The 461,373-nt window shown below is 36.1% G+C and carries 399 protein-coding genes, 34 tRNA genes and 3 rRNA genes (2 of these 436 running past the window's edge); 257 read left to right on the top strand and 179 right to left on the bottom strand.

Features of this window, described 5'->3' with window-relative positions; genetic code table 11:
• Positions 1-116 carry the 3' end of a zinc metallopeptidase gene (locus SFA27_RS19415; protein ID WP_185097845.1) on the top strand. 595 nt of this gene lie to the left of the window's left edge, so only the last 116 of its 711 coding nucleotides appear in the window; its start codon lies beyond the left edge, outside the window; its stop codon occupies positions 114-116.
• Here SFA27_RS19415 and SFA27_RS19410 read toward each other — a convergent pair.
• The 9 genes from SFA27_RS19410 to rbfA all read right to left on the bottom strand — a co-directional run bounded on the left by SFA27_RS19410 (position 113) and on the right by rbfA (position 8,481).
• Positions 113-718: an IMPACT family protein gene (locus tag SFA27_RS19410; RefSeq protein WP_407298182.1), complete on the bottom strand. Its 606-nt coding sequence runs from the start codon at positions 716-718 to the stop codon at positions 113-115. The genes SFA27_RS19415 and SFA27_RS19410 overlap by 4 nt on opposite strands.
• A 121-nt stretch (positions 719-839) precedes the next feature.
• Positions 840-1,022 carry a bacteriocin-like protein gene (locus tag SFA27_RS19405; protein WP_156118444.1) on the bottom strand — a complete coding sequence of 61 codons (183 nt, stop codon included), beginning with the start codon at positions 1,020-1,022 and terminating at the stop codon, positions 840-842.
• 28 nt (positions 1,023-1,050) lie between these two features.
• A complete protein-coding gene (locus SFA27_RS19400; RefSeq protein ID WP_185097846.1) occupies positions 1,051-1,215 on the bottom strand; it encodes a bacteriocin-like protein in 165 nt (54 codons plus the stop codon).
• 61 nt (positions 1,216-1,276) lie between these two features.
• The gene (gene ribD / locus SFA27_RS19395) at positions 1,277-2,302 is read right to left on the bottom strand and encodes a bifunctional diaminohydroxyphosphoribosylaminopyrimidine deaminase/5-amino-6-(5-phosphoribosylamino)uracil reductase RibD (protein WP_407294348.1); all 1,026 of its coding nucleotides are present in this window, start codon (positions 2,300-2,302) and stop codon (positions 1,277-1,279) included.
• 63 nt (positions 2,303-2,365) lie between these two features.
• Positions 2,366-4,168, bottom strand: a complete 1,803-nt coding sequence (locus SFA27_RS19390) for a DUF349 domain-containing protein (protein WP_047377765.1) — start codon at positions 4,166-4,168, stop codon at positions 2,366-2,368.
• Positions 4,169-4,242: 74 nt separating this feature from the next.
• Positions 4,243-4,980 (bottom strand): shikimate dehydrogenase, encoded by a 738-nt coding sequence (locus SFA27_RS19385; RefSeq protein WP_047377766.1) that lies wholly within the window; start codon positions 4,978-4,980, stop codon positions 4,243-4,245.
• Positions 4,981-5,041: 61 nt separating this feature from the next.
• Positions 5,042-6,832, bottom strand: coding sequence for an endonuclease (locus SFA27_RS19380; protein WP_407294345.1), 1,791 nt, complete (start codon positions 6,830-6,832; stop codon positions 5,042-5,044).
• Positions 6,833-6,912: 80 nt separating this feature from the next.
• The gene (locus SFA27_RS19375; RefSeq protein ID WP_407294343.1) at positions 6,913-8,118 is read right to left on the bottom strand and encodes an ABC transporter permease; all 1,206 of its coding nucleotides are present in this window, start codon (positions 8,116-8,118) and stop codon (positions 6,913-6,915) included.
• Positions 8,119-8,121: 3 nt separating this feature from the next.
• A complete protein-coding gene (gene rbfA, locus SFA27_RS19370; protein ID WP_047377769.1) occupies positions 8,122-8,481 on the bottom strand; it encodes a 30S ribosome-binding factor RbfA in 360 nt (119 codons plus the stop codon).
• A gap of 93 nt (positions 8,482-8,574) precedes the next feature.
• Here rbfA and mce point away from each other — a divergent pair, with 93 nt between their 5' ends.
• The 3 genes from mce (at position 8,575) to SFA27_RS19355 (ending at position 10,910) form a co-directional block, all read left to right on the top strand.
• A complete protein-coding gene (gene mce / locus SFA27_RS19365) occupies positions 8,575-8,973 on the top strand; it encodes a methylmalonyl-CoA epimerase (protein WP_047377770.1) in 399 nt (132 codons plus the stop codon).
• Between the two features lie 62 nt (positions 8,974-9,035).
• Positions 9,036-9,109, top strand: a tRNA-Ile gene (locus SFA27_RS19360).
• An 88-nt stretch (positions 9,110-9,197) separates the two neighbouring features.
• Positions 9,198-10,910, top strand: coding sequence for a helix-turn-helix domain-containing protein (locus tag SFA27_RS19355; RefSeq protein WP_407294340.1), 1,713 nt, complete (start codon positions 9,198-9,200; stop codon positions 10,908-10,910).
• Positions 10,911-10,982: 72 nt separating this feature from the next.
• On the opposite strand, the gene SFA27_RS19350 is transcribed toward SFA27_RS19355, so the two are convergent.
• A complete protein-coding gene (locus SFA27_RS19350) occupies positions 10,983-11,159 on the bottom strand; it encodes a hypothetical protein (protein WP_407294338.1) in 177 nt (58 codons plus the stop codon).
• Between the two features lie 100 nt (positions 11,160-11,259).
• The gene (locus SFA27_RS19345; RefSeq protein ID WP_407294336.1) at positions 11,260-11,427 is read right to left on the bottom strand and encodes a hypothetical protein; all 168 of its coding nucleotides are present in this window, start codon (positions 11,425-11,427) and stop codon (positions 11,260-11,262) included.
• A gap of 285 nt (positions 11,428-11,712) precedes the next feature.
• Between SFA27_RS19345 and SFA27_RS19340 the strand changes: the two genes are divergently transcribed.
• The 4 genes from SFA27_RS19340 to SFA27_RS19325 all read left to right on the top strand — a co-directional run bounded on the left by SFA27_RS19340 (position 11,713) and on the right by SFA27_RS19325 (position 17,057).
• Positions 11,713-13,464, top strand: coding sequence for an alkaline phosphatase D family protein (locus SFA27_RS19340; protein ID WP_407294334.1), 1,752 nt, complete (start codon positions 11,713-11,715; stop codon positions 13,462-13,464).
• Positions 13,465-13,563: 99 nt separating this feature from the next.
• Positions 13,564-14,280 (top strand): hypothetical protein, encoded by a 717-nt coding sequence (locus SFA27_RS19335; RefSeq protein ID WP_407294332.1) that lies wholly within the window; start codon positions 13,564-13,566, stop codon positions 14,278-14,280.
• A gap of 134 nt (positions 14,281-14,414) precedes the next feature.
• The gene (locus tag SFA27_RS19330) at positions 14,415-15,995 is read left to right on the top strand and encodes a Na+/H+ antiporter (protein ID WP_264519158.1); all 1,581 of its coding nucleotides are present in this window, start codon (positions 14,415-14,417) and stop codon (positions 15,993-15,995) included.
• A 12-nt stretch (positions 15,996-16,007) separates the two neighbouring features.
• Positions 16,008-17,057 carry an MBL fold metallo-hydrolase gene (locus tag SFA27_RS19325; RefSeq protein ID WP_407294330.1) on the top strand — a complete coding sequence of 350 codons (1,050 nt, stop codon included), beginning with the start codon at positions 16,008-16,010 and terminating at the stop codon, positions 17,055-17,057.
• A gap of 90 nt (positions 17,058-17,147) precedes the next feature.
• On the opposite strand, the gene SFA27_RS19320 is transcribed toward SFA27_RS19325, so the two are convergent.
• Positions 17,148-17,987, bottom strand: coding sequence for a DUF4822 domain-containing protein (locus tag SFA27_RS19320; RefSeq protein WP_407294328.1), 840 nt, complete (start codon positions 17,985-17,987; stop codon positions 17,148-17,150).
• Between the two features lie 266 nt (positions 17,988-18,253).
• Here SFA27_RS19320 and SFA27_RS19315 point away from each other — a divergent pair, with 266 nt between their 5' ends.
• The 3 genes from SFA27_RS19315 to SFA27_RS19305 all read left to right on the top strand — a co-directional run bounded on the left by SFA27_RS19315 (position 18,254) and on the right by SFA27_RS19305 (position 20,637).
• Positions 18,254-18,967 (top strand): DUF434 domain-containing protein, encoded by a 714-nt coding sequence (locus SFA27_RS19315; protein ID WP_407294326.1) that lies wholly within the window; start codon positions 18,254-18,256, stop codon positions 18,965-18,967.
• 3 nt (positions 18,968-18,970) lie between these two features.
• Entirely contained in the window at positions 18,971-19,621 is a 651-nt protein-coding gene (locus SFA27_RS19310) for a hypothetical protein (protein WP_407294324.1), read from the top strand.
• Positions 19,622-19,851: 230 nt separating this feature from the next.
• Complete coding sequence (locus SFA27_RS19305; RefSeq protein ID WP_407294322.1) at positions 19,852-20,637, top strand: TatD family hydrolase; 786 nt, start codon at positions 19,852-19,854, stop codon at positions 20,635-20,637.
• A gap of 59 nt (positions 20,638-20,696) precedes the next feature.
• Here the strand turns inward: SFA27_RS19305 and deoD are convergent, their stop codons facing one another.
• A complete protein-coding gene (gene deoD / locus SFA27_RS19300) occupies positions 20,697-21,407 on the bottom strand; it encodes a purine-nucleoside phosphorylase (protein ID WP_047377779.1) in 711 nt (236 codons plus the stop codon).
• A gap of 262 nt (positions 21,408-21,669) precedes the next feature.
• Between deoD and SFA27_RS19295 the strand changes: the two genes are divergently transcribed.
• The 31 genes from SFA27_RS19295 to SFA27_RS19145 all read left to right on the top strand — a co-directional run bounded on the left by SFA27_RS19295 (position 21,670) and on the right by SFA27_RS19145 (position 37,946).
• Positions 21,670-22,059 carry a VOC family protein gene (locus SFA27_RS19295; protein ID WP_407294319.1) on the top strand — a complete coding sequence of 130 codons (390 nt, stop codon included), beginning with the start codon at positions 21,670-21,672 and terminating at the stop codon, positions 22,057-22,059.
• 292 nt (positions 22,060-22,351) lie between these two features.
• Positions 22,352-23,008: a hypothetical protein gene (locus SFA27_RS19290; RefSeq protein WP_052184751.1), complete on the top strand. Its 657-nt coding sequence runs from the start codon at positions 22,352-22,354 to the stop codon at positions 23,006-23,008.
• Positions 22,995-23,576: a DUF4919 domain-containing protein gene (locus tag SFA27_RS19285; RefSeq protein WP_407294317.1), complete on the top strand. Its 582-nt coding sequence runs from the start codon at positions 22,995-22,997 to the stop codon at positions 23,574-23,576. Before SFA27_RS19290 ends, SFA27_RS19285 begins: the two co-directional genes overlap by 14 nt.
• A gap of 12 nt (positions 23,577-23,588) precedes the next feature.
• Positions 23,589-24,722: an AAA family ATPase gene (locus SFA27_RS19280; RefSeq protein WP_047377782.1), complete on the top strand. Its 1,134-nt coding sequence runs from the start codon at positions 23,589-23,591 to the stop codon at positions 24,720-24,722.
• On the top strand, positions 24,695-25,438 hold the full coding sequence (locus SFA27_RS19275; RefSeq protein ID WP_264519148.1) for a hypothetical protein: 744 nt from the start codon (positions 24,695-24,697) through the stop codon (positions 25,436-25,438). The genes SFA27_RS19280 and SFA27_RS19275 overlap by 28 nt, the downstream gene beginning before the upstream one ends.
• Positions 25,429-27,807 carry a hypothetical protein gene (locus SFA27_RS19270; protein ID WP_407294314.1) on the top strand — a complete coding sequence of 793 codons (2,379 nt, stop codon included), beginning with the start codon at positions 25,429-25,431 and terminating at the stop codon, positions 27,805-27,807. Before SFA27_RS19275 ends, SFA27_RS19270 begins: the two co-directional genes overlap by 10 nt.
• Positions 27,797-29,494 carry an APC family permease gene (locus SFA27_RS19265; protein WP_407294312.1) on the top strand — a complete coding sequence of 566 codons (1,698 nt, stop codon included), beginning with the start codon at positions 27,797-27,799 and terminating at the stop codon, positions 29,492-29,494. The genes SFA27_RS19270 and SFA27_RS19265 overlap by 11 nt, the downstream gene beginning before the upstream one ends.
• Positions 29,487-30,509 carry a hypothetical protein gene (locus SFA27_RS19260; RefSeq protein ID WP_407294310.1) on the top strand — a complete coding sequence of 341 codons (1,023 nt, stop codon included), beginning with the start codon at positions 29,487-29,489 and terminating at the stop codon, positions 30,507-30,509. The genes SFA27_RS19265 and SFA27_RS19260 overlap by 8 nt, the downstream gene beginning before the upstream one ends.
• 225 nt (positions 30,510-30,734) lie before the next feature.
• Entirely contained in the window at positions 30,735-30,863 is a 129-nt protein-coding gene (locus SFA27_RS19255; RefSeq protein WP_047377786.1) for a hypothetical protein, read from the top strand.
• 569 nt (positions 30,864-31,432) lie between these two features.
• A tRNA-His gene (locus SFA27_RS19250) sits at positions 31,433-31,505 on the top strand.
• A gap of 9 nt (positions 31,506-31,514) precedes the next feature.
• Positions 31,515-31,588: transfer RNA gene (locus SFA27_RS19245), tRNA-Lys, on the top strand.
• A 7-nt stretch (positions 31,589-31,595) separates the two neighbouring features.
• Positions 31,596-31,669, top strand: a tRNA-Arg gene (locus tag SFA27_RS19240).
• Between the two features lie 69 nt (positions 31,670-31,738).
• Positions 31,739-31,810: transfer RNA gene (locus SFA27_RS19235), tRNA-Pro, on the top strand.
• A 6-nt stretch (positions 31,811-31,816) separates the two neighbouring features.
• Positions 31,817-31,888: transfer RNA gene (locus tag SFA27_RS19230), tRNA-Glu, on the top strand.
• A 5-nt stretch (positions 31,889-31,893) separates the two neighbouring features.
• Positions 31,894-31,967 (top strand) — tRNA-Ile (locus SFA27_RS19225).
• Positions 31,968-31,971: 4 nt separating this feature from the next.
• A tRNA-Asn gene (locus tag SFA27_RS19220) sits at positions 31,972-32,043 on the top strand.
• A gap of 221 nt (positions 32,044-32,264) precedes the next feature.
• Positions 32,265-32,346: transfer RNA gene (locus SFA27_RS19215), tRNA-Cys, on the top strand.
• A 203-nt stretch (positions 32,347-32,549) separates the two neighbouring features.
• Positions 32,550-32,633 (top strand) — tRNA-Tyr (locus SFA27_RS19210).
• Between the two features lie 80 nt (positions 32,634-32,713).
• Positions 32,714-32,785: transfer RNA gene (locus SFA27_RS19205), tRNA-Glu, on the top strand.
• Positions 32,786-33,148: 363 nt separating this feature from the next.
• A tRNA-Leu gene (locus SFA27_RS19200) sits at positions 33,149-33,222 on the top strand.
• A gap of 77 nt (positions 33,223-33,299) precedes the next feature.
• Positions 33,300-33,375, top strand: a tRNA-Leu gene (locus SFA27_RS19195).
• Positions 33,376-33,463: 88 nt separating this feature from the next.
• Positions 33,464-33,536: transfer RNA gene (locus tag SFA27_RS19190), tRNA-Phe, on the top strand.
• 97 nt (positions 33,537-33,633) lie between these two features.
• Positions 33,634-33,705: transfer RNA gene (locus SFA27_RS19185), tRNA-Gln, on the top strand.
• An 8-nt stretch (positions 33,706-33,713) separates the two neighbouring features.
• A tRNA-Trp gene (locus SFA27_RS19180) sits at positions 33,714-33,784 on the top strand.
• Positions 33,785-33,892: 108 nt separating this feature from the next.
• Positions 33,893-34,378: a ribonuclease H-like YkuK family protein gene (locus SFA27_RS19175; protein ID WP_047377788.1), complete on the top strand. Its 486-nt coding sequence runs from the start codon at positions 33,893-33,895 to the stop codon at positions 34,376-34,378.
• 33 nt (positions 34,379-34,411) lie between these two features.
• Positions 34,412-34,975, top strand: coding sequence for a DinB family protein (locus tag SFA27_RS19170; protein ID WP_407294308.1), 564 nt, complete (start codon positions 34,412-34,414; stop codon positions 34,973-34,975).
• 6 nt (positions 34,976-34,981) lie between these two features.
• Positions 34,982-35,998 carry an RNA ligase, Rnl2 family gene (locus tag SFA27_RS19165; RefSeq protein WP_407294306.1) on the top strand — a complete coding sequence of 339 codons (1,017 nt, stop codon included), beginning with the start codon at positions 34,982-34,984 and terminating at the stop codon, positions 35,996-35,998.
• Positions 35,999-36,089: 91 nt separating this feature from the next.
• Positions 36,090-36,653, top strand: coding sequence for a metallophosphoesterase family protein (locus tag SFA27_RS19160; protein WP_407294304.1), 564 nt, complete (start codon positions 36,090-36,092; stop codon positions 36,651-36,653).
• An 88-nt stretch (positions 36,654-36,741) separates the two neighbouring features.
• Positions 36,742-36,960, top strand: a complete 219-nt coding sequence (locus SFA27_RS19155) for an exonuclease domain-containing protein (RefSeq protein ID WP_407294302.1) — start codon at positions 36,742-36,744, stop codon at positions 36,958-36,960.
• Between the two features lie 174 nt (positions 36,961-37,134).
• Positions 37,135-37,284: a hypothetical protein gene (locus SFA27_RS19150; RefSeq protein WP_407294300.1), complete on the top strand. Its 150-nt coding sequence runs from the start codon at positions 37,135-37,137 to the stop codon at positions 37,282-37,284.
• A 110-nt stretch (positions 37,285-37,394) separates the two neighbouring features.
• A complete protein-coding gene (locus SFA27_RS19145; protein WP_407294298.1) occupies positions 37,395-37,946 on the top strand; it encodes an exonuclease domain-containing protein in 552 nt (183 codons plus the stop codon).
• Positions 37,947-38,013: 67 nt separating this feature from the next.
• Here the strand turns inward: SFA27_RS19145 and SFA27_RS19140 are convergent, their stop codons facing one another.
• Genes SFA27_RS19140 through SFA27_RS19130 form a run of 3 tightly spaced genes read right to left on the bottom strand, consistent with a single transcriptional unit; the run spans position 38,014 to position 39,675 of the window.
• Entirely contained in the window at positions 38,014-38,898 is an 885-nt protein-coding gene (locus SFA27_RS19140) for an alpha/beta fold hydrolase (protein WP_407294296.1), read from the bottom strand.
• 5 nt (positions 38,899-38,903) lie between these two features.
• Entirely contained in the window at positions 38,904-39,242 is a 339-nt protein-coding gene (locus SFA27_RS19135) for a GIY-YIG nuclease family protein (RefSeq protein WP_047377885.1), read from the bottom strand.
• Between the two features lie 7 nt (positions 39,243-39,249).
• The gene (locus SFA27_RS19130; protein ID WP_407294294.1) at positions 39,250-39,675 is read right to left on the bottom strand and encodes a MarR family winged helix-turn-helix transcriptional regulator; all 426 of its coding nucleotides are present in this window, start codon (positions 39,673-39,675) and stop codon (positions 39,250-39,252) included.
• A 411-nt stretch (positions 39,676-40,086) separates the two neighbouring features.
• Between SFA27_RS19130 and SFA27_RS19125 the strand changes: the two genes are divergently transcribed.
• The 3 genes from SFA27_RS19125 (at position 40,087) to SFA27_RS19115 (ending at position 44,962) form a co-directional block, all read left to right on the top strand.
• The gene (locus SFA27_RS19125; RefSeq protein WP_407294292.1) at positions 40,087-40,824 is read left to right on the top strand and encodes a DUF6493 family protein; all 738 of its coding nucleotides are present in this window, start codon (positions 40,087-40,089) and stop codon (positions 40,822-40,824) included.
• A gap of 94 nt (positions 40,825-40,918) precedes the next feature.
• Positions 40,919-43,615 carry a DUF6493 family protein gene (locus tag SFA27_RS19120; RefSeq protein ID WP_264519136.1) on the top strand — a complete coding sequence of 899 codons (2,697 nt, stop codon included), beginning with the start codon at positions 40,919-40,921 and terminating at the stop codon, positions 43,613-43,615.
• Positions 43,616-43,618: 3 nt separating this feature from the next.
• Entirely contained in the window at positions 43,619-44,962 is a 1,344-nt protein-coding gene (locus tag SFA27_RS19115) for an SWIM zinc finger family protein (protein WP_407294290.1), read from the top strand.
• A 116-nt stretch (positions 44,963-45,078) separates the two neighbouring features.
• Here the strand turns inward: SFA27_RS19115 and SFA27_RS19110 are convergent, their stop codons facing one another.
• On the bottom strand, positions 45,079-45,453 hold the full coding sequence (locus SFA27_RS19110) for a helix-turn-helix transcriptional regulator (protein WP_185097847.1): 375 nt from the start codon (positions 45,451-45,453) through the stop codon (positions 45,079-45,081).
• 146 nt (positions 45,454-45,599) lie between these two features.
• Here SFA27_RS19110 and SFA27_RS19105 point away from each other — a divergent pair, with 146 nt between their 5' ends.
• Entirely contained in the window at positions 45,600-46,346 is a 747-nt protein-coding gene (locus tag SFA27_RS19105; RefSeq protein ID WP_047377797.1) for a hypothetical protein, read from the top strand.
• A 361-nt stretch (positions 46,347-46,707) separates the two neighbouring features.
• On the opposite strand, the gene SFA27_RS19100 is transcribed toward SFA27_RS19105, so the two are convergent.
• Positions 46,708-47,154: a VOC family protein gene (locus SFA27_RS19100; RefSeq protein WP_407294287.1), complete on the bottom strand. Its 447-nt coding sequence runs from the start codon at positions 47,152-47,154 to the stop codon at positions 46,708-46,710.
• 433 nt (positions 47,155-47,587) lie between these two features.
• On the opposite strand from SFA27_RS19100, the gene SFA27_RS19095 reads away from it, so the two are divergent.
• Positions 47,588-49,108: a TROVE domain-containing protein gene (locus SFA27_RS19095; protein WP_407294285.1), complete on the top strand. Its 1,521-nt coding sequence runs from the start codon at positions 47,588-47,590 to the stop codon at positions 49,106-49,108.
• Positions 49,109-49,155: 47 nt separating this feature from the next.
• The gene (locus SFA27_RS19090) at positions 49,156-49,734 is read left to right on the top strand and encodes a hypothetical protein (protein ID WP_047377799.1); all 579 of its coding nucleotides are present in this window, start codon (positions 49,156-49,158) and stop codon (positions 49,732-49,734) included.
• Between the two features lie 1,091 nt (positions 49,735-50,825).
• On the opposite strand, the gene SFA27_RS19085 is transcribed toward SFA27_RS19090, so the two are convergent.
• Positions 50,826-51,131, bottom strand: coding sequence for a helix-turn-helix domain-containing protein (locus tag SFA27_RS19085; RefSeq protein WP_407294283.1), 306 nt, complete (start codon positions 51,129-51,131; stop codon positions 50,826-50,828).
• A 44-nt stretch (positions 51,132-51,175) separates the two neighbouring features.
• Positions 51,176-51,604, bottom strand: a complete 429-nt coding sequence (locus SFA27_RS19080) for a transposase (RefSeq protein WP_047377801.1) — start codon at positions 51,602-51,604, stop codon at positions 51,176-51,178.
• A gap of 623 nt (positions 51,605-52,227) precedes the next feature.
• On the opposite strand from SFA27_RS19080, the gene SFA27_RS19075 reads away from it, so the two are divergent.
• On the top strand, positions 52,228-53,766 hold the full coding sequence (locus tag SFA27_RS19075) for a SulP family inorganic anion transporter (protein ID WP_407294281.1): 1,539 nt from the start codon (positions 52,228-52,230) through the stop codon (positions 53,764-53,766).
• Between the two features lie 161 nt (positions 53,767-53,927).
• On the opposite strand, the gene fusA is transcribed toward SFA27_RS19075, so the two are convergent.
• Positions 53,928-55,994: an elongation factor G gene (gene fusA, locus SFA27_RS19070; protein WP_407294279.1), complete on the bottom strand. Its 2,067-nt coding sequence runs from the start codon at positions 55,992-55,994 to the stop codon at positions 53,928-53,930.
• A 627-nt stretch (positions 55,995-56,621) separates the two neighbouring features.
• On the opposite strand from fusA, the gene SFA27_RS19065 reads away from it, so the two are divergent.
• The 9 genes from SFA27_RS19065 (at position 56,622) to SFA27_RS19025 (ending at position 63,972) form a co-directional block, all read left to right on the top strand.
• Positions 56,622-57,290, top strand: a complete 669-nt coding sequence (locus tag SFA27_RS19065; RefSeq protein WP_407294276.1) for an HAD family hydrolase — start codon at positions 56,622-56,624, stop codon at positions 57,288-57,290.
• Positions 57,291-57,298: 8 nt separating this feature from the next.
• Positions 57,299-58,123, top strand: a complete 825-nt coding sequence (locus SFA27_RS19060; protein ID WP_407294274.1) for a phosphoribosyltransferase family protein — start codon at positions 57,299-57,301, stop codon at positions 58,121-58,123.
• Positions 58,113-58,670 (top strand): TerD family protein, encoded by a 558-nt coding sequence (locus tag SFA27_RS19055; RefSeq protein WP_047377805.1) that lies wholly within the window; start codon positions 58,113-58,115, stop codon positions 58,668-58,670. Before SFA27_RS19060 ends, SFA27_RS19055 begins: the two co-directional genes overlap by 11 nt.
• 2 nt (positions 58,671-58,672) lie before the next feature.
• A complete protein-coding gene (locus SFA27_RS19050) occupies positions 58,673-59,848 on the top strand; it encodes a toxic anion resistance protein (protein WP_407294272.1) in 1,176 nt (391 codons plus the stop codon).
• 16 nt (positions 59,849-59,864) lie between these two features.
• On the top strand, positions 59,865-60,812 hold the full coding sequence (locus tag SFA27_RS19045; protein ID WP_052184754.1) for a hypothetical protein: 948 nt from the start codon (positions 59,865-59,867) through the stop codon (positions 60,810-60,812).
• 69 nt (positions 60,813-60,881) lie between these two features.
• A complete protein-coding gene (locus tag SFA27_RS19040; RefSeq protein ID WP_047377806.1) occupies positions 60,882-61,490 on the top strand; it encodes a TerD family protein in 609 nt (202 codons plus the stop codon).
• Positions 61,491-61,575: 85 nt separating this feature from the next.
• Complete coding sequence (locus SFA27_RS19035; RefSeq protein ID WP_047377807.1) at positions 61,576-62,619, top strand: TerC/Alx family metal homeostasis membrane protein; 1,044 nt, start codon at positions 61,576-61,578, stop codon at positions 62,617-62,619.
• A gap of 408 nt (positions 62,620-63,027) precedes the next feature.
• Positions 63,028-63,555: a TetR/AcrR family transcriptional regulator gene (locus tag SFA27_RS19030; protein WP_407294269.1), complete on the top strand. Its 528-nt coding sequence runs from the start codon at positions 63,028-63,030 to the stop codon at positions 63,553-63,555.
• Positions 63,556-63,558: 3 nt separating this feature from the next.
• Positions 63,559-63,972 carry a DUF1348 family protein gene (locus SFA27_RS19025; RefSeq protein ID WP_407294267.1) on the top strand — a complete coding sequence of 138 codons (414 nt, stop codon included), beginning with the start codon at positions 63,559-63,561 and terminating at the stop codon, positions 63,970-63,972.
• 110 nt (positions 63,973-64,082) lie between these two features.
• Here SFA27_RS19025 and SFA27_RS19020 read toward each other — a convergent pair whose 3' ends face one another.
• Entirely contained in the window at positions 64,083-65,090 is a 1,008-nt protein-coding gene (locus tag SFA27_RS19020) for a catalase (protein WP_407294265.1), read from the bottom strand.
• A gap of 298 nt (positions 65,091-65,388) precedes the next feature.
• Here SFA27_RS19020 and SFA27_RS19015 point away from each other — a divergent pair, with 298 nt between their 5' ends.
• From SFA27_RS19015 to SFA27_RS18990, 6 genes are all read left to right on the top strand, one after another.
• Positions 65,389-65,823, top strand: a complete 435-nt coding sequence (locus tag SFA27_RS19015) for an FKBP-type peptidyl-prolyl cis-trans isomerase (protein WP_052184755.1) — start codon at positions 65,389-65,391, stop codon at positions 65,821-65,823.
• A gap of 145 nt (positions 65,824-65,968) precedes the next feature.
• Complete coding sequence (locus SFA27_RS19010) at positions 65,969-66,919, top strand: hypothetical protein (protein ID WP_407294262.1); 951 nt, start codon at positions 65,969-65,971, stop codon at positions 66,917-66,919.
• A gap of 66 nt (positions 66,920-66,985) precedes the next feature.
• On the top strand, positions 66,986-67,396 hold the full coding sequence (locus SFA27_RS19005; protein ID WP_047377812.1) for an Rrf2 family transcriptional regulator: 411 nt from the start codon (positions 66,986-66,988) through the stop codon (positions 67,394-67,396).
• Positions 67,397-67,456: 60 nt separating this feature from the next.
• Positions 67,457-68,110: an NAD(P)-dependent oxidoreductase gene (locus SFA27_RS19000; RefSeq protein ID WP_407294260.1), complete on the top strand. Its 654-nt coding sequence runs from the start codon at positions 67,457-67,459 to the stop codon at positions 68,108-68,110.
• Positions 68,111-68,126: 16 nt separating this feature from the next.
• Positions 68,127-69,299 carry a MoaF-related domain-containing protein gene (locus SFA27_RS18995; RefSeq protein WP_407294258.1) on the top strand — a complete coding sequence of 391 codons (1,173 nt, stop codon included), beginning with the start codon at positions 68,127-68,129 and terminating at the stop codon, positions 69,297-69,299.
• Between the two features lie 124 nt (positions 69,300-69,423).
• A complete protein-coding gene (locus SFA27_RS18990; protein ID WP_407294256.1) occupies positions 69,424-70,104 on the top strand; it encodes a hypothetical protein in 681 nt (226 codons plus the stop codon).
• A gap of 59 nt (positions 70,105-70,163) precedes the next feature.
• On the opposite strand, the gene SFA27_RS18985 is transcribed toward SFA27_RS18990, so the two are convergent.
• A complete protein-coding gene (locus SFA27_RS18985) occupies positions 70,164-71,192 on the bottom strand; it encodes a peptidoglycan DD-metalloendopeptidase family protein (protein WP_047377816.1) in 1,029 nt (342 codons plus the stop codon).
• 226 nt (positions 71,193-71,418) lie between these two features.
• Here SFA27_RS18985 and SFA27_RS18980 point away from each other — a divergent pair, with 226 nt between their 5' ends.
• From SFA27_RS18980 to SFA27_RS18965, 4 genes are all read left to right on the top strand, one after another.
• A complete protein-coding gene (locus tag SFA27_RS18980; RefSeq protein ID WP_052184756.1) occupies positions 71,419-72,459 on the top strand; it encodes an NAD(P)H-dependent glycerol-3-phosphate dehydrogenase in 1,041 nt (346 codons plus the stop codon).
• 264 nt (positions 72,460-72,723) lie between these two features.
• Positions 72,724-74,229, top strand: coding sequence for a malate dehydrogenase (quinone) (gene mqo / locus SFA27_RS18975; protein WP_047377817.1), 1,506 nt, complete (start codon positions 72,724-72,726; stop codon positions 74,227-74,229).
• Between the two features lie 66 nt (positions 74,230-74,295).
• Entirely contained in the window at positions 74,296-74,694 is a 399-nt protein-coding gene (locus SFA27_RS18970; protein WP_264519120.1) for a hypothetical protein, read from the top strand.
• A gap of 5 nt (positions 74,695-74,699) precedes the next feature.
• Positions 74,700-75,566 carry an AadS family aminoglycoside 6-adenylyltransferase gene (locus tag SFA27_RS18965; RefSeq protein WP_407294253.1) on the top strand — a complete coding sequence of 289 codons (867 nt, stop codon included), beginning with the start codon at positions 74,700-74,702 and terminating at the stop codon, positions 75,564-75,566.
• Positions 75,567-75,568: 2 nt separating this feature from the next.
• Here the strand turns inward: SFA27_RS18965 and SFA27_RS18960 are convergent, their stop codons facing one another.
• Complete coding sequence (locus SFA27_RS18960; protein ID WP_407294250.1) at positions 75,569-77,149, bottom strand: GMC family oxidoreductase N-terminal domain-containing protein; 1,581 nt, start codon at positions 77,147-77,149, stop codon at positions 75,569-75,571.
• A gap of 130 nt (positions 77,150-77,279) precedes the next feature.
• Here SFA27_RS18960 and SFA27_RS18955 point away from each other — a divergent pair, with 130 nt between their 5' ends.
• The 4 genes from SFA27_RS18955 (at position 77,280) to SFA27_RS18940 (ending at position 82,033) form a co-directional block, all read left to right on the top strand.
• On the top strand, positions 77,280-77,897 hold the full coding sequence (locus SFA27_RS18955) for a DUF1684 domain-containing protein (protein WP_407294248.1): 618 nt from the start codon (positions 77,280-77,282) through the stop codon (positions 77,895-77,897).
• Between the two features lie 3 nt (positions 77,898-77,900).
• Entirely contained in the window at positions 77,901-78,374 is a 474-nt protein-coding gene (locus tag SFA27_RS18950) for a GNAT family N-acetyltransferase (protein WP_047377822.1), read from the top strand.
• A 73-nt stretch (positions 78,375-78,447) separates the two neighbouring features.
• Positions 78,448-79,257, top strand: coding sequence for a glucose 1-dehydrogenase (locus SFA27_RS18945; protein WP_407294246.1), 810 nt, complete (start codon positions 78,448-78,450; stop codon positions 79,255-79,257).
• A gap of 106 nt (positions 79,258-79,363) precedes the next feature.
• Entirely contained in the window at positions 79,364-82,033 is a 2,670-nt protein-coding gene (locus SFA27_RS18940; protein WP_407294243.1) for an MGH1-like glycoside hydrolase domain-containing protein, read from the top strand.
• 27 nt (positions 82,034-82,060) lie between these two features.
• Here SFA27_RS18940 and recO read toward each other — a convergent pair whose 3' ends face one another.
• From recO to SFA27_RS18920, 4 genes are read right to left on the bottom strand one after another with little or no spacing between them, the layout of a single operon-like run.
• Positions 82,061-82,747: a DNA repair protein RecO gene (gene recO, locus SFA27_RS18935; RefSeq protein ID WP_264519113.1), complete on the bottom strand. Its 687-nt coding sequence runs from the start codon at positions 82,745-82,747 to the stop codon at positions 82,061-82,063.
• A 3-nt stretch (positions 82,748-82,750) separates the two neighbouring features.
• The gene (locus tag SFA27_RS18930; protein ID WP_047377826.1) at positions 82,751-85,015 is read right to left on the bottom strand and encodes an isoleucyl-tRNA synthetase; all 2,265 of its coding nucleotides are present in this window, start codon (positions 85,013-85,015) and stop codon (positions 82,751-82,753) included.
• A gap of 9 nt (positions 85,016-85,024) precedes the next feature.
• Positions 85,025-85,972, bottom strand: coding sequence for a metallophosphatase (locus tag SFA27_RS18925; RefSeq protein ID WP_047377827.1), 948 nt, complete (start codon positions 85,970-85,972; stop codon positions 85,025-85,027).
• Positions 85,972-86,730 (bottom strand): 5'-nucleotidase C-terminal domain-containing protein, encoded by a 759-nt coding sequence (locus SFA27_RS18920; RefSeq protein WP_047377828.1) that lies wholly within the window; start codon positions 86,728-86,730, stop codon positions 85,972-85,974. The genes SFA27_RS18925 and SFA27_RS18920 overlap by 1 nt, the downstream gene beginning before the upstream one ends.
• A 107-nt stretch (positions 86,731-86,837) precedes the next feature.
• Here SFA27_RS18920 and dapA point away from each other — a divergent pair, with 107 nt between their 5' ends.
• The 4 genes from dapA to SFA27_RS18900 all read left to right on the top strand — a co-directional run bounded on the left by dapA (position 86,838) and on the right by SFA27_RS18900 (position 89,640).
• Positions 86,838-87,710 (top strand): 4-hydroxy-tetrahydrodipicolinate synthase, encoded by an 873-nt coding sequence (gene dapA, locus SFA27_RS18915; protein ID WP_264519111.1) that lies wholly within the window; start codon positions 86,838-86,840, stop codon positions 87,708-87,710.
• Between the two features lie 110 nt (positions 87,711-87,820).
• Positions 87,821-88,324 carry a GNAT family N-acetyltransferase gene (locus SFA27_RS18910; protein WP_047377831.1) on the top strand — a complete coding sequence of 168 codons (504 nt, stop codon included), beginning with the start codon at positions 87,821-87,823 and terminating at the stop codon, positions 88,322-88,324.
• A 295-nt stretch (positions 88,325-88,619) separates the two neighbouring features.
• Entirely contained in the window at positions 88,620-89,201 is a 582-nt protein-coding gene (locus SFA27_RS18905; RefSeq protein WP_047377832.1) for an AraC family transcriptional regulator, read from the top strand.
• Positions 89,194-89,640: a response regulator gene (locus tag SFA27_RS18900; protein WP_264519110.1), complete on the top strand. Its 447-nt coding sequence runs from the start codon at positions 89,194-89,196 to the stop codon at positions 89,638-89,640. Before SFA27_RS18905 ends, SFA27_RS18900 begins: the two co-directional genes overlap by 8 nt.
• 612 nt (positions 89,641-90,252) lie before the next feature.
• On the opposite strand, the gene recG is transcribed toward SFA27_RS18900, so the two are convergent.
• The 8 genes from recG to SFA27_RS18860 all read right to left on the bottom strand — a co-directional run bounded on the left by recG (position 90,253) and on the right by SFA27_RS18860 (position 99,291).
• The gene (recG, locus tag SFA27_RS18895; RefSeq protein ID WP_407294237.1) at positions 90,253-92,340 is read right to left on the bottom strand and encodes an ATP-dependent DNA helicase RecG; all 2,088 of its coding nucleotides are present in this window, start codon (positions 92,338-92,340) and stop codon (positions 90,253-90,255) included.
• 159 nt (positions 92,341-92,499) lie between these two features.
• Positions 92,500-93,033, bottom strand: a complete 534-nt coding sequence (locus SFA27_RS18890; RefSeq protein ID WP_047377835.1) for a thioredoxin fold domain-containing protein — start codon at positions 93,031-93,033, stop codon at positions 92,500-92,502.
• A 42-nt stretch (positions 93,034-93,075) separates the two neighbouring features.
• On the bottom strand, positions 93,076-94,587 hold the full coding sequence (locus tag SFA27_RS18885) for a peptide MFS transporter (RefSeq protein ID WP_047377836.1): 1,512 nt from the start codon (positions 94,585-94,587) through the stop codon (positions 93,076-93,078).
• 19 nt (positions 94,588-94,606) lie between these two features.
• A complete protein-coding gene (locus SFA27_RS18880) occupies positions 94,607-94,738 on the bottom strand; it encodes a hypothetical protein (protein WP_407294234.1) in 132 nt (43 codons plus the stop codon).
• Positions 94,731-95,162 carry a DUF1016 N-terminal domain-containing protein gene (locus tag SFA27_RS18875; RefSeq protein ID WP_407294232.1) on the bottom strand — a complete coding sequence of 144 codons (432 nt, stop codon included), beginning with the start codon at positions 95,160-95,162 and terminating at the stop codon, positions 94,731-94,733. Before SFA27_RS18875 ends, SFA27_RS18880 begins: the two co-directional genes overlap by 8 nt.
• Before the next feature lie 61 nt (positions 95,163-95,223).
• Positions 95,224-96,978 (bottom strand): peptide MFS transporter, encoded by a 1,755-nt coding sequence (locus tag SFA27_RS18870; protein WP_047377837.1) that lies wholly within the window; start codon positions 96,976-96,978, stop codon positions 95,224-95,226.
• 132 nt (positions 96,979-97,110) lie between these two features.
• Positions 97,111-98,766: a peptide MFS transporter gene (locus SFA27_RS18865; RefSeq protein ID WP_047377894.1), complete on the bottom strand. Its 1,656-nt coding sequence runs from the start codon at positions 98,764-98,766 to the stop codon at positions 97,111-97,113.
• 156 nt (positions 98,767-98,922) lie between these two features.
• Entirely contained in the window at positions 98,923-99,291 is a 369-nt protein-coding gene (locus SFA27_RS18860) for a helix-turn-helix domain-containing protein (RefSeq protein ID WP_047377838.1), read from the bottom strand.
• 31 nt (positions 99,292-99,322) lie between these two features.
• Between SFA27_RS18860 and SFA27_RS18855 the strand changes: the two genes are divergently transcribed.
• Genes SFA27_RS18855 through SFA27_RS18845 form a run of 3 tightly spaced genes read left to right on the top strand, consistent with a single transcriptional unit; the run spans position 99,323 to position 102,007 of the window.
• On the top strand, positions 99,323-99,616 hold the full coding sequence (locus tag SFA27_RS18855) for a hypothetical protein (RefSeq protein ID WP_407294229.1): 294 nt from the start codon (positions 99,323-99,325) through the stop codon (positions 99,614-99,616).
• A gap of 49 nt (positions 99,617-99,665) precedes the next feature.
• The gene (locus SFA27_RS18850) at positions 99,666-101,174 is read left to right on the top strand and encodes a thioredoxin domain-containing protein (RefSeq protein ID WP_407294227.1); all 1,509 of its coding nucleotides are present in this window, start codon (positions 99,666-99,668) and stop codon (positions 101,172-101,174) included.
• Between the two features lie 8 nt (positions 101,175-101,182).
• On the top strand, positions 101,183-102,007 hold the full coding sequence (locus SFA27_RS18845) for a GLPGLI family protein (protein WP_407294225.1): 825 nt from the start codon (positions 101,183-101,185) through the stop codon (positions 102,005-102,007).
• A gap of 67 nt (positions 102,008-102,074) precedes the next feature.
• Here SFA27_RS18845 and SFA27_RS18840 read toward each other — a convergent pair whose 3' ends face one another.
• Positions 102,075-104,204: a S9 family peptidase gene (locus SFA27_RS18840; protein WP_264519104.1), complete on the bottom strand. Its 2,130-nt coding sequence runs from the start codon at positions 104,202-104,204 to the stop codon at positions 102,075-102,077.
• A 259-nt stretch (positions 104,205-104,463) separates the two neighbouring features.
• Here SFA27_RS18840 and SFA27_RS18835 point away from each other — a divergent pair, with 259 nt between their 5' ends.
• Positions 104,464-104,937 carry a hypothetical protein gene (locus tag SFA27_RS18835; RefSeq protein WP_047377895.1) on the top strand — a complete coding sequence of 158 codons (474 nt, stop codon included), beginning with the start codon at positions 104,464-104,466 and terminating at the stop codon, positions 104,935-104,937.
• 12 nt (positions 104,938-104,949) lie between these two features.
• Positions 104,950-105,132 carry a DUF6496 domain-containing protein gene (locus SFA27_RS18830; RefSeq protein WP_407294222.1) on the top strand — a complete coding sequence of 61 codons (183 nt, stop codon included), beginning with the start codon at positions 104,950-104,952 and terminating at the stop codon, positions 105,130-105,132.
• A gap of 66 nt (positions 105,133-105,198) precedes the next feature.
• Here SFA27_RS18830 and glgP read toward each other — a convergent pair whose 3' ends face one another.
• Entirely contained in the window at positions 105,199-106,863 is a 1,665-nt protein-coding gene (gene glgP / locus SFA27_RS18825; protein ID WP_407294221.1) for an alpha-glucan family phosphorylase, read from the bottom strand.
• Positions 106,864-107,067: 204 nt separating this feature from the next.
• Here glgP and SFA27_RS18820 point away from each other — a divergent pair, with 204 nt between their 5' ends.
• The 5 genes from SFA27_RS18820 to SFA27_RS18800 all read left to right on the top strand — a co-directional run bounded on the left by SFA27_RS18820 (position 107,068) and on the right by SFA27_RS18800 (position 113,821).
• On the top strand, positions 107,068-107,865 hold the full coding sequence (locus SFA27_RS18820) for a hypothetical protein (protein WP_047377845.1): 798 nt from the start codon (positions 107,068-107,070) through the stop codon (positions 107,863-107,865).
• A 190-nt stretch (positions 107,866-108,055) separates the two neighbouring features.
• Complete coding sequence (locus SFA27_RS18815; protein WP_047377846.1) at positions 108,056-110,158, top strand: T9SS type B sorting domain-containing protein; 2,103 nt, start codon at positions 108,056-108,058, stop codon at positions 110,156-110,158.
• 88 nt (positions 110,159-110,246) lie between these two features.
• A complete protein-coding gene (locus SFA27_RS18810; RefSeq protein WP_407294218.1) occupies positions 110,247-110,837 on the top strand; it encodes a DUF1572 family protein in 591 nt (196 codons plus the stop codon).
• A gap of 66 nt (positions 110,838-110,903) precedes the next feature.
• Positions 110,904-112,250, top strand: coding sequence for a tRNA (N(6)-L-threonylcarbamoyladenosine(37)-C(2))-methylthiotransferase MtaB (gene mtaB, locus SFA27_RS18805; protein WP_407294216.1), 1,347 nt, complete (start codon positions 110,904-110,906; stop codon positions 112,248-112,250).
• Between the two features lie 53 nt (positions 112,251-112,303).
• Entirely contained in the window at positions 112,304-113,821 is a 1,518-nt protein-coding gene (locus tag SFA27_RS18800) for an FMN-binding glutamate synthase family protein (protein ID WP_047377849.1), read from the top strand.
• A gap of 85 nt (positions 113,822-113,906) precedes the next feature.
• Here SFA27_RS18800 and SFA27_RS18795 read toward each other — a convergent pair whose 3' ends face one another.
• Positions 113,907-114,680, bottom strand: coding sequence for a hypothetical protein (locus SFA27_RS18795; protein WP_407294213.1), 774 nt, complete (start codon positions 114,678-114,680; stop codon positions 113,907-113,909).
• 55 nt (positions 114,681-114,735) lie between these two features.
• Here SFA27_RS18795 and SFA27_RS18790 point away from each other — a divergent pair, with 55 nt between their 5' ends.
• The gene (locus tag SFA27_RS18790) at positions 114,736-115,173 is read left to right on the top strand and encodes an RNA-binding S4 domain-containing protein (protein ID WP_047377851.1); all 438 of its coding nucleotides are present in this window, start codon (positions 114,736-114,738) and stop codon (positions 115,171-115,173) included.
• An 18-nt stretch (positions 115,174-115,191) separates the two neighbouring features.
• Here the strand turns inward: SFA27_RS18790 and SFA27_RS18785 are convergent, their stop codons facing one another.
• Positions 115,192-115,707, bottom strand: coding sequence for a shikimate kinase (locus SFA27_RS18785; protein WP_047377852.1), 516 nt, complete (start codon positions 115,705-115,707; stop codon positions 115,192-115,194).
• A 115-nt stretch (positions 115,708-115,822) separates the two neighbouring features.
• Between SFA27_RS18785 and SFA27_RS18780 the strand changes: the two genes are divergently transcribed.
• The 3 genes from SFA27_RS18780 to SFA27_RS18770 all read left to right on the top strand — a co-directional run bounded on the left by SFA27_RS18780 (position 115,823) and on the right by SFA27_RS18770 (position 116,142).
• Positions 115,823-115,895: transfer RNA gene (locus tag SFA27_RS18780), tRNA-Lys, on the top strand.
• Positions 115,896-115,931: 36 nt separating this feature from the next.
• Positions 115,932-116,014 (top strand) — tRNA-Leu (locus tag SFA27_RS18775).
• Positions 116,015-116,069: 55 nt separating this feature from the next.
• Positions 116,070-116,142, top strand: a tRNA-Lys gene (locus SFA27_RS18770).
• A gap of 318 nt (positions 116,143-116,460) precedes the next feature.
• Here the strand turns inward: SFA27_RS18770 and panC are convergent.
• On the bottom strand, positions 116,461-117,309 hold the full coding sequence (panC, locus tag SFA27_RS18765) for a pantoate--beta-alanine ligase (protein ID WP_407294211.1): 849 nt from the start codon (positions 117,307-117,309) through the stop codon (positions 116,461-116,463).
• Between the two features lie 171 nt (positions 117,310-117,480).
• On the opposite strand from panC, the gene SFA27_RS18760 reads away from it, so the two are divergent.
• From SFA27_RS18760 to SFA27_RS18720, 9 genes are all read left to right on the top strand, one after another.
• Positions 117,481-118,251: a glycogen/starch synthase gene (locus tag SFA27_RS18760; protein WP_047377854.1), complete on the top strand. Its 771-nt coding sequence runs from the start codon at positions 117,481-117,483 to the stop codon at positions 118,249-118,251.
• 13 nt (positions 118,252-118,264) lie between these two features.
• Complete coding sequence (locus tag SFA27_RS18755; RefSeq protein WP_407294209.1) at positions 118,265-119,917, top strand: DUF4270 family protein; 1,653 nt, start codon at positions 118,265-118,267, stop codon at positions 119,915-119,917.
• 38 nt (positions 119,918-119,955) lie between these two features.
• The gene (glmS, locus tag SFA27_RS18750; protein WP_047377856.1) at positions 119,956-121,809 is read left to right on the top strand and encodes a glutamine--fructose-6-phosphate transaminase (isomerizing); all 1,854 of its coding nucleotides are present in this window, start codon (positions 119,956-119,958) and stop codon (positions 121,807-121,809) included.
• A gap of 108 nt (positions 121,810-121,917) precedes the next feature.
• Complete coding sequence (gene gldK, locus SFA27_RS18745; protein ID WP_047377857.1) at positions 121,918-123,342, top strand: gliding motility lipoprotein GldK; 1,425 nt, start codon at positions 121,918-121,920, stop codon at positions 123,340-123,342.
• 53 nt (positions 123,343-123,395) lie between these two features.
• Entirely contained in the window at positions 123,396-124,094 is a 699-nt protein-coding gene (gene gldL / locus SFA27_RS18740; protein ID WP_047377858.1) for a gliding motility protein GldL, read from the top strand.
• A 52-nt stretch (positions 124,095-124,146) separates the two neighbouring features.
• A complete protein-coding gene (locus SFA27_RS18735; RefSeq protein ID WP_264519095.1) occupies positions 124,147-125,739 on the top strand; it encodes a GldM family protein in 1,593 nt (530 codons plus the stop codon).
• Between the two features lie 22 nt (positions 125,740-125,761).
• Positions 125,762-126,700 carry a gliding motility protein GldN gene (gene gldN / locus SFA27_RS18730; protein WP_047377860.1) on the top strand — a complete coding sequence of 313 codons (939 nt, stop codon included), beginning with the start codon at positions 125,762-125,764 and terminating at the stop codon, positions 126,698-126,700.
• 137 nt (positions 126,701-126,837) lie between these two features.
• Positions 126,838-127,872, top strand: coding sequence for an FAD-binding oxidoreductase (locus tag SFA27_RS18725; RefSeq protein WP_047377861.1), 1,035 nt, complete (start codon positions 126,838-126,840; stop codon positions 127,870-127,872).
• Positions 127,873-127,908: 36 nt separating this feature from the next.
• On the top strand, positions 127,909-128,169 hold the full coding sequence (locus SFA27_RS18720) for a SemiSWEET transporter (RefSeq protein ID WP_047377862.1): 261 nt from the start codon (positions 127,909-127,911) through the stop codon (positions 128,167-128,169).
• A 67-nt stretch (positions 128,170-128,236) separates the two neighbouring features.
• Here SFA27_RS18720 and SFA27_RS18715 read toward each other — a convergent pair whose 3' ends face one another.
• A complete protein-coding gene (locus SFA27_RS18715) occupies positions 128,237-128,671 on the bottom strand; it encodes an META domain-containing protein (protein WP_047377863.1) in 435 nt (144 codons plus the stop codon).
• A 36-nt stretch (positions 128,672-128,707) separates the two neighbouring features.
• On the bottom strand, positions 128,708-129,100 hold the full coding sequence (locus tag SFA27_RS18710; RefSeq protein WP_047377864.1) for a multicopper oxidase domain-containing protein: 393 nt from the start codon (positions 129,098-129,100) through the stop codon (positions 128,708-128,710).
• A gap of 636 nt (positions 129,101-129,736) precedes the next feature.
• On the opposite strand from SFA27_RS18710, the gene SFA27_RS18705 reads away from it, so the two are divergent.
• From SFA27_RS18705 to map, 8 genes are all read left to right on the top strand, one after another.
• Positions 129,737-130,123 carry a hypothetical protein gene (locus SFA27_RS18705; RefSeq protein WP_047377865.1) on the top strand — a complete coding sequence of 129 codons (387 nt, stop codon included), beginning with the start codon at positions 129,737-129,739 and terminating at the stop codon, positions 130,121-130,123.
• A gap of 147 nt (positions 130,124-130,270) precedes the next feature.
• On the top strand, positions 130,271-131,353 hold the full coding sequence (locus SFA27_RS18700) for an efflux RND transporter periplasmic adaptor subunit (RefSeq protein WP_407298181.1): 1,083 nt from the start codon (positions 130,271-130,273) through the stop codon (positions 131,351-131,353).
• A gap of 21 nt (positions 131,354-131,374) precedes the next feature.
• Positions 131,375-134,566, top strand: a complete 3,192-nt coding sequence (locus tag SFA27_RS18695; protein WP_047377866.1) for an efflux RND transporter permease subunit — start codon at positions 131,375-131,377, stop codon at positions 134,564-134,566.
• A complete protein-coding gene (locus SFA27_RS18690) occupies positions 134,538-135,995 on the top strand; it encodes a TolC family protein (protein ID WP_407294203.1) in 1,458 nt (485 codons plus the stop codon). The genes SFA27_RS18695 and SFA27_RS18690 overlap by 29 nt, the downstream gene beginning before the upstream one ends.
• Before the next feature lie 276 nt (positions 135,996-136,271).
• Positions 136,272-137,900: a T9SS type A sorting domain-containing protein gene (locus SFA27_RS18685; protein ID WP_407294201.1), complete on the top strand. Its 1,629-nt coding sequence runs from the start codon at positions 136,272-136,274 to the stop codon at positions 137,898-137,900.
• Positions 137,901-137,905: 5 nt separating this feature from the next.
• On the top strand, positions 137,906-140,710 hold the full coding sequence (locus SFA27_RS18680) for a hypothetical protein (protein WP_407294199.1): 2,805 nt from the start codon (positions 137,906-137,908) through the stop codon (positions 140,708-140,710).
• Between the two features lie 5 nt (positions 140,711-140,715).
• Positions 140,716-144,012 (top strand): DUF6443 domain-containing protein, encoded by a 3,297-nt coding sequence (locus SFA27_RS18675; protein WP_407294197.1) that lies wholly within the window; start codon positions 140,716-140,718, stop codon positions 144,010-144,012.
• A 960-nt stretch (positions 144,013-144,972) separates the two neighbouring features.
• Positions 144,973-145,737, top strand: a complete 765-nt coding sequence (map, locus tag SFA27_RS18670; protein WP_407294195.1) for a type I methionyl aminopeptidase — start codon at positions 144,973-144,975, stop codon at positions 145,735-145,737.
• Between the two features lie 276 nt (positions 145,738-146,013).
• Here map and SFA27_RS18665 read toward each other — a convergent pair whose 3' ends face one another.
• Positions 146,014-146,601, bottom strand: coding sequence for an FMN-dependent NADH-azoreductase (locus SFA27_RS18665; RefSeq protein ID WP_407294193.1), 588 nt, complete (start codon positions 146,599-146,601; stop codon positions 146,014-146,016).
• 133 nt (positions 146,602-146,734) lie between these two features.
• Between SFA27_RS18665 and SFA27_RS18660 the strand changes: the two genes are divergently transcribed.
• From SFA27_RS18660 to SFA27_RS18645, 4 genes are all read left to right on the top strand, one after another.
• The gene (locus tag SFA27_RS18660) at positions 146,735-147,280 is read left to right on the top strand and encodes a Crp/Fnr family transcriptional regulator (protein WP_052184535.1); all 546 of its coding nucleotides are present in this window, start codon (positions 146,735-146,737) and stop codon (positions 147,278-147,280) included.
• Positions 147,281-147,410: 130 nt separating this feature from the next.
• Positions 147,411-148,550 carry an alpha/beta hydrolase gene (locus SFA27_RS18655; protein WP_407294191.1) on the top strand — a complete coding sequence of 380 codons (1,140 nt, stop codon included), beginning with the start codon at positions 147,411-147,413 and terminating at the stop codon, positions 148,548-148,550.
• A gap of 147 nt (positions 148,551-148,697) precedes the next feature.
• Entirely contained in the window at positions 148,698-150,230 is a 1,533-nt protein-coding gene (locus SFA27_RS18650; RefSeq protein WP_407294189.1) for a M20/M25/M40 family metallo-hydrolase, read from the top strand.
• Positions 150,231-150,599: 369 nt separating this feature from the next.
• Positions 150,600-151,295, top strand: a complete 696-nt coding sequence (locus SFA27_RS18645) for a hypothetical protein (RefSeq protein ID WP_047373639.1) — start codon at positions 150,600-150,602, stop codon at positions 151,293-151,295.
• A 117-nt stretch (positions 151,296-151,412) separates the two neighbouring features.
• Here the strand turns inward: SFA27_RS18645 and SFA27_RS18640 are convergent, their stop codons facing one another.
• Positions 151,413-152,213 carry a DUF2490 domain-containing protein gene (locus SFA27_RS18640; protein ID WP_407294187.1) on the bottom strand — a complete coding sequence of 267 codons (801 nt, stop codon included), beginning with the start codon at positions 152,211-152,213 and terminating at the stop codon, positions 151,413-151,415.
• A gap of 436 nt (positions 152,214-152,649) precedes the next feature.
• Here SFA27_RS18640 and SFA27_RS18635 point away from each other — a divergent pair, with 436 nt between their 5' ends.
• A complete protein-coding gene (locus SFA27_RS18635) occupies positions 152,650-155,121 on the top strand; it encodes a TonB-dependent receptor domain-containing protein (protein WP_407294185.1) in 2,472 nt (823 codons plus the stop codon).
• A 68-nt stretch (positions 155,122-155,189) separates the two neighbouring features.
• On the opposite strand, the gene SFA27_RS18630 is transcribed toward SFA27_RS18635, so the two are convergent.
• The 4 genes from SFA27_RS18630 to SFA27_RS18615 all read right to left on the bottom strand — a co-directional run bounded on the left by SFA27_RS18630 (position 155,190) and on the right by SFA27_RS18615 (position 157,860).
• On the bottom strand, positions 155,190-155,924 hold the full coding sequence (locus SFA27_RS18630) for a hypothetical protein (protein WP_407294183.1): 735 nt from the start codon (positions 155,922-155,924) through the stop codon (positions 155,190-155,192).
• Positions 155,925-156,109: 185 nt separating this feature from the next.
• Positions 156,110-156,526 carry a hypothetical protein gene (locus SFA27_RS18625; protein ID WP_047373642.1) on the bottom strand — a complete coding sequence of 139 codons (417 nt, stop codon included), beginning with the start codon at positions 156,524-156,526 and terminating at the stop codon, positions 156,110-156,112.
• A 175-nt stretch (positions 156,527-156,701) separates the two neighbouring features.
• Positions 156,702-156,788, bottom strand: a tRNA-Ser gene (locus SFA27_RS18620).
• Positions 156,789-156,843: 55 nt separating this feature from the next.
• Complete coding sequence (locus SFA27_RS18615) at positions 156,844-157,860, bottom strand: asparaginase (protein WP_407294181.1); 1,017 nt, start codon at positions 157,858-157,860, stop codon at positions 156,844-156,846.
• A 162-nt stretch (positions 157,861-158,022) separates the two neighbouring features.
• Between SFA27_RS18615 and SFA27_RS18610 the strand changes: the two genes are divergently transcribed.
• Positions 158,023-158,703, top strand: a complete 681-nt coding sequence (locus SFA27_RS18610) for a TrmH family RNA methyltransferase (protein ID WP_407294179.1) — start codon at positions 158,023-158,025, stop codon at positions 158,701-158,703.
• Between the two features lie 48 nt (positions 158,704-158,751).
• Here the strand turns inward: SFA27_RS18610 and SFA27_RS18605 are convergent, their stop codons facing one another.
• From SFA27_RS18605 to tsaD, 3 genes are read right to left on the bottom strand one after another with little or no spacing between them, the layout of a single operon-like run.
• Complete coding sequence (locus SFA27_RS18605; protein ID WP_047373645.1) at positions 158,752-159,447, bottom strand: 16S rRNA (uracil(1498)-N(3))-methyltransferase; 696 nt, start codon at positions 159,445-159,447, stop codon at positions 158,752-158,754.
• On the bottom strand, positions 159,444-159,839 hold the full coding sequence (locus tag SFA27_RS18600; RefSeq protein WP_047373646.1) for a hypothetical protein: 396 nt from the start codon (positions 159,837-159,839) through the stop codon (positions 159,444-159,446). Before SFA27_RS18600 ends, SFA27_RS18605 begins: the two co-directional genes overlap by 4 nt.
• Positions 159,836-160,852, bottom strand: a complete 1,017-nt coding sequence (gene tsaD, locus SFA27_RS18595; protein WP_264519079.1) for a tRNA (adenosine(37)-N6)-threonylcarbamoyltransferase complex transferase subunit TsaD — start codon at positions 160,850-160,852, stop codon at positions 159,836-159,838. The genes SFA27_RS18600 and tsaD overlap by 4 nt, the downstream gene beginning before the upstream one ends.
• Positions 160,853-160,856: 4 nt before the next feature.
• Here tsaD and SFA27_RS18590 point away from each other — a divergent pair, with 4 nt between their 5' ends.
• The 3 genes from SFA27_RS18590 (at position 160,857) to SFA27_RS18580 (ending at position 166,705) form a co-directional block, all read left to right on the top strand.
• Positions 160,857-165,653 carry a translocation/assembly module TamB gene (locus SFA27_RS18590; RefSeq protein WP_407294176.1) on the top strand — a complete coding sequence of 1,599 codons (4,797 nt, stop codon included), beginning with the start codon at positions 160,857-160,859 and terminating at the stop codon, positions 165,651-165,653.
• Between the two features lie 134 nt (positions 165,654-165,787).
• Entirely contained in the window at positions 165,788-166,258 is a 471-nt protein-coding gene (locus tag SFA27_RS18585) for an Lrp/AsnC family transcriptional regulator (protein ID WP_034696982.1), read from the top strand.
• Positions 166,259-166,327: 69 nt separating this feature from the next.
• Positions 166,328-166,705 carry a hypothetical protein gene (locus SFA27_RS18580; protein ID WP_047373649.1) on the top strand — a complete coding sequence of 126 codons (378 nt, stop codon included), beginning with the start codon at positions 166,328-166,330 and terminating at the stop codon, positions 166,703-166,705.
• 86 nt (positions 166,706-166,791) lie between these two features.
• Here SFA27_RS18580 and gwsS read toward each other — a convergent pair whose 3' ends face one another.
• From gwsS to SFA27_RS18560, 4 genes are all read right to left on the bottom strand, one after another.
• Positions 166,792-167,862, bottom strand: coding sequence for a grasp-with-spasm system SPASM domain peptide maturase (gene gwsS, locus SFA27_RS18575; RefSeq protein ID WP_407294173.1), 1,071 nt, complete (start codon positions 167,860-167,862; stop codon positions 166,792-166,794).
• Between the two features lie 175 nt (positions 167,863-168,037).
• A complete protein-coding gene (gene gwsG, locus SFA27_RS18570; protein WP_407294171.1) occupies positions 168,038-168,940 on the bottom strand; it encodes a grasp-with-spasm system ATP-grasp peptide maturase in 903 nt (300 codons plus the stop codon).
• A complete protein-coding gene (locus tag SFA27_RS18565) occupies positions 168,937-169,842 on the bottom strand; it encodes a hypothetical protein (protein ID WP_047373653.1) in 906 nt (301 codons plus the stop codon). Before SFA27_RS18565 ends, gwsG begins: the two co-directional genes overlap by 4 nt.
• Positions 169,843-169,906: 64 nt before the next feature.
• On the bottom strand, positions 169,907-170,107 hold the full coding sequence (locus SFA27_RS18560; RefSeq protein ID WP_185097802.1) for a TIGR04139 family peptide modification target: 201 nt from the start codon (positions 170,105-170,107) through the stop codon (positions 169,907-169,909).
• An 898-nt stretch (positions 170,108-171,005) separates the two neighbouring features.
• Here SFA27_RS18560 and SFA27_RS18555 point away from each other — a divergent pair.
• The 3 genes from SFA27_RS18555 to SFA27_RS18545 all read left to right on the top strand — a co-directional run bounded on the left by SFA27_RS18555 (position 171,006) and on the right by SFA27_RS18545 (position 172,669).
• Positions 171,006-171,539: a DUF4303 domain-containing protein gene (locus tag SFA27_RS18555; protein WP_407294167.1), complete on the top strand. Its 534-nt coding sequence runs from the start codon at positions 171,006-171,008 to the stop codon at positions 171,537-171,539.
• Between the two features lie 151 nt (positions 171,540-171,690).
• On the top strand, positions 171,691-172,170 hold the full coding sequence (locus SFA27_RS18550; RefSeq protein WP_052184537.1) for a hypothetical protein: 480 nt from the start codon (positions 171,691-171,693) through the stop codon (positions 172,168-172,170).
• Complete coding sequence (locus SFA27_RS18545) at positions 172,148-172,669, top strand: hypothetical protein (protein WP_407294164.1); 522 nt, start codon at positions 172,148-172,150, stop codon at positions 172,667-172,669. The genes SFA27_RS18550 and SFA27_RS18545 overlap by 23 nt, the downstream gene beginning before the upstream one ends.
• 197 nt (positions 172,670-172,866) lie before the next feature.
• Here the strand turns inward: SFA27_RS18545 and SFA27_RS18540 are convergent, their stop codons facing one another.
• The 3 genes from SFA27_RS18540 to SFA27_RS18530 form a co-directional block, all read right to left on the bottom strand.
• Positions 172,867-173,814, bottom strand: coding sequence for a transketolase family protein (locus SFA27_RS18540; RefSeq protein WP_047373656.1), 948 nt, complete (start codon positions 173,812-173,814; stop codon positions 172,867-172,869).
• Between the two features lie 30 nt (positions 173,815-173,844).
• Positions 173,845-174,699, bottom strand: coding sequence for a transketolase (locus tag SFA27_RS18535; protein ID WP_264519204.1), 855 nt, complete (start codon positions 174,697-174,699; stop codon positions 173,845-173,847).
• 107 nt (positions 174,700-174,806) lie between these two features.
• Entirely contained in the window at positions 174,807-175,325 is a 519-nt protein-coding gene (locus SFA27_RS18530) for a hypothetical protein (RefSeq protein ID WP_264519070.1), read from the bottom strand.
• A gap of 327 nt (positions 175,326-175,652) precedes the next feature.
• On the opposite strand from SFA27_RS18530, the gene SFA27_RS18525 reads away from it, so the two are divergent.
• Positions 175,653-177,890 carry a reprolysin-like metallopeptidase gene (locus tag SFA27_RS18525; RefSeq protein WP_407294161.1) on the top strand — a complete coding sequence of 746 codons (2,238 nt, stop codon included), beginning with the start codon at positions 175,653-175,655 and terminating at the stop codon, positions 177,888-177,890.
• 67 nt (positions 177,891-177,957) lie between these two features.
• On the opposite strand, the gene SFA27_RS18520 is transcribed toward SFA27_RS18525, so the two are convergent.
• From SFA27_RS18520 to SFA27_RS18455, 14 genes are all read right to left on the bottom strand, one after another.
• Positions 177,958-179,517 (bottom strand): sodium:solute symporter, encoded by a 1,560-nt coding sequence (locus tag SFA27_RS18520; RefSeq protein WP_407294159.1) that lies wholly within the window; start codon positions 179,515-179,517, stop codon positions 177,958-177,960.
• Positions 179,518-179,703: 186 nt separating this feature from the next.
• The gene (locus tag SFA27_RS18515; protein WP_174525205.1) at positions 179,704-179,991 is read right to left on the bottom strand and encodes a GNAT family N-acetyltransferase; all 288 of its coding nucleotides are present in this window, start codon (positions 179,989-179,991) and stop codon (positions 179,704-179,706) included.
• Between the two features lies 1 nt (position 179,992).
• Positions 179,993-180,388 carry an OsmC family protein gene (locus SFA27_RS18510; RefSeq protein WP_407294155.1) on the bottom strand — a complete coding sequence of 132 codons (396 nt, stop codon included), beginning with the start codon at positions 180,386-180,388 and terminating at the stop codon, positions 179,993-179,995.
• Positions 180,388-180,606, bottom strand: coding sequence for a (4Fe-4S)-binding protein (locus tag SFA27_RS18505; RefSeq protein ID WP_047373661.1), 219 nt, complete (start codon positions 180,604-180,606; stop codon positions 180,388-180,390). Before SFA27_RS18505 ends, SFA27_RS18510 begins: the two co-directional genes overlap by 1 nt.
• 1 nt (position 180,607) lies before the next feature.
• Positions 180,608-181,186, bottom strand: a complete 579-nt coding sequence (locus tag SFA27_RS18500; RefSeq protein ID WP_047373662.1) for a TMEM175 family protein — start codon at positions 181,184-181,186, stop codon at positions 180,608-180,610.
• Entirely contained in the window at positions 181,179-181,718 is a 540-nt protein-coding gene (locus tag SFA27_RS18495; protein ID WP_264519068.1) for an NADPH-dependent FMN reductase, read from the bottom strand. Before SFA27_RS18495 ends, SFA27_RS18500 begins: the two co-directional genes overlap by 8 nt.
• 21 nt (positions 181,719-181,739) lie before the next feature.
• A complete protein-coding gene (locus tag SFA27_RS18490; protein ID WP_047373664.1) occupies positions 181,740-182,639 on the bottom strand; it encodes a pirin family protein in 900 nt (299 codons plus the stop codon).
• A 58-nt stretch (positions 182,640-182,697) separates the two neighbouring features.
• Positions 182,698-183,009, bottom strand: a complete 312-nt coding sequence (locus tag SFA27_RS18485) for a GNAT family N-acetyltransferase (protein WP_407294151.1) — start codon at positions 183,007-183,009, stop codon at positions 182,698-182,700.
• 163 nt (positions 183,010-183,172) lie between these two features.
• The gene (locus SFA27_RS18480; RefSeq protein ID WP_047373815.1) at positions 183,173-184,048 is read right to left on the bottom strand and encodes a pirin family protein; all 876 of its coding nucleotides are present in this window, start codon (positions 184,046-184,048) and stop codon (positions 183,173-183,175) included.
• Between the two features lie 135 nt (positions 184,049-184,183).
• A complete protein-coding gene (locus tag SFA27_RS18475; protein WP_407294148.1) occupies positions 184,184-185,587 on the bottom strand; it encodes an MFS transporter in 1,404 nt (467 codons plus the stop codon).
• Between the two features lie 140 nt (positions 185,588-185,727).
• Positions 185,728-186,570, bottom strand: coding sequence for a hypothetical protein (locus SFA27_RS18470; protein WP_047373667.1), 843 nt, complete (start codon positions 186,568-186,570; stop codon positions 185,728-185,730).
• A 311-nt stretch (positions 186,571-186,881) separates the two neighbouring features.
• Positions 186,882-188,549 (bottom strand): asparagine synthase B, encoded by a 1,668-nt coding sequence (asnB, locus tag SFA27_RS18465; protein WP_407294146.1) that lies wholly within the window; start codon positions 188,547-188,549, stop codon positions 186,882-186,884.
• Between the two features lie 320 nt (positions 188,550-188,869).
• Positions 188,870-190,537 (bottom strand): GLPGLI family protein, encoded by a 1,668-nt coding sequence (locus SFA27_RS18460; protein ID WP_407294144.1) that lies wholly within the window; start codon positions 190,535-190,537, stop codon positions 188,870-188,872.
• 187 nt (positions 190,538-190,724) lie between these two features.
• A complete protein-coding gene (locus SFA27_RS18455; RefSeq protein ID WP_264519063.1) occupies positions 190,725-191,930 on the bottom strand; it encodes an RsmB/NOP family class I SAM-dependent RNA methyltransferase in 1,206 nt (401 codons plus the stop codon).
• Between the two features lie 613 nt (positions 191,931-192,543).
• Here SFA27_RS18455 and SFA27_RS18450 point away from each other — a divergent pair.
• Positions 192,544-192,888, top strand: coding sequence for a zinc ribbon domain-containing protein YjdM (locus tag SFA27_RS18450; RefSeq protein WP_047373671.1), 345 nt, complete (start codon positions 192,544-192,546; stop codon positions 192,886-192,888).
• Between the two features lie 288 nt (positions 192,889-193,176).
• On the opposite strand, the gene SFA27_RS18445 is transcribed toward SFA27_RS18450, so the two are convergent.
• Entirely contained in the window at positions 193,177-194,112 is a 936-nt protein-coding gene (locus SFA27_RS18445) for a sulfate/molybdate ABC transporter ATP-binding protein (protein ID WP_264519062.1), read from the bottom strand.
• Between the two features lie 75 nt (positions 194,113-194,187).
• On the opposite strand from SFA27_RS18445, the gene SFA27_RS18440 reads away from it, so the two are divergent.
• On the top strand, positions 194,188-194,847 hold the full coding sequence (locus SFA27_RS18440; RefSeq protein WP_407294141.1) for a YceI family protein: 660 nt from the start codon (positions 194,188-194,190) through the stop codon (positions 194,845-194,847).
• A gap of 126 nt (positions 194,848-194,973) precedes the next feature.
• On the top strand, positions 194,974-195,984 hold the full coding sequence (gene pheS, locus SFA27_RS18435) for a phenylalanine--tRNA ligase subunit alpha (RefSeq protein WP_047373674.1): 1,011 nt from the start codon (positions 194,974-194,976) through the stop codon (positions 195,982-195,984).
• 440 nt (positions 195,985-196,424) lie between these two features.
• Here the strand turns inward: pheS and SFA27_RS18430 are convergent, their stop codons facing one another.
• Together SFA27_RS18430 and SFA27_RS18425 are read right to left on the bottom strand one after the other, a co-directional pair.
• Positions 196,425-197,945 carry a serine hydrolase gene (locus SFA27_RS18430; RefSeq protein WP_407294139.1) on the bottom strand — a complete coding sequence of 507 codons (1,521 nt, stop codon included), beginning with the start codon at positions 197,943-197,945 and terminating at the stop codon, positions 196,425-196,427.
• Between the two features lie 198 nt (positions 197,946-198,143).
• Positions 198,144-198,914 carry a DUF3108 domain-containing protein gene (locus SFA27_RS18425; protein ID WP_047373676.1) on the bottom strand — a complete coding sequence of 257 codons (771 nt, stop codon included), beginning with the start codon at positions 198,912-198,914 and terminating at the stop codon, positions 198,144-198,146.
• Positions 198,915-199,067: 153 nt separating this feature from the next.
• Between SFA27_RS18425 and SFA27_RS18420 the strand changes: the two genes are divergently transcribed.
• Both SFA27_RS18420 and SFA27_RS18415 read left to right on the top strand, forming a co-directional pair.
• Positions 199,068-200,123, top strand: coding sequence for an NAD(P)/FAD-dependent oxidoreductase (locus SFA27_RS18420; protein ID WP_407294137.1), 1,056 nt, complete (start codon positions 199,068-199,070; stop codon positions 200,121-200,123).
• A 12-nt stretch (positions 200,124-200,135) separates the two neighbouring features.
• A complete protein-coding gene (locus SFA27_RS18415) occupies positions 200,136-200,465 on the top strand; it encodes a ferredoxin (RefSeq protein WP_047373678.1) in 330 nt (109 codons plus the stop codon).
• 860 nt (positions 200,466-201,325) lie between these two features.
• Here the strand turns inward: SFA27_RS18415 and SFA27_RS18410 are convergent.
• The 6 genes from SFA27_RS18410 to SFA27_RS18385 form a co-directional block, all read right to left on the bottom strand.
• A complete protein-coding gene (locus tag SFA27_RS18410; protein ID WP_407294135.1) occupies positions 201,326-201,907 on the bottom strand; it encodes a TIGR00730 family Rossman fold protein in 582 nt (193 codons plus the stop codon).
• Position 201,908: 1 nt separating this feature from the next.
• On the bottom strand, positions 201,909-202,874 hold the full coding sequence (locus tag SFA27_RS18405) for a hypothetical protein (protein WP_047373680.1): 966 nt from the start codon (positions 202,872-202,874) through the stop codon (positions 201,909-201,911).
• Between the two features lie 69 nt (positions 202,875-202,943).
• Positions 202,944-203,363 carry a hypothetical protein gene (locus tag SFA27_RS18400; protein WP_264519058.1) on the bottom strand — a complete coding sequence of 140 codons (420 nt, stop codon included), beginning with the start codon at positions 203,361-203,363 and terminating at the stop codon, positions 202,944-202,946.
• 14 nt (positions 203,364-203,377) lie between these two features.
• On the bottom strand, positions 203,378-204,820 hold the full coding sequence (locus SFA27_RS18395; RefSeq protein WP_264519057.1) for an aminoacyl-histidine dipeptidase: 1,443 nt from the start codon (positions 204,818-204,820) through the stop codon (positions 203,378-203,380).
• Positions 204,821-204,901: 81 nt separating this feature from the next.
• On the bottom strand, positions 204,902-205,393 hold the full coding sequence (locus SFA27_RS18390) for a hypothetical protein (RefSeq protein ID WP_047373683.1): 492 nt from the start codon (positions 205,391-205,393) through the stop codon (positions 204,902-204,904).
• Between the two features lie 24 nt (positions 205,394-205,417).
• Positions 205,418-206,023 carry a hypothetical protein gene (locus tag SFA27_RS18385; RefSeq protein WP_047373684.1) on the bottom strand — a complete coding sequence of 202 codons (606 nt, stop codon included), beginning with the start codon at positions 206,021-206,023 and terminating at the stop codon, positions 205,418-205,420.
• Between the two features lie 237 nt (positions 206,024-206,260).
• Here SFA27_RS18385 and recR point away from each other — a divergent pair, with 237 nt between their 5' ends.
• Together recR and SFA27_RS18375 are read left to right on the top strand one after the other, a co-directional pair.
• Positions 206,261-206,872 carry a recombination mediator RecR gene (recR, locus tag SFA27_RS18380; protein ID WP_047373685.1) on the top strand — a complete coding sequence of 204 codons (612 nt, stop codon included), beginning with the start codon at positions 206,261-206,263 and terminating at the stop codon, positions 206,870-206,872.
• A complete protein-coding gene (locus SFA27_RS18375; protein WP_407298180.1) occupies positions 206,868-207,707 on the top strand; it encodes a glycosyltransferase family 2 protein in 840 nt (279 codons plus the stop codon). The genes recR and SFA27_RS18375 overlap by 5 nt, the downstream gene beginning before the upstream one ends.
• 51 nt (positions 207,708-207,758) lie before the next feature.
• Here SFA27_RS18375 and secG read toward each other — a convergent pair whose 3' ends face one another.
• The 3 genes from secG to SFA27_RS18360 all read right to left on the bottom strand — a co-directional run bounded on the left by secG (position 207,759) and on the right by SFA27_RS18360 (position 211,655).
• A complete protein-coding gene (secG, locus tag SFA27_RS18370; RefSeq protein ID WP_047373687.1) occupies positions 207,759-208,112 on the bottom strand; it encodes a preprotein translocase subunit SecG in 354 nt (117 codons plus the stop codon).
• 130 nt (positions 208,113-208,242) lie between these two features.
• Positions 208,243-210,288: a M16 family metallopeptidase gene (locus SFA27_RS18365; protein ID WP_407294131.1), complete on the bottom strand. Its 2,046-nt coding sequence runs from the start codon at positions 210,286-210,288 to the stop codon at positions 208,243-208,245.
• A 53-nt stretch (positions 210,289-210,341) separates the two neighbouring features.
• Positions 210,342-211,655, bottom strand: coding sequence for a M16 family metallopeptidase (locus SFA27_RS18360; protein ID WP_407294129.1), 1,314 nt, complete (start codon positions 211,653-211,655; stop codon positions 210,342-210,344).
• 516 nt (positions 211,656-212,171) lie between these two features.
• On the opposite strand from SFA27_RS18360, the gene SFA27_RS18355 reads away from it, so the two are divergent.
• Both SFA27_RS18355 and SFA27_RS18350 read left to right on the top strand, forming a co-directional pair.
• Positions 212,172-214,502, top strand: a complete 2,331-nt coding sequence (locus tag SFA27_RS18355) for an ATP-dependent helicase (protein ID WP_047373690.1) — start codon at positions 212,172-212,174, stop codon at positions 214,500-214,502.
• 400 nt (positions 214,503-214,902) lie between these two features.
• On the top strand, positions 214,903-217,671 hold the full coding sequence (locus tag SFA27_RS18350; RefSeq protein WP_407294127.1) for a TonB-dependent receptor plug domain-containing protein: 2,769 nt from the start codon (positions 214,903-214,905) through the stop codon (positions 217,669-217,671).
• Positions 217,672-217,884: 213 nt separating this feature from the next.
• On the opposite strand, the gene SFA27_RS18345 is transcribed toward SFA27_RS18350, so the two are convergent.
• From SFA27_RS18345 to SFA27_RS18325, 5 genes are all read right to left on the bottom strand, one after another.
• Positions 217,885-219,726 carry a carbon starvation protein A gene (locus SFA27_RS18345; protein ID WP_407294125.1) on the bottom strand — a complete coding sequence of 614 codons (1,842 nt, stop codon included), beginning with the start codon at positions 219,724-219,726 and terminating at the stop codon, positions 217,885-217,887.
• Between the two features lie 194 nt (positions 219,727-219,920).
• Positions 219,921-220,958 carry an alpha/beta hydrolase fold domain-containing protein gene (locus SFA27_RS18340; protein ID WP_407294123.1) on the bottom strand — a complete coding sequence of 346 codons (1,038 nt, stop codon included), beginning with the start codon at positions 220,956-220,958 and terminating at the stop codon, positions 219,921-219,923.
• Positions 220,959-220,981: 23 nt separating this feature from the next.
• Positions 220,982-221,365 carry a DUF3037 domain-containing protein gene (locus SFA27_RS18335; RefSeq protein WP_077414077.1) on the bottom strand — a complete coding sequence of 128 codons (384 nt, stop codon included), beginning with the start codon at positions 221,363-221,365 and terminating at the stop codon, positions 220,982-220,984.
• Complete coding sequence (locus SFA27_RS18330; protein ID WP_047373694.1) at positions 221,352-222,125, bottom strand: HipA family kinase; 774 nt, start codon at positions 222,123-222,125, stop codon at positions 221,352-221,354. Before SFA27_RS18330 ends, SFA27_RS18335 begins: the two co-directional genes overlap by 14 nt.
• A gap of 15 nt (positions 222,126-222,140) precedes the next feature.
• Positions 222,141-223,397: a PKD domain-containing protein gene (locus tag SFA27_RS18325; protein ID WP_407294121.1), complete on the bottom strand. Its 1,257-nt coding sequence runs from the start codon at positions 223,395-223,397 to the stop codon at positions 222,141-222,143.
• A 61-nt stretch (positions 223,398-223,458) separates the two neighbouring features.
• Here SFA27_RS18325 and SFA27_RS18320 point away from each other — a divergent pair, with 61 nt between their 5' ends.
• Together SFA27_RS18320 and SFA27_RS18315 are read left to right on the top strand one after the other, a co-directional pair.
• Entirely contained in the window at positions 223,459-224,301 is an 843-nt protein-coding gene (locus SFA27_RS18320; protein WP_407294119.1) for an alpha/beta hydrolase family protein, read from the top strand.
• A gap of 49 nt (positions 224,302-224,350) precedes the next feature.
• A complete protein-coding gene (locus SFA27_RS18315) occupies positions 224,351-224,857 on the top strand; it encodes a hypothetical protein (protein WP_407294117.1) in 507 nt (168 codons plus the stop codon).
• 188 nt (positions 224,858-225,045) lie between these two features.
• Here SFA27_RS18315 and SFA27_RS18310 read toward each other — a convergent pair whose 3' ends face one another.
• From SFA27_RS18310 to SFA27_RS18275, 8 genes are all read right to left on the bottom strand, one after another.
• The gene (locus SFA27_RS18310; protein WP_407294115.1) at positions 225,046-225,870 is read right to left on the bottom strand and encodes a flavin reductase family protein; all 825 of its coding nucleotides are present in this window, start codon (positions 225,868-225,870) and stop codon (positions 225,046-225,048) included.
• Between the two features lie 203 nt (positions 225,871-226,073).
• Positions 226,074-227,321, bottom strand: coding sequence for a fumarylacetoacetase (gene fahA / locus SFA27_RS18305; RefSeq protein ID WP_407294113.1), 1,248 nt, complete (start codon positions 227,319-227,321; stop codon positions 226,074-226,076).
• A gap of 52 nt (positions 227,322-227,373) precedes the next feature.
• Positions 227,374-227,835 carry a hypothetical protein gene (locus tag SFA27_RS18300; RefSeq protein WP_047373821.1) on the bottom strand — a complete coding sequence of 154 codons (462 nt, stop codon included), beginning with the start codon at positions 227,833-227,835 and terminating at the stop codon, positions 227,374-227,376.
• Between the two features lie 70 nt (positions 227,836-227,905).
• Entirely contained in the window at positions 227,906-229,036 is a 1,131-nt protein-coding gene (gene hppD, locus SFA27_RS18295) for a 4-hydroxyphenylpyruvate dioxygenase (RefSeq protein ID WP_047373700.1), read from the bottom strand.
• A 234-nt stretch (positions 229,037-229,270) separates the two neighbouring features.
• Positions 229,271-230,062: a hypothetical protein gene (locus tag SFA27_RS18290; RefSeq protein WP_264519043.1), complete on the bottom strand. Its 792-nt coding sequence runs from the start codon at positions 230,060-230,062 to the stop codon at positions 229,271-229,273.
• A 139-nt stretch (positions 230,063-230,201) separates the two neighbouring features.
• On the bottom strand, positions 230,202-231,476 hold the full coding sequence (locus SFA27_RS18285) for an acetyl-CoA hydrolase/transferase family protein (protein WP_407294111.1): 1,275 nt from the start codon (positions 231,474-231,476) through the stop codon (positions 230,202-230,204).
• Between the two features lie 217 nt (positions 231,477-231,693).
• Positions 231,694-233,205 carry a succinate CoA transferase gene (locus SFA27_RS18280; protein WP_047373703.1) on the bottom strand — a complete coding sequence of 504 codons (1,512 nt, stop codon included), beginning with the start codon at positions 233,203-233,205 and terminating at the stop codon, positions 231,694-231,696.
• Between the two features lie 172 nt (positions 233,206-233,377).
• Positions 233,378-234,529 (bottom strand): homogentisate 1,2-dioxygenase, encoded by a 1,152-nt coding sequence (locus tag SFA27_RS18275; protein WP_047373704.1) that lies wholly within the window; start codon positions 234,527-234,529, stop codon positions 233,378-233,380.
• Between the two features lie 123 nt (positions 234,530-234,652).
• Here SFA27_RS18275 and SFA27_RS18270 point away from each other — a divergent pair, with 123 nt between their 5' ends.
• Together SFA27_RS18270 and SFA27_RS18265 are read left to right on the top strand one after the other, a co-directional pair.
• A complete protein-coding gene (locus SFA27_RS18270) occupies positions 234,653-236,722 on the top strand; it encodes a TonB-dependent siderophore receptor (RefSeq protein WP_264519041.1) in 2,070 nt (689 codons plus the stop codon).
• On the top strand, positions 236,719-237,180 hold the full coding sequence (locus tag SFA27_RS18265) for a thioredoxin fold domain-containing protein (RefSeq protein WP_264519040.1): 462 nt from the start codon (positions 236,719-236,721) through the stop codon (positions 237,178-237,180). The genes SFA27_RS18270 and SFA27_RS18265 overlap by 4 nt, the downstream gene beginning before the upstream one ends.
• 190 nt (positions 237,181-237,370) lie before the next feature.
• Here the strand turns inward: SFA27_RS18265 and SFA27_RS18260 are convergent, their stop codons facing one another.
• Both SFA27_RS18260 and SFA27_RS18255 read right to left on the bottom strand, forming a co-directional pair.
• Positions 237,371-237,841, bottom strand: a complete 471-nt coding sequence (locus SFA27_RS18260; RefSeq protein ID WP_407294107.1) for a cupin domain-containing protein — start codon at positions 237,839-237,841, stop codon at positions 237,371-237,373.
• Between the two features lie 3 nt (positions 237,842-237,844).
• The gene (locus tag SFA27_RS18255; RefSeq protein WP_407294104.1) at positions 237,845-238,834 is read right to left on the bottom strand and encodes an NADP-dependent oxidoreductase; all 990 of its coding nucleotides are present in this window, start codon (positions 238,832-238,834) and stop codon (positions 237,845-237,847) included.
• A 92-nt stretch (positions 238,835-238,926) separates the two neighbouring features.
• Here SFA27_RS18255 and SFA27_RS18250 point away from each other — a divergent pair, with 92 nt between their 5' ends.
• Positions 238,927-239,304, top strand: a complete 378-nt coding sequence (locus SFA27_RS18250) for a helix-turn-helix domain-containing protein (RefSeq protein WP_264519037.1) — start codon at positions 238,927-238,929, stop codon at positions 239,302-239,304.
• A 292-nt stretch (positions 239,305-239,596) separates the two neighbouring features.
• Here SFA27_RS18250 and SFA27_RS18245 read toward each other — a convergent pair whose 3' ends face one another.
• The 4 genes from SFA27_RS18245 to SFA27_RS18230 all read right to left on the bottom strand — a co-directional run bounded on the left by SFA27_RS18245 (position 239,597) and on the right by SFA27_RS18230 (position 243,441).
• Positions 239,597-240,451, bottom strand: coding sequence for a glycine betaine ABC transporter substrate-binding protein (locus SFA27_RS18245; protein WP_407294102.1), 855 nt, complete (start codon positions 240,449-240,451; stop codon positions 239,597-239,599).
• A 1-nt stretch (position 240,452) separates the two neighbouring features.
• Complete coding sequence (locus tag SFA27_RS18240; protein ID WP_407294100.1) at positions 240,453-241,280, bottom strand: ABC transporter permease; 828 nt, start codon at positions 241,278-241,280, stop codon at positions 240,453-240,455.
• 1 nt (position 241,281) lies between these two features.
• Positions 241,282-242,532: a glycine betaine/L-proline ABC transporter ATP-binding protein gene (locus tag SFA27_RS18235; protein ID WP_047373712.1), complete on the bottom strand. Its 1,251-nt coding sequence runs from the start codon at positions 242,530-242,532 to the stop codon at positions 241,282-241,284.
• 543 nt (positions 242,533-243,075) lie between these two features.
• Positions 243,076-243,441 (bottom strand): DUF1304 domain-containing protein, encoded by a 366-nt coding sequence (locus tag SFA27_RS18230; RefSeq protein WP_264519034.1) that lies wholly within the window; start codon positions 243,439-243,441, stop codon positions 243,076-243,078.
• 65 nt (positions 243,442-243,506) lie between these two features.
• Between SFA27_RS18230 and SFA27_RS18225 the strand changes: the two genes are divergently transcribed.
• The 3 genes from SFA27_RS18225 (at position 243,507) to SFA27_RS18215 (ending at position 245,025) form a co-directional block, all read left to right on the top strand.
• A complete protein-coding gene (locus SFA27_RS18225; RefSeq protein ID WP_407294097.1) occupies positions 243,507-244,079 on the top strand; it encodes a Crp/Fnr family transcriptional regulator in 573 nt (190 codons plus the stop codon).
• A 63-nt stretch (positions 244,080-244,142) separates the two neighbouring features.
• Positions 244,143-244,574, top strand: coding sequence for a DoxX family protein (locus SFA27_RS18220; RefSeq protein ID WP_407294095.1), 432 nt, complete (start codon positions 244,143-244,145; stop codon positions 244,572-244,574).
• A 7-nt stretch (positions 244,575-244,581) separates the two neighbouring features.
• Complete coding sequence (locus SFA27_RS18215; RefSeq protein WP_047373720.1) at positions 244,582-245,025, top strand: carboxymuconolactone decarboxylase family protein; 444 nt, start codon at positions 244,582-244,584, stop codon at positions 245,023-245,025.
• A 1,499-nt stretch (positions 245,026-246,524) separates the two neighbouring features.
• On the opposite strand, the gene SFA27_RS18210 is transcribed toward SFA27_RS18215, so the two are convergent.
• The 6 genes from SFA27_RS18210 to SFA27_RS18185 form a co-directional block, all read right to left on the bottom strand.
• Positions 246,525-247,493 carry a cyclase family protein gene (locus SFA27_RS18210; protein ID WP_407294093.1) on the bottom strand — a complete coding sequence of 323 codons (969 nt, stop codon included), beginning with the start codon at positions 247,491-247,493 and terminating at the stop codon, positions 246,525-246,527.
• Between the two features lie 236 nt (positions 247,494-247,729).
• Positions 247,730-248,713 carry an aldo/keto reductase gene (locus SFA27_RS18205; protein ID WP_407294091.1) on the bottom strand — a complete coding sequence of 328 codons (984 nt, stop codon included), beginning with the start codon at positions 248,711-248,713 and terminating at the stop codon, positions 247,730-247,732.
• Positions 248,714-248,906: 193 nt separating this feature from the next.
• Positions 248,907-249,659, bottom strand: a complete 753-nt coding sequence (locus SFA27_RS18200) for a type 1 glutamine amidotransferase domain-containing protein (RefSeq protein ID WP_264519028.1) — start codon at positions 249,657-249,659, stop codon at positions 248,907-248,909.
• 1 nt (position 249,660) lies between these two features.
• Positions 249,661-249,948 carry a putative quinol monooxygenase gene (locus SFA27_RS18195; RefSeq protein WP_407294089.1) on the bottom strand — a complete coding sequence of 96 codons (288 nt, stop codon included), beginning with the start codon at positions 249,946-249,948 and terminating at the stop codon, positions 249,661-249,663.
• Position 249,949: 1 nt separating this feature from the next.
• Complete coding sequence (locus SFA27_RS18190) at positions 249,950-250,834, bottom strand: NAD-dependent epimerase/dehydratase family protein (RefSeq protein WP_407294087.1); 885 nt, start codon at positions 250,832-250,834, stop codon at positions 249,950-249,952.
• On the bottom strand, positions 250,831-251,448 hold the full coding sequence (locus SFA27_RS18185; protein WP_407294084.1) for an NAD(P)H-dependent oxidoreductase: 618 nt from the start codon (positions 251,446-251,448) through the stop codon (positions 250,831-250,833). The genes SFA27_RS18190 and SFA27_RS18185 overlap by 4 nt, the downstream gene beginning before the upstream one ends.
• Positions 251,449-251,910: 462 nt before the next feature.
• Between SFA27_RS18185 and SFA27_RS18180 the strand changes: the two genes are divergently transcribed.
• Together SFA27_RS18180 and SFA27_RS18175 are read left to right on the top strand one after the other, a co-directional pair.
• The gene (locus SFA27_RS18180) at positions 251,911-252,657 is read left to right on the top strand and encodes a metallophosphoesterase family protein (RefSeq protein WP_407294082.1); all 747 of its coding nucleotides are present in this window, start codon (positions 251,911-251,913) and stop codon (positions 252,655-252,657) included.
• 40 nt (positions 252,658-252,697) lie between these two features.
• The gene (locus SFA27_RS18175) at positions 252,698-253,594 is read left to right on the top strand and encodes a LysR family transcriptional regulator (RefSeq protein WP_047373731.1); all 897 of its coding nucleotides are present in this window, start codon (positions 252,698-252,700) and stop codon (positions 253,592-253,594) included.
• Here SFA27_RS18175 and SFA27_RS18170 read toward each other — a convergent pair.
• Both SFA27_RS18170 and SFA27_RS18165 read right to left on the bottom strand, forming a co-directional pair.
• Positions 253,571-254,038, bottom strand: coding sequence for a GNAT family N-acetyltransferase (locus SFA27_RS18170; protein WP_407294080.1), 468 nt, complete (start codon positions 254,036-254,038; stop codon positions 253,571-253,573). The genes SFA27_RS18175 and SFA27_RS18170 overlap by 24 nt on opposite strands.
• The gene (locus SFA27_RS18165) at positions 254,039-254,473 is read right to left on the bottom strand and encodes a GNAT family N-acetyltransferase (protein ID WP_407294077.1); all 435 of its coding nucleotides are present in this window, start codon (positions 254,471-254,473) and stop codon (positions 254,039-254,041) included.
• Between the two features lie 252 nt (positions 254,474-254,725).
• On the opposite strand from SFA27_RS18165, the gene SFA27_RS18160 reads away from it, so the two are divergent.
• The 4 genes from SFA27_RS18160 (at position 254,726) to SFA27_RS18145 (ending at position 258,288) form a co-directional block, all read left to right on the top strand.
• Positions 254,726-255,601, top strand: a complete 876-nt coding sequence (locus tag SFA27_RS18160; protein ID WP_407294075.1) for an aldo/keto reductase — start codon at positions 254,726-254,728, stop codon at positions 255,599-255,601.
• Between the two features lie 98 nt (positions 255,602-255,699).
• On the top strand, positions 255,700-256,404 hold the full coding sequence (locus SFA27_RS18155; RefSeq protein WP_407294072.1) for a DNA alkylation repair protein: 705 nt from the start codon (positions 255,700-255,702) through the stop codon (positions 256,402-256,404).
• A gap of 139 nt (positions 256,405-256,543) precedes the next feature.
• Positions 256,544-257,602 (top strand): NAD(P)H-dependent flavin oxidoreductase, encoded by a 1,059-nt coding sequence (locus tag SFA27_RS18150; RefSeq protein WP_407294070.1) that lies wholly within the window; start codon positions 256,544-256,546, stop codon positions 257,600-257,602.
• Between the two features lie 74 nt (positions 257,603-257,676).
• Positions 257,677-258,288, top strand: coding sequence for a hypothetical protein (locus SFA27_RS18145; protein ID WP_407294068.1), 612 nt, complete (start codon positions 257,677-257,679; stop codon positions 258,286-258,288).
• A 49-nt stretch (positions 258,289-258,337) separates the two neighbouring features.
• On the opposite strand, the gene murC is transcribed toward SFA27_RS18145, so the two are convergent.
• The 4 genes from murC to SFA27_RS18125 are packed head-to-tail and all read right to left on the bottom strand — an operon-like array spanning position 258,338 to position 261,599.
• On the bottom strand, positions 258,338-259,675 hold the full coding sequence (murC, locus tag SFA27_RS18140; protein WP_047373744.1) for a UDP-N-acetylmuramate--L-alanine ligase: 1,338 nt from the start codon (positions 259,673-259,675) through the stop codon (positions 258,338-258,340).
• 6 nt (positions 259,676-259,681) lie between these two features.
• Positions 259,682-260,119: a hypothetical protein gene (locus tag SFA27_RS18135; RefSeq protein ID WP_407294065.1), complete on the bottom strand. Its 438-nt coding sequence runs from the start codon at positions 260,117-260,119 to the stop codon at positions 259,682-259,684.
• A gap of 16 nt (positions 260,120-260,135) precedes the next feature.
• Positions 260,136-260,942: a 1-acyl-sn-glycerol-3-phosphate acyltransferase gene (locus SFA27_RS18130; protein WP_047373745.1), complete on the bottom strand. Its 807-nt coding sequence runs from the start codon at positions 260,940-260,942 to the stop codon at positions 260,136-260,138.
• 27 nt (positions 260,943-260,969) lie between these two features.
• On the bottom strand, positions 260,970-261,599 hold the full coding sequence (locus SFA27_RS18125) for a CoA pyrophosphatase (protein ID WP_047373747.1): 630 nt from the start codon (positions 261,597-261,599) through the stop codon (positions 260,970-260,972).
• Positions 261,600-262,023: 424 nt separating this feature from the next.
• Between SFA27_RS18125 and SFA27_RS18120 the strand changes: the two genes are divergently transcribed.
• The 6 genes from SFA27_RS18120 (at position 262,024) to SFA27_RS18095 (ending at position 267,431) form a co-directional block, all read left to right on the top strand.
• A complete protein-coding gene (locus SFA27_RS18120) occupies positions 262,024-262,842 on the top strand; it encodes an RIP homotypic interaction motif-containing protein (RefSeq protein WP_047373749.1) in 819 nt (272 codons plus the stop codon).
• Between the two features lie 115 nt (positions 262,843-262,957).
• Positions 262,958-263,356, top strand: a complete 399-nt coding sequence (locus tag SFA27_RS18115; protein WP_047373751.1) for a hypothetical protein — start codon at positions 262,958-262,960, stop codon at positions 263,354-263,356.
• A 7-nt stretch (positions 263,357-263,363) separates the two neighbouring features.
• On the top strand, positions 263,364-264,098 hold the full coding sequence (locus SFA27_RS18110) for a CsgE family curli-type amyloid fiber assembly protein (RefSeq protein ID WP_407294061.1): 735 nt from the start codon (positions 263,364-263,366) through the stop codon (positions 264,096-264,098).
• A gap of 11 nt (positions 264,099-264,109) precedes the next feature.
• Positions 264,110-264,520, top strand: a complete 411-nt coding sequence (locus tag SFA27_RS18105) for a curli production assembly/transport component CsgF (RefSeq protein WP_077414270.1) — start codon at positions 264,110-264,112, stop codon at positions 264,518-264,520.
• 23 nt (positions 264,521-264,543) lie between these two features.
• On the top strand, positions 264,544-265,908 hold the full coding sequence (locus SFA27_RS18100) for a CsgG/HfaB family protein (RefSeq protein ID WP_407294059.1): 1,365 nt from the start codon (positions 264,544-264,546) through the stop codon (positions 265,906-265,908).
• 11 nt (positions 265,909-265,919) lie between these two features.
• Positions 265,920-267,431 carry a carboxypeptidase-like regulatory domain-containing protein gene (locus SFA27_RS18095; protein ID WP_264519016.1) on the top strand — a complete coding sequence of 504 codons (1,512 nt, stop codon included), beginning with the start codon at positions 265,920-265,922 and terminating at the stop codon, positions 267,429-267,431.
• A 266-nt stretch (positions 267,432-267,697) separates the two neighbouring features.
• On the opposite strand, the gene SFA27_RS18090 is transcribed toward SFA27_RS18095, so the two are convergent.
• The 5 genes from SFA27_RS18090 to SFA27_RS18070 form a co-directional block, all read right to left on the bottom strand.
• On the bottom strand, positions 267,698-268,348 hold the full coding sequence (locus SFA27_RS18090; RefSeq protein WP_264519015.1) for a response regulator transcription factor: 651 nt from the start codon (positions 268,346-268,348) through the stop codon (positions 267,698-267,700).
• A 213-nt stretch (positions 268,349-268,561) separates the two neighbouring features.
• Complete coding sequence (locus tag SFA27_RS18085) at positions 268,562-269,029, bottom strand: OsmC family protein (protein WP_407294056.1); 468 nt, start codon at positions 269,027-269,029, stop codon at positions 268,562-268,564.
• Between the two features lie 207 nt (positions 269,030-269,236).
• Complete coding sequence (locus SFA27_RS18080) at positions 269,237-270,796, bottom strand: ribonuclease E/G (protein WP_047373759.1); 1,560 nt, start codon at positions 270,794-270,796, stop codon at positions 269,237-269,239.
• A gap of 365 nt (positions 270,797-271,161) precedes the next feature.
• Complete coding sequence (locus SFA27_RS18075) at positions 271,162-271,452, bottom strand: HU family DNA-binding protein (RefSeq protein ID WP_002984212.1); 291 nt, start codon at positions 271,450-271,452, stop codon at positions 271,162-271,164.
• Between the two features lie 317 nt (positions 271,453-271,769).
• Complete coding sequence (locus SFA27_RS18070) at positions 271,770-272,441, bottom strand: response regulator transcription factor (RefSeq protein ID WP_047373763.1); 672 nt, start codon at positions 272,439-272,441, stop codon at positions 271,770-271,772.
• Positions 272,442-272,620: 179 nt separating this feature from the next.
• Here SFA27_RS18070 and tssO point away from each other — a divergent pair, with 179 nt between their 5' ends.
• From tssO to polA, 15 genes are all read left to right on the top strand, one after another.
• Positions 272,621-273,157, top strand: coding sequence for a type VI secretion system TssO (gene tssO, locus SFA27_RS18065; RefSeq protein ID WP_047373765.1), 537 nt, complete (start codon positions 272,621-272,623; stop codon positions 273,155-273,157).
• A gap of 11 nt (positions 273,158-273,168) precedes the next feature.
• Positions 273,169-273,693, top strand: coding sequence for a type VI secretion system transmembrane protein TssO (locus tag SFA27_RS18060; RefSeq protein ID WP_047373766.1), 525 nt, complete (start codon positions 273,169-273,171; stop codon positions 273,691-273,693).
• A gap of 48 nt (positions 273,694-273,741) precedes the next feature.
• The gene (locus SFA27_RS18055; RefSeq protein ID WP_047373768.1) at positions 273,742-274,653 is read left to right on the top strand and encodes a PKD domain-containing protein; all 912 of its coding nucleotides are present in this window, start codon (positions 273,742-273,744) and stop codon (positions 274,651-274,653) included.
• A gap of 47 nt (positions 274,654-274,700) precedes the next feature.
• Complete coding sequence (gene tssR, locus SFA27_RS18050; protein ID WP_407294053.1) at positions 274,701-277,106, top strand: type VI secretion system protein TssR domain-containing protein; 2,406 nt, start codon at positions 274,701-274,703, stop codon at positions 277,104-277,106.
• A gap of 409 nt (positions 277,107-277,515) precedes the next feature.
• On the top strand, positions 277,516-277,923 hold the full coding sequence (gene tssD, locus SFA27_RS18045) for a type VI secretion system tube protein TssD (protein ID WP_034697144.1): 408 nt from the start codon (positions 277,516-277,518) through the stop codon (positions 277,921-277,923).
• 166 nt (positions 277,924-278,089) lie between these two features.
• A complete protein-coding gene (locus SFA27_RS18040) occupies positions 278,090-280,018 on the top strand; it encodes a phage baseplate assembly protein V (protein WP_047373772.1) in 1,929 nt (642 codons plus the stop codon).
• Between the two features lie 9 nt (positions 280,019-280,027).
• Entirely contained in the window at positions 280,028-281,875 is a 1,848-nt protein-coding gene (locus tag SFA27_RS18035) for a hypothetical protein (protein ID WP_407294050.1), read from the top strand.
• Positions 281,876-281,945: 70 nt separating this feature from the next.
• Entirely contained in the window at positions 281,946-283,124 is a 1,179-nt protein-coding gene (locus tag SFA27_RS18030) for a hypothetical protein (RefSeq protein ID WP_407294047.1), read from the top strand.
• Between the two features lie 104 nt (positions 283,125-283,228).
• Entirely contained in the window at positions 283,229-283,900 is a 672-nt protein-coding gene (locus SFA27_RS18025; RefSeq protein WP_407294045.1) for a hypothetical protein, read from the top strand.
• 266 nt (positions 283,901-284,166) lie between these two features.
• Positions 284,167-286,665, top strand: a complete 2,499-nt coding sequence (locus tag SFA27_RS18020) for an ATP-dependent Clp protease ATP-binding subunit (protein WP_047373780.1) — start codon at positions 284,167-284,169, stop codon at positions 286,663-286,665.
• Positions 286,666-286,723: 58 nt separating this feature from the next.
• The gene (locus tag SFA27_RS18015; protein ID WP_047373782.1) at positions 286,724-287,590 is read left to right on the top strand and encodes a lytic transglycosylase domain-containing protein; all 867 of its coding nucleotides are present in this window, start codon (positions 286,724-286,726) and stop codon (positions 287,588-287,590) included.
• A 348-nt stretch (positions 287,591-287,938) separates the two neighbouring features.
• Positions 287,939-288,355, top strand: coding sequence for a type VI secretion system tube protein TssD (gene tssD, locus SFA27_RS18010; RefSeq protein WP_047373784.1), 417 nt, complete (start codon positions 287,939-287,941; stop codon positions 288,353-288,355).
• Between the two features lie 468 nt (positions 288,356-288,823).
• The gene (gene tssD / locus SFA27_RS18005) at positions 288,824-289,237 is read left to right on the top strand and encodes a type VI secretion system tube protein TssD (protein ID WP_047373786.1); all 414 of its coding nucleotides are present in this window, start codon (positions 288,824-288,826) and stop codon (positions 289,235-289,237) included.
• Between the two features lie 92 nt (positions 289,238-289,329).
• Complete coding sequence (locus tag SFA27_RS18000; protein ID WP_264519009.1) at positions 289,330-289,761, top strand: hypothetical protein; 432 nt, start codon at positions 289,330-289,332, stop codon at positions 289,759-289,761.
• Between the two features lie 146 nt (positions 289,762-289,907).
• The gene (polA, locus tag SFA27_RS17995) at positions 289,908-292,742 is read left to right on the top strand and encodes a DNA polymerase I (protein WP_264519008.1); all 2,835 of its coding nucleotides are present in this window, start codon (positions 289,908-289,910) and stop codon (positions 292,740-292,742) included.
• Positions 292,743-292,823: 81 nt separating this feature from the next.
• On the opposite strand, the gene SFA27_RS17990 is transcribed toward polA, so the two are convergent.
• From SFA27_RS17990 to SFA27_RS17975, 4 genes are all read right to left on the bottom strand, one after another.
• Positions 292,824-293,546 carry a hypothetical protein gene (locus tag SFA27_RS17990; protein ID WP_047373792.1) on the bottom strand — a complete coding sequence of 241 codons (723 nt, stop codon included), beginning with the start codon at positions 293,544-293,546 and terminating at the stop codon, positions 292,824-292,826.
• Positions 293,547-294,035: 489 nt separating this feature from the next.
• Positions 294,036-294,770 carry a protein phosphatase 2C domain-containing protein gene (locus tag SFA27_RS17985; protein WP_407294039.1) on the bottom strand — a complete coding sequence of 245 codons (735 nt, stop codon included), beginning with the start codon at positions 294,768-294,770 and terminating at the stop codon, positions 294,036-294,038.
• Positions 294,771-294,910: 140 nt separating this feature from the next.
• Positions 294,911-295,309, bottom strand: coding sequence for an immunity 22 family protein (locus SFA27_RS17980; RefSeq protein WP_264519005.1), 399 nt, complete (start codon positions 295,307-295,309; stop codon positions 294,911-294,913).
• Positions 295,310-295,320: 11 nt separating this feature from the next.
• Positions 295,321-295,878: a YdeI family protein gene (locus SFA27_RS17975; RefSeq protein WP_047373838.1), complete on the bottom strand. Its 558-nt coding sequence runs from the start codon at positions 295,876-295,878 to the stop codon at positions 295,321-295,323.
• A 150-nt stretch (positions 295,879-296,028) separates the two neighbouring features.
• Here SFA27_RS17975 and SFA27_RS17970 point away from each other — a divergent pair, with 150 nt between their 5' ends.
• The gene (locus SFA27_RS17970) at positions 296,029-296,676 is read left to right on the top strand and encodes an MgtC/SapB family protein (protein WP_407294036.1); all 648 of its coding nucleotides are present in this window, start codon (positions 296,029-296,031) and stop codon (positions 296,674-296,676) included.
• 45 nt (positions 296,677-296,721) lie between these two features.
• On the opposite strand, the gene SFA27_RS17965 is transcribed toward SFA27_RS17970, so the two are convergent.
• Positions 296,722-297,219 carry a copper resistance protein NlpE gene (locus SFA27_RS17965; protein ID WP_407294034.1) on the bottom strand — a complete coding sequence of 166 codons (498 nt, stop codon included), beginning with the start codon at positions 297,217-297,219 and terminating at the stop codon, positions 296,722-296,724.
• A 312-nt stretch (positions 297,220-297,531) separates the two neighbouring features.
• Here SFA27_RS17965 and SFA27_RS17960 point away from each other — a divergent pair, with 312 nt between their 5' ends.
• From SFA27_RS17960 to SFA27_RS17950, 3 genes are all read left to right on the top strand, one after another.
• Positions 297,532-299,670, top strand: coding sequence for a S46 family peptidase (locus SFA27_RS17960; protein ID WP_407294032.1), 2,139 nt, complete (start codon positions 297,532-297,534; stop codon positions 299,668-299,670).
• A 71-nt stretch (positions 299,671-299,741) separates the two neighbouring features.
• Positions 299,742-300,740: a polysaccharide deacetylase family protein gene (locus SFA27_RS17955; protein WP_407294029.1), complete on the top strand. Its 999-nt coding sequence runs from the start codon at positions 299,742-299,744 to the stop codon at positions 300,738-300,740.
• A complete protein-coding gene (locus tag SFA27_RS17950) occupies positions 300,737-301,813 on the top strand; it encodes a GNAT family N-acetyltransferase (RefSeq protein WP_407294027.1) in 1,077 nt (358 codons plus the stop codon). The genes SFA27_RS17955 and SFA27_RS17950 overlap by 4 nt, the downstream gene beginning before the upstream one ends.
• Positions 301,814-301,919: 106 nt before the next feature.
• On the opposite strand, the gene SFA27_RS17945 is transcribed toward SFA27_RS17950, so the two are convergent.
• On the bottom strand, positions 301,920-304,787 hold the full coding sequence (locus SFA27_RS17945; protein WP_407294025.1) for a M16 family metallopeptidase: 2,868 nt from the start codon (positions 304,785-304,787) through the stop codon (positions 301,920-301,922).
• Positions 304,788-305,871: 1,084 nt separating this feature from the next.
• On the opposite strand from SFA27_RS17945, the gene SFA27_RS17940 reads away from it, so the two are divergent.
• The 14 genes from SFA27_RS17940 (at position 305,872) to SFA27_RS17875 (ending at position 322,549) form a co-directional block, all read left to right on the top strand.
• Positions 305,872-307,388 (top strand): 16S ribosomal RNA (locus SFA27_RS17940).
• Between the two features lie 197 nt (positions 307,389-307,585).
• Positions 307,586-307,659: transfer RNA gene (locus SFA27_RS17935), tRNA-Ile, on the top strand.
• A gap of 92 nt (positions 307,660-307,751) precedes the next feature.
• Positions 307,752-307,825 (top strand) — tRNA-Ala (locus tag SFA27_RS17930).
• A 153-nt stretch (positions 307,826-307,978) separates the two neighbouring features.
• A 23S ribosomal RNA gene (locus SFA27_RS17925) occupies positions 307,979-310,736 on the top strand.
• 156 nt (positions 310,737-310,892) lie between these two features.
• Positions 310,893-311,000 (top strand): 5S ribosomal RNA (gene rrf, locus SFA27_RS17920).
• Together the 16S, 23S and 5S rRNA genes with 2 tRNA genes alongside form the textbook arrangement of a ribosomal RNA operon.
• A 780-nt stretch (positions 311,001-311,780) precedes the next feature.
• Positions 311,781-313,103 carry a sigma-54-dependent transcriptional regulator gene (locus SFA27_RS17915; protein WP_407294023.1) on the top strand — a complete coding sequence of 441 codons (1,323 nt, stop codon included), beginning with the start codon at positions 311,781-311,783 and terminating at the stop codon, positions 313,101-313,103.
• A gap of 353 nt (positions 313,104-313,456) precedes the next feature.
• Complete coding sequence (locus SFA27_RS17910) at positions 313,457-313,534, top strand: potassium-transporting ATPase subunit F (protein WP_077415921.1); 78 nt, start codon at positions 313,457-313,459, stop codon at positions 313,532-313,534.
• 6 nt (positions 313,535-313,540) lie between these two features.
• Positions 313,541-315,235: a potassium-transporting ATPase subunit KdpA gene (gene kdpA, locus SFA27_RS17905; protein ID WP_407294020.1), complete on the top strand. Its 1,695-nt coding sequence runs from the start codon at positions 313,541-313,543 to the stop codon at positions 315,233-315,235.
• Positions 315,236-315,410: 175 nt separating this feature from the next.
• The gene (kdpB, locus tag SFA27_RS17900; RefSeq protein WP_047374051.1) at positions 315,411-317,450 is read left to right on the top strand and encodes a potassium-transporting ATPase subunit KdpB; all 2,040 of its coding nucleotides are present in this window, start codon (positions 315,411-315,413) and stop codon (positions 317,448-317,450) included.
• A gap of 10 nt (positions 317,451-317,460) precedes the next feature.
• The gene (kdpC, locus tag SFA27_RS17895; RefSeq protein WP_407294017.1) at positions 317,461-318,018 is read left to right on the top strand and encodes a potassium-transporting ATPase subunit KdpC; all 558 of its coding nucleotides are present in this window, start codon (positions 317,461-317,463) and stop codon (positions 318,016-318,018) included.
• A 67-nt stretch (positions 318,019-318,085) separates the two neighbouring features.
• Positions 318,086-319,171, top strand: coding sequence for a porin (locus tag SFA27_RS17890; RefSeq protein ID WP_264518672.1), 1,086 nt, complete (start codon positions 318,086-318,088; stop codon positions 319,169-319,171).
• Between the two features lie 57 nt (positions 319,172-319,228).
• Positions 319,229-320,338 carry a sensor protein KdpD gene (locus SFA27_RS17885; RefSeq protein WP_407294015.1) on the top strand — a complete coding sequence of 370 codons (1,110 nt, stop codon included), beginning with the start codon at positions 319,229-319,231 and terminating at the stop codon, positions 320,336-320,338.
• A 5-nt stretch (positions 320,339-320,343) separates the two neighbouring features.
• Positions 320,344-322,059: an ATP-binding protein gene (locus tag SFA27_RS17880; RefSeq protein ID WP_407294013.1), complete on the top strand. Its 1,716-nt coding sequence runs from the start codon at positions 320,344-320,346 to the stop codon at positions 322,057-322,059.
• Between the two features lie 31 nt (positions 322,060-322,090).
• Entirely contained in the window at positions 322,091-322,549 is a 459-nt protein-coding gene (locus SFA27_RS17875; RefSeq protein WP_407294011.1) for a hypothetical protein, read from the top strand.
• Between the two features lie 78 nt (positions 322,550-322,627).
• On the opposite strand, the gene ligA is transcribed toward SFA27_RS17875, so the two are convergent.
• The gene (gene ligA, locus SFA27_RS17870) at positions 322,628-324,634 is read right to left on the bottom strand and encodes an NAD-dependent DNA ligase LigA (RefSeq protein ID WP_407294009.1); all 2,007 of its coding nucleotides are present in this window, start codon (positions 324,632-324,634) and stop codon (positions 322,628-322,630) included.
• A gap of 324 nt (positions 324,635-324,958) precedes the next feature.
• Here ligA and SFA27_RS17865 point away from each other — a divergent pair, with 324 nt between their 5' ends.
• The 8 genes from SFA27_RS17865 to SFA27_RS17830 all read left to right on the top strand — a co-directional run bounded on the left by SFA27_RS17865 (position 324,959) and on the right by SFA27_RS17830 (position 338,347).
• The gene (locus SFA27_RS17865) at positions 324,959-328,042 is read left to right on the top strand and encodes a carboxypeptidase regulatory-like domain-containing protein (protein ID WP_407294006.1); all 3,084 of its coding nucleotides are present in this window, start codon (positions 324,959-324,961) and stop codon (positions 328,040-328,042) included.
• 172 nt (positions 328,043-328,214) lie between these two features.
• A complete protein-coding gene (locus SFA27_RS17860; protein ID WP_047374066.1) occupies positions 328,215-328,961 on the top strand; it encodes a glycerophosphodiester phosphodiesterase family protein in 747 nt (248 codons plus the stop codon).
• 475 nt (positions 328,962-329,436) lie between these two features.
• Positions 329,437-332,400, top strand: coding sequence for a SusC/RagA family TonB-linked outer membrane protein (locus SFA27_RS17855; RefSeq protein ID WP_407294003.1), 2,964 nt, complete (start codon positions 329,437-329,439; stop codon positions 332,398-332,400).
• A gap of 11 nt (positions 332,401-332,411) precedes the next feature.
• On the top strand, positions 332,412-333,860 hold the full coding sequence (locus SFA27_RS17850) for a SusD/RagB family nutrient-binding outer membrane lipoprotein (RefSeq protein ID WP_264518665.1): 1,449 nt from the start codon (positions 332,412-332,414) through the stop codon (positions 333,858-333,860).
• A 45-nt stretch (positions 333,861-333,905) separates the two neighbouring features.
• Positions 333,906-335,492 carry a calcineurin-like phosphoesterase C-terminal domain-containing protein gene (locus SFA27_RS17845; protein WP_407294000.1) on the top strand — a complete coding sequence of 529 codons (1,587 nt, stop codon included), beginning with the start codon at positions 333,906-333,908 and terminating at the stop codon, positions 335,490-335,492.
• Positions 335,493-335,657: 165 nt separating this feature from the next.
• Positions 335,658-336,371: a 3-ketoacyl-ACP reductase gene (locus tag SFA27_RS17840; RefSeq protein WP_407293997.1), complete on the top strand. Its 714-nt coding sequence runs from the start codon at positions 335,658-335,660 to the stop codon at positions 336,369-336,371.
• A 286-nt stretch (positions 336,372-336,657) separates the two neighbouring features.
• Positions 336,658-337,485 carry a 50S ribosomal protein L11 methyltransferase gene (gene prmA / locus SFA27_RS17835; protein ID WP_264518663.1) on the top strand — a complete coding sequence of 276 codons (828 nt, stop codon included), beginning with the start codon at positions 336,658-336,660 and terminating at the stop codon, positions 337,483-337,485.
• A 22-nt stretch (positions 337,486-337,507) separates the two neighbouring features.
• Positions 337,508-338,347: an SH3 domain-containing protein gene (locus SFA27_RS17830; protein WP_407293995.1), complete on the top strand. Its 840-nt coding sequence runs from the start codon at positions 337,508-337,510 to the stop codon at positions 338,345-338,347.
• A 356-nt stretch (positions 338,348-338,703) separates the two neighbouring features.
• Here SFA27_RS17830 and SFA27_RS17825 read toward each other — a convergent pair whose 3' ends face one another.
• The 8 genes from SFA27_RS17825 to SFA27_RS17790 form a co-directional block, all read right to left on the bottom strand.
• Positions 338,704-339,120: an EamA family transporter gene (locus SFA27_RS17825; protein ID WP_407293993.1), complete on the bottom strand. Its 417-nt coding sequence runs from the start codon at positions 339,118-339,120 to the stop codon at positions 338,704-338,706.
• Between the two features lie 127 nt (positions 339,121-339,247).
• Positions 339,248-339,802 carry a cysteine hydrolase family protein gene (locus SFA27_RS17820; RefSeq protein ID WP_407293991.1) on the bottom strand — a complete coding sequence of 185 codons (555 nt, stop codon included), beginning with the start codon at positions 339,800-339,802 and terminating at the stop codon, positions 339,248-339,250.
• Positions 339,803-339,807: 5 nt separating this feature from the next.
• The gene (locus SFA27_RS17815) at positions 339,808-341,088 is read right to left on the bottom strand and encodes an MFS transporter (protein WP_407293989.1); all 1,281 of its coding nucleotides are present in this window, start codon (positions 341,086-341,088) and stop codon (positions 339,808-339,810) included.
• 61 nt (positions 341,089-341,149) lie between these two features.
• Complete coding sequence (locus SFA27_RS17810) at positions 341,150-341,749, bottom strand: TetR/AcrR family transcriptional regulator (protein WP_047374079.1); 600 nt, start codon at positions 341,747-341,749, stop codon at positions 341,150-341,152.
• A gap of 290 nt (positions 341,750-342,039) precedes the next feature.
• Positions 342,040-342,113, bottom strand: a tRNA-Arg gene (locus tag SFA27_RS17805).
• 32 nt (positions 342,114-342,145) lie between these two features.
• A tRNA-Pro gene (locus tag SFA27_RS17800) sits at positions 342,146-342,220 on the bottom strand.
• A 244-nt stretch (positions 342,221-342,464) separates the two neighbouring features.
• Positions 342,465-342,538: transfer RNA gene (locus SFA27_RS17795), tRNA-Arg, on the bottom strand.
• 32 nt (positions 342,539-342,570) lie between these two features.
• Positions 342,571-342,645: transfer RNA gene (locus SFA27_RS17790), tRNA-Pro, on the bottom strand.
• Positions 342,646-342,799: 154 nt separating this feature from the next.
• Between SFA27_RS17790 and SFA27_RS17785 the strand changes: the two genes are divergently transcribed.
• From SFA27_RS17785 to SFA27_RS17770, 4 genes are all read left to right on the top strand, one after another.
• Positions 342,800-343,417 (top strand): hypothetical protein, encoded by a 618-nt coding sequence (locus SFA27_RS17785; protein WP_407293987.1) that lies wholly within the window; start codon positions 342,800-342,802, stop codon positions 343,415-343,417.
• Between the two features lie 30 nt (positions 343,418-343,447).
• A complete protein-coding gene (locus SFA27_RS17780) occupies positions 343,448-343,849 on the top strand; it encodes a hypothetical protein (protein ID WP_407293985.1) in 402 nt (133 codons plus the stop codon).
• A 139-nt stretch (positions 343,850-343,988) separates the two neighbouring features.
• Positions 343,989-344,333, top strand: coding sequence for a hypothetical protein (locus tag SFA27_RS17775; RefSeq protein WP_407293982.1), 345 nt, complete (start codon positions 343,989-343,991; stop codon positions 344,331-344,333).
• A gap of 147 nt (positions 344,334-344,480) precedes the next feature.
• Positions 344,481-345,005, top strand: coding sequence for a thermonuclease family protein (locus tag SFA27_RS17770; protein ID WP_407293980.1), 525 nt, complete (start codon positions 344,481-344,483; stop codon positions 345,003-345,005).
• Between the two features lie 92 nt (positions 345,006-345,097).
• On the opposite strand, the gene SFA27_RS17765 is transcribed toward SFA27_RS17770, so the two are convergent.
• The 6 genes from SFA27_RS17765 to SFA27_RS17740 all read right to left on the bottom strand — a co-directional run bounded on the left by SFA27_RS17765 (position 345,098) and on the right by SFA27_RS17740 (position 357,030).
• Entirely contained in the window at positions 345,098-345,880 is a 783-nt protein-coding gene (locus SFA27_RS17765; protein WP_407293978.1) for an ABC transporter permease, read from the bottom strand.
• Entirely contained in the window at positions 345,873-346,775 is a 903-nt protein-coding gene (locus SFA27_RS17760) for an ABC transporter ATP-binding protein (RefSeq protein WP_264518651.1), read from the bottom strand. Before SFA27_RS17760 ends, SFA27_RS17765 begins: the two co-directional genes overlap by 8 nt.
• A complete protein-coding gene (locus tag SFA27_RS17755; protein WP_407293975.1) occupies positions 346,775-348,049 on the bottom strand; it encodes an erythromycin esterase family protein in 1,275 nt (424 codons plus the stop codon). The genes SFA27_RS17760 and SFA27_RS17755 overlap by 1 nt, the downstream gene beginning before the upstream one ends.
• Before the next feature lie 271 nt (positions 348,050-348,320).
• The gene (locus SFA27_RS17750) at positions 348,321-351,407 is read right to left on the bottom strand and encodes a T9SS type B sorting domain-containing protein (protein ID WP_407293972.1); all 3,087 of its coding nucleotides are present in this window, start codon (positions 351,405-351,407) and stop codon (positions 348,321-348,323) included.
• Between the two features lie 91 nt (positions 351,408-351,498).
• Positions 351,499-354,648 (bottom strand): T9SS type B sorting domain-containing protein, encoded by a 3,150-nt coding sequence (locus tag SFA27_RS17745; RefSeq protein WP_407293970.1) that lies wholly within the window; start codon positions 354,646-354,648, stop codon positions 351,499-351,501.
• Positions 354,649-354,726: 78 nt separating this feature from the next.
• Positions 354,727-357,030 carry a fibronectin type III domain-containing protein gene (locus tag SFA27_RS17740; RefSeq protein WP_407293967.1) on the bottom strand — a complete coding sequence of 768 codons (2,304 nt, stop codon included), beginning with the start codon at positions 357,028-357,030 and terminating at the stop codon, positions 354,727-354,729.
• A 386-nt stretch (positions 357,031-357,416) separates the two neighbouring features.
• Here SFA27_RS17740 and SFA27_RS17735 point away from each other — a divergent pair, with 386 nt between their 5' ends.
• Together SFA27_RS17735 and SFA27_RS17730 are read left to right on the top strand one after the other, a co-directional pair.
• Positions 357,417-359,060, top strand: coding sequence for a helix-turn-helix domain-containing protein (locus tag SFA27_RS17735; protein WP_407293965.1), 1,644 nt, complete (start codon positions 357,417-357,419; stop codon positions 359,058-359,060).
• Entirely contained in the window at positions 359,060-360,190 is a 1,131-nt protein-coding gene (locus SFA27_RS17730) for a tetratricopeptide repeat protein (protein WP_407293963.1), read from the top strand. The genes SFA27_RS17735 and SFA27_RS17730 overlap by 1 nt, the downstream gene beginning before the upstream one ends.
• 109 nt (positions 360,191-360,299) lie before the next feature.
• Here the strand turns inward: SFA27_RS17730 and SFA27_RS17725 are convergent.
• The 3 genes from SFA27_RS17725 to SFA27_RS17715 form a co-directional block, all read right to left on the bottom strand.
• A tRNA-Arg gene (locus SFA27_RS17725) sits at positions 360,300-360,373 on the bottom strand.
• Between the two features lie 32 nt (positions 360,374-360,405).
• Positions 360,406-360,480 (bottom strand) — tRNA-Pro (locus tag SFA27_RS17720).
• Positions 360,481-360,495: 15 nt separating this feature from the next.
• Positions 360,496-360,580: transfer RNA gene (locus SFA27_RS17715), tRNA-Ser, on the bottom strand.
• Positions 360,581-360,715: 135 nt separating this feature from the next.
• On the opposite strand from SFA27_RS17715, the gene SFA27_RS17710 reads away from it, so the two are divergent.
• The 4 genes from SFA27_RS17710 (at position 360,716) to SFA27_RS17695 (ending at position 365,306) form a co-directional block, all read left to right on the top strand.
• Positions 360,716-361,741, top strand: coding sequence for an N-acetylmuramoyl-L-alanine amidase (locus tag SFA27_RS17710; protein WP_407293960.1), 1,026 nt, complete (start codon positions 360,716-360,718; stop codon positions 361,739-361,741).
• Positions 361,742-361,813: 72 nt separating this feature from the next.
• The gene (gene aspA, locus SFA27_RS17705) at positions 361,814-363,214 is read left to right on the top strand and encodes an aspartate ammonia-lyase (RefSeq protein ID WP_047374103.1); all 1,401 of its coding nucleotides are present in this window, start codon (positions 361,814-361,816) and stop codon (positions 363,212-363,214) included.
• Positions 363,215-363,290: 76 nt separating this feature from the next.
• Entirely contained in the window at positions 363,291-364,145 is an 855-nt protein-coding gene (locus tag SFA27_RS17700) for a glycosyltransferase (RefSeq protein WP_407293958.1), read from the top strand.
• A 117-nt stretch (positions 364,146-364,262) separates the two neighbouring features.
• Positions 364,263-365,306, top strand: coding sequence for a hypothetical protein (locus tag SFA27_RS17695; RefSeq protein ID WP_407293956.1), 1,044 nt, complete (start codon positions 364,263-364,265; stop codon positions 365,304-365,306).
• On the opposite strand, the gene SFA27_RS17690 is transcribed toward SFA27_RS17695, so the two are convergent.
• The 8 genes from SFA27_RS17690 to SFA27_RS17655 all read right to left on the bottom strand — a co-directional run bounded on the left by SFA27_RS17690 (position 365,307) and on the right by SFA27_RS17655 (position 374,102).
• Positions 365,307-365,987, bottom strand: coding sequence for a TMEM175 family protein (locus SFA27_RS17690; RefSeq protein ID WP_407293953.1), 681 nt, complete (start codon positions 365,985-365,987; stop codon positions 365,307-365,309).
• A 67-nt stretch (positions 365,988-366,054) separates the two neighbouring features.
• A complete protein-coding gene (locus SFA27_RS17685) occupies positions 366,055-367,554 on the bottom strand; it encodes a lipopolysaccharide biosynthesis protein (protein WP_047374108.1) in 1,500 nt (499 codons plus the stop codon).
• 8 nt (positions 367,555-367,562) lie between these two features.
• Complete coding sequence (locus SFA27_RS17680; RefSeq protein WP_407293950.1) at positions 367,563-368,357, bottom strand: FkbM family methyltransferase; 795 nt, start codon at positions 368,355-368,357, stop codon at positions 367,563-367,565.
• 288 nt (positions 368,358-368,645) lie between these two features.
• The gene (locus SFA27_RS17675; RefSeq protein WP_047374111.1) at positions 368,646-369,311 is read right to left on the bottom strand and encodes a DUF2461 domain-containing protein; all 666 of its coding nucleotides are present in this window, start codon (positions 369,309-369,311) and stop codon (positions 368,646-368,648) included.
• A gap of 114 nt (positions 369,312-369,425) precedes the next feature.
• Positions 369,426-370,655, bottom strand: coding sequence for an ABC transporter permease (locus SFA27_RS17670; protein WP_407293947.1), 1,230 nt, complete (start codon positions 370,653-370,655; stop codon positions 369,426-369,428).
• 24 nt (positions 370,656-370,679) lie between these two features.
• The gene (locus tag SFA27_RS17665; protein ID WP_047374115.1) at positions 370,680-371,429 is read right to left on the bottom strand and encodes an ABC transporter ATP-binding protein; all 750 of its coding nucleotides are present in this window, start codon (positions 371,427-371,429) and stop codon (positions 370,680-370,682) included.
• A gap of 93 nt (positions 371,430-371,522) precedes the next feature.
• Positions 371,523-372,788: an efflux RND transporter periplasmic adaptor subunit gene (locus tag SFA27_RS17660; RefSeq protein WP_407293945.1), complete on the bottom strand. Its 1,266-nt coding sequence runs from the start codon at positions 372,786-372,788 to the stop codon at positions 371,523-371,525.
• 3 nt (positions 372,789-372,791) lie between these two features.
• Positions 372,792-374,102, bottom strand: a complete 1,311-nt coding sequence (locus SFA27_RS17655) for a TolC family protein (RefSeq protein ID WP_407293943.1) — start codon at positions 374,100-374,102, stop codon at positions 372,792-372,794.
• A 227-nt stretch (positions 374,103-374,329) separates the two neighbouring features.
• Between SFA27_RS17655 and SFA27_RS17650 the strand changes: the two genes are divergently transcribed.
• From SFA27_RS17650 to SFA27_RS17620, 7 genes are all read left to right on the top strand, one after another.
• Positions 374,330-376,045, top strand: a complete 1,716-nt coding sequence (locus SFA27_RS17650; RefSeq protein WP_407293941.1) for a DEAD/DEAH box helicase — start codon at positions 374,330-374,332, stop codon at positions 376,043-376,045.
• 152 nt (positions 376,046-376,197) lie between these two features.
• Positions 376,198-376,836: a DUF47 domain-containing protein gene (locus SFA27_RS17645; protein ID WP_047374124.1), complete on the top strand. Its 639-nt coding sequence runs from the start codon at positions 376,198-376,200 to the stop codon at positions 376,834-376,836.
• A 13-nt stretch (positions 376,837-376,849) separates the two neighbouring features.
• A complete protein-coding gene (locus SFA27_RS17640; protein WP_047374126.1) occupies positions 376,850-377,992 on the top strand; it encodes an inorganic phosphate transporter in 1,143 nt (380 codons plus the stop codon).
• A 101-nt stretch (positions 377,993-378,093) separates the two neighbouring features.
• Entirely contained in the window at positions 378,094-379,065 is a 972-nt protein-coding gene (locus tag SFA27_RS17635; protein ID WP_047374128.1) for a polyprenyl synthetase family protein, read from the top strand.
• Positions 379,066-379,138: 73 nt separating this feature from the next.
• Entirely contained in the window at positions 379,139-380,089 is a 951-nt protein-coding gene (locus tag SFA27_RS17630; RefSeq protein WP_407293936.1) for a GSCFA domain-containing protein, read from the top strand.
• Positions 380,090-380,611, top strand: a complete 522-nt coding sequence (locus SFA27_RS17625; RefSeq protein ID WP_264518635.1) for a DUF4269 domain-containing protein — start codon at positions 380,090-380,092, stop codon at positions 380,609-380,611.
• A gap of 5 nt (positions 380,612-380,616) precedes the next feature.
• Positions 380,617-381,378 (top strand): TatD family hydrolase, encoded by a 762-nt coding sequence (locus SFA27_RS17620; RefSeq protein ID WP_407293934.1) that lies wholly within the window; start codon positions 380,617-380,619, stop codon positions 381,376-381,378.
• A 58-nt stretch (positions 381,379-381,436) separates the two neighbouring features.
• On the opposite strand, the gene SFA27_RS17615 is transcribed toward SFA27_RS17620, so the two are convergent.
• The 6 genes from SFA27_RS17615 to SFA27_RS17590 all read right to left on the bottom strand — a co-directional run bounded on the left by SFA27_RS17615 (position 381,437) and on the right by SFA27_RS17590 (position 386,673).
• Positions 381,437-382,738 (bottom strand): DEAD/DEAH box helicase, encoded by a 1,302-nt coding sequence (locus SFA27_RS17615; RefSeq protein ID WP_047374136.1) that lies wholly within the window; start codon positions 382,736-382,738, stop codon positions 381,437-381,439.
• A 188-nt stretch (positions 382,739-382,926) separates the two neighbouring features.
• Positions 382,927-383,565, bottom strand: a complete 639-nt coding sequence (locus tag SFA27_RS17610; protein ID WP_047374137.1) for a porin family protein — start codon at positions 383,563-383,565, stop codon at positions 382,927-382,929.
• A gap of 96 nt (positions 383,566-383,661) precedes the next feature.
• A complete protein-coding gene (locus SFA27_RS17605) occupies positions 383,662-384,150 on the bottom strand; it encodes a DUF6438 domain-containing protein (protein ID WP_047374139.1) in 489 nt (162 codons plus the stop codon).
• Between the two features lie 215 nt (positions 384,151-384,365).
• On the bottom strand, positions 384,366-385,349 hold the full coding sequence (gene obgE / locus SFA27_RS17600; protein WP_047374141.1) for a GTPase ObgE: 984 nt from the start codon (positions 385,347-385,349) through the stop codon (positions 384,366-384,368).
• A 63-nt stretch (positions 385,350-385,412) separates the two neighbouring features.
• Complete coding sequence (locus SFA27_RS17595; RefSeq protein WP_047374143.1) at positions 385,413-385,991, bottom strand: adenylate kinase; 579 nt, start codon at positions 385,989-385,991, stop codon at positions 385,413-385,415.
• A 127-nt stretch (positions 385,992-386,118) separates the two neighbouring features.
• Positions 386,119-386,673: a phosphoribosyltransferase gene (locus SFA27_RS17590; protein ID WP_047374145.1), complete on the bottom strand. Its 555-nt coding sequence runs from the start codon at positions 386,671-386,673 to the stop codon at positions 386,119-386,121.
• A 398-nt stretch (positions 386,674-387,071) separates the two neighbouring features.
• On the opposite strand from SFA27_RS17590, the gene SFA27_RS17585 reads away from it, so the two are divergent.
• Positions 387,072-388,661, top strand: coding sequence for an ABC-F family ATP-binding cassette domain-containing protein (locus SFA27_RS17585; protein ID WP_407293929.1), 1,590 nt, complete (start codon positions 387,072-387,074; stop codon positions 388,659-388,661).
• 234 nt (positions 388,662-388,895) lie between these two features.
• Here the strand turns inward: SFA27_RS17585 and SFA27_RS17580 are convergent, their stop codons facing one another.
• From SFA27_RS17580 to SFA27_RS17565, 4 genes are all read right to left on the bottom strand, one after another.
• The gene (locus SFA27_RS17580; RefSeq protein WP_407293927.1) at positions 388,896-389,414 is read right to left on the bottom strand and encodes a hypothetical protein; all 519 of its coding nucleotides are present in this window, start codon (positions 389,412-389,414) and stop codon (positions 388,896-388,898) included.
• A gap of 84 nt (positions 389,415-389,498) precedes the next feature.
• Positions 389,499-390,056, bottom strand: a complete 558-nt coding sequence (locus SFA27_RS17575; RefSeq protein WP_407293925.1) for an AAA family ATPase — start codon at positions 390,054-390,056, stop codon at positions 389,499-389,501.
• Between the two features lie 51 nt (positions 390,057-390,107).
• Complete coding sequence (locus SFA27_RS17570; protein WP_407293923.1) at positions 390,108-391,034, bottom strand: alpha/beta fold hydrolase; 927 nt, start codon at positions 391,032-391,034, stop codon at positions 390,108-390,110.
• A gap of 18 nt (positions 391,035-391,052) precedes the next feature.
• Positions 391,053-391,637 (bottom strand): hypothetical protein, encoded by a 585-nt coding sequence (locus SFA27_RS17565; RefSeq protein WP_047374153.1) that lies wholly within the window; start codon positions 391,635-391,637, stop codon positions 391,053-391,055.
• A 180-nt stretch (positions 391,638-391,817) separates the two neighbouring features.
• Here SFA27_RS17565 and SFA27_RS17560 point away from each other — a divergent pair, with 180 nt between their 5' ends.
• The 37 genes from SFA27_RS17560 (at position 391,818) to SFA27_RS17380 (ending at position 427,462) form a co-directional block, all read left to right on the top strand.
• Positions 391,818-393,104 (top strand): adenylosuccinate synthase, encoded by a 1,287-nt coding sequence (locus SFA27_RS17560; protein WP_047374155.1) that lies wholly within the window; start codon positions 391,818-391,820, stop codon positions 393,102-393,104.
• A 182-nt stretch (positions 393,105-393,286) separates the two neighbouring features.
• The gene (locus SFA27_RS17555) at positions 393,287-393,580 is read left to right on the top strand and encodes a hypothetical protein (protein WP_264518626.1); all 294 of its coding nucleotides are present in this window, start codon (positions 393,287-393,289) and stop codon (positions 393,578-393,580) included.
• 233 nt (positions 393,581-393,813) lie between these two features.
• Complete coding sequence (locus SFA27_RS17550) at positions 393,814-394,662, top strand: energy transducer TonB (protein ID WP_407293920.1); 849 nt, start codon at positions 393,814-393,816, stop codon at positions 394,660-394,662.
• A 164-nt stretch (positions 394,663-394,826) separates the two neighbouring features.
• Positions 394,827-395,600, top strand: coding sequence for a ParA family protein (locus SFA27_RS17545; protein ID WP_047374161.1), 774 nt, complete (start codon positions 394,827-394,829; stop codon positions 395,598-395,600).
• Between the two features lie 69 nt (positions 395,601-395,669).
• Positions 395,670-396,560, top strand: a complete 891-nt coding sequence (locus SFA27_RS17540; RefSeq protein WP_047374163.1) for a ParB/RepB/Spo0J family partition protein — start codon at positions 395,670-395,672, stop codon at positions 396,558-396,560.
• Complete coding sequence (locus SFA27_RS17535) at positions 396,560-397,198, top strand: DUF5683 domain-containing protein (RefSeq protein WP_213278357.1); 639 nt, start codon at positions 396,560-396,562, stop codon at positions 397,196-397,198. Before SFA27_RS17540 ends, SFA27_RS17535 begins: the two co-directional genes overlap by 1 nt.
• A 61-nt stretch (positions 397,199-397,259) precedes the next feature.
• Positions 397,260-397,961, top strand: a complete 702-nt coding sequence (gene dapB, locus SFA27_RS17530; RefSeq protein WP_047374207.1) for a 4-hydroxy-tetrahydrodipicolinate reductase — start codon at positions 397,260-397,262, stop codon at positions 397,959-397,961.
• 127 nt (positions 397,962-398,088) lie between these two features.
• Positions 398,089-399,732, top strand: a complete 1,644-nt coding sequence (gene lepB, locus SFA27_RS17525) for a signal peptidase I (protein ID WP_047374167.1) — start codon at positions 398,089-398,091, stop codon at positions 399,730-399,732.
• Complete coding sequence (gene lepB / locus SFA27_RS17520) at positions 399,732-400,406, top strand: signal peptidase I (RefSeq protein ID WP_185097805.1); 675 nt, start codon at positions 399,732-399,734, stop codon at positions 400,404-400,406. Before lepB (SFA27_RS17525) ends, lepB (SFA27_RS17520) begins: the two co-directional genes overlap by 1 nt.
• 11 nt (positions 400,407-400,417) lie before the next feature.
• Positions 400,418-401,035 (top strand): WbqC family protein, encoded by a 618-nt coding sequence (locus SFA27_RS17515; protein WP_407293917.1) that lies wholly within the window; start codon positions 400,418-400,420, stop codon positions 401,033-401,035.
• Positions 401,036-401,121: 86 nt separating this feature from the next.
• The gene (locus tag SFA27_RS17510; protein WP_407293915.1) at positions 401,122-402,804 is read left to right on the top strand and encodes a S8 family serine peptidase; all 1,683 of its coding nucleotides are present in this window, start codon (positions 401,122-401,124) and stop codon (positions 402,802-402,804) included.
• A gap of 125 nt (positions 402,805-402,929) precedes the next feature.
• On the top strand, positions 402,930-403,421 hold the full coding sequence (locus tag SFA27_RS17505) for a lipocalin family protein (RefSeq protein WP_047374174.1): 492 nt from the start codon (positions 402,930-402,932) through the stop codon (positions 403,419-403,421).
• A gap of 25 nt (positions 403,422-403,446) precedes the next feature.
• A complete protein-coding gene (locus tag SFA27_RS17500; RefSeq protein WP_047374176.1) occupies positions 403,447-404,136 on the top strand; it encodes an OmpA family protein in 690 nt (229 codons plus the stop codon).
• Between the two features lie 107 nt (positions 404,137-404,243).
• Positions 404,244-405,131: a decaprenyl-phosphate phosphoribosyltransferase gene (locus SFA27_RS17495; protein WP_264518622.1), complete on the top strand. Its 888-nt coding sequence runs from the start codon at positions 404,244-404,246 to the stop codon at positions 405,129-405,131.
• On the top strand, positions 405,128-406,447 hold the full coding sequence (locus tag SFA27_RS17490; protein WP_407293912.1) for an FAD-binding protein: 1,320 nt from the start codon (positions 405,128-405,130) through the stop codon (positions 406,445-406,447). Before SFA27_RS17495 ends, SFA27_RS17490 begins: the two co-directional genes overlap by 4 nt.
• The gene (locus SFA27_RS17485; RefSeq protein WP_047374182.1) at positions 406,447-407,172 is read left to right on the top strand and encodes an SDR family NAD(P)-dependent oxidoreductase; all 726 of its coding nucleotides are present in this window, start codon (positions 406,447-406,449) and stop codon (positions 407,170-407,172) included. The genes SFA27_RS17490 and SFA27_RS17485 overlap by 1 nt, the downstream gene beginning before the upstream one ends.
• Positions 407,173-407,178: 6 nt before the next feature.
• The gene (locus tag SFA27_RS17480) at positions 407,179-407,766 is read left to right on the top strand and encodes an HAD family hydrolase (RefSeq protein WP_047374185.1); all 588 of its coding nucleotides are present in this window, start codon (positions 407,179-407,181) and stop codon (positions 407,764-407,766) included.
• Between the two features lie 24 nt (positions 407,767-407,790).
• Positions 407,791-408,258 carry a hypothetical protein gene (locus tag SFA27_RS17475; protein ID WP_264518619.1) on the top strand — a complete coding sequence of 156 codons (468 nt, stop codon included), beginning with the start codon at positions 407,791-407,793 and terminating at the stop codon, positions 408,256-408,258.
• Between the two features lie 2 nt (positions 408,259-408,260).
• Positions 408,261-409,436, top strand: a complete 1,176-nt coding sequence (locus SFA27_RS17470) for a cysteine desulfurase family protein (RefSeq protein ID WP_407293909.1) — start codon at positions 408,261-408,263, stop codon at positions 409,434-409,436.
• Between the two features lie 84 nt (positions 409,437-409,520).
• Positions 409,521-409,838 (top strand): thioredoxin, encoded by a 318-nt coding sequence (gene trxA, locus SFA27_RS17465; RefSeq protein WP_027374941.1) that lies wholly within the window; start codon positions 409,521-409,523, stop codon positions 409,836-409,838.
• Positions 409,839-409,962: 124 nt separating this feature from the next.
• Positions 409,963-410,036, top strand: a tRNA-Asp gene (locus tag SFA27_RS17460).
• 32 nt (positions 410,037-410,068) lie between these two features.
• Positions 410,069-410,142 (top strand) — tRNA-Asp (locus tag SFA27_RS17455).
• Between the two features lie 32 nt (positions 410,143-410,174).
• Positions 410,175-410,248, top strand: a tRNA-Asp gene (locus SFA27_RS17450).
• 33 nt (positions 410,249-410,281) lie between these two features.
• A tRNA-Asp gene (locus SFA27_RS17445) sits at positions 410,282-410,355 on the top strand.
• Between the two features lie 313 nt (positions 410,356-410,668).
• A complete protein-coding gene (locus tag SFA27_RS17440; RefSeq protein ID WP_407293907.1) occupies positions 410,669-412,591 on the top strand; it encodes a polysaccharide biosynthesis protein in 1,923 nt (640 codons plus the stop codon).
• A 254-nt stretch (positions 412,592-412,845) separates the two neighbouring features.
• Positions 412,846-413,637 (top strand): polysaccharide biosynthesis/export family protein, encoded by a 792-nt coding sequence (locus tag SFA27_RS17435; protein ID WP_047377190.1) that lies wholly within the window; start codon positions 412,846-412,848, stop codon positions 413,635-413,637.
• A gap of 3 nt (positions 413,638-413,640) precedes the next feature.
• Positions 413,641-415,980: a polysaccharide biosynthesis tyrosine autokinase gene (locus SFA27_RS17430; RefSeq protein ID WP_047377189.1), complete on the top strand. Its 2,340-nt coding sequence runs from the start codon at positions 413,641-413,643 to the stop codon at positions 415,978-415,980.
• A 2-nt stretch (positions 415,981-415,982) separates the two neighbouring features.
• Complete coding sequence (locus SFA27_RS17425; protein WP_047377187.1) at positions 415,983-416,951, top strand: SDR family oxidoreductase; 969 nt, start codon at positions 415,983-415,985, stop codon at positions 416,949-416,951.
• Positions 416,952-416,972: 21 nt separating this feature from the next.
• The gene (locus SFA27_RS17420) at positions 416,973-418,265 is read left to right on the top strand and encodes a nucleotide sugar dehydrogenase (protein ID WP_047377186.1); all 1,293 of its coding nucleotides are present in this window, start codon (positions 416,973-416,975) and stop codon (positions 418,263-418,265) included.
• 36 nt (positions 418,266-418,301) lie between these two features.
• A complete protein-coding gene (locus SFA27_RS17415; RefSeq protein ID WP_407293904.1) occupies positions 418,302-419,711 on the top strand; it encodes a lipopolysaccharide biosynthesis protein in 1,410 nt (469 codons plus the stop codon).
• A 2-nt stretch (positions 419,712-419,713) separates the two neighbouring features.
• Positions 419,714-420,709 (top strand): polysaccharide pyruvyl transferase family protein, encoded by a 996-nt coding sequence (locus SFA27_RS17410; RefSeq protein WP_047377183.1) that lies wholly within the window; start codon positions 419,714-419,716, stop codon positions 420,707-420,709.
• Positions 420,699-421,718: a glycosyltransferase gene (locus SFA27_RS17405; RefSeq protein ID WP_052184697.1), complete on the top strand. Its 1,020-nt coding sequence runs from the start codon at positions 420,699-420,701 to the stop codon at positions 421,716-421,718. Before SFA27_RS17410 ends, SFA27_RS17405 begins: the two co-directional genes overlap by 11 nt.
• 487 nt (positions 421,719-422,205) lie before the next feature.
• Positions 422,206-423,009: an O-antigen ligase family protein gene (locus SFA27_RS17400; protein ID WP_156118418.1), complete on the top strand. Its 804-nt coding sequence runs from the start codon at positions 422,206-422,208 to the stop codon at positions 423,007-423,009.
• Entirely contained in the window at positions 422,984-424,069 is a 1,086-nt protein-coding gene (locus SFA27_RS17395; RefSeq protein ID WP_047377181.1) for a glycosyltransferase, read from the top strand. Before SFA27_RS17400 ends, SFA27_RS17395 begins: the two co-directional genes overlap by 26 nt.
• Positions 424,066-425,172, top strand: a complete 1,107-nt coding sequence (locus SFA27_RS17390) for a right-handed parallel beta-helix repeat-containing protein (protein ID WP_052184696.1) — start codon at positions 424,066-424,068, stop codon at positions 425,170-425,172. Before SFA27_RS17395 ends, SFA27_RS17390 begins: the two co-directional genes overlap by 4 nt.
• A 736-nt stretch (positions 425,173-425,908) precedes the next feature.
• Positions 425,909-427,009 (top strand): glycosyltransferase family 4 protein, encoded by a 1,101-nt coding sequence (locus tag SFA27_RS17385; protein WP_047377180.1) that lies wholly within the window; start codon positions 425,909-425,911, stop codon positions 427,007-427,009.
• A 379-nt stretch (positions 427,010-427,388) separates the two neighbouring features.
• Positions 427,389-427,462: transfer RNA gene (locus SFA27_RS17380), tRNA-Asp, on the top strand.
• Positions 427,463-427,618: 156 nt separating this feature from the next.
• Here SFA27_RS17380 and SFA27_RS17375 read toward each other — a convergent pair.
• A complete protein-coding gene (locus tag SFA27_RS17375; RefSeq protein WP_407293900.1) occupies positions 427,619-432,319 on the bottom strand; it encodes a T9SS type A sorting domain-containing protein in 4,701 nt (1,566 codons plus the stop codon).
• 616 nt (positions 432,320-432,935) lie between these two features.
• Between SFA27_RS17375 and SFA27_RS17370 the strand changes: the two genes are divergently transcribed.
• Positions 432,936-433,262, top strand: a complete 327-nt coding sequence (locus SFA27_RS17370) for a winged helix-turn-helix transcriptional regulator (RefSeq protein ID WP_407293898.1) — start codon at positions 432,936-432,938, stop codon at positions 433,260-433,262.
• 57 nt (positions 433,263-433,319) lie between these two features.
• Here the strand turns inward: SFA27_RS17370 and SFA27_RS17365 are convergent, their stop codons facing one another.
• From SFA27_RS17365 to SFA27_RS17355, 3 genes are all read right to left on the bottom strand, one after another.
• Positions 433,320-434,501 (bottom strand): phosphatidylinositol-specific phospholipase C domain-containing protein, encoded by a 1,182-nt coding sequence (locus SFA27_RS17365; protein ID WP_407293896.1) that lies wholly within the window; start codon positions 434,499-434,501, stop codon positions 433,320-433,322.
• A 21-nt stretch (positions 434,502-434,522) separates the two neighbouring features.
• Positions 434,523-437,369 (bottom strand): TonB-dependent receptor, encoded by a 2,847-nt coding sequence (locus SFA27_RS17360; RefSeq protein ID WP_407293894.1) that lies wholly within the window; start codon positions 437,367-437,369, stop codon positions 434,523-434,525.
• A gap of 135 nt (positions 437,370-437,504) precedes the next feature.
• Positions 437,505-438,554 (bottom strand): helix-turn-helix domain-containing protein, encoded by a 1,050-nt coding sequence (locus SFA27_RS17355; protein ID WP_052184695.1) that lies wholly within the window; start codon positions 438,552-438,554, stop codon positions 437,505-437,507.
• A 174-nt stretch (positions 438,555-438,728) separates the two neighbouring features.
• Here SFA27_RS17355 and SFA27_RS17350 point away from each other — a divergent pair, with 174 nt between their 5' ends.
• The 4 genes from SFA27_RS17350 (at position 438,729) to SFA27_RS17335 (ending at position 441,333) form a co-directional block, all read left to right on the top strand.
• The gene (locus SFA27_RS17350; protein WP_156118416.1) at positions 438,729-438,956 is read left to right on the top strand and encodes a hypothetical protein; all 228 of its coding nucleotides are present in this window, start codon (positions 438,729-438,731) and stop codon (positions 438,954-438,956) included.
• 12 nt (positions 438,957-438,968) lie between these two features.
• Complete coding sequence (locus tag SFA27_RS17345) at positions 438,969-439,256, top strand: hypothetical protein (RefSeq protein WP_407293892.1); 288 nt, start codon at positions 438,969-438,971, stop codon at positions 439,254-439,256.
• Between the two features lie 9 nt (positions 439,257-439,265).
• Entirely contained in the window at positions 439,266-440,105 is an 840-nt protein-coding gene (locus SFA27_RS17340) for an XAC2610-related protein (protein ID WP_407293889.1), read from the top strand.
• Between the two features lie 184 nt (positions 440,106-440,289).
• Complete coding sequence (locus SFA27_RS17335) at positions 440,290-441,333, top strand: L,D-transpeptidase (RefSeq protein ID WP_052184702.1); 1,044 nt, start codon at positions 440,290-440,292, stop codon at positions 441,331-441,333.
• On the opposite strand, the gene SFA27_RS17330 is transcribed toward SFA27_RS17335, so the two are convergent.
• The 3 genes from SFA27_RS17330 to SFA27_RS17320 form a co-directional block, all read right to left on the bottom strand.
• Positions 441,326-441,853: a hypothetical protein gene (locus SFA27_RS17330; RefSeq protein ID WP_264518606.1), complete on the bottom strand. Its 528-nt coding sequence runs from the start codon at positions 441,851-441,853 to the stop codon at positions 441,326-441,328. The genes SFA27_RS17335 and SFA27_RS17330 overlap by 8 nt on opposite strands.
• Positions 441,854-441,857: 4 nt before the next feature.
• Positions 441,858-443,177, bottom strand: coding sequence for a PDZ domain-containing protein (locus SFA27_RS17325; protein ID WP_264518605.1), 1,320 nt, complete (start codon positions 443,175-443,177; stop codon positions 441,858-441,860).
• Between the two features lie 119 nt (positions 443,178-443,296).
• Positions 443,297-443,935 (bottom strand): alpha/beta hydrolase, encoded by a 639-nt coding sequence (locus tag SFA27_RS17320; protein WP_047377171.1) that lies wholly within the window; start codon positions 443,933-443,935, stop codon positions 443,297-443,299.
• 246 nt (positions 443,936-444,181) lie between these two features.
• On the opposite strand from SFA27_RS17320, the gene SFA27_RS17315 reads away from it, so the two are divergent.
• Positions 444,182-444,613 (top strand): hypothetical protein, encoded by a 432-nt coding sequence (locus SFA27_RS17315; protein ID WP_407293886.1) that lies wholly within the window; start codon positions 444,182-444,184, stop codon positions 444,611-444,613.
• A gap of 47 nt (positions 444,614-444,660) precedes the next feature.
• Here the strand turns inward: SFA27_RS17315 and SFA27_RS17310 are convergent, their stop codons facing one another.
• Both SFA27_RS17310 and SFA27_RS17305 read right to left on the bottom strand, forming a co-directional pair.
• A complete protein-coding gene (locus SFA27_RS17310; protein WP_407293883.1) occupies positions 444,661-445,299 on the bottom strand; it encodes a response regulator in 639 nt (212 codons plus the stop codon).
• On the bottom strand, positions 445,289-447,262 hold the full coding sequence (locus SFA27_RS17305; protein WP_407293880.1) for an ATP-binding protein: 1,974 nt from the start codon (positions 447,260-447,262) through the stop codon (positions 445,289-445,291). The genes SFA27_RS17310 and SFA27_RS17305 overlap by 11 nt, the downstream gene beginning before the upstream one ends.
• Before the next feature lie 216 nt (positions 447,263-447,478).
• Between SFA27_RS17305 and SFA27_RS17300 the strand changes: the two genes are divergently transcribed.
• Positions 447,479-447,880 carry a hypothetical protein gene (locus SFA27_RS17300; RefSeq protein WP_407293877.1) on the top strand — a complete coding sequence of 134 codons (402 nt, stop codon included), beginning with the start codon at positions 447,479-447,481 and terminating at the stop codon, positions 447,878-447,880.
• A 77-nt stretch (positions 447,881-447,957) separates the two neighbouring features.
• Here the strand turns inward: SFA27_RS17300 and tyrS are convergent, their stop codons facing one another.
• Entirely contained in the window at positions 447,958-449,253 is a 1,296-nt protein-coding gene (gene tyrS, locus SFA27_RS17295) for a tyrosine--tRNA ligase (protein WP_407293876.1), read from the bottom strand.
• Positions 449,254-449,439: 186 nt separating this feature from the next.
• On the opposite strand from tyrS, the gene SFA27_RS17290 reads away from it, so the two are divergent.
• A complete protein-coding gene (locus tag SFA27_RS17290) occupies positions 449,440-450,000 on the top strand; it encodes an RNA polymerase sigma factor (protein WP_047377164.1) in 561 nt (186 codons plus the stop codon).
• Positions 450,001-450,107: 107 nt separating this feature from the next.
• Here the strand turns inward: SFA27_RS17290 and SFA27_RS17285 are convergent, their stop codons facing one another.
• Positions 450,108-450,740 carry a hypothetical protein gene (locus SFA27_RS17285; protein WP_047377163.1) on the bottom strand — a complete coding sequence of 211 codons (633 nt, stop codon included), beginning with the start codon at positions 450,738-450,740 and terminating at the stop codon, positions 450,108-450,110.
• 116 nt (positions 450,741-450,856) lie between these two features.
• Here SFA27_RS17285 and lipA point away from each other — a divergent pair, with 116 nt between their 5' ends.
• Positions 450,857-451,723, top strand: a complete 867-nt coding sequence (gene lipA / locus SFA27_RS17280; RefSeq protein WP_002981042.1) for a lipoyl synthase — start codon at positions 450,857-450,859, stop codon at positions 451,721-451,723.
• 236 nt (positions 451,724-451,959) lie between these two features.
• Here lipA and SFA27_RS17275 read toward each other — a convergent pair whose 3' ends face one another.
• Positions 451,960-452,859, bottom strand: a complete 900-nt coding sequence (locus SFA27_RS17275; RefSeq protein WP_047377161.1) for an AraC family transcriptional regulator — start codon at positions 452,857-452,859, stop codon at positions 451,960-451,962.
• A 182-nt stretch (positions 452,860-453,041) separates the two neighbouring features.
• Here SFA27_RS17275 and SFA27_RS17270 point away from each other — a divergent pair, with 182 nt between their 5' ends.
• On the top strand, positions 453,042-454,244 hold the full coding sequence (locus SFA27_RS17270) for an MFS transporter (RefSeq protein WP_156118415.1): 1,203 nt from the start codon (positions 453,042-453,044) through the stop codon (positions 454,242-454,244).
• A gap of 66 nt (positions 454,245-454,310) precedes the next feature.
• Here SFA27_RS17270 and SFA27_RS17265 read toward each other — a convergent pair whose 3' ends face one another.
• The gene (locus SFA27_RS17265; RefSeq protein ID WP_047377160.1) at positions 454,311-454,691 is read right to left on the bottom strand and encodes an STAS/SEC14 domain-containing protein; all 381 of its coding nucleotides are present in this window, start codon (positions 454,689-454,691) and stop codon (positions 454,311-454,313) included.
• 115 nt (positions 454,692-454,806) lie between these two features.
• Between SFA27_RS17265 and SFA27_RS17260 the strand changes: the two genes are divergently transcribed.
• Positions 454,807-456,012 (top strand): NAD(P)/FAD-dependent oxidoreductase, encoded by a 1,206-nt coding sequence (locus tag SFA27_RS17260; RefSeq protein WP_407293872.1) that lies wholly within the window; start codon positions 454,807-454,809, stop codon positions 456,010-456,012.
• Positions 456,013-456,299: 287 nt separating this feature from the next.
• Here the strand turns inward: SFA27_RS17260 and SFA27_RS17255 are convergent, their stop codons facing one another.
• The 3 genes from SFA27_RS17255 to SFA27_RS17245 form a co-directional block, all read right to left on the bottom strand.
• Entirely contained in the window at positions 456,300-457,490 is a 1,191-nt protein-coding gene (locus SFA27_RS17255) for a vWA domain-containing protein (protein ID WP_407293869.1), read from the bottom strand.
• Between the two features lie 200 nt (positions 457,491-457,690).
• Positions 457,691-458,365 carry an SIMPL domain-containing protein gene (locus SFA27_RS17250; protein ID WP_407293866.1) on the bottom strand — a complete coding sequence of 225 codons (675 nt, stop codon included), beginning with the start codon at positions 458,363-458,365 and terminating at the stop codon, positions 457,691-457,693.
• 188 nt (positions 458,366-458,553) lie between these two features.
• Positions 458,554-459,471 carry an SIMPL domain-containing protein gene (locus SFA27_RS17245; RefSeq protein WP_407293864.1) on the bottom strand — a complete coding sequence of 306 codons (918 nt, stop codon included), beginning with the start codon at positions 459,469-459,471 and terminating at the stop codon, positions 458,554-458,556.
• Between the two features lie 134 nt (positions 459,472-459,605).
• Between SFA27_RS17245 and SFA27_RS17240 the strand changes: the two genes are divergently transcribed.
• Positions 459,606-461,373: the 5' portion of a histidine kinase gene (locus SFA27_RS17240; protein ID WP_407293862.1), read on the top strand. 26 nt of this gene lie beyond the right edge of the window; 1,768 of the gene's 1,794 nt are visible here — the first part of the coding sequence; its start codon is at positions 459,606-459,608; its stop codon lies beyond the right edge, outside the window.

Here is a 461,373-nt window from a genome sequence, read left to right as displayed (position 1 = left end):
TAGGAGTACAGGACAGCCTGAAATGGGCAGCAAGAACTTACGTGGTAGCAGCCTTAGGGTCCCTGGCACAGCTTCTTTACTGGGGATCATTGCTTCTTGGTGGAAGAAGAGATTAATCATTAAATTCAAATGAAACATATTGCATCTCGGAGAGTTTTTCCGAGATGTTTTCTTTTTGTGCAAGCTTCAGGGAGGCGGTAAGGATACAGTTTTCGTTAGCATCGAAATTCAAAACTTTAGCATCAAATTTTGAAAGCAGGGTGAATATAGTATTCTGCTGGTTAAAATTAAACTGAATCTCTATCTCTGTTTCCAGTTCACGGGTAATGATCTGGGCTTCTTCCAATGTGATCTTTGCAGATTCCTTATAAGTTTTTACCAATCCCGAAACTCCAAGTTTGGTTCCTCCATAATAACGGACTACAATCACAAGAATATTGGTGATCTCGTTTGCTAACAGCTGATTATAAATAGGTAATCCGGCACTTCCGGAAGGTTCACCATCATCATTGGCACGATAGTTTTCACCATTTAATCCCATTCTGAAGGCATAACAGTGATGGGTAGCTTTCGGATGTTCTTCCCTTATTTTTTCCAGTGCGCCTTTTAGTTCTTTTTCATTGTTTACCGGGAATGCAAATCCTATAAACTTGCTTCCTTTTTCCTTTAAAAGGGTGTTTTCTATGGGTTTTTCTATGGTTTTGTATTCAAACGTCATTGTATATTCCGGCTTTAATGATGCAAAAATATTAAATGCTTTAGTAATCTGCATCATGATCATAAATTAAGCCGTCAGAATTTGACGGCTTATCTATTTTTTGGGATGTAAAATAATGTTCTTACATCACATCTCCGCACAGATCCATTGGGATCAGGCACATATAACTTGTTGGGCCGCAAAAATCCTGAGGGCATTTATCTCTGCATCTTGTAGGTTGTCCATTAGGTAGTATGCATGTTACAAAAACACCTCCTTTAATGGTTTTCATGCTGGCTCTGGAAACTTTTTTCAAATTTTTCATGATATTAGCTTTTGTTTTACATTAAAATCTAACAAGAGAATGTTCCATCTGCCCAAGGCGGTGGACAGCTCATGCTGGATGGTGTTGCACAGCAGTGCTGTAATGATGGTGGATAGAATGAACAGCATTCAGGAGCATTTCCTCCATTTACTTTCTTTAAGTTCTGTCTTGAAACTTTCTTTAAATTTTTCATAGTAATTTTTTTGTGTACCTAATGTAAAGAAATTATTTCATTTGCTGGTGATAAAATGCTTTTATTTTAGTCTGAAGAAAGAAACTGTATTGTCTCTGAAGTTTTCAATGGTATCTGCTGTATGATTAAATTCCGGCGCTTTTGTTCCGTTTTCCAGCTTTAGATTTTCATTTCTGATGACAATGGCTTCATCCCAAAGATCAGCATTGATAAACTGCTGTAGTGTAAAACGCCCCCCTTCAATAATGACAGACTGTATCTGCTCTTTATACAGTGCTTCCATAAGCTCAGGCAGGAAATTATTTTTGTTGGTTTTAATAAATTGAACAGATCCTTCGGTGCCTTCTTTTACAGCATTTAAAACCAATGTCCTTGCTTCATTATTGTAAATGTTGAAATTGGACGGGACTTTTAAATCAAAATCGATCAGGATTCTGACGGGGTTTGTTCCTTCTGCATTTCTTACAGTAAGACTTGGATTGTCATTTAAAGCAGTTTGGGTTCCTACTAAAATGGCATGTTCGTCAGCTCTTAACTGATGGACAAACTGATTCACCAATGTGTTGGAGACAGCAGTCGGTTTAAAATCCTTATCCAGGAAGCCATCACCAGATTCTGCCCATTTTAGAATAATATAAGGTCTTTTCTTTTCATGATAGGTGAAAAACCTTTTGTTAAGTTCAATACATTCTTGTTCAAGAATTCCTGAAACAGCTTCAATTCCTGCATCCTGAATGATTTTCTTTCCTTTACCATTCACTTTGTCATGAGAATCCATAGCGCCAATAACCACTTTTTTAAATCCTAATTCTTTAATCTTTAAAGCACAAGGAGGTGTTTTTCCAAAGTGAGCACAAGGTTCCAGGGATACATAGATGGCGGATTCCGGAATAAGATCTTTATTTTTAACGGAATTGATGGCATTGATTTCAGCATGGTTTTCCCCGGCTTTATGATGATATCCTTCACCAATGATTTTTCCGTTGTGTACAATCACACTTCCTACAAGAGGGTTGGGATAGGTTTTGCCAAGGGCTTTCTTAGCCAGTTCAATACATCTTTTGATATACAGTTCGTCGTTGTTCATATTGATAAAAAGAAAAAGCGAAGACAAATTGCTTTGCTCCGCCTTTATTTAATTTGTTATCTGTTAATCTCCGCTGATAATGCTGTGAAGATTTTGCTTTAATGTTTCCAGATGAGCTTTTTTCTCATCAATGGTGTTGTAAGTATCTCTTAAAAGAGGATTCTCCCTTGATGGTTTGTTGAAGAAAGAAAGGTTGTTTTCCAGTTTTACAATTTCAGCTTCAAGATCAGAGATTTGGTTTTTGATCTTTCTTGCTTTGTCAGTAAGCTGGTTTTCAGACAGACCTTCTTCTTTCAGTTCAAGTTCGTTGATTTTGTTTATTTTCAATTTTTCTCTTAATGTCTTGTTGAACTCAGAGTTGATTGAAATTTTATCTCTCGGAACTTTTCCAATGTTGTTCCATGAAGTTTTGATCTGTTCAATTCTTTCGATGCTTCCTTCTTCATTGGAAACCAGTTTCAATTCATCAAGAAGGGCTTTTTTGTTTTTATAATTTTCTTTCCAGTTATCGGTAGAAGTATTGCTTTTCTCTCTGTAGTTGTTGAAGAATGCGTTACATGCATCACGGAATTCATCCCAGATTTTATTGGTCATGCTTTTTGGAACGTGGCCTATTTTCTTCCAGTCTTCCTGCAGCTTTTTGAATAACGGAACTGCGATATCCCATTCTTCATTGTTCATATTGTCCTGTGCTGTCTGGATCAGTTTTAATTTCTCTTCAAGATTTGCTTGCTGTGAACCTTTCAACGATTTGTAATAGTTGTTTTTCGTCGTATTAAAACCTCTCAGTGTTGTTTTGAAATCATTCCAGTTTTGGTTGGATAATTTTCTTGGAACGCTTCCGGTTTTTAAGAAATCAGAACGCAGATCTTCAACTCTTTTGATGGCATTTTGCCAATAGTTGTGATTAGGAGTCTCTGATGGCTCGGAAAGTTTCTTGATTTCAGCAATGATCTCGTTTTTCTTTTCAAGATTTACAGTCTGTTCTTTTTCAATAGATGCGGAAAGCTCAGATTTTCTCTCGTGAATTTTGTTGGAAATTTCTTTGAATTCTTCCCATGTTTTTTCACGGAATTCCTCTGCAACAGGCTCAGCTTCTTCCTTCCAAAGTTTATGAAGATACTGAAGCTCGTTTAAAGCCTTTTGAATTACAGGTTCATTTTCCAGTTCTTTAGCACGGGCAATAATATGCTCTCTCTTTTCCAGATTGTGGCTGTATTCCTGCTCCAGAAATTCTTTATTCAGATCCAGCATCTGATAAAACTGGTTCAGGTGGTGGAAGTAGTTGTTGTTAAGAATTTTGAATTCAGATTTTGCAACCTGTCCGGCTTTTGACCACTCTTCTTTAATTTCACGGATGGATTTGAAAAGATTGATTCCCGGTTCAGAACTTGTATATAGATTTTTAAGTCTTTCAATAATACTTTGACGGTGTTCAAGGTTTTTCTTCTGCTCTTCTTCCTGTCCTTTCTGGAAGCTGTCATGTTTCTCCTTGAAAATATTAATCAATGCTGAATATTTAGTCTGGGAAGGATGTTCATAACTAAAGTTTTCAGCAGGATTTCCGGCTTCTACATATTCATGTTTTTTATCCTCCACTTCATCATGGATATAGTGACTTGCTTTTTCCTTCAACAGGTTGAATCTTTTGAAATTCTCACCGGCGTTGGGAGTGTTGATGATTTTTTCCATTTCCTTTAAAGCATCGGCAAGGGAAATTTCTACCTCTTCATGTTCTTCCAGGTGCTCTGCATCATCTTCATGTGGGTTTGCATCATGAGAAACTGTGTTTTCTGATGTGTCCTGAGATACTTCGTTAGGATTGTTCTTTTCTTCGTTTTCAGAAAGATTGTTTTCTGTAGTCATAGCAAATCTTTTATGTGAGTGGCGTTTATATCCTTTAAATATAGCTTTAAGGCCAATTAAAGCACTAATTTATGTTATTTTTTTTGAAAATTCCAAATTTCCCAAGCTTTTTCTGCTTGCTGTTCAAGCATATAATATCCGTTCACTGTTTTTGCTCCTTTTTCTGAAGCATTGATGATGAATTGGGTATAGTTGGGGTTGTAAATCAGGTCGATGACCAGGTGTCCGGAAGAAAGCCCGTCAAAAGGAAAATTCAGACAGTCTGTAACATTCGGGAAAGTCCCTACCGGTGTACACTGAATGATTATTTTGTGCTCAGCAACGGTTTCTTTATCAAGGTTTTCAAAATTGATTTCTGTACTTCGGGCAATAGTTATAGAAGGAATGTTATGTTTATCTAAAGCATATTTTACGGCTTTTGCCGCGCCGCCGTTTCCTAAGATCAATGCTTTGTCCTGTGAAGGGATTTTGTGTAAAAGAAGGGTCTTTTCAAATCCGTAAGCATCCGTATTGTAGCCTGTTTTTTTGCCATCCTGAATAAGAACACAGTTTACGGCACCTATTTTCTCTGCCTCATCACTTAATTCATCAAGATAATTAATGATTTTTTCTTTGTAGGGAATGGTAACATTGAATCCTAAAAGGTCCGGAGAAGCAAAAAGGTTTTCCACTTCATTGATTTCGTTCAGATCAAAAATATCATAGGAGAAGTTCTTCAGCATGAGCTTTTGGAACTTATTTTCGAAGAATTTTTTAGAAAAAGAATAGGAAATGTTTTTTCCTATCAATCCTAATTTTTTATTGGAATCCATATATCAAAAGTAAAAAAAAGACCGGATAAATCCGGCCTTGGTTTGAAATATTTTTTAATAATTAATCTACAATAAATTTAGTAGAGAAATTATCTGCTTTCAGGATGTAAGTCCCCTTTACCACACCATTAAGGTTGATCTTGTTTGAATGTTTGAAAGGATTAACAATAGTCTCGATCAATTTTCCGGAAAGATCATAGATGTCAGCTTTTGAAATTTTGCTCAGACTTTCTCCTTTTACAAATAATTCATTGTTTTTTACCGGGTTAGGGTAGATAGTGAATTCTGATTTACCTTTTTGGGTTTCTGCAGTTCCTAATGTGCCGAAACATGCCCAGCTAAGGTCATCCAGAGCAACTCTGTTGGTAGTAGAAGAGTTTGTCAGTTTAATAACAACATTTCCACTTACATTGATATTATTAATGGTAGTTGTAGTAGCAACAGTACTGTAAGGAATAGTTCCTACATTCACATCGTTTACAAGAACATTGAAGTATCCTGCGCTTCCAGAGAATTTTAGCTGTGTTGTTAACGTTAAATTCTGGATTCCGCTTGATAGTGTTGAACTTGTTAAAGAACCATTTCTGATGGTAATGGCTTTATTGTTGATGGTCTGATCAACTCTTGCGTCTGTAGCAGTCCATGAAATTCCGTTGTTCGTCCAGGTCGCTGTCAGATAAGTATTTGCTGCACCGGTGATCATTTCAAAATCTTCTGTTCCACAGCTTCCGCCTCCGGCAGGTACGTCAAGAGTAGTTTCTGTAGCCGTTGTGCTTTGTGGAGAAGAGTTTCCGAACGCATCTTTAGCAATTACATAGAATGTGTATTGAGTAAGTGGAGCTAATCCGGATACAATAGTAGATGTTGTGGTACCGGAAACATTAGCTTTTAAAGCTCCGTTAGCATAAACCTGATAAGAAGTTACTCCTACATTATCTGTAGCGGCAGTCCAGCTTACAGCAATAGAATTTGAAGTAGGGTTGTTGGCAACAACGTTGGTTGCTGCTGTAGGTGCCTGGTTATCAATTACCGGAGATCCCCAGATTTGAGTAACATATTCAGGGTGGTCAATGAAAGGGTTTCTGTTCCCCTGGTACGTATAAGAAGCATTGTTTCTTGCAATTTCTTCCGCAGATACAGGGTCAATTGCATTCCATGCTAAATATTGATTCAATGCCCAAGGCTGTAGTCCAGGGAAAGCTGTGTTTCCAAGCATATCACCGGAAGAGAAATTAGGAAGCTGGCCTTCATATCTTGTTACAAAATAAAAGAACATTCTGGCAATATCTCCTTTAAAAGCATCAATGGGTTCAAATACAGTACCTGAATATCCTGCAGATACAGATGTACCTAGTTTTGATCCGTTTTTAGAGATGAAAGAAGTAGCACCCACAACTCCGAAAGGATAGTTGGATCTCATTCCGTTTACTTTTCCATCGGTAGCACGAATAAAGTGAATATCAGCTACCATAGGAGAAGCACTGTTGAATAAACTCTGAGGAATCACGTGCTCTCTGTTGTAGCAGTCACCTTCATTAGAATAGCCGTTAGATCCACATTGATTGGTTCCCAGGATGAAATTATACTGATCCGGTCCATTTGGATTTTCAGAATAAATATCCAGAATAGTTCCGTCATTTTCATAAAAATAATCACGGTCAGTAGTAGCATAACCTGTCCATAAACCACCATAGCCATGATCTACATGTCCATTGCTGATAATGTTCTTAAGAGCTGTTTTAAGAGCTGCACCTGTAAGCCCTGCTGCCGGAGTATAATAACCTGCGGGAGCCTGTGCAAAACCGCCGATAAATGCCATACTTAACAGCAAAAAAGATAAAATTTGTTTCATTTATTTAAAATTGGGGCGTAAAGGTACGAAAAAATGAAACTGAAGTATATTAACTTAATGTAATATATAAACTTAGAATATTAGTTCTTAGTAATATATTCCTTGCTGATTTTTGAAAAGAACCATGAAATAGTAATTCCAAACAAAGAAGCTGTAAGGGCTACAATAAGATAATTTTTTCCTACAATTTTTACCGGGAATGGTAGTGCTTCATTGGCTCTGAAGAATCCTGTGTAGAACTGGAAGTAACACAGTGCTGTTCCAAGAATCAATCCGGTAATCACTCCGGAAACAACAATCAGGAGGCCGGTGTAGAAATAGGTCATTCTCAAATGACTTAAAGGAAAGCCGAGTGATATCAATGATTTTGCCTGTTCCTTTTTATCAAGCTGAAGGATAATGATTGCTCCGGCAAGGTTAAAGGTAGTAATAAAGATAACCAGGGCAAAAATCAGGTAAATAAAAAGTTTTTCAGTGTTGATCATTTTCCAGAAAGCAGCATTTTCTTCTTCCTTGGTTTTGATCTCAATATTTTTTCCGAGAGAAGAAAGCAGGCTTTGTTTTACAGCATCTGCATTTTCCGGATTTTTTAGTTTAATAACAATCTGATAAGCTGACTTTTTGGGAAGATTAAGTAATTCTTCCGCAAGCTCTATAGGAGAGATAATATAATTGTCCAGTTGATCTTTTCCAGGGAAAACACCAGTTACCGAAATATCTCTTTTATTATAAATGTCTTCTTCTTTATTGATAATCCCTGTTCCCGGTTTGGGCATAAAGACTGTCGCATAATGGTTGGAAGAATCTACAGGAATTGAAAGCCTGTTGTCCAGACTATTTTCCATCAATACTTCATTGGAATATTTGAAGCTTGGATAAGTTCCGTAGAAAACATCTTTATTGATAGGGTTTACTTTGGTGTAAGCAGAATCAACACCTCTTAAATAGGCAATATCTCCTTTTCCGTTGAAACTAATGTATACTTTTTCTTCAATAACACGGGAGAAACTGGTAACTTCTTTATGGGTACCCAATACTTTATTGACGATATCCAGATTTTTAATGGTTTTTCCGGAAGTGCTTTTTAAAGTAAGGTCTGCATGAAGATTAGAAATAAGGTCTTTATTCAGGTCCTCAAGGCCTGAAAAAACAGAAATAATGACGAACATTGCAGTCACAGCAACCGTCATGGCACCCACAGACAGCCACGTAATGAACGTAACCGCGGTGCTGCCTTTTTTAGCCAAAAGGTATCTGGATGCTATGTAAAATGCAATATTCTTCAAGATTTATAAAACAGGATTGTCGCCTTCGCCTCTTAATTCTCTTTCCAGTTTTTCAACATCATCCAGAGCAGTGTCAAGGTAAAAGTTAAGCTGTGGAATGATACGTACCTGTTTTGACATTTTCTGTCCAATGAAGTTTCTGTATTGAGGTTTGTTTTCTTCTATCTCCTTCATCACAGCGGTACGGAATTCCTGTGGGAAAATGCTTAAATAGATCTTGGCAATTCCTAAGTCAGCAGTTACTTTCACATCTGAAACAGATACTAAAATACTCTGTTTGCTTTCTGCAGCCTGTTTGCGGAAAAGCTCTGCGAAGTCTTCCTGAATAATCTGTGCTACTTTTCTTTGTCTGTTACTTTCCATAATTTCTGCAAATTTAGTACTTTTGTTTGAATTGATACTTTGAAATTCAACTGGAGTATCAAATTTACGATTTAATTATATTTATTAGTATTTATGAAGCTAGAACATATTGGTATTGCCGTAAAGTCTTTAGGTGTTTCTGATGAGCTTTTTGCCAAACTATTAGGAAAAGAATCCTATAAAAAAGAATCTGTGGAAAGGGAAGGGGTGGTAACTTCTTTTTATGAAACAGGAGAAAGTAAAATTGAGCTGCTGGAAGCCAGTAATCCTGAAAGTCCGATCTCAAAATTCATCGATAAAAAGGGCGAAGGCATCCATCATCTGGCATTTGGCGTTGAAAATATCGTGGAAGAAGTGAAAAGACTGAAAAAAGAAGGATTTCAGTTTATCTCCGAAGAACCGAAAGAAGGTGCTGATAATAAATTAGTTGTCTTCCTGCATCCAAAGTCTACAAACGGCGTGCTGGTAGAACTTTGCCAAGAAAAGCAATAAAAAATTTTGTAGTGAAAGAAATTTTACTATTTTTGCAAACACAAAATTTAACCAAGTTTTGAGGTCCTATAGCTCAGTTGGTTAGAGCACCTGACTCATAATCAGGTGGTCCCTGGTTCGAGCCCAGGTGGGACCACAATAAATCAAGCACTTACAGAAATGTAGGTGCTTTTTTATTTTCTTTTAAAGGTAAATGAATATTTTTGTAGAGTATAGAAAAATTAATGAAACAGATATTTTTACTTTTATTTACCTTCCTTTACAGTCTATTTTTTACTCAAAACAAAATTGATAGTTTAAGACTATGGAATTATGAGAAGTTAAAAAATAAATTTACCATTTATGATGAAGATAATAAGAGATTAGAAGCTAGAGCTGTTTCTCAATATTATCTAACAAAAGCAAAAAAGGAAAAAAATATCCTTGAAATTGCAGAAGGTTATAATCTTATGCATTTAACTGAAGATTTCCCATTGGCGTTAAAGTATATCGATAGTCTGGCCATGATTACAAAAAATGTAAAAGGAGATATATACCCTGCCAGAACATTTATCATAAAAGGAAACCTATATTATAAGTATGGTAACTTAAAAGCTGCCCTTGATAATTATATTTTAGGTTTAGAGTATTCAAAAAAGCAAAAAAATGTAAAGCAGATAGCCTATGCAAATATGAATATTGCCTATTTGAATAGTTATATGGGAAGAAATAAAGAAGCTGCAAAAACTTTTAGATATCATTTATTGAACTCCCAAAATATAACAGATGAATATCAGCATGATCAAATGCGGGTAAGTCTTGTCTACTGCTATATTAAAATAAATAAAATTGATTCTGCCGGTTTTTTCATTCAGGAAGGGCTCAATTCTCCTTTTGTGCGAAAGAATAAATATAATACGAATCAATATTTATATTTATCTGGTCAGCTCAATCTTGCAACTAAAAATTATCAGACCGCTATTGCTGAGCTAAAAAAGGCATATGCTTATTTTTCAGGTATTAATGATAACAATCAAAATTATGTATTATATAGCCTTGGAAAATGTTATGATGAATTAAATAATAAACAGGAGGCGATAAAATATTTCACTGAAATAGATTCCAATATCAAAAAAACGGAGATTACCTTTCCGGAATTAGCAGATGTATATACTTTTCTAATAGATTATTATAGGGAAAGTGGTGATAAAGAAAAACAGCTCTATTATATTGACCGTTTTCTAAAAGTTGACAAAAAACTCGATGAACAATTTCGGTACTTATCAACAGAGTTGCACCAAAAATATGATACCCCAAATCTTCTGCAGGAAAAAGAAGATATAATAAAGGAATTGAAAAATAAAAAAACATTTTTGTATGTTTCTGTCAGTATCTTAACACTAATATTATTCTTTCTTACCTATTTTTATTATAAATCTAAAAAAGGTGAGAGAAAACATCAAAAAATTGCTCAGGATTTAATTCATTTAATTGAAAAAAGAAGTCCAGAAACCATTCAACATCAAAACGGAAAACAAATAGAAATATATCAGCCGGTAAAAGTTGAAAGCAGCAAAACAAATAAAACTCTTCCCGAAGAGGTTGTTCAATCTATTTTAAAGGATTTGGATACTTTTGAAAACAAGCTTCATTTTTTAAAAAATGGTATTACATTAACAAGTCTGGCAAAAAATATAAAAACCAATACTGGCTATCTGTCAGAAATCATTAACAATCATAAAGGTAAAAATTTCACAACCTATCTTAATGATTTACGCATTGATTATGTATTAGATCAACTTGTAAAAGATAAAAAATTCCGTTCATATAAATTACCTGTTATTGCTGAAGAAATAGGTTATAATAACGTACAGGCATTTTCGATTGCGTTTAAGAAAAAGACAGGAACTACTCCGTCTATCTATATTAAAGAGATTGAGAAATCAATTTCACATTAAAATAAAATACATATAGTTTTAGTATAGAACGTATTTTTTACAGAATTCAAATAATTTTTATTTATCAAAGATTTACTTAAGAATCAAAACCGGGAGATTATATCTGTCAAACTGACTTATAATAGTAAGCAAATGATTATTATCCACAGGTGTTGTCCAGCCTGTAGTTCTGTTTTGAAGTCCTAAACTATTGGTATCAAGAGAAATTTCACTTTCAAAAACTAATACATTGTCGGAATATACATACATTTTACTTTGTATTGTTGAGGTATCTGAGTTGTTATATCTGAAATTACAATTAAGCAGATCGTGTATCAAAGCTGTATTGTCAGACTTTAAAATTTTCCATTTAGGAATTATGGGGCTGAGATTTTTTTGGTCGCCCCTGAGTTAAAGTAATATATACAGCCATATTTTGAGAACTTTTCAGTTCAGGAATATCTTTTAATTTAAATACCTGATCAGGTTTAAAGTGAATAGATTTAGGATCTTTCACAGCTGTTAAGGCTATGATCATGGGATTATAGAAAAAATATCCGGTTATTAAGAGAAATAGCGAAAGAATGATTTTTTTAGTCATATCATTAATCATAATTATTAGCCTGGTGAATGTAATAAAAAGCAGAACAACTTTTAAAAATATTTACATAGATTCCTATTCTTATTTTCTTAAAAAGAGACATTTTAATTCTTCAAATTTCCTATGCATAACATTAAACATTTGTTTAAAAAACCATAAAATACATTTAAAATTCAGTTAACAGCCTTCTTCCACAGATACCGTTGCTTTGCAAAAAAAGTAATGATGGAAAACAACAACCAATTCAACAGAAGAAGATTTCTTAAAAATTCATTATTGGCAGCCGGAGGGATTTTCATTGCTCCCTTAATCGAAAGCTGCAGCGATGATTTCACTGAAAACGGAAATGCTCCTGACGATCTTAAAAACGGAGGATTTGAATCCGGCGTGGCGAGTTTTGATCCAAGTGCAGCAGGAATCATTATCTGGACAAGATATTCCAAAGGAACTGATGCAGAAATTACATGGGAGATCAGTAAAAACAGCAACTTTTCAGAAGTCGTAAGAAGAGGACAGGTTAATGCAACGGCAGTGAATGATTTCACGGTAGCGGTAGATGTACAGAATATCTCTTCCAACACAAAGTATTACTACAGATTCTATAACAGCAAAACCAAGGAAGTGAGTGTGACAGGAGAAACCCTTACTTTACCTTCAAAATCAGATGCTGTAAACGAAGTAAAGATGGCGGTGGTATCCTGTTCTAACTTTCCAGCAGGACTTTTTAATGTTTATGGAGCGATTGCAAAATCTGAAGCTGACGTAGTGGTACATCTTGGAGATTATATTTATGAATATGCTCCCGGGCAATATGGAACAAATCCTTACACCAATCAATTGGGAAGAGCTCATCAGCCGGCTAAGGAAATTCTTAATCTCAGCGATTACAGAGAACGTTACAGACAGTACAGAGGTGATAAAAACCTTCAGCTTCTTCATCAGAAAAAACCATTCATCTGTGTTTGGGATGATCATGAGTTTGCCAATGATACCTATAAAACCGGAGCCGAAAATCATCAGCCCAATGAAGGTGATTTCCAGGTAAGAAAAATGGCCGCCTTCCAGGCATACAGCGAGTATATTCCTCTTAAAACAGGGAAGGATATGAGAATTTACAGAAGCTTCAGCTTCGGAAATATACTTTCCCTTTATATGATGGATACAAGGGTAATTGCAAGGGATAAACAAATGGAATATTCCGATTATCTTGATAGTACAGGAAACTTCAATCAGGTACAGTTTAAAACAGACTTCCTGAGTACCAGCAGAAAACTGATCGGAAGCGAGCAGATGTCATGGCTGGGTTCTCAGATCAACGGGGATACTGCAAAATGGAAAGTACTTGGACAGCAGATTTTAATGACCAAAATGATGGTTCCTGCAGAACTTCTGATGCTGTTGAACCAGATTTTAGCAGAAATAAAACAGCACGGAAGTGCACAGCCGGCCACCATGCAGGCTCTTCAGAATACCATCACACAATTGATTATTCTTAAGACAAGATACCAACAGCAGGATCCGACATTAACGCCACAGGAAATTGCCAGAATTACAACCACTTTACCTTATAATTTAGATGCTTGGGATGGATATTTCATGGAAAGAGAACAGCTGTATTCTGTTCTTGCAGGGAAAAACGTAGTCGTATTGGCAGGAGATACCCACAATGCATGGTTAGGAAAACTGACAGATGCCCAAGGAAAATTTATCGGAACTGAACTGGCGTGCAGTTCAGTTTCTTCTCCAGGATTGGAAGGTTACCTGGGAATCACGTCTGATCCTGCAAAAGCCATAGAGCTGGCTCAGGCATTTTCATTACTGATTGATGATCTTGATTACGCCAATCTCTATAAAAGAGGTTATCTGCATGTGAAATTTACTACCGGAAGTTCTGTAGCAGAATGGAGATTTGTAGACAATGTTATCTCCGATACATATAATACAACAACAGAAAAAACCTATACGATTTCATAGTTTCAATTTAATTATATCTTATTTTCAATTTGGTAAAAAGAGTCATGGTGTGCCACTATGGCTCTTTTATAGTATTAGCTTTTTTCGTATCTTGAACAGATGCAAGAGGATGTAAGAAAAGATTTTTTGCCATTAGTTTCTAAGTCATGGGGGTTCATGACCTGGCTGACCAGAACATTGGCAGTACTTTTATTATTGGTGATGTTTTTGGTGCTGTTGGCACTACCTGTTATCATTTGTAAAAATATTGTGGTGCTTGTTGTAGTCGCCATATTGTATTATCCGGCTCTCGTTTTTGGTTTATACCGTTTTATCCTTTACCAGAAGACAGCCAGAAAAAGAGAAGTTAAAAGGATTGTTGTGGATGATAAGGGGGTTCACTATGAAAGAAAAAATGGAACAATAGACAGTATTCTTTACGATGATCTGGAAAAATATCACCTTGAAAATGAATATGATGTAAGCCTTAGCCCCAGAAATAAAATCTATGTATTGAAGGTAAAATACAATAACTCTGTAACAGACGTAGATTTTGATGGAGTTGATGCCGGTTACAACAGTTACATTGTAAATCTCAAAGCTTTACAGAGAAGATATATTCAGGGAATTGTGTATTTCAGGCCGGATTTGCGTATAAGCCCTTCCGTTTATACTACATATAATATCAATCCAGTAGATTTTACTTTCGATAAAAAGAAGTATTGGACAGAGTTGGCAAAGACTTTAGCTGTATTTATTCTATTATGTTCAATATTGGGACTTATTATGTTGGGACTGGTAACATGGCTTTCTAAGGACCAGATTTACTTGCATTAACAATCATTGGTTAAAAATTTTACAGCTGATCAAATTTATTTTCACATCTCAAAATCTTATGCTTATATTTAATTTTCTTTTAAATTTTGTGATCCAATAAACAGAGACTTAATTTAAAATTAATTGAAAAAGCAATGGTGGAAAATTTTATTTATTATCTGGGACTGGTCCTTGTCATTATCGGGGCCATTATGCTGGCTAACCGCTTGAAAGTAGCCTATCCTATCATACTGGTTGTTGCAGGACTTCTTATCAGTTTTATTCCCGGATTGCCGGTGTTAAAAATTGACCCTGAACTGATCTTTATTATTTTCCTGCCTCCGCTTTTATATGAAGCTGCTTTTGCCGTTTCATGGAAGGAAATATGGAAAATGAGAAGGATCATTACCAGCTTCGCTTTCATTGTGGTTTTTCTTACCGCAATATCTGTAGCGGTGGTAGCTAATTCATATATTCCCGGATTTTCACTGGCGTTAGGCTTTGTACTGGGGGGAATTGTGTCGCCACCTGATGCGGTAAGTGCAGGGGCTATTTTAAAATTTGTAAAAGTTCCTAAAAATCTGTCTACCGTTCTGGAAGGGGAAAGCTTATTCAATGATGCCTCCTCGCTGATCATTTTCAGATTTGCCATGGTGGCAGTGGCTACAGGACAGTTTATATGGCAGGATGCAGCCTCTAGTTTTGGATGGATGGTTTTTGGAGGCTTGGGAATTGGAGTTGTACTGGCTTTTGTATTCCTTAAAATTGAAAAAATATTTCCTACTGATGTCAATATGGATGCCATCCTTAGCCTGGTTGCTCCTTATGTGATGTATATTGCAGCAGAAGAAGTTCATGCTTCGGGAGTATTGGCTGTGGTGAGTGGAGGGTTGTTCCTTTCCGTAAGAAGACATGAGATTTTCAGAACTTCACAATCAAGATTAAGAGGTTCCAATGTCTGGGAAAGTTTTGTATTTCTGATCAATGGAATTGTGTTCTTACTCATCGGATTGGATCTGCCGGAAATTATGGTAGGTTTAAACAAAGAAGGAATAAGTCTATCCGATGCTGTCGGTTATGGAGTATTGATTACCGCAGTACTGATTCTCGTGCGTTTTCTGTCATCCTTTGGTGCAGTTTTTGTGACTCTGATTATGCGGAATTTTATTAATGTGGCAGACAGAAATCCGGGAATGAAAGCTCCAATACTGATGGGCTGGACGGGAATGCGCGGGGTAGTTTCTCTTGCAGCAGCGTTATCTATTCCTGTAGTGATGGAAAACGGGCAGCCTTTCCCGCATCGTGATCTCATACTTTTCATTACCTTCATTGTGATTCTTGCTACTTTAATTATTCAGGGGCTTACATTACCTGCTCTGATCAAAAAACTCAATGTATCTGACGTAGGAGGTGGATATATGTCCGAAGAAGAATCTGAACATTTTCTGAGAAGAGAAATGCGGCGGGTAGCTTTCAGACATCTGGATGAAAATTATAAAGAAAGAAGAAGCGAAAATGAATATTTTAGCAAACTGATGGACCGCTGGGAACAGGAAGATAAAGAAGACTCTATTCATAAGCTGTCTGATGAAGCGAAAGCAATCTATTTTGAAACCATCGAGCAGCAAAGAATCTGGCTTCGGGAAGAAAACAGACGCAACCCGAATATTGACGAAGAATATATAAGACATTATTTAACAAGGCTGGATCTGGAAGAAGAAAGGCTCAGAATGTAAAAAATTAAGGGAATGAAAAATTTAAAAAAACAGCTCGGGCAGTTTCCCGACGAAAAAAGAAAAGAATATTTCAATACACTTCCCAATTATCTCAATGGGAGATTTCAGAATATATTGACAACACCTGCTTTACTGGAAGGGGAAAGTATGACCAAGGTTCTTTTCCACACCTTATGCAAAGTAGAAAATACTTCACCAAAAACAGCACTTCCATTTATCGTAACAGATCTGAAGAACCTTCAGCCCGAAGAAAATGTTTTGGTATGGTTCGGGCACAGTTCCTATTTTATACAGGTAGATGGTAAAAAATTTCTGATAGATCCCGTTTTCAGCGGAAATGCTTCTCCGATGCCGGGTTCCATCAAAGCCTTTCAGGGAGCCGATTATTACAAGCCAGAACATATGCCGGAGATAGACTTTCTGCTGATCTCCCACGACCATTGGGATCATCTCGATTATAAAACCGTTCAGGAATTAAAAGATAAAGTAGGAAAAGTCATTTGTGGTTTGGGTACAGGCCAGCATTTTGAATACTGGGGCTGGAGCTTTGATAAAATCATCGAAAAAAACTGGTGGGAAAGCATAGACATTGCAGAAGGTTTCAGAATCACACTTACTCCTGCAAGACACTTTTCAGGAAGACTGCTGAACCGTAATATCTCACTATGGACTTCATTTGTTTTAAAAACACCCACGAAAAAACTTTTTCTGGGCGGCGACAGCGGTTATGGAAATCATTTCACAGAAATTGGAGATCAATACGGACCGTTTGATCTGGCCATCATGGAAAACGGACAGTATAACGAAAAGTGGCCATATATTCACACTTTGCCGGATCAGCTTATCACAGAAATTAAAGAATTGAAAGCCAAAAATTTTATCCCCGTACATAATTCTAAATTCAAGCTGGCACAGCATGCATGGTATGAACCTTTAACCCTTGCCTCAAAACATGCAGAAGAAAACAATGTACCGATTACTCTTCCAATGATAGGAGAAAAAGTAGATCTCGATCAGTTGGGAACCATAACCTGGAAAAAATGGTGGGAAGAATATATGTAATGAATTACCAACAATCCATTTTTTTAATTTTAAAAATAAAAACCTGCCCATCACTGAGCAGGTTTTTTCCTTATTATAAAAAAATAATCACTACAAAGGCTCTTTATGGTTTACCTTCGTATGAATAATGTCGTAGAATACAGCTGGGTTTGCCGCATCAGGAGTAATTCTGTAGGTGAATGTTGTTTCGTTCAGAAGCAGAATATCCACAACACGGGTAAAAGTAGGCGTGGTAAGTGTTCTCTTCTTTCCATCCGGAGAAATCGACCATGTACCTTCAGATCTCAATACATCATTTAATCCGAAAATTTTAAAAGTTCCGTTAGCTTTGAAGTAAGAATATCCTACATATCCGGCCACACTGGCATCTGTAAGTGCCACATTATTTCCACTTTTATCCTTAGCACCGGTAGTTTCCCATGGCGTAGAAGCTAGTGTAAGCTGTCCATTAGTTGGTTCTGCATGAGAAGTTCTCGTATGGATGATGTCATAATAAACTGACGGATCGCTGGAATTAGGATGGATTCTGTATGTAAACTCATTTCTGTTTAAAACAAGAATTTCAACATCACGGGTGAAAATAGTTGTTCCATCCGGGTTCAATGCGGCTATAGTTCTTGTTTTTCCCTGTGCATCTACAGACCATGTTCCCATAGATCTCAGTACATCTGTAAGACTGTAAATAGCAAATTTCCCATCTGCTTTGAAATATGCAAAACCTACATATCCAGCCACACTGGCATCTGTAAGTGCTACATTATTTCCACTTTTATCCTTGGCTCCGGTTGTTTCCCATGGAGTGGAAGATAGTACCTGTGAGGGAGTCTGCTGTTCAATAATAATTTCATTGTCATCACTTGAACATGCAACGAAAGATGCTGATAACAGCATGGATGCAGACAGATAACATAATTTTTTCAGTGTATTCATAAGGGTATTTTTTAAGTCTTTGCAAACTTATCCGTAATAAATATCAAAACGTTGTACAAAATATCTCTTTTGTTGTAGAAAACATAACAGATCAGGAATTGGAATGAAAGAAACAATGTTAATCTTGAATTCTGTTTAAGATGCTGACTTGATAAGCATTACTATTGAATGAGCACAATTCCTGTCTTTTGACGGGGAAGTCTCTTACATTGCCAATAAAATCTATTTCTTACCCTAAAAATTCACCAAAAATTCTATTTTTGAATATGAATAACAGAAACCGCGGAAAAAATACAGGAGATGACACTCTGTTTGGTTCAGAGAAGCAGATCGGCAAGCTGAAACTAGCTGTTGAGGACATGCGGTATCTTTTAACTAGAGAATATCCGGAAAAAGCAGCTTCTGAACTTGTTGGAAACAGATATAGATTGAAAACCCGTCAGATACAAGCTTTGCGAGGGGCGTCTGCATCAGATTTACAACTTTACAATAGACGGTTGAAACACGTGGAAACCTTAGATTTAAAAGGAAAAACAGTTTATCTCGATGGCTTTAATGTCCTGATCCTGTTGGAAAGTCTGCTTTCTGAAGCTTATATATTTGAAGGATTGGATGGCTGTATCCGGGACCTTTCCGGAGTTCATGGAACGTATAAAAGAGTAAATCAGACTTTAAGAGCGGTAGAACTGGTTGCTGCCTTTTATCAGAAAAATCAGATTCAGAAGCTTGTCTGGATCTTTGACAAACCGGTTTCCAACAGTGGACGAATTAAACAGATTATTCTTGAATTTGCGGAGCAGCAACAGCTCAATTGGGAAGGCGGTCTGCAATACAATCCCGATAAATTTCTGGCGGAAAGCTCAGAACTTATCATTTCCTCAGATGCCTGGATTCTGGATCACTGTAAAGAATGGTTTAATCTGATCGGCTATTTGATCAGAGAAGAAAAACTTCCTGTTAATCTGATTAAAATGCTGTAAAATATGAACCTGTTTGATCCCTATATTTCCCTGTTTTCTAAAGAATGGAAAGACAAATACCAAAGTATTTTAGTGAAAGAACATCTGGAAACTCTGGAAAAAAATCTTCAGAGAGGTAAGGAAAATACTTTGGAACTACAGCTGCCATACTTTAATGAAGAAATAATCATTGACAGGAAAGAAAGCTTTGAAAAGTTTATTGATATTCTGGAAAGTAAGGAGTCAGATGAGGTGAAAACAGAATCTCTGGAAACGATGCCGTTTGAACATTGGCTGAATATTTTAGGACAAAGGTTAACCTCAGCAAGTATCCGTGATGAAAATGCAATTCCACCTTTAAAAACAACTCTGATCAAAGCTTGTGAGGAACCTTTCAATAGCGAAATTACCATTGCACAGAGAGCCTGGGAAAAACATATCGGAAGAATGGATGACGATTTCTGGGGAGAAATCAAAGGAAACAACCAGCAGAAACAAGAAAAAGTAATGACAAAAATTCATGAGATTCTTGACAATAGAACCTGGTGGAATGTTTTCTTCCATTATAAACATGAACTGGTTTTTGAAGTTCGCGAAAAAGAAGGCCATGGAATCCGATGGAGCCACGGAGGAACAAAACTGATCGGTTTTCTGGAAAAATTCATCAATGAATAAAACATAAACATCTGCGTCATCTGCGAGAAATAAACTAGCAAATAAGGCAGATTGAACAGATTTTTTTATTTTAAGTTTTCTGTTTTTTTCTGATACGTAAAAACATTGCGTATTAAGCTTGTAGTTTTGCAAACATGAAATAGAAGCTGTAGGTTTTTTCAGAACAGAATGCTGCCAGCTTCCATTTTTTATATTTGAAAACAACATTTAATAAAAAAGTAAAAAAACAAATGAACACTTACATTGATATTGGCATTAATCTGACCAATAAACAGTTCTATAATGAACACGACGAAATTATCAACCGCGCTTTGGAACAGGGTGTAGAACATATGATCCTCACGGGAACCAGCGTAAGAGGAAGCAAAGAATCCGCTGAGATTGCAGAAGAATATCCGGAAATTTTATTTTCAACAGCCGGAATTCATCCCCATGATGCCAAATCTTTTAATGAACAAAGCATCAGCGAACTCAGAAAATTGTTAAAGCAGGATCACGTAATTTCAGTAGGAGAGTGCGGACTTGACTTTGACCGTGATTTCTCTCCGAGACCCATACAGGAAAAATGTTATCAGGCCCACCTGGAACTCGCAATACAAGTCAATAAACCGCTTTTTCTTCATGAAAGATCAGCATTTAAAAGGTTTAATGAGATCACAGATGAATATCTTTCTCAATTGCCCGAAGCCGTTGTACATTGCTTTACCGGGACATTGGATGAAGCGAAGATTTATCTCGATAAAGGATTTTATTTAGGATTTACCGGAGCCATCGGTGATGAAAAAAGATTTAAACACCTTGAAGACGTTATAAAATATGCACCTCTTGACAGAATGATGATTGAAACGGATGCCCCTTTTATGCTTCCGAAGAATATGCCCAGAATGCAGAACAGACGGAATGAACCATCCTTTTTACCTTATGTAGCACAAACAATTGCCTACCTGAAGAAGATCAGCATTTCCGAAGTCGCAGACGAGACTACAGAAACGGCCAGAAATTTTTTCAGACTATAAAAAAGAGCTCTACTGATAAAGTAAAGCTCTTTTTTTATAAGCAGAATTGTCTTCGTCTTTTACAAACTCTTTATTGCTGATTCCAAAGCCAGTTCCATCATTGGATTTAAGGCTTTTTCTCTTTCGTCAGCAGAGATTTTCTCATGGGTAGGAATGATATCCGTTACCGTAAGAATAGTCGCTGCATTCTTTCCTAAATGCTGAGCATTGGCAAATAAACCGAATGCTTCCATTTCTACTGCAGGACAGTTGTATTTTGTTGCAATTTCAGGAGTAGCAGGATCTTTTCTGTAGAAAATATCACTACTGTGAATGTTGATTGCTTTAGCATTTAATGATAATTCTTTAGCTGTTTCATTGATAGTACTAAAGATATTCCCCTGGTGAGGAAGGATTTCATCTTCAATTCCCCATGCATATTTGGCATAAGTACTTTCGCTGGCAGCATTTTCAATATTTAAAATATCAAAAAGTTTAAGATCCGTATTGTAAGCACCACAAGTCCCGATTCTGATGATCGTATCTACTTCATATTCTGTAAACAGTTCAAAAGAATAGATCCCGATGCTTGGGAATCCCATTCCACTGGCTCCTACAGTGATTTCTTTCCCTTTATAAAGACCCGTATAATAAAAAATTCCTCTGGTTTTGCTTACCAGTTTAGCATTTTCTAAATAATTTTCAGCAATATACTGTGCACGAAGCGGATCCCCCGGCTGCAATACTACTTTAGCAATTTCTCCTTTTTTTGCACTGATGTGAATACTCATAATGTTATTTTGAATGGAGCAAAGATAATAACTTTTAGATTGTCTCCGTGATTACGATAATGGAAACAATGAAGCCATCTCATATCAACAGAATATATAAGATGTTATCAATAAATGCCTTAAATAATCTTATATATGCAGTCTTTTGTAGAATTCAAAACGTAATATGGTAAATACAGAACAATAAAAGAATAATGTGGAGCAGGTATGGTGAAATCGGTCAGACTAGTTTTGCAGAAGTAAAACAACAAAATTTTTAAAAATGAAAATAGAGCATATTGCTATTTGGGTCAAAGACCTTGAAAAATCCAGAGCATTTTACCAGAAATATTTCGGAGCTGTTTCCAATGAAAAATACCATAATCCTGTCAAAAATTTTCAGTCTTACTTTTTAAGTTTTGAGAATGGCTGTCGTCTTGAAATAATGACTAAACCGGATCTCAAAGAAAATGGAAATTCTTATGAATCTCAGCAGTATGGAATCATTCATCTTGCATTTTCGGTAGGGAGTAAAGAAAAAGTAGATGAACTTACAGAGATTTTGAGAAAAGATGGATACACGGTTGCAGGAGAACCTCGTACAACCGGAGACGGCTATTATGAAAGCGTAATTCTTGACCCGGAAAACAATATTGTTGAAATCGTGGCCTAAGTCGTTCTTGCGAAAAGTTTCAGCAACGAAGTAATCTTTATAAGAATAATTGAATGATTTAGAAAATGCAAAGACACAAACCTTAATGGGTACTGTGTATTTATTTTAAACTTACGCTGATTTTGAAGATTAAGCAGATACTTATAAAAATTGAAGTAAGTAATAGATTTGCTGAAAATATTTAATTTATTGTGTTTTAAACCCTATAGTTACCATAAATAATCCATATTTAACATGAATCTTCTCCATAAAAATTTTATTCTCAACGAAATAATTTTATTTTTGTTAGATCATGGAAACCAAGTCACCGTTTTTAGACACGATCTTTTTGCTTCGTAAAGAAGAATGTATTACTCTTTTTTCAAGCTTACAGAAAATTTCCCCTCAGGAAGAGGCGGAAGCCGGAGACTATTTTGAAATAGAATTCGAAAAAGAGCGACTTGAGTTTTTGTCAGACCAATTCACCTGCAGCAAAGAAGCTGCTGTTTGGGCGGCAAAAGTTCTCTACCATAGCACACAGCTTTACCTGATCCGAGAAAATACAGAGAAAGATATTCAAAATCTTATTCCCGGATTCAAAGGAACACGGGACATTTCTTCTATCTTATCCGCAGATTTATCACTGAGGTTTTTACCGCAGATAATAGTTGCCTTAAATACGGTTGATCCTGAAGATCCGCTGATTGCAAGACTGGAGGATATTCTGGCACAGTTTCACTATTCAGGAATAGGGTATGATCTCGATCTGAAAAATGTAAACTGGAAGGAAGAATTGAAAGACAAAACCTACAGAAAACTATATCTGGAAAGAATTGTTGAAAAAAAAGATTATAAACTGGCGGAAATTCCGTTAATCAATAAACTAATAACTGCTGAATTCGGAATATACAAAGACGCATTCTGGCGAGAACTAAAAACGATAACCGAAGACCACAATGAAAACGTATGAGAAAGTATTTGAATTTTTAACTGACCCCACAAAAGAAACCTTCCTGAAGTGCCGTGAGCTGGTAATCAATGATCCTGAATATGATCCTTATTCCGAAGATATTGAAAATATCCAGAATTTACTCAATGAAGGAAAATTTGAAGAGGTTATACAATATGTAAATGTCAATATTCTGTTAAGTCCGAGAGCACATATCTATAAATATTTTGCGTACAAGGAACTGGGCGATGAAAAAGGGAGGAGTATTGAAATGACAATCACTCAGATTATTTTTGAATGCCTTGAGAAGACAGGAAACGGAACTAAAGATTCTCCCTATATTATTACAAGAATTTCCGATGAAAGAGATCTGATCAGACATCATCTCAATAAACAGGATGTATCGCAAAATCTGGTCAAAGATGGAGCTAAAATCATGGATGCGCTTACCCTGGATGATGGAACGCAATTGTACTTTGACATCAAAGATCCCTATCATAGACTTGCTTTTTCGTTCAGCAAAAGAAATGAGCAGGCGGAAAGTAAAGATGTAGAGAAAGCTCAAAAGAAAAAATGGTGGAAATTTTAATTTTTTAAATCAATGAATCAAAATATAAATCAACTCAATACAGTTCTTAACTACGTAAAAGAAACTTTTGTAGGCAAAAATGATGTTGTAGATCTATTGGGAATATGCCTTTTGGCGAGAGAAAATGCCTTTTTGTACGGGCCTCCGGGTACAGCAAAATCAGCTATTGTCAGGACTCTGGCAAAAACAGTGAAAGACGGGAAAAACTTTGAATATTTATTAACCCGCTTTACAGAACCGAACGAAATCTTCGGACCTTTTGATATCAGAAAACTGAAAGAAGGAGAACTTCTAACCAATACAGAAGGAATGATGCCTGAAGCTTCCATGGTTTTCCTGGATGAGATATTCAATGCCAATTCTGCTATTCTGAACTCACTTTTAATGGCACTCAATGAGAAGATTTTTAAAAGAGGAAAAGAAACCAAGCATTTACCCACATTGATGTTCGTAGGAGCAAGTAACGTTCTTCCGGAAGATGAAGCGTTGAACGCATTGTTTGATCGTTTTCTTGTGAGAATCAATGTAGATTACGTAAAACCTGAACTATTACAGCAGGTGCTTTTAGCCGGAAGAAAACTTGAAAATGATGAAGAAGTGGAAATTCCGGAAATTCACGCTGATGAGATCAGGCAGCTTCAGAACCTGTGCAGAGCAATAGACCTTAAACCCATATATGAAGTCTATCTGAATACCATTATGAGCCTTAGGAATACTGGAATTGCCATTTCAGACCGTAGAGCAGTAAAACTTCAGAACCTGATCGCAGCAAGTGCCCTGATCTGTGGAAGAAAAGAAGCGGTACTTTCCGATCTTTGGGTATTGAAACATATCTGGGATACAGAAGAACAGATTGAAATTCTGGAAGGTATTATCAACAGAACGATCGAGAAAGATGATCACCCGGATTCTCATCCACAAGCGATGCAGAACAAAACACCTAATCCAGAGGAAGTCATGAAAGATGTGACAATTCTTGTGGAAAAATGGAATGGCGGAATGCTGAGCTTTGAAGAACAGAATGTGATTAAAGATAAACTGAGATACTTACAGACCCGCTGTGACTGGATCAGAAATCCGGAGCAGAAACAGTATATCCAGCAAGAAATTGAAAGCTTATGGCAGAAGATTCTTCAAAGCGTTTAAAAGAATTCTGGGCGGAGCTTCCCCGTGCTGATGAAGATTTTCTAGGCTCAATTAGAGACTGGAAAAATGTTCAGATTGCTGTAGATGATGACACAATCTGGCTGAAAGACTTTACCGATGAACAGGCCGCAGCCCCGGAAATACAACAGTTACCTGACTTCATCCTGTATGAACTTAGGGATGGTCTTTTATTCAGGAAAGAAGCTTTGGTTCCGAGTAAAAAAATGAGGACAGCATTGCTTTGGATACCTATAGACAAGGCATTGCAGCTTAGTTTTTCACCTTTCAATCAAAATTATTTTGGAATTCAGGAACAGGTTCTGGTAAGATTAAAAGAAAGCAATGAAGAGCAGCCCGTAATTGCTTTATTAAGCAATATTGCTGATATTAAAGAAAGCATCGCAGCATTACCCAAGTTTAAACTGGAAAAAATAAAATGGACTTTGCTGGGAGATAAAGCTCTGTTTATAGGAGCTCCTCTGCTAAGCTTTCCCGGAAAAACATACTGGACCAAAGACAGACATTTACTGCCGGCAGGTCTGGATTTTGAATTTAAAAATGTAAGTACGCTGTTGCAGCAGAAATATAATAAAAAACCGGAAGGATGGTTGCTTTGGGATGAAAATGGAGATTACCTTTTAATAAAAGAAACAGATTTCCGCCCATTGTCCGTAAGCTCATTCCGTCTTACAGAAAAATCAAGAGAATGGAATTAAAGTTCTATTTCCAGTCCTATGAAAATTACTTCTGGGAATGGAAAACTGATGAAGATGTTCCCGGAGATTCCGGATACCATGACAATAATCTCCTCTCAGTTCCAGGTGTGGGAGCGATAGCTTACAGGCCTTATGTGATGGAGATTCTTAAAGAGCTTCAGCCACAGGGATGGCCTCCTTTTGGAGCTTTGCTTATGGTTTTGTATGCCATGCAGGACGGCTATATTGATTTTGCCGGCCCATTGAGACGTACAGCTGAGTTTTATAGCGGAGAAGATTTTGAATTCAATGTGGAAAAACAAATTGAATTTCTTGAAAAAATAGAAGCGCTTCCCAAAATTTACAAGCAAAAACAGAACAGAATTGTACTGTTGCAGACCTTATTCAACAATAGCCACAACAGAATATCTTCATTGAACTCTGAAGCTAATATAAGAATCTATTATAAGCGGCCACATGAGCTGGCTTTCAGCGCAGAAAAAAAGGATGCTGCTCCATTTGTTTTAAACAAAGATTTTAGCGCTTTAGATCTGAATGAAAAGTTTCCTACTGTACAATCTATCATGGATGCTGTGAAGGGGCTGGTTGACGAACCCGAGCTGGATGATGAGGTGGTAGAAGAAGAAACAACGGCGGATACTGATAAAGATTTCATCAAAGAATTAATTGAAGAACCAAAGACATTTCAGGTTGGAAGTCTCATCAAAAGAATATGGAGCGGTCTGAAAATTCCGATGCGCCACCTTTCTCCCGGAGAACAACCCATTGGAGGAATTTCTGATATGACCAACAAAGGTGATTTTCACAGGATGCTTCTCTCCGAATTTGCGAATGAAGATGATGTCTTCATGAATCGTGTTGCCAATAATGAAGCGCTTTATATTCAAAGGGAGATTCCACCTGAAGAAAATATTTTTGAAAGAATTATCCTTATTGATACCTCCCTCAGAAACTGGGGAACACCAAAAGTATTGGCTTTTGCCTCAGCAATAGCCATTATCAAACATCCGAAAGCCCATTCTGAATGTAAAGTCTTTGCTTTAGGACAGGCAGGTGTTCCGATTGCACTTAGCAAAGTGGAAGAAGTAGTGGAAAACCTGAATCAGGTAAGTCCGGTTTTGGAAGTGTCAGAAGCCCTGGAAAAGTTTTTTAATGAAAACCATTCAGAAAAGGATATTGAAGTATTCTTCATGACGCATCAGGATAATATGAATGATGAAAAAATTCAGAGGGTTGTACATCAGAACAGAGATCAACTGAAGTTTTTGGTGACTACCACTTCAGATGGTGAGATTAATTTTTACAAGCATCACAAAGGAGCGAGAAAACATATTCAGAAAATAAAGCTTCCACTGCAGGAGCTGTGGGCCAATCCGCCGCAGCAAAAACAATCTGTTCAAAACTTTAACGGAAAGAAAACAGATCTTCCGCAAAACTATCCGATTTTATTTCCAACACCTGTTAATAAGATCGCCAAGTTTTTATATGAAGGAGAGTTTTTCATTCTGAGTTCGAAAAAGCAGCTATTGAAGACGTATCTTTCTGATAACTATTACGACAAACATTCATACGATTACTATAAAACACATCATGGCTGTGAAGTTTTATTTGACAATATTTCCATAAAACCCAAGGGACAGTTTGCGCTTGCAAAAAACAAACAGCAGCACTTTATTCTTTGCCAGTATCAGTCTGACCAAAAATTAATATCAAAGCTTAATCTTAATACAAGAGAATATTCTGAGCAGAATCTTACAGGGATGAATATTCCGGAGTACTACAAACTGCTTTATTTTGGACGAAGTTTTTACCTGCATCACCCGGATAATTCTACTCACTATAAAATAAACAGAGATGGAAATATCTCTGTGGAACCTATTACCGGAAAAGATAAAGAATTTGAAAAAAATAATATAAAGGCCGAAGCGGAAGTTGCCAAACTGAAGGGAAGCGGACTGAAGATTATTAATAATTTCAACAAAATAGGAATCAATCAATATGAAAATCTGGTTATTTCCGGACATGAATTGTACAGTTCTGCAGAAAATACACTGGATTTTTCCAAAAATAAGTATGATATTAAAATTTTTGCTGAGCAAAATAAAAATAAATTTACATTTCCCGATGGAAGCGAAATCATTACAGATTCACGGGGAATGCTGGCTTTCCGGAGCAGCAACAAGAGCATTGAAGAATTTTTCATTCCTTCCACAGCTCATGGATTCCTCTCTTTGGCAACTTATGCTGAATTTGGAGGATCAGAATATTATCTTCCGGAACACGCCCTGTTGAAAGTAAGAACAATGGATGATATGTGCGACAGGTTTTTAAAACCGTTTATAGAACAGATTTTGGATTATGGAGCTTAGAATAAAACCTTTCCCGAAAAATAACTATCCCAAAACGGGGCTTTTGATCAGAGGCTCTTCACCTGTGGTATGGCTTCAGGAAATGGAAATGTTTGGAATTAATTTAAGTCAGGTAAGATCTTATGCAATTCCGGGCAACAGTCCCAATGTGCTGTACGGTTGTTTCCTTGTTTTTACTAATGATGCCCCGCAGGAAATAGGTAGGAATTCTTACTTCCAGTGTGTAGATAACAAACTTTTTATCCCTGAAAATACTACTTTTTATCCCAAAATAAACCCGGAAGACTGGGCACAGCTTGATTCCCGTTTTCTGATTATGCATCCTGAATTCGGACTGGTAAAATTATCTGAAGAAATCGACTGGATTTCATTACTTCAGCAGCCCGGTATTATAAATGAAAGCATCAGAAAACCACTGAATGGAGTTTCAATCCCTCAAAAAATTGAAAGCTATACAGTTGAAATAGATGATGAAAAAGTGATGGAAGCATTACAGCCAAAGCAAACGGAAGAAGAATGGATGAATAACCTGCCGTTTGATCTTAAAAAAGTAATGGCCGGGAATAAAAAAGAAATAGAAAAGTATTTACAATATATTGAAAAATATCCTGAACGGGCAGTAGAATTAGGTGTTTCACTTGACGTTATGGGAACTTCCAGAGGAGATGGCTTAGGAAAATTTACATGGCTGGAAGGATTATTTGGCGGAGGTGCAGGAGGTAAAACCGAAAGTGCAGGAACAAGGAATTTTCGAAGAATATTCTGGGCAGTTATTATTGTGGCTATAGTCCTAAAGATTGCATTACCTTCAGATAAAAATGATTCCGAACAGGAAGAAAATGTTGCCTCTTCGGGAAAAATTGCAGACAATGCTGTAAAAGCACCTTCTGATATGGTTGCTTTCCAGTCCGGAACTTCGGAAATTGATCTGAAGATAGACTCTATGTATCATCAGGAGAGAAAAGTATTGTCCAAAGAACTTATTCACGCCGGGATTATAGAATCTAAAACAGAAAAAGACAAAGAAAATTATAAAAAAGCCGGTGGAAGAGATGTAAGTGAAATAGGAAGTGACATCGAAAAACTTGTTAATAAAGAAAAACAAAGCAGAGACTCTCTTAAAACTATTTATACCCAAAAGATCACAAAACATCTGGAACAAAATACAGAAAAACTGAAACGTAAAATTTCAGATTCCCTCAAGCAGTATACCAAAGGAAAACCTGTGAACGGAGAAGTCGTAAAATTTCTGCTTAAAAAGAGAAAGGCCCTGATGGCTGATTCTCTGGGAAAACTTTACGGGACATTGGATATTGTAGACCCTTCTTCTGCTTTAACTGACAAATCCAAGGTGAAAGGAATAGGACCGGAAGGATCTCCATTGGAGAAAAAAGCCCCGGTTTCAGATGTTATGTACATGGTTATCCTCATGATTGCAGGAGTAGGATTGTATTTGTTCTTATTTAAAAATAAATCATTAAACCTTGGCGGTGATAATGTACCTGTATGGGTGAAATTTATTTTAATAGCAATCCTTGTGGTGATGCTGGTGTACTTATTTTATCCTTTGGTAAAAACGTTTGGGTACAACTGGTTTGTATGGGTTCTGGTGATTTGTGTAATGCTACTCCTTTATCGTCTTTTCCGGGAAGATAAAACCATTTTAAACTCCGATGATGATGAATAAACAGAAATTTATAGATAAGTTTATGGCCGCATTTGTACTGCTGGCCATGTTTAAGGTTATCGGAATCGTTGCCCAGTTATTTCATGAAAGCTTTTGGAGCGTAGTGGGAACATTGGCTATTTTTTTAATCGTAGCCTTTATTATCCTTCTTGTGATCACTTCCTTAAAAGATAAAGAGCAAAACAACAGAAATTCAGCAGGAAGAAAAGGCAGTGGAAGCAGCAGTTTCTATCTGGAAAATTCACTTTTTGACAGAATCCGAAGCAAATATGAAGAACTAGCCGAAAAATATATTGCTGAAAACGATTACAAAAAAGCAGCCAGAGTCTATATGAATCTGCTGCAGGATAATTACAGAGGCGCAAAAACGCTGGAAAATGGTGGGTTCTACAATGAAGCAGCCGTAGTCTATCTTAAAAAGCTGAACAATAAATCCGATGCAGCAACCTGCTATGAAAAAGCCAAACAATACAAAAAAGCCATTGACCTCTATAAAGAAATGGAGCAGAAAGAAAAAGTAGGTGATCTCTATAAAGAAATCAACGATCTTAAAAACGCCCACAATTATTATCAGATGGTTGCAGATGACTACACCGTCAATAATCAGATGGTGAAAGCTTCCTTGGTATACCGTAAAAAAATGGAGAAAACGGAAGAAGCACAAAAAGTACTGTTGAAAGGCTGGGAAGAAGATAAAGATGCATTCAATTGTTTGAATAACTACTTTGCCAATATCTTTGACATTAAAAAACTGGAATCTGAGATCCAGCATTTATATCAAAAAACTCCGGCTCACAAAAAGATTACTTTTCTGGAGGCTCTGAAATATGAATTCAAAAAAGATCCTAAATTGCATATGGCAACCAGAAATATCGCCTATGAGATCATTGCTGAAAAAGTAGCTACCCGTTCCGAAATTGTAAACGAACTGAAATTTTTTAATCCCGATGATGAGGTAATTCTCAAAGATATTTCGAGATTTAAAACAGGAAGAAATAAAATGTTCAGGAATTAAATATTTAAAGATTGAAGAATTTAAAAATTAAAGAAAAACTTCTGCTTCATCAAATCAATGTTAATTGATTCCCCTTAGCTCCCTAAAAATAAGAAACTCTTGAACTTAAAACTTTGCGTTTAAAAAAGCATTATACATAAGTATCAGAAACACCCTTTTTATTACCCTTCCTTGTGAAAATGATAAAATAATATCAAAAAAGATTTATCTTTGCCCCAGAAAATTATGACAATACAAAGAGCACATATCAATGCAGAACTATGCGAAAGTCCTTCTACGAAAGGGTTATTCGGGTATGATGAGATGATATGGAATGAGGCGAAATGTGCTGACTTTGGAAATTATTTACTGTAAACTTGTAAAAATTTAATCAAAATACAACAGAAACGTCTCGAAAAATCGAGGCGTTTTTTGTTTTTTAGGTCAGAAATTATTTAGAATGAAAAAAAATAACTATAAACATGAAAATTTTTTAACAAAGAATGAAACTTTAATACGATAAAATAGAGTGATAAGCAACCCGGTGAGAGACAGTCATTTAGGTAATTAAGATATCTGCAAAATATTGCGGACAGAAATTCTCTATTCTAAAAACTAATTGTAATAGATTGATTATCAATGATTTGATTTGAAAATTTATTTGCAGATTCCAAAAATTCATATTTACTTTGCAACCGAAAATTGAAAGCAACAGGTTTTCAGGATTCAATTAAAAATAATTTAGAAACAAACAAAAATAAAATGAAACAGTTACACAACATATTCAATCATTATTCAAGACTATTCGGGCAAGAGCCGACAGGTGTTGCGTGTATTCTTGAAAGTGGAATTGTGGATAAAAGGTGCTTATATACGTGGGTCAGCTAATGATCTCTTACGTTAAAATATATGAAGCGCCTCCCGAAAAGAGGCGCTTTTTTTATGGTTTCTTTAGCTTATTTGGTAAAGCGCCGGTCTGTGGAACCGGAGAACAGGGTTCGATCCCCGGAGATACCCCAGATATAAAATCTCATAGCTCAATTGGTTAGAGCACCGGTCTTTTAAACCGGGGGTTGAAAGTTCAAATCTTTCTGGGGTTACAAAAACGGTTCCGTAGCTCAACCGGATAGAGCATGGGTTTTCTAAACCCAGGGTTAGAGGTTCAAATCCTCTCGGAATCACAAAAAAGGTTCATGGAAAATTTCCAATCCGGCTGTCTCCCGGAAAAGAAACAGAAATGGACCCCAAAGCTGGAAAGATAACGGTGGTTGTTTACCCGTCTTGGACGCGGGAGGTCGCAAGTTCGAATCTTGCTTTCCAGACAATTTGTTCCATTAGCATAGTGGTAAGTGCATTCGGCTTTCTACCGAACGACAAGGGTTCGATCCCCTTATGGAATACAAATGATTTCGTAGCTCAAGTGGTTAGAGTGTCGGTCTGATACGCCGAAGGTTGAAGGTTCGAGTCCTTCCGGAATTACAATGATTTTGTAGCTCAATGGCAGAGCACCGGTCTGTTAAACCGGAAGTTGAAAGTTCGAGTCTTTCCAGAATCGCAGGTAACTAATTGTTAATTGTTTCAGGAGAAAAAGTAAAAGTTTGTCGAGAGCAGAAGATCTTTACGCCAAACACGAAAAATACAGACAGACTTTTCTTCTCTCCGGATTAATTAGAAATTAAAGAATATCATTTATAAATTTTTAGGTAAAAATAAAGTTTGTCAAGCGTAGAAGTTCTTATATCAAATAAATTAAGACAGACTTTATTTTTTTAATCTGATGGTTCGCCGAAGTGGAAGAGTCGGGGCGGTCTGCAAAACCGTTGTGTAAACTGAGTGGGTTTGAATCCCATAACCATCTCAAAGAAAGAGGAGATATTAGAAAAGATAGTACAGATGAAATATCATCACTCTTAAGAAATATCCTTTATTAATAAAAGAAAAAGGCTGTCGAGCGCAGAAGATCTTTAGTTAAACATTCAATATAAAGACAGACCTTTTCCTTTTTTGAAAGGAAAAATGAGGAATTACTTATTATTCATTGCTAATTGCTCATAAAAATCCGGAAGTACGCCGAAGTTGGAGAGTCGGGGCAGACTGTAAATCTGTTGCTTCATAGCTGAGTAGGTTCGAATCCTACTACTTCCACCCAACCACTGGTAATGTAATGGCAGCATGCAGGAAATGTACTCTTGTTGTTTAGGTTCGATTCCTGGTCAGTGGGTAATGCTCTATTCGTCTAATGGTGAGGACGTCTGCCTTTCGAGCAGAAAATAAGGGTTCGATTCCCTTATAGAGTACTGGATGTGAATAGCTGGTCAATATTGAATTGATATAATACCATGAAAGTTCAGATTTTAAAAAAAATTGGCCAGTTACCATTCACACAAAAAATGAAGAAAAGAGAAAAGGTCTGTCAAGAGCAGAAGATCTTTAGTCAATAAAAACAGACAGCCTTTCACTTTTTTTTAACAAAATACATTAGGAAATGAGAAAGGTTTGTCAAGCGCAGAAGATCTTTACAAATACTAGCAGGCATAATTTATTAACAGACAGAGCTTTCTCAAACCTAGATATAATATGAGTAATAAGCAATGAATAATAAGTAATAATAAAAAGAGAAAATATTACTCATTACCGATTACTCATTACTAATAAGTTACGCCTCTCTATTCCAATTGGCAGAGAAAACGGCTTTAAACCCCGTAAAGTCCCAGTTCGAATCTGGGGAGAGGTACAAGATATGAGCAATAAGTAATGAGCAATAAGTAATAACCATAGATTTTTATATTACTTATTACTAATGAAAAATCTGCGGGAATGGTGGAATGGCAGACACTCTTGATTTAGGATCAAGCTTTTGAGGGTTCGAGTCCCTTTTCCCGTACCAAAACATAAATGATAAGCAATGAGCAATAAGTAATAATAAAAAGAGAAAATATTACTCATTACCAATTACTCATTACTTATAAATAGCCGGAAGAGTGGTGTAGAAGGTCTGCACGTTAGTCTGAAAAACTAAAGGTACAGGTTCAATTCCTGTCTGTTCCACAAAAAGCATGAATGATAAGTAATACGCAATGAGCAATCATTGATATCTGACTAGTTTCTGTATTACTCATTACCAATTACTTATTGCTCATGAAATTGATTCATAGTGTAATTGGCAGCACACAAGATTTTGATTCTTGTAGTTTAGGTTCGAGTCCTAATGAATTAACAGTATTTACTCTGATAGTGTAATGGCGGCATCTCAGTCTCCAAAACTGATGGTATCGGTTCGAGTCCGGTTCGGAGTGCAAAAGATGAATAGTCAATATTGAATTTTGCTTTGCAAATGAATTTAAAAAAATTGATGATTCACAATTCAAACTAATTTAAAACAAAATTTAAAACATGTAGAAAAAATGGAAACGCAACAACAAACATGGCAGAATATGAATGGAAAATTTTTTCAAAACTCTATCACACAGCTGGTAGAAGAAGCCATCATCCGCGAACAGGCCAACGGACACCGTCTGAAAGTATGTGTGGGATCAGACTCTCATGTATACGGAGATGCCATCAGTTATGCTACGGCAGTAGTATTTATTCGTGAGGGAAAAGGAGCGTTTACCTTTATCAGAAAAGAAAGAGAAATACAGAGTATCAGTATCAAGGAGCGAATGCTGAATGAGGTCAACAAATCCGTTGAGATTGCATACGCTATCTGCTCTGTGTTGGATACTTATGGTGTGGAAATGGAGGTACACGCAGACATTAATACCGATCCCGATTTTAAATCCAATGTAGCATTAAAAGATGCAATGGGATATATTCTGGGAATGGGATATGTGTTTAAAGCAAAACCTTACGCCTTCGCAAGTTCCAACTGTGCTGATATGATGGTGTAATCTTTTTTTAATAAAATATTTTAAAAAACTGTAATGGATATTTTTAGATATATTCAGGATATTAAAACACATCTGAAGTTCACATTTGATGAAGTGGATGGATGGTTTGAAAAAGATAATAAAATATTGAACCATCAACCTTCAAACAGAGGTTGGACCGTTCAGCAGATTTTAGAACACATTTATCTTACGAATTTTTACTTGTTGATCCTTATTGAAAAAGGTTCCAAAAAAGCAATGAAAAATTCTTTACATCTTGATCTGGAATCTGAAATGAAAAATTACAGCTTCAATAAAGAAAACTTTGACAAGGTAGGTGAACATGGCGCTTTTGAATGGATAAGGCCGGAACATATGGAGCCGAAAGGACAATTAGGTCTGGATGAAATCAGAAGCTTAATTACTCAGCAATATCTTCAGTGTTTACAATATCTGGAACTCATGAAGAACGGCGAAGGTCTCTTGTATAAAACAACAATGACGGTGAATGCACTGGGGAAAATTAATGTATACGAATATATTTATTTTCTTTCACTTCATGCTCAAAGACATATTACCCAGATGAAGAAAAACGAATCAGAAACGATTAAAAACTAAAACAAAATGATTTTCAAAACATATAATTCTATAGAAAATGCTTACCAAGCCCGCGTGATCGAGCAGATCAGAATACAGGGTTTTGGGGATGAGGTTTTCATAGTACAGGAAAAAGTTCACGGAGCTAATTTCTCTTTCTTTACCGACGGAAAGGAAATTAAAATCGCGAAGAGAACTGCTTTCATCGAAAAAGATGAGAAATTTTTCAATGCACATCAGATGTTGGAACGCTACAGAGAAAATGTAATAGAAGTGTTTCAAAAAGTGAAAGCCATTTACCCGGATGTAGAAACTGTAGTAATCTACGGTGAATTGTTCGGTGGTGGTTACAAACATAAAGAAGTGGAACCCGTAAAAGATGCTGTGAAGGTACAGAAAGGTATTGAATATGCACCTTATAATGAATTTTACGCTTTCGATATTAAACTGAATGGGATTACCTATTTGGATACAGAAGTTGTCAATCAGATTTTTGAAGAGACAGGATTTTTCTATGCTAAAATTTTGTTTCAGGGAACTCTGGAAGAAGCTTTGAAATTCCCCAATGTTTTCAATTCAAAAATTCCGGCTTGGCTGGGATTACCTGAATTGGAGAGCAATATGTGTGAAGGTACCATCGTGAAAACTTTGAAAACCAAATATTTTGGAAACGGAGCCAGAGTCATTCTGAAAAATAAGAATGAAAAATGGGTAGAAAAGTCCAAAATGGTTAAAAAAGAAGGTAAAACTGTTCAAAAACAGATTCATTTCAGTGAAAAAGCTCAGGAAATCTGGGAAGAAATCCAACAATATGTTACAGTCAACAGATTACATAATGTGGTCAGCAAAATCGGCGAATTCGAACCTAAAATGATAGGTAAGGTCATTGGTCTTTTTTCACAGGATATTTTAGAGGATTTCCAGAAAGATTTTCCGGCAGCTTTCCCAGCTATTGAAAAAGATGAGCAGAAAAGGATCAATAAAAAATTGAATTCTTTAGTAATTGATTTTATAAAAGAAGAGTTGATGACTCTTAAAGTGTAGTTTCGGTAATTTTTTTACCGAAACTTTTTTATGTATAACCTTAACCGTAAAGTAATATGATTTTTACGGTAACATTCAAACAATTAAAAAAATGAAACCCAATATATTTTTTACAGCAGACCATCATTTTGGTCATGAGAATATTATAAAATTTTCAGAAAGACCTTTTGAATCTCTGGACCATATGAATGAAGAGCTCATTAAAAGATGGAACGAGAAAATTCAACCCGGTGATACAGTCTACCATTTAGGAGATATGAGTTTAGGAAAACCGGATTTTACAAAGGAAATTTTAGACAGGTTAAATGGTAATATCCATCTGATCAAAGGTAATCACGAAGGAGCTGCTTTAACCTATCCCAAGCGGTTTGCTTCCATCAGAGATTACCATGAACTGAAAATTGATGAACCGGATCAAAACAACGGAAAACAGAAAATCATTCTTTTCCACTACGCGATGCGTACCTGGAATGGCTCACACCGTGGTGTCTGGCAATTATACGGTCATTCACACGGAACCTTGCCGGATGATGAGATGGCACTTAGTTTTGACGTTGGGGTAGACTGCCACAACTTTTATCCGGTTTCCTACGAGGAAGTCAAAGAATTGATGAAAAGGAAAAAATGGACACCTCCATTTGCTCCAAGAAATTAACAATTAACAATAGAAAGGAAGTTGAAGGGTAGGAGGAGTAGAAACCTAACTAAATTCTAACCTCTAGCTTCTAATTTCTAAAAAAATAATGAAAACAACCAACGAGATCATAATTATCGATCTGGAAGCTACGTGTTGGGAAAACGACAGAATTCCCATCGGACAGAAAGTCGATATTATAGAAATAGGGATTTGCAAATTAAACTTAACATCAAAAGCAATTTCCCAAAAACAAAGCATTTATGTAATTCCTGAAAGATCGGAAATCAACAGGTTCTGCACAAAACTGACCGGAATTACCCCGTAGCTGATAGCAGAAAAAGGAATCTATTTTGAGGAAGCCTGTGAAATAATCAGAGATCAATACCATTCTGAACAGCTTACCTGGGCAGGATATGGAAACTTTGATGGAGAACAGATCACAGAACAATGTGATTGGCTCGGCATAAAAAATCCTTTTTCAGAAAATTATCTGAATGTGATGTTTGAATTTAAAAGACATTTCGGACTGTACAAATCAATAGGCCTTAAAAGAGCTCTTGGTCATCTGAACATGGATTTTGAAGGTACTCATCACAGCGGAGCAGACGATGCTTATAACACAGCCAGAATTTTAAGTAAGATTCTGTAATTAGTAATTAGGCTGGAAGCCTGAAGCAGGAGGCTGGAAGTAAATTAGATACTGTAAAACTTCCCTCTTCCCACATTCATCTTCCTCCATAACAATCAAATTTTAAACAAGTGAAAACAACAGAAAATATATTAATCGTAGACCTTGAAGCAACATGTTGGGAAAACCGACCGCCAAGAGGCCAGGAAAGTGAGATCATCGAAATTGGTGTTTGTATCATGAATGCAAAGACCGGTAAGATCTCTAAAAATGAAGGGATTTTAATAAAACCCCAGTATTCAAAAGTAAGCCCGTTCTGTACGGAGCTTACTACCATTACCCAAAATATGCTGGATAATGAAGGAATCATGCTGGATGATGCTTTCGATATTCTGAGAGCAGAATATGATTCAGAAGAACTGACATGGGCCAGCTACGGAAACTATGATCTGAATATGCTTCAGAATCAGGCAAGAAGATTCTATACAGATTATCCTATGAGTGATGACCATATCAATGTGAAAACATTATTTGGTGAAATTCATCCTACCATCAGGAAAAGTGTAGGAATGAACAGAGCTTTGGGTGAATTGGGCCTTACGCTTGAAGGTACACATCACAGAGGAGTGGATGATGCCAAAAACATTGCAAAGATTCTGCATTGGTGCATGAAAAATTGTTAAGTCATCTTAAATAACAATAGATCCATTTAAAAATGAAGGCTGTCTCAAATGATGAGGCAGCCTTTTTTTATTTTGCTAAATCAGAGATCCTGCCATTGATAAAACCATAGAGCTCCTCAGGAATAGAATGTCCCATCCCTTCAATGAGAAGCCATTCAGCATTGGGAATAGAATCCGCAATATCTTTTCCACAATCAGGATGGAAGATCAGATCATCTGTTCCATGAATAATCAAAGCCGGAGCAGTTATTTTTTTCAGCATGTCAGGATTATACTGAAAAGAACCCATAGCCAGAAGCTGCCGGATGATGCCGTTTTTCGTTCTGGAACGGGTAAGTTCTTCTTCAAGCAAAACCTTTTCCTGATTCGGATCAAACAGATATCCGGAACCTGATATTTTTTCTGCAAAATGGAGTTTCTCCCTGAAATACTCTTCTCTATAAAGAAAAGGATCTGCAGATACCTGTGTCATCATAGCCATTACTTCAGGATCTGGTTTAGGGAGGGCAGGTTTTAAGGAAGTTGACATGATGATCGTCAATGATAAAACTCTTTCAGGATAGTATGAACCTAAAATCTGTGCGATGATTCCCCCCATAGAGCGTCCTGCAATATGAGCCTTTTCAATCTTTAAATGATCAAGCATGCCAATAACATCGTTTGCCATATCCATCAAAGTATAAGGAATACCTTCTTTGTTTATCACAGCAAAAACTTCTTCAATACTTTTATCTGAAGGGATTTCTTTTTTTGCATTAAAAACAGAATTTCCAGAATCTCTGTTGTCAAAACGGATTACCCTGAATCCTTTTTCAGCCAAAAGTTTACAGAATTTACTATCCCAACGGATCATCTGGCTTCCTAATCCAGAGATCAGGACTAAATTTTTGGAATTTCCTTCACCAAAAATTTCGTAGCATAAATCTATATCTTGTATGCGAATCGTTTCCATAGAAATTAATACAATTCAGTGGTACTTTCTGAAATTACTTTCTGCTCAGCTTTCTGTATCTCCAGACGGTAGTTGATATATTCATTATTTTGATCAGGTACAATCATGGCAAATTCAAAAGTAAAAAGATCACTTCCCGATTCTGTCCATTCTTTCTGTAATTGAGAATTGGTAAATAACCCGCCATTTAAAAGAAATTTCATCTTATTCACCAACGCTTCCAGATTTAAAGAAGCCTGGATAAACTGTTTTCCATTTAAAGTATTTGTAACAGCAAGAACTCCCATTGTTGTTTTATGATCTTTAGCTTTTTCTCTAAGCTGTTTTTTTAATGCATTTTTCATGTTTTCATTATTGTATATTTCCTCCCAGGTCAAATAAAAATTGATTCACCATCTTTAAAGATTTATTCTTTTTTGAAGAAAGAATTTCTTTTGTAATATGCTCTGCACTTCGCTTTGCCTCTTCAAAGATCTTTTTACCATTAGAAGTGATGACCACATAGCTTACACGGGCATCTCTTTCATTGGTTTCTCTGGCTATCAACCCAATTTTTTCCAAAGGGTTCAATAATCGGGTTACTCCAGATGCTGTAAGACCTGTTTTTTCAGCAAGATCTATTCTTCTCATTTTGCTCTCAGATGAAGAATTAAGGATATAAAGAATAACAAAGTCATTGAATCCCAGACCATGAACGCTCAAAGAATCAAATTTTCTGGCGATTACAGACTGCAGCTTATTAATGTTTATTAAAAATAATAATTCGGTACTTATCATTGAAAAGTGTTTGAGTTATCAAGTATTTTTATTTGGCAAATATATAAAATTTAATGAATTACAATCCTGATTTTAATATTTTAAATAAAATTAACGTATCTGTATAATATATTGACTTAATCATGAAGAGTACAAATTCCGAAATTAAGACACTAAATAATGTGTAAATGTCAAAGTACAGAGTCTTTAACCACTTTTTTGTTAATATATCCTTAAACAGGGAATTGTTTTTAGAGTGTCAAAGTGATACTGGTAGTTGTTTTATTAACTTAATATTTTGTTAAAAAATTCACTTTAATGGGATAATTTACTGTCTGTCAGCCATTTTTTTTTATTTTAGCTGATAAGAATGAATTTATGTTTATTGATGAAGGTTTTAAGACAATGTATTTAAACTGTAAAATAAAGGAGATGGCTCCTTTTCTTAAAAAGCTTACACCAAAAGATAAAAAAGAAGTTGTTGCTCTTTTAAAAAAACATAATAATAAAAAACTGAGCCTTAATACAATTTCTGTATTAGCTTCTTTGATTGGCTGCAAAGCGGGAAATGAGTACAAAGACAAATCCGGATATGATGTGATACCGGTTTATTTTGTCGACGAATTCTTTGAAAATTATTTTCTTGAAAATGCTTCTTTTTTGAACAATGTATTCCATCTTTACCATAGTGTTTATCATAATAGCCTGATCGGAATTTTATATAAGAAACTTTGTTTTTCAGATTCTTTTTTTTCAATGAAAAGCAATAAAATTTCATCAAGTGCTGTTTATCAATATAATACCGAAGAAGAAACGGTGTTTCCGGATGTTTGGATGAAGCTGGATTTATCTTCGCAGCAGATACATTATTTATTCCTCTCTTTGGGACTGTTTAATAAATACGAAACATTCTCTGGTACGGCTTTTGAAGCCTTATTAAACAAGGCAGTTTCGGATGATTTTAAGAAACAGACACTGGGAATATTAATTGGTAAAAAGATCAGTTTTGAATGGCCATCTGTAAAGCAGTTTACAGACAAAGTTTTAAAATTTATCAACCTGATTACTAGTTGTAATATCGCTTTCAGAAAACTGCTGATCCCCATTCTTTCAGCTGTTGAGAAATCAGTTTTTAATGTTAAAAGCTCCCCAAGTTTTGTTATGACCTGATAAAGCAGAACCGAACCAAGCCCATTATCGGACTGTTAGAAGAATGGAAAAAATGAATAACCTGAAACAAATTTATACATCAAATTAGAAGCACATGAAAGAAAGACTTTATGAGATCCTTAATGAGGAAAAAATACATGAGATTATCCCTTTTCTAAAAGAACTTAGCATTGAAGAAAGGAAAACACTGGTGCCCTCTATAAAGAAAATGGACAGGGAGATCAGTAAAATTGTAATGACTAAAAACTCCTACCATACGGCAGGATCTGTAAGCCAGCATTCCATTATTGATATTGCTTCATTTGTCTGTATGGACAAAAAGAACTTCGGTAAAAACTACTGGAGTCTTTTCCGTAATGCAGAACAAACCGAACAGATCCTGGAGTGGGGCTGCCCGGAATGGTTTTCAGACTTTATCAATGAATCTGTAGAAGCTGAATTTACAGCGTTTAACTATAAAGATATTTTAGGATGGACAGAAAAAGGCTATGTAAAGCCCAAACCGGAATTGTTGGGACATCATCTGAGCAATTACCCGGCTGAACTGGACCGCCATCCCGAAACCCTTAATACCCATTTTTGGTATCTATGTGAATATCCTTCTAAATCTTTACCCTTCCGTAAAGAATGGTTTCCTATTGTTCAGAAGCTCATCACGGAAAAAAAGATTGAAAGAAAAAGGTTTTTGAAAGAATGTCTTCTGGCTTCCAACAGAAATTTTAATAAAAATGTAACAGGCTGGTTTATGGATGCGTTTACATCATTAAAACCAACAGAAGAAGAATTGTCTGAGTTGCAGGATGAATTGCTTGCAGGGCTGGCTTCCTCACAGTCAAAAGCTGTGAATACCATATTATCACATTTGAAAAAAATTGTGGGAGTTCCTAATTTTAAAAATGATGAATTTTCCCATTACCTTCCGAATTTACTGAGTTCGGAAGTAAAAACGGTGGTTGTTTCCAGTCTGGTACTTACCGAAAAAATATTCCAGAGAAAGAAAATAGATCCTGAAATGCTGGGAATGGCTTTAAGTACTGCATTTGTCAGCAAAGATGATGGTGTACAGTCAAAAGCTGCGAAGATCATCCTTAAATATATTCCAGCTTCAGAAAATATCATAGAGGCTCTTTCCCATTATTCAGATAATATACTGACTAATGTACGTCCTCTTCTGATAAAATATATTGAAGAAACACAACCAGAGCTGGAGGCAATAGCGTCGAAAAAATTATCCCTGACTACAGAGGAAAATGCGGTGAGAGTACTTCAGAACTTTGAAGATCTGATGTTTTATCTTCCTTTGGCTATGGATGATCCATACAGCCAGCATTGTGATATTGCTTTGACTGGATTTATCCATTTTGCCGGTGATGTAAACGCTGAGTCTGTGAAATTAATAGAACCGGTATTTTTGAAAGCCTGTAAAACAATTGCGAAGTGGGAAGTTCCCTATCTGAATGTTTTATTGTGCAATGCTATTATCAATTATGGCTTGGGTTTACTGGAAAAATATCCTATTCAGCTTAAAAATCTGGAAAAAATTTACCATAAGACCAAAGAAGAGGAAACAGCAAGAGAATCTTACTCCAATTATCAGAAAAAATTGGGGCCAATTGAAAATGTGGGAGCAGACTGCCCTGCCAGAATAGCTTTTAAGGAGCTTGCTATCCATGCATATGAAAAAATAAAATCAGGAGATAAAATCCCGTTATTGTTCCCTGTTACCCATGCTCCATGCTGGATTTCCCCTATTACACTGGTGGAAAGACTGGAGAGCTATCAGAATAATAATATTGAACCCCATCATCTGGATATTCAGCTGGCATTGCAGCGTTGTGCTTTAGACAATACTTCAGAAGCTGTTGTAGAAGTTGAAAGAAGATTAAAAGGAGAATATAAAGAACTGTTACTTTTCTTCTTTGGCAAAAATGTTAAGCCGGAAGGAAAATTTGAACACCCTTCATGGTGGATGACTGCGGGAATTACCCGTTCACCGGAAATAGTGTTTGAAGAATTCAGCAGTTTCGGGTATGATGATATTCCTGTAGAATTCTTTTCAGGGGCTTACAAATGGAAAACCATTGATAATAAGAAAAACTCATACTACCCTGTAGAGCTGAAGATTGTTATCCCTAAATATCATCTTGTAAAAAGAAAAGAACCTTTATTCGTGGAGTATTTCGTTGCCGAACAGAAAGAACTTACCGAAATTCCCGCTTTGATGCTGTGCTTTCCGAACACTCCGGCAAATGCTTTGGCAAAAGTAATCAAGCACTGTCTTTTCTTTTCAGGAATTGCCGAAGTTTATGAAAGAAGTCTGGTTTTGAATACAGCAAATGCGCTTTATCAGGTTAAAAAACCTTTGGATGAAATCGGATATCTGTTCTTAGGAACTATTTTCCTGGACAGCGATAAGACGATCCGCGGTACAGCAGCTGAAATTTGGCTGGAACACGTTTCTTCCCAAACCATGGATAATGCATGGTTAGGTAGAGTGATTGGTCTGCATGAAAAGTTGGAATGGGCACCTGTTAAAAGACTAACAGATCTCATGCAGCATCATATGCTGAATGTCAGTAAGAATCATAATATTGCCCTGGAAGAATTAATTTCCAATATATTGCTTCAAATGGAAACACCGGTAACCAATCTGAAAAAGATTCTGGAAATATACCATGAAGTATTGGCTTTGAATCACTCAGAAGCACATAAAGAGATAATCATAAAACTAGATAGCTGGAAAGAAAACTCGAGTCTGAAAAAAATATGTAGTCTTCTTCTGAAAAAATAGATTATGGAGGATACACTTATTTACAACTATTCAGAAGCATCCTCTTTAGTAAGGAAAGATGCGCTTGAAGAGCTTTTTCTTGCTAAATACAGTGAGGTCCATAAAAATACCGATGTCCCGTGTTTTTTCTGGGGAAATGTCAGGCAGCCTTTTATTTTAGCACGTTGCCTGATTACACTTTCCAATATTGTGAAATCCAGCTTTAATCTGTCTCCGTTTCAGATGGCATTTCTCAAAGATCCGATAGTAACAGCCGGAAATCAAAGATTACGCTTTGAAGGTTTTTCTCACTGTGCCGGAGTCTATGCAAGAGTTGACATACTGCCTGATGGTCTGGAAGGTGAGTTCCTGGAAAACGGAACTACCAATGTTGATTTTAATCAGCCTATGATAAACGCCCTGGGAAGCATCCGCCCAAATGAAAAAATTATACTTTCCGTGGGTGAAAAAGAAGTGGGCCTGTACAAAAAAGAGGAAAAGGTAATAGAAAAAAAGGTTCCTTTACCGGTAAAATGGATCAAAGGACTGGGAACTGTTCAGGTTTATTTATCAGAATCTGAAAAACGGCATACTTTTAATAAAATTCAGACACAGCAGCTGTTCCAGGGAATGCCGAAAGGAACCATAAAGTTGGATTATTATCTGATTGTGAGAGGAAATAAACCCATTTTTTCTCCGGTAAAATCTGTGGATGCTGTTTGTATAGGCGGTCTTCACAGGCTTCGTCTTTTAGAACCATTGCTTCCTTATATTGATTGTATGCAGGTTTTTCCACATTCTAATATGCAGTCTACAACGTGGCAGCTCTATATGGGACATATCAGATTCAGCTTTTCTTTGTCAAGAGAGTGCTGGAGAGGTTTCTCAGGAGAAGGTGCTGTATTGGAAAACCTTATTTCTGAGGTTTCTGATGAGTGGATTGATGCTTTGGATAAGTATGCCTATGCCAATCAATCTTTTGATCCAGCTATACTTGCTCTGAAGGAAGATCTGAGTTTCAGCAAAGCTGATAATATTACAGGAAGACTCGCTGCAATGGGATTACTTGGGTATGATCTTGATGATCATGAATTTTTCTACCGCAGACTTCCTTTTAAATTAAGCCGTATTATTGGCCTCAATCCTCGTATAAAAAATGCCGAAAAGTTGATAGAAGGCGGAAAAGTAGAAATTTTAAATAACAACAAAGAAAGAACAGAAGCCAGAGTAGAAGGAACTGATGTACATCATACGGTAATCATTGAAGAAGAAAAAGAACGCTGTACCTGCGCATGGTTCAGTAAATATCAGGGAGAAAGAGGTCCTTGTAAGCACGTGCTGGCAGTGAAGAAACTTGTAAGCGGTTAAAAATAAAAAAGGACTGATAATGTAATATCCGCCCATTTCTATTTTTTTGTAACTTAATGTTTTTTTTCAGATAATAATTAATGAATTTTATTTTGCCCTTACTAACAATAGCGTAATCATATTTTCAGTTTTTCTAATGTTTTTTTTAGTAATAGATTTTCATGTTTTAAAAACTCTTTATCGTCTTTCAATTCTTGTATATAAGCAAGGTAAGTTTCTCTTTCTGTTGTAAGATATTCATTACCGCCGCCTATAATTTTTTGTTGTAAAGAACTATCAAGTATAAAACTATATGGATGGTCAATAATATCAGCTGGTTTTACTTCTAGAAACTTAGCAATAGTATTTATCTTTTCCAAATCTACTTTGCATCTGCCACTTTCAATCCTAGAATATTGTGACTGTGAAATACCTAGAATTTCTGCCATATAGTCTTGTGAAAAGTCCTTATCTCTCCTTTGTTTTCTGATTTTATCAATGTTGATTTTCATGTTCATAGTTTTGGCAAAAGTAAAAAAAAAAACAAAATATTACATGCATTCTTTATGTATCAAATACATATTTTCATTCACAATATTTTATCATATTTGCTGCGCAATAAAAAATTAATAACATTTTTAAAAATTCATTAAACTTTATGAAAAAACTATTTTTAGCGTTAATCGCTTTAACATTTTCTACTTCAGCATTACTTCATTCTTGTGGTGAAGATACTACAGAGAATCCAACAACTCAATTAGAACAAAAGCAAAAATCAGAAAAATCAGCAGCAAGACAGGCAGGTCAAGATGACTTTGTAACGATAAAAGAAACGACAGGTTTATTATCAGAAACAATAATGAACTTTGGAGCGAAGGAATTAATTAAAAATGATAATACTTATACATTTAGTACTTCTAAGGATTTGTATTTATTAGGAATGCGTGATAATTTAAAGAATTACAGTTTTGATTATATTGATAACACATTAAGTTTTTCAAAAGATGAATCATATCAGATTTATTCTATAGACAATACGTTTTATGTAGAAACTCCATATTATAAAGGTCTTCTTGAAGATGTTGATCAAAAAAACCTAAATGAAGATAGAAAGTTAAACGTGCTTATGATTTTCTTAGGTGAAGTAACATCGGATCCGACATTAAACAAAACTACATTTGATGATTATTCATCTAGAATTGCAGGTGGAGGATGTTCTTTCTTCAATACAGTATACAATGTTGGAGTAGGGATGAATGCTGCTGCTGCACAAGCAAATTTATTACATAATATTATTTCCGATGTTAATGACGGTGATTTGAAAGGTTGTAGAAGTCTGGGCTTATCAGAAAGCACAAGTTTAGGAGTAGTGCATTACGCAACTCAAGCTTGGTGTTGTCCATAATAATCAATTATGTTAGTTACTCCTTATACCATAATATTTGCAACTGTAGTATCTCTTTATATCTACATTCATTCAATTATAATTTTGCAAAAAAAAGAATCAGGAATATTAGACTATTTTATCATCTTTTTTATTCCTTATCTTGGACCAATTGCAATTATAATCTCGTATTATATTAAAAAGGGAAAATAATCTAATTTATAAAAAGAACCATCCAACTACTGGATGGTTCTTTTTAATTTTTTATCAATTTCGGAAAACTAAAAAGCTTTACCGTTTGTATACAATAAATAATTATCTAAAACATGCCAAGAATTATTATGTATCCAAATTTAGTTTCGTGGATAATATTTTTGTAATGCTATTTATATTTCATCCATTCCTCATAACTAAGCACACCTAATTCCGGTTTGCTTTCTCCCTCAAGAATAGAGATAAATTCAAGCTGGTTTCCATCAGGATCATTAAAATAAATGGCCAGTGCGGGCATCCACGCAAATACCATAGGTTCAGTACTTCCGTTTTTTAGAAAATTGTAAGGTTTCAAATTCTTATTTTTCAAAAATTCTACTGAATAATTTAAAATATCTTCTTTACTGCTTGAAAAAGCAAAATGCCTAGTCTGGAGATTTTCCGCCTGTTCCCAGAGTCCTAACATAAATTCTTTTCCCTCTCCAACCCATAGAAAAGCGATAGGTCTGGTTTCATCTCTGTGAGCCAGTTTCAATCCTAACACTTCTGTATAAAACTGTATTGCGTTTTCCAGATTGCTTACCTGTACATGAGTCTCATATATTCCCTTAATCATAGCTTAATTTTAATAATAGCAAAGCTAGAAAACCCTTTCTTAAAAACAGATCAGAGATGATTTCTTTAATGAAAACGAATGATAGAAGGATTTTATAATTAGGAATTAGGAATTAGGAATTAGGAATTAGGAATTAGGAATTAGATTGTCATTAAAGATCTATGTTTATTTTCAATGGGTGGTTTTTAACCTACCTTATAAGTTACCATTTAGCCGAAACTTAAATCTGTGTAATCCGCAAATCCTGAATGTTTATCCAATTGAGATATCCTCTATAAAATCTCCTTTCAACCCATTAAAAAAATAAAATTTTAAAAAAAATTAAAGAAAAATTTTCTACGCAAAAAGATTGCGCAATACTGTTTTTACTTTGCATCAGAAATCAGAGAGGAAATATCAATTCTTCTCCATGTTTAACAAAAAAACAGTAACCATGAAATTTAATTTTTTAAAAAAAGAAAATAAAAAAGTAGTCCTGAACTACGAAGGTGCAAAAGCATATGCCATGACACCTGCAGAAGAATTGTATAGTGCTGTTGTTACAACAGGACTGTCCGATGCCAACTATGAAAAAGGAAACGACAGATTGGAAAGAATCCAGTCTCTGATCAAAAAAAATGATCCTGAATTTGTAGCTAAACTGGCAGTGTATGCAAGAAAAGATATGTATTTGCGCTCCATCCCATTGGTATTGACTACCGAATTGGCAAAGCAGGTTTCCGGTACGGATCTGGTAAGTAAAACGGTAGAAGGTGTGGTCCAGAGAGCAGATGAAATCACAGAATTGCTGGCATACTACCAACTTGCGAATAATAGAACAGATACCAAAAAATTGAACAAACTGTCAAAGCAGATTCAAAAAGGTCTGGTAAGATCATTCAATACATTCGATGAATACCAGTTTGCAAAATACAACAGAAAAGCAGAAGTAACCCTGAGAGATGCATTATTCCTGGTTCACCCAAAAGCTAAGGATGAAAACCAACAAGCTGTTTTCAACAAAATTGCCAATAACACATTGGAAACTCCTTATACATGGGAAGTAGAACTTTCCGTTTTAGGTCAGACGAAATTTGCAAATGATGCAGAAAGAAATTTAGCCTTCAAAAACAAATGGGAAGAACTGATCTTCAGCAATAAATTGGGTTATATGGCAACCATGAGAAACCTGAGGAATATTCTGGAAACGAGAGTATCATCTGATGCAATGAACAAAGTGTGCAGATACCTTTCTGATGAAAGAGCTGTTTCCAATTCAAAACAGCTCCCGTTCCGATTCCTTGCAGCTTATAGAGAGTTAAAAAATATCGATTCTCCTTATCTGTCCTCAGTATTGGAAGCATTGGAAGATGCGGTGGTAGTAAGTGCTAAAAATATCAAAGGCTTTGGTTTTGATACTTCGGTAGTAATCGCTGCGGATGTATCCGGTTCTATGCAGAAAGCGGTTTCCAACAAAAGTAAAATTTTGCTGTATGATATCGGTTTACTGATGTCGATGATTCTTCAGTCACAGTGTAAAAATGTGGTGACAGGTATCTTCGGTGACCGTTGGCTGAGAGTTCCAATGCCTAAAAACGGAATTTTAAGGAATGTAGATGCATTCTACAAACGCGAAGGTGAAGCAGGATATTCTACAAATGGCTATCTGGTGATTGAAGATCTTATCAAAAGAAGAGAATTGGTAGATAAAGTAATGCTTTTCACCGATACCCAGATGTGGGATAGCACAGGGAACAGAAACTCCTTTGAAGATGTATGGGAAAAGTACAAAGCTATCGCTCCTCATGCAAAACTGTATATTTTTGACCTGGCAGGTTATGGAAGACAGCCGCTTGATGTCAGAAAAAATGATGTACATCTTATTGCAGGTTGGTCAGACAAAATTTTCGATGTACTGAATGCGTTGGAAGACAAAAAATCAGCTGTAAAAATGATTCAAAAAGTAGTGCTGTAACAGGCACTGCTTTTAAAATTCAAATGTAATTTAGTAAATCAAAACCCATGAAAATTATCAATAAATATCCTGTATTTTCAGATATTATACAGCTTGGAGATACATCTTTCCAATTTAAGTTTAAGAAATCAAAATGTTTTGATCATGCGGCGGATCTTTTTGTTGTAAATATTCAAGGAGTCATAATTCAAAATGTTGAAGAATGGATAAGCGCTATAAAAGCAGATCATATTAATATGAATTCTGTCATTACAGTTGATGGAAATGCTATGGAAATATTTACAGGAAATTTTGATGAGGATCAATGGGGTGATTGGTGTACAAGTTTCTCTCCCTTTGTGTTTGAAAGCTATGATACGAAATATATCCAAAAAGAGCAAAAAGATTGGGATGATGAATTATTGTTAACTGTTAGAATGCAGGTCATGGAAAAAATGTGTCGTTCTGTAACTGCCTCTGATTTTAGAAAATTTATACAGGAATATTGTGAAGCTGATTTATCCAAAGCAGAATTGAAAACAATACAACGGGAAAGACTGAAAGAAATTCTGGAAAAGATTAATAAACTTAATGCTTCCAGCTTTTATGACATCTTTGTTTGGAAATCCACATTTCAAATCGATTAATGATGAATCAGATTGCATCATAAAATAAGGAAAGAAAGATTATGGGAAATTTATTTTATAGAATTGAATAGGAACTTGAAATGATCTTATTATCATTTTCTCAATAAAAATCAAACTACGTAAAAAGATTGCGTACATACAGCATAATTTTGCAGTGTTAATAATACTGGTGCCGTTAGAAAGACCTACTTCGATTCCAAACTGACAGAGTCTTTCATCAGCTTGCCCGGTAGCTAACCAATGCCGTAGATAAGAGTTTCATCATCAACTTCCAATTGAATATCATTTACTCTTATTATTTATTTGCTTGGTTTTTAATAAAAAAATAACTGCGTAAAAAGAATGCGCAGCAATAATATAGATTTGTAAAAAGAAAACTAATAATTATGAATAAACATAAAAATCAAGTGTCGTCTTAGAATCATACTTCGAGATTGAGTAAACATTGGGTCGCAGGTTCGAATCCTGCCTTTTCCCTCGAAAAGGAGAGGTAGCTCAGCAGGTAGAGCAAATGCACGGAAGATTCTGAAAAATATTACCTTGATTTGTAAAAGAGTGCCGTAGAAAAGGCCTACTTCGGTTTAATTTGGTTCGACTCCATAAGGTCATGGAAATGATCTTGTACAAGTCTTTTCGAATCTTGCCTCTTTTTATTTTAAAACAAACAAGTGCCGTAGAAAAATGTTACTTCGCTCATCACGACGGGGTCACGGGTTCGAATCCCGTCTCTTCCACAACAAAAAACACGATCTATATAGGAAGAGTAGCTCAGCTGGTTAGAGCACGACTGCATTATTCGATCTTAGCCTTGTTTTTCTCATATTAGAAGCCGGAAGTGGGGTGTTGAAAGATATCTTTGTATATAATTTTCTATAAAGTCAGAGAGATTTTCAGACTTTAACCCCTTTCTTCATCCCACTTCCAGCTTCTTAATATTACCATTCTAAAGTGTCGTTAGGAAAAAATTCATCGTAACACAATTATGGGAGGAATAGCGAAGTCGGTCACCCCGGCAAGGCTATCCGGTTCGACTCCGGCAAACGTTTAGCCCTGTTTTTTCCTTACTTTTACCTTTAAAAAGTGCCGGTAGATTATTTACCGGCACTCTTCATTGTATCTTCAAGCTCTTCTTCAAACATGACTTTCCATTTTGAAAGAGTAGTTCTGCTTATTTTATATTTTCTGGACATATAGCTTGTGGAATGACCGTGCTTTTTCTGATACTGCAGCAATTTTAGCATTGTCTGTCTGTCATAGGTTTTGAGTTTTTGATTTTCTCTGGACTGCTTGAACAGTTTCTCGTTGAACTTCAGTACATCTTCGCTGGTATGAAGTTTTTCAAGAAGTTCCTTGATTTTCGGATCCTTTAGCTTTTCCGGATATTCCATCCTGAGCATATCCTGATAAATTTTTTTGTAATTGGGGCGCATGTCTTATCTGTTTATCCGTTTACATTATCGCTCTTCTGAAGCCATCTGTGAAGGGTGCTTTTAGGAATAGAATATTCTTTGATGACTTCACTTTGGGTCATTTCACCGGAAAGAATTCTTTTCATAATAAAATCTTTGATTTCCTGAGTGTAAATATTTTTCCTGAAATAAGGCGTTTTTTCGGACTTCTGCTGGTTTTTGTTAATGGCAGAAGGAGGTGCATATAAAATCAAATGTGAGCTGTAAAGTCTGAAAAAATCATATTCCAATAATTTGCTCCATCTTAGAAGAAGATCCGTATCCATCGATTTACTTTCGTACATACCTTCGATAGCTCCTTCATCTTTGCCTAAAAATTTGCATATCCTTTCTATTGTTATTTCATTTTCATCTACTCTTTCCTTAATAAACTTTCCAATATGGATTTCTTTATATAACATTTTTATTGAATATTATTCTTTTGTTTAAACTTATATATCAAAAAAACGAAAATAGGATCTATATATTATTTCATATGATGGGGAATAATTCGCTTCAATTTGAAATTGATAAAAAATGGAAATTATGATGTAAGAATGTTAAATCGCGTTTAATAAGATGATGAATCTTAAAAAACGGATCTGTAACTTACCAAATATCTTAAAAACAGGTGGGTAGGAGTCACCTTAATGTACTTGAGATATATTCTTTATTTTCAATGGGTTTCCTCTTCTTCTCTTTCAAACTCTCTTCCTGCCATTTGTGTAAATAATATATGACCTATTAAGGTTTTTATACAATTCTATGAGTTGAAGCTGTAGATGAATTGATATACAGCTTTTTACACGTTGAATTTTTTAATTAGTACCAAATAATTGCTTATTCGTTTTCAAATGTAAACAAAAATAAGAAGTAAAAAGAGATAGAAATGTAAAAATCGTACTTTATCTGCTTATTTTAATTAAAATTAACATATTATAAGAATTGATTTGTAAATTACTTACAGGTAATAGACTTCATCATAGAAAAATGATAAAAAGAAAAAATTGTATACCATTGAGACAGTCCATACCTTTGCAAATCAATGAAAAATACTATAAGCTTATTCGATTTTTCGAAGAAAATCAATTACAAAAATGAACTGCTGGCTGGCTTTACTGTAGCGATGACAATGATTCCTGAATCTCTTTCATTTGCTATCCTTGCCGGTTTGTCTCCGCTTACAGGACTCTATGCAGCCTTTATGATGGGGCTTGTAACAGCTGTTTTGGGAGGCCGTCCGGGAATGGTTTCCGGTGGAGCAGGAGCAACTATCGTTGTATTGATTGCTCTGATACAATCTCACGGAATAGAATATCTTTTTGCCACGGTTGTACTTGCCGGAATACTTCAAATGCTGGTGGGAATCTTTAAATTAGGAAAATTTGTAAGATTGATTCCACAGCCAGTTATGTACGGGTTCCTGAACGGGCTGGCCATTATTATTTTTATGGCACAGGTAGAACAGTTCAAAATTACAGATAGTAATGGAGCTGTACAGTGGCTTCAGGGAGTGCCTTTATACATCATGGCCGGCTTAACTGTACTTACAATTGCCGTAGTCTATTTTTTTCCAAAAATCACAAAAGTTGTCCCTGCCTCTCTGGTTGCCATTATAATCGTATTTGCTTTAGTTCTCGGATTTAATATTCCAACCAAAACAGTCGCAGATATTGCTCATATCAGTGGAAATCTTCCCAGTTTCCATATCCCCAAAATTCCTTTTTCCCTGGAAACTTTGCAGATTATTTTCCCTTATGCCTTAATTATGGCCGGAGTAGGTCTTATTGAATCTCTTCTGACATTATCCATGGTAGATGAAATTACTAACACCAAAGGAAGTGCAAATAAAGAATCCGTAGCTCAGGGATTGGCCAATATTACCAATGGTTTCTTTGGTGGAATGGGTGGCTGTGCAATGGTAGCACAGACATTAGTGAATCTGAATGCTGGTTCCAGAGCAAGATTATCCGGAATTATAGCCTCTCTGCTTATTTTGATCATTATACTGTGTGGAGCCCCTGTGATAGAGAAAATTCCTATGGCAGCTTTAGTAGGAGTGATGATGATGGTGGCCATCAGTACTTTTCAATGGGTGTCTATCAGAATTGTTAATAAAATGCCGAAATCGGATATTTTTGTAGGGGTTACTGTAGCGTTGGTTACTGTGGTTTTACATAATCTGGCTTTAGCAGTGTTGATTGGAGTGATCATTTCAGCGTTGGTTTTTGCCTGGGATAATGCGAAAAGAATCAGAGCGAGAAAATATGTGGATGAAAACGGAGTAAAGTACTATGAAATATACGGACCTTTGTTTTTTGGTTCAGTAACAGCATTTACGGATAAATTTGATCCCATGAATGATCCGGATCAGGTGGTTATCGATTTTAAAGAAAGCCGTATTGTAGATATGAGTGCAATAGATGCTCTGGACAAATTATCAAAACGTTATAAGCAATATAATAAAACCTTACATCTGCGTCATCTCAGCGAAGACTGCCGAAAAATACTTAAAAATGCAGAGGCTGTAGTGGAAGTTAATATCCAGGAAGATCCGACGTATAAGGTGATGCCGGAAAAATAGGGAAGGAGGCAATAAGTGAATTTTGGCTCGCAAGTGAATAGTGAATTTTTATTGTCTGTAAAAAATTGACAAGCGCAGCGGATTGACGATTGACCATTCACAATAAACCTCCTCATAAACCAGACAAGGACTGTAAGAAAAAATCTACAGTCCTTGCTAGTTTAGGTCATTAATGTATTCGCAATAAAATCTGGCACTAAAGCATAGTGTGATAATTTCATGCTGATAGAAGCTCTTCCACTCGTTAGTGTTCTCAGATCAGAAATGTACCCGAAAGTTGAAGCTAACGGAACTTCCGCTGCAAAAATCTTTCTTCCTGATTTTTCATCAATAGAAGTAATGATTCCTCTTCTTCTGTTGATATCCGCGGTGACAGCACCAGTATATTCCTCAATACTCTGGATTTCCACCTGCATGATAGGTTCCATCAGTTTAGGACTACATCCTTTTGCTGCCGTTTTGAATCCTTCTCTTGCCGCAATTTCAAAATCAAATGCTGCGGAATCCTGAGCGTGGAAAGAACCATCCAGAAGAGTGATCTTCATGTTTTCCAGAGGATATTCTTTCAATGGTCCATGTTCCATAGCTTCTCTGAATCCTTTTTCAACAGAAGGAATAAATTCAGTGGGAATAGCTCCTCCCTTGATCATATTGATGAATTCCAATCCATGTTCATGATCATTTCCTGGCCCGATTTCAAAAGTAATATCAGCGAACTGACCACTTCCTCCATTTTGCTTGGAAAGCTTTTCTCTGTGAACTTTAGTTTCCGTTAAGATCTCACGATAAGAAACTTTAGGTTTTCCCTGATTGATTTCAATACCATGATTAAGACGGATTTTTTCCAATGTAACCTCAAGATGAAGTTCTCCTAATCCACTCAATAAAGTTTCCCCGGTCTGCGGGTCTTTTTCAACCACCAAAGAAGGGTCTTCTTCCTGGATTTTTGCCAGCACCAAACCGAACGATTTCTCATCACCATTGGTTCTAGGCTCAATTGCAACTCTGATCACAGGAGTCGGAATGGTAATGGCTTCCAGTAATATTGCCTTGTCTGGAGAACATAAAGAATCTCCGGTTTTGGCATCCTTTATTCCCGTTAAAGCAACAATATCTCCGGCTTTAGCTTCTTCCATGGATAAAGTTTTGTCCGACCGCATCTGTAAAATTCTCGAAATCCTGTAGCTTTCACCCGTCCTTACATTCAGTATTGTATTACCGGATTTTATTCTTCCGGAATATACACGAAGCATGGCCAGCCTTCCCATATGTTTGTCAATAACGACTTTGAAAACAAGCCCTGCAAAAGCAGCTGCCTCATTTCTTCCCAATGTTACTGTTTCTTCTGTATAAGGATTTCTTCCTTGAAGGTCAGTTAGCTGATCCGGAGCCGGAAGATAAGTTACCACAGCATCAAGAAGAGGCTGGATTCCCTTATTTTTAAAAGCAGAACCACAAAGAACAGGAACAGCTGATCCGGATCTGCAGACCCTTTGTATAGCTTCTGATATCATTTCGATGGTGACCATTTGTTCTGTATCCATAAAGATTTCAAAGAACGTGTCGTCATTTTCTGCCAGGGTTTCCATTAATTTTATCCTGTATTCATCAGATTCAGCCATATAATGATCGGGAATTTTTTTTTCCACGATAGTCTCTCCGTTTTCATCAGTCCAGTATAATGCTTTCATTTTAACAAGATCGATCACTCCTTCAAAATGTACTTCAGCGCCAATTGGAATCTGAAGAGCAAGAGGAACAGCATTCAGCTTAGTTTTTATCTCATTGAGAACCGCAAAGAAATCTGCGCCAATTCTGTCCATTTTATTGATGAAACAGATTTTGGATGTTCCGTGTTTTTCTGCCTGGAACCAAACATTTTCAGTCTGCGGCTGAACTCCTGAAGAAGCACAGAAAACTGCGACAACACTGTCCAGAACTCTTAGAGAGCGTTCTACTTCTACCGCAAAATCAATGTGTCCCGGCGTATCAATAATGTTGATATTATAAACGGTATTGTCTTTCTTCCATTGTGTAGAAACTGCAGCTGATGAAATGGTGATACCCCTGTTTCTTTCCTGGATGTCTTTATCCATGGTGGTATTTCCATCATCTACATTACCAATTTTATGAATAAGTCCTGTGTAATACAAAAGCCTTTCTGATAAAGTTGTTTTTCCTGCATCTACGTGTGCTATAATCCCTATGTTTCGTGTGTTGTATTTCATTTTGTTTGATTTAAATTGTTGATTTTTAGATCTGTGCTTAGAAAAGTTTCTGAAAAAATTGAGCACAAAATACACTCCGGTCTCGTAAAGCCGGCAAAACATTTTTTGTATTTTGTATCAAAGGAAAATTTTCAGAAATCTTAACAAATAACACAAATTCGTTGAATTGTTAAAGTCTGAAATTAGGGCAGCAAAAAAGACCTATCCGAATAGACAGGTCTTCAATATATTTTTAGTATAAAAGATCTATAGAACTATTCAGATAAATATTCAGTGCTGCCAAAGAACACAGCTCTGACAGGATTGCTTAAAGTTATAATATTTATCATTTTTGTTGACATTGTTGATTTTTAATCGGTTGCGAAATTATAATTTTTTTTTGATTTTCAAAGAATTTTTGAAAATATTTTTTTGTGAACGAATATTCAACACTTCTGAAATCATCTTCTGTGAGTCTTTCAAATTTATAGAATTTCATAAAAATATCTTAAAACAGATAACTAACGTAATGCTTTTATGATAAATATTTTATCTTTGGGAAGAATAGTATTATAAACACTTTTTGATGATTAGAAAATTTTAAATCTTTTTCAAGAAGCTAAATAAAAACTTTTAACTTAAAACCTATTGAAAACAGATATCGACATTCATAACCACTGTCATTTTTCCTTTGATTTGTGGCTCACTTTAATCAAATCTCATCCTGAATTTAAAACAAAAAGAGTTGAGCTGTTCTCCTCATTTTTCAATGTAGATAAACCTATAGATGAAGTTGCGAAAACTGTGAAATATTATGATGATCTTTGTAATACCATCAATGAAGTAACGGGAGGAAATATAGACACTTTTGAGATTTATCTGATGATTCTTGGTTCCCTGGGGGTGGATGTAAAGCAATTGAATAAAGAAAAACTCAATGAGTTTTATAACAAAAGTGAAGAATTGTTTCTGGAATACAGACCAGTTGTGATTTTTGAAAATATTCATGGATTTTTTGATGATATCAAAAATCAAGGAAAGACTATTAATATTCTGAGCAACACAGGATTTATCAAAGGGAAAACAATGAGAAAATTTCTGATTCATGAAAATCTGGATCAGTATATAGATTTTCATATCTATTCTGATGAAATCAACTGTTCCAAACCAAACCCGCTTATTTTTCAGGAAGTGAAGAATAAGATCAAAGATCAGGACTTGCCTCTAAATCGGATTCTGCACATCGGAGATAATCCTGTAGCGGATTATCAAGGAGCAAAAGACTTCGGTTTCAGTGCCTATTTACTTAAACACTAAAAATAAACATGAATATAAGATACAGCTTACACCACATTCATTCCGCAGATGAGTTTACATTCTCACCTGCAGAATACAGCTATTTCAAGTATGGCGATAGATCGTATGCTGAAAAATTTGCAAGAGAATTATTCGATGGATTTATTTCCGAAAATGAAGAACTTTTAAATACGAATAAAGAAATTGTTGTGCTGCCAAGCCCGTATATGGCGATTCCTACAGCATCTAATTTTTTATGTTTTTATTTTAAGAAACATTTGGATTTTTATCTGTTTCAAAAAGGAAAGAAATCCAGTGTTTTATCTAAAATCAATCGTAATCATACTTACATCACAGATTACGGGAATCTTAATTTTGAAGACCGTAAAAATCTGATCGCGAATGACACATATTATATCGATAAAGATTTTTTGAGAGGAAAACTTTGTATTTTTATAGACGATATAAAGATCACGGGAAGTCATGAATATACAGTCAACAGAATCCTGAATGAATATAATGTGGAGGCTGACTTTATGTTCATGTATTATGCAGAACTGATGAATTTTGACCTTGACCCGAAAATTGAAAACTTTTTCAACTACTATGCAGTGAAAAATGTAAAACATGTTGCAGAAGTGATGAATAAAGAAAGTTTTCAGTTTAATACAAGGATTGTAAAATATATTTTAGGCTTGGATTCAAGTAATTTTGATTATCTTACGTCTAAAGTAAAAAAAGAACAGATGGATCTGCTTTTAGAGCTGGCCATCAGCAACAATTATCATTTAATAAAAGAATACGAAAATAACATCAATACTTTAACACAAACGGAATTATATTATGGCTATTAACTTACAAAAAGGACAAAGAGAAAATATTAACGCACCTAAATTTACTGTAGGTTTAGGATGGGATATCAATAATACTTCTACAGGAACAGGTTTTGACCTTGATGCATCTTTGTTTTTGCTTGGGGACGACAAAAAATTAGTTTCAGATAATCACTTTATTTTCTATAACAATCTTGAGTCTCCGGACAAATCTGTAATTCATACAGGTGATAACCTTACAGGAGAAGGAGCAGGAGATGATGAGCAGATCAAAATTGATCTTACAAAGATTGATGATGCTATCAAAGAAATTACTGTAGTAGTAACTATTCACGAAGCAGATTCGAGAAAACAAAACTTTGGGCAGGTAAGAAATTCTTTCATCAGAATTTTCAATACAGATACGAATGAAGAGATCTTAAAATATGAATTGGATGAAGATTTCTCAATCGAAACGGCTGTAGAATTCGGAAGAATCTATAACAGAAACGGAGAATGGAAATTTGAGGCTGTAGGAGCAGGGCAGAGAGACGGCCTTGAGAAATTTGTATCAATTTATCAGAAGTAATCATGGACAATCAGGAAAATCAACCCATAGATCCGCTAGGGTCAATAGAACCTCTTAAAACCTTTGAACCTACTCCAATGGTTCCTCCAACTCCGGCTCAGCCTGTTCAGAATGCAGCGCCGGCAGTTCTTGTGGATAGAGAAGGAAATGTGAATCTGACTCAGTTGCAGTCGGAAGAACGCCAGAAATATGAAGTTCTTGCGAACTCTATTGATGAAGCCAATCCTGGTTCCATCGTTAATTTCGGGGCAGAACTTCAGAAAACATTAACCAATCAGAGTGACAGCTTCTTAGGAAACGTAAGAAGATCAAACTCAGGAGAAGTAGGAGGTCTTATCAATGATCTTTTGATAGAGCTTAACTATGTAGATGTAGATGAGCTTAACGGAAATAAAGTAAAAAGCTTTCTAAGTAAATTACCATTCATGAAGAAGGTAATTACTCAGGTGGAAAACTTATTTGCAAAATATGACAAGATCATCAATAATATTGAGCAGATTTCTTACAAAGTAAATGCAGGTATTATTACTTCTACAAAGGATAATGCGGTACTTCAGACTATTTTTGAAAGCAATGTGAATTCTATTAAACAAATTGAAGACCTTGTAATTGCAGGAAATATCAGAATGGAAAGAGCTGCAGTAGAGCTAGCTCAAATGGAAACTGCTCCTCAGAATTTTCAGGATTACCAGATTGCGGATAAGAGAGATTTCATTGCAAGGTTAGACCGAAGAATGGCAGATCTTAAAGTAGTACGTGTGATCATGATGCAGTCGCTTCCACAGATCAGACTGGTACAGAATAACAACGTTTCTATTGCTGAAAAAGCACAGACGATTCTTACTACTACACTTCCTGTCTGGAAAAACCAACTTTCACTTGCTGTAGCGATGTACAGACAACAGCAGAATATTGAAATTCAGCAGAAAGTATCTTCTACTACTGAAGAAATCTTAAGAAAGAATGCAGAACGACTTGGTCAGAACTCAATAAATGTTGCCAGAGCTAATGAGCAGACTATTGTATCTGTAGAAACATTGAAAGAAACAACATCAATGCTTATCAATACATTGAATGAAGTGAAACAAATCCAGAAACAGGGAGCAGATAACAGAAGAAAACTGGATCAGGATCTTCAGACATTGGAGCATGAACTTAAAGCTAATGTCAGAGGTTAATTTATAGGATACTAAGGTGGGGGATGATGCAGCAACCATATTGTCGCAAAGCAAAAGAAGATTAACAAAGCTTAAGCTTCTCGCGAATTTTTTTGAACATATTGACATAATATCAATTTATATCAAAACAGATATTATCCACAATCTGTTCCAGGAAAATACGGCTTTAGATTACAATAAACTGGAGCTTTTTCACCTGCAGTATACGGATAGCCTCATAGAGCTTCTGACTAAAATTAAAAAGCAGAAAGAAAATGATATGCTGGCGGTCATCAATGAAATTAACATCAACAGTAAATATATTTCAGGTTTTGAAGAAAGACAGGTAGACAGCTTTCAGACCGACAGGAAAATGTACAGCGGTGTATTTTCCCAACATCTGAAAAGACTGTATAAAGATCTTACTGAAGACAGCTTTACAGCCAATTGGGATAATGTACTGTACTTTCATAAAAAATATGCCCAGGAATTTTACAGGACAGATGCAGATGAAATGCTGCTGAAATCCGGTTCTTTTCCGGCTTATCAGTATAAAGATTATTCAATTGAAAGAAAACTGTTGGGAAGACTCAATATACAAGGGTTTAAAGTCCGTTTTGTTTGTGGATACCTTATAGGAACCCATGATTATGAGCTTTTCAAAATCTTTCAGTCTGATGATCATTTTATTTTCAGTGTAGACGAAAAGAAATTGTATCTTTTTGACAAAGAATTGGATAAGCTTGATATTTCTGAAAATCAATCTAATCAGAGTTCTATTATCGATCAGCTGAGAAGTAAAAATGAACAACTGGAATACAGTATGAACGAAAGAAAACGTACATTACCACCAGAAGTAGAAGGTGTTTTGAAAGACTATATCAAAAACCTGGAAAATATGGATATTATGAGCAAAATATTTGACTTCGATGAAGAAACAAATATTCTGCGGGCAATGCTTAATTTGAATTTGAATAATAACTAAGACGAAATTTGAAAAGCAAAGAAGATACACTTTTTTGCAAAATAGTAAATAACAACTAAACATACAAAGATGGCTATTAACTTACAAAAAGGTCAGAGAATCAACCTTAAAAAAGAAAATGGAGCTGAGCTTTCCCAAGCTTGTGTTGGAATCAACTGGGGAGCAATTGAGAAAAAAGGATTTTTTGGAACTAAAAAAGAAGCAGTAGACTTAGATGGAAGCTGTATTTTATATGATTCAAACAAAAATGTTACAGAAGTAATCTATTTTGGAAACCTTAAATCCAGAAACGGATCTGTAAGACACAGTGGAGATGACCTTACCGGTGACGTAGATGGAGATGACGGATTGGATAACGAGGTGATCACTGTAGATTTCAGCCAGCTGGAACCAAATGTAGAGCATGTGGCAATGGTACTGAACAGCTACAGAGGCCAGGATTTCGGAACAATTCCTTTTGCTTCTATCCGTATTTATGAAGGATCCCCTACCAACGTAAGAGAAGTTTTTGCAAAATATGATATTGCCAATGATGCTTCTTTCAGCGGACATGTTGCCATGGTAATGGGTGTTTTCTATAAGAGAAACGGAGAGTGGAAATTCAATGCGATCGGAGATCCTACTGCAGACAAAAAGCTGGAGCAGACGGTTCAGACAGTTCAGATGAATTACCTATAATCAATTGTAAATCAAAAGATAAATAAAATAGCAATATTTGTACCCAGTACATCTATTGCTTTTATCATATAATAACATAACTCAAGTGGAACATCAAAGTATTTTAGAACTGCACCCAGGTCTGGTGTGGGGATTTGCAGTAACGGTCGTTATCATGCTGCTCCTGGACTTAGGGGTATTTAATAAAAAAAGTCATGAAGTCTCTTCCAAAGAAGCTACCATATGGTCTATCGTGTGGATTTCGCTTTCAATGGTTTTTTCAGGAGTGGTGTATTGGGTATTCAATACAGATGGCAGTCCTGAAAGCCATGCTTTGGCAATAGAGAAATTTACACAATATCAGGCAGCCTATTGGATTGAAAAGGCACTGTCGGTGGATAACTTATTTGTATTTATCCTGGTTTTCGGGTTTTTTAAAGTTCCGAAATACCTTCATCACAAGGTTCTTTTCTGGGGAATCATTGGAGCACTGATCTTCAGAGCTATTTTCATCTTTGCAGGAGTAGGATTGATCAATCTGACGTATCTTCCTGAAATGAATATCTTCGGAGAAGCAGTGAAAATCAACATTGTGATGGCACTGTTTGGATTATTTCTTGTGTATGCGGGAATCAAATCCTGGGGTGATGGTGACGATGATGACGATGAAGATTACAGCAATACAGCAGGAGCAAGACTGATCAAAAGTTTCTGGAAAGTTTCTGACAACTATGATGGAGATAAGTTCTTCACCATCCAGAACGGAATCAAAATGGCAACTCCTCTTTTGGTAGTAGTGGGTGTTATTGAATTTACAGACGTCCTTTTTGCAGTAGATTCCATTCCGGCGATCTTCGCAATTTCTAATGATCCATTTATCCTTTATACATCAAATATTTTTGCGATTTTAGGATTAAGATCACTGTATTTCTTATTGGCGAACTTTATTCATATGTTCAGCAAACTTCCTTACGGATTGGCTATTATCCTATCCTTCATTGGAGTTAAAATGCTTATTGCACCATGGATTCATATTTCATCTCCGGTTTCATTAGGAATTGTAGGTGGAGTATTGGTAATCTCTGTTCTTTTATCCATTATCTTCCCTGAAAAAGAAGAAGAGAAGAAAGAAGAATTAGAAGAAAAATAATCATACTTAAAATATACTATAAAGCCTCTGGAATCTTTTTCTGGAGGCTTTTTTGTTTTTTTAGAAAAGCGCAAAGGCGCTAAAGATTAATATTAATGATGTTTTTAAGGCGCAAGAAAATCAAAGATTTTCAACAATGTTGAATTTTAAAACGAAGAGAGGATTAAAACTTCAAAGATCCATGGCAAGGAGGTTTATAAATTATTTATATTATTCAGAGTTATATTATTAGCAGTATTAAATTTTATCGGAGATAAAATCCTTGCGTCCTTACTATGCTTTACCAATTAAAAATTTAGCGCCTTTGCGCTTTCCAAAATTCTCAAAAAAATATTTTCAAAAATAAAAAAGACAGACTGGTCTGTTCTTTGTTTTTTTTCATACCTTTGTTTCATAAAAGAAAGCAAAATGAAGTCTCCAAAAGAAAGAATCATAGAAACTACATTTCAATTGTTTGCCAATCAGGGCTATAATTCTACTGGAATCAACCAGATTATTTCTGAAGCAGAAGTAGCCAAAGCCAGCTTCTATCAGCATTTTAAATCCAAAGAAGATTTGTGTGTAGAATTTCTGAAGGTGAGACATGAATATTGGTTCAATGAACTCAATAACTTCTTAGCAAAAGAAAAAAAATCAAATTCTAAAATTATCAAGGCTTTCGATTTTCTGGTTTATATGAACGATAAGGAAAACTTCAGGGGATGCAGCTTCCTGAATATTTTATCAGAAATCCCAATGGATAATATTAAAATCCTGACTGTTATTCAGTCTCATAAATCAGATCTCAGAAACTTTTTTTTAGAATTGCTGAATGATGATACTCTTTCCGATCATGTCTATATGCTTTTTGAAAGCAGTATTATAGAAAGTCAGCTTTTCAGATCTAATGAATTAATTGAAAAATCAAAAAAAATAGCAACCAATTTAATACAATAAGTTATGGAACAAAAACATCCGCTTCCGCCTTTCACCCTTGAAACGGCACTGGAGAAAATTCAACTGGCAGAAGACGCCTGGAACACTCAGAATCCTGAAAAAGTTTCCAAAGCATATACCATCGACAGCGAATGGAGAAACAGAGATACATTTGTGAATGGAAGAGAAGAAATTGTAGCTTTTCTTCAGAAAAAATGGGAAAAGGAGCTTAATTATAAGCTTAAAAAAGAGTATTGGGCACACACTGATAATCGCATTGCTGTTCGCTTTGAATATGAATATCAGACAAAAGATGGCAGCTGGTTCCGGGCATATGGAAACGAAAACTGGGAGTTTGATGAAAACGGGCTGATGGCGAAAAGATATGCAAGCATTAATGATTTGGCCATTAAAGAAGAAGATCGAAAGTTCAGATAAAATTTAAAGACTGTTGTTACAACAGTCTTTAAATTTTTAGTTGAATAAAATCTTTTAACCTTACATTCAAAAAATCATAATTTATCATTTATAATTCATCATTATTCATTCTACCCGTTTTTCCCATGCAGCAGCTTATTAATCTTTCTCCTGGTCTGTACAGAAACTTTATAAGCTTCATCACGCAGTTTTTGTATTTTTCCTACGGGCTGGAAGAAGATTTTACTTTCAAAAGGATTGAATGAAAGAAGTTCGTTCGTACAATTGCGTGAATCTAATAAGGAGTCTTTGTTGATTCTTACCTCACCAATTTTAATAAATGGAGAATCTTTCCATTCAACATTCAGTCGGTTGATCGGTTGATCTTTTAGATCATAGCAAATCTGTATCAGAACATCTGCTGCAAAATCATGCATCTGAAGGTAATTTTTTAACGAATCCTTGATCTTTTGCTTTCTCCCAATATTTTTATCCACAGATTGAGGACATAGCTTTATTTTAATAACCTGATCTCCCAGACGGTAAGCTCCTGCAGAATAATAATCAAATGACAGGATAAAATCATTTCTTTTCCCAATAAGTCTGATCATATTGCGAACCATATCACTTGTTAATAATGAAGGAATTATTTTAGCTATCTGAAAAAGCATTGGAAACAAACTGCTCCATTTTTTGATGTAAAACTTATTGACAGCAGTAAACAACTTCAGAAAAGTAGAAACAGAATGGATAGGAAACAAAGGGAAATTCACCAATGGATAATTGGCAAGCAATCCGCCGTTCTCATCTCTTATCTGTACAGCAAACCCATAAGCAGGAATATCTTTTTTTGAATTTTGAATTTTCAGCTGAGCATTGGAAAACCTGATGGTCAGATCAAATTTTTCTTTGTCAAAGAAAGGTTTCAGAGACTCCGGGATGTCAGGTTCAATCCAGAACGTTCCCTTTGCTACAGCATATGTTTTAGCATGGGCATTCCGGGTTGCATAATTGACGTCACTGATGGAAGAGGACTGCTCAACAAAATCAGCAATTGTTTTTTTATTGATTTCCAGAAGTTTTTTTTCCTCCTCATTCAGTTCATCAAACTTCTTATTATATTTTAATGGATTTGGCATTTAGTTTTTAAAATTCAATTATAACGCCAAGTTTCGAAATCTGTGTTACGTAAGTATTACAATTATTTGAATTTTGTGGAAAAGATGTTTGAAAATAAGGGAATGTAAGACAATATGATTAATGAATATTAAAAAATAAGCTATTTAACTTATTGATTATTAGTGTTTAGCTTTTTTTAATAAGAATGAATTAAAAACATATCGTTTGGTAGGAAAATGCTTCGGATTTTTAACCTTCTCTCATCGTGCTTCCATCTTCCAACCCTAAAAAGCCTTATCTTTGTAAAAAAATTATAATATGGGAGTAGCAGATATGTTATTTAAACGTAAAAAAGAATTGGCAGAAAAGAACCTGAAAGATGGTAAAGAATATATGGAAGAGTATGGTAAGAGAGAAAGCGTTGTGCAGTTACCAAGCGGATTACAGTATGAGATCATTACAGAAGGAGATGGCCAGAAACCAGGGCCTAAGTCTACGGTAAAATGCCACTATCACGGAACCACTATTTCCGGTAAAGTATTCGATAGCTCAGTAAAGAGAGGCACGCCTGCATCTTTTCCTTTAAACAGAGTAATTTCAGGTTGGACAGAAGCACTTCAGCTAATGCCGGTTGGAAGTAAATGGAGATTGATTATTCCACCGCATTTAGCCTATGGAGATCAGGAAATCAGCAAAGAAATCGGACCAAACAGTACACTTGTCTTTGAAGTAGAATTGCTGGACATTAAATAGTCCTTCTTAAAAATAAATTAAAAAATTATCTGATTTCAGGTAATTTTTTTTATTTGTACTATATTCGTATTGGTAAATTGTAAAGCAAAGGTGGCAGAAAAAGATTTGTTTTATAATTGTTTCGGCTACACAAAAATATGACTGAATGAAAAAACTCTTCTACTTTCTCGCTGTGGTTAGCTTACTGGTGTCCTGTGTTTCCAAAAAAAACCAGGCGATCCAGCAGAATATTCTTACCCTTAAGGACAGTTACTGTAAAGCTCCCTTTAAATACAATTACAATAATAAACTTCCTTCTTATAATTCTGATTCTATTTTAACAGCGAATAAAGAACTCAGTGGAATGTTTACTGATCAAAGTATTTTAATTTTAAATGCATTGGGTAATCTTGATGATGTACACAAAATTATCGAACTTAAAAAGGATTCTTCTCTCACTTCACAGGTGAAAATATTGCAGCTTAAAACCAAAATTAACAGCAGAATTACTATTGCTTTAACAGAGCTTGATGCCGTAGCGGCGGAATTCGACTGTGAAGGAGAGCGGGTGGCTCAGATCGGAAGTTATGTGGATAATCTGAATGCATCCAGAAACAATAAACTGATTTTATATTCCATCATTGCCGGAGCAGCCTCATCCATTGCGGGAGGAATTGTGAAAAGTGACGGCTGGGATAATGCCATAGGTATTGGGGGAGGTGTTTTAGGAGCAGGGTTTGGTTTGGCAACCCTTAATCCCAAAGGAAAAAAAGTAGAATTTATCCACCAGAGAAATCTTTTGAGGGATATCTGGAGAGAAAAACTGGAGTCTCCCAACTTTCCTCCTTTTATCTGGTATATGTATACTGAGAAAAAATTTTCCAACAAAGAAGAATACTCTATTATCGGAAATATGAAACAAAGATGGCTTCACTATCAGTTTGATGATGTAAAAGAAGCTGCAGATAAGTCTGTGATTTTTAGTGATGGAGGATTTTATAGAGCAGATGATCTTAATAACCGTGCTGCCATGCTAAATCAGATGCAGTCTGCAACCCGTACTATCAATCAGAATATCAATTATCTGCTGCTTGATCTGGATAAATTAATCCTTTAAGAAAAAATTAACTGTAATAAAATTTGTTACATTTAAAAAAATGCTTACCTTTGCAATGTAATTATAATGAACAATACAAGATTTGCTACGGCAATACATATCATGACATTATTGGCGAAGAGCCCTCAGGAGTGGCTTACTTCCGAGTGGATAGCCGGTAGTATCAATGTGAATCCGGTGATTATCCGAAAGGAGATCAGCGTATTGAGAGAAGTAGGTCTGATTAACAGCAGACAAGGGAAAGAAGGAGGAAGTCAGCTTGGAAAAAATGCTGAATTGATTACGATTTCGGAAATCTATAAAGCAGTAAAAAATACAGAAGTATTAGGTAAAAAAAATCAGAATCCTAATCCGGCATGCAGTGTTGGTAAGGAAATTAACATTCATTTAAATACATTATTTGAAGAAACAGATCATTTGGTAGTAAAGTTTTTAGGAGACAAGTCATTACAGGAATTCGCTGACCAGTTCGAATAAAAATTTTTTAACTTCAAATGTAACAAATTTTATTACAATTTAATTTAAAAATAAAACATTATGAAAAAAGTAGCAGTAATTGGTGCAACAGGATTTGTAGGAGCACACGTAGTAGCGGAATTAGCAGACAGAGGATATGCTGTAGAAGCATTGGTAAGAGATGCCTCTAAAGTAAAATCACAGGAGAATGTAACGGCAAAAAGTATTGATGTAAACAATGTAGATGAATTGGCTGAAGTATTAAAAGGAAGCGATGCTGTAATCAGTACCTTCAACGCAGGATGGACGAATCCCAATCTTTACAATGATTTTTTGACTGGCTCTGAGAGTATTCAAAAAGCAGTAGAACAGTCTGGGGTAAAAAGACTTATTGTAGTAGGGGGAGCAGGAAGCCTTTATACTCCGGACAATGTGCAGATCGTAGATACTCCTGATTTTCCGGATGCTTACAAACCAGGTGCTACAGCAGCAAGAGATTATCTGAACAAAATCAAAGAAAACAAAACGCTGGACTGGACATTCTTCAGCCCTGCAGTAGAAATGAACCAGGCTAATGTAGGAGAAAGAACGGGGAAATACAGAACTTCATTAGAAACTCCGGTATTTGATGAAAACGGAAGAAGCCGTCTGTCTGTGGAAGATGTAGCTGTAGTCTTGGTAGATGAACTGGAACAGAACAATCATATCAGAGAACGTTTTACAGCAGCTTATTAATGATAAAAAGACAGAAATGATACAAAAGAAATTATTGTCATTATTGACGCTGCTGGGATTTATCAGCATATTTGCTGGAAACCTTAAAGTGAAAGTATATAATCCGGGAACCAAAGCTATTTTCCCGATTACTTCCACCATTATTTATGGAGATAAAGATGCCATACTTGTTGATGCCCAATTTCAGAAACAATATGCAGAGCAACTTGTGAAAGAAATAAAAGCAACAGGCAAAAACCTTAAAACAGTTTTTATTTCTCACAGCGATCCTGATTTTTATTTTGGACTGGATGTAATCAGAAAAGCGTTTCCTAATGCAAAGATTATTTCAACAGCGCAGACAGCCTATCTGATATCAGCTTCAAAAGATGATAAACTTGCAGTATGGAAACCGCAGTTGAAAGCAGATGCACCATCGGAAGTTATAGTTCCGGAAGCAGCTGTTTCAATTCCTGATCTTGAAGGAAACAAAATAGAAATCAGGCAAAATCCTGAAGATCCGGCACACAGTTTTCTTTGGATTCCTTCCATTAAAACCATTGCCGGTGGGATTTCAGTTTCTGTAGATTCACATCTTTGGATGGCAGACACCCAGAATGCAAAAGCAATTGATCAATGGATAGGGCAGATTGATGCAATGAAAGCTTTGAAACCGGAACAGGTAATTCCTTCTCATTTTGTAAAATTATCAATGTCTCCACAATCTCTTGATTTTGTGAAAAGCTATCTGGAAAACTATAAACAGGCAGTGACAGGAAATAAAACTTCGGATGCCATTGTAGATTTTATGGTTAAAAAATATCCTGACCTTCCGGGAAAAGACGAACTGGGAATGGGAGCTAAAGTGTATCTTAAAGAAATGGATTGGGATCTTAAATCTCCATACCCGGCCATCGGTCGTAAGGTTGAAGTAGACTTTGGAGCCGTAAAATTCCTCCTTGATTTTAAAGATAATAAAACAATGACCTTCGCCGGGATAGCAGGAAGTTCAAAAAACAGTACAGATACTGTAGAATATACAGCTGTAGAAGTAGCAAAGAATGTTTTTATGGTATATTGGCACGAGCCGCATCTGGGCTTCAATGTAACCCATATTCAGGATTATAATAAAAATATTATCTATTCAAATATTGCAGGCCCTGACGGTACGTTTACCCATCCGAAAGGAACTCTTAAAATTTTGAAATAATGGTAAGAATTGAAAGTACATGTAAATTTTGCATGTACTTTTTGTTATATTTGATTTGCAGAAAATCATTCTTTTAAAAAGAGAAGAAGATCTGTAGCTTATTTTTAAAATCAAATAATAACTCATGAAATCAATTAAAATTCTGCCTTTTCTGTTGCTGTTGTTTTTATTTAGCTGTGGTAAACTAGCGACTACATCCGAAGATAAAAAATCTGTCGACGAAATTCTTAAATTTTATGGGGGCCATGCTGAAATGTTAAAAGGAGTGCAAACGTTGAATGGAAAATCCAGCGATTTTTTTGAAGTGGAGGTTAAAGACAGTAAACTCATCAATAGCCAGCCTCAAAGAGCGATATCCAATGCCGCCAATATTGCATTTATAGTTTTTCAGAATCAGAAACCTGGAGAATATGATGTTATCAAAACAAAATTACTTTTATCTGATGGCGCCAGTTTTACAAAATCATTCACCCAAAAAGAACTGCAGGAAGTAAAAGATATATATCCGGAAGTAGAAAAGGTGAATTCATTTCTGCTCAAAAAAGATTACAGCGGAATTCTTGAAATGTTTGATCCTAAATTTAAACCTAAAGAGAAAATGGCAAAAGAGGTCCTTTCCAGAATGGATTCTATAGCCGGACCGATTAAAAAAACACAGTTCCAGGGATTTGAATTCATTGAAGATTCCAATTTGGGACACATTGTTGTCATTAGAGAAGTAGGAGTAAGAGATAAAGTTTTTCCTTTTATCAATATGGCATTCGACAGAAAGACAAAAAAACTCTTGAATATTGAGTTTCCATAAAATCAGACAGATCAACATTAAAAATAAAAAGGCCGTTCTATGTGAACAGCCTTTATTTTTTATAGATTCATAAACAATTTCGGATTAATCGGAGTATTGTTTTTGTGTACTTCATAATGAAGATGAGGACCTGTAGAGCGTCCTGAATTTCCGGATTTAGCAATTACCTGGCCTACTTTTACTTTATCATTCACTTTAGATATAAGTTGAGATAAGTGTCCATACAGCGTAGCCAGTCCGTTTCCGTGAGAAACAATTACGCAGTTTCCATAGCCACCTTTCTGTCCGGAAAAAATAATTGTTCCGGCAGCCGCAGCTCTTACATCAGAACCATAGGCAACGGCAATATCCAGCCCTTTGTGAAACTGCATCTGATCAGCTTCGGCAGGGGGATTGTTTTTTTCAGCAGCGACAGTTTTGGTTGTTGTAGTTCCGGCAACAGATTTTGTAGTCGCAGGAGCAGAGGAGGCAGCCACAGGTGTAGCTTTTGGGGTAACCATCACTTTTACTTCTCTTTTATTTCCATAACTGTCTGTAAGCTCTACAATTTTTTCAACAGGTTCAGCTTTTACCTCAGGTTTTGCGGCTGCAACCGCTACAGGTTTTGTTTCTGTGGCTGCACTTGTTTTTACCGATGCGAAAACAGTTTTGAACGGAATCGGGTTTTTTCTCACTCCGAAATTAGAGGAAATATATCCGTCTGTAGGCATACCCAAAGGAACCTGCATCAGTTTTTTCTGAAGATCCATCAGATACTGGCTGTATCGGTTGGCCTGTTTGGAAAGATAAATAGAATTTGAAATACTGTCCTGATTGAGCATCATCAGCTTTTCATTGGTAATGTCTTTGGACTTCAGGAAGGAGTTGAGCTGAGCAACTGTCTGATCTACGAGAGTAAGATCAGTTTTCATTTTTAGATAATCTACACTGTCTTTTTCAGTGTTTATTTTTACAAGATTAACTTCGTAGGTTTTGTCGTCTCTTTCAGAAAAGAGCTTTGCAATGAAGACACCTTGTGCAAAAACTACTAGCAAAAGTCCTCCCAGGAGAATGTTTACGTTCTTCTTGCTGTTTAGAAATTTTTTCATATTTCTTCTCTTAGTAAAATTTAAAACGGTTTTGAAGCTGCAAATTTAATTAAAAATAAGCTTTGAGGGTTATTTTTAATTAAAATTCAGTTTTTTCTGTATTTAACGGTTAATTAGCTGTTTAATTGTGTTGGAATGTTAATTTTTTCAGAAAATGGTGTTTATCATAGTTTCAAAGCCTTCGTTACGTCTTTGTTTTAATATCTTTGCAGTTCACATTCCAATTATGGCTAAAAAGAAAATTATTTCAGAATCTTCGAATCCAAAAAAGAATAAAAAGGATATTTCTGTAGGAGTTGTAGGGAGCGGAAGTTTTGCAACCGCTATTGTAAAAATGCTTGTTGAAAACTGTAAAGTTGTACACTGGTGCGTAAGAAGTGAATTTGTAAAAGGAGCCATCGAGCTTCGTGGACACAACCCGACTTATCTTACAGCTGCTCACTTTAATCTGAAAAGCTTAAAATTAACAACGGATATTAACGAACTGGTTTCTGCCTGTGACGTTATTGTTCTGGCAACCCCGTCTATTTACCTGTCTGATACACTGGATAAGATGACCTGTGATTACTCAGATAAGATCTTTATCTCTGCAATTAAAGGAATTATTCCTAAAGTAAATGATGTGGTAGCCCATTATCTGCGTGATGAATTTAAAATCGGGTTCAGAAATCAGGCAGTTATTGCTGGGCCTTGTCATGCAGAAGAAGTAGCAATGGAAAGACTTTCTTACCTTACCATTGCGGCAGTAGAAGATGAAACGGCTGAAAAACTTGAAGGAATTTTCAGTTCAGACTTTATTAAAGTACATACAAGTAAAGATATCTTAGGAAATGAATACAGTGCTATTCTTAAAAATATTTTTGCGATAGGAGCGGGAATCGCAAGTGGATTAGGGTATGGCGATAACTTTACCGCTGTTTTTGTTTCCAATGCAATCCGTGAAATGGAAGCTTTCCTGGAAGCCATCTATGAAGCACCAAGAGATGTGAATGAAAGTGCTTATCTGGGTGACCTGCTGGTAACTGCTTATTCACTTTTCTCAAGAAACAGGAACCTTGGAAACCTTATTGGAAAAGGATATACCGTAAAATCTGCTATTCAGTCTATGAATATGGTAGCTGAAGGATATTATGCTGCCGATTCTATTTATAAAACAGCAAAGCAGAAAAATCTTAAACTACCAATTATAGATACCGTATATGCTATTCTTTATGAAGGTAAAAATGCTGAAAAACAGTTTAAAAAACTGACCGCAAAATTGAACTAAAAACAAGGCTTTATTGCTGAAAAATAAAATTAATCGAAACTTAAGCATCCAATGCTTAAGTTTTTTTGTGCTTCATTTTGATGATCCAGGGATAATAACGGTGTGATATTATCAATCATTTCAATGGTGTTTTATTGAAATTTTCCATAGCTTTTTGTTGTGTACTCAAGAAGTATTTTTGCTGCAAAAAATAACGTGTTAAAATCGTTAAACGCGTTCCTGTTTTTAAAACTTTTCCCGAAATTTGAAGTAAAATTTAAAATTATGTCACAATCGCTTACAAGCAGAACACCGAAACCTAAATATGACGTTGTACTGATAGGCGGCGGAATCATGAGCGCCACTTTAGCAACGCTGCTTCATGAATTTGATCCAAATCTTGAAATTGCAATCTTTGAAAGACTGGGAAGGTTTGCCAAAGAAAGTACAGCAGCATGGAACAACGCCGGAACAGGGCACTCCGCTTTTTGTGAGCTAAATTATACCCCGGAAAAACCAGATGGGTCTATTGATATCACTAAGGCAGAAAGTATCGCAGAACAGTTTGAAATTTCAAAACAATTCTGGGCTTATCTTCTCACCAAAGGTTATATTCATGAGCCAAAAGAATTTATCAATTCCTGCCCTCATATGAGCCTGGTATTCGGGGAAAAAGATGCTGAATATCTTAAAAAACGCCATGATAAAATGGCAGAATCTGTTCTTTTCTCAGGAATGGAATTTTCTACAGATCATGAGAAACTGAGAGAATGGATTCCTTTGGTAATGAGCAAAAGAAATCAGTCTGAAGTAATGGCAGCAACGAAAATGGATATGGGGACGGATGTGAACTTCGGAACACTGACAAGAAAAATGGGAAGACATCTTCTGGAAGATTCCAATGTTGAAGTTTTCTTATACCACGAAGTGAAAGACATAGATCCAAGAGAAGATGGGAAATGGGGAATGAAGGTAAAAGACAGAATTCATAGTCACAAACAGGAAGTTGTTGCAGACTTTGTTTTCATTGGAGCAGGAGGATATGCGCTTCCGTTATTGGACAGTTCAGATATTAAAGAAAGTGAGGGCTACGGAGGTTTTCCGGTTTCCGGACAGTGGCTGGTAAGCCATAATCAGGAATTGGTAGAAAAACATCAGGCTAAAGTATATACACAGGCTACAGTAGATGCTCCGCCGATGTCTGTTCCGCACCTTGACCTTAGAATTATTGATGGGAAAAAAGCACTTCTTTTCGGACCTTTTGCAGGGTTCTCCACCAAATTTCTGAGAGAGGGAAGCTATCTTGATCTTCCTGAAAGTGTAAACACCAAAAACCTGAAATCACTTTTCGGAGCTTGGTGGCACAATATTCCTCTGACGAAATACCTTATCCAGCAGGTTGCTATGACAAAATCCCAGAGGATGCAGCATTTAAGAGAATTCATCAAAGATGCTAAAGAAGATGACTGGGAGCTGAAAGTAGCAGGCCAGAGGGTTCAGGTCATCAAAAAAGATGAAAAAGAAGGGGGGAAACTGGAGTTCGGAACTGAAGTGGTAGTGAACAAGAGCGGAACCATTGCTTCTCTGCTGGGAGCTTCACCAGGTGCGTCCACAGCAGTATATGCCATGCTGAACGTACTGGAAAAATGCTTCCCGGAAAAACTTCATGGTGAATGGAAAGGAAAACTGCTGGAAATGGTTCCTTCCTATGGACAAAAGCTGGCCGAAAATCCTGAACTGACCAATGAGGTGAGGAATTATACAAAAGAAAAATTAGAATTAGAATATTAATACCAATAATGAGCAATGAGTAGAAGATCTATTACTCATTGCTCATTATTTATTACTTATTAAAAGGTGGAAGAAGTAATTGTAAAACCTGTTATTGCAAAGGAAATCCTGGAATCTCTTAAGGCAAAAACGGAAGAAGAAAAACAGGTGATCGTACACTGTTGTTTTCCAGCATCGCCGTTTTTGGGAAATCTCATCAGGATCTGGCATTCGACCTATCTTTTTGACAATCAGTCTGAGCATAGAAGCAAATTGATTCATGCAGAAAATATTTCAATTTCTCCTTATTGGACGCCGGTTCCTTTTATGAAAGATTTTTGGTTTACCCTGATATTTTCAGGGCTTCCGAAAGATTGCAAAAGTTTTGATCTGAAAGAAGTTATCCCTGAAGAAGGCGGCTTTTTTGTAGAATCAATTAAAAGAAACTCTTCCGATGTGTATCGGGTAAAAATATCAGAATTCTGATAAATATGAAAATAAGGGAAGAAAAACTGAAACATATTATTCATTGGGCTGAAAACAATCCGGACATCCGTGCTGTTCTTCTTACCAGTTCATTGGTAAACCCTTATGCTCCTGTAGATGATTTTAGTGATCTTGATGTAGAACTTGTTTTTGAGAATAGAGCATCTTATGAATCCGGAAATGAATGGACCAGGCTTTTTGGTGATCCTATTTCCATGATTGAAGAAGATGACCATGTTTTTGAGGGAAAACATGCTATGAAAATGGTTTTGTATAAAGACCATGTGAAAGTTGACTTTAAGCTGTATCAGGTGTCTGAATTTATTGAAGAAGTCAATGAAGAAACTCTTCCCGAAGATTGGGATGTAGGATATCAGGTTTTAATAGATAAAGATCATCTGACAAAAAATATGAAACCACCTACCTATCAGTCGATCATGATCCATCAGCCTGCGGAAAAAGAATTTCAACAGCTGATCAATGACTTCTGGTGGGATACAACCTATGTAGCAAAATGCCTTAAACGCGGTGATATTTTTTATGCCAAATTTATGTCTGAAAATGTCCTGCGTACAGATTATCTCGTTCCTTTGATCGAATGGTATATTGCCGGAAATCATGACTGGGATACTATTACAACCAATAAACACGGAAGGCTCTTCAAACAATATTTATCCCCGGAATTATGGAATAAAGTGGAAGGCACTTTCTCCGGAAATGATATTGAAGAAAACTGGAAAGCTCTGCTTACATGTGCGGATCTGGTTCATGAACTGGGAACTTCTTTGGCTGAAAAGCTTCATTTTATCTATCCGGTAAAGCTGGAAGATGATATCCGGAACTATCTTACAGAAGTACATTCAATGCCCTGATTTCAGACAAATTCATTCTGTTTAATCAGGTTTTCAATACAATATTCTGCAATAGCGGTAATGGTGACAAACGGATTGACACCAATGGTTCCGGGAATTAATGATCCGTCCAGAACATACAGGTTTTCATGATCTTTTAGCTTTCCAAATTCGTTGGTAGCTTCACCCAAAACACATCCTCCAAGCGGATGATAACAGATATCAGCTCCGAAACCATTATTGAAAAGCAGATGGCTTCTGGTTCCGCCATTGGCTTTATTCATTTTGCGGATAAAATATTGGGCATTTTCTTTCATTTTGGCGGTATTGCTTTCGTCCCAGTTCAAAGTCAGGGATTGGCTGGCTTTATTGTAGGTAACTTCCCCTTTTTTATCGACTCTGTTGATCAGCAGATATAAAGCGGTAGCAACATCCATTCCCATCGGTAAAGGGGCAATTTCTGTGAAAAACGGATGTTCCGGATCATCCCAGTTGTCAATTCCTCCTACCGGAATAGTAGATTGCTTGGCTCCTGTACCGCCTGACAAAGGTTTTACCCAGTTTCTTCCGGTCATAAAATTTCCATTGTTTCCCCATTTTTTTCCGATCTTTTCATGAACAGGAAAATTGTTTTCTGCATGAGATTGTAAAAGAAGCTGTAAAGTTCCCATTGTTCCCGCAGAAAGAATCAGCTTTTTACAGTTGAAAACTTTGTCAGCAACCGGAATTCCGGAAGTATCAATCTGATGGACGTTTAATGTATAGCTTTTATCATCATTGAGTTTTATTGTTTGAACACGGTGAAGGTCAAGAATTTCTAAGTTTCCGGTTTCTAGTGCTTTTCTGAGATAAGTTTTATCCAAACTGTTTTTTCCGTGATTGTTGCCATAGATGACCTCGGTATTAAGGGCAGAGCGGGGAACTTCATTCCGGAATTCTTTTTCCATATACTTAAAATCATATACATTCGGAACTCTCATGGTTTTAAAACCAGCTTTATGAGCCTCTTCTTCACCTACCTGTGTGAATTTATAATAAGGACAGTCTTTCAGAAACTGCTCGTCAATCACATTTACTTTGAGTTCTTCCCGTACCAGAGGAAAGTAATGATTGTAGAATTTTTCAGCATCAAGATCCGGAAAAACTTCTTTGAAATAACTTTCTTTGGGAGTAACAGCCATTCCGCCATTCACAAGAGAACCTCCGCCAACGCCTCTTCCTACCCAGATATTGATATGATCAAAATCCAGACGGTCTAATACTCCGGTAAAAGGAGTCAAAGAAAAAATATTCATGAAAGGTGCAATGCTTTTCTTTTTCAGCCAGGCCGAGCTTTTCCCAGGTTTCAGCAGATTGGAAAACGGAATTCCTGCTTTTTCCCAGTTAAGACCCATTTCAAGCATCACTACTTTTTTTCCTGCTTCACAAAGACGTAATGCAGATACAGCACCTCCATACCCGCTGCCGATGATTATAATGGGAACATCAGTATTTTCTTTGATCTGGCTGTTTTTTCTTTCCTCAGCCCGGAATAATTCAGATTGAAGAAAATAGAAACCTGATATCGCCAACACACTGGTTCTGATGAAATTTTTTCTGTCCATGAGCTTTGCTTTTCAAAAAGTATGCTAGATCAGCAGGGGCTTATTTTATTTAAAACAGATTATATTTTTTATTAGAATTTTAACTTTTGTTGTTCCGAAAATTCATAGTTTTATTTATAATTTTATATTCATGAAAAAATATATAGTACTCTTTTTACTCCTGCCATTATGGGCTTTTTCTCAGAAAACGGTTTCAAAGGAAGAGAAAGATGTTCAGAAATTTCAGAAAGAACTTAATGCTGAATACTTCAATTCAAAAGAGACTCCATTAAGGGGAGATAATTTTAAAAACTTTAAAGGACACCCTTTCTTTCCTTTTGATGCCAAATACAGAGTAATGGCGGAATTTGTTAAATCAAAAGATACAAAGCCCTTTGAACTTCCCACTTCTTCAGGGAAAACAAAGTCATATCAGGAATATGGAAAAGCAACTTTTACATTGGATGGTAAGCCATATACTGTAACATTGTACCAAAGTCTGGCTTTAATTAAACAGGAAAAATACAAAGATTACCTTTTTCTTCCGTTCCGTGACGCTACCAATGAAAAGGAAACCTATGGAGGAGGAAAATATATGGATTTGAAAATTCCGAAAGGGAACACTATTGTACTTGATTTTAATCAATCTTATCATCCTTTTTGTGCATATAATGCTTACGATTACAATTGCCCTATTGTTCCTGAGGAGAATAAACTTCCCGTGGAAATCCGTGCAGGAGTAATGTATGAAGATATATACCATCACTAAGACATGATACATTTAGAATTCTATAAACCAGAAGATCTTTCCGGAGTAAGTTATGCTTTGGATGAAAACCAGATGCAATTTACTGCGACAGCTCAACAGGCTTTGCAACGTATCAGTGAACGGGATGATGACGATGCATTTCCGGTGACTATATTTGAAAATGATCAGGTTGCAGGTTTTTTTGTACTTGATTTTGGGAAAGATAAATTTGAACTTACCGATGATGAAACATCAGTTTTACTACGTTCCTTATCTGTAAATCCTCAGATGCAGGGACGAGGAATAGGGAAAATAGCTATGCTGGAGGTAGGGAATTTTGTAAAGAACCACTTTGGGGAGTGCAACGAAATTGTACTGGCGGTAAACCAGAAAAATAATTCTGCTTACCATATTTATCTTCAGGCAGGATACATTTATGATGGTAAAACCAGAATCGGAAGGAGCGGACCTCAATATCTGATGCACAAAAAACTTTAATAAAATTTTAAAATCATAATTTTTTATCTGCTGATATCTTTCCATAACTTTGAGTAACATCAAATTACAAAACATGGAAATATCACTTCAAAATCAGGTTGCTGTGGTTACAGGAGCCTCCAGTGGAATAGGTTCAGGAATTGCCAAATCATTAGCTGCAGCTGGAGCAACAGTCATTGTCAATCATTCCTCAGAAAGATCTGCAGAAGAAGCCAAAGCTGTTTTGAAAGAAATCACTGATGCCGGAGGAAAAGGAATTACTTACGCATGTGATGTCTCCAAAGAAGATCAGGTAGTCAAAATGTTTCAGGATGTTGTTTCCGAATTTCAAACCGTAGATATTCTGGTGAATAATGCAGGTATTCAGAAGGATGCAAAATTCACCGAAATGACAATAGACCAATGGAATGCTGTCATTGGTGTCAATCTTACGGGACAGTTTCTATGTGCCAGAGAAGCCATTAAAGAATTTCTACGACGTGGCATAGATCCTTCACGTTCTGTTGCCTGTGGAAAGATTATTCATATCAGTTCTGCACACGAAATCATACCATGGGCGGGGCATGCCAATTATGCATCCAGTAAAGGAGCCATCAGAATGTTGATGCAAACCCTTGCTCAGGAATATGGAGCAGCCAAAATCAGGGTCAATTCTATCTGCCCGGGAGCAATTCAGACTCCTATTAATCAAAATGCATGGAATACTCCTGAAGCACTTAATTCTCTACTTACCCTTATTCCTTATAACAGAATCGGACAGCCGCAGGATATCGGAAATTTAGCTGCTTTTCTTGCCAGTGATCTTGCTGATTATATCACAGGAACCAGCATTTTCGTTGATGGTGGAATGACTACGTTTGAGAGTTTTTCTACGGGGGGATAGTAGTTTAAAGTTCAAGGTTCAAGGTTTAAAGTTTAAAGTTTAAAGTTTTGAGCTTGTGGTCATCAATACATGAATACATTTTACAATTGTACAAAACATCTTATCTATGTCAGAAAAACAGAGAATTTCAGATATTTCATGGAAAAAATGGGGTCCTTATGTAAGCAACAGGGAATGGGGGCTTGTTCGTGAAGATTACAGTGAAAACGGTGATGCCTGGAATTATACCAGTCATGATACGGCAGAAGCCAAAACATACCGTTGGGGTGAGGAAGGCATATGCGGAATCTGTGATGACCTTCAGAAACTTGTGTTCTCTGTGGGATTCTGGAATAAAAAGGATAAGATGGTGAAAGAGCGGTTCTTTGGACTGACCAACGGACAGGGAAATCATGGTGAAGATGTAAAGGAATATTTTTATTACCTGGATTCTACACCTACCCATTCTTACATGAAAATGCTGTATAAATATCCTCAAAATACTTTTCCTTATGAAGACCTCGTGAAAACAAATGCTTTAAGAAGTAAGGATGAAACGGAATATGAACTGATTGATACCGGAATTTTTGATCACAATGAATATTTTGACATCTTTATTGAATACGCAAAGGAAAGTCAGAATGATATTCTGGTCCGGCTAACGATTGTCAACAAATCTGAAAAAGAAGTACCTCTTATACTATTACCAACAGTTTGGTTCCGGAATACCTGGAACTGGGGATATGATGACTATGAACCTCAGTTATTTGCCGAAGATGCAGACCGTATTAAAGTGAACCATAAGGATATTGAGATCAAAAATGTCTACGCAAAACAATCTTTAAAGACCCTGTTCTGTAACAATGAAACCAATAATGAAAGACTTTACCAGTCTCAAAATGAGTCAAAATTCTGCAAAGACGGGATTAATAATTTTGTAATGACAGGTAATTCTCAGTCAGTGAATCCAAAGAATGCAGGAACGAAAGCTTCTTTTTTTATTGATGAAGATTTCAAGGCCGGAGAATCCAGAATATTTGAATTCAGAATATCAGATAAGGACTTACGGGAACCCTTTAAAGACTTTGAAACTCTTTTTGAAGAAAGACAAAAAGAAGCAGATGAATTTTATGCTGAAATCCAGAAAGGAATTGCTTCGGAAGATGAAAAGCTGGTGCAAAGGCAGGCTTTTGCGGGAATGTTGTGGAATAAAATGTTTTACCACTACAATGTTGAAAAATGGCTGAAAGGTGATCCGGCTGAAATGCCTCCTCCAAAGTCGCGGGATAAAATCAGAAATTATGACTGGAAGCATCTTAATAACGAACATATTATTTCCATGCCGGATAAATGGGAATATCCGTGGTATGCCACCTGGGACCTGGCATTTCATACCATCAGTTTTTCTTTGATAGATCCTGATTTTGCAAAACATCAGCTGAAACTTTTCCTGTTTGAATGGTATATGCATCCAAACGGGCAGCTTCCCGCCTACGAATGGAACTTTAGTGATGTGAATCCTCCGGTACATGCCTGGGCTGTTTTCAGAGTATTTAAAATTGATGAATATTTAAAAGATAAGCCCGACCTGGAATTTTTAGAAAGTGCTTTCCAGAAACTATTGATGAACTTTACTTGGTGGGTCAATAAAAAAGATACCAATGGCAACAACATATTTGAAGGAGGTTTCTTAGGGCTTGATAATATTGGTGTTTTCGATCGGAATGCTGTTTTACCCAACGGAGAACAGCTGGAACAGTCAGACGGGACAAGCTGGATGGCTATGTTTGCCCTGAATATGATGCGGATCGCCCTGGAACTGGCCCTTTACAATAATGTGTATGAAGAAATGGCGATGAAGTTTTTTGAGCACTTCCTGGCGATTGCCAATTCATTGGATAATATGGGTGATGAAGAATTCAGTTTGTGGGATGAGCAGGATGAGTTTTTCTATGATGCCATAGCTTCTAATGACGGAACGCATATGTATTTGAGATTAAGGACCATTGTAGGGCTGATCCCGATGTTTGCCGTTGAGGTTATAGATGATGAAATGATTGAAAATCTTCCCAATTTTAAGAAAAGAATGAAATGGGTACTGGATAATAAACCCGAACTGGCTTCTCTGGTTTCAAGATGGGAAGTCAAAGGCCAGGATTCCAAACACCTTTTGTCTTTGCTTCGTGGGCATCGTCTGAAAAGATTGTTAAGCAGAATGTTGAATCCGGATGAATTTTTAAGTGACTATGGAGTAAGAGCATTATCAAAAGAATATGAAAATAATCCTTATACTTTAACTCTGAATGAAACGGATTATAGTGTAAAATATACACCTGCAGAAAGTGACAGCGGACTGTTCGGGGGTAACAGCAACTGGCGCGGCCCTGTATGGTTTCCTATCAATTTTCTGATTATCGACAGTCTTCAGCGCTTTTTCTTCTATTACAGTCCCGATTTCTTAGTTGAATATCCTACGGGAAGTGGAAATTACTTAAACCTTGATCAGATAGCAGATGCTTTAAACAAAAGGCTTGCAAAGATTTTTTTAAAAGATGAAAATGGAAAAAGACCTGTTCACGGGCAGTATGAAAGATTTCAAACCGATCCGGATTTTAAAGATTATATCTTATTCTATGAATATTTTCATGGGGATAATGGCCGTGGAGTAGGAGCTTCCCACCAGACAGGCTGGACGGGACTTATTGCAAAAATTCTGCAGCCAAGATTCTCCAAAAAAGAAATTGCAGAATCTGAAACCGAAATGCCTGAAGATATTGAAAAAACAAAAGAACTGTAAAAAAAGATCAGCCAATCATGAATCCGTCTATTCAAATATCTGCTGGATAATTTCCAGTGAAGCAGGTGTTTTGAAATCCGTAATATGATAATGATAGTACACCAGAAGGCTGTCCAGGAAATCTTTTCTTAATGAGGAATGGATTTTTGTAGCATACAGGTTTTCAGCACAAAGTGCCTCTTTCCATAATGCAGAAATTTCTTCATTGAACTGCTGATGGCTGATTCCTAAAGAAAAAGTGCCGGTTTCCGGATCTAAAAACTTACCATCACTCAACAGTGGAGCAACCCCCTGAATTTTTAAAACAGCCAGTAAAAAAAGAAGATGTGCCTGATAATTTCTGTTCGTCAGTTCATTGATAAAGTGATCAATACCGGCATAGATCGGAATATTTTTATCCTCATATTTCAGAATATGGCTCAGGAAATCTGAAATAAAGAAAATGACGGTATTAACTCTTATATCCGTATAAATATCATTGTTTTTTACCAGTTCAAACTTTGAAACGGTTGGTATACCATTGCCACGGGGTGGATGTATTGAAAAATTCAGCTGGCTCAGCGGCTGCAGCAGGGCTTTCTTTTTATTTTTTTTAGAATAAATTCCTTTTAGAAAATAGCTTTGAAAACCCTCTTCTTCAGTGAAACAATGCAATACAGCATCATTTTCTCCGTATTTTATAAACGAAAGTAAAAAACCGTTTTGTGAATTCATTAATTAATTGACTACTCCTATTTTGGCTGTAGCTTTATCAGACCCGTCTTCATTGGTCATCAGGACAAAGTACATTCCTGATGCTACTCTTACTCCTTTCTGATTATTAAGATCCCATTCATAATAACCTCCTCTTGCCACTGCAGAATGTACAACATTTCCTGCTGCATCTACAATTCTTATATTCGTTTTTTCAGCAAGGCCTTTAAGGGTAACTTTTCCTTTAAAATTGGAATATACAACAGGGTTAGGATATACCACAACATCCCCGAAATTGGAATTTACATCAGCAACATCCCCCTGATAGGTTACAATACCATTATACGTTACAAAATATACTTTCCCGGTTTTCTTATCAACCTTTATATCTGTAACGCTGTTTGTAGGAAGAGGTGAATTCTCTTTAGTAAAATGTTTTATGGTTTTCTGGCCGTCAGCAGACAGATAATATACACCACCACCATCAATGGATACCCACTTGTAATTTCCTTCATCTACTGCAATCTGAAGAATAGCTGATTCTCTGAAAAGCTCTTCACCCAGCCCGTTTTGTTCTATTACTATAGGTTCTACTTCAGGCTGTGGTTTTTTTATTTCAGATGCAGCATTAGGCATAATTCTTAAGCCTCCATCTGTACCGATCCATGCATCTCCGGACTTATCAAATGCTACGGATAGGATTCCTCCTGAACTGTTAAATCCATTAGCAGAACCAAGAATATAGTCTGTATCATCGGAAAGGTTGGTTGCATTTTTATAGTCATATACCCAAAAGTTATTAGATCTCGGCAATGGAGTCCATAACATATTTTCATGGAAAACGGCCTTTTGTATACCATCACTGGCCAAAACGATTTTCTTGATGATAAAATCATCAGCGGCTTTATCATAGATCCCCATGGAAGGATTTCCGTCATTAAATCCGAAGGAAACAAAAAGATTGTTCTGAGTATCTGTAGTCAATCCTACTGGGCGTCTGTAGTAAGGCTCAGCGCCAAGATTATAATACTTTACCAGCTCAAAATCTTTGCTTGTAGCATTATATTTCATTTTATATACTCCGTGAGACAACATTGTATAATTAGTAAAGAGAACTTCATTACTGTTATAAGGGCTTATAATAGCATCCAATACGTTGACAAAGACTGGACGATTTGGATTACTTTTGTTGAAAAAAGAAGGATAGATCCAATCCGTACCGTTGAAATAATAAAATCCTGGTTCTTGCGGAATAATAGACGGGTGATTGTAATTATTTGCTCTGGCACCAGTGGAAACCAAGAGTTGATTATTATCGAAAAGATTAATATTATAGGCAAAATTATAGTAAGGGCCTAATGGCTTAAAAGTATTGTTACTTTCATCTTTGATCCCTGATAATACAGTTCCTCCAAAGATTTTTCCACCAGCTGTTATAGCAGTGTTGCATTCCTCTCCAAGGCTCACCGCATTTTGTGATACTCCGTTAATGCCATAAGTATATACTCTGTTATCAGTAACTATAATATTATTGGATGTAACAACGATATCATGGATATTATCAAAGTTTGTAGGAAGCTGGGTAGGAGTACCGTTGTTATAAAAATAGGCAGCTGTAGCGGATGAATATACCAGCTCAGATTCTGAATCTATATGCTTGAATGCTCCGGGAGCTTCCGTTGTCCATGTGGAATATACCGGGAAGGTAGTATTCATCTGATGGCTTTTCAATCCTGTATCCGTTACAGAATATACTTTATTTCCGAATATAGTGGCTTCATTACTTGCCTGATAAACCCCTCCATTCAGGAAAAATGCAGAATCTCCGAATTCTTTATTATTCAGATTAAATATGGAAAGTCCGTAGCCTACAGAAATGACAGCCTGATTTCCTGTTATGGAAATATGATTGATTTTTTTATTTCCGTTATAGCCGGTAGCAATAGGAATATCTACAATATATTTGATTTCCTGTGGAGTGATAACATCCATAGAGCCGTTTTCATACCCAATGAGTCCTGTTTTCGTCTGTGGGTTATAATCGAAGGCTGTTATTCCAACATTATGCAGGCCATTGGCCTTGGACAACTTCGTAATTTCTCCTGTTGATATTGTATAATAGAATATTCCGTTTTCTGTAGCTGCAATGATTTTCCCATTGTCTTCTTTCATTGCTAAGACTTTGTTATAGGAAAACAGATCTGCCCATTTTTTTGATGAAATGACCTGAGCTTTTGTAAACTGCAGGGATGCTAAAATACCAAGAGAAATTATAGAGAGTTTTTTCATATTATGCGGTTATGCTATGCTGCTGTCTATTACCTGATTGTTCCAGGAAATATGCTGTACGTTTTTGTTTGTATCAAAATAAAAATCTATTCTACCCAAAAGAAGACCTGCCCATCCTACCTGATTGACAAGAACATTTTTGCCCTGTCTGTTTGTATAAGATTGAGGTTCCGGTAAAAATGTATGAGTATGGCCTCCCAGGATAATATCAATATTTTCTGTACTGGCCGCTAAAATTTTGTCGCTTATTTTATTCGGTTCATCTTTATAATCGTAACCAATATGTGAAAGACAAATCACCAGATCACATTTCTGATCTTTTTTCAGGTAATTTGAATAATGCTGTGCTACATCAATAGGGTTGGAATAAACGGTTTCTCCATACTGTTTTTTACCTACAAGGCCGTCCAGTTGAATTCCCACTCCGAAAATTCCTACTTTGATTCCATTCTTGTTGAAGATCTTATACTGGGAAGTTTTCCCGTCAAGAACAGTATTTTTAAAATCATAATTGGAACAGATAAAAGGAAACTTTGCATTAGGAAGTACCTTTAAAAATCCATCAAGACCATTATCAAAATCATGATTTCCCATGGTAGAGGCATCATATTTCATCATGGACATTAATTTGAACTCCAGCTCTCCTCCGAAGAAATTGAAATAGGGAGTTCCCTGAAAAATATCTCCTGAATCAAGAAGCAGTACATTGCTTTCCTGGTTTCTGATCTGCTGAATTAAGCTAGCCCTTCTTGCAAAACCTCCCTGGTTAGGGTTTTTTGTATAGCTTGCATCGAAAGGTTCTATTCTGCTATGCTGGTCATTGGTATGAAGAATAGTCAGTTTATTTGCGGATTTTAGGTCAAGAATTTTCAACTCTTCCGCCATCATCATATTGGGAGCTAAAGCCATTGCTAAAGATCCGCCTCCTATTGCTTTTAAAAAACTTTTTCTATCCATTACTTCTTCCCGATAAAATTTAAACGAACATCAGAATTTACTACAACTTCAGGAGTCTTCTTAAAATAATCGATAAACAGATCTCTCATTTTAATTCCTGTTGAGATTGATTCTCCTTTTGCAAAGAATTTCATATTGTCTCCTCCCAGTGCAAGATAGTCTGAAGTGGCAACATAATAGTCTTTAGCCGGATCTACCTCCTTTCCGTTGATTAAGGATTTAATGATCTGTCCATTCTTTGTTTCAATGTATAAATGAGAAACAGGGTTGTTGACCTGCGTTTTTGCATAATACTCAAAAAGCCCCTGTAAATCTGCTCCCTTCATTTTTACAATAACCACCTCATTTTCGAAAGGCATTACTTCAAATACATTTTTCAGTAAAATATCGCCCTTTCCAATGGTGGTACGGATTCCTCCGATATTGATCAATGCAGCATCTACATTTTGTTTAAGATGAGTTTTTATCCACTCATTACCTCCTTCAAACGTATAGTCAGCTAAAAGATTACCCAGATTGCTGTTATCGCCCTGCTTTGTAAGATCCACATTCGTATGAGAGATCTTCTGGTTCATTTCTTTATCCAGTTTTTGCTTATAAGGCTCAATAAATTTTACAAACTCCTCATCATTTTTTAGCTCATTATTAATAGAAATATTTTTCTGGGATTTTACATCCGCAAGTTGCAGCGTAGAAGCTGTTTTGCATGCTGTAAGGGCTGCCAGGGCAATTCCTATTAACAAGAATTTATTTTTCATAATATCTTTTAGTATATGCAAATATAACTATATGTATAATAAAACATTATTATTTATTACAAATTCTTACTGTAAATTATTAAATTTGACAAAAATAATTCTAACAGATGAGCATTTTAAAAGGAGTAGGTGTTGCATTGGTAACGCCCTTTAATGAAGATTTATCCGTTGACTTCGACAGTTTAACAAAACTTGTTGAATACAATGTCGAAAACGGAACCAATTATTTGGTAGTATTGGGTACTACGGCAGAAGCCGCAACGCTTTCTGCAGAAGAGAAGAAACAGGTAATTGAGCATATCATTAAGGTGAATAATAAACGTCTTCCTTTAGTTTTGGGAATTGGCGGCAACGATACTCTTGACGTTAAGAAACAGATTGAAGAAGCAGATCTTTCTGCATTTGAAGCAGTACTTTCAGTATCTCCTTATTACAATAAACCGAACCAAGAAGGTCTTTACCAACATTATAAAATGTTAGCTTCGACAGGGAAGAATATTATTATTTATAATGTTCCTTCGAGAACCGGGCAGAATGTAGAGGCAGATACCACTCTTCGTCTTGCCAAAGAATTTCCTAATTTATTCCTGATTAAGGAAGCTTCACCCAATATTTTACAGTATTTTGATATTCTGAGAAAGAAACCTGAAGGATTTTCATTGGTTTCCGGAGATGATGAATATACATTACCGGTAACATTGGCAGGTGGAGATGGTGTGATTTCCGTAATCGGGCAGGCATATCCTAAAGAATTTTCTACCATGGTACAGTTAGCTTTTGAAGGAAAAGTGAAAGAAGCTTACGCAATTCATAATAAGCTGGTAGATATTACCCGCTTGATTTTTGCAGAAGGAAACCCTTGCGGTATTAAAGTAATACTGGCTGAAAAAGGAATCATTAAAAACTTCTTAAGACTTCCTTTAGTGGCTGCTTCAGAAGGCCTTCATGCAAAAATTAAAGCTGAAATGGCCAACATTTAATAATGAATTGAATTTTAAAATGGTTTTAAAATTCAGAAGTTCATGGAAAAATATAAAGGGTGAAAAGTTTAGGCTTTTCACTTTTTTTAATCATATTAATACAATAAATCATGAAATTAAGACAGGCAACAGCTGTGGATATTCCTTTAATTCAGGATCTGGCAAGAAGATCATGGGAAAATGCCTATGCAGACATTCTTTCGAAAGAACAGATGGAATTTATGCTTTCCGAAATGTATTCTGAAACAGAAATTCTGAACCACCTTGAAAATCCTCATTACCATTATTATCTTATTCAAGATGAAAATAATGACTCTTACGAGGGGTTTATAGGATATGAACATCATTACGAAGAGAAAACAACTAAGCTGCACCGTATTTATCTTGTTCCGGAAAGTAAAGGAAAAGGATTCGGTAAAAAAGCACTTCATTTTCTGCATGAGAAAGTTTCTGAAAGTGGAAATGAAAGAATTATTTTGAATGTAAATAAAAATAATTCTGCCCGAAATTTCTACGAATCCCAAGGATACAAGGTTTATGGGGAAGGTGTTTTTGATATTGGAAATGGATTTGTGATGGATGATTATATGATGGAGTTTCTAATTCACTCATGATTGACTTAAAATTTTGTAACTTTATCCTGTAATTCTATAACAAGTGACTTCTTTTTTTGAATGATCTTTGCTTCAGAACCAAATCACTTATAACAATACATTCATATGCTTGGTTTTGAGCTGACACAGCTTTTTATCAGTATATTTTTTTCATCCTTAGTGTTTAAATTCCTGTATTCTTAAATACAGGAGTTTTTGCGTCTATTTGGTAAAAATAAAAAATTTACACCTATTTCACTTTTAAATGAAATAAATTATTATATTTACTAAATAAAACAGGCTTATATATACTAGGATGAAAATGTATGTTAAATTTGATTTCAATGCCCTTTGCAAGAAGGTATTGGACGAAAAACTTAAAGAACACGGGCTGAAGTACAGGTTGCTGAACTTCGGTGAAGTGGAATTTTATGAGCCCCTTACACAAGAACAGCACAGTCTTTTTAAGAAAAATCTTGAAGATTATGGTATAGAAATCATAGAAAGTCAAAAGACTGCGTTGGTACAGAAAATAAAAGATGTTATCGTAGAACTGGTCTTTTCTGATGAGATCATACCGGTAAAAGCATCCATATATATTTCTGAGAAACTGAATCACAGCTATGGATATCTTTCCAACCTATTTTCCGAAGTCGCTTATACATCTATTGAGAATTTTATTATTCTGCAAAAGATAGAGCACGCGAAAGCCCTGATCATAAGAAATAAACAAAGCCTTACAGAAATAGCCCATAAGCTGAATTACTCCAGTGTGGCGCATTTGAGCACCCAGTTTAAAAACACAACAGGAATCACTCCCTCCCAGTTCCAAAAAATTATTGGAAAACGGAGAAGAGCTCAAAGCACGGTAATAAACCCTAAAATGCAGTATGAATAAAGAATTTCTGAACGTAATAGTAGCAGATAACGATGAAAACACCTTGATTTTTTTTAAAAATATTTTGAAAGAGTTGAAAATCTCTATAAAAGTTCAATGTTTCTGTAACGGAAAAGATATGATGCTATATCTGAATAATGATGATGCCGTAGTGCCGGAAATTGTTTTCATAAAATACACTATCCCTGGAAAAGACAGTATGGAATGCCTGGAAGAAATTGAAGCAAATTCAAAATTCAATAACATGGTAACCACCATATTTTCGGAACCGATTCCGGAAAATGAAATTGAAGATATTTTTGTAAAAGGAGCCAATATTTTCATGAAAAAACCAGAGTCTTTTGAGAGTCTGAAAAAGGTGCTTACAGAAGTTATTACAATCAATTGGCAGTATCATACTTCAGGATTGAATAAAGACCATTTTATTCTTAAAGTGTGATGAATAAAGGAGTTATTAATTTTGTGTTACGAGAATATTAATCGTATTTGATGCATACTATTCACAAATAAGTGAAAATTTTATAACTAATAATTAAAATAATATAAAAAGGATCTGAATTAATATACTGACATTTGTAAAAGTAATCTGAGACACAAATTTCATTATATAGTAGAAGATACAGATGAATGAGAAGTAATTGTTTCTAAAAACAAAAATTATATAAATCACGATGTTAGTTAACAAAATGAATTATACTAATTTTCCAATTTTAAAGCACAGAAGATCTTTAAACAAAACGGTACAATCATGAAAACTCAAAAGTAGTTGGAGATATTTTTATTCGTTTCATTCCCTCATCTCCACCGAAACTCAGTTAGTTTTTATAATAAGCAAGTTGGAAAAAAATAATTCATTTTGTTTTTCATAATTTATTTTAATAGTTAAGGTTTTAGCTTATCCAAATCTTATATTGTTATATAGATATTTTCACACCACATCACAAAATATTAAGCCTTAACTATTAAATAAATTTTTTTGAACATATCAAAGTAATTTCTTCTAAATAACAGTTTTATAAGGGGGCCGCAGGAAGTATTTTCTGCGGTTTTTTTATGAAATTTTACTCCATTTGTTTTTTCCTTTGTAGTATCTGATATAATAGTTTTTAATGATCAGATTATCAGGTCTGGACAGCATCGGATCAGCTTCCAGAATTTTTTCTACCGTATTTTTTGTCGTTTTGATGATCACCGAATCATTTATCAGGTCTAATCTCTTAAAATCTACCACACCACTTTGCTGGGTACCCAGAATATCTCCCGGGCCACGGAGCTGCATATCCACTTCAGAAATTTTAAAGCCATCATTGGTTTCAGTCATTGTCCTGATACGCGTTCTGCTTTCCTTAGACAATTTATCTGAAGTCATCAGGATACAGTAACTCTGTTCAGCACCTCTTCCTACACGTCCTCTCAACTGATGCAGCTGGGAAAGTCCGAATCTTTCTGAACTTTCAATGACCATTACAGAAGCATTGGGTACATTTACGCCTACTTCAATTACTGTAGTTGCCACCATAATTTCAGCTTTCCCCGAAGCGAAATAGGCCATTGCAGCGTCTTTTTCATCCGGTTTCATCTTTCCATGAAGCATGGTCACATTGTATTCTGAGAAATAATCCATGACATGTTCCAAGCCTTCCGCCAGATTTTTGTAATCTAAGGTTTCTGATTCCTCAATAAGTGGATATACAAAATAGACCTGCCGGCCTTTCTTAATTTCGTCTTTACAGAAATTATAAACATATAGTCTGTCTTTTTCACGTCTGTGAGCAGTAATGATAGGTTTTCTTCCCACTGGCATTTCATCAATCACGGAAACATCCAGATCTGAATAAAAGCTCATTGCCAGAGTCCTTGGAATAGGAGTAGCAGTCATTACCAGAATATGGGGTGGGATTTTATTTTTAGCCCAAAGTTTAGCCCGTTGAGCAACTCCAAATCTATGCTGCTCATCAATGATGGCTAATCCCAGATTTTTAAATTTAACCTTATCTTCCAAAACAGCATGAGTTCCTACCAAAATTGAAAGCGAACCGTTTTCCAGTTCTTCATGTATAATTCTCCTTTCTGACGCTTTGGTAGAACCAGTCAGAATACGGATATTGATTTCTGTTTTTTCTAAGAGTTCTTTGATTCCGTTATAGTGCTGCTGAGCAAGAATTTCCGTTGGAGCCATCAGACAGCTCTGAAAACCGTTGTCCATAGCAATAAGCATGGTTAACAATGCCACCATCGTTTTCCCTGATCCTACATCACCTTGTAAAAGCCTGTTCATCTGAATTGGCCTTTTCATGTCAAGACGGATTTCTTTTAATACTCTTTTCTGTGCATTGGTAAGCTCAAAAGGAAGATGGTTTTCATAGAAATCGTTGAAGTGGTCCCCAATAATAGGGAATGGGTTACCATAAGCCTGTGTTTTATGGTGAAGCTTTTTCAAGCCATATCCTAATTGAAAAAAGAAAGATTCCTCAAATTTTAATCTGTAATCAGCCTTATCAAAATGCTCTTTGTCTTTTGGGAAATGAACATTCAGAAAAGCGTGCTGTCTGGACATGAACTTGAAGGTTTTCATCAGATATTCCGGAAAATTCTCTTCAATAAGATTCGGAATTTCTTTGCAGATATTTCTCAGGGCATTCTGAAAAAATCTTTGATTTAATCCCCTTTTAGTCAGCTTTTCTGAACTCGGATAGATAGGTTTAAGCCTTGTATCTCCTTCTTTATTTTCCTCAGCTTCTATTTCCGGATGCGGCATAGAAAACTGACGGTTGAAAACATTGATTTTCCCAAAAATATAAACGTCCTTGTTAATAGGAAGCTGCTCTTTCAGCCATTTAGAATACTGGAACCATACCAGATCCATACTGCCTGTTTCATCATTGAATTTTGCAGATAATCTTTTAGTCTTCCCGGTCTGGATTTCCTGAACATGGGTGATTCTTCCTCTCAATTGTATTTCCTGGCTGCTTTCTTCCTGAAGCTGAGAAACTTTATAAATTTTACTTTTATCCAGATAACGGATAGGGTAGAAGTTCAGCATATCTTCAACAGTGGTTAGGCCCAATACACTTTTAATGAGTTTGGCTCTTTCCGGACCTATTCCTTTTACGTATTCTATGGAGGTTTCGAGATTCATTTTCAGATTTCAGGATGCGGGTTTTTGAATTTTTTGATCCTTATTTTGTGACAAAAGAAATAAAGGTTCGAATTTCGGTAAAATTAAAAAGACTTCCAAAAAATTGGAAGTCTGTATGGTAAATTTTTAGCATTAAATACGAAAATCCGGATCTCTACATTAATCTTTGATTTTAGATTTGAACTTTTTCTGGTAGTCTTCCCATTGTTCTCTGGTTTTAATCTTTTTGAACAAATCTTTTGAGATCAGTTCCAGATAGGGTTCCAGTTCTTTGGCTGATAATTCTCCCTGAAGAATGGTAATAGGATCTCCGTGTTCATCCAGAAATACAGTACTTGGAACAGCACCTACATTCATATACTGTGTAAATTCATGCAGTGAATTTTTTCCTTTTCTGTGCTCTGTATTAGGGTTTGAAAATGTTCTTCCAAAGATCTCAATACTCTTTTTTTCTTCTGCATTAAACTTTACAGGATAATAATTTTCGTTCAGATTCTGAGCAATCACAGAATGTCCGTAAGTTTTTTTGTCCATAATTTTGCATGGACCGCACCAGTCTGCATAAAAATCAATAAGTATTTTTTTAGGATTTTCCTTTTGAGCTTTTAAGGCTTCTTCAATGGTCATCCATTTTACCTGAGCAAAACTAAAATTTAATAAAAATAAGAGTATTATGCTTAAAATTTTCTTCATATTGTGATATTTAGGTTAAAAATAAGCATAATTACTTATTTTTTATTTTACGTCTTGCATTAATTTTTTCACGTACGGAGATATCAAAATTAATACCACTCCGGCAATTACCGCATATAAACCCAATTGTTTATATCCATCAGTATAAGTGATCAATTCATCATAGTTGGTAGAACCTTTTTTTGCGGTAGCAAGACTGGCTCCTATAATTCCTGCAACATACTGTCCATAGGCCGAAGCAAGGAACCACATTCCCATCATCATTCCCTGAAGATTCTTGGTAGAAAGCTTGGTCATGATAGATAATCCGATAGGAGAGAGGCATAATTCGCCAAGAGTAATGATTAGTAATGCCAGTGTGAAGAAGTTCAGTGAAGTGATTCCCTGAAGATCAGCAAAGAGGCGGGTAGCAAATAAAACATAGTATCCCAGTCCTAAGAAAATAAATCCTAATCCAAATTTGATAATTGTGTTGGGCTCAATTTTTCTTTTGTTCAGCCAGATCCAAAGAAGCCCGATCAATGGAGCTAGGAAAATAATGAAGAAAGCTCCTCCTGAATTATTCACTCCATTTGGGTCTAATCCTAAAAGGTCTTTATTTAGATTTTTAGCGGCAAAAATACTTAAAGAACCTCCACTTTGTTCATAAATTCCCCAGAATATGATGGAGAATATAATAAATACTAATGCTGCCCAAAGCTTTTTACGCTCTGAAGCTGTTACTTTAGACATTTCATAGAATAGATAGATTAAAGTTAATGGCCCGATTGTCCACATAAAATAATCTGTATATTCTGTTTTAGCAACCATGGTCATGATAATTGGGACAAAAACCAATGACAAAACGTATACTCCATATTCTTTCCATTTTGGTATTGGAGCGGTTTTTTCTTCTGCTAAAGGATGTCCCGGCTGTAAACCGATAGTACCTAGTGTTCTTTGTGTAAATACAAAATTAATCAAGCTCACCACCATTACTATTGAAGCCAGTCCAAAAGCAATATGCCATCTCATTTCTTCTGCAATAATATTACTTAAGAATTCTCCTTTACCAATAGCAATACATAAGTAACCACCTAATAATGCTCCAAGATTAATTCCCGCATAAAAAAGCGAAAAGCCTGCATCAGCTCTTGAATCATTAGGTTTATAAAGTTGTCCCACCATAGATGAAATATTAGGTTTAAAGAAACCTGTACCTACTACGGTGAATGCTATTCCCAGGAAAAAGAATTTGTGTGGATCGGTAGCCAAAATTAAGCTTCCTATGATCATCAGAAGACCACCCCAGAACAGGGATTTTCTGAATCCTAAAATTTTATCGGCAAAAAGACCTCCTACAAAAGTAAAAGCATAAACGAAGGCCTGGGTTGCACCATATTGAAGGTTGGCTTCTTTTTCATGGAAATTAAGCTGAGAGATCATAAAGAAAACCAACATTCCACGCATTCCGTAGAAACAGAAACGTTCCCACATTTCAGAGAAAAACAGGCTCCAGATCTGTCTGGGATATTTTCCTTTGAAATTTTGTATTTCATCTAAAGTTAAGCTCATAATGATATATGATTAAGTTCTAATTAAGGGTTTTATCTTTCTGATCCAGTTCAAAACGGATTCTGTCCTGGTCAATAATTTGTTTTAATTCTTCTTCTTTGGGGAGGTACAGCAGGTATTTGCCGGCAAATAAATTGTTTTTATCATTCAAAATCGAAATTGATTTGTCTTTTGAGATCTCTGTAATTCCAGTTATTTTGAACGGATTCGTTGATATAATAATTCATTTTATCAACATTATCCAACCTTATCAACAGTCTGTAGTGAGTCCAGCTCAATTCGTAACACAATGCGCCACATATTGGAAATACATGATAAAAAGAGCGCATATTTCTTAAATTACTTTCATCAAACCCTTTTCCAAATTCTAAAGTAAGCTTCTGAGAAAGCCTTTTGAGCGTATATTTTCCATATTCTGCCCGTTCTTTTCCCTGTTGTTCATCCTCAACAATAAGTTTTCCAATCTGCCAGTAAGTGAACAGTAGAGTAGAATTCGCTATCCGAAAAACTTTTTCGCGCGACTGTCTAATGATTTCCTTTACGGATTGGAATAAAGAATCTTCGGAGATTTCCATCGTACGAAAATAAAAAAAACCTCTGACTTGGCAGAGGTTTTATTATATTTTGTTGATACAATTAGTTTACACCGTGCATCATTTTCTTTAAGATAGGTGAAATTAAACCTAAAATTACAGAAGCAATACCACAAAGTACTACGAATACCATGAAGAATTCAAATAGATTGTGAATTTCAAATCCTACAAAAGTAGGGTTATGTAATGGAAGCTGGGCTTTATCGAAAGCTGCTACCTGATCAGCTGTCAGTGTTACTTTTTTATCCAAAACATCCTGTAAATTAACTCCCAGTTCTTCAGCTTTCTTGAATTTATCACCTGTTGCAGGGATCAGTGCTCCTAATGAACCAGCTAATGCATAACCAGCTGCGTTAGAAATGAAGAAAACACCGTATAATAATGAAGCAAATCTTTTCGGAGCAAGCTTACCAACCAATGATAAACCAATTGGAGAAAGACAAAGCTCACCACAAGTCTGGATGAAATATAGTAACATTAACCATTTGATTGCTAATAATCCTGAGTTTCCAAGATCTTTTACATTGTGTGCAATGATGAAATAAGAAAGAGCGATTAATGCCAATCCCATTGCTTGTTTGAACGGAGATACCGGTTCTTTTCCTTTTGCTCTTAGTTTATCCCAACACAAACTGAAAGGAACAGCTAATAGAACTACGAAAATTCCGTTAAAGATCTGAACCATTGAAGGAGGCATATTCCATCCGAAAATGTTTCTGTCAGTCTGGTTATCTGCGATAAATGTTAATGAAGATCCTGCCTGCTCGAATGCTGCCCAGAAGAAAATAATAAAGAATGATACGATATAGATTACCCAGATTCTTTGTCTTTCAACCTTGTTTTCTGCAGAAGACATAATCAGGAAGGCAAGAGAAATACCTGCTGAATAGATGAAAGGATAAATAATTCCTTTGATCATTTGTCCCATTTCCACTGAGTTGAACCCAAGTTCTCCTACAAGTAAATATCTGAATACAAAGAATAGAGCAACAAATATACCTACAGTAATTCCTAAGGACATCCCTGAGAATTTTGCTGTTTGAGTTTCTCCTTCTTCAAAATCTGCACTTGTATTATTTTTTGGCAATCCTCCGATAGGTCTTCCTTCAGGGGTTACTACATATTTGTTTTTAAGGATAAAGAATGTTATTGTTCCGATTACCATCGCAATAGAAGCAGCTAAGAATCCCCATTTGAAAGCGAAGATATCTCTTACTCCGGTTGCAGCATCTTTTACGTCTCCTACGTATGGACAGATAAACTGACCCAAGAATGCTCCAATGTTGATCCCCATATAGAAAATGGTAAAAGCAGAATCCAGTTTAGATTTTTCCTGCTTTGGATAAAGACTTCCTACCATTGAGGAAATATTCGGTTTGAAGAATCCATTACCAAAAATGATAACGAATAATGCCAGCCACATAATCAGTTTAGCACTTCCAATGTCTGCTGAGAAAGTTGAAGCACTGATAAATAATAAAAACTGGCCAATAGCCATTAATGATCCACCAATGATGATAGCGAATCTGTTTCCGATATACTTATCAGCAATAAATCCTCCTAAAAGAGGTGTTAAATAACATAACGCTAGAAATCCACCATAGATGATTGCAGCATCAGCTTCTTTTATTAATAAGGAATTTACCATGAAGAGCGTCAAAAGTGCTCTCATTCCATAAAAGTTGAAACGCTCCCACATTTCTGTTCCGAAAAGAACCCATAATCCTTTAGGATGCCTGGAATTCTTATTCTCTACAAATTCATCCGGTTTCGGACTCAATGCTTCAATATTATCCATTTCTATTGTTAATTTTTGTTAAGACTGACAAATATAGTTTATTTTGGGTTTTTGGCAAGGTTTTAATTTTATTTTTAAATAAAAAAGCTGCGGAACTAATCCGCAGCTTGCTAATCTTTATAATATCAAGGATTAATGTCCTTTTTCCTTCATAATTTTGTTCAGTCTTTTTAACATAGAAAGACCTAAAAGTGTAGCAAATATTAACAAACCGAAGTTTACAAGGAAATAATTCGTCTTGTTTTCGTAATTATACCACGTACTTGCCAGGATTCCGGAAAGCTTATTTCCCACAGAGTTGGCCAGGAAGAATCCTCCCATCATCAACGCGGTGATCCTTGCAGGAGAGAGTTTGGATACAAAGGAAAGCCCCATTGGAGATAAACATAATTCCCCGATGGTAATTACTCCATAGCTGGCAACAAGCCATAGAGGAGATACTTTTACAGCTCCGTTATCTCCCGCTACCACTGCTAAAACCATTACCAGACATGAAAGTCCGGAAATAAATAGTCCTAAAACAATCTTGGTAGGCGTTAAAGGCTCTTTTCCTTTTCTTCTCAACAATGCCCAGAACCCAACGATCACCGGAGTGAGTGCAATAACCCAGAACGGATTGATAGACTGGAACAGTTCTGTATTGTACAGGTATACCTTATTCTCAGGGTTTTTCTCAAGAGCAGCACGCTGTTCAGGAGAAATGTTTTTGAAATAAACATCTTTCCCCATTTCTTTCTTAGTCTCTCCATTATCATCTTTTTGGGAACGGAATTGATTATCGTAAACCGGTGTTTCTTTGTCCTCATAGCTCTTGCCATCCACCATATAAATTCCTTCCAGTGGTTTTTCAAGAGAAGCAGGAACACTTCTGTCCGTATAATAATTAGCCCATCTCGTTAAAGCGGTACCATTCTGTTTGAAAACAGCCCAGAAGAACATACTGATCAGGAAAACAGAAAGTAATGCTCCAATGGAAGCTTTTTCGTCAGGTTTAGCTTTAAAGTAAAGAGAGGCATAAAAGTAAATTACAGGTACACAGGCAAAAATAAAGGCATCTGTACTGTCACTTCCAAAAATGTTGTTAGGAACAAACCAGCCTATTGCTCCGGCAATAATGGCAGGAACAAATACTTTAAGCATAATTTCCGAAAGTTTGGTATCTCCTTCCTGTACAGGTTTCATCTGTGCAGCATGGATATAATGTTTTCTTCCGATAGTAAAAATCACCATACCGATAAGCATTCCCACTCCGGCAGTGATGAAAGCCTCACCCCAGCCAAATTTATTACGCATAAATGCAGCAATAATGTTACAGATAAATGCTCCGATATTAATTCCCATGTAGAAAATATTATACCCGGAATCTTTATTAGCTTTATAAGGTTCCTCAGAATAAAGGTTCCCTAATAGTGTTGAGATAGTAGGTTTAAAGAAACCATTTCCAATAATAATTAATGCCAATGAAGCATAAAACAGAGGCAAATCTTTAAACACACCCATTCCTATATATCCGGCAGCCATTAAAAAGCCTCCCAGATAAATAGATTTAATATATCCTAAAACTCTGTCTGCCAGGAATCCACCAATAAAGGGAGTCAGATAAGTTAAGGCAATGTAAGTTCCGAAAATGTCATCAGCAGTTTTATCCGGAAGCCCAAGTCCGCCTTTCATACCCGTAGGTTCAATAACGTACAGAACAAAGATTCCAAGAATCAGGTAATACCCGAAACGCTCCCACATTTCTGTAAAAAAGAGGAAGGGAAGCCCTTTAGGATGTTTAGTCTTCATATATTCAATTTTCAAATTTCCCAAAAATAGGTTTTTAATTTTAATTGATAAAATAAATAATACTTGCCTAAATGATTAATGAAATAAATAAAAAAGTCCCTTTCAGGAAAACTGAAAGGGAAGTTAATTGTTCATAAATCATAATATAAATCTCACCTAAAAACCATTTTGAGATTTTAATACTTGATTTTCTTCTTTTAATTCGTGAATCTTTTGTTTTAGAAAACCAATATAGTCTTGTAAGTTTTCAATTAATGAGTAATTGAGATTTTGTGTGTACTGATATTGAGATGTGTCTTTGAAAGTGGAATTTTTACTACTTACTAGTCTTTCGTCCTCTTCTTTAATCTCAGAAATAGGAACGTTGAGAGCCTCAGCTATTTTCTTCCATTCTTCTTCATGTATCCTTACTTCACCCCGTTCTTTTCTGGAATAATTTGAAGGATCAGTAGATAAAATTCTTGCCATCTTCTCTTGAGAGATGCCTTTGAGTTTCCTTAGGTTTTTTAGTTTTTCTTGCTTCATGGTTCTAATGTCTATTGCAAATATGCAAAACATGTACATTTTCTGCAAAAAATCTGCCAAAAAATCGCCTGATATATTTCTCTTATTAGAGATTTTAATTTATAGTTTTGAAAAGTCAATAATGACCGGAATATTAAAAGAAAAATTTATGAAAAAGAACGCTTTAAAATTGAAGAAAGCAAGCCTTTCAAGAAATGAGTTAAGAACATTAACTGGAGGAAGATTACCTGAAGATCCAATTGATGGAGGAGCAGAATGTGGATGTCTACAAGCAGGTTGCCCTGGAGACGGGAGTGCAAGATGTGGAGGAAGAGGATGTTGTTAAAATCACAATCAGCAATGAATTTTCATTGCTGATTATTTTTTAAGTATTTATGAAGAAAAATATTAATATACTAAATAGCTATTTAAATCTTATAGATATTCATATTGATAAAACCGAATTTGAATATCAGTTAAATGGTCATCCAGAATTTCCTAATATTCTGTCTTTTTCTGATACACTCCACTTTTTTAATATTGATTGCTCAATTTATGAAATAGAAGAAGAAGATGTGGATTTATTACCTGAAAATTTTCTTTCAATTAATGAGGGGGATTTTAAATTAGAAGAAAAGAAAAATTATGATATTACAAGTTCTAAAGTTGTTCTATTAGTTGATAAATCGGAAAGTTCTTACAATAATAAAAAGAAAAATAATTTCTTTTTATGGAGCCTGCTTCTATTAGGAGCTCTTGTTTTTTCTATTTTATCGATAGAATTTTCTATTTTTTATATAGGTGTACTATTTTTATCATTTTCATTTTTAGGAGTTTTTCTTTCTTATGAAGCATATAAAAAAACTCATGGAAAAGGAACCATAATACCATTGGGTGTATGTAAAAATAAAGTTTTGAAGACAGATTGTGATTATGTATTTAATTATAAGAAATGGAAATCTTTTGATATATCGGAAGTCTCTTTATTGTTCTTTTTTTCTCAAATTCTTACATTCATTGTTTTAGCAATATATAAAGATTTAAACTTTTATTATTTTGTTTATAAGTATATATTTTATTTGTTTGTTCCTGTTTCATTTGTTTCAATGTACTATCAGGTTTTTGTTATTAAAAAACTTTGTCCTGTTTGCATAGGAATTATACTTTGTGTGTATGCGCAATTAGGACTTTTATACTTTTTACCAAAATCATTAGAAGAGATCAATCCTTTTTCTGCAGTTTTATATCTGCTTTTTGTTTTAGCTGCTGCACTGTTTCTTCTTTATTTGAAGGAAAAAATAACATGGATTAATAAACTGAAAGAAGATATTATTAAAATTTCAAAATTTAAAAGAAATTATTCTTTTTTTAGAAATAATCTTTCAATCCAAAAGAAAACACTTAATGATGATTTTTTGAATTCTTTTAATTTTGGAAATACTGATTCTACTCTAACATTAACTTTAGTTACAAACCCCTCATGTAAATATTGCAAAGAGTTTTATCCAACATTCATGAGAATCGTAAACAATTATAGTACTAAAATTAATATTCGTCTTGTACTGGATGCAGATTTAGATAACTTTACTGAAGAATTACGTTCTATATATATACATTTAGCTTGTATTTATCAAAACTCTGAAGACAAAACAACTTTTTTTGTAGCTTTGGAAGATTGGTATACTACAAGAGCTGATAAAAAAGAAATTAATAATTGGAATAATAAATACTCTCATTTGTTCAATAATCAGGATAATGTTATTTCTATTTTGAACAATCAGAAAAAATGGAGGAATATTAATGATATTAATTTTACGCCGGATATTTTTATCAATGGTTATCAATTTCCTATAGAATATGACAGAGCCGATTTAGAATATTTCTTATCTGAAATGATTGACTAAATTAAACTATGAAAAAACTATTATTTTTATTATTGGGAACATTCACCTGTTTTGCTCAAAGCAACAGATTTGTATATGATGTTGTATCTAAGAAAGACTCCACTTCAAAAAATCTTATCAAAGAAAATTTTAATCTGGATATTTCTAAAGATGAAATGAAATATTATAATAGAATATATTATATCAATGATTCAATATTTGCGACTAAAAATCAATATGGATTTAAAGGGTATAAACAGACTTCATTTCTGATTAAAAAAAATAATACTAATGAATATCAAAACTATGAATATATAGGAGATGTGAATTTTTATAAAATTGATGGAAAGGCTGAACAGAACTGGAAAATTACTGATAGTATCAAGATAGTTGATGAACTTCATCTTCAAAAGGCAACAACCCAATTTGGAGGAAGAAGTTGGGTAGCATGGTTTTCTAAGGATATCCCCATTCCTTATGGTCCCTATAAATTTTATGGATTACCAGGGCTCATTGTAGAGTTGTATGACATAAAAAAAGACTACCATTTCAAAATTATAAAGAGCGAAAAGATTACAGAGGATTATAAACAGGTTTCGTTAGAAAACTCTATTTCCAGAGCAATTCCCGTTAATCAGGCTAAACTGGATAAATTGAAATTAGAATTATATGAGAGTCCTTTTAAATATATAATGAATGGAAGACTCGTATTGACTGAAGGAAAAAAACTAGAACTTGAAGACGGCACCATTCTAACCAAAGAACAGCTGAAACCCGCCGAAGCCAACGAAAGAAAAAAAATAAAATCTTTTAATAATCCTATAGAACTGGATAAAGCTGTAAAATATCCTTAACGAATCCCACTAAAAAAACCTTTCAGAACTTCTGAAAGGTTTTTTTATTTAGATATAATTATAATCCTTATAAGTTATTCAGGATGAAATCCGTCATTTTCTGATACAGCTGTGGTCTCGTCTGTCCTCCATAGATTCCGTGGTTTTTATCCGGGTAAGCCATGAAATCAAACTGTTTTTTATTTTGAATCAAAGCTTCAGAGAATTCCATAGAGTTCTGAAAGTGAACATTGTCATCTGCAGTTCCGTGAATCAGAAGGAATTTACCTTTCAATAGGTTTGCATATTCTGTAGGAGAGTTTTTATCATATCCATCAGGGTTTTCCTGAGGAGTTCTCATAAATCTTTCCGTGTATACGGAGTCATAATATCTCCAGTTGGTTACCGGTGCTACAGCAATTCCCATTTTGAAAACATCTGCGCCTTTAGTCATTGCCAGACTGGTCATATAACCACCGAAGCTCCATCCGAACATTCCGATTCTGCTTTTGTCAACATAAGTTTGGTTTCCAAACCACTTCGCTGCAGTGATCTGATCTTCAATCTCATACTTTCCTAAATTCATATACGTTACTTTCTTGTATTTTGCTCCTTTGTACCCGGTTCCACGGCCGTCTACACAAGCTACGATATATCCTTTTTGAACAAGATGATTGAACCACATTGCATTTCCGTTATCCCATGAGTTGGTAACCTGCTGAGAGCCCGGTCCGGAATACTGGAACATAAATAAAGGATACTTTTTATTCGGATCAAAGTTTTTAGGCTTCATAATCCATGCATTCATCTGATCACCAACAGCATTAGGAATGGTGATGAATTCTTTTTCAACAAAATTATCTGTTTTTAATTTCTGTAACTGATCATTGTTGTTCTGAAGTTCTTTTACCGCTTTCCCGTTTCCGTCTTTTAAAACATAAGTGTAAGGTTTTGCTGCTGTAGAAGAAGTTTCAATGAAATAATTATAATTCTTGCTGAAATTGGCAGAATTGTTTCCTTCTGCATTGGAGATCAGCTGAGATTTTCCGTTTTCAATATTTACTTTGGAAACAACCTTATTGATACTTCCTTTTTCAGTAGTCTGAACGAAGATTTCTTTCGATTTTGGATTGAAACCATAATAGTCTGTTACTTCCCAGTTTCCTTTTGTGATCTGCTTTTTAAGCTTACCATCTTTGTCATACCAGTAAAGGTGGCGATTTCCGTCTCTTTCAGAAGCCCAAAGGAAAGAATCATCTTCAAGGAATTCCAGAGTAGGGCTGTCCGTATCGATCCATTTGTCATCCGTTTCAGTAAATAATTTCTGAACTGCCCCTGTTTTGGTATTTACTTTTAAAATATCTGAAGCATTCTGAATTCTCTCAGAAGTAATTAAAACAATTTCATCCGCTTTTGCAGTCTGGAATACATTCGGGATATAGTAGTTTTTGAAAGAACCTAAGTTCAATTGCATTGTTTTCCCGTTATCAAGACGGTATAGCTGTGCTGAAACCACAGAGTTTTTCTCGCCAGCTTTTGGGTATTTATAGCGCATTTCAGCCGGGTAAAGACTTTTTCCGTAGATGGGAATATAGATTTCCGGTACCTGCCCTTCGTCAGATTTTACAAATACGATTGCATCAGAATTCTTCGTCCATTCATATTGTCTTGCATGTCCGAATTCTTCCTCATAAACCCAATCTGCCAAGCCATTCAGGATTGAATTCTTTTTACCGTCAGTAGTAATCTGTGTGATTTTTCCTGAGTTAAGGTCCTGATAGAATAAATTGTTGTCAGAAATAAATGCCACTTTTGTAGCATCAGGTGAAAATGTGGGCTCCTGAACTGTTTTACCTTCATTGAGGCTGATTACTTTTCCGGATTTTAAATCTTTTACATCGAATTTTCCTAAGAAAGAATGTCTGTAAATAGGCTGGCTTCCTGTCTGTAAAAGGATTTTAGATTCATCATCAGAAAAAATATAGCTTTCAAATCTTCCGTCCACAAGATTTCCTTCTTTCTGTGAAGTTTTATAAGAATATTTTGCAATTCCAGTTGGTTCAATCACAAGATAGTTTTCTCCGTTTTTCATGGAAGTAATTCCTGCGATTCCTTTTCCACGGTAATATCCTGAATATATTTTATCTAAAGTAATATCCTGTGCTGATACATTTTGGAATATAGCAGCAACAGTAAGAGTTAATAGGAGTTTTTTCATTTTCAATTTTAATGATTCCAAATTTAATAATTCTTACTTACATAACCATATAAAATACAAAATCAGGATAGCAAGTCCTGATTTTGTATTTTAATTAAGCTTCATGCCTTGTTCCCGGATCTTCTGTTTCCGGCGGATAATAGCCTTCAGGAACACAGAAAAGGTATTAAAAAATATTCATTAATGAAATTTGTTAAAAAAGGCAATTTGGCAAAAAAATTGAATATATAATAAGTATAAATCAAATCAAATGATAATTATGGAAACGAATGCATACAACCAGAAACTGAACCGTTATGTATTAAACGATCAGATTGTTTATACAGGTTTTTCCAGTTTTAATGACGCAGAAGAGTGCGCTCATAAAAAAGGAGGAACATTGGTGGAAGTAGTGTTTAGAGATGGGAATGATAACCCTGAAATTACTGATGAAGCAGGTTTGATAGAGAAAAAAATTCATTACCATGTGTATGCAGGCGATGAATACAAATTTATTCACTCCTCAGATCCGGGATTCAGAAAATATGCGGATGAACTGCAGAAAATTAAAGCAAGAAATGATAAAACCAGCCCGGATGAGCGGTATTTTGCCAATTTTGAAATTGAAAATATAGAAGACCCGATTATTGTGATCAAAAATGATCATTTTGAATCGGTAACATCGAGAGAGCGTTCAAAGTATTTGAAACATGCCTGCGTTTATGAATTAGGGGTTTCCCTGCCAAAATCTTAAAAAAATCAGATCATGAGCAAAACGAAATATTCAGACAAAGCTCAGGACAAAGTAGGAAAAGTAATGCACGAATTCAAGGAAGGAAAACTGAAATCTTCTTCCGAAAAGAAAGTGACAGACAGAAAGCAAGCCATAGCCATCGGTATTTCTGAAGCAAGAGAAAAAGGACTGAAAGTACCTGCAAAGAAAAAGTAAATAAACCATAAAAAAGCCCGGAAATTTTTCCAGGCTTTTTATGAGATGTAGAATTTTGTATTCTCTCTATTTCGCTTCATTATAAAGCACTCTGTAATATTCATCTGCCATCCTGTCGCTGTTGAAATGATCTTTCACATCATTCATTGCATTATGCTGGATTTTTCTCCATTGGTCAGGATGATCATAATAGGTGGGAAGAATTTCGTTTTCAAGGATTTCATATAATTTGTTTAAATCATAATTGTCCTGTTCATAAATGCTCATATTCATATAATCTGCTTTCGGAACGACGAAAGAGTTTTCTCTGTGTTTGGCAAATTCCGGGATCCAGCCATCATCAGTGGATAAATTCACTGAACCATTCATAGCAGCTGTCATACCGGACGTTCCTGAAGCTTCTCTTGGAACTCTGGGATTGTTAAGCCATAGATCTGAACCTTGTTTTAACGATTTACTTAAAGAAAGTTCATACCCGATAAGAACAGCTATATTTTTATGATTTTTACTTTCTTCAACCAAAGTATTGAATGTGGAAATAGCAGAGTAATCCATTGGGTAAGGTTTTCCTGCCCAAATGATCTGCACCGGATATTTCGGATTGTTCAGAAGCCTGTAAAACCTTTCTTTATCATGTAAAAGAAGTTCCGCTCTTTTGTAGCCTGCAAATCTTCTGGCCCAGACAATGGTAAAGATATTAGGGTTAAATAAATTTCCTGTTTGATCTGCAACAATACTGAACAGTTTTTTCTTTAAATACTTTTTACGGTAATCAAAAACGGTTGCATCATTTTCGTCTTTGGCGTTGTACAAAGGTTTATCAGACCAATATTTAAATTCCTGCGCATTCGTGATAGATGTAATTTCACAGATATCGGGATATTTATTCCACATGGCTCTGGAAACCACACCATGAAGCTGAGAAACTCCATTGGCAATTCTGGCCATCCTTAATGCACAAAGAGAATGGTTGAAACGGTCATCATCTGAACCTTCAATCTTTTTTACTTCTTCCATGCTGTAGCCGGAGAAATAGGACATATCGTAACATAATCTGAAACTATGTTTTTCATTTCCTGCTTCTTCAGGAGTATGCGTGGTGAAAACCAGCTTTTCCTTCACTTTATTGAGGTCACCGTTATATTTTTTCAACAGGTAAAAGGCTGCAGGAAGTCCATGAGCTTCGTTAAGGTGGTAAACATCTCTTTCAATATTCAATTCATCCAATAGCTTGGCTCCTCCTTTTCCTAATAAAATATATTGAGCAAGTTTGGTAGACTCATTGGCGTCATATAATTTGTGACAGATTGTTTTGGAAACGTGATCATTTTCCGGAACATCTGTGGAAAGAAAAAACATAGGTGCCGTATTGAAAGTTTCAGGATCAAGGTACCATACTTTTACCCAAACCGGAGCACTGTGGATTTCGATTTGAAATTTTATTCCGGTGTCTTCCAGAAAGCTGTACATTTTTCTCGTCCATACAGGCTGTAAAGTCTGATCATGATTTCTTGCCTGATCATAATAACCAAATTTCCACAGAATGCCGATTCCTATAAGGTCCTGCTTAAGGTTATAAGCACTTCTCATATGAGATCCTGCGAGAAAGCCAAGTCCTCCCGAATATATTTTAAGTACTTGCTCAAGAGCAAACTCCATCGAGAAATAGGCGGTTTTTTTGGAATATTGAGGATTGATATTGTAGGGTATTCTGAAATTCCTAAAATCCATAAATGTGCGTTTGTGTTAGAAAAAGACAAAGGTATTAATTATGAAAATAAACTTTACATTAATTAACAGATAATTTAATTTTAAAACTAGGCGTTGAATTGTTTTTTTACTTACCTTTAAGTGTGTAAAATTTTGATTATCAAAAACTTTTAACGATGAAAGCCCATGGCCGCATGTGTTCTTAATTAAATAAAAATATCACACATGAAAAAGACGTTTTCTGAGGAAGATCTGATAAAGAATCTGAGCTTATATTACCTGAACAGGCATTTGAAAAAAAAGCCCATGGAAAAGTATCACCGTACCATAGACGAATCTCCGCTTCATGATCGTGAAAAATACAGAAAGAAATCTGAGATTCTTCTTCTCAATTCCTTTATGCATCATTTCCCCGATGTTAAATTTGAAAACCTTACCTGCGAAAGTCCGGACTTTATCGCAAAGCTAAACGACAAAAAAATCGGAATAGAACTGACTGAAGTAATCAACCATCTGGAAATGAAGAAAGTGGAAAGTACTTTGAACAAGATGTTCCGTCAGGCAGAAATATTATTAGAACAGGAAGACACTACGAAATATCGTGGTGTTTATTTTTTAGAATTCCACCCGGAAACTAAATTTGATAATCTTGAAATACAGCAGGAAAATATCATTAATATCTATAAAAGCATCAAAAGAAATAAAACTGTGGGCTGTGTAAAAAGCATAAGAAAATCTTTTCACCGTAGAAATGTCTTCATCACCCACGAATACAACATGAACCTTTTTGATGAACTCTGCTCGGAAAAAATACTGGAACTCATTGAAAAGAAAAATGAAAAATTTCCTTACTATGATACCTCGGTGGATGAATGCTGGCTGGTGATTGTATCAGATATGAATTCTATTGCTTCAAGATATACCTTTATTCAGGATAAAGAGCATTTAACAGAAGTGAAAAGCCCTTTCCACAAAATATTTCACCTCGAAAATCTGTGTGGTAATATTACAAGTATAAAATAAAATTTTGTGTTTGGTTATTTTTTTCTTTAATCTAAAATAATATGAATAATATTGAATTATTTAGGACTTTAATTTAAAATAGTTTAAAATTATCTGGATTTTATTGTTTGTAATTAAAATATGGGTATATTTGGTGTACGTTGAATATCAATACGATGTATAACTAATAAACCATAAAAACATGTAATCTATGAGAAAATTTTTACTTTTTATACTTCTGTGCATCTCTCATACTTATTATTCTCAGGCAGATTGTGCTACCGCATTGTCCGTTTGCGGAAACTCAAATATCACTTATAGTCCCACGGGATATGGTAATATAAAAGAATTAGTAAACTCCGGAAGTTGTATAGACTTTACCGGAGAGCACAATTCTATCTGGTACAAAATTACGATTGCTACTGGAGGCACCCTTACTTTTGATCTGGTTCCGAATAATCCGGATGCCGATTATGACTGGGCAATTTTTGGCCCTAATGTAACCTGTGGAAGCTTAGGCTCACCAATACGTTGTAATGCAGCAACAGTTATCGGGCCTGGTCCTGCTACAGGATTAAATATGACAAGTACTCTTTTAAGTGCTGCCGGAGGTTCTCTGACTCCTTACTGCAGATATATGGATGTTTTACCAGGACAAACGTATTATTTGTTTATTGATAACTGGGTAAGCAGTACCAGCTCTACAACCGCTCCGTTTTCTTTGACATGGGGTGGAACTGCTACACTGGCTTCACCGTTTACAGACCCTAATATCCAGACGCAGCCATTTAATCCTCCTGGAATTCCGGCGGCTAATCCTGCCGATCCAAGAGAAGTGGTAATATGCTCAAGTACAGCTCTGTTTGATTTTTCTACACTGTCTGCAGGAATTCTTAATGGAAATCAAAACTTTAATGTAAGTTATCATCTGAGTCAGAATGATGCTTTAACAGGGAATAATCCTATTACAGCTCCTATTACAGTAAATACAACTACTGTTTACTATTACAGTATCAATTATACCGATCCTACCAATGCCACCAATCCGCTTAATAAATGTAAACAGGTTGGAACGTTTAAATTCAAAGACGGTTCTATTACGGTTAAAAATGCAACATTAACCCAATGTAACAATAATAATGCAGGTACAGCTTTATTTGATTTAACCACAGCAGATGTCATTGGAAACCCGAATGTCACTAAAAAATATTATCATACGATGGCAGACCTCAATGCCGGAGTCAATGAGATTACTACCCCTATGGCATTTGTCTCTGCAGAAGGGATTATTTATGTAAAAGTCATTTCTGAATTTGGCTGTACCGCGGTTGCACAGATCACTTTGAAGTTTTATCCGGTAGTCGTTGTGAATGAAGCGACATTAAGATCATGTTTCATAGAGGGTAATCCATCCACTGCATCTTTCAATCTTGTAAATGCTTCAGTAACAGGTCAGACGAATCCTACCAAAAAATATTATCCTTCAATGACGGATGCTGTCAATCAGACTAACGAGATTCTGAATGCCAATAATTATATTGCCCCTAATGGATTTGTATATGTAAGAGTTTCCAATGCTCAGGGATGCTATACAGTAGCCAGAATTACCTTAGTAGTTATTGAGCCGGTATATTCTGCTACTCTTAAAGATGTAACCATTTGTGCAGAAGATCAGACCACGTTGGATGCAGGTGCAGGATTCAAAAGTTATGAATGGAGTACAGGAGCCACTACCCAAACGATCAAAGCAGGAATTGGTGTATATTGGGTAAAACTTAAAACCGGAGAATGTATTGCAACACAAACGGTAAAAGTACTCCCTTCTGAACAGCCGGTTGTTTCCGGAATTGATATCTCGAATAATACAATTACTGTATCTGTAATAGGAGGGAATCCGGCATATAAATATTCAATAGACAATATCATTTGGCAGGACTCCAATATTTTTAATAACCTTTCGAGAGGTGATCATAAAGTATATGTAAAAGATGCTTATGATTGTGATCCTATAGAAATAGGAATTGTTGTTCCTAATTTAATCAATGTAATTACTCCTAATGCAGATGGAATAAATGATGTGATTGACTATTCTGCATTGGCCAATAAGCAAAACCTGATCATGAATGTTTTTGACCGTTATGGAAACAAAATTTTCCAGGCAGACAGATCAAATGGTTATAAATGGGATGGTACCCAGGGAGGAAGAAGAGTACCTACCGGAACTTACTGGTATTCTATTACATGGAATGAAAATGATAAAAATAATACAGCAATCAAATTTACAGGTTGGGTATTGGTAAAAAACAGAGAATAACAATAAATATAATACATAGATAAAACCACTTCAAACGAAGTGGTTTTTATTTTTAAAAGTTTTTAAATTAGTTATCAAAATAGAAAAAATGAAAGATCTGTTTGTAAAACGTTTTGAATATTATAAATCCCTGGGAGATAAGACATTTGATCAGCTTACTGATGAACAGATGTTCTGGCAGTATAATGAGGAGAGTAATTCTATTGCCGTCATTGTGAAACATATTGCAGGAAATATGCTTTCAAGATGGACCAATTTTCTGACTGAAGACGGAGAAAAATCATGGCGTAACCGAGATGGAGAGTTTGTCAATACATTTACTACAAAAGAACAGGTGCTGGATTTTTGGGAAAAAGGATGGAAATGTTTTTTTGATGCTCTTGAAAAGATAAATGATGATAATATGTATTCAACAACTTATATCAGAGGGGAAGCTCACCCGGTTATAGATGCGGTTCTCCGCCAGCTGGCTCACTATCCCTACCATATCGGTCAGATGGTTTATATCGCGAAGATGATAAAAAATGAAGATTGGAATACACTGTCTATTGCCCGAAACCGTTCTCAGGAGTTTAATACAGAAATGAAAACTAAGTTTTTAAGCAGTGAACAGGATACCAATTCGTCCCCCGTCTGCTTTCAAAACAGTCCTGAAGTAAGGGATGAATATAAACAATAGATTGAATCAATCTTGGATTCTTATTAAAATTACTATCTTTGCACCCATAAAATTCAGGAGTAACAAATGTCTACTTTTCATAGAACTGCCGCGTTTCATACACTTGGCTGCAAATTGAACTTTGCAGAAACATCTACTATTGCCCGTCAATTAACAGATGCAGGTTATGATAAGGTAAGTTTTGATGATAAAGCGAATGTGTATGTTATCAATACATGTTCCGTGACAGAAAATGCTGACCGTGAGTGTAAAATGCACGTAAAAAGAGCAATGAAAGCCAATCCGGAAGGGCTGGTCGTTATTGTTGGGTGCTATGCGCAATTGAAACCTGAAGAAATTTCACAAATTGAAGGTGTTGACCTTGTTTTAGGAGCAAAAGAAAAATTCAATATTCTAAGCTACCTTGACGATTTAGAGAAATCTGAGAGTGAAGGAGTAGTTCACTCATGTGAAATTGAAGAAACAGACTTCTTTATCGGAAGTTATTCTATTGGAGACAGAACAAGAGCTTTTCTGAAAGTACAGGATGGCTGTGACTATAAATGTACCTATTGTACGATTCCGTTAGCAAGAGGAATCTCTCGTTCCGATACTATTGAAAACGTTCTCAGAAATGCCACTGAAATTGCTGCAAAAGACATCAAAGAAATTGTTCTTACAGGGGTGAATATCGGTGATTATGGTAAAGGAGAATTCGGAAATAAAAGACACGAGCATACTTTCCTTGATCTTATTTCAGAACTGGATAAAGTAGAAGGGATTGAAAGAATCCGTATATCTTCTATTGAACCCAACCTTTTGAAAGATGAAAGTATTGAACTGGTTTCTAAAAGTAAAAGCTTTGTTCCACATTTTCACATCCCGTTACAGTCCGGAAGCGATGATCTCTTGAAAAAGATGAAACGCCGTTACCTGACAAAATTGTATAATGACAGAGTAAATAAGATCCGCGAGGTAATGCCTCATGCGGCTATTGGTGTAGATGTTATTGTAGGGTTTCCGGGAGAAACAGAGGAGAAATTTATGGAAACTTATAATTTCCTTAATGAACTTCCTATTACTTATCTTCACGTATTTACTTATTCTGAAAGAGAAAATACAGAGGCTGCTGCAATGGAAGGTGTTGTTCCGGTAGCTGAAAGAAAAAAACGTAATAAAATGCTTAGAATTCTTTCTGAAAAGAAGAAAATGGCATTCTATCAGGCACAACTTGGAAAATCGCTTCCTGTTCTTTGGGAGCACGAAAATAAAGACGGGAAAATGTTTGGCTTCACAGAAAACTATGTGAGAGTTCAGAAAGACTTTGATCCTGCATCAGTAAACAAAATCGAATTTCTAAATTTAGAAAAAATCCTGTCAGATGGCACGGTTTCAGTGCAATCTTCCTACCAAAATTTTTTAGCAAAAGCATAGGCTCTTTGCAAAATTTCCACTAAATTTATTTTTAAACTTTAAATACTACATTCATGAGAGATAAGTTTTTATCTTGGGGAATTGTATTAGTAGTTGCTACATGGATTATAGCACTGCTGATCAGAACGCATTACTGGATACCAACGCTGTTATCCGCAATCTATGCATTAGGTGTATACAATGCTTACCAGTCGAAACATGCTATTTTGAGGAACTTTCCTGTATTGGGATACTTCAGGTATTTTTTCGAGAGTATTTCACCTGAAATGCAGCAATACTTTATTGAGAGGGAGACAGACGGGAAACCATTTCCAAGAAATCAGCGTTCTGCGGTATACAGACGTGCAAAAAATTTAAGTGATACCGTAGCTTTTGGTACACAGCTGGAGGTGAATCACAGAAAATACGAAGGGATCAAGCATTCTATTTATGCAAAATCACCATCAGAAGAACTTCCGAGAGTATGGGTAGGAGGAGAGCAATGTACACAGCCTTATCACGCTTCTTTATTTAATATCTCAGCTATGAGTTTCGGGGCATTGAGCGACAGAGCTCAGATTTCCCTGAACAGAGGCGCCAAAAAAGGAAACTTTTATCACAATACAGGAGAAGGAGGAATTTCACCCCACCATATGGAAGGAGGTGATTTATGCTGGCAGATCGGAACAGGATACTTTGGATGTCGTGATGAAGAAGGAAAGTTCAATCCGGAGCTTTTTGAAAAATATGCTACACTTCCTAATGTTAAAATGGTGGAAATTAAATTATCACAGGGAGCAAAACCAGGACATGGAGGAGTGCTTCCGGGGGTAAAGAATACTCCGGAAATTGCAGCGATCCGTCATGTAACACCAGGAATGACTGTTATTTCACCACCATCACACACATCATTCTCTGATGCTGCAGGATTGCTGAGGTTTGTACAGCAGCTTAGAGAGCTTTCAGGAGGAAAACCTGTAGGATTTAAGCTTTGTATAGGAGATACCAAAGAATTTGAAGATGTTTGTGTCCAAATGAATGTATTGAAGATTTATCCTGACTTTATTACCATAGACGGAGCTGAAGGAGGAACAGGAGCGGCACCACCAGAATTCTCAGATGGAGTAGGAATGCCATTAGAACCGGCTTTGATATTTGTGAACAGAACACTTAATAACTATAATTTAAGAAATAAATTAAGAGTTATTGCAAGTGGTAAGGTTCTTACGAGCTTAGATATTCTTAGAGCTGTTGCAATGGGGGCAGATATGTGTAATAATGCCAGAGGATTTATGTTCTCTTTAGGATGTATCCAGGCATTGAGATGTAACTCAAACAACTGTCCTACAGGAGTTGCTACACAGGATAAAATGCTTATTAAAGGACTTGATGTAACGGATAAGGCAGAAAGAGTATACCATTTCCATAAAAATACACTTCATACCTGCAACGAACTGATTGCCGCAGCGGGAAGAAGTTCTTATGAAGAAGTAGATGCTACCATGTTTATGAGAGGAGATGAATTTGACCACCTTGCAGACCTTTACTTTCCAGATATTTTAGGAAATGTGAAACAGAAGGCAAGAACCTAATTCTGATAACCGTATAGATATAAATAAACCCCACAATAATCATTGTGGGGTTTTTATTATTTTATTTAAACTTTTATGTTTGTTTTTATGGTCTTGTTGATCTGCCATATACCTGGAAGTTGAAAACAAATGTTTTGTTTCTCAACGAGATCACCTGGCCGTAACCTGGGTAATTGTATGGGAAATAAGGATCTCTTGCAAAAGCAGCTCTTGAAGGAACAATAATTACTCCTTGTAAATTATATGGTGATCCGCTAGAGTAGTCTTTGAATGCTTTAAATTTCTGCAAAGCTTCACTAAACCCTTCGATCTCATAGTAACTTCTTTTTTTTGCAGCATCAGTAGTTGCATTTTCGATCAATGGATCTTTTTTACCCTCTACATCAGAAATATAGTAGAATTTAGGATCAATTGCAGGAATTCCGGTTCCGTTTATTGTATTCATGAAATCCGTAGCAGCAGTAAATGAAGATTTTCCATCTGTATTAATTGCTAGATAAGTAGTAGCTTTCATCATTACAGTAAGAATATCGGTGCTTGTAATTGTCTGTTCCGGGGTGGGATTAACAGGCTGTGCTCCGTTTCTCATGATATAAATAGTTCCTGAAGGAAGTGTTACAGGATTCAGCTCAGATAATTTCTTTTCATTGTCGTCCGCAGTATCCGTAGAACTGAAAGCCTTTATATTACCTTGTGCATCCAGATAATTCTCATCCATGAACTTCTTAATGGCTTGATCATCATACGTGTTTTGTGTAGTAACGTCTTCCGGTTCCACATAGGGTGACACATCATCATCTTTCTTACAAGCAGAAAAACACAAAGATCCTGCAAGGATATATAAAAATATTTTTTTCATTTCAAAAAACTTTAATTACTTTACAAATAATATAACGGCAAAAGTATAAAAAATTATGAGAATAGATAAATTTTTATGGAGCATTCGTTTTTATAAGACGAGAAGTATTGCAGCAGAGGAGATTAAAAAGAACAGAGTTTCTATAGGAACGTCTGCCGTAAAGTCATCTAAAGAGGTAAAAGAAGGAGATACTATTAAAATCCGTAAGAATCAGATTGATTATAAAATAAAAGTAATTCAGATTCCTAAAAGCAGAATAGGAGCCAAATTGGTGTCACTTCATATCCAGGACGTGACAGATAAAGAACAATATGAACTGCTGAAACTTCGCAAAATGTCGCAAGACTATTACAGAAATAAAGGAGAAGGAAGACCTACGAAGAAGGATAGGAGGGAGATGGATGACTACGTGGGAAATGATATTGACTCTGACTTTACAGACTGGGATGATTTCTTTGGAGAGACAGGTAATGAAGATGAAAAAGAAGATTAATATAAAAGTAAAAAAGCTCTAGAGATAGAGCTTTTCTATTATTTCGTTGACAATATCTTCCGGTTCCCTGGAATCTGTACCTACAGTGAATTGGGCTTTACTGTAAAACTGGTTTCTTTCAAATAAATGTTTAGCGATGAATTCCGGGAGGTCTTCATCAGATATATTGGCAATCAACGGTCTTTTTTCTTTCTGTTTTGAAAGCCTTTCAACCAATGTTCCTACAGAGCTTCTTAAAAAAACACTTTTGGAATTATGATTGATGATCTCCATATTATTGTAATAAACAGGAGTTCCTCCGCCAAGACTTAAAACTACATTTTCTTCCGAAGCCAATATCTCTTCCAGGGCCTCTCTTTCCAGCTTTCTAAAGTAAATCTCACCCTTCTTTTCAAAAATTTCCGGGATGGTTAATTTATTTCTTCTGGAAATCTCTTTATCGAGATCAATCAATTTAAAATCGATTTTTTCGCTTAATATTTTGGAAATGTGAGATTTGCCACTTCCCATGTATCCGATCAATGAAATTACCATGAATTTTTTTTAAACAAATTTGCGAAAAAGTTTTGAGATAAAGAAAAAAGTCATATCTTTGCACCACTTAAAACAAGGGACATTACTTAAATGAAAACTTGATAAGTAAGTGACCGACTCGGTAGCTCAGCTGGTAGAGCAATACACTTTTAATGTATGGGTCCTGGGTTCGAATCCCAGCCGGGTCACAAGCAATAAAAATTACTGAATTTTGTAATTTTATTGCCTGCGTGGTGAAATTGGTAGACACGCCATCTTGAGGGGGTGGTTTCCTAAGGATGTGCTGGTTCGAGTCCAGTCGCAGGCACTGCAAAGAAAAATTTATAATTAATATTGAAATTTATTTCATTTTAATTGTGGCCGACTCGGTAGCTCAGCTGGTAGAGCAATACACTTTTAATGTATGGGTCCTGGGTTCGAATCCCAGCCGGGTCACAAGTTTACTGAAAAGTAAATTTTTTTCATATTAATATTTTGTGATTTGGTGTTTCAAAGGCTTCCTTCAGGAGGCCTTTGATTTTTGTATTTAATCATCTAATGATGTCTGCGGGAATTTCATAATGGGTTTTGAATTCTTTGCCTGTTATTTCTTACAGTAGAAAGTGAAATATTATAAATATTGTAACAGAGATATTCTTTGTTATATTATTCTTCTCTCCCGTAATTATTTAGTTAATTCTTATTACAATAAATCAAAAAACTCTGACGTCGCCATCAGAGTTCTTGTTTTATAAAGAATACATGTATGTTATATTAATCCAAATGCATGTTGTCTATTAATCTTACGCCATCTACAACTACTACAATAAAGGCCCTGAATTTTCTGTCCTTATAGAAGAAATCAGTTTCCTGTAGAGTGTTTTCATCGGCAATCAGAAAATATTCAAGCTTCATTCCCTGCTGGTTGTCGAAAATATCTGTTACCCTTTCCTTTATTTCCGGTATTGTAACGGTTCTGAACCAGTCGTTTACTTTTTTTAACGTTTCATAAATGACTTTAGAAGCTTCTTTTCGGTCTTCATGAAGTCTCTGGTTTCTTGAGCTTAATGCCAATCCGTTTTCTGCTCTGTAGATAGGAACTCCTGATATCTTAACGGGAAGATGTTTTTTATCTACCATCTTTTTAATAATAGCAAGCTGCTGAAAATCTTTTTCTCCAAAATAAGCATGATCGGGCTGTATCTGTTTGAAAAGTTCTTCTACAACAGTTCCTACACCATCAAAATGTCCCGGTCTGGATTTTCCTTCCATCTCATTTTCCAATCCATCAAAATCATAGTGCTGGCTTTCAGTCTTCTCCGGGTAGATATCTGCTACCTCAGGGATATAAACAGCATCTACAAGTCCTGAATTTTGAAGAATAAGAATATCTCTGTTAACATCCCTTGGGTATTTTTCAAGATCTTCAGAATTGTTAAATTGGGTTGGATTTACAAAAATTGAAGAAATAACAAGGTCATTTTCTTTTCTTGCCTCTTCATACAGAGAAAGATGGCCCTTATGTAAAGCCCCCATTGTAGGTGCAAAGCCAATTCTTTTCCCCATTTCTTTCTGTCTTTCAATGAAATCCTGAAGGATCTTCCTGTTTTTTATAACTTCCATAGTTTATTTTAATGCTATTTCAAAAATAGTAAAAATATCGTATAATAATATGCACTTTTAATAATTTGGAAAAGGGAATTTTCGTAAAAAAATGTTAATTAAAATAATGTTGGATGTTTTTTTGTAATTTTGCACATTAAAGCATTTTTACAAAAATTAGATAGAAAGTTTATGCCGAATCAAAAAATACTGTACATTACTACAGAGATGTATCCATATCAGGAAGATACCAATATGGCTGCAGTGGTAAACAAAATGGCACTTAAGATGCACAATGAAGGCAATGATGTAAGAGTTTTTATGCCAAGATTTGGACAAATAAGTGAGAGGAAATTCCAGCTTCATGAGGTGATCCGTCTTTCAGGAATGAATATTATTATCAATGACCTGGACCAGCCTCTTATCATTAAAGTAGCGTCTCTTCCGGGGGAAAGACTTCAGGTTTACTTTATTGACAACGAAGAATACTTCAAAAGAAAACAATACTATTTTGACGATGAAGGAAATCCTTTCGAAGACAACGACGAAAGAGCTATTTTCTTTGCCAGAGGAGTTATTGAAACCATTAAGAAGCTGAATTGGGTACCAGACGTAATCCATTTGAATGGATGGATGGCTTCTTTTGTTCCAATTTATCTTAAAACTTACTACGAATCAGATACTTATTTCAAAGACGCGAAAATTGTACTTTCTCTTTACAATGAGAAAGATGCGGACTTGGATAAAAAGATCGACGAAAAACTACAGTTTGATAATATTTCAGGATTAAAAGCGTTAGATAACCCAACAATTAAAAGTTTTGTTATCGAAAGTATGAACTATGTAAATGCTGTTGTGAAAGGTGACGAGTTTCTGGATGAAGACCTGGATAAGGCTTTCAATGAAACCGCTACTGAGAAGTCGGAATATCTTGACATAGATTCTATAAATCAACTTTATTAAAAACACATTTTTAATGACTCATAATCTTAAAAGGACCTTCGCCATGCTTTTATTGGCGATTTTCGGAAGTACAATCCTTTATAACTGTGAACCGGATCCGGATTCTCTTGGTGAACAGTTGTTCAATGATGATGCAGCACAAGGTAATGAAATTGCATATCCAGTTATCGCATACAATTATAACAACAATGATTCAATCAGAAGTGATGCTGCCAGATTAATCAGCGGACTGAGCGAAACGGGGGCAGTCTCTACTGTTGGTGTTCTTGGAGCTTTTACTGAAAGTCAGTTTGGAATGCAGAGAGCCTCTTATGTTACTCAGCTAAGAATGCCGGTTGATAATTATGACTTTAATGGTGCCAATCCAAAAGTAGACTCCGTTGTTCTTGTAGTGAGACCACCAGCGAATACTGCTTCTAATACCTATTTCTTTGAAAGTGACTCCATAAAAACAAATACATTTGAGAAAAGTGATTTTCCGGTAGATGGAGTGGCTACAGCCGTTTCAATTGAGAAGAAAACTTATCCTGTTCGTAAATACGGTAAAATAGGAGGGGCTTCAAAATCAATGAAAATCAATGTACACGAAGTAACTACGTTCTTAGATTCAAATGATGATAAGTTCAAACGTTCCAATGCGGGTACGAGTATAAGTACTGGTGAGTTATTAGGATCAGGAGTGTTTGATGGTAACATTAATTCTATATCTGTTACCAAGAAATCCGATAATTCAGTTGTATTTACAGGAAACCTTGGATTCAGAATGAAACTAAGCAATACAAACTTTTTCCAGACTCATATCCTTGATAAAAAAGGAAAACCTGAACTTCAGGATGCTTCTAACTTTATCAGATATTTCAAAGGGATAAAGATTTCTGTGGATGAAACTGATAGATATCTTTACCAGTTCTCTCCAAATGACCTTCAGCTTATCATGTATTATAAATATGATAAAACAGAGAACGGGAATACAACAAGGCCACAAACAAATCTTGCTTTCAACTTAGGAGGTGCTAGTGCTCATATCGGACTGTATGAATATAACAATGCCGGGACTCCTGCGGCCAATGCAGTAGCAGCAAGCAATTCTTCTGTAGGTGATGAAAAGCTTTATATTCAGGGAATGGGTGGTCCTTCTGTAGTAATGAAAATTAAAGATGAGACAATTGCAGACCTTAGGAAGATCTATGTTGAAAAGAAAGCAGGTATTTTAAGTGCTAAGATAAGAGTATATGTAGATCCTTTAAGCTGGAAGAATACCAACTCAACAGAAGATCGTAGATTTTCAATTCTAACCAATACATTAAATAGTAATGGTACTATTGATTTCTCCAAATTAGCTTATACATCAGACTTATCAACAGGACTTGGTTTATATAACTACAACAAGGATAAAGATTACTATGATATTATAGTAACAAAAACAATCAAGGATCTTGTTGAAGAAAAAAAGGAAACAGTTAATGGACAAGATGTGCCAATTGTTAATAAACCATTAGTGATCGGTGCAGGAACATTCGCTGCAAATGCTACAGGAACCCTTTTAGGAGTTCGTAATACAACAAGAGCTTTTGATATGAACAGAATTATTCTGACAGGTATAGATAAAGCGAATACCAATCCAAAAAGAATCCAGCTGTTGGTGACTTATGCGACGAAAAAATAGAATACAATAAATACAAAATACACTAGACAAAATATAATATGTGCGGAATAGTAGGATATACAGGTTTTCAAGACGCTTACGAAATTGTAATTAATGGTCTTAGAAGATTAGAATATAGAGGGTATGACAGTGCCGGAATTGTTTTAGAAGGTTCAAACAATAAACTTGAAGTAGAAAAAACAAAAGGCAAGGTTGAGGATTTGGTGAATATTTCGAAAGAATTAAAAGGGAAATATAAAATTGGAATGGGGCACACGCGTTGGGCTACCCACGGAGTTCCAAGCGATAGAAACTCCCATCCGCACTTGTCAAACAATGGAAAAATAGCAGTTGTACATAATGGTATTATTGAAAACTATGATACTATTAAAACAATGCTTACGGAAAAAGGATTTACTTTCAAATCAGAAACTGATACAGAAGTATTGGTAAACCTTTTCCAGTATTTTATGGATATTAATCCTGAAACTGATTTCCCGACTGCAGTAAGATATGCATTGAATGAAGTATATGGAGCCTATGCAATCACTGTACTTCATGAAGATTATCCTGGAGTATTGGTGGTAGGAAGATTAGGTTCTCCTCTTGCTATCGGAATCGGAGATAAAGAATATTTTATTGCATCTGATGCTTCTCCTTTCGTAGAATTTACAAAAGAAGCCATCTACCTTGAAGAAGGGCATATGGCAACAATCTCTCTTGAAAATGGAGTAGATATCAGAACCATCAATGAAAACTCTAAAATTGAGCCGGAAATTCAGGAGCTTAAAATGAGCCTTGAGCAGATCGAAAAAGGTGGATACGAGCATTTCATGCTTAAAGAAATCTTTGAACAGCCTAAGTCTGTACACGATACAATGAGAGGGAGACTTCTTGTAGATGAAGGAGTGATTAAAATGGCAGGGATTTGGGATCATGTTGAAAAGTTTAAAAATGCCAACAGAATCATCATTATTGCTTGTGGTACTTCATGGCATGCTGGTCTTATCGGAGAATATCTTATAGAAGAATATGCAAGAATTCCTGTTGAAGTAGAATACGCATCAGAATTCAGATACAGAAATCCAATCATTACGGATAAAGATGTGGTGATTGCCATTTCTCAGTCCGGAGAAACAGCGGATACGATGGCTGCTTTAAAACTGGCAAAAGAAAAAGGTGCATTTATATATGGTATATGTAATGTTGTAGATTCTTCAATTGCAAGAATTACTGATGCCGGTTCGTATACGCATGCCGGTCCTGAAATCGGGGTTGCTTCTACAAAAGCATTTACAGCACAGCTTACTATTCTTACTTTAATCGCATTTAAATTAGGAAAACACAACGGAAACTTAGGAAACGCTGAATTTATGAGCTTAATTGCTGAGCTTGATGCTATCCCTAAGAAAATTGAAGAAGTGTTGAGTACGACCCATGAGCTGACTCAAAATATTGCAAAAGATTTTGTGAAAGCTACAAACTTCCTTTATTTAGGAAGAGGATACAATTATCCGGCTGCCCTTGAGGGAGCATTAAAATTAAAAGAAATTTCTTACATCCATGCAGAAGGATACCCGGCTGCAGAAATGAAGCACGGTCCAATTGCCCTGATCGATGAAAACATGCCAATTGTAATTATAGCACCTAAAAAAGGCCACTATGATAAAATTGTAAGTAACGTTCAGGAAATTAAAGCGAGAAAAGGTAAAATTATCGCTGTAGTGAATAAAGGAGACCGTCAGGTGAGTGAAATGGCAGATTATGTTATTGAAATCCCTGAAACTTCAGAATGTTTCTCACCAATCGTTGCTTCCGTACCTCTGCAACTGCTTGCTTATTATATTGCAGTATATAGAGGGGCAAACGTAGATCAACCGAGAAACCTTGCAAAATCTGTTACCGTGGAATAAAAAGTAGTTGTAAATAAAATAAATTTAGATTTCTTCCGTTATTTCAAAAAAAATCTTAAAAGTTTCTTAAAAAAATTATATATTTACGGCTTAATTATAAAAATTAACATGAAAAGGATATTTCTTTTATTATTGTCTGCGTCGGTAGCATCGGTATCTTGTTCAGGTGGTGGCAGCTCTTCTGTAGGGAAGCCAGGAACAAAAGGAGAATTGATACCAAGAGAAAAAACTAAATCATTTGTTGCGGAAAGACCATACGGAATGGTCGCAATTCCTGCAGGTTCATTTGTTGCTGGTTTAGCAGACCAGGATCCAACAAATACTCCTGAAAAAACAGCATTGAAGACAGTTACTGTTTCTTCTTTCTTCATGGATGAAGCAGAAACTACCAACTCGGAGTACAGAGTATTTATCAACTATGTAAGAGACTCTATTGCGAGAACTTTACTTGCTGAAGCTGCCGGAGAAGGTGGTGATGAAGGCGGACGTAAAGGAGCTAGCATAGGGGATTATGCATACCTTGCTAAAAAAGAAGAAAATTTAACACCTTATCAAGAATATATGGAAGGCCAGGGCGGCCGGGAAGACGGAAGTTATGATGCCAGCAAAAGATTAGATTGGAAAATTCCTTTGCACTGGAGCACAACAAAATATCCGGATGTAGAATACGCAGAAGTTTTAGAATCTATGTATCTGCCTTCTTCTTCCAGAATTGGAAACGAAAGAATTTTAGATGTAAGCAAGCTTAAATATACTTACCGTTGGGGAGATATGGACGCTGCAGTTGCAGATAACGAAAGAGGAGCTAATTACCTGAAAAGCGAAAGTATCGCGATCTATCCTGATACTACAGTTTGGGTAAAAGATTTCCACTTTGCTTACAATGAGCCATTGTTTGAACAGTACTTCTGGCACAAGGCTTACAAAGACTATCCTGTTGTTGGGGTAACCTGGGATCAGGCAAGGGCTTATTGTAACTTCAGATCTAAATTGAAATCTGATTACAACGAAAGTTTAAAAAGAAAAAAACAAAAACCATTAGTATTCCGTCTTCCAACAGAGACAGAATGGGAATATGCTGCCAGAGGAGGAATGCAAAATGCTACTTATCCTTGGGGAGGTCCATATTTAATGGATGACAGAGGATGTTACCTTGCCAACTTCAAACCGAAGAGAGGTAACTATATGGAAGATGAGAAAAAAGGTACTTATACATATACAGCTCCAGTTAAGAAATTTAAGAAAAATGGGTTTGGGTTATTTGATATGGCTGGAAACGTTTCTGAATGGACATTATCTTCGTTTAACAATTCATCAGCTGGATTCACTTCTACATTAAATCCTTCTACTAAAGATAAAAAGGATACGAAGAAATCTGTAAGAGGTGGATCTTGGAAAGATATAGGATATGCACTAATGACAGGTGCTAGAGATTGGGAAAGAAAAGATTCCGCAAGAAGCTATATCGGATTTAGAACTGTACAGGATATCCCTGAAGCAGCTGTTAAACCAAGAAGAGTTAACAGAAATTAATCAGACAATTTTTCAATAACAATTTTATTTAACATTAAAAAAACTAACTCAATATGTTTAAGACTAAAGATGCTTGGATGAATTTCTTTTATTCATTCGGTGCTGCAATTGTAATTCTTGGAGCTTGGCTTAAAATTACTCACATTACCTTGGGACCAATTAACGGTAACATCGCTCTTACCGTGGGGCTTATTACTGAGGCGATTATCTTTATCATTTTTGCATTTGACCCTCCAAAATCTGAAGAGTCTTATGCTTGGGAAAATGTTTATCCTGAATTATTAGATAAGCATGCTAATCCTAACCCATTACACTCTAATGTATCTTCTAGAAATAACAACGCTGCAGCTCAATTTGCTGAATTAGAAAATTCTCTTTCTACCAAATTGGACAAAATGCTTGAAGACGCTAGATTAGATGTTCAATTATTTGAAAGACTAAGAACAGGAATTGATAAATTTTCAAATTCTGTAGATCAGATCAATCAAACTGTTGACGTGTCTGCTTCTACTCATAAATATAATGACCAATTAAATAAAGCTGCTCAGCATATGGAAAGCATGAATGCTCTTTATGCAATGCAACTTGAAAGCGGTAAAAAGCAATCAGAATTTGCTAACAAATATGTAGCAGATATGCAGAAATCCGCAGAGCAATCTGAGAAATTCAATCAAGAGCTACAAGGTTTAACTTCTAATCTTAATAACTTAAATAGAGTTTATGGTGGTATGTTAACTGCTATGAAGTCTTAATTCCTAACCATTTCTAAATTTAACTACTTAATCAAAAAACAAAGAAAAGAGAATGGCACAAGGAAAACAGACCCCTCGTCAGAAGATGATCAACCTGATGTATTTGGTGTTCATCGCGATGATGGCCCTAAATATTGATGCAGAAATCATCAGATCATACTATGACTCTACCAGAGCATTGAATGAAACCAGAACTTTAACAGAAAAAAAGAACGAGAAGATCTTTGAAAGAACATTGGAAGCTAAGGCTCAGCAAGTTCCGGATACCTACGCGCAGCCTTGGGCTCAGTACAAAGTATTGAAAACCAAAATTGATGCGTTAGTGAAATCTGCTCAGGATGTTAAAGATTTGTTGAAAAAACAATCTGAATTTCATGATAAAGATCCTAAAACAGGAAAAGATATTGATGTAAGTGAAAACTTTGCTGCACTTAACAACAACGAAGCAACTACTGAATATTTCTTCAAAGAAGGTGATGAAAATACTCCTTCAAAGAATGCATTAGATCTGAAAGCTAAAATTGATGATGTAAGAAACTACATCAATACTACTTTTGGAAGCAATGCTCAGCTACAGGATTTAGTGGCAAGAGCTAACAAGTCTCTTATTGCGGAATATCCTAAAGGGACATCTCCAAATGAAAAGACTTGGTTCCAGAATAAATTTTATCATCAGCCGCTAATTGCTGCAATATCTAATTTGGAGATTATCCAAAATGATGCCAGAAACGTACAATCTGATGCATTAGCTCTATTGCTTCAGGAAAAAGTAGATGCGAATATTAAATTCTCAAGCTACGAGCCTATTGTTTCAGGTCCGGTTGATATCCAGGCAGGAAAACAGGCTGAAGTAAAAGTAATGTTAGGAACATATTCTAACAGTAACAAAATCAGTATCTCTGGTGTAAGCAGAGTGGAGAATGGTAAAGGTATTACGCAAATTTCAGGTTCTGGAATTGGTGAACATAAATTAGGAGGTACAATTACATTAACAGATGCTTCAGGTAAGCCGCAATCTTTCCCTTGGACACATACTTATAATGTAATCGCAGGACCTAGAGAAGTAAAACTTGAAAAAGGATTATTGCTTTCTGCCGATAAAATGAATGTAATGTATAGAGGACTTGAGAACCCTGTTTCAGGATCAATCTTAGGTGCTGACAATTCTAAACTTTCATTATCTGCTGCAGGTGCTACTGTGAAAGGTAAAGGTCCAGGTAAATGGGATGTAACTCCTACTACAGGAAATGTAGTGAAGTTAACATTATCAGGAACAGATCCATATGGTAAGACAGTTTCTCAGGTATTTGAGTACAGAATTAAGAATATTCCTAGACCTCAGGGTCAGATCAGAGGTAAGGCTGTAAACTTTATGCCGGCAGGTTCTATACCTAACCAGATTGTATCAGCTACTTTACCTGACTTTGACTTCCCTGTTTCGTTTACTGTGAACAGCTTCATTATCAAGCTTCCAGGAAAAGCAGGTACTCTGATTCAAGGTAGCTCATTATCAGGAGCAGAAGGTATGCTTAGAAACCTAAGACCTGGTGATGTAGTTCAGATCTATGATATTCAGGCAACGGCTACAGGATTGGGTAACCAGAGACTTAAGGAAATTTCACCTGTAATTATTAATGTACAATAAGGTTAATTTGTAAAATCATATTATGAAAAAATATATTAGCACCCTTTTGGTTTTAGTTTCGGGATTCGCGTTTTCCCAGACTATTCTGAATGCTGCTTCTCCCGAGGAATTTAGACAAATGAGATCTGAATCAATGAGAAAAGCAGGGGATACTGTTATCAGCAATAAAGTAAAGCCTCTTGAATATGGTTTCGTTGATGACAAAGATATTTACAAAAGTATGTTTGTTTGGGAAATCATTGATATGAATGATAAGATCAACCAGCCATTCTATTATGACAATCCGGATGGTCTTCTTTCAAGTTCTACAAGATCTTTATATCAGTTATTACTTGATGGAGCTCTTAAAGGAGACATTAAGGAAGTTTATGATGACGAAAACTTTGTGACAAGACTTTCACCTGAAGCTATTCAGAAAAGATTGGAAAGTGTAAGACTTGACGAAGAAGCAATTGATATTCTTAACTCTGGAAGAACCCTTACAGAAGATGAGAAAAAAAGATTAACAGATATCATCAGAACAACAACTGATAAAGTGAAAGTTCTTAAAGTGATGGGTATGTGGTTCATCGATAAGAGAGACGGTCAGATGAAATACAGACCTTTGGGTATCGCAGCTATGGGACCAGATCCTACATCTGTTGGAAGAATCGGTCCTGACGGTCAGCCTTTAGCTGGTGCTGATGAATTGATCGACTTATTCTGGATCTATTATCCAAGTGCTCGTGATATTTTAGCAAACAATTATGTTTTCAATAGAAAAAATTCTTCTGCAGACCTATCTTTTGATGATATCATCAATGCAAGAAGATTCTCTTCTATTATCTACAAGTCTTCAAGCGGTTTAGGAGATGGTACAATCAAAGACTATATTCCTAGAAATGCTGAAGAACAGCTGGAAGAAAGCGATAGAATCAAATCGCAGATTCTTGATATGGAAAATGATATGTGGAATTACTAGATTTCACTTGATATTTATAGAAAACCTGAGTATTTTTACTCAGGTTTTTTTATTATGAAATCACCCTTTGTTTATTGCCGATCAATAATAAATGACATTGGCGATTACATATGACCTTTAAATAAATGAAATTTCTCATGAAAAATGTAGATTATATTATTGTAGGAGACGGATATGCAGGGCTTTTCCTGGCTCATCAGCTAATTAAGAACAATAAATCGTTTGTGATCTTTTCTGAAGGAAGAAAAAGTGCTTCACAGATTTCAGCCGGAATTATCAATCCCGTTGTTCTTAAAAAGTTTACCACATTCTGGAAAGCACAGGAACAAATAGACTATCTTAAAGACAGTCTTAAAGAAATAGAATCTTATACCGGAGAAAATTATCTGATCAATGCTCCCATCCATAGAATTTTTCATGATGAGAATGAACAGAATCTTTGGTTAAAGAAATCAGGAAATGAAGAATTATCTGCTTTTCTTGATGAAAATTTCGATCGTTTAAACGGGGTAAAAAACGATTTTCAGACCGGAAAGGTGAATCAGTCTGCCAGACTCAATGTTAATGGTTTTTTTAGCGGTTTATTCAATTATTTGGAAAAAAATGATCATTTGGTAAAAGAAAGATTCGATTATACCAAATTGAACCCTTCCGAATCCGTTTATAAAGATTTTTATTTCAAAAATATTATTTTTTGCGAAGGAATGGGAGTGAAAGATAATCCATACTTTTCAGAAACAGCGGTGGTTCCCAATAAAGGACATCATATAAAAGTGAAACTTTCCCAACCGATTCCGGAAAACATCACCATTAAAAAGAAACATTTCTTATTTCCAACCGGAAACGGACTTTATTTTTATGGCGGAACTTACGACAGAGACCAGCTTCACCACCATATTGATGATTCTGCAGTCTCTCAACTGGTCAACGGGCTTTCTGAATTTTATCCTTATGATTTTGAAGTCGAGGAAGTACATTTTGGCTTCCGTCCTACTGTAAAAGACAGAAGGCCAATCATCGGAAGACATGAAACATGGAATAATTTATATGTTTTTAATGGAATGGGCGCCCGCGGTATTCTCAATGGCTGCTATTTTTCCAGGGATTTATTCCGTTTTATTGAAGACGGTACTCCGTTGCATGAAGAAGTTTCATCTAAGAGGTTTCAATAGCATTTCCTGGCATAAATATTCAAAATTGTAAAATAAATGGACGAAAATATATTAGGAATCATTGCCGGTTTTCTTACTTCGGTTTCGATGATTCCGCAGCTTGTAAAGGTGATCAGAGAAAAAAATGTAGAAGATATCTCTCTGCTCATGCTTCTGGTCCTTATTTCAGGACTTTCGTTGTGGGTATGGTATGGTTTTGAAAAAGATGAGCTGCCAATTATTTTGTCAAATTCATTTGCAGTTCTTGTGAATATAAGCCTTTTGATTTGCTATATAATGTACAATAAAAAAGAGTAATCCTATATAAATGAAAAAGACACCTTTTTGGTAAGGTGTCTTTATATTTTTACTATAAAAGATTCAATTACTGAAGAACAAATTTAGCTAAAGGAGCCATTCTTGCCTTGTTTAATGTAAGCGTATTTCCATTTACAGAGTAATTATCTGCAGCAAGGACTGCTTTTGTAAACTGGTTTTCAATATCCAGATCTTCACAAGCCATCATCGTAGACATTCCCTGATTGAATTTTATTCTCATGATTTCAGGTTTGATCTCGAAAGTTCCTCCAAATCCGTTACATCCGGCATGACCTTCATATCTCATTCCATCCATATTAAGTTTGAAATGAGGATTGTTTTTAGGGTTTTTAAGTTCAATTGGTTTCCCGTTAAGCTCTGTAAGTTTCCATGTTTTTCCAGTAATATCAGTAGTCGCTTTTTGTGCGTTTTGTGTTTTACATGAAACAACAAGAAATGTTGCGATAACAAGTGCCGATAAATAATAATATAAACTTTTCATAATGTTTATTTTTTTAGTTGAATGCTATTCCTTATGCTAATACGATGCCATTTTTGCCGGTCCAGACTCTTTTTTTGCCTGTTTAAGATGGAACAGCACCATGTCTACATTCTTTTTAAGGAAAGTTATATTTCCTTTAATGTCAGAATATTGATACTCTTCATTGGAGGCTGTATACTCAGGTAAAGCATCGCTTTTTTTAAGGTCAAAAGTTTTACCGTTTAAATGTATTGTTGCGGTATTTTTAGTGTTGTTTATGGTTACTTCTATCTTTTCTCCATAGCTGTCAACATACACATCTTTGAAAATTTCGTCTGTGTTTTCGGGAGTAGCAGCGGTAATGGTTTCAGCTTCTTTTCCGGGATGTTTACACGCTGTTAGGGAAAGAATGGTCAATCCCAAAAGGATTGGTGTTAATAATTTTTTCATAGTGATAAGTGATTTTAAAGTGTTTCATGAATTATGATATTAATACTATATAAATTTACAAATATTTTTAATAAATATATGTTAATTTTACATAAAGTAACAGTAATTTTAAATTTGTTTGATTTTAACTCACTGTTTTTTGAAACATTATTCACAAAACTGAAAGTAATAATTATTGTAGAAAAGTGGGGATAATGGTTGTTAATGCGGGATTTTTAACCATCTTATTCTCAAGAGTATAAAGTGCTTTTTTTTCGTTTATCATTTGTTGTGTAAATTTTCGGCAAAAATAATTCAAAAAGAAGAGAGTAACAATAAGTAAATGTTAATAATTCTAATTTATGATAAAGTTTAGGTTAGAGTATAGAAACTTTCAAAATAGAGTACCAGGTCACTTAAATGTTCAAAAACGCAACAGCTTTAAAATTAAAATTTCCTTAAATCAACAAAAGTGGCTTAGTTTTTGAAAATTGAAACCTGCACAGATTAGATATCAGGATTGCCCGAATTATGCTTGAATAAAAGAGAAATTTAATATTTATTACCTTTTTACATTCAGGTATTTTAAAGAAGAGTTAAATTTTGTTAATCCATGATGATAATATCATAATCTGGGTGTACATTTGCAACTTCAAAATGAGAAACTTTATAGTATACTTTTTAACTGGTCTTTTTCTGCTCTTTGTAGTAGAAAGCAGACTCAACGTTAAAACTCTTCGAAATGACTATTCAGGTCATGTTTCTCATCATCTGCCGAAAAGAGCCAACCGTCTTAATCAGACTTTTGAAAAACTTTCTGTTCAGCAGATGGCCGATACCGTAGACAATTCCACATTAGAACTTGCAGAAAATGATTTCCAGCTGTCTGATGTATGGCAGGCTATTGTTGTTTTTGCAGGAGTTTTCAGCCTGGTTTATATTTTTGGGTTAAAAAGCCATAAAAGGTTTAGACCTGATATTCATGGCTTTATTCTTGGCTTTGCCACCAAAAGATTTATTCTTATCCGTTCTATTAGAATTTAAAATTTCATCGATCTACTCATTTTCTACCTGATTCCGGGTAGAAATACTTTGCGTTGTGTATGCTGGTAATCATCACATCGTACCCCTTTTATTACCGTTTTTATTTCTATCAAAACATTAACGATTTATATAAACTCTAGAATTATGATAAAGAGAGTTGCTTCGGGAATTGCGCTGAGTGCCCTTCTGTTGGCGGTTGGCTGCAATAAGAAAAAAGAAGAAAAAGAAGAAGTTACCGTATATCCGGTGACATCTCCTGTAGTAATGGACACTGTAATCAACAAAGAATACGTAGCCCAGATTCAATCTGTAAAAAACATTGAAGTAAGGGCTCAGGAAAAAGGTTTCCTTGAAAAAATCTTTGTAGATGAAGGACAATACGTACAGGCGGGACAGACATTGTTCCGAATCATGCCTAAGCTATACCAGGCAGAATTATTAAAAGCAAAAGCAGAGGTAGAACAGGCTTCTATCGAATTGAAAAATGCAAGTACATTAGCAGGAAACAATATTGTTTCTAAAAATGAAAAAGCAATGGCAAAGGCCAAGCTGGATGCTGCTAATGCTGAAATGAAACTGGCTCAGATCCATCTTTCATTTACTGATATCAAAGCACCATTCTCTGGTGTTATCAACAGAATTCCTTTGAAACTTGGAAGTCTTGTAGATGAAGGTGATTTGCTGACTTCATTGTCAGATAACACAAGTATCTATACTTACTTTAACGTTTCTGAACCGGAATATTTAAGTTATCAGACTCACGCTGCAGACAGAGGAAGCAATCAAGTGTCCCTGATCACAGCGAATGGAGAAACCTATTCGCAGAAAGGTGAAATCCAAACCATAGAAGGAGAATTTGATAACGAAACAGGTAATATTGCGTTCCGTGCCAAGTTCCCGAATCCTGATAAGCTTTTGAGAAATGGAGAAACAGGAAAAATACAGATGTCAATGCCTGTTCATAATGCATTAATTATTCCTCAGAAAGCTACTTATGAGATTCAGGATCAGAAATATGTATTTGTGGTTGATAAAAACGGAGTAACGAAATCCCGAAATATCAAAATAGCTTATGAACTTCCGGATCTTTATGTAGTAGCTTCAGGAATATCAAAAGGAGATCAGATCCTTCTGGAAGGAGTTCAGAAAGTGAAGGATGACCAAAAGGTGAAAACAAAATTCCAGGACCCTAAGAAAGTTCTTCAATCATTGAAATTAAAAGCAGAGTAGTGGTCTCTAAAATGAAGTAGTATGTTTAAGAAATTCATTCGCAGACCAGTTCTGTCTATAGTAATCTCATTGATTATTGTATTTATGGGGATATTATCACTGGTAAAACTTCCCGTGACGCAGTTCCCATCCATTTCTCCGCCTAAAGTAAATATTACCGCAGAATATCCCGGAGCTAACAACGAATTGTTGATTAAATCCGTAGTTATCCCTTTGGAAAGAGGATTAAACGGGGTTCCGGGTATGAAATATATGACCTCGGATGCCGGAAATGATGGGGAAGCTTCCATTCAGATTGTATTTGACCTGGGAACAGATCCCAACGTAGCTGCAGTAAACGTTCAGAACCGTGTATCTTCAGTGGTGAATAAACTTCCTCCTCTTGTAGTACGTGAAGGGGTAAAGATCACTCGTGAGGAACCGAACATGTTGATGTATATTAACCTGTACAGTGATGATCCTAAAGCTGACCAGAAATTCCTTTTCAACTATGCAGATATTAACGTAATGTCTGAATTGAGAAGGGTAAGCGGTGTTGGTTTTGCCGATATCCTGGGAACCCGTGAATATGCAATGCGTATCTGGCTTAAACCAGATAGATTAACAGCTTATAATATTTCAGCTGATGAAGTAATGGAATCTCTGAATGAGCAGAGTTTGGAAGCTTCTCCGGGTAAAACGGGAGAAAGTTCAGGAAAACGCTCTCAGTCATTTGAATATGTATTAAAATATCCGGGACGTTTCAATAACGAAAAAGATTATGGGAACATTATCTTAAAAGCAAAGCCGGATGGAGAATCTGTAAGACTGAAAGATGTTGCAGACATAGAATTCGGAAGCTCCATGTATGATATTTATTCCACATTGAACGGAAAACCATCAGCGGCAATTACGGTAAAACAATCCTACGGATCTAATGCAAGTGACGTTATCAAAAACGTAAAAGCATTGATGAAGGATCTTGAAAAGAATAACTTCCCTAAAGGGATGCATTACGATATCAGTTATGACGTTTCCAGATTCCTGGATGCCTCTATGGAAAAAGTAATCCATACCTTATTTGAGGCCTTCGTTTTGGTTGCTATTGTGGTATTTTTATTCCTTGGAGACTGGCGTTCAACATTGATTCCGGCGTTAGCTGTACCGGTTTCACTGGTAGGAACATTCGCTGTAATGTCTGCCTTTGGAATTACCCTGAATATGATTTCGCTCTTTGCACTGGTAATGGCGATCGGGGTTGTAGTAGATGACGCGATTGTGGTAATTGAAGCCGTACACGCCAAGATGGAAGAAAAACATCTTTCTCCATTGAAGGCAACAGAAGAGGCAATGCATGAGATTAGTGGGGCAATTATCGCAATTACATTGGTAATGGCATCCGTATTTATTCCGATTGCATTTATGTCCGGACCTGTAGGAGTATTTTACCGTCAGTTCTCTATTACAATGGCTTCATCCATTATCTTATCCGGAGTTGTGGCACTTACTTTAACACCGGCATTGTGTGCTTTGATCTTAAGAAATAACCACGGAAAGCCTAAAAAGAAAACTCCGGTTACGATTTTCCTGGATAAATTCAATAACATCTTTACAAAAGGAGCAGGGAAATATGAGAAGATGCTGAATAAAACAGTGACGAAAAAAACAATCACATTACCGTTACTGCTAGCATTCTGTGCCTGTACATTCTTCCTGAGTAACTCTTTGCCTTCAGGATTTATTCCGGCTGAAGATCAGGGAATGATCTATGCTATTATCCAGACTCCTCCGGGATCTACATTAGAAAGAACCAATCAGATTGCTAAAGAACTTTTAAGAGAATCTGAAGATATTGACGGCGTGCAGTCTGTTTCATCTCTGGCAGGATATGAGATTTTGACAGAAGGTACCGGATCCAACTCTGGAACTTGTCTGATCAACCTTAAAAGCTGGGAAGAGCGTAAAGAATCCGCCGCTGAAATCATAGAAAAACTTGAGGAAAAAGCGAAGAATATCCCAGGTGCCAATATAGAATTTTTCCAACCGCCTTCTGTTCCGGGATATGGAGCCGCCGGTGGGTTTGAACTTCGTCTGCTTGATAAAGCAGGAAGCGGTGACTATCATAAAATGGAGCAGGTGAGTAATGACTTTGTGAAGGAGCTTAAAAAACGTCCGGAACTTGGATCGGCATTTACATTCTATTCCGCGAGTTTTCCACAATATATGCTCAAGATTGATAATGATCTTGCAGAACAAAAAGGAGTAACCATTGAAAAAGCAATGGACAACTTATCTACATTGATCGGGTCCAACTATGAGACGAGTTTCATCCGTTTTGACAGACCTTATAAGGTAATTGTTCAGGCAGGACCTCAATACCGTGCTCTGCCAACAGATCTGTTGAAACTGTATGTTAAAAATGATAAAGATCAAATGGTTCCTTACTCAGACTTCATGCGATTGGAAAAGGTATATGGACTGTCTGAGATCACAAGACATAATATGTATAACTCTGCAGAGGTGAGTGGAACTCCGGCACCCGGATATAGTAGTGGACAAGCGATTAAGGCTATTCAGGAAGTCGCAGATAAAACACTTCCAAGAGGTTTTGGTATCGACTGGGCGGGTATTTCAAAAGATGAAGTAAGTCGTGGAAATGAAGCTGTATTTATCTTCCTGGTATGTTTAGGATTTGTTTATTTGATTCTTTCTGCACAATATGAGAGTTTTATCCTTCCGCTTCCGGTAATTTTATCCCTTCCGGTAGGTATTTTCGGAGCGTTTTTATGCTTAAAACTTTTAGGATTGGAAAATAACATTTATGCACAGGTGGCCATGGTCATGCTCATCGGGCTCTTGGGTAAAAATGCGGTGTTGATTGTTGAGTTTGCCGTACAGAAAAAAGCAGAAGAAGGAATTCCTGTAGCAAAAGCGGCTATTGAAGGAGCTGCCATTCGTTTCCGTCCGATTCTGATGACATCGTTTGCATTCATTGCTGGTTTGATTCCATTGGTTATTGCCACAGGGCCGGGAGCAGTTGGTAACAGGACAATTGGTACTGCAGCGGCAGGAGGGATGTTGATCGGAACCATTTTCGGATTGATGATTATCCCAGGATTGTATTATATCTTCGGAACGATTGCAGACAAGTCCAGGCTGGCGAAATATGAAGAAGAGAATCCTTTAACAGAACAAACTGAACCTTATGAACATGATGGAAAATTTGAAGACTAAAAATATAATCACAGCCATTGCCTTATCACTTGTTCTTGCAAGTTGTAAGGCACCCATGGCGACTGTCATAAAAGACGAAGTAAAAGAAAATATTCCTCAGAACTTTAATCAGGAAGAGCAGCAGGATGCCAATAACAATAGCGGAACAACTCCATGGAGACAATTCTTTACGGATCCAAACCTGGTAACCCTGATTGAAACTGCTTTAAAAAATAATCAGGAACTATTAATTACCCTTCAGGAGATTGAAATTGCGAAAAGTGGTGTTTTAGCTAAAAAAGGAAGACTTACTCCCACTGTTACAGCAGGAGTAGGTGCCGGGCTAAAAAAAGCTGGCCGCTATACCAGTGAAGGGGCTGGAGATGCTACTACAGAAATAGAGCCTGGGAAAGAAATGCCAGATCCACTTGGGAATTTTGAAGCGGGATTAAATGCAAGCTGGGAAATTGATATCTGGAAAAAACTCAGAACTGAAAAGGAATCTGCAGTAGCTCATTATCTTTCTACAGTAGAAGGGAAAAACTTTGTTCTGTCTAATCTTATTGAAGAAGTTGCAGACAATTATTATGAATTACTGGCTCTTGATAATCAGTTGGATATCATACAGCAGTATATCAAACTTCAGCAAAGAGCATTGGAAATTTCCAAAATTCAGAAAGAAGCTGCAGCTGCAACAGAGCTGGCAGTGAAAAAATTTGAAGCAGAATTGGCGAAATCTAAGGCTGCAGAATATACAATCCGCCAACAGATCACTGAGAAGGAAAACGGAATTAATGCGCTGTTGGGAAGATATCCACAGCCCATTGTGAGAACAAAGGGAAACTTCATGTCTACGATTCCTCCCACAGTCTATACCGGAATTCCATCACAGTTATTGGCAAACCGTCCCGATATCAAGCAGGCGGAACTGGAATTAAAAGCATCGAAGCTGGATGTGGAAGCAGCAAGAAAAGAGTTTTATCCTTCTTTGGAAATTTCTGTGACATTGGGGCTGGAGGCTTTCAAACCATCTTATCTTGTTAAATTACCCGAATCAATTGCTTATAATCTGGCAGGTGAATTAGCAGGACCGCTTATTAACAAAAGTGCCATAAAAGCGAATTTCCAGACAGCAGATGCAAGACAGGTTCAGGCATTGTATGAATATGATAAAACCATTTTGAATGCTTATCTGGATGTTGCCAATCTGATGTCGAAGGTTAAAAATATAGATCAGTATTATCAGTTGAAATCACAGGAAACTAAAGCCCTGGATCAGTCTATTGATATTGCCAATCAGCTGTTCCGTAATTCAAGAGCAGATTATCTTGAGGTTCTTTTGAATCAGAGAGATGCGCTGGATGCAAAAATGGAACTTATTGAGGCAAAACAGAAACAGCTCAGCACAGTAGTTGACATCTATAAAAGTTTAGGTGGAGGCTGGAAATAAAACATCATAATTCTATCAATAAACAGTTAATGTTTTTTGGAAGGGGTCAATTCTTTTGAGTTGGCCCTTTTTTGTTTTTAATACGACAGGTTTTGTCGCAATGTTAAGATAGTTTTGCAATATAATAAGACAATTTTTAATATGTTTTAAAGAGGATTTAACAATAAATAGTATGATTTACAGTATGTTATATTAAATTGATTTTCATGTCTTAAAAAGTGTTAAATTCGCGAAGTTTTAAGAAACTAATTACTAACTCAAAAAACAACAACGAGAATGAGAAAACTTTATCTCGGTGCATTTACTTTATGCACAGCCTTGGGCGTATCTGCTCAGGAAGTGATGTGGCAGAAAGACATCAAATCCTCTACCCAGGATTTTCTTAGCCAAATCACTACAACAATCGATCAACAGTATCTTATTACGGGAAGCTCTATTCAAAGCAATAAGCAGCAAACACCAGGAAATAAGCAAAACAACGGCTATGATTTCCATCTGGTAAAACTAAACCAGCAGGGAGAAGAAGCCTGGGAAAAATACTTTTCCGGACAAAATCATGATTATTTATCAGCAACCGTTACCACGCAGGACGGTGGATTTCTATTAGCCGGAACTTCCTATTCAGGAAAAGGATTGGATAAAAAAGAGGATTCCAAAGGAGGGTCAGATATCTGGCTGATCAGAATCAATGAATTTGGTGATGAATTGTGGCAGAAAACTTTAGGAAGCTCCTCAGACGAAGAAGCAAGAGCTGTGATTCAAACTACAGATTTAGGATTCTTTGTTGCAGGGAATGTTCAAAACTCTTCAAAAGGTTATGGTTCCAAAGACGTCTTAATTACCAGAATCGATAAAAACGGAAAAGAACTCTCCCAATTAGTCTTAGGCGGAAAAGGCTTAGACGAAGTAGAAAAGATGATTCCAACGAAAGATGGAGGAGCATTGTTAGGGATCTATTCGAGGAGTTCCGAGGTTCGTATTTCGGGATCTGAAAAGGGTTCTGAGATGCGAGGTGTGGGTTCTGTGTCAAACGTTCAAAACTCGAATCCCGTATCCCGAAACTCGAAACAAACTGAAAACTTCGGTGAAGGAGACTACTGGATCGTCAAATTAGACAAAAACGGAAAAGTAGAGTGGGAAAAGAACTTCGGAGGCAAAGGAGATGATCATATCAGAACATTGGCATTAACTTCAAATGGTTTTATCATTGGGGGAGAATCCAGATCGGAAAGATCAGGAAATAAAACGGTTGGAATTGAAGAAGGAACAGATCTTTGGCTTATTTCACTAAATGAAAGAGGTGATGAACAATGGCAGAAATCCTACAACTTCAAAAACCGTGATATCTTGATGGGAATGAGTGTTCTTCATTCAGCAGATGACAAATCTTCCAAAGGAATTTTATTGGGAGGTTACACCCAGGCTGAAGGAAGAATCCAAACCGATGATGAGACCTTCTGGATGTTATATCTTGACCAGACCGGAAATGAACAGTGGAGAAAGCATGTGAAAGGAGAATCCAGACAAAAAGAAGAGAGACTTTCAGATTTAAAACTGAATAGAGACGGTTCTATTATATTGGCCGGAACCAGTGCAGAAGAACTGGGCAAAGAAAACTGGAAAATTGTAAAACTGGGAGATAAACAGGTTGATCAGTTAATTGAAAAATATGACATCAAAATCTATCCGAATCCAGTATCAGATTATGCTTACGTAGAAATCGGTTTTGATTTCAAAGATGCTGATATTCTTTTGTATGATATGAGCGGAAGACAGCTTCAGAGTATAAAAACTAAGAACAGAGTGACAAAGGTTAATACCCAGGTTTTGGTTCAGGGAGCTTATCTGGTGACTATAAAAACTGATAATAATAAAACAGCTAACGCTAAATTAATTAAGAAATAAAAAACATGTTTAAGAGAATTATTTTAATTTTTATTTTCCTGATTTTTAATTTGGGAAAATCTCAGATTGAAAGGAACTACGGGGATACCGCTCAGCCTGTGCCTTCAGCATCATCCTTTTCATCGTATGTAAATACCCCTGTCTCATTATCTACCGGAGTTCCCAGCATTGGAATCCCTTTATTGTCATTACCAACGGGAAATAAAGACTTTGAAATTACTACCTCACTAAGCTATCATCCCTACAATACAGGGCAAGATAAGCCGGCTAGTGAAGTAGGTCTTGGCTGGTCATTATTTAAAAGTGGGGCTGTCATTTCAAGGATAATTAATGGTTCTGTAGATGAGTGTAACTATGATGCTACGAAATCAAGTTATAAAAAGAATTTATTTGATGATATTTACTACTATGATTTACCTGGTAATTCAGGAAAGTTCAAATTTGTCAGAGATACCATTAACAATACTTTTACAGTGAATAATATTTCAGGAAGTAATGTTAAAATAGAATATACAAGAGATTCCAATACAGCGACGCTTATTCTAAACTCTTTTAAAATAACCGACAGCAAAGGATTTAAATACGTATTTGAAGATTACAGTATAGCAAGATATGATACAAGCTATAAAGGCTTTAATTACAAATCTGCATTCTATTTAACAAAGGTGATCGATGAAAATAACATTACAATAGCCACTTTCAACTATCAGAAAAATAGTAAAAATGTAGGTACTACCATTATCCTCCTTTACCAGAACTGTAAAATGGAAAGTATTACTACTTCCTATGGAAAAATCACTTTTGAAAATATTTATACAGGTATTGGTGATGATGATCCTTATATTGTAAACAGCCTTAGTTTATTTGATATATCATCTCATCTTATTGCTAAATACAGATTTGATTATCAGAGTTTTTCCAGTCCTACTTATCCAACCAATGTCAATCAGGGAAAAAGAACACTGCGGTCAGTTCAAAAACTAGATAAGAATCAATCTGTAATAGAAAGCCGAAATTTTACTTATGACGAAGTTGGATCAGAAACTAATTATGGTGCTTCTCCAAACCCTAATGAATATGGAAATTTTCTGTGTCCTGATAACACAAAAAATAATCCCAAAACCTACACATTAGGCTTACTCAAAAAAATGACTTTACCAGAAGGCGGATATGTTGTATATAATTTTGAAGCTAATGAAGTATATGAGAATAAAAGTAACCCCCAACTTAATACAAATCAGATTACCGATCCTGCTTTACAGTATTTAAATACTGCTAATACAGTAAATTACAATACAAATAACAGTAGAAGCTACACATTCCAGATCTCAACAACAAAAAGATTTTTTATTAAGCTTTTGATTGATGAGGTTTACGAAATCATTAATATCCATGGCAATATTATTATTCCTCCAACCTATAAATTATTAAGATCATCAGGAAGTGAGGTTACAGGAGCGGCCAATGGCTGCTCAGAAAATGTGAAATATTATGATTTAACGCCAGGAACCTATACATTCCAAATCAGTGGGAATGGAAACGGAAGTATTCAAAATTATACAATCACTAACTTATCTGCTCCCTATAAAAACACTTCTCAATCAAAAACAGGAGCCCGCATTGCCAATATAAAATATTATGATGCAGATAACACCGTAAAAAAAGCGATGTCTTATCAATATGATTTATTTGATAACAGCGGTTCAAGTGGTAAATTGTTTTCCGGTGAAGTATGCAATGAGGAAGCTGGAAATCTAAATGAAACAATATTATATAAAAATGTAAGAGAAATATATGAGGGAACTTCGGGGAATCTGGGCTATAGCCAATATTATTTTAAGACTCCGGATGACTATACAATTACTGTCAATCTCTATAAGCCTTATTATAATATTACTTCTACAGGCCTTTTGACGAAAAAAGAAATGTATAATCAGCAAAATCAGATGCTTTCCAGTGAAAGTACAGATTATGTGCTTGATGAAATCAATGGGGTACAGGAATATATTATCTGTGGTTTTTATAAATCTAAAAGCGCATGGTTAAAATCAACTACAGTAACATCTAAAACATTCTATGCCAACGGAAGCAGTTTGGAAGATCGTACTGAGACAGTTTTTAACGCTTCTAATTTTCAACCAGCTTATACAAAGAATATTTCTCCTGAAGGAAAAATTACTGAAAAAAGTATAAAATACCCTTCTGATCTGTCGAATACCCGTTTGATCAATGCCAATATGCTTTCTGTTCCTCTTCTTTTAGAAACCAAGATAAACGGAAGCATCACCAGCAAAGGAGAAACAAAATATGATTCTGCTGAGTACCTCAATCCCTCCTCTGTTGTTACCTATGATTTGAAAAACCTGGCACCTGTTACAATAATGACATTTAATAAATATGACAGTAAAGGAAATCTGGTGGAAATAACAGGAAAAAATGGTATTCCTACTACTACAATATGGGGATATTATCAGACCCAGCCTATTGCCCAGATTACAGGAGTTACTTACAGTCAGATAGCTGCTCTGCCATCAGTTCTTGCTGCAGTAAATGCATCTAATGCTGATGCCGATAATCCTGCCAATGAAGCATCCCTGTTACAAGCTTTGGAAAACCTTCGTAGAGATCCCGCATTACAATCTAATCCGGTTACAGTTTATACTTATGACCCGTTGATTGGTACCACTCAGACTATTTCTTCTAATGGTGCAAAAATAACTTATGTATATGATGAAGCTAATAGATTAATAAAAACTATTGATTCTGACGGGAAAACACTACAGGAATACCAGTATAACTATAAACACTAATACCAATGAAAAGAATTTTAAATATATTAAGTATTTTATGGATATCAGGACATTCTTATGCACAGACTCTGAATGCTACAACTACTGAAAACTATGTATACACCAAAACCTGTCTTGACGGAGACTGTATCAAGAAGACAGAAGCAATACAATATTTTGACGGACTTGGAAGAACAAAACAAACAGTAGGAATCAAAGCAACTCCATCCGGAAGAGATATCGTTAATTATATTGAATATGATGAATTTGGAAGACTCGCGAAAGAATATCTTCCGATTCCGCAAAATAGCACACAGAATGGAGCTTTTTATTCAAATCCGCTAGCCAATGCTCCTTCAGTATTTGGGCAGGAGAAAATCTATTCCGAAAAAAAGTTTGAAAATTCTCCTTTAAGCAGAGTTGACAAGATAACTCCTTTAGGAAATGATTGGGCACTGCATCCTGTACAGATGGCATATAGTGCGAATATTGCCGGAGAGGTGAAAAAATTTACGGTTATCAATTCCTGGGTAAATGAAGCCACTTCTTCGCAACTGATTGAAAATGGGACTTACAGTGCTAATCAATTGATGAAAATTTCTAGCACAGACAGTGATGGCAATACCACAACTGAATTTAAAAACACCGCCGGGCAAACCCTCCTTGTTCGTAAAAATGATGGAACACAGAATGTAGATACTTATTACGTTTACAATGATTTTGGAATGCAGATCTTTGTTATTACTCCATTAGCTGCTACAACCACAGTAGATCAAAATGCATTGGATAATCTCTGCTATCAATATCGTTATGACAATCTCGGAAGGCTGGTAGAAAAGAAACTACCTGGTAAAGGCTGGGAGTATATGGTTTATAATAAGGCTGATCAGCTTATTCTAACCCAGGATACTGCCCTTAAAGAAAAAGGACAATGGTTCTTTACTAAATATGACCAGTTTGGAAGGACCGTTTATACTGGAATCACAAATAACGCTGCCAGCAGAGTATCGATACAAAACAGTGCCAACGCCAATGCTAATTTATATGAAACAAGGACTGCTACAGCAGGATTCACTTTAAATAGTATGCCAGTATATTATACTAAACTTTCAACTCCTACCGGTGTTACGCAGGTCTTAAGCGTTAATTATTATGATACTTATCCGGTAGGTTCGCCAGCAGTTACCAATGTATTCTCCCAACCTCTTCTTACGGATGATCCTGCTCAGGAAAGGACAACTAAAGGACTTCCCACAGCTTCTTTTGTAAAGAATATAGAAGATGACAACTGGACGAAGAATTTTATCTGGTATGATACCAAAGGAAGAAACATCGGTTCAAGAAGCAACAATCATTTGGGAGGCTATACTGTGATCAACAATAAGCTTGATTTCGCCGGAGTTGTCCTTCAAATCAACACCTATCACAGAAGGCTCGGTACAGATCCTGAAAAGGCTGTTGTAGAAAAATTCACCTATGATTCCCAGAACAGGATTCTCACCCGAACCCATCAGGTTGGCAGCAATCCTCTTGAATACCTGTCTCAGAATAAATATAATGAACTTTCCCAACTGGAATCTAAGAAAGTGGGTGGAATAGCTGCAGCTTCTCCTCTTCAGACTGTTGATTATACCTACAACATCAGAGGCTCACTTATTAAGATCAATGATCCTGTTAACCTTAATGGTAAATTATTTGGATATGAATTGAAATATCAGAATCCTGATAATTCTTCGTATAAAAGATTTAATGGCAACATTTCTGAAGTAGATTGGAAAACGTCTGTAGATAATGTTCTGAAAAGGTATATTTATGCTTACGATCCATTAAACAGGCTTATAGCAGGATATTATCAGGAGCCTACAACTTCTGTTCCGGTTAATCATTTTTACAATGAAGAAATAGCATATGATCCCAACGGAAATATTACCCGGCTTCAGAGAAATATGAAAGGAAATAATAATTCATCAGAATATATAGATAATATTTATTACACCTATTCAGGAAATAGACTTACTTCAGCTTCCGATATAACACAGAATTTTAATGGTTATCCAACAGGAGGAAATCAAATTGGTTATGATAATAATGGAAATATGATTAACCAGTTGGATAAAGGAATTTCTTCCATCCAATATAATTATTTAAACCTACCTAAGCAGATTACACAAAACTCTAAAGTCATTAACTATTATTACAGGGCAGATGGAGTTAAAATTAAGAAATCAGGACCAGTAGGATCAAACATTGATTATCTTGATGGGTTTCAATATACGGAAGGAAGCATAAAATTTGCTCAGACTTCGGAAGGTTATTTCAATTTTGAAAATAATAAGTACATTTACAATTATACAGACCATCTGGGAAATATAAGATTAAGTTACTATAAAAATGAAACCGGAATAGAGATCCTTGAAGAAAGTAATTATTATCCATTTGGTTTAAAACATGGAATAGCAAATCCATCCGTAGGAAATCTAAATTATAATTATAAATACAATGGAAAGGAACTGCAGGAAAATGGAATGTATGATTATGGGGCAAGAATGTATATGCCGGACCTTGGAAGATGGGGAGTGACAGATCCTTTAGCGGAAGCATTTAGAAGATTTAGCCCTTATCATTATGGGGCAGATAATCCTGTTATGTTTACAGATCCGGACGGGATGAGAAATGTACCGTATGATGGAGGAATTATCAGTAATGTTCCTGAGGGCTCATATTGGTTTGCCGGTATGAACGGAAGTTTTACGCCTGACTATGTAGAAAATTCTGGACTTGGTAAACGAACTGGCGGGGGGGCTCCACAAACTTTTGGAGAAACACAAACTTATAAAGATATAATGGCTTATCTTAATGATCCTGAGACTAACTATTTTAAAGAAATTGATTTTACAGAATTTAGTTCTGATAAGGGAGGACCTGGGGATAAAGAAAAAAGTCAACAAAAAGTAACCCTTTCAGGGAAAAGTAAAAATTTTACTGGGAAATTTTCAATATCATATGATTATGAAGTAAAAGATGGCAAAACTATAGTTTCTGATATTAAAATGCATACAAACCTTAATGATAAATGGAGTCCACTTGATTCGTGGAGTGAAAATGTAAATGGGAGTATGGAGGAAGAGCCTATTTATACAGTAAGAGGAAATTATATATTTTTCGAAACTTATGGAACTTTGAAATTATTAGACTTTTCATTTTCTAAAAACGGAGTTTCAGGAGGGTTTTCAATTTTTGAGTTCCCATATAAATTTACTGGATATGTTAATGTAAATGATCCAAGTAATTCAAATGTAAACATTAAAGCAATTAAACCTTAAAATATGAGATTATTAATAAGTTCTATAATTACTTTCATAGTAATTTATCTTGTGATATTTTTTGTCATTAATGTAGTATTTAATTTAGACAATACCAATTTAGTGTCACTTGTTTCTATTGTATTATTTAGTGTAATATATATTTATTATAGGTTTTTTCATAAAAAAACTAATAAAGAATAATATAAATAATTAATATGTAATATGTTCTGATAGTAAATTAGAGTATTGATTTCAATACTCTAATTTTAAAATATGAGTAAAGCTAGCTTCGATTATAGAGGTGAGTTTTGCAAAAAACAACAGGCGCTCCTGAAATTATTGATACCAATTCCCTGCTGGTGCATTCTATGACAAAAAGCAAGTGAAAAATGTTAAAATTTTAAGAAGCAAACTTACAAGTATTCACAAAAGGAGTATTGTGCGATATTACAGCAAATACCCGGCTAATAATTTTACATTTCTCCCCGCTGGCGCGAGCGTCTCGCTCGTGTCCTTGAATAAAATAAAAAACCACTGCTTTTGCAGTGGTTTTTGTTTTAAAAAGTCCTCGTACATCCTATCAAAATACCATAAACCACTTTATAAACACCCGTCAGCCACCTGGAAAGTACCTCTAGCCACTATAGTAAGTATCTTCAGCCCCTTTATAAAGTGGCTGGACCCCCTTCGGAACAGCCTCCAACTACTTCATTAACGGTCTCCAGACCGTTCTATAAGTACCTTTACCCACTTATCAAAGTGGCTGGAGACCGTTAATGAACACCCTTTAGCCCCTTATATAACAGGATATACCCCCTTACTCAAGGGGGTAGAGGGGGGGGTGAAGTGGGGAGAAGGATATTAAAGTACCTGATAATTTCATTTTTCAATACACGAGTTTTAGGAATTAAAACAAATCGTATCAGAATATTTTAATTTCCTAACTTTGTAGTTCTCAATAACAATCAAAATAAAACTATGTCAATCACTAACGAAGATCAGATGATCGGAATGCAAAAAGTAAGTGAAGCTGTTGCCTATACTTTGAAAAAGATGATGGAGTATGCTGAACCAGGTATGACCACAAAAGACCTTGATGAGTATGGAGCCAAAATACTGGAAGATTTCGGGGCAAAATCTGCTCCTTATCTGACCTACGGATTCCCAGGCTGGACATGCATCAGCGTGGATAATGAATTCTGTCACGGTATTCCTACCGATCAGAGGATTTTGAAAGAAGGTGATCTTATCAATATTGACGTTTCTGCCGAACTGGGCGGATATTGGGCCGATAACGGAGGTTCTTTTGTCATTGGAAAAGATATTCATGGACATCAGAAATTGGTGGAGGCTTCCAAAGATATTTTAAGAAAAGCTATAGACAATATAAAAGGTGGTGTGAAAATAGCAGACATAGGACATTTAATGGAAACAGAAGCGAAGAAAAGAGGTCTTAAGGTTATTAAAAATCTTGCCGGACATGGTGTAGGCAGAAGTTTACATGAACAGCCTGATGAATTACTGAACTACAAAAACCGTTTTGATTCCAGGCGTTTTAAGAAAAACTCTGTGGTGGCTATTGAAACTTTTATTTCCACTGATTCCAATATTGCAGTAGAATTGAAAGATGGGTGGACAATGGTAGGAAATAAAGGCGGCTATATGGCTCAGCACGAACATACCATTGTAATCACTGATGGAAAACCTATCATTTTAACCGAAATGAACGGAATTTTGAATTAAACTAAGATTGTTTATCTCATAGTAAGTAAATCGCAAAGGATCAATGTTTTATCCCAAGTTCCTTGCTGAAAATCTTTGATTTTCTTGCGCCTTAAAAACGTATCAGAATAAAAAGCCATTGCGCCTTTGCGTTAAAAACAAAATAATAAGCATCATTAAAATCACAAAGCTTCATCAATCAACTTGTTGATTCCTTCTTTGCTTCCTAATATTCAGTATTGCCAATAGAAACCTTTGCGTTTAAAAAATCTACTTTATATAATTCATTTACATTGGTTAAAAATCTTTCAAAATACCTTCATAATCCGCTGTAAAACCATTTTCCATAGTCCCTTCAATACGATAGGTTTCCACATCTGTAATTCCTGTATAACTTCTGAAAACATCTTTGAGATAAGCAGAAATATAATCCGGAGCCCCATTAATACTTCTTCCGCCAGAAGCAATCGCGAGATATACTTTTTTATCTTTAAACTGTCCCACACGATTCCATTGTTCATCAAAAACATAAGTAACCCCTGCCCGGATCAGCTGATCCAGCCATGCTTTCAAAGGAGTGGAGAGCCCCAGATTAAACATAGGGGTTCCAATGACAATAATGTCGGCTTCACGTACTTCATCCACAATTGTATTGGCATACGAAAGAAGCTTTTTGCTTTGTTCATCATACAGTTCCGGATGTTTATAAAACTCATGGATGGACACTTCATCTGCATGAGGCGGTGTATCTTTCACCAGATCACGTACCCTAATTTGACTAATAGCGTTTTCCTGAGAGATTTTTTCAACGATCGCTGAACTCAGCCCTTTACTATAAGACAATTCTCCTCTTGCACTGGAAGTAATGTGCAGAATATTCTTCATAATATAAAATTTTTTCTTCATGACGATCAAAACTTATGGAAGGGGACAAAAAATTAAGAATAATTGTTCAAAAGTATATTGATGATAAATAGTACCTTTAAATGATCATTGTCAGTTGTAAATAGAATCAGTTATGATCAGCCAGAAACATTCCAAAGCCATTGAAACCCTTACTCAGGTATTTGAAGCTCATATCTATCGAAAAAAAGAAATAATAGTAGATGTGGAGCAGGTTCACCGCGATTTATTTTACATTAGAAAAGGAGTTGCCCGTATTTTCTATTACGATGATAAAGCGATGGACCATACCCATTGGATCAGTTCGGATGATCATTTTATTGGCCTTTTTTCAAGTATATTGTCAGCGAAACCGGTACCATTTGGAATTGAAGTGATAGAAGAGAACAGTGAGATATTTCGTTTACCTTATCAGAAGCTGTTGGAATTAAAATCAAAAAATCAGGAAATACAACAGCTGATGGAAGATCTCTTTACTGAAAGCTTAATCACCATGGGGGGTAGGCTGATAGACCGTCAGATAAAATCTACAGATCAGCGCTACCATGATTTCGTAGTTTCACATGCAGATTTACTTCAAAGAATTAATCTCGGATATATTGCCGGATATCTGGGAATGACCCAGCAGCAGCTCAGTAAAATAAGAGCACAGCGTTCCTGATTCTTTTTTAATCCAGATTAAAAGAAAAGCTAAACTATCAACTTAATTTCGATGAAAATTAAGTAATAAAGGCATGTCTGTATAGAGTAAAAAGTGCAGGCATCTTGTTTTTCACCAAAAAATAATCATAATGAAAAAAGGAACGTATCAATTACACGGTGAAGCCAATTTTAACTTTCAGTTGAACCGTACCCTAATGTGGGGAGGAGGAGATTTGGAAGAGCTCAGAAGTATTGCTCCGACAATCCGTACAACGGAAGATTGGGTAAGGGAAATGAAGACTCTTGCAGAAAGAGCAGAAGCCACTCAGCAGAGATCCAAAGCAGTTGGATATTATAGAATGACAGAATTCTTTGAAGCAGACGGATCACCGGACAAATCAGAACTTTACACCAAATCGAAATCCCTGTTTTACGAAGAATATAAGGAGATTTTTAAAACAAAAATCAGAAGAGATGAGGTAGAATATGATAATGGAAAACTTCCTGTTTGGGTAGGTTTGCCAGGAACAGAAGTGAAGGATACCATTATTATTCATGGAGGAAATGATTCTTATATGGAAGAATTTCTTCCATTGGTTCAGCAGTTTTTATCAGAGGGAATTGCTGTTTATCTTTTTGATGGTCCTGGTCAGGGTGGAGCTTTAAGAGAATCTGGAATTTATTATACCCATGAATGGGAAAAGCCTGTAAAAGCTATTTTAGATGCTTATCAGCTGGATGATGTGACTATTATCGGATTATCTTTAGGTGGAATGCTTGCTCCAAGGGCTGCTGCATTTGAAAACCGGATAAAAAGAGTGGTAGCATGGGGAATTATACCTGATTTTTATGAAGTAGTATTGAGTAAAGTGCCTGAACAGCTAAGACTGTTAATGGATCTTGAAGAAAAAGATCAGGTAAACACTTTAATTCAGGCTAAAATGAAAGTTGATCCTTTGATAAAATGGGCGATTCAACACGGAATGTTCAGTATGAATGTAGATACTCCGTACGATTATCTTCAAAATACCAGAAAATTTGAAATGCAGAGTATAGGGCATCAGATTACTCAGGACTTTTTACTGCTGGGCTCTAACGAAGATCATTTTATTCCTGTGGAGATGTACAAAAAAGTGATTGATGCTTTGCCTAATGTAAAATCACTCAGCTATAAAATGTACACGAAAAGTGATTCTGCTGAAAACCACTGTAATATTGGAAATACAGAACTTGTCTTGGGTGATATTATTCACTGGATACTGCGGGTAAAAAATAAATTCATATCATAAATTTGTGTTAGCATTATAAAGGCTGTTTCTTCTGAGACAGCCTTTTTAGTTAGCTTTAAATAGAAAGCAAAGCCGTTTTAAAATTGTTAATGATCAAATACTTTGCTATATTTATAGGATCAAACCACCTCACAAAACTTATCTGCTATGAAAAAAGTTCTTTTAATCCTTTTGGGAATCATTGTTATTCTGGCTGCTGTAGTATTGATTAAAACCTACACCTATCCATTTAAGAAAAATAATATCGGAGCAGGTGAGGGATGGAAACCTATCAAAAATGATTCTGCAGTTATGAGGCTTTCCGGAGGTATAAAAGTTCCAACTGTTTCTACAGGTAGTTTAGGGGAATTTGACTATGCACCGTTTGATCAGTTTAAAACTTATTTAAAAACTTCTTACCCCTTAGTCTATCAGAACACAGAAAATATTGAGGTAAACCAATATGGGCTCGTGTTCAGGCTTAAAGGAAGCAATCCTGCTCTGGAACCCATTTTATTTCTTTCTCATATGGATGTTGTTCCTCCAGGAGACGCTGATATCAAAAATAATGAAGAAAATATATTCCGGCCGGATGATAAGCCACTGGAACCCGTTTCAAAAGTGGCGGAAGACTGGGATTTTGCTCCTTTTTCCGGAGCTGTTGCCAATGGAAGGATCTATGGAAGAGGAGCAATAGACATGAAAGGAATGCTGTTCTCCCTAATGGAATCTATGAATTCTATGATTAAAAACAAACAGATTCCGCAGCGTGATATTTATCTTGCTTTTGGTTTTGATGAAGAAGTAGGCGGGCAAAAAGGAGCTATTCAGATTGCGGATTATTTTAAGAAAAAAGGATTAAAGTTCGATGCTGTTTATGACGAAGGCGGATTGATTATGCGAAAAGGAAACGTTGCAGGGATAGATACTGATGTGGCTGTCGTTGGATGTGCTGAAAAAGGCTTTCTTTCCGCAAAAATAAAAGTAAAAGGACTTGGCGGGCATTCTTCTATGCCTCCTATGGAAAGTGCCATCGGGAAAGCCGCGGTTATTATGCAGCGTTTGGAAGATGATCAGATGAAACCTGTGATCACTCCGTTGATCAAAGAATTTTTTAATAATATAGGAGGTGAAATGCCTTTTACGACAAGAATGGCCCTGGCCAATCAATGGCTTTTAAAACCAGTTCTGATTTCACAGCTCACCAAAAACAATACAACCAATGCATTGGTAAGAACAACCACAGCCCTGACGATGATGAAAGGCAGCGACGGAACCAATGTGCTTTCTCCTGAAGTGGAATTTGTTGTTAATTTCAGATTACTTCCCGGAAATTCTGTAAAAGATGTACGTAATCATATTGCAAAAGCGACCGAAGGTTTCGACGTTGAGGTGGAAGAAATTGACAATACAAGAGAAGCCTCTGCGATTTCTCCTACCAATACAAAAGCCTTTAAGATGATAGAAGCCGGAGTGAAAGAAATACATCCCGCAGCGATTGTTACTCCATATCTTACCATGGCAGGAACAGATGCCGGGAAATATGAGATCGTAAGTAAAAATGTTTACAGATTCATGCCGATCAAAATCAACAGTGCGGAACAACAGAGTATCCATAGCACCAATGAATATCTCAGTATTGAAAACTACCTGAAGATGATTCATTATTTTGAATACATCATGAAGAATTATGACAAATAAACGTCAATGATGAATGGTCAATTCGCTACGCTTGTGATTTAATGCATATAACTAAATTTTTATATAAAGTGAGCATATTCTTAAACGCAGTGTTCGCAAAGCTTTCTATGATGTTTATTTTTTTTGATTGCAGAGGCGTTTCACTCAGCAATGTATACACTAAGGTCTTGGCTGAACGAAGTTCCCTTGCGAACAAAATATAAAACGTTACCCAACAAACCTTGCGATCCTTAGCGTTAAAATCATATTCACTATTGACTTTGCGAAGCAAAAATTGACTATTGATCAAAAATCTTTTTACAAAAAATATATTGCGTCAAGTTTTGACGCATTACGGATATAGCTTTGTCATATCAAAATTACAGAGCTATGGAATTGCCATTTTACTTAAACTTTAACGACTTTGAAAGTAATTATTATGATAACCTTGAAAAATGGTTTGAAGAGTATCATAACACCAGCGAAACAGATTATCTGAATGCTCTTGCTGAGCTTTACCGTCCGTATGTTTATTATAATTTTACTGATGATATGCTAAAGCCGGATGCTTCCATTGAAGTGAAAGACTGCTTTTTTCCTTATCATGAAAAAATCGGGATTTCTTTCTGTATTGATTGTGAAAACGGAGCTTTACCAGCCAATGGCATGAATCAGGTTTTTGAATTTAAAAATATTTCCATGATGGAGTATGCCCAGCATATTCTGGATAAGATCAATAAGTTCTGTTCAAAAAATGCACATGCTCTGGACGGTACCAGAAATATTCAGGATTATATTAACAACTATACTATTATTACCTCAATGGAAGGAGTAGGGTATTGTATCAGCTACAACCGTCATCAGAAAGCAATTCCTTTTTTAAAAGCTTATCTTCCGTATTATGGCCAGACAGTCAATATGGCAATATACAGAGATTTTCTTTTTTCTGTTGTCCAGATTGCTGAATTCATAGATCAGAAACTGAAAACGGTACATGCTTTTAAACAGACCATTTACGCCCGTTCAAAAGCAGAAGCGAAATTCAATGTGCAGTTGAGCCGGCAGTTTTTGACGTTGTGCAACTAAAATTTTACACCAAACATTCATACTTAATTATATTGCGGAAAAACTTATGTTTTTCAATCAAAAATCCCGGTCAGCAATGATCGGGATTTTGTATTTAAATTCATTTAAGAATATTGTCTACCTATTTTTATAAGGAATATTCCAGATCAGATCCGCTGCCAGATAATGAACACCACCATGATGAATACTTCTGCTGTCTCGGATAAGATCATCCATATATCCTACATCTACGGTAAAAGGTGAATTAGGGATTGTAAACATATAGTAGGCTGCAATCCGCATTTCACGATACCCGAACGAACCCCACTCGGAATTTGGTTCATTGAGATGACTTATAGAAAACAGTGCTTCTGCGCTCAATGCCAGTTTCTGATTGTTTTTAGAAGATAAATTATAGGTCAGCTGGCTTTTGATACGGGTTCTCAATTGAAAATCTTCTTCTACCTTATGAAAGTCTGTATCGAAAAACTTTCTGAATTCCTGTCGTACTGTATTTTTCAGTTTCCAATTTTTTCCAAGATCAAAAGTATAGGCATATCTTCCGTAAATTCTGAATTCCTGTTCCGTATTTTCCTTATCATAAGGAGCCGTATTTTCGTATTGTGGCTGCCGACGGTAACTCAAGGCATAGCTATACTGCTGGTGCGGAGCAAAGGAATGGTAAACTTCATGATTCAAGACAATAATAGCCTGTTTTGAAAATAAATTATGATCATCCGGACTGCTTTTTCTCCCGATTGCAATATAGCTCAAAGCCTGTTTCTTACCCAAAGAATCCAGCTGTCGTTTTACTCCAAAGGCTCCCCAGAATGCAGTATTGGCATCACCTAATCCCGGTGGGCTGATCTGTGCTTTGACAGATGTTCCTATACATCCTAATAAAAATAATGCTGCAAAAATTTTTTTCGTGCTCAACATGATGGGTAGCTGCTTTACTGTTACTGTTAAATGACTGCGAAACCATGAGATGGAAAAAAATACCGTTGAAACGCAGAGAGAATATTTCGTGATCGCAAAATTATAAGCTTTGTTCATAGAATGTTTATTCAAAATCTTTTAATACTGTTTAAAAACATGACAAAATAAACATCTGATTTAGGATAGATTTAGGAATAAAATCCATTGTTAATAAAATGTGTATAACTTGTGGAAAAGTGGATAACTCATTATTAATTTTGTATTCAATCACTTTTACAGTCGGCTGTACACTATTGTTTTAATATTTCAATTTTCAGGATGAAAAAACTATTGGTTAAAATTTATTTAGAATAATTCAAATTAATGTTGTGGGAGAGTTTGCTATTGTCTTATTTTGCACTTTTATTTATAATCACTTTAAATAAGGCTGAAAAAAATGATACAATCAAATGAATGTATGCTCTCTTCAGGGCATATGAATCACTCTGGAATGACTACACAGAATGCTATATCCATCCATCACAACATACAATGGTCTCAACAATTACTCATCCTTTTCTTCTCGTTGCTGAGCTTTACAACTCTGTATGCCCAGGATGTACATGGAGGAATAACAGGGAAAGTAAGTATGGTCGACGGGCAGCCTTTGAGAGCAATATCAGTCTCATTGCTGGAGACAGATCGCCAAACTCTGACGGATGATGAAGGGAATTATCATTTTGAAAACCTTAATGTAGGTTCATATACCCTAAAATTACAAATTCTAGGAAGTAAAGAAATCCGTCTTCCTGTTGAGGTTAAAATAGGTGAGGACACAAAACTAGACTATCAGCTTACCAAAGAAAATATTCAGGCGATACAGGAAGTTGTTATTATGAAAAATACAAACAGGTTTTCCAAGAAAGAAAGCGGATTTGTAGCAAGATTACCCCTGAAAAACTTAGAGAACCCTCAAGTATACAATACGGTTACAAAAGAACTTTTTCAGGAACAGGTAGCTGTAGATCTGGGAAGCATTTCTAAAAATGTACCGGGAGCGGGAGTTCCTATGATTGCCAACCAGGGAAGAGTAACATTCCGTTCAAGAGGATTTGAAACAGAACCTAATGCGAGAAATGGAGTAGCAGGAGCAGCATTCTCAGTGATTGATCCCGTAAATCTTGAACGTATAGAGGCTATTAAAGGACCGTCAGCTACATTATTCGGGAAAAGTGTAGCCAGCAGCTACGGTGGAGTCTACAACAGGGTAACGAAAAAACCTTATAACAATTTTGGCGGCGAAGTAGGCTACGTGGGAGGAAGCTGGAGCTATAACCGGCTGACAGTAGATGTGAATACTCCCGTAAACAAAGATAGAACTGCTCTTTTCCGTCTTAATGCAGCTGGAACTTTTGAAAAGAGCTTCCAGGATCTTGGGTTTACCAATTCTTTAGCAATTGCGCCTAGTTTCTCTTATCAGATTAATGATCGTATGTCGCTCCTTCTTGACGTAGAGTTTAATCAGGCAAAAGGAACATCTGTTGTCCGTTTTAATCCTTATACAGGAAGCAATAAAACTCAGTCTATTGAAGATATGAAGTTTCCGTATTATAAAAAATTCTTAGGTGATGATCTGGCGTACGAAACCCAGATGATGAACATCTTTGCCCAACTGAACTATAAAGTTTCAGAAAACTGGACATCCCAGACCATATTATCCCGTGCAAGATCAACAATCAAAGGATACATTTCTGCGATTAATGGAAAGACAGATTCTACAGCAAGTGCTCAGGTAATGGTAGGGACAACGTCGTTTATTGCTACCAATATCCAGCAGAATTTCATCGGAGATTTCCATATCGGACGATTCAGAAACAGAATGGTGGTGGGATTGGATTATTATAACAATTCCAATCATTTCGACCGTTATCATACCAATACCAAAGTATTCAACTTTGTTCACCCTTCAGCAGATTTTAGAGTTAATCAGAATATCATTGATGCTCTTACAGCAACTTCTGCTTTCAGAAAAGAAAATAATAGTGATAATACCTATGCTGCGTATGTATCAGATGTATTCAATATCACAGACCAGCTTATGGTGATGGCCAGTTTGAGGGTAGACCGGTTTCAGTTTAAAGGAGTTTATGATATCACTACAGGAGAAATTAAAGGAGGATTAAGCAATAGCGGAACCCAGTCGGGACCTTATGGGCAGACTGCTTTTTCTCCCAAGGTGGGAATCGTGTATGAAATATTAAAAAATAAAGTTTCCTTATTTGGAAATTATATGAATGGTTTCAATAACGTAAGCGGTGTGGATATTAACGGAAATACATTCAGACCGGAATATGCCAATCAGTTGGAGTTTGGGGTGAAGGCAGATATTTTCAATCACAGATTGGTAGGAACATTAAGCTATTATAACATCCGTGTGGATAATATTTTAAGAACCAATCCTGATGATGTTAATTATTCGATACAGGACGGAACACAGTTAAGCAAAGGGATAGAAGCTGAAATTACTGCCAATCCGTTTGATGGATTTAATATTGTGGCGGGATATGCTTATAACGACAGTAAATATACCAATGCCAATCCTTCTGTTGATGGTTTAAGACCTGCATTGTCAGGACCTGCCAATATGTATAATTTTTGGATCAGCTACCGTATTTCTGAAGGTAAATTAAAAGGACTTGGAATAGGTGGAGGTGGAAATATGGGATCATCTTCCTACCAAACCAATACACAAACAGCAAAAGTGATTATTCCATCTTATAAAATGTTTGATCTGGGAATTTTCTATGATCAGCCGAAATATAGAGTAGGATTGAAATTTGACAATATCACTAATGAAAAAGCATGGTCTGTACGTTTGACACCACAGGCTCCGGCACGTTTTCTTGGAAGTGTTTCTTTAAAGTTTTAAATAGAATATATAATAATTGGAAAATCCCGGACGTAAGTCTGGGATTTTTATTTTTTAGAAAGATAGGATCAGTTGATCCAAAGGCAGTAATTATTCCGGTAGCGTATTTTTCCATAAGAATTCCCCTGAAAAGTTCCCGGAGTAGTATCATTCCAGTCCTGTCGGATTACATACAGCCCAGGGAGGGTCGGTTTAAAAACAGCTTGGTGATTTTCATCAATAGAAATATTCTTCTCCCAGTTTTCGGGGTTGAATATTCTGATTGGAGCTCCCTTTTCTACGGGTTTCATATTTCGATATGGAGAAACGGTATAGACACCATTCCTTTCCTGAAGAATAATATCCATGAACTGGGCTGGTGACATACTCTCCGAAGGTTTCCCGACATGATAAGCACCACACATAAAATCAATAGGGCGTACATTTTCATCAGGATTTTTAGAACGCAGAAGAACAGGCAGTTGGTCATTCATGCCTAAAATCCGGTAAGTTCCTTCACTATTAGGGGTAAAAGTTGCTTCCCAGTGATCTCCCTCCATTTTCAATTCAAGTGTGGATTTTTCTCCTCTGGTATTAAGAATAAAGAAACGGAAATTTTTGATCTCCCGAAATTCTGGTCCTGTAGTCCGGTGACGTTCACTAAGATCATCAATAAAACCATAAAAGACCTGAACTTTGACAGGATCTTTTAATTTTCCTGATCCATGAATTTCCATCCAGTAAGCACTGGCTTTTGCCCATTGTGGAAATAGAAAGAAAGCTGAAAATAACAGCAATAAGAATACTGTTCGGAATTTATACATATTGAGGAATCATATTTGAATAAGCGAATTTAGTGAAAAAGGAAATAAACAAATTCTTAGAATTAATAGTTTTCTGACCACTGCTCATTTTAAAAGTGTTGTACTGATCCTCTCCGCAGGAATAATAAATTGGCACAATATATAAAATACTGTGGCAATCTGGTTTTATGGACTGTTATTTACATTTAGTTCTGTCTTACTCCGCACATAGCATCCCATGTTGTCCAAAAATGAGCATTAATGGCTCCGATAGGAGGGTTTGTACTGTCTGCAACGATGCCTACCATAGAAGCACAGTTGGAATTACAGCCTATTTCATTATGACTTCCCTGTTGTGGTGGAATCTGACGCCATGTACCGGTAGATCCGCTTAATAATTCTACTTTAATTTCAAATATCCCTGAAAGATTAGGGGTTTGAATTTGTTTGGTAGGATTCTCACTTGAGATGAAGTCGCTCCAGTTTCCCTGAGAAAAAGTTACACGCCATGTAGAAATCATTTTAGATGTATCATTTTGCGGGGAAAGATACACCCAGAACTGTGCTCCGTTTCCAAGTACCAGCTGACCTGAAGAATTTGCATTTACACTTGTTGATGTCATATTGATTTGGATTTTAGATGGTTAGATTGTATTTCAAAGTAACGAAGAACAGAGATTATATTTTATAGTATAAATTACCAATTGTTGTCTTGAGTAGAAATACTTAGAGAAAATAGGCGAAGTATTTTAACTAAAAAATCCTGTGCTAATGTAAGCACAGGATTTTATTTTCTTGCAGAGAGGAAGGGATTCGAACCCTCGATACAGTTACCCGTATACTACCTTTCCAGGGTAGCTCCTTCAACCACTCGGACACCTCTCTTTTTGAGATTGCAAAAATAGTGTAATTTCTTTAATATCCAAATTATTCTTGCAATTTAATCCGTAATTTCTCCACAAAGGCTTCTGGTGAAATTATCAGCAAAGCTTCCGGAGTAGCTTGGATTATCAATAAGGTGCATTGCTTTGGTAATCGCTGTTTCCGCAGTCATATCTCTTCCGCTGATTGCTCCGATCCTTGAGAAAATATTACTGTTTTCATACTTCCCAAATGTGATACCTCCTGAAATACACTGGCTTACCACTACGATTTCCGTTCCGTTATTTCTGATTTCCTGAAGTGTTTCCTGAGTTTTTGCACTGCTGAAAATAGTTCCTGAACCGAAAACCTGAAGAATAAGAACCTTCATTTTAGGGATTTCTCTGAAGTGGCTTAAGTGCATTCCCGGAAAAATTCTCCAGAATAAAATATCTTCGGAAATATGTTCATCCACATGGAATTCCACCTCCGGATTACAGCGGAACAAATTATCTTTAATAATATTCAAATGAACTCCGGATTGCCCCAAAATAGGATAGTTCGGACTTGCATACGCATCAAAATACTCCGCAGAATATTTCAAGGTTCTGTTTCCTCTTAATAGTTTATATTCAAAATATATGGCAACCTCCTGAATCACTGCTTCATCATTCTCATAAAGACTGGCATAATAAAGGCTGGTCAGAAGATTTTCTTTCGCATCAGTTCTCAAGTCACCAATCGGCAGTTGAGAACCCGTCATGATCACCGGTTTTCTTAATCCTTTAAGCATGAAACTTAATGCTGATGCAGTATAAGACATAGTATCTGTCCCGTGAAGAATCAGAAAACCATCATAATCATTATAATTTTTTTGAATATAATTGGCGATTACTCTCCATTCTTCAGGTCCCATATCTGAGGAATCTAATGGTTTGGCGAAAGGATGAACGAAAACCTCACATTCCATGAGCTTCATTTCAGGCATTTTTTCAAATATATTACCAAAATCAAAGGCACGGAGACTTCCGGTTTCATAATCTTTTTCCATTCCGATGGTTCCACCGGTATAGATGAGCAGGACTTTTCGCTTCATGTACTATTTTTAATTAAGAATTGGAGCCCGATTAGGGTTCATAGGTCAAAATTACGTTAATTTGCAAAGATTTGAAAATGAATGAAACGCTTAGATTAAAATTTTATAAAAATAAAATGGAAATTGCAGACGTTTTATGGGGCTATTGAAAAAAATAACTGAATGCGGATGAAAGACTTAGCGCAAACTTTTGAATATTTAAAACAGTTTTTAACCGAAGAAAGACTCGCGAAAATTGAACATTTTTCCCAGGAAAGTTCAGATTTTGTACTTCCTGTTGTAGAGGATGTTTATCAGTTTCGAAATGCAGCAGCAATTGTACGTTCTGTGGAAGCCTGTGGTTTTCATAAAGTAGTGGCTTTGCAGGAAGAATACAGTTTTGAACCGAATCTTCGGGTAACAAAGGGTGCAGATACCTGGGTTGAAGTAGAAAAGCTTCCCCGAAATATGGAATCCTTTCAGAGTATTAAAGACAGAGGATACAAAATTGTGGTGGTTTCATTGGAAAATAATGCTAAAATGCTGCCTGAATATGAAATTACAGAACCCATTGCCTTAGTTTTTGGAACAGAGATGGAAGGGGTTTCTCAGGAAATCTTAGATTTTGCAGATGAAACGCTGGCAATTCCGATGTATGGCTTTACGAGAAGTTTCAACGTTTCTGTAGCCGCTTCAATCTGTATGTATGAATTGAAACAGAAGCTGATAAAATCTGATATTGATTATAAACTGAATGAAGAAAAGCTTTTAAGAATGAAAATCCTTTGGGCGGTCAACTCCATGAGAAGCGGACAGCAGATTTTTGAGAAATATCTGAGAGAAAATAATATTGGCTGGAAATAATATTCAGAAATAAAAAAGAGAAGGTTTCTGGCCTTCTCTTTTTGTTATCTATATCATATTATAATAATTCCATGCGGCTACAAAAACGCCTGCAGTTTCAGTTCTCAGTCTTTGATTTCCAAGGGAGACCGCTTTTACTTTATTTTCTGCCAGAAATACAATTTCCTTTTCAGAAAAATCACCCTCAGGGCCTATTAGAAACGTAAGCTGTTCCATTTGGGGAATGTTTTTAAGATCAATTCTTTCCAGATTTTCATGACAGTGTGCTACAAAAGTATGTTCCGGATCAACGTTTTTCAGAAAATCCGTTAGTTTTACAGCATCATTGATGATCGGGAAATGAAATCTCAGACTTTGCTTAGACGCGGCAACAGCCTGTTTTCTGATTTTATCAATATTGATATTTTTACGTTCTGTTTTCTCTGTTACAATAATACTGATCTCAGAAACACCCATTTCCACAGCCTTTTCTACAAAGAACTCGATTCTGTCTATATTTTTGGTGGGAGCAATCGCAATATGAAGTTTCGGATTGAATTCTGGCAGGTTTTCTTTGATCTCAGAAACTTCAATACCTGCTTTCTTCCCTTCTATAATAAGTTTTCCGGAAGCCAGCTTTCCTTTTCCATCCGTCACATGAATATCTTCACCATCTTTCATACGAAGAACTTTTACAATATGTTGTTGTTCTTCATCGTTGATGATCACTTTTTGATCTGCTATTTCTCCGTAAAATAATTTCATATATCCTGACTTATAAATGCAACTCCTGTTTTAATGGTTGTGTATATGTCTGTATCACACTCCCTGTAAGAACACATGTATATTTCTTCTATCCAGATATTATTAATAAAAATCAGATTTAAATATTCCTGTTTTCTCAAATTATTTTTGATTGATAAATAATCTCCTTCTTTTGGAGTATAAGGAAAACTAAAAAGATGTTCAGAATTGATTAATTTTAAAACTTCATCTTTTATATCCTGAATATATCCTGTCTCAGAACTTCCTCCGGTAAACTCTGAAAAAGTTTCTGATCCCTCGTGCTTTCCTGTGACAGTTTCTAATACCCAGTAATATTTTGAATTCTTTTTAGACTGTGTCCCCAGTACTTTTTCTTCTAAGAGTATTTTCATAAATCGTATTTTGCCGTTGCGGAAGTTCTTAAATCTGTAAATTCTCCCCGCTCAAATTTCAGCTTCGCTACCATGGCAATCATGGCTGCATTATCTGTTGTATATTCAAATTTTGGAATGTAGATATCCCAACCCAGTCTTTCTTTGTTGTCTTCCATTGCTTTTCTAAGGGCAGAATTAGCCGATACACCACCTGCAATAGCCACCTGATTTACATTGAGATCTTTGGCCGCTTTTTCTAGCTTATTCATCAGAATTTCGATGATGGATTTCTGTACAGAAGCACAAAGATCATTAAGATTTTCCTTGATGAAATCCGGATTTTGTCTGACTTCTTTCTGGATGAAATACAACACGGAAGTTTTAATACCACTGAAAGAATAATCGTAGTTTTCCAACTTCGGTTTGTTGAATTTAAACGCATCAGGATTCCCTTCTTTCGACAATCTGTCGATAATAGGTCCTGCTGGATAGTCAAGGTCAAAAATCTTTCCGATTTTATCAAAAGCTTCTCCTGCGGCATCATCAATGGTTTTCCCGATGATTTCCATATCGAAATAGTCTTTTACCAGTACAATCATGGTATGTCCGCCACTTACCGTAAGACATAAGAATGGGAAAGTAGGCGGCACAGGATTTGCATCTTCGATGAAATGGGCCAGAATGTGGGCTTGAAGGTGATTTACTTCAATCAAAGGTACATTCAGGCTCATAGCCAAAGACTTAGCAAATGATGTTCCTACAAGAAGAGATCCTAAAAGTCCCGGTCCGCGAGTAAATCCTATAGCAGAGATAGCATTTTGTTGTATATTTGCTTTAGAAAAAGATTTTTCAACAACGGGGATAATATTTTGCTGATGGGCTCGTGAAGCCAATTCAGGGACAACACCACCATATTCTTTGTGGATGGCCTGGTTCGCGGCAATGTTTGAAAGAATAGAATTTCCCTTGATGATAGCTGCTGAGGTGTCGTCGCAGGACGATTCAATACCTAAAATTATAGAGTCGCTCATAATAATGGCAAAGTTAGAGAATAATAACGAGAATGAGAATAAAAAATCAGTAGCTGAAAACCTAGGTGATCAGGTACAGAAAACTGTCGAAAATGTAGAAGAAAAAGTTCGGGAGACAGTAAAAGAAGCATCTGAGCTGGCTTCAGATGCCATACATCATCCTGTGGAAACGGCTGAAGAGTTTGGGAAACAGGCTGTGAAGGATGTTACCAGCTATACCTGGTGGGCAAAACTTCTCTTAATTCTCTTTTGGCTGGGTATTTTTCTTGTAGGAGGAGTACTTATTGCCGTCAATCTTCCGGTAACGAAAAAATGGGCAGCAGATCAGGCGCTAAAGCTTGTTAATAATGATTTTAAATCTGATTTTTCTACAGAAAGTGTAGACGTAAACTACTTCGGTGATGTAACAATAAAAGGGTTAAAAGTAAAAGACTATAAAGGATTTAATTTTATCACAGCCCGCGAGTTTCGTGCAGATTCAGACTGGATATCTCTTGCTGTAAATGCCATCTCAGGAAACAGTAATTCTTTAAGTTTTAACTCCCTGGCTCTGGTAAATGCTGATGTAAAAGTGATTACTTATAAAGGAGACAGCATATCAAACTTTGTAAGATTTGTTGACCTCTTCGATAACGGAAAGAAAAGAGACCCGAAAAAACCTCCTTTTCAGCTGAATTCCAGAATTCAGATTATTGATTCTAAAGTTTCCATTATCAATGAAAATTCTCCCGGAGAACAAGGGAAGTGGCTTACGGCAACAAAATTCAACTTAAAAGCACCTAATGTAAAAGTCAATGGACCGAATGTTTCGGCGTTGATCAATAATATGTCTTTTGTGACTTCAAGATGGGGAAAATCTCATTTTGTCGATACTTTTTCAACAGAACTGTCTCTAACGAAGCAGTTTTTGTCGTTAAAAGACCTTACGCTCAATACAGATCATAGCTTACTTCAGGGAGATATTAAATTTAATCTTCATGACGGGTCCTGGGCGGATTTTGCAGACAAAGTGCGTTGGGATATGAATATCCAGCAGGGAAGTCAACTTAGCGGTTATGACATCAGTTATTTTGTGACGAACTGGGATAATATCAAGCCATTCAACCTTGCGGGGAAAATGACAGGGCCTCTGAACAAATTCCATCTGGAAAATTTCCTGATCAGAAATCCTGACGTCAATATTGCAACCAAAACAATGAAGATTGATAACCTGCTGAAAGGACATTTTGCCATTGAGACAAAAGATCTTTCCGCAGATTTTACTTATAAGGATTTAAAAGCAATGATGCCTTCCTTTATCTCCAAAAAGATGAAGAATTTTGCAGATGATTTCGGGAAATTAAAGTATAACGGAACAGCAAAAGTAAATCCGGATCAGATCTATGTAGAGAGTGGAAATTTAATGACGGGAATAGGGCAGGCTAAAATATCCAAACTTACCTTATCCGGTTACAGCACTGCAATGCCTAAATATTCCGGTTATCTTGATGTGAAAGACCTTAATACATCTGTTATTACAAAGAATAAAACAGTAGGCTTGATCTCTGGTAAATTTGATCTTAATGGTCAAAGCTTTGATGTTAATACCATGCGTCTGACAACTAAATCTCAGATTGCAAGCATTGAAATTATGGATAAAACGATCAATAATCTATACCTGGACGGATTATTGGATCATAAAAAATATAACGGACTTATTACTGTTAATGATGAACAGGCAAAAGCAACGATTAAAGGATTAATAGATTTCAGTACTTCAAGAGTTGCTATGGATGTGAACGCGGATGTCACCTACCTTAACATGAATTACTTTACCAATAAACCTGGCAGTCAGGTGGTAAGCGGTCAGGTAGAAGGAAAGATGGCCATGTCTTCCATTAATGATCTTACTTTAGATGTCAATGCCAATAATCTGAATTTTGCTACGGCAACTCAAAAATATACTATTCCGAATGCCAAATTAAAGACATTCGTGGAAGCGGGAGGCCGTGTGATTGATGTAGATGCTCCGGGAGCTGCTACAGGAAAAATATCGGGAAGATACAGCCTTGCAGATCTCGCAGGCATGGTAGAAAACGGAGTGGGAAGAATATTGGTGGGGCCACCACCGAGAAAATTATACCGTGGACAGAATTTTGCTTTGAATTTTGATGTTCAGCAGGGGCTTGTAAATTACTTTTTACCGGAACTTAAACTGCCACAGGGAGCTTTAGTGGAAGGAGAATACGACGGAAATTCAAACAACCTTATTCTGAATCTGGATGCTGCTTCTTTGAAATATATAATGACGAAGGAAGAGGAAATTACAGATGCTGATAAAGCGCTGGCAGATTCCAATCCTGATTATAAAGTTAATGACCGGAAAAATCTTAACAGAGACAGTGCAATGGTGGATAGTGTTAAAGTGAGAATTAACACAGCAGATCTTAGCCAGCAGTTGTATGCAAAGATTAACAGGGTAGTTTATAACAAAAATGTAATCAAAGACTTTGAGCTTAAAGGAAATAATGAGAATGGAAATACTCTTCATTTAGCTACCGTATTTAAGCATGGAAGTCCTGATGATGAAATTAATGAAAAGCTTAAAGAATATGCTATTAATGTAGATCAGTCTACCGATGCAGCGGGTGATTATGTATTCAGATTTGAGCCTACCGAAGTGAAATTCAATGAAGTGACCTGGGCTATAGATACAAGTCCGGAACTGAATCACTCCATTACCTATAGAAGGAATACAGGAGATTTTGATATCAGAAACCTGAGGGTTTATTCCGATAAAAGTGCTTTGCTTATTAAAGAAGCACAATTTAAATCGGCGAAAGATTTTTATGTAGATGCTGATATCAATGATTTTTCTGTAGAAAAACTCCTGGAAATGCAGTCAGGGGGAAATACAATGGGTATAAAAGGCCTTGCCAATGGAAGTGTCAAGATCAAAATGGACAAAAGCACTCTTCAGCCACTGGTAGATCTTACTATTGATGATATCAAGATGAACGGCAACGATATGGGGGATATCTCTATCTCTGCTACCAATGGTTTCTCACTTAACGTTTATGATATAGATGTAAAAGTTCATTCTGCAGGAGTCCTTGGAAATAACAGTCTTAACCTTACAGGAACCGTTAATAATAATACCTCTTCTCCCATCATTGATCTTACGGCGGAAATGCGTGATTTTGATCTTTCATTTACTCAGCAGTTTGTACAGACTATTTTCGGAAATCTTAGAGGAAAAGCAACCGGAGATCTTAAAATCAATGGAAAGCTCAATAATCTGGATTATAATGGTGATATAGCTTTAAAAGATTTTGGATTAAAGCTTTTATTTACCGGAGTAGACTATTCGTTTGATGATACTGTGATTCAGCTGACCAAAGGACTAGCCATTCTCAACAATATTGAGGTGCATGATGGAAGGACTAATTCTAAAGGAAATGTTTCCGGGGCGATCCAGTTTGAGACTCTCTCTTCAATGGGGGTATCTCTCGTAATGAGGGCAGACAATCTGTTGATGCTTAATACTACTCAAAAAGATTTTGACCTGTTCTGGGGAAGAGTTTACGGGCAGGGAGATCTTTATGTAGATGGACCTGTTTCAGGACTAAGTATTACGACTCCTAATATGAAGGCCCTTAACGGAAGTACCTTTACCTTTAATTCCAGTTCTACATCTAATGTCGAAGAGTTCAAGATGCTGAGGTTCCTCAAAGAAGGAAAAGATGGTCTTATTACACTGGAAGAAAAGAAGAAAACAGGAGCCAATATGAATATTGATTTCAATCTGGCCGTAGATAAAGGAACTACCGTAAATGTACTGGTGGGAGATGATGTAGGAAATATTACCGTAAAAGGTTCTGCAGATCCGTTGAGGTTCCACATGAACAGACAGGGAAATATCGCCATGAGCGGTACTTATAAAGTAGATAACGGAACATTTGTCTCTAAGGCAATTCTTAATAAAACTTTCCAGATAGAAAGGAACAGTAGTATCAGATGGGATGGTGATGCTATGAAGCCTGCATTAGACATTAATGCCAATTATATAAGAATGGTGGCCAATGTTGGGGAATATCTGAGTATGGGAAAACTACAGCCTATCAGTGTTTTGTTACAAGCTCATATTACCCAATCTTTGGTAGACCCTCAGATTGATCTGAATGTAACTGCTATGGATGTGTCCAGCCAGGTAAGAGAAACGCTGGCTGCTAAAATGAGTCAGGAAGGTGAGAAAGTACTTCAATTCGGTTCGGTTCTTTTATTGAGTACCTTTAACGTATCCAATAGTGGTGGAGTAGAAGTAAATGTAGGTAACGTTGCAGAATCACAAGGGTATAATATGCTTCTTAAACAGCTGGGATCTGTTCTTAATACAATGAGTAATGAATTCCAGATTGACCTTAATTACGTAAAAGGAGATCAGAATTCGACAGTTGGTGACAGAGCGAATGCAGGAGTAAGTGTAGCACTTTCTCCTAGAGTTAATATTAAAACCGGACTGGGAATTCCTCTATCGAAAACAGATAACACACAGAATAACTATCTTTCCGGAGAAGGATCTGTAGAATATGACCTTTCTAAAAAGAATGATGGAAGTTTGATCATACGAGGGTATTCTAAACCTACCAATATCGGTATGGGAATGGTGAGTACAAACGGTTCTGCAAATCAAGCCTATGGAGGAGGTGTTGTGTGGAGTAAAAGCTTCAATTCTTTGTTTAAAAAGAAGAAAAAAGACAAAAAAACTTCAGATGCAAAAGGTGAAATAAAAACAGATTCTATAAAATCGAATAGTAAATAATTAGAATATTTTAATGATTTTTATCATCTGTGTTAATTATTGTTAATATTTGATATATATTTTTTAGTTAAATTATTTTTCGTAAATTTGCAAAAAATACATAGATTTTTTAAAGAAATTGTAATTTAACTAATATGAACTATCAACTGGACGAAATAGACAAGAAAATTCTTGATTTCTTAGTAGAAAACACAAGAATGCCTTTTACTGAAATTGCAAAGCAGATGGATGTTTCTGCTGGAACAATTCACGTAAGAGTGAAAAAGATGGAAGATGCAGGTATTATTTTGGGATCATCTCTTAATATCGATTATGGTAAGCTGGATTATCACTTTACAGCTTTCATAGGGATCCTTTTGACAAAATCAAACCGTACTCAGGAAGTATTGAAAGAATTGTCAACTTTACCTAACGTCATTGAAGCTAGCGTTATTTCAGGGAAATATAATATTTTCTGTAAAGTAAGAGCTAAGAATACGGATGATGCTAAAAGAATTATTTATCAGATAGATGACATTCAGGACGTAATGAGAACTGAAAGTATGATTTCTATGGAAGAATTCTTAAGTGACAAAAACAGACTGATCAACGCTATCTCTGTATAAGTCAAATTTTAAACGAATAATTATAAAAGAACTTATGAAATCTCTCATAAGTTCTTTATTTTTGTAGGTATGGAAGAATACAGCTATTTTGACGAAGATCCGAAGAAAGGATGGGGATTTGTACTGGCATTTGCAGCCTTAATGTTGTTTACTATAATGGGACTTGGAATAGATGTGGATGAATATCTGCAGCATGAATATCTGGAGATCCCAAGGTGGTATTTCTATGTTATTTTTTCAATTGATGTATTGATGATGATCGGGCTGGTACTGATGTTCTTCTACAGAAAAATAGGAATCTTCATGTTTCCGGCTTTACTGGTGATGCACTTCTTTATGCACAATTATTACCTGTCTACATTCTTATATACAGATGTTACCAACCTTTTTCTGTTTACAGGATTCGGAATGCTTGCCATTATCCCGAAATGGAAGTTTTTCAAATAAGGAATAATCACTTTATAAATAAAATAATAAACGGCTTTTAAATTCTATTTAAAAGCCGTTTTTGAATATAAGGGGGATGAGAAATACTATTTGAGTTCTAGCGAATTAAATTTTTTTTGCTTCAAAGGATTTTTTGTCCAGTCTTCCCAGTTTCCTGTATAGGGATTATAGCCGCATTTCAGAGGTTTTGATATATTGAGTCCTTCTTTGTTTTTTTCTGCATTTTCGGTATACGCCCTGCAGTCTGTGCAGACATAACGGAACTCGCAGTCTTTACAGATTTCTATATTGTCTTTGGTTAGATTCCAGTATTTTTTGAAATCAGGTTGGGTGATAGCTTCTTCAAGGTTGTTATTCCGAATGTTTCCAAAGCTTTCAGCCATCAGCGGACAGTTCTTAATGCTGCCGTTTCGGTCAATACCTATCTTTTTATACAGGCAGGAATTATGGTTCATCGCTTCCAGTACTTTTGGAAGGTTGGTGTTGAAATATTTCAGTTCCACTTTTCCACAGGCAGATATTTTCAGGTCATCTTTCAGGAAATTCAGCGAGAATCTATACTCATCTTTAGCTTTGAAAGGAGGTTTTGAACAATTGTAAAAAATGAGACTGTATATTCTGACTGTATTTTTTTGAAGAGCCTGTATAAAAGATAGATTGGTTTCCTTATGAAACGGAGAGAATATTTCTATTCCCGAAAGCACGGAGGTTTTAAATACATCATCAATTTCTATGAATTCATTTATTGTTAATGGTTTTAAACTGTAAATAACCAAATGTTTAATGCCAAGGTTTTCTATAGATGGTTTTATTTTTTTCAGCAACACAATATCTTCCATTTCTATAAAGAGATCTGTAATGATACTGGGCTCATGGTATTCATAAGAAAGAGGAGGGAAGTTCCTGTCCCAATCGTTTTCAGTAATAAATCCGTATTCTTTTTCCAGCAGGAGATTGATATATTCATGAACAATTGCTGTGGATTCTTCATCATAATCTTTTAGAATGTCTTCAAGAGAATGATTTTTCATATCTTCTACAATCTCGTACAATTCCAGAGGATATAGTTCAGATATATTTCTCTGTAGATCCGAAATGAGAATTCTGCTGGCTCCTTTGGTGATCAGGATAGTGGAGAATAGATTAAAATATCTCATAATAGCCTTGTCAGAAATTTATAAGGATTAAGTTTAGCATAAGAATCCGTATAATATTTTTCACAAGGAATGGTAACACTAAAATGCTTTTTCTCACGGCTTTTACTTTTTACAACGTCAATATATTTAAATGTGAGAGGAAGTTTATGTTTTTCTTTGTTTGTAAAATCTCTTTTCATAAATAATCAGCTATTTCTTTTTCTAATAAATAATTACACATTACTGACATTCCCAGAAACTGACCTACAGGATTGACTTCTAAAAAATAATATTTACTATCTTTTTTAATGAAATCAAGAGAACCGGAATTAAGATCTAATGACTGCATTAGCAGGTGTATTTTTTGTTCAATATTTTTCGGAAGATTATAAGGTACTTTTCTATTTGGTTTTTCATCATTGTATTTCCTAAAGTCAATTTTAGTTCGGTTATCATTTTGTGAAAAAATGGCTGTAGACCAAACCTTACCATTTAGATAAAAGCTTCTGATCTCAAAGTCTTTTTCGATTTTTTCCTGAAAGAAAGTGATAAAAAAATTTTCATCTTCATTTTCTTGAACAACTGTTGTATACATCATGCCACTGGAATCTTTGAGTATGCTTTCCATTCGCGGATTTCCACCAATGGTTTTGATGATTGTTTTATTTAAAGTAACATCATCTGTAGTGTCAGCCAGAAAATAATACGGAACATCTAATCCTGCCTTTTGCGCCTCTTCAAGCACCAGAAGTTTATTGATATCACTATTGCTTTGTTTATTAATATGTTTTTTTGACTCTAAAACCTTTATTACATAATCTTCCAGCCAGTGTTGATATTCATTCATATTTAGATTAATTGCTTTATTTTTATAATGCAGGCGGTTAAAATTCAATCCACCTCTTCTATACCATAAACTGGTAATTTCATCAATAAAAAAACAATTTCTCGGGCTTTCTAGATAAATCCGTCTTTCTTTGATTCTAATATCAAAAATTTCATCTTCATGCACCCGGATAAAGCTTTTCCCCAATTTTAGTAGCCATTTAATGACTTCTGTTGTGGTTATTTCGTTTTTTTGAGAAATAATAAGTATCAATTTTTCTTTTTTATTTTTTTAAAGAAATCTTTTGTGATCAACTGAGCGTGCTTTAAGCTTGGCAGCCCTATGCTTTTGCGATTACGATTGACAGTTGCAGAATCTTTTATATTTTCATATCCTTGATAAACGCCATAAGTATAAGGTACTTTATGATGTAAATTATTTCTATCTATCATAGCAGCGTAGTCTCTTGGTGGGCACTCACCAGATTTTACATATTCTAATATTTTGGTTTTAAAATATTGATGGTATTCGTCATAATCTGCCATATGTAGTAATAGAGGTCCTGAAGGCATAAAAAAATCACCATTTAACAAACCAATTTTTTGCATACTTGGAAAACCATAATTTTCAAACATCCATTTTAGGAGTTCAACATTTTTTTTGTCATTTTTAGTGATTTCCTGATAATTTAGATCATTTCGGCTACTCTGATCACGTTTAAATGCTACAGCAAAAGAATCTGCAAGTTTTTGATTAAGCCCTTTTTTCCATTCTTCAACTTTCCATTCCATTTCCTGCCTGCCAATACCATATTTTTGATAAAGTTGTATAAAGCTGGTGTCTTCCTTTTTATATTTCCAATTAGGTGCAACTAACGGAATAAGCTTGTAAAGACTTTTCTTCCCTCCGAAATTTTTGTGATGTTGATCTGCAAGCTTTATGTAATTTTCATATTCTTCTCTCCGTTCCTGGTTTTTGGGAGGATATTGTCTGAATATCTTTTTGTATTGTTTGATTGCAGATATTGTATCCTTTTGAAAACGAAATATACTGTCGATTTCATTGATTTTATTATAGTAGATTATATAGTTTAAATTTCTGCTCTTACAAGCTGTAAGAGTAAAGATTATAGCTATTAAAGCATATGAAGTATAGTTCCAAATATCTTTTTTCATAAATTTTCTAAGGAATACAATTTGATAAAAAAGATAGAGGGGTGGCCCTCTATCTGTGATAATATTAATTAAGACTGGTATCTATTTTTAAAGTACTGATACGAACTCCATCTTTCCATGTCTCTTTATCATAACATGTAGAACCACAATCTGTTTCTACATATTTATAATCATCTCCACCTAAAATAGATTTTAAATCTTTTCTTTGTAATTTTTTGTTTTCTGTAGAAGAGAAGCCGCCCTTCATTCCATTTAATTTTTTCATTTTGATAATTTTTGTTGTGTTGTATAAAATCATTTTTGCCATACAAACCCTGACATTGGGGTGAATAATTCTTTTGTTTATCATATACTGTACACATACAATTTAAACATGCAGAATCTTTTCGTCAACGTTGATGTTTTCAAAACTAAAAAATATCACATCACTTCAATGGGATATAATGTGTAAATGATTTGTATTTTACTCTATACACAAATGCAAATTTTGCTATGAATGAGAGCTGAGTTTTGGTGAAATATTTGAAATTTGAAAAAGTATAAATTACATGATGATTATCTAAAGAAAACTACAGTCTTTAACCGGAGGTTGTATGGTAATATTTTCTATTGTACAATATAGAAGAATAAGCAAATTTATACTGAAAATAAGAGGTTGACGAACTCATTTTTAAAGAAATTTGTATATTTCTAATGATGTTGTTGGCAAAAAAGTAATGGTTTTGAATAAAAAACGATCTAGAAATCGTATAAATTTTCACAAAAAAATCTTATTTTACACTTACTCGTATCTAAGTGGCTATGATAAGTCATAAAAATGAAGCTTTTGACCTAAATAGAAAAACTTTAGTGATTTAAAGTATAAAAGTAAATGCAGTCAGAGTTTATTTATAAAATACTCTTGAAAAAGTCTAAAAACATATTTTCATTGAACTAAACTTCTTTTTTAATGGATATTTTATCATTCTACACTTTTCTGTCTTGTGCATTGTGGATTAATCAAAAACAGGGGCTATATGTGGGAATGCCCCAAACAACTGATCATGAAATTATAAAATACAATAGCTATAATCATGAATTTGGCTGTACTTCTAAAGAATATAATGTTCTGATTTGATAGGATTAAGGTATTTTTACCGCCCATTTTAAAAAAGAATAGAAGTATGGATTTTGAAATTTTGAAACAGCGGATTGAAGACGCAGCCAAGAAAGCTTTTTTAGAAGTGTATGAAAAACATGGAGCAGAGGGGATTTATAGTTTTGCACTGTATAGTGATGAGGGGGCAATGACGGTTTGCCCTGCTGCCAATACATTGAAAGTAATGGAGAAAGCAGATGAGGACGATGCTCTTTATTATAAATATGAACCGGCAGAATGGGCCTATGAAATGGAAGGAGCCGATGAAGAATTCAATAAAATCTGTACTCAGCTGAGAGCAGAACTGGATAAGCATGATGACGATGATCAATGGTTTGAAAGTTTTCAGGCTAAGTTGTATTCCATTTGTATTGAAGTACTGGAAAAACTTAAAAATGAAAACTTTTTCGCAAAGATCACAGGCAAAGATATTTTCCTGATTTTCACAGTTTCTGATTATGAGTTTGAGAAAGAAGAACTGAAAAACCTTATCACCAAACTTAACAATAATGAATACAAAAGTGAATATCTGAATTGGATGGCTACCTGGGGCAATTAAAAGAATGACGAATTAAAAAAACACTTTAAATATATACATATGAAGCCCGATAAAATAATTGTCTCAGATGCCTCTTATAAATCATTGTCCTATAAGTCGTTTTTTATACCATCAAACCAAAACTAAAATTTAAACAACAATTACATTAATTATGAATAACTACAAATTTTACAAACAGGAAGGAAACCAATATATTTTTAAAAATCAGCCAGTGTTTATTACGGTGCTCTGCATTATCTTCCTGATTGTAGCTGGATTACTCTTTAACAGTGTAAGGACTCTTAGCTATGTAATCATTGCCGTGGTAGCACTTATTCTGGTGAATTTTTTCACTAAGAAATTTATCATTGATATGGATCGCATGACGATTACAGGGAAACATACCATTTTTGTCCCGGCCAGAACCTATCCGATAGAGAATTTCAGCAACTTTCATGTGCTGGCAACAAAGTATATGGGCTTTATCACCACCAATGTAATGCTGTCTGTTTATTTTGTAGTAGATGGTAAAGAAAAACAGCTTACAATAGGCCAGGCGCTTACTCAGAAAGGGATACAGAAGATGGTGAATGAAACAGAGGATATTATGAATATTAATAATCCTGAGAATGGACATCCAAGACCGTTATAAGTTTGAAGAAAATGGAAGTGAAATAAGCTTCATGCCCAATTACAGTTTCCTGCGTACTTTGGTATGGTGGATGGCATTGGGGGTAATTGTTCTTCCCACGATTATATATTATTTTATGGATAAAATGTCCGGAGACCAGTTCAAAATTGCATTGGGATTGTGGGCAATTTATATGGTCTATTTCCTGTTTGATCTGTTTTTCAGAATTCCTGTGAAATTTATTTTTGATAAATCAGAGAAGTGCATCTACAGAAAACTTTTACTGTCTAAAAAGCTGATGAATTTTAATGAAATGACCTATTTTATCAATGATGAAAGAGGGGGATACTATTATTCAATCGGAAAAAAAAGAAATCAGTTTGTGAAAAACTATAGAATAAGCCATTACTTTTCTGGTTCAAAAGCATCCAATAGAAGGGAAGATGAGTGTATCGAAAGAATCTTATGCCCTATTTTGATCGCGGTTGGAATTCCCCTAAATCAGCTATCAGAACAATAACAATACAGGGTAAAAACTAATACTACGATAAACAGTTGTATAGCCATTCCCCTCCTCCGGAGGGGTGGAAAAAATTCAAAGAATTTTTGACGGGGTGGTCTATAACGCAATAAAAAAAAAAATTTTATATTCTGTCAACAAAAACCCCGGCCGGTTCAGAGAACCGGCCGGGGCTATATTATTATTATTGCTAATTCTTAGTTCGCTAAAATTCTCTTTACAGCTTCTTTCACTGCTGCAGCATCAATTTTATATTTCTTCATCAGTTCTGCTGGTGTTGCAGATTCTCCGAAAGTATCATTTACTGCTACAAATTCCTGTTTTGTAGGTCTTTTTCTTGCAAGCATACCTGCAACTGATTCTCCTAAACCACCAAGATAGTTGTGCTCTTCAGCCGTTACAATTTTACCTGTTTTTTCAACAGATTTTAAAATGATCTCTTCATCAAGAGGCTTAATTGTGTGGATGTTGATTACCTCACAAGAAATACCTTCTTTTTCAAGCTCATCAGCAGCAACAAGAGACTCCCAAACAAGGTGTCCTGTTGCAACAATTGTTACATCAGTACCTTCCTGAAGCATAATTCCTTTTCCGATCTCGAAAGGCATATCTTCCGGGATGAAAACAGGAACTACCGGTCTTCCGAATCTTAAATATACAGGACCTTCGAAATCCGCAATCGCCAGGGTAGCAGCTTTAGTCTGGTTGTAGTCACAAGTGTTGATAACCGTCATTCCAGGAAGCATTTTCATCATACCAATGTCTTCAAGAACCTGATGAGTAGCTCCATCTTCTCCTAAAGTAAGACCTGCGTGAGATGCACAGATTTTTACATTTTTGTTAGAATAAGCGATAGACTGACGGATCTGATCATATACTCTTGAAGTAGAGAAGTTAGCAAAAGTTCCTGTAAAAGGAATTTTTCCTGTAATGCTAAGACCTGCAGCAATCCCCATCATGTTAGCTTCTGCAATCCCTATCTGGAAGAATCTTTCCGGAGCCTTCTCAATGAATTTCTCCATTTTCAAAGAACCGATAAGGTCTGCGCAAAGTGCTACTACATTAGGATTTTTGTCAGCTAGTTCTGCTAATCCTGCTCCGAATCCTGAACGAGTGTCCTTTTTTTCTGTATATGTATATTTCATTTTTATTGTATTAATCGAGATGTTAAGATATTAGTAATCAGCTGGAGCTTCTAGGTACAATTGCTTGAATGCTGTGTCTAACTGCTCATCATTAGGAGCTTTACCATGCCAAGCATGAGATCCCATCATATAATCAACTCCGTAACCCATTTCTGTATGAAGAAGGATGGCTACCGGTTTTCCTTTCCCAGTTTCTGTTTTTGCTTTCTCAAGGATTGCAATCACAGCTTCAAGATCATTACCGTTCTTTTCTTCCAAAACAATCCATCCGAATGCTTCAAGTTTTGCATGAAGATTTCCTAAGCTTAATACATCATCTGTATCCCCATCAATCTGACGACCATTGTAGTCAATTGTAGAGATGATATTATCTACTTTTTTAGCAGCAGCATACATTAATGCTTCCCAAACCTGACCTTCCTGAAGTTCACCGTCTCCGTGAAGAGAGTAAACAAGAGATTGATCGCCATCTAATTTTTTACCTTGAGCCACACCAAGAGCTACAGAAAGTCCTTGTCCAAGAGAACCTGAAGCGATTCTTACCCCTGGAAGTCCCTCATGAGTAGTCGGGTGCCCCTGTAATCTTGAATCTAGTTTTCTGAAAGTGCTCAGCTCTTGAACAGGGAAGAAACCGAATCTTGCCAGTGTAGAGTAGAATACCGGAGAAATATGCCCGTTTGATAGATAAAAATGATCTTCATTTTTGCCTTCCATTGTGAAAGGAAGTTTATAGTTCATTACCTTTCCATAAAGGGCTGTGAAGTATTCTGTACAACCTAAGCTTCCGCCCGGGTGCCCTGAATTTACAGCATGAACCATTCTTAAAATGTCTCTTCTGATCTGCGTAGTAAGAGATTTTAGCTCTTCAATACTTTTACTCATTATGTCTGATTTATTTGCACGCGAATTTACAATTTTTTACCGGCTTATGGAAATGCAAAAATCCGGATCTAAAAATCCGGATTTTAATTGATTTGAATATTTTTCCGCTTTTAACAGCCCTCATTGAGGTAAACGGATATTTCTGTAACAATATTATTAACAAATTTAAAGCTTAACAGCGTTCCTGCCTGACTGTCTTCGATATTAAAATAACCGGAATCTTTGATAGGTTTGCTATTGTCATCCCAATCCGGGCGCACACTGAAATTGGGGTAGTTTCTGTAAGCATTGATCAGATCATCTCTCGTACTTCCCACTCCAATTCCGCTTTTGGTCTTAAACTTTTTACTCGCTGTTGTCATGTAAGTAATGGAAGGAACACTCGGATTGGCTTCATTGATATAATTGTCGAAAAGATCAATCTGGATTGTTTCCCCATTATACTTTACGCTGTTTTTTTTCTCTCCACCAGAGTTCGTAAGTTTTGTTCCTGCTATTTTTTCAGCTTCAACCTTGGGCATAAAAACTTTAAACGGCCCGATTCTTAATGTTGAGACTTCAAAATTTTCCTGAGCATTCATGTAACTAAATGTTAATGCAAACATGAAGATTGAGATAATTTTTTTCATAGTTTTTTAATTTCTGTTTCTTTTTATTTTATTAAATTTTTGAATGAATTTATATCATTCTCATCAAAGATAATTAAAATGAAAAAGTCTATAAAATTAGTTATTTAAATAAAGAAAATTTACATATTGAGTTGAAGGCTTTGTGGTAGCTTGATTGTTGCTGTTTGTGCAAAAAAAACATACTTTTTTTAAATTTTCATATATAATATTTGAATAAATTTAACTAATTTTATAATTCAATATTATTTGATTTATGAACCTTTAACTGATTGTTTTTTAGTTTTTGGTCTTGTTAGTTGAATTAATAAAAATTACAAACCATTATATATGAAAATTAAACAATTATTTTATTTGGGGATACTGGTTATATCTGTTTCCTCATTGAAAGCACAGGACTTTTTTACAGTGATCAGTGAGAGGTCCATCAAAGCAGATCCTAAAAACAGGACAGTACAACCGGAAAAGGCATTAACCTATACATTGGACGTGGCTGGAATGAAAAGTTATTTTAATTCTGTTCCGGAATTGAAAGACAACGACCGTAAAGATAATGCACCCATTATTGTGCTGCCAATGCCTGACGGTAAGAAAGCGAAATTCAAAATCTGGAAATCTTCAGTAATGGCTCCCGGATTGGCCAGCCAGTTTCCACAGATCATTACTTTTACAGGACAGGGAGTTGATGACCAATATGCTACTATAAAACTTGATTTTACCGAACTTGGGTTTCACGCGCAGATAAAATCTGTGGTAGCAGGTGATACTTACATTGATCCTTATGCAAAACAGGATATTAACAATTATATTATTTATAAAAAAAGTGACTTAATTGATAAAAATCCAAGATCGTGCGGAGTAAAAGACGAGGACGATTCTCCATTGGGAAAAAAAAACGCTCAAAAAACCGTAAGTCCAAGCGTAGGAACTCAAATTAGAGTTTTTAGATTTGCTGTGGCTTGTACCAATCAGTATGCAAAAGCAGCGACGGGCTCAGCAACACCTACTGTTGCCCAGACTTTGTCAGCAATTGTAACTTCTGTAAACAGAGTAAATGGAGTATACGAACAGGAAGTAGCTTCAAGATTGGTATTAGTGGATAGTGAAACCAATGTCATCTTTACAAATTCTGCAACAGATCCTTTTACCGGAAATGATGCCGCTGGTACATTAATTAATGAAAGCCAGACTCAGATTGATGCATTGATCGGAAATGCCAATTATGACATCGGGCATACATTCAGTACCGGAGGCGGCGGATTGGCAGGCCTTGGAGTAATCTGTAACAATTCCAATAAAGGTAGAGGAATTACCGGTTCCCCTAACCCGGTGGGCGACCCTTACGATATTGATTATGTAGCACACGAAGTAGGACATCAGTTTGGAGGTCCGCATACTTTTAATGCAACTACAGGAAGCTGCGGAGGTGGAAACCGAAGTGCTACCAATGCTGTAGAACCTGGAAGCGGAATTACCATTATGGCGTACGCAGGAATTTGTGGAAGTACCAATAACTTAGCTGCTAACAGTATTCCTACTTTCCACACCAAATCATTCCAGTCTATTACAGCGAAAGTTCAGTCAACAACATGTCAGGTGACAATTCCTTCTAATAATTTTCCGCCTTCTGTAAATGCCGGAGGTGATTATACTATACCTAAGAGTACACCATTTAGATTAGAAGGGTCAGCTACAGATATAGATAACAATCCACTTACTTACAGCTGGGAACAGAATGATGTAGGCCCGGCAGGTGATTGGAATGCCCCAACAGGTAATGCTGCTATATTCAGATCATATGTGCCTGTAACTGTTCCTTACAGATATTTCCCGAAACTTACAGACGTCATCAATGGAACTGTATCCAAAGGAGAAGTTAGACCATCCTATGCCAGAACCATGGAGTTCAGACTGACTGTAAGAGATAATAATGCAGGTTGTGCAGGAGTTACTAATGATGATGCTATCATTACTGTTGATGGAAATTCAGGGCCGTTCAATGTCACTGCACCTACTACAGCTGTAAACTGGGCGGGTAATTCTACTCAGACCATAACATGGGATGTAGCCAATACAACTGCCTTCCCTGTAAATTGTGCTACGGTAAATATTTTCCTTTCTACAGATGGAGGTCTTACATACCCTACGCTTATTTTAGGTTCCACTCCGAACGATGGCTCACAGACCGTTACCATTCCTAATGTAACGACCACACAGGCCAGAATTATGGTGGCAGCAGAGACAAATGTATTTTACAATATTAACCCTATTAACTTTACCATCACTCAGACATTGGGAGTGAGCGAAACAGCTTCAAACAAAGATGTATTCGTTGTATACCCTAATCCGAGTAAAGGACTTCTGAATATTAAATTTACCAATTCAAATGAAGTGTATGATATGACGGTATATGATGTAAGCGGAAAATTAGTATTCACTCAAGCCAATAATAAATTGAACCATGATAAAGTAGGTACTTTTGATTTGTCACAATTGGTTAAAGGTGATTATCTGATCAAAGTTAAATCTAAAAATTTAGAGAAAACATTCAAGTGGATTAAAGAATAAAAAATCCATTCATTAAAAATAAAAAAGGCTGTCTTCAATAGAGGACAGCCTTTTTATTTTATAAAGATTAAACAACTCTTAAATAGTTTTTATTTTTTACCAGCCAGAGACCAATAAAGGTCAGCAATCCGTTAAGAACAATCAGTTCTACACCAATTTTGTAATCGGTATAAGTGGTAACCGCGAGGTTGATCAGATAGGTAAGTACAGGTGCTAAAATAGTCACTGCAAGGATGGAATATTTTCTGGAGATCTGAAACTTCGTGAAAATTCCGAAAGCAAAAAGCCCTAAAAGCGGCCCGTAAGTATATCCGGCAATTTCCATGATGAGATAAACAATAGATTTGTCATTTAATGTTTTGAAAACCATGATCAGGATAAAGAAAACTACTGTGAAAATCAAATGTACTTTCATACGAAGGCGTTTCTTCTCTTTTTCAGTTTTGGTTTTATCCTCATTAAGATTTAATAAATCTACACAATACGAACTTGTTACAGCCGTTAAAGCACCGTCAGCAGAAGGAAATAATGCTGAGATCAGTCCGATAATAAAAATAACGGAAATCATCATTGGGAAATATCCCTGAAGCGATAAGGCTGGGAAAAGGTCGTCTCCCATTACATTTTTAATATTTCCTGCAGCATCTTTAAATCCGAAAATATTAGTTATCGTTTCAGAGTTTAGAGTTCCATATTCTGCTCCGTGTTGCAAAGCAAAAAGATATAATAATCCTCCAAGGAATAAGAATGCAAGGTTTACTATAAGAAGTGTTCCTGCAAAAGTCAGCATGTTTTTCTTTGAATTCTTAAGATTATCTACAGAGATGTTTTTTTGCATCATTTCCTGATCCAGTCCTGTCATAGCGATTGTAATAAAAATTCCACCCAGAATTGTTTTCAGGAAAAAGGTTTTGGAATTCGGATCAAAATTGATAAAATGGGTGTAGTTTTTCTGTTCCAGAATAGTATAAGCTTCCCCAAATGATAAATTCAGGTTTGATAAAATATAAACAATACATGCTACAAGACTGATAATCATAAAAGAAGTCTGCAGTGTATCTGTAATGACAATCGTCTTTACACCGCCTTCAAAAGTATACAGAAGTACCATCAGCAAGAGAACAAGAGACGTTACCCAAAATGGAACTCCCAGTCCTTCAAGTAAAAATATCTGTAAAACGTTAACTACCAGATATAATCTTGCCGTAGCACCAATAGCTCTTGAAATAATAAAAAAGATAGAACCTATTTTGTGAGCTTCTACATTGAATCTTTTTCCCAGATAGGTATAAATAGACGTCAGATTCATCTTATAATAAAGCGGGAGCAATATTGCTGCCACAATAAAATATCCGATGAAAAAACCGATTACCATCATATAGTACTCAAAACCTCCGTAGATATATTCGGAGCCGGTCATTTTTCCTACCGTTCCCGGAACAGAAATAAAAGTAACCCCGCTTAAGCTGGTTCCTATCATCCCGAATGCAACGAGCCACCATTTACTCTTTTTGTTACCGATAAAAAATGACTGGTTATCAGAATTTCGGCTGGTGAAATAAGAAATCACCAAAAGGCCGATAAAATAGATGAAAACAAATAGCAAAAGGATAGTTCCTGAATTCATGCTTGATTTTTAAATTTTAGCAAATATATAAAAAAGATCAGTCGTGAATCATGAATTTAAAATACTGTTGGTTTCAAAACAAATTATGATTATAAATTTGCTTTACAGTCTGTATTTTGTATAAAAATAAAAACCCTTCCAGGAATTTTTCTGGAAGGGTTGTATGGTAAGGTTAGAATACAGTGACTAATTCACTAAAACATCCTGAAGTTCCTCACTTTTCTGGAAACTTGCCTTAGCAAAAGGGCAGAGGGGAATAATCTTCTTATCATTTTTTCTGGCAAAATCTACTGCTGCCAGAAGCATTTCCTTGCCTACACCTTTTCCGTTGTAAGCTTCTTCCACCTCGGTGTGGTCTATAATAAATCTTTCTTCTCCGGCCCAGGTATACGTCATCATTCCTGCGCGTTTTCCATCTATGAAAGCTTCAAAACTTCCGTGTTTCTCGTCGTTGTTTTGTTTTACTTCGATCATGTTATGAGAATTTAGTTAGTATTTCTATGTCGTTGGTTAATATTTTATGAACTGGGCATGCATCAGCAATGGTGTGCAGTCTTTTCAGCTGCTCATCATCCAGAATTCCGTCAAAGCTGATATCTCTTTTGAAAACCGCTCTTTTTGTTAATGGGAAATTTTCAAGCTCTACTTCTACATTGATGTTTTCTACATCCCATTCCTTTCTTTCAATATACATTCTCAAGGTAGCTGCTGTACAGCTTGCCAGTGACGTAGCCAGAATTTCCATTGGATTAAGACCTTTGTTTTGTCCGCCTTTGTCAATCGGTTCATCCGTAATGATTTTATTTTCGCCGGCTGTTACTTCTGTATAATATTTTGTTTTTCCTAAACTTGCTTTTACCGTTACCGCCATTATTTTTCTGTATTGAATTTATAACTTAATGCACCTGAAGGGCATTGGTCTATCTGTGTTCTGAGTTCTTCCGGGCTTGCATTCTCAGCTTTTATCCAAGGTCTTTCTTTAGGATTGTAGACTTTGGGAAGCAATTTTACGCATACAGCCGAGTGGATACACTTTTGAGGCTGCCAGATGACGGTGATATTACCGTTGGGATATTCGTGTGTTTCCATATCAATTTTCTTTTAATGATTTTTCGATTCTTCTGTCCGGAATCAGCCATATGAGAGCCACGATATAATAAAAACCTATGGCAATATAAGGATAAAAAAATGAAGTAGCGATTCCCAGGACATAAAATACAATAGAGATATATTCTTTATATTTTGAATGAATAGCTTCTTTCAGCTTTGAATCTTCACCCTCGCACCGGATAATGACATGTTCCAGAATGGTATAAGCAATTGCAGCCATAATGAGCCCGATACCATATACTGCAACAGGATTTTTAGCAAAACCGGTTGTTCCGATCCATTCCGTAGCAACAGGCATCAGAGAAAGCCAGAACAGCAGATGAAGATTGGCCCAAAGAATACTGCCATTTACTTTTTTTACCGTCTGAAACAAGTGATGATGGTTGTTCCAGTAGATTCCTACATAAATAAAACTGAAAATATAAGCCAGAAACTTAGGAAGGAGAGGTTTGAGGCTGGCCCAGCTATTTCCTTCCGGTACTTTCAATTCCAGTACCATAATGGTGATAATAATAGCAAGGACACCATCACTGAATGCCTCTAATCTTCCTTTAGTCATTCGCTTTAACCTGATTTTTAAAGTTTTGTATTTTACCCTTCAGATCATTCAGCATATCCGGATTGATGACTCCGCTTTCCATGTCAAAATTTTCATAAAACTTCGGCAGTGAAAAAGTATCTTTGATATCTGCTGCAAACTGTGGGAAAAATGTTTTTGCCGTATTCATTACATTGCCTCCGCCATAGCCTCCCGGAGAGGTGCTCATCAAAAGCATCGGCTTATTCTGAAACACTTTTACATTGATCCTTGAAGACCAGTCAAAAACATTTTTAAACGCTGAACTGTAAGAACGGTTGTGCTCCGCAAGAGAGCAGATGATCACATCACATTCTTCAATAACTTTTAAAAAATGATGGGCTTCATCCGGAAAACCTTTCTTTTCAAGATCTACAGAGAATACAGGCATGGTAAAATCGTTGAGGTCAATCAGATTGATTTCCTCGTCCTGAAAATCTTTCAGAACAAATTTTACCAGTTCCCTGTTGATAGAAGTGGAAGATGTACTTCCGGCAAATGCTAATATTTTCATGGTTGATACTCTGAACTGAAATTATTTTCTGTTTAAAATAGCCTTAGGAAGCGGAACATATTCATTTTCATCTCCCGGGACCAAAGGAAATGCTTCGTGATTCTGGTCATTCCAGTTTACTTTTGCCTGATCCAGTAATTCTTTATCAGAGTTAACGAAATTCCAGAATATAAAACGCTCCTCATCGAATGGCTCACCACCAAAAAGATAAACTGTTCCGTTTTCGCTCATATCGAATTCGCAAAGTTTGGTGTCTTTAGCAATCATCAGCTGTTTTGAACCATAGGAATTTCCTTCTGTGGTAACTGTTCCGTCCAGAACATACATTGCTGCTTCTCCATAAAGATCTTTCCCTATGCTTATTTTCTTAGCTTCTTTTGTTTTTATTTCGATAAAAAATAACTTGCTGTGTACAGGAACCGGAGATGTTCTGCCAAATGCTTCACCGGCAATTAATTTATACTGAATACCATCTTCTTCCCAAACCGGAATCTCATCTTCTTCGATATGATGAAACGTAGGTTCAGACTGTTCTAGGTGCTTCGGAAGTCCTACCCAGATCTGGAATCCGTGAAGTCTTTTATCTGTGTGTCTTAAATATTCAGGCGTTCTTTCTGAATGTACAACTCCTTTTCCGGCAGTCATCCAGTTGACAGCACCCGGTTTTATCTCAAGAGCACTTCCAATACTGTCTCTGTGGAAAATAGAACCTTCCAGCAGATACGTTAATGTGGATAAACCAATATGCGGATGTGGCGGAACATCAAGGTTCTGATAATCCTTCAATTCTGAAGGTCCCATATGATCAATAAAAACGAAGGGGCCAACTGCTCTTTTCTCACGGAAAGGAAGAAGTCTTCCTACCAGGAAATTTCCGATATCTGCTGCTTTTTCTTCAATGATAAGTCCAATATTTGACATGATGATGTGATACTTTTTAAAATGTTATTTAAATAAACTGAGTGGTTCTGCTGAAGGTTTAAAGTTTGTCATATCCTTCAAATTTCTCATCTACGATACGTTTCCATTCGGGATGCTTTTTGATAAAAGCAAAAACATAAGGACAGAATGGAAGAAGCTTTTTTCCGCTTTCTTCAATATAATTCAGGGTTTTCTCTACTACAGCTGCTGCTGCACCTGTTCCTGCCAGTTCAGGATCTGCTTCAGTGTGTACCAAAGCAATCTGATGCGTTGTTTCACGGTAATCTATGAATGCATAATATCCGTTGAACTCTATTTCAAATCTTTTTTCGGCTTTTACAAGAGGTATATTTTCAAATTCTGGTTTCATAATTTTTTTGCATTAGAGGTGTCTGTTTTCCAAATGGAATAAACAGAGCGTATTCATTATAATAGTTAAACCTTACAGGTTTCTGAAACCTGTAAGGTTTGTTTGCCATCATATAAAGTTAATAAAAAAGGAATAATTAAAGATTACGATAAATTTAATTCTTTTAATCTTCAAGGTACCCGAACTTTCCGGTGTTAAAATCCTCAAAAGCCTGCATAATCTCTTCTCTGGAGTTCATTACAAAAGGGCCGTGGGGATAGATCGGTTCATTGATTGGTTCACCACTGATGATTAAAACAACAGTATCTTCTTTTGCTTCAATAGTAAAAGTTTCACCTTCGTTTTTAAATAATGCAAGATGATCAGTTTTCACTGTTTCTTCACCATTGACGATGATGCTTCCTTCAATAACCAAAGCTGCGGTATTGAAATGAGCCGGAAAATTAAAATCAGCCTTTCCACCTGCTTTAAGTTTGGCATTCATCATATGAACCGGAGTAAAAGTACTTGCAGGACCTTTATGTCCATCATATTCTCCGGCAATTACTTCCACAAAACCATTTTCACCTAAATCTACTCTTTCCATTGTAGAGTTTTCAATAGCCTGGTATTTCGGGCAGCTCATCTTGTCTTTTGCCGGAAGATTCACCCAAAGCTGAACCATCTGAAAAATTCCTCCTTCTTTTGCCCATGCCGTTTCATGGTATTCCTTATGAAGAACTCCTTTTGCAGCAGTCATCCACTGAACGTCACCTTCTCCGATAACACCGCCGCCGCCAGCGCTGTCATGGTGTTCTACTTTTCCGCTATATGCTATCGTTACTGTTTCAAAACCTCTGTGTGGATGAACTCCCACACCTCTTGGCCTGTCGGAACCATTGAAATGAAATTTTGAATTGTAATCCAGCATAATAAACGGGTCCATTCTTTTCATATCCAATCCAGGTACTCCCGGAATGAAATTGTGAACCCTGAATCCATCGCCTACAAAGTGTGCAGGTCTTGGAGATACTACGATTTCTATTTTTTTAGTTGCCATCACATTGTTGATTATGTAAACAAAATTACCATAGTTATATGCGAAAAGCATTGATCTGTGTTAAGTTCGTAGGAAGGGTAGAATGGCAAAATGTAAAGAGCGAAACTATAAATTGACCCTTTTAAGCTTTATTCTTTAATCTTCCTTGGACTTCATATTTTTTCCATCCGAAATGTGCAGTCTTCTGAAAACAAATCCTGATAAAATTGTTAATATTCCTACCGAGAGAAATGTAAGTCGAAAAGCATTGTGGATTTCACCATTAATAAGATCTGTATTTTCAAACAACTTTAAAACAATCAATCCGAAAGCAATTCCGAAACCGATAGCCAGCTGTTGATTCACAGAAATTAAAGAGTTTCCGCTGCTGGTCTGGAAATTCCGGAGATCAGCAATAGAAATAGTGTTCATAGAGGTGAACTGTATAGAGTTGAAAAAGCCTAATACCGCGATAATGGGAATAAACCAATATAATGAGGTGTGTATATCAGGTATGGCGAGCAGGCATATGAGTGTTCCGATGATGAATGTATTGATCATCAAAGTCTGGCGATAGCCATATTTATCCAGAATTTTAATCACAGAAGATTTTCCGAAGATAGCCGTTAAAGCCATGGGAGCAATGATCCAGCCTGAAGTTACTGCAGATTGTTTGTACGCAATCTGAATCATCAGGGGAAGTAATAGCGGAACAGAGCTTATTCCTAATCTGGTGGCCAGATTTCCCACAATACCAACCCGGAAAGTTCTTACCTGAAAAAGGTTTAACGGGAAGATCGGATTTCCTCCTCTTTTTGCATGTTTGTAATAATAGTACAGGAATAGGAAGCCCATAATAAATACAAGTAAAACAGGAGTGATATTCTGCATATCTCCAAAAAGTTCCAGTGAAACGGAAAGCAGGAGAGAGGCAGCTGCAAAAATTAAAAAGCCTTTTAAATCAAAATCAACATCATCAGATTTATAATTGGGCATGAATTTTAATCCTAAAAGAATTCCTAAAATTCCAATTGGGATATTGATCAGAAATATCCAGTGCCATGAAAGATAATCTACCATATAACCACCGACTAAAGGCCCCAGTACAGGACCAATAAGTGCCGGAATAATGGCAAAGTTCATCGCTTTGAGCAGTTCACTTTTATCAAATGTTTTGATGAGTGCCAGCTTTCCTACAGGAGTCATTAAACTTCCTCCAACTCCCTGGATAACCCTTGAAATAACCAAATGAGTGAGATTTTGAGACAGGGAGCAAAATAATGAACCTAAGCTGAATAATATCAACGAGAAAATAAATACTTTTTTGGTTCCGAACCGGTCTGCCAAAAATCCACTGGCAGGCATGAAAACAGCTAGTGTAAGAACATAACTGATAATGGCGTTCTGCATATTAAGCGGAGATTCGTGCAGATCTTTTGCAATAGAAGGCAGGGAAGTATTCAGAATGGTTGAATCCAGCATCTGCATAAAAATAGCGGTAGCCAGAATCAGAGGTAATATTTTCTTTATGGATGTCTGTGGTGTGCTTGCTTCTGTCATTTCGTATAGGCTGAACCTTTAAAAAACGTCCAGACTTATTTTATTTGAAGAACCTGCTTGCTTTAAGCAGTTTAATCTTTAGATAAAGAAATCCATATAAAATTAAAAAAGTCCTGTGAGATTTCACAGGACTTTTTGATTTATTTTCTAGGTTTTTCTACTCCTTTCCATTCATCACCCGCTTTTCTATACTGGCTTAAAGTGAAAGTTTTGAAATCCTTTGTTTTGTATTCGATGTTATCAGTGTTCTGCTCAAATGGCATAATGTAATAATATTCGATATCTGTCTTATCAGATTTGTTTCCTTTTTTTACACTAGGAACATATTTTGAAAACTTGTAGCTTGGAAGATATTGTTTCAGCCTTGCGTAGAAAGCTTTGTCTTCTTTTTCGCTAGGAATAATATCTACAATATTCAAATCATCTTTTTTCTTATCAATCCAAAGGTAGTAAGTCTTTTCTTCTCCCATATTTCTGTTGAAAGAGTTGAAGGCAAATAATTCTTTCGGTACAAGTTCCTTGATTTTCTCTGGATCAACCTTTGTGTAGTACTGGCCTTTTGAAGGATCCACATAGGTTTCAAGGTTATACATTAGAACAGAATTGTTTTCAAATTTCTTATTTTTAAAATACTGATTCAAAGATAATTCTGCAGTTGCTCTAAGTTCTTTGCCTCTGTCATCCAATTTCTTTGTTGGATTCTGAGGGTTTACATATTTTACAAATTCATATAAAACAACTGGTTTTATATCTTTAAGGTGAGGATACGTTTTTAGCTGCTCTGCTTTTACAAGCCAGTAGAATTGTTGGTAGTAATCATCTTTATCTTGATCTTTCACACTCTTATAAGCCAAAGCAAGCTTCTTTGAATTCAGATATTTGCCATATTTTCCTTGTCCAAAAGCAAAACTTATGGCTAATAAGGCAAATAAAACAGTAAGGTTTCTTCTCATTTTTTTATAATTGATATTTTCGTTTTCCAAATATAATTATTTATTAGATATTATTTTGGATTGTCAGTTAAATTATGCCATATTGTTATTGTTAATTCAAAAGAAAATCCTGTATTGCTACAGGATTGATAAATTATAACTGAGGAAGTTAGGTGTTTCAAGCGATGAAATTAAATATCAATAGTCAATTTTTGCTTCGCAAAGTGAATGGTGAATGATTAACCGCAGATTAGAAATACCTCCGTATTGAGTGTTCTTAATCTCGAATCTCGCAACCCGAACCACGCCACAAATTCACAAGCGCAGCGGATTGACCATTGACTATTCACTAATCAACCCCTCTAATACGAAGTCTCATGTACCTTCACAGCTCTTCCGCTCGGATCATTCATTTTTTTGAATGCTTCATCCCATTCTAAAGCAATAGGTGTGGAGCATGCTACAGATGGAACAGATGGTACTGTAGCCGCAGCTGTTTCGCTTGGGAAATGTTCTTCAAAAATAGTTCTGTATCGGTATTCTTCCTTATTTTGAGGAGTATTCAAAGGGAATCTGAATCTTGCGTTAGCCATCATTTCATCCGTTACTTCTTTTTCAGCAACTTCTTTTAAAGTATCGATCCATGAATATCCCACACCATCTGAGAACTGTTCTTTCTGTCTCCAGACAATAGAATCAGGAAGTAGGTCCTCAAAAGCTTTTCTCAATACCCATTTTTCAATTTTCCCTTCAGCTGTATTGATCATTTTATCTTTTGGGTTAAGAGTCATGGCAATATCCATAAATTCTTTGTCAAGGAAAGGCACTCTGCCTTCAATTCCCCAGCTCATTAGCGCTTTGTTAGCTCTTAAGCAATCGTAAAGATGAAGTTTCCCTAACTTTCTTACTGTTTCATCATGAAATTCTTTTGCGTTCGGAGCTTTATGGAAATATAAATAACCTCCGAATAATTCATCAGAACCTTCTCCTGAAAGTACCATTTTTATCCCCATAGACTTGATTACTCTTGCGAGAAGATACATCGGGGTGGACGCCCTGATTGTTGTTACGTCATAGGTTTCCAGATGGTAAATTACATCACGTACAGCATCCAGCCCTTCCTGAACGGTAAAGTTAACTTCATGATGAACAGATCCGATGTGTTTTGCAGCTGTTTGAGCAGCAGTCAGGTCTGGTGAACCTACAAGTCCTACAGCAAAACTGTGAAGTCTTGGATACCAGGCTTCCTGTGTATCACCACTTTCAATTCTCTGGCGGGCAAATTTTGCGGTGATCGCTGAAATCACTGATGAATCCAAACCTCCGGAAAGAAGTACACCATAAGGAACATCACTCATCAGTTGTCTGTGAACAGCATCCTCAAGACCTTTTCTTAATTTTGCAATGTCTGTTTCGTTTTCTTTCACATGATCATAGCTGTCCCAGTCTCTTGTATACCATTGCTGAAGCTCAGCGCCGTCCGGACTGTAAACGAAATGTCCCGGTAAGAATGTTTCGATTTTTTTACATACTCCTTCAAGGGCTTTCAATTCGGAAGCTACATAATAGTTTCCGTTTTTATCCCAACCTTGATAAAGAGGGCAGATTCCCATATGATCACGGGCAATAAGGTAGATGTCGTTTTCAGTATCATATAATGCGAATGCGAAAATCCCGTTCAGTTTTTCAACGAAATCTTTTCCGTACTTTCTGTAAAGTGCAAGGATTACCTCGCAGTCAGATTGAGTCTGAAACTCATAATCAGGAAATTCTTCTTTTAATTCTCTATGGTTGTAGATTTCACCGTTCACGGCTAATACTACTTTTCCGTCTTTTGTAAATAAAGGTTGTTTTCCAGAAGTAGGATCTACAATGGCAAGTCTTTCATGAGAAAAAATTACTTTTTCGTCCTGAAAAACTCCACTCCAATCCGGTCCTCTGTGACGGATTTTTTTTGACATTTCCAAAACCTGAGGTCTTAATACTTCAGTTTTCTGTTGGGCATCAAATAAACATACAATTCCACACATGATTTTTATTATTTATGGAACAAAAGTAGAAGGGATGTTTATAAATAACAATGAAAAATATTTAAAAACGAAAATTTTTAATCAATTAATATTTTAAAGTTAAAATTTTTAACTATTTCTTGAAATTAACATGTTTTTGATTAATTTTTTTCGTTGAGCCAAAATTGATGGTTTTTCCATACAAAATAAAAATGACATATTTATTAATCTATGGTAATTAATTATATGAATTTTAACCCTTACTTTGTGGCTCGAAATAATTTTTTTTCATCATTTGTGTTTTTACCTTCTTGCAATTCTCATGCAAGAAGGTTTTGTTTTTATTGTACCCCAAGTAACGTTCCCGAAACATTCCATGAGCTGAAACTTGTGCCTTCGGAAGCTCCCTGAGGAATTTTTATCTGAACTGTATGTTTTCCTGCTTTCAAGTCTCCAAGAGGAATGAAGTTAGGATTGGTAACCGTTCCCGGGCACCAGTTTGATCTGCTGAGATCTGATGAAGAAAGTCCGTCCTGGAAATTTCCTGAAGCCGGATTGTACAAACGGTATGAACCGCAGTCTGTTCTCCATGGGGTGAATGAAAATATCAGATTTCCATCAACAAAAATAGAATTGGCTTTAGGAACAAATTCATCCCCATTTTCCCAACCTCCGTGTCCGGTAGTGGTATATCTTAGCTGAGCGTTTTTTAAATCTTTATTTAAAGTGAAATTAACGAGAAGCCCTTTATCCTGATTGAACATCGTAGAGTAGTCCTGTCCGGCCATTTCCATAATGTTTAAAGTATTGAATAAGGGTATCGCTGTATTGTTTTTATTAACTGTCTGGTCACTTTTGTGAATGGTGATGTCAAGACTCACTTTATGTCCTCCTTTGTCATAGTTGCCAATAAATGTACCCACCCAAAGTTCTTTTCCTGATAATGCAGGTTTTAGCTCTGTGATATCTTGTCGGTAAGGGCTGATGGTCTGCCAGTTTTTTCCTTTAAGCTGAATATGATTAAACTTCTGGATTCCAAAAGCGGTAAAGAATCTCATCATTTCCATGGCAGGGCTATAACTGTCTGTGGTTGTTACTCCGTAATATTGCTTTCCGTTTCCATTTTCGTAGACAGGAAGTGTTTTGGCTCCTTTTTCCAATCCATCAAAAAAAGATTTTTCTTTATCCTGAGGAATGAAAAATACAGTTCCGGTTCTGTCATAGGCATCTCCGTTCGACTGTTGTTTCAGTTCTACAAAAATATTTTCTCCTTCTGTAATCGCAGGGAATTTTACTTTTTTAAGAATGATGGTTCCGTTGGCATATCTTTTTATCTGGTCATCAGATTTTGAGGCATCAGAGAAATTAATGGATTCATTTTCAAAAACATTCAGCGTAGTAAATCTGCTTTTCCAAAGTAAATCTTTATACCCCAACTGATCTGTTGTCTGTATGTTTCCTTTTAGAATATTTTCAATTCCCGTATTCTTAATTTTTTTGATTGAACCGGCCGTAATCAAGGAATTTTTATTTCTTTCGACTTCCAGAACCAATCCTAAATTCTGTCCTAAAACAGAAGGCCCGCCTTTTAGCTTCAAATCATTAGTGTACCAGACTTCAATGGTGTTTGAATTGACCTTGGTAACTGCTTTTTTACAGTTATATCCTAAAATCTTTTTGGTTTCATTGGTAAGTTCAAAATCCTGTTTCCCTACAGACTCAGCATCCGATGTTGAAATAATGGATTCAGGTTTTAAAAAAGCATATGAAATAATTGTATTTGAAGGCTTTTCTACCTTAGTGATTTCATAAGGGAAGCTGCTTTTTTGCTCTTTGATAGTACTGTTGAGAATGTAATTTTCTTTCTCATTAACCCAAATGATGGTGGAGGGTTGATCAGCAGTAGTTTTTCCGTTATATGAACTGGTATATTGAATTTCATAGGTCTGTGCAGAAAACAGACAGTATAAAAAAACAGCGAGAAAATTGAAAACAATTCTTGTGTGCATAAATAAAATGAGTTTGCTGCAAAGTTATTCTAAAGTTTCCACAGCATCAAAACGGTTTAATCTATACAGTTAGTAGACAATATGCTTTAAATGTTACAAAAAATGTTACATTTTTTTTAGAAATATTGTGAACAAAAAAACTACTCCAGAAAATAGAGTAGTTTAATGTATTGTCGTTGGATTTAGATTAAGAAACTCTCTCAATCAAAGCCATGTAGAATCCGTCATAACCTTCGCTAGGCATTACTTTTTCATCTTTAATCATTCTGAACCCAGGATTGTTTTTGATGAACTCATCTACCTGAAGATTGTTTTCAGATGGAAGGATAGAACAGGTAGCGTATACCATTTTTCCTCCTTTTTTAAGCATTTTAGAATAGTCCTGAAGGATTTGCTGTTGTTCCTTTTTAATTCTGTCAATAAAGTCCTGATCAATTTTCCACTTACTGTCCGGGTTTCTTTTCAAAACTCCAAGACCTGAACATGGTGCATCAATCAGAAGTCTGTCAGCCTTTTCATGAAGACGTTTGATTACTTTATTGTCAGCAATCATACGGGTTTCAATATTATGAGCTCCGGCTCTTTTGGCGCGACGCTTCAATTCAGCAAGTTTCCACTCGAAAATATCCAGGGCAACAATCTGACCTTTGTTTTTCATTAACGCTGCTAAGTGAAGTGTTTTTCCTCCTGCACCTGCACACGCATCTACTACTCTTTGTCCTTCCTGTACATCAAGGAAATAACCGATCTTTTGAGAAGAAGCATCCTGAACTTCAAATAATCCTTCTTTAAAAGCTGTTGTAAGAAAAACGTTTTTCTTCTCTTCTAATTGAACAGCATCAGGATAATTTTTAATAGGGAAAGCTACAACACCCTCATCAGAAAGGTCAGAAATAAGTTCCCTTGTTGTTGTTCTTAAAGAATTTGCTCTTAAAACGGTGGGCGCCTGCTCATTCAAAGCAGTCATTTCTCTTTCCCATTTGGCTCCAAGTTCTTTTTCAAGTGTTTCAGCAAGCCATTCAGGGATAGAATGTTCTATTGCTTTTGTAGGAACTGTATTTTTTTTAAGCTTGGTAAGAATGTCGGCAATTTTGATTCCGTCAAATTCTTCAAATTTTTTATAATTGGTTTTACTCCAAAGTAAATATGCAATGATCAGTTTGTAGATATTGTTGGGTTTCACCCCTTCACCCATATAGTATTCAAGGCGTTTTTTCCAACGGATGATATTGTAAAAAATTTCAGAAACAACGGCTCTGTCCTGGCTTCCCCATTTTCTGTTTGCTTTCAAAAGTCTTTCAATAACTTTATCTGCATATTTGTTTTTCTCAAAAAATGTCTCCTGTAAGGCATCGTGAATTCCGATTGCCAAGTTTCTGTGAATAAGTTCCATAAGTTTGCTTCGCTGTTTGAATCTGCAAAAATACGACTTTTAATTGAGAGTTGAGGATTTGGGTGGGAGAGTTTGAGAATAGGAGAGGTGAAGGGGTTCGTGGATGGTGAATAGTGAATGGTGAATCCGCTTCGCTTGTGAATTTTCGGGTTCGGGTTTCCGGTTGAGAGGTTATGAGTAATTATATATTGTAGAGATCAGTTTTCTAATGGAAGTTTGCGCATCCACGATTCACTTTGCAAAGCAAAAATTGACTATTGACAATTTGAGATTCAGCAGTGAATGGTCAATCTGTTTATTAATTTTTTAAATGATAGAAATGAATTTTAATGCTGAATTTGTAGAGATTTTCCGAATATTTATATTTTTTATTTGTTGACAACAGCCTTTCCCTTTAAGACGAATAAATCTATGTTTTTGCTTAATGAAAAATATTTGCTGACAAAATATACACTGTTCATTATTATACTTTATTTTCTTTGCGGCAAGTTTATTTAATTTGTATTAATTCACAAGGTTGTGTAAAATCAATATATGCTTATCATCTACTATACTGATCTTTATCTCTTGACTTCAACCTCCAAAAAGCTCTACCTTTGCAAAAAATAAAAATATGAGTGATACAGTACTTTGCCCTAAATGCAGCTCGGAATTTACTTACCCAAGCGATAATATGATGGTATGTTCCCAGTGTTTCTACGAATGGGATCCTGCAGAAGCGGCTTCTGAAGCGGCCAATGAAGGAAAAATATTGGATTCAAACGGAAATGAACTTCAGGATGGAGATTCTGTAGTTGTAGTAAAAGATCTTCCCGTAAAAGGAGCACCAAAACCGGTGAAAGCTGGAACCAAAGTGAAGAATATCCGTCTTAGACCAGGAAGTGATCACAATATTGACTGCAAAATTGATGGTTTCGGGGCAATGGCTCTTAAATCAGAGTTTGTAAAGAAAGCGTAAGAAAATGCTGTTTTCTTATGCCCTGAAAATAAGAAAAGGAAAAAATTGGACAGTGTAATCTTTCTAAGACTTAATTGCTAGATTGCTAATGTCCGTCTGGAAGGCAGAAAGAGAAATAACCAAAAATTTCCTTAAGCTTTTAAGGTACAAATGTAAGAAAAAGTTTGAATAACAGATTCTTATGTTTGTATTTTTTTTGTAGATAAGTGTAAGTAAATGTAGGAGTTATGCAAAGCATAAAGAAGAGGAAAGTGTTTTATCTCTAATAATAGTCTTACATTTTTGCCTTTAAATAAATGAAATATTTATGGATCCGGATATTCTCTCATCCGTATAAATTACAAGTTCTTTTTCCTTTGTTCTTAGCTTATTCCAATAATAATTTCCTGCAAATCTGCTTTCAAGAACTTCGGCTTCGATACCGGTTTCTGTAATTTTGATTTCTTTAGGATAATAAGAGAATTTGGGAAGCTGGAAATCTTCGGCTTCGGTTTCACTGAAAATATTCACTTCTCCGAATAATTTCGCAACATAAGAGTTGTATGGGTGTCTGTAGGTTTCTTCCGGACTGTCATTCTGAATCAGTCTTCCGTCCTGAAGAATAACAATCTGATCCAGCCATGGCATAATATCCTGAAGTTCGTGAGTAGAGATGATTAAAGAAACTCCATGCTGCTTTACATATCTGAAAAGTCTTTCTCTAAGCTCAATTTTTCTCGGAAAATCCAGATTACTGAATGGTTCGTCTAAAATCAAGAGCTTTGGAAGCACAGACAATGCTCTGGCAATAGCCACTCTCTGTTGTTGTCCGCCACTTAAATATTTGGGAAGTACATGGGCAAATTCCTGAAGACCTACCACTTCCAGTAGTTCCGTTACGGTTTCTTTTTTTTGTTTTAAATTGATATTAGAAATAAATTTCCCTACATTTTCAGCAACCGTAGCGTAAGGCATAAGATCAAAATTCTGTGCTACGAATTTCATTTCCGGCTCTCCGGGAACAAGATTTCCTTTCGGTCCCAAAAGCTTTGTTCCGTTAAAAATAATTTCTCCGCCTTCCCAATCAAGAAGACCATAAATAAGGCTGAGAAGAGTGGATTTTCCGCATCCGCTTTCTCCCGCAAGAGCTATGATTCTGTTTTCTTCAAACCTTAGATTAAGGTTCTGAAACAGGGGATTTTCTTTGTTATGAGAGAAAAATAAATTGTTTATTTCTAATAGCATATTACAAATGTAAGGTTTTTATGAAAACATAATTTTTTTTATTATATTAGCGGAACTAATAAAAATAAATCAAAAATGAGAAAAAAACTGTTTTCGATAGCGATTCCTGCTTTATTCGTTGCTGCTGTAATGGTTTCTTGTAAAAAAGATAAACCGCTAACCAGTGAGAGTAATGAGGTGGCGACTACTAAAGAAGGTAGCCAGTTCACTTTGGATACGCTAAACAGTAAAGTTGAATGGAAGGGATACAAAGTATTTAAATCTGAAAATACGAGCCATTTTGGAACCATCAGGTTTGAAAGTGGAGATGTAACGGTGAAAGACGGAAAACTGGAAAGCGGAAAATTCGTTGCTGATATGAACTCATTAACTTCTGTGGATTTGAAAGACAGCCCGGAAGATTTAGGAAAATTAAATGGCCACCTGAAGAGCGGTGATTTCTTTGAAGTTGAAAAATTTCCAACAGCTTCTTATGAGATTACAAAAGTGACTCCGGCCACAGAAGGTGATTACAATACTCTTTTAGATGGTAATTTAACGATTAAAGGAATTACAAAAACCGTTCAGTTTAAAGCTAATGTTTCTGTGAAAGATGGAGTGGTAAGTGTAGCTACTGAACCGAAAGATATCAAGAGAGAAGAGTTTGGTGTAAAATTCCAGGCTCCTGCTGAAAACGGTGTGATTAAAGACGAGGTGACTCTTCAGATCAGCGTTAAAGCTTTAGAAAAGAAATAATTTTTTTATTTAAGTGAAATAAGTGATTGAAGTCTGCCTCCCGAAAAAGAGGCAGATTTTTTTTTGACGGACTTATTATTCAACTTAAAATCGTATTTTTGCAAAACATTTTGAAAGGGTAAAACAATGATAGAAAAGATAGAAGAATTACTGGTCGAAGTAAATGGCTTCAATGCTACCTCTAAGGAAGATATCGAAAACTTCCGAATCAAGTACAACGGTAAAAAAGGGGTTCTTAATGATTTTTTTGAAAAATTTAAAGAAGTCCCTAACGACCAAAAGAAAGAATTCGGACAGAAGATCAATACTTTGAAGCAGGCTGTTGCTGTGAAATTAGAAGATTTGAAAAACTCTTCTGAATCTTCTATTGTCGTAGAAAAAGAAGATCTTACAAGACCTGCATTTCCATTGGAATTGGGTTCAAGACACCCGATTAATCTGGTAAAAAACAGAATTATTGAAATCTTCAAATCTATTGGTTTTGCAGTAGCAGACGGACCAGAGATTGAAGATGACTGGCATAACTTTACGGCGCTTAATCTTCCGGAATATCACCCGGCAAGAGATATGCAGGATACATTCTTTATTGAGCAGAATCCTGATATTCTTTTGAGAACACACACTTCTTCCGTACAGACTCGTTTTATGGAAGAAAACCAGCCGCCAATCAGAATTCTATCTCCGGGAAGAGTTTTCAGAAATGAAGCAATCTCTTCACGTTCTCACTGTATCTTCCATCAGATTGAAGGATTGTATATTGATGAGAATGTAAGCTTTGCAGACTTAAAACAAACAATCCAGTTCTTTACTACTGAGCTTTTCGGAAAATCTAAGATCAGAATGAGACCTTCATTCTTCCCGTTCACAGAGCCAAGTGCTGAAATTGATGTGTATTGGGGATTAAACTCTGAAACAGACTACAGAATTACAAAAGGAACAGGATGGCTGGAAATTATGGGATGTGGAATGGTAGACCCTGCCGTACTGAAAAATGTGAATATTGATTCTGAGAAATATTCAGGATATGCATTCGGAATGGGAATTGAAAGAATTACAATGCTTCTTTACCAGATGAGTGACATCAGAATGTTCTTTGAAAATGATATCAGAACACTGGAACAGTTCAAAACACTATAAAAAATCAAACCTCCGGAGCTCCGGAGGTTTTTTGTTTTTAATTACTGACCTAAGAAACAAAACGTAATTAAAAACTGATCTTATTGAAAAATTTACACGTGTCTGTTTCTTATGTCTATACTTCGGATCAACTGTTGTCGAAATGAAGTATTGACATGCTGCAGCTCTTTTGTCTGCTTCTATTATTAAGACAATTCAAAACTGAAAATTATTACAGCTATATATCATTTTAATTTTTTTAGATGCTGAATTAGTCTATGATTTGGCATCCTCTATCGTAACACAATAACACCTTCTAAGAATGAAAGTGCTATAGTTAGGGTAACAGTATATAGTAAGAATATGAAATGGTGTAATGGATAGATAGTGTTTATTTTCTGGGAAATTTTGTTGAAATATTCCGAACCCTATTGAAATAAGCAATATTTCCCAATAGATTGTTACTTTATCAAGTCCTGAATTATCTTTTTTCCATTTTCATTACCAGGATTTAATTCCACCGATTTTTGATACATTATTAATGCCTTTTCTCTCTGATTATTCTTAAGAAGAGCTTCACCATAACTATCGAATGTATTATAGCTCTGTGGAAATAGTTCTGTATTTATACGAAAAGTCTCGAGGGCCTGAGGTATTTTTCCTGACCTGAGAAAATCATAACCAAGTTTATTGAACTGTTGCTCGGACAAAAAGTATTCTGTTGTATTTCTTTTTAATACATACAGTTCATTTTTGGCTGATATTGCTCCCTTTTCTAATAAAATACGCCCATAAATCCGGGCTAAATCTTTTCCCGGAAGGGCTAAGGGCTGCCCCGCAAGAATCATCAGTGCATCTACACTAAGATCTTCTGCGTTCTGTTGGGTATTGTCCAGTATAATAGCTAATCTTTGTGTATCTACCTGATAAACAAAACTGGTCAATAAACCTGTAAGTCCACCACCATGACCAACTATTTTACCTAAAATATTATCCTTTTCAACCTGCCATCCCATACCTCTAGGCAGAACTGTTCCATTGTTAAGCTGTATCGCTTCTTGCGCTGTCTTCAAAACAATAGGGCTAAGAATTTTTCCTGTTGTTAATAAAGTATTAAACCGAAATAGATCCTCTGCAGTTGTAATGATTTCTCCGAAACCTTTAAAATTAAACTTTTTCCAGTAGTCCTTATTTGATTGTATGGTCTCTGTATTTTCCTTTAACGGGGTATACATATGGCTTATATATAATTTCGCTATATTTTTCCGTTCTGCCGGCAGATAATTAAAAAAAGGTGTTGTAGGAATAAAAGTATTTTTCATTCCGGCAGGTATAAAAATATACTGCTTCATATAATCTTCATAGGTCTGACCAGTAACTTTTTCAATAAGCAGGGCTACAAATACTGAATTTGCATTGTTGTATTCATGTGCTGAACCCGGACTAAAAATCAAATTGATATTTTGTTCTGAATATTCTTTTAAAATGTCTTTATTACTAAATACAGTATCAGGGTGATCTTTAATTGCTTTTCCAAATACAATATCCCAGGAAGGTAATCCGGATGTATGTGAAAGAAGGTGAGCTAAAGTTATGTCCGGATAAGGAAATTCATGCAGATAAAATTTTACAGATTGGTTAAGTTCAAGAAGTCCTTTATCTACTAACTGAAGAGCAGCTGTTGCCGTTAACAATTTGGTTATAGATCCTATCGGGAAACGTGTATGTATAGTATTGGGCTGCCTGTTTTCAAAATCTGCGAAACCGAAAGCTTTTTGATATAGTATTTTATTTTTTTCAGCAACAAGAATAACACCGTTAAAGTCTCCTTGTTTAGCTTTTGCAGAAAAATAAGAATCTAATTTTGTGACCTGCGATTGAAAAAATGAGAATGGTATTGTTATGCATGCTATTATAAAAAAAACTTTGGTGAAGCGATATCCGAAGTCCAGTGTTTTGGTTACATTTTTACAGGTTGTCATGGTTGTAATATATGATGTTTAAATTACAATTTTCTCAGTAAATCACCAAGTTTTTTTAATGTAACTGGTTGATTATAATTAAATTACTTGAATTACATGTAAGTTCATAAAGAAAAAGGCTATCTTCTACATTTGATGATAAAAACAAACATAGGAGATAGCCTCTTTTTAGTTTTAGCTAAGAAAAGTCTATTATTGTTATTTGCTGAATTTTAAAGGATATTTTACATTTTTGTAATCATCAATGCTGGCTTTCAGTGATCCTACTGCAAGCTCAGCTTTCAACAGCATAGGAACGTGGTTGGCATCATTGGAAACCCACATGGTTACGCCTTCTTTTTCTTTGAATACTCTTCCGCTTTTTACAGACGGAATAATCTTTAAACAGTTGATGGTTCCGAATTTTGTCTTTAAATTTTCTGTTCCTGTTACTTTTAGCTGGAAAGGAAACATCTCATCATCAATCCATACATTCATATTGATGATTGTTCCCACCTTCAGTTCATCCGGGCTTTTACTTCTTAAATAATAAAAACAGGAAAGCATATCCTGAACTCCTTTTACTGATTTTAAAACCTTAGAACCATTGGCCGGAGTTTTTTTATCAGTTAATATTAAAGTGTTGTTATCGTGATTAAAAACCGTTTCAAAATGCTGGCGGTAGCTGCCCTCACGTACATTTCGTACATAGAAACTTGGTAATCCTGTTTGGGTATTGATGAAACTTTCATATAAATCTTCCACTTTGAAGAATGCTTTTACGGCACCCGTAGTCTGCCCTGTACCTTTTACATACAGGTGAGGAACTCCTTTATAATTGGTCTGTTTTGTAGTAAGGTTGGCTGTTCCTGCATTCAGGAAGCCATAATGGATCCTGAGAGTGATGGATTCGCCGTCCGCGATGTTATCAATCTGGGCTGAGCCTAAAAAGAATATAATTACTGCAAAAAGGACTAAAATTTTCTTCATAACAAGACATTTACAAAAACACTGCCAAATTTAAAAACTTAATTAATAGATATTTGACAAATCTCAGGTTTTTATTTAGAATCAATTAAATATGCTTCGCATTAAAATTAGTAAATTTGCAGTTACATGTATAATTAAATTATCTTAAATATTATGATAACCACAGATATATTGATCATAGGTGCGGGACCTACAGGACTTTTTGCAGTTTTTGAAGCTGGTTTGTTAAAAATGAAGTGCCATATCATTGATGCACTTCCACAGCCGGGAGGGCAGTTGGCGGAACTTTATCCTAAAAAACCTATCTTCGATATTCCTGGTTATCCTTCAGTGAATGCTGGAGAGTTGGTGGATAATTTGATGGAACAGATCAAGCAGTTTCAGCCTGGATTTACTTTGGGAGAAACAGCTGTTTTTTATACCAAAGTGGATGATGAATGGTTTGAAGTAATTACCAACAAAGGAACTGTTCACAGATGTAAAGCGATTGCCATTGCCGGTGGTTTGGGTACTTTTGAACCAAGAAAACCTACGATGGATAATATTGCAGATTATGAAGAAAAAGGGCTTGAGTACTTTGTGAAAGAGCCTGAGCATTTCAGAAATAAAAAAGTAGTGATTGCCGGAGGTGGTGATTCTGCTCTTGACTGGAGTGTTTTTCTGTCAAATGTTGCAAGCGAAGTTACATTGATTCACCGAAGAAATGAGTTCAGAGGAGCTTTGGATTCTGTAGAAAAAGTTCAGGATCTTAAGAATCAGGGAAAAATTAAACTAATCACTCCGGCTGAAGTTACAGCTATTAAAGGTGATGGAAAAGTAGAAGCAATTACGGTACAGGTTGACGGTGAGGAAGCTTACGATATTGAAACAGATTACTTTATTCCATTATTCGGACTGACTCCAAAACTAGGGGAGATCGGAAACTGGGGATTAAATATCGAGAAAAATGCAATCGTTGTAAATAATGCCTTAGATTATCAGACAAATATTGATGGTATCTACGCAATTGGAGATATCAACACTTATCCTGGAAAACTGAAATTAATTCTTTGTGGTTTCCACGAGGCTACTTTAATGTGTCAGAGTGTTTACAACAGATTAAATCCGGGTAAAAAATTCGTATTGAAATATACAACGGTAAGTGGTGTTGACGGATTCGACGGAAGCCGTAAAGAAGCAGAGAAGGCAGTTGTGAAAAAAATTGACTAATTTTGCAGAATTATGTCAGATGTTAATATTAAAATTACCGACAGAGAAGGGGTAACCCATGATGTCGTAGCTCCTACGGATATGTCCATGAACTTAATGGAAATTATCCGTTCCTATGAATTGGCAGAAGAAGGTACTATTGGGGTATGTGGAGGAATGGCGATGTGCGCTTCATGCCAGGTATATGTAATTAATGATCCTGGTCTGGAACCAATGGGAGATGAAGAAGATGCTATGCTGGGTGAAGCTTTCCACGTGAAAGACAACAGCAGATTAGGATGTCAGCTGCATATTGCCGATGCCATGGAAGGGCTTGAAGTAGAAATAGCTCCTTATCCTTAGAAAATATTTTTTAATCTTAATATAAAACCCCAAAAGATTTTCTTTAGGGGTTTTTGTTTAAATCATTATTCAAAGTAATTTTTAAAGAGATTTACAAACTTTGAAGGACGAAAATCCAACTTTATTGAAAGATCAAATGCTTTATCAAAAGCAATAAATGTCACGAAAGATTTTACTATTACTTCACTTTTTAATTGAAAAATAGGAACTATTTCATTTTGGAAATTTGCAAAAGTTGAATATGCTAAAATGAAAGCATAGAACATATTTATTAAAAATTTAATATTTTCCTTGTTAAAAATAAATTTAATTACTTTTTCAATGATATCATATTTAGAGTGTGGAAATGCAATTTTGAGAAGAATTTTATTTATCAAATATCTTATGGGATTGTTTAAGAGAACGGCTAATAGGGCTGTAAGTGTTAATCCTAAATATTTATAGTTATCGAAACTTATAGTATTATTCGAGTCACAGATATTAATAAAATATGTTATACCCTTTTGAATTATTATACAGATAGCTAAATAAAAAATTAAATGTATTAATATTGTTGTCGAAAGAAACAAAAAGCCGAGGAAAATTTTTATATAATTAAACGGAATCATTAGTATTCGAAATACACTATTCAGTAATTTATTTTTCTTGAAAAGCTCGCTTAAGAAAAAAGATAACCCAAGAAGAAATATATAACTAAGTATTATTGCGAAGAAAATATAAAGATTATTTTCATTTTTAAAAAAAGTAAGAATTGATAATACTACCGTAGCTCCTGCGATTATCCAAAGTAATGAGTTTAGTTCCTTTAAAAATGATTTCAATATATATAGCTTTTATAAATCTAATTTAATAATTTTAATTTAAAGTTCTTCCTTAGAAATCCACTTTCCAACCGTAGGAGCCTGATAATTTCTCATCTTTTCCAGCAGATCATCAATGGTATTGCTTATTAGAAGCATATCACTGTTTACCTGCTTTAAAAATCCTTTATCTACCATAGTCTGAACCAATTTGATCAGATCATCATAAAACCCGTCAATATTCAGAATCCCGATAGGCTTTTTGTGAAGGCCGAGCTGTGCCCATGTGATCATCTCGAAAAGTTCTTCCAATGTTCCATAACCTCCTGGGAGAACGATAACACCATCACACAGTTCGTTCATTTTGGTCTTTCTTTCATGCATGGTTTCCACAATGATGAGCTCTGTCAGATTTTTGTGGGCAATTTCTTTGGATTGTAAAAACTGCGGCAGGACCCCAATTACCTTACCATTTTCACTTAAAGTTCCATTAGCTACTGTTCCCATTAAGCCGGTTTCCGAGCCGCCATAAACAAGTTGTATATCTTGTTTTGCTAAGGTTTGCCCAAGCAGGAATGCCTGTTCTTCATAAATTTTATCTGTGCCGAAACTTGAACCACAGAATACGGTGATACTTTTCATATTATTTGCAAAAATCAATTAAATAATTTCTAACTTTAAAATCGGTTAAATCTCCAGCTTTTCTGAAACTGGAACATGCCTGGTCATTTTTTCCAACAGCAAGATATGATATTCCTAGTTTAATATATCCGTCACGAAATCTTGAAATGAAGCGGTTGTCTTTAATTTGTAATTTATCCAGCTTGCTGAGGTTTTCAATCGCTTTATCAAATTGGTTGTTATTATAGTATTCAAAACCATTTCCAATAATGTGGTATAAATCTTTCTCTGACTTGTCACTCAAATCCTGGAAAAATTTTAAAAAATGTTTTTCTTCGGTTACTAACATGTTTACTCCATATGGATTTTTAAAATATTTTTCTGCCCGCATTAATGCTTGTACAAATTGTGTATCATATTGAGGAGTGCGCTTGTCAAGTATTTTAATATTAGTAATCTTATTATCTTTTGTTAAAATATATTCAATTTTAAAATATAAGTCATCCATATCTTTTGAGTTTTCTTGCTTCATTAAGGGGACAATGAAGTCATCAAAAGTTTTTTCATGGTTAAATATTGGACGAATTACCTGGTTGGCAACCAATAAGCTATCACTGTTTCTAACTTCAATTTTGGGTTTAAATTCCGGATACTTTTTTATAAAATCTTCTTCTTTTAATAATAATGATATTTCATTTCCTTCTTGCAACACCAGATAATTGTCCTCAAACCAGTATTTGAACATACGATTTTCAAGATTTATCTTATCATTATAAAATTTTGCTTTGAACTTTTGATTATAAATAACCAATTCATCTTGATTAATTCTGTAAAAAAGCTTGAAGGAATATTTGGAATTATTTATTTCTAATTTTTTTCCGTCAGGTTGTACAATTTTATCTAAAATCCATTCACCTTTTAATTTCTGTGATTGAGAGAAAGTTTTAATACAGATTATCAGATAAAGTATAAATAATATTTTTTTCATCCTATTTAAAAATTAAAATATCCAAAATCATAAGACTTTGGATATTCAATATAGCAATTTTATGCTTAGTTATTCTATTTTGGTTATTTCCCAAGTGCCTTTTACTCCAAAAAAAAGATAAAGCAATCTGTTGATAAAACCACTTTCTTTCATTTTCCAATTTCCGGAGTAAGAATCTTGAAGGTTTGAAATGCCGGTATAAAAGATTGGTGTATGACTCTCATTTTCATTTTCCGTCTTTTTCCCATTCGTAGACACCATTGTTTTTATAGGCATTTGTTTAATAAACTCTATAGAGCTATTATTAATCTTTCCTTTGATGCTTCCTACACCTCTGGTTCCATAATTGTGATCGCTATCCTGTACTGTTCCGGTAAAATTTATACCATCAAACTCTGTTATTCTTAATAGAAATTCAACTTCCTTATCATAGAATTCAGAGCTTTTTTTAATGCTGTACTTATATTTTCCTTTCCAGGTTCCGATCATAGCTTTTAATTTATTTATTTCTGAGGAATATTCGCTAAAATATCTTTCAGGAAGCCCCAGAATTTCTGAGTCGAGGTAATGTTCGCTTTTTCATCAGGAGAGTGGGCTCCTCTGATGGTTGGTCCAAAACTTACCATTTCCATTTCAGGATAGTTGGCACCGATGATACCGCATTCAAGACCTGCGTGGCAAGCTACTACATGAGGTTTCTCGCTGAACTTCTCTGTATAAAGTTTCTCCATCAGCTGTACGATCTCTGAGCCTGGTTTTGGTTTCCATCCCGGATATGATCCGCTGAATTCAACATTCATTCCAGCTAATTCTGCTACAGATTTTAATTGTTCTGCCACTGAATATTTAGAAGAATCTACAGAAGATCTCGTAAGATTTAAGATTTTAAGTTCTCCGCCTTTAAGTTCTACTCTTGCTACATTGTTGGAAGCTTCTACAAGATCAGCCACATCCGGACTCATTCTATATACTCCATTGTGAAGGGCTTTTAAAGTAAGTATTACCTTTTTGGAATCTCCTTCTGAAATGGCTTTGTCAGAAGATGTGGAGTTCTCAATATTGATCTGAATTCCCGGCTCTACAGTTGCAAATTCCTCTAAGATATCTTTCTTAAGGATAGTTACATTTTCTATAAATTCCTGAGCATTTCTCACAGAAATAATGGCTGTACCTTCTCTTGGAATTGCATTTCTCAGACCTCCGCTGTCGATAGAAACCAATTCAATATTCTGGTTTTCCAATCCGCTGTAAAGAAGTCTTCCCAAAATGATATTTGCATTTCCGAAACCTTTATGAATATCCATTCCGGAGTGTCCTCCCTGAAGGCCTTTTACTTCAATTCTTACAATTTGTCCTTTTGAAGCTTCTGCAGCATAAGTTTGTGTGATCGTCACGTCTACACCTCCTGCACAGCCGATATCAATTTCGTCGTCCTCTTCAGTATCAAGGTTCAATAGAATTTGTCCTGTAAGCTGTCCTGGTTTTAATCCTAAAGCACCTGTCATTCCCGTCTCTTCATCAATAGTGAAAAGAGCTTCCAATGCAGGGTGTGGAATATCTGAGCTTTCAAGGATAGACATAATAGTTGCTACTCCCAAACCATTGTCTGCTCCCAGAGTAGTTCCTTTTGCCTTTACCCAATCACCGTCAATTTCCATTTTGATTCCCTCAGTTTCAAAATCAAAATTCACATCATTGTTTTTCTGGCAAACCATGTCAAGGTGCGATTGAAGCACGATAGACTTACGGTTTTCCATTCCTGCAGTGGCAGGTTTTTTAATAATAACGTTTCCTACTTCATCTACCGTAGTTTCCAGTCCTAAATTTTCACCAAATCCTTTGATAAAAGCTATTACTTTTTCCTCCTTTTTTGAAGGTCTTGGAACAGCATTTAATTTGGAGAAATTCTTCCATATAATCTGCGGTTCTATATTAGATAATTCCATTGAATTTTATTTTTCTCAAATTTACGAAATAAAAAATGCTTCCGTGAGATACAGAAGCATTTTTGTATGATTTCGCTTTTATTAGCATCCACATTCTCCATAGATCGGAGTAGTGAAGATGGTGCCATCAGGTTTTTCAATAGTCAGAGTACCTTCAAACAGTAAAGCTTCTTCGTTTTTTATTTTTTTACCTTTTACAGAAATTTTGTAATTATCATTTTCTATTTCCTTGGTTAGCAATTCATCTACCTCCATATCACTTGATGAGATAAGATTAAGAGCCAGTCTTTTGCCGTCCAGCATCATATAAGCTGTTTTTCCGGCATCATCTGCGTAGATGTATCTTTCATTTTCAAAATCAGCTTTACTTACAGCAAAATAGCAGGAACATTCTTTGATTTCTTTAGGAAACGGAATAGTTCCCACCAGAATATTCCCGGAAGAAGAACCTGTTGAAGCAGAATCTTTAGCAATATGTAAAGTGTCAGCAGAAGCAGAACCTGAAACCGTTTCTTTTTCCTTTTTGCAGGCTACCAATAAAAATGCGGAAAATAAAATGATTAAATATTTCATGTGTTTGTGGTTTTATTATTTTTCTTACCCTCTTGCTCTTTCAAGAAGTGTCATCATTAATAAGGATAAAATTACTAAACTTTCTTCCTCATCATCAATATCAATCAGCCTGTCCAGCTGGAATCTTCTTCCGAAGAATGAAGGCATTTTTTTTAGTTTAAAATAAGCTTTTCCGTCAATACCTGTCACAGTATATGATGGATTTAGGAAGTAACCTGTGAACATTCCGATGATAGGAAGCTCTCCTACAAAACTGTCCCAGAATCTTACCCATGCACTGTCTTCCTGAATCTTAAACTTAGGTTGATCATGAGCATCCAGAATATCATAGCTTGCTTTCCATATAGAACGCATTCCTTTTCTGGCTAATCTCCCGAAGTTTTTATTTTCAATAAGATCATTCAAAGAGTACGAAGCGTTGAAATCAATCCATTGATTAGCTCTGATTCTGAAAAGCTCCTTAGACTTGCTCTCATCATTGAAAACGATAACATCTTCTTTTAACTTGAACATTTTCTGACGAACATACGCCACATAATTTCCGTTTCTGTCAGTAATATTGAAGTCACTTGCTAAAGTAGTGATTTTGAATTTGAAATCCAGAGGATAATTGAGATTGTTAAGTACCATGTTAGTTAATTTTTTTCATATTTAATTTAAGCCGCAAATATAGAGGTTTTTTTAGAGTTCTCAGGTATGGGAGAATTTTAAAATATCGTTTTGAGACATTAATCTCGTGGTCAATTGTCAATTTTTGCTGTGCAAAGTCAATAGTCAATAATCACTTTATAAAAATTCACAAGCGAAGCGAATTGACAATTCACCATTCACTATCAATTATCAACTTTAATCCTTATTTTTGTACCTATGGATTACCCAAGTAAAGTATTGGCAAAGGCGGTAGATGAGATTTCGGGGTTACCCGGGATTGGAAGAAAAACGGCTTTGAGGTTAGCACTACATTTGTTGAAGCAGCCCAATTCCAGAGCTGTAAGTCTTGGAAATTCCCTGATTAACCTTGTCAACGAAATAAAGTACTGTAAAGAATGTCACAATTTTTCAGATTTTGACATCTGTGAAATATGCAGCAATGAAAAGAGAAATGGTGAACTGATCTGCATCGTTGAAGATGTGCGGGATGTGATTGCTATTGAGAATACCGGAAAATACACAGGAAAATATCTGATCCTTGGCGGGAAAATATCTCCAATGGAAGGAGTGGGCCCCGGGCAGTTAAATATTTCAAGCATTGAAAAGAAATTGAATGAAGGAAAGGTGAAGGAATTTATTTTTGCATTGAGTGCTACTATGGAAGGAGATACAACAGCATATTACATTTACAAGAAATTTAAAAGTTTCAATGTGAATTTTTCAAGCATTGCAAGGGGAATTTCAGTAGGAGATGAATTGGAATATGCTGATGAAATTTCTTTAGGAAGATCCATTATCAACAGGCTGCCATATAACGAAAAGGATTAATATGAAGCTGTCTGTTATTATTGTTAATTATAATGTTACCCAACTGCTCAGAAGCTGTCTCCTGTCACTTCAGAAATATATACAGGAGATCAACTATGAAGTGATTGTTATTGATAATGCTTCTACAGACAGTTCCTGGAAAGATCTTATTCCTGAATTTCCCGGCGTACACTTTATTACCTCTGAAACAAACGGTGGTTTTTCAAAAGCCAATAATCAGGCGGTCCAAACAGCAAAAGGAGAGTATATTTTACTTTTGAATCCTGATACTGAGTTTGAAGGGGTTTATATGAAGGAACTTCTGGATTTTGCAGACGCTCAGCCTTTATTCGGATGTCTGGGAGTGAGGATGCATGATGCAGAAGGGAATTTTCTTCCTGAAAGTAAGCGTTCTGTTCCGGATATGTTTAACTCTTTTGAAAAGCTGTTTACGAATTTCAAAAAGAATAACTCTAAGTCTTATTACAGAAACGATATTGAAGAAAATGCGGTTGCTGAAGTAGAAGTGATGACAGGAGCTTTTCTACTGGCTAAAAAAGATATTTACGAAAAAATAGGAGGGTTGGATGAAGCTTACTTTATGTATGGAGAAGATATTGATCTGTGCTATACATTCTTAAGAAACGGTTATAAAAACTTTTATTATGGTAAAGTTTCAATTCTTCATCACAAAGGAGAAAGCACCATTAAGAATGAAGTATACCTCAACAGGTTTTACGGAGCTATGCAGATCTTTATTGACAAATATTATAAAGAATCGAAGCCTGTACAATATTCATTTTTAAAAGCAGGCCTGATGCTGCGCCATAAGATTGAAAAGATTAAGTTAAAATAAAAAAGCAACTCAATTTGAGTTGCTTTTGTTTTATATAAGATGATATTCTTCTTATTTTGCCGGTGCTGCAGGAGCTTTTACCGGAGTTGTTGTAGAAGAAGCAGGAGCTGACTGTTTTGCAGGGGCTTCTTTCTTCACTGGCTGTTTCTGTGTAGGAGCTACCTGAGATGGTTTCCCTGTAAGAACAACGCTTAAAAGGATAAGAACAATGATAGTTCCGCCTAGAGTCCATGTTGCTTTTTCCATGAAATCATTGGTTCTCTGTACTCCGAACTGTGCAGATGATGCACCTCCGAATGTACTGGAAAGGCCTCCTCCTTTTGGGTTTTGTGCCATAACGATAATTACCAATAAAACGCTGGCAACCATAACAAGAACCATCAATAGTGTAAATATAGTATCCATTAATTCTTATATCTTTTTGAATGGGCAAATTTAATCTTTTTTTACTGAATGACAAAAAAAGATGTCGTCAAATGTTGATAAAAATAAAAACGGCAACAATTGTTGCCGTTTTTTCTATTATTGGATGTTGTTATTTAAAATCAGCATCAGTAGCCTTATTGATCTCATAAGACTTTACATTCATTGTCATATCCATTCCCATCTGGCTTACAGAGATGGTGTATGGCATTTTTACCCCTTCTACATCTTTGTAATTCGAGAATGTTGTTGGGATTGTCATTTCCTGACCTTTAGCTTTTACTTTTTTGGTTTCTCCGGTTTTTAATCCTGTTGCAACGCTGTAGTAATACGTAGTATCTCCACCTTTAATAGCATAAGAATCTTCACCACCAATTTTCTCAATTCCTCCTAATTTATAATCAGCAGATTTTGCAAAACCTAATTCTTCGAAAAGCTCCGGGTTCTTTTGTTTTTCAGCAATTTCTTCCGGTGTGATGTCTACTTTTTGTCCCATTTGCATAGAATAACCAGTCTTTCCGTCAAATACCTGCTTCTGAACAACCTGTCCCATTGCTGTTACAGTAGTAAGCTCCTTTCCGCCTTGTGCCTTAACGATTTTAAAATCGATGTTTTGTCCTTGCATAGACATTGAAGCATTCGTGGTATACGAAGTGATTTTAGCTAAATTAGCTTTCCCTCCGATAGCATTGATGTATTTATCTGCAATAGAGGCAACCGTTACACTGGCATCTACTTTTTGTACAGTTGGTTTTGCAACAGAGTTGGCATCCTTATCAAAATATTTTACAGGATAACCTAGTTTTTCCAATCCTTCAGAAATATCAGATGCTTTACCTGCAATGAAAATTCTGCTTTGGTTAGGTAAAATAGTAGCTTTTACAGCATTTGCAACATCTGCAGCAGTTACCTTATCGATAGATTTTAAGTAATTGGTGTAGAAATCAGCTGGAAGATCCTGAACTTTTTGATTTAAAGCAAACCTTGCAATAGTAGCCGGCTGTTCCAAAGACATGATGAAAGATCCTTTCAGCTTAGCTTTAGCATTGGCCAATTCTTCTGGTTTTACTGTAGAGATTGCGTTAAGTTCATTCATGAATTCTTTAACGGCTTTGTCTGTAACTTCATTTCTTACACTTGCACTTGCAGAGAATTGCGGAGAATACTTGCTGGCAACCATACTTGAATAAGCTCCATAAGTGAATCCGTTTTTCTCTCTAAGGTTCATGAAAAGTCTTGCTTCTCCACCACCACCAAGAATGTAGTTGGCGATTGTTGCAGGGAAGTAGTTAGCATCTTTCATTTTCAGGTTGTTCAGGTTGTTTAATGAAACAACAGACTGTACTGCAGAAGGAACATCTACTACGTTGATCTCCGTTTTAGCTACATTGGAAGCAGGTTCTAACGGAGCAATAGGAGTGTTCACTTTTTTCCAGCCACTGAAGGCTTTCTCAATCAAAGGCTTTACCTGATCAAATTTTACATCTCCTACAATTACTAAGTAAGCATTGTCCGGAGCATAGTATTTTTTGTAAGTATTCTGAACATCAGCAAGCTGAATTTTGTTGATAGACTCCACAGTTTCAAACTCTCCTCTTGACGTATTTTTTCCATACATCAAAGCATTAGAAACTCTTTCAGCAATAGAAGAAGCATTTTTTTCCTCAGACTTTAATCCTTCGACTGCTCTTTCTTTAGAGTTTTGAATTTCTTCGGCAGAGAATTTAGGATTAATGATTGCATCAGCCATCAAACCTAAAACTTCAGGGAAATATTTTGAAAGTGAATTGGCAGAAGCACCTCCTGAAGAGAAGTTCAGATTCGCTCCAAGATAATCCACTTTTTTGTTGAAATCATCTTTGCTGATATTGGTTGTTCCGTTTTCGAACTGTTCAGCCATAATTTCGCTTACTCCGGTTACAGCTCCTTCGTGGTATGGAGGTCTGTCCATAGAAAGACTTGCGTTTACTCTTGGTAATTTGTTGTTTTCAACTACCATTACTGTAAGACCATTGCTTAGCTGGAAAGTTTTTGGCTTGGCAATGTTAATCGCAGGAGTTGGTCCCGGTTTTGGCATTGCATTAAGATCTATTTTTTGTGCTGAAACCATTCCTGTAAAGAAAAATGCTGCAGCTATATATGTTAATTGCTTTTTCATTTGTAAAAATTTAATTTTTAATAATCATGTTGTCACCTAAAAAGTTGAAATGATTACTTTTTCTCAGGTACGTAATTAATGATTATTCTTTGGTTGGAATTAAGATACTTTTTAGCAGCATTTTGAAGATCCTGTTTGGTAATAGATCTGTAAATGTCGATTTCTTTGTTGATCAAATTCGTGTCCCCCATCAATACGTGGTTGGTTGCCAATGAAGCCGCAATTCCCTGAATGCTTGAATTAGCATTTACAAACTGGTTTTCGTATTGGTTTTGAAGCTTTTGATAATCTTCTTCAGAAATTAAAGTAGTCTGAACTTTTTTGATTTCAGCATCAATGTCAGTCTGTAAAGTCTGTTTCGTAGTTTGTCCCATTGGAATCGCGAAGAATGCGAAAATACTGTAATCTTCAAGTCCCTGGTTGAAAGCAGCTACCTGAAGTGCTTTTTTATCCTGATCTACTAATTTTTTATATAAAACTGAAGACTTACCATTGCTTAAATAAGAAGAAAGCATATCTAAAACATAAGCATCTTTCTCTTTATTAGCCGGAGTTCTGTACGCGAAAACATAAGCAGGAAGCTGAATGTTCGGATCTATTGCAGTCACTTCCTTTTCCTGAGTGATAGGAGTATCTTTCGGGAAATCTTTTGGATATAATGTTCCTTTTGGAATTCCTCCATAGTAGGTTTCGATCCATTTTTTAGTCTGCTCAGGTTTGATGTCTCCTGCAACAACCAAAGTAGCATTATTCGGAACGTAATACTTTTTGTAAAACGCCTGGAATTCTTCTAATTTAGCAGAGTTCAGATCTTCCATAGAACCAATTGTCGGCCAGTTGTATGGGTGATTGGTAAATAAATTTTTCTGAATTGTCGTGAAAAGGTTTCCATAAGGCTGGTTATCCATTCTTAATCTTTTCTCTTCTTTTACAACCTCTCTCTGTGTATCTACACCAATCTGGTTGATGACAGCATGACGCATTCTTTCAGCCTCCATCCAAAGTCCAAGCTGTTCATTGTTAGAAGGGAATGTTTCATAGTAATAAGTTCTGTCATTGGTAGTGTTGGCGTTGTTCTGTCCTCCGTTTGAAGAAACAATCTTAAACCAGTCTCCTCTCTTGATGTTAGGAGTTCCTTCAAATAAAAGGTGTTCAAAGAAGTGAGCAAAGCCTGTTCTGCCTTTTACTTCATCTTTTGCACCTACGTGGTACATTACACCTGTTGTTACAACCGGCGCCGAATTATCCTGATGAAGAATTACGTGAAGACCATTGGGAAGGTCGTACTCTTCGAATTTGATTTGCTGTGCATTCAGCATTAGCCCGAAGAAAGCTACGGCAGCAGCAGAAAGAAGTCGCTTTTTCATAAAATTTAGAAATTGTTTATCAATTAGTACGAAAAGTGAATTAAATGTTACAAAGTTTATAGAAATATATGATTGCAGGGGAATAATTTTAAGAGGTTTAAAAGTGAATGGTGAATAGTGAATTCGCTTCGCTTGTGAATTTGTTATGGGATTCGGGTTGCGTGGTTTGAGCTTACGAATAATTATTGTAGACAAATTTTCTAATCGGCGATTAATCATTCACCCTTGAGTATTCACTTGCGAATCAAAATTGACTATTGGAACTCCAAGATTGAATGGTCAATTCGCTGTGCTTGTGAATTTGTTATGGGATTCGGGTTGCGTGGTTTGAGCTTACGAATAATTATTGTAGATAAGTTTTTACTCGGCGATTAATCATTCACTATTGACCATTCACTTGCGAAGCAAAATTGACTATTAACCCAATCCTGGTATTTCAAATCTCGAACTTCTCTATGAAAGTTTGAATTCTCCTCTGAATACATTAATTTTGTGTTCCCAAAATTTTTTTGCTGTATGGACTATTTGAAAGGACTCAATGAATCACAATATGAAGCCGTTACCTCTTTACAAGGCCCTTTGATGGTACTTGCGGGAGCAGGTTCCGGGAAAACGCGTGTACTTACCATGCGTATTGCTCATTTAATACATAATGGAATAGACCCTTTCAATATCCTGGCACTTACCTTTACCAATAAGGCGGCTCGTGAAATGAAAGACCGTATTGCAAAAGTAGTAGGAGACAGCAATGCAAGAAGCCTTTGGATGGGAACTTTTCACTCTGTTTTTGCAAGAATTTTAAGAATTGAGTCTCATTATCTAGGATACCCTTCCAATTTTACCATTTATGATCAGCAGGATGCCCTGAATGTGATCAAAAAAGTATTAAAGGATATGAATATTGATGCGGATCTTTATAAACCTAAAAAAGTTCAGGCAAGAATTTCAACCTATAAGAATAATCTGATTACGGTAAAAGCTTATTTCAACAATCCGGAACTGATGGAAGCGGATGAAAAGGCAAATATGAAATTTATCGGGCAGATTTATCAGAAATATGTGGATCAGTGTTTCAGAAACGGATCTATGGATTTTGATGACCTGCTGTTGAAAACCAATGAGCTGCTGACACGTTTTCCAGAAGTGCTTGCAAAATATCAGGACAGGTTCAGATACATCATGGTAGATGAGTACCAGGATACCAACCATTCTCAGTATCTTATCGTAAAAGCATTAGCTTCAAAATTTGAGAATATCTGCGTGGTAGGGGATGATGCACAGTCTATCTATTCTTTCCGTGGAGCGAATATCTACAATATCTTAAACTTTAAAAAAGATTATACGGATGCCAAAACGGTATCATTGGAACAGAATTATCGTTCTACACAGAATATTGTAAATGCAGCTAATGTAGTTATTGCAAAAAACTTACAGCAGTTTAAGAAAAATGTATTCAGTGATAATGAAGAAGGGGACAAGATTAAAATATACCGCTCTCTTTCCGATGCTGATGAAGCCAATTTCGTAGCAGGAAATATCTGGGAACTCCGTAACCGTGACCAGAGAAAATACAGCGATTTTGCCATTTTATACAGAACAAACTCTCAGACACGTGCTTTTGAAGATGCGCTGAGACGCAAAAATATTCCGTACAAAGTATATGGGGGACTTTCTTTCTACCAAAGAAAAGAAGTAAAAGACCTTATTGGTTATCTGCGTCTTCTGATTAATGAAAATGATTCTGAAGCATTGATGAGAATTATCAATTATCCTGCAAGAGGAATAGGAGAAACAACACAGAATAAACTGATCGTTTTTGCAGATGCACACAATATTGCGGTTTCAAAAGTATTGGAAAATCTTCCGATGTATGCACCGCAATTAGGGCTGAACAACGGAGTTTTGAACAAACTGAACGATTTCTGGTCCATGATCAAGGCTTTTCAGGTATTGCTGAAAACAGAAACGGCTTACAGCGTAGCTATGGAAGTGGCAAAACGAAGCGGGTTAATCAAATTCTTAAAAGATGATCAGACTCCTGAAGGAATTTCCAGAGTAGAAAACGTACAGGAATTGATGAACTCTATGCAAGGGTTTATTGAAGAACAGATGCAGCTTGAAGACGGAGATCCGAGTCTTTCCAACTTCCTTGAAAATATTGCACTCTCTGCTGATACTCAGGATAAAAACCTGGAAGATGATATGGTTTCTTTGATGACGATTCACCTTTCAAAAGGATTGGAATTCCCGGTAGTACATCTGGTAGGCCTTGAAGAAAACCTTTTCCCAAGTTTTATGAGCTCTGCAACCAGAGAAGATCTTGAGGAAGAGAGAAGACTATTTTATGTGGCATTGACAAGGGCTGAAAAACAGGTCTTTTTCTCTTATGCTGTTTCCCGTTTCCAATGGGGGAAAATCACAGATGCAGAACCTTCAAGATTCTTAAGTGAAATTGATGATGAATATATTGAATTCCTTAATCCTGCTTTGGAAAAAAGGTTTATCAATAATTCAGGGGTGAAGTCCAATATTTTTGATGAACATCCTTCCGAAATGAAATCTTTCAAAAAGGTTGAGAAAAAAACAATTGACAGAGGAGATACTTCAAAACCGGCACCGGAAGTAAGAAAACTGAAACCTGTAAGTACAGCCAAAATTATTAACCCAAGCGGAGCTTCTTCCCAGGATATTGAAGTAGGAGATAAAGTGAGACATGACCGTTTCGGTATCGGAGAGGTTAGTTTTCTGGATGGAACAGATCCGCAGAATATCAAAGCAAAAGTGATTTTCATCCATGAAGGAGAGAAAAATCTGATTCTGAAATATGCTAAATTGACTAAGATTTAATTGCAAATATTTAAACATACAAGATAACGGATTCAATTTTGGATCCGTTTTTTTTAACACGAAGTTCGCAAAGTGAATATCATATTGTGTTTATTTTTCGATCGCGATGACGTTCCACTCAGCGAAGTAAATTTTCTTTGCTAAACGAAGTGGCATTGCGATCATCAGACTAATAAGCTCAAGTTTCTTTGCGATCATGGCGTTTTTATTTTAGATCTAACATTCTATAAAACGATGTTTTTTATGGAAATGTTCTTAAATTATCATAACTTTAAATGAGGGATAGAAAGAAACAATAAACGTTTTTTATAAAAACAAAGTCTATTGATTTTGTGGACTAATAAATATATTTTACATTTGCACCCTGTAAAAACATAAATGTTCAATCAAATTAAACTATATGAAAAATAAAAAAACTATTCTTTCGGTCTCTGCTTTATTTTTTCTTGGCGTATATACTTACGGACAGGAAAAAGACAGCATCAAAACAAATAAGGATACCATAAAAACCAATAATGTAGAAGAAGTGGTTGTATTAGGTTCAAGAGCCGGAGCCAGATCTAAAGTAGACAGTCCGGTCCCGGTAGATGTATTCAATGTAAAAGAATCTTCAATTATACTTCCACAGACCAATATCGGACAAATTCTGAATGCTGTAGCACCTTCATTTACTTCCACTATTCAAACCAATTCTGATGGTACAGACCACTTGGATCCTGCTCAGTTAAGAGGTTTAGGGCCAGATCAGGTACTGGTTTTGGTGAATGGGAAAAGAAGACATACATCAGCACTGGTAAACGTAAACGGAACACCGGGAAGAGGTACTGTAGGAACAGATTTGAATGCAATTCCTTCTTTCGCTTTGAACAGAATAGAAGTATTAAGAGACGGAGCGGCTGCCCAATACGGATCTGATGCCATTGCCGGAGTGATCAACCTTGATCTGAAAAGAGATACAGGAAAACTGGCAGGACAGATCAGCTACGGAGGAAATCTTACGCCAACAGCTAATGATCATACCGGGGATTTTGACGGACAGAATATTCAGCTGGATTTGAACTATGGGAATAAAATCGGAACCAAAGGTGGTTTCTTTAATATTACCTGGTCTTCACAATTCAGAAACCCAACTTACAGAGCGGGAACAGAAAGTGGTCCGGTTTACAATGCTTACAATGCTATTGAACAACGAGCATTGAATGACGGTGTGAACCTTTCTTCTCTTTTTACGAATATAAACAATACTCCCAACTCACAGCAGCTTGTAAATTACATTCATCAATATGCTCAGAATGTAAGCTATTTTTCTCAGGGTTTACAAAACGATATTCAGGGAGCTAATACCATTTCCGCATTACAGAATGTTTTGAAATCTGCAAATTTCACCAGAGATCAGCTTAATTATATCACAGATCAGGAGCTGGCTTACAGAGGACAAACGAGAAAAGATTTCAATATGCAGGTAGGGCAATCTAAGCTTAACAATCACCAGCTTTTTGTGAATGCCGAGATCCCTGTAAGTGACAACTGGAAAGTGTATACTTTTGGTGGATATAGTTTAAGACACGGAACCTCCGGAGGATTTTACAGAAGACCAAGTGAAAGCAGAACTTTTACAGGATTATATTCTAACGGTTATCTTCCTCAGATTGGAACAGATATTCAGGATATTTCGCTGGCTGCCGGAATCAAAGGAAAATGGGACGGGTGGAATATTGATTTCAGTAATACATATGGACAAAATTCATTTACCTATAACATTCAGAATACAGGAAATACCTCTTTGCGTTTTGATTCACCAAGAGAATTTAATGCAGGTGGACTAAGATTTTCTCAAAATACCATCAATTTAGATTTCTCTAAAAAATATGATGTATGGGAAGGAATCAACGTAGCATTCGGAGCTGAGCACCGTTATGAGAATTTTAAAATCACTCAGGGTGAAGAAGCTTCTTATGCAACCTACGATGCTTCCGGAAATGTATGGAACGGAAACTCTGTGAGGCCTACGGATTTCTTCGGAGTAGCACTTCCTGGAGGATCACAGGTATTCAATGGATTTAAGCCTGAAAATGCTGTAGATAAAAACAGACAGTCGGTAGCAGCCTATGCAGATGTTGAATTCAACTTTACCAACTGGTTATTGGTAGATGCAGCAGCGAGATATGAAAACTATTCAGATTTCGGGTCTACATTCAATTATAAATTGGCTTCAAGAATTAAGGTTGCTCCTAATTTCAATGTGAGATTTGCAGGATCTACAGGATTCAGAGCACCATCAATCCACCAGATTTATTATAATGTAACGTCTACATTATTCACAAATAATCAGCTTTTGGAAGTGGGAACTTTCAGTAATGATTCTCAGCTGGCAGGATTGTTGGATATGCCAAAACTGAAGCAGGAAACTTCTAAATCTGCAAGTGTAGGATTTACTTACAGAATTCCTTCGGTGGGACTTAGCTTTACTGCAGACGGATATTTCACAAGAATTGATAACCGTATTATCCTTACCGACCAATTCTTAAGAGCAAGCGTTCCTCAGAAAGCACAGGAAGCTTATGATCAGTTGGGAATCAATGCAGCTCAGTTCTTTACCAATGCCATTGATACGGAAACAAAAGGTTTGGATGTGGTAATTTCACACAATGCAAGATTTTCAGGATTTAAATTAGATAATAACTTTGCTATTAACCTTAATAAAACAAAACAGGTTGGTGATATCCATTCTGCAGGACTTCTTCAGTCGCCACAATTGGAGAAAGTATACTTCTCGGAAAAATCAAGAGTATATCTGGAAGAAGCTGTTCCAAGAGTGAAAGCCAGTCTTTCTCATACGCTTTCATGGAAGAGTGCTACTTTCTATCTGAGAAATACCTATTTCGGAAAAGTAACAGGAGCTGATATTATTGATGTGAATGGGGACGGGATCATAGATTTTAATGAACACCAGCAGATAGGAGATAAGATCATTACCGATATTTCCGCTGCTTATCAGTTTACCAAATATGTAGGACTGACTTTAGGAGTGAACAATTTATTTGATATTTATCCAACAAAGAACCTTACTGCTTCTACGAATAACGATCAGTTTATTTATTCACGTTCCACTTCACAGTTTGGACAAAATGGGAGATATGTTTTTGCAAGACTTAATTTCAATTTTTAAATAAAACAAAAGATAATGCTTATAAAAAAACAGTTCAGAATTTCTGAACTGTTTTTTTTTGAACTTTTATTTTTGAACCATTAAGCATTTAATAAGAGTTTAAGAGTATTAAGATAAGCTTCGCTTTAAGCTTAAAAATCAGAATGATTCACCTTAACTATACTTTATTTCTTAAATCCTTCTTAATGGTTTTTAATTGATAGAATGTGAATCTTATCTTTCCACAAGTTCTTTTACCGGTTCTCCATAATGATCAATCTCTGTTTTGTTGATCTGAAGAAGCTGATACCATTTCCTGAAAGCTCCTGCAAATACGATAAGCATCAGAATCATTGCCGTTGCCGCCAATGCAGCCAGTAAGTACTGTCCTTTCGGAATATAGATAGCAGTTACCTGGATATACCCTGCCCAGAAGGTAATTCCAGCCATGAAAACTCCCGGAACAGCTGAGCATAAAGCATATTTTCCCCTGTTCATCCTTATCAGCATTGTTGTACAGACGATAAGTCCGCAGGCAGCCAGCAGCTGATTACTGATTCCGAATAACGGCCAGATGCTGTTTACGTTTCCGGTATACACCAGATATCCCCAGGCAAAAGTGAAAAGAAGACTGCTGATGATAATTCCCGGAATCCAGTTTTTATCATTGAATTTTGGAACTACAGAACCCAGCATTTCCTGCAAAAAGAAACGTCCCACTCTTGTTCCCGCATCAATAGCAGTAAGAATAAATACAGCTTCAAACATAATGGCGAAATTATACCAATAAGCCGTCAGCTGATCCATATATGGTATTTTATTAAAGATATGAGCCATTCCCACTGCCAGAGATACCGCACCTCCGGTTCTGCCATACAGATCAATCCCTATTTTCTGTGAATAATAATCGATATCTACACCGTGTAAAGATGGATGTGCCGCAAGAAAAGAATCATAAGCCTCTTTGGGAGTGTTGATCGCAAAATAATCACCCGGCATCAATGTACAGGCAGCAATAAGTGCCATCAATGCTACGAAACCTTCCACCAGCATGGCTCCATAACCTACGAAAAGTATTTCTCTTTCTTTATTAAGCATTTTCGGAGTTGTTCCCGTGGCAATTACAGCATGGAAACCGGAAATTGCACCACACGCAATTACAATGAAGATAAAAGGAAGAACCGGACCGCCAATAATAGGTCCTCCACCATTGACAAAAGCTGTGATGGCAGGCATCTGTATGGTAGGGTGAATAACAATTACCCCAATAGCCAGCATGATAATAGTTCCTATCTTTAAATAAGTAGAAAGGTAGTCCCTTGGAACTAAAAGCAGCCATACCGGTAATACGGAAGCAATAAAGCCATATAGAGGAATGGCAATAGAAATTGTTTTGATATCCCAGGAAAATAAATTATTCATGGTAGGATTCTGCATCAGACTGTGACCTCCGATGATGCCGGCAATCAAAAGGATTCCTCCCAAAATACTTGCAAACAAGACACTGTTCTTTTTATAGCGCATAATCAGTCCCATGATAATGGCAATAGGCATAGTAATGATTACTGTAAAAAGAGACCATGAGGCTTCATGCATCGCATTGATACAAGCCAGTGATAAACCAGCCAGCGTAAGAATCAGAATGAAAAGAATAGCAAAACCTGCCACAGTTCCAGTAGCTTTTCCGATTTCTTTTGAAGCAATTGTCGCGAGGCTTTGTCCTTTGTGCCTTACAGAAGCAAAGAGTACAACCATATCATGCACTCCGCCTCCCAATACACAGCCAATCAGAATCCATAATGCACCCGGAAGATATCCGAACTGCGCAGCAAGAACTGGTCCTACCAAAGGTCCAGCCGCTGCAATAGCTGCAAAATGATGTCCAAAAAGTACGTTTTTATTAGTAGCAACATAATCTTTACCATCTGCAAATTCTACAGCAGGGGTAATATTTTGATCGTTAAGCCTAAGAACTTTATTGGCAATAAAAATACCATAAAAACGGTAAGCTATTGCAAAAATAAGAACAGATGCAAATATGAGCGTAAGCGCATTGATATTATTCAAAGAATCCATATTGCGTATTTTTTTTAATGAATGATTAATTTATTGGCTGTTTTGTTAAAAATAATTTAAACAATAGCCAAGGTAATTAATTTTCGATTAAAAAATATGGATATGTATATCAATTTAGCAAATTTGTTGTTGATTTTATATTTATTATGCTGATTTGTAGTGTTTTGATTTGTATTTAAAAACGTAGATGTATATTATTTCTTTTGCGAAAGAACGAAATCTACCATCTCATCTGTCAGTTTATCCAGATAAGCCTTATCAGTCGTCCCAAATCCATGGACTCCGCCCTCTACAATGATTAAAGAGTTCTGAATTTTGGCTCTGTTTAATTTTCTGTGAAGCTTTTTAGACTGACTTAAAGGGACAATTTTATCATTATTCCCCTGAACAATTAAAGTAGGGACTCCTTCCGAAACAAAATTAACAGGAGATATGGTTTTTAGATAATCAATGGCTTTGTCCTGATCTTTCCTGATATCATATCCAGAAATTCCTTTCACAAGATTTTCCTGTAAACCGACAATTTTTTTTGACATTAATCCGATCAGTGCTACCGGAATCGTGCCTAATTTTGTGTGGAAAAGTTTGTTGAGGTCTGCAGGGCCATAATGATCAATTACATAATTTACTTTAGCAGAATAAGACGAAAGTTCCGGATTACCCAGATAAGTATTGTCTGGAGTATAGGCGGCCATCAAGGAAAGGTGAGCTCCAGCTGAAGCTCCAAATAGCCCAATATTGTTGGTGTCAAAATGATATTGCTCTGCATTTTTTCTTACCCATCTTACTGCATCTTTGGTATCTTCCAAAGGTGATGGAAAATGAGTACTGTCATTCAAAAGTGTATAATTAATACTGATTACGGCATATTGTTTTGCCATCAGCTTTGCAATGGTAGTTTCCAGATAATTATCTGCGTGAATCACTTTATCACCTTCTATCCATCCACCTCCGTGAACATAGATCAGTACAGGAAGAAGCCTGTCTTCAGCAGCATTTTTAGGAGTGAAAACATCCAGTTTGACAGCATCTCCTTTTCTATTGGTTTTATATATAATATCTTCAGACAGATTGGCTATTTCCGGAAGTAATGTACTTTTTATAGGTGCAGTCTTCACCTGTACTTGTGAAAAGTTCTGTGAAAAACTTAAAGTAAAAATACTTAAAAATAAAACAAAAAACAGGTTTGTGAAAAACCTGTAGATTGATATGTTGTATATAGATGATTTCATAATAAATTTTTTTAGAGGGTGTGTTATTTTACTAACTCCTCAAAAAGTTTACCAAAAGTACTATTTAAATCTTTGGATTTTCCAGGATGAGGTCTGGAAGTCTGCACTACAGCACTTCTTACAGCTGTCAGCCAGCGGAAACGTTCAGGAATATCAAGCAGGGCAATAGGACCGCCGTCTTTATCACCGTTGGCAATTTTCTGAAAACTTTCAAGATTCTGGATGATATCTTCATAGTCCAGCTTACTGTGCATGAGTTTAAATTTATCAGGACACAAATAAAATTCTACCCTGATGAATTTTTCCCTTTTGGAAAACATTACCAGCCCGATATTGAAAAATTCTTCTCTTTCAACTTTAGGTACTAAGCGTATTACCGCATATTCATATATTTTATCCTCTTGCATTTTTAGCTTCGTTTATAAAGATTTGAGAATTTTCTAATCTGGTTTTCAGAAACTGAAAATAGATCTCACGGATTTCGTCAGGCGTTTCATCAGCATCATTCCAGTGCAGCCAGTCTTCAGGAATCGTATTAACAATTTCTCTGAAAAGTGTATCATTCAGTACCTCGTGGGCAAATTGATCTGCTTGGTCAAGCATTTTTGCTTTAGGGAGAAGTACGTGGTCTTTCACATATTTGAAAGGTGTTTTTGCTGCTGTATCAAAATTTTGCCAGGAGTGGTGGAAGTAGAACGAAGCACCATTATCAATGATCCAAAGCTCTTTATTCCACATCAGCATATTGGTATTCCTGAAAGTACGGTCAATGTTGGTAATGAAGGCATCCAGCCATACTATTTTTGAAGCCAGAAGGGGATCTACACTTACTCCCGGATCATAAGTGATAGAACCGGAAAGGTAATGCAGACCAAGATTCAGACCTTCAGAAAATTTCAGAAGATCCTGTATTTCTTCATCGGCTTCCGTTCTTCCGAAATCAGCATCAACATTGATAAAAACAAGTTCAGGAATTTTTAATCCCAATGCTTCGGTAATTTTTCCACCCAAAAGTTCAGAGATAAGCATTTTTACGCCATGGCCTGCACCACGGAATTTTAATACATATTTGAAATCATCATCAGCTTCTGCCAGAGCGGGAAGTGATCCTCCCTCTCTCAGTGGCAGAATGTAACGCATCACGGTTACAGTTCTTAAATTCTGCATGAAGCAAAAATAAGGTTATTTTTTTATAATCTTTTTAGTGAATTCCTTTTCACCTGCTTTATATTGTAAAAAATAAACTCCGCTGGCCAAATGCTGAAGCGGTAGAATATATCCTGAATCTGTTTTACTCAAATGATAATGAACCATTCTTCCGGAAGCATCTGTAAGTGAAAGTACTTCAATTTTCTTTTTAGAAGTTATGTTAACTAGATGTTGGGCAGGATTAGGATAAATCTGAACTTGAGTTTCAATAGCAGCTTCTGCTGTATTTAATGTGTTTACGACAACCAGTTTGGTTTTGATGGTAGTGGCTCCGCAGGCATCAGTTGTCAGCTTTACATTATAATTTCCTCCTGCAGGGTAGGTATGTACCGGATTTTCCTGAGTGGAAGTCGTACCATCACCAAAATCCCATGAATAATTAGCCGCATTTTGTGTTGTATTCGTAAACTGCACGGTATTGGCTCCGGTAAGCTGATAGGTAAATCTGCTGTGAACATCATTACTCGTTACAAACCATTTGGCAGGCTGATTATAAACTTCTGTTTTAACGATATCCTTGATTAACTGGGCCTGTGCCGGATTAAGATTCCCGTTAAAAGGGATCTGTGTAGGATCTTTCTTGAATAAAATAGTATAAAATGTATACGCAGCAGCCATAGATCCAATGTAACTCGGATGTGATTCATCCTGATCATACAGCTCAATAGCCGGGTTTTGTTCCCTGATTGTTCTCCATACCTTACCTACTGGGGAAACAATACCTTCATTGGCAGCTGCCATTTCCATATAGCGGTTATAAATTTGAGTATCCATTCCCTGATAGGTACACACAGAGGGGAGTCCCGGACAATTCGTAGCATCTCCGTTTTTGCGGCCCCAGGTCATATAGAAGATTACATTTCCACAGGGATTGGATGTTTTAATCAGATTTGAGAGCTGGAGTGCATAAGGATATACCTGGTTTTGAACCTGAGAATCCGGAAATGAAGGAAGCTGGCTCTGCTCCTGTAATACAACATAATCCCAGTTTCCCTGATTGATAGTTGAAATCACATCCGGATTGTTGGCATGATCCTGAAGTGTAGACCCTCCCGGTGTATGGCTGTGATGCTCGAGTACATCGCCGTTAGAAGCAGCAATACTTTGGATGAGGTTAGGCAAATCATTAACGTACGTATAACTGTTCCCGATAAAGAACACCCTTTTGGTCGTCTGACTCAGGATAAAAGAAAAAGTAATTAAAAATAAAAAAAGTAGAGTTTTTTTCATAAATTTCAATTTAAAATGATCCTATAAATATAAATAATATTAAATAAATCCCATTTGTTTTATGAATTTGATTAATGAAAAGAATATATACTTAGAAAATAAAGAAACAAAAGGTTTTCTTGCAGATATTTTTTATCCGGATACTGAAAAAAAGCTTCCACTGGTAATATTTGTTCATGGATATAAAGGCTATAAAGATTGGGGAGCCTGGAATCTGATGGCTGAAAAGTTTGCTGAAGCAGGTTTTTTCTTTGTCAAGTTTAATTTTTCCCATAACGGAACAACGACGGAAGATCCACATAACTTTGGAGATCTGGAAGCCTTCGGGAACAATAATTATTCTAAAGAGCTTTCTGATCTTGGAGTGGTCATTGATCACTTTAGTAAAGATCCGCATGTGGATGATGAAAAAATTGTTCTAGTCGGACATAGCAGAGGAGGAGGAATTTCTATTATTAAAACATCCGAAGATGAAAGAATCAACGGGTTGATTACCTTGGCGAGTGTAGATACTTTAGATCGTTTTCCAAAAGGAGAAGCTTTTGAGAACTGGAAAAGTAATGGAGTGTATTATGCACTGAACGGACGTACCCAACAGGAAATGCCCCACTATTATCAGTTTTATGAAGATTATGAGCAGAATGTTCACCGTTTTGATGTAGAACGGGCAACGGAAATGGCAAAAACTCATATGCTGATTATTCATGGAACAGATGATGAAGCTGTAGAGGTAAAGCAGGCCGAACATCTCCATATTCTTCACCCAAATTCTGAACTGTTTCTGATTGAAAATGGCAATCATACTTTTGGAGCAAAAGAACCATGGGCAGAAAAGGATTTACCAAAAGACCTGAATACTGTAACCGAAAAATGTATTGATTTTATCAAAGAAAAATTGAAATAAAACCTTTAAAACTGCGTTATTATAAATTAACCACCATATCAGTATAATTATGAAAAGAATTATTGCAGGCGTATTCGCGCTCTCATTATGTGTTGTTTCGTGTAAAAAAGAAGCAAAAACAGAATCTTCAGCAAGCACAGATACTTTGGCTACAGTAATGCCTAAAGACTCTGTAATTACAAAAAATGATTCTGTAGCATCACCACCTCCTTCTGCACCGGCTCCGGATAATATTATCACTAAAAATGTGGGTAAATATCCACATGATATCAAATTGTTTGAAGATAAAAGTATCACAGAAAGATTAAAGAAGCTTGCAGGAACCCAATATGATGAAATGGTAAAGAATTTCAATGTAGAAAGTCCTGTCACAACAGAAAACGGAATTTACAAACTGTCAGGATGCAAGCAGCATGACTGCCCAGGATATGCAACACATATTTATTACGATGCCAAGAATGATAATCTGAATGTTTCTATTGATAAAAACGGAAAGGTAACAGACTTTGCTGAAAAAGAGAAAATAGCGGTTTCTGAAACATTGAAAGCGAAGTAAAGATATAAGAAGGGAAGCGGGAAGATCGAAGCGGGAAGTTATGAACGGCATTCGATATCTATTGAAATCAAAATAAATAGTTTGTTAAACTAGCCAAAGGTTACTTTAAGGCTCTATAAACTTCGAGCCTCCTGCCTCTAGCTTCCAGCTTACAATAAAAAAGCGGCCTGAAATTTCAGGCCGCTTTTTTATTGTATAGTGAGTAAAACCCATGCTTCTTCAACTTTACTTTCAAGAAGCAGTTTCTGGGCATCCATGTGAATATTGTCATCCGCATGGAAGTCACCTGTAGGTAATACTTCTGTATTGGCAAGCATTCCAAGGTCATTCCCTGTAAATACTTTACTGTACTTAATAGCATCAGGCAATAGATCAAAGCCGATTCCTTTTGTTACCAGGGGTTTTGGAACTTCAAAAAGGCTGTTTTCATTGCTTCTGGAATACCAGTTACTGCCTAATCGGGCTACCATATCCAGTTTTTTCTGATCCAGATTTCCGGCTTCATTCAGATATTCTTCTCTGATATGAATTTTTTGTACTTCACAGATCACAAGATTTCCGGCACCACCCTGATCTCCCAATGATTTTACCTCTAAAACTTTGCATTCAAAGTTGACAGGACATTCTTCAATCAGTTTTGGCTGTACAAGATCCGCCTCTTTCATGGTAAGTCCGGATTTGATAAACTCGTTGACTCCGGTTTCATATTCTGTAGAAGCTAAAGAGATCTGCTGTACAATTGGAAAATTCACAGTTCCAATAACTACTTCCGGAACTTCAAGAACATTTTCCAGCGTATGTTTGGTTGTATTATCACGGACTCTTCTCGATGGTGAAAAAATCAAAATCGGAGGAACCGTACTGAACATATTAAAAAAACTAAACGGAGATAAATTAATTGTACCATCTTTATCTACTGTAGACGCTAAAGCAATCGGACGCGGTGAAACAGCCGTCTGCATGATCGTCTGAAGTTGTACGGAGGTTATCTCGGAAGGGATTACTGTTTTCATGTTTTTGCTTTTAACACTTAATTTAACTTAAGTATTCAAATGATATTAAAAAGATGCTTCGACTCCGCTCAGCATGACATTACTAATACTATATGTTTTGTTTGCTGTATAGCATAGCGATGTTATTCATTAAACCTTATAGGTTTTTAAAACCTATAAGGTTTAATACTATTATTGTGCAGAGTTAAAACCCAGATAAAAAATTAAAGTGTTGGAATAATTTTACCGGAAACTTCCCCGAAACCTACTCTTACACCATCTTTTTCAGCCCATGCCTTCATGGTCACCGTATCATTATCTTCAATGAATTTTCTTTCTTCACCGTTGATTAATGATAAAGGATTTTGTCCTCTCCATGTCAATTCAAGCATAGAACCGAAAGATTTTGGATCGCTTCCGGAAATGGTTCCGCTGGCATATAAATCTCCCACTTCCACATTACATCCGTTTACCGTGTGGTGCGCAAGCTGCTGAGTCATATTCCAGTACATGTGTTTATAGTTGCTTTCGGAAATCAGGTTCTGGTCTCCGTTTTCAGGCTGGATATAGACTTCAAGGTTGATATCGTAGTTTTGATCACCTTCAAATTTTAAATAATCTAAGACTTCCGGATCCTGCACTGGAGATGCTGTTCTGAATGGCTCTAAAGCTTCAAGTGTAACAACCCATGGAGAAATAGAAGAACCAAAGTTTTTCGCAAGGAATGGCCCTAGCGGAACATACTCCCATGATTGGATATCTCTTGCAGACCAGTCATTGAAAACTACCATTCCGAAGATGGCATCTTCTGCATCTTTTGTAGAAATACTTTCTCCCATCTCCGTATTTTTATTGATAATGAAGGCCATTTCCAATTCAAAATCCAGTTGTTTACATGGCCCGAAAACAGGCTTGTCTGCTTCTGCAGGTTTCATCTGACCTTTCGGGCGGTTGATTTCTGTTCCGGATACAACAATTGAAGATGCTCTTCCGTGGTAACCTACCGGTAAATGTTTCCAGTTTGGTAATAAAGCATTTGCAGGATCACGGAACATTTTTCCTACGTTGGTAGCATGTTCGATACTGCTGTAGAAATCTGTGTAGTTCGGGATGTGAACAGGCATCATCATTTTTACTTTATCCAGGTCGTAGAAGGCTTCTTCGATGGTTTTCTGATCTTTTGATAATGTTGATCCTTCCTGTAATAATGTCTGAATTTTAGTACGAACAGCATTGGTAACAGGTTTACCCAGCTCGATAAATTCGTTGATGGTATAAGCTTCAAAAACATTGTCGTCCAATCCTTCAATATCTTCAAAATAACCAAGATCGTACAAGGTAGCAAGATCAATTACCTGATCACCGATTCTTGTGCAGCATCCGATATATTCTTTGTTAAAAACTGCGACTCCGAAAGGAATATTGTGTATAGAAAAATCCGAGTTTGAGGAATAGTCTACAAATGATTTCATAAGTTTAGATTTTAGTTAGATTAAAATATTGCTGAGTTTTTCCTCAGAATATTTATTTTGCCTTTTTTGAGTAAGATGCTTCATCTATCCATCTGTCTCTGGTATTGACATCGATAAGATAGAGAATATTATCCTGCTGGGTCAACAATAACGTTTTCGTAACAGGCATTGGGATTTTTTTATTTTCAAGCATATCTGCTCTTAAAGAAATAATATTTTTTTTCCTGACGATATCACCGGTGAAAACATTAGAGCTGCTTTCTCCTGTAGCTTTATCATCGAAAACTTCTACATAAGTGGCGTTGTTCCCTTTGATAATAATAAAGTCCCGTTCCGTATGATCAGCTTCATCTTTGATGAAAATAAATTTTTTGTTGTCAATATTTACATTTTCAAGATGCTGATTAATGCCTTTTCTTTGTTCAAGTCGGTTAAGGATTTCATTCAATGAACCATATTGAGCTTTAAGCCCCAGAGTTCCTAAAAGGGAAATCCCAATTAAAAGTTTTCTCATATACTGTGTTTTATAAAAAAGTTTTGCCAGAATATTGTATTCTGACAAAACCTATATTTTTAATGTAAAATTAAAGATTACCTCTTCTTTCCTGCTCTCTTTCTAATGCTTCGAATAAAGCCTTGAAATTTCCGGCACCAAAACTTTGAGCACCGTGTCTTTCAATAATTTCGAAGAATAGAGTAGGACGGTCTTCTACAGGCTTGGTAAAGATCTGTAATAAGTATCCTTCTTCATCATGATCAATAAGTATACCTAAATCCTGAAGTTTTTTAAGATCTTCATCAATATGACCTACTCTTTCAGGAACCATGTCGTAATAAGCTTCTGGTGGGGCAGAAAGAAACTCTACACCACGTTTTTTCAATTCAGTTACGGTATGGATGATGTCTTTCGTAGCAACAGCAATGTGCTGTACGCCTTCACCTTCATAGAAATCAAGATATTCTTCTACCTGAGATTTCTTTTTACCTTCAGCAGGTTCGTTGATAGGGAATTTTGCAAATCCGTTTCCGTTAGACATTACTTTAGACATCAATGCGGAATATTCTGTATTGATCTGCTTGTCATCAAAAGAAAGGATGTTTACAAATCCCATTACTTTTTCATACCATTCTACAGTCGGGATCATTCTGTTCCAGTCAACATTTCCTACGCAGTGGTCTACATATAATAAACCTGCTTCTTCAGGCTTATAGTTGCTTTCCCACTTTTCATATCCAGGCATGAAAGCTCCTTTGTAATTTTTTCTTTCTACAAACATGTGAACGGTCTCTCCATAAGTGTAGATACCGGACATTCTTACCTCACCATGCTCATCAGTTAAAGTTACAGGCTCTAAATATGGCTTACCGCCTCTTTTAGTTGTTTCTTCGAAAGCTGCATAAGCGTCATCTACCCAAAGTGCCAAAATTTTTACTCCGTCACCATGTTTTTTTACGTGTTCGCTGATAAGAGAGTCAGATTTAAGTCCGGTAGTCAATACCAATCTGATTTTTCCTTGTTGAAGCACATAAGATGCACGGTCTCTTACTCCTGTTTCAGGACCCGCATAAGCTACAGACTGAAAACCGAAAGCGGTTTTGTAATAATGGGCAGCCTGTTTTGCATTTCCTACATAAAACTCAATGTAATCTGTACCATTAATTGGTAAGAAATTTTCTGCTTGAGCTATTTTCTCGGCAAATGTAAGTGTTGACATATTTTCTCTTTTACTTTTATTTTATTGGTATGCAAATTACAAAAAACTTAGACATTGCGAAAATATTCCCTTGGATTCATTGAATATATTTAACATAAAGTTGAAGAAGAGTTTACTTAAGTATATTTAAGTTTCTTACGTTTGAAATCGGCTACTTACATTTGTAATACAAAAGACAAGTGAAAAAAATATTTCGAAACATGAAAGCCGTAGAGATTCTCTGCGGCTTTCTTTTTATATTGTTTCGATCTTTCTGTTTAACATTCCGGCATCTGGATTATAATTATCCCATATCTTCCAGGTATTATTTATTTTTCTGATAAAATAAATCTGAGTACTCAGCTGATTGACAAAATGTTCCTCTCCGGTTTCTCCTACTTTGAACAGAAGATTCCAGAATTCCTGAGATTCCAGTATTTTCTTGTCAGGCTCATCTGTAACGATATGAATATCAAAAACTTCATAATTGGATCGGTTGTTTTTAGTAACCAGATGAAAATCTTTGTCGCACAGCTCTTTGCTGAATTGTGATGCTCTTTCCAGGAAAGGAGAATCATCAAATACAAGATCTTTTAAAAGTTCAGTATTGTGAGTGGGAAACAGTTTATAAAACTCAAATGCTGTTGCACAGTAATCGTAAACCATCTGCGTAAGATATGATTGATTATCAATATCTTTATCATCTTGTTTTTTATATCTTACAGCAAGTATATAGTCGTTAAGATCTTTGTATCCTAAGAAAATACAGATTTTATCAAGTGTTTTCAGAAACCTGAGATCACTATGGGTTTTATCCTGATAATCATTTTCAAAAAAACGCTGCAGGGTAACATGTGAAATGGTATTTCCAATTTCAAATTTTTTTCCTCCCTTCAGTTCCTCAGCTCCAGAAAGTTCATCTTTAATAATTTCGGAAAGAATAATATAATGGCTTCTCTTCCATTCACTCACATTCCCCAAAACAGAATTCCTTACTTTGGAATGTTTTACCACTTCTTCTCGTATCGAATTATATATAGTTTTCAATTTCCATGTTTTTGAATGAGTTTTATCAAATATACTGCCAAAATATTAATGTATTTTTATCATTTTATAGTGATGATTTCAAAATTTGTTTTAAGGTTTCAAGTAAAAACACAGTTTTGAAATTTTTATGATTTGATTATCAGTGTTTAAACCTTTCAAAAGCAGCTCTTTCCAACATTTCCCTATCGTCCGGATGGGCAATGCTAATGAGTTCCTGTGCTCTCTGACGAAGGTTTTTCCCATACAAATAAGCAGTTCCATATTCAGTAACTACATAATGAATGTGGCCTCTTGTAGTGACTACGCCCGCACCTTGTTTAAGAAAAGGAACAATTCTGGAAATCCCTTTTTTCGTTCTTGCAGTAATGGCTATGATAGGTTTTCCGTCATCACTTAATGCAGCACCACGCATAAAATCCATCTGTCCCCCAATTCCGCTGTATTGCATTGTTCCGATAGAATCTGCACATACCTGTCCCGTCAGATCTATTTCAATGGCAGAATTGATGGCTACCATTTTTTTGTTTCTCATGATGTTGATCGGAAAGTTTACTTCACTTACATCTCTGAAAGCAAATACGGTATTGTCATCCACATAATCATAGAGTTTTCTGGTTCCGAAACAGAAACTTGTAATGGTTTTATTATCATTATACCCTTTGTATTTATTGTTGATTACATCATCCTGAATCAGGTCAATAACACCATCGCTCAGCATTTCTGTATGAATTCCCAGATCTTTATGGTTGGTAAGGCATTTTAAAACAGCATCCGGAATGGTTCCGATACCCATCTGAAGGGTAGATTTGTCTTCAATAAGCTCAGCCACATTTTTTCCTACAAGCATTTCTTCAGGACCTACTTTTGAACCATAATCTACGGTAGGAAGCTCTTCTTCATGCCAGACCAGTTTATGGATTCTGCTGATGTGGATCATTCCGTCTCCATGGGTTCTTGGCATTCTGGGATTGACGATGGCAACGATGATTTTCGCTGTGTCTACAGCTGCTCTTGCAATATCTACAGAAGTTCCCAAAGTACAAAAACCATGTCTGTCTGGCGGAGAAACGGTGACAATAGCTACATCTAAAGGAAGGATGTTCTTTCTGAATAAAATAGGAATCTCACTTAAGAAAACGGGAACAAAGTCTCCGCGGTCAGAATTCACAGCATCACGAACAGGAGTGGAAACAAATAAAGAGTTGATGAAAAAGCTGTCTTTGTATTCCGGTTTTGCAATTTCCACATTGCCCTGCTGGGTGATGGAAACCATTTCTACATTTTGCAATCGGGCAGACTGTCTTGCTAGTTCGTCAATCAGATAATTCGGGGTACATGCACTGCCATGGAAAAATACTCGGTTTCCACTTTTTATTGTATATATTGCTTCTTCTGCACTGATGTAGTTATTCATATTTTGTCTTTTTTGAAGGGTGTTAAGAGTATTTTTATTGCATAAAATGCTTCTATTCTTTCAAAGATAATCTTTATAATTTTATATCCATATAAATATTTTGAGGATATTGTAAAGACTTTTATCATATAAATAAGCTAGAGACAGTTTAAAAGATAAAGGACCAAATACATTCGCATTCAGTCCTTTTATATCATTTATTATTTTATCGAAAATCTTAATTGGAGGTTTCAACAGCTGTTTTCTGTTTCATGCTTCCTGTTTCGGAGAATCTTAGGTGCCAGCTGAATGCTTCATGCAGTAAATGAGGGGTATGACCTCCTTTTTCGCAAGCTCTGTCAAAGTATGATTGTAATTCTTCCTTATAATCCGGATGAACACAATTATCAATTATTTTTTGTGCTCTTTCTCTTGGTGCCAATCCTCTTAAGTCAGCCAATCCGACATCGGTTACCAGAATGTCTACATCATGTTCTGTATGATCGGTATGAGAAACCATTGGAAGAACGTGAGAAATATTGTTGCCTTTTGATGCTGCCTGAGTTACGAAAATACTTAAATAAGCATTTCTTGCGAAGTCTCCGGAACCTCCGATTCCGTTCATGATTTTTGTTCCTCCGATATGAGTAGAGTTTACGTTTCCGTAGATATCGAACTCAATAGCTGTGTTGATGGCTATTACACCCAATCTTCTGATCAGTCCCGGAGTATTGGAAATATTCTGAGGTCGTAAAACGAACTTTTCTTTATATTTTGAGAGGTTTCCTAAGACTCTTTCATAGCATTCCTGAGAAACAGTAATGGAGGATGCAGATGCAAAGCTTAGCTTACCGGAATCTATCAGGTCAAATGTACTGTCCTGGAGCACTTCGGAAAACATCGTCAGGTCATAAAAATTACTGTCTTTGAATCCTGTAAGAACAGCATTGGCTACTTTACCAATACCTGCCTGAAGAGGAAGTAATCTGTCAGTAAGTCGTCCCAAAAGAACTTCATTTTCAAAGAATGCAAGAAGGTGTTTGGCGATAGCCGTTGTTTTCTCGTCCGGTTCTGCAATATCTGCCGGGCTGTCTTTACGGTTGGTGAAAACAATAGCCTCAATTTTTTCAGGATCTACCGGAATGCTTTTTCTTCCGATCTTATTCCATGGAGCTACAATAGGAATCACATTTCTGTAAGGATAGTCTTCAGCCTGGTATATGTCATGAATTCCGTATACTTCTTCAGGAACTTCCGTATTGATTTCAATAATCACTTTTTTAGCCAAAGCTGCAAATGTCACTGAATTACCTACAGAAGTTGTAGGAACAATACTCCCGTCTCTTTCAATATAGGCTGCTTCGATAATAGCTACATCAATGCTCTGAAGATTTTTAGTGTGAAGAAGTTCGGCACTTTCACTTAAATGCTGGTCGATGAAGAGAATTTCACCATTGTTGATTTTGTTTCTTAAGATAGGATCTACCTGAAATGGCATTCTTTTCTTTAGAACATTGGCTTCTGCAAGCTTTCCGTCTGTACCGTGCCCCAGTGAAGCTCCTGTCATCAAAGTGACTTTCAGGTCTTCTGTTTTTCCTCTTTCTGCAAGTGCAGGCAAAATGGCTTTGCTGTCACCTGCTTTTGTAAAGCCGCTGGACCCGATGGTCATACCGTCTTTAATGATTTTTACAGCGTTTTCCGCTGTGGTTACCTTTTGGTGTAAACTTTCTAATCTGATTCTTTCTAACATGTAATATTGATTTTGTTTTAAACCACCATTACTTAGGATGCGTCATGAAAAATAATGATGGTTAAATATGTTAACCATACCTTACAAATTTACGAAAAAAGACGCTTTAAATAAAGGATTTAAAGCGTCTTTTGTATGTATTCAGTAATACTTTTCTGATAATTTTACTGTTTTATTCCAGCCATGAAGTTTTATAAGAAGGATCTTCTACTTTTAAAGCTTCTTCGGTGATTTTTAAAGGACGGAAAGGGTCTACCATTACAGCATATTCTTCCGTGAATTTTTTTCCGATACTTCTTTCCATAGCGCCTGGGTGAGGTCCGTGTACAATTCCTCCAGGGTGAAGGGTAAAGTCCATCAGATCAATATGATTACGGCTCATGAAATCACCTTCTGTATAGAACAATACCTCATCAGAATCAATGTTGGAGTGATTGTAAGGTGCAGGAATTGCCTGTGGATGATAATCATACATTCTTGCACAGAATGAACAAACAACGAAGTTGTGTCCTTCAAAATTCTGGTGAACCGGCGGTGGTTGGTGAATTCTTCCGGTAATGGGTTCAAAGTTTTTAATATTGAATTTATAAGGATAAAAATATCCGTCCCAGCCTACTACATCAAACGGGTGAGTAGCGTAGATGAAATCTGTAATCTGGTTTTCTTTTTTTACTTTAATAAGGAATTCTCCTTTCTCGTCCACAGGTTCTTTATAAGTAGGAGCAATCATATCTCTCTCACAGAATGGAGAATGTTCCAAAAGCTGTCCGAATTCATTTCTGTATCTCTTCGGAGTATAAATAGGAGAGTGGCTTTCCAACACAAAAAATACAGTATCATCAGACTTCAGCTCTACCTGATAGATGGTTCCTCTCGGGATAATTAGATAATCTCCGGTAACGAATTCAAGATCTCCTACAAAAGTTTTTAATATTCCGGTTCCGTTATGAACGTATAAAAGCTCATCACATTCCGCATTTTTGTAGAAGTAATCCATTGATTTTCTCGGCTTAGCCAATCCCATTTTCAAATCATTGTTCATCAAAAGGATTTTTCGGCTGTCCATGAAATCGTCTTCAGGAGTCACATTCATCCCCTTAAACATTCTTGGAGCGATGTTTTTTTCCACAGCTATTTTTGGCGTGACATCTTTCGGCTCACCGATAGATTTAATCTGTGTAGGGCGGTGGATATGATATAACAGGGAAGAAATACCATGGAAGCCTTCTGTACCGAAGAGCTGTTCATAGTAAAATTTATCTTCCGGAGACTTAAAGATCGTATGTCTTTTTGGTGGGATATTTCCCGCTAGATGATATCTCATTTTACTTTCTTATGTAGTTTCTCAAATTTAATCATTTTTCATGAATTGGCTCAATCTATATTTTTTGGATTAAGTTTTGTATTTGAAAAATAATTGTTAGATTTGTCTAACAATTATAATTTCATGAAGCGAATATTATTTTCTATTACTTTTTTATCAACCTATTGTTTTGCGCAGGAGACAGACAGTTTGAGTTTACAACATACTAAGAGTCAGGATTCTGCAAAAGTTATGAAGAGGGAAATCAAGACGAGTAACATCGAAGATGTAGTAGTTACCGGTACCATAAAACCGATGAGCAGGTCAAAAAGTCCTGTAGCAGTTGAAATCTACAGTCAGAAATTCTTTCAGAAAAATCCGACTCCCAGCATTTTTGAAGCCATTGCTATGGTGAATGGAGTAAAACCTCAGCTGAATTGTTCTGTGTGTAATACAGGAGATATCCATATCAATGGTCTGGAAGGCCCTTATACCATGATTTTGATTGACGGAATGCCCATTGTGAGTTCACTTTCCACAGTATATGGCTTGAGTGGAATCCCAAACAGTCTGGTAGACCGGATAGAGGTGGTAAAAGGCCCTGCATCATCTATTTATGGTTCTGAAGCAATGGGAGGAGTGATAAATATTATTACTAAAAATGCTTTGACCGCTCCTAGGCTAAGTGTAGATATGATGACGAGTACCTGGAGTGAGAATAATCTGGATCTTTCCACCAAGTTCAATGTAGGAAAGAATGCCGCTTCATTATTAAGTTTAAATTATTTTAGTTTTCAGGAAAGAATAGATCAGAATAAAGATAATTTCACCGATGCTACTTTACAGAGCAGGATTTCAGTTTTTAACAAATGGAATTTTCAGAGAAAAGAAAACAGGCAGGCGAGTTTTGCGATGAGATATCTGTATGAAGACCGTTTTGGAGGAGAAATGCAGTGGAACAAATCTTACCGAGGCAGTGATCAGGTATATGGAGAAAGTATTTATACCAATAGAGCAGAGGTTTTCGGATTGTATGAATGGCCTTTGAAGGAACATATCGTGACTCAGTTTTCCTACAATTATCATGACCAGAACTCATTTTACGGATCCAATCCGTTCAATGCCACACAAAAAGTAGCTTTTGTACAGACGTATTGGGACAGAAGCTTCGGAAAGCATGATATTACTGCCGGACTTACTTTTAAAAGGACTTTTTACGATGACAATACACCCGGAACATTAGCCTCAGACGGGATCACCAATGCGCCAATGAAATCTCCGATCTGGGGTGCCTTTATTCAGGATCAGTGGGAAATCAATGATAAAAATACTTTGTTGCTTGGATACCGATATGACTATGATAAAGTACATCATTCTGTACATTCACCGAGGTTAGCCTGGAAGTTTTCACCCAATCCGTATCATACGCTGCGTTTCAATTTTGGAACGGGCTTCAGAGTGGTGAATTTATTTACTGAAGATCATGCTGCATTGACAGGTTCGAGGGAAGTAGTGGTAAAATCTGATCTTAAACCGGAAAGATCAGTGAATGGAAATCTGAATTATATCTGGAAAATCCCAGTAGGAAACCGTCTTGTGAATCTTGATGCTTCTGCATTCTATACTTATTTCAGCAATAAAATCGTAGGGGATTTTGATTCTGATCCTAATAAAATTATTTATGATAATCTTCACGGATACGGAATTTCAAGAGGAGCTTCCTTGAATGTGGATTTTAGTTTTCAGTTTCCTTTGAGTGTCAATCTTGGAGTGACTTATCTGGATGTCTATCAGAAATTTGATAATGAAAATCAAAAAACACAACAGCTGCATGCCCCGAAGTGGAGTGGTACTTATAACCTGACTTATAAATTCGAGAATAACCTGACCATCGATTTTACAGGACAGTTCTACGGACCAATGCGACTTCCTGTTTTAGTGAACGACTACCGCCCTGAATATTCACCCTTTTATTCTCTGGCTAATATTCAGGTGTCCAAGAGTTTCAAATCTGGATTTGAAGTGTACTGCGGAATGAAAAACTTATTCAATTTCAGACCTAAAGATCCTTTAATGAGACCATTTGATCCCTTTGATAAACATGTTGATGATCCTATCAATAATCCTAATCATTATACTTTTGATACAGCATACGGTTATGCACCGATGCAGGGAATCAGAGGTTTCCTGGGAGTAAAATATACTTTAAAATGAAAAAAATAACTTTATTTTTAATGTTAGTGCCCTGTTTTTATCTGTCTCAGATGAAGACAGGCACTTTTTCTGATCTTGAAGTTCAGCAGAAAGAAAATCCAAAACCGGTTGTTATTCACCTTTATACAGATTGGTGTGTGGTCTGTAAGATTGAGTCTTTCCGTATGAGTAAAGATAAAGAGCTGGTTGATATGATCAATGATCATTTCTATTTTGTCAATTTCGAGGCGGAAAAAACGAAGGAGAAAATTCATTTCCAGAATCAGGAGTTTGAATATCTGCAGAACGGAAATTCCGGAATTCATGAGTTGGCGCTGGCTTTGTCAAAGAATAAAAATCAGCCTGTTTATCCTTTGTGGGTGTTCCTGGATAAGCATCAGAATCTGGTGTATTATCAGGAAGGGCAGATGACCCCTGAAAAAATGAAGCAGAAACTGTTGGAAATTTCTGCTTTGTAAATTGGAGGTTTTTGTTGGAAAAACGCAAGGGCGCAAAGTTTTTTTCTTTCTTCTGCTTTAAGTCGCAAAAATTGGTTAATTTTTTGTTTCCCGCAGATCACACAGATTACGCAGATCTTTGTAAAATTTGCTAGATCTACGTGAGTTTTTATCTGTGGTATTTGGGTGATCTGTGGGAAATTTGTTACTATTAAGTGTTTGCATCGATCAACACTGCCAGCTGAATACAAGGTTCATCAGAACGATTGCTCCATGCATGATTAGTTCCTCTTTGAATGACAATATCTCCTGGTTTCAGAAGCGTTTCCCCTTCTTCCATAACGAGGTAAAGCTCACCGGAAAGGATAATGATATAATCCAGTGTGGGCGTTTGGTGCATCATCGGATGAGATTCATTCTTTTTCCATTCTATCCCTAAGTCTTTATCAGGAGGAACGACTACATATCGAAAATAAGTTCCATTTTTAGGAGTTTGTGGAAATCCGGTATTGGGAATTTTGATTTCAAAATCCTGGCTTGCTGGCATTGTCTGAGTATTCCACACATCTGAAATTATTAATCCCGGGAAATGTTCCACAGCATTTTCTACCTGTTGGTCTTCTGTAATAACAGATTTTCCGTCTTTCGTTCCTGTTACGATTCGTCTTGGTATTGTGTTCATAGATTAATGTTTCATGATAAGTTTATGACCTTGGGCCTGATTGTTCTTTAAAATAGAATGCGCCTGCAGAACGGTATCTAAAGAAAGAGTTCCTACTATTTTATGTTGAGGAGGAAGGATCTTTTCATTTTCGATAAGTTTCTTTATTTCAAGCAAACTGTTTTTGTAATATTCATACTTTTTAACCATTCCATAAGTATAATTGGAGATATTCATAATCAGAGTTCCTTTATTGAACAGAGCTTCATGGGCATCTTTAGTGACCAAAGCTGTCACATCCACATATGTTCCGTTAATTTTTAAAACTTCTGCTGTCACTTCCGACATGTAATTTCCAACCAGATCAATTCCATATTCGAAAGGCTGATTGTTATTGGCTTTTACAATATTCTCAATCAGATTTTCTTCTTTATAATTGATGATCTGATGATCTTTTAAACCCAGCTTGAGAAGAATTTGTCTGTTTTCTTCACTCCCAACAGTTGTTGTGATCTTCCGGATATTATGAGCTAATAAAAGTTTAATCAGAAATGAACCCACGCCTCCTGTTGCTCCTGTTACCAAAACTGTATTTTCTGGATTTAGTTTTAGACGATTAAAGATCTGTAAAGAAGTAAGGCCTGCTGAAGGAATAGCAGCGGCCTGTTCAAACGAGATGTTATGAGGTTTAAAAGAAACAATAGCTTCAGGGACAACAATATATTCGGCATAGGTACCGTTGCTTCCCATGGAACCGCTGCCACAATAGACTTCATCACCAATATTAAATTCTGTAACTTCTGAACCTTTATCCACTACAATTCCTGACAATTCTCTTCCTAAGATCGGGGAACTGATCAGTTTTCGTTCAAGCTCATTTTCCAGCATCTGGTAATCTATGGGATTGAAACCGCTTGCTTTAATCTGGATTAAAACTTCATTGCTTTTGGGCTGGGGCTGTTCTGCAAATCCGTCTTCCAGCTTTCCGTTTTTATTTAAAATAACTGCTTTCATACTTTAAAATTTGATACACAAATGTAAAGCGGTAATAGTTTATATTTGCTACTAGTTAACTAATGGTTACTAGTAACCTTCATGAAACTATTATGGCAAAAATCATAGAAAATGGCATCGAAAGAGAAGCCAGCTGTACGGAAGAACTGTTCGCAATGCGGGACAGCCTGGATGTATTGGGAGGAAAATGGAAACTGATGATTTTACGGTATCTGACAAACAGACCTGATCAGATGATTCATTTTAAAAAGTTAGAACGAAGTATCGAAGGAATTTCCGCTAAAATGCTGAGTAAGGAATTAAAAGAGCTGGAAACCAATCTCCTGGTCACAAGAACGATTCAGGATACAAAACCTATTACTGTAACTTATGCCGTGACGGAATATGGAAAATCAGTATTTCCTGTGACGGAAACTTTGGTGAATTGGGGAATAATCCATCGGGAAAAAATCAAAGAATCAATGGGATAGTTATGAGATATTGGAAAACGCAAAGACGCAAGAATTTTCCTTTAAATATGCCTTAAGGCGCAAGGATTTTATCTTTGATAAAATTTAATTCTGTTGAATTTAACTGAAATAAACTTGGTGAAAATCTTTAATTTTATTGCGCCTTAAAGCAGTATGTTATTAAATTTCTTTGCGCTTTTGCGATTACTAATCAATATTGCTTCATAGAGAAAAGATCAAATAATCTATGTTGATTAAAAAATCCTCAAACTCTTGTAGAGTTGAGGATTTTTTAATAATACCAAATTGTTTATTAATTTTTATCTAACCATGACTGTACCAGTTCAGCGTGATCTTCCACCCATTCTTTGGCAGTAGCTTCTTTGTTTTTACTCTGTTCCATTTTCATTAAAAGATCAGACATGTTTTCATCATCAAAATGGACTTTGGAAAAGAATTTTGCCAGCTCCGGATAATCTTTACCAAAGCTTTTTCTGGAATAGGTTTTAATCTGTTCTGCTTCGCCAAATATCTTTTTAGGATCATCCAGAAACTTAAGTTTCATTTTTCCAAACATCCAGTGTGGCTGCCATCCGGTAACTACAATCCATTCTTTTCGTTGTATGGCATTCTGTAATTCGGTGATCATAGCAATGGTAGAGGAGTTGATCTGCTGATAATCCAGCTTATAATCAATAATAGCTTTATCTGTTCCGGTGGTTAATCCGGCTCCTTTTTCAATTCCAATGATTCTGTGATTGAATTGATCCGGATGCTGACTGAGTTCTTCAATGGAATTAATAGTAACGTATTCCGGCACAACCAATCCTATACGGCCGTTATCATAATTGGTTCCAAGATGAACTAATCCTGGGAATTTAGCCAGTTTTTTAGCATGGGTGTAAGGAAGCCAGACTCCCATGAAAAGATCTGTATCTTCATTATTCATCGAAGCAAGAATCATATCCGTAGATGCTTTTTGAATAATGACATGATAACCCTGTTTGTCCAGAATGGCTTTTGCAACATGCGTCATCGCAACATCCTCCGCCCAGCCGTCTACCATTCCTATGGTGATGTATTTTGAATTTTTTATGTTTCCACACGAACTTAATGCTATAAATATCAACATTAAAACGGGGAAAAACAGATATTTTAATTGTTTCATCTTATTGCTTTTTCTTTACAAATCCCTGAGTAATACGGTCCAGGATAATGGCTAAAATCACTACGGATAAACCACTTTCAAATCCTAATCCGATATCCAGATTATTAATTCCTTCCAGTACTTTTTCTCCCAAACCACCTGCGGCAATCATTCCTGCAATAACAACCATGGATAAGGATAACAGTATGGTTTGATTGATTCCTGTTAAAATGGTTTTCATCGCTAAAGGAAGCTCAACCTTGAACAGGATCTGACGGTTGGTAGCACCGAAGGCTCTGGCTGCTTCTACAATATCTTTCGGAACAGCTTCAATTCCCAATGTAGTTAATCGAACCGCAGGCGGCATCGCAAAAATAATCGTTGCAAAAGCTCCGGGTACCTTACCAATACTGAAAAACAGTACGGCAGGAATCAGGTAAACAAATGCGGGCATGGTCTGCATCAAATCCAGTAAAGGACGAATGATTTTTTCTGCTATCTTGCTTTTAGCAGCCAAAATTCCCAGAGGAATAGAAAAAATAAGGGCCGTAATGGTGGATACAAAAATAAGCGCCAGAGTTTCCATCGTTTCTTTCCATAGTCCCATTAGAAATATTAAACTCAGCCCGGCTGCAGTGACTACAGCAATGCCTTTTCCGGCTTTCCATAATGCCAGCAGCGTAAAAAAGAGAATGATAACATAAAAGGGTGTGTTTGTAAGAAGCCATTCAATCCCCATGATAGAGGAATTTCCTACATGTTTTATGACATCAAATACAGGTTTTCCATTTTCTGTGAGCCAATTGATTGCAGTTTCTACATATTGACCTATATCTATAGTTTTATTCATCTTATTGGTTGTTTGCGATTTCTTTTAATTCTATGATCTCTTCTTCGTTAAACTTGGTAGCTTCTATGACAAGTGATAGCTGGGTAATAAGACCTAGAAACTTACTGTCTTCATCAATCACAGCGATGGCTGATTTACTTCCGGAAATTAATGGTAACATTTCCTCAACCGTAACTTCCGGATAAACTGAAGGGACATTACTGTTGATAATGGATTCCACTGTAGGTTCTTTCTTTTTGGCGATGCGCACAACATCATTAAGGGTGACAAATCCCAGAAATTTATTCTGAAAATCTACTACAGGTAAGTTTTCCAGACCTGTAGCTCTCATTTTTCTTAAAGCTCCTTCAGGGCCGTCTTTTCTGAAACGTACTACCGTGGCTTTATCAAACATCAAGGATCTGGCAGTGATAATTGTTTTACGGTCTACTTTCTCTACGAATGCTTTCACATAGTCGCTGGCAGGATTGGTTAAAATATCTTCGGCTGTTCCTATCTGTTCTATGACACCATCTTTCATAATGACGATGCGGTCTCCGATTTTAATGGCTTCGTCCAAATCGTGGGTAATGAAGACAATGGTTTTTTGAAGGGTATTCTGCAGTTCAAGCATTTGATCCTGCATTTCAGATTTTATCAAAGGATCCAGTGCGGAGAAGGCTTCATCCATAAGCAATACTTCAGGATCGTTTGCCAAAGCTCTTGCCAATCCTACTCTTTGCTGCATCCCTCCTGAAAGTTGGGAAGGGTACTGATTTTCAAAGCCATTCAATCCTACAATATCCAGGGCTTTCTGTGCTTTTTCATCACGGGAAGCTTTGCTTTCTCCTCTGATTTCCAGTCCGAAACCTGCATTATCTAAAATAGTATGATGGGGCAGCAATCCGAATTTCTGAAATACCATACTCATTTCCGTTCTTCTTACTTCCAGAAGTTCCTTATTGTTTTTGCCTGTAATATCATCATCATTGATGTATACTTTTCCGGAAGTGGGTTCATTCAGTCTGTTAAGACAGCGCAGCAGTGTAGATTTTCCACTTCCTGACAATCCCATGATGACAAAGAATTCACCTTCATAGATTTCAAAGCTTGCTTTGTTGATTCCTATGGTACATCCTGTTTTTTCAAGAATTTCTTTTTTGGAAAAGCCTTTGTCTAAAAGTTCCTGTGCTTTTTCTTTGTTTTTGCCAAAAATAATAGTCAGGTCTTCAACTTTAAGTTTTACTTTTCTACTGTTTTCATTTTTTTCCATATTCAGAATTTTTGAATTAATAAATGATATAAAAAATTGTACACCAATTCATTATATACGTTTAATCTATGTTGTTCTGCTGATGACGATAGTGCAAAATAATTTGCAGAGCTTATAGTGATAAAAGCTTTTAACAAAAAATAAGAGCATACAGACCATTGGGCCTTATGTTTATTTTTAAATATTTCAATTAGATTATACTCTAGAAAAAGAGTGTAGTATGTAAAAAGAGATTAATCTTCTACATAAATTCTACAATTAAATTACGGATGAGGTAATTACAGATATGTGTACTGAACAACTTGAATTTCTACATTTCATCAGAATGCAGAACAGCATAAAAAACCTGTATATCAATTTTTTATGACGATGCAAATTTACGAATTTTATATTAAATGGTTTTTTTGGTACGTAAGAAGCTGGTTTTAAGTCTGGTTATGGAATGTGATAGACAGAGCAATTTTTCCCTTACCACTAAAGATAAGAGCATATTGACATGGTAAATATTCTGAAGGAGATTTTTACAAATATGAGCGATAAGAATTACTTCAGTAAAACGGAAATAATTGCCAATATTGCTGGCAGTGCCTGTACGAAGAATATTTTTTTTGTGGCAGAAACTGCTCCATAGATTCCTGCTACAGCTACACATCCTAAAAAGAATAATGCCACATTGGTCTGCCATTGCGGATCTTTAATCAAAAAAGACCAGATGAGTCCGGCAGCCAGAAAACCATTATAAAGTCCCTGATTGGCAGCGAGTCCTTTGGTTGGTTTAAACATTTCTGCAGGCAAAGCCGCTTTAAAAACTTCCTTTCCTTTGGTTTCCCATGCGAACATTTCCATCCAAAGAATATAAAGGTGCTCCAGTGCAACGATGGCAATCAGAATTTTAGCAACAATTTCCATGATTCAATATTTTTCTCATTGTAAAACTAAAAAAATAAAGTTAAGTTTGATTACTAAATATTACAATGGAAACTTTTAAGGCACATTTAGATAAATTTATTACCATAACCGATGAGGAATTTGCTTCCATCATATCTTTTTTTCAGGTTTTAAAAGTGAAGAAGAAAGAAAATCTGATGGTTGAAGGTGATATCTGTAAATTTAAATATTTCGTATTGGAAGGATGTCTGAGAAAGTTTTTTGTAAATGAAAAAGGGGTAGAACAAACCACAGAATTTGCTATTGAAACCTGGTGGATGTCTGATACTTTTGCTTTTGAAAAACAGACTAAATCGAGCTTTAACATTCAGGCTGTAGAAAATTCCAAAATTTTGGCCATTGATTTTCAGTCTCAGGAGCTTTTGCTGGAAAAACATCCCGTTATGGAACGTTACTTCAGAATGGTGTATCAAACGGCTTATGCTGCTGCCGAAAAAAGGATCCGTTATATTTATGAGATGACGAAAGAAGAATATTATGTGCATTTCAGTACGTTGTATCCTTGGTTTATACAGAGAATTCCGCAATACTTAATTGCTTCCTTTTTAGGTTTTACTCCGGAATATTTAAGCGAAATCAGGGCAAAATTACGATCTTAAACCAGTTTAAGATTTTTACGGATCAGAAACCGGAAATTTGTCATGTTATTAAAAGCCAATACAATGACAGAGACCAAAAATCAATTTCCGCAGCTATTTTTAAGACTTGCTCTTGGTGTAACCATGCTTTCTGCAGTGGCAGACCGGTTTGGATTATGGAGCAAAGAAAACTCATCATGGGGAAATATGGAGAGTTTTAAAGAATACACAAGACAGCTTACATTTTTCCTTCCGGAGTCTTTGAGTACGTTTTCAGCGTATGCCGCTACCTTTTTTGAAATTCTTTTTCCTTTGATGCTGATCTTTGGATTTAAAACAAAGTTTGCAGCCTATGGAAGCAGTATCCTGCTGTTGATTTTTGCCATATCCATGACCATTGCATCAGGACCAAAAGCCCCACTGAACTATTCTGTATGGGTGGGAAGTGCCGCCGCGCTTTTACTGGCAGTACAACAACATTATTCTTTAAGTATAGATCAATTAATCAAAAAATAATAATATTATGAGCGCAAGAATAAATATTGCAACAGTAGATTCAGCAGCATATAAAGCAATGCTGGGATTGGAAGGGTATTTACAAACTATTTCTTTAACACACATTCAGAAGGAGCTGATTAAGATCAGAGCTTCACAGATCAATAAATGTGCTTTCTGCCTTGATATGCATACAAAAGATGCAATCAAATACGGAGAAAATCCTCAAAGAATCTTTATTCTTAACGGATGGACGGAAGCAAAAGAATTTTTCACTGAAGAAGAGCAGGCGCTATTGGCAATGACAGAAGAAATTACACTGATCAGCGATAAAGGTTTAACAGAAGAAACGTATCAGAAAGCGAAGTCTTTCTTTGATGATAACCAGATCGCTCAGATCATCATGGCGATCATTACCATCAATGCCTGGAACAGAATTGCAGTAAGTACTCATCTTCCGATTGCAAAATAGTGAAGTAAGGAAGCAGGGTGCTGGAAGATGGAGGTTGATTGAAACTGCATTATTTTACGGATGTTTACTTTATTTAAAACGGCCTTTCAAATTTTGAAAGGCCGTTTTAATGCAAGATGCAAAGTGGCAGTGTAACACAGTTTGGGTATTAATTCTAAAAATAAATTCTAAGGTTAATTTTATTTTTTTAAACCGGAATTACATTGTCTCTTTGTTTCTCGGATATAAAATTTGTTTGAATTTTACCAAATCACAAAAGTCACAAAAGGTTTCATTTTAAAACACTTGAGTTTACTTAAGTAAGTTTAAAATGATACTGCAGAAAAGTTTACACAAGATGAAAATCAAAGATTTTCACAAAACTTAGGTGTACTTATTACGCATAAGGCCTGGTTCTGAAAAAACTTAAGTGTTTAAAACTTTTGTACCTTTTGTGGTTAAAATAATGAATATAAAAGTTTAAATAGCCTCATGCTGTAAACATTTAATTTAAGGAACTAAGATACAATGTTACACCTTTTATGTATTAAAAAAGACAGCACTTTGCTGTCTTTATGTTTTTATTTTACCCTGTATTTGGATTTATTTTAGTACTATAAGGAAAAATAAATCATTTTACTATTCACTTTTTTGTATAGTTGCTGTAATACAATTAAAAAAATCAAAGAAATGTGAAAAAAATTAAAGTTTCATTTTTACATAGTTTGGAATAATTTTTGTACCTTCGCCAAATAAAGAATTTCCCTAACCGAATGTTATCGGAAGGAAAAATAATGTTTAATTTTAAAAAACCAGATAAAATATGAATTAATTATCAAATTTTAAACCAGTAAGCTCTAAAGCTTTTATAGACTCCTCAATTATACATCCATCTTGGAAAATATTATTTCCAGCAGGATGAATTTTTGTTTAAAAACAGTACGTGCTTGCGTACTTTTGGCATTTTAATACTCTATTCACGTAGAGTATCAGCTTTGGTTTTAATCAAAGCATGTTTGATTTTTTATTACTTATTAACAACTAATACTACCATCATGGGAATATCAGATATAATAGCAATTTTATACTTACTTCTTGAAGTGTATAAAACATTTACTAAAAAGTAATATACATAGCTACGCTCAGTAGTTATTTTACTTGAATGAACTATTCATTGGAGTGAATATATTCATTACTGACCCGATAAGTTACAAGGCTTATTGGGTCATTTTCTTTTGCAAAGTTACAAACTCTTTTGTTGTCTTGCAACAACAACAACAACTAAATCAGTAGTTGCTGTCTATCTTTGTCTATTGTTATTATCTATTGATCATCTATAGTATCTTCCACTGCTTTATCCTAAGTACTATCAATAAGCTCTCTATTTAGTATCATCCCTATCATCATCTTTACTATTATCTCTATGATAAGCAATATCTTTTCAATAGTTAATTGTAATAATTAATAAAATAAAGTGATGATTTTAAAATTTAGTGTAAATCTGTAATCCAATCCCTAATTTAATAAATAGCGACAGGATTCACATTCACCTGAGTAGAACCTACATATAAAGGCTGTCCCAGTACGAATAAGAATTCCCAGATTTTTTGTTTCACCAATGGGCGGCTGTCAATAAGTTCCAGGTTATAAATTCCTTTTTTAGCCAGCATAAACTGGTTGATAGGAAATTCTTCTTTACTTTTCGGGTTAGGATATACTTCAGAAGCCCATGTGTCACCACCAAAAGCTACGATTCCCTGATCGGCAAGCCATTTTGCAGCATCCATTCCGATTCCCGGTTCTGTTTCTAAGAATTGTTGATTGTTTTTACCGATCAATTCAAGCCATCCGGTATTGAAAAGAATAATATCACCTTTTTTCAGGGTAAGTCCCTGTTTCTTTAAAACAGATTTGATATCTTCTACGGTAAATTCTGTTCCTCCGGGTACTATTGATTTTCCATAATGGGCCGTCATATCAAGGACTAAACCACGAGTAACAAAAGGAGGTACTTTTTCAACGCCCAGTTTTTTCACGCCTTCTACGGTTACAAAATCTGCAGCTTTGTTTCCGTTGTAGTAGGTGTTATCAATACCGATGTGTCCGATACCGTTCAACTGTGTTCCTACTCCGGTCCATCCGTTTACAAGTTCATCATTGAATGTAAATTTATTGGGACCTATACTTTTTCCGCCCTGTTCTCCAGGCTGAATATTATATAAATTGAAACTTCTGTGTCTGAAAGCCGGAAGGTTTTTGTCAATAGGAACGGCAAGTGCTAACGTTTTACCCTGTTTCACGAGTCCCAGAGCCTGTTTTACAACTTCAGGAGTCAATAAATTGGCGGCTCCTATTTCGTCCTGTGCTCCGTAAGCAGAAGGATACCAAGATTGATCTTCCGGATTGACAAGTGTCTGAGCTTTTAAACTCATGCTGTTTATCGTCAGCAGAGTAGCTAACCCGAACATTTTGATCAGATTATTTTTCATTTTTATGAGGTTTGGGGTTAAGGGAGGGATGCTGGAAGATGGGAGAGGGACGTTATTAAAGTCGGATAACAGATGGAATTGTATTGATTGTGATTGATGTAGAATTCAACTTCAATTGTCATTCCGATGAAGGAGGAATCTCTTTGTTATATCCAGAATAGTACAATAGAAGCCTGCTAATTATCAATACACTAATAGAACTTCCATCTTCGTACCTCCATCTTCCAGCCTTTATATTAAATTTCGCTCAATGCTGAATTGATGAAGTTCAATTCTTCCTGAGAAAGGTCAATAGATATTGCTTTTGCATTTTCGATGGCTTGCTGTGCATTTCTTGCTCCGGCTAATACTACTGTAATTGCGGGTTGCAGAGTAGTCCATCTTAATACCAGTTGAGAAAGACTTGCTCCTTTTTCCTGAGCAATAGGTTCAATTTTTTCTAAAAAAGTTTTCACTTTATTCAAATCAAACTGTGAGAAATATCCATTTCTGTGGTCATTATCTTTTAATTGGGTTTCTTTAAAATATTTACCTGTTAAAAGACCTCTTTCCATTGGGCTGTATACGATAATTCCTGAATTGTTTTCCAAAGAATAAGGAACAAGATCTTTTTCAATAGCACGGTTCAGCATACTGTAAGAAACCTGGTTGCTGGCAAGCTTTAAAGTTCTGTTAGCTTCTTCCATTTGAGCTACACTATAGTTACTTACCCCTGCAGCACGGATTTTCCCCTGCTGAATTAATAATTCCATAGCTTCCATAGTTTCACAGATAGGAGTAGTGCTGTCCGGCCAGTGAAGTTGTAAAAGGTCTATATAATCTGTCCCTAATCTTTGTAAGCTTTCTTCAACTTCTTTGATGATGTTTTCTTTGGAAGCTAATTTATAAACAGGAAGAGTTTTTCCTTCGTCTTCTGCATCAAAGAAAAATTCGCCTTTTCCATTGTTGCTTCCGTCCCATACCAGTCCGAATTTTGTTAAAAGCTGGATTTTTGAACGGTCTTTTCCTTTGATGGCTTCACCGATCATTTCTTCACTCAATCCGAAACCATAGAATGGTGCTGTGTCGATAGAAGTTACTCCGTGATCCAATGATGCATGAATGGAGTTGATAGAATCCTGTTTTTCATTACCGCCCCACATGTTTCCGCCGATAGCAAAAGCCCCATGGGTGATTGTTGATAATTCTAAGTCAGTGTTTCCTAATTTTCTGTATTCCATTTTGTTTTATACTTAATTATTTTTTTATTAACCACCCCGTCAAAAATTCAAAGAATTTTTGCCACCCCTCCAGGGGAGGGGAATTCTCGCTGTTTCAATAGTGACACTTTTAAGAACTTAAATGCTCTTTTGCATTCAACTTTTTACTAGTGTCTAAAAAACTTTTGTGACTTTTGTGGTTAAAAATTGTCTGTTATTTATTTAATTCTTTTACTATAGCTTCTCCAACGCTTTTTGCAGATTGTGGATTCTGTCCTGTGATCACTCTCTGATCAGTTACCACATGATTCTGCCAAAGTCCTGATTTTTCAAATTTTGCTCCTCTTTCTTTCAGCTTATTTTCCAGCAAGAAAGGAACAACGTCTGTTAATTTTACTTCAGATTCCTCTTCATTGGTGAAAGCATTGATTTTCTTTCCGTCTACAAGATATTTCCCATTATTGAGTTTGATATTCACCAAACCTGCAGGACCATGACATACAGCCGATACAATACCTCCGTTTTCATAAATTTTAGAAGCAATATCTGCCAGTTCCTTATTGTCTGCAAAATCCCACATGGCTCCGTGTCCTCCCGCATAAAAGATCGTTGAATACTCTTTCGGGTTCACCTGTGATGGGGTCATAGAATGATCAATCTTGTTTTTGTACTCCTGGTTTTCCCAGAACTCTTTGTTTACAGGATCTGTCAAATCGAAGCCGTCTACAGGAGGAGTTCCGCCTTTCGGACTTACGAAGTCAATTTCATATCCTGCTTTGTGAAGAACTTCCCATGGATGGGAAACTTCCCCCAAATAATATCCTGTATCTTCACCGGTACTTCCTTTTTTATCATGGCTGGTTACCACGAATAATATTTTCTTTTTCATATTTTTTGATTTTTTGGTTTGTGCCTGAGCGAATCCTATCGTAAGGATCGCCAGCATTAAAAACGCTAATTTTTTCATATTAAATGATATTGGTGGTATAAATCTGTGGTTTTTCCTGAAGTTTTTCATCCACCAAAGCTCCGAAAGCCTGAATGTAAGGTTGTTGATTGTGCTGAGCCAGCCCTTCATCACTTTTCCAGATTTCGTAGAAAACGAACTGATTTTTGTCTTCAATTCCCTGGTGAAGATTGTAAAGCTCGCAAGCTTCTTCCTTTCTTGTTTCTTTTACCATATTCTGAAGAACTTCCAATACTTCTGCCTGATGCTCTTCTTTGGCTTTTATAATTGCTGTAAGATGAATTTTCATATTAAATAAAATTTTCAATTGAGTTATAGATAGGTTTCCATTCCAGTTCTGTTCTTGCTTTGTCTGCATTACATCTGCTGTTGGATGCAAAACCAAAGTAGCCGCCTGCAGGTCCGAAATTGTCAACAGCATCCTGTATACTTAAAGATTGTGCTGGTTTCAGATTATATTTTTTACTGATAACTTCTGCGATGTTTTTTAAAGAGGAAGAACCATTTTCTGCATAATAGATGGAACCTCCTTTAGCCTTTTCCAGGGCCAGTACATACAGATCTGCCAAATCTTCAATATGTAAGTTGGACCAGATGTTTTCACCTTCCCCAAAATAAATACCGGCCCCTTTTTTCTGAGAAAAATTAACCAAAGCCGGAATCTGGATGCTGTCTTTTTTTATCCCCAGACCTTCTCCGTAAACCATGGTAGGAACAATAATGATACTTCTTATATCTTTTTGAACAGATTGAAGAACATAATTGTTAATAAGCACTCTTGATGCCATTTCCAGTCTTGGAGTCAAAGGAAAATCTTCCGTATAAACAAAATCACTTCTTTTACCATTTTCTTTACCCCCGAAAATAGCAGATCCTGAAGTAAATATGAATGTTTTATGGCTTCCTTCCATTGCTTTGATAAAATTATCCACAGCATAGGCATCATCTGCAGAATCAGCATTATGGATTACCGCATCAACACTGTTAACGGCTGTTTTTATTAAATCTTCATTGTGAATATTCCCGATAATGGTTTTGATTCCCAATGATTCCAGTTCCTGTACATGAGCTTCATTACGAACTAATCCTGTCACTTCATAATTTCTGTCAAGCAGTTTTTTTGCGATAGTTCCGCCAATATAGCCGGTAATACCTGTTATCAGTATTTTTTTCATGATACTAATTCTTGTTTTAATTCTTTTTCAAATACGTTTCTTACATGTTCTCTGTAAAGCTTCATATCACGCTCTATATTGGCATTTTTCTCCACATCATGGAAGTGGAAACTTTCCATTTTCTCTAATGAGACAAAGGCATTCATTCTATGGAAACCAAATAACGGTCCATCATCTACACTTCTTTCACTGAAAAATTCTCCGGGAAGTGTGAAAGCAGTTGCAGGAGCGTTCCAGCTTGTGGTCAGCATATATTTTCTTCCGCCAAGCATTCCTCCTGTTCCATAGTTGATTTCCGGATTCTCAGCTTTTCTTCCGTCACTCATATAAATTCCTTTGGCATGGCCTGCTGTGAAAACTTCATCAATATATTTTTTCAATCCGTTCGGAAGCTGGAACCACCAGATAGGAGTATGGTAAATGATGTAATCTGCCCATACAAATTTTTGCACTTCTTCATTTTTGTCGTAGTTTTCACTTACATTGGTTATCTTTACTTCTACATTATCAAATTCTTTAAGAGCTTCTAATGTATTTTCTGCAATAGTCTGATTATATTTTCCTCCGGAATGTCCGAAATTCTGTCCTCCGTTGATGATTAGTACTTTTTTCATTTTTTTATGATTGTTTAAATTTTACTCTGCAAAGTTAGGATGGATGTTTGTATAATAAAAATAATATAAATTATAGGGAAGTATTATTTAAATTATAGTTTATCTGATTCAATGTTTTGGTTGAAAGTTTAAGGTTGAGAGTGAGCGGGCAATCTGCTTTGCTTTTGAATTTTTTACACGGTTCGGGGTGCGTAATCCGAGGTTTGTTGATTGTGAATGGTGAAAAGTCAATTCGCTTCGCTTGTGAATTTTTTACAGGTTTGGGGTGCGTTGTTCGGGATTGAGTGCAGCCGATTTGTTTATATATAACAGGTATTTCTAATCAGCAGTTAATCATTCACTATTGACTTTGCGCAGCAAAAATTGACTATTGACTATTTCCCTTTCATGGTAAAATGTCATATCATATCCGGACTGAAATTCCTTTCCGTCATGTAAATTTGTTTAACAAATTGAAGGACAATGATACAGGTAGCTGTTTTTAGTGATGTGCATGGAAATCTTCCTGCATTGGAAGTAGTGTTGAAAGATATAGAACAGAGAGGAATCAGGCAGAAGTTCTGTTTGGGAGATCTGGTGGATTTTGCACCCTGGGGAAATGAAGTGATAGAAAAAATAAGAAGCCTGAACATTCTTTGTCTGATGGGAAATCATGATGAAAGAATTGCTTTTGATATTCCTGTTGTTCCTTTGTCCAAACATTCGGAAGAAGAAACCAATGCCAGATTCATAGCGATTGATCATTCTAAAAGACATATTACAGAAGAGAACAAAAAGTTTTTATCAGAGCTGCCTTTTCATTTAAAATTAAACTATAAAGTTGGAAAGAAGCACTGGAATATTCAGTTGGTTCATTCCAGTTTATCGAGTAATGATACCTATTTGTATGAATCAGAAAAGGATGATATTTTTACTAATATGCTGAAAGACTCTCAATCTGACGTTATTGTGATGGGACATACTCATTTATCTTTTAAAAAGCAGTTTGAAAATAAGACATGGGCCATTAATTGTGGCTCCGTGGGCCGTTCTAAAGAAGAAAACAGACTGGCTTCTTATGTCATATTGACTTTAGATGAAGAAAAAATAACACCTGAAATTGTACAATTACCCTATCCGATTGAGGAAACTGCCCGTCAGATAAAGGAAAGCGGGATTCCGGATTATTATGCATTATTTCTAAAGAATGAAAATGTATTAATATTATAATTATTTTGTAACTTTGTATCAGAATATTAATAATTAAATCATGGTCAATTTAGAATGGTATCGTACTTTTAAGGCGATATATAAAACCGGAACATTGACGGGAGCTGCGGATGCTTTATTCATATCACAGCCGGGAGTGAGCCTACATTTGAGCTCATTGGAAGCTTATGTAGGATACAAATTATTTGACAGGACCGGTAGAAAAATGATTCCGACAGAACGTGGGAAAGTATTATTTAATGCCGTTGCTGAACCTATTGCCAAACTGGAAGATGTAGAAAAAAACTTCCAGAAATCTACTGAAAAACATACGCCTACCATTAGTGTTGGAATGTGTTTTGAAACTTTTCAGACGACTTTGGAACAATATGTTTCTTCATTGCCTTTTAATCTGATTATCAGTTTTGGAGAATATCCGGAAATGCTGGATCAACTGGATAAAGGAATTCTGGATCTTATTATCACCCCGAAAAAAGGATCTTCACCCAATATAGAACATGAAGCTTTCTCTTCTGAGCAGATCATTCTGGTAGGAGGAAAGAATGTAGATACTGCAGCTTTCAGTAAAGTTTTAAAAACAAAAGATGCAGAACAGATTGAAGAGTGGCTGAAGAACGAAAAATGGTACGGAACCACCGGAGATATGGAACACCTTTTCCAGTTCTGGACCCTGAATTTTGGTCATAAACCGAATTTCCGTCCGAATTATATAGTACCCAACCTGAATTCAATTATCCGATGTCTGAAAGGAGGAACAGGATTAGCTGTTGTTCCCGATTTCCTATGTAAGAATGATATTGAAAGCGGTGAAGTAAAGCTGATCTGGGAAGGAAAGAAAAAGCTGGAAAATACACTGTATTTCGGATGTCGTAAGAAAACGAATTATCAAACCGAGATAGAGCATATTAAAGGCTTATTCCGTCAGGTGATGGGTTAATACAACCATATCGCGCATTTGTAAACCGTTTTCATAGATGGGAACCGGATAATTTTCAATAAAAAAATCTTTCAGAATTCCACTTTTGATGAAACCGTTTTTCTCATAAAATCTGATCTGTTGGAAGCCGGTATCCGACGTTCCAACAGTCAGTGTTTTATAATGGTTTTCTTTGGCAATTTCCTTAGCTTTATTCATCAGGATCGTTCCGATGCCTTTGCTTCTGTAGCTTTCAATCACTGCAACATTTTTAATTTCCAGTTCTGTATCACTGATTCTGCATAACGCCATTACAGCAATGCTTTCAATGCCATCTTGTAAAAGATAGATGTCAGATTTGAAAATATATTGATCAATAGCCTCCTGGGTTTCATCCGCAAGGAGCAGCAAATGATAAGGTATCTCCGAATCAGGATGCAATTGATTGAACGAAAAATTTTCCATTTACAGACTCATATGAATAAGTGGATAATCCTTTCCTGAACCGTCTTTTTCCGATCTTCCGATCTTTTTAAAACCCATTTTTTCGTAAAACCCTATCGCTTGTGGATTTTGTTCATTGACGTCCACTTTGGTGAGCCCGGTTTTCTCTTTCATAAACTGATACAGTGTTTTACCATAACCTTTTCCACGCGTATCATTGTGAATGAAAAGCATTTCCAGGTTACCTTCTGCAACGGAGGCAAATCCTTTAGCTTCGTTGTCCTCAGTGATTAAATAAACTTCCAGATGAGGAAGATAGTCTCTTGGGATAACTTCTTTGAAAAAATTGAAATCCTCCTCAGCAAGAAAATCGTGAGTTGCTTTTACTGCTGATTCCCAGATTTCCATAATTCTTGAATAATCTCCCGCATTAGCCAGTCTGATGTGTTGTGACATGATTTTTAAATTTAAACAAAAATAGAGAAAATAGCGATGGGATGCCAGCTGAGCCATAAATTTGCAACCAACAACCAACAACCAACAACCAACAACCAGCAACCAACAACCAACAACAAGTAACTAGCAACCAGCAAAGCTAGAATTAGATCACAATTTTTTAAATGAAACAGTAAAATTGGTAGGCAGAATTTTCAAATTTTTGTTGCAAATTTGTTTATCACTTTATATTAATAATTAAAATAAAGACTTATGCAAAAGAAAACCTATACAGGACAGCCTGTGGTAACCTTAAATAACGGAGTGGATATTCCTGCTTTAGGCTTTGGAGTATGGCAGATGGAAGACCTGAAAGAATGTGAGAATGCGGTAATAAAAGCTATTCAGAGCGGATATAGAATGATTGATACTGCTGCTATTTATCAGAATGAAACTGCAGTATGTGCTGGGGTAATAAATAGCGGAGTAGACAGGGAAGCATTGTTTATCACATCAAAAGTATGGGTTCAGGATCATGGGTATGAAAAAGCTAAAAGTGCTTTTCAGAGAACATTAGACAGATTGCAGATGGATTATCTTGATATGTACCTTATCCACTGGCCTTATGGAGATTTTTTAGGAACCTGGAAAGCTTTGGAAGAATTATACAAGGAGGGAAAGATCAAAGCTATAGGTGTATGTAATTTTACGATCGAGAAACTGGAAGAATTAAAAGCTAATTCAACAGTGCTGCCGGTAATCAACCAAATTGAGCTGCACCCTGTATTCCAGCAAAAAGAATTACAGGTGTATGACAGAGAAAATAATATCATAACACAGCCCTGGAGTCCGCTTGGAAATGGAAACGCCCAGCTTTTAAGCAATCCTGACCTGCAGGCTATTGCTGAAAAATATGGTAAAACCGTAGCTCAGGTAATTCTGAGATGGCATCTTCAGGAAGGGTTTGTAGTGATTCCAAAATCTGTGACGCCATCGAGAATTGAAGAAAACTTTAATGTATTTGATTTTGAACTGACGGAAGATGAAATGAATGTTGTCCGTTCTTTAGATACAGGGAAAAGATTATTCTTTGATCCTAAAGATCCGGATTGGGAACAGAAAATGTTGAATTCCGTAGCGGATATTTAATTTAAGAAATACAGAGTAACTCCCGCAGTTTTCATGAATGTACAGATCAGAAATCTGAGTTATTGTGAAACCTGTGGGATTTTAAATTAATAATACTCATGACTGCAGCAGAATTCATAGAAACACTTTCATTATTTAAAAATGAAAAAGAACTCAATAAAGTTGAGAAGTTTTTCAAAGGAAATGATGGAACTACAAAGAGCTTTGGAGTGAAATTCGGAGATGTCTTTACTATTGCTAAAGAGTTTTCTGCGATGTCTTTGGATGAGGTCAATAAACTTCTTGACAGTGATTTTTATGAAGTGAGAATGGGAGCCGTGAGTATCATGGATTTTCAGGCCAGAAGTAAAAAAACAACTGAAGATCAGAAAAAAGATCTTTTTAATCTGTATCTGAACCGCCATGATCGTCTGAATAACTGGGATTTTGTGGACAGGGCGGCCAGAAATATTATTGGGGAATATCTCATAGATAAACCCAGGGACATCTTATACAAGCTTGCTTATTCCCAAAGTCCATGGGAAAGAAGAACAGCTATTGTAAGCACTCATGCATTTATCAGAAAAAATGATGCGGAGGATACTTTTGCCATTGCTGAAATTCTTGTTCATGACCCGAATGAGCTGGTGAATAAAGCTGTGGGAAGCTGGATAAGAGAAGCTGGAAAAAAAGACAAAAAAAAATTACATCATTTTCTCACTACTTATGTGAAAACAATGCCCGCCGCTACATTTTCTTATGCAGCAGAAAAGCTCGATCCAGCATCAAAATTACATTATAAAGAACTCAGGAAAGCAAAATAAATCTTGCTTTGTATTATGTACAATGGATGTTTATCAACAACCTTAAATCTTGAACTTTAAACCATATTCTGAGCAATATCATAATACTGAATGATATTCATTGCTGCTTTCTTCGTACATTTTAATAAAAATAATTCTTATGTTTTGGCCAGATACAATCAGTAAAAAACTAGGGATAAAATATCCTGTTATTCAGGCTCCGATGTTTGGAGTAAGTACGGTACATATGGTGGCAGCTGCTGCAAAAGCAGATTGTTTGGGGTCATTAGCGCTGGGAGATCTTTCTGCAGACCAGTCTGTTGAATTGATCAGGGAAACGAAAAAACTGACTGATAAACCTTTTGCAGCCAATATATTTGTACATCAGATTCCTGAAGTGACCGATGCTTTAAAAGAAAAGTTTGTCAAAGCAAAGCAGTTTCTTGAGCAGCTGGCCAGAGAAAATAATATTGTCGTAAACCTTCCTGATCTTGAAGCAATCAGCATAAACGGTTACCATGAGCAGGTGGATGCCATCATTGAAGAAAACTGTAAGATCTTGAGTTTCACATTTGGAAATCTGGATGATCAGAGTATTCAGAAATTGAAAAATAACGGAGTTACCCTTATCGGAACCTGTACTTGTGTGAATGAAGCTTTGCAACTTGAGAAATCAGGGATTGATATTATCTGTGTTCAGGGAATAGAAGCGGGAGGTCATAGAGGAAGTTTTGAGGCAGAGCATATTCCGCAGATCGGAGGCTTATCTTTGCTGTCACAGGTGTATGATCATGTGAATATTCCTTTGATCTATGCAGGAGGAATCTATGGAGCTAAAACATTAAAAGCCGTTAAGGATTTAGGAGCACAGGGCTTTCAGGTGGGAAATCTTTTATTGGCTTCTCAGGAAAGTGCTTTACAGCCTTTTGAAAAGGAAAAACTGAAAAAAGTAAAAGAAGAAGAGATTGTTTTAACAAAAAGTTTTTCCGGAAGATATGCCAGAGGAGTGAAAAATCAATTTATAGAAACCGTAGAAAATTCAGAATATATTTTACCCTATCCTTATCAGAACAAACTGACCAATGCCTTACGTAAAGCAGCAAAATCTTTGCAAAATCCAGAGTTTGTAGGAATCTGGGTTGGACAGTCTATTCATCAGTATAGTGAACTTTTCACAGAAGAAATTTTAAAAAATCTGATCAAAGAATGTGAAAGATAGATCAATATACTTTCAATTTGCTGTTATTTTTCTATTTTCGTGAAATATAAAAACTAAAATCAACGAAAATATAAATGAAATTTTCAGAAGGAATTCAAAGATCACTCCCGTTCGGCTATCTGTTTCTTGTTGTAATGGGAATACTAAAAGAGAGTGTCTTCTACTATCAGATAGGCATTAATATTCTGAAATATTCAACGATAATGGATATTTTGATAAGCCCGATTGCCACCTTAACTGCTCATCCGGTAATCCTCATTGCCCTGATTGTTATAATCGTATTTTCATTTGCTTTTCCATCTTATTTATCAAAACAAAGCAATAAAAATAAAAAATGGGCACAAAAAATGGCTTCCCTTAAAGAACATGAAAATATGAGTAAAGAGGCAATTGAGAATCATTTTACCAATATGTTTGTAAGATTCCTGGCGATGATGTTGTTGTCTTTCTTCGTAGGAATAGGATGGGGGGAAGGCATGACATTAACAAAAAGAATAAAGGAGAACAGACTTAAATATGATTATAAAATAGATTATGGCGATGATAAGTTTGAACAGGTTCATCTGATTGGATCGAATAGCATGTATTATATCTATCTGGCAAAAGGAAACAAAACAATAAAAATTTCACCGGTAGGATCTATAAAAAGTATTGAGTTGACCAACAACAAAAGATTGAATAATTAGAAATAATGCTTAATAAAAAAGCTTCAGATGATATTCTGAAGCTTTTTGTTTATTTTGTTAAATCAAGACCACCGAAATTTCCGGAACTCATCATGAGATAAACACCATCTGTTTTATCCAATGTATTCCAATAGGCATGAAGATCTTCAGCATTCGTGAAAACCTTTAAATTTTCATTCTTGAATTTTTCTTTAATAAACTCTGGAGAAATAGGTTCCATTCTTTTGATTTTCAAAGCATCTTCAGAGTAGAAAACGATAGCTTCATTCAAGCCGTCCATTGCATGGTCATACTGCTCAAGAAAAGCAGGATTTAAACTGGAATAGGTATGAAGCTCCAGAAATCCATATTTCTTATCATTTTTAAACTGTTCGGTGAATGCTTTTACAGCTGCCTTCACCTTGCTTGGTGCATGGGCAAAATCTTTATAAAGAGTTCCTTTATCTTCTCTTTCTACTTTTTCAAGACGTTTGGATGCTCCTTTGAAGCTCATAATAGCCTCATAAAAGTCTTCATCCATAATGCCAAGCTGTCGGCAGATGTGTCTTGCTCCTTCCATATTCAACAGGTTGTGTGCTCCAAAAACAGAAAGCGGAACATCTCCCATTTCAGTTTTTAAATACACTTTACCATTATTGATTTCGTATTCAGGAGTTTTATAAGGGATCTTTCTGAAATAGTTCTCTGCATTTTCCACTACTTTTACTACTTCAGCATCTTCTTCATTGTATACCAGAACTCCACCTGCTGTAATACTTGCCACAAACTTTCTGAACTGATCTATATAATCATCAAATGTTTTGAAAACATTGATATGATCCCATGCAATACCACTCATTAAAGCAATATTCGGCTGATACAGTAAAAATTTAGAACGAAGGTCGATAGGAGAAGAAAGATATTCATCACCTTCCAAAACCATGAAATCATTATCCTGAGTTAGTTTTACCATACAGTCGAAACCTTCAAGCTGGGCCCCTACCATGAAATCCACATCTTTCTGGTGGAAATTCAGAACGTGAAGGATCATTGAAGTAATGGTTGTTTTACCATGTGATCCTGCAATGACAACTCTGGTTTTATTTTTGGACTGTTCGTACAGGAATTCAGGATAAGAATATATTTTCAGACCCAGTTCTTTTGCTCTTGCCAGCTCGGGATTGTCCTGATGGGCATGCATCCCAAGAATAACAGCATCAATATCCGGAGTGATCTTTTCCGGGAACCAGCCCATTTCCTGAGGCAGAATTCCTTTCTTTTCCAATCGGGATTTTGAAGGCTCAAAAATAGCGTCATCAGAACCTGTCACCTGATATCCTTTGTCTTTTAATGCAATCGCAAGATTATGCATGGCGCTTCCGCCAATGGCAATGAAGTGGGTTTTCAATTGTATTTACTGTTTTTTAACATTAGTATTAATGATCTGCTGGAAAGCTTCAAGAATGTTGTTCCAGTTGGTCCGGTAATTCGGAATAATGAGACTGGCATCTGATTTACTTCCTTCATTTGGACCTTTCTTGACGTTGATGGAAGTTGAAATATTGTCGTACAATTTTTTGCGGTCTTCCTGTATTCTTCTGAAGTTATTCTGAGAAAGAACCTGATCCAGTTTCTTTAAATCTTCATCAGAAATTTTAAAATCCTGTTTATATTTTTTACCCTGCCCTTCAAAAGAGTAGTGTACATTATTCCCTTTTATAAGCATATTTTCATATACAGGAGCATAGCCTCCGCTTTTCGAATAGCTGATATCAAAATCCGAATATACTTTCTGGCTGTTGCATGAAACTAATACTATGATTGCGAATAAGATTCCAAGTATTTTGTTCATAATTTTTGTCATTACTTTAATTATTTGAGTCCTTTTGTTCTAATTTTTTAGCTTTAAGTTCTTCATCATAACTGTGTAATAGGTTGAAATCTTCTGTCTGCTCAATGGCAGTCATGATTTTCAATAAAATTTCCGGTGCTTTTTCATTATCATAATCAATATCCAAAGGAGCCTTGAATTCCATCGTAGGTTTTACACCGGTTACCTTTACGCGGAGTCCTTTTTTATCAAAAGCTCTTCTGAATCCGTTTATTTTGATTGGAATTACAATAGGACGCTGATTTTTTACCAATTTGGCAGTTCCTCTTCGTCCCTGTGCAAAAGCGGAAGTAGTTCCTTGAGGGAAAGTCGCTACCCAGCCATTGTCCAATGCTTTCATAATATTGTCTACCTCGCTCATGTCTACCATTCTGTTGACATTTTTCCCTTCAGCTCTCCATGTTCTTTTTACCGTTACAGCACCCGCAATTTTGAAAATTTTAGGAAGAATACCTTTGTTCATGGTTTCTTCAGCTGCTACATAGTAAAAATCGATCTTGGGGTTCAATAAGTAGATCGGGTTTTTTATCGTGTTCAGATATCCGTTATTTACAGCACAGAAAGCATGGTACATTGCTGCCACATCTGCAAAATAAGTCTGATGGTTGGATACAAAAAGCACGTTAGAGTCCGGAAGATCCACAAGGTGTTCTGTTCCGGTTATTTTTAACTTATTAAAGCCGTTGAATCTTCTGTATGATACAACTCCTAAAATAAAAATAATAAACCTTTTCAAAAAATAAGGTGTTCCGAATGCATCGGTGAAAATATTTTTCTTCGCCATTTCTCAATTAAACACGGTACTGCAAAGTTACATTTTTTTCAGCAACTGGCTGAATTCACTTAATATCATCGCTGTGGCACCCCAGATAATGTATCCGTTGAAATTGATCACAGGAACCTCATATCCGTTGGCATTAGGCAGTGCCATGATTTCGGGGGTATCAGACAGGTTGAGAAAGGAAGTGATTGGAAATTCTATGGTTTCCACAGCTTCCGTCTGCTGAAGAACGAAGGCGGGATTCTTTTTAGTATAAGAAATATAGGGATATACATAAAAATTGCTCGGTGGAATGTAAATAGGAGACATTTCTCTGATGATCCTTACATAATGCTTGTCTATTCCGATTTCTTCGGAAGTTTCCCGAACTGCGGTTTCCGCAAAATCTCTGTCCATCTCTTCACGTTTTCCTCCAGGCAGCGAAATCTGCCCGCTGTGTCTGTCGTGCTCATTAATTGTTCTTTGAATTAATGGAAAATACCACTCATTGTCTTTCAGATACAGAACGATATTGACAGCTGCAAATTTGGGATTCTTTGCCAATACTTCATCATAAGTAAAAACAGGGCGGGAGGGAGGTGAGAAAACTCCATGGGCATGCTCACCGGGAAGTTCTACACTTTTTATTTTTCGTAATAAATCTTTTCCAAAATTTTCCATACCTCAAATTTAACAATATATCTTGAAGAAATAAGGGCCTTAACATTAATTAACCATGTAATATTAATATGAAAAGATGAGTTGTGGTAAATTTTAGTTCACGGGTGAAAAGTGGATAGATGATAATAGTAAAGCATTTAAAACCCGGAACTGTGAAGTTTTAATGCACATGGTGAATTTGGAAAAATGAGTGAAAATCGTGGCCGGGAAAAATTAAATATTCACCACTAAATGAGCTGTTTACAGTTCTGAAAAAGACTCCCGTATTTTTCCGTAACTGAAAACAATGACTTTCGTACAACGGCAAATAGTGACCCTTGCAACTATAAACAGTGACTTTTGAAATTTACACTTTGGTGGTGGTTTTTCATTTTGACTTAGAGGCTACCTTTGCCTTACTATTAACCAATTAATTTTTACTAAGATGAAAAATTTACTTACAGGTGTACTTACACTATTCGCCATGAGTTTCGGATTCGCACAATTCAATATTGATGTGACTACCCAGACAGGAAACTTAAATGTTGCTACTGTGGATCAGACTGGTCTTTTGAATATCAACTCTTTGACACAGACAGGGAATCGTAATACTGCAGACATAGATCAGGTAGGTATTTTGAACGTTAATACTGCACAAAGTATCGGAAACAGAAACTCTATAGATGTAGATCAGGTGGGTATCGGAAACTCAAATGAAGTAATGCAGATGGGAAACAGAAACTCTGCTTCAACATGGCAGCTTGGAGTTCTTAACTCTACAGAGCAAACTCAGATTGGAAGACGAAATGATGCTTCTTCGGTACAGGTAGGATTAGGTAACTCAGTTTTTCAATATCAGGACGGAAGAAGAAATGATGCTTCAGCTATTCAGTTAGGTAGTGGTAATGACGCTTATCAAATTCAGCTGGGAAGAAGAAATGATGCCAGCGGACTTCAGATAGGAGCTAACAATGTCCTTGTTCAGTATCAGGATGGTAATGATAACAGTGCTACTCATGCTCAAGTGGGATCAGGTAATATTGCCGCTTCAGTTCAGGTAGGAGATGATAATACATCTGCTGGATTACAGATAGGTAGTGCCAACCAGCTTTATCAATTCCAGATAGGAGATTCCAATACAGCTATTGACCTTCAGATGGGTAATGGTAACTTTACCTGGGTAGCTCAAAGCGGTACTGGTCATTTCCACTTAGGAGCTCAGGTGGGTAACGGAAACTCAATGATTGTGAATCAATCCAATTAAGCCCTATAACACATACTGTAAATCTTAGAAATTGTAAAGGAGAAACTACAGGGTTTCTCCTTTTTTACCTCCAATTTTCTTTGGTTTACATCAGTATCTTTAATACATAGAGGCCATGTTTACTTTAAGATGGAGTGTTTTTGCTCTTTTCATAATATTGCCATTGCAGGCACAGGAAATAGACTGGGATAAGATCAACAGCAATACAATCTTTAATCTTATAGCCAGGCAGCAGATTGATCAGACTTCATACGGAACCAATATCATTCAAATGGGTGATTATAACAATGCCGAGCTTTCTCTTAATGCCAGAACTAATGTTGCTGTAAAACAACTGGGAGACTTTAATACGCTTTATTTTATCAATTCATTTACAGATAAAGAAACTAAAGCTGCCATTACTGCACAAGGAAACAATAATATTATTGATGTCACGGGAAGCAATAGTATTTCGGATGGAATTCAGATCAATGTAAAGGGAGACAATAAAACAGTTTTCATGAGAAACTATTAAAACACAAATGATGAAACTTTTATATTCCCTTAGCCTGAGCACATTTTTTAGCTTCCTGTCTGTATGGACTTATGGGCAGGAAGATAAAAAAATAAACGCAAGGATAGAGAGCAGCCTCCTTGAAAATCAGGTTATACTGACAGCAATTGTAATGAACAATACCCCTGTTTATAAGGAACTGAATTATCTTTTGGTTTCTATTAAAAAAGGAAACGGCGGGAACCTTTCAAACAATCAGCAGAATGGTAAATTTTCTGTGAATCCCAATGAAGTCAAAATATTATCGGAGATCAGTGTAAATCTTGAATCAAAAGATGCTTTGAAGGCGTTTCTTTATATCAGAGATGAGGAAACACAAAAGCTGGTTGCTAAAGACAGCCTGGAGCTTAACAGTGATCTTTTTAAAAAGAAAACAGCAAAGGTTGAAGAAGATGCAGCTTATGAACTGAGAGGACTTACGATTGATGAAACCAAAACCAAGGTTGGAAAAGATTTTTATGATCTGTTTTATATGCAATACAGCCAGCTTCCGGATAAAAGCAGCAGTGCCGTTACGATTACAGAACTTCCCCTTCGCGGAACAAGCGGCCAGATCAATATCCAGATTGAGGATAAAATTATTTACAGTTTTATGACCAATCCTGCAGAAGATTATTTAAAAGAGCAGCTTGTCTACAGCTTAAAATATATCAAAGAATTTAACGCTAAGAAAAACCTTATTAAAAATGAATTTATCTACTAAAAATGTCCGCCATGAAAACTTTTATCATTATTTTGACCTTTATTGCGGGTATTTTCTACGGAAAATCTCAGCAGCTCGTCTACAAACCGGTCAATCCGGCTTTTGGAGGAGATACATTTAATTACCAGTGGCTTTTAAGCTCTGCCAATGCACAAAACCAATTTGACGAAAAAAATGATTTCAGCGATTTGCTGGATCGTGTAAATTCTCTTGACAGCTTTACCCAGAGTCTCAACAGACAGATTCTCAGTGAACTTTCAAGAAAACTGTTTGATGAACAGTTTGGTGACGGAAATATAAAACCCGGAAATTATCTTTTCGGATCGCTTTATTTACAGATTACCAATACTAATCAGGGACTTTTAATCAATATTTTGGATACCAGTAATGGCGATCAGTCCGAGATCGTAATTCCGAAATAGGAATAACTAAAAATAAACTTACCATGACAACCTACACTTACACCAGAATCTTTTTCTGTAGTTTCCTGCTATGCATTCTGCAGGCTTGTAGTTCAATATTTGGTTTACCTTCGGATCCCGAAAAACCAACAATGGGTGAGGTTACTTCCTCTACCGCAGAATTGAAAAACCTTCCCCTTCCCAAAGAGAAAATTGTAATAGGGGTCTACAAATTCCGGGACCAGACCGGCCAGTATAAACCTTCTGAAAACGGAAACAACTGGAGCACGGCAGTCCCTCAGGGAACCACCACCATTCTTATCAAAGCACTGGAAGACAGCCATTGGTTTATCCCTATTGAAAGGGAAAATATTGCGAATCTTCTCAATGAAAGACAAATCATCCGTTCCACACGACAGGAATATATAAAGGATGCAGATAAGAACAGTCAGGCACTTCCTCCTCTTTTGTATGCCGGAATTCTTCTTGAAGGCGGCGTAATCTCCTATGACAGCAATATTCTCACCGGAGGGCTTGGAGCAAGGTATTTCGGAATTGGTGCTTCTACACAATACCGTCAGGACAGAATTACTATTTACCTTCGTGCTGTCTCTACCCTTAATGGAGAAATTCTTAAAACAGTTTATACCTCTAAAACTATCCTTTCCACCAGCGTCAACGGAAGTTTTTTCAGATATATTGATACAGAAAGGCTTCTTGAAGCTGAGGTTGGTCTCACCCAGAATGAGCCCGTTCAGCTTGCTGTAACAGAGGCTATTGAAAAAGCTGTAAAATCTCTTATCGTAGAAGGAATAAGAGACAAAATATGGGGGAAAGCAGTGGATACCAATGGAGGATACGAGACTTTAATCAATGAATATAACAGAGAGCAGGAGCAAAATAACGGAAGAGCAGTGGGTGGCAAATATCCGGAGAACTACAGACAGAAAGTTTCCATATTTGCCAACGTTGAAGGACAGAAAGTGAAAGATGATTATGTAGGCCCTAAAATGAATGTTGGAGGCAAAATAGGATTCAAATATTTCCTTACTCCCTACCTGAATGTAGAAGTGAATGGCAGCTATTTTACTCTTGAAAATTCAAATATTGTGAAAAGAAACTATTTCGGTCCCGAAGTGAACCTGGAATATGTGCCTTTTCCCAAATATAGATTCAGCCCATACATTTATGGTGGAGCAGGAGCTATGTATTCAAAATATAAACCTCAATATAAAGCTCAGTTCGGAGGAGGGCTGGAATATATGATCAGCCGGAATGTTTCACTGAGAGCTTCGGCTCAATATGATCTGGGCTTCAAAGATAACTGGGAAGGCCTTGTGAATGGGAAAAGGAAAGATCAGGCTTTACGCTTTGGTATAGGAATCAATTTTTACTTCGGAAACAAATAAAAACACGAATTATGAAAACTTTAATTAAAATACTCAGCATATTCATCTTTGCTTTTTGTCTGTTTTCATGCAATGAAGACCTTGTAGAACAGGCTCAAACAGGAATGTTAAAAGGAAAAGTTGTAAAAAGAGGCAGTAATGTGCCGCTTTCTAATGTGAAAATCTTTACCAATCCTACAACACAAACGGTTTTCAGTGGTACAGACGGTTCTTTTGAAATCGCAGCCATGCCGGTAGGAAATTATTCTGTAAAAGCAGAACTTTCAGGATATATTACCAGCTTTCAGTCTGTCAATATACAGAATCAAAATCAAGTGGTAACAGCAGTTTTTGAAATGGATGATGACACATCATTGAATTCTCCTCCTGCTACACCACAGTTGCTAAGTCCGATAGATAACGCAGTAAATCAACCTTTGAGCGTCGAATTAACCTGGAGCGCAACAGATCCGGATACAGCGGATGTTTTAAAATACAGTTTGGCAATTAAAAATAATCTTGACACTAATGTGATTCAGGTTAATGATTTGACAGCTAATCATTATACGCTTTCAAATCTGAAGTTTGGTGTAAGTTACTTCTGGCAGGTGTCTGTTTCGGACGGCATTCACCAGCCAGTTTTAAGCTCTATCAGTAAATTTACCACCAATACAGTGCCGGCCAACAGGTACCATTATACACAAAAACAGAATGGGAACTTTGTTATCATCTCCAGTGATGATCAGGGAAATAATTTCCAGTTTACCAATTCCTCCTACAACAGCTGGCGGCCACGCAAGAACAATAATGCAGGTCTCATTGCTTTCCTTCGTACAGAAGGTGGAAGTACTCATATTTATACTGCCAATCCTGACGGCTCCAATCCTTTTAAAGTAACCACTGTGGCTGTAGCAGGTTTTAATAATTATGAAATGGATTTTGCATGGAGTACAAACGGTAAGGAGCTTATTTATTCTAATTTCAATAAATTATACAGGATTAATAAAGATGGCAGCGGGCTGAGTCTGGTATATACCACTCCAGACGGAAGTATGATATCCGAATGTGACTGGAGCTATGATGGTAGTAAAATAGCTTTGAAAACCAACGATTATAATGGTTATAACACTAAAGTTTATGTTATAGACATGACGGGAACTGTCCTTAAAACCGTATTATCCGGTTCTCCGGGAGCCAGCGGTGGATTGAATTTCTCCGTAGACGGACAACTTCTTCTCTTTACCCGGGATGTTTCAGGGTACCTGGATGGTAGTGGAAATTACCGACAGCTGGATTCTCATATTTTCATCTACAATCTGGTCACAGATGTCGTAAGTGATATTTCCGCCGAAAGCGAAAAAGTGATGGGAACCAATGATCTTGACCCAAGGTTCTCACCTAATAATGCACAGATCATTTTTATGAACACTTCCAATGATAATATTTCGCAAAGAAATGTAATGGTAATTGATCTTAACAGTAGTCTGACAGATCTTACCCGAACTGCACTTTTCAGTAATGCTGAGATGCCGGATTATGAATAAAATTCAAAGTTTAAAGTTCAGGGTTTTAAAGTTCCAAGTTGTGAGCCGGAGATTAGAGATTTGAGTTGTTTACAGATAAACAATAAGGTCAAAGTTATATAAGCTTTTTCATAGTTCAATTTCTGATCTCTATGCCTCACTTCTAACCTTAGAATGAATAAGGATTATTAATAGTTGCGCCTGATACACATCATAAGAGTGAATTCAAGCATAAAAAAATTCCAGGCTGTAAAGTCTGGAATTTTTGAGTTTTTCATGGGAGAACTTCAGTCGATAATATGATTCTCAATAGCATATTTTACAATTCCGACTGAGTTTTTCGCATTGAGTTTCAAAAGAATTCTTTTTCGGTGTGTTTCTACCGTATTGATACTGATAAAAAGTTTTTCAGAGATATCTTTGCTGCTGCACCCATCACAGATCAGTTTTAGGATTTCCATTTCTCGGCGGGTGAGAGGTTCTTTAATGTGAGGATTTTGTTTTTCTTGTTCACTGCTGATGAAATTCATCATTTTTTCCTTAGCATGATCGCTGATATAGATTTCATTAAGGAGCAAAACATTAATGGATTTCAGGAACTCGTCATAGGTGCAGTTTTTGTCCAAATAACCTTTGATGCCTTTGTTGAAGAGCTTCCGCATATCTATCACGTCATAAGAGCTTCCAATGACAATGATTTTGGTGTTTTTATGTTCAGAAACAATGCTTTCTACCAATTTGCAGATTTCCGTAAGCATGAGCATGTTTGAGCTCATAACAAGCATTTCCGATGGTTCTTCTTTTAAGTGTTTGGAGAGGGTTTCTAAAGAGTTGCAAATGTCAATGGTACTAAAAATTTTGCTTTGTGTAAGCAGTCTTGATAATCCCTCGGTATAAAGCATGGGCTCATCAAAAATGGTCAATCTTGGTTTCATCATGGTTTATTTTGTTTATATAAAAATATGAAAAAAACTTCATATTTTAAACAAAATTGTTAAATAATTTTAATTTATGCTGTTTTTGTTAGTGGTAAAACATTGTTTTTATTAATTATTTAGCAAATAATTCTCTTTTTGTGGAGTTTTTTGGAGTTATTACTGTTAAAACGTTTTATTCATCATTGTTTTTGAAGTTTATTTTCAAATGTGGTATCATATAACTAACGTGGTAGGGATATGCTTTACCGGAAAACTAACTGAGTTGGCAATGAAGCAATATTCGTTGGCTTTATGATGAAGCTCCTCTGCTTTTTCCTTCATAGATTCTTCTGCAACGGTTACTGCAGGATGTAAAGTTACTTCTGTGAAATGTCCGCTTCCGCTGGTTGTTTCTGCCATTATACCTGTTGCTTCATCGGTGTAATCTGTCACTATAATACCAGCTTCGGAGCAAAAATGAAGATACCACAGCATATGACAGGAAGAAAGTGAGGATAAAAACATCTCTTCCGGATTATGCTTTGTTTTATCACCTCGGAATGCCGGATCGGATGAACCCTCAATAACAGCTTTGTTTTCTGCTGAAATAGTATGGCTTCTTTCATAGTCTCTATATCCACTAGTTCCGGTTCCCTGGTTTCCTGTCCATTGGGTGGTGATTTTGTAATGGTGATTTTTCATGTTTTAAAGATAAATAATTAATGATGAATGATGAATGATGAATGATGAATGATATTGTTATTAAAATTCAATAAGGGTGGGCTTTAGCCCGCCTTTAAAAAATGCAAAATTCACGGGCTTTAGCCAAAACTTAAATTATACATCATATTCTATGCTTATCAATGCAAAATAAAAAAACCTTCAGTACAACTGAAGGTTTTAAATTTTTTAATTAGAGAATTCTATTAATTCTTCTTTTTTAGCATTGTAGATTTTGTATTCCAGGTATTTAAAAGAATCCCTTGGAACGATGGTTACCCATTTTTTGTATTTGATAAACCATTTCATCTGGATACTTTTGATACCTTTTGTAAGGTAGGCTTCCACAAACGGATGCACATGCAGGTAGATTTTTCCTTTTTCTTTCTGCAGGATGTTTCTTAAGGTTTCACCCATTCTTTCCACGATCACAATTGGAGCTACAATTTCTCCGTCTTTGTTCGGGTTTTCTTCTTTGGTGTCGATCTGCTTTTCCGGACGATTTCTTTGTCTGGTGATCTGGATCAGACCAAATTTACTTGGAGGAAGGATTTTGTGGCGGGCTTTGTCGCGCTTCATTTCCTCTTTCAGATGCTCGTAGAGATCTCTTCTGTGATCAGAATTCGGCATGTCTATGAAATCGATTACGATGATACCTCCCATATCACGGAGGCGAAGTTGTCTTGCGATCTCAGTAGCAGCCATTTTGTTCACTTTTAGTGCATGTTCTTTATTGACAGCGGTTCCGGTGGTAATATTGTTACCGGAGTTAACGTCAACGACGTGAAGTGCTTCTGTGTGTTCAATAACAAGATAGGCGCCTTTGGAACTCGGAATATTTACGTGTTTTCCGAAGCTCTGTTTAAGCTGTTTTTCAACGTTGTAATATTCCAGAAGAGGAATATGGGAATCATAAAACTGGACAATATTTTTCTTTTCAGGGGCAATTACTTCCACGTAATTAGTCATTTCATTTACCATTTGCTCATCATCGCAGATGATATTGACGAAATCCTGATTAAAATTGTCTCTTAAAATAGCTGAAGCTTTGTCTTCTTCGCTTAAAACTTTGGACGGAACTTTATTTCTCTGGATGTTTTTAAAAGTGCTTTCCCATTTCTGAACCAGCTGGTTCATGTCATTATGAAGATCCGCTACTTTTTTTCCTTCGGCTACCGTTCTGATGATAACTCCGAAACCTTCAGGTTTAATACTGTCGATAAGGGTTCTCAGTCTTTCCTTTTCTTCAAAGCTTCGGATCTTTTTAGAAATAGAAACTTTATTGTCGAAAGGGATCAGAACCAGAAAGCGTCCTGTCAGAGAGATTTGGGTAGAGATTCTTGGGCCTTTTGTAGAAATTGGCTCCTTAGTGATTTGCAGAAGAACGATATCATCCTTGGCGATCACTTTATCTACCGTTCCATTTTTGTCTATTTCGGGTTGTATCTCGAAATTCTTTAAGCTTGAAGTGCTTTGTTTTTTAGAAATAGTATCTTTTAAAAACTTTCTGTATGTAAGATACTGAGGTCCCAAATCCTGGTAGTGCAGAAATGCATCTTTGTCATATCCGATATTGACGAATGCTGCATTCAGATTGGGTGCGAGTTTTTTTACTTTTCCTATAAACAGATCTCCAACTATAAAATCGCTTTTGTCCTCTTGCTCATGAAGTTCACATAGTCTTCCGTCTTCCAGTAATGCAATCTTTGTAAGATCATCTTCATGCGAAACTATTAGTTCTTTCTTCATTTTTTTAAGATAAAATTGTTAAGATTATAGGAATTGGATGTTTTTCTCGATTAATTAATCTATTAAATATAAGGATTTTGAATGAAAACCATTATATGTTTATTAAAATAATATTTGAAACCATCTGCTTTCCGCGGAATCTTATAGTTGCAAACAAAAATATAGTTAGTGAACTTTAAGAATTTAAATCCACCAACTATATTATTATATTGTAAATCTCGAGAAGAAGAGATTATTTTTTCTTATGTCTGTTTGCTCTTCTTCTTTTCTTTCTTTTGTGAGTAGCAACCTTGTGTCTTTTTCTTTTCTTTCCGCTTGGCATAATTTTAATTTTTTAGTAACTAGTTAATATTCAGTTAATGTTCTTATTTTACTGCAACTTTAGTTTTTACTTTCTCAACAAAAGATTTTGAAGGTTTGAAAGCAGGAATGTTATGAGCAGGAATCTCAATTGCAGTGTTTTTAGAAATATTTCTTCCTGTTTTAGCAGCTCTTGTTTTAATGATAAAAGATCCAAAACCTCTTAGATAAACGTTATCCCCATTATACATAGAAGTTCTGATCTCCTGCATAAAAGCTTCTACAACTTTCTGTGTTTCATTCTTTTCTGTTCCCAACTTATTTGAGATGGTGTTTACCAATTCTGCCTTTGTCATTTCCTTATTTTAATTTTAAATTTTAGGTGTGCAAATTTAGTTAAAAAAATTGAATACTAGCAAATTAGTGGCAAAATATTTTTATTCAAATCGTTGAGCTTTTAATGTATATGCTATATTAAGGCAGGATTATAATAATTTAACAATAAAATAATCTAGCGGTATAAAGGTACAAAAAAAATAATGAACAAAATTTAATAAACGCCGGTAGCGATAGGTTCTGCAGGGTTTTCTTACTTTATATTAAGTATTTATCCCCCTGCTCAGTCTCCATCAGTTATCCGAAATTTTAAATTTTAAATCTTAAATCAGAATTTTTATAAACTGGAATTGTAATATCCGTTTTCTACGCAGAAGCGTATAAGGTGAAGCTTGGTTTTCAGTCCCAGCTTTTCTGTAAGCCGGTTGATATAAGTGTCAATAGTTCTTGTGCTCAGGTTAAGTTTTTCTGCAATTTCTTTATTGCTGAATCCCTCATAGCAGAATCTCATCAGCTGGATTTCAGCCGGAGAAAGCTCTTCCTGACCCTTTTTCTGTCTGTCCATATATTCCTGCACCGCAAGAGGCTGCTGCTCCCATTCTTTAGAATACGTTTGGTAATCAAAGTCTTCGGAAGCAATACTTCCTTTAATAATATCCTTTATAATGGTGCTTTTTTTCTGGCAGTAATAGATATTAGGAATTTTTGAAAGAATTTCAGCCATATCTTCCTGATAAGTGCCGGAATAGGTAATAATAGGAGTTTCTGTGTTGTTTTTCCGGATGTATTTGATGGCTTCAATTCCACTTAATACTGGCATAAATAACTCAATAATGAACACATCCTCCTGTCTCCTGTAAATTCTGTTTACCAGCTCGTGTCCATTGTTACAGTCATTCAGAAGCATATAGAAAGGATTCTCCATGAGGGTTTTGATCATTATTTTTTTAAAATAAAAATCACTGTCAGCAATAGAAAAACGTACGGTATTAGATAATATTTTACTCATTCTTAATATCGATTTGGCGAATGATATTTAAAATTTAGAGGTCTAATTTATGAAAAACTTATCAAAGTGGAAATTAATATTAATTTAATCAGGGTTTTCACGAAACAGGTCTGGGGAAACTACGTATTGTGCATGAATTTTTTTTTTTATATTTTCACAGGCCAAACAAATCGCAAATTATGTCTTCTAACAGGGAAAAAAAATTAAACAAATCTGACGTCAGAATAGGCATTTGGAAGTTTATTCTGTCTTTTGTTGTTTTGTCGGTTGTCACTTTTACGTGCTTATTTCTCTTCTTTAAGAGTTATGATATACAACGTGAGGGGATCAGCCGGGAAGCTGAAGCCTATAAAGAACTGATGCTTAGAAGTGACGTTCTGAAAGATCACATTGATGATATTTATGACAAAATGAACCAGCTTAGTATTAATAAGGTGGAGAACGAGTTATTCCTCAGAACCAGCATTATGGATAACGTGAGAGATGCCAAAAATATTATGGGTAAAGACAGTGTGCAGAACTTTAAACATTATGCCATACTGATGAAGCAGATAGTGCCTATGATGACCTTAAAGGCTAAGATCATTGAGGTAGAGTATAAGAAAAAAACCGTTTTAAGGGATCTGGATGAATGTATGGGTAAAATAAAAGTAACCAATAATGAGCTTAGAAAAGACCCTACAAGAAATTTTACAGGAAGTAAAAGAAGAAGATAAAAAATAAAGATATGCAAGGACAAATCACATTATCAAAGAAAGAAAGGCATTATCAGTTTTTTTATTTAATACTGATGCTTGTGACTGCCATGTTATTTTTGGGAGTAATCTTTTTAAAAGGTTTTGTATCTCCATTTTCTGATGAAGATGTAAGAGGGATTCAGAATCTTGAACAGAAAGCTGAATTTGAGCATCATCAAAAAATTGTTATTCCTATCATGGACAGTACTTATACGATGATCACAAAGCTTACCGATGACAGTCCACAGCCTTTTATAGAAAATAATATTCAGTTAGGGGTTAATGATATCAACAGCTATTTTAGCAGTACCGATGTTATTGATATCAGAAAAGATGCCTATCCTCAGATTGCAAAATTCTATAAAATGTATTATGATGACAAAAAAGTTATTTCAACTACTTCAGAAGACATTAAAATTTTTCAGAAGCAGGTGGATGAATGCAGAATCGGATTCAAGGATAAACAAAATAAGCTTTATCAGCGTGAGCAGGATCTGAAGGCGAGAGTACAATAAATACTAAATACTAGGAACTTTACATAAAACACATCACAATTATTAACTATGAATTATTTTCAAAAGAACAAGAAAAACATTATTATCGGTGTTGTTGCAACTTTGCTCATCGCAGCATTGGTTGCTCTATGGCTGCAGAAAAAAGTTATCCATTCTGCCGATGATATTGTTGGGGTAGTTTATCCGTCTTCACTGGCGGTAGGTGACACACTCTTATTTGAAGACAAAACCCAGTTTGCGAAAACCAAAAGATGGAATTTCGGAGACGGTACAACTTCAGATAAAAACAGTGGGATTCACTTCTATAATAAACCGGGGTATTATCAGGTAAGTTTGATCGTTGACAATAAGTATACGAAATCTTTCCCTGTAATGGTAAGCGCAAGAAGCATTCAGAAAGCAAGAGATACTGCAAAAAGTGCAACTACTATTGAGGCTGTAGCTCAGGCTATGCAAAATGAAAGTGTATCTTTCCGTGCCATTTCTGATGCAAAAGTGTTTGCATGGAAATTCGGAGAAACAGGAAATACAGATTCTAAAGATAAATTTACGATCTATTCTTATAAAAAGCCCGGAGATTATGTGGTAACGTTATACACTGAAGAAAGTCAGGAACCTATCTATCACCATATCAAGATCCTTCCGGCTTATGATGCTCTTGCAGAAGAGGAAGTGTCAGTAGAAGATTCTTATGCTAGAGTAGATAGTGATTTCAAATATCACCTGCAGCAGATCGCCAATGGAAACAGTTTCAATATGCATTACAATTACCTGTTGAAAACTTATCTGTGTAATAATGAAAATACAGTAGTAAAGGTAAATGACAGCAAGGTAAACAATTTCTACATGTATTGTGCCGGTCTTCAGTTTGACAAAAACACGGTAATTCAGACTGTAAAAGTGAATCTGGATGATAAACAGGAGTGTGTAACTAAAGTAGAAATCAACCAAAGCAAATAATATCATCCGGCTTTTACGGATGCGCCAATCATTAAAGATAAAATAGGATGAAAAATAAATTTCCTCTAGCAGCATATTATATAGGGTTATCAGTATTATTGACGAGTTGCCAGGTAAAACTGCCGTCAAAGAAAACCCCAGAGCCATCACAGTATGGGCAGGTGGATGCTTCCCCTGTCGTTAACGGTTATCCTAAAAAATCAGCCCCATGGATCGTTATTTCAGACAGATCGAGAAATACGGCTTACCTGGATAAAGATGATGAGAAATCTTACAAAGAAGTAAAATTCCTTGAACCTTTAATGGTTTTAAAACATAGAGACGGAATGGTAAAAGTAGCGGAATATGTTCCGGATGCTTTAATGAAAAAAGTTTCGTCAAAATCCATCAAAACATATGGATGGATTCCGGAATCTGACCTTCTTCTTTGGAACAACGCTTTAAAAAGTGAAAAAACAGGGTATCCTGTAAGAGTAGCCGTAGTACCAAGTAACAGCGAAGTTATCAAAAGCGCTGAAAGATACTATAAGAATGACTCTATTATGGTGTTTAATTCACCAAGTCTTATTGAAACAGCCAATGTAAAGATTCCAAACGGACAAATTGTATATGTCTACAAGCAGGCTGAAAACAATAAACGATTTTTAGTAGGTAAAAAACCTTCAATTGATATAGACAGCATCGGCAAAGGACTTTACGGATGGGTAAGTTCTAACGTGATTTCCAGCTGGGGAGAGCGTTCTGCTATTAAATTGAAAAATACCACAGGGATCAACGATTCTACGTTAGGTATCTATGAAGGATATCCGGGAGGATCGGGATCAGATGCCGAAAATAAAAAAGCCATTCTTCTTACAGATGTTAACAAAAGAACACAGCTTGAGAATATATTTCCTGTAAACCTTCCATTGGAACAGGCTCCAACTCCGGATTCAAAAACAAAATATTTTACCAATATTTTAGATTACAGCAAGAACTTTGTATCGAACGTATTGGGTGAGCCTATTTATTTTGACCGTTACAGGGAGATCACAGAAAGAGACAAAAATATTAATATTGTTTTTGCATTGGATGTAAGTGCAGGAAATGCACCTTATGCACCCATTGTAAAATCATTACTGCAGGATCTTCAGCTTAGATTCGAAAAACCATCTTATTTTAACAATGTTAAATATGGAGTGGTTTTATATAAAAATAATCCTTGCGGGGAAAATATTGCTGTATCGAACCTAAGTGCGGACTACAGCAAAATGACGACGTTTATTGATCAGAAAACGAATGAAATGAACTGCGCAAGCACTAGCGGGTATCAGCCGGTAGGAGAAGCTCTTACTGCAGCTGGAAACCTTCTTTCAAACGTACCTGATGAAACCAATATTGTAGTCACTGTAGGAACTTCTGCCAACCAAAGCGGAAATATGTACAGTGTGATCAGCTCACTTACTCAGGCTCAGGCAAGACTGATTATGTTCCAGACCAGTGCAAGATCATCTGATACCTATAACGATTTCGTATTGATGGCAGAAAATGTTGTTACCAATACAGCCAAAAATATTGCTGAACTTAAAAAACAAAAAATCATCAACCAGTATGATGTTCTTACTAAGAATAACTTCAGCCTGGTAGAGGGAGATGCAGGATTCTTCTCATTGGCATATCCTAAACAGAGTATGTCTCAGGGATTCGTTATCTTCCCTAAAAAAGGGGATATTACAACTCCAGGATTCCTGAAAAAATCTGTTGACAGCCTTATTTCGCAGGTTACTTTAGACAACCAGAATATTGATAAATCGCTTAATGAATATTTCCATTCATCAGTGGGAGCAGGAAAAACAGATGTTGATGTAAAATATAAATATCTGTATCCGGGTCTTACCAATCCGGTATCTGCAGGAATTGCAGCACAGCTGATCAACTACGGAAGCCCATTCCTTGTAAAAGGATACATTCCGAAAGATCTGAAAGATTATACTCCGGGAATAGAAAAAGGAATCCTTATTTCTGAAGCGGAATATGACAACCTAAAAGCTTTCTATACCGAAGTATACAGGAATACTCAGGCAGACCGTCCGGACTTTAATCAGTCAAGAGCAATAAAAGAGTATGTGAAGCTGCTGAAGAAATATAACCCGACTATAAAATTCCTTGATAAAGGAGATCTTTATGAGCAGCCAATGGCTTATGCTATTGGAATGAGTACAGGATTTGATCTTTCTGAAGAAGAACTGATGGCTAAGTACAAACTGAAAGGTTGGAAAAAATCGAAGGTTGTTCCTAGTGAAACCGTGAAAAATTATTTCTATCACTACAAAAATTTAGCAGACAGAATGCTTGCCAACAGAAATAATCCAGCTGTAAAGATTCAGCAGAACGGGCAGACTTTCTACTGGCTTAATGAATACTTTACACCTTCAAGAATTCCGACGGAACAACCGGAATACACAAAGCATTAAGAAATTCATTTTTTATAATATCAAAAGCAGGAGTACATACTTCTGCTTTTTTTGTGTCCAAAAACCGGAAATGAAAAGTTGAAGTACATCAACCTTGAACCTTGAACCCAAAATTCACAGAAAAGCGAATTGACCATTCACAATTTACCTATAATTTCCCAATTATCTCTCTTAATAGTGTAAAACTGTTTTTTATCTTAAAAATGGGATTTAATTTAAAATACTGTGTTGGTGGGTGTTGTGATGTGGTGTTTAAATCTATTGTCGTAGAATTACGACAAGAAATCGTAGAACTACTACAATTTTTCAGATTTATATTGAAAAGTTTTTTTTAGCGAAATAGAGCCTCTATATTTGCTAAACAATCACCGAATCACAAAATATTACTAACGATTAAAATTTACTAATCATGGCCGAAAGAAATTCAAGAGGAATCTTAAAATTCAACAACGGTGAAGGACAGAAGCTGTTAAAAATGAATTACAGTGTGTCAAGATCTACAGACGTGTCAGGACGTGTAGCATCAGATCCTTCTAACGCATTAATAAAGGTTACAGTAGAAGCTACTGAGAAATCAGATATCCTTGAAAGCCTGTTAAACGGTAAATACAAACCGACTGTAGGAGAGATTACATTCAACAAATCTCACGAAGAAGGAACATTAATCACTTTAAACTGGCAGAACGGATATGTAATCCAGCATCAGGTAGATTTTGATGCTATTGACAGTAACAGCATGCTGATCAGCTTCGTAATAAGTGCCGAAACAATTGATTACGGTACTTCTCAATACGCTGGTCTATGGCCATCCAGCTAAAATTTACACACATTATCAACATTCATAAGAAAAAAGACTGTCCCTATTTATAAGGCGGTCTTTTTTTGCCTGGATGAGAAAACTTATACCAGAAAATTTTACTCTAACATATTTATATACTATCTGTTATATAAAATATTGTTATCTTTAATCAAACACAAAGCATATGAAAACCGAATCAAAGACAAAAGGATCTTCCTTCCGCCCGTCACAGAATGCAGACGGAATATCCGAGAATCATCATGCAGGAATCAACCGGCTGGTTAAATTGTCACTGGTTGTGGAAGGTAAAATTATTAAGTACTACAAACACTTCACTCTTAAACAGAAAGCCAGCCACCACCATGAATTCAGCCTTACCCTTGCCCACGACGCATTGGGAGACAGGCAGAGCCACACCCTTGAAGAAGCTAATAAATTTTTAGGAAAACGCCTTACTGCCGTTATTTCTTACAAAGATATTGAGAAAAGCCCTGAAAGAAACTTTGTGGGTATCATTACCAAAGTAGGATTCAGCCAGGAAAAAATGAGTCTTGGAAATATAGTGCTTTCCGGATACAGCCCAACGATTTTACTTGATGGAGCTCCGCATATTCAGAGTTTTGGCGGCGGGCAGCCCGTTAATATAGGGATTATCGCTGAAGAAGTAATCAAACAGGGAATTGATAAAGAACGATTTGATATAAGAATTGACGCAAATGATTATTCCCAGATTATTTACAGCAGCCAATACAATGAAACCCATTACAATTATCTGGCAAGAATGGCAGAAGCTTATGGGGAACAATTCTATTATGATGGCGAGGTAGTGCACTTCGGAAAACTTCCTCCACAGAATAAACCTATCAAACTGCTTTATGGAAGCAATGCAGATAATATTAGAGTAGAGTTAAAGGCCGTACATACAAAACCTCAATATTATGGCTACAACAGCAGTAAAAATGAAAAACTGACTTCCGGAGAAACTCCTGTAAATCATCTGGGCGACCTTGCCCGTACAGCTTACAGCCATAACGATAAAATATATAAAACTCCGGCGCTTCAGGTTGCCCCTATTAAAGCATCAACCCATCTGGATGTGGAGCACTCTCAAAGAAGTACATCAGGAAGTGAAGCAGTAAACGTATTTTCTGTTTCCGGATCTACAACAGTTCCGTTTTTGCATCCGGGATGTATTGTGGATATCCACATGAGAAAGCCGGACAGCAATGAAACATCCTATTTTACCAAAGTGATGGTAACAGAAGCCGTTCACGAAATTGATACGATCGGACATTATTCAGGAACCTTTGAATCTATTGCTGCAGATACTGGTTTCTTACCCAAACCGGAATTTACCACTCCCGCAGCACAGCCACAGATCGCCACCGTAATTTCAAATACCGATCCGGAAGGGCAGGGAAGAGTTCAGGTAAGATTTGACTGGCAGATGAATGATACCACCCATTTTGTCCGTGTAATGAGCCCTGATGCAGGAGGAACGGATCAGATCACTCAAAACCGTGGGTATGTAGCCATTCCTGAAGTTGGAGATCAGGTGATGGTTAATTTCGTACACAACCATCCTGACAGACCTTTCGTTATGGGAGGAATGTTCCACGGAGGAATTGGCCTTGGAGGAGGTGCAGAGAACCGGGTAAAGTCTATTCAGACGAGAAGCGGCCACAGAATCGTTTTTACAGAAGATGAAAGCATCATTATTACAGATAAAAGTGGTAATGAGATTCATCTGGATACAACGGGAAGCAATATTAACATTACAGCACCGGAGACAATTAATATTAATGCAAAAAATATAAATATAAGTGCTTCAGAGAATATTACTTCTACTGCCGGGCTAAATATTACCGAAGGAGCCGGAGTAAATCATATGAGTACCGCAGGAGGAATGATGATGCAGAATGCGGTATTGGATTATTCTTTAATGGCAGCTAATATTTTGAAAGTAGCAAAAGGTGATATCTCTTCTGAATCAACAAATGTGAAAAGAAATGCAACTAAAGATATAGAAGTTATTTCTGCTGAAGGTACCATTCATCATAATGCCCAGAAAGAAGTTAAAAATAATAGCGGAGAAAAAGGAGCTAACTATTAATCTGATATTATGGGAAATATTACAGAAATAGCAGGCGGAAAGATATCTGAATTATCAACCCAGGAGATTGAAAATAATGCCGGAAACTTTATAAGCAATTTTGCTTCGGGATTCGTTAAACAAAAAGGAGATCAGGCAGGGGTTACTTACGCAAATCCTCCGGGAGATGAAAGAAAAGTTAAAAATTCAATAAAAGGACTGGCTATTTTTCGGAGAAAAATTAATTATGCTAATAAACCGGAATTTGGGTTTGATTGGTATGCCGGAGAAAATTACGAGACAGCCTATACTGAACCGCTTAATTACGAAAGTCTGGTATTGGATGGTGTTGATAGCCTTAAAAAAGAATATACACCTTATTTAAAATACATCTCTTTAGGAGAGTTTGGTTATATTAATGCAGGTTCTAACAGTGGAAAATCTGGTTTAAACATAAATGGAAAACCTTATTATGTTCCTTGGTTTTCTGGTTTTGCAAAGGACGAATCTGATAATAACAAGAGCTATGAACTTGAAGTTTTTTTCAATATTGAAGAACCTGTTGAAGGAAGAATCGAAATAGATAGCGGGAATGAAGGGATAGAATTAGAATTTACTGATGAAGGTAGTTCTGGTTTTGAAATTTCTGAAAGTACTCCAAACAAGTTTAGTAAAAATATTAAAATAACATTTTTAGATTATATAACGGAAAATACATGTATAATCATTACGTTTCATAAAAAGTCTGAGGAGGAAAAAGCCGAAGAAAAGCAATGGAAGGAAGACAAGGCTGCAGGGAAAACAGTGAATTCAATGCCAACTATTTATATAACTGCAGGAGAATTGATGGGAGTGCTTAATGTGTATAACAACAGCATCGAATATGATTTAAATGTCCGTTATGTAAAAGTTCACTTTAAAGGATGGATCAAAGTGGATGGATATGATGAGAAAATATATCTGTCAAAAAGAAACGGTACTGCCACACCTGATTATTTTGAAGATAAAGATATTATTAAAAGACAGCAGAAGCTACAGAAACAAAAAGCAGATCTTGAAGCCGAATTGGCAGAGGTGCAAAGTGGTAAAACAGGCTGGTTCAGTAGTAGCGAAGAAACATTGTTGAAGAAAATTGCAGAAAAAAATGAAGCTATTCTTAAAATTGATATTCAAAATAAAGCGAGATTAAAAATAAACCAGGAGTTGAATACCTATGAATTTAATACTTTAGAAACTAAATTCAGCAGTTCATTTTTGAAGATTTATGAACAAAAAATCAAAGATACCTTTGCTCAGACATTAAGTCATTTCAAAATCGATAAGGATGAGTATATGGAGGTAGATTTTGATGATATGGATGATGACTTATATTTGAAAAAAAATGGTGCTACCTGGGAATTAATGGAAGACGGAATATTTTCTGATAAAGGAGATGCAGGATATGTTCAAAACTATTTAGAAAAAATATACAGAAAAAATAATCCTGATTATGAAGATACCATTGTATTTTTTGTTCCTTTTGATATAGATGATTTATTTGGTAAATCTGAAAGTATATTTGCAGGTGCTGATAATGTAATTGTAGGGCCTGCCATCATGGCGAAAAAAGATTGGATAACGATCCCTCATGAAGTTGCTCACTCGTTAGGTCTGGCTCATTCTTTTCCTGATATGGGATCAAATAAATTTGCTGGCTTTGTTGAAGATGCTTTCAAACCAGGACACATGTTTAAAAAAGGAACTACAGAGAATGTAATGGATTATATTTATGGAGATGTTTTGATCACTTTTTGGAAGTGGCAATGGGATAGAATTCATAAGGACACAGATGATATGAAAGCAATAGATAAATCGAAAAAAAATGAAACTGAAAAATAAGAAGTCAATCATCTTAAAGATGTTAGTTTTTATTGGCATAGTAATAAGTTGTCATTCAAATAGTCAAAATATGCAGGAATATAATAAAGAGGTTGAGAAATTTAATACTAAAGAACTGTACCCAAACCAGGAGATTGCTTATGAAAAGAATGGAGATGTTGTACTGTTTTATACACCTGGCAAGCTGCATGAAATATATGCAAAGATTGATATTAAATCGGATATTTTTGATATACAAAATTCAAAATTTCTAAATACGGATGATCTGCTGGAGATTAACCATCTCAAATATTTTTCTCCCAAAAAGTATTCTACCTTTTATAAATATCCTATTGGAAGAAGCGGAACGGCAGGAGGTGATTTTTTTACACTCATAGAATTTAATGAACTTGGACTCATTAAAAGTATCGAAAAAAATCTCCCCGATGCTAAAAACAAATATTTATATCACTACAATAAATATGGGCAGTTACTGAGAATAGCTGAAGATAAAATGGTTGACAAAATCCTGCTGGAGAATACTTATGACGAGAACGGAAGACTTATTTCTCAAAAGAAAGATACCAAAGATATACAGTCAGAAAGAGAATTTGCTTATGATAAAAACGATCATATTCTAAAAGAAAACATAAAAGAAAAAGAAATAGCCCCTAATGGAAAAGTAGTAAAGGATGAAGCTTATACCTTACTCTATCAATATAATAATAAAGGGCAAATCGTAAGGAAATATACTGAAAATGAAAATCATATTATTGAATTTCAGTATGACCTGACAGGTAATGTCCTCATGAGTGTTGTTGAATACTATGGAGCTTCAGATAAATCTGATACTAAAAAATGGGTGAATCACTTTACGAAGACAACCTATAGGTATGTTAAAGATCAGATTACCGAAGAGAAAAAGTATGAATATACGATTGTAAATGCTTCAGTTCTTGTAGATAAAAAATGGACTCCAATAACTGTTGAACAACAGAAAATATTAGGCTGGAAAAAATTTAAAGAAGAATCTGAAACACCGCTGTCAGGAATTGAAAAAAAATATAAATACGAACCAGAAGCGATTACTATAGAAATTAATACTTACAATTTTTCTAATCATTTTAAAAATGGCAAAACAGAAGTAAATAAAGAACTTACCAACGCTGAAAAAATCAAGTTTACACTGGATCATAACGGAAAAATAACCCAGAAAGAAATTAATAATACCCAAAAAAACACATCGGAAGTACAAGTGTTTTATTATTAGATTTCTGTAAATATATATCTTCAACAACTCTAACTATTAAATAATCAATATAAAAACAGCTTTTCATAAAAGCATCTCATAAAACTAAATAACCTTCAATATCAATGAATAAAATCACGGATCACCTGAAATATTTCTCCAAGCTATCCGCAGCATTCATCCTCAGTATATTTAAAATTTATGCAATAGGGCTTATTTCTACTATCATTACCTTGGTATTGGGAATTTATATTTTATCTGATCGTTTAGGCCCATCAATAGGGCATACAGGAGCTATTGCATTTTTGATAACGACAATTAAGGCTAAACCTGTTTCAGCAAGTATTTTTTATCTACTGATTATTATGGCTCCATTTTTAACCATTGTCTTTGCCTCAAAATATGCGATGTCTGTAGTGATCAGCAAGCTGCTTCAGGATCATTCCAAAACAATTGTAATCCCGTTTATTGATAAGGTGATTGGAATTTTTAAAGCCAAACAGCCAACCGTTATCCGTACAAGTGCAGATTTTGCAATAGCCAAAGTAAAACTTCTGAATGAATTCAAAAATAGTTCAGAAAACAAAATACTCAAACGGATTTTATCTTACGCTTTAAATAAAATAAAGTTTGATGAATTGAACCTGGGAGACGAAAATGCAGACTTTTCCGAAATTATAAAAACTACTCTGATTCAAAAATTGCATGAACTGGCAGAACCTTCGGCGATGTTATTCTATATCTACATAGGGCTTCAATGGATCAGTTTGATTTTATTATACTTTTTGAATATATAAAAACAAAAAAGAAGGTTTAGGTTAGTAATTTGTCACAAAACTTTACCAACAGAATCATGTTTAAAAACAAAAAAACACCGTTCTTACTTCTCTAATTGAAGAATTAACTATCTTTATCTCGTTTAGAATAAAATAATTAATTTTAGCTACACAAAAAAGAAGGACTTTTGATTCTCTGAGAGAAAGGGAAGAAAAATACAGATCAATACCATCAAATCTGAAACACATACAACAGAACGCAAATTATTAATATAAGAAAATTATAAATGGGAGTACTAGTAACCAACGAAACCGTAAAGCAGCTATTTCACATTGCTCAGTCGATAGCGAAGGAAAATTATAATGGAACCTATGGAGGCCCGCATATTCTGCAGGCTTTGATGCATAAAGATATCGGACTAAATGAATTCCTTAAAAGTATAGATAAAGATCCCGGTTATTTCTATGAATGGGCAGATGTCCGCATTGAAGAATATCCCAAAACCAACCATCTTCCAGATGAAGTAGGCCAGGATGATGCTGTGGATACCCTTGTAGAAGAAGCAGATGATATTCGTTTAAAATTAGGACTGGATGAGATCACACCCATCTGTATACTTACAGCCATTGTAAAACCACAAGTTGTATTTTCACTTCAGCAGCTGAAATCACTTCCGTTGAGAGAACATGAGATTTTCAATCTGTACAGAAAAGATACACCGTTTACCGTTTCAGAAGACGGTGATTTTTCGTCACTATTTTCAAATAACGGTTCAGACTATTCAGATTCTTCTTTTCCTTCCATTAAAAGCTACTGTGTAGACAGAACAGCACAGGCAAGAAAAGGAGAAATTGAAAATATCATCGGTAGAGACAAAGAACTCAGAATGCTGGTAGAAATTCTTTGCCGCAGAAGCAAACCGAATGTAATCATCATTGGTGAACCAGGAGTCGGAAAAACAGCATTGGTAGAAGGATTTGCTACTGAAATCATCAAAGGAAATGTTCCTGAAATGCTTAAAAATGGAACCCTTTTAGAGTTGGATACCGGAGCATTATTAGCCGGAACTTCTTATAAAGGCGAAATTGAAGACCGTCTGAAAAAAGTAATCAATGAATGCAAGAAAATTGAAAAAGCTATTCTTTTCATTGACGAAATTCATACCCTTTTAGATCCTAAAGGAAGCATTGGAAACGTTGCCAACCTTTTGAAGCCTGAGCTTGCCAGAGGAGAAATTACAGTAATTGGAGCTACAACCCAGGAAGAATACAGAAAAATTATAGAACCGGAACAGGCTTTCAACCGTCGCTTTGAAGTTTTAACAGTGCACGAACCGGATGAAAAGACCTGTGTGAAAATGATTGACGTACTTCTTGACGGTTACAAAAAACACCACGGCATTGAAGTAGAAAAAACAGCCATTCCGGAATGTGTACGCCTGGCTAAAAGATATGCAAAAGGTAAAAAACTGCCCGATGCCGCTATTGATTTATTAGACAGAACAATGGCAGCCATCAAAATGCTGGATGAACTGTCAGAAAAAGAACTCAACAGCTGGAAAGAAAGCTATGATGCTATTTTAACAGAAGAATATACAGACAGTAAAGATAAAGCAGACGAGCTGATCTGGACTTACAATTTGTTAAGAGATAAAATAAGCCCAATCCTTTGGGGTTCGTTGAGTGAACAGCCTGCTATTGACAATTCTATGCCGGTAGATCAGATTCAGCAGATTATTGAAGATACGTATGCCGAACTTCTACAGCATGCAGCGAAGAAAAGAGAAAAAGTAGACAGACTGGAGCTGGCAGCAGTAATGGCAGCCAAAACCAATATTCCAATCGGAAAGATCCAGGCTCAGGAAAAAGAAAAACTTTTGAATATGGAATCCCTTCTGCTAAACAGGGTAGTAGGACAGGATCACGCATTAAAAATCCTTTCTGATGCTATTGTTGAAAACCGAAGCGGATTGAATAAACCGGGACAGCCTATCGGATCATTCTTCCTTCTGGGACCTACCGGAACCGGTAAAACAGAGCTGGCAAAATCAATGGCAGAACTACTCTTCAATGATGAAAAGGCCATGGTGCGTTTTGATATGTCAGAATTTAAGGAAGAACATTCTGCCGCTCTCCTTTACGGAGCGCCTCCGGGATATGTAGGATATGAAGAAGGAGGTATGCTTGTCAATAAAATCAGACAACAGCCATATACCGTTGTTTTATTTGATGAAATTGAGAAAGCCCATCATTCAGTTTTTGACGTATTTCTTCAGATTATGGATGAAGGAAAAGTTCATGATAAATTGGGGAAAGAAGGAGATTTCAGCAATGCATTAATCCTGTTTACCTCCAATATAGGAAGCGAAGAAATTGTAAAACAGTTTGAAGAAGGAAAAGTTCCGGAATCATCTTCCCTGATGCAGATTATGTCAAATTCAGGACGATTCAGACCTGAGTTTTTAGCAAGAATTACAGAGATTATTCCTTTTGCCCCGATCACGGAATCTATTGCAGAAAGAATCTTTAATATTCAGCTGAAATCACTTCATACCTCACTGACAAGATTGGGAATTACCTTAAAAATCAGTGATGATGCAGTAAGAAATCTCGCATTAGGAGGATTTAGTAGCAAATATGGAGCAAGACAGATCTCAGGAGTAATCCGTGCACAGCTTGCCAGACCGATCTCTAAAATGATTGTTAGAGAAGAAGTAAAATCCGGCCAGACTATTCATGTAGATTGGAATAATGAGGAAGAAAAAACCAGCTGGAAAGTAGATTAATTAGGAAGCGAAAGGGCAAAAAAATAAATTTGCCTTTTTGCTTATAAATACAAATAAAATGAAAACCATTGTCAGAAATATTTTTACAGGCTTACTATTATTGGGAACTGTTATTAGTGTAAACGGACAGTTTCTTGCCGCTTCAGATACTTCGGAAAGCAGTGTGAGAAAATATAAGGGCATCATTAATGCCAATAAAGATCTTGTAGAATTTATTGAACAGTTACTTCTTCAGAAAGGTCTTCCCAAGCATTTAAGAAACCTGGCACTGATAGAATCCCATTTCAACAGAAATAGCACCTCCGGAGCCGGAGCAGTAGGTATATGGCAGTTGATGACTGCTCATGCTAACCAATACGGACTTACAGAACAAAATCGTACCGATGTTTATAAAAGTACAAAAACAGCTGTCATCTCATTAGGAAACCTTTATAAAAAATATAACAATTGGGTAACCGTTGTAGCAGCTTATAACTGTGGTGAAGGAAATATTGCCAAAGCGATGGAAGCTGCAGGGTCCTCTCAATATCACGAATTTTCTAAATACCTTCCCGGAGAAACCATTAATCATGTGAAGAAATACCTCAATGCATGCTATGCTACCGGAGAACTTCAGAGTGTTTTAAGTAACTATAATTCTTCAAGAATCAACAAAATTTTCTTTGAAGATGGAAACAGAAGAGCCGCCACTGAAGCTCTTTCAGAAACGGAAATTAATGCCGGATTCAACCTGAAAGTTGTCGCTGATGAACTTAATGTAGACATGGATAAAATCCTCACCTGGAATCCCGGTATTGTGGAAGAACTGCAGAAAAAAGGAGAAAGTCCTTTCTATCTTCCGGTTGACCTGATGCCTGATTTTCTGCTGAGAAAAAATAAAATACTGGTTCGTTCCATCAAAGAAGGAGCAAGCATTCAGCAGTAAATAATCTTAAATACAAAAAAATAGCAATCTGTTTTTAACGGATTGCTATTTTTTTTGGAGAATTGATCTGTTAAAATAGGCCAACTTTATACTAAAGAAATCTTAATATTTCTCACTCATGTGGAAAATTTTTCATTTTTTTGTTGTTTTTCAATAAGTTAAAATCCTTTACTGATGGCGTTTTAAGTGGGTTTGTTAAATCCATTGTAGTAGAATTACGACAAGAAATCGTAGAACTACTACAATTTTTCAGATTTATATTGAAAAGTTTTTTTTAGCACTAAAGAGCCTCTATCTTTGCTAAACAATCACCGAATCACAAAATATTAACGATCAAAATTTACAATCATGGCAGAAAGAAATTCAAGAGGAATCTTAAAATTCAACGGAGGAGAAGGGCAGAAACTGTTAAAAATGAACTACAGTGTATCCAGATCTACAGACGTATCAGGACGTGTAGCATCAGATCCTTCTAACGCATTGATCAAAGTAACAGTAGAGGCTACTGAAAAATCTGACATCCTTGAAAGCTTGTTAAACGGTAAATACAAGCCTACAAAAGGAGAAGTGGTATTCAACAAATCTCACGAAGAAGGAACATTAATCACTTTGAACTGGGAGAATGGATATGTAATTCAGCACGAAGTAGACTTCGATGCAATCGACAGCAACAGTATGCTGATCAGCTTTGTAATAAGCGCTGAAACTATTGACTACGGTACTTCTCAGTACGCTGGACTATGGCCTTCTACAGGTAGTAATTAAGCCTATTCATCATCTTAGTAAAAATAAAATTGGTACAGAACAGTACACCCATCCGGGTATACTGTTCTGTTTTTTTATATAGGAGCAAGCTGCTTATGAAAAACGGAATGAAATGACAAATATTTATAGTCTCAACCTGTACATATTTATAGTGAATAAATAGAATGGTTTTAATTCCTATAAAGTTTCATTTTTAACATTTTATTTCTCTTATTGGTGGAATAATTAATAAAATTTTCTTATTTTTTAATAATATTTAATGTGTTTATTTATAATGTGTTATAATTTGTTTTAAGTCTTTTGTCGTAGAATTACGACATGAAATCGTAGAACTACGACATCAAATCGTATAATTACTACACTTTTTCATATTTCTGTTCAAATGCTTTTTTTTCAAAACCAGGGGAGCTATCTTTGTTATATAATTATTGAATAACAATTTATTACTAACGACTAAAATTTACAATCATGGCAGAAAGAAATTCAAGAGGAATCTTAAAATTCAACAACGGTGAAGGACAGAAACTGTTAAAAATGAACTACAGTGTATCAAGATCTACAGACGTATCAGGACGTGTAGCATCAGATCCTTCTAACGCATTGATCAAGGTTACAGTAGAAGCTACTGAAAAGTCAGACATCCTTGAAAGCTTGTTAAACGGTAAATACAAGCCAACAGTAGGAGAAATCACTTTCAACAAATCTCACGAAGAAGGAACATTAATTACTTTGAAATGGGAAAACGGATATGTAATTCAGCACGAAGTAGATTTCGACGCAGTAGACAGCAACAGTATGCTGATCAGCTTCGTAATCAGTGCTGAAACTATTGACTACGGTACTTCTCAGTACGCTGGACTATGGCCTTCTACAGGTAAATAATCCAATATTACTTAAAGAAAAAAGGAACAGTATACCATTGGTATGCTGTTCTGTTTTTATCCATAATTAATAACCATTTATATAACAAAAAAATGTTCAGACAAATTCTGTTTATTCTTGTTTTTACCATGACTTTTCTTTCTCTGCAAGCGCAAAACAGTTCCACTTTATATAAGGGAACTATTAACGGGAAAATGCCAATCACATTGTTCTTTCAGTCTGTAGACAGTGACTGTGGAAGTGGTGTTTACTATAATGCAATGTACAAATATGAAAAAGTGAGCAATTGGCTTGAATTAAATGTTACAGAAGGTGTTCAAAAACAGTTTTCAATGGTAGAAGAACACTTTACCGGATTAATGATTATAAAAAAAGAAGGTGATATGATGAATGGAATCTGGATAAGTCCTGATGGTAAAAGACAGCTTCCAGTACAATTAAAAAAAGTAACCATAAGCAGCAAAGAAATGGAAGGTTACCAAAATAAAATGGAACAAGTGAACTACGAGAACCATGACTGCTAGAAAATGAATGGTGAATGATTACTGCTGCATAAAATTGACAAGCAAAGCGAATTGACCATTCACTATTCATCATCTGAACCCTGAAACCCTTCCTCAAACTACCAACTTTTACTCCTATTTTCTTATATTTGTTCATTATTCAAAATATGGACGCAACACAAGATAAAAGGCTGTTTCTCATCGATGCCTATGCGATGATTTTCAGAGGATATTACGCATTAATCAGGAATCCGAGACTTACCAGTAAAGGGCTGGATACTTCTGCGATCTTTGGTTTTACCAATTCTTTGATCGAATTGATCAGAAGAGAAAAACCTACCCACCTGGCAGTAGTTTTTGACGTAGGACAGGCCAGTGTAAGAACTGATGACTATTCGGATTACAAAGCCAACAGAAGCGAAACTCCTGAGGCCATTAAAATTGCTGTTCCATATATCCACAGAATTCTTGAAGCCATGCATATTCCACGCTTGGGAGTTGAAGGATATGAAGCGGATGATGTAATAGGTACCATTGCATGCAAAGCAGAAAAAGAAGGGTATACCACTTTCATGGTAACACCGGATAAAGATTTTGCACAGTTGGTAACAGATAAAATTAAAATTTATAAACCAGGTTTAAAAGGTGGTGACATCGAAATTCTGGGAGTTGATGAAGTAAAGGCAAAATACGAGATTGAAGATCCTAAACAGGTTATCGATTTTCTTGCTATGATGGGAGATGCAGTAGATAATATCCCTGGATTGGAAGGAGTAGGAGAGAAAACTGCTATGAAATTCCTGAAAGAATTCGGAAACATAGAAACTTTATTGGCCAACACAGATAAGCTGAAAGGAAAACTGAAGGAAAAAGTAGAAGCTTCTGCAGAACGTGGTATTTTGTCCAAAAAATTAGCTACCATTATTTGTGATGCTCCGGTAGAATTCCATCAGGAACAATATGACCTGGAAACTCCGGATTTTGAAAAAGTAAAAGAAGTCTTTGATGAAATAGAATTCAGAAGACTGTATGAAAACCTTTACAGAGCCTTTGCTCCCGCTCCTGCAGAAACAGTAGTGGTAAGCGAGGTGGAAGTGAAGCAGACTCCTGCAGGAACAGAAATAAAAGGACAGGTAATGCAGCTTGATCTTTTTGCCAATTTCGAAGAATTGGAACAGGCTACTTCTACAAAATCTACAATTGAGCAGAACGATCATCTTTATCAGTTCATCGATAATCCGAAAGCACAGAAAAAACTGGTAGATAATCTCCTGCAGCAACAGGTTGTTTGCTTTGATACAGAAACCACTTCATTAAACGAGTTGGAAGCAGAATTGGTAGGAATGAGTTTTTCTTATAAAAAAGGGCTTGCTTATTATATTCCGCTTTCTGAAGACAGATCCGAAGTTTTGCAGACGTTAGAGATTTTCAGACCGTTTTTTGAAAAAGAAGACCTGCTGAAAATTGCTCACAATCTGAAATATGATTACAAAGTTTTAAAACAATACGACATTACCGTAAAAGGAGCGATGTTTGATACCATGATTGCCCACTATCTGTTGAATCCGGACGGAAGGCACGGTATGGATTACCTTTCAGAAGTATACCTGAATTATAAACCGGTATCCATAGAAACCATCATTGGGAAAAAAGGGAAAAAACAGGGCAGCTTCAGAGATGCAGATCTGAGAACACAGACAGATTATGCAGCAGAAGATGCAGATATCACCTTCCAGTTGTATGAGCTTTTTGCACCACAGCTGAAAAAAGAAAATCTGGAAGAGCTTTTCTTCAATATAGAAATGCCTCTGATGGAAGTACTGGCAAAAATGGAATTAGCAGGTATTTCTCTGGATGAAAAATGGCTGGCACAGGAAAGTGTAGATCTTGAAAATGACCTAAAACAGTTAGAAACTACAATTTTTGAACTTTCCGGAGAAGAATTCAATATGAATTCACCAAAACAACTTGGAGAAATTCTGTTTGAAAAAATGCAGCTGGATCCGAAAGCCAAAAAAACAAAAACAGGGCAATATGCAACCTCGGAAGATGTTCTTCAGAAGTTAAGTTCAAAACATGAGATCATTAAACATATTCTGGAATACAGAACTTATCAGAAATTAAAATCAACCTATGTAGATGCTCTGCCTTCACAGATTGATAAAGAAGATAACAGGGTACACACCAATTTCTCACAGACTACAGCTGCTACAGGCCGTCTGGCAAGTGTAAATCCGAACCTGCAGAATATTCCGATCCGAACGTTGAGAGGACAACAGATTCGTGGAGCCTTTGTTTCTGGAGAAGGAAAGAAAATTATTTCTGCCGATTATTCACAGATTGAACTTCGCTTAATAGCTGAAATATCGGGAGAAGACAATATGATCAAAGCATTCCAGGACGGAGAAGATATTCACGCTTCTACAGCAGCAAAACTGTTTAAAATTCCTTTGGAAGAAGTTTCCAAGACCCAGAGAAGCCAGGCTAAGACCGTAAACTTTGGTATCATCTACGGACAGGGTGCTTTTGCATTAGCAGAACAAACCGGGCTATCCCGTACAGAAGCCAAACAGATGATCGAAGCTTATTTTGAAACTTATCCGAAGCTGAAGGAATATATGGCAGAACAGGTGAATAAAGCGCGTCAGCAAGGTTATGTGGAAACTATTTTGGGAAGAAAACGTCACCTGAAAGATATCAATTCCAATAATTTCGTGGTGAGAGGACATGCTGAAAGAAATGCCGTGAATGCACCGGTTCAGGGTAGTGCAGCAGATGTCGTAAAGCTTGCCATGATCAAAATAGACAGGGAACTTGAAGAACAAAAGCTTAAAACAAAAATGCTGCTTCAGGTACATGACGAATTGGTGTTTGAATCTCCGGCAGATGAGATTGAAGCCGCTTCAAAACTGATCAAAACTGAAATGGAAAATGCTTTAAAAACGCAGGTTCCGTTATTAGTAGAGATTGGAGTAGGAGATAACTGGCTGGAAGCACATTAATCAATACAGGAGATTATATCTTAAATAAAAAACTTCCGTCTTTTGGGCGGAAGTTTTATTTTTATTAGGGCTAGGAGACCTTTATTTTTTTTCTACAAAATTGTATGCATTACTGACGATATCGTCCAGAGAAATATTTTCAAATAAAAATTTCTCTTTTTTTACTTGAGCTTTTTGAGTAGTTGACGGCATCTCTTCTTCCATAGTACTAATGACCTCAAGTGTAATTTTACCTTTCATCGGCTCGTAATAGAGTGCAGAGTGAGAGCCTGCTCCCATATTATAAGTTTCAATATAACTGAGAACTAGGTGATCACCAATATATTTGAACTTACTGAACTGATTGCCGTTAGGCCCGATATCATACAGATTGATATTTAATGTTCCTTTCTCAATACTGATGTCTTCTGTATCGTGCATTTTATAACCAGACTCATTGTATTCTTCAGGAAGAACAGTTTTTGAACTTTTAAATAACCGGTATGTTTTATCAGGATTTTTTAAAAGAATGATAGTTTCTCTCTGTGCTAAAGTGTCCTCTTTTTTTCTTAAAACCAAAGCTTTGTCAGGAAGACCATCCTGGTTGAGATCACCTTCGGTTTCATATTGAATCTCATAGTCATTTGAAACAAAATCGGAGATATGCTTTCCTGCTGGTGATCGTTCGTTTTGAACTTGTATACTATTTTGTGCTGAATCCTTTTTTATAATGGTCGAAGAATCTTTCGGAGCATCTGCTTTAGTTTTATCACAAGAATAGAGAACCAAAGAAGACAGAAGTAAAATAGAAATGATTTTTTTCAATGGTGTTTGTTTTTATAAGGTACAAATCTAGCTTTTATTTCCTGATAATGTAAAAGTGAAACACACAAACATCCCAGAAAGATAACCGGAAGAAAAGAAAGCGATAGTGTATATTGAATCTCTGTATTGAATTCATAAGTACTCCATGAGGATTCTCTGTCTACAAATATGGAATAATTCCAAAATAACCAGACAAAGGACAGCAATAAGAACTCAATGCTCATTTTGACCAACATTCTTTTCATAAAGGAAAACAAAGAAAAAATCACAGAAAGAAAAATGCCGGTTATCATTGACATAAATAATGCATCTTCAACAAACCAACATTCCAGACAGCCGCTTGACATACGATCTGAAAAGGTTCCCATTGACCAGTAAAATTGTACAAATGTGATGACGGAAATTAGGACAGCGTTGACAGACAGCCTTTTCAGAACTGAGTAGAACCGATGAGATTTAGATTGTTCCATGATATTCAGAATGTATGAATTATTTTATGATTCTGATGATAGCCAAGTCATCTGTAGGTTTTACCCCATATTGATGTTCCAGTTGTTTAAGCTTTCTGTTGAGCATATCTTCCGTATCGTTGTTGTTTTGATTAATCATTAGATATTCAACAAAGTTGATGACTTCATCAGAATCTGTTTTTTTAATTTGTGAAAAGCTTGAAATACCATCAGTAGCAATTGAAACATCGTCTAAATGATCAAAAAATTTTTTTTGAGACTGCACAGAATACCAGTTTTCAAAGTCTTCATGAAGATGATAGGCTAAATAATCGGGTTTATTATTACGATCAAATTCTGTGATATTTCCATTGATGCAAACAACTCCGTCACCAATGGCTAAGACTAATCCTTCATCTTTTGTGATGTCATAAATTAAGATAATAAGAGTGGTTAACAACTCTTTTTCATCTAGCATCAGATGATTTTTAGCAAATATGATTTCTTTAAATAACCCTTTTATGATTTTTTTGAGTTCCTCTTCCAAACTGTGTTGGTTGTCTTTTTCGTATAATGCTCTGTAACCAGCTTCAATAATGACTTTACGTAAAAGTTTTGCAATGAGTGTTGAAGCAAAATGACTGTCCATAGCTGTAGAACATCCATCCATAACAGCACATACAACTTTATCCGAACTGATTTTTTTGATAAGAAGATCATCTTCACAATGATTAAGGTGATAATCTCCTATTTGTAGGGTAGAATATAAATTCATCAGATGCAAAAATACGTCTATTTTTCAAGATATAGTCTCATTACTTTTGTCCTTATTAATTAAAAAATGGCAACAAGTGGTTCATATGTACAATGAAACCAACTGTTGCCAGTGTTGAGAAAACAATTTTGTTTTCAGTTTTAAATATCGTATTCTATTTCACCCACATAATGAAGTGAATAATCATCATTCTCTACAGAAACAGGATTAGGAATCACAAATCTTGTTGCGAAAATAATGGCATTCACAGGAGTGTCCAGACTTAATTCATTCAGCTTTCTTTCAAGGATTGGAAGCCATTGGTCAGCATAAGAATATTCTGCAAACTTGTCATAAAGACTAAGATTTTCATCCTCAAAGCCATATTCTATAAAATCATCATCAAACCATTTGATGTTCTGTGATTCTGCAAATTTGGAAACATACTGATCGTCGGTTTCTTCCTCTATATAATAATTTTCATCCTCTTCTACAAATTCATAAAAGTCTTCTTCATTCTTGAAATATCCTAACCAGAAGTGTGAAATTTCTTTATCCATAATACTATTTTTTATTCTAATCTTTTTGATTGTTTACTTATATCAATAGCCTTTTCAAGCCGTGAAAGCCTTGTCTTTTCCTGTTTGGCGCTCATGATCCAGTGTATGATCACCTTTTTGTAGGATGGAGCCTGGCCTTCAAAAAAATCCCAGGCAGCCTGATGATCCATAAACTGTTTTTGATAAATCGGATCAAGAGAAACATCCGCTTTCTCATGAGAGTAAATTCCGGATTTATGCTCTTTTCTGAGATCAAATGCTTTTTGCCCTGAATGAGTCATCAGCCCTGCTTTGGTGAGCTCCTCAACTTTCTTTATATTGATGTTGCTCCAGATGCTGGAAGGTTTTCTTGGCGTAAAACGGATAGAATAACTTTCATGATCTATTGACTTCCTCACACCATCTATCCAGCCAAAGCACAAAGCCTGATCTACAGATTCAGACCAGCTCATAGAAGGTTTTCCGCTTCCGGTTTTGTAGAACCCTGTTAAAAGTTCCTTCGCATCTTCGTGGTGCTTCTCAAGCCATTCTCTGAACTCTTCTTTTGTCGAAAAAAATGTAGGTTTCATAACTTTTGTACTTGCCTTTTCCATTTAATCTGTAATATTACGAAAGTTTTTCAGTCCAATAAAATCTTCCTGCCCTAAACAAAGTTTAATGACAGCCCCGAGGATAAATTTTTTATCGTAATTTTATTCTACATTTAAATTGTAAAAAAAATGGATTTTCTTCAGGACCATTACGCTATCAAAAATGAATTGCTGCTCATTCTTATTTCTGTTATTTTAGGACTGTTCATTGGTGCTGAACGCGAATACCGAAATAAATCTGCCGGTCTCAGAACTTTTATTCTGGTGTGTTTCGGAGCCTGTTTGTTTACGATTCTTTCCATCAAAATAGGAGTGGCAAATCCGGACCGTCTTGCAGCCAATATCATTACCGGAATTGGATTTCTGGGAGCAGGAGTGATTTTCAAAGGAGACAATAAAATTGAAGGTATTACTACAGCAACCACCATTTGGGCAACAGCTTCAATAGGAATGGCGGTAGGTTCCGGGTATGTTTACATTGCCCTGTTGGGAACCGCTTTGGTATTGATCGTATTGAGTGCTCTTACCTACCTTCAGAGCTTTATTGATAATTATAATAAAGTAAGGGAATACAAAATTGCTCTGGCAAATTCCAAAGATGTTCAATATTGTGAAACTGTCTTTAAAGAACACCATTTAAGATACCAGATGCTTAAACAACAGTACTCACAGGAAAGTTTTACTGTTATCTGGAGACTTACCGGAAAAAACAGCCATCATGAAGAAGTTATCAAACGTCTGGTGGATGATCCGAAGATTACAGCCTATCAGTTTTAAATGACGTAAGAGCAAAAAAATAAAGGCTGAAGCCTTTATTTTTATTTATTTTTTCTTGAAAATATAGAAGTCTTTGTTGGGTCCGTCAATCTCTTTTCCTTCAAGATCAAGGGCGATAAGTTTATTTTCTCCTACTTTGTATTTTCCTTTTACTTCTTTTCCTTTCAAAGTAATTACACTTCCTTCAGCATCCCATTCAAAAGTACCCTTATCTTTATTTTCATTTTTGGGCTTTCCGGCAGCAACAATATACTTATCTTCATAATTAAAGGTATTATCTTTATTTAAAGTTATGGTTGTCTTGATTCCCTGGCAATCTGCACAAGGTAAAGTAGCCTCATAAGTACCATTCCAGTTCAAAGAAGTCTTAGAATTATGGGAATCCTTAACTGCTGTTACAGCACTGTCTGCAGATACTGGCTCTGCAGTTGCCTGAATTGCTGTGGAATCAGTGGTACTTGTTGATACCTCTTGTTTTGTTGCTTTTGAGCATGAAGCAAGAAGCGCAATTGCTGCGAATCCTAAAATTTGAATTTGTTTCATTTGTGAATATTTTAAATATTAATAATTAAGTTTTAATTCTTTAACAAAAAACAAGCCATTCTGAAGACTTTAGTTTAATTTTAATAATTGTTAAAATGTAAATAAATCTTTAATTTTCAAACAAATATTCAATAAATCAATCAAATATAATAATAATGTGTAATTTATAAATTGTTATATTGTGAGTTAAATATATGTTTTTTTTAACAAATTTTCCTCAGTATTCCAATTCGATAAAAACGAATACCTGATCACTCCAGATTTCCAATTTCATTTCCTTTTTTCTTTGTAAATTGGGGCAAAATTTTGATTATGACAAAAAAGATACTTTTATCTGTATTTCTTTTGCCAGCTGCAATGGCATTTGCGCAACAATATGGCGGAATGTGGATTCCTACAGAGCTGAATGAAAAGGAAATGAAGGATTTGGGAATGAAGATTTCTGCAAAAGATATTTTCAACCCTCAGAAACCAAGCATAAAGGATGCAGTAGTACAGTTTAACGGCGGATGTACTGCAGAAATTATTTCGCCTAAAGGATTGCTTTTAACCAATCATCACTGTGGTTTCGGTCAGATCCAGGCACATTCTACCGTTCAGAATGACCTTCTTTCAAACGGATTCTGGGCAAAAAATACACAAGGAGAGCTTCCTAATCCGGGAGTAAAAGTAGATTTTATTGTAGATATAAAAGAAGTTACTGATCAGATTTTAGAAGGTACGGACAACCTAACGGAGCCGGAACTTACCAAAAGGATCAACAACAATATTGAGGTTTACAAAAACTCTCAGAAAATTGAATCTTACCAGTCGATCATGGTAAAGCCTATGTATTATGGAAACAAATACTATGCTTACACCATTGAAACTTATAAAGACATCCGTCTTGTAGGAGCTCCGCCTCAAAGCATCGGAAAATTCGGAAGTGATACAGACAACTGGGTTTGGCCTAGACATACCGGAGATTTCTCTATGTTCAGAATCTATGCAGACAAGAATAATAAGCCTGCAGAATATTCAAAAGACAACGTACCTTACGTTCCAAAACACTACTTACCGGTTTCTATAAAAGATAAAAATGAAAACGATTTTACTTTTGTATTCGGATTCCCGGGAAAAACTACAGAATATCTTCCTGCAGTAGGTGTAGAGAAAATCATGAAGGATATTGATCCTGCAAGAATTGCTGTACGTGATGTGGCTTTAAAAACATTAGACGAAAAAATGCGTGTTGATAATGAAACACGTATCAAGTATGCTTCAAAATACGCTTCAGTAGCCAACTATTGGAAAAAATGGATCGGTGAAGTAGAAGGATTGAAAAAATCCAATGCTGTAGAAAAGAAAGTAATGTATGAAGGTTCTTTGGTAGCTAAAAATCCGGAGATCAAAACTACTTTGGACCAGCTGAATAAACTTTACAATGATCAGGCTCCTTATGCATTAAACAATGCTTACTACACAGAAGTAATCAGAAATGCAGAGACTTTGAAACTTGCAGGTGATTATTATGATTTCATAGCATCTGTAGAAGCAGGAAGAATGGATGAAAAGGAACTTTCAAAGTTAAAAACAAAATTAACTTCTTTCTATAAAGACTACAGTGCAGAGCTTGATGCTAAGGTAACTGCAAAGCTATTGGCTTTATACGTTAATAAAACGGCACCTCAGTTTTTGCCGGCAGGATTCAGCAAATATAAAGATGAAAGCCCGAATATTCCTGTAATAGAAGATATGTCTAAAAACTCTATCATCACAGGAAGAACTGCTGTGAATGGAGGAACATTGACTACAGATATTGATAAAGCGTTTTCTAACCAGGATAAACTGATCAAGACTTTAAAGAAAGATCCTATCTACCAGCTGTATGTTGCTATGAAAGAAACGTACATGAAAACTGCAGATCCTCAGTATACTTCAATGCAGGCAAAAATTGATGCATTACAGAAAAAGTTTATGGCTCAGCAGATGCAGACGGATAAAGACAGAAAATTCTTCCCGGATGCTAACTCAACGCTTCGTGTAACGTATGGTAAAGTAAAAGGGTCTGCTCCTAGAGATGCAGTTTCTTACGGGTATCAGACTCACCTGGCAGGAGTAATGGAAAAATATGTTCCTGGGGATTATGAATTTGATGTTCCCAAAAAACTGATTGATCTTTATAACAAAAAAGATTTTGGAAATTATAAGGATAAAACGGGTGATGTTCCTGTAGGATTCACTGCAACAAACCATACAACAGGAGGAAACTCTGGAAGTCCTGCGCTTGATGCGAACGGAAACCTTGTAGGATTGAATTTTGACAGACAGTGGGAAGGAACAATGAGTGATATCAACTATGACCCACGTTTCAGCAGAAACATCATGGTAGATACAAAATATATTCTTTTCATCATCGAGAAGTTCGCTGATTCAAGGTGGCTTGTTGATGAAATGAAGATCATAAAATAATTTTAAAAGTTATACCTTTAAGAATCTATTTGAATTTAATTTTGAATAGATTCTTTTTTATTTAAAATAGGATGAAAGACAGGATCATCAATGTTTTGGCAGCTTTTGAATCTGAGAATATCGGGAAATCATTTCCGCTGGATTATTGTCTGCCGCTTTATCACAGTGTTTCAGACAAAGAACTTCCTCATTTAAAACATGTGATCCGTTATAAGACGACTCAACAGTTTGAAGACGATCTGGATCATATTGCAAAGAATTTTCAATTTGTAGATTGGCAGGAGTTTAAAGAATTTACGTCCGGGAATTTCAAATCTCAGAAAAAGATTGCTTTGCTTACTTTTGATGACGGCTTCAGAGAATTCTATGATGTTGTAGCTCCCATTTTGGAACGAAAGGGAATTTATGCCTGCAATTTTATCAATCCTGCTTTCATAGACAATAAAGATATGATGTTCAGATGCAAAGCGAGCCTTCTTGCCGATGCTGCTGAAAAAATGAAAACCATAGATCCTGAAATTTATTTTATCCTATCATTGAAAAATATTGATAGGCGCGGTTTACAAAAGAAGATTTTATCTATAAATTATCAGGGAAAAGATATTTTGGATAGGCTTGCTGAAAAGTTAGAGGTAGATTTTAAAGCGTATTCAAAAGAACATCAACCTTATTTAAGTACAGAAGAACTAAAAATGCTTACCAGAAAAGGTTTTGGAATCTCTTCTCACAGCTGGGATCACCCGAAATATGGAGATTTATCTTTGAAAGACCAGATGGAAACTACGGATAAAACTTTTGCTTATTTAAAAGAAAATAGTTTCCTCTATGAAAGCTTTGCATTTCCGTTTACAGATTTTGAAGTAAGGAAAGATTTTTTTGATGAGCTCTTTAAAAATGAAGAAATCTATTGCAGCTTTGGTTGCGCTGGTATAAAACTGGACAGTGTAAAGAGAAATTTTCAAAGGATTCCAATGGAAATGGGTGAGAGCGGAGAACAGATTCTGAAAAAAGAAACTGCTTATTTCAAACTGAAGAGACTGATTAATAAAAATACCATTCTGAGAAAATGATAGTGCTGAGAACATTCAACAGAAAAGAGCTGGAAGATTTTATATTCTCCGGAGATTTTCAGCAATATGATTTTCTTCCTATTACAAAACATCGTGCATTGTCACATATTCAGAATCCTAAGGCGACAGAGGAAGACACCCTTCTTATTCTGGCATTTTTTGAAGAAAAGCTTATTGGTTATGTAGGATGTTTTCCGGATTGCTTTGAGGTTGATGGAAAGGAAATCCGCTATGCCTGGCTTAGTACCTTGTATGTAAACCCGGAATACAGAAAGAAAAGGCCGGCGAAAGCATTACTGAAAAGAGTTTTTGAAGAATACGAAGGCAGAATTGCCATCACAGAATTCACCAAAGAAGCAGAAGCACTCTACAATATTATGGGTGTTTTTGAATATGTCTTTCCTAAAGAAGGGAAACGCTATTATTTCAGAACCGATGCTGCTAAAATGATTCCTGAAAAGAAACCGGGAACAAAACCATTGAAACCTCTTTTTCACACTCTGGATGCTGCTGCCAATTTATTAATCTCAATAAAGAGCTTACCGGTACAGAAACCGGATTTCAAATATGAAGTTCTTTATCGTATTGATAAAGAAAGTGCAGACTTTATCAATGGATTTTCAGGGATACGTAATGCAGATGAAATTAATACTTTTATAGAAAACCCCTGGGTCCTGGAAGGTAAAAAAGATGAGAAATACCTGTTTTCAAGTTTTGCTGACAGCTTTAAATATTTCTGGATTAAAATTTGGGATCAGAATAATAAACTTACATCTTGTTTTCTGTTGCAGCTCCGTGATGGCTATCTTAAAATCCCTTACCTTTTTGCGGATGATAATTTAGATGAGGTTGTCCGGGTTTTAAATTATTTTATTGTTACTCATAAAGTAAAAGGTTTTACCTCTTATCAAACTGTATTGAATAAGAAAATACAACAATCAAAAACATTTTCTCATATCTATGACCGTGATTTTAAAAGAGAATACCTGTTTCATAAACAGCTGTTGGAATTACTTCCGGACAATTTTAACCCCAACTATCAGGATGGGGACGGGGATTGTATGATGACGTAAAAAAATTATAAATTATAAATGATGAATTGTAAATTATCCCCTGATCAATTATAATTCATCATTTATAAAAACAAACCGCCCGATAAAGTTATCGGGCGGTTTGTTTTTAATGTCCGAAAATATCTTTCAGACTTACTTCTTTAAATGTTCCCATTTTATTAACGGCTTCCATATTAAGATTCTCTTTTTTACCGATAATGGCTGTATTAAAATCTATGGACTTGACTTCTGTCTGATAAAAATGTCTGATATCTTCAAATTTAAGATCCTGAATCTGCTTATAGATGTCTTTCCTGAAGTCATGATAAATATTCAGTTTCTTCAATCTTAATGTATTGAAAAATATATTATTCCGGGTAACTCTTGTTGAAGCAATCTGTTTCAGAGCCGCATTTCTGGCATTTTCAAACTGAATAGGTACTTCAGGAAGCTCGTTCATCAGTTCATTCAACGTATCCACAGCGATCATCAGTTTATCAGGCTGAGTTCCGATATAAGTCGTTACATAATCAGGATGGTTAAGTTCAGAGTTCGCTGCATACGAAACGTAAGCAGAATAAGCAAGACTCTTACTTTCACGGATTTCCTGGAAAACAATGGATGATAATCCCCGCCCAAAATATTCATTAAATACATTGATCTTTCCAAAATGAAGTGGGTTCACCTGATTTCCTTTTCCTATCTTGCTCATTTCCATCTGAACCATGTCATAATTGATGAAATTTACGTTTCCTCCGGTAGCAGGCTCAGGATATTGCTTAGCTTCCGGGATCTGAAGACTTTCAGTTTCTATATACTGACCAATATATGTCTTGAAATTTTCAAAACTTTTGCCATAGAAGAATATCTGATATGGATATTTGAAAAGCTTTTTCATTCTGTCTGTGAAGACTTCAGAATTGCTGTCTTCCAGTTCTTCTTTAGAAATAATATCCGTAAAACGCGAGTGAATTCCCAATTTTGTATAATTGGTAAGGGCTGTCATAATACGGTTTTTATCTTTCTTGATAGCCTGTCGGTTTTCCAGTACAGTTCCTACAAACTGATTGTAGATTTCCTGGTCTGGTTTTACATCATGCATCCAGTGCTGTAGAAGAGCAATTCCTTTTTCTATATTTTCTTCCAGTCCGCTTAGAGAAATGATCAACTGGTCATTCGTAGTTTTAAAATCATTACTGATTCCTATTTTGAAGAATTCTTTTTTTAAATCTTCTGGAGAAAGAGTATCCGTACCCAGATATTGCAGCAATTGAGTGGAAACTCCTAAATCTCTGTCATTGTCACTTCCAAAAGGAAAGATGAAATGCAGCTGTGCAATATCATTATATTTATTCTTGACGAAACTCAATTTCTTTCCGTTAAGCTGATCAGTGGCAATTTCTTTCTGATAGTCGATAAATTCAGGCTTAATATCCTCCGTTTTATCTGCTAAAATCTCTTTTAAAAATTCAGACTGGGCATCACGGTTTATTTTAACAGGAGTGATTCCAGGATTCTCAACCCTGATCAATTTGTCGTTTACACCTTTTTCTTTGTTGACCACCACATAATTTTCTTTGAAAAAATCATTAGCAAAATTCACCACATCTTCTTTAGTAAAAGCAGCGTATTCATCCATCTCATTCAGTTCCTCTTCCCAGGTTCTTCCTTTTATATAAGAATCATAAAGAGTAGTAGCAAGTCCTTCTGCAGTTTCGAGCCCCTTCATTCTCTGAAGTTTGAAATCATTGATGATAGCTGGCAGCATCCAATCCGGGAAATCTCCTTTCTTTATCAGTTCAATTTCTTCCAGGACCATGTTCTTTGCTTCCTCTAGAGTTTGGCTTTCTTTAGGAACGGCTACAATAGAAAAATATCCATATTGTCTTAAGCCCACAGAAAATGCTTGAGCCCAAAGCATTTTTTGAGTCTGATTGATATGCAGATCCAGTAATCCGGCTTCGCCTCTGTTACTAAGAATATTGGCAACAACATCTGCAAGCATAGCATCCCTTGTTCCATAGCTTTCTGTTCTCCATGCAAGCTGAGTTCGTGGGGTAGTAGGGCTTTTTACCGTTTTTGTTACAATTCTTGTAATAGGTTGTTCAATAATCGGTGTCTTTTTAGGAAGCTCTTTGTAAGGTAAAGTCCCGAAATACTGATCGATCAACTGAATGGTTTCCTCAAAATCAAGATCCCCAACCAGTACCATAGCATAATTATTAGGAACATAATATTCATCGAAGTACTTATGAATAGCCTTCATGGAAGGATTCTTCAAGTGTTCCGGTTTTCCCAGTGTCGTTTGCTGTCCATTAGGATGAGTAGGAAAAAGAGCATCCATTAGTTCGTAGTTCACAAGTCTAGTGTCATTGTCCTGAGCTCTGTTGAACTCTTCATATACAGATTCCAGTTCCGTATGGAAAAGACGAAGTACAATCTCAGAAAATCTTTCCTTCTCTATTTTCAGCCACTTTTCAAGCTCGTTGTTTGGAATATTGTTTTTATATACGGTTTCATCAAACCAGGTATGGGCATTCGTTCCCGTAGCTCCCAGAGAAGAAATAGCTTTGTCGTATTCATTGGCAATAGCATATTGACTGGCTTCCTGAGAAACTTCATCGATCTTTTTGTAGATTTCTCTTTTCTTTTCAGAGTCCTGCTCTGCTTTATGCTCTTCATATAAAGCAGAGATCTGGTCAAGAAGCTTTTTTTCCTTTTCCCAGTTCTGAGTTCCGATGTGAGAAGTTCCTTTAAACATCATGTGCTCGAGATAATGAGCCAGCCCTGTATTATCTGCAGGATCATTATTACTTCCTGTTCTTACAGAAATGAAAGTCTGTATTCTCGGAGCATCAAAATTTTGAGCAAGAAAAACTTTCAACCCATTTTTCAAAGTATAGATTCTGACTTTATTTTCGTCGTGGGCTATTGTAATATATTCGTATTGGTTTTTATCTGTGTGAACCGTTTCCTTATATTTTCTGTCTGTCATATAAAACTCATTTCATTCCTTAGAATCCGGAATGCACTACAAATGTAAGGAATCAAAAAAAGATGATGGCCGGTTTTATGACAATTACATCTATTATAATGATTGGAAAAGTAGAAAAGCACTAATGTTTAGAAACTATTTTATAACAATTTTGTTATTTCTGAATTGCATTGATGGTTTTTAGTTTAGCAAGCAAATATAACAAAAATTAACACCCTTTTGTATCCTACACTGTATAATAATATATAGATCACTTTTACTCTATCTTTATATAAAAACGTTTGTGAAGATCTGCGTTATCTGCGGTTTACCATACTCACAACAAAGAATAACCTTATCTATTCAACTCTATATTCAATATAAATGGGCTTTATCCCAACCTTAAATAATCTGCTTTAAGAAAACTTTACTATTATATATATGTATACCTTCCATTACTCATTACTCATTACTCATTACTCATTACTCATTACTCATTACTCATTACTCATTACTTGAACCCCCTCTCCAACGCCCCAACTCTCCAACCCTCCCACCCACTCACCCAACCCTCCAAACAAATGTTTAAAATTTTTCTCACTGCGTTCCAGGTGATTAGGATTAAATATGAATAAAATGTAATATTTATGTTAAATAAAGTTGCGTAGTGTGTAGTAAGTTTCTATCTTTGCCCCACTGAAAAACGAGAGTATAACAGTAGCGCAGAAGAGCCTTTAGATAGGCAGGAACATTAGAAACTTCAAAAAGAAACAAGCAAAAAAAACTTAAAAACTTTTGACAAAAAAAGTTGTGAGATTAAAAAGAGTTTGTATCTTTGCAGTCCCAAATAAAGGGAGCGCAGGAGTTGATGGATTGAGGTTAATGAAGAGATTAAGGTTACTTAAAAAACTTTAAAATTTTCTTCAGAAACATTTGGTCAATTAAAAATAAAGTTTTACTTTTGCACTCGCAAATACGGAGCGACACTGACAGAGAGATTGCTTCGTTAAAAAGCGGAAGATATAAAGATCATTGACATACAATATAACAACCAAGTAAGGAAAAACTAAAGCGTTAAGAAACTTTGAGTGAGTCAGACAAACATACAATGGAGAGTTTGATCCTGGCTCAGGATGAACGCTAGCGGGAGGCCTAACACATGCAAGCCGAGCGGTATTGTTTCTTCGGAAATGAGAGAGCGGCGTACGGGTGCGGAACACGTGTGCAACCTGCCTTTATCTGGGGGATAGCCTTTCGAAAGGGAGATTAATACCCCATAATATATTAAGTGGCATCACTTGATATTGAAAACTCCGGTGGATAGAGATGGGCACGCGCAAGATTAGATAGTTGGTGAGGTAACGGCTCACCAAGTCTACGATCTTTAGGGGGCCTGAGAGGGTGATCCCCCACACTGGTACTGAGACACGGACCAGACTCCTACGGGAGGCAGCAGTGAGGAATATTGGACAATGGGTGAGAGCCTGATCCAGCCATCCCGCGTGAAGGACGACGGCCCTATGGGTTGTAAACTTCTTTTGTATAGGGATAAACCTACTCTCGTGAGAGTAGCTGAAGGTACTATACGAATAAGCACCGGCTAACTCCGTGCCAGCAGCCGCGGTAATACGGAGGGTGCAAGCGTTATCCGGATTTATTGGGTTTAAAGGGTCCGTAGGCGGATCTGTAAGTCAGTGGTGAAATCTCACAGCTTAACTGTGAAACTGCCATTGATACTGCAGGTCTTGAGTGTTGTTGAAGTAGCTGGAATAAGTAGTGTAGCGGTGAAATGCATAGATATTACTTAGAACACCAATTGCGAAGGCAGGTTACTAAGCAACAACTGACGCTGATGGACGAAAGCGTGGGGAGCGAACAGGATTAGATACCCTGGTAGTCCACGCCGTAAACGATGCTAACTCGTTTTTGGATTTTCGGATTCAGAGACTAAGCGAAAGTGATAAGTTAGCCACCTGGGGAGTACGTTCGCAAGAATGAAACTCAAAGGAATTGACGGGGGCCCGCACAAGCGGTGGATTATGTGGTTTAATTCGATGATACGCGAGGAACCTTACCAAGGCTTAAATGGGAAATGACAGGTTTAGAAATAGACTTTTCTTCGGACATTTTTCAAGGTGCTGCATGGTTGTCGTCAGCTCGTGCCGTGAGGTGTTAGGTTAAGTCCTGCAACGAGCGCAACCCCTGTCACTAGTTGCCATCATTAAGTTGGGGACTCTAGTGAGACTGCCTACGCAAGTAGAGAGGAAGGTGGGGATGACGTCAAATCATCACGGCCCTTACGCCTTGGGCCACACACGTAATACAATGGCCGGTACAGAGGGCAGCTACACTGCGAAGTGATGCAAATCTCGAAAGCCGGTCTCAGTTCGGATTGGAGTCTGCAACTCGACTCTATGAAGCTGGAATCGCTAGTAATCGCGCATCAGCCATGGCGCGGTGAATACGTTCCCGGGCCTTGTACACACCGCCCGTCAAGCCATGGAAGTCTGGGGTACCTGAAGTCGGTGACCGTAACAGGAGCTGCCTAGGGTAAAACAGGTAACTAGGGCTAAGTCGTAACAAGGTAGCCGTACCGGAAGGTGCGGCTGGAACATCTCATTTTAGAGCGTCATTAGACGATAAACAAAATTAGTACGCAAGTACAAAGCACTTGCTTAAAGTTCAAGCTTTAGTTTTTTGTTTGGTTGGTTATATAAAAAAAATACAAAACCCACTAGAAATTAGTATAGGGAAAGAGATTGAGAAATGAAGAAGAGGAAAAGGAATAACTTATTACTCATCACCCATTACTCATACAAAGTCTCGTAGCTCAGCTGGTTAGAGCGCTACACTGATAATGTAGAGGTCGGCAGTTCGAGCCTGCCCGAGACTACTAATTAAAGGAGTTAGGATGTAGGTTGCAGATATTAGGGAATAGCATATAAATGGTATGAACTAGCAACAGACAACTATCAACTACTAGAGGGGGAATTAGCTCAGCTGGCTAGAGCGCCTGCCTTGCACGCAGGAGGTCAAGGGTTCGACTCCCTTATTCTCCACAGTTTTGGAAGATTGATTTAAAAGTTACGGATGGAGCCAAAAACAACATCTGTTCATCAATTGGACAAGAAGATATTAAGATCATTGACATTAACGGTAAAGACATCACAAAGAGAAAACCGAGCGCATAAAGCGCTTGAGTAACCAATAGGAAAGAAATCGTTAAGGGCGTATGGCGGATGCCTAGGCTTTCAGAGGCGAAGAAGGACGTGGTAAGCTGCGAAAAGCTGCGGGGATTGGCACACACGAATTGATCCGCAGATGTCCGAATGGGGCAACCCGTCTGGTTGAAGACCAGTCATCCCTTAGGGGAAGCAAACCCGGAGAACTGAAACATCTAAGTACCCGGAGGAAAAGAAATCGAAGAGATTCCGTAAGTAGTGGCGAGCGAAAGCGGATTAGCCCAAAAGTCGTTATATGTTTAATAGAATGTTCTGGAAAGAACAGCCGTAGAGGGTGATAGCCCCGTATATGAAAGGCATATATTGATGATAAATGAGTAGGGCGGGACACGTGAAATCCTGTCTGAATATGGGGGGACCATCCTCCAAGGCTAAATACTCCTGAAAGACCGATAGTGAACAAGTACTGTGAAGGAAAGGTGAAAAGCACTTCGAATAGAAGGGTGAAATAGAACCTGAAACCGTACGCCTACAAGCGGTCGGAGCAGCATTAAGCTGTGACGGCGTGCCTTTTGCATAATGAGCCTACGAGTTAATTTTACTAGCGAGGTTAAGGTATTAAGTACCGGAGCCGGAGCGAAAGCGAGTCTGAATAGGGCGGATAGTTAGTAGGATTAGACGCGAAACCTTGTGATCTACCCATGGGCAGGTTGAAGCTCTGGTAACACAGAGTGGAGGACCGAACCGGTTGACGTTGAAAAGTCTTCGGATGACCTGTGGGTAGGGGTGAAAGGCCAATCAAACTGGGAGATAGCTCGTACTCTCCGAAATGCATTTAGGTGCAGCGTCGTATATAAGTTTATTAGAGGTAGAGCTACTGATTGGATGCGGGGGTTTCATCGCCTACCAATTCCTGACAAACTCCGAATGCTAATAAATGTTCTACGGCAGTGAGGGCATGGGTGCTAAGGTCCATGTCCGAGAGGGAAAGAACCCAGACCAACAGCTAAGGTCCCAAAATATATGTTAAGTTGAAACAACGCGGTTGGACTGCATTGACAGCTAGGATGTTGGCTTGGAAGCAGCCATTCATTTAAAGAGTGCGTAACAGCTCACTAGTCGAGCGGTCCGGCATGGATAATAATCGGGCATAAACATATTACCGAAGCTATGGATTTATATTTTAGATATATCTGGTAGGAGAGCATTCTATTTGCGCCGAAGCAGTATCGTGAGGTATTGTGGAGCGGATAGAAAAGAAAATGTAGGCATAAGTAACGATAAAGCAGGCGAGAAACCTGCTCACCGAAAGACCAAGGCTTCCTCAGCCATGCTAATCAGCTGAGGGTTAGTCGGGACCTAACGCGAACCCGAAAGGGGTAGTGGATGGACAATGGGTTAATATTCCCATACTTGCTCACACTAAAAAGGGGACGGTTGGATGTAGCTGCTAAAGACTGACGGAATAGTCAAGGCCTAGCCTTCGGGCGAAGCTGCTGTAGTGTAATCTGATCCAAGAAAAGCCGAAGTGAAGCAACCCGTACCAAAACCGACACAGGTGGTCGAGGAGAGAATCCTAAGGTGCTCGAGTGAGTCGTGGCTAAGGAACTAGGCAAAATAGTCTCGTAACTTCGGAAGAAGAGACGCCATCAGCAATGGTGGCCGCAGTGAAGAGGCCCAGGCGACTGTTTATCAAAAACACAGGACTCTGCTAAATCGAAAGATGCTGTATAGGGTCTGACACCTGCCCGGTGCTGGAAGGTTAAGGAAGGTGCTTAGGGTTAAACCGAAGGCATTAACTGAAGCCCCAGTAAACGGCGGCCGTAACTATAACGGTCCTAAGGTAGCGAAATTCCTTGTCGGGTAAGTTCCGACCTGCACGAATGGTGTAACGATCTGGGCACTGTCTCAGCCACGAGCTCGGTGAAATTGTAGTATCGGTGAAGATGCCGATTACCCGCAATGGGACGAAAAGACCCTGTGAACCTTTACTATAACTTCGTATTGACTTTGAGTAAGTAATGTGTAGGATAGGTGGGAGGCTTTGAAGCTTGCACGCTAGTGTAGGTGGAGCCAACGTTGAAATACCACCCTTTACTTACTTGGAGCCTAACTTCTTTTAGAAGGACATTGCGTGGTGGGTAGTTTGACTGGGGTGGTCGCCTCCAAAAGAGTAACGGAGGCTTTCAAAGGTACCCTCAGCACGCTTGGTAACCGTGCGTAGAGTGTAATGGCATAAGGGTGCTTGACTGTGAGACCTACAAGTCGATCAGGTGCGAAAGCAGGACATAGTGATCCGGTGGTTCCGTATGGAAGGGCCATCGCTCATAGGATAAAAGGTACTCCGGGGATAACAGGCTAGTCTCCCCCAAGAGCTCACATCGACGGGGAGGTTCGGCACCTCGATGTCGGCTCGTCACATCCTGGGGCTGGAGAAGGTCCCAAGGGTTGGGCTGTTCGCCCATTAAAGTGGCACGCGAGCTGGGTTCAGAACGTCGTGAGACAGTTCGGTCTCTATCTATTGCGGGCGTTAGATGTTTGAGAGGGCTTGATTCTAGTACGAGAGGACCGAATTGAACAAACCTCTGGTGTATCAGTTGTACCGCCAGGTGCACCGCTGAGTAGCTACGTTTGGAAGAGATAAGCACTGAAAGCATATAAGTGCGAAACTCGCCTCAAGATGAGACATCTTTTAAGGGTCGTTGGAGATGACGACGTTGATAGGCTACAGGTGTAAAGACAGTAATGTCATAGCCGAGTAGTACTAATTACCCGTAGATTTATAGTCTATGGTTACTAATATAAACCAAGTGCTTTATGTGCATTGAAGGTTTTGTCTTTGTGAAAGTTTTTATCGCTTAAAACAGGTAGCAGATGGTAGCTATCAGGGAGCAGGAATGCCTGTCACCTATAACCAACATCCTGCAACCTTATATACCTTCTTTAGGGTGGTTTTAGCGGTGGGGCTCACCTGTTCCCATTCCGAACACAGAAGTTAAGCCCACCAGCGCCGATGGTACTGCGAAAGCGGGAGAGTAGGCCGCCGCCAGTTTTTATTTTATTTTTAAAAAATCCTTTATCTGATGATAAAGGATTTTTTTTGTTATATACCTAATCCAGCTAAATAAGCAACTACATCCCAAAAACATAAGTAATGAGCAATAAGTAATGAGCAATAAGTAATAAACAATAGTCATCACTCATCACTATGTCATCGCAGATGTTATTATTACCTATTCATCATCCATTACTCATTACTGATTATTCATTACCCATTATTGCTTTTCTCTTCCTGATCTTCCTGCTGACTTCTTATTTGTTGTCTCCATTACCGTTTATCACCCCCGGTTTGTCACTCCGCAGGAGTCTAAACAACCAATTTTAAAGTTCTATCATCAACCATATCTAAGATTACCAAATCACTTAAGTATTAAAAAAAACTGTAGCGATATTCCTTTGAATCCTTTAGACCCTAATAAATGTGGCTGGATTCCTACGGAATGACATAGTTGGGATATTAGATCTTACTATGTAAAATTGACTCTTCCTAATCTGGATGGGCCCCGCAACTTATAACTCATAATTAATAATTAATAATTCATAATTCATAATTTGTTTTAGCCTAGCCCCGATAGCAATGGCTACCCCGCAACTTGGGTTAGAGAGCATGTGGGTTTGAGTGTGGGAGCGCAATGGCGTGAGGAGTATGAATGGATAGCGGGTGAATGCTCCTGAAATATCACTAGCTGTTCTATAAACTATTTCCTTGTAGAAACCCGTTTTACTCGAATAAATTCAATAAGTTTGTAGCAGTTTTCCAAAAATAATTATAATGTCAGGAAATATTCTGATCATCGATGATGAGATCAAACTCCTTAAATTGCTAGGAATGATCCTTTCCCAAGAAAATTTTAATGTAAAAGAAGCTTCTACAGCACGCTCAGCGATGACGATGCTGGAGCAATATGATTTTGATGTTGTTCTTAGTGATGTTCGTCTTCCTGATGCTTTTGGGGTAGAATTGGTTAAGTCGATTAAAACTAAATATCCTCAACTGGAAATTATTTTAATGACTGCATTTGGAAATATAACGGATGCGGTACAAGCCATGAAGAATGGCGCTTACGATTATCTGGTGAAAGGTGACGATAATGAGAAAATTATCCCATTGGTGTATAAAGCTCTTGATAAGGTAAAAGATAACAAGTCAAGAATGGTTCAGCAGGTTGTTACCAAAGGTTTAGATCAGATTATTGGTAAATCACCTTTAATTCTGCAGGCTAAAAAGTTGGCAGAAAAAGTGGCTTTAACAGATGCAGCCGTTCTTCTTACGGGAGAAACAGGAACGGGTAAAGAAGTCTTTGCCAGTGCTATTCATGAAGGGAGTGACAGAAAGAAAAATAGCTTTGTGGCAATTAACTGTTCAGCATTTAGTAAGGAGATTCTGGAAAGTGAGCTTTTTGGTCATAAACAAGGGGCTTTTACTGGTGCTGTGAAAGATAAAAAAGGACTGATTGAAGAAGCTAATGGAGGAACACTATTTCTGGATGAAATTGGTGAGATGCCGATAGAACTTCAGGCTAAGTTGCTCAGGGTTTTGGAAACCAGAGAATTTATCAAAATGGGTGAGACGAAAGTTTCAAAGTCAGATTTCAGATTAATAGCAGCAACTAACAGAAATCTTGAAGATGAAATAATGCATGGAAACTTCAGAGAAGACCTTTATTTCAGATTGAATGTATTTGAAATCAGTCTTCCGCCTCTGCGTAATAGAAAAGAAGATCTGAAGGTACTTGCGAAGAACTTTATTGATCTTTTTTCTCACAAACTTCACTTGTCTTCTGTTCAGGTAAGTCCGGATTATTATAAAGCTCTGGAGATAAATGACTGGAAAGGAAACATCCGTGAGCTGAGAAATGCCGTAGAGCGGAGTTTGATTTTAATGGATAATAATATTCTTGATGCTGATAGCCTTCCTCATTATTCTGAAAAAGCAGCTCCGGAAAGTGATTCATTGAGCATTCGTTCGCTGGAGAAAATACATATACAGAAAGTACTACAGTACACAAAAGGAAATAAGGCAGAAGCAGCCCGATTACTTGAGATTGGTATTGCCACACTGTACAGAAAGCTTGAAGAATACGGATTGAAATAAATTTTTTATCATTTTAATAAAGAGCCTATCATTTTGATAGGCTTTTGTTGTTTTATAACAATTGTTGCCTTGTTGTAATGTGTTGTTATTTAATGATTTGAATGTTTTTTATTCAAAATGGACTTTCTTTTGGCATATAGTCCTTGAATAAAATATTTAAAAATGACAATTTCAAGAAAAACGTTTAAAAAACGGGAGCATTCAACTTTTAGTCTGCTGATTGTATCGTATGTATTGTTGACTCTTTTAACCCTTATGATTAAGATATGATGTTTATAAGTTTAATTCTGCTTTTTGCAGTGTTGTTTTGGCTTTTATATAAATCAGTTGAATTTTTTGATAGAATATAAATTATGTGGAGTTTATTTTTCCTCTCAATACTTGCCTTTGTGTATATCTGTTATGTTTTAATTAAACCTGAAAAATTTTAATTGGTCATGAATACAGAAATTTTAGGCATTATAGCAATGTTTGCTGTCACGTTAGTTATCGGAATATTTTTAGGTAAATACATAGCTAATGTTTATGGATACAAAAAAACTTTTCTTGATCCGGTTTTTGAACCTATTGAAAAGTTAATTTATAAAATATCGGGAATTAATCCTGCCCGCCAGATGAACTGGAAACAGAATATGTATGCCATGCTGGCGATCAATCTGATCTGGTTCATCATAGGTTTTCTTCTTTTACTGAATCAGGCTTGGCTTCCTTTAAATCCTGATGGAAACCCGAATATGTCACCCGATCTGGCTTTTAATACAACCATTTCATTCTTAGTCAACTGTAATTTACAGCATTATTCGGGAGAAACGGGAGTAAGCTATCTGAGCCAGCTTTATCTGATGTTTTTACAGTTTGTAACAGCAGCAACAGGTATGGCGGCAATGGCGGTTCTTTTCAAAGCTTTTAAAGAAAAAACAAGTACAGAATTAGGTAACTTTTATGATTATTTCACAAAATCAATGATCAGAATCCTGGTTCCTATCAGTGTAATTGTTGCTTTAATTCTTTCTATCAACGGAAGTCCGATGACTTTTGAAGGAAAAGATCATATCATCACATTGGAAGGTCAGAAAGCTGATGTTTCCAGAGGTCCTGTATCTGCATTTGTAGCGATCAAACACTTAGGAACTAATGGAGGTGGATTTTTCGGAGCGAACTCAGCACATCCGCTTGAAAACCCTAATTATATCACCAATATAACAGAAATGGTTACTCAAATGATTATTCCTTTTGCATTGGTATTTGCCCTTGGTTTTTATCTGAATAAAAGAAAGCTGTCATGGATTATCTTTACCGTAATGACAGTCGGTTTTCTCGCTCTTACCATTCCGAATGTTGTGAATGAAACAAGTGGAAACCCTCTGATTACACACATGGGAGCAGATAGCAGCCTGGGAGCAATGGAGGGCAAAGAAATACGCTTCGGAAGTGCTTCATCCGGCTATTGGAGTATTGCAACCACAGTTATTTCTACGGGATCTGTGAATTCTATGCATGACAGTACAATGCCTCTTTCGGGGATGAATGAGCTGCTTGCCATGATGATCAACTGCTTCTACGGAGGCTGCGGGGTCGGAATTCTGAACTATTTCATCTTCATCATTCTGGCTGTATTCATCAGTGGTCTGATGGTAGGGCGAACCCCTGAATTTATGGGTAAAAAAATTGAAGCCAAAGAAATGAAAATTGCGATGATTGTGGCTTTGTTTCACCCTTTCTTAATTCTTGCAGGAACAGCTTTAACGGCTTATTTACCGGAATTTGGAACAAAAACATTGAATAACCCAGGTTTCCATGGTTTCAGTGAAATGCTTTACGAATTTACCTCTTCTGCGGCGAACAACGGATCCGGATTTGAAGGGCTTGGAGATAATACACCCTGGTGGAATATCTCAACAGGAATTGTACTGTTACTTTCAAGATTCATCCCGATTATAGGCCCGGTAGCGATTGCAGGACTATTGGCACAGAAGAAATATATCCCTGAAAGTTCAGGAACATTGAAAACAGATACAGCTACTTTCGGATTCATGACCCTTGCGGTGATTTTACTGATTGCAGCATTATCTTTCTTCCCTGCATTGACCTTAGGTCCTATTGCAGAGCAGATTCAGTATTTCTCAAAATAAATGTGAACATTAAAAATTACAATCAATATTCAACCATTAAGGAAGCCGAAAAGTTTGAGAAAGCTAGTCTTACACTTACTGAAACGTTCACTTATATTATCCATATCTCTCCTTATTATTTGGTATACCTTGATGGTTATTATTGATTTACAATGATATAAACTCTTTCAAAAAAATGAAAAATCAGTCACAAACATTGTTTCAGAGAGATTTGGTAAACGAAGCGATCAAACAGTCCTTCGTAAAGCTGAATCCGAAAATTATGTTTAAAAATCCGGTAATGTTCCTGGTGGAGATCGGAACTATTGTCATGTTTATCGTAAGCATGTTCAGTCTTACTGGTGATAAAACCCAGGGAAGCTTTTCCTATAACTTTTTAGTATTTATTATTTTATTTTTCACTGTTCTGTTTGCCAATTTTGCAGAGGCTATTGCAGAGGCAAGAGGAAAAGCACAGGCTGATACCCTTAGAAAAACAAGGGAAGAAACTCCAGCTAAATTAGTGCTTGATAACAAACCAGGATTTCAGGTTGAAACAAGACTGAAGATGTCTGCAGAAATGACATTAGGCGATATTTTCCTTTGTGAAGCCGGAGATCAGATTCCTATGGATGGTGAGATTATTGAAGGTCTTGCAACCATTGATGAGTCTGCAATTACAGGAGAAAGTGCACCGGTAATCCGTGAAGCAGGAGGAGACAAAAGCTCTGTAACAGGCGGAACGAAAGTACTTTCAGACAGAATTAAAGTAAAAGTAACTACAAAGCCAGGAGAATCCTTCTTAGATAAAATGATTGCCCTTGTAGAAGGAGCATCAAGACAGAAAACACCTAACGAAATCGCATTAACTATACTTTTAGCAGGATTTACCCTTACATTTATTATTGTTACCCTCACTTTAAAGCCTTTTGCAGACTATGCGCAGACTCCGATTACTATTGCGGCATTTATATCTCTTTTCGTTTGTCTTATTCCGACAACCATCGGCGGTCTGCTTTCTGCAATCGGGATTGCGGGGATGGACAGAGCATTGAGAGCGAATGTGATTACCAAAAGCGGTAAAGCTGTAGAAACAGCAGGAGATATTGATGTTCTGCTGCTTGATAAAACGGGAACAATCACTATTGGAAACCGTAAAGCAACTCAATTTCATCCTTCTAATGGAATTCAGCTAGACGAATTCATTAAAGCTTCTGCATTAAGTTCTGTAGCCGATGAAACACCTGAAGGGAAATCCATCATTGAACTGAGCGCTTTGAAATCTGAGGATTTATTGGTTCCTAATCCTACTTATATTGATTTTACAGCGGAAACCAGAACTTCAGGGATTGATTTTGACGACACAAGAATCCGTAAAGGAGCTTATGACACTATAAAAAAACTGACTGAAAAAGCCGGGAATATCTTCCCGCAGGAAACCCAGGATGCGGTGACCAAAATTTCTGAAAACGGAGGAACACCTTTGGTAGTAGCCGTTAATGAAAAAGTATGGGGCGTTATTGAACTTCAGGATATTATCAAAACCGGAATTCAGGAACGTTTCCAGAGACTGAGAAAAATGGGTGTAAAAACGGTAATGGTAACCGGAGATAACCCTCTGACAGCAAAATTTATCGCTGAAAAAGCAGGAGTAGACGATTTTATCGCCGAAGCCAAACCTGAAGATAAGATGAATTACATTAAAAAGGAACAGCAGGAAGGTAAGCTGGTTGCCATGATGGGAGATGGCACCAATGATGCTCCGGCACTGGCCCAGGCAGATGTAGGTGTAGCGATGAACAGCGGAACACAGGCTGCTAAGGAAGCCGGTAACATGGTAGATCTTGATAATGACCCGACAAAACTAATCGAAATTGTGGAGATCGGGAAGCAGCTGCTGATGACAAGAGGAACCTTGACGACTTTCAGTATTGCGAACGACGTTGCTAAGTATTTTGCCATTATTCCGGCGCTCTTTATCACTTTTATTCCTTCTCTTCAGAAGTTAAATATTATGAATCTTCACAGTCCGGAAACAGCCATTTTATCAGCAGTTATTTTCAATGCAATTATTATTCCTTTCCTGATTCCGCTGGCGTTGAAAGGAGTGGCTTACAAACCAATTGGCGCAAGCGCATTACTGAGAAGAAACCTTTTGATCTACGGCCTTGGCGGAGTAATTGTTCCGTTCATTGGAATCAAAATCATTGACCTGGTAATCAGTTTATTCTATTAAAATTTAAAAAATGAAAAATCATATTGTCTCAGCATTCAGATTAACACTTGTAATGTTGATAGTAACAGGAATTTATCTGGCTGTAGTATATGGAGGTTCTAAAATACTTCCCAACAAAGGAAATGGAGAAATTGTCTATGATAAAGGACAGAAGTTTTATGCCAATATCGGGCAGGAATTTAAATCTGAAAAATACTTTCACGGCCGTCCTTCCTCTGTTAATTATAATGCAGCAGGAAGTGGAGGGAGCAACAAAGGTCCAAGCAACAAGGAATATCTGGAAATTGTACAGAAAAGAATTGACACTTTAAAAATGGACAATCCTGAAATGGGAGGTGTGAAAGTCCCTGTAGAGCTGGTAACTGCCAGTGGAAGTGGGCTGGATCCGGATATTTCTGAAGAAGGAGCATTGTATCAGGCAAGGAGAATTGCAAAAGTGAGAAATATTTCAGAAGAACAGGTTAAAAGCTTAATTAATAATCAGACAGAAAAGCCTTTCTTAGGACTTTTCGGACCATCAAAAGTAAATGTTCTGAAGCTTAATATCGCTTTGGATCAATTAAAATAATAAATTTAATAATCGATAATCATGTTAAGGTTTTAAACTTTGATATGATTAACATACCTTAATAATAGTGAAAAAATATCTAGCTATATGTGTGCTATCAGGACTATTTTTAGCCAAAGCACAATCATCAGATTCATTGAAAACAGAGAATAAAGTGACATTTTCCGCTTATGCAGAACTCTTTTATACCTATGATTTTAATGAGCCGGGCAATCATATGCGTCAAAACTTTTTATATTCATACAACAGACATAATGAAATGAATCTTAATCTTGGATTGGTTAAAGCGAACTATCAGAGTGAAAATCTACGGGCCAATGTAGCTTTAATGGCTGGAACTTATGCACAGGATAATATGGCTGCTGAGCAGAATGCACTGCGCTATGTCAACGAAGCCAATATCGGGATCAAAATTTCTAAAAATAAAAACCTGTGGATTGATGCAGGGATCATGCCGTCTCATATCGGCTGGGAAAGTGCTATAGGAAAAGATAATATCAATCTTACCAGAAGTTTTGCTGCAGAAAACTCTCCCTATTTTGAAACAGGTGCCAAAATTTCTTACACCTCAGATAATGGGAAATGGTTTTTAAGCGGATTAATACTGAATGGCTGGCAGAGAATTGCAAAACCGGAAGGAAACCAGAGTATTTCTTTCGGACATCAGGTGACCTATAAACCCAATGATAAAATTACCCTGAACAGCAGCTCATTTATCGGGAATGATAAAGCTAAAGAAGATAAAAGAATGCGCTATTTCCATGATTTGTATGGAAGCTTTCAGCTAACAGATCAGTTTTCTGCAGTATTAGGATTTGATATCGGAGCAGAACAGAAGTCAAAAGGAAGCGAACAGTATAATATCTGGTACAGCCCAAATGTATTAATGAAATATCAATTAGACAACAAATGGGCATTGGCAGGAAGATTAGAATATTACAATGATAAGAACGGTGTGATTATCAATACAGAAACTCCCAATGGATTTCAGACTTTTGGATATTCTCTCAATGTAGATTACGCTATCTTTAAAAATGTGGTTTTCCGTACAGAGGCAAGAGGTTTTACTGCTAAAGATGCCATTTTTGCGAAAAACGATGAATTCAGAAAAGGAAATTTCTTCATTACAACAAGTCTTTCAGCCTGGTTTTAGTAATCAGCTTAACCACAGTGAAAAGTGTTTAAAGTAAAATTAAAAAGAATAAAATCAATGTCATCAGCAAAAGATTTTTTAGAACTTATCCAGAAATCCCGTAAAGGAAAATTCAAAATTTATATCGGGATGAGTGCAGGTGTAGGAAAAACCTTCCGTATGCTTCAGGAAGCACATTCCCTTTTGCGAAATGGCATTGATGTAAAGATAGGCTATATAGAAACCCATGGCCGGGAAGAAACCGTGGAGCTGGCAGAAGGACTACCTGAGGTTGAAAGAAAATCGGTCTTTTATAAAGGAAAAAATCTTGAAGAAATGGATCTTCAGGCTATCATTAATGAACATCCTGAAGTGGTTTTGGTGGACGAACTTGCTCATACTAATGTAGAAGGTTCTAAAAATAAAAAAAGATGGCAGGATGTGCTGGAAATCCTTGATAACGGGATCAATGTCATCAGTGCCATGAATATTCAGCATATTGAAAGCCTGAATGAAGAAGTCAAGAAAATAACAGGAGTAGAAGTGGCAGAACGGGTTCCGGATAAGATACTGGCTCTGGCCGATGAAGTTGTCAATATCGACCTTACTGCGGATGAACTGCTGACGCGCTTAAAAGAAGGAAAAATCTATAAAAAGGAAAAAATTCAGACCGCACTCAGTAATTTCTTCCAAAGCGGGCATATTCTCCAGCTTCGTGAATTAGCTTTAAAAGAAGTGGCCACTCATGTGGAAAGGAAGGTGGAAACTGAGATCAAAACTGAAAATTTTAAACCCATAAAATTCCTGGCCTGCATCAGCAGCAACGAGAAAATTGCTAAAACAATTATCCGGAAAACAGCAAGATTAGCCAGTTATTATAACTGTCCATGGACTGTTTTGTATGTTCAGAAACCTTCCGAAAATCCGGAAAAAATTGCACTCGATAAACAGCGGTATTTAATTAATAATTTTAATTTAGCACAGGAATTAGGTGCCAAAGTTGTCCGCATCAAAGAAAGCAGTGTTCATAACGGAATCCTGGAATATGTGATTGCTCATAATATCACGACGGTCTGCATTGGTAAACCTCACGCCAGCTTCTGGCAGCGGATGCTGGGGTACAGCTGGATCTATACCCTCATGAACAGGCTGAATGAAAGACAGATAGATATTATTATTTTATCATAAAAATAATGAAACTTAAAACGAAACTTACCTTAGGCGTTGGCCTTTTATTTCTGCTGATCGTTCTGCTTTCAGTGATAGGTTCTGTGTATATCAATAAATTAAAATCCGATACTGAAAAGATCCTTACTGCTAATTACAACAGTCTTGAATTTTCCAAAAATATGCTTCTGGCGCTGGATAATATCAGTACAGACAGTACTGTTGCAATAGCAGATTTTAGGAAAAATAATAAATTGCAGGAAAAGAATCTTACAGAATTTGGAGAAAAAGAAGCCACTCAGAACCTCAATATGCATTTCAGCAGTTATCTGAAAGCACCGGATATCCATAAAGAAAAACTCATCCGTGAAGATCTGGCTAAGATCATGTCTTTGAATATGAAAGGTATAGAACGGAAGAGTGATATCGCGATCATTACAGCAGAAAATGCCACTTTCTGGATTGTAAGTTTGGGAACCGTATGTTTTCTGATTGCTTTTATCCTGCTTTTCAATTTACCCCAAACCATTGCGGAACCTATCAATCAATTGACTTTCAGTATCAAACAGATTGCTGATAAAAACTATAATGAAAGAGTTCATTTTAAAGGAAGTGAAGAGTTCAGCAGTCTGGCAGATTCATTCAATACCATGGCGGAAAAACTTCAGGAGTACGAAAGCAGTACACTTTCCAAACAGCTGATGGATAAAAAACGTATCGAAACATTGGTCAACAATATGCATGATGCGGTTATTGGTTTAGATGAAAATCATTTTATCTATATGATTAATGATGAAGCGCTGAAGATAACAAACCTACATAAAGAAGAAATTATTGGAAAAACGGCCCATGAAGTAGCAATTAACAATGATTTGATACGCGAATTGTTAAAAAATGTTGATCACCCGGTAAAAGATCCGATTAAGATTGTCCGCGATAACAAGGAAAATTATTTTGAACAGGATATTATTCCTATCAATATTGTAAAAACAGGCGAAAAAGAAAAGAAGTATATCGGAAAGGTAATTTTGCTGAGAAATATTACCCCTTTTAAAGAACTGGATTTTGCTAAAACCAACTTTATTGCAACCATTTCCCATGAATTGAAAACTCCGATCTCTGCCATCAAAATGGGTGTTCAGCTCCTTGGAAACCAAAAATTCGGAGAACTGAATGAGCAGCAGCAGGAATTACTGAAAAGTATCAATGAAGACGGACAGCGGTTATTGGATATCACAGGAGAATTGCTGAATCTTTCTCAGGTAGAATCCGGAAATATCAGACTGACTGTAGAAAAATGCTCTCCTAAAGAAATCGTACAGACTGCTGTAAAAAATGTTGAAAAGCTTGCCGAGCAGAAAAATATTTCCATCAGTACAGAATATTTTCTGGAAGAAAGTGATGCAGTGACCGCAGATTTTGATAAAACAGTCTGGGTAATGAATAATTTCCTGACCAACGCGGTAAAGCACTCTTTTCAGGATGAAAATATTAAGATTGTAGTTGAAAAACTGAACTCGTTTATTCAGTTCAGTATCATTGATACCGGAAGCGGAATTGATGAAAAATACCACCGTCAGATCTTTGACCGCTATTTTCAGGTTCCCGGAGAGCATCAGAATGGAACAGGCTTAGGCTTAGCCATTTCAAAAAATTTCATTGAAAAGCAACACGGAGAAATAGGAGTGAAGAGTTCTCTGAATAATGGAAGTACATTTTATTTCAGACTGCCGGTTTCATAAGGATTATTTTATATTTGCGACAAAAATAGAAATGAGGAAAACTTTAGGACTCTTATTATTTTCAGTTTTGCTAAGTATTCAGATTTCTGCACAGACTTTTACATTGGAACAGCTTAAGGGGTTCAATAAACTTACCATGGATGAGTTTAAAAAGGAAATGAAACAGCTTCAGTTCAAATTTTATGACAGAACTGAAGGTTTAGGTTTTCTTTTAACCGAATATGATTCCGCTGACTACACCTCGAAAATCGGAAAGTTTGAATACAAAGAAGAAAAATCAGAAGATAGAATTGAATTTGAGTTTAAAGATAAAAAAGAATATGATCAATATCTTAAACTGATATTGACAGCCGGATATAAAGAAACTGAGAAAGGGAAGATTATTACCAAAGAGCCTTACACAGATTACTACAGGAATAAGGAGCATATCAGGTTGATCTTGCCTAAAGCAGGGGAAAGTGTTCCATATACCCTTATTGTTTTTAAGTAAAACATTGAGTATGTTCACAGAATATAAAAAAACCATTGAAAAAAATCAATGGTTTTTTTGTGAAAATATTATTTAAACTTATTGTTTCTCAATCAGATCCAAAAATTGCTGCTCATCCAGAATATGGATTGTTCCAATATCCTGAGCTTTTTTCAGCTTGCTTCCTGCCTTTTCACCTACCACAAGATAGTTGAGGTTTTTAGAAACCGCAGAAATGTTTTTTCCGCCATGCTTTTCTACCATTTCCTCAGCTGCTTCTCTGGTGAATAAAGATAATTTTCCGGTGAAAAGGAACGTTTTCCCTTCCAGAACGTTGGATAATACTTCATTTGTGCTTTCTCCTTTTTCAAGCTGTACTCCGTAAGATTTTAAACGTTCGATCATCAACACGTTTTCAGAATTCTGGAAGAACTCAACAATGCTTACCGCAATCTTGGCACCGATATCTTCTACCTGACAAAGCTCTTCTAGAGTTGCATTCTTTAGTTCCTCAACCGTTGGGAAGTTTTTGACAAGTTTCTTAGCAACTGTTTCCCCCACATGCTTAATTCCGATTCCGTATAAAACTTTCTCAAAAGGAATTTCTTTGGATTTCTCAATTCCTGAAATGATATTCTGAGCAGATTTCTCAGCCATTCTTTCCAGCGGAAGAAGCTGCTCTTTTGTCAAAACATAGAAGTCTGCAGGATTTTCAATCAGTTTTTCTCGGTAAAGCTGTTCAATGGTTTCACTTCCAAGATTGTCAATATTCAAAGCTTTTCTGGAAACATAGTGAATCATTCTTCCAACTACCTGTGGAGGGCAGTGAAGTTCATTCGGACAGAAATGAATCGCCTGATCTTCAATTTTCACCAGTTCAGTACCACATTCAGGGCAATGTTTGATGTATTCAATTTCTTTGCTCTCCTCTGTCCTTTTATCTGTGTTTACGCCTACGATTTTTGGAATAATTTCACCTCCTTTTTCTACATACACGAAATCATGTTCATGAAGATCCAGTTTTTTGATGATATCCTCATTATGCAGAGAAGCTCTTTTTACGATAGTTCCGGCTAATAAAACAGGTTTAAGGTTAGCAACCGGAGTAATGGCACCCGTTCTTCCCACCTGATAAGAAACACTCTGAAGTTCTGTTTCTACCTTTTCAGCTTTAAATTTATAAGCCATTGCCCAACGGGGAGATTTGGCTGTATATCCAAGCTGTCTCTGCTGCTGTAATGAATTCACTTTTAAAACAATTCCGTCAATTTCAAAAGGAAGATTATGACGCTCCGTATCCCAGAACGTGATAAACTCCTGTACCTCAGCCATTGTTTTGCACAATTTGGCCTGCTGAGAGGTTTTGAACCCCCAGCTTTGGGCTTTCTGAAGGAGTTCCCAATGCGTTTCCGCAGGAATATCTTCTGAGATAAACTGATACAGTACAGAAGAAAGTCCGCGTTTTCTTACCTCAGCGCTGTCCTGCATTTTCAAACTTCCACTGGCTGTATTTCTTGGGTTCATGAAGGGATCAAGACCTTCTTCCTCACGCAGTTTATTGATTTTATCAAAGTTTTTTCGGGTCAGATAAATTTCTCCACGCATAAAAAACTGAGCTGGGAAATCACCTTTTAAAGTCAAAGGAATATCTGAAATGGTACGTACATTCGGAGTAATTTCATCTCCCTGGAAGCCGTCTCCACGGGTAACTGCCTGCGAGAGCTTTCCGTTTTCATAAAGAATAGAAATGGAAGCACCGTCATACTTTAGTTCAGCAACAAATTCTACAGGATCTTCAATGGTTTTGATAATTCTTTTTTCCCAGTCTTCCAGATCGTCAAAATCATAAGAATTATCCAGTGAGTACATTCTGAATTTATGCTGAATGGTTGGGAAAACTTTGGTAACACCACCACCTACACGTACCGTAGGCGAGTTCTCATCATAGAATTCCGGGTACTTGGCCTCCAGATCTTGTAGCTCCTGCAGAAGCATGTCGAATTCAAAATCCGTAATGGTGGGTGTATCCAGTTGATAATAATTTTCATTATGCTGGTGAAGCTCTTTGCGGAGCTGTTCTATCTTTTGTTGAATGTTTTCAGACATTGGTTTTCTATCTTTTGAGCAAAAATAACTAAAGTAATTGCATTTAAAAAATAACAGAATTAAATAGTACAGGAAAATTAAGAATGCGTAATATGCCTTAACGAACTGATTGTGTAGGAAATAAAACATATGTTTAAAGTAATTTAACATAACGTTCTGATTTAATTAAAAAAATGTTAAAGCTTTCTTAAACACCCCGCCCTTAAAGTCAAAATACCTTTGCACATCTGATTGAAAGAAACCTCAACGTGATCTATTGACATGAAAATCAAAGAGGTTTACTGGTGAACATCAAAAAATTAATCATAAAGATCTTCGGAAGAAATGAAAAAAGTAAAGATTGTACTGGGATTATTGTTTTTAGGGCTTGGGACAATGGCGTATGCACAGACCACGCAGGCTTCTATTGTAGGGAAAGTTACCGGGCCGGGAAGTACGGCTCAGGAAAAAGTGAAAGTAACGATCGTGAATGAATCTACAGGGTTCAGAACGGAAACGGAAACCAACTCAAAAGGGGAGTATATTTTTAAGGAAATTCCTCTTGGAGGCCCTTATACAGTTATTGTAAACGATGATAAAAAAGAAGGTTACAATGTGAACTTCGGAGATCAGGTTACTGTAAATATGGATCTGGGGAACGAAAAGACCATTGAAGAAGTAAAAATTACCGGAAACCTTAAAAACAAAATCGGAAACCTTGGAGCAGCAACGGCAATCTCTGCAAAAAATATCAGCATGCTTCCGGTGAACGGACGAAACTTTACCAACCTTGCTGAACTGTCACCGTTAAGTGGAAAAGGCGGAAACCTTTCCGGACAGTTAGGGTCTTCTACCAACTTTACCATTGACGGGATGACTGCAAAAAATCCAACTTCTGCAGGATCTACTACCAGCCGAAGCGGCGCCCCTTTTTCTATCTCCATTGAAGCAGTACGTGAATTCAAAATTACCACCAACCAATATGATGTGACATTGGGAAGAAGCGGAGGAGGAACGGTAAGTGCTGTTACCAAATCAGGAACCAATAAATTTTCAGGAAGTGCCTGGGAATATTTAAGAACCAACTGGCTTTCCAGTCCATATGACATCAGAGGAAACAAAAGAGACAATGATTTCTCAACTTCTCAGTTCGGATTTTCATTGGGTGGACCCATCATTAAAAATAAATTACATTTCTTCGTAGCATGGGATCATCAGTTGGATTCTAGACCATTGGTGATTGCAGATATCAAATCTCCTGATGATGAGAAGAGGTTCAATACTACCACGCAGACGCTTAATCAGTTTGTGGATATTGCCAGAGCAAAATATGGGGTAGGAAGCGGCCCTCAGTTTGGAAGTTTTGACAAAGTAAGAAACTCGGATGCCGGATTTTTACGTTTAGACTGGCAGATCAATGAGAAGAATCTATTGACATTAAGAAATAATTTTACCTATGACCTTAACAAAAACGGTCTTGGTGATAATACCAATATCAATTTCTTTGAATCTTATGGAAATGACAAAAATCTTGATAACAGCTTGTTATTGACTTTAAGATCAAACCTGCAGCCTAATTTAACCAATGAATTGAAAGCGCAGTACCTTTATACTTTCCAGGACAGTTACCAGAACAATCAATTGGGGAAACCTGTTCCGAGAGCTATTGTGGAAGGGGTGTCTTCAAGTGCGGGGTCTACTAATATTCAGATCGGAGGGCATCGTTTTGCTCAGGAAAGTTTTAGAAACAATGTATTTCAGATTGTAGATAATTTGTATTACAATACCGATAAAGTAAAATATACTTTCGGAGCAGATCTGATGTATACCACAGCAAAATCGGTATACGGAAGTGAGGTGAACGGAAGATTCCATTTTCAGGGAATGAGTAATTTTGATGCAATGACGCCTTACAGATTCTACAGAGAAGTTCCTTTGATGGAAGATCCGTCTGTAAGATCAAATATATGGAACATTGGTATTTATGGGCAGTTTCAGACGAAAATCGCAAAAGGTCTAGATTTAATGGCCGGTTTAAGATTAGATTACGGAGGTTATCCAAAGGCAGAATTCAACCAGAAATTATTTGATGAAATGGGAATCAGAACAGATAATCAGATCAAATCATTCGTAATTCAGCCAAGATTCCAGTTTGACTGGAATATCAATGAAGGAAATAAAGACTTCCTGAAGTTCGGAGCCGGAATTTTCTCTTCAGATATCAACAATTATATGATCATCAATAACCTGGTGTTTGATGGAAGACACCTTGCTACAGTAGATGTAACAGGTAAAGATGTTCCGTTCCCGGATTTCAACAGCTACAGAAATGATTATAACTCGGTTCCGTCGCTTTCCCAGTATCAGATTCCAACCATTAACTATACCGGTAAAGACGCAAAAATTCCAATCGTTTATAAAGCGAATATATCTTATACCCATTTCTTCAATGAAAGGTTCAGAGCGGGAATCGCAGGATATATGGCTTTAGGTAGAAATAACTACTATTACTATGACAGAAACATGGTAGCCAATCCTTTCTTTACCCTGGCTAATGAAGGTGGAAGAGGAGTATTTATCCCTACAGGTGCTATTACCAATAATGCCAATAACAGTGTAAGCTTCGACTGGAAACAGGGAAGAATCAATAATAATTTCGGAAGAGTACTGGAGTTGGTAAGTGATGGTAAAGTAAACCAGTTCTCATTCGTGATTGATACAAGCTACCGTTACTGGAAAGATGGGGAAATCACAGCAAGTTATACGTGGTCTGACATTAAAGACAATACTTCTTACAACGGAAACGTAGCCAACTCTGCCACATTATCCACCATGATTCAGAGTGATCCGAGAGATTTAAGAATGACTTATTCTGACAACCAGTTCCGTAATAAAGTAGTTATCTATGGTAACTCTCCTACAATTGCCGGATTTACCTTAGGAATCAGATATTCAGGAATCGGAGGAACGCGTTTCTCAGCAACAACAGGAGGGAATATCAATGGTGACTTCGTAGATTCCAATGACCTTGCTTTTATCTTCCCGAACCTTACCAAATCGATTTTGGATGATCCACAGGTAGGACAAGCTCTGAAAGATTACATCAGCGAATACAACGGAAAAATTGCAGAACGTAACGGAGGTAAAAATGGATTCTATGGGGTTTGGGATGTTCGTGTAGCGAAAAAAATTAAATTTGATAAAGTAGGAGCTTTTGAACTTTCTGTAGATATCTTCAACGTGGCGAATCTGCTTAATAAAGAATGGGGTGTAAATAACTCATATGGAAATACATCCTTGTATAAAGTAACCAAATTTAATAAGGATACCATGCAGTATGAGTACACCAAAAACGTAAGTGGAGGAGGTTTGGTTCCTATGTCAGGAAATCCATACCAGATCCAGATCGGAGCGAAGTATTCCTTCTAATATCTGTTTTTAAAACCACAGAAGACATAAAAGAAATTGAAACGGCAGGTTAAGGAGCATTGAACCTTAATTTTAGCCAGAAAATCTTTTATGCCTTTGTGGTTTCCATATTTTAATAACTACCTTTATCAGAAAGTTTCAGGACTTTGTTTTTAATAATCTAAATTATATTATGAAAAATTTTATCTTAGGGTTAGCAGTTTTAAGTACAGTTATGATGAAAGCACAAACCCAGATCATTGCCCATAGAGGATATTTCCAGGCTCAGCCTCCTACAACGGAGAACTCGTTACAGTCCTTGGAAAATGCCCAGAAATTAAAAATATATGGGTCTGAATTTGATGTAAGAATGACAAAAGACGGTGTATTGGTAATCAATCACGATGAACACCATGGTAAAATGGAAATTTCAGAAGCTACATTTAAAGAGTTGGAAGCATTGAAATTATCCAATGGAGAAAAGTTTCCCACATTAAAAGATTATTTGAAACAGGGAAAAAAAGATAAAGCTCTGAAGCTGATCGTTGAAATCAAACCAGCCAAAACTCCGGAAATTGAAAATGAGATCACGCAGAAAACGATCAAAATGATTAAGGATATGAAGCTGGAATCTCAGAGTGAGTTTATTTCTTTCAGTCTTAATATCTGTAAAGAGATCAAAAAACAGCAACCTTCCTTTAAAGTTCAGTACCTGAACGGAGAACTTTCTCCTGAGCAGATCAAAAAAGAAGGATTGGATGGTATGGATTATCATTACAGTGTTTTCCAGAAAAATCCTACCTGGATTGCTGATGCAAAAGCATTAGGTTTAATTACCAACTCATGGACAGTAAATGACGTTGCTGTATACGATGAGCTGAAAAAACAAGGAATTGGGTTCGTAACCACCAATATTCCGGATCAGTTAAAGAATAAATAATGATTGAATATCCTTCACGAATAGTACAACCGAAGGACGAAATATTCCCCTCCTCCGGAGGGGTAGCAAAAGTTCTTTGAATTTTTGCCGGGGTGGTTTAAGGTATTTCCCAACCACCTCAATAATAATTAATAATTTACACAGTCTGTCCCTTAAAGGAGGCAGACTGTTCTTTTTTTATGAACTTACTCCTTAATTTTCTGAGATATAAAAAAAGTATGATTTATATGTATGTAAATCAATTTGTTGTGTATTTCGTGTGGTATTATCTCAAGGAAAGACAATAAAGATACGTAAATACAATTGTAGAATGGTATTAAATAGACTTAATTGATTAAATGTCTGATAATTAAATGTTTATTCAATGTTGTTAAGGGTAGATTAATATATCGTTTAATAAATTTTTAAGAAACGTTAAAACTGTGTTAAGATCATCCTTATAATGTCGCTTTAATTTTGCGCAAACAAAAAGGAAATGCGTAAAGAGACACAAAAACTGTTGGTTTTGTCACTGTTAGGATTGGTTAGCGTTAATCTGGCGGCTCAGCAGAAAGTTACAAAAGACACGATTAAAGGGCTTGATGAAGTAGTAGTAACTGCTTTAGGGATCAAGAGACATGACAGGGCTTTGGGGTATGTTGCCGAAAAAGTAGAAGCCAAAACATTTGAAGAAACCCAGAATAACAACTGGGCGCAGTCAATGGAAGGGAAAGTGGCAGGTCTTAAAATTCAGACTGCCGGAGCAGGGCCGCTTGGAACTTCCAGAATTACTTTGAGAGGAGAGAAATCCATTATGATGGATCATAATTATGCTCTTATTGTAGTGGATGGCGTTCCATTGGGAAATTCTACTACAGGTTCCGGTACGGCAGCTTATGGAGCGGGCTCCGGAGGAGATGTTCCGATTGATCTTGGAAACGGACTGAACAGCATCAACCCGGATGACATTGAATCTGTAACTGTATTGAAAGGAGCCTCTGCAGCTGCATTATATGGATCCCGTGCTGCTAACGGAGCATTAATGATCACTACAAAATCCGGTAAAACAAAGAACGGAAAACTGAGAGTGACTTTTAATTCTTCCTCAAGCTTTGATTCCGTATTGAAATGGCCGGACTGGCAGTATGAATACGGACAGGGAACTCTGGCAACCAATACGGCAGGCAATTTTTACTATTCTTACGGCCTTTCCGCAGATGGACCAAGTACGGGCGGTACAAGTAGTGCTTTCGGGCCAAAATTCGCCGGACAGTATTATTTTCAATATGATCCTAATGTATTGGGACAGAGCAAAGAAAGACAATTGTGGAGACCTTATGAAAATAACATTAAAGGCTTCTGGCAAACAGGTTCTACCTATTCAAACAGTATTTCAGTAGAAAGCTCAAACGACAAAACAAGTTTCAGATCTTCACTTACGTACCTTAATAATGAGTGGATGATGCCGAATACCGGCTTTGACAGATTCAATTTTGCCCTATCTTTTGCCCATCAGCTTACCAAAAAATTAAAAATCTCTACAAAATTTGCCTACAACACTACTTCCAGTGATAATCTTCCCGCGACGGGATACAACAACCAGTCGATCTCCTATTTCATGATCTTCCAGAATCCTAATGTGGATCTTGAATGGTATAAGCCGATCTGGAAGCCGGGTCAGGAACAGGTTGATCAGATCCATCCTTTCAGCTCCTTTATTGACAACCCTTATATGATCGCTTACGAAATGCTGAATGGGGTCAGAAAGAAAACGATTACAGGAAACATTACGGCAGATTATCAGTTTAATAAAAATTTCAGCTTAATGTTGAGATCAGGTATTGAAATTCTGAATGAAAAAAGAACCACCAAAAGACCATGGAGCTCTGCAAACTATCTGAAGGGATTCTACAGAGAACAGTTTATCAAAAATCAGGAATATAACAATGACCTTTTATTCTCTTACAAAGCAGATTGGAATAAATTCAGTATTTCAGCATCAGCAGGAGGAAGTATCCGCTATAATGAATATCTGATGACTGATTATCAGGCCATCGGATTGAAAACAGCAGGCGAATACAGCCTTACCAACGCTCTTTCTATTCCGGTCAAATATCCTGCACCAAGAGATAAACATGTAGACAGTGTTTACGGATTACTTACGTTGGGATATGACAATAAAGTATTTGTAGATGTTACCGGAAGAAACGACTGGAGTTCTACACTTCCAAAACAGAACAGATCATTCTTTTATCCTTCAGTAAGTACCAGCTTCATTTTATCAGATATTTTTAAGCTGAAAAGTAATAATCTGAACTTATGGAAACTGAGAGGTTCATGGGCAAAAGTAGGAATAGACAGTGATCCTTATCTTCTGGATAACTATTATTCGGCAAGCAATATTACCGGAAGTGTGGTGGCACCTACAACTTTTAATAATCCTTCTCTTAAACCTGAGAAAAACACCAATATTGAAGCAGGTATGGATTTCAGCCTTTTCAAAAATAGGTTGAATGTGAATCTTACCGCATATCAGAACGTCAGTGAAAACCAGATTATTCCTGTTTCATTACCTTCCGAAAGCGGATATTCCAAAAGAGTGATCAATGCAGGAAAAATCCGTAACAGAGGTCTTGAACTTTCAGCAGATATCTTAGCTGTAAAAGGTCAAAACTTCTCATGGAAAGTAGGTGGAAACTGGTCTACCAACGAAAACAGAGTGATGACTTTACCTGAAGGATTTGACGGAATCGTTTCCAACGTAGGTGATGTGGTCTTCTATAAAATGGAAGTGGGAGGTTCTCTTGGAGATATGTATGGATTTAAATTATTAAGAACTCCGGACGGAAAAGTAATTTACGGAGATAACGGACTTCCGGGAAGACCTGCAGATATTGAAAAAGTAGGAAATGCATTCCCGAAATGGAGAGCAGGCCTTCAGAATGATTTCAAGATTAAAAACTTTACAATAAGCTTCTCATTTGATGGTCAGTACGGAGGTATTGCTTACTCACAGTCACATCATAAAATGTCTGAACAAGGGAAACTGAAATCTACCCTTCCGGGAAGAGATAATCCTGGCGGAATGATTGTAGGAGACGGAGTTGTCCAGAATCCTGATGGATCTTTCACCCCGAATACAAAAGGAGTATTGGTATCTTCTTATTATGGAGATTACTATAGAAGAGCCAATGTGGAAACCAACAGCTTCAGTACAGATTTTATTAAGCTGAGAGATGCAAGAATTGCCTATTCATTCCCGAAAGAGACCATAAAATCTTTAGGTCTGGATGATCTTACCATTGCCATTTTCGGAAAGAACCTGTGGATGTGGACGAAGTTCCCACTTTTTGATCCTGAAGTAGCTACGCTGGATAATGCAACCATTACTCCAGGGGTTGAAATGGGACAGCTTCCAACGGCAAGAACAGTTGGTTTTCAGTTAAATCTTAAATTCTAAAATCTAAAAAAATGAAAAAAATAATCATAAATCTGACATTGGCTGCTTCTGTTTTTATGCTTCAGTCCTGCGACAGAACCTTTGAAGAAATCAATACAGATACCAGCAAAATAAAAGATCCTTCAGTAGGAAGTCTTCTTGCACCCATCCAGTATGAAATGGGAAGTTACGGATATAACAGAGCAGATGATTTTACCTTTGATATCATGCAGATCGCTTTAGACTTTCCAAATGAAGGAAATACGTACAGCAGATACTATATGGACGAAAAAAGTGGTAACGGATACTGGAATACCTCTTATAAATGGCTTAAGCAGGTAAGCGACCTTAGAAAATATGCCACGAAAGAACAGAATAATAACTATCTGGCAATATCAATGGTCCTGAATGCATGGATCGCTTCCAATCTTACCGATGCTTTCGGAGATGTGCCTTTATCTGAAGCTGTGAAAATTGAAGAGAATATTTTGAGACCAAAATATGATAAACAGAAAGATATCTATATCCAGCTTTTAAATGATCTGAAAACAGCCAATTCACTATTCAACCCAAACCAGGCATTAGCTGAAACAGATTTATTTTACAATGCCAATACCAATAGCCAGACAGGGATCTTGGGATGGAAAAAATTCTGTAACTCTCTTTCATTAAGATTGTTAACGAGGATTTTGAGCAGAAACGGTGAAGTGAACGTACATGAAAGAATTCAGGAAATCGTTAATAACCCTGCACAATACCCTGTTTTCCAGAATAATACAGACAGTGCAGTGCTGCCACTTTCAGGAGTATCTCCATACTTGCCGCCAATTGCCCGCCCTCAGGATTTTACAGCATACAGATCAGCAGGAGAATTCTTTGTAAATGCTATGAAAGATAATAATGATCCAAGGCTGAGTATGTTTTTTACCAAAGCGAAAGCAACCACTGGAGAAGATCTTGGCTATAAAGGAGCTCCATCAGGATATGCTTTGGGAACAGCTTTCAACTATCAGCCTTCTAACCTTAACCAAAACCTGGCAAAAGCACCGCTGAAAATCTTAATCATGACCTATTCTGAGGTGCAGTTTATTCTGGCAGAACTCGTGAACAAAGGAATTATTACCGGAAATCAGCAGACCTATTACGAAACGGGAGTAAAGTCAATTATTGAACAATGGGGAGCAACAGTTCCTGCCAATTATTTCAGTAATAATAATGTAGCCTATGATGGTTCTCTTCAGAAACTGATGCTTCAAAAATACATTTCCCTGTTTTTTGTAGACCATCAGCAATGGTATGAGTACAGACGTACAAAACTGCCTGCATTACCCAATAACGGAGGACTTCAGAACGGAGGACAGATGCCTGTAAGATTCATGTATCCTACCACTACAAAAGTGATGAATACAGATAATTATAATGCAGCGGTACAATCCATGGGAGGAGATAACATCAATGTGAAAATGTGGTGGAATAAATAATAAACTGAATTTAAAAATTGAAAATAATTTAAAGATTAAAAGATAATGAGTATCAATATAAAATTTTTAGTGCCTTGCATCCTGGTTTCAGCAATGACATTCTCGCAAACTTCTGTTTCAGGATATGTATACGAAGACAGCAATAAAAATCAAAAGAAAGAAAACCGCGAAAAAGGAGTTGAAGGTGTAGCTGTTTCCAATGGAGTTCAGGTAGTTCTTACTGATAGAAACGGGCGGTACAGTCTTCCGGTTCAGGAAGATCAGACTATTTTTGTCATCAAGCCTTCAGGATATCAGACTGCTTTAAATGCGAACAACCTTCCACAGTTCTATTACCATCATAAACCAAAAGGATCTCCGGCAGATTTCAAATACAAAGGAGTTGCTGCTACAGGAGATCTTCCTAAAGAGTTGAACTTTCCGCTTTATAAGCAAAACGAAACCAAAAACTTTGATATCCTTGTTTTTGGAGACCCACAGCCTTACACAGAAAAAGAACTGGATTATTTCAAAAGAGGAATTGTAAATGAAGTGAAGAACACCAAAAAGAATGCAGTATTGGGAATCAGTTTAGGAGATCTGGTAGGAGATAATCTAAGCCTTCAAAAGCCTTACGCAGATGTAATGAAAGAAGTGGGGCTGCCTTGGTATAATGTAATGGGGAACCATGATATGAATTACGATGCGAAGGAAGACCGTCTTTCAGATGAAACATTTGAGTCTAATTTTGGTCCTGCCAATTATTCTTTCAACTATAGTAATGTACACTTTATCATTCTGGATAATATACTTTACCCCGATCCCAGAGATGGTAAAGGCTATTGGGGTGGTTTCCGTGAAGACCAGCTTCAGTTTATCGAAAATGACCTGAAATTGGTTGATAAAAATAAACTGATCGTGATATCTTTCCATATTCCTTTAGAACATAACAACGAAGACAGTTTCAGAAATGCGGATCGTCAGAAATTATTTGATTTCTTAAATCCTTTCCAGAATGTATTGCTTTTATCAGCACATACGCACATCCAGCAGCAGATTTTCTACGGTAAAAAAGCAGGCTGGAACGGAAACAAAGAATTACACGAATATAATGTGGGAACTACTTGTGGCGACTGGTACTCAGGAACACCTGACGATGCAGGACTTCCTACTTCCACAATGAGAGACGGAACGGCAAAAGGATATTCATTCATCAGCTTTGCAAACAACCAGTATAAAGTTAAATACAAAACAGCGGGAAAACCGGATGATTATCAGATCAAACTATATGTTCCGAAAGTGATTCCTACATCAAGAACTTCTGCAAAAGTATTGGCCAACTTCTTTATGGGAAGCAAAAAAGATAAGGTAGAATACAGAATAGATGATGGAAAATGGGAAGAAATGGAGTATGATGAAACCATAGATCCGAATTTTGCTCTTTCTGTTTTCAAATGGGATTCTACAGAGAAAATTTTTCCGGGAAGAAGACCTTCCAATCCTGAAATGTCAAAACACATCTGGGAAGCAGATTTTCCTAAAAAATTATCATTAGGAAAGCATAAAGTTGAGGTAAAAGCTGTTGACATGTACGGAAATGAATTCACGGCTTTAGAAGAATTTGAAGTTCAGAATTCAATTCAGATTCCTTAAGCATTTTATTTTTTTTACTATACCTTTTTTTAGATTTTGAAACCGGTTCTTATGAGCCGGTTTTAATTTTTGATGAGGTTTAATAAAATATAAATTAAATCCATGTTTTCACCGCTTCATAAAAATGTACTTTCGTAACTTTGTATAAAGAAAAGTATTATTACTATGAATATAAACGGGAAAAATGCCATCGTAACAGGTGGTGGAAGAGGATTAGGGAAAGCTGTAGCATTAGCTTTAGCCAATGAAGGAGTAAACGTTGCCATTACAGGAAGAAACGAGGAAAATCTTAAAATGACAGTTGAAGAGATCAAGAAACTGGGAGTAAACTCAGCATATGCAGTTTTTTCTGTAGACAATGAAATTCAGGTAAAAGCTGGAATAGAATCTTTAGCAGAACAATTGGGAGGTATTGATATTCTGATCAACAATGCAGGGATCGGAGATTTCGGAAGTATTGAAGAAATGCCTTCTGAAACATGGGAGCAGGTTATTAAGACCAACCTGTTCGGAGTGTATTACGCAGCCAAAGCAGCTCATCCATTTATGAAAGCTAAAGGAGATGGTGATATCGTAAACGTAGCTTCTACAGCAGGTCTGAAAGGAGGTCCGAATATGTCCGCATATGCCGCTTCAAAAGCCGCAGTAGTCTCTTTATCACAGTCAATGATGGCAGAATGGAGAAAACAGAATATCCGTGTGATCACCCTGACTCCAAGTACCATTGCTTCAGATATGAGTATCCAGGGAGGACTTACAGACGGAAATCCTGATAAAGTATTACAGCCGGAAGACTTTGCAGAATGGGTAAGAGATATCCTGAAAATGAACAGAAGAGCATTAATTGCAAATGGTTCTATTTTCTCTACAAATCCATAAGAGGTTAAAATTTAAAGTTCAAAGTTTAAAGTTTAAAGCTGTCGGCAAAGAACTGTTAATCTGCCTTGAATAATGAAACTCAATAGGAGCGGGCTTTAGCCCGCTTTCTCTTTGGCTAACTTTTGGGGCTTCAGCCAAAACTTAGAAATTTTCACATTTCAAAAGATCTGTGTCATCTGAGTAATCTGTGGGAAAAACCAGAAAAAACTCCCCGGTTTCAGCCAAAAATTCCTCCACCATTTTTTTAACAATAATAACATTAGTATTTTTGCAGCAAATTAGTCACATGCAAAATTATTTAGAATTCAATTTCAAAATTTCTCCATTGCAGCCTTGGAATGAGATTTTAATGGCAGAACTTATAGAAATAGGTTTTGACAGCTTTACAGAAGAAATTGACGGAATTTTAGGATATATCCAGACAGAATTGTTTCAGGAAGATCAGCTGAAAGCACTTCCGATCTTTGAAAACGAAAACGTAAAAATCGAATACACTTTCGAAGAAATGCCTAATATCAACTGGAATGAAGAATGGGAAAAGAATTTCTCTCCAATCAATATTGATGATAAAGTATTGATCAGAGCAGAATTCCACGAATCAGTACCGGGAATGCATGAAATTATTATTCAGCCTAAAATGTCTTTTGGAACAGGTCATCACCCTACCACCCACCTGATGATCCAGCAAATGATGGATATTGACTTCAATGGTAAAAAAGTACTGGATATGGGATGTGGAACCTCTGTATTGGCAATCTATGCAAAACAACAGGGAGCAGGAGATACAAAAGCTATCGATATTGATGAATGGTCGGTAGAAAATTCAAAAGAAAATGCAGTAAGAAACAATGTAGAACTGGATATTGAACAGGGAACTGCTGAAAACTTAGGAAAAGAGAATTTTGATGTTATTTTAGCCAATATCAATAGAAATATCCTGATTTCAGATATCCCGACTTATGTTTCAGTATTGAATGACGGTGGGAAACTATTACTTTCAGGACTATGTTTCTTTGACGTAGATGATATTCTGGAAGTATGTAAAGAAAGCGGACTTGAGCTGAAAAAGCAGCTACAACGTGAAGAATGGGTAAGCTTACTTCTTGAAAAATAACACCAAAAAACAAAATACAAATATGAAAACTTTATGGACAGCTTTATTTCTACTGATGCTGCAGTTCTTTACAGCACAGGAAAGTGAAGTATATACAGATGGAGTCTTTGGTTTTGAAGAAAATAAAACGCAGAAAATCTTTACAGACTGGACCCGCGTGAGATTGGATCCGGGTGTTAATACTCAGATTGTAGATTCATTACAGACCAATCAGCAGGTGGTGATTCTTAAAAAAGAAGAAACTGTGCTGAAGTTGGGAGAAAGAGCAGCCAATTGGTATAAAATCTCTTATCAGAAGGGAGAGAGTACATTGGAAGGATATGTTTGGGGAGGTAATCTTTGTATAGGATACCGTAACAAAAACGGATATGATTTCCTTTTTGGGCTTTCCAAAACAATTGACAGGAAGAATAAAGAATACAATGAGATCGAAAAACAGAACATTGCAGGAATAAAAGTAATGGAAGGAAATACACTCATTGATGAGGTGTATTTTGATACAGGAAGAGGAGAGGAGTTGAATTCAGCGGCATTTAATATAGAAAGCGGCCACAAACTGCAGAATGTTGAATTGACTCTGAAAGCAATGGTTTCCGGTGAAACCTGTGGAATCGCAAGCTATGATCAGTATGTTCTTTTTAAGGATAAAAAACTGATGATCCTTCCGCAATTAACGAATGTGGGTGATGCAGGAGCTTTTTATCACAGCGAAGAATATGTTTTTCCTAATGATAAAGGAGGAATTTCCAACGCATTTATCCTAAAAGTGGAAGACATGGAAGTGGATGAAAAAGACAGAGAGAAGAAGAAAAGCTCTTCCAAAACCTATCTTTGGAACGGAAGTTCTTATAAGCTAAAATAATATCCTCAAAATAAATTAAACCGTTGTAGCTACAGCGGTTTTTTATTGTATAAAAGTCCATAAAAAATAGGATTGGAACAAACCGATCCAATCCTACCCAAACATGATTAAGTGTATAGTTAAGCCATAAAGGCTACAAGGAATTAAAGCACAAAAAGATTTTTATTGATCCTTAATCAATGTTTCCTTGATACTAATTAAAACTAACTAAGTGACCTTTCGGCTGCGTTTACTATATAAAAGTAATAGGTCTTCGCATCTCTTAAGTTAAAAGATAAACTGATTCAGCGAAATAGATAGGTGAAACGGAATTTTCAGCCAGTGAAGCGGATGGAATAGGTATGTGGTATATTCTTTTATTCAAAAATTAAAAGAACAGTTCCAGCAATAATCAATAAAGCTCCTATAGCTGTTTTTAGGGTAAGGGATTCCCCAAGAAATAAAACAGAAAGAATAATCGTCAATGCTACACTTAGTTTGTCAACCGGAGCAACCTGCGTTACTTTTCCGAGTTGGAGAGCCTTGAAATAAAATATCCATGAAAGTCCTGTTGCAACTCCGGAAATGGCAATGTAGATAAGATTATGCCTGGAAAGCGCCGGGATTCCTTTGTATTCACTTCGTACGAACACAATTCCCCAGGCGACCAGTAAAATAATAACGCTTCTTATGGCTGTTGCCAGGTTTGAGTTAACCCCGGTGATTCCGATCTTAGCAAAAACAGCGGTTAATGAAGCAAAAAAAGCTGAAAGAATTGCATATACCCACCACATATTTTTTAAGTTTTAAAAATTATTGATCTGTATTATTGATAAGCCTCTCCATTTTAATGATCGTCCTTGTATTCTTTACTTAAAGATAGCCAAAATAAGTAATAAAATGATGGTATTCTTCTCTTATTTATTTTATCCAATCACTTACGGTAATAACGTCGGCCTGTCTTGGGAAAACTTTATTCATCAGGATGTTATGCACTTCTTTGTCACTGTCTTTACAGCAATCTTCAATCACTGTCAGTTGATAATCTTTATCCGAAGCTTCTCTTACTGTAGATAAAACAACACCGCTGGTAGATACTCCTGTCAATACCAGGTGCTGAATATCAAGTCCGCGGAGAATAACTTCCAGATCACTTCCTGTAAAAGCACTGAATCTTCTCTTGGTAATCACGATATCCTGTTCTTCAGGAGTAAGTTCAGGATGAATAGCAATCCAGTCTTTCATATTCACATCTGCCATATGCTGTTTAATTACTGAAAATGCTTTATTTTTGGAGCTTATTTCCGGCATTCCTTGTCTGAACCCTACTGTAATATAAATAACCGGAATTTGGCGGTTTCTGGCAATTTTAATAGCCTCTTTGACATTAGATAACAGTTCTTGTGTATCATGTACGTTACTTAGTATTGATGACTGCATGTCCATCACCAATAATGCTGTTTTTATGTTTTCCATTTTCATTACACTTTATTAATAAATTGTTCCTCAGATTCTTCTAAAAGTTGTTTGTTCACTGCTTTTATCTTGTTCTTTTTAAATAATAAATGTCTAAAGACAACAGCAACTAAAATTCCTGCAATTCCTTCCATCAATAAGGTTTTTGGTGCTCCTATTTTCTCTGAAACAAATCCAATGAGCACGCTTCCCACAGGCAGCATCCCGAATATGGCAGTCAATAAAATACTGATCGCTCTTGAACGCATTTCGGGAATTACTTCAGACTGGACAATAATATTACAGGTCGTAAACTGTGCGACACCACCTAATCCTGTGAGCGCAGCAAAGAACATAGACCAGTAGAAATTGGTAGCATATGAAAAACAGATCAGTCCAATACTCAGAATAACTGTACTCAGAATAAGAATGTTCCTCATGGATGCTCCTTTCTTCAGCGAAGCCAGAAATACCGTTCCGAGAACCGCTCCGATCCCGATGAAACTGGATATATAGCCGAATGTCTTAGCATCACCTTTGAAAATTTCCTTTGCATAAACGGGAATTAAAGTATCATAAGGTAAAATCAGCAAACCTGTAATACTCAGCATGATGATGACCAGACTGATAGATGGTTCTTTTTTCAGATACCTGAAACCCTCAGCTAATTCTGTAAAAGTTCCTTTTTTAGCTGATTTTTTCGGAATGATCTTTATTTTCATCATAGAAATTGAAAGCATTACCGCTGCAAAACTGGCTGCATTGATAAGAAAACAGGTTCCAGCCCCGAATTTTTGGAGGATGATTCCGGAAAGGGCAGGACCCGCCAATTTAGCGATGCTTGCCATAGCTGCACTCAGAGAAAGAGCACTTGGAAGGTCTTCGTCATCCGTTACCACTTCATTAATCATAGCCTGCCGGGCCGGAATGTCATAAGCATTAATAATGCCTAGAAAAACACTGAGTATAATGAAACTCCATATGTTCTGATGTCCCGTCATTACCAAAAAAGCCAGTAGAGATGCCTGAATTAATGATAAAATTTGAGTGATCTGTATAATTTTATACCGGTTGTACCGATCCGCTGCAACCCCGCCGAATGCTGAAAATAAGAATGAAGGGAATTGTTCTGCAAAAATGGTGAGTCCCAACATAAAGGCAGACTGGGTCATGCTGTATACAACCCACACTACGGCTGTACGCTGCATCCACGTTCCAAATTGAGAGACAGAACGCCCGAAAAAATACAACGTGTAATTGGTGCTTCTGAAAGCCCGGAATGTACTGATATTACTTAATTTGTTCATTTTTTTTAAATAGACTATTTGACAAATAATGTAAAAGTGTCAAAATTGAAATAAAAAATTTTTACCCAATATGTTTAGTAACCATAGAGGTTAGAGTGTTCACTGTATTGTTTAAGTTTTCAAAATTGTTTTTTAAACTCATCTCGCGCCTTATTCCCCTGATACTACTCTGTAAAATAAAGATGATGGTTTCCTGTTCTTCGATGGCAACTTTTGGAATGTTACCATTGTTAATGCTCGCTGAAAATAAATTAAGCAAAAGATTTCTTTCTGCTTCCATCATTCGGTTGTGGGCATCGGTGATGTGTTTTGACTTCTCCTCATTGTCCATTCCTGCTTCTATAGCTCTGAAAAATGATGATCTTTCTTCTGATGTTTTTACTTTAGCCATACAAAACTCCTGAATTTTTCCTTCAAACGTATTTTTCTTTCTCATATTGGAATCAATCTCAGAAATAACTTCTTTGATCAGATTATCCAAAACCGCCTGAAAGACTTCTTCACGATTTTTATAATAATAATAAATTGAAGTTCTGCTTTTTCCAACTGCTTTTGAAATATCATCCATTGTCACCTTCTTTAAACCATACTTTAAATACAGTCCTGAAGCGGTCTCAAGGATTTGTTGTGAAAGCTGGTCTTGTTCTGTGTGAGCTGACATTGTCTTAAAATTATCTGAAATTATGAGTGCAAAATTAAATTATTTTTGACAAAAAAACAAATTTTGTCAAATTGTAAAAAAATAGATGATTTATTCTTCGGATCTATAGAATAAAACTTCTGCTATGTGTTCGCTTAGAAAAAATCAATGAGATAGATTAACTCTTTGTTCTCCCTTAGATAATGTTGCTAAAAAAATAGATTTTGTACTTACGATAGAATATTATAGTTTAAATTTAACGATAAGTAATAAAAACAAAAAAGACTCACTGTTTCCAGTAAGTCTTTCAGTGAGCGCGAAAGGATTCGAACCTTTGACCGTCTGCTTAGAAGGCAGATGCTCTATCCAGCTGAGCTACGCACCCATAAAGTAGTTTTGAGAAAACTACTAAAACAGTCGGGGCGGCAGGATTCGAACCTGCGACCTCCTGGTCCCAAACCAGGCGCGATGACCGGACTACGCTACGCCCCGAAGGTGTCATCAGTAACGAATTTTACTTCGTTTTTGCGGTTGCAAAGGTATAATATTTTTTTAAATAAAAAAATAAAATTAAGAATAATTTTTAATTAATTTTTAGTGAAGACTTTTTGATTAGTCATACTTATTTAAAAACCATAGTCTTATATTTTTTTATTGTCACTTGTTAAAATGGCTGACCTTTACCCAAAACTGAGCAAAAACAAAAAAGACTCACTGTTTCCAGTAAGTCTTTCAGTGAGCGCGAAAGGATTCGAACCTTTGACCGTCTGCTTAGAAGGCAGATGCTCTATCCAGCTGAGCTACGCACCCATAAAGTAGTTTTGAGAAAACTACTAAAACAGTCGGGGCGGCAGGATTCGAACCTGCGACCTCCTGGTCCCAAACCAGGCGCGATGACCGGACTACGCTACGCCCCGAAGGTGTCATCAGTAACGAATTTTACTCCGTTTTTAGGGTTGCAAATTTGCAATTCTTTTTTTAATAAAAAAAGAAAATGAGGTGTAATTTTTCATGAAACCTTTTTTATTACCTTTAGCCTGCTAATAACCATTGATTTAGCCTGCTTTAAAAATGATGAAAAAATTTTCGCTTTTTTTATTCACATTCAACATTCTTATCCCAAAGTATAAAAGAATAACCGTGAAAACAGGAGCTCGTTTTCTTCTGTTCAGCTGCCTTTTGATGATGTATTCTTGTTGCAGAGATGAAAAATTTGTAATCCATAAAATTGCCAATATATCTTTTAGTTTACCCGAATCATTTGTTGTTAAAAAAGAACCTGCCGAAGATTCTCAGGTGTTTAGTATCAATATTGGAAATAAGCATCTCGGATATGTTTATTATGGTGATTATAAACCTTTTGAAGAGGATAATTATATGGTTGTTTCAGAACCCGAAATTTTTGAAAAATTTAAGAGTAATATTGAGCTTAATGCTTATTTGTCAGATAATTCCGATAGAGATTACAGAAATGGAATTTATAATGTAAATTATTACTACTACGATACCATCAATCGGCACAGAGCTCAGATTATGCTGCCTAAGAAAATGGATAAAGGATCTATCGGTGTTCATTTTGATAGTGTAGATGTTCACAAAAATAAGATGGCAATTATTATTAATGATTTGAGTGAAGAGAATAAAGAGCTGTTTTTAAAAATCTTTAACACCATTAAATTCAATCCGTAAAATACTATCAAAATTCAAAATTAATTGTAAATGAAGTTTAAAATATTTGTATTCATACTATTGTTATTGGGATCTTTTTTTATAGTAAAAGTTTTTCTGTTAGACTTTTCTTTAAATAAGCATGAAGTTCATATTATTGATAAGTATTTTGTAGTAGATATTAACGGAGAATATAATCTAATGCGTAAAGAAGAACATGGATATAGTTTAATAGTTTCAAGTGTTTTAGATGTATATATAAAACAAGATGAAATTATTACCATATCAAGTTTAGAAGGAAATAAATTCATAAACAATAATTATAAAAATAAATATTCAACTCCTAAAAATATTCACTATTATCATGTAAAACAATACAAGGTACAAGAGGTCAGTAAAGGACAATTTTTAAAACAAAAAGAAGTGTATAATTTGGTATGGCAAATAGAATAAATAATAGATATAATGAAAGATATTTTAGAATTTAAAATTATAATTCATGAAAATCAGTCAGAGACTCTGGTCGTCTGTTTCATTGCTTTTATTTTTCTATTATTGGTTTTTGAATATTAATGTTTTTTAATTAGGAAAAATGAACAGAAATAGAGAGTTGATAATCATATTTGTTATTATTACTTTAGTATTCTTATACAAATTGATATTTTCTTCAAAAAACAAAGGTAGTTTTTTAGATGAGATTAGAGATAAAGATATAAAATCAATGGTTAGCAAAAAGTATATTAATTCTGATAATCACAATATACCATTCTTGGTATATGGCAATAAAGATAGTATAGTGGTTTATAGAGATTGGTGGGATAAGGTTTCTGTTGGAGATTCGATACTAAAACCAAAAGGCTCTTTAGAGATAGTTATTAAAAACTCTGATAAAATTGAAAAATTTGATTATGAAGATAAATTTGGGTTAGACAATTAATAGTTTTTAATTTAGTATCCTCTGCTCCTCAAAGTCTCCCAACTTTGAGGCAAAAAAATCAAATAACTTAATTCAATATTAAAAAAAACCTCGCAAAACGCGAGGTTTTTTAATTAAACAAGCCCCACTAATTCCTATATTTGCTCCATGAAACGATTAATGCTGCTGTACGTACTTTTCCCTGTATTCCTATTCTCACAGACTACCGGAAAAGTGATCAAAATTTCAGACGGAGATACCATTACTTTACTGTTAAAAGGAAACCAGCAAAAAAAAATCAGGCTGGCTGAAGTCGATTGTCCGGAAAGTGGACAGGCGTTCGGGAAAAATGCAAAACAGTTTACTTCTGCTCAGGTATTCGGGAAAACGGTAAGTTTTGTAGAAACCACTACAGACCGCTATGGAAGGTCTATTGCGAAAGTATATTATGATGACGGGAAATACCTTTCCAAAGAGCTTATCAAAGCTGGAATGGGATGGTGGTATTACTCCTATTCCAAAGATGATTCTTTAGGGAAACTGCAGGAAACTGCAAAGCTTAAAAGGATGGGGCTTTGGCAGGATAGTAATGCTCTCGCTCCCTGGGATTACCGTAAAATGAAACGTGAGCTTAGAAATAATAAGAAAATTGAAGCTGCTAAGAACGGAACAAAAGTAAAAGCAGTAGCGTAAATATTAGGTAAGGAAGCGTGAAGATGGGAAAGGGAAGTCTATCATTCATTGATAGGTCTGCTAGTAACTTCCATCCTCAAGCTTCCATCTTTTTATCCCCCTTTCTTTTTTATAAAAATATAAAAGCTTGTGGCCATAAAGATGAAAATAGCTGCAATATTACAGTAATCCAGCCTTTCAAATACAATATTTTCATTCATAAAATTCAACATCGATTTGTAACCTCCGGTATAAATCAGGAAATCAGAAAATTCTCTTTCATTAACGATCGTAGAAAATAGCAGCATGAATACTCCAAAGCCAATAGGATAAATAAAATTTTTGAAAAGAAGGCTCAAAGTCAGCTGTACCATAGAGATCGCAGAAAGCGTAATGAAAAACTTCAGAAAGGTATAAAATATTACTTCTCTGAAATCATAATTCTGAAAACCCAGCTGTGGGAAAGCAATACTGAGTAAATATCCGCTTAAGAGTAATGCCAGATATGAAAAAAGAACAGACAGGAAAACTGTAATTTGGATAAATAAAGCCTTCGAGAAAAATATTTTAGTCTTGGAAACAGGAAGTGTAAACAGAATTTTATAATTATTATTCCGGTATTCCACATCACAGCAGGCCTGTACAAAAAGAGAAACAAGAATAGGAAACAGCAGATAAAAAAACATAAATACAGTTCTTCCCAATGAAGCTTTCCATGGATTTATTGTTCCCTCAGACTCTTGAATTCCGGAGCGCAGTACATCATAGGAAATGTACAAATCAACGGCAAAAATGATCAAAACCGGGATCAGCAGAATTCCGAAAATCTCTTTGTTCTTGGAGAGCTTGTACTGCTCTGATGAAAAGGCCTTAAAAAAAGTATTGGTATTAGTCATGTTTTTTAGCAATTAAATTAATGAAGATCTGTTCAAGATTGGTGCTTTGAGATTCTATGTCATAGATCTCAATTCCATTCTGGATCAACGTTGTGAGAAGTCCGTTGAATTCTTTATCATCATTGATTCTTACAGAAATTTTGTTTGTATTATTCAGCGTTGCGGAAAAAGTGCCCTGGAGCAGAGATAATGCTTTTTCAACAGGATTAACTTTTAAAGCAACTTCTTTTTCCACTTTGCTTAGAAGATCATTTTTTGTTCCCTGGAAAATCATTTGTCCCCCTTCTATAATTCCGATGTGGGTCGCCGTTTTTTCAAGCTCGCTCAGAATATGGCTCGAAAGGAAAATGGTTTTTCCCAGCTCATTCAGATGCTGGAAGAGTTTTCTCATTTCAAAGATTCCCTGAGGATCAAGTCCGTTGAGAGGTTCATCCAGAATCAGAAGTTTCGGGTCATGAAAAATAGCCATTGCAATTCCAAGACGCTGTTTCATTCCCATAGACAGGGCGCTTGCCTTCTTTTTCTTTTCGTTAAGAAGATCTACCAGTTCCAGAACCTCATCAATCCTTTTGTTTCCTTTACCATAGATAATGTCCAGGTATTTTAAGTTTTCAGAAACAGTGAGCTTGGTATAAAAACAAGGAGATTCAATCAGGTTTCCTGTGTTGGCGAGAGTTTCTGTTCTATTCTGCTTTAAGCTTTTATTTTGAATGAAAATATTGTCACCTGATGATTCCAGAAGTCCCAAAAGGAGTTTGATCGTGGTCGATTTTCCTGCTCCGTTTCTTCCCAGATAGCCATAAATACTGCCTTCGGGAATATTGAGGTTGATATTGTTCAGAATGGTTTTAGAACCTATGGTATAGCTGAGATTTTTAGTAGTGATGCTTTCCATTATTCGATGGGTGTTAAAGAAGTATTGGTGTCTATATAAAATATTCCGTCAAAAAACCGGCTCCAGACTTTTTTCTGATCTGTTCCCTGGTTGATGGTGGATACAAACTCTTTCTTCAGTACGGAACTTTCCGGGATATTTCTGAGATTGATAAAAAAATAAGGGGTCTTCGTTGCGTGAAATGTATTTTCGATGGCAAGTTTTCCCGGTTTATCTACTAATGTTCTGGTTTTATTGTATTTGGCGTAGGATGAAAAATCAATCATATAAGAAGCCTTTCCGTATTTACTTTTGATATAAGCGCCCAAAGGCAAATAATCTTTGCTGTACCGGCTTGCAAAAGTGTGTAAATTTGCACACCAGACAATCAATTTTTGTCCTTGATAAACGGAGTCAATCTGATGAATAAGGTTTTTAGCCATCAAAGAATCTCTGAACTGCATACTCTGCATAGATCCGGATTTGTATTTCCATATCTTATCGAAATTGTTCCTCATGTCATGTAAATACCGTGCATACATAATGTTTTCAGGATCTTTTTTCAATTTTGAAACCACATGTTCCAGTCTGCTGATTTCCTCCAGAATATCCTTTTTCTGATTGCCGGGTAAGTTTTTACTGGCAAACCCTTTGTACATAAAATTAGAGATCTGATTAAGGTTCTTGTTTAAAAGAGGAAATGGCTTAAGCTCAATCGAATTTTTGCTTAAAAAATCCTTCAGCAGCTTACCGCGTTTTTCATAGAGTTCATCTCCGGAAAACTGAATATCAAACCCGCCCAGTTCTATCGGATGAGCTGAAGTTTTAGTTGTTTGATAATAACTGATCAAAGGCTGGGTTTCCTTATTATTCCACCAAAAATCAAAAAGTCCCGTTCCTCCTATAGAAGCTGAGGGAATTTTCAGATTGTGGTTCTTCATTTCTTCATTCATCATCCATGTATCGTATTGTCCTGCTTCATAGAGCACAACATTATACCCCATATTCTCATGAAGATATTTAATGAGCCTGCTTTTGGCCTGCATGGTAGCTCCGTCATAATGGATGTTTTCTCCCAGCATTAGAATCCTGTTCTCTTGAAGCACAGAGTCCAGAACCTTCAGATCGCTATTGTCCGGATAGATCATAGAAATGCTTTTTATGGGATGTTTGTACCGCTGGACGTCGTTCAGGAGTTCCTGTTTTTCTTTTTCGGGAATATCTTTAAAAACAATTTTATTCAGGATTAAAACTGCAATGACAGAAATTATAAAAGTGTAAAGTATTTTTTTCATCCATTCAAAATTACCCAGTTGCTAAATGTATATTCACTTTGTTATTTGGTTTTAAATTTAATAAAAAACAAAAGATTTATATGAAAACTGTTTATTCTTTGGTCGAAAATAATGCCATGCGAAAAATGATGTCAATTCGTCTTGTTTTTCCTGGTTCCGGGAAATATATAAGTCTGATGATGGATTAAAAAATAAAAAACTGTCTCAAAAAAATGAGACAGTCTCTTTAAACAAAAAGTATTACAATCCTGATAAGGAAGTTGTATCTGATTTAATTCCTGTTTTTTACCAGAATCCATCCAGTATAGGAAACAAGCTTTTGGGTATCCGGATCCATCCACTTTATTTCATACCAGTAAGTACCACTGTTCACGGGAGTACCGCCGATGGTACCATCCCATTTTAAATTATTATTCTTATCAGAAGAATGAATGAGCTGTCCGTATCGGTTGAAAATACCAAACTTCAGATCTTTCAAAAATCCAAGCTCAGAATAATCCAGGGTGTCATTGATGCCGTCACTGTTAGGAGTAATGGCATTAATAAGATTCGGAACCAGGATCTGAGTCTCTACAGGAGTACAGTTGCTGGAATCTTTCACATAAAAAATATTTTTACCTCTTGGAAGACCAGTGAATACATTAGAATTCTGCCATATTATTCCATCCCTTGAATACTGATATGGAGGTGTGCCGCCCTCTACAGTGAGGGTAACCGTATTTCCTGTAGTTTCTATCTTCTTGATTTTGGGAATGGGAACAGACATTACTTTTACAAACTGTTTCGTTTCACATCCGTTGGAAGTCAGGATTACCCAATAACTACCTATGGAAGCAATGATAGAAGGTGTCGTTGCTCCTGTACTCCATAAATAAGAGGTATAACCCGGCCCGGCATCCAGTGTGGTTCTTGCATCAGGACATATATACTGATCCACTAAAAGAGGAGAGGGCTTGGGTGGAATTACCGTTAAAGTAATTTGGGCGAAATCAAAACAGCCATTACCCGTAATTACCTTCACATAAACTGTTGTATTTGGAGAAATATAAGCAGTAGGAGAGGTTATTTCATTCGTTCCATTAGTGGCATCTGTAAGAGTAGGATAATATCTCTTCGTCACAGGAGTAGTGGTAGTGACAAGAGCAGTAGTCAGATCAAAAGTTCCTGTATTAGGATTGCTTGGAACAAAACATCCGTTAAGAGTTGCGTTCTGCACATTTGGAGCTGGATAAAACTGAAGGGTTATTTTAGCATTTGCCGTACAGCCTTCAACAGTGGTTACCTTTACAAACACTGTGGCAGGAACTGCTGATAGATAGGCATTGGCAGGAGTAATTTCATTGGTTCCGGCATTTAAATCTGCCATGGTAGGATAATATTTTCTGATGGCATTGGCCGGTCCTCCTACAGCAGCTGTCGTAAGATCGAAAATACCCGTTCCGTTGGTCTCGCAGGTTTTTACGGTAGTATCCGTTAAAATCAGAGGCTGAACGGTTACATTTACTTTTACCTGTTCACAATCTGTAAAGTCAGGATCATTTCCACAGAATTTATAAGTGAAAGTATCTGTGGCAGTTCCTGCATTGGCTGTATAGGTAAGAATTCCAGTTGTTGGGTTTATCGTTAAAGTGCCGTTGGCAGGTGGGGTAATAATCTGCACCGTCCCAGGTACCGGAGTCTGTGTAGAATTGGAGAATGCAGGAGTGATGGTAGTAGGTGTACCGGCACTGCAGACATTCATTGGTTTTACGGTATTGACAAGACAGCTGTATACCTTGTAAGGATAAGTTGTAAGAGGAGTACACGTGCTTTTCGTGATGGATACTGTATAATTTCCTGCCTGAGTAGGAGTGTAGGTATTACCGTTAGCTCCCGGAATAGGATTTCCATTGAGGTTCCATTGATAATGATCAAAGCCGCTTTCTACTTCTAAAGTAATTCCCGGAACACATTCGCCTGCAGATTTACTGATCACCGGAATTGAATTGAAGCCTGCAAAATATCCTCCGTAGCCAAGATTTCCACTACCTCCTATAATACCGGCTGTAACTGCTTTGGTAGAAGTCACTGTAACATTTCCAGAGATATTGGGAATTGAGTATGAAACCCAGTTTGGAGTTCCGGAGACAGGGAAAGGTCCTTCTGCTGCGGTAGGAGTTACTCCGTTTACTGTTACTCCGGCTCCTGTTTGGGTAAGAATATTAAGCTTTACAAAAAGCGGTGGATTGAAAGTTGTATAATAAGGAAGTTCTCCTATTTTTCCTATTTCATCAATAACAGTAGGAAGAAAACAGTTAAGAGGCGGTATATAATTGAACCCTTCCGTAGCATCATTGTCTGCAATACCTGATAACAATTGATAGACATAGACATTCTTTGAAGCTTTGATGTACATATTGTGATGAGAAGGCCCATTGAGTACATAATTCATTGCACTTACCCTGTAATACTGCCCTTCGTTGAGCGTTATCACAGGTGTTGGGTTGTTGTTAAGCCTGATCTCTGTATTGTTTTCTGTAGCGACAACAATAGCTCCCTCAATTTCAGGAATAAGATTTCCCATTCCTTTAATAAGCACAAACTCCTGACCTAAACGTTCTACCGGAACAGACTGATCCATGATAATATCCTCGCCGTTATAAGGAGGTGTCATTCCAAACTGACCATGATAATTTCCATTGGTCACAGATACAGGTTTGGTAGCTTCAATTTTAGCACCGATAAACCCGTCTTTGTTGCCCGGTTTATTGGCAAATCCGGCAAAAATATAGGATTGTCCTTTATTCAGGGTGATTGTAATACTGGGATGGGTAAGTCCGTTAAAATTATTATAGAACCATGTTGTCATACCATATCCCGAAACTTTGATCTGGGTATTGTCTTCTGTTGCCAGAATACCGCAGGAAAAATTTTGCGAAGGCTGATTGTTCATCAATGGGGCGTATACAGCATAAAACTTATTACCAATTCCGGCTTTTCCCTTGGAAGTCAGAATTTCTCCATGATTGATTTCCGAAAACCTGTATGCGGCAAAAAAAGGAAGATCTCCGTGAAGATAAAGTCCTCTTGTTTTTACACTCATCGCATCGGTAGTATTTTGTCCTATCATCAGATTCATCGGGACATCAAATGTTTGTGGATTTCCTTTGCTGATAGTCACTGTTCCTATCACCGTATTGTTATTGTAAATACTGACAGGGAAAGGAGTATTGCTGTCTGTGGAAAGATATAATGCCTGTTTGGGTGAGCCGTTCGAAGAACTCGCGATCATAGGTGCAAACCAATGGTCTGTATCCCTTTGTGCACAAACAGATGATGAGACAAATAGTAATATAAAGATAAATAAGATCCTTTTCATAAGCTTTAAGGAAGATTAGATTAAATAAGGCATGCAGCTTTTCATGAAAGCAAGCTTTGTTACAATTGATTGATTGTGTTTAGATTAATCTTTAATTTTTCAGTAAGATCCAACCTGTGTATTTGATAATAGCGTCTTTCAGAGCCGGTTCTTTCCAGGTGATTACATACCAGTAAGTTCCTGTGAACAGTTTTTTATTATTGAACATGCCGTCCCATGTATAATTGTTGAAACGTGTGCCTGTAAAAACATTGTTTCCATATCTGTCATGTACTGTAAAGGATAGCGCTTTCTTGTAAGCAAGTTCTGCGTAGGAGATCATATCATTCATGTTGTCTCCATTAGGTGTAATGGCATTGATGATATTGATCACCGTCAGTTCTACCTGTATTGGTTCGCAGTTGTAAGAATCCTTTACATAAAATTTATTCTGACCATTAGGCAGCCCTGTAAATACATTTGAACTTTGCCAGTTGGCTCCATCAGTGGAATATAAATAAGGAGGATTCCCTCCGGTTACAGTAAGTGTTGCCTTATTGTTGTCGAGATCAATTTGCCTGATAACAGCTTCAGGTGCTTTTTTTACAGAAATATGCTGCTTTGTAAAACAATTGTCATGTCCTAAAATCACCCAGTAATCTCCTACACCTGCGTTGGAGATAGAAGAAGTTGTAGCTCCCGTACTCCATTCATACGATTGATAACCCGGACCGGCATCCAGTGTTGTGGTAGAATTAAAACAAATAGACTGATCTTTAAGCAGAGAAGAAGGATGAGGTAATGTAACAGTAAGATTTACTGTTGCAATGGTGAAACATCCTGTTGTATTAACCACCTTAATATATGCTGTTCCGCTGGAAGAAATATAGACAATAGGGTTCGGGATAGCATTGATTCCTGATACTGCATCCTGTTGAGTTTTATAGTATTCTTTGGTAATTCCTGTTTCGCTGGTAACCATTGCCTTGGTTAGGTCAAAACTTCCCTTATCCGGAGCAGCATCTATATAACATGAAGTTAAAGAAGCATTCTGAACTTGTGGGGACGGATTGAATTGAAGACTGATTTTTGCCTGAGCAAAACACCCTTCAGGACTTGATACTTTTACATAAACATCTTTTGGAGCAACAGATACATAGGCATTGGCTGATGTAATTTCATTGGTTCCGGCTGCAAGATCAGCGGGTGTCTGATAATATTTTTTCTGAGCCCCCGCAGGCCCGCCAACATTAGCCGAAGTAAGATCGAAGACTCCTGACCCATTATTGCTACATGCTTTTAATATAGTATTTGCTGTGGTTATTGTCTGTATGGTAATATTTACCTTTACTTGCTCACAGTCTGCAAATTCCGGAACATTTCCGCAGAACTTATAAGTAAATGTATCAATAGTAGCTCCTGTATTAGCTGTATAGGTAAGAATACCAGTTGCAGGATTTACAGTCAGAGTTCCATTGGCTGGTGGAGTAATGATTTGTACGCTGCTTGGTAATATTGTTTGAGAAGAATTGGAAAACACAGGAGTGATCATGGTAGGATTTCCCGTTGAACAAACTGTTAAAGTCTTAGTGGTATTTGTCAAACAGCTGAATGCTTTGTAAACAGGTGTTGTTGCAGGAGGGCACGTTCCTCCTACAGACACTGTTGCAGTATAATTTCCGGCTTGCGTTGGTGTATAATTATTGGTTGTTGCTCCGGGGATAGGTGAGCCGTTGAAATTCCATTGATAGGACACATAGCTGTCATCTACTTCCAGTACCATTCCGGGAATACACTCTCCACTCTTTTTAGAAATGACGGGAATGGAAGAGAATCCGGCAAAATACCCTCCGTATCCTACATTTCCTTCACCTGCAGCAATACCAGCTGTCACCGCTTTAGTAGATTCTACGGTAATATTTCCGGTAACATTCGGGACAGAGTAAGTAACCCAATTAGCATTTCCGGTTACGGGAAACGGTCCCTGTGCAGTTGTTAAAGGCATTCCGTTAACAGTAACTGTAGCTCCTGTTTCAGTGATAATATTCAGTTTGACAGCAGGAGTGATGGCTGTGTAATAAGGTAATACATTGATCATTCCTATTTCATCTATTTTCTTAGGGAGGAAACAGTTGAGAGGAGGAATATAATTGGCACCGATGGTGATTTCAACAAATGACGTTGCTGTTCCCGCCATCAACTGATAAACGTAGACTTTTTTGGTAGTCCGGATGTGCATGTTATAATGTCCGGTACTATTTTGATTCATGTAAGAAGAAGAGCCGATCCGATAGAACTGTCCTTCGTTAAGTGTGACAACCGGATTCACATCATCATTGAGATACACCTGTGTATTATTCTCCGTAGCGGTTACTACAGCACCCTCTACATTTGATGCAATCGGAGCCATGCCTTTAACGAGGACAAAATCATCCCCTAAACGTTCTACCGGTATCGACTGATCCATTAAAATATCACTACCATTGCTGGAGTTGATGATCTGTCCATTAAAATTTCCATTAGTAACTGTTACAGGTTTACTGGACTCAATTTTTGCCCCAATAAAACCATTTTGATTTCCTGTCTGATTTCCTCTGCCTTCAATGATGTAAGATTGTCCTTTATTCAGCGTAAAGGTCATTGAAGGAGAAGACGCTCCCGAATTACCATTGGAAAACTGAACAGAAGAATCATAATTGGAAACAGTTACTACCGTGTTGTCTTCTGTTGCCAGAACCCCACAAGTAAAATTATTGATAGAAGAAGAATTAGAAATAGGTCCATAAGCCACATAAAACTTATTTCCAATTCCTGCCTTTCCCTTAGAGGTAAGAATTTCCCCATGACTTTTGGTAGAAAACCTGAAAGTACAGAAGAAAGGTTTTTCTCCTTTTATATAAAGACCTCGTCCTGTTACCTTAAATACTTCCGATTGAGATCCGGTAATCATATTGTCCATCGGAATATCAAAAGACTGCGGATTTCCTTTACTGATCGTCACAGTTCCAATCACTGTATTATTGTTATAAATAGTGACTGGAAACGGTATCATAGAATCTGTTGACAAAAACAAAGCTTGTTTATTGGAATCATTGGTCCTGGACATCATAGGGGCAAACCAATGTTCAGTATCTCTTTGGGAGTAAAGTTGATTGCTGGCAATGAACAAAAGTAAAATGGCAAAAAGAAATTTTTTGAAGGAAGAAAGGAAATGCTTTGTTGTATCAGAAGCAGGTTTATAAACAGAGTAAAAGTCTTTCATTGAATAAGTTTAAGGGGATAAAAACTGTCATAAAAGCGGTGTGCAAATTTTCACCGCTTTTGATGACAGAGACAACATTTATTTTTTTATTGCTTTTACGGTTTGAGCAGTACCGTCTTTCATGATCATTTTTACTAAATACAGACCTGAAGGCAAATCTCTTAATGAAATGGAAGTATCAAAGTTTTTGATCTCATTTACCACTTTACCTGAAGTATCATAAATGCTTATCAGTTGTATGTTTTTACTGTCAGTAATAGTAATGATATCAGTAAAAGGATTTGGATAGATGCTTGGTTTGGATTTGATAACCGTATCGCTTACCCCCATAGACTGTGTAGGAGCCCATGAAATATTATCCCAATAATACAATGAGTTGCTTGAAGTGGCATAAGTATTACGGATGGCAAGTCTGGCTCCTGCAGGAACAGTAGCCGGAATATCAACAGTATATTCGCTGGTTCCTGTAGCCGGAGTATAAGATGTATTTGTAATATTCAACTGCTGAATCACTGTAAAAGTAGAAGCATCCGTAGGATTCGTTACATACCCTACTTCCAGCTTTCCGGTATTGACACTGCAGTAGGCATTAAATTTCAAAGAATGAGTTCCTGCATTAATATTAGAGAATTCAGGAAGCACAGCAATGGTTACATCATTTGCAGATATGCTGCGTTGTAATATATGTTTTGTTCCGGAAAGCGCTCCGCTTCCGCTAATGTTAAGACTGGCTATTCCTGTTGTAATTTTTCCCCAACATGGAGCATTGGTAAGAAGCCCGGCATTATAAGAGTCAAAATTCTCGGATAAAGTAGTCACAGGCGCACAAAGGGTTAGTACAGATGTAATATTGCTCCATACACTTTGATCTGTAGCGCTGCATCTTGACCTTACCCAGACATAATAGGTTGTTGCAGAATTTAATCCTTGGATGATGTAAGGATTTGATGTTATTCCTGTCAGGTTGGGTGGAGTAGATGAGGTGGGTGGAGTGCTGCTTGTGCTGTAATAAATATCATATCCTAATGCAGGGGCAATGCTTGGGGCTGTCCATGCTGCAGTTACGGTTGCGCTGGTTACATTAGATAAAATGACATTACTTGGAGCGAAACACGTTGGTTTGGGTTCCCAGTACACATTGTCCCAATATATAGCAGTAGCAGGTACACCTCCGTGCCTTACAGCCAATCTTGCTGTAGCCGGAACCGTAGTAGGAATTGTTACATAATATTCATATCCGTCAAATACAGTATTACTGATATTAACAGACTGTATGTTAACAAAAGTAGAAGCATCTGTATCGTTTGTTACATAACCAATGTCTAATACCCCTGCTGTTGTTCCTGTTACTTTTGCCTTAAATCTTAGCCAGTGAGTTCCTGCGTTCACATTGCTAAATGAAGGAAGAACAGCAATTACCATATTGGCAGGACCGTTAGCACTTTGATACATTACTTTTGAGTTGTTAACGCCACTACCAGTACTAATAGCCTGATAGCCTGTTCCTAAAATAATCTTGTCCCAACAGTTTAAGGTGTAGCTTGCACTTGTTGTAGCATTTTCAAAATCTTCAAACATAGTTGTTTGTGGATCACATTTGGTCGTGAAAGTTCCTCTTAAAGACCATGCACTTTTGTCTGTTGAGCTGCAAACAGATCTTACATAATAGTAATAAGTAGTAAATGATGCAAGGCCACTGAGCGGAGCAGAAGTAGAAGTTGTGCTTCCCGATGCAGGAGTAGAAGCATTCGGGACAACATTGGATGAAGAGTAATAGTACTCATAACCATTTCCGGGTATTGCTGTTGGAGGTGTCCAGGAAATTGTTGCTGTATTGGTTGTCAGATTGTTGGATGTAAGTGCTGAAGGAACAAAACATGATGGTGTTGGATCTATCTTCAGGCTGAAATCCACGAAATTACCATAATTATTAGGCCCGCATGGGCTTACCGGATTGGGAAATGAAGTTCCGCTCTGTACTCTGATTCTGTAAATTCCTGCTGCCTGAGATGGAGGAATGTAGAATTGATCATCAACAAATGTATAAGCGGATGGAGTCAGCGGATTTTCATAGAAGTCATCGAAATCCCCATCGGCATTCCAGTCAATCCATACATAAGATTTGACACCTGATCCTGCAAAGTCCAGGTGAACATTCACTGTTCCTCCCGGATAAGATGTTACAATCTGGCTTGATGAATTATCAGTATAAGCCTGATATGCTGTAGCATTATAATACAATGCCCCCTGATCAGAGAATGTCGCATTTTTCAGATAATTGTTTTGGCTGGTCGCACCCGCAGTAGGTATGCAATAGGTCTGAGCGTTCAGATGATAAACCGAAAAGAGGAAAATCATCCATAATAAGTAATGTTTTCTCATTTTATTTCTATTTTTTAAGGGTTGATATACCCGCTTTATTGTCAGATTTTGAGCGGTAGAATTAATTGTTGCAGTACGTTTTTCTAACTTCTTTTCCTACATCAATGAATATTGATCCATTGAATTGTATCTTAAAAATCATATCTTAGATGATTGTAAGATTATCTTTAATTTTTTATAATGATAATGCTTAATACGTGTGATGGTTTCATTGAAATTTGAGAATAAGTCTAATATTTTGAATCGACTTAAAGGTTTGAACAATATTAGCGTTATATTTGCCCTTCGTCAAGGAATACGCTTGCATAATTCGTTGAATTTACAAGAATTAAAAATTTAAAATATTGTAAATCAATCAATTGTATTTATTTGGTTTAAAAGGAGTAATGATAGGAATATCAGGTAAAAACAATGAGGAAATGATCCTTATGTTAAAAAAAATACTGAAAAGTAATATATCAATATTGTTTTTCATTCTGTGGTGCCCGGTTTTTATAAATGGGCAGGCTGCTCCTGATTTCAGTATTTTAACCGATAAAGCTTTTCAGAAACTATATCAGAATCCTGAAGAATGTATCAGCTATTCACAGAGCCTTCTGATGAGTGACAAAAATATTGAGCATAAAGTGATTCTTCGGAATATTATTTCCCAGGCTTATGCCTTGCAGGGGAATTATGTGCAGTCTGTAAGTATTTCCAATCAGAAAGAGGATGATGACAAAAAAGGGAATTTTTCCCATTTTATACAGTTGTTTGATGATTATAACCTGGCGGATCAGTATCAGAATTTAGGGTTGTACGGGCAGTCAAAAAAGATCATTGCAGGTATCTTAAAAGATCCGGAACTTTTAAAGAGCAATAATCCCAAAGAACGGATGGTGATTGCTAAACTGTTTCAGCTTCAGGGCATCAATGCCGGAATTGATAGAAATTATAATGCTGCTTTACTGAATATTGATAAAAGTGATTCTTACCTTAATAATAACAATGAAGAGAACAGGATTATCAAATGGGAGAATATGATTTTCCGGTCTGCTTTCCTGATGCCGCAGAATAAGCTTGAAGAATCAAAGAAATTACTTGATGAAGTTATTCAGGATATTGAAAAACATGGGAATAATGCTTTTATCTCTGCATTTGCCTATGAAAGTATGTCCCGATATTACTTTCTGAAAGGTGATTACAATGAAGCTGTAAAACAACTGGAGAAAGGATTTTCCGAAATTGAAAACCTTCCTTATAATGATCTGAAAATCATATTTTATGAATTGTTTGCCCGAAGCTATCTGGCCCTAAATAATGATGAAAAATATTATTATTACAATAATTTATATACAGATTTAAAAGCAAAACTGGATTCCAATAAAAAGGAAGGCATACAATATATTGTAAAACTGCTTGAAACATATCATCATAAAAACCTTGAGTTTCAGGAGCAGCATAAGGAGAAACTGTTTAGTACTACTGGTATTGTTATTTTAATTCTTATTGCGGGAATGATTGCTTATTTTTTGAGTGAATCATCAAGAAGCAGACATCTCAAAAAACAGCTTGATTTTTTTGAGAAACTGAAAATAAAAGAAGATCCTATAAGTCTTGAAGTTGAAATGCTGAAAGATGAGACAGCAAAAGAGAATAAAAGTCAGGAAAAGGATCCATCTAAAATTTCCAAAGAAAAAGAGGAAGAGATTCTACAGAAGCTCAAAGACTGGGAAAAATCCGACAACTATCTGAATAAAAACATGTCACTGGCTATTCTTTCTGCCCAAACAGGGATAAATACTAAATATCTGTCTGAAGTCATCAATAATAATAAAGGAAAGAACTTTAACGGCTACATTAATGAGTTAAGAATTGATCATATTGCGCGCCTTTTGAAAACAGATCCGGCTTATCTGAATTATAAAGTAAGCTATCTGGCAGAATACGCTGGATTTTCATCTCATGGCGCATTTACAAACGTATTCAAGTCTATTACAGGAATGTCACCAAACACCTATATCCAGGAAATTATAAAAAATAAAAACTGATGAAACACTTTATCCATATCATTTTGATGAGTCTTCTGTTTTTCCAGGCACCTCTTGCCGGGCAGAAAATCTCTGATGACTCCCTGATGAAGATTGCCAATCAGGAAATTTATAACAATCCGGATAAAGCCATAAATATTGTAAAGAAACTGCTCCGAAAAGAAAAAGACCTCAATAAATCCATTAAAATCTATCTGATTCTATCCACAGCAGGAATTGCCAAGAGAAACTTTGACGAATCTCTGCAATATATTCTGAAAGCAAGAGAGTTGGTTCAGAAAACAAACGATCCCAAGATCCAGACCAGTTTTTTGATTGCAGCAGCTATACAATACCAGCAGATGGAACTCTTTAGCAAAAGTCTCGAAACATTGGACGAAGCTGATGGGTATTTGGTAAAACTGCCTGAAGATTCCTATCTGAAGCATTTTGAAACAGCCAGAAGTTTTGCCCTGCGCGGAATGATCTATAAAAGCCAGTCGAATCCCGAAATCGCCCTTCAGGAATTTTTAATTGCTATCAGAAACTTTGAAAAAATAAAAGAAGAAGAGAAAACATACTTTAATCAGAGTATTATTTACTATAATATTGGCCATTGTTATCTCAGTCTGAATCAACCAGACAATGCAGAAAAAGCTTTCATGAAATCTATGAATCTTGCAGGTTTGATAAAAGCAAAAAGTTTGGAAGCGTTTGCTTTAAAAGGATTGGCAGAGATAAACAAACAAAAACATCAGAATCAGGAAGCATTGAAACTGTTAATAAAAGCTGAAAACTTAGGCAGGGAAGCAGGAGATCTGTCACTTAATGAAGGAATTTATAAAGAAATGGCGGATAATTATCTGGCGATGGGAAATCCCAACCTTTATCAGGTTTACAGCAGAAAATACTTTGAAACAAAATTTAAAAGAGAACAAAGCGAATTGAGCTCCATTAATCATGCTATTGATGTTCATAATATAGAAACTCAAAAGAAAAGTGAGAAGCTAACCATCCGGTATAATTATTTTATTGCAGGGATGATAATTGTTGGACTTTTTATAGTAAGTATCTTTTCCTATTTAGTTATGAAGATCAGAAAGCAGAATAAGAAATATCAGAATGAAATAAAGAAACTTATCAAGGATTGAATGCTTTTTTCAGGATTATTGACTTTTAAATCATTAATACGATTTATTTATCAATGAAAACAACTCTTAAAAAGCAAAAAACCTCACAATAAAAATTGTGAGGTTTTTGTGAGCGCGAAAGGATTCGAACCTTTGACCGTCTGCTTAGAAGGCAGATGCTCTATCCAGCTGAGCTACGCACCCATAAAGTAGTTTTGAGAAAACTACTAAAACAGTCGGGGCGGCAGGATTCGAACCTGCGACCTCCTGGTCCCAAACCAGGCGCGATGACCGGACTACGCTACGCCCCGAATATATAAGAAGAGCGGAGGGTAAGGGATTCGAACCCTTGCGACACTTTCGCGTCGACAGTTTAGCAAACTGCTCCGTTAACCACTCCGGCAACCCTCCTTTTTGTTTATTTTTTAATGATCGTTGTTCCGTTATTGCGAGTGCAAATATAGAACAGATTTCTTTATTTACCAAATAAAATTCAAGAAAATTTTGTGTATTTTTGAAGTAATAAATCATCCAAAAACCAAACTGATGCGTAAGACATTATATATCATCGGATTAAGCACTTTTGTTTTTTCATGTACTTCTCAGCAAAATGTGAAAAAAAATACTTACAAACCGAAAACCCCAATAACACAGGCGAAACCGACGGTTCAGACAACAACTCCGGTGGCTCCAAAACCAAAAGTAGTCTCCGATCATGGAGTAGATTTTTTTACTACTAATATAGCAGACCCAACAAAAAATGATAATACAACAAGTTACGGTTCTATTGTATCTGCAAAACCAGGAGGATACAAAGTTGTAAAGACTTATTTCCCCGCAGTAGCCCAAAACTTCAGACAACGTTACTTAATATTACATTATACAGCTCTTGCAGATGATAAATCAATTACCGTTCTTACCCAGCAGGCGGTGAGTGCCCACTATCTGGTAAATAATACAGGAGATAACGAGATCTATCAGTTGGTAGATGAAAACAAAAGAGCGTACCATGCAGGAGTAAGTTCATGGAGAAATGATAAAAATCTTAATGATACTTCTATCGGGATTGAAATTGTAAATGCCGGTTACACTACAGATGCTGCAGGTAAAAGAACATTTGCTCCTTTTAGTGATGATCAGGTAAAAAAAGTGGCCGCATTGGTTAAAGATATTGTGGCAAGATATCAGATTCAGCCTACTTATGTACTTGCTCATTCAGATATTGCTCCAACAAGAAAGCAGGATCCCGGGCCTATGTTCCCATGGAAAAAGCTGTATGACGAATACCAGATTGGGATGTGGTATGATGAGACAGCAAAGCAGACTTATCTTGAGGCGGCACAGGCAGACATTAGTGCAAAATATAATGAACCCAGCTTTATCTTCCTTATTCAGAATTCATTACAGAAATTTGGATACGGACTGGATCTTAGCGGAACATGGGATGATGCTACCAAAAAAACAATTGAAGCATTCCAGTACCACTTCCGTCCACAGAATTATGACGGAATCATGGATGCTGAAACATGGGCAATCCTGCAAGCTTTAAATCAAAAATATCCAGTAAAATAATTCAAATTAAAACGCATCGGTTAGATGCGTTTTTGCTATCTTTAAACGATCAAAAACAGTAAAATATCTGTAATGGAAAATTTCAGAAAAGAAAGTGATCTATTAGGCGAACTGAATGTGCCTTTAGATGCTTATTATGGGGTTCAGACACAAAGAGCTATCAACAATTTCAAAATTTCAGGACAGCTTTTGTCTTCATATCCTGATTTCATAAAAGGATTGGCGTTTGTAAAAAAAGCAGCTGCTAAAACCAATTATGAATTAGGACTTCTAGATGAAAACCTGTATTTTAAAATAGCAGAAGCGTGTGATGAAATTGTAGAAGGGAAATATCATGACCAGTTTCCGGTAGATATGATTCAGGGGGGAGCAGGAACTTCCATCAACATGAATGCGAATGAAGTGATCGCCAATATCGTGTTGGAAAAATTAGGAAAAAATAAAGGAGAATACGAATTCTGTTCACCTAATGATCATATCAACCTTTCACAGTCTACTAATGATGCTTATCCTACAGCTATCAAAATGGGATTGCTGCAGATGAACATCGGTCTGGTAGAAAGACTTGAAAAAATTATTGCTGCATTCCGTGCAAAAGGACAGGAGTTTCATGATGTTATCAAAATGGGCCGTACACAGCTTCAGGATGCTGTTCCAATGACTTTGGGGCAGGAGTTTGAAGCTTACGCAGCTACATTGGAAGAAGATATCTCTAAGCTGAATAACAATGCAAACCTTTTTGTAGAAGTAAACATGGGAGCAACAGCTATCGGAACAGGATTAAATGCTCCGGTAGGATATGCTACACTTTGTGCTAAAAACTTAGCTCAGATTACAGGTTACCCGATTGTTTCTGCACCGGATTTAGTGGAAGCAACACCTGATACAGGATCTTATGTGATTTACTCTTCAGCAACGAAGCGTCTTGCAGTGAAATTATCAAAAATCTGTAATGACTTAAGATTACTTTCATCAGGTCCAAGAGCCGGTCTTTTTGAAATCAACCTTCCACCAATGCAGCCTGGGTCTTCTATCATGCCTGGTAAAGTAAATCCTGTAATTCCGGAAGTGGTAAACCAGGTTTGTTTCAAAGTATTCGGGAATGATCTTACCGTAACTTTTGCAGCAGAAGCAGGACAATTACAGCTTAATGTAATGGAGCCGGTACTTTCTCATGCCATCATGGAAAATATCAACTTCCTTTGCAATGCTTTAGATACTCTTCGCGATAAATGTGTGGTTGGAATTACGGCCAATAAAGAAATCTGTCTGAATATGGTGAAGCACAGCATCGGTATTGTAACGGCTCTGAACCCTTATATCGGGTACAAACAATCTACACAAATTGCTAAAGAAGCATTAGAAACCGGAAAAAGTGTTTACAATCTTGTTCTTGAAAAGGGAATTCTTTCCCAGGAGAAACTGGATGAAATCCTTGATCCGAAAAATATGCTGAAACCGCATAATAAATAATAAAAAAACAATAAGTGGTAAATGATCCTGCTAGTGGTCATTTATCACTTATTATTCATCATTTATACCATAATTCGTGAGGTTTTTAATCATAATTCCTGCTCATAACGAAGAAGACAATCTCTCCTTTACACTTGATTCTTTACAGCAGCAAAGCAGCAAAGATTTTAAAGTAGTGGTAGTGAATGACGGTTCTGTAGATGGAACTCCTGAAATCATCAGAAAATATACAGAAATCGATTCCCGTTTTGAAACGATCAACCTTCAGAAATCTGAACATCAGCCCGGATCTAAAGTTGTTCATGCTTTTAAAAATGGTCTTCGGACTCAATCTATGGATGATTTTGATGTCATCTGTAAATTTGATGCTGACATTATCCTTCCCGAAAACTATCTGACCACAGTAGAAACAGCTTTTACCAATAATCCGAAATATGGACTCGTAGGAGGTCTTCTGTATATAGAAAAAGAAGGAAACTGGGTCTATGAAGGAAATTCTAATAAACATCACGTAAGAGGGCCTATGAAGGCTTACCGTAAAGAATGTTTTATCCAGATCGGAGGCTTAAGGGAAACATTGGGCTGGGATAATATTGATTCCATATTGTTGGAAAATCTGGGATGGAAGGAAGTTGTTCTTCCGGAACTCCATGTGAAGCTGATAAAAGTAAAAGGAGCCGATTACACCATACGTCCTGCAGATTATTATGGCAGGTACTTTTATTTCTTAGGTCTTAACAGGTTTCTGGCTTATATAGCTTCTTCAAAAGAAGCCATGAAAAGCAAATCTCCATCATTTTTCTTTGATATTATCAATTCCTATGAAAATTGCAGATCAAAAAAAATGGAGCTCAAAATTACAAAAGAAGAACAAAAAGCGGTTAATGATCAGCGTTGGAGAATGCTGAAAAAAAAATGGCTGAAGATGTAGGAGATAAATTATCTTATATATTATAAATGTTCATCAATAGAAACGGGTTTTAACCCGTTTAATGAAAAATAAAAAATCCATCGGCTTTAGCCAAAACTTAAGATGTAACTCCCAAACGTGAAAAAAATAGCTTACATAGAAATAGATACCCACGCAGAAATCGCCCAGGCTTTCATGGATGCTATGGAAGGATCTCAGGATTTTGCAGTAGACTATTATTTTTCAAAAAGGATCAAAGATCAGGTAAGTCATCGCGATGAAGCTGTATTTTTATCAGATAGTTCTATGATTCTGGATCAGCTGAAGGGAAAAGGGTACGATCTGGTGGTCATAGGAACTGTTCATCGTTATTTTAATACATTTTTGGCGGTAACAAAAAAGTACAATACGGCAGTCATTGTCCATAATCTTAATTTTACAAACGCTTCAAAGCTGGATCTGATGAAAAGTGTTTTCAAAGGAGATATTATCTTCAGATTAAAACTATGGCTGAAAGAAGGGTTGTTTTACAAAACTAAAGTTTATCAGACATCCGGATCACTTTTCGTGCTGGATGAAGCATTGATTTCGGATAGGTATCAGTTTTTGCCGCTGTTTTATACCAGGGATTTTGATAAAACAAAAAATGAAAACCTTGTGGTGGTAATTCCAGGTGGAGTTTCACAGAAGAGAAGAGATTATGCTTATATTTTTGAGACTATTCAGAATGTAAAGACAGATCAGCATTGTGAGTTTGTATTCCTTGGAAAAGCTAAGGATCATGAACTAAAACGGCTTGAGCAACTGTCTCAACGGCTGCCTGAAAATATCAGCATTACTTATTTTTCTGAAAGAGTTTCTACTGAAGATTTTGATAAATGGATGCAGAAAGCGGATATTCTTTGGTGCCCCATTCAGCAGGAAACAGAGTTTTTTAGCATGAAAGAAACTTATGGAGTGACGAAAATGACGGGAAATCTTGGGGATGCCATTAAATATGGGAAACTGGCTGTTTTTCCAAAAAACTATCTGTCAAATTTAGAATTTATTCTTCCGGAAGAAGAAAACATTCTTAAGCAATGGGGTAAATTATCAGCGGTCGATTTTGATTTTCAAAAAAAATATAGCAAAAAGGAAATTTTAAAAAACCTGGAAAATATTTTGAATAATCATATTAAATAATTACGCTTTTCTGATTATTTTTTTTACGAATGTATCAAATATTTTTTTTGATATTCCACATACAAGAAATACGAATAAAACAGTCTGAACATTGTTAGTCAAAAAAGTTACTAAAAATATAACTGAGAAGGTAATTGTTGTGAATAGCAGGTCAGAAGTGAATTTTTTTCTTTCCACTAAAGTCATTTCAAAAGAATATTCTTTGTGTTTTACAATGGCGAGCCAATAAAGGATGTAAATAGCAAGCCCCGCAAGAATATGATTTAACAGAAAAAATCTAAATGCTAATATAACAACATTCTTATTGTCCACACTCTCAGCAAAAAAAGCAGTAGTAAAAGGAAAGAAGATAATGGGTAGCAGCATGATCATATTGGCTATTACAATTTGCTTATTGTAATTATGAATATGCTTAAATAGAAAATGATGACGCATCCAATAGGTTACAATGAGAAAAAAGCTCAGTAAAAGAGCAAAAAAATTGTACTTAAGCTCAACTAACTGTTCCCAGGCATTATCAAAAGTGGTTTCTTTGGTTATATGCGGAATTTTAAACTCTATGATAAGAAGGGTAATAGCAATAGCAAAAATTGCATCACTAAAAAAAGCTAAGCGCTCTACCTGAAAATCTTGCTTAGGATGCTTATCACTAAAAGATGTGTGTTGTTGTTTCTGAGTCATACCGATTTCATATTATATAATACCCGGTTAATCTATTTATATAATATTTACGAATGTAGTATTTTTTTTACTTAAACTTAAAAATACTCTTAATAAATTTTACATTCAGATAGTCTTCAACCGGGAATATTTTAGTGAAATAATTTCCGATATAGATCAGTATCAGAACAACTGCAGGTTTGTAAACAAGGTTAAGCAGATTGCTATTGAAGTTGGGAAGAACAATAGCCACTGTAATAGCTAAAGTACAGATAATAGAGACGAAAATCATTTCAATGCTTAAAGGCGAAACCTTAAATACAATATAATTGAAAACGATTTTTACAACATTGTAAATAGTAAGAGAAATGGCTGTAGATAAAGCAATTCCGATCAGTTTCAGATCTGTATTTTTAATGAAATAATAATTAAGCCCAATAGTTAACCCAGCCAGTAAAAGCATCACCAGAATATTGAATCTGTAATATTTTGAAAGAGAAATAATATTTCCGTTGAAGCCTGTTGCGAGATCTATCAGTACAGCAGAACCCCAGATCCAGACTACAGGCTCATATTCTCTGAGCATCGTTCCGTTTTTGGGCATAAATTGTGTCAGATAAGGGAATCCCACCATAATGCATGAGAATAAAACAGCGCCAAGGAAATATAATGTTAAAGATGTTTTCTTGTGAAATCTGTCCAGTTCTACCATATCTCCGTCTGCCAGCGTTTTGTTGATGATAGGAGCAGATATATTAAACAATCCAAGCTGTGGAATAGAGATTAATGAGATCAGGGCATATAAAACAGAATAGATTCCTACCTCTTCCATTCCCATAAATTCTCCGATCATAAAGCTGTTGATCGCCAGATAATTTCCAAAAGTTCCCAGGAATCCGAAGAAACTGTAATTGAAAAACTCTTTCCAGAAATTATTCTTCTTAAAATAATCCGTATTAAAATCAAGCTTGATTTTCTCCAGTTTGTTGGTGTAATAAATATACCCCAAAAGCATTAAAAAGAAGATTCCAAAAAAGAAAGCAAAAGCTATTTTCTGCGATGCTGCAGCGGTAATATTCTGTGATAAGGCAAAGAAAAAAAGGCAGAAAGCTCCCAGGTTTGCTATTTTCGGAAACAGATTGTCGAAAATATTGGAAACCACAATTCTTTTATAATTGGAAGTATATTTATTGAAAATAGCACAAAATGAAAGGATTAAAATCAGAGGAAGAATCATTTCTTTGATCTTCCATGCTTCTGAGTGCCTGAACTTTGGATAAAAATAAGGAAGTATAAAAAATACAACCGTGAAAATAAGAAAATTGATAAAAACAGTGAGCAGCGACAATGACAGCATGTTTTGTTTTTTACCGTCTCTTTCTACCGTGTGGAAAAATTTCACGTTTGAATAGGAAATTCCCAATACTACAAAAGGAACCAGCATTTCTGCAGTGGGAAGAATGTAGCGCAGCTTTCCATAAAATTCAAAATCATTCGGAAATATGAATATTGCGGAAACTGTGCCCAGCAAAAACCCAATATAACCGATAATGGAATATTTGAAGCCTTGTCTCGCTACTACACTCATAAGTTTTTTTAAATGTTTTTAGGTATAAAAATAATATTGTTGATGTACTGAGTTTTATTTTTTTCGTCGTTTGTATTTTGTGTTATAATGTCCTCTGTAAGACTTTCCAGAGTAAAGCTTTTTCTGTTCAGATATTTTGCTTCATATCCCCAGTTCATTACTTCTGATATTTCATTCCATATAGGAGTTTGATGGTGTCTTTGCTCCATCTCGACCATTAATGTCGGCGTAAACTGTCGGATGGTTTCTCTTGCTCCGAAAAGCGTTTTTATTTCATTTCCTTCGACGTCTATTTTGATAAAATCAAGCCTTTTGAAATGTTCCAGTGCTGCCCATTCGTCCAGTTTGATCACTTTTACTTTTTCCGTATAGCTTTTTTCTTCTCCTTTTTCTTTGTAAGAAGTGTTTAAAGTGCCACGGGAAGCAATTGTTTTTCCGTTAATAACAGGTACTTTGAACTCAGCAATTATATTTTCATCAGAAAGAGCCAGAGGAAAGATATGCATTGCCGGAAACAGTCTTTTTAATCGACGGTAAAGCTTTTTATTGGGTTCAAAACCATAAATGTTATCGTGGTTCAAAGTGTTTTCCAACTGATATAGGAAAGTTCCTACATTCGTACCAATGTCCAATATAACAGCATTCTTAGGAAGGTATTCTTTGATCCATACCAGCTCCGGTTCTACATTGCGTTCCGAAAAATTATTTTTATTAAGATTATTTAACGTTTTGAAATATCTTTTTTTATAGAAATTCGGGCTTATATATTGTAGCTTTTCTGCGATTTTTTGGTATAAAGACATCGTATGCGTTTTGACGAACAGCAAAGATAAGCAAAAATGTAAAACTTTTCTTAAAAAATGTTAATTATAATAACCTGATTCTCAATATGAATATTTAAAATTTGTTTTTGTAACCTGTTGAATTTAACGTATTTTCAATTTGTCACAGAGGCACCTGCATCCTACGAATATTTCTTTTAAAACATTGTGTGGAAGTGTAATTCCGACCAGAATAGATGTACACAATTATCCGTGAAATCTATGTCTACTGTGGATGGGGAAACCGGTAACTCATTGACGATAAGAGCATCAAAGAAAAGGAGTGTTCAGGAAATCATTGAAAGGTTTCATCAGCTTGAAAACTTTGTTCATATTTTTCACTGCATTTTTATCCAGTACTTCTTCATCTTTTAAAGAATATACTACAATGAAATTTTTAAGTTTCAGATATTCTCCCATAGGATCCTCTTTCTCAAAACCCTGGGGGATTTTTTTCAGTTTGTCATCCTGGTCAAGTTCAGGGAAGTGCTTTTTGAAATCCTTATTGTTGAGAATTTTAAGAAAATCATCACCATATACCGATATTTCTTTACGAACTTCTTTCAGAACAGAAGACTCTGGCATATAAATACCTCCGGCTAAAAAGGATTTTCCAGGTTCCAGGTGAAGATAGTAACCTCCTTTCTGATTCCCTTTTCCCATTCCCAGAGATGCTCCGAAATTGGTTTTATAAGGAGATTTATCTTTTGAAAATCTTGTATCTCTGTAAATCCTGAACAAGGCTTTTTTACTGTCAATTTTAGCAAGTTCTTCATCAAAACCGGACATCTCTTTAATCAGTTCATCCAGAAATGTAATAACGTTTTGCTGAGATTCAGTATACAGGTTTTTATGTTCATTAAACCATTCTCGGTTATTGTTTTTATTTAATTTGTTTAAAAAATCAAATGTTTTGGAAGAAATGCTTGCAGACATATTGTGTAAGGTGTTTTATTGTTGTTGCTAAGTTGGATTTGAAACAGTTTCTCAATTCCAAACCCCGAATCCCGAACCTCAAAACTTAAAACCCACTATTCAAATGTACAAAAACTATTCATATCTTAATGCCTCAATAGGATCAAGTTTTGAAGCTTTCAATGCAGGATAATATCCGAAAAATACTCCGGTCACAGCACACACGATAAAGGAAATGATAATGGAGGATTCCGTAATGAAAGTAGGCCACGAAAGGAAAAAAGTAACGAGTTCCGAAGACAGAATGCCTAAAAGTACCCCAAGAATTCCGCCGGTGATGCTGATAAGTACAGCCTCAATAAGAAACTGATACAGGATATCCTTTCCTCTGGCACCGATAGACATTCTCAGTCCTATTTCTTTGGTTCGTTCCGTAACTGATACGTACATGATATTCATGATTCCGATTCCTCCTACAATAAGAGAAATGCCGGCAATGGCCGATAAAAGTACCGTTAAAAGCTGGCTGGTAGAACTCATGGTAGAAATAAGTTCAGCCTGAGTTCTTACGCTGAAATCATCATTGCTTCCGTCAGAAGGTAGTTTATGCTGTTTTCTTAAAATCTCTGAAACCTGGTCCGTAGCTTGTTGTGAAGTATTCTCATTTGAAGAAGCTGCGTAAATTGTCTGAACATAAGTGATTCCTAAAAATCTTCTCTGAACAGTATTGAAAGGAGCAATAATAACATCATCCTGATCCTGCCCGAACGCATTGGAACCTTTGGGAGCCAGTATTCCGATAACTTTCATGGGAACTTTATTGAACCTGATAACGGCTCCTACAGGATTCTCACCGTTAGGAAATAAGCTGTTGTAAACCGTTTGTCCTAAAAGGCAGACCTTATTGGATGAGGTCACATCTTTTCTGGTGAAAAGGTTGCCATCTGCAATGCTCCAGTCTCTGATATTGAAATATTCTTCATTTACACCCTGCAGCTGGGTAGGCCAGTTGTTAGGACCGTTGATAGACTGTCCGTTGGTCTGCACAGCAGGAGAAACATAAGAAACATCTGGCGCTCCCTTTGAAATAGCATCAGCATCCTGCGGTCTCAAAGTCTGTAACCCCGAAGCTCCTATTCTGGCTCCTCCGGAAACATTTACGTTGCTGGAAGGACGTATGGTAATCATATTGGATCCCATTGAAGAAAGCTGATCGCTGATGCTTTTTTTTGAACCTTCTCCAATAGCAGTCATTGCAATCACTGAAGCCACACCGATAATAATACCGAGCATGGTTAAAAATGCACGAAGCTTATTCCGTAAAAGGGCTTTCCAGGCAATTCTGAAGAGGTTTGAGAGATTCATTGCAATGGTTTTTTAAGTTTAAAGCTATCTGTAATCATCATTTACCGGAAGGTTATCAAGGGCCTCTCTGGCAGATTTTATATTATCATTCTTTACATCTTTAATTACTTTTCCATCCCGGAGGGTTACTGTTCTGCTGCTGAACGTGGCAATATCAGGTTCATGGGTCACAAAGACGATGGTTCGGCCCTGTTTGTGCAGATCCTGCATAAGTGCCATAATTTCATACGAAGTTCTGGTATCCAGATTTCCGGTGGCTTCATCCGCCAGAATCATTACAGGTTCATTCACTAAAGCCCGTGCAATAGCAACTCTTTGCTGCTGCCCTCCGGACATCTGGTTGGGAAGATGATCAACTCTGCTTTCAAGTTTTACTGCTGCCAGAGCTTGTAGAGCTCTTTTGTGACGTTCTTCCGTAGAAATTTTTGAGTTATAAAGAAGCGGAAGTTCTACATTTTCTTTTGCTGTGGTTCTGGGAAGAAGGTTGTAAGACTGAAATACAAAACCGATTTTTTGATTTCTCAGAACTGCAAGTTCATCACGGTCAAGGTTTTTAATATTAACACCATCCAGGATATAGTCTCCATCCGATGGTTTATCCAGACAGCCAATAATATTAAGCAGGGTAGATTTTCCAGAGCCGCTGCTTCCCATAATGGTTACAAACTCACCTCTTTCCACCGTAAATGTGACGCCTTTCAGTGCATGAACAACTTCTTCGCCCATTCTGAATTCTCTTTTCAGATTCGTGATCTCCAGAATTTTTTCTGTCATGACTTTTTTGTTTTATTAGTTGCTGGTTGTTGGTTGTTTCGTTGCTGGTTGCTGGTTAGTCTGGTTGGGTTTGATAATCCTTTACAATTTAGGTTATCTTGGTCCGCCGCCACCGCCACTGTTTCTGTTATTTCCACCACCTCTTCTTTGAGGCATGAATGGGCTTTTAGCCTGTCCGCCAGAAGATTTTTTTGACAAAACTTTATAACCGGTGATGATATTTTCATTTTTATTTAATCCTGAGACAACCTGTATTTCAGTGTCATTATCCATTCCGGTTTTTATCTTTTTACGGGAAATGGTGCTGTCCTTTTCAATGATCCAGACGGCGGCTTCATTTTTCTTTTCAGCTCCTTTGTTCTGTTGTTTCCATTGGCCTTTTTCATGTTTTTTACCGTTAGCAAATGGAGAATTTATTTTATATTTTTTGATAACCAAACTATCTGGTCTGAAGCTGGTTGCCGCTGCCGGAATTTTCATAACATTCTCAACAACCTGTGTGTAAATTGTAATATTTGCTGTCATACCCGGCTTCAGTTTTAAACCTGAATTATCTGCGTTGATGATAGTAGTATAATTGACTACATTTGATGAAACGGTAGGATGGAGGCGGACTTCGGAGACCTGGCCGTCAAATGTCTCATCTGGAAAAGCATCCACTGTAAACGTTGCTTTCTGGCCTACTTTTACATTTCCAATATCAGCCTCATCCACAGAAGCACGCACCCTCATTTTAGTAAGATCCTTAGCAATACTGAAAAGGGTGGGAGTACTGAAACTTGAAGCTACGGTTTGCCCCTCACTTACGTTCCTGTTAAGAATGGTTCCATCTATTGGAGAATATATATTCGTAAGAGACAGGTTTTTGTTGGCCGTAGAAAGCTGGGCGGTTACAGAACCTACCTGTGCTTTTGCAGCATTGTATTGATTGGTGGCATTATCATAATCCGCTTTGCTGATAGCTCCAACTTTGTATAATTGTGACTGTCTGTTGATATTGATCTCATTGTAAGCAAGATTACTTTTTGCATTTTGAAGATTGGCCTTGATCTGCTGTGACTGAAACTGAAGCAGATCCGGATCTAAAGTTGCCAGAAGCTGCCCTTTTTTCACTGTAGAATTAAAGTCAACGTAAATATTTTTAATGATTCCGGACACCTGAGTACCTACAGCAACAGTATCTACTGGTTGAATGGTTCCCGTAGCGGTAATAGAGTTTGAAATCTCTCCCATTTCAGGTTTTACAGTTTCCAGCTGTATTTTTATTTCTTTCTCTCTGATGAAGAAAAACCAGACTGCACCTATAGCAATGATGCTGCCCACAACCCAGTACAACCATTTTTTATTCTTTGTTTTCATAGCTTACTTTAAATTTATAGGGTTACCTGCGTAAAATTCGTAGATCTGTTTATTGAGAACTGCAGTGTATTTGGCCTGCAGATAATTCTGAACAGATTGTATATAAAGCAGTCTCTGTTGCTGAAGCTGCACATAATCAATACTGCCAAGTTTCATTTGGGCATTTACAATATCATAGCTCTGTTTGCTGATATCCATCTGTTTTAAAGCCGAATCATATTGGGATAAAGCATTCTGAAGGTTGATGTACGACTGTTCCACCTGTTGATTGAGAATGGTTTTGGTATTTTGTAAATCAAGATTGGCTTGTTCAATGGCGATTTTTGATTTCTCAATCTGTGTTTTATAGATTCTGTTATTGTAAATCGGGATTCCCAGACTTAATCCGATAGGCATATAAAAATTGTTTCCGAGTTGATTAAAGTAATTTCCATTACCGTTTGAGTAATTGGTAGAGATATTTCCTACCAGGCTCAGTGTGGGTTGAACAGATGCTTTAGCTATTTTAAGGTTCGTATTGGAATTTTCTACGTTCAGTTCACTATATTTTACTTCGGGGCGTTGGTTTTGTGCTATATTTTGAATATCCTCTAATGGTTTCAACTGATCCTCTACAATAATGCTGTCGGGTTTTACAATCTGAAAATCGTAATGAGAAGGAAGCTGAAGAATTTGTTTTAAATTAACCGTGTTGGTCCGCAGATTATTTTGAGCAGACGTGAGGTTGTATTGATCCTGGGCAACCTGTGACTGGATCTGAAGATAATTTAACTTTGAAAGACTTCCTGCTTTATAGAGCTGATCTCCTTGTTTTAATTGAGTTTGAGTTGTTTTCAGTACATTTTCAAGAGAGATGATATTTTCCTGACTCATCAGAATATTCAGATATGCCTGAGTAATATTCAGGGTGATATTATTTTGTGATTCCTGTACGGAAAGATCAGCCATTTGTACCAATATATTTTTAGATATTTCATTGTTTTTTATGTAATCGGCATGGTACAGGGTCATAGAAGAGTTGGCTCCGATATTTTGAGATTGTGCACCTGTGAGATGAAGTCCGTCACTTCCGTTGAGGGCAAATAATCCTTGTGAAACAGTTCCGCTTAAGTTGGGGTATTTTGCATCTTTTGCCTGAAGGAGATCTTGTTGTGCAGCATTTTTTGAAAGCCTTAGAGAATTAATAGAAATATTATTCTCCTTTGCGTATTCAATACAATTATCCAGCGTCCAGGCAGCCGGATAATTGGGCGTTTGGGAAAATATTTCCAAGGCTATGCATAAGAATATCAAAAAGAAAAATTTACGTTCCATGGTTTTATTTTTGAAAATTCATAAATAACACAGAAAAAATCAATCCAATTTAATAAAAAAAAATAATGTTTAACAAGTTTTTAACCTAAGGGTGTTTTTTTTACATTTAATTTTCGAAAAATTAAAGATATATTAAAAGATTCTGAATTTAAGTTTGTATATTTAAAACTTTATTCAAAAACAAGTCAAATATTTATTGTATCTTTGCAAAAATTTTAAAATAGTTAATGAATTTATTTACGGAAACCAATTTAAGTCCTGATATCCTTAAGGCAATTGGCGAACTGGGCTACGAAAGCCCAACAGAAATCCAAAAACAGACTATCCCTTTTATTCTTTCAGATATTCGCGACTTGATCGCACTTGCGCAAACAGGGACAGGCAAGACAGCAGCGTTTTCGCTTCCGATTTTGGATATGATTGACGATACGAGTCGCAAAATCCAATTATTGGTGCTTTGTCCGACACGGGAATTATGTCTTCAGATTTCGAAGGACATAAAGAATTACTCTAAGTACATGAAAGACATCAAAACTACAGCAGTTTATGGTGGAAGTAGTATTGTAGATCAGATGAGATCTTTGAAGGATAAACCACAGATTATTGTGGGAACTCCGGGAAGAGTAATTGATCTTATCAACAGAAAAGCACTTGACTTTTCTGCTATTCATTGGTTGGTATTAGATGAAGCCGATGAAATGCTTTCTATGGGATTCAAAGACGAATTGGAAACCATTCTAAGCGAAACTCCGGAAACTAAACAAACTTTCTTATTCTCGGCAACGATGAATAAAGAGGTAGAAAGAATTTCCAAAAATTACCTTACAAAACCACACCGTATTTCAGTAGGTTCTATCAACGAAGTGAAGAAGAACATTACTCACGAATACTATGTAGTAGGGTACCGTCAGAAAAAAGAAGCGTTGAAGAGATTGATCGATGCTAACCCTAATCAGTACTCCATTATCTTCTGTAGAACGAGAATGGAAACACAGGAGGTAGCAGATTTCCTGATGCAGAACGGGTATGCAGCAGATGCTCTTCATGGTGACCTTTCTCAGGCACAGAGAGATACGGTAATGAAGAAATTCAGATTGAAAAACATTGATATTCTTGTGGCGACGGACGTTGCAGCAAGAGGATTGGATGTAAACTCTCTTACTCACGTTATTCACTTCTCTTTACCAGATGATCCTGAAGTATTCGTTCACAGAAGCGGAAGAACAGGTAGAGCAGGAAAAGACGGTATTTCTATGGCTTTGATAAAGCCTGAAGAAAGCAGAAAACTGAAACAGATCAAATCTGCAACAAAAATTGAAATCAACGAAAAATTCATTCCTACTGGTGATGATATTATCAAAGCTCAGGTAGGAGGTGTATTCGAAAAATTATTGACGGAGCACGAGGATCTTTTCGAATTTGATGACAGCCTAATTCCGGATCTAAGCAAATTTACAAAAGAAGAATTGGTGCACCAGCTGCTACAGTTCCAATTGAAGGATCTTGCTTTATATTACAAAGACAAACACGATCTTGTTGAGCAGAAATTGAGCAGCAGAGATGATGATTACTCAAGAAGAGACCGTGGACGTGATAGAGACCGAGATAGAGGCCGTGATAGAGATAACAGAGACAGCAGAGACAGAGATCGCGGAAGAGACAGAGATCGTGGTGGAAAACCAAGAAGAAGAGATGAGAGTATGGTAAGATTCTTCTTTAATCTTGGGAAAAAAGACCATTTGAAGAAGCTTGATGTTCTGGATATTATCAATAAGGCTACTGCTGATGGAAAATCCAAGAAAAGAGCTGAAATCGGGGATATTGAAATCCTGGAAAAATTCTCTTTCTTTGAGGTTGAAAAATCGTTTAAAGACAATGTCTTGAGCAATATTCAATCAATGAAGTTCAAAGGAAAAGATATGAGAGCTGAAGTTGCAAACTAAATCTCATCAATTACTATATAAAACCGGCTTTAAAGCCGGTTTTTTTATTTGATAATCAGTGGTTAAGCGAATGTTAACAAAACTTAATGTCATATAGTTTCACGTGCAATCCTTTTTTAAGAAATTTGCACACGAATTATAAATACTAAAAAATGGGAATTGGTAATATTTTCCACGCTTTTCAACCAAAAGATAAAATCTTCTTTGTACTTTTCGAAAAGGTAACTGAAAATCTAGTTGCAATGTCAGAAGATTTCAACACAGGAATCAAGGATTTCGATCTTAATGATGATTCTATGCTGAAGAAAATGAGTGACTTCGAACACAAGAATGATGAACTTACTCACGAAATTTTCGTAGAATTAGGGAAAAACTTCATTACACCTTTTGACCGTGAGGATATCCACACATTGGCAACAGGATTGGATGATATCGCTGATTATATCTACGCTTCCACAAAATATATTTTCCTTTACAAATCACCTGAGATGAAGGCTTATTCAGACTTCTCTTTATTGATCCATAAAGCATGTCTTGAAATTCAGAATGCAATGAAAAACCTTAAAGGGTTCAAAAACATGGAACAGGTGAAAGAAGCTTGTATTAAGGTGAACTCTATTGAGAATATTGCTGACGATTTGCTTTCCAATTCAATGGTAGACTTATTTGAAACTAATGATGCAATCAACATTATTAAAGTTTCATCTGTATTGAACTACCTTGAAATTGTAACGGATAAAGCAGAAGATGTTGCCAATACAATCGAGAACATCATGATTAAATACGCCTAATACATAGCAAAAAATGGAATTTCCGATTTTACTTGTAGTTATTATTGCGTTGGCCCTGATCTTCGATTATATCAATGGTTTTCATGATGCAGCCAACTCAATTGCGACTATTGTTTCTACAAAAGTTTTAACTCCATTCCAGGCTGTACTTTGGGCAGCGCTTTGGAACTTTGCAGCCTTCTTTATTGCTGCTTATATTATTGGAGAATTCAAAATTGGTAATACAATTGCCAAAACAGTTAACGAGAATTTTATCACCTTAGAAGTTATATTTTCCGGTCTTGTGGCAGCTATTGCCTGGAACCTGCTTACGTGGTGGTTCGGAATTCCTTCGTCATCATCACATACGCTGATCGGAGGTTTCCTTGGAGCGGCTCTTATGCATGCTTTCATGATGGATTATCATGATGTGGCAGCAGCACAGCCGGAACTTGGAATTTGGGGCACTATTAAAGAAGCTTTCAGCCAGGTAACTCATCAGGGTGTGGTAAAGTTTGATAAAGTTATTCCTATCTTCCTGTTCATTTTCATGGCACCAATCATAGGGATGATTATCTCCATCATTATCACATTGATTATTGTACACCTTTATAAAAAATCAAATCCACACAAAGCAGACAAATCTTTCAAAAGATTACAGTTGGCTTCATCAGCTCTGTTCAGCTTAGGACATGGTTTGAATGATGCTCAGAAAGTAATGGGAATCATTGGAGCGGCGGTAATTTATTATCACGTCAATATGCTTCAGGATGCACAGTATTTGAATATTCCTTCTGCGGGACGTTTTGATTATTTTGCACAGCATTATATCTGGGTACCTTTAGTATCATTTATTGCCATTGCTTTAGGGACAATGAGTGGGGGTTGGAAGATCATCAAAACAATGGGAACGAAGATTACGAAAGTAACTTCATTAGAAGGAGTAAGTGCAGAAACTGCGGGTGCTATTACCTTATTTATTACAGATCACTTCGGGATTCCTGTATCTACTACACATACGATTACAGGTTCTATCATCGGGGTAGGATTAACGAAAAGAATTTCAGCAGTAAGATGGGGAATCACGGTAAGCTTACTTTGGGCTTGGGTTCTAACCATTCCAATCTCTGCAATAGTAGCAGGAATTACCTATCTTGTGGTAACCTTCCTTTTCTAAAAAACAAATCATACAATTATATAAACTTTGTCCGTTTGGGCAAAGTTTTTTGTTTTATAAAGCCCCGAAAAATCGTATTTTTGTTCAAATTAAAAGATTTTATGGAATTTTTAGACAGATACCAGCAGATTGTTGCGGACGCCATCACTAAATATACTTTTAAAGATAAACCTTCGGAGCTGTATGACCCGATGAATTATATTATTTCCCATGGCGGGAAGCGTCTTCGTCCTATTATGGTGCTGATGGCTTGTGAGATGTTCGGCGGAGATCTTAAGCAGGCAATTAAGCCGGCTTTGGCTATCGAGTTTTTCCATAATTTCACGCTGATCCATGATGACATTATGGATGAAGCTCCTTTAAGAAGAAACAAGCCTACCATTCATACTTTACATGGTCTTAATGTAGGAATTCTTTCCGGAGACGGGCTGATGCTTAAAGCCTATAAATTTTTTGAGGACCTTGAGCCTGAAATCTTTAAAGCATGTATCAGAATATTTACCCACACCGGGCTTCTGCTATGTGAAGGGCAGCAGTATGATATCAACTTTGAAACACAGAAAGACGTTACTTTTGATGACTACATCAGAATGATTACTTATAAAACAGGAGTTTTGAGTGCTTCTTCATTTGAAATTGGAGCTTTAATTGCAAGAGCAGATTTTAAAGATGCCAAAGCTATTTTCAATTTCGGAAAACATATCGGAATCGCATTCCAGATTATGGATGATTATCTTGATGTATTCGGAGATCAGGCACAGTTTGGGAAAAAACATGCCGGAGATATTTACGAAAACAAGAAAACCGTTCTGTATTTGTTAGCAAGAGAACATGCTACCGATGAAGAAAGAAAAGAACTGGATTACTGGTATTCTAAAAAGACGGAAAACGTTGATAAAGTTTATGGCGTAGAAAAGATATTCAGAAGAACAAAAGTAGACGAAAAAGCTTTACGTCTGATTGAAAAACATAATGAAATCGGACAAAGTTATCTTCAGAAAATAGATGTTCCTGAAGAAAAGAAAAAACCTTTTATAGAACTGGCAAATTATTTGTTGAGAAGAGAAAGTTAAATAAGGTTATAGGAATTAGGGCTTAGGAATTAGACAGCCTGAGCCCTAATACCTAAATCCTAATCCCTTATAAATGAAATTCAGAACAGAAGTTGATATTCCTGCCTCAGATAAGAAGATTGAAGTTGAAAATAAAATATTTTCAATAGGTTCATGTTTTGCCTCTGAAATGACAGGTTTACTTCATGATGGACAACTTCAGACCCTTAACAACCCCTTTGGGACGATATTTAACCCTTTTTCAATCAATAACGCAATTAATAGATTACATGATTCTTCATTTTACGAAGAAGAAGAGCTGATTACCTATAATGAAGAATATATTTCTCTGGATCATCACACCAGTTTTGATACCCGGTATATTCATCAGACCCTTGATAAAATAAATGGAGCTATTGAAACCGGAAATGCCTTTCTTCAGGAAGCTGACTGGATCATTATCACTTATGGATCTTCATTTATCTATGAATTTCTTCCCAAGAACAAACTGGTGGCCAACTGTCACAAAATTCCACAAAAGTTTTTTGAAAAAAGACTGCTTTCTCATCAGGAGCTGACAAGCTCAATTTATCAGACGATTCTTGATCTTAAAGATATTTGTAAAGAAGGAGTACAAATCCTTTTTACCGTTTCACCCGTAAGACACACTAAAGATGGAATGGTAGAAAACCAGTTAAGTAAATCTAAATTAATTACAGCTATCCATGAGTCTATTTCAATGTTTGAAGACTGTCATTACCTGCCGGTCTATGAGATTTTAATGGACGACCTCCGGGATTACCGTTTTTATAAAGAAGACATGATTCATCCCAGCACACAGGCGGTTAATTATATTTTTGAAAAATTTGGAAATGCCTATTTTTCAGGTGATACCCAGAATTTTATTAAAGAAAACTTCAAGATTATGAAGGCTCTGGAGCATAAAACGAGTGATAAGAAAGATCCAAAGTTTATAGAATTCAGGGAGAAATTAGATCAAAGAATTGAAATCCAGCGTAAAAAAGTAAAACATAAAATATTTTAAATGCTTGATTTTACAAAAATTGACTATCTGAAAAGCGGAAATGAAAGACAGAAAAAAGCCTACGAAATTCTGACAAAGTATCACGTTTTTGAGAAAATGAAAGACTATTCTCCCATTTTAGCAGGAACTGTTCCTATAGAAATTGACATCAAAGGAAGCGATCTGGATATTATTTTCGAAGTGGATTTAAAATATGAACAAGATTTTCTGGATGATTTAATATTTAGTCAGCTTATTTCTCACGATGCAGAAGTGGAGTATCCCATTGTAAACGGTGAGAAATGTATTACATTAAACTTTATGCTTGAAGGTTTCCCCATCGAGATTTTCGGACAGAATAAGCCTACAACACAGCAGAATGCATACCTTCATATGGTTGCCGAATACAAAATATTACAGGAAAAAGGAGAAAAATTTAAACAAAAAATAATAGAACTTAAAAAACAGGGGATAAAGACAGAACCCGCTTTCGGAATATTGCTGGGACTTGAAAATCCTTACGAAGATCTATTGAAATTTTAAATAAAATGATTGATACACATACACATCTGTACGCAGAAGAATTTGATGAAGACAGAAAAGAAACTATTCAGAGAGCTTTAGATAAAGGAATTACAGAATTCTATCTTCCTGCCATCGATTCTGAATCTCATGAGAAGATGCTGCAGCTGGAAACAGAATATCCGGAACATATTTTTTCAATGATGGGATTACACCCTTGTTACGTAAAACCGGAATCTTGGGAAAAAGAACTTGAAATTGTAAAAAATTATCTTGATCAAAGACACTTTCCAGCAATTGGAGAGATCGGAATTGACCTGTATTGGGATAAAACAACACTTGATATTCAGGTGAAAGCCTTTGAACAGCAGATTGACTGGGCAATAGAAAAAGATCTTCCGATTGTGATTCATACAAGAGAAAGCTTTGATGAGACATTTGAAGTATTAGAAAGAAAAAAACATCCGAAACTGAGAGGTATTTTCCATTGCTTTTCCGGAAATCTGGAACAGGCAAAGCATGCTATTGAACTTAATTTTATTTTAGGGATCGGTGGAGTAGTGACCTTTAAAAATGGAAAAATAGACCAGTTTCTGAACGAAATTCCTCTGGATAAAATTGTCCTGGAAACAGACTCTCCTTATCTGGCTCCGGTTCCTCACAGAGGAAAAAGAAATGAAAGTTCCTATCTTGATCTTGTAGCTGGTAAGCTGGTGGATATCTATGGGAAAGATTTTTCTGAGATAGACCGCATCACGACAGAAAATGCAAAGAATCTTTTTAAGTAGTGAAACTGTAATTTTAAGATAAATAAAAACCCCTTTCCAATGTTGAAAGGGGTTGTTTTTATTTCTTTCTTGTGAAATTCTTGTTCTTAGGCTTTTTAAACCCTACTGAAGCTCCTGCAGAAGGCTTTTTGCGGTTGTTATTCGGCCTTGAATTATTACTGCCTGTTTTAGGTTTCTCACCACCTGCATGCATAGGTTTATTATTGGAATCCCTTTTCTGGGCAACAAGATCATCGGTATGGAACGGATGGTCCTTGATTACCGGGATTTTCTTTCCGATTAACTTTTCTGTATTCTTTAGATTCAAAAGATCAAGACCATCTACAAAAGATATAGAATTACCTTCAGCTCCTGCTCTTCCTGTTCTTCCGATTCTGTGTACATACGTTTCAGAAACATCGGAAAGCTCAAAATTGATTACAAATTTCAATTCGTCAATATCAATTCCTCTTGCAGCAATATCCGTAGCGACAAGAACTCTTGTTTTCCCGGATTTAAAGTTATTCAAAGCATTTTGTCTCGCATTTTGAGACTTGTTGCCATGAATGGCTTCAGCAGAGATATTGTCTTTCTGAAGTTTTCTTGAGATCTTATCTGCACCATGCTTCGTTCTTGAAAATACCAGTACTGAATCTGAAATATCATTTTCAAGAATGTGAGTTAGTAAATTCAGTTTATTTTCCTTTTCAACAAAATAAACGGATTGTTTGATAGTATCTGCTGTAGAAGAAACGGGAGTAACCTCTACCTTTACAGGATTATTAAGGATAGAATTAGCCAGCTTCTGAATTTCCCCCGGCATTGTTGCTGAGAAAAATAAAGTCTGTCTTCTCTGAGGTAAAAGTTTAATGATTCTTTTTACATCATGTACAAAACCCATATCCAGCATTCTGTCTGCTTCATCTAGAACAAAGATCTCAAGGTTTTTTAAGCTGATAATTCCCTGAGCAATAAAGTCCAGAAGTCTTCCAGGTGTTGCTACCAGAATATCAACTCCCTTTCTCAAAGCAGCTTCCTGGTTTCCTTGTTTTACCCCTCCGAAAATAACAAGTTGTTTTAATGGAAGATATTTACCGTAAGCATTAATGTTTTCCTCAATCTGAATGGCCAGTTCTCTGGTTGGCGTAAGGATTAATGCTTTTATATGTTTATTGGGAATCTTATTTTTGGATAAATTCTGTAGAATAGGAATAGAAAAAGCAGCTGTTTTACCAGTTCCTGTCTGCGCGCAGCCTAAAAAGTCTCTGCCATCTAATATATCAGGAATTGATCTTTCCTGGATAGGAGTAGGAGTCGTGTATCCCTGCTCCTGAATTGCTTTTGCAATAGGTTCTATTAAGTTTAAGTCTGTAAAATTCAAATGAATTATTTTAAAATTTTAAATAAAAATTCCTTCAGTCTGAAAGAATTACATTCTGCAAAGGTAGTTTAAAAAAAATTAAGATATTATTTTAGCGTTTTGCATCTTTGTAAAGACATTTCTAAGCATGTAAAATAAAATGACCACCCGGATTTGAGTAGTCATTTTATCGATGTGAAATTTATTTTTTATTTAAATCTATATCCTACACCAGCCTGTAGAAATCCAATTTTAATAGGAACTGAATTGTTTTTATTTATTTCTATAAAATTAAAATTGTATCTGGCGTCAACAAAAAACTTTTGATTAATCTTATATTCTGCACCCAGGAACGGAAATAAATTCAAGGTTTTTAAAGATTCGTAATTGTGGGTTTCAGTCTCTCCAAAAACAGTATTCATTTTTACTTTGGATGATATGTTAAATCCTAAGTTCATCCCTACAGAAGCAGAAAGGTCCGGAACAATATAATATTTAACTGAAATAGGAACCTGTATCTGATTGAATTTGTAATCAAAGTGCATATCACCCATGTCTACCACCTCACTGCCTACCAACTGGTACCAGGGATAAGCATCTTTACCACCCAATTGAGTGTACAGTAGTTCAGCCTGCAAGCTAAATTTAGAAGATAAGGGTTGTTCTGCTACGATACCTGCGTAAAAATAGGATTTTGAATCAATTCCATTTCCAAAAAACTTCATATTGGATAAGGAATATCCTCCTTTTACACCAAAGCTCATAGATGCCGGATCTTTTGTGTTTTCTTGTGCATTAAATATTGCTGAGAAAGCAAATACTGCGATGAAAAAAATGTTCTTCTTCATATTGATTTTAAATGGTTAATAGTTTTTATAAAAAATAATTCCTTCAAATGAAGGAATTACTGTTGCAAAGATAATTTAAATATTTTTTTAGTGAAACTATTTCACTTTATTCCATTGTTGATTCTTTCTTAAGTTTTCAAAAAATTGATAGACTTCTGAAAGCTTTTCACTTCCGTTTTTTCCGTAATCTTCAATGTTTTTTGAAGTTCCGTCAGAGAATTTGATTCTTAAATAAGAGGTTGGAAGGTCAGTAATATTATGCTCTCCGTATTTATCACTTAAACCTTTTGCATTTAAGCCATCAAGCAAACTGATTAATTTATTATAATCTTCTTCTTTAATGGTTCCTTTAAAAGTTCCTTCACGCGGCTTGGAAAACTCATCTTTTGAAGGCTTATTATTAAAATTAAAATGTTCTGCTTCAAAAATGGCTGTTCTATCCGGACTGATTGTCATTTTAAAAACAGGGCAGAATCCAAAACAGGGAGTAGCTTCATATTCAATCTTAGAATACTTGGAGTTTACTTTCTGAGAAGTACAGGAAAGTAAGAATATAAATGCACAAAGGCCCAGTAAATATTTCATAGTTTTTTCAATTTCAGAGGGTCTCCCAATAATTGTTCCAAAAGATAAAATTTTCTTTTGTTTTTATGTTAAATATAAAAGTGTTGATGAGTGGCCAGGAATAGAAAGTTCTTTTTCATTTGTAATTTTATAAATAAAAACAGCCTCAGGTTCTCCCGAGGCTGTTTTTTATGATGCAGTTCTATTTAAAATAAAACTAATAAATCAATGTTTTTCTATCCGTGCAATTGTTTCCAGATAGCATCTTTCAGTTCCATAAGGCCTTCTCCGGTAACACCTGAGAAGAACAGAGGCTGTTTGTTTTCTGGGAATTCCGCTGCAATTTCTTTTTTCAGTTCATCATCCAAAAGGTCAGATTTTGAAACAGAAATAATAAAATCCTTATCCAAAAGTTCTGGATTATATTCCTTCAGCTCATTTTCAAGAATCTTAAATTCCTGGAAGTGATCTTCAGAATCAGAAGGAATTAAAAATAACAGGATAGAGTTTCTTTCAATATGTCTCAGGAATCTGTGTCCTAATCCTTTTCCTTCCGCTGCTCCTTCGATAATTCCGGGAATGTCAGCCATTACAAAAGACTTGTAATTTCTGTAATCTACAATTCCAAGGTTAGGAGTCAGGGTTGTAAAAGCGTAATTGGCAATTTTTGGTTTTGCTGCAGAAACAGATGCTAAAAGTGTAGATTTTCCAGCGTTTGGAAATCCAACAAGTCCTACATCGGCCAAAATTTTAAGCTCAAAGACCACATAGCCTTCTTCACCATCCATTCCGGGTTGAGCATATCTTGGAGTCTGATTGGTAGAAGATTTGAAATGTTCGTTTCCTTTTCCTCCTTTTCCCCCCTGCATCAAAATGATTTCCTGCTTGTCATCAAGAATTTCTCCGATAATTTCACCTTCTTCATTTTTAGCGATAGTCCCAATGGGAACATCAATATAAATATCAGAACCGTCAGCTCCTGTCAGCTGGTTTTTCGCTCCGTTTTCACCTCGTTCAGCTTTTATGTGACGGGTGTATCGGAGTGGAAGCAAAGTCCATTCATTAGCATTTCCTCTCATGATGACGTGTCCGCCACGACCTCCGTCGCCACCGTCAGGACCACCTTTAGGAATATACTTTTCACGGCGAAGGTGGGCAGAACCAGCACCTCCGTGTCCGCTTTTACAATGGATCTTTACGTAATCTACAAAGTTAGACATATAGTTTGTGTTGCGAGTTACAGGCTACGGGACGAAATTTCCTATCCCGCACCCGTATCCCGATTATTTAATTTTCTCTACTTCAGCGAAAAGTTTTTGGGAAATCTCATCAATTTCTCCAACACCGTTTACCTCTACATATTTACCCTGCTGCTTATAAAGCTCGGCAACTTCTGCTGTTTTAGTATAATATTCTTTAATTCTGTTTTCGATGATCTCTACATTGCTGTCGTCTGATCTTCCGCTGGTTTCACCTCTTTTCAGAAGTCTTTCAACCAAAATTTTGTCCTCTACTACCAATGAAAGACAGATGTCAATATCGTCATTCAGTACTTCTTTAACGATAGTCTCCAAAGCTTCTGTCTGAGCAGTTGTTCTTGGATATCCGTCAAAAATAAAACCATTGGTATCAGTAGGTTTTTTGATCTCATCGATCAGCATATCTGTTGTTACCTGATCCGGAACCAATTCTCCCTTATCGATGTATGACTTAGCCAGTTTTCCAAGTTCAGTGTCATTTTTCATATTGTATCTGAAAAGATCACCTGTTGAAACCTGTTTTAAATTAAATTTTTCGATTAGATTCTGAGCTTGTGTTCCTTTTCCACTTCCTGGAGGGCCGAACAGAACAATGTTTATCATAATGTTGATACGCTTTCAGCCGTTAGCAATACACTGTTGGCCTTTAGCTTTTTTAAGTTAATATTTTACTTTTATTTCGATTAAATTTTAAAGCTAACAGCCAATAGCCAGTAGCTAATGACAATAATTAATGGTTGATTTGTCCGTCTTCCAATTGATATAAATTAGGTAGGTTTCTTCCCAATTCATCATAATCAAGTCCGTATCCAAGTACAAATTTGTTTGGAATTTCCTTTCCGATATAATCCAGCTTGAAATCTTTCTTGTAGATCTCAGGTTTCAGTAGGAAACTAGCCAGTTTTACAGATTTAGGACGTTGCGTTTCTTTGAAATATTTGAAAAGACTCTCAACAGTGTTTCCTGTATCTACGATATCTTCTACAAGAATGATGTGACGGTCTCTCACATCCTTGGTAAGTTCCATTTTCTGATAAACAATCCCTGTAGATTCAGTTCCTACATAAGAACTCATTTGAATGAAGGCAATTTCACATTCCCCCGGGTAATATTTTAAAAGATCTGAGAAGAACATCACCACCCCATTTAAAACGCCAATGAAAACAGGCACTTCATCTTTATAATCTTCATAAATTCTTAACGCTGTCTCTTTTACAATTTCCTGAATTTCGGCATCCTTTAAATAAGGAACGAAAGTTTTGTCGTGAACTTTAATGCTTTCCATAAAATTTTTAGTAGGAGGCAAAGTTACGGATTTTTGATTAAAATACTTTCCTGTTTTTATGAGTTTGAAAGTTTGACGGTTTAGGAGTGACGGAATGGAGTATCATGATGAAGTCTGTTTAAATCAGAATAAGTATAAGTGATTGAACGATATAGAATGGTATAGCCTCAAAAAATGAGTTCTTTGAAAGTAAATAAATGTTTGGTGTTTGAGACACAGAAGAAAAAAGAGATGATAAATATCCTGATAATTTATGAAAAATACATATTGAGGAAAATGAGTATCTTTGTTCTTTCAAAACCCAAAAATACAGACATGTAGGATATCATTTCTTTCAGATTCATAAAAACAGTAACCAAGATGTTACTGGTGTTCAACCGTTTTTTAAGAAAGAAATCATGATTTTACTGCAAAATATATCCTTTGGGTTTCCGGGAGGAGATCTTCTATTTAATAATACCAATTTAACAATACCATCTGACACCAAATCTGCTTTGGTGGGCAGTAACGGCACGGGAAAATCAACCCTGCTGAAAATTATTGCGGGCGAAATACAGCCTTTAAGCGGAAATAGTACTATTCCAGGTCATATCTTTTATGTTCCTCAAATGTTTGGGAACTTCAATCATCTTACCATTGCTGAATGTCTGAAAATAGATCAGAAACTGAATGCTCTCCAAAAAATCACTAATGGAGAAGTGGATGAAATTTATTTTGAAATTCTGAATGACGACTGGGATATTGAAGAGCGCTGCCAGCAGGCATTAGAATATTGGGGACTTGACAATTTTGAACTGACTCAAAAGCTGGAAAGCCTGAGTGGCGGCCAGAAGACGAAAGTTTTTCTTGCCGGAATTCAGATCAATCCACCTGATATTATCATATTGGATGAACCAACCAATCATCTGGATATTGAGGGAAGAAAGTTACTGTATGACCTTATTGATAAAACAAATGCATCAGTAGTTATTGTAAGCCACGACCGAACTCTGCTTAATCTTGTTGATACCATATTTGAGTTAAGTAATCAAGGAACTGCGACATATGGCGGGAATTATGATTTCTATGCAGAACAAAAAGAAGTGGAGAAGGAAGCTTTGCATAATGATATCCATTCAAAAGAGAGAGCATTAAAAAAAGCAAAAGAAAAAGAACGGGAAACCCTGGAGCGGAAACAAAAGTTGGATGCAAGAGGTAAAGGAAAGCAGGAAAAATCCGGAGTAGCGAGAATTATGATGAATACGCTCCGGAATAATGCTGAAAAAAACAGTTCAAAACTGAAAAGTGTACACACTGAGAAAATCAGCGGGATTTCAGGTGATTTGCGAGATCTACGTTCCTCTTTAAAGAATGCTGAACAGATGAAAGTGAATTTTAATGATTCCAACCTGCATTCGGGAAAGATTCTTGTTGACGCTGAAAATATCAACTTCAATTATGGGAAGGAAAAACTCTGGAAGGAAAATATCAGTCTTGAGGTGCGGAGTGGAGATAGAATCTCAGTTAAGGGTTCAAACGGATCAGGGAAAACGACGTTGATAAAACTTCTGCTGGGAAATATTGAACCTTCCGAAGGGAAAATAGACAGGGCTGAGTTTAACAGCATCTATATTGATCAGGAATATTCATTGATTGATAATGACTCTACTCTTTATGATTTTGTACAGACTTTCAATGACGGTGCAATGCAGGAATCCGAAGTGAAAACATTACTGTCCAGATTTTTATTCGGTAAAAATACCTGGGACAAAAAATGTGGTGTACTGAGCGGAGGTGAGCGTTTACGGTTACTTCTATGCGGACTTTCCATCAGCAACAAAGCTCCGGATATGATCATCCTTGATGAACCCACCAATAATCTCGATCTTCAGAATGTGGAAATTCTTACCAATTCCGTTAAAGATTATCATGGAACTTTGTTAGTTATTTCGCATGACGAAGTTTTTCTGGAAGAGATTGGGATTGGGAGTGAGGTTTTGTTGGATTAAGAGCTATATTCAGACTTTGTCATTACGTAGGAATCTAAATATTATGTGGTTTCCACGAAATGCTAATTATTTATTTTCTGCGAATGAATAATGTATAATGTAGGAAATATTCAATAGGGGCGGCTTTAGCCCGTCTTTCAAAATCAATAAAATTCCATTGGCTTTAGCCCAAACCTATTATAATAAAACCTGGAAATCAATTTCCAGGTTTTTATTTTCTATACATTTTAAAAACTATTTCTTTGTTTTCTTAATTGCGTCCAGATAAATCTTTTTGATGCTGTTTTTCTCTTCCTTCTCACTAATACCTTCAAGGATAGGAAGCAGGGTAGAATTGTGTGGGGTTTTCAGTTTCAAAATCTCCCCTAATGCAAATGCAGCACTCCACCGTACCACAGTTCCTTCATGATCTGTGTTACCCAAAAGGTTGCTAATTGCCTGATCCAGATTTTCTGGGAATAAATGTGCTGTATTGCCTATCACTTTGGCGCTTTCCCATTTTATTCTCGGTGCTTTTTCAGTAAGCGTTTGGGTGACAAATGAAAACACGGTTTCATCCGCAAGGCTGGGATTTTGTTTTGTAGCATATTCTATCGCTTCAATGCAGGTTGCTTTTACAGGATCTTTTGATTTTTCAGTGAAAGCAATCAGCTCATCGGCAGGTAAGGAGGTGTCGATAATCCATTTGCTGATGATATCAACCTTTTCTTTTGATTTTACAGTCTTGTCTTTTATAAGTTCTTCTATAGTCACGGTGATTGATTATGTTTTTTCAGTGTCCTAAATTAGCAATTCCTTTTGAAAGCCTCAGGTATTGTGGACAAATCGAAGCAATCTCTATTTAGACTGCAGGTTTCCCTGTTTTATTCTATTCATAATGATATCCACCTTTTGAGGCAGGTAATAATCGCCTGAAAGCTCAATCAAAGGAGTATTCATTTCAGACAGCCATTCCAGATGGGCTTTTAAAGTTCTGTTGGCGATGCCGGTATTGTGATCATAATCTTTAGCCCAATCCATAAACTCCTGGAATTTTTTTGCTCTTTCAGGATTGGTAATAATTTCATCACCATATCTTTCGATCTCTCTTTTTCTGAGTCTTTCCAGTCGTACATCTGGAGGAAGATAAAGGAAAATAATCAGGTCAAATGCCGGAAATATATTTTCACCCCAATGAATGATTGAGCCGCCAAAAATCCAGTTTTCAGCCGCATGAAGTTTGTCCGAAACAATTGAATTTCTCGTTTCAGGATTTTGTCTTTCTGTAAAAGGATTTTGAGTTTTTAGCCAGAAAAAATCATCACTGTCAAAATATTCAAGATTGAGTTTATCAGACAAAGTCTTTCCTAAAGTGGTAACCCCGGAACCGGAAGCTCCGAAAATATGTATTCTCATGATTTTTTATTCTATAAAATCTGCGAAATCTCTATAATCTGCGAGATATTTTTAATACTTTGAAATCCAATTAGAGATTTCCTTCAACACATCTTCCCGTATTTCCTCATTCAGAATCTCATGACGCATATCCGGATAGATCTTCACGTCTACATGCTGGAATCCATCAGTTTTTAGATGATTGACGGTATGCATTACGCCTTTTCCAAAATCACCAATCGGATCATTCTGCCCGCTTACAAATAAAAAAGGAAATGACTTTGAAATAGAAGAAGCCCAATTCCTTGCTGTAGCTTTTTTATAAATGGTAAATAAAGTATAAAAAGCATTATGAGTGAACGGAATTCCGCAAAGTTCATCCTGTTCAAAAGCTTTTCGGTTTTTTTGATTTACACTCAGCCAGCAGGTATCACTGAAATCTTTATCCTTTTTAAAATGCTTGTTATTGACACTGGTAAAAACAGAATTCAAGAAAGTACGGTGACGAGGCGCAATGGCTGTAGCTAATGATAAATAACCTCTTAATACATCTATTCCCGGTAAAGGTCCGCCGGTTCCTGTAATGATAGCTCCTGAAAATTTATTGCTTGCCTTCTGAAGAAGACAGCGGGTAATAAAAGATCCCATAGAATGTCCCAAAATAAAATGAGGAACATCTGGAAACTGCTCAGCAAGATGATCCGCCATCATTTCTGCATCTGCAACCAATCTTTCATCCGGTTTTTCAAGCTGAAAGAAACCAATCTCTTTTTTGTCTTTTACTGATTTTCCATGTCCCAAATGATCATACGTCAATACAGCAATCCCATGATCAGCAAAATATTCTGCAATTTCAGCATATCTTCCACTGTGTTCCTGCATGCCGTGAACAATGAGAAGGGTGGCTTTTGTTGTTTCCGGGGAAAACAGTGTGTGGAAAAGCTGGGATTTACCATTTATTTTTGAGGGTAGATATGCTGATGCTTGGGCTACTGGCATAATAAGTAGATTTTTATGTTATTTTATCTCAATGTCAGGAAGCTTATAGTTTCCTACAGTTTCAATTAATTGAGAAGGGTTGGCTTTTAAATTACCAAAGAAAGCGTCCATATTTTTCTCATATCCTCTTTCACTTACGGCAAAAAGAAGAACTCCTTTATTTTTGTTTTTATTGATAAGTTTATAACGGTAAATATTTCTTTCTGCAATCAGTATTTCCTTACCATCTTTTGAGTTTTCACTAATAAGAAAGTCTAAAATATATTCTCCATTATTTTCAAGAACCTGATAATTAACAACAGGATTAGTTTTTTTCATCTCCTGAAGTTCACTCACTTTTTGATCAATAATATCTTTAAGAATGAAATCTCCTTTTACAAACTCAATTAAAACCATGCTGTTGTATTGATTGATGTTTTCTTTTGGGTTTAAATATTCCTGTTTGAAATAATTTTCATTGGGATGAGAGCTCCACACTAAATTATATTCTTTTTGATTCAAATTAATAGGTCCAGATACACTTAAATAATCATTTACCTTATTTTGAGCTTTTATATAAAATAGAGGAACGATTAAAAATAGAATCAGAATTTTAAATTTCATTATGTATAATTTATAAAGTAAATATAATCCATTTTATATAGGTGTGAAAGTAAAAATAGCGGAAAAAAGGTCATGTCAACCTCATGATTTTCACCCCAACTCAAAATAAATATCCTCTATAATTTGGTCGTCATTTTTTTTAAAAGTAATTTTGCACGAATCTAAAAACAAAAGTAAAATATGTCAACTTATGTAGTTGTAGGTCTTCAGTACGGAGATGAAGGCAAAGGAAAAATCACGGATGTTTTATCAGCAAAATCGGACTATGTAGTACGTTTCCAGGGTGGAGACAACGCTGGTCACACGGTTTATGTGGGTGATGAAAAATTCGTTCTACACCTTCTTCCTTCAGGAGTTCTTCAATGCAAAGGGAAATGTATCATTGCGAACGGAGTAGTGGTAAACCCTAAGTCTTTCATTAAAGAAGTTGGTCAGATTGAGAGCAAAGGCTTGAGATCAGATCATATCTTTATCAGCAGAAGAGCGCATGTAATCATGCCTTACCACATCCTTTTGGATACTTACCGTGAAGAGGAACACGGAGGAACTCAGATCGGAACTACCAAAAAAGGAATCGGACCTTGCTATGAAGATAAAATTGCAAGAGTCGGGATTAGAATGGTAGACCTTTTAAATCCTGAAATTTTAAGAGATAAAATTGAGAAAAACTTAAAAGTTAAGAACTCTCTTTTTGAAAAATATTACGGAAAACCAACTTTAGACGTTGAAGAAATCTACAACGAATATTTGGAAATCGGAAAGCAGCTTCAGGACAGAATCGTTGATACTGAATTAGAATTGAACGAAGCGATCAGAGACGGTAAAAATGTATTGTTTGAAGGAGCTCAGGCGTTAATGCTTGATATCGACTTTGGTACATATCCATATGTAACTTCTTCTTCTCCGTCTACAGGAGGAGTTTGTACAGGTGCTGGTGTTCCGCCAACTTCACTTCAGAACCTTATCGGAGTAGCAAAAGCTTACTGTACAAGAGTAGGAAACGGACCTTTCCCTTCCGAACTGGATAACGAACTGGGTGAAAAAATCAGACAGATCGGTGGTGAATTCGGAGCAACAACAGGGAGACCAAGAAGAACGGGTTGGTTAGACCTTGTTTCTTTGAAGCATGCTTGTATGATCAACGGAATCAACAACCTTGTGATTACGAAGCTTGACGTTCTTACAGGAATTGAAAACCTTAAAATCGTTACTCATTACAAAACTGAAGATGGAAAAGTTATTGATTATTTCACTTCATCTACAGAGAAATTATACAACTATGAGCCAATCTATCAGGATTTGCCAGGTTGGAGCGAAGATATTACAAAAGCAAGAAGCTATGATGAACTTCCTGATAACGCTCAGAAATACATCGAGTTTATTGAGAAATATTTAGGAATCAATGTATACTTGGTTTCTGTAGGTCCTGAAAGAAGTCAGAACATTATCAGAAAAGAATTATTCTAATATTCTTAGACATAAAATAAAAAAGAGACTATCATTGGGTAGTCTCTTTTTTTGTTTAAAAATTTCTTTTACCAGTTTATCACATTCTTATCAAGGTTTTAAACCTTGACAAAGATGCTTAATTCCAGTCTTGAATTTTTGTATACTTTTGTATTAAAGCAAAAGTGTAAATAAGAAAAATTATGGAAGAAAATAAAATACCCCAGCGTTTTCTGGACAATATTGTGATCAGCTTATATCTTACCATTGCCTATGCTGTTTTATTTATTGTGTATTTATGGCTGCCATTCAACGTAAGTTCAGATTTTTTATTGATACTTTTTATTGTCTGCAGTTTGGTTTTTAGCATAGGTGCTATTTATTTTGCGGCTAAAAGTTATTCAAAAACAAAGATCAGTTCTATTATTCTCATTATTATTAATACGCTGGGATTATTAATACCGCTTACTCTTCTCCTTATGCTTATACCAAGCTAGTTTTCTGTTATTTGTGTATTTTATTCTTATTTATTTTCATCAAAAATAGGTTTGTTTATCTGTGTACACTTTCTATTTATAAATGTTAAATTTTAAGCATTATCATAAAATTTTCTAATATTATGTTGTTTTGCTAAAATTTTGGCAGATGTTTTGATATTACAACATTGCTTATCGATAAGAGCTAACAAAACTAATAATCAAAATTTTTAACAGTTTAAATAGTAGTAGTGATGAAACAACATAATCAAAACCAGGAATTTCGTTTTAACGAAGTTCTCTTTGAGCACCGCAATAAAGAATATGGTGCCTATGCATTAAGAAACGAATCAGATAGAATATTAACCAAAGCGCTTTTTATCGGAGCAAGTTTAATGGCTGCAGTATCCCTTACGCCGTTTGTAATTTCTGTATTGAAATCAGATGTACCAGTGGGTAGAATTAAGGATAATGGCGAGAGAAGAATAATAAAAATTGTTGAACCGCCTGAAAAAGATCCCCCTGCACAGATTGTAAAAACTGTTACACCTCCAAACACAAAAACGTTTGACAGCACGGTACCTACACCATCAAGTGATGCTAAAGATGATGTAAAAAAAGATCCTATACCGGATGATGCTGTAGCAGGTTTTGTAAATAACTTTAAAGGAGATCCGGTAACACCTAATACACCTAATGTTCCAACAGTATCAGTAGGTACAGGTCCTGTAATTAATACACCGCCGCCAGTAATTTCTGATCCGGTAGACAAAAATAAAATTGCAGAACCAGGAGAACTTGGTGTAGAAGCTGCTTATCCGGGTGGAATAGACTCCTTCAGAAATAAAGTAATGAACAACTTCGATGGTTCAGGATTTGAATCAGAAGATGTTGTAAAAACGACAGTTACCTTTATTGTAGAAATGGATGGAACCATCTCAGGGGTAAAAGCTAATGGAACCAATGCCGACTTTAACAGTGAGGCCATGAGAACAATTAAAAACATCTCAAGCAAAGGAAAATGGATTCCAGCCAAAAACAAAAAAGGAGAATTCGTAAGAAGTTATTTCAAATTTCCTATTTCAATGAAGTTTGATAATTAATACGAAAAAACACATTTTAAATAGTTATCCACAAAGATTTTTTTTTGTGGATAATTTTTTTTATCGCTAAATTGCTTATTAACAATATTTTAACTCAATTTTGATTTTCCCCACTCACCGAGAGCAAAGAAAAAAGTGTATTTTTGAAACTTAAAGTTCTAATAATGGCAAAAATCATAGGTATTGCTAATCAAAAAGGAGGCGTTGGTAAAACTACCACCGCTGTAAACTTGGCGGCAGCATTAGGAGTATTGGAAAAAAGAATATTAATCATTGATGCTGATCCTCAGGCGAATGCTACATCCGGCCTGGGTGTTGAAGATGTTCAGTATTCTACATATAATCTTTTGGAGCATAGTGCAGAAACAAGGGTTTGCATCAAAAGAACTGCGACTCCGAACCTGGATATTATTCCGTCGCATATCGACCTGGTAGCTGCGGAAATTGAATTGGTAGACAAGGAGGACCGTGAGTATATGCTGAGAAAAGCACTGGCCAGTGTAAGAGACGATTATGACTATATCATTATCGACTGTGCGCCGAGTTTAGGCCTTATTACAGTTAATGCTCTTACAGCAGCAGACTCTGTAATTATTCCGATCCAGTGTGAGTATTTTGCATTAGAAGGACTTGGGAAACTTTTGAATACCGTTAAAAATGTTCAGAAGATCCACAATAAAGATCTTGGAATTGAAGGTCTTCTTCTTACGATGTATGATAGCCGATTGAGGCTATCCAATCAGGTAGTGGAAGAAGTGAATCTTCACTTTCCGGAAATGGTTTTTGAAACCATTATCAGCAGAAACGTAAGGCTGAGTGAAGCACCAAGTTTTGGAGAAAGTATCCTGAATTATGATGCAGAAAGTAAAGGAGCTGTTCAGTATATTCAGTTAGCTGAAGAAGTTCTTTTGAGGAACGAAAACTTAATAAAGAATTAAATTAATAATAAATGGCCAATAGGTGGATGCTAGCCACCACTTATCAAACATCATTTATCAATTATATCTATGAAGGACAAAAAAAGAGCTATGGGACGCGGATTGGGCGCCATTTTAAGCGCAGAATCTAAAGCAACTGTCAATTCAGCTACTGATGAAGGAGCAGATAAGTTTGTTGGAAATATTGTAGAAGTTGCACTTGAAGATATCTATCCGAACCCGACGCAGCCGAGAACTTATTTTGATGAAAAAGCATTAAACGAACTTGCACAGTCAATTGAAAACCTGGGAGTAATCCAACCGATTACCCTGAGAAAAGACGGTGAAAAGTTTGAGATCATTTCCGGGGAAAGACGTTACAGAGCCACCAAAATTGCAGGATTAACGACTATTCCTGCCTATATCCGTTTAGTGAATGATCAGGAACTTCTTGAGATGGCTCTTGTTGAAAATATTCAGAGAGAAGATCTTGATGCCATCGAAATTGCACTTACTTATCATAGGCTTTTAGAGGAAATAGGTCTTACGCAGGAAAATCTGAGCCAGAGAATAGGAAAGGATAGAAGTACCATTACCAATTCTATCAGACTATTAAGATTAAACCCGGATATTCAGAATGCCATCAGAAGCGGTGAGATTTCTGCAGGACACGGAAGAGCAATCATCAGTCTTGAAAGTGAAGAAGATCAGCAGGTGTTGTTCGAGCTTATCATCAAAGAGAAATTAAACGTTCGTCAGGCAGAGCAGGCAGCTGCTGCATTGAAGAATCCAAAGTCTCCTGCTGCAAAAAAAGCAAAAGTGGAGCTTTCCAATAACTATAAAAAAGCCCAGAAGACAATCGCTGATATCTTGGAGGTAAAAGTAGAGATCAAATCTTCTGGAAATGGTAAAAAAGGTAAAATTGTCCTGGACTTCAAAAATGAAGAAGAACTGGAATATATTTTATCCCATATTAAATAATGAAGAAAATATTTTTCACATTTTTCTTGTGTATTGCTGCATTGGCCTATTCACAAGTGAAACCTATTGATACCGTTCGGATGCAGACTCCTCCGAAAGAGGAATCCCGTGTGGTAAAACCTGGCAAAACAGAAGCAAAGATCATTGAAGATCTTGAAAAAGCTAATGGTCCCACAGTAAAAACCATAAAGCTGAACCCTACCAGAGCAGGATTGTATTCTGCTGTTTTACCGGGATTGGGACAGTTTTATAACAAAAAATACTGGAAGATTCCTATTGTTTGGGGTGCGGTAGGAGCCGGAGTAGGTATTGCTGTATGGAATGATAACCAATACAAAAAATACCGCGAATACTACATCGCTAAACTTAATGGTACTCCTAACGAATTTGTGGACAGCCACCCGTTTTTAGATAAAAGAGCATTGGGGAACGCTCAGGACAGAGCAAAGAGGCAAAGAGACTACGCCATTGCCATTACAGGACTTATTTATATTCTGAATATTGTAGATGCTGTAGTAGATGCGCACCTTTATGAAAGCCGTCATGACCCGGATTTGGTTTTTAAACCATCAGTTATTCAGGATCAGTATGGATACAGCGCTCCGAAAACAGGGTTCAGTTTAAGTTATAGATTTTAGAAGACAACATATCTGCAGAAGACTCCGGTTGAAAGCAGTATTTAAAAATAAAAAAGATTATATGAAAATAGCATTAGTTGGTTACGGTAAAATGGGTAAGATCATAGATGAGATCGCGCAGAAAAGAGGTCATGAAGTAGTTGCCCGCCTTAAGGAAACTCCAACTGCTGAGAATCTTAATAATCCGGATGTTGTGATTGAATTCTCATTGCCGGAAGTGGCATTTGAAAACATCAAAGCTTGTCTTGAAAATAAAATTCCGGTAATCTGTGGAACTACAGGCTGGCTGGATCAAAAGGAAGAAATAGAAAAACTGGCTGTAGAAAACGGTACAGCATTCTTATATGGTTCCAACTTTAGTTTAGGAGTAAATTTATTTTTTGCTCTAAATGAAAAACTTGCAGATCTGATGAAAAATGTAGATGAATATTCTTGCCAGCTGGAAGAAATTCACCACATCCACAAAAAAGATGCTCCAAGTGGAACTGCTATTTCCATTGCAGAAGGAATCATCCAAAATAATCCGAAATTTGACGCCTGGAAGCTGGAAGAAACAGAAGGGAAACAGCTGGGTATTTTTGCAGTACGAGAAGATGAAGTTCCGGGAACTCACAGCGTATATTACAGAAGTGAAGTAGACGAAATTGAGATCAAGCACACTGCATTCAACAGAAACGGTTTTGCCCTGGGAGCTGTGGTAGCTGCCGAATGGATTAAAGATAAAAAAGGAAACTTCGCAATGAAAGATGTTTTGGGGCTTTAATTTGTAACAAATTCTGTAAATTGCAGACCAATAAACAAAAAATGATGAATAGTGAATTGTAAACAGCGGACTGCTTTTATCATTTATTGCTCATCATTTTTATCATAAGAATAGGCACAAAAAATTTATGAATTATTTTTTAACTTATACCGTATATGTCCTCATACTATCCGTATTGATGGGCATTTCATCTTGGAAACTGTTCAAGAAAATGGGCTATAGCCCTTTATTTGCTTTTATCCCTTTCTATAACTATTTCATTATTCTGAAAGAAACAAAACATCCGAAATGGTGGGCGATTCTGTCCTATCTTCCGATTGTAGGGCCAATCATGATGTCTGTTTTTCACCTTTACTTAGTGAAAAAGTTTGGGAAAACCCTTTTCAAAGATCAGATTCTTACCGTGATTCTGCCCTTTATTTATATGGCAGTAATCAACTATTCTAAGGATGTAGAGTTAGAAGATGAAAATGCAAACGACCTGTTTCTTACAGACGAAGAAAAGAATGATAAAAAGAAAGATACATTTGTAGGTTCAATTACCTTCGCGGTAGTTTTTGCAACCATCATCCACGTTTTTGTAACACAGCCTTTTGGTATTCCTACGGGATCTATGGAAAGAACATTATTGGTGGGTGACTTCCTTTTTGTAAACAAATGGAGCTATGGTTACAGACTTCCGATGCGTCCGGTAGCAATACCTTTCCTTCAGGGAACAATTATGGATACAGGACAGAAAGGCAACCCGAAAGATGATCCGAAATCTTACGTAGATGCAGTAAAGCTTCCTTACACAAGAATTTTACAATTCAACAAGCCACAGAAAAATGATGTGGTTGTTTTCAACTATCCTCAGGATTCTGTACATACAGCGATCGATAGAAAAGATCCTTACGTAAAAAGATGTGTTGCCACAGCAGGAGATACTTTTGAAATGAGAGCCGGAAGACTTTTCGTTAACGGAAAGCCGGAAGTAGTTTTAGGAGACCAGGAAGTGCAGCACAGATATATTGTAACCACAGATGCTCAATTAGATATCCCAACTTTATATAAAGCTTATGGATTTTTACCGGTTCAGGAGTTTCAACAGGATAACGGAGGGTTTATTTATGGCTTTCAGGGGTTAACGGATAAAACTGCCAAAGAAATTAAAGAACTTCCTCATGTTCTTGATATGAAAGAAGAAGTTTCAACAAAAGGAGAAGCTGCAGTATATTACAGAGATGAAGCCAAAACGAAGATTGATACTACACAATCTATCTTCCCGATTAATAAACCTTGGAATCAGGATTGGTACGGACCGCTTAGAATCCCTAAAAAAGGAGACGTTGTAGCCATCAACCAGGAAACACTTCCAACCTATCAGTGGATTATTTCTGAATATGAGCACAACAGCTTAGAGAAAAAGAACGGGAAGATCTTTATCAACGGAAAAGAAGCGAGCCAGTATACCATTCAGCAGGATTATTATATGATGGTAGGAGACAACAGAGATGCTTCGTTAGATGCAAGATTCTTTGGTTTCGTTCCGGAAGAAAATATTGTAGGAAAGCCGATGTTTACATGGATGAGCCTTCAGGGTGCTTTTGCAGACAGTAGTTCTACTTATCAGGCACCATTCAAAATCCGTTGGGAAAGAATGTTTAAAGCAACCAATACAGGAGAAGCTAATAAAACCTCTTACTGGTGGATTGCAGCGATGATCCTGATCTTGTTCTTCGGATGGGAATATTTCGTGAAATTATTCAGAAAGAAAAAAACTGAAGAATAGTGTTTAAAAGTAAAATATTTAATAGAGTCCTTTTAATAGGTAGCTTTATTGTAACTCTTTTTTTTATTGCAAAACTCTCCGGGGTTTTGCAATATGCTTTTGTACCAACGGCAGGCAATGAACCTACCATCAAAAAAAAGTCATTTATTGTGATGACTAACATCCTTCCTTATGCCAAGTTTAAAATGATTGCATACAATCAGAATAATTTAGATTACCCTCAAGGTGTCTATGTGCAAAGATTAATAGGAACGGAAAATGATGAGATTTTAATTAAGAATGGAGAATTATACGTTAATAATACATTGATAGGTAAGTTTAATGTGAAGCATTCTTATAAAATAGACAGAGGCTATGCAAATGACCTCCTATTTAAAGGAACTGAAGAAAGTGAAATCTTTCAGATTGATGATAATTACTTCATTACTCAGTTAAGTGATAAAGAACTTAATAATAATTTCTTTCATGAAAGGTTTATAAATCCAAATACAGATCAGGATATTCGCAAAATTTATCATAAAGATTGGAATGCAGATAACTTTGGACCAATAAAAGTTCCAAGTGGAAAATTATTCTTTTTAGGAGATAATCGTAATGCAAGTTTAGATTCCCGTTATTTAGGCTTTATTGATGAGAAAGATGCTGTAGGACGAGTAATTTACCCTAGAAACTAGATTATATTATTATGCAAAATATTTTATTACCGGCATTTTATATGCCCCCAATTTCATGGTTTTCAGTATTATTAAATCCTGAGAATGAAATTACATTGGAACAGTTTGAAAGTTTTCCCAAACAGACTTATAGAAACAGAGCAAACATCTATGGAGCCAACGGAAAGTTGTCCTTAATAATTCCTATCCATCATAACGGGAAAAGAGAATTTAAAGATGTTGAGATCTCTTATCGTGAAGATTGGAGAGCCCTTCATTGGAAATCAATAAAAACGGCATATCAGAGTTCTCCTTATTTTGAATATTATGAAGATAAGTTCAGAAAGATATTTGATCTTCAGGAAAAGTATCTTCTTGATTTTAACCTTAAGGGGATAGAAATCATCCAACAGATACTGAAAACAGAAAAGGCACACTCTTTGAATGAAGAATATATCAAAAATCCTGAAAGTATCAATTTCAGAGAAAAGTTTTCGGCAAAGCTTCCTTCAGAGTTTCAAATGGAAGAGTATTACCAGACGTTTTCTGATAAATTAGGCTTTTTGGAAGACCTGTCGGTTCTGGATCTTATTTGCAATAAAGGACCGGAGTCATTAGTGTATATAAAAAATATAAAACAACCATATTAGCATACCATCGCTATCCATGAAATTTTCAACAGACAACAGATAAAGTTGGCGATTGGTATATCTCTTTAAAAAATAAATTTCAACATATGAAAAAGGTATTATTAGCTGCAGTTTTTTTAGCAGGTTTTAGTTTTTCTTTTGCACAGGAATCTAAAGCTAAAAGTATTGATCCAAATGAAGATAAAGATCTGATGACTTGGTATCATAAAGATTTTGCAACTTCAAAGGTATATGGAGTAAATACGGCAAATGCTTATAAATACTTGGAATCTAAAGGGCTGAAGCCTAAAACAGTTGTGGTGGGAGTTTTGGATAGTGGAGTACAGGTAGACCACCCCGGATTGGTAAAGAACCTTTGGTCAAACCCTAATGAAATTCCCGGAAATGGTAAAGATGATGACGGAAACGGATATATTGATGATGTACACGGCTGGAACTTCATAGGAGGTAAAAACGGTGATGTTGATATTGACAACATGGAAGTGACAAGAGTTGTTGCCAAATACAAACCTGTTTTTGAAGGAAGTGATTCTACTAAGAATAAAGCTAATCAGGCTCAGATGAAAGAAGAGTTTGATATGTATATGAAGGCCAAAGATATGTTCAATAAAAAAAGTATCGAGGCTGTACAGAATTTCAAAACCTATTCTATGCTGAATGAGCTGATTCCTAATATGGTAAAATTATTGGGAGGTAAGCCTGTAACAGCTGAAACACTTTCCGCAATTAAAGCTCCTACAGACCAGAAAGATGCAATCGCATTGGAATTCCTGGGGCAGATTTCTCAAAGTCCTGAATTCAAAGGGAAATCTTCCGCTGAATTTGAAAAAAAGATGAAGGAAGAAATGAAGGAGGCAATAGACCATTTTGCTCCGGCAGCAAAACAGTATGATCTTTCTTACGATACCAGAAAAGAAATTGTAGGAGATAACTATGATGACTATTCTGAAAAAAACTATGGTAACAATCATTATGAAGGACCGGATGCAGAACATGGAACTCACGTAGCCGGAATCATTGCAGGGCTTCCGCAAGGAAAAGAAATTCAGTATGGGGTAGCTTCAAAAGTTGCTAAGATCATGTCTGTAAGAACGGTTCCAAACGGTGATGAAAGAGATAAAGATGTTGCAAACGCTATCAGATATGCAGTAGATAACGGAGCAAAAGTTTTGAACATGAGCTTTGGTAAACCCGTTTCTCCAGGTAAAAATGTAGTTTGGGATGCTTTTAAATATGCTGAAGATAAAGGGGTTCTTTTAGTAAAAGCTGCAGGTAACGAAAATGAAGATGTAGCAGAACATTTGGCATTTCCTACCAACTTTAAAAATGTTACTGACGAGAAACCATTTGTGAGCAATGTTCTTGTAGTAGGAGCAAGTACCAATAAAAACAGCGCTTTGAGAGCTGATTTTTCTAACTATAATAAAAAAATGGTAAATGTTTTCGCTCCGGGTGAAGAAATCTATTCTACCGTTCCTAAAAACGAATACAAATATCTTCAGGGAACTTCTATGGCTTCCCCTGTAGTAGCTGGAGGTGCGGCCGTTTTATTAGCATATATGCCGGATCTGAAACCTTATCAGATCATTGAAGCACTTGTGAAAAGCAGCAATCCAAGCACTGCAGACGGATTTACAGATCAATCGCAGGCAGGAGGAGTTATCGATTTGAAAAAAGCCGCAGAATATGCCTATACCAATTTCTACAAAGGAAAGCCGTCAGGCCCTGCTAAGCCTTCGAAATCCGTAAAAAAGGCTGTTAAAAAATAATTTATCTCTCTGTGTTTAAGGAGAAACCATAAAGAGTCCGAATTTTTTTCGGACTTTTTGTTTTTTATTTTAAATTTTGGCACGGTTTTTTGTAACTTTATAGTAACAAAATAATAAACAACAAAATGAAAAAGTTACTACTTGCAGGGATGTTGGGAACATCACTTTTTGCAGTGTCGTGTTCCTCTGTTAACAAAGCAGCTACGTCTCAAAATCAAAGAGCAGACTTTCTGAAAATGAAAGGAGATTGGCAAATCGTAAGTATAGATTACGAAAAAGGATATAAAATCAAGCCTTTTGACGAAGGTGCAGACGCACAATGTTTTGTAGGAAGTCACTGGAGATTAATTCCTAACAACTGGACAGGGGCATATACTTTAAACGGAGGTGGAGATTGCCCGGCAATTACACAGCCTATCAAGTTTGAAGTAAAAGACGGTAACACGTTTATGTTTAAAAAAATTGCTGCAGGTACAAAAGCAAAACAAAACTCTGTAGGATACAGTCTTACAATGATCAATCAGACAACAGATCAGTTTTCACTTGAGCAAGATGTTCCTTTTGAAGGAGGCAATGTAAAAGTAGTTTACAACTTCCAGAGAGCAGGAATGAAATAATTTATCAACATAAAAGATCAAAAAAATGAATTTTAATAAAACATACGTAGGAGCCCTTTTCTTGTCATCAGCATTATTATTGACAAGCTGTGAAGCGGTTCAGAATTCAAATCACCAACAAAGAGGTACAGCAGTAGGTGTTGCTTCAGGAGCAGTACTTGGAGGTATCTTGGGGAACAATGTAGGGAAAGGAGGAAACGGAGCTATTGGTGCAGTATTAGGTGGTATTATCGGTGGTGTAGCTGGTAATGTTATCGGTAACAAAATGGATAAGCAGGCCAGAGATATTAAAGAAACTTTGCCGGGTGCTCAGGTAGAAAGAGTAGGAGACGGTATTAAAGTAACAATGAATGAAAGCATCGTTAACTTTGCATTTGACTCTTCAAACCTTACTTCTGTTGCACAGACTAACCTTGACAAGCTAGGTGAGGTATTGGCAAACAACCCTGATACCAATATCAATATCTACGGACATACAGATAGCGTAGGTAAAGATGCTTACAACATGGCACTTTCTCAAAGAAGAGCTGATGCTGTAAAAGCTTATTTAGTAGGAAAAGGAATTGCATCAAGCAGAATGTTCACAAAAGGTGAAGGTAAAAATATGCCGGTTGCAAGCAATGATACGGATGAAGGAAGAGCTAAAAACAGAAGAGTAGAGTTTGCAATCACTGCAAATGAAAAAATGATTAATGATGCCAAGCAAGGGCAGTAATTAATTTTACATATAAATATTTTCGTAAAAGACCGCCCCGGCGGTTTTTTTTGTATTTTTATGCTAGAAATTTTGAATTTATTATTTTTGTACTTGAAATAACATAAATGAAGAAATATTTAAAGCTGCTCCGCGTAGAGCAATGGGTGAAAAACCTTTTTGTATTTGTCCCTCTTTTCTTTTCAGGTAATATTACCAACATAGATCTGCTTACCAAAAGCATTTTCGCATTTGTTATCTTTTCGCTTGCGGCAAGTGTTGTGTATATTCTGAATGATTATAATGATATTGAAGCAGACAGAAAGCATCCTGAAAAAAGAAGAAGACCTTTGGCTAGCGGTGCTATTTCAAAAGCAAAGGCCATAGGAATTCTTATCGGTCTGGTTATTACAGACATTATTCTTGTATTTTTCACACAGCTCTACTTCCATGAATTGCTTTGGAAATTTGCGATCATAATAGGTTTCTATGTGGTGATGAATTTGGCATATACATTTAGACTTAAGCACGTTCCTATCATCGATATTTTTATTATTGCAATAGGATTTGTACTTCGTGTATTGGCTGGCGGTTATATTACCGGAATCAGTATTTCACAATGGGCTATTCTCTTAACGTTTGTGCTGGCACTCGTACTGGCAATTGGAAAAAGAAGAGGAGAGCTTATCAACGCTCAGGTTTCAGGAAAAACAAGACGGGCATTAGATGGATATAACGTTCAGTTTGCAGATATTGCATTATCCATTTCAATTACACTGGCTATTGTGTGCTACCTGATGTTTACCCTGTCACCGGAAGTTCAGGAAAGATTCCATGAAAGAGTTTTTTATACGGTAATTTTCGTGGTTTTTGCCTTATTGAGATACCTTCAGCAGACCTTGGTTTATAACAGAACAGAATCTCCCACAAAAATTGTGTACAGGGACCGCTATATACAGGTTACCCTAGTACTTTGGGTAGCTGCATTTTTAATTCAAATTTATTTTAAGAAATGAAGCCTAATTTCACACAGAAAGTTACAAACTGGGGTAATTTCCCGGTAATAGAGAAAGAAATGAGATCGGAGGACAGTTTCAAAAAAATAAAAGAATTTGTACTCAATCACAACGAGATTATTGCCAGAGGAAACGGAAGATGCTATGGTGATGCTTCGTTGGGAGAATCTATATTTTCAACCAAAAAATTAAATAAGTTCATCAATTTTGACCGTTTAAACGGAGTGATAGAATGCGAATCCGGAGTACTGCTTTCAGATGTTCTGGAAATCGCTGTTCCACAGGGATACTTCCTGTATGTTACTCCGGGGACAAAGTTTATATCAGTGGGAGGAGCTATTGCTTCCGATGTTCATGGAAAAAACCATCATGCAGAAGGATGTTTTTCAGAATATGTAATCGAATTCAAGCTCATGACTGAGAGCGGGGAGATTATTACTTGTTCCAGAGAAGAAAATTCAGAGAAATTCTGGGCAACGATCGGTGGTATGGGACTTACAGGGATTATTCTTACGGCAAAATTTAAGCTTAAAAATATTGAATCTGCATACATTCGCCAGGAAAGCATCAAAGCAGAAAACCTGGATGAAATCTTTAAACTGTTTGATGAAAGTGAAAACTGGACGTATACCGTTGCATGGATCGATTGTCTTCAGAAAGGAAAAAATATAGGAAGAAGTATCCTGATGAGAGGCGAGCACGCTTTTCAACATGAGCTTCCCCAGAAGTTTTCTAAAACACCTTTGAGATTAAAGAAAAAATTATCACCTACAGTTCCTTTTTATTTTCCGGGATTTGTCCTGAATGCACTTACAGTAAAAATATTCAACTGGCTTTACTTTAAAAAACAGTCTAAGAAGGAAGTTAAGAATTTTATTGATTACGAAACATTTTTTTATCCTTTGGACGCTATTAATGATTGGAACAAAATCTACGGAAAATCAGGTTTTATACAATATCAGATGGTGATTCCTAAGGAAGAAGGAAAAGAAGGGATGAAAAGAATCCTTGAGACGATTGCGAAAAGCGGAAACGGATCATTCTTAGCGGTTTTAAAACTTTTTGGGAAACATAATCCGGAGGCTTACAATTCATTTCCCGTGGAAGGGTATACGCTGGCACTGGATTTTAAAGTCAATTCAAAACTGAAAAAACTGGTAGATCAGCTGGATGCAATTGTTCAGGAGTTCGGAGGAAGGATTTACCTTACAAAGGACAGCATGAGCAGATCATCACTTACCAATTATCTGAAAAATATTCAAAATCCTAAATTTGTGTCTTTACAGCACAAAAGAATCATAAACAACAATTCATAATGATAGTTCTGGGAAGCACATCTGAAGTGGCACAGGCTTTTGTGGAAAAAGCACTTCAGGAAGGAGAAAAGTTTGAAAAAATCTATCTTTTTACCTCAAATAAAGAAACAACAGAACGGTTTGCAAGACATATTGATGTGAAATTTTTGCAGCAGGCAGAAGTCATTGAACTGGATCTGACTAAAGAAATTGATTACAACAGATTTGATAATATCAATTCAAATGTATTATTTTGTGCCGTAGGATATTTAGGAGAAGGAACAGAAGAAGGACTGTATGACAACAGGAATACGGAACGTATCATAGACATTAATTATTCAAAACTGGTTCCTGTAATGAATTATTTTGCTCATAAATTTGAAAACAGAAGATCCGGAACGATTATCGGGCTTTCATCAGTAGCAGGAGACAGGGGAAGACAAAGTAATTTTATCTATGGAAGTGCTAAAGCGGCATTTACAGCCTATTTGAGTGGTTTGAGAAACTACCTTTTTGATAAAAAAGTACACGTTCTCACCATAAAACCTGGGTTTATGGCAACCAAAATGACAGAAGGTCTGCCTTTAAATCCGAAACTGACAGCAACACCGAAACAGGCTGCTGCATGTATTTATAAAGCCTTCAAAAAGGAAAAAAACGTGGCATATGTTTTGCCGGTTTGGAGTGTTATCATGATGATTATCAGGAATATCCCTGAATTTATATTCAAAAAATTAAAGCTTTAAAGAAAAATGAAAAAATTGTATTGTTTTGATTTTGACGGAACTTTGACATATAAGGATACCATGTTTATGTATCTTAAATTCTACGATTCTACAAAATACCGGATACAATTTTTAAGACATGTACCTCTCTTTATTCTGCTAAAGCTGAAACTGGCCGAAACGGAAAAAGTGAAAAAAAGTTTTATTGGGTCTATTTTAAAAGGACAGACTCAGGAGAAAATTGAAATGAAGTCTAAACAATTTTTTGAGCTTCATTATCCTAAAATTGTGCGGGAAAATGCATTAGACTTTATTAAAAATATCGATAGGAATAATACACAAAGCTTATTGGTGACTGCATCCTTAGATATTTGGGTAAAGCCTTTCGCTGAGGAACTTAAAATGGAGCTTGTTTCTACGCGGGCAGAGTTTAAGAACGGAGTTTTCACAGGGAATTTTGTAGGGAAAAACTGCAATGGGAAAGAAAAATTGGTAAGAATTAAAGAAGAAATAAACAATTCTAAGTACGATAAAATTATTGCATTTGGGGATACTTCAGGAGATCGGCCAATGTTGAAATGGGCAAATGAGGGACATTACCAATTTTTTCACTAATTTTGGGAGATAAAATTGTAAAAAATGAAAAGCCTGTTAATTGCATGTGCAGTAATATTTATGAGCTGTGCAAGCACTTCATCTCAGAAGCCTTCTGCCATGCAGGGAAATACTGAACTCCTTGTTTCTGAATCTCAGGGAGGAACTGATATGCCCGGCTTTAGAATCATTAATGACGAAAAAGATTTCCGAAACAGTATCAGAGGAAGTTTTGGCATTGAGGATCTTGGAAAAGAATCTTATATCAAATACCCTCAGTTTCCGAAAAATAAAAAAGTCGTTTTATACAATTTAGGAACCTTCAGATCAGGAAGTCACAAAATTGAAGAAGTCAAAAGTGTATCTGTGAAAAATCAGATTCTCTATGTAGAAGTTCCGGCCGGAGAACCTTCCGGTGGAATGGAAATTCAGGTGATCTCCAGTCCATGGTTTATTTTTACTGTTCCCGCAGATTACAAGTTTACCTCCGTAGAATTAAAATATTCAAAATAATAATGGATAAAGTATATTTAGATAATGCCGCAACCACTCCGCTTGCAGAAGAAGTTATAGATGCAATGGTGGGCACTATGAAGATGAATTTCGGAAACCCGTCTTCAACGCACAGCTTTGGCCAGGAAGCAAAAATACTTATTGAAAATGTAAGAAGACAGGTTGCAGACTATCTTCATGTAACTCCTGCTGAAATCATTTTCACTTCCTGTGGAACTGAATCCAACAATATGATCATCAAATCCTCGGTAGAACACCTTGGAGTTGAAAGAATCATTAGCTCTCCTTTGGAACACAAATGTGTTTCTGAAAGTATTCTGGACATGAAAAACAGAAAAGGGGTAGAAGTAAACTACATCCGTCCGAATGAAAAAGGAGATATTGACCTTACAAAATTAGAAGAACTTTTAAAAGCTTCAGATAAAAAAACACTGGTAAGCTTAATGCATGCCAACAACGAAATCGGAAATATAATCGATCTTAAAAAGGTTGCCCAATTATGCAAAGAGCATAATGCACTTTTCCATTCAGATACCGTACAGACAATGGCCCATATGAACCTTGATTTCTCGGATATTCCTGTAGACTTCGCTTCCTGTAGTGCCCACAAATTTCATGGACCCAAAGGAGCTGGATTTGCATTTATCAGAAAAGCAACAGGTTTAAAAGGAATTATTACCGGAGGACCTCAGGAAAGAAGCCTTAGAGCCGGAACAGAAAATGTCAGCGGTATTGTAGGACTGGGGAAAGCGTTAGAACTTTCTCTGAATCATATGGATGAATATACCAACCATATGCAGGATATTAAAAATTATGCAATTGAAAGACTTTCTGCCGAAATTGAAGGAATTAAGTTCAACGGAAGAAGTGCAGAGAAGGAAAACAGTCTTTATACAGTTTTAAGTGCTTTATTACCTTATAAAAATTCATTGATAGGACTTCAGCTGGATATGAAAGGAATTGCAATCTCTCAGGGAAGTGCGTGCTCATCAGGAGCTTCAAAACCTTCAATGGTTATGATGATGGTGCTTTCTGAAGACGAAATGGATCATTGTACACCATTGCGTATCTCTTTCAGCCATATGACAACCCAATCAGATATTGATACATTAGTGAAGGCTTTGAAAGAAATTTCCAGTGATTACACTATAGAAAAAACTAATGTTGAGCATAGATAGTCTTGTGCTTTAAAAATCGTAATTTTGAACATCCAAATAGAGGATTAAAAGAAAATAATATTAATTAAAATAAAAGAAACAAAAATGGCTTTAGAAATTACAGACAGCTCATTTCAGGATACAGTTTTAAAATCTGACAAACCGGTATTAGTAGACTTTTGGGCAGTATGGTGTGGACCATGCAGAACTTTAGGACCAATCATCGAAGAAGTAGCATCAGATTTTGAAGGTAAAGCAGTAGTTGGGAAAGTAGATGTAGACAACAACCAGGAGATTTCTATGCAATATGGTATTAGAAATATCCCTACAGTTCTTATTTTTAAGAACGGAGAAGTGGTAGATAAATTAGTAGGTGTAGCTCCAAAAGAGGTAATCGCTGAAAAATTAAGCGCTCACTTATAAAAAAATAAGTTTGATAATGAATGCCTTCCAGTATTGGGAGGCATTTTTTTTAAAATAATTTGCAGATAACAAAAAAAGGTGTAATTTTGCAACCACGAAAAAGAAACGACGTTCTTTAAAAAATGATCCGGTAGTTCAGCTGGTTAGAATGCCGCCCTGTCACGGCGGAGGTCGCGGGTTCGAGTCCCGTCCGGATCGCAGAAGTTTTCTCAATTTCTTTTAAAAAAATTGATCCGGTAGTTCAGCTGGTTAGAATGCCGCCCTGTCACGGCGGAGGTCGCGGGTTCGAGTCCCGTCCGGATCGCAGAAGTTTTCTCAATTTCTTTTAAAAAAATTGATCCGGTAGTTCAGCTGGTTAGAATGCCGCCCTGTCACGGCGGAGGTCGCGGGTTCGAGTCCCGTCCGGATCGCAGAAGTTTTCTCAATTTCTTTTTAAAAAAATTGATCCGGTAGTTCAGCTGGTTAGAATGCCGCCCTGTCACGGCGGAGGTCGCGGGTTCGAGTCCCGTCCGGATCGCAACTGCAATATGAAAGTGATATAAAACTGTAAAACATATGTTTTACAGTTTTTTTTATTTTAGGTGTATTTCGAAAAGTGGAAATCGATCCGGTGCAAAAATGGGATGGAAAACAATAGCTGTATATACGCTTGGTTTACGGGCTTTTTTAATAGTTTTGTTTTTGGAATTTTGTTTCAAATGTTAATTTATATTTTAAATAAAAATTGGCATGTAGTACTAAAAATATTAATAATAATTATTACCTTCGCCCAATAATAAAAGCCACTGAGTGTTGAATTAATGAAAATGATATTTTAGGTTTATTTGTATATGGGGGACATTTTTAAAATCAGGGAGTTAAGGTATATACCCAGGTGGTCGGTTTTTTTTATCGACATTTCAGTCATTTTCTTTTCTGTTTTAGTTTCATATGTGTTCTTAAAAAGCCTGGAGGTAAAGCTGAATTTTATTGAGTACCAAAATGAAAAAATATTTTCAGTAATTATTGTTAACATTCTGTTTATACTCCTGTTCAAAACATATGCAGGAATCATAAGACACTCTACTTTTTTAGATTTCTGTAAAATTTTGTGGTCTTCGGGTAGTGCTCTTATTGCATTATTAGGACTGAATTTTATATCTGGACTGGTGTTGGGTAAACCTCTTTTTTTATATCCGGTTCTGTTTTTATTTTTCTTTATTTCTATTTTTCTGATGTTCTTTTTCAGAATAATAACCAAACAGTTTTTCGGTTTACTTATGGATCCTAAAGATACTTTATCCAAAGAAAGGATTGCTGTTGTAGGGATAGGTGATGCTTCTGTTTCGTTAGCGAATGCTATTATTCATAATCCCGATTATCCTTATCAGCTGGCAGGATTTCTTAGTGCCAGGTCAGATTCTAAGAAAGCAATGCTGCTAGGTCATAAAATATATAATAAGAAGCAGTTTCTTAAAAGCGATAATCTGAAAGAACAGTTTGATGCAGTTTTAATCAAGGATAGGATGACAAAACGGGAAATGGAAGAATGGACTACCCTTGCATTGGATAATGGATTAAAGGTATTAAAAGCACCTATAGCTAGGATAATAAAAGAAGATGATGTTGTAAAAGGTATCCGTCCGCTGAAGATTGAAGATTTACTTAATCGTCCGGCCATTAAAATAGAGGGGGAAGAGGTGAGGAGTTTTCATGTAAATAAAACTATTTTAGTAACCGGAGGAGCCGGGTCTATAGGAAGCGAAATAGTAAGGCAGGTTGCTCAATTGAACTCATCACTTATTGTGGTAGTTGATCAGGCAGAATCTCCTTTATATGAACTACAGCTTGAATTATTAGAGAGATTTCCGAACCAAAGATTCAAATTTGTATTGGCGGATATTTCAAACTATTCCAGGATGGAAAAACTGTTTAATGATCATCAGTTTTCAATTGTCTACCATGCGGCTGCATACAAACATGTCCCTTTAATAGAAGACAATCCGCATGAAGCTATTTTTGTAAACATCGGAGGAACTAAAAATCTGGCGCTCTTATCGAAAAAGTATAGTGTAAATCGTTTTGTGATGGTCTCTACAGATAAAGCTGTAAATCCTACCAATGTAATGGGAGCTTCTAAAAGAGCAGCTGAACTTTTTGTACAGTCTTTACAAAATTCTTCGGAGAATACAACAAAATTTATTACAACGCGTTTTGGAAATGTACTAGGCTCCAATGGCTCTGTAATACCACATTTCAAAAAACAAATTGAAAAAGGAGGTCCGGTTACTATCACTCATCCTGATATTATCCGTTATTTTATGACGATTCCGGAAGCTTGTGAATTGGTACTTCAGGCAGGAACAATGGGAGAAGGGGGAGAGATTTATGTTTTTGATATGGGGAAACCTGTCAAAATCCTGGACTTAGCAGAAAGAATGATAAAATTATCAGGATATACACCAGGTATTGATATTAAGATTGATTTTATAGGCTTACGACCTGGTGAAAAGTTATATGAAGAACTTCTAACAGATCATTCTACGACTATTCCTACACATCATGAGAAAATTATGATCTCCAGAGATCCAGTGATGGAGTTTGAAGATATAGAAGCTTTGTGTCAGCAGATTATTATGTCAGCAGTGAGTAAGGATAGTTTACAAATTGTGAAAATATTAAAAGTCATTGTGCCGGAATTTATAAGCAATAATTCGGAATTTGAAGTTCTGGATAGAATATCTGAACGTGAAGTATATATGAATGAAATTTAAAAATGAAATAAACGAAATTTAATAGAAAGTAGTAATTTTAGCTGTTTTTGTTTTTAAACGGAATGAAAATTGCTAGAGAAAGAATTAATCTAAAATCTATAAATTTAAAATACATTTCACATAAAAAAATCTTCTAATAAATATGGAAAAATATGTGAGGTTAACTTTTTTTCAAAAAGAGTATCTTAATAAAATTGAAGTTAGCTCAAGTAGATTTTAGAATAACAACACAAGTAGATTTAGAATAAAAACATATGAATAAAACTATTATTGCGTATATAATATTGTTATCGGTTACTTTATTATCATGCAGACCGAAACAGAATATGGTATATATATCAAAGCATAATATGGAAGAAGAAGTTGCAAAAGCAAAATTCCAGGGCTTACATATTCAGGAAGGTGATGTACTGCTAATTCTTGTATCTGCACTTGATGAAGCTGCAGTAAAACCTTTCAACCTCAATACGACAAATAAAGTAGGAAGCAATTCTAATACTGGAATAAATCAATACTCGCAGCCAAGTGAATATTTGGTAAATGAAGAAGGAAATATATATTTTCCTGTAATTGGGAATATATATGCTAAAGGGATGACTCAGATACAGTTGAAACAAGATCTGGAGGCTCGACTTAAGAGATATCTTACAGACCCTATGGTGAGCATTACTCTAAAAAATTTCAATGTAAGCGTCTTAGGTGAAGTAAAAAACCCTGGACAGAAAGAAAGTGTGTCTCAAAAGATTAACATTTTTCAGGCATTAGGTCTAGCTGGGGATATGACAGATTTCGGAGATCGTACAAATGTGAAACTTATCCGTACAGGAGATGATGGAACTGATCAGATTGCTAATGTGGACCTTACCAGATCCGATATAGTAAGTTCACCATACTATTATATGAAACAAAACGACATATTATATGTACAGCCGGACAAAAATAAACAGGTTCAGGCTAACTCGAACCCGAACAGAGCTCTTACATTCCAGATTATTGGTGCATTATTAACAGCAGGTACGCTTATTATTGCTTTAACACGAAAATAAAATATGCAGAAGATAGAATTTCAGGAAAAGGAAGACGGTTTGAACCTAAAAAAAGTTATCTCTCAGTACCTATATAAATGGCCATGGTTTATTGCTTCTATTTTGTTTTTTGTAATAGGAGCTTACATTTATCTTAGATACAGTGTACCTCAGTATCAATCAACAACAGTCCTTAAATTTGATAAAAAACAAAGTAATCTTTCTTCGGCATTATCCGATCTGGAGAATCTAGGTATGGGTTTAGGCAATGCTGATGAACTGAAAAGTGAAGGAGCAGTTGTCACCTCACGACCTATCCTTATGGAGGTTGTAAAAAATCTTAATCTCAGTGTAGAATATTTCAATACAGGAGAAATTAAAGATTCGCAGCTGTTTAGTAAAGTCCCTGTGATTGCAAAAATATTATCATATAATAATAATGAGAATTTTATATTTTCTGAATATACGATGATAGACTTAAAGGGAGATCAGTTTACGCTTCAGGATAAAAAAAAAGAGACCTTTAAAGGTAAATTTAATATTCCTCTAAATTTGGATTTTGGGAGCGTGGTATTTCAGAGAAATCCTGTTTTTGCTTTTAAATCAAAATATAAAATAGTTTTTTGGAATCCGATTGAGAAAGTAAAAAAATTAGAAAAAAAGATAGAGGTAAATTTACCAGATGAAAAAGCCATGCTAATGGAGATTAACCTGATAGGAACTCTTCCTGAAAAATCGGAAGCTATTCTTAATGAGGTGACCAGGCAGTATAATCTGGATGGACAGAAAGATAAAAATTTACAAGCTCAGAATACTCAGGAATTCATCGATAAAAGACTGGAAGTAATTACCAAAGACCTTTCAGGGGTAGAAAATCAAAAAGAAGATTTCGAGAACCGTAATCGTATTGTAGATATTCAGGCACAGGCGCAACTGGCATTACAGAATACAAGTGATAATACTAAAGTTCTCCTTCAGCAGCAAGCTCAGCTTGATCTTTTAAATTCCCTTTCAGGAGAGGCTTCAAAAGGCAATAACCAGCTTATGCCATCCAATCTTGGTTTGAATCCTTCTCTGGAACAATCAATATCTCAGTATAATTCATTGATTATCAATAGGAATAAAACCCTTAAGCAGGCAACCAATGAAAACCCGGCTGTTATAGAAATGAACAGAGAAATTGCTTCTTTAAAGGAAGTTATCCGTGATAATATCCAGGAGCAGAAGCAATCGGTGCAGACTGGTATTTCTCAGCTGCAGAACCAGATCAATTCTAACAATAGTATGATTGAAAAAGTTCCCGGACAGTCTAAAGTCTACAGAGGAATTGAACGTCAGCAAACTCTTAAAGAACAGTTGTTTTTATTTCTTCTTCAAAAAAGAGAAGAAAATGCAATCAATCTATCGGTAAATGTACCGAAAGCTAAAATTGTAAATCCTGCATTTACAGAAGATATACCTGTATCCCCTAAAAAAGATATTATCTTTTTAGGAGCGATATTGCTTGGTTTATTATTTCCTTTTGCTGTTTTATACTTCGCTTTCATGCTGGATGATAAGATTTATACCAGAGATGATATTAAAGAACGTTCAGAATTGGGGGTATTGGTAGATATACCTTCACTTAAGGATAATGAAAACCACTTGATCCAGAAAAATGATTTTTCTGAACTGGCGGAAGCTTTCAGAGTGCTTGTTTCAAACCTTAAATTTGTTTTACCTGTAAAAGATTCTGCTAAGGTAATTATGGTAACTTCTTCGGTAAAAGGAGAAGGGAAAACCCTGGTTTCTGTGAATCTTGCACTTACCATTGCCAATAAAAATTCCAGAGCTCTTCTTATAGGTTCAGATATTCGTAATCCTCAGATTCAGCGATATGATAGTGAGCCAACCAAAAGAAAGGGGCTTACAGAATATTTGTATGATAATTCTGTAAACGTGGAAGAACTTATCCATACATCCACTACCAATCCTTCATGTGATGTTATTTATGCCGGAGCAATTCCTCCTAACCCTCAGGAACTGCTTTCTAACGGAAGGTATCAGAAACTTATTGCGGAGATGTCTTCTCAATATGCTTATATCATTATAGACTCTGCACCGCTTATGCTTGTTTCAGACACGCTTAGCATTGTAGATACAGCAGATGCAACACTATATGTAGTAAGATCCGGAGTATCAAGAAATATTTTGATAGATTTTGCTAATGATCTGGTGAAAGATTCTAAGTTGAAGAATGTATCTTTTGTCATTAATGATGTTTCAAAACGTGCAGGAGGTTACGGATATAACTATAGCTATGGATATGGCTACAGCCAAACAAATGATAAAAAAAGTTGGTGGAGTAAAATTTTCAAATCATAAAAATGAATAAAATTTTAATTACAGGTGGAGCGGGTTTTATTGGCTCTAACTTAACGGAGTATTTTTTAAAAAAAGGCTATTATGTAGTGTGCTTAGACAATTTTGCAACAGGACACCGCCATAATATTGCACCTTTCCTTGAAAATCCAAACTATAAACTCATTGAAGGGGATATCCGTGATTTGGAAGTTTGTCAGAAGGCAGTGGAAAATGTAGATTATATTCTGCATCAGGCTGCACTAGGCTCAGTTCCAAGATCAATTAAAGATCCTATTACAAGTAACGATGTGAATGTTTCAGGATTTTTAAATATGCTGGTTGCCGCACGCGATGCCAAAGTAAAACGTTTCGTATATGCTGCTTCTTCATCCACATATGGAGATTCTGCATCATTACCTAAAGTAGAAGATGTTATCGGAAGACCATTATCTCCATATGCCATTACCAAATATGTCAATGAATTGTATGCAGATGTATTCGGGAAAACTTACGGAATGGAGTGCATCGGCTTGAGATACTTTAATGTGTTTGGACGTAGACAGGACCCTAATGGAGCTTATGCTGCTGTTATTCCTTTATTTGTAAAACAGCTGATCAACCACGAATCTCCTACAATAAATGGAACAGGAGATTATTCACGTGATTTTACATATATCGACAATGTTATTCAGATGAATGAACTGGCCATGCTTACTGAAAACCCTGAAGCTGTGAACACAGTTTATAATACAGCAGTAGGAGACCGTACTACATTGAATGATCTGGTAGGATATCTTAAAAAATATTTAAGTGAATTTGACGAAAAGATTGGTAAAGTGGAAGTTGTCCATGGTCCGAACCGTGTAGGAGATATTCCACATTCACTGGCATCAGTTGAAAAAGCAGAAAAATTATTAGGATATAAACCTAGCCATAATATAGATAAAGGTTTACAGGAAGCTATTAACTGGTATTGGACAAATTTAAAGTAAACATTTTTTAATTGAATCTTTATGAAGAAAGAACATAAAATTGCCATTATAGGATTAGGATATGTAGGTTTGCCTTTAGCCAGGTTGTTTGCCACAAAATATCCGGTTGTAGGTTTTGATATTAATCAGAAAAGAATTGCGGAATTAAACACAGGGGTTGACAGTACTCTGGAAGTGGAAAATGAAGTATTGGAATCTGTATTAATTCAGGATAATCCTTTTAATCAGGATGCTGCAAAAGGATTATATTGTTCAGCTGATATCAAGGATATTCAGGATGCAGACATTTACGTTATTACTGTTCCGACTCCGGTGGATCAACATAACCGTCCTGACCTTACTCCGCTGTATAAAGCCTCAGAAACTGTAGGAAAAGTATTGTCCAAAGGTGATATAGTGATTTACGAATCTACTGTATATCCAGGAGCTACTGAAGAAGAATGTATTCCTGTTCTGGAAAAAGTTTCAGGAATGGTATTTAATCAGGACTTCTTTGCAGGATATTCTCCTGAGCGTATTAATCCCGGTGATAAAGAGCATACTGTTGAAAAGATCTTAAAAGTTACCTCGGGCTCAACACCAGAAATCGGGGAAATAGTAAATAATTTATATCAGTCTGTAATCATTGCGGGGACTCATTTAGCTCCAACAATTAAGGTTGCAGAGGCTGCCAAAGTAATCGAAAATTCGCAAAGGGATATTAATATTGCCTTTGTAAATGAATTGGCAAAAATATTCAATCTTTTAGATATTGATACTCATGCAGTATTGGAAGCTGCAGGAACCAAATGGAACTTTTTACCCTTCAAACCAGGGCTTGTAGGAGGACACTGCATTGGTGTTGACCCATATTATCTGGCTCAGAAAGCTCAGGAAAAAGGATATCATCCGGAAATTATATTAGCAGGACGTCGTCTTAATGATTCCATGGGACAATATGTAGCTTCTCAGTTATTGAAAACCATGATTAAAAATAAGGTGACCATCAATGGTGCCACAGTTTTGAATTTAGGAATAACTTTTAAAGAAAATTGCCCGGATGTACGTAATACAAAAGCGGTAGATGTGATTCATGGGCTTGAAGACTATGCTTTGCAGGTTACAACTTTTGATCCATGGGCTAATCCTGATGAAGTAAAACACGAATATGGATTAGAGGTCGTGAATGAAATTCCACAGGAAAAATATGATGCTATTATCCTTACAGTTGCACATAAACAATTCAATGATCTGGATTTAAAAAATCATTTAAAAGAAAATGGAATCATTTATGACGTAAAAGGAATCTTAGAAGAAAGCCATTCAAGATTATAAATAAATATGAACTAAATAATATTTATTACTATAATAATGAATAGCAATACTTTAATAAAAAGTACATTAATATATACAATTGGTAATTTTGGATCTAAGATTTTATCTTTTCTATTAATTCCTATTTACTCCTACTACCTTTCCAGAAAAGAATTAGGAGAATATGACTTAGTGCTGACAAGTGTCAATTTATTGGTTCCTTTTGTCTCTTTACAGATGAATGAGGCAATTTATCGCTGGTTTCTGGACAAAGAAAACGAAAAAGAAAATTATATAGATAATATATTTAAGCAATGTAGTATCTTATTATTGATTTCCTTTATCAGCTTTGAATTATTGCTTTATCTGGCTGGGCTTTTCTATCATATTCCTTACCAGAAAGAATTGTCACTGCTGATTATAAGCTCATGTTTATTGCCTTTTTTTCAGCAGATATTAAGAGGGTTAGGATTAACGAGATACTATTCATTTATAGGAATTATAAATAGTTTTTTTATATTTTCTTTTAGTTTACTTTTCTTACTGACGGATATATTTCATGATAAGGTACAAGGTATCTTTTATGCACTTTTTATCAGTAATTTTATTGCAATTTTATTAATGTTGTTTAAAGTAAGCTTTCTGTTTAAGAAATATGTCAGTATAAAAATCAACTATTCATTACAAAAACAGATCTTATTTTATTCACTTCCATTAATATTGAATTCCATAAGCTGGTGGGTTATTAATGCATCAGACAGATATATTATTTTAAAATTTTTAACAATAGAAGATAATGGTATTTATGCTGTTTCTGCAAGATTACCCGCTATTCTGACAATTTTTAATACTGTATTTATGCTGGCCTGGCAGGATATGGCAATTGCTGGAAATGACCCTAATAACCCTTTTTTTTCAAAGCTTTTTAATAAATATATCGCTGTAAATATTGGTTTATCAACCATTTTAATAGCAGCTACTCCATTAATTACAGAAGTTCTGTTTGATTCAAAATTTTATGAATCCTGGAAATATGCCACCCTCCTGTATATTGGCTCCTGCTTCTCGTCCATCTCAGGTTTTTTAGGTGCTATTTACCTGAAAACCAAATCAACGAAGGGGATTTTTATTACAAGTATGATAGGAGCATTGATAAATGTATTTATTTCAATGGCTTTTATTAAGTATATTGGTCTTTACGCACCTGCTTTAGGGACATTCGTCAGTTTCTTTGTTATGTTTGTTATAAGATACAGACAGACTGCTGAGATTTTGAAATTAGACATAGATATTAAGTCTTTCATCATACAGATGCTGGTGGTTTTAAGTATAATTATTCTGTTATACATAAACAGCAGTCATTTAATTTCAATATCATTAACGGTATTGTCCTTATTACTGTTCGGTTATTTTAATAAAGATATTTTTAAAAAAGTCTTTAATAAATTAAATTCTCTAAAAAAATAAATATGAATTCCAATAAAGAAAATATAAGACAATTAAAGAATATAATATCTACTCAGCTTACTCCACTCATTGATAATGATTTTATCCTGCTGGATATACCTAATCATAGAAATATTGGAGATTCTTTAATTTGGAAAGGAGAATTAGAATTTTTTAAAACATTAGCACATAAGTGTGTTGGGCAGTATAACAGATATACTTTCAAAAAAAGTGATATAAAATCTGAAAAGACAATTATTCTGCTGCATGGAGGAGGAAACTTTGGTGATATATATGAATCAAGCCAAAGTTTTAAAAGATTTATTATTGAAAATTTTCCTAACAACAGGATTATTGTTCTACCTCAAACGGTGCATTACAATAGCGAAGAAAATTTAAAAAGAGATTTTGCTGTTTTCAACGCTCATCGTGATCTTTATGTATTGGTAAGAGATCTGCCTTCATATGATACTTTAAAGGCCAGTTTTAATGAAGAAAAATTAAAATTAGCACCGGACATGGCTTTCTTTTTAGATTTTGATGCTGATATTAAAACCAGCTCCCCTGAAACGAGAAAGAACTTATATCTGAACAGAACTGATGCAGAAGCAATTAAAGATTCTTTTCAGAATATTATTGAAGGTGAATATGATATAAAAGATTGGCCAACTTATAATTCTTCCTCAAAGAGAATGAATACCATTACCAATTATGTAGAAGCTCTGGACGGTAAGCTTTCAAAAGTCATCAAGTATCTGCCTGCCTCTTCTTTAATCATTGATAATGCTTATGGATTCAAAAAGAAGAATGGAATGGATCTGCATATCAACCGCGGAAAAGAGTTTATCAATCAATATCATAAAGTATATACCACCCGTTTGCATGGTTTAATCCTTAGTATCTTATTGGATAAAGAGGTTGTTATTCTGGATAATGTTTATGGGAAAAGTAAAAATTTTTACGATGCCTGGCTGAAGAATTTTAATAATGTTAAACTTTATGTAAAGAATGAGTCCTAAAATTTCGGTAATTTTACCCGCATACAATGCTGAAAAGTATCTTAGAGCAGCAGTAGACAGTATACTTGCACAAAGTTTTAAAGACTTTGAATTGTTGGTTATTAATGACGGTTCTACAGATTTTACAAAAGAAATCATAGTAAGCTACAATGATGAAAGGATAAGATACATTGAAAATGAAAAGAATTTAGGATTAATAGAAACACTGAATAAAGGGATTTTATTATCAAAAGGTGAATATATTGCCAGAATGGATGCCGATGATATATGCCATTCATCCCGCTTTCAAATGCAGATAGATTTCATGGAGAAGAATCCGGAATATATTATCTGCAGTTCATCCAGAAAGGAATTTTCTCATTCTATTTCTCATTTTCACCTTAGTGTACTTCCTGTTGATGATACTTCAATTAGAATACATTCAATTTTTAGTACACCTTTTACCCATCCGGCAGTGATGTTCAGGGCTGGTATTATTAAAGAGAATAAGCTTTTTTTTGAAAAGGATTATAAGTATGCTGAAGATTATCAATTGTGGATCAAAATTCTGCAATATGGTAAAGGGTACAATTTTAGAATGCCTTTGTTGTATTATAGAGATACCCCCAATAGCCAAACCAATATTGGTGCCGGCCAGTTAGAACAGAGAAAGAGAACAATATCCAATATTCAGCAGCTGGCTTTACAGCAGCAGAATATTGTTTTAGATCAAAAAGAATTAGATTTTATTTATATTCTGTCTTTATCGGATAAGATTAGAAATATCAGTTTTGAAGACTTTTCAGTGGATTTTATTCTTTCCTTTTTTAAGAAACTGTCTTTAGAACTAAAATCAAATTACCCGAATAATAAATTCAATGTTAATCGTGTTTTAGGTAAAAGATATCTTAAAATTTTATTATTTAATTTAAAAAGGTTGCCATTTACTCAGTTAATGAAGTTAGCATTGAGTTCATCAACTTTTTTTGGAATATATGAATTGATAAATGAAAAGATTGGAAATAAATAATACTATAGATAAATTCACAAAATCAGATTACCTTATGGGTACATCCATGTGTTTTGTGATTTCCATATTATATATGTTTAATTTAAACCAGATTGTAGTAGGAGGTTTATCTATTCTGTTATTTCTTTTTTATTTTAATCGTATACGTAAAAAGTCTACCCTTAATGAAGCATTTACTGTTTGTCTAATCTTAACTTTACCTTTCAGTTTCAGCCCTTTGGTGGGAAGCAGCTTCTTCAGCCTTTTTATTATTATTCAGTTTTTATTTATCTGTATATTACTTACAAGTAGCTTTTCTTCAAAAAAAAATCAGCTTATTCAAGTCCTGGGGCTTGGGTTATTGTTGTTTTGTTTGGGAGTCTATTTCTTTAATCAGTCCAACTATCCGAAAGTTTTGGTAGAAACACTGATAAAAACGCTGTTATTCTTATTAATAATTATAGTAGCGTTGATCAAGTTGAAGATGTCCACATTAACTGTTTCCTCGATGATGAAGTTCTATGTTTTTGCAGGATCAGTAGCTGGTTTAATGGTATTAATTCAATACCTGTCTTTTAAACTTCTGGGAATAAATTATCTGGGTGTTCAGAATCAATTTGGTAAGTCCAGAACCGGATTTGCCGGTCTGTTTTATGATTATAGTATTTCATCTATCTACTTATCAAGTGTCTCTTTAATTTTATGTTATGGATTATTAACTAAGCAGTATATCATTAATTATAAATGGAGTATTATTTTGTTGTTTTTTACTATTGGAACCAGTGTATTAACCTCTGGAAGATCGGGTATAGCAGCACTTTTTATTGCCATTTTCTTTCTGCTTATTTACCTGAGGAATATCAAAATAATTGTGATATCATTAATTGCAGGTTTTCCCCTGGTTAAGACCATATTATATATATATTCTTTAAACAGAACAACCAATCTATCCAATGACTCCGGACGTCTGGACAATTATTTGAACGCCCTGAACTATTTTTATAAAAACTTCTGGTTTGGCGCCAGATTTTTAGGATTTAGTGAGACTTCAAAATCTATGTTGCCCCATAATTTTATTTTAGATTTTCTGGTGCAGTATGGTGTCGTTTTTACTTTACTGCTATTATTATTTGTAATTGTTGTATGGTTTAAAGGCTTAAAAAAGCAGCCTATTTTATTTTTCCTTTTCTTACTGATGCTAGTAGGAGGAAATTTTCATGCATCATTTATCAATACACATTATATCATTATCCCGCTTATTCTAATTATAGGAACACTCAATAATAATGAAAGTATATCACATCATAAATAGTTTAAGGTTTGGCGGTGCTGAAAGATTAGTAGTTGACCTTTGTGCAGAATTATCTGAGAAAGGTTCAGACGAAATACATTTGCTATTATTAGACGATATTGATACTTCTCTAAAAAAAGAAGTAGAAAGTAATGGAAAAATAAAGATTGAAGTAATTCCTTCAAAAAGCCTGTATGACATCCGGATACCTTTTTTTATAAATAGAGTAGTGGCAGATGCAGATATTATTCATTTGCATTTATTTCCTACACTATACTGGGGAGTATTGTACAAGCTTTTCTTTTCTCGAAAACAAAAAGTAGTATTTACAGAACATAGTACCGAAAACAACAGGAGATCTAAATGGTATTTAAAAAGAATAGAAAAATTTATTTACTCAAGATTAAATTCTATTATCTGTATTTCAGAATCCACAGAAAAAAACCTTATTCAACATTTAGGATCTGAATTTAAATCTAAAATGAAGGTTATCAATAATGGGGTTAATCTGAATAAATTTTATAATTCAAACGCCAGTTCCCGGGCTGCATATAATGTATCTGATGAAGATTTCTTATTAATTCAGGTAGCAAGTTTCCGAGCTGCAAAAGACCAGCCTACCCTGATCAGGGCACTTTCATTGTTACCTTCTCATGTAAAAGCGATTTTCGTAGGAGATGGGCCGGAATTAGAAAACTGTAAAGAGCTCGTTAAAAATAATGGATTGGAGAATAGAGCCTTTTTTTTAGGTAATCAGGCTAATATCGCAGAACTCATCAAAATGAGCGATGTAGTAGTGGTATCATCACATTATGAAGGGTTTGGTATCGTAGCAGTAGAAGGTATGGCCTGTAATAAGCCTGTGGTTGCTTCAAATGTGCCGGGGCTTTCAGAAGTGGTTTCAGAGTATGGAATATTATTTGATAGAGGAAAAGAAAAGGATTTAGCTGATATAATTAAAAAGTTACACTCAAATTCATCTTTTTATAACACAACTGCTGAAAAATGTCTTTCCAGATCAACAAATTTCTCTATTGAAGAAATTGCCAAATATTATCGTGAAATATATAATACATTATGAGAAGCCTACTAATTTTTTTACTTATAGTTAATCTATCGTGTGCGCAGGGGAAATTTAATTATAAAGATGTTCCTGATGCTTATATTAAAAAAACTGAAGTCACTTCGTCTTTCAATAGTTTAAAAGCACAATCTTTTGAAGTTGTAAAACTTCTTCCCAATAATTACAAAAAAGACGGATCAGAAGATTATACAGCATACGTTCAAAAAGCAATCAATGAAAATGCAACGGTATTGCTGCCCAATTTTCCTGTTTTAATTAATGATAAGGGACTTCAGCTAAAGGATAATTCTACTTTGTTGTTTGATGATAAATCTCAGTTAAAATTAAAAGCATCAAGCAGCCAAGGTTATGCTATGATTGATATTACAGGAAAGAAAAATGTCAGTATATATAATCCTAATCTTATAGGAGACAGATCTGTCCACATGGGGAAAACAGGAGAATGGGGTATGGGAATAAATATTAAGGATGCTGTAAATATTAAAATCTATAATCCTATAATCAAAGACTGTTGGGGAGATGGGATCTATATAGGAGGAAATGGTTTCTCCAATAATATTTCTGTAATAGGAGGGCTTATTGATAATAACAGAAGAAACGGAATTTCTGTGATAAGCGGTGACAATATTTTGCTGCAGAATTTAGTGGTTTCCAATACGAATGGAGCTAATCCTAAAACAGGTATAGATATAGAACCTAATACTCCGGATAACAAAAAAGTAAATATTTCATTAAAATCAATTATAACCTATAATAATGAAGTAAGCGGACTTGCCTTTTATTTAGCCAGACTAAGAGGAGATAGTGACGCCAACAACGTTAATGTAGTTATTGAAAACTATAAGGATTTTTATTCAAAAAGTGGAATTTCCTATTCTAACCAGAAAAATGATTCTAAAAAGAAACTGATGGGGAATATTGTTTTTTCAGGTATTGACTTGAAATACAATAAAATACCTTTTAATTTCTTATACAAGAACTCATCCCTGGATAATATTAATTTGAAGGTAAATGACTTTAAATCAGATAATAAAGATAATAAAGGAATTGTAACTGATCTGCAAAAATTTTCACAGCAAAAGATAAAATACAATCAATAATTACTTTTGCTTTGGAAAAAATAAAAGGAATGTGTAAAATATATTTATTTTATAAATAATATTAATTTTTCCCAAAAAAGTGATAATGGAAAGATTTTTGCTATCATACTATTGCTTAAAAAAAACTTAAAAATTGAAATGGAAATTTTTTAATATTCCTGGAAGTATTAAAATATAATGAAATTGCTTATGAAACTTGACACTGAAATATTCTGTATAATAAATACGGAATTTATATTCCTTAATGATCTTAAAAGAGATTAGTAAATTAAAATAGTAATGAAATCAATCATCTAATCAAATTTTATATCATGTAGATGATATCAAGGTATACAATTACCAATAAATAGCTGGCGAAGATGTGAGGATGATGCACATTGATCTCTGCCACAAAAAGCTATCAAATCTCAAAAAACACGTATACAAACAGGAGAATTAATGATTTTCCTGGAAATGATGCAATGTCAATCCAAAACTTGGTTCGGTTTGAACAATTTTTTGGATGAACAGGGATTCATAATAAATGATATTGTCTTAAAAAAAATCACAAATAAGTGAAATGTAAATAAATGAGTAAAAACAACAACACACAAAAGATTTATGAAAAATTTATTAATTAGTTCTAGGATTAATAGAAATAATAATAAAAAAATGAAAGAAGTTGAAAACTAAATTAGTACGAATTACAACAGTGCCGCTTTCTTTGAAGATTTTATTGAAAGGGCAGCATCGGTTTATGTCAGAACATTTTGATGTAATAGGCGTTTCATCACCAGGGAAGGAGTTGGATGAAGTGAAAAAAGATGAAGAAATAGATGTAATAGCGATTGATATGTCTCGTAAGATTACTCCCATTAAGGATATCAAATCTTTGTGGAGTACTTACCGATTTTTAAGAAAAGAGAAACCGCAAATTGTTCATACCCACACTCCTAAAGCAGGTATTGTAGGGATGCTGGCAGCAAGAATGGCTGGGGTTCCTCACAGGCTGCATACTGTGGCAGGGTTGCCATTGATGGAGGTAACGGGTATGAAACGTCAGGTTTTAGATCTTGTTGAAAAATTAACCTATGCTTCTGCAACCCAGGTATATCCGAATTCAAAAGGGCTGTCTGATTATATCATCAAGCACAAATATGCAGACAAATACAAGCTTAAGGTAATCGGAAACGGTTCCTCAAACGGAATTGATACCTCATTCTTTTCACCCGAACAAGTTTCAGAAGATAAAAAAACACTTCTAAAAAAAGAATTAAAAATAGAAGACACAGATTTCGTTTTTGTTTTTGTAGGACGTTTGGTGGGAGACAAAGGAATTAATGAACTGATAAAAGCGTTTTCTGCTTTCAATAAACAAGAAAATCAGCAGCGTTCAAAATTATTGTTGGTTGGTACCCTGGAACAAGAGCTGGATCCTTTAAATCCAGATACTTTAAATGAAATTGAAAACAATCCGGATATCATCTCTGTAGGTTTTCAGAAGGATGTTCGTCCTTATTTTGCGATTTCCGATGCACTGGTTTTCCCTAGTTATCGTGAAGGCTTCCCGAATGTGGTGATGCAGGCCGGAGCAATGGAATTGCCAAGTATAGTTTCTGATATCAATGGATGTAACGAAATCATTGTAGAAAATCAGAATGGAGTAATTGTTCCTGTAAAAGACAGTGAGAGCCTTAGGGTAGAAATGGAGAAAATGATCTCGGACAAAGAGTATTACAAGGCATTAAAAACGAATGCACGACCTATGATTGAAGATAGATTCGAGCAGTCTGTAATCTGGAATGCCATATTAAGCGAGTATAAAAAACTGATTAAAGAAAGAGAATTCCGTGCTTAAGATTTAATAAAGTGCGTGTGCTTTAGAGTATTTTAAAATAATAAGAATGTTGATTTTGTGTGTGTTTTTATAGTCGACTTTCTTAAATGTTCTCAGCACAACCTGTTAAAAAAGTATTTACAGCAGTTGTATCTGAAATTTTTATATTTGAAAATGTGTATTTTACCAATAGCTTTAAAAGAAAAGGAATAGGTTTCTTTGGAAAAACTAAAAAAAGCTATATATTTGCACCAGTTAAAAACAAACGCTCTTAGATTGTTTACGAAAGTGACTTAGTAAATAAGAGAGCAGCTTAAAGCAGATGGATAGGACTTTTCTTAAAATTAGAAATACTTCCGGATTGCAGAAGTTTTGTCAATTTACTTAAAAAAAAAAAATTGATCCGGTAGTTCAGCTGGTTAGAATGCCGCCCTGTCACGGCGGAGGTCGCGGGTTCGAGTCCCGTCCGGATCGCAAAAAGTCTTCTAGAAATAGAAGACTTTTTTATTTATTCCTTTGATAAAAGTTAGGATCATCAAAAAGGTAAGAACTTTTCTACATATCTAAACATAAATAAAAATGGCCGGAAGAAATTCCAGCCATCATTGTTTTAAAGTAATGTTGTATAATTTACTTTTTAATAATTTTTACAATAGTTTCAGAATTGTTAATTCTCACCAGATAAGCTCCGGTCAATAATGAAGTAATATCTGTTTGTTTATTGATAAATTTACCTTCTTTCATCAGCTGTCCGGACATATTATAAATCTGATAATAATAATCCTTATTGTCTTTTGCTTCAATGTACAGGATATCTTTTACAGGATTAGGATATAAAACAAGCTTATCATCTTTTACTTTTTCCTCGATAACCGATTTACTGAAAGCCGTTCTGGCCTGAAGACCTGTGTTTGGTGTTACAGGAATACCTGGCAGCGGTCCTCTTGGAGTATCATCATCTTCCTGTTTCACACATCTGCAGCTCATTGCTGCAAAAGGATCAATATCAGCATTTTTTACCATGATTCTGGAGAAATTATCAAAAGACATATAAGTAGCTCTGCCTGTTAATTCTCCATTTAAATTAGCATACCAGATTCCTCCTGATAAAGTACCAATACCAGAATAAGGGAATGTAATGGCTGCATCAGGATACATTACACTTCTGCCTCCTTTTGTAAGACTTTTCGGATAATTTCCCAGATTATACAGACTGTTATTAAATACAAATCCTACTGTTTTACCATAAGGACTGGCGAGATTACTATAAATAGTTGCCCCATAATAACCAGCCTCTGAATTCCCTACAATCTGACCGGATTTTATTACACCGTTTGTATCTTTATACGCTGGTGTTTCAAAATTTTCTTTAAAACTCCAGGGGGAGGTTTTTATGGTAGAAGAACCACTAATCGGATGTTTATAAATAGGGCCTGTACCAGTCTCCGGTATTCTCCATCCATTCGGGCAAGGATCAAAAACAGATTTTTTATCACCTAATCCCCATCGTTCAGCATATAATCCATGATAATTAGTATCAAACAACCAATCTGAAGCAAGATTATAGTTAGCATAATTAGCTCCACGCGATGGATGCTTAATTGTTGGTACCATAAGCTTTAAAGGGTTTGCTGTAGAATATCCCAGAATTTTTTCTATTCTTACATCTATTTTATCATTGGTGTTAATGCTGCCTTTATAAGTGTCATAATTTACTATATTACTTGAATTATAGCTCGCCTCGGTAAAGTTTGAATAGGTTACAACGCCATTATTGGTAGTACCCAGTGATATATTATATTTAGTCCCGTTTATATTATTAAATATTGGCAGAGGATCTTTTCTACCCCATTGATAGTGTAATCCTTGCGAACGATTAAGTTGATTAACATCATTTGCTGCGCCCGGATTATAAGGGCTCGGCATGATATCAACAGCTCCTAAATTCCTGTCCATGATGGTTGTTTTCATGATCATTCCTTTCTGAGTATAGTTCATATAATTATCCGTTGCGATTGGAGTATCATTTACATGAGTAAAAGAATTTACAGAGGTATTGGTTACCCAAATGTGCCAACTCCAGTAAACAGGATTATTTATTGAACCATTATGTAGAGTAACTACTGCATTTCCAGACTGATTGGCGTTTACTTTCACATTGATATTGCCATCTTTGGAAGATGGATTATCCAAGGTCAATTGTGTTACCATTGCAGGATTATCTGTCCAAAGTATATTCGCTTTTAAATCATTAAAACTTGTAGTATCCAGAATCTGAGTATTGCCTAAATAATTACTTTGTACAGAAAAAGCTTTACTCACCGGAATTGAAATTATCTGATCTGCTGTAGATTTTGTAATCATATAACTATTAGGATTATCTAGTCCGGCTTTGTATGTTTCAGATTCACTGAAGAAAGTGGTTTTGAAGTCGTAGTTATTTTTTACAAATAGCGGATCTTTAATGCATCGGCATGCATGTGCATTATTAGTTGGATAATCATCAGATGGCTTGTAGCTGTAGACACCATAAACATCCGGGTAATTGGTTTCATCCGGTCTGAAGCCATTCACTATCTGGTCTGAAGATGGAATTAACCTTAATGCACTGGCTACTGAGGAATAACCAGAAACCGTAGTCATTGTTGAAGTCCACAAATAGGTTTCAAGCTGATCTGTGAATGATGCCTTAGTATGATATCTGGTATCTCCGCTTATTCCTCTGCCTATCCAGCCGGTTCCTGGAAATATCCCGATATTGTTACCTCCTACATTCGTCATGTCAAAACCATATTGAGGATATATTTTGATACCGGCAAGATATGTTTTCAGATTAGATAACCCCGGGAAAATATTTGATCTGCCGAGATTTAAAGCTGAAAGCGGGCTGTTTACTTTAGGCCCGAAAGGCGTAAAATCCATTCTTACATTTTTTGTTGATGATGCAACCAGCACTGAAGGTAATCTCCAGCCGTTAGGACAAGGATCGAAAGAAGATTTATTTCTGTAAGGTTGTGAAACTGTATAATCTACTGCTTGTATTCCCTGTGAATTATCAGACCATAAGTTCACTTTGCTTAGTTCATCAGTCTGTAACCCCGGAACCTGCCCAAACCAGTTGTAATAATAAGGAACCGTATTAATAGTGCCATATGTAGAAAGGGGAGAAGTATTGGTGCCATTGTCATTGACATAGATCAGACTCAGAGGATTTTTTACTGAAACTCTGATATTATCTGTTATGTTGGCTGTTGATTTATTGACAAACTTTATTAATTCATTAAAATTCTTATAATCATTAAAAGGACTGTTAGTAAATCTTAATCTTGATATTGCATCGTCATATACAATTTTTCCTAAGCTGCCGGTTATTTGATAGAAACTGGCATCATTATTTGTTAACGATGGAAAAGGATCTTTTCTTCCCCACTGATATAACAATCCGCCGCTTCTGTTCCATCCAGCTCCGGTTAAAGAATTTCCGATTGCACCAAGGTTCCTGTCCATCCATCCCCATTCGGAATTAGGGATAGTTTCCACAGTTCCGTCGCTTAATTGTCTTTTTACATCATCATAGCTTTTATAGGTAGATCCGTTTGTTGGGTCATCTGTTACCCAAACGTGCCATGACCAGAAAACTTCACCATTTACCTTAAAAGCAACCAATGCATTTCCTTTTTTTACTTTATTGACAGGTACCTTTATTTTTGCATTTTCACCTGAGTCTATAATATCCAAAGTATAATTTTCTTTAGATTTTATCAGTCCCATATTATCCTCCCATAAAACATCAGCTGTTACTGTTCCGGAAGGTACGTCGATACCTTTCATATAATTTCCGTTTCGCCACATTTCATAGGCTTTTTTTACAGGAATGTATAATCCGTCTACATTATTGCCATCCTGATCTTTACCTGTAAAAATATAACTGTTGGGGGCTTTGGTCCAGTCTGCTACTGTATGGTCAGGCTGTGCTCCGGCGTTGATTACAAAACAGTTATTTGAGCAATCTGCTGAATCATATGCTGTTGAATTTCCAAAAATACCTACGTATTTTATGAATTTTTTGATTTCGGCTTCTACTTCCGGAAGTGGTCTCATTGGTCCGTTCCAGTCAGCACGTACTTTTCTGTTTCTGATGGCTCCAATACCATATAAAGAAGCTTGAGGAGTATTGCTCAGAAAGAAATTTTCAGATCCGGGTCCTCTCTGTTTGTCATATAAAGGAGGGTAGCCGAAATCATTCACTGTATTATAATTGCTTAATGCATTGACCGTGATATACTGTCCGGTAGATTTGTATACCCTGAAACCTGTTATTTTGCTTACAACAATAACTACAGGCTCTTGATCCGAAATAATGTCGGTCAGTTTCTCGTTGATGTAATTGTAAAGGTTGTAATACCTGTTAACTAAAGCATTAGGGTTTGTGAAATCCAAATATCCTCTGCCCCAGGGCTCTCCACCCTCCTCAGGAGGTAAAAACCAGTTACTGAAGTTAATAAAGAAACCCGAACTTGAAAACTTACCGGCAAATACATAAACAGGATCATGATAAGAAAACTCAAAAGGGCTTGTATCACTGCCCTGGTAGATATATTTCTGTGAGCTGGCAATCGTACCGAGATTATCAGGATTTTCAATGTTGATGACTGGTGCATTGGCATTAGTGTTATCTAACGTACCGTTCGCATTGATTGATAGAACAATATTATCCAGTTTCTTTGTCAGATGCTGTGATTTTACCCTGTCTTTTACACCGGAAACAGTTCCGTTAGGATTAAACAATACTGTTCCGCTTTTTTTGGGGGTGAAAAGGATTGTGTATTCATTTTCATCCAGCTCACAAGCTGCCGCAGTATAGTCTCCGAATTTGTAATGGCTCACAGCTTTATTCCATGTGATGTCTGAAAAGTTGTTTGTGTCTGAGCCTAGCTCAACTTTTAAATTGTATGTACTGTTTACAGAAGCAGGCAATTCAAATGTTGCATTAAGATTTTCATCATACTGGTTGCTCGCATACAATGTCTTACACCACACACTGATCCATTCTCCCTGAGCATTCTGATATTTGACGGAAATCAGAATGTCGCTGGTGGTAACAGGTTTGTGGAGCTGGCCGCTCATAACAACAGCTCCTTTTTCATTCACATTTTGTGAAATTACAATTAAAGGATCCAGATCAAAACTGTAGGTCGTCACAGGAATGTAACTTCCTAATATAATGGGAGCATTACTAAAATGCCAATCCGTATCACCTCGTGGAAAGGCATACACGGATGCTGCTGAGCATAATACAGCCCAGATTGATAAGAAAGTTTTTTTTCTCATACGCATGTTTTTTAGATTAATATTTGATCTTATGAATAACTTATATTCAATTCTATAGTAATTGCAGATTCCCCCATCATAGATATAGAAGAGTATAATAAAGCATATCTACTTTAAAATAACAGTGGTTGAAAATCAAAGGATTGCTGGTTATGTCAGGCTTGTAGAGCCGATTATTCTTTACAACCCCGTTTCTTTTTCATTACGAAATCACAATAAGAGAACCCGGATTATATTGGTCAGTTTTTAAACAATACAGTTTTCTGATATAAATGAGTATTGCAGGTCTGCAACGTGTGGTTTTGTAGCGGAGTATAGGCTGGTAGAATAGGATATATTGCAGCCCGGATTGGGGATAAAGATTTTTTTTTCATGTTTGTGTTTTTAGGTTCTTAGCTTTTATAAAAAATAATGGATAATCAATTATACAATTATGCAAATTTACAGCCGTGGCAATCAGAAAGAAATATCATAAAATAAATATTATATTAATGAGAATTTTCTATTGATTTTTTTGCGCTTTTTATAGTATTTTTAATGAATGTGGGTGTAAAATTGTATTAATTTGTTAATAACCATTATTTTTGCAAATATACGATATTAAAAAAAACACACAATGAGTCAAAAAAATCTGACTAATAAAACCTCAGCCGAGGGTAAAGAAATATGTCCTGTTCAAAAGCTTTTAAAATCCATTTCAGGGAAATTGAAACCGGAAATACTGAGTTTGGCAATTAAGTCAACTTTGCGTTTTAGCAGTTTGCTGCGTGATATAGAAGGATCTAATAAACAATCATTATCCATTGCATTGAGAGAACTGGAAGAAATGAATTTATTGGAGAGAGTGGTCATCAGGCAAAAGCCTTTACACGTAGAATATAATCTTACTAAAAAAGGAAAAGCATTGATTCCCATTTTTCAACAATTGGAAGGTTTGATATAAAAGTGGAAAGTTATTTTTAAAGTAACAAGCCGGTTCTGCTCAGAACCGGCTTGTTATTTATTTGCATGAAGAATTTAGAGGGTTGTTAAGATAATCTTTCCTTTGGGGAGGCTGTACAAAATAAGGGGTTTCATATGTATTTCCCGGACGGAAAAAATCAGTGGAAATAACCTGGGCACCACTGTTGAAAGCTGCCTTAGAACGTGTAAAATCATTAGTTTTAGCTTCGTAGGTTTCAATATCTGATCTGGTTCTGACCATAAAACCCTGTTTTACCAGATTCTGTATCTCTTTCTGTCTTACGATGGCATTATCCCGTAAGATAAATCCTGCAAAAGAATCATCAGGCTCACTGCTCAGGAACATGACTCTTTCTTCTAATGAACCGTCTATGAGATAAGGATTGTTTTTTGAAGATAAAGTTCCGGCACTTCCGGGAAGCAGCATAAAAATGAATTTACCTTTGCTATCGTTCAGTTTAGGCCAGTTATTGTGAGTTACAGCTTCTTTGAGCGTATGGTATTTACCCTGAACCTCTTTTGGAGTGATGATCTTGTCTTTACCAAGGTATTTTACAATTTCTCCATCCAGATCATCATAGGCTTTTTTATCAAAAGGAAGGACTTTTGTGCTGTTTTCAAGAATTGGAAATCCTGAATCCTTTGCTTCGATCATCATAAAAATAGGAGAGTGTCCGGGATGCTGATCTGACCATATTTTAAGAGCAGTAAGCGCATCTTTCAAAGTCGGATAATGAGTTCTGAAATCGATATCTGCCATATGCAGTACTTTGAAACCCGGCTGATCCATGCCTTTTGTACTGAAAGATGCCAGGTCAGTGACTCCTTTGGTTTTTAATACCTCATACGTGGCGGGATGACTGAATCTGCTGCCTTCCGGATCATAATAGACATCTATTTCCAGGCCTCTCAGATTGGCGTTGAGCTGCTCAGTGAAGTCAGGGTGATTATAATTCAATCCCTCTTTCAGGTCCATTCCGTAAGGATGATACTCTTTAAATTTGGCTTTTTGTTCTTCAGACATCATACTGCTGTATTTCTGCATCATTCCGTTGATGATAGGTGTTACCAGATCCAGTACTTTAGGATCAGCCGGCTGAGCGTATGAATTATGAGTTCCTACAACCTGCAGTTGATTGATTCTTATATTCTGACATTTATCCTGTGCCTGCAGTAGTGCTGTCATACAAAATGCAGCTCCATATATATACTTTTTCATATGAATAAAAAAAACTTTTGATTAAAAATTGAAATTGAAACCCAGCTGCCCTCGTATTCCTGAGTAAGAAATATTTTCTACACGGTCTTTTGTTCCCATATAATAGCGGTTGGGTTCATTAAAAATATTATTCAGCTCTACAAACAGACGAACCTTTTTTGTAAGGCTGTAAGAAGTGGAAAGGTCTACCGTGAAGTTTTTGTCAAAATACTGATAATGATCTGCACCTGCAGCAGCTCTTATTTCACTTACATAATTTCCTTTATAATTTCCTGCCAGACGGATCATCATCTTACTGGTTTCATAGAACAGAATGGTATTGAAAATATGTTTTGCCTGATTGGGAATTGTGGTAGACATTGTTCCGGTTTGCTTGCCGTTTTCGTACACCGGCATATTCATTTTGGAAGAGATATAGGTGTAGTTTCCTTCAAAACCGATGTTTTTCAAAAATCCGGGTAGGTTTTCAAAACGTTTGGATATTCCGAATTCAAAGCCGAAGAGTTTAGCTCCCTCCAGATTTTTAGGGGCTGTGAAAGTATAAGTTCTTCCGGCAAGATCTACTACAGACTGATCTTTGTAGATAAGATTGGTGATATCTTTATAGAATACTCCGGCTGTTATCAAGTCCAGTTTTCCAAAGTAATTTTCAAACATAAGATCAAAATTATTTGAAAATGTAGGATCCAGCTTTGTATTTCCCTGGGTGATGGTATTGGTAATATCATTGACGATGGTTCCGGGGTTCAGATCGTTAAAATCCGGTCTTGCAAAAGAACGGGTGTAGGCCAGTCTCAGGATCCGGTCATTACTGATATTCCATTTCATATTGACCATAGGAAGTACTACATTATAGGTTTTATTGTCTTTAATGTCTTCCGTTTTACTGTCTTTATCAGAGATTACTTTTTTGCCCCAGAAAGTAACGTCATTATATTCATTTCTGAAACCTCCCAATACCTGAAGCTGGTCTGAAATTTTCCAGGTTCCCATCAGATATGCTGCCCATACATTTTCAGTGCCTCTGTAGGAGCTTGTAACATTTGAATTGCTGTCCTTACTGCTTACCTGCATCAGTCCCAGGCTGTTTTGTGTACTCGGGTTATACATCTGGTCGATCTGTGCATTGGTAATCTGATCAATGATTACTGCATTGTAAGGATTACCTAATGGGTTCATGAAACCTCCTTTGTACTTAAAAGCTTCACGCTCAAGCTGATTCAGAAAAGTTACCGGAGTTCCGGGAATCCCCAATGATGATTTTGGCATCCAGACCAGCACAGAACTGTCGACGATTTTATTCTTATTATTGTATTTGGTTCCGAATTTAATTTCAAAATTATCTGCTGCTTTATATTTGATATCAATCTGCCCTCTGAGGTCTGTCTCACTGTTATGGTTCTGGCTCAGGATAATCTGATTCAATCTAAGTTTGTCTGCTGTGATAGCCTGCTGGTTATAAGGAAGAGAATATCTTCCGGTATCACCAATACCATCCGGAGCATCCATCGCCATATATTTTCTTCCGTCAGCGGATAGATTTCCATAGGTCATAGCTTGTGTGAAATTAATGATAGGGTAACCTCTTTGATCTTTTTCAAGATTGTCAGGAGAATTGAATTTAAACTCAGAACGCGCTTTGGATAAGGACCAGTTTACCTCCATACGCTGCCCCACCTGATGATTACCACCCAGCTGCATAGAATACAGATCCGTAAGATAATCTGCATGACGAGCCTGAAGAAGAACATTTTTACTGTCAAAATTAAAATAGGTCTCCCTTACGGACTGACCGTCTTTGTACTGGCTGTATAATGCTTTTGCATATAATTTGTTCCTGCTGTCTATCTCATAATCCAGTCCCATATTGAATCCCAAAGTTCTGCGGTTTGCAAGATAATCCCGAAGCTGAAACTGATTGATGGAATAAGAAGCTGTTTTATCTTTCAGTCCATAGTTGTAAATATTTCTCATCTGGTCAATAGCGGTAGAACGCTCCCAGATCACTGCTGAGGTAATGAATTTCAGCTTATCGGTAATTTTATTTCCATAAACGATAGATGTATTGTAAGTAGGAGACTTAGACATATTGACGTAGCCTGTAGCCATACTTAGAGCCAGAGTCTCCTTATTGGGTGAGGTTTTTGTGATAAAATCCACATTTCCGCCAATGGCATCCCCGTCAAGATCGGGAGTTAAAGCCTTAGACAAACGTACATTCTGAATAAGTTCCGAAGGGAAGATATCCATCTGAATTCCCCGGTTGGCATTATCACCGCTGGCACTCGGCATTCTGTTGCCATTCAGGGTAGAAGCAGTCCATTGTATAGGTGTTCCTCTTACTGCTACAAAACGTCCTTCTCCCATATCCCTTTCAATAGAAACACCTTGCATACGCTGTACGGCATCTGCGGCATTCCGATCTGGCAGTTTCCCGATGGCATCGGCAGAGAGTACTTCTGTAATCGTATTGGAGTTTTTCTTCATGGTAATCGCTCTGGCCTGTGATGCTTTATACACATTGGTAACCACTACCTCCTGAAGATTGTTTTCTTTAAACTTAGCTCCGAATTTAATTAAGCCAAGATCTACCTCCTTTTTATCCGTAATGGTGAAAGGAATATAAACATTATCATATCCTTTATATTCTACAACAAGCTTATAACTGCCGTCATAAACATTATTAAGAACAAAAGAACCGTCGGTATCGGAAGTTACTTTCTGTCCGCTGTTTTCAATATAAACAAGGGCATTGGGAAGGTTTCCCTGACTGTCTACTACAGTTCCGTGAACGGTGGTTTGTGCAAAGGCCAATGGCCCAAGAAGAAAAAATGCTGCTTTTGTTAAAAAAAGTCTTTCTCGTGACATCCTTATAAAGTTTGGTGCAAAGATGTCAGCTCCCTCAAAAGTTTTGGTTCATTTAAATTTTATGCAACTTCTTCTGTTGAGTTCGAGGTGAACTGTGTTGTAATTCAGTTAGTTACTAATGTTAAATAATTGTAACTAATGGACAAGCTGAGAAGGAAGACAATCAAATTCTTTTTTAAAATATTTATAAAAAGTAGATTTGGATTTAAAACCACATTGAAACGCAAGATCTGTAACACTTGCTGAAGGATCTTCTGATAAGATCTGTTTAAAATGCTGTATACGGCTTCTGTTGGTATATTCGTGGAAATTGGAATGGAGATGTTTATTAAAAGTGATGCTTAAATCCGCCTTGTTTATTTTCAGATGACCTGAAAGCTGGTCTAAAGTAAATTCCTCATCAAGATAATCATGACTCTCCTGATAGAAAGAGGTAATGGCACTTTGTACAGCCTCAAAATCTATTTTTGAAAGATCTTTATACTGATAGGTTTCTTTAGGAGCGGAAAATTGTGCAGTATTTTGCTGTTCCTGCAGTTTGTGCTGGTACGTTAAAATATAAACGTACAAAATCCATCCGAATTGAAAAAGAAACAGGAGGCTGTAAATCTTCTGATAGATCAGAGTATCCCAACCCAATTGATAGACCGTCCAGAAAATCAATACTCCCAGTAATACATAACAAACCAGATAACGAAAATTACCGGCTGCAGGATGGGTGATGTTTTTGCGGTATCTTGTCAGTAAATAAATACATAGAACAAGGCAGGCAATCCAATAACAGCTGTAATAAACGAAGTAGGATTTATAAGATCTGATAGCCAGATCTGCCCAGGAAATGTCAAGCATCTTCGCAGAAAGGGCAATGGCATGATGAATAACAACCAATGTTAACGGAACAATCAGGTATTTAAGTTTATCTCTCCATTTTGCATGAATTAAATGCGTAGTGATATAAAGAAAAATAAGCCCTTTAAAAACACGAAGACTTCCCGGAATTTCATACAGAACAGATTCATAACCGAACTTCTGAATGATGAAATACTCATATCCCATATCCAGTGTGACCACTCCAATATACAATAGCAGCATATTCAGTACAGATTCTCTGTTTTTGATAAGCGAGATAAGCAGAGTAAGCGTGATAAGTGCCTGTAGTACAACTACCATAATGATGTATAACATGATAACTGATATTTTGCCAAAATTATAGATAATATGGGCATGGCATCTTTAACAAATTATTAAATATCAATTTAGAAAAACAGACAATAATTAAGATATCAATTCTGACAGGTATTTTTTCCGGTTTTGTATATTGAGCGGATATTATTATTTTAGCTAGTGAACATAATTCGGATGTCAAAAAGGAAATTTGTTTTGCTCTCAATACTTAAAACCTGGCTGATCTCCATGTGGGTTTCCTGTGGATTTCTGATTCTGTTTTTTTCATTTTTCACGATTACAGATGAAAATATTGGAAGCGGGAAAGTCATCGTTTTTTTGATTATGAATCTGCCTTGGCTGGCTTTCTGGATGTTTTATTATTATAGATTCAATGTCCATTTTAATATAATCAACAACTGATACTATTTATTCATGAAAAAACAATTTCAAAACTGGACACTCTTTTCTATTGTAGGAATTACTGCCATAATTGCTGGTGTGGCTGCTTCTATTATTCTAATGACAGGAGTGTCTGCTTCTGATGGATTATTTGGAATGTATATTTTGTTCGGTTTAATTCCTGTATTACTGGTGATTATCATAGACCGGATTCTTGTAAGGAAATTCGGGAATAAAAATGTCAATAAAGTTGAGTTTTCAATATTGCTGTTGATTGTACCCTTATGGATGGTAAGATTTGTGATTAATCTGATTGTTTAAATTACTTCTATGAAAAAATTGTTGTTATTCTGTATTATGATGCTCTCTGCTGTATATTCTGCGCAGCCTTTTATCCTGAAATCTACCGGAGAAGCAAAAGAGTTCAGGCTGACTCTTTATTACGGAGCTCAGGGAAAAGGAGCTTTTGTGCAGTATTCCGGGAAGAAAGAAATCATTCCTTTACAGGTAAAAAGTTTTAAAGTTGATACAGACGGGAGAAGTGACGGTCAGCCGGATATTGAATATTATATCTGGAATGAAATGATCGGTGGGAAAATAAATGGAGTATACAAATTTGAAATCATGCATCATCAGGCTTCAAACATTAGCTATACAAGAGGAAAAGACAACAGAAAGTTTTCGCTTGAAATGGTTGAGGATGAAAAAAAATACGATGGAAACGGCAAATATCTCCTGCACGGGGCTTTACTTTCGTTTAATCATTTTTATAATAACCACTTCACCATTATTTACCCTGATGGAGAAAAGACAGCTGTAGAACTTCCGGCTCCGGATAAACCATCTTTTGCCAGGCAGAGTATTATTGAAGATTATAACTTTGACGGTTATGATGATATTGCATTCTCCGTTCCTGATGATGGAATGGGTGTGTACAGGATGTTTGATATTTATCTGTACCATCCGGAAAATAAACGTTTTGAAAAACTTAAAGAGCCTGATTATTCCCATTCAAGCTGTTCCTGCCTTTGTGATGTGACTTTAGAAAAAGATAAGAAACTTTTAAAAACAGGATGCAGGGGTGGAGCAAGGTGGCATCAGGATATTTATCGCTTCGGTAAAAAAGGAACCTTAGAATGGGTTGCCACGAAAGAACAGACAGAAGAATAATCTTCTTTTAAATATGTGAAAATTCCTTTGAAGTCAATAGACTTAAGGAATTTATCATCTATAACTCCTCATTTGCAGTGATAAAATCTCCGTTTTTTTACGGTATTTTTAATAATGTCTTTTGTGATTCAATTTTAGGTCTGATATTTGTACTGGGTAGCCAAACTAAATGGCCGATTTATTTATGAAAAACATATCTGTGAAAAAATCCTTTCTTTATACATGTTTATGCGCAGTTTTCCTTGTTTCCTGTAAAAAGGAAATAGAAAAAATAAGCGATACTTTTAAAGATACTGTTTCTTCTTCTGAAGTTCAGGAGGTAGAAAAGGATTCTATAAAGAAAGATTCTGTTCCTGTGGTAAAGAAAGAATCTGTTCCACCTGTAATGCAGGAAAATGGTTTTTATAATGCTTTTGTTCTTCCAAAGGATAAAAAGATGCGTGATTCTATCTATGCCGAATACAGTAAGAAATACAGCGTAGGAGAGCGTACTGCTATTTTAGCATTAAACAGACTTGACTCTAAAAGTAAATGGAATGCTGACACATTGGTAGTTCCAGCAAAAATAGATACAACTTTGATGGCTTATTCACCATTCCCAATGCAGTTAGATGTATTAAGCGGGGTGAAAAAGTTCGTTATCTTCTCCTATCCTATACAGGCTTTTGCGGTATATTCCAATGGAAGTCTTGTGAAATGGGGACCTACAAGTATGGGTAAAAAAGCCGCTCAGACAACAAGAGGACTTACCTTTGCCAACTGGAAAAAAGAGCTGGCCATTTCTACGGTGAGCAGTGAATGGAAACTTCCTTATAACTTCAATATTCACAATATTGGAGGAATCGGATGGCATGAATATACACTTCCGGGATATCCTGCTTCACATTCCTGTCTGCGATTGCTGAGAAAAGATGCGAAATGGCTGTATTCCTATGCAGATACCTGGATTCTGAATCCTGGCGGTGCTACTACCAAAGCTAAAGGTACAGCAGTAATGGTATTCGGAGATTATAAGTGGGGCGGTAGAAAACCCTGGCGAAAGCTTCTGGATGATCCTAATGCCAATAATATATCTGTTGAGGAACTGACTAAGCTTCTTGAACCAGATGTTCCAAGAATGCTTAAAGAGCAAAGCAACAGGGAAAAAGTGGTGGATTCTATCAAAGCGGCAAAAGCAGCTGCTACCCCTATTCAGAATGAAAAGCCTATAGAACCTCAGTCTAATTGATTTTCTTTTCAAACTGCAGAGTAGATTCCTCAGCAAACCTTCTCAATTTAAGCATTTCTTCCTTACCCTTATGCTGCCCGAATCTTGCAGCAATATAAGTAAGAAGAATAAAAAATAACATGATAAAAGAAGCGCTCAGTGCCCAAGGGTATTCAGCGCTTTTTATTTGCTTCTCTACGTAGTACATCGTGAAGAAAGTCATCCAGAGAATAGAAAAGGAAAAATACAGGAACATGAAGAATGTCCACACCGCTGAACTAGGTCCAAATACTCCACGTATCGCTATATGTTCATCTTCCATTTCTACCCGCAGTGCAAGGCGGGGTTTCCAGTAGTTGTCATATTCTGTTTTCACCCAGATGGTAGCAACTTCTTTATTGATGTTGCCAGAAAACTCATCTTTATGCTCATCCATATATTTTTTCAGATTTTCAGCGTACTCTTCTTTAGTAAGATGAGTAAACATTTTAAATCTGGGCCGGGTTCTTATTCTGTCTAAGGTGCTTTCTTCAGTATTCATATTTTTATTCTTGATAAGGAATGGGATCTTCCAGTGCGAAACTCAAGGTCAGTTTTTGATTTTTCCTTTGAATAACCATGGTAATATTTCTTCCTTCATTAGATTTCATAAGTTCTACAATTTTTTCCAAAGTCATATCTGAGGTTTGCTCTCCGTTTATACTTAGAATTCTGTCATCCTTTTGCAATCCTGCTGCATAAGCGGGAGAATCTTTTCTTACTCCTGCAATAGAAAATATTGGTTTTAAACTGAACTTATACTGGAAAGCGTCTTTATAAACTTCGGTTGCTACCATCATAGATTTTTGGGTCTCGATTTTTACTTTATCTTCCTGCCATTCCAGGCCATCCTGTTTGAAATCCAGGCCGCTCATATTAAAATGAAAAGGATCGTCAAAATATTTGTTTTTCCTCAGATACAGTTTTTGGTTAGGATAATCAAAAATTACGGTAAATCTCCGCATAATTTCGCTTCCCACAGAACCTTTCCTGCTTTCTACCAATTTGACATGCTGGATAGAAAATTCATCCGGCATAGCAGTAAGAGGCTTTTCAAATTTAAAGCTTCCAAGATAAAAATTATGAATCCGGCTTCTTTTGCCGTAGATATCTCCATTGAATCCGCGTCCAAGAAAATCATCAATATTCGGTCTGTTGTAGACGAAGTTTTTAATCAGGGTAGGGAAGAGCCAGATAGCATCACTGTTGCCAAGGTCAATCAGCAGTTTTGAATCTTTCTTTTCATTTGTCATTTCTACACCGGCATACAGATAAGGCTTATCTTTTTCAATTGTGATGGGAAACTCTTCAAATCTTTTGGTTTTCTTTTTTAGAAGGTCCGCATTTTCATAAACAGTTATTTTCTTTGAAGCATAATCGATGTAAATAAGATGATCTTTAAAAAAATGATATCCGATAACCCCATTTACAGGAATTCCTACGTGAGGTGAAATATTAAATTCTTCATCAATAATGATATAAAGAGCCATAGAAGTATTGACAATTTCATTTCCTATTTTACCTAAATTGCGTTCAGATTTTAAACCATCAATACTTAAACTTCCTCCAAGACCGGAAAACTTAACTTTTTCAACATTGCTCAGTTTCAGTTCTTTATTTTCCAGACTGAAAAGAATAGTCTCCGAAACTCCCGTATCCAGCAAAAAGGTAAGCTCCGCACCATTAACATTGATAGGAATAAAGATAAGATTGTTGATAAACTGAAAAGGAATTACCGCTTTTTTTGTATTAATCAACTCAAAAGAATTCTGGGCATTTACAAAAATGCTTAGAAATAATCCCAGTAAAAACAATTTAAATTTCATTTACTGAATTTACTGAAATTATCTTTATGATAAAAAAAAACATTCCAAAAGCAGGAATGTTTATATAAACTACAATGAAGTGATGTTTTTTATTGAATTTATGTCAAATCGGGTTGTGGTTATTTGGAAAAGAATTCCATCAGATCCATATAATTTTTCTGATTGACGCCATGTCCGCTCATATATTCTCTGAACGTGAAGTAACAGCTTAGATCATACAGAAGATCTGCCGCTTTTCTTCCCCATTCAAGTGGAATCACAGCATCATCAGTACCATGTGAAATAAAGAAACGAAGCCCTTCCAGTTTCTTTTTATCTTTTACAATACCGTCCAGAATTTTATCTTCAGGATAACTGCTTAAACAAGCAACATAATTGAAAAGTTCAGGATGTTTTAAAGCCAAAGCATAGCACAAAATTCCTCCCTGGCTGAAACCGCACAGATGAGCTTTACTTTCTGTAAGTCCATAATGGTTGATGATCTTAAGCATACTTTCCAATACAGCATTTAAAGACTCCTTTGCCTGTGGAACGTCAATAAAGTTTTCGGGATCGTTGAAATTAATATCATACCAGGAATATCCTTCAAATTGAGTATCGCGCGGAGCTCTGAAGCTTACAATGATCCAGTCATTGGGAAGCGTTTCCCTAAAGCTGAAAAGATCCTGTTCGTTACTGCCGTAGCCATGAAGCATAAAAAGAATAGGGGTATTGGAAGTAATGTTTTCCGGTTCCCTTACTAGATAATCTAAATTCATACAGCAAAGATAATTAAATTACACTCAGAATCTTAACTTTTATTATTCATACAATGAACTTTGGGCAGATGGTGCTTTATGTGTAAGGATTGGTTCTTTGAAGTGTATTTTTGGACTTTAGAGGAGACTTTTTCTTTTTATTGATTTGATATTATTTAGAAATCTTTATTGGAAAATTTTCATAAAAATTATTTTTATATTAATAAAAAACTTATATTTGAAACATTAAAAAATCTATTTGGAGAAATGAAGCAATTTTACAATTCAAAAAGTTTACTTAGACTTTCTTTTTTATTCGTTTTATTATTTTCTGTAATTACCATTGTTAGTTCTTGTAAAAAAGATGATGATGAAGAATTTAAGGATCATGTAGTTCAGTTTGAAGTGAAGACCACTACAGGAGGAAACATTATAAGTGTTGTAACACAGGTGGGCACGGCTCAGAACACAATATACAATACTCCGCAGTCACCGGTAACTTCACCATGGACAAGTGGGGAATTCTTTGTGAACTCCAGCCAGGCACAGCTGAATCTTGATGCTAACGCGTCAATGCCGGATGATAATTCTGAGTTAACGATCAATCTTTACATAGATGGAGAAGTTGCAAGAACTGTTAAGAAAAAAGGAAAAGGAGTATTAGTTGCTTCTATCGATTACAGTTTCTTAGAACCATAAAATATCACCATATTTATATACAAAAAAACCGCTCCCAGAGCGGTTTTTTATTTTTCAATCAATTGTTGCTGTACCGCAAGATTGATAAGTTCTGTTGAATTCTTTGCCTGAAACTTCTGAAGCAGATTCTTCCGGTGGGTATCTACAGTAAGCGGGCTTAAGAACAGCTCCTCGGCAATCACATTACTTGTTTTCCCTTGCGCTACCATCTGCAGGATCTGCTTTTCTCTTTTGGTAAGCCGTGGTGTTGGCAGATCATGTTGGGAAGGACGGCTGATGATTTGTTTTGTCTCATTGCAGAAAACAATATCTCCGGAAAGAGCACCTTTGATGCATATTACAAGTTCATCAATAGAAGTATTCTTGAGAAGATAGCCGCTTGCCCCATTTTGTATAGACTGCATGATGATGCTCCGTTCAGAGCGGTTACTGAACATAATCACCGAGGTATTCGGAGAAATTTTCTTTATTTCTCTGCATAGTTCTGTTCCGTTGGCATCGGGCAGGGTAATATCAAGGAGGATGATATCTACCATCTGCGATTGAATAAAGCTGATCGTTTCTGTACCGGAAGTAAAACTTCCCGTTACGTTAAAAATAGGCTGGCTGTGTAGCATCATTCTTAGACCTTCGATGACAATAGGATGATCGTCTACGATGATAATATTAATTTTCTCATTCTCCATGGATGTTGAGTTCTATATTAATGGCTGTTCCCTGATCATCTGAATGTATTTCCATTTTTCCTTTCAGATAGCTGACCCGATTTTTCAGATTACGAAGTCCCATACTTTTGGTAGTGTTCTCTATATTTTTATCAAACCCTTTTCCGTTGTCTTCAATCGTGATTAGAAAATTTTCACCAGATTGTGAGCATTGAAGCAAGATGCTGCTGGCTTCTGCATGTTTTATGGCATTGGCTAATAATTCCTGTACAATCCTGTAAATATTCAGCTGAATATTTACAGGTAATGTCTTACTAATATCAATAGCCTGAAAATCAATGTCGAGGTTTTTTCTGCTGTAAAATTCACATAAATCATGTATGGCCGTTTCCAAACCAAAATTAAGCAAAGATTCAGGCATTAAATTTCTTGCTACGTGGCGGAGTTCGCTTACCGAATTGTCCAGCTGACCTAAGATTTTATAAAATTCCTGATCCTTTTCAGGATGCAGGTGATTGGAAGACCATGTAGAAAAATTTATTTTGACCCCTGCGAGCATTCCACCCAGACCATCATGGAGATCTCTTGCAATACGCTCTCTTTCTCTTTCTTCACCATCAAGAATAGCTTTGGTAAGGGATAATTCTTCTTTTTGTTTAATATCCTCTATTTTCTGTTTGTTTATTTTTTTATTTTTTCTGAAAATGATAAAAAGAAAGGCCAGAAGGCTTAATGCTAGCAGTAAAACAAGACCCATTCCCCATAAATAAGAGTTCTTCTTGTTTACTTCCAGATCCTTTTGATTTTTTTCGGCATTTAAAGTCGCTATTTTTCTTTCCTTTTCAGCCGTATTGAATTTGGATTCGAGTTTGTTGATTTCAAGTTTTACATTCTCGGTATTCAGGCTGTCATTAAGTTTAGAATATTTCTGCTCCCATAGCAGTGCTTCTTTGGTATTTCCTGTTTCTTCATTGAGTAAAGAAAGCTGCTTATAAAAAGTCTTCCTGTTGTTAAGATCAATCGCTAAAGACTTTTCCGTTAGAACATCCTCCAGGGTAGTCTTGGCTTCCTTATACCTTTTAAGTTTCTTTAAAATATCATACTTGTTGAAATAAAACATCTGAGCCAGAAGATTCTGATTGAATTTTTTTGCATAAAAAATCCCTTTTTCTATCACCGGGAGTGCTTCTGCATTTTTTTGGCGGGTAATATACAAAAGGGTTTTACTGTAATAATAGAATGCATTGGAGGAAGATTCCGGATAGGGGCTGATGAGTTTTTCTGCTTTATATAAAAACTTTTCAGCTTTATCTCCATTGGCCTGATAGCAGAAATTGTTGGCAGAGTTGAGGTAAGTGAAAAATAATTCGGCAGACTCCGGATATTGTTTTTCAAGAATTTTCAATGCTTTGTTATTATAATCTTCTGCCTTTTTAAACTGTGCATTATAAGTAAGAATCACTGCAAGCTGTGTATATAAGAAACCTAAATTTCTACTGTTTTCATATTTTTCAACCAGGGGAATACTTTTTTCAAGCATGATTTTGACTAAAGGAATATATCCCTCTTTATCTTTTTGGGTAACTCCATAGCTATACCAGGCCAGTGCCTGAAAAAAATCGGATTCTTCATTTTTAAATTTAGATAAAGATTTGATAGCCTGCTGATAAGAAATACCCGCTTTCCTTTTGTTTCTGTCCAGGTTGTATTGTCCTTCGTAATAATAATATTTTGCTGAAAAGAAAGGATTGTTTCGGGCCTGTATCTTCCCATTTTCAAGGTATTTTTTACTCAAAACAGAATCACTGTTTCTATAATAATTAGATAAAAGAAAAAAAGCCGTTGCTTTTGAAGTATCCGGAAGATTTCCCTTTGTAATGCTTTGTAAGCTGTCTATATAAGATTTCTCATTAAGCGGAATGATTTGCTGGGATTGCAATTTAAAAAATAAGAATAGGCTTAGTAGGGCAAGTAATCTCTTCATTATAAATCAAATCTGAAAAATATTTTTTTTAAACGCTCAATTTAATTAAAAATTTTAGCATAAAAAATACCTGAATTTAGGTAGAAAAAATTACTGATTTTTCAGGATTGATAGACATAAGTGATGCTCATAGCTTTGCAGACATCAAATCATTAATCATAGAATATTCAATATAGTAACTAAAATTTAAACAAAAAGATTATGAAAAAAATGAGAATGAATCAACTGTTAAGAGGAGCATTCGTTGCAGTAATAGCAGTAATGCTTATTGGATTTACAGCATCATGCAGTAAAGATGATGATGACAATGTGAATGGAGCAGGAAAAAGTCATAAAGTAGTTTTTAAGGCAATCGCTTCATCAGGCAGTAATATTGATGTAGCGGTGTACGGAATTGACGGTAACCCCACTACAGCATCAAGTCTTAGCGGATCAACGTGGAGCAGCCCTGAGGTGACATCAGAATCGGGAGCATACAGTGCCAATGTTGCAGTAAATGCTATCGGGCCGGATGCTTCTGCTACTTTGAAGGTTCAGATCTGGGTAGACGGAGAGCTTAAGAAAGAAGGAACTTCCAGCGGACAGTATTTATCAGCTTCTGCAAGCTATACATTTTAATATCAAATTTTTAGGACATAAAACAGGCGCTGGGATTCATCTCTGCGCCTGTTTTTATATTTACTATGGTATTAAGATTAATCTACCTTAACAATAAAGTAGCTTTTCTTACCTTTTTGCAGCAATAAGAATTTACCGTCAATAAGATCAGTTTCATTAGCCGTAAAAGTATCATTTACTTTTTGCTTGTTGACAGAGATCGCATTTCCTTTAATCTCTCTTTGTGCTTCGCTCTTAGATTTTAAGAAACCTGATTTTTCAGAAAGAAGATCTACAATATTTACCCCTAAAACATCAGCTTTTGCAATTTCTTTCTGAGGAACCCCGTCAAAAACTTCAAGGAATATTTCCTCATCAAGGCTTACCAGATCTTCAGCAGTAGAACGTCCGAAAAGAATTTCGGAAGCCTTCAGTGCCTTTTCATATTCTTCTCTTCCATGTACCCAAACTGTTACCTCTTCAGCAAGTCTCTTTTGCAGCTTTCTTTCGTGTGCAGCTGTTTTATGCTCTTCAATCAAAGCTTCAATTTCTTCTTTTCCAAGGAAAGTGTAAAACTTGATGAATCTTTCAGCATCATCATCAGTAGCATTCAGCCAGAACTGGTAGAATTTGTAAGGAGATGTTTTCTTTTTGTCAAGCCAATAGTTTTCTCCGCTTTCAGACTTTCCGAATTTAGAACCGTCAGCTTTTGTTATCAAAGGAACCGTTAATGCAAAGGCTTCTCCCTGAGCTTTTCTACGGATCAATTCTGTTCCTGTAGTGATATTTCCCCACTGGTCAGAACCTCCCATCTGTAATTTTACATTGTTGTTTTGGTACAAGTGAAGGAAATCATATCCCTGAATTAACTGGTAGGTGAACTCTGTAAAACTCATTCCATCAACACCTGCGTCTCCGGAAAGTCTTTTCTTTACTGAATCTTTAGCCATCATATAGTTGACGGTAATATTTTTCCCGACATTTTTAGCAAAATCAAGGAAAGAAATATTCTTCATCCAGTCATAGTTGTTCACCAATTCCGCTTTATTGGGTTCATTTCCATCAAAATTCAAGAATTTTGAAAGTTGGTTCTTTAAACAGTCAACATAGTGTAAAAGAGTTTCTTCATCCAGTAGATTTCTTTCAGCTGATTTCCCGGAAGGGTCTCCAATCATTCCTGTAGCACCTCCTACCAAAGCAATCGGCTTATGGCCATGCTGCTGGAAGTGAGCTAAAATTTTTATCTGGATAAGGCTTCCGATATGTAAAGAATCGGCAGTAGGATCAAAACCAATATATGCAGTAGTTACCTCTTTATTCAGTTGTTCATCGGTTCCTGGCATCATATCGGCAAACAGACCACGCCATTTCAGTTCTTCTATAAAGGAATTCATTGATTGTTAACTTTAAAATTTTAAGAGGCAAAGATAGTAAATTCAGAAGGAAGAGAAAAAGCAGAAACCGCAAATAAGCAAATTCGTGGAAACCTGAAAATGCTTTGATGAGAACTTTGCAAGCAGAAGCAGATTCGCTGTTTTCCCTTTTGCAATTATGCCCCAAATACGCTATATTTGTTATTAATGAATGACGAACAGCTATTCCTGCTCATACAGAAGGCCAAGGATAAAGATCAGAAGGCCCAGACTAAACTCATCAACGTTTTTTGGGTGGATGTTTTCTCCTTTGTCATGAAAAAGGTAAGAGATGAAAACGATGCCGATGAAATCACCGTAAATGTTTTTTCAAAAGTATTGTCTAAACTCGATATGTTTGATCCTCATTTTCAGTTTAAAACCTGGATTCTCACTATTGCTCAAAATACTGTTATCGATTTCTGGAGAAAAAAGAACCGGGAGAATGAAGATGCTGTTGAAAATCTTGATGAAGTTAAAAATCAATATGCAAAGTCTCCGGAAGAACTTTTGATTTCGGAAGAAGAGCAGAAGAAAATCATCAAAACCATAGAATCTCTGGATGCCAACTATCAGGATATTATCAAGTTGAGGTTTTTTGAAGAAAAAAGCATCAAAGAAATTGCTGAAGAACTGGGAATTTCTGTAGCTAATACCAAAGTAAGGGTCATGCGTGCTAAAAAAGTCTTAGCCGAACTGTTGAAGAATAATGAGTTTGATGATCATTAAGCCTATAAATCAATACAGGATATTCAATAGAAACGGGCTTTAGCCCGTTTGCTAAAAAAATAAAATTCAATTGGCTTTAGCCAAAACTTAAATTTTAAAACCTTTATTTAAAAATAAACTTCTTCTTTTGTTTTCGGAAGAACTATTTTTTGCTGTTTTTCCTGATTTCTGTTTTGCAGATTAATCTTTAGTCCTTTTTTAATATAGGTTTCCTTCAAAGATTTACCATGTTCAGCTGTATTTTCCACCTCTTTTGTATAGTTCAACTGCCCTGTTGAAAGGTTGAAATCTATATCCTTCCAGTAATCTCCAGGTCTTCCTGAAGTTGAGGAGGTTCCTATGAGTTCAAAGTGTCCGTTCTGAAATCTATATTTGTCTGTAACATCCCACTTCCAGCTGCTTCCGCCATTTTGAGAAATGATCAGAATGCCTTTTTCTATTTTAGTTTCTCCGTAAGGATCACCCATCATACCGCCGGCACTGCTTTCCATAACCGCGTTTCTTGATTTTTCAAGAATTGTCCATTTTCCACTGATTTTTTTCAGAATTTGAATTTCACGGATTTTTCCCAGCTCACCCTCATCTTTTGTCGTGTAGATGATTACTTTTTCAGGAATTTTATCACCATCAAGATCTCCGTCTACTGTTTCGAGAAGGGTAGAACCTGCCGGCTGGAATTGTTTTTGAGCAAGGCAAAATGTTCCACATACTGCGAATAAAAGAAAGACTATTTTTCTCATAGAAATATTTTGAAGAGATAAATATACAAATGAAATTTTGAATTATCAGTTTCATCAATATCTCCGGTTGATGGTTTCCATTAAAAAATTCTTAACTTTGAACTTCAATTTTAGAAATGGAAAATTCAGTTCAAGACACTACCGTTCAAAAACCAAAATGGATCCGCGTAAAACTTCCTACCGGAAAGAATTACAGAGAGCTGAGAACTTTGGTTGATAAATATAAATTAAATACAATCTGCCAAAGCGGAAGCTGCCCGAATATGGGAGAATGCTGGGGTGAAGGTACAGCTACTTTCATGATTTTAGGAAATATCTGTACAAGAAGCTGTGGATTCTGTGGCGTAAAAACAGGAAAACCCCTTGATGTAAATTGGGATGAACCTGAAAAAGTAGCAAGATCAATCAAATTAATGAAGATCAAACATGCCGTTCTTACTTCTGTAGACCGCGACGATCTGAAAGATATGGGATCTATCCTTTGGGGAGAAACAGTGAATGCTGTAAGAAGAATCTCTCCGGGAACTACGATGGAAACTCTGATTCCTGATTTCCAGGGTATCACAAAACATCTTGACAGACTGGTAGAAGTAGCTCCGGAAGTGATTTCTCACAACATGGAAACTGTAAAACGTCTTACCAGAGAAGTGAGAATTCAGGCGAAATATGAAAGAAGCCTTGAAGTATTAAGATACCTGAAAGAAGCCGGACAAAGAAGAACCAAAACGGGTGTAATGCTTGGATTAGGTGAAACCAAAGATGAGGTTTTCCAGACTATCGAAGATATCAGAAACGCTAATGTAGATGTTATTACTCTTGGACAATATCTGCAGCCAACTAAAAAACATCTTCCTGTAAAAAAATTCATCACTCCTGAAGAATTTGATGAATTCGGAGATTTTGCAAGAAGTTTAGGTTTCAGACATGTTGAAAGTTCTCCTCTTGTAAGAAGTTCTTACCACGCAGAAAAACATATTCATTAAAATATAAACCGTTCAGCAATGAGCGGTTTTTGTTTTTAGAAGGAAGAAGGTTGCAGATGGGAGATAGCAGGTTGTAGGGATTAGGGATTAGGGATTAGGGATTAGGGAGTTGAAAAAATTCCATTTACAATAACGGCTGCCATCATTCCCCTCCTCCGGAGGGGTGGCAAAAATTCAAAGAATTTTTGACGGGGTGGTTTACCACATTCCACATCTTACGTTCCAGACTTTATTTCCTATTTATTACAAGCCGATTCCTTTGTGATCACACCAATCCGGCCATTGATTTCAATCGGTTTAAAATGTTTCTTCTTAAATTCAGAAGGGGTTTCTCCCGTATGCTGTTTGAATAGTTTATTAAAATAAGAAAGACTTTCAAATCCTACCTGAAAACAAACTTCGGTCACAGAATAATCTTTCAACAGGAATATTTTAGCCTGATTGATCCTGTAATTATTAACAAAGTCTGTAAAGGTCATATTCGTCTGCTTCTTAAAATAACGGCAGAAGGCAGGAGTACTCAGGCTTACAATTTTTGCAATTTCGTTGACATTGGGCTTCCTGTCATAATTTTCATGGATATAGTCGTAGATAGTTCCCATTCTGATTTTATCATTCAAAAACCATTTGATTCTGGTATCTTCTTTATTGAGTTCTTTTACCTCAGTAGAATCGGCTAGGATCTGTAGAATTTCAATTAATCCTACCAATGATTCAAAAGAGTTTTTATCTTTAATGACCTGTAGTTTTTCAACTACTGTATTTTTGGTTTCTCCGGAAAATGAAAGCCCAAGATATGAACGTTCCAAAAGATTTTTAATATTTTCAAATTCCGGGACAGGAAGAATAATATCCTGAAGGAAGCTTTCCCGCATCTGCAACACAAGCTGTTGACACTCTGTTTGAATACCATAATCAAAATTAAGGTGGGGAACATTAGATCCAATCAATAAAAGATCACTGTCTGTAAAGGCAGAAATATCTTTCCCTACATGCCGGATTCCGTTCACCGCTTCTACATATACCAGTTCTATTTCCGGATGATAATGCCAGAAAAAACAGTTTTTCAGAGAAGGGGCAAATAGTTTGAACGATTTCCCTTTTTCAAATTCAATAATTTCCTTCTGGATTTTCATCTTGTTCTCATTTGATTGTTTCTGAATATAAAATTAAATAAAAAGGTTAATATGGAGCAAATTTTTATCATTCAAAGAGGAGTGAAATTCAAACTTTCTTTCGATTTTTGCACTTTCAAAATGAAGACACTCAGGTATTTTTAATTTGAAAGAAATTAATTCAGAAAAAAGATTTAGATACAATGAAGATTGATAAAAGAATAATACCACTGGCTATAGGTGGTTTGGGAATAGGAACTACGGAATTTACCGTGATGGGACTGTTGCCGGATATTGCAAAAACATTACAGATCACAATCCCGCAGGCCGGGCATTTAATTTCTGCTTATGCTATGGGAGTCGTTATCGGAGCTCCGATTCTGATCGGATACTCAGTAAAATTTCCTCCGAAGAAAGTTTTGATAGCTTTTATGATCCTTTTTACAATATTTAACGGACTTTCTGCTATTGCTCCCGATTATAACAGCATGCTGATTATTCGTTTTCTGTCCGGGCTTCCTCATGGAGCATTCTTTGGAGTAGGAACAGTAGTCGCTTCAAAAATGGCAGGAAAAGGGAAAGAAGCATTTTATATATCGATGATGTTTACGGGGCTCACGGTCGCCAATCTGGCTATGGTTCCACTGGTCACTTATATTGGGCATACATTTCACTGGAGACTGTACTTTGCTATCGTAGCGGCGATTGGTCTTTTTGCCATATTATTTCTGAAACTGTGGCTTCCTGCAATGGAATCCAACCAAAATACACACTTCCTGGAAGAACTGAAATTCCTTAAAAATAAACAGTCGTGGCTGGTTCTTGCCATTACAGCGATAGGGTTTGGAGGTCTTTTCACATGGTTAAGCTATATTACACCATTGATGACCGTTGTTGCCGGAATTAAGAGCAGCCAGATGGCCTATGTGATGGTTCTTGCCGGAGCCGGAATGGTAGTTGGAAATCTGGTGGGAGGTATTGTTTCAGATAAATTAGGACCTGAAAAAACCTGTGCTCTTCTCATTTTCCTGATGATGATTTCTCTTGGAGGTGTTTTCTTCCTTGCAGAATATAAAAATATTGCTCTGGTACTCACCTTTATGTGTGGTGCTTTATCCATGTCTATTGCATCACCTATCAATATTATGATGATGAAAGCCGCTCCAAAAAGCGAAATGATGGCCGCTGCTTTTATGCAGGCTGGTTTTAATATTGCCAATGCAATGGGAGCTTTCCTGGGGGGAATTCCTCTGGAATATGGCTATTCATTCAACTATCCATCGCTGGTAGGTGTAGGGATGACTTTTATAGGAGTGGTGATAAGTATAAGATATATATACCTGTACGGTTCAAAAACTCAAAATGAAGAAGAAGTGGCTGCTGAATGTGTATCATGTGATAAATAAATGAGCCATAGTTAAAAATAAAATCGCCTGTTTCAGTGAAACAGGCGATTTTTTATAAGATAAGTTTTATGCCTCCACTTCATCTCCATTTTTGCACCAGTAGAGGGCATTGTATAAATTTTCTTTGGGGAAAGATTTAAACTCTCCCGGCATCAGAACACTGAAAATACTGGTAAAATCACGTATACCCTCTTTGTCAGTAACAATGGCTGACCGATTCCAATTGGTAAGATTTTTCAATCCTAACAGCAAATCTTCGAGCCATGCACCCATGGTAAAATTATCCAGATCGGTATCCAAATACAATAAATAATTCAGCTCACCGAATTGCTCTACCTTCTCTTTTACACGCGGAATAACCAGTCTTTCAAAATCCTCTTTCGTTACTTCTCCCGTTGCATTGAATGCTGCAACATTTTCCGGGGCTTCTGGAATAATTGTTATCATAATAAATATTTTATGGTGGTTTGAGTTTAAAAGAACTACAATAATTAAACCAGAATTTGATGAAAAATTGTTAAAAAAGGTATAAATATTGTTACTTTCAACATAAAATATTAATATGGATCTCAAATCAAATGAACCTTTCTGGCTTTTAAAAAATGGGTTAATGGCATCTTATCCGTCTTTAAAATCAAATGAAAAATGTGATGTTCTTGTGGTGGGAGGCGGTATTACAGGAAGTCTGATAGCCCATCAGATGATAGAAGACGGGTATGATACAATCCTTATTGATAAAAGAGAGCTTTGTAATGGAAGCACTTCTGCTACCACTTCAATGCTGCAGTACGAAATAGATGTTCCTCTTTATGAGCTGATAGAAAAAATAGGTGAGAAAGGAGCTGTCTTAAGCTATAAAGCCTGCAGTGATGCGATTGATTCGATAGAAAAACTTACAAAATTGATCAAGTCCAAAGCAGGTTTTAAACGAAAAAAGTCTTTGTATTTTGCTTCAAAAAAGAAAGATTCAGAATGGCTGAAGAAAGAATATAAAGCGAGAAAACAAAACGGATTTGAAGTACAATGGCTGGAAGCAGAGCATATTCTGGAAAAATTTGAATTTGAGAATGCATACGGCGGAATATTATCCAGGCAGGGAGCCAGTATTGATGCTTTTCAGTTTGCTCATGAACTTTTTATGCATAATGTAAAGAAAGGATTGAAGGTATTTGATAAGACTGAAATGATAAAAGTAGTTGAACATAAAGGTTTTAATCTGGTTACCATAAACAGTGGATTTCAGATCAAGGCAAAAAAGATCATTTACTGCATTGGTTATGAAAGTAAAAACCTGCTGAAAGAAAACTTTGTTAATCTCAAAAGTACCTATGCCGTCGTTTCTGAAATAGACAAAGACAAGTTTAAAAATATCAGCAGTACACTGGTCTGGAATACCGATGATCCTTATCTCTACATGCGGACTACCGATGATGGAAGAATTCTTATCGGAGGAGGAGACGAAGATTTTTATGGCGCTGAAAAACGGGACGCGCTCCTCAATAAAAAAGAAAAAGAGATCCTTAAAAATCTAAAAAAAATAAAACCTGATTATCATTTTTATACGGATTTCACATGGGCTGGAACTTTTGGCGAAACGAAAGATGGTTTACCTTATATCAGCAAACATGAAAAGTTTAAAAACTCTTATTTCGTATTGGGCTTCGGAGGAAACGGAATTACTTTTTCAGTAACAGGGATGGAGATGGCTTCTCTATTTATGAAGAACAAAAAACATCCATTATCAAGGTATTTTAAATTTGGGAGATAAATTTGTGCTTCATTTTAAACTTCAGATTCTGCAGATATCTTGTACACAAAAGTTTATTTAGATTCCTACGGAATGACAAACTACCTGGATAAAACGCTGTTCCAATTGTGTCATTCCGCAGGAATCCTACTTGAATTACTTAAAGAAATGTAGTAAAAGATACTTTGACAAATACTTCGATAGAAAGGGCTCAATTCTCCTCCTCTGGAGGGGTGGCAAAAATTCAAAGAATTTTTGCCGGGGTGGTTAGAAAAAAACAGGCAGTCACAAAAAGACTGCCTGTTCAACTACAAACTATACCCATTCTTTTTTGCAAGTTCAAGAATAGAACTTTCAATGGCTTTTCCAAGATCGTCAGAATCATCAGTTCCACGTTTCTTCATTTCTCCATCAATATAGGACTGCCGTTTTTTGGAAAGCTCTTCAATTTCTTTCTGAATTTTATCACGAGCAGCAGATTTTGCCGTAATCGTTTTCTGAATTTCTTCCTTGCTTTTTCCTTTCAGCTCGGCAGGAAGTTCACTTTCTTTTACATTAGCAATAAATCTGGCATCCTTTTCCGCTTTATCTACCAGATCCCAGTGATCATTTTTGTAAGCATTCTTTTTAGATTTTGCCACGGCTCTTTCCACTAAATTGGATGCTGACTGCATTTCTGCATTTTTATCTTGTGTGATCTGCTTTAATCTGTATTCCGAACCATGATTTCCGTAATAGATATACGTATCATTCAGCTTTGCATTGCATTCGGAAATTCTGATATCGTAAGGAGTTTCAATATAGATTACTTTTCTGTCACTATCGATATTGAAATACTTCCCACCTCCCAATGATGCTCCGTTTTGCCAGAAAGTCTGGATTCCTTCTTCCCGGCTTCCACAGAAAATGGTGTTGGTATAAATATTTTTATCCTTTGCTTTTGAAACCACGTCTTTATAATTTATTTTTCCCTGATCGAATGCTTCATTCCCGGCAATATAAATCAGCTTCATACTTTTATCATTGCTGTCCCAGTTCAGGTTGGCAGAAGCATCACGAATAACAGCACCGCAATATTCACTGCCTCCATTGGTTCTTAATGCAAACAATTTTTCGGAAATGAGATCAAGGTCCTGAGTGAGAGGAGCAACCTGACGGATATAATTTTCATCACGGATTCCGTCGTTTCCATATTCATACAGGGCAATTTCAATCTGGGGAGCTTTTCCGTTGTACCTTAGAGTTGTCAAAGTATTCACAATATTCCAGAGTCTCGATTTTGCCTGATCAATCAGCCCGTCCATACTATTGGAAGTATCCAGTAAAAGAGCAACCTGAATTTTATTGTCCTTTAAAGTTGAACTGGCCGGAACTAATGCTGTTTTCTGTATAGATAAATGGCTGTCAACATTATTTTGTGTAGAGCGGTTGTCCGGAATATTACCAGAGCTTAAAAAAGCTGTACCCGCTGCAAGTGCTAAGATTTTTAAAGTTGTCATATTGTTATTTTTTATAAGTTGTCTGCTGTAATTAGGTAATAGGATTTCAATGTTTATTATTTTGAATTCCTAAAGTAAAATTATCCCTATTTATGGCTGTAAACTGGGAAACTTGGTGAATCAGTAGTTTGACTTGGTGAACTTGGCAGCACGCAAAAAAAGACAGCTCCAGAGGAGCTGTCTTTTTTTAATCTGTTATTTTAAAGGATTTCGTATTTGGTTTTGATGCTGTATTTCAGCTTGATATTTTCAATATTATCAAAAGAATAATCTACCGGAGCATCAGCCATTTCCAACTGAATATTGCTTGCTCTTCCTTTGTAAGCTGCTGGCATAATCATATCACTGGTGTAATCTTCTATCTCTACAATCTCAAGAGCATTTCCTGTCTTTTTACCCATGCTTTCCAATAAATAATCTGCCTTTTCTTTAGCGGCTTTCAAAGCATTGATCTTAACTGCTTTTCTGAAATCTGCAATTTTAGTACTCTTTACCTCTGTAATGTTCAGGCTGCTTACCCATTTTTGGTTCAGGTCTTCAAAAATTTTGCTAAGACTTGATTTTGTGCTGGCTTTAAACTGATAGTTCTTAGAAAACTTAGCTGTTTTAGAATAAATATTCTGATACATAGATTTGAACTTGATGTCTTCATTCTTTACTCCTGCATTCTTTAAAGTTTCAAATAACTTCTTCTCATTATCTGCCAGATCATTTTTGTTATCTGCTTTTATTCCGATGCTGAAGATAATTTCATCCGGTTCTACTTCCATTTCGGCAACACCTGTTACCTCAATTGCATTTTTCTTTACTTCCTGAGCATTTACAAAGCTTCCAAGGGTTAAAATTCCGATTAATAAAAAATGTTTCAATTTCATAATTTCCTGTTTTTAAATTTTTAATTACTGATGTAAAATTACACAGTTCAGTTACCGGATTCCGGAAGACTTGGTGAAATGGAGCTTTCACTTGGTGAGCCTTTGTAAAAAGAAGAATGAGGTAAAAAAGACTTTTTTAAACTGTTAGATTTTTTAAGCTATTAAGATGATGAAGAGATGTTTTTACTTTATTTCTCTTTATTCTTTTTCAGATCATATTTTACGTTGAGGTTCATGATATATTGTATGCCCACTTCAGGATCAGAATTATTGATGACCTTATCAAAATCGATATAATCTGTACCGTCATAATAAAAGGTTTTTGACTTTCTCTCTTCCTTCTTTACATACCTGGTGTCATATCCATAGGTGACATTCGCACTTTCAAAAGCTGTATAATTTTGATATTGACTTTTAGGGAAAACATATGTAAAACCGGATGTAGCTGTAGGGTTTCCGATAATTTCCTTTTTAAACATTTTAAAATAGTTTCCTTTCTTTTTGTCAAAAACAGAATATGCTTCCTTGAGTAGATCTTCCTGAATTTTATCAATATCATTGCTGATATAGTCTACTTTGATAACGTCATAAATCTGGAAATCGGAAGCTTCAGAGATCAGCTTTTCAATCATTGAGTGCTTGTTTACTGTAATAATGATATTTTTCTTAGTTTCAAATCCATCCATTTTCTGGGTGGTTACCTGTGAGTCTTTATTGATGTTGTAATCATAGACTTTCGTTTGTGAAATAAAATCCACAAAAATATCATCAGTTTTGATTCCCATTGAAGATATCCTTTTGATAAAACCATTGATTCTCTTATTGATATTCTCCAGTGCAATTTTTGGAGTGTCAGCTTCCTCATTCAGTCCGAGTGTGATTTTGTAACGGTCTGCAGGCTTGTTCATCAATATTTTTACATTAACAATCAGTGTAGAGTCGTTGGTGAAATAACTATTGGTATTGTTAAATTCAGTGAGATTTCTGGGAGCGGAATAATCGGCGTTATTTCTGTCTTTGTAGATTTGGTTTCCTCCAACCTGTGCTTTTGAAAGATTAAAAAAAGATGCAGTGATGATACAAAATGTAAATGTTAGTTTTTTCATGATTTTTAAATTTGAATTATTTTGCCTCAAACTTAGCCTTACGGTCACAGTATCAGAGACTCAACTTGGTGAATGGGAAACTTCACTTGGTGAATAGTTTTTGAGCAGACTATATATATGTATATCTTTGTTTTATGAAAATGCTTAAACTCTTTACTATCTTTTTACTGGTGCTTTTTGGAAATATAATGTATTCCCAAACCACTAATAACAGCAGTGCTGCTGTGGAAGAAGTGCAGGTAGAAACGAAGAAGCTGAAAAAAGCAATGGACACAAAAAATGAACCTGCCCAGGCAGATTCTTATTATAATATCGGGGAAACATTTTTCAATGGCGGAAACTTTCCGAAAAGTGAAGAGTATTATACAAAAGCAAAAAAGCTGTATGAAAAACTTAATGACAAATCCAATATTGAAAAAGCAACCCGAAGACTAGCCCAGTCACAGGAAAAACAGAACAAAATAACACCTGCCATCAGCAATTACAGCATGGCAGCACAAGTGAGTTATAGCGAAAAAAGTAAAGCCGTGAATTCTAATGATGCGGCAAGACTTTCTTCTCCTACACCCGAACTGAAAGCAGAAGCAATTCAGAATAACATCAATCTGACTAAAAAGGAAAACGAACAGGGAGACCTTGCAGAAAGTTACAGCCAGCTGGCTGATGTCAATCTGAAACAGAAAGATGTCTCCAGTGCTGAAGAAAACCTGAATACAGCTTATAAAATCTCTAAAAAAGAAGCTCCGAAGCAAGCTTTGGCCATCAATCAAAAACTCGCAGATCTCTACGTTGAAAACAAAAATTTTGAGAAAGCTATTGAAGCCAAAAAGAAGGTGCTGAAAGAAGACTTTGTAAAAGAAAACTCTCAGGAAAAAGTTAACCAGATCCAGGAGCTTGCGAATATTTATATTAAGAAAAATGATCCGGAAGAAGCCGTAGATCTGTTGAAAAATGCCTACGGAATTGCTTTGGACAAAGGCCATACACTAGAAGCACAGAAAAGCGTAAAAAAACTGGACAGCTTGTATGCCATTTCAGGGAATATTGATGCCTCTGTTCAATTGTACAGAGATTTTTTGGGAAAACTACCGAACCTGGTTTCCAAAGACAGAAGCCTCGTTGATAATAAAATTCTGGAAGATACAGAGCAGAGAATCTCACAGCTGGAAAAAGAAAGAGAACTTAAAGACGAACTTATCAGAAAGAAAAATGTCTTTAATTACAGTCTGATCGGAGTTTTAATATTGCTTACCGGATTAGTTATTTTTATTTTCAGAATGCTGAAAAAGGTTCAGACGAAAAATAAGAAAATTGCTCTTCAGTCGCTGCGTAGAGAGATGAATCCGCATTTTATTTTTAACAGTTTAAATAGTGTCAACCATTTTATAGCAACCAATAATGAACTGGAGGCTAACCAGTATCTGACAAAGTTTTCTAAGCTGATGCGTGGTGTAATGGAAAATTCTACCGAAGATTTTATTCCTTTCCAACAAGAGCTTGATCTTCTCCAAAATTATCTTGCTCTTGAAAAAACGCGTTTTGCTGATAAATTTGATTACGAGATTGCTGTAGATGAAGCCCTCAATATGCAGAACCTGCAGATTCCGGGAATGCTGATACAGCCGTTTCTGGAAAATGCAATATGGCACGGACTCCGCTACAGAACAGAAAAAGGATTTTTAAAATTAAACTTTGAAAAAAATGAATCACATCTGAAAATTCTTATCGAAGACAACGGAATAGGAATTGAAGAAAGTAAAAAGCAGAAAACCCAGCATCAAAAAAACAGAGAAGGGAGAGGAATGAAAAATACGCTGGAAAGAATTCAGCTTCTGAATGATTTGTATAAAAAAGATATTACCTGTTCTGTAAAAGATAAGGAAAATGATAATGGAGTTTTGG

Source organism: Chryseobacterium sp. HR92, assembly GCF_045689405.1.
GTDB lineage: Bacteria > Bacteroidota > Bacteroidia > Flavobacteriales > Weeksellaceae > Chryseobacterium > Chryseobacterium viscerum_A.
Note: the sequence above shows the minus strand (reverse complement) of the source record. Positions and strands in the feature narration are given on the sequence as shown.

Coding starts and splice junctions, on each gene's coding strand:
- SFA27_RS19410 (WP_407298182.1), bottom strand. CDS start 718: ATGACGTTTGAATACAAAACCATAGAAAAACCCATAGAAAACACCCTT.
- SFA27_RS19405 (WP_156118444.1), bottom strand. CDS start 1,022: ATGAAAAATTTGAAAAAAGTTTCCAGAGCCAGCATGAAAACCATTAAA.
- SFA27_RS19400 (WP_185097846.1), bottom strand. CDS start 1,215: ATGAAAAATTTAAAGAAAGTTTCAAGACAGAACTTAAAGAAAGTAAAT.
- ribD (WP_407294348.1), bottom strand. CDS start 2,302: ATGAACAACGACGAACTGTATATCAAAAGATGTATTGAACTGGCTAAG.
- SFA27_RS19390 (WP_047377765.1), bottom strand. CDS start 4,168: ATGACTACAGAAAACAATCTTTCTGAAAACGAAGAAAAGAACAATCCT.
- SFA27_RS19385 (WP_047377766.1), bottom strand. CDS start 4,980: ATGGATTCCAATAAAAAATTAGGATTGATAGGAAAAAACATTTCCTAT.
- SFA27_RS19380 (WP_407294345.1), bottom strand. CDS start 6,832: ATGAAACAAATTTTATCTTTTTTGCTGTTAAGTATGGCATTTATCGGC.
- rbfA (WP_047377769.1), bottom strand. CDS start 8,481: ATGGAAAGTAACAGACAAAGAAAAGTAGCACAGATTATTCAGGAAGAC.
- mce (WP_047377770.1), top strand. CDS start 8,575: ATGAAGCTAGAACATATTGGTATTGCCGTAAAGTCTTTAGGTGTTTCT.
- SFA27_RS19355 (WP_407294340.1), top strand. CDS start 9,198: ATGAAACAGATATTTTTACTTTTATTTACCTTCCTTTACAGTCTATTT.
- SFA27_RS19350 (WP_407294338.1), bottom strand. CDS start 11,159: ATGTATGTATATTCCGACAATGTATTAGTTTTTGAAAGTGAAATTTCT.
- SFA27_RS19345 (WP_407294336.1), bottom strand. CDS start 11,427: ATGATCATAGCCTTAACAGCTGTGAAAGATCCTAAATCTATTCACTTT.
- SFA27_RS19340 (WP_407294334.1), top strand. CDS start 11,713: ATGATGGAAAACAACAACCAATTCAACAGAAGAAGATTTCTTAAAAAT.
- SFA27_RS19335 (WP_407294332.1), top strand. CDS start 13,564: ATGCAAGAGGATGTAAGAAAAGATTTTTTGCCATTAGTTTCTAAGTCA.
- SFA27_RS19330 (WP_264519158.1), top strand. CDS start 14,415: ATGGTGGAAAATTTTATTTATTATCTGGGACTGGTCCTTGTCATTATC.
- SFA27_RS19325 (WP_407294330.1), top strand. CDS start 16,008: ATGAAAAATTTAAAAAAACAGCTCGGGCAGTTTCCCGACGAAAAAAGA.
- SFA27_RS19320 (WP_407294328.1), bottom strand. CDS start 17,987: ATGAATACACTGAAAAAATTATGTTATCTGTCTGCATCCATGCTGTTA.
- SFA27_RS19315 (WP_407294326.1), top strand. CDS start 18,254: ATGAATAACAGAAACCGCGGAAAAAATACAGGAGATGACACTCTGTTT.
- SFA27_RS19310 (WP_407294324.1), top strand. CDS start 18,971: ATGAACCTGTTTGATCCCTATATTTCCCTGTTTTCTAAAGAATGGAAA.
- SFA27_RS19305 (WP_407294322.1), top strand. CDS start 19,852: ATGAACACTTACATTGATATTGGCATTAATCTGACCAATAAACAGTTC.
- deoD (WP_047377779.1), bottom strand. CDS start 21,407: ATGAGTATTCACATCAGTGCAAAAAAAGGAGAAATTGCTAAAGTAGTA.
- SFA27_RS19295 (WP_407294319.1), top strand. CDS start 21,670: ATGAAAATAGAGCATATTGCTATTTGGGTCAAAGACCTTGAAAAATCC.
- SFA27_RS19290 (WP_052184751.1), top strand. CDS start 22,352: ATGGAAACCAAGTCACCGTTTTTAGACACGATCTTTTTGCTTCGTAAA.
- SFA27_RS19285 (WP_407294317.1), top strand. CDS start 22,995: ATGAAAACGTATGAGAAAGTATTTGAATTTTTAACTGACCCCACAAAA.
- SFA27_RS19280 (WP_047377782.1), top strand. CDS start 23,589: ATGAATCAAAATATAAATCAACTCAATACAGTTCTTAACTACGTAAAA.
- SFA27_RS19275 (WP_264519148.1), top strand. CDS start 24,695: ATGGCAGAAGATTCTTCAAAGCGTTTAAAAGAATTCTGGGCGGAGCTT.
- SFA27_RS19270 (WP_407294314.1), top strand. CDS start 25,429: ATGGAATTAAAGTTCTATTTCCAGTCCTATGAAAATTACTTCTGGGAA.
- SFA27_RS19265 (WP_407294312.1), top strand. CDS start 27,797: ATGGAGCTTAGAATAAAACCTTTCCCGAAAAATAACTATCCCAAAACG.
- SFA27_RS19260 (WP_407294310.1), top strand. CDS start 29,487: ATGAATAAACAGAAATTTATAGATAAGTTTATGGCCGCATTTGTACTG.
- SFA27_RS19255 (WP_047377786.1), top strand. CDS start 30,735: ATGACAATACAAAGAGCACATATCAATGCAGAACTATGCGAAAGTCCT.
- SFA27_RS19175 (WP_047377788.1), top strand. CDS start 33,893: ATGGAAACGCAACAACAAACATGGCAGAATATGAATGGAAAATTTTTT.
- SFA27_RS19170 (WP_407294308.1), top strand. CDS start 34,412: ATGGATATTTTTAGATATATTCAGGATATTAAAACACATCTGAAGTTC.
- SFA27_RS19165 (WP_407294306.1), top strand. CDS start 34,982: ATGATTTTCAAAACATATAATTCTATAGAAAATGCTTACCAAGCCCGC.
- SFA27_RS19160 (WP_407294304.1), top strand. CDS start 36,090: ATGAAACCCAATATATTTTTTACAGCAGACCATCATTTTGGTCATGAG.
- SFA27_RS19155 (WP_407294302.1), top strand. CDS start 36,742: ATGAAAACAACCAACGAGATCATAATTATCGATCTGGAAGCTACGTGT.
- SFA27_RS19150 (WP_407294300.1), top strand. CDS start 37,135: ATGTTTGAATTTAAAAGACATTTCGGACTGTACAAATCAATAGGCCTT.
- SFA27_RS19140 (WP_407294296.1), bottom strand. CDS start 38,898: ATGGAAACGATTCGCATACAAGATATAGATTTATGCTACGAAATTTTT.
- SFA27_RS19135 (WP_047377885.1), bottom strand. CDS start 39,242: ATGAAAAATGCATTAAAAAAACAGCTTAGAGAAAAAGCTAAAGATCAT.
- SFA27_RS19130 (WP_407294294.1), bottom strand. CDS start 39,675: ATGATAAGTACCGAATTATTATTTTTAATAAACATTAATAAGCTGCAG.
- SFA27_RS19125 (WP_407294292.1), top strand. CDS start 40,087: ATGGCTCCTTTTCTTAAAAAGCTTACACCAAAAGATAAAAAAGAAGTT.
- SFA27_RS19120 (WP_264519136.1), top strand. CDS start 40,919: ATGAAAGAAAGACTTTATGAGATCCTTAATGAGGAAAAAATACATGAG.
- SFA27_RS19115 (WP_407294290.1), top strand. CDS start 43,619: ATGGAGGATACACTTATTTACAACTATTCAGAAGCATCCTCTTTAGTA.
- SFA27_RS19110 (WP_185097847.1), bottom strand. CDS start 45,453: ATGAAAATCAACATTGATAAAATCAGAAAACAAAGGAGAGATAAGGAC.
- SFA27_RS19105 (WP_047377797.1), top strand. CDS start 45,600: ATGAAAAAACTATTTTTAGCGTTAATCGCTTTAACATTTTCTACTTCA.
- SFA27_RS19100 (WP_407294287.1), bottom strand. CDS start 47,154: ATGATTAAGGGAATATATGAGACTCATGTACAGGTAAGCAATCTGGAA.
- SFA27_RS19095 (WP_407294285.1), top strand. CDS start 47,588: ATGAAATTTAATTTTTTAAAAAAAGAAAATAAAAAAGTAGTCCTGAAC.
- SFA27_RS19090 (WP_047377799.1), top strand. CDS start 49,156: ATGAAAATTATCAATAAATATCCTGTATTTTCAGATATTATACAGCTT.
- SFA27_RS19085 (WP_407294283.1), bottom strand. CDS start 51,131: ATGCTCAGGATGGAATATCCGGAAAAGCTAAAGGATCCGAAAATCAAG.
- SFA27_RS19080 (WP_047377801.1), bottom strand. CDS start 51,604: ATGTTATATAAAGAAATCCATATTGGAAAGTTTATTAAGGAAAGAGTA.
- SFA27_RS19075 (WP_407294281.1), top strand. CDS start 52,228: ATGAAAAATACTATAAGCTTATTCGATTTTTCGAAGAAAATCAATTAC.
- fusA (WP_407294279.1), bottom strand. CDS start 55,994: ATGAAATACAACACACGAAACATAGGGATTATAGCACACGTAGATGCA.
- SFA27_RS19060 (WP_407294274.1), top strand. CDS start 57,299: ATGAATATAAGATACAGCTTACACCACATTCATTCCGCAGATGAGTTT.
- SFA27_RS19055 (WP_047377805.1), top strand. CDS start 58,113: ATGGCTATTAACTTACAAAAAGGACAAAGAGAAAATATTAACGCACCT.
- SFA27_RS19050 (WP_407294272.1), top strand. CDS start 58,673: ATGGACAATCAGGAAAATCAACCCATAGATCCGCTAGGGTCAATAGAA.
- SFA27_RS19040 (WP_047377806.1), top strand. CDS start 60,882: ATGGCTATTAACTTACAAAAAGGTCAGAGAATCAACCTTAAAAAAGAA.
- SFA27_RS19030 (WP_407294269.1), top strand. CDS start 63,028: ATGAAGTCTCCAAAAGAAAGAATCATAGAAACTACATTTCAATTGTTT.
- SFA27_RS19025 (WP_407294267.1), top strand. CDS start 63,559: ATGGAACAAAAACATCCGCTTCCGCCTTTCACCCTTGAAACGGCACTG.
- SFA27_RS19020 (WP_407294265.1), bottom strand. CDS start 65,090: ATGCCAAATCCATTAAAATATAATAAGAAGTTTGATGAACTGAATGAG.
- SFA27_RS19015 (WP_052184755.1), top strand. CDS start 65,389: ATGGGAGTAGCAGATATGTTATTTAAACGTAAAAAAGAATTGGCAGAA.
- SFA27_RS19010 (WP_407294262.1), top strand. CDS start 65,969: ATGAAAAAACTCTTCTACTTTCTCGCTGTGGTTAGCTTACTGGTGTCC.
- SFA27_RS19005 (WP_047377812.1), top strand. CDS start 66,986: ATGAACAATACAAGATTTGCTACGGCAATACATATCATGACATTATTG.
- SFA27_RS19000 (WP_407294260.1), top strand. CDS start 67,457: ATGAAAAAAGTAGCAGTAATTGGTGCAACAGGATTTGTAGGAGCACAC.
- SFA27_RS18995 (WP_407294258.1), top strand. CDS start 68,127: ATGATACAAAAGAAATTATTGTCATTATTGACGCTGCTGGGATTTATC.
- SFA27_RS18990 (WP_407294256.1), top strand. CDS start 69,424: ATGAAATCAATTAAAATTCTGCCTTTTCTGTTGCTGTTGTTTTTATTT.
- SFA27_RS18985 (WP_047377816.1), bottom strand. CDS start 71,192: ATGAAAAAATTTCTAAACAGCAAGAAGAACGTAAACATTCTCCTGGGA.
- SFA27_RS18980 (WP_052184756.1), top strand. CDS start 71,419: ATGGCTAAAAAGAAAATTATTTCAGAATCTTCGAATCCAAAAAAGAAT.
- mqo (WP_047377817.1), top strand. CDS start 72,724: ATGTCACAATCGCTTACAAGCAGAACACCGAAACCTAAATATGACGTT.
- SFA27_RS18965 (WP_407294253.1), top strand. CDS start 74,700: ATGAAAATAAGGGAAGAAAAACTGAAACATATTATTCATTGGGCTGAA.
- SFA27_RS18960 (WP_407294250.1), bottom strand. CDS start 77,149: ATGGACAGAAAAAATTTCATCAGAACCAGTGTGTTGGCGATATCAGGT.
- SFA27_RS18955 (WP_407294248.1), top strand. CDS start 77,280: ATGAAAAAATATATAGTACTCTTTTTACTCCTGCCATTATGGGCTTTT.
- SFA27_RS18950 (WP_047377822.1), top strand. CDS start 77,901: ATGATACATTTAGAATTCTATAAACCAGAAGATCTTTCCGGAGTAAGT.
- SFA27_RS18945 (WP_407294246.1), top strand. CDS start 78,448: ATGGAAATATCACTTCAAAATCAGGTTGCTGTGGTTACAGGAGCCTCC.
- SFA27_RS18940 (WP_407294243.1), top strand. CDS start 79,364: ATGTCAGAAAAACAGAGAATTTCAGATATTTCATGGAAAAAATGGGGT.
- recO (WP_264519113.1), bottom strand. CDS start 82,747: ATGAATTCACAAAACGGTTTTTTACTTTCGTTTATAAAATACGGAGAA.
- SFA27_RS18930 (WP_047377826.1), bottom strand. CDS start 85,015: ATGAAAAAACTCTCTATAATTTCTCTTGGTATTTTAGCATCCCTGCAG.
- SFA27_RS18925 (WP_047377827.1), bottom strand. CDS start 85,972: ATGGATAGAAAAAGTTTTTTAAAAGCAATAGGAGGCGGATCTTTAGCA.
- SFA27_RS18920 (WP_047377828.1), bottom strand. CDS start 86,730: ATGAAAAATAAATTCTTGTTAATAGGAATTGCCCTGGCAGCCCTTACA.
- dapA (WP_264519111.1), top strand. CDS start 86,838: ATGAGCATTTTAAAAGGAGTAGGTGTTGCATTGGTAACGCCCTTTAAT.
- SFA27_RS18910 (WP_047377831.1), top strand. CDS start 87,821: ATGAAATTAAGACAGGCAACAGCTGTGGATATTCCTTTAATTCAGGAT.
- SFA27_RS18905 (WP_047377832.1), top strand. CDS start 88,620: ATGAAAATGTATGTTAAATTTGATTTCAATGCCCTTTGCAAGAAGGTA.
- SFA27_RS18900 (WP_264519110.1), top strand. CDS start 89,194: ATGAATAAAGAATTTCTGAACGTAATAGTAGCAGATAACGATGAAAAC.
- recG (WP_407294237.1), bottom strand. CDS start 92,340: ATGAATCTCGAAACCTCCATAGAATACGTAAAAGGAATAGGTCCGGAA.
- SFA27_RS18890 (WP_047377835.1), bottom strand. CDS start 93,033: ATGAAGAAAATTTTAAGCATAATACTCTTATTTTTATTAAATTTTAGT.
- SFA27_RS18885 (WP_047377836.1), bottom strand. CDS start 94,587: ATGAGCTTAACTTTAGATGAAATACAAAATTTCAAAGGAAAATATCCC.
- SFA27_RS18875 (WP_407294232.1), bottom strand. CDS start 95,162: ATGGAAATCTCCGAAGATTCTTTATTCCAATCCGTAAAGGAAATCATT.
- SFA27_RS18870 (WP_047377837.1), bottom strand. CDS start 96,978: ATGGATAATATTGAAGCATTGAGTCCGAAACCGGATGAATTTGTAGAG.
- SFA27_RS18865 (WP_047377894.1), bottom strand. CDS start 98,766: ATGAAGACTAAACATCCTAAAGGGCTTCCCTTCCTCTTTTTTACAGAA.
- SFA27_RS18860 (WP_047377838.1), bottom strand. CDS start 99,291: ATGAAGCAAGAAAAACTAAAAAACCTAAGGAAACTCAAAGGCATCTCT.
- SFA27_RS18855 (WP_407294229.1), top strand. CDS start 99,323: ATGTACATTTTCTGCAAAAAATCTGCCAAAAAATCGCCTGATATATTT.
- SFA27_RS18850 (WP_407294227.1), top strand. CDS start 99,666: ATGAAGAAAAATATTAATATACTAAATAGCTATTTAAATCTTATAGAT.
- SFA27_RS18845 (WP_407294225.1), top strand. CDS start 101,183: ATGAAAAAACTATTATTTTTATTATTGGGAACATTCACCTGTTTTGCT.
- SFA27_RS18840 (WP_264519104.1), bottom strand. CDS start 104,204: ATGAAAAAACTCCTATTAACTCTTACTGTTGCTGCTATATTCCAAAAT.
- SFA27_RS18835 (WP_047377895.1), top strand. CDS start 104,464: ATGGAAACGAATGCATACAACCAGAAACTGAACCGTTATGTATTAAAC.
- SFA27_RS18830 (WP_407294222.1), top strand. CDS start 104,950: ATGAGCAAAACGAAATATTCAGACAAAGCTCAGGACAAAGTAGGAAAA.
- glgP (WP_407294221.1), bottom strand. CDS start 106,863: ATGGATTTTAGGAATTTCAGAATACCCTACAATATCAATCCTCAATAT.
- SFA27_RS18820 (WP_047377845.1), top strand. CDS start 107,068: ATGAAAAAGACGTTTTCTGAGGAAGATCTGATAAAGAATCTGAGCTTA.
- SFA27_RS18815 (WP_047377846.1), top strand. CDS start 108,056: ATGAGAAAATTTTTACTTTTTATACTTCTGTGCATCTCTCATACTTAT.
- SFA27_RS18810 (WP_407294218.1), top strand. CDS start 110,247: ATGAAAGATCTGTTTGTAAAACGTTTTGAATATTATAAATCCCTGGGA.
- mtaB (WP_407294216.1), top strand. CDS start 110,904: ATGTCTACTTTTCATAGAACTGCCGCGTTTCATACACTTGGCTGCAAA.
- SFA27_RS18800 (WP_047377849.1), top strand. CDS start 112,304: ATGAGAGATAAGTTTTTATCTTGGGGAATTGTATTAGTAGTTGCTACA.
- SFA27_RS18795 (WP_407294213.1), bottom strand. CDS start 114,680: ATGAAAAAAATATTTTTATATATCCTTGCAGGATCTTTGTGTTTTTCT.
- SFA27_RS18790 (WP_047377851.1), top strand. CDS start 114,736: ATGAGAATAGATAAATTTTTATGGAGCATTCGTTTTTATAAGACGAGA.
- SFA27_RS18785 (WP_047377852.1), bottom strand. CDS start 115,707: ATGGTAATTTCATTGATCGGATACATGGGAAGTGGCAAATCTCACATT.
- panC (WP_407294211.1), bottom strand. CDS start 117,309: ATGGAAGTTATAAAAAACAGGAAGATCCTTCAGGATTTCATTGAAAGA.
- SFA27_RS18760 (WP_047377854.1), top strand. CDS start 117,481: ATGCCGAATCAAAAAATACTGTACATTACTACAGAGATGTATCCATAT.
- SFA27_RS18755 (WP_407294209.1), top strand. CDS start 118,265: ATGACTCATAATCTTAAAAGGACCTTCGCCATGCTTTTATTGGCGATT.
- glmS (WP_047377856.1), top strand. CDS start 119,956: ATGTGCGGAATAGTAGGATATACAGGTTTTCAAGACGCTTACGAAATT.
- gldK (WP_047377857.1), top strand. CDS start 121,918: ATGAAAAGGATATTTCTTTTATTATTGTCTGCGTCGGTAGCATCGGTA.
- gldL (WP_047377858.1), top strand. CDS start 123,396: ATGTTTAAGACTAAAGATGCTTGGATGAATTTCTTTTATTCATTCGGT.
- SFA27_RS18735 (WP_264519095.1), top strand. CDS start 124,147: ATGGCACAAGGAAAACAGACCCCTCGTCAGAAGATGATCAACCTGATG.
- gldN (WP_047377860.1), top strand. CDS start 125,762: ATGAAAAAATATATTAGCACCCTTTTGGTTTTAGTTTCGGGATTCGCG.
- SFA27_RS18725 (WP_047377861.1), top strand. CDS start 126,838: ATGAAAAATGTAGATTATATTATTGTAGGAGACGGATATGCAGGGCTT.
- SFA27_RS18720 (WP_047377862.1), top strand. CDS start 127,909: ATGGACGAAAATATATTAGGAATCATTGCCGGTTTTCTTACTTCGGTT.
- SFA27_RS18715 (WP_047377863.1), bottom strand. CDS start 128,671: ATGAAAAGTTTATATTATTATTTATCGGCACTTGTTATCGCAACATTT.
- SFA27_RS18710 (WP_047377864.1), bottom strand. CDS start 129,100: ATGAAAAAATTATTAACACCAATCCTTTTGGGATTGACCATTCTTTCC.
- SFA27_RS18705 (WP_047377865.1), top strand. CDS start 129,737: ATGAGAAACTTTATAGTATACTTTTTAACTGGTCTTTTTCTGCTCTTT.
- SFA27_RS18695 (WP_047377866.1), top strand. CDS start 131,375: ATGTTTAAGAAATTCATTCGCAGACCAGTTCTGTCTATAGTAATCTCA.
- SFA27_RS18690 (WP_407294203.1), top strand. CDS start 134,538: ATGAACATGATGGAAAATTTGAAGACTAAAAATATAATCACAGCCATT.
- SFA27_RS18685 (WP_407294201.1), top strand. CDS start 136,272: ATGAGAAAACTTTATCTCGGTGCATTTACTTTATGCACAGCCTTGGGC.
- SFA27_RS18680 (WP_407294199.1), top strand. CDS start 137,906: ATGTTTAAGAGAATTATTTTAATTTTTATTTTCCTGATTTTTAATTTG.
- SFA27_RS18675 (WP_407294197.1), top strand. CDS start 140,716: ATGAAAAGAATTTTAAATATATTAAGTATTTTATGGATATCAGGACAT.
- map (WP_407294195.1), top strand. CDS start 144,973: ATGTCAATCACTAACGAAGATCAGATGATCGGAATGCAAAAAGTAAGT.
- SFA27_RS18665 (WP_407294193.1), bottom strand. CDS start 146,601: ATGAAGAATATTCTGCACATTACTTCCAGTGCAAGAGGAGAATTGTCT.
- SFA27_RS18660 (WP_052184535.1), top strand. CDS start 146,735: ATGATCAGCCAGAAACATTCCAAAGCCATTGAAACCCTTACTCAGGTA.
- SFA27_RS18655 (WP_407294191.1), top strand. CDS start 147,411: ATGAAAAAAGGAACGTATCAATTACACGGTGAAGCCAATTTTAACTTT.
- SFA27_RS18650 (WP_407294189.1), top strand. CDS start 148,698: ATGAAAAAAGTTCTTTTAATCCTTTTGGGAATCATTGTTATTCTGGCT.
- SFA27_RS18645 (WP_047373639.1), top strand. CDS start 150,600: ATGGAATTGCCATTTTACTTAAACTTTAACGACTTTGAAAGTAATTAT.
- SFA27_RS18640 (WP_407294187.1), bottom strand. CDS start 152,213: ATGTTGAGCACGAAAAAAATTTTTGCAGCATTATTTTTATTAGGATGT.
- SFA27_RS18635 (WP_407294185.1), top strand. CDS start 152,650: ATGATACAATCAAATGAATGTATGCTCTCTTCAGGGCATATGAATCAC.
- SFA27_RS18630 (WP_407294183.1), bottom strand. CDS start 155,924: ATGTATAAATTCCGAACAGTATTCTTATTGCTGTTATTTTCAGCTTTC.
- SFA27_RS18625 (WP_047373642.1), bottom strand. CDS start 156,526: ATGACATCAACAAGTGTAAATGCAAATTCTTCAGGTCAGCTGGTACTT.
- SFA27_RS18615 (WP_407294181.1), bottom strand. CDS start 157,860: ATGAAGCGAAAAGTCCTGCTCATCTATACCGGTGGAACCATCGGAATG.
- SFA27_RS18610 (WP_407294179.1), top strand. CDS start 158,023: ATGCGGATGAAAGACTTAGCGCAAACTTTTGAATATTTAAAACAGTTT.
- SFA27_RS18605 (WP_047373645.1), bottom strand. CDS start 159,447: ATGAAATTATTTTACGGAGAAATAGCAGATCAAAAAGTGATCATCAAC.
- SFA27_RS18600 (WP_047373646.1), bottom strand. CDS start 159,839: ATGAAAATACTCTTAGAAGAAAAAGTACTGGGGACACAGTCTAAAAAG.
- tsaD (WP_264519079.1), bottom strand. CDS start 160,852: ATGAGCGACTCTATAATTTTAGGTATTGAATCGTCCTGCGACGACACC.
- SFA27_RS18590 (WP_407294176.1), top strand. CDS start 160,857: ATGGCAAAGTTAGAGAATAATAACGAGAATGAGAATAAAAAATCAGTA.
- SFA27_RS18585 (WP_034696982.1), top strand. CDS start 165,788: ATGAACTATCAACTGGACGAAATAGACAAGAAAATTCTTGATTTCTTA.
- SFA27_RS18580 (WP_047373649.1), top strand. CDS start 166,328: ATGGAAGAATACAGCTATTTTGACGAAGATCCGAAGAAAGGATGGGGA.
- gwsS (WP_407294173.1), bottom strand. CDS start 167,862: ATGAGATATTTTAATCTATTCTCCACTATCCTGATCACCAAAGGAGCC.
- SFA27_RS18565 (WP_047373653.1), bottom strand. CDS start 169,842: ATGAAAAAAGATATTTGGAACTATACTTCATATGCTTTAATAGCTATA.
- SFA27_RS18560 (WP_185097802.1), bottom strand. CDS start 170,107: ATGAAAAAATTAAATGGAATGAAGGGCGGCTTCTCTTCTACAGAAAAC.
- SFA27_RS18555 (WP_407294167.1), top strand. CDS start 171,006: ATGGATTTTGAAATTTTGAAACAGCGGATTGAAGACGCAGCCAAGAAA.
- SFA27_RS18550 (WP_052184537.1), top strand. CDS start 171,691: ATGAATAACTACAAATTTTACAAACAGGAAGGAAACCAATATATTTTT.
- SFA27_RS18545 (WP_407294164.1), top strand. CDS start 172,148: ATGGACATCCAAGACCGTTATAAGTTTGAAGAAAATGGAAGTGAAATA.
- SFA27_RS18540 (WP_047373656.1), bottom strand. CDS start 173,814: ATGAAATATACATATACAGAAAAAAAGGACACTCGTTCAGGATTCGGA.
- SFA27_RS18530 (WP_264519070.1), bottom strand. CDS start 175,325: ATGAAAAAAATTATCTCAATCTTCATGTTTGCATTAACATTTAGTTAC.
- SFA27_RS18525 (WP_407294161.1), top strand. CDS start 175,653: ATGAAAATTAAACAATTATTTTATTTGGGGATACTGGTTATATCTGTT.
- SFA27_RS18520 (WP_407294159.1), bottom strand. CDS start 179,517: ATGAATTCAGGAACTATCCTTTTGCTATTTGTTTTCATCTATTTTATC.
- SFA27_RS18515 (WP_174525205.1), bottom strand. CDS start 179,991: ATGATCGAAGTAAAACAAAACAACGACGAGAAACACGGAAGTTTTGAA.
- SFA27_RS18510 (WP_407294155.1), bottom strand. CDS start 180,388: ATGGCGGTAACGGTAAAAGCAAGTTTAGGAAAAACAAAATATTATACA.
- SFA27_RS18505 (WP_047373661.1), bottom strand. CDS start 180,606: ATGGAAACACACGAATATCCCAACGGTAATATCACCGTCATCTGGCAG.
- SFA27_RS18500 (WP_047373662.1), bottom strand. CDS start 181,186: ATGACTAAAGGAAGATTAGAGGCATTCAGTGATGGTGTCCTTGCTATT.
- SFA27_RS18495 (WP_264519068.1), bottom strand. CDS start 181,718: ATGAAAATATTAGCATTTGCCGGAAGTACATCTTCCACTTCTATCAAC.
- SFA27_RS18490 (WP_047373664.1), bottom strand. CDS start 182,639: ATGTCAAATATTGGACTTATCATTGAAGAAAAAGCAGCAGATATCGGA.
- SFA27_RS18485 (WP_407294151.1), bottom strand. CDS start 183,009: ATGAAACCAGAATTTGAAAATATACCTCTTGTAAAAGCCGAAAAAAGA.
- SFA27_RS18480 (WP_047373815.1), bottom strand. CDS start 184,048: ATGGCAACTAAAAAAATAGAAATCGTAGTATCTCCAAGACCTGCACAC.
- SFA27_RS18475 (WP_407294148.1), bottom strand. CDS start 185,587: ATGACAGAAGCAAGCACACCACAGACATCCATAAAGAAAATATTACCT.
- asnB (WP_407294146.1), bottom strand. CDS start 188,549: ATGTGTGGAATTGTATGTTTATTTGATGCCCAACAGAAAACTGAAGTA.
- SFA27_RS18460 (WP_407294144.1), bottom strand. CDS start 190,537: ATGCACACAAGAATTGTTTTCAATTTTCTCGCTGTTTTTTTATACTGT.
- SFA27_RS18455 (WP_264519063.1), bottom strand. CDS start 191,930: ATGGAACTTATTCACAGAAACTTGGCAATCGGAATTCACGATGCCTTA.
- SFA27_RS18450 (WP_047373671.1), top strand. CDS start 192,544: ATGAGTGATACAGTACTTTGCCCTAAATGCAGCTCGGAATTTACTTAC.
- SFA27_RS18445 (WP_264519062.1), bottom strand. CDS start 194,112: ATGCTATTAGAAATAAACAATTTATTTTTCTCTCATAACAAAGAAAAT.
- SFA27_RS18440 (WP_407294141.1), top strand. CDS start 194,188: ATGAGAAAAAAACTGTTTTCGATAGCGATTCCTGCTTTATTCGTTGCT.
- pheS (WP_047373674.1), top strand. CDS start 194,974: ATGATAGAAAAGATAGAAGAATTACTGGTCGAAGTAAATGGCTTCAAT.
- SFA27_RS18430 (WP_407294139.1), bottom strand. CDS start 197,945: ATGACAACCTGTAAAAATGTAACCAAAACACTGGACTTCGGATATCGC.
- SFA27_RS18425 (WP_047373676.1), bottom strand. CDS start 198,914: ATGAAGAAAATTTTAGTCCTTTTTGCAGTAATTATATTCTTTTTAGGC.
- SFA27_RS18420 (WP_407294137.1), top strand. CDS start 199,068: ATGATAACCACAGATATATTGATCATAGGTGCGGGACCTACAGGACTT.
- SFA27_RS18415 (WP_047373678.1), top strand. CDS start 200,136: ATGTCAGATGTTAATATTAAAATTACCGACAGAGAAGGGGTAACCCAT.
- SFA27_RS18410 (WP_407294135.1), bottom strand. CDS start 201,907: ATGAAAAGTATCACCGTATTCTGTGGTTCAAGTTTCGGCACAGATAAA.
- SFA27_RS18405 (WP_047373680.1), bottom strand. CDS start 202,874: ATGAAAAAAATATTATTTATACTTTATCTGATAATCTGTATTAAAACT.
- SFA27_RS18400 (WP_264519058.1), bottom strand. CDS start 203,363: ATGATCGGAACCTGGAAAGGAAAATATAAGTACAGCATTAAAAAAAGC.
- SFA27_RS18395 (WP_264519057.1), bottom strand. CDS start 204,820: ATGGAATTATCTAATATAGAACCGCAGATTATATGGAAGAATTTCTCC.
- SFA27_RS18390 (WP_047373683.1), bottom strand. CDS start 205,393: ATGAAATATTTAATCATTTTATTTTCCGCATTTTTATTGGTAGCCTGC.
- SFA27_RS18385 (WP_047373684.1), bottom strand. CDS start 206,023: ATGGTACTTAACAATCTCAATTATCCTCTGGATTTCAAATTCAAAATC.
- recR (WP_047373685.1), top strand. CDS start 206,261: ATGGATTACCCAAGTAAAGTATTGGCAAAGGCGGTAGATGAGATTTCG.
- secG (WP_047373687.1), bottom strand. CDS start 208,112: ATGGATACTATATTTACACTATTGATGGTTCTTGTTATGGTTGCCAGC.
- SFA27_RS18365 (WP_407294131.1), bottom strand. CDS start 210,288: ATGAAAAAGCAATTAACATATATAGCTGCAGCATTTTTCTTTACAGGA.
- SFA27_RS18360 (WP_407294129.1), bottom strand. CDS start 211,655: ATGAAAAAGCGACTTCTTTCTGCTGCTGCCGTAGCTTTCTTCGGGCTA.
- SFA27_RS18355 (WP_047373690.1), top strand. CDS start 212,172: ATGGACTATTTGAAAGGACTCAATGAATCACAATATGAAGCCGTTACC.
- SFA27_RS18350 (WP_407294127.1), top strand. CDS start 214,903: ATGAAAAATAAAAAAACTATTCTTTCGGTCTCTGCTTTATTTTTTCTT.
- SFA27_RS18345 (WP_407294125.1), bottom strand. CDS start 219,726: ATGGATTCTTTGAATAATATCAATGCGCTTACGCTCATATTTGCATCT.
- SFA27_RS18340 (WP_407294123.1), bottom strand. CDS start 220,958: ATGAAATCATCTATATACAACATATCAATCTACAGGTTTTTCACAAAC.
- SFA27_RS18335 (WP_077414077.1), bottom strand. CDS start 221,365: ATGCAAGAGGATAAAATATATGAATATGCGGTAATACGCTTAGTACCT.
- SFA27_RS18330 (WP_047373694.1), bottom strand. CDS start 222,125: ATGCAGAATTTAAGAACTGTAACCGTGATGCGTTACATTCTGCCACTG.
- SFA27_RS18325 (WP_407294121.1), bottom strand. CDS start 223,397: ATGAAAAAAACTCTACTTTTTTTATTTTTAATTACTTTTTCTTTTATC.
- SFA27_RS18320 (WP_407294119.1), top strand. CDS start 223,459: ATGAATTTGATTAATGAAAAGAATATATACTTAGAAAATAAAGAAACA.
- SFA27_RS18315 (WP_407294117.1), top strand. CDS start 224,351: ATGAAAAGAATTATTGCAGGCGTATTCGCGCTCTCATTATGTGTTGTT.
- SFA27_RS18310 (WP_407294115.1), bottom strand. CDS start 225,870: ATGAAAACAGTAATCCCTTCCGAGATAACCTCCGTACAACTTCAGACG.
- fahA (WP_407294113.1), bottom strand. CDS start 227,321: ATGAAATCATTTGTAGACTATTCCTCAAACTCGGATTTTTCTATACAC.
- SFA27_RS18300 (WP_047373821.1), bottom strand. CDS start 227,835: ATGAGAAAACTTTTAATTGGGATTTCCCTTTTAGGAACTCTGGGGCTT.
- hppD (WP_047373700.1), bottom strand. CDS start 229,036: ATGTCAACACTTACATTTGCCGAGAAAATAGCTCAAGCAGAAAATTTC.
- SFA27_RS18285 (WP_407294111.1), bottom strand. CDS start 231,476: ATGAATAACTACATCAGTGCAGAAGAAGCAATATATACAATAAAAAGT.
- SFA27_RS18280 (WP_047373703.1), bottom strand. CDS start 233,205: ATGTTAGAAAGAATCAGATTAGAAAGTTTACACCAAAAGGTAACCACA.
- SFA27_RS18275 (WP_047373704.1), bottom strand. CDS start 234,529: ATGAGATATCATCTAGCGGGAAATATCCCACCAAAAAGACATACGATC.
- SFA27_RS18270 (WP_264519041.1), top strand. CDS start 234,653: ATGAAGCGAATATTATTTTCTATTACTTTTTTATCAACCTATTGTTTT.
- SFA27_RS18265 (WP_264519040.1), top strand. CDS start 236,719: ATGAAAAAAATAACTTTATTTTTAATGTTAGTGCCCTGTTTTTATCTG.
- SFA27_RS18260 (WP_407294107.1), bottom strand. CDS start 237,841: ATGAACACAATACCAAGACGAATCGTAACAGGAACGAAAGACGGAAAA.
- SFA27_RS18255 (WP_407294104.1), bottom strand. CDS start 238,834: ATGAAAGCAGTTATTTTAAATAAAAACGGAAAGCTGGAAGACGGATTT.
- SFA27_RS18250 (WP_264519037.1), top strand. CDS start 238,927: ATGGCAAAAATCATAGAAAATGGCATCGAAAGAGAAGCCAGCTGTACG.
- SFA27_RS18245 (WP_407294102.1), bottom strand. CDS start 240,451: ATGAAACAATTAAAATATCTGTTTTTCCCCGTTTTAATGTTGATATTT.
- SFA27_RS18240 (WP_407294100.1), bottom strand. CDS start 241,280: ATGAATAAAACTATAGATATAGGTCAATATGTAGAAACTGCAATCAAT.
- SFA27_RS18235 (WP_047373712.1), bottom strand. CDS start 242,532: ATGGAAAAAAATGAAAACAGTAGAAAAGTAAAACTTAAAGTTGAAGAC.
- SFA27_RS18230 (WP_264519034.1), bottom strand. CDS start 243,441: ATGGAAATTGTTGCTAAAATTCTGATTGCCATCGTTGCACTGGAGCAC.
- SFA27_RS18225 (WP_407294097.1), top strand. CDS start 243,507: ATGGAAACTTTTAAGGCACATTTAGATAAATTTATTACCATAACCGAT.
- SFA27_RS18220 (WP_407294095.1), top strand. CDS start 244,143: ATGACAGAGACCAAAAATCAATTTCCGCAGCTATTTTTAAGACTTGCT.
- SFA27_RS18215 (WP_047373720.1), top strand. CDS start 244,582: ATGAGCGCAAGAATAAATATTGCAACAGTAGATTCAGCAGCATATAAA.
- SFA27_RS18210 (WP_407294093.1), bottom strand. CDS start 247,493: ATGAAAAATAATCTGATCAAAATGTTCGGGTTAGCTACTCTGCTGACG.
- SFA27_RS18205 (WP_407294091.1), bottom strand. CDS start 248,713: ATGGAATACAGAAAATTAGGAAACACTGACTTAGAATTATCAACAATC.
- SFA27_RS18200 (WP_264519028.1), bottom strand. CDS start 249,659: ATGAAAAAATTAGCGTTTTTAATGCTGGCGATCCTTACGATAGGATTC.
- SFA27_RS18195 (WP_407294089.1), bottom strand. CDS start 249,948: ATGAAAATTCATCTTACAGCAATTATAAAAGCCAAAGAAGAGCATCAG.
- SFA27_RS18190 (WP_407294087.1), bottom strand. CDS start 250,834: ATGAAAAAAATACTGATAACAGGTATTACCGGCTATATTGGCGGAACT.
- SFA27_RS18185 (WP_407294084.1), bottom strand. CDS start 251,448: ATGAAAAAAGTACTAATCATCAACGGAGGACAGAATTTCGGACATTCC.
- SFA27_RS18180 (WP_407294082.1), top strand. CDS start 251,911: ATGATACAGGTAGCTGTTTTTAGTGATGTGCATGGAAATCTTCCTGCA.
- SFA27_RS18175 (WP_047373731.1), top strand. CDS start 252,698: ATGGTCAATTTAGAATGGTATCGTACTTTTAAGGCGATATATAAAACC.
- SFA27_RS18170 (WP_407294080.1), bottom strand. CDS start 254,038: ATGGAAAATTTTTCGTTCAATCAATTGCATCCTGATTCGGAGATACCT.
- SFA27_RS18165 (WP_407294077.1), bottom strand. CDS start 254,473: ATGTCACAACACATCAGACTGGCTAATGCGGGAGATTATTCAAGAATT.
- SFA27_RS18160 (WP_407294075.1), top strand. CDS start 254,726: ATGCAAAAGAAAACCTATACAGGACAGCCTGTGGTAACCTTAAATAAC.
- SFA27_RS18155 (WP_407294072.1), top strand. CDS start 255,700: ATGACTGCAGCAGAATTCATAGAAACACTTTCATTATTTAAAAATGAA.
- SFA27_RS18150 (WP_407294070.1), top strand. CDS start 256,544: ATGTTTTGGCCAGATACAATCAGTAAAAAACTAGGGATAAAATATCCT.
- SFA27_RS18145 (WP_407294068.1), top strand. CDS start 257,677: ATGAAATTTTCAGAAGGAATTCAAAGATCACTCCCGTTCGGCTATCTG.
- SFA27_RS18135 (WP_407294065.1), bottom strand. CDS start 260,119: ATGAACAAAATACTTGGAATCTTATTCGCAATCATAGTATTAGTTTCA.
- SFA27_RS18130 (WP_047373745.1), bottom strand. CDS start 260,942: ATGGCGAAGAAAAATATTTTCACCGATGCATTCGGAACACCTTATTTT.
- SFA27_RS18125 (WP_047373747.1), bottom strand. CDS start 261,599: ATGGAAAATTTTGGAAAAGATTTATTACGAAAAATAAAAAGTGTAGAA.
- SFA27_RS18120 (WP_047373749.1), top strand. CDS start 262,024: ATGAAAAATTTACTTACAGGTGTACTTACACTATTCGCCATGAGTTTC.
- SFA27_RS18115 (WP_047373751.1), top strand. CDS start 262,958: ATGTTTACTTTAAGATGGAGTGTTTTTGCTCTTTTCATAATATTGCCA.
- SFA27_RS18110 (WP_407294061.1), top strand. CDS start 263,364: ATGATGAAACTTTTATATTCCCTTAGCCTGAGCACATTTTTTAGCTTC.
- SFA27_RS18105 (WP_077414270.1), top strand. CDS start 264,110: ATGAAAACTTTTATCATTATTTTGACCTTTATTGCGGGTATTTTCTAC.
- SFA27_RS18100 (WP_407294059.1), top strand. CDS start 264,544: ATGACAACCTACACTTACACCAGAATCTTTTTCTGTAGTTTCCTGCTA.
- SFA27_RS18095 (WP_264519016.1), top strand. CDS start 265,920: ATGAAAACTTTAATTAAAATACTCAGCATATTCATCTTTGCTTTTTGT.
- SFA27_RS18090 (WP_264519015.1), bottom strand. CDS start 268,348: ATGATGAAACCAAGATTGACCATTTTTGATGAGCCCATGCTTTATACC.
- SFA27_RS18085 (WP_407294056.1), bottom strand. CDS start 269,029: ATGAAAAATCACCATTACAAAATCACCACCCAATGGACAGGAAACCAG.
- SFA27_RS18080 (WP_047373759.1), bottom strand. CDS start 270,796: ATGAAGAAAGAACTAATAGTTTCGCATGAAGATGATCTTACAAAGATT.
- SFA27_RS18075 (WP_002984212.1), bottom strand. CDS start 271,452: ATGACAAAGGCAGAATTGGTAAACACCATCTCAAATAAGTTGGGAACA.
- SFA27_RS18070 (WP_047373763.1), bottom strand. CDS start 272,441: ATGAGTAAAATATTATCTAATACCGTACGTTTTTCTATTGCTGACAGT.
- tssO (WP_047373765.1), top strand. CDS start 272,621: ATGTCTTCTAACAGGGAAAAAAAATTAAACAAATCTGACGTCAGAATA.
- SFA27_RS18060 (WP_047373766.1), top strand. CDS start 273,169: ATGCAAGGACAAATCACATTATCAAAGAAAGAAAGGCATTATCAGTTT.
- SFA27_RS18055 (WP_047373768.1), top strand. CDS start 273,742: ATGAATTATTTTCAAAAGAACAAGAAAAACATTATTATCGGTGTTGTT.
- tssR (WP_407294053.1), top strand. CDS start 274,701: ATGAAAAATAAATTTCCTCTAGCAGCATATTATATAGGGTTATCAGTA.
- tssD (WP_034697144.1), top strand. CDS start 277,516: ATGGCCGAAAGAAATTCAAGAGGAATCTTAAAATTCAACAACGGTGAA.
- SFA27_RS18040 (WP_047373772.1), top strand. CDS start 278,090: ATGAAAACCGAATCAAAGACAAAAGGATCTTCCTTCCGCCCGTCACAG.
- SFA27_RS18035 (WP_407294050.1), top strand. CDS start 280,028: ATGGGAAATATTACAGAAATAGCAGGCGGAAAGATATCTGAATTATCA.
- SFA27_RS18030 (WP_407294047.1), top strand. CDS start 281,946: ATGCAGGAATATAATAAAGAGGTTGAGAAATTTAATACTAAAGAACTG.
- SFA27_RS18025 (WP_407294045.1), top strand. CDS start 283,229: ATGAATAAAATCACGGATCACCTGAAATATTTCTCCAAGCTATCCGCA.
- SFA27_RS18020 (WP_047373780.1), top strand. CDS start 284,167: ATGGGAGTACTAGTAACCAACGAAACCGTAAAGCAGCTATTTCACATT.
- SFA27_RS18015 (WP_047373782.1), top strand. CDS start 286,724: ATGAAAACCATTGTCAGAAATATTTTTACAGGCTTACTATTATTGGGA.
- tssD (WP_047373784.1), top strand. CDS start 287,939: ATGGCAGAAAGAAATTCAAGAGGAATCTTAAAATTCAACGGAGGAGAA.
- tssD (WP_047373786.1), top strand. CDS start 288,824: ATGGCAGAAAGAAATTCAAGAGGAATCTTAAAATTCAACAACGGTGAA.
- SFA27_RS18000 (WP_264519009.1), top strand. CDS start 289,330: ATGTTCAGACAAATTCTGTTTATTCTTGTTTTTACCATGACTTTTCTT.
- polA (WP_264519008.1), top strand. CDS start 289,908: ATGGACGCAACACAAGATAAAAGGCTGTTTCTCATCGATGCCTATGCG.
- SFA27_RS17985 (WP_407294039.1), bottom strand. CDS start 294,770: ATGAATTTATATTCTACCCTACAAATAGGAGATTATCACCTTAATCAT.
- SFA27_RS17980 (WP_264519005.1), bottom strand. CDS start 295,309: ATGGATAAAGAAATTTCACACTTCTGGTTAGGATATTTCAAGAATGAA.
- SFA27_RS17975 (WP_047373838.1), bottom strand. CDS start 295,878: ATGAAACCTACATTTTTTTCGACAAAAGAAGAGTTCAGAGAATGGCTT.
- SFA27_RS17970 (WP_407294036.1), top strand. CDS start 296,029: ATGGATTTTCTTCAGGACCATTACGCTATCAAAAATGAATTGCTGCTC.
- SFA27_RS17965 (WP_407294034.1), bottom strand. CDS start 297,219: ATGAAACAAATTCAAATTTTAGGATTCGCAGCAATTGCGCTTCTTGCT.
- SFA27_RS17960 (WP_407294032.1), top strand. CDS start 297,532: ATGACAAAAAAGATACTTTTATCTGTATTTCTTTTGCCAGCTGCAATG.
- SFA27_RS17955 (WP_407294029.1), top strand. CDS start 299,742: ATGAAAGACAGGATCATCAATGTTTTGGCAGCTTTTGAATCTGAGAAT.
- SFA27_RS17950 (WP_407294027.1), top strand. CDS start 300,737: ATGATAGTGCTGAGAACATTCAACAGAAAAGAGCTGGAAGATTTTATA.
- SFA27_RS17945 (WP_407294025.1), bottom strand. CDS start 304,787: ATGACAGACAGAAAATATAAGGAAACGGTTCACACAGATAAAAACCAA.
- SFA27_RS17915 (WP_407294023.1), top strand. CDS start 311,781: ATGTCAGGAAATATTCTGATCATCGATGATGAGATCAAACTCCTTAAA.
- SFA27_RS17910 (WP_077415921.1), top strand. CDS start 313,457: ATGTGGAGTTTATTTTTCCTCTCAATACTTGCCTTTGTGTATATCTGT.
- kdpA (WP_407294020.1), top strand. CDS start 313,541: ATGAATACAGAAATTTTAGGCATTATAGCAATGTTTGCTGTCACGTTA.
- kdpB (WP_047374051.1), top strand. CDS start 315,411: ATGAAAAATCAGTCACAAACATTGTTTCAGAGAGATTTGGTAAACGAA.
- kdpC (WP_407294017.1), top strand. CDS start 317,461: ATGAAAAATCATATTGTCTCAGCATTCAGATTAACACTTGTAATGTTG.
- SFA27_RS17885 (WP_407294015.1), top strand. CDS start 319,229: ATGTCATCAGCAAAAGATTTTTTAGAACTTATCCAGAAATCCCGTAAA.
- SFA27_RS17880 (WP_407294013.1), top strand. CDS start 320,344: ATGAAACTTAAAACGAAACTTACCTTAGGCGTTGGCCTTTTATTTCTG.
- SFA27_RS17875 (WP_407294011.1), top strand. CDS start 322,091: ATGAGGAAAACTTTAGGACTCTTATTATTTTCAGTTTTGCTAAGTATT.
- ligA (WP_407294009.1), bottom strand. CDS start 324,634: ATGTCTGAAAACATTCAACAAAAGATAGAACAGCTCCGCAAAGAGCTT.
- SFA27_RS17865 (WP_407294006.1), top strand. CDS start 324,959: ATGAAAAAAGTAAAGATTGTACTGGGATTATTGTTTTTAGGGCTTGGG.
- SFA27_RS17860 (WP_047374066.1), top strand. CDS start 328,215: ATGAAAAATTTTATCTTAGGGTTAGCAGTTTTAAGTACAGTTATGATG.
- SFA27_RS17855 (WP_407294003.1), top strand. CDS start 329,437: ATGCGTAAAGAGACACAAAAACTGTTGGTTTTGTCACTGTTAGGATTG.
- SFA27_RS17850 (WP_264518665.1), top strand. CDS start 332,412: ATGAAAAAAATAATCATAAATCTGACATTGGCTGCTTCTGTTTTTATG.
- SFA27_RS17845 (WP_407294000.1), top strand. CDS start 333,906: ATGAGTATCAATATAAAATTTTTAGTGCCTTGCATCCTGGTTTCAGCA.
- SFA27_RS17840 (WP_407293997.1), top strand. CDS start 335,658: ATGAATATAAACGGGAAAAATGCCATCGTAACAGGTGGTGGAAGAGGA.
- prmA (WP_264518663.1), top strand. CDS start 336,658: ATGCAAAATTATTTAGAATTCAATTTCAAAATTTCTCCATTGCAGCCT.
- SFA27_RS17830 (WP_407293995.1), top strand. CDS start 337,508: ATGAAAACTTTATGGACAGCTTTATTTCTACTGATGCTGCAGTTCTTT.
- SFA27_RS17825 (WP_407293993.1), bottom strand. CDS start 339,120: ATGTGGTGGGTATATGCAATTCTTTCAGCTTTTTTTGCTTCATTAACC.
- SFA27_RS17820 (WP_407293991.1), bottom strand. CDS start 339,802: ATGGAAAACATAAAAACAGCATTATTGGTGATGGACATGCAGTCATCA.
- SFA27_RS17815 (WP_407293989.1), bottom strand. CDS start 341,088: ATGAACAAATTAAGTAATATCAGTACATTCCGGGCTTTCAGAAGCACC.
- SFA27_RS17810 (WP_047374079.1), bottom strand. CDS start 341,749: ATGTCAGCTCACACAGAACAAGACCAGCTTTCACAACAAATCCTTGAG.
- SFA27_RS17785 (WP_407293987.1), top strand. CDS start 342,800: ATGATGAAAAAATTTTCGCTTTTTTTATTCACATTCAACATTCTTATC.
- SFA27_RS17780 (WP_407293985.1), top strand. CDS start 343,448: ATGAAGTTTAAAATATTTGTATTCATACTATTGTTATTGGGATCTTTT.
- SFA27_RS17775 (WP_407293982.1), top strand. CDS start 343,989: ATGAACAGAAATAGAGAGTTGATAATCATATTTGTTATTATTACTTTA.
- SFA27_RS17770 (WP_407293980.1), top strand. CDS start 344,481: ATGAAACGATTAATGCTGCTGTACGTACTTTTCCCTGTATTCCTATTC.
- SFA27_RS17765 (WP_407293978.1), bottom strand. CDS start 345,880: ATGACTAATACCAATACTTTTTTTAAGGCCTTTTCATCAGAGCAGTAC.
- SFA27_RS17760 (WP_264518651.1), bottom strand. CDS start 346,775: ATGGAAAGCATCACTACTAAAAATCTCAGCTATACCATAGGTTCTAAA.
- SFA27_RS17755 (WP_407293975.1), bottom strand. CDS start 348,049: ATGAAAAAAATACTTTACACTTTTATAATTTCTGTCATTGCAGTTTTA.
- SFA27_RS17750 (WP_407293972.1), bottom strand. CDS start 351,407: ATGAAAAGGATCTTATTTATCTTTATATTACTATTTGTCTCATCATCT.
- SFA27_RS17745 (WP_407293970.1), bottom strand. CDS start 354,648: ATGAAAGACTTTTACTCTGTTTATAAACCTGCTTCTGATACAACAAAG.
- SFA27_RS17740 (WP_407293967.1), bottom strand. CDS start 357,030: ATGAGAAAACATTACTTATTATGGATGATTTTCCTCTTTTCGGTTTAT.
- SFA27_RS17735 (WP_407293965.1), top strand. CDS start 357,417: ATGATAGGAATATCAGGTAAAAACAATGAGGAAATGATCCTTATGTTA.
- SFA27_RS17730 (WP_407293963.1), top strand. CDS start 359,060: ATGAAACACTTTATCCATATCATTTTGATGAGTCTTCTGTTTTTCCAG.
- SFA27_RS17710 (WP_407293960.1), top strand. CDS start 360,716: ATGCGTAAGACATTATATATCATCGGATTAAGCACTTTTGTTTTTTCA.
- aspA (WP_047374103.1), top strand. CDS start 361,814: ATGGAAAATTTCAGAAAAGAAAGTGATCTATTAGGCGAACTGAATGTG.
- SFA27_RS17690 (WP_407293953.1), bottom strand. CDS start 365,987: ATGACTCAGAAACAACAACACACATCTTTTAGTGATAAGCATCCTAAG.
- SFA27_RS17685 (WP_047374108.1), bottom strand. CDS start 367,554: ATGAGTGTAGTAGCGAGACAAGGCTTCAAATATTCCATTATCGGTTAT.
- SFA27_RS17680 (WP_407293950.1), bottom strand. CDS start 368,357: ATGTCTTTATACCAAAAAATCGCAGAAAAGCTACAATATATAAGCCCG.
- SFA27_RS17675 (WP_047374111.1), bottom strand. CDS start 369,311: ATGTCTGCAAGCATTTCTTCCAAAACATTTGATTTTTTAAACAAATTA.
- SFA27_RS17670 (WP_407293947.1), bottom strand. CDS start 370,655: ATGAATCTCTCAAACCTCTTCAGAATTGCCTGGAAAGCCCTTTTACGG.
- SFA27_RS17665 (WP_047374115.1), bottom strand. CDS start 371,429: ATGACAGAAAAAATTCTGGAGATCACGAATCTGAAAAGAGAATTCAGA.
- SFA27_RS17660 (WP_407293945.1), bottom strand. CDS start 372,788: ATGAAAACAAAGAATAAAAAATGGTTGTACTGGGTTGTGGGCAGCATC.
- SFA27_RS17655 (WP_407293943.1), bottom strand. CDS start 374,102: ATGGAACGTAAATTTTTCTTTTTGATATTCTTATGCATAGCCTTGGAA.
- SFA27_RS17650 (WP_407293941.1), top strand. CDS start 374,330: ATGAATTTATTTACGGAAACCAATTTAAGTCCTGATATCCTTAAGGCA.
- SFA27_RS17645 (WP_047374124.1), top strand. CDS start 376,198: ATGGGAATTGGTAATATTTTCCACGCTTTTCAACCAAAAGATAAAATC.
- SFA27_RS17640 (WP_047374126.1), top strand. CDS start 376,850: ATGGAATTTCCGATTTTACTTGTAGTTATTATTGCGTTGGCCCTGATC.
- SFA27_RS17635 (WP_047374128.1), top strand. CDS start 378,094: ATGGAATTTTTAGACAGATACCAGCAGATTGTTGCGGACGCCATCACT.
- SFA27_RS17630 (WP_407293936.1), top strand. CDS start 379,139: ATGAAATTCAGAACAGAAGTTGATATTCCTGCCTCAGATAAGAAGATT.
- SFA27_RS17625 (WP_264518635.1), top strand. CDS start 380,090: ATGCTTGATTTTACAAAAATTGACTATCTGAAAAGCGGAAATGAAAGA.
- SFA27_RS17620 (WP_407293934.1), top strand. CDS start 380,617: ATGATTGATACACATACACATCTGTACGCAGAAGAATTTGATGAAGAC.
- SFA27_RS17610 (WP_047374137.1), bottom strand. CDS start 383,565: ATGAAGAAGAACATTTTTTTCATCGCAGTATTTGCTTTCTCAGCAATA.
- SFA27_RS17605 (WP_047374139.1), bottom strand. CDS start 384,150: ATGAAATATTTACTGGGCCTTTGTGCATTTATATTCTTACTTTCCTGT.
- obgE (WP_047374141.1), bottom strand. CDS start 385,349: ATGTCTAACTTTGTAGATTACGTAAAGATCCATTGTAAAAGCGGACAC.
- SFA27_RS17595 (WP_047374143.1), bottom strand. CDS start 385,991: ATGATAAACATTGTTCTGTTCGGCCCTCCAGGAAGTGGAAAAGGAACA.
- SFA27_RS17590 (WP_047374145.1), bottom strand. CDS start 386,673: ATGGAAAGCATTAAAGTTCACGACAAAACTTTCGTTCCTTATTTAAAG.
- SFA27_RS17585 (WP_407293929.1), top strand. CDS start 387,072: ATGATTTTACTGCAAAATATATCCTTTGGGTTTCCGGGAGGAGATCTT.
- SFA27_RS17575 (WP_407293925.1), bottom strand. CDS start 390,056: ATGAGAATACATATTTTCGGAGCTTCCGGTTCCGGGGTTACCACTTTA.
- SFA27_RS17570 (WP_407293923.1), bottom strand. CDS start 391,034: ATGCCAGTAGCCCAAGCATCAGCATATCTACCCTCAAAAATAAATGGT.
- SFA27_RS17565 (WP_047374153.1), bottom strand. CDS start 391,637: ATGAAATTTAAAATTCTGATTCTATTTTTAATCGTTCCTCTATTTTAT.
- SFA27_RS17560 (WP_047374155.1), top strand. CDS start 391,818: ATGTCAACTTATGTAGTTGTAGGTCTTCAGTACGGAGATGAAGGCAAA.
- SFA27_RS17555 (WP_264518626.1), top strand. CDS start 393,287: ATGGAAGAAAATAAAATACCCCAGCGTTTTCTGGACAATATTGTGATC.
- SFA27_RS17550 (WP_407293920.1), top strand. CDS start 393,814: ATGAAACAACATAATCAAAACCAGGAATTTCGTTTTAACGAAGTTCTC.
- SFA27_RS17545 (WP_047374161.1), top strand. CDS start 394,827: ATGGCAAAAATCATAGGTATTGCTAATCAAAAAGGAGGCGTTGGTAAA.
- SFA27_RS17540 (WP_047374163.1), top strand. CDS start 395,670: ATGAAGGACAAAAAAAGAGCTATGGGACGCGGATTGGGCGCCATTTTA.
- SFA27_RS17535 (WP_213278357.1), top strand. CDS start 396,560: ATGAAGAAAATATTTTTCACATTTTTCTTGTGTATTGCTGCATTGGCC.
- dapB (WP_047374207.1), top strand. CDS start 397,260: ATGAAAATAGCATTAGTTGGTTACGGTAAAATGGGTAAGATCATAGAT.
- lepB (WP_047374167.1), top strand. CDS start 398,089: ATGAATTATTTTTTAACTTATACCGTATATGTCCTCATACTATCCGTA.
- SFA27_RS17515 (WP_407293917.1), top strand. CDS start 400,418: ATGCAAAATATTTTATTACCGGCATTTTATATGCCCCCAATTTCATGG.
- SFA27_RS17510 (WP_407293915.1), top strand. CDS start 401,122: ATGAAAAAGGTATTATTAGCTGCAGTTTTTTTAGCAGGTTTTAGTTTT.
- SFA27_RS17505 (WP_047374174.1), top strand. CDS start 402,930: ATGAAAAAGTTACTACTTGCAGGGATGTTGGGAACATCACTTTTTGCA.
- SFA27_RS17500 (WP_047374176.1), top strand. CDS start 403,447: ATGAATTTTAATAAAACATACGTAGGAGCCCTTTTCTTGTCATCAGCA.
- SFA27_RS17495 (WP_264518622.1), top strand. CDS start 404,244: ATGAAGAAATATTTAAAGCTGCTCCGCGTAGAGCAATGGGTGAAAAAC.
- SFA27_RS17490 (WP_407293912.1), top strand. CDS start 405,128: ATGAAGCCTAATTTCACACAGAAAGTTACAAACTGGGGTAATTTCCCG.
- SFA27_RS17485 (WP_047374182.1), top strand. CDS start 406,447: ATGATAGTTCTGGGAAGCACATCTGAAGTGGCACAGGCTTTTGTGGAA.
- SFA27_RS17480 (WP_047374185.1), top strand. CDS start 407,179: ATGAAAAAATTGTATTGTTTTGATTTTGACGGAACTTTGACATATAAG.
- SFA27_RS17475 (WP_264518619.1), top strand. CDS start 407,791: ATGAAAAGCCTGTTAATTGCATGTGCAGTAATATTTATGAGCTGTGCA.
- SFA27_RS17470 (WP_407293909.1), top strand. CDS start 408,261: ATGGATAAAGTATATTTAGATAATGCCGCAACCACTCCGCTTGCAGAA.
- trxA (WP_027374941.1), top strand. CDS start 409,521: ATGGCTTTAGAAATTACAGACAGCTCATTTCAGGATACAGTTTTAAAA.
- SFA27_RS17440 (WP_407293907.1), top strand. CDS start 410,669: ATGGGGGACATTTTTAAAATCAGGGAGTTAAGGTATATACCCAGGTGG.
- SFA27_RS17435 (WP_047377190.1), top strand. CDS start 412,846: ATGAATAAAACTATTATTGCGTATATAATATTGTTATCGGTTACTTTA.
- SFA27_RS17430 (WP_047377189.1), top strand. CDS start 413,641: ATGCAGAAGATAGAATTTCAGGAAAAGGAAGACGGTTTGAACCTAAAA.
- SFA27_RS17425 (WP_047377187.1), top strand. CDS start 415,983: ATGAATAAAATTTTAATTACAGGTGGAGCGGGTTTTATTGGCTCTAAC.
- SFA27_RS17420 (WP_047377186.1), top strand. CDS start 416,973: ATGAAGAAAGAACATAAAATTGCCATTATAGGATTAGGATATGTAGGT.
- SFA27_RS17415 (WP_407293904.1), top strand. CDS start 418,302: ATGAATAGCAATACTTTAATAAAAAGTACATTAATATATACAATTGGT.
- SFA27_RS17410 (WP_047377183.1), top strand. CDS start 419,714: ATGAATTCCAATAAAGAAAATATAAGACAATTAAAGAATATAATATCT.
- SFA27_RS17405 (WP_052184697.1), top strand. CDS start 420,699: ATGAGTCCTAAAATTTCGGTAATTTTACCCGCATACAATGCTGAAAAG.
- SFA27_RS17400 (WP_156118418.1), top strand. CDS start 422,206: ATGATGAAGTTCTATGTTTTTGCAGGATCAGTAGCTGGTTTAATGGTA.
- SFA27_RS17395 (WP_047377181.1), top strand. CDS start 422,984: ATGAAAGTATATCACATCATAAATAGTTTAAGGTTTGGCGGTGCTGAA.
- SFA27_RS17390 (WP_052184696.1), top strand. CDS start 424,066: ATGAGAAGCCTACTAATTTTTTTACTTATAGTTAATCTATCGTGTGCG.
- SFA27_RS17385 (WP_047377180.1), top strand. CDS start 425,909: ATGTCAGAACATTTTGATGTAATAGGCGTTTCATCACCAGGGAAGGAG.
- SFA27_RS17375 (WP_407293900.1), bottom strand. CDS start 432,319: ATGAGAAAAAAAACTTTCTTATCAATCTGGGCTGTATTATGCTCAGCA.
- SFA27_RS17370 (WP_407293898.1), top strand. CDS start 432,936: ATGAGTCAAAAAAATCTGACTAATAAAACCTCAGCCGAGGGTAAAGAA.
- SFA27_RS17365 (WP_407293896.1), bottom strand. CDS start 434,501: ATGAAAAAGTATATATATGGAGCTGCATTTTGTATGACAGCACTACTG.
- SFA27_RS17360 (WP_407293894.1), bottom strand. CDS start 437,369: ATGTCACGAGAAAGACTTTTTTTAACAAAAGCAGCATTTTTTCTTCTT.
- SFA27_RS17355 (WP_052184695.1), bottom strand. CDS start 438,554: ATGTTATACATCATTATGGTAGTTGTACTACAGGCACTTATCACGCTT.
- SFA27_RS17350 (WP_156118416.1), top strand. CDS start 438,729: ATGTCAAAAAGGAAATTTGTTTTGCTCTCAATACTTAAAACCTGGCTG.
- SFA27_RS17345 (WP_407293892.1), top strand. CDS start 438,969: ATGAAAAAACAATTTCAAAACTGGACACTCTTTTCTATTGTAGGAATT.
- SFA27_RS17340 (WP_407293889.1), top strand. CDS start 439,266: ATGAAAAAATTGTTGTTATTCTGTATTATGATGCTCTCTGCTGTATAT.
- SFA27_RS17335 (WP_052184702.1), top strand. CDS start 440,290: ATGAAAAACATATCTGTGAAAAAATCCTTTCTTTATACATGTTTATGC.
- SFA27_RS17330 (WP_264518606.1), bottom strand. CDS start 441,853: ATGAATACTGAAGAAAGCACCTTAGACAGAATAAGAACCCGGCCCAGA.
- SFA27_RS17325 (WP_264518605.1), bottom strand. CDS start 443,177: ATGAAATTTAAATTGTTTTTACTGGGATTATTTCTAAGCATTTTTGTA.
- SFA27_RS17320 (WP_047377171.1), bottom strand. CDS start 443,935: ATGAATTTAGATTATCTAGTAAGGGAACCGGAAAACATTACTTCCAAT.
- SFA27_RS17315 (WP_407293886.1), top strand. CDS start 444,182: ATGAAGCAATTTTACAATTCAAAAAGTTTACTTAGACTTTCTTTTTTA.
- SFA27_RS17310 (WP_407293883.1), bottom strand. CDS start 445,299: ATGGAGAATGAGAAAATTAATATTATCATCGTAGACGATCATCCTATT.
- SFA27_RS17305 (WP_407293880.1), bottom strand. CDS start 447,262: ATGAAGAGATTACTTGCCCTACTAAGCCTATTCTTATTTTTTAAATTG.
- SFA27_RS17300 (WP_407293877.1), top strand. CDS start 447,479: ATGAATCAACTGTTAAGAGGAGCATTCGTTGCAGTAATAGCAGTAATG.
- tyrS (WP_407293876.1), bottom strand. CDS start 449,253: ATGAATTCCTTTATAGAAGAACTGAAATGGCGTGGTCTGTTTGCCGAT.
- SFA27_RS17290 (WP_047377164.1), top strand. CDS start 449,440: ATGAATGACGAACAGCTATTCCTGCTCATACAGAAGGCCAAGGATAAA.
- SFA27_RS17285 (WP_047377163.1), bottom strand. CDS start 450,740: ATGAGAAAAATAGTCTTTCTTTTATTCGCAGTATGTGGAACATTTTGC.
- lipA (WP_002981042.1), top strand. CDS start 450,857: ATGGAAAATTCAGTTCAAGACACTACCGTTCAAAAACCAAAATGGATC.
- SFA27_RS17275 (WP_047377161.1), bottom strand. CDS start 452,859: ATGAAAATCCAGAAGGAAATTATTGAATTTGAAAAAGGGAAATCGTTC.
- SFA27_RS17270 (WP_156118415.1), top strand. CDS start 453,042: ATGAAGATTGATAAAAGAATAATACCACTGGCTATAGGTGGTTTGGGA.
- SFA27_RS17265 (WP_047377160.1), bottom strand. CDS start 454,691: ATGATAACAATTATTCCAGAAGCCCCGGAAAATGTTGCAGCATTCAAT.
- SFA27_RS17260 (WP_407293872.1), top strand. CDS start 454,807: ATGGATCTCAAATCAAATGAACCTTTCTGGCTTTTAAAAAATGGGTTA.
- SFA27_RS17255 (WP_407293869.1), bottom strand. CDS start 457,490: ATGACAACTTTAAAAATCTTAGCACTTGCAGCGGGTACAGCTTTTTTA.
- SFA27_RS17250 (WP_407293866.1), bottom strand. CDS start 458,365: ATGAAATTGAAACATTTTTTATTAATCGGAATTTTAACCCTTGGAAGC.
- SFA27_RS17245 (WP_407293864.1), bottom strand. CDS start 459,471: ATGAAAAAACTAACATTTACATTTTGTATCATCACTGCATCTTTTTTT.